This is a genomic window from Aquimarina sp. EL_43, assembly GCF_943422735.1.
Lineage (GTDB): Bacteria > Bacteroidota > Bacteroidia > Flavobacteriales > Flavobacteriaceae > Aquimarina > Aquimarina megaterium.
The window spans coordinates 3,056,585-3,517,957 of record NZ_CALSBR010000001.1; the positions used below are offsets into that span (position 1 = coordinate 3,056,585).

A 461,373-nucleotide genomic window follows, 5' to 3' on the forward strand; every position below is an offset into this window, starting at 1 on the left:
GTTAATGGGAAGAAAAACGCTTGTGAAATAATAAAAAATTACATAAGGTTGTGTAATAAGATAGTTAAATGTTTCAGATGATCCAGTAGTAAAAGTATCCGGAGTCATTATATGATGAAAGACATATATGAGGACACAAAAAATTATTACCGGGATAGATTTTACTATTGCACGAATGGTTTTATTTGTAGATTTTGATGAAAAAAAGGTATTAAAGCTTATGTTTTCTTCAAAAAGTAATACATAGCATAAGAATAAAGGGGCGAACATAATAGCGGTAGGTTTTGCTAAAGCCCCTATTGTTAATGGAATAAGGTATAAATAATATTTTTTCGAAAAGGCTGAATATTGATATAATACAAATGCAAGAAGTATAAAGAATGTAGATAGCAAATCAGATCTTGCAATAATATAATTAACGGTTTCTGCCATAACAGGATGTAGCATGTACCATAGAGTAATTGCGCTAGCTACATAAAAATTATAAGTGTCGTTAAAAGATAGATCAAGAATTTTTTTTGTAAAAAAGAAAAGTAAAACTCCTTGTAAAAGGAATAAAATATAGGATGTTATATGAAAGAAGAAAGGTGTATACCCATCACCTAACCAGTAATCAATAGCTAAGGATGTGGTAACAATTGGTCTATATGTTTGATTTTGTGGTAATGAACTTATTGTTGTTCCATCTTTGAAAAAAGCAGGAATATTTTTTAAGCTTCTTATGTTAGGATTTTCAACAATAGTGTGAATATCATCAAAATGAAAAGAATTATCAAAATGATTGAGATAGGTTATTGTAGTGATTATGATCATAACAATAACAAAATATAATGTTTTCTTTTTTGGGGATATATTCAAAAAAATAAATTTTAGTAATTAGTTGTTTATAAAATTACTTGTTTTATCAAATACTACAAATTTTGAATCTTAAAAAATAGATAATCCTGTTAGAGTAGTTAATCGTTCTAAAGCAAGCATCCCAAGTTCTGAGTTTCCTTTGGGATTCAAAGGTGGGCTCCATACTGCTACGGCATATTGCCCTGGGTGCACTGCTACAATTCCTCCGCCAACACCACTTTTTCCGGGTAAACCTACTCTATAACTAAACTCACCTGCTTCATCATAAAAACCGCACGTCTGCATTATTGCATTAATACGTTTTACCTTTCTGGATGACAATATTCGTTCTTTGTTAAATAATCGTTTTCCGCCATTGGCGTATATCATAAATGCAGTAGAAAGCTCTTTGCAAGACATTTCTACAGAACATTGATAAATATAAAAATCAAGTACGGTTTCAATATCATTTTTAATATTGCCAAAAGATTTCATTAGATTTAATAAGGCGGCATTGCGGTGACTATAATCTTTTTCAGATTTAAAAACTTTTGGGTTGATATCAATATCTGTACAGCCAGTGATTTTATGTATGAAATCGAGAAAATCTTTTTTAGGGTCTTTTAATTGAGATATTAAAACATCACAAATTACTAAGGCCCCTGCATTTATAAATGGGTTCCTGGGAATTCCATTCTCATATTCTAATTGTACCAAAGAGTTAAAAGGGTCTCCAGAGGGCTCTACATCCACACGCTCAAATAATTCATCATCTAATAATGACATTGCCATAGTTAAAGCAAATACTTTCGAGATACTTTGAATAGAAAACCGTTCATTATGATCTCCAAAATTATAATGACCAGAATTAATACAATGCAAATGCATCCCAAATTTTTTTGGTTCAATTTTAGCTAATTCAGGAATATACGAAGCTACTTTTCCAGTATAATGTATCGACGGTAGTTCTGATCTTATCTCGTTAAGTATTTGTTGATAATCCACAGTATAATTTTTAATTTAATCCAGATAATGAGCTACCCGTTTCTACTTCGTAGGGGTCTTTGTCTTTTTCAAAAATTCTAGCACTTAAATTTCCTTCCAGAGTTATTTTATTGTCATAAACTTTTAACCAACTTCCTTCTCTTAAACCTACCACGGGTTGCGGATTTAGATTATGAAATTCTTTAATTCGAGTTTCTCGGGTTTCTCCTTTATGTGTCGAATTAGGATCAGGATCAAGATAATGTGGATTAATATTAAATGGTACGATACCCAATGTTGCAAAGTTTGGAGGGTATACAATAGGCATATCATTTGTAGTTTTCATATTAAGACCACAAATATTACTTCCTGCACTTGTTCCCAGATAAGGTACTCCAGAAAGAACGGCTTCTTTTAATGGTTCTATAACTCCATTTCGGTATAATTGATCCACCAATAGAAATGTATTTCCGCCTCCAGTATAGATACCTTTAGCGTTTTTAATAGCTTCTATAGGATCTGAAAACATATGTATGCTAACTATTCTTTTATTTATTTTTTTAAAAATATTATTGATACCTATGGTGTATTCGTCATGAGAAATTCCGCCCGGACGAGCATAAGGTATAAAAAGTATTTCCTCAATACCTGAGTATAAGTCGATTAAAGTGTCTTGTAAATATGCCAAAGGTTCACTTCCGTGAAGTGTAGATGTACTTGCAATAATACAGTTTGTCATTAGATTTTTTTTATAAAAGTAGTTTAACGTTTTCTTATCTAGAAATCTTCTGTGAAAATAAAAAAATGTAGTATCTTAAAAAATAAAATTAACCTCGTTTGTTATGAAGATAAAATTATCTGTTCTTTTTGCTTGCCTTATAGTTAGTACATCTATAGCCCAAATTACTTCAAGAGTTATGATTCATGGAAAAGTTAGTGCGCCCATTGGAGATGATGTAGAAGGTGTGGTAGTCTATAATCGCAGTACCAATAAAGGTACAATTACTACCAAGGATGGAAAGTTTAAAATAGGTGCTGGTATTAATGATCGGATTGAAGTTGTGGCAATGCAATATCAGAACTTTGTGATACTGGTAGATAAAGGAATAGTAGATACTAAGAGATTAAATATTTTTCTTAACGAATCTGTAAACCAACTAGAAGAAGTTGTGGTAACCCCATATGACTTAGCTGGTAATGTGTCTGTAGATGTAAAAAAGATAGGATTTAGTCAAAGTGGTATAGGAGATGTAGCAGAAGAGACGTCTTCGAGAATTAATGATACCGATTATGATTTTAGACCAGATGAGTTGTCTCCATTAGAAAATAAAGTGTTCTTAGAAGATAGAATGATTAACGGGTTAAATTTTGTCAACCTTTTTAAATTGTTTTATAATACTAAGAAAACTTCTAAAAAGAAAAAGTACTCTTCAGATATTGATGTTAGGGTTAGAGATTTGTATAATGATGAGTTTTTTAAAGATTATCTGGCATTAGAAATAGATCAGATTAATGATTTTATCTTTTTTGCTGAAGAAAATGGCTTAAATGCAAAGTATTTTGAATCAGGAAAAGAACTCGATCTTTTACAGTTTTTGGCATATCAAAGTAAGCTTTATCATAAGAAATAAGGTAGGCCAAAAAGGAGCTTTTGTAATTCTATGTTAGTTATATCGTCTTTGGTAGAGAAGATCTTTATTTAGTGGTATTATATAAAGATCATTTCTGATGATATTTATATGATAAGATTACTACTATTTCTACCTCTAATTATTTCATTACAAACTTTTGGTCAATCTGAAAAACTTCAAGGAAAAATTGTTGCCGATTCCCTACAAGGGTACGCCATTAATATTGTAAATTTCACTAAAGAAATAGGAACAACAAATGATGAGCAGGGATTTTTTGAAATACCTGCAAGTCCAGGGGACTCCATTGTTTTTTCTTCTGTTCAATATCAAATACGATCAATTGTAGTTAAGCAGGATCAGCTTCAGGATAAAAGGATTACAATTGTACTATATCCCATAGTACAACAATTAGAACAAGTAAGGATTAGTACTACAGAGCTTTCGGGTAACCTTGATAAAGACGTAGGTATCGTAGAGTTACAACCTTTTGTAGATAATAGGACATTGGGTCTTCCGTTTAGCGATAAACCACAGCCAACAAAAGCCGAAAGAAGAATCTATACAGCAAGAAGTGGGATAATTGATAGACCCATTAATTATCTAAGCGGAAAATTAAAAAAACTAAAGAGAATTAAAGCATTAGAAGATCTTGATGCAATAGTACAAAGAGGAGAAACGACTTTTAATACTACCTTCTTTGTAGAAGCACTACAATTACCAGAAGATTTGATAACCGATTTTATGTATTACTGTGCCAAGGATGAATATTTTAAAAACCTTCTTGAAAATTCTAAAAGGTTAACACTGGTAGAGTTTTTTCAGACAAAGGCAAAATCTTATAAAGAACACAAAGAGCTGGATTAGTTACTTTTTGTTATGGCCTAAAGTTTGATTTCTAAAAAATTATAAAAAATGATATGAATGCAACATGATTGGATATAGTTTGTCTTTAATAGTGAATTTTAACAACCATAAGTGCAGAAAAAATACGTAACTATAATTTTATTTCATTTCTTCTTTCTTTCTGTTTTCTGCCAAAGAAAAATGATAAAAGGAGTAATAGAAAATGATAGTTCAGAAGGAATTCATATAATTAATAAAACAGCCAATCTATTTACAATTACAAATAAAGAAGGGGTTTTCTTTATAGAAGCAACTATAGGAGATGTGTTTGTTATTTCATCTGTTCAATACGATCTAAAGGTTATTGTGGTAAATAAAGATATGTATGACAATAAAGAATTTAATGTTACGCTAAAAGAAAACCTTAACGAATTAGATGAAGTAATTGTAGGGGTGCAATTATCAGGTAATTTAAATACTGATATTAAGGATATAAAGACAGAAGAATTGTTTAGCCCTGAAGATGTTGGAATACCTGTTTATGATGGAGTTCAGGCGGAGGAAATTGTGCCAATGCATAAAGCTATTATGTTTTATGGCATAGGATTTAGACTAGATATTGAAGCAACTTATAAAAATTTATCAGGATATTATAAAACCTTAAAAACAACAAGGAAATTAGATAAAGAAAATAATAGTTTAGAGGCTATTCAGGATTTTTATGGTAAACAATTTTTGTCTACAGTATACAACCTCCCCGAAGAGAAAATATATGACTTTTTATTATTATGTATTCAAACTAGTGATATTCAATATGAATTTGGCAAAGAAAATCACAATGTGGTATTAAAAATATTCTCAGATAAACGAAAAGAGTTTGTGGTAAACAAACAATGAATATATTGCTGCAGATAGTTAAATTTTACTAACAAGAGAATAGATTTTAACTCTTTGTTTCTAATGGTAAGAAGTTTGGCATAATTTTTTAATGCATACCATTAAAATTAATTACATTTAACGCTTTACAAATTTTAGATGATGAACAAAACCTTACTGCTCTTTCTTTTTGTAGTGTCTGTTTCACTAAGTTCTTTTACAACTGCGCATAAGTTTTATGTAAGTGTAACTCAGGTAGATTATAATGCAAAACAACAGTCGTTACAAATTGTATCCAGGGTTTTTGTTGATGATATAGAAGAACTTCTAAAAGTACGATATGATGAGTCTACTAATTTAGATAAAGATGAAGAAAGTCTGAGAGTAGATAAAAATTTAGCAACATATCTTGGTCAGAAACTACAATTTGTAGTGAATGGAGAAGAAGTTTCTTTTACATTTTTAGGAAAAGAGTATGAAGATGATCTTATCATTTGTTATTTAGAAATAGAAAATATTACTTCTTTAAATACTATAGAAATCACAAATCAAGTTTTGATGGACCTTTTTGAAGAACAACAGAATATTGTTCACGTTAAAAAAGGAAATCAACGCAAAAGTCTTATACTTGAAAAAGAAAAAGCTTTGGGGATGTTAAAGTTTAGTGAATAAATCACTAAACTTTTAAAAAACAATTACTTTGCGAAATCATAACATTAAATTCAAAACCATTACAATGAAAAAGATACTTTTAGTCCTTTCGGTGACTTTTTTGATATCGGGTATTTCATATGCTCAAAATCAAGAAGAGGCTAAAAATGTTCGTGAATTAGGGCATACTAATCAGAACAAATTCAAACAAATGTACGACGAGTTTGCAACTCCCAACATGTACAGAACAGGTTCTGGAGCCCCGGGTCCGGCTTATTACCAGCAACAGGCTGATTATAAGATGGATATTGAACTTGATGATAAAAACAAAAAACTATCAGGAAAAGAAACCATTACATATACTAACAATTCTCCTGATGATTTAGAATTCCTTTGGGTACAACTGGATCAGAATATGAGAGCTAAAGACTCTAAAACTCCATTAATTCAATCAAATGGAATTGATCCTGCAACAACACCAGGAGGTTTTTTAAATAAATATCTTGCAGAACCTTTTGACGGTGGATTTAATATTACTGCAGTAAAGGATAGTAGTGGAAATCCACTTAAATATACAATCAATAGAACTATGATGCGTGTAGAGATGCCTAAAGATTTGGCATCTGGCGAGAAATTTGTATTCTCAATTGATTGGTGGTACAATATTAATGATCATGTAAATGGTAGAGGTAGATCTGGATATGAAGAGTTTGAGGATGGAAATAGAGCGTATGTTATCGCTCAGTTTTATCCCCGTATGGCAGTGTATAACGATGTTGAAGGGTGGCAAAATCACCAGTTTTGGGGTAGAGGAGAGTTTGCATTACCATTTGGTAACTTCGAAGTAAATATTACTGTTCCTGCAGATCATATTTTAGACGGAACCGGAGTATTAGTAAATAGAAAAGAAGTATTTACAAAAGACATGATGAGCCGCTATGAAGCAGCAAAGAAATCATATGATAAACCAGTTGTTATTGTAACTCAAAAAGAAGCTATAGCAAAAGAAAAAACATTTTCAGAAAAAAAGAAAACCTGGAAACTAAAAGCCGAAAATGTACGTGACTTTGGTTTTGCTACTTCAAGAAGATTTATTTGGGACATGATGGCTGTTAAGATTGGAGGGAAAGATATAATGGCAGTATCGATGTACCCAAAAGAAGGAAATCCTCTTTGGGAAGATTGGTCTACAAAGGTAGTAGCTAGTACATTAAAATCGTATAGCCGAATGACCTTCGATTACCCATATCACAAAGCCATCTCTGTACATGCAAAAAATCAAGGTATGGAGTACCCTATGATTTGCTGGAATTACGGAAGACCAAAGCCTGATGGTAGCTATAGCGATCGTGTAAAATATGGAATGATGAGTGTAATTATCCACGAAGTTGGCCATAACTTTTTCCCGATGATCGTGAATAGTGATGAAAGACAATGGACTTGGATGGATGAAGGCCTTAATACTTTTGTGCAATATGTTGCAGAACAAGATTTTGGAGAATGGTATCCAAAAGCATTAGGGAATGATAAAAAATATCCATCTCGTCGTGGGCCAGCAAAAAAGATTGTACCGTATATGAGTGGAAATCAAAATTTCCTATCTCCAATTATGTCTCAATCTAATAATATTCACCAATTCGGACCTAATGCATACTCAAAACCAGCAACAGGCTTAAATATCCTAAGAGAAACCGTAATGGGAAGAGATCTTTTTGATTATTCATTTAGAACATATTCTCAGCGATGGATGTTTAAACACCCAACACCAGAAGACTTTTTTAGAACTATGGAAGATGCTTCTGCTTTTGATCTAGATTGGTTTTGGAGAGGATGGTTCTATACCACAGATTATACCGATATTGGAGTGAAAGAAGTGAAGAAATTTGTAGTTTCTAAAGAACCAAATAAAAGAGTAAAAGAATATGCTGCATCTGTAGGTGCTAAAGTTGAAGATCTAGGACCACTTGTATATATGGTTAAAGAGGGAAGCGAAGAATATGAAACGATTAAAAAGAATGGAAATATTATTAGTGATGCTAAAACATTAAAAGCATATCTAATGGATAATTTTTCTGTTAAAGAGCGTGAAAAACTTAAACAACCTAAGTTTTTCTATGAGATTACCTTTGAAAAACCAGGTGGACTTGTAATGCCATTGATCGTAGAATACACCTATGAAGATGGAACAACAGAGACAATAACATATCCTGCAGAAATTTGGAGAAAAAATGATGTTGAGGTAAAAAGAGCTGTAGCTTCTGAGAAAGAGATTTCTAAAATTGTCGTTGATCCTAAACAAGAGACAGCAGATATTGATACCTCTAATAATAGCTGGCCTAAAAGAAAGAAATTAGGAAAATTTGAGCAATTTAAAAGCAAAGTAAAAGGACAGTAACCTATTCTTTTACAAAAGATAAATAAAAGCCGTCCCGAAGTCTTTTCAGGATGGCTTTTTTACACAATATTGATTATATTTGCATTGTTATGACAACCTTACCTTTATTTATTAGCGGAACCGAAATTGCCTTTATTGTTTTTATATTGGTTATGGTTTTTGGAGCAGATAAGATTCCTGAGATTGCACGAGGATTGGGTAAAGGAATGCGTATCGTTAAAGATGCAACCAATGATATTAAAACCGAAATTACCAAAAGTGCAGAAAAACACGGTATTGATACCGATATTCCTACTTCTATTACATCTGATATAAAAAAGGAGATCGACCAGGTCAAAGATGATATTGATAAAGTTACTGGTCCGATAAAACGCAAATTCTAAATTGCGATATCCTTTCCTAAGCTTATTTTTGTTTGTTTTTCCTTGTAAATTCTGATTAATATTCAAAAAAAGTGATTTTTTTTTAAAATATTTTCACTTTTAATATTAACCGATTAAACACCCCGTAAACACTGACTTGTTACAAGGCTTCAGTAACTTTTTTTGGTCCTATGCAAGCATAATATTGATGTTTTTTCTGATTATATGATAATTTAATTGTAAAATATCTGAATATAATTTAATACATTAGCTGTGAAATTATTAAAATGATAATTATTCGTAATTTTTACGATATTGTCATTTATTGACTTTTACACACAAACTCTTAAAAACTTATTCTAAAAATGAAAAAGATTACTCTTCTAACTTTAGGACTAATTCTTGTATTTTCTTGCTCTAAAGAAAATCCTAATGAAATTGTAGAACCAAATTCAGAAATTTCTGAATCTCAAAAATTACTTTCTGTATCAGAAGTTAATACGTATATCGAAGGCGAATTAAAACAAAATGGTGATGTAAACTGGATGAAAGCACCTTCTGCGGTATTATGGAGTGCTGTAGTACACGGTGGAGAAGTGTTAAGTGTTGGTTTTGGAGAAAAAGGAGAAAGTTTCTCTATCCAAAGATCATCAAGACTAAATGATGCTAGAGAAAATGTATATAGTATTATACAGTCTAAAGAAGGAGCAAGTAAGTCTAATTCTGTAATATCTGCCGATGAAATACTTAATGTAACTGATGTAAAAGTTACTAGTTTAGAAACCATAAAAGCTTTACAAAAAGCAGATCAAATTCGTTACTTAGACCCAATTGGTTATGGTTTTTATCTACAAGAAGATAACTCAAACCAACAGAAATCTGCGGGATGTAGTAAAAGTGGACAATCTATAAATAGCGGGGATTATAGAGTAATTTCACCTAATGCACGATTACCTTGGAATTTTGACATTCATAAAGTACCACAGGCTTGGAATTATAGTACCGGGGCAGGTATCACTGTTGGTTTGATTGATACTGGAATTTCTGCAAGTCAGAATTTACTTGGTAGTGGATTTAATGATGGGGTTTCTAATGGAAGGTTTGTACAACGATTTGGTACTTTTATCGACTCTCCATGGTGGTGGTCTAATAACTTAGATGGCCCAAATGATAAGTGTGGGCATGGTACTTCTATGGCATCAGCAATTGCATCACCTCGTAATGATGATTTTATGCCAGTAGGAGTAGCGTATAACTGTAATTTGGTTGCCTATAGAGGAACAGAGGATGTTGTACTAAATGATTATCATGAGCGTAAAGGAGTAAGTAATGCATTAAAAGCATTAGGAAATAGAGGAGATGTTAAGATTATCTCGATGTCTATTGGGTATCCCTGGTCTATTGGTAATGTAAAAGATGCCGTAAAATATGCATATGGGAAAGGGAAAATGATAATCGCTGCGGGAGGTACATCGACTTCGTTTACAAATTGGTATGGTGTTATTTTTCCAGCAAGTATGTCAGAGACTGTTGCGGTTACAGGTATAAAAGATAATGGATATAATCGTTGTAATATCTGTCATGATGGTAGTAAAATCGATTTTACTATTGTGATGGAGAGAGCAGGAAACTCTAATAGAAATGTACCCGTATTAGGATTTAATACAGGAATACAAACTTATGTAGGAGGATCTTCTGTAGCAACAGCTACCACAGCAGGAATTGCTGCTTTGGTATGGGCACGTAATCCTAATATGACTAGAGCTCAAGTACTGGATAAACTAAAGAAAGCAGGAGAGTTTTACCCTAATCGTAATAGTAAATTTGGTTATGGTAATATTGATGCATTAAAAGCGGTTCAATAAAAACAGATGAAATATAAAACACAAGGCTGTGGTATTTAGATGCCACAGCCTTGTGTTTTTGTAAAAGTTATAGTACTCTACTAATGGTTAACCCATCTCTAATAGGTAATAATACAGTTTCTATTCGTTTATCTTCGATCAAAAGTGTATTGTACTCCAAAAGAGCTTTGGTAGAAATATCTTCTTCTTCAACTTTTTCGATTACTTTACCATTCCATAATACATTGTCTGATAAAATTACACCTCCAGAATTCATTTTATTAATAACCAATTCAAAATAAGTAGGATAGTTAGGTTTGTCGGCATCAATAAACACCAGATCAAATTTGATATCCAGATTTGGGATAATTTCGGTAGCATCACCAATATGTTGATGAATTTGTTTTCCATAACCAGAAAGGTCAAAATATTTTCTTTGAAAGTCTTCTAACTCCTCATTAATATCAATGGTATGCAATTCTCCATCTTTTTGAATCCCTTCGGCAAGGCATATGGCAGAATACCCTGTATACGTTCCTATTTCCAGTATGTTTTTTGGGTGAATAAGTTTAGCTAACATGCTTAAAACACGCCCTTGATAAGCGCCACTAAGCATTCTGGGTTGTAATATTTTTTGATATGTTTCACGATTTAATTGTTGTAGTAATTCAGGTTCTTTTTGGGTATGGTTTACTACATACGTATCCAGTTCTTCAGGAATAAAATGCATGATTATTGGTTTTTTAGATACAAAATTAGAATGTTTTATAACGATTTTTGATATTCCTAATGAACTTTTTCTTTACCTAAAATTTTATCTATTAAATCTTGCTTTGCTTTTTCATTATCTCCAAATAACCAGCGTAAAACATTATCTTCCCAGATATCATCATATTCTTCTGTAGTTATAATATTACGATCCAATGCTAAATCCAATATTTTTCCTGGGTAAGAAGACTGTGGTTCACTTTCCATTTCACCCAACGGATAAGGATCGTCTAGCCCCATAATTACCTGATCACTACCTTGTCGTTCTACAGTTAGTTTTAATGAATCGGTATCGTGTACCAGGGTATCAAAATATATATTAGGATGCCCTACCGCTTTTCGAGGATGTTGTTTTCCTTTAAAGAGGTCTGGTCTTCCGTCAAATCCCTGGATACGTCTTCCTAAATTCATTTGTGCTAATTGCCCTCCATGAGCGAAGCAAGTTCTAATGTTTGGATAGCGAGTTTGCATCCCGTTAAGAGTATAAAAATGATAAGCATCACCACATTGGGCAAGCATCCATACCAAGTGAAAACGCCAGGAAACATTTTCTAATTTGATCATTTTATCACCATCATAAGGGTGAACTTCTATAGCTAGTTTATATTTGTCTGCTAGTTCAAAAATCGGATCATTTTCCTCATCAAAAATACATCGCCACTGTCCGATAGAATCCATAAAGTGAGTGGGTAAGCATAGTACATGCATTCCTAATTCTTCTACACAACGCTCCATTTCCCATAGTGCTCCGTTAATGAATCCAGGGTGTATAACAAAACCACAAGAGAACTTATCTGGGTGATCTTGTTGTACGTGGGCATTAAAATCATTTTGAAATCGTAATGCATGTTTCATTTCTTCTAGACGTAAACCGTTACCATATAATTGAGAAAGGTTTAATACTACTGCATGATCGATTTTATTTTGCTCCATCCACTCTAATTTTTCATCTAAGAAAAAACTAGAATGAGTAACCGGGCGTTTCCACCCTTTTTGTAACATGTACTTACGTTCATCATCTACCCAAAAAATCTCTTTGTCTTTCATGAACTGAGGAATCTCTTCTGGGTATGGCAGTAAATGTGAATGACCGTTTATGCGAAGTTTTCTTTTCATTATAGATGTTATCCCTGTTGTTTATACAGGAATCTTTTTAATTAGGTTATTGTTTTTTCTTTTTTGGAGCATCCATTACGCTTCCACAATTAGAACAAGTGCATTTTGTTTTGTCACTATAATATGTATCAAAAATTATAGGCATGTCGGTTTCTATATTGTCCAATGCAAATTTTTCTCTATATAGTTGAGTATTGCAATTTTCACAATACCACTCCAGAGCATCCATCATTTTTTCTTCTCGTGGATATTCAATCACTAAACCTACTGTATTTGCCCCTCGCTGTGGAGAATGTGGGACTTTGGGTGGTAATAGGTAAATATCACCTTCTTTGATATGAACATCTTTAGGTTCGCCATTATCTATTATTTTTAATACCATATCTCCTTCTACCTGATAGAAAAATTCTGGTGTTTCATTATAATGATAGTCCTTTCTATTATTAGGTCCCCCAACAACCATTACAATAAAATCTCCGTCTTTCCATACACATTTATTACCAACAGGAGGTTTTAGTAAATGGCGATGTTCGTCTATCCAGGCTTTAAAATTTAATGGTGAAACTAGATTGCTCATATGCTTGTTTTAATTTAGATGTGTTGTTTATTCTATAGCATAAATACTATCATTATAATCTACACTATTGATTAGTATTTTGTATTAAATTTAATTATTTTGATTGTTATTTTGTAATAACAAATAGTTAACTATAAAGACTTTGTTCTTCCTCCATCAACAGGAAGGTTTATTCCGTTGATATAAGATGCAGCTTCAGATGCCAAAAATGCTATAGCATAAGCTATTTCTTGCGGTTTGGCAAATCGTTTTGCTGGCACTTCATTTTTCATAGCATCAGAAGCTTCTTCTATTGATTTTCCTAGTTTTGTTGCTTTGTTATTAATGATTTCATTTAGTCGTTCTGTCGCCGTAGCACCGGGCAACACATTGTTTACAGTAATTCCAAATACGCCAAGTTCATTAGCTAATGTTTTTGACCAGTTTGCTACTGCACCACGAATGGTATTAGAAACACCTAATCCATTTAATGGTTGTTTTACAGAGGTTGAAATAATATTGATTATTCTTCCATATCCTTCTTTTTTCATTCCGGGTACTACAGTTTGTGCCAGGATATGATTACATTTCAAGTGTTGGGTAAAGGCGTGTTCAAATTCTTCCAGAGAGGCATTAAACACTGGTCCTCCAGCAGGCCCTCCTGTGTTATTTACTAAAATATGAAAAGCTTGCTCTGTAGCAGAAATTTTTTGCTGTAGGCTTTCTGGATTCTGAAAATCTGCTACGATATAAGTATGCGATTGCCCTTGATCTGTTGCTAATTCTGTTAAGACGTGTTGAAGTTTTTCTTCATTCCTGGCAACTAAGGTAACATTGGCTCCTAATTCGGCTAATTGTTTAGCAGATGCTTTTCCTATACCTTGAGTACTCCCGCACACTAATGCATTTTTATGAGTTAGACCTAGATTCATTTTTTTAGTATTGAGTGTTTAGATGTTAGTATTGAGATGATTATCGAAATTTTCAATTTCATATTTTCTAATGTGTTTACTTATAAAAGTTCAAAAATGTATTCTTCTGTTCATTATTTATTTTTATACGCTACAATTATTTAAAATGTTTAAAACAGATGTACACAGTATTTTTATTAATAATTATCTGATTTATTACATTTAAGTATCAGTAAATCTTATTTTTTCTAGTTGCCTGATCTCTTAATTCTGATTCCTCAATACTTAATACTCATATCTTAATATTGTATACAAACGTTTTTAGGTTCGGTAAAAAATCTTAATGCTTCAAATCCACCTTCTCTACCTACACCAGAATCTTTTGTACCTCCAAATGGGGTACGTAAATCACGCATCATCCAGGTGTTTACCCAAACGATACCAGCTTGTATGTGCTTTGCTAAATACATACTTCTATTTAAATTATTTGTCCAAATTGTACATGATAACCCGTAGCGCACATTATTTGCCATAGTTAGAGCATCATCATCATTATCAAATGGCATAATCGTAACAACTGGTCCAAAAATTTCTTCTTGCGCCAATCTGCAATCTGTAGTGTTAATTTCGATAATGGTTGGTTGTAAATAATACCCTTTTTCATATCCATTTACCGTTACATAATTACCACCACAGAGAATAGTACCACCTTCTTCTTCTGCTATACCGATATATGATTTTACTTTTTCTAAATGGGATTTTGAAACTAGTGCGCCTAAATTAGTTTCGGGATCAAGAGGAGCACCAACTTTTAGCGCTTTGGTTTTTGCAATAAAATCAGTTTTGAATTTATCATAAATCGTTCTTTCTATAAATATTCGGGAGCCACAAAGGCATATTTGTCCTTGGTTTGCAAATGATGATCTTAGTGTTGTATTAAGCATTTTATCATAGTCGCAATCTGCAAAAATGAGATTTGGGTTTTTACCTCCCAACTCCAGAGATAATTTTTTAAACATTGGAGCAGCAGTTTTGGCAATATGTGCTCCTGTTGCCGTTCCTCCTGTAAAAGAAATGGCTTTAATGTTTGGGTGTTCTATAATGGCTTGCCCAGTAGTATTCCCTAATCCATGAACAATGTTTAAAACACCCTTTGGTAAACCCGCTTTAGTACAGATATCGCCAAGTAAATAAGCTGTCATTGGTGTAATTTCACTAGGTTTGGCTACTACGGTATTACCAGCAGCTAATGCCGGAGCAATTTTCCATGTAAATAAATAGAGTGGCAGATTCCACGGAGAAATACAACCCACTACACCGATAGATTGCCTTAGAGTAAAATTAATAGCATTTAAGCCTGTGCTTTCATGCGCTTCGCTTGCAAACTGTGTAATTGCATTAGCAAAAAATTGAAAGTTGGAAGATGCTCTTGGAATATCTACACTGGTAGATAAGCTTAAAGGTTTACCATTGTCAATAGTTTCTGCTTGAGCAAGTTGATCCAGGTTTTCTATTATTAATGATGCTATCTTAGCTAAAATTTCGCTACGTTGTTGTAATGGTGTTTCTGACCAGCTAGGGAATGCTTGAGCAGCAGCGTCATAGGCGATCTGCACATCTGCTGTCGAAGAATTAGGAATTAAACTATATATAGCACCAGTAGATGGGTTGTAGTTATCAATCCACTCATCTTGTACAGGAGCTTTGAACTCCCCGTTAATATAGTTTTTAATTTTTTTCATGCGTTCTCAATTTTTTTAATTAACTGAAAATGTATTTTAGTTGCTCGGCAGTTTGTTTCAAATCTCCCGTATAAGTTTGAATTTCATTTTCATTAAATCTAGCCGAGGGACCAGAGGTACTTATTGCGGCAATAAATCTTCCTTTAGTACTAAAAACAGGAACAGCAACACATACCAATCCTATTTCATTTTCTTCCAGATCCAAAGCAAAACCATTGTTTTTAATATTCTCAACTTCGATAATTAATTTTTGTTTATCGGTTATTGTGTTTTTAGTGACTGACTCTAAATCAAGATTTTTAATAATTTTTTTGTAATCGTGTTCTACAAATGCAAGCATAATTTTTCCCAATCCAGTGCAATGCAGAGGTTTTTCTGTACCAATCTGTGAATTGATTTGTAAATCATGTCTTCCTACAACTTTGTCTAAGAAATATACTTTTTGATTTTTGTAAATAGCTAAATGAGCGGTCTCACCAGCACGTTTTACCAATTCTTCCATAAAGGGCCTTGCCTTAGATATGAAATTTTGATTAATGCTTACTTTTTGCCCTAATTCGAATAATTTAAGCCCTAATCGGTATTTGCCGTTTTCTGTATTTTGTTGAATTACATTAAGGGCTTCCATAGTTGCTAACATTCTGTATACCGCACTTTTATTGGTGTGCATTAGTTTCGCAATTTCGGTAACACCTAATTCTATTGTATCTGTTGAAAAGCAGTCTAGAATATTGAATGCTTTTTCAACCGAAGTATTTAGAATTTTTTTGTCTATGGCATTACTCATGATTACCTTGATTTTTTAGAGATTACAAACTTTTAGTTTTGTTTTTTGTAGGCAACTACCTTTATTTCTATCAATAAATGAGGGTGAGGTAATTGATGCACAGCTACAGTAGTCCTTGTTGGTCCATCATAATCAAAATATTGAGCATAAACCTTATTATAACCTCCAAAATCGTTCATATTAACCAAAAAAGAAGTAACATCAACAATATCTTTTAGGGTTGCACCTTCTTCTTTTAGAATATCATTAATGTTTTCTAAAACAGCTTTTGTTTGTGCTTTGATATCTAGATTTGTCGTACCAAATTCATCTACTTCTACTCCTTCGAATGAATTATCTGGTCTTCTGGAACTTGTGCCAGAAACAAATATAAAATCTCCAACACGTTTTACATGTGGAAACTTACCTCTTGGAGTGGCTTTACCTTGTATTAGTTTTCCTTTGTTCATGGTTAATAGTATTGAAATATTAATGTTACGTATAGAGAATCTATAATTTTCATTTTTTGTTTAGAAAAACTTACGTTTTCCGGTTCTTGTTTTAAGTGCCATACTTATTTTAATCCTGCAATTTTATCTTCTTCAAGTATTTCACTGGTTTCCTGTTGTACTTGATCAAATATGCTTTTTAAATCTTTTGAGGTGTCAATTTCATGATCGGCAATTAAATTTAGTAAAGCTTTGTCTTGCGCTCTCCCAATCTTCATGGCTTTGGCATACCCAATGTTTTCATCAAAAGTGACCATAGAATATTTTGAGAAGTAAGTATCGGGAAATGTTTTTTCTAAATCCATTTCTAGTTTTCTTTTTTCTTTAAACAAGGGATTAGCTACATGATCGCGCATCTCGAAGTAATTATCAATTGCTAAATCTGCAATGGCATCTGTATCTTCTTTTCGCACTTTTTGATATGCTTTAAAAGTAGCACTCCAATCTCCCTGATGTTGTTCTAAAATTTCATCAAAAACCACAACATCTTCAAAAGAAGCGTTCATTCCCTGACCATAAAATGGTACAATTGCATGGGCAGCATCCCCAATCAATAGTGTTTTCCCTTTGTAGCACCACGGTGAGCATTTTACAGTACCTAATGCTCCTGTTGGATTGTTAAAGAACTCATGGTCAATATCTGGAATTAAATCAAGAGCATCAGGGAATTGTGTTTTAAAGAATTCGGTAACTTTTTCAATATTGGTTAGATTGTTGAAATTGTACTCGCCTTCATCATAAGATAAAAATAGGGTTACCGTAAAACTACCATCTAAATTTGGTAAAGCTATAAGCATATATTCGCCACGGGGCCAGATATGCAAATGATCCTTACTTATTTGATGGTTTCCTATCTTGCCTGCCGGAATTTCTAATTCTTTATAGCCATGTGTTAGATAATTCTGAGAGTAACTAAACAGGAACTTTTTTTCGAGATAATAACTCTTTCTAAGAGCAGAACCTGCACCATCTGCACCAAAGATGATATCTGCATGTACTTCAAACTTTTCTTTCGTTGTATAACATTTAAATTTTGCAACTGTATTTTCGATATCAACACCAGTGCATTTTTTATTAAAATGAATGGTCACATTCTCATATTTTTCGGCTTCGGTTAATAGCAATCCATTTAAACCTCCTCTAGAAATAGAATTGATGTATTTTCCTGTTCTTCCAGAATAGTTCGAAGCAAATGTATTTCCTTTGATATCATGAATCATCCTACCATACATCGGGATACAAAACGGAGTTACTTTATCTGCGATACCAACCATTTTCATGGCTTTTAAACCACGATCAGACAACGCGAGATTGATAGAACGCCCAGCAGAGATATCGGTAGTCCTTAAATCAGGTCTACTTTCATATACAGTTACCCGGTATCCTCTTTGTGCCATTCTTAATGCTAAGAGAGAGCCGCATAGACCTGCACCAATGATCAGTATATTTTCTTCTTTTTGCGTCATACCAGTGTTTTTAATATTTCGGTCATTCGATATACATCTTCAAAACTATTGTATAGCGGCGTTGGGGCACAACGAATAACATCAGGTTCTCGCCAATCTGTAATAATATGATGATCTGTAAGTTGTTGATGTAAACTTTTATCTGCATTCTTAACCTGAACAGATAATTGGCATCCTCTTTCCTCTGGATTAGTGGGAGTAATGATTCTGATTCTATCGGTATCTATCTCGTTAATTAAAAATTCGAAATACCCTGTTAATGCTTTAGATTTCTTTCTCAAAGTATCCATTCCTACTTCATTAAAAATATCTAGAGAAGCTTTAATCGCTGCCATAGACAGAATAGGAGGGTTGCTTAATTGATATCCTTCTGCACCAGGCATAACATCAAATTCTTGACGCATGTTAAAACGGGTGTTTTTATTGTGACTCCACCAACCGGCAAAACGTTTTAGATCTTTGTTATATGCATGTTTTTCATGAACAAATAATCCTCCCAAACTGCCAGGACCAGAGTTTAAATATTTATACGTGCACCATGCAGCAAAATCGACTCCGGATTCATGTAATTCTGGTTGGATATTGCCAACGCCATGTGCCAGATCAATACCAACCATACAATTTTTGGAATGTCCTAGATCTGCAATTTTCTTAAGGTTCAAATATTGACCAGTATAATAATTAACGCCTCCAATTAATAATAAAGCAATTTCGTCGCCTTGTTGATCAAGAATAGTTTCTAGGTCCTCTAGTTTCAATAATTCTTCACCAGGACGTGGTTTCCATTCTATTAACCCTTCTTTGGGATCAAAACCATGAAATCGCAATTGAGATTCTACTGCATATCGATCAGAAGGAAATGCATCACTCTCTATTACAATTTTATATTTAGTTTTATTGGGTTGGTAAAAAGATACCATTAACAAATGTAAATTGGTAGTTAACGTATTCATGATAACTACTTCTAGAGGTTTTGCACCGACTACTTTTGCCATAGTATCTGTTAAAAACTCATGATATGGCATCCAGGGATTTTTGGCTTCAAAATGGCCTTCTACACCATAATTAGCCCAATCCTCAAGTTCTTGCTGAATGTATTTTTTTGTAGTTTTTGGTTGTAACCCCAAAGAGTTACCGCACATGTATATCCAATCGTTTCCGTTATTGTCTTTTGGAATATGAAATTGATCTCTGTATTGTGCTATTTTATCTTTTTGATCAAGCTCTTTTGCGTATTCTAAACTAGCTTTTGATGCTATGGTCATCTCGAGTGTTTTAATAATTGAAACAGTGTTTCACTAATTTACAAAAATAAAATGATACTAAAAGCAATAAACTTAATTTTGATATGTATAAGATCAAATTAGAAGAAATACTATGTATTCTCTAATTAGAATTAAACTCAGTAAAAGAAATCGTGAAATAAGGTATACGAAGTAATATAAATGACTTCGAAGAGGTGTGATGATTGCTTGCGATTTTTAGTCAGTAATTACTTCAATTTCTGTGAAATAGAGCTTTCTGTTTCCTTCATGAAGTTTATGAGTTTTAGCAATTTTAATACCATTAAAATTCTGATAATTTTCCCAAGTCGTTATCATAGAAGGTTCTGGTTGGTTATTTTTTCGAAATACCCATTCTTTGATGCTAAAATCTCCTTCAAAATAAAAATCATAGGCATCTCCAGGGGTATATCCTCCTTTTTTGTACACTATGGTTAATTTTTGCATTTCGACATTACTTATAGGAGCGATGGCTTTTACTTCATGTTTTGAAGTAAAACTAGCTGCATCCCAAACAAGATTGAAAGGAGCTAATAACCAATATTTATCATTAATAAATCTTTGATCTGCTTTAGTAGAAGTGCTATCTAATTGAGTTCTGTTATAGGTTATAGTATCCTGCTCAGAGGTTAAAGTCACCATATCATTTTTGGGTTTCCAACTCCAGGATCTATGATAATGGCTACTGTCTCGATCAACATTAAAGGTGAATTTAATTTCTTTTACCTTATCCCAATGCTGTAACCCGTTGGCATTAGCAATTGCTTCTGCCGTTGTTGGTATTTTCTTTTTATTCTTATCTGCCAAAGGCTCTGGGTCTCTAACTTCTATATCCTCTTCGTATGTATTTTCTTTTTTAGTGTTGTTGTTACATGCGACACATAATAAAATAGATGATAATACTATTAAGGCTTTTTTCATTGTGGGTTATTTTTGGCTAAAATATAAAAAGAAAAACCTTGCTAATCGAGATTAACAAGGTTTTAGGTTTTAAAAAGATAGAGAGAATTACTCTACAATCAAAGTGTATTGAGGAGTTTTGTTTAAAGGACAAAAATATTTGTAGGTTCCTCTTTGTAATTTAACTGTTTGAGAGCTTTCTGTTTTTCCTTCAGCTACGACTTTGGTTACATATGCTGTTTTGATATGATTTTCGGCGTTAGAAGCGTCTTTTCCTTCTGGAACTAGTACAAAACCAACATCTGTTCCTGCATGGTTGTTGGTAATATTGAATACATAGCTTCCTTCTGATAGTTTTATTTCTTTTTGAGTGAATTCTCCTTTAGTCTGCTCTAAAGAAACATTTTTTACTTTTTGTGCTTGTGCACTAAATGTGATTGCTAAAATAAATGAGAATACTGTAATTAACTTTTTCATGATTTTGATACTTGAATTTAAATTGTTTTGAAATTATTTTGTAAACCTCACAGAGATACCAATCGAGTTTGATATCAATCTGTGAGGTTCAATCGGGGGTAATTAGACTTCGGTAGTTTCTAGTGGTTGTGCAACTGGGAAATCTACAGGAACCTGGGTTGTGCTATGTATATAATTAGAAATGGTTTTATCTCCTACTAATACGATAGTATCTATTAAGTTTCCTTTAGAATATCCAGCATTTAAAAAATTGTTTACAACATCCTGATTAGCTTTACCTCTATTTTCTGTAATATTTTTGGCTAATCCGGCTAATGCATTCAGTTTAGTGTCGAAAGAAGCACGACCAGCTCTAAGTTCTAAAATTTGCTCATCGGTAAATCCGTTCATTTTTCCTATAGCGGTATGGGCAGATAAACAATAAATACAATCATTTACCTGGCTTACGGCTAAATTCACTACTTCTTTTTCTTTAGCAGAGAGTGATGTTTTTGCATTCGAAAAGTTTAGGTAGTTTTCTAATGCTGTATCACTATGGGCATAGGTGGCATATAGATTTGGTACGAATCCTAGTGCTTTATTTAAATTATCAAATATTGCTTGATTACCAGCGTTTACTTCTTCTCTTGTTGGTACATTAAATGTGCTCATAATATAATTGTTTTAAGTTATTTTATTGAAATTGAAACCTTTTTGGGCTTCTGTTGTTTTGTTTTAAATTATTGAGGCAAAGATCGTGTTGAAATAAGCGGGATAGAATAGTCGTTTTTCCCGATTGCTTGTCAAATTTTCCCGATCTATTTTGATACTTACCTTTGTGCGAAAGATTTTTTGGTATCACAATAAAAATCATGAATAGCTTTTTGCTCGCAATGTGTTTTTGGATGAATAGCGGCGGCTATTTTTTTTCTTCCTTGGCTAAAAATTTCAATTAAATTGAAAATTGATTTATGTTGTACGGTCATTTTTATATTGTTTTAAATTAACAATGCAAAGATGCGCCATAGAAGAAGGGAAAGAAATGGTGGTTTTTCCCTGAGGCTTGTCGATTTTTCCCGGACATAAAAAAACACCTCTATTATAAAGAGGTGTTGAATACTTTTTTTTGAATACTATAGATTAGTATTTAATCGCTTTAGAGTTAAAAAAACTTGACTTCTTTTCTTCTCATCCAAAGAATAACAGCGCTTAATACAAAAGTTACTACAGCTGTAATGAAGAGAATTCCGCCATCATTATTAATTTCAATGCCTAGTTTGGTTAAATGCATCATGATAGCTCCTCCTATAATACCTAGGGTTAACATTGCACCAATCCACGCTGTTTTGGGTATTAATAATAAAACTCCGGCGATTAGTTCGGTTATCCCTGTTCCTATTCGACCATAAGGCTCTAATCCAACTTTTGTGAATATGTACACGCTATCTGGATGAGCAGTAAATTTAAATCTTAGTGTTTGAATTAAGATCAATGCTACGACGATTCGTAACAAGAGGGGTAGAATCTTTTTCATGTTAGGTTGTTATTTGTTAGCTTTATAGTGCGGTAAACACGTTACAAAACACTGGGTAAAGCGTCGATTTTCCCATTAAAAGTATTCTTTCTTGAGATAATATACAATTCTTCTAGATTATTATCTTTTCTAAATTGATGAATTAACTCTGGTAATTTCTCATTAAGAAAAGCTTTAAAAGACTTAGGGTCATTGCTTTGATTGGCTCCTCTACGTATAGTTTTTAAGTAAGTTGAAGTTAGAATTTGCAGGTTACTTCTCTCCGAAAGAAACAATAAATGGTCGTTGTTTTGATTAGCTTTTTGAATTTGATTCTTGAAACTGATTTCATTTATAGCAATGAGATCATTATTAAAATCGCTAAAGCTATTTGTATACACAACCTCTTCTGCATTTTTATTGAGGTATACGGTCTCTAATTGATCTTCATAAATTATTTGAGCATTACTTATTGAAAGAGAAAGGAATAAGATGCCTAGTATTGTTGTTTTGATTGTGCGAATTGAACTTTTCATATCTAATATACTTTATCCGAAAATACTTCGGTAAATTATTTTATTTTTAGGATACAAAGTTGGGGCAAAAACGAATACTAATATATGGATTTTTTTCCCGTATTCTTGTCAATACTTCCCTTCGGATTCTGGTTTTAATTGTTTTTTAAACTCTGAAGGAGAAAGAGATGTATGTCTTTTAAACATTCTACTAAGATGAGATGCATCTTCAAAACCAATTTCATAAGCAATCTCTTTAGCAGATTTATCAGTATAGATAAGTAAGCGTTTGGCTTCTAAAATTATTCGATCATGAATAATCTGCAGAGGACTTTTCTCAAATTTCGCAAAATTATTTGATAACGTTTTAGGAGACTTAAATAGTTTTTGAGCATAAAAACCTACAGCATGTTCTTTTCTAAAATGGGTATCTACCAGGATATTAAAATTTCTGATCAAATCTACCTGATCTCCAAGATTATTATAATTGCTTTGTTGTTTAATAAGGCGAGTGGTCGTTATTATAAATCTGGCCATTAGCATACGTAACATCTCTGCCTGTATAGTATCTACGGTATCTAATTCATCCAGAAAAACTTTATGTAATTGATCTAATTTGTTTTGTTCTTTTATATTTAATTCTACAATAGAAATGGTGGTGTTGCCATGAAAAAGTACTCCGACGCAGCTTACTTCTTTATCATGATCTTTGATACAATAAAACTCCCTGTTAAACTGATATACTAAAATATCTGATCCATCAATAAATTTAAAATATTGATTTGGAGTTAACACTATAATTTTATCTTTTTTGACTGTTGTAGAAATTCCATCAATCTCTATACTAGTATCAGTACTTCTAACCCAGATAAAAGTATATAATTCTACAAGTTTTGATGTTGTATAGGATTGTAGTAGTTCTTCGTTGGCAATTTTTAATACAGCACCGGTCGAAAATTCTTTAAATTCTTTTATCATATAGTGTAGGTCGTTTTTTATATGATTTTATTACAAATCAATGTAAAAGATTTAAGTCTATGTTTTTGACCTCATTGATAAGTTCTTTTGATGTATTGGATATCTGTAGAATGTGTTTCTATCGAAACAGAGAAACAATATGGGAGTTATCGATATTCGTAAAAAGAAGATCGATTATGATAAACTATGATAGTTAGGGGTTCAAACTAATAATAATCTAACGATTAATCCAATTGCACCTCTTTGTCCAATCATGTTTCTAAGTTCTTGTAAGCTCGATGAGGTTATTTCTATTTTAGTAGCAAGTGCATTACTAGTACCTCCATCTACAAATGTTTGTAATGAAGAAGTTGTAACCCCAAGTTTATTTGCTATGCCAGATCTTACATTTCCTTCAGTAAGATCTCTAAGTGAGTTTAATGTTACACCACTTTTTCTAGCTATTCTATTTAAACTCATATTTATATCTTTTAAAATTAAGTCATTCATAGTTAGTTATAGTAAGTATAAGTAATTATTGATCGGTAAACTGACGTATAATGAGAAGTATATTTTGTGCTATTTTTTCTCTATTACTAATTTAATACAGATTTTTTTAGAATTCTTACGGGAAACCTCAACTAGTGAAAAAAGTAGAAAAAAAATAAGGTTTTTTGAATTAAATTATAAGTATAGACAGCTTTAGAGTTGTATAAAATCCCTTATTTATGAAGCTGTACTTATTTTGTAAATAAAAAATTGAGCTAGAATTTTATATATAAGCGATACTATTTTTTATTCGAAAGATTAAAGTGTAATATCGAGTTGTCAAATAATTGCGCAACATCGATCGCATTCGTTTTTTGATTATATTCTATGTCAGCCATTCCATTGCTATTCGTTGCAATTTCAATAAATTCATTACTGTTATATTTTAAAAGGATACTTTTTTTCCAATCAATAGACCAACTAGTAAGATAAATTGATCCGTTTTTATCCATTGTAACTCCATCTAAATGTGGGTAATTGGTTTTGACAACTAATGTGGTTTTTTTGCTTTCTAAATCTATTTCGTATACTGCACTTTTATCTATTGTATTACAGACTAATAGTCTATTTTTTTTGATGTCAAAATAAAGTCCGTTCGGAGTATTAATAGTATTATCCAGAATTTCATAAGATTTATTATCGATCGATACTTTAAAGATTGTGTTTCCTTCACGATCCGAAATGTATAAATTTCCTGTATTATCAAACTCGATATCATTAAGTTGTTTAGTGTTTGGTATACGTAATGAAAATACTAACTCAGCAGTCGATATGTCAAATCCTCTAACAAAATCATCTCCAGATTTATTGTTTTCTGCGCTATAAATAACTCCATTGTGTAGTTTCACGCCAAGAAATGAAGTGTATCCCGATACAAAAGATGTCTTTTTACCTGTTTTATCTATTTTAAGGATTTCTCCACTACCAATATTTGAAACGTAATAAGAATCTGTTGCCTCATCAAATGTTATGCTTTCTGGATTATCAAAAGATTGCGATTTTACAGAAAATGAAATACATATAATAAAAACAAAAAATGTAGTAGAGAGACTATTCATAATAATAGGTTGAAAACTGATTTTTCAAAGTTACGGTTTTGTATTTGTTTATTACATCCCATTGTTTTTTTTCATATACCTTAATAGAATTGACTTTATTATATTTATGAAAAATAAGTATACCTGATTAAATTAATCCTATAATGTCTAAAGAATTACATAATTATTTTGAAACCAATAAACAGACCTGGAATAAAAAAGTAGATATTCATGCCAGAAGTGATTTTTATGATATAGAAGCTTTTAAAAGGGGAAAAACTTCATTGAAACAATATGAACTAGAAGCGCTAGGAGATGTATCTGGTAAGTCATTATTACATCTTCAGTGTCACTTTGGGCAGGATACTTTAAGCTGGAGTAGGTTAGGAGCGAAATGTACTGGTGTTGATCTATCTGAAAAAGGAATCGAATTGGCTAAAAGTTTAAATGCAGAGTTGGGTCTGGATGCAAAATTTATATGTTGTAATGTGTTGGATACTTCAGAATATATTAAAGATAAGTTTGATATTGTTTTTACTAGTTATGGAGTCATTGGATGGTTACCTGATCTAAAACCCTGGGGCAAAATGATAGCCGAGCGACTAAAACCTGGAGGTGTTTTTTATATAGTTGAGTTTCACCCTATAGTATGGATGTTTGATTACTTAGAAGAGAAGCCTATAATGAAATATGGATATCATCAAAAAGATGTCATCTATGAAGAATATCAAGGAACATATGCTAATCCAGAATCTAATATGATTAGTAAAGAGTATGGATGGAATCATGGATTAGGAGAGGTAGTATCATCTCTTACAGAAGCTGGGTTAACTATAGAATACTTAAATGAATATGATGGATCGCCTTATGAGGTTTTCCCTGGTTTAATTAAGGATAAAAACAAGATGTTTGTTAGAAAAGAGAAGTTATATCCCCTAGTCTTTGCGATCAAAGCTCGGCGATAGGTGTTAATTGCTTTTTTTAACAAATTATTGAAAATCATTCAGGCTAATTACGTTGTATTTACCCGATAATTCGTTTTAACCATTTCAATTTTTTTGCACTATATGGAGCATACTTTAAATTAAGTTCTATCCAAAATGGTTTTTGAAGAATACTCTTAAAGTGAGAAAAAGTATCAAATCCATATTTTCCATGATAATTTCCGATGCCACTATCACCAACACCTCCAAAAGGGAGAGATTGTTCTGCAAAATGCATTACAGCATCATTTACAGCACCGCCTCCAAAGGATATTTCGTTTAGAATTTTGTTTTTTACAGCTTTGTTTTTGGTAAAAACATAGCAAGAAAGAGGTTTGGATAGTGTTTTAATTTTTGTGATAGCTTCCTCGATAGAATCAAATGAAAGCACTGGTAAAATAGGGCCAAAGATTTCTTCTTGCATTACTTTATCAGAAAAAGAAATATCTTTTAGAATTGTTGGCGGTATTACTCGCTCTTCTGGATCACCCAAGCCACCTACATATATTTTATCAGGATCTATTAAGCTATTAAGTCGATCAAAATTTTTATCATTAATGATCTGCGTGTAATTATGATGAGTTACTTTATAATCAGCTTTGTTAATATGATTTTGCATCGCTGCTAAAAATTGATCGTATATAGAGGACTCTACCAAGACATAATCGGGGGCAATACAAGTTTGTCCGGCATTAAGAAATTTAGCCCAAACCAATCTTTTGGCTGCCATATTAATATGTATATCTTTAGTAACAATTGCGGGGCTTTTACCTCCTAATTCCAGGGTAACCGGAGTAAGATGTTTTGCGGCTGCCTGATAGATTATTTTTCCTACCGATACACTTCCTGTAAAAAATATTTTATCGAATTTAACTTTTAAAAGATCAGATGTTTCTTGTACTCCGCCTTCGATAACTTTAAAAAATGAAGGATCAAAATTTTGATTGATAAGCGAAGCTATTGTTTTAGAGGTATGAGATGGTATCTCACTTGGTTTAAGAATAACAGTGCACCCAGCTGCAATTGCTGCAATTGCTGGGCAAAGTGATAATTGATATGGGTAATTCCATGCTCCGATTACAAGAACACTCCCATATGGTTCTGGGATAATGTAGCTTCTCCCCGGAAGATTTGCTAATCCTGTAGAAGCTTTTCTTTTTCGAGCCCATTTTTTAATTTTTACTAAAGCAAGATCAATTTCGTGATAGATTATAGATAACTCGGTAACATAAGTTTCGAATTCAGACTTTTTAAAATCTGTATAGATAGACGTATAAAGTAGCTTCTCATTTTTTTGTAAGACACTTTTTAGCTTTTTTAGTTCTCTAATTCTAAAAGAGATGTCTTTTGTCGTATTCGTATTAAAAAATAGACGTTGTTGATCTATGAGACCTTGATAATCCATAATGATAAATATTCTTGAGAATCTTAAAAATAAGGATTTTTATTAAGCCTTTTGTTTTTTATGCTTAAGTAGTTCTCGTTGCATCTGTTTTACGGTCAAAGTACTACCGTCATGACTCCACCCTGGAGGGCCAAAAATATACATGAATTTATGGTACCAGTTTTTTGATTTTTTGGTGTCATTCCATATATCCTTATATTCATGAGTGAGAATCACCCAAGGATTATATGAGTTTGGTGCATGTGTAACACCATATTGTATTTCTATGTCTTCGTCTAGTTCTTTCCAGGTGCCAAATATCTTATCAAAAATGTTGAGAAAACCACCATGGTTTTTATCCATGTATTCTACGTTTTTGGCATGATGTACTTGATGCATGGTGTGTGTGTTGAATATTTTTTCAATAAACCCCATTTTAGGAACATACACCGAATGGAGTTGAAATTGCCATAAAGCTTCTATACCTAAGCAAACTATTACCATCTCAGGAGGAAAACCTATTGCAGGTAACCACATATAAAATAATGGTTTGTAAAGAAGAGTGAACCATCCATTTCTTACTGCGGTACCAAGGTTAAAATTATCCGAAGAATGATGTACAATGTGTGCAGCCCACAAAGCTCTTACCATATGATTTTGCCTATGAAACCAATAATAAGTATAGTCATCTGCAAGTTGGCATAAAAGCCAAACGTACCATGCAAATCCAAAGGACTTCCAACCCATAATATTAGTTCGAACCCCATCGATTTCTGGGTTAAAAAGTTCGTATACAAAATGAAAGAGTACAATAGAAAAAATAGTTTTGATCAATGGCCCTAAGATTGCAGATCCCACACCCATAGTTAAACTAGCAGTTAAGTCTTTCCAGTTATATAAGTCCTTGTGATTGTGGGTTTTACTGTAGGTGAGTTCTAATAAAATTAATGCCAAAAAAAGAGGCACTCCATAGGTCAAGGGTTTAATAAATTCCATTTTTCTTTTTCTGTTTTATTCCATAGTGGCGGAATATAGGGAGAATTTTTAGGATATCATCCACAAAATTGAAGTATTCGATTACGAACCCTATTTTAGTGTTAGTTTGTATAAAAGAAACGGTTTGAAAAATAAATGAACATATTGTCAATCTATTTTTCAAACCGCTTATTTTAGGTTGTTTTATGATTTAATGAAGCTCTCTAAGTAGATCAAAGGCTGCCAAGACATTTTGCATAGATTTCTTTTCTGCCTTACTTACAACTCTCGAGTCAACGTCTTCTTTACCAAAAAATGTTATTTTAACTTTTTTCCCCGAAGCAATTGCTTTTATCATTGGCATCTCAAGCTGTTTTACTACACGATCAATCCATTCTCTTTTACCTCCAGATTCTTCTTTAGAATTAAACTCTCCGGGGGTGTCTTCTTCTACATCATAGATTTTACCATCCACATCTATTTCGATTCTTTGAACAAATAACCAATCCTTTTTAGTGAAATAGTTTATAGAAAATCCTAACCATGGTTTACGATTATCTTTTTTACCAATATAAATCTGAAAATAACTTTTAGTATTTACCTGAATAGAAGATTTGTCTGAATACCAGGTCACTTCATTAACAGCGTCATACTTCTTCCGCATTTTAGCAATCGCTTTTTGATACTCTTTAGAATTATTTTTTTCTGTTAACTCATCTTTATTTAGTGCTTTTTCAGCTTGAAGAATTTCTTTCTTAACCTTTTTCAGTAAGCTTTTTCCTTTCTTGGTCTCGCTAGAGTTAGGGTATTTATCAACCAGAGTTTCGAGTCGTTCTTTACTTCTGATATAGTCTAAGGCGTCATGATACTCCTGCGCTTGCTCAAGTATTTGACTAGGAGTTAGCTGGCATTCTGCAATTTCTTTTTTTAGTTTATCATTTTCGTCCTTTAATTTATCAAAGTCAGCCTGAGGAACACCACAGCTAACTAGAATCAAAGTCATTAAAATATTAGAAAGTATAATTCTTCTCATTACTAAACTTTTTGAGATTATGGTTATTAATTGTTTAAAACAAAGTTATAATTAGGTTAAATGTGTTAAAAAACAGTAAAAAATTTGCTTATAGCCCTAATATAGTAAAAATCCTTTAAAATACGTAATTTAAGCTTTGATCTTAAGGAAAAGGTAGGGTTATACTTACATTCTGTTCGTGAAATGCTGTTTTTTTATCTAATGGTAAGAGATATGGGTTGCCTATTTTGCAAAAATTTGGGACGAATCTTTAAATGACTTAAACTCTAATGCATTACCACAAGGGTCATAAAAGAACATAGTTGCTTGTTCTCCAACTTCTCCCTCAAACCTGATATAGGGTTCTATAACGAATTGAATATTTTTATCAGATAGTTTTTTTTGCAAGATCTTGCCATATACTCCATTCTAGAATAATTCCAAAATGAGGAACCGGAACATCTTTACCATCCACCAAATTGTTATGCTTATTTTCAATATCTGTTTTTGATTTGTAATGAATTACTAATTGATGACCAAAAAAATTAAAATCAACCCAGTGATCACTACTTCGACCTTCTTCAAGTTCTAGAATATTCTTATAAAAATTTCTGGCATTTTCTAAATCATGGACGGGGATTGCCAGATGAAAAGGAGATAAAGTATTCATTTTCTAATAAAATTATTAGGGTTATTTTTCTATTCTATTCCAAATGTCCAAATACATTTTCCATTGATCATCAACTTTTTTCCAGATAACGACATATTTTCCTTGATATGTTATCTTTGTGCCATCGTCATTTTTGTTTTTCCCTTTATAAATTCCATAATCATGAGCAGTATCTCCGAGAATTATAATTTCTTCAGGAATAATTTCATGCTCAATAGGAGTATAACCGCTAGACTCTGCCCATCTTTTTTTAATAGCTTCATATCCTTTAATGATAGGGGCGTTGGTTGGAAATATTTTTGCATTATCCGTATAAATTTTCGCGATAGCTTCATAATCTTGCCTTAGATAAGCATCAGAAAAAGCTTTTGCCTCTGCTCTTATTAGTTCTTCATCAAAGAGTTGTTCTGTATTTTCTTGTCTAACACATTCAATTTTCCAGGTCGGAAAAGAAATAGACTCATTTGTGTCTACCCATTCACCAAGCCATTTAAATCCATTGTCATTAATATCATAAAAACTAAGTTTAGAAAAACCATCCATACCATTAGGGGCTTTTTGTTTACGATATAAAATGATCTTTCCGTCTTTCTTATTTCCTTTCCAGGAAGAAAGTACAGGATTGGCACTTACAGATGAATAATAATGCACATACCATTGACTACTATCTGCATTAAATTGTCTTATACTACCAGAATGTCGACCATCTGCTTTTAAGGTTTGGTCTTGAATAGCCATTCCGTTCATGATATATTTAAATTCCCAGGTCATTTTATTTGGCTCTCCCCAGGTTCGATCTTGATTTCTGGTTTGTGATACACAATTACATTTCCCTATAAGAGGCGCAAAATCCAGAATTTCTTTTGGTGCTTTAGGGTTTGGTTGCCCAAAAGGATGTGCTTTTGAAGGTTCGTATTCTGACTGGCTCCAGGTTACAATACTTATCAAAAAAAATAAAGAAAACAGTATACGCGTCATGGGATTGAGAATTGATTAGTAAGACAATTTAGGTATTTTAGAAAAGGGAAAAACTTGTAAATAGGGAAATTAAGATATAATTAACAACGAAAAAAGGGTTAGTTTCTTCGATCTTTTCGCTTTTTATCTCTAGATCTGTGAGAACTTCTTTTATCAGAATTTCCTTTTTTGTCGTTTTTAGAAGTAAACCGTCTTGAGTTATTGGTTCTTTTCTTCGGTTTAGTGTCTTCTAGTACAGAAGCTTCTTCTGTTTTGCTCGAATCTCCAACATCGGCATTAAGAATTCCTAATTCTTTTTCTGTTAAATATCTCCATTCTCCTACAGGAACATCAAGAGGAACGTTCATGATTCTAATTCGTTTAAGTTTCACCACTTCGTACCCGAGGTGTTCACACATTCTGCGAATTTGGCGATTAAGTCCTTGAGTTAGCACGATTCTAAAATCATATTTGTTAATTTGTTCTACTTCACATTTACGGGTTATAGTATCTAGAATTGGGACTCCATTACTCATTCGTTTTATGAATAATGGATTAATCAATTTGTTTACTGTTACTAGATATTCTTTTTCATGATTATTTCTCGCTCTAAGAATTTTATTGACGATATCTCCATCACTAGTTAAAAAAATAAGCCCTTCGCTAGGTTTGTCTAATCGACCAATAGGAAAGATACGTTTAGGGTAGTTGATATAGTCAACGATATTATCCTTTTCATTTTGCGCTGTCGTGCAAACTATACCAACAGGTTTATTAAAAGCAAGATATACGTGTTTTTCTTTAGGTTTATTTATTAATTCACCATCTACCAGAACAATATCATCAGGAGTAACTTTGGTTCCCATTTCAGGTACTTTGCCATTAATAGTTACACGACCCTGGTCGATTAATTTATCTGCCTCGCGACGTGAGCAATAACCAACTTCGCTTAGATATTTATTAAGTCTGGTGAAATTTTTTTCAAGCATACAATAAAAATAGTATACAAAGATAATGGTTATAACAAAATGATAAATGGTATTAATTCAATTTTAATTCTTTAATATCAACCTTCCCATCTGGTGAGATTAAGAAATATTTTGGATTTGTTACTTCTTTTTCAATTGGTTTTTGCTCTTTTGGTATAAGCGTATACTGTAGTTTTATTTCCATTCCTATTTGCACAACGGGTTCAACTATAGAGCTATTTATAACCATATCATAGTTTTTATATGAGATAGGATCATAATAATACGTGATTTGTTTTTTTGCAGCTACAACCCCTTGTTTCTTATTAAATGTGTCTAAAGAAGTACTATGAAAAGCTTGATAGCTTTTATAAAATTCTCTTGGAAAATGACAATATTTAGTATCTGCCATTGTTGGATGATATGACGTTAAATCAAAACCCAAATCGGTATAGAATTGTTGTTTTTCTTTAAGAGTTTTCAATATCTCTGTACGTAGTTGTTTGTATACAGCTTGTATATCGTTTATAAAATAGTCTACTTTTACAAGATTATAAATTTCGTTATTTGCACAGGTAGAAAGTATTTTCTCAAATTGATTTACATTAGTAAATTTTACATGGATATTTTGTTGTAGTTCAAAACCTTTGGGGACTTCATTGTATTTTTTACTGAATAATTTTTTTTCTACTACAGTTTCATATACAGGAACAAATGAAATGACATCGATAATAACATCTCCCTCTAAAATACCTTTGGTGCGCAATTCATCTTTTACTTTTTCTACTCTCCCGTTCATTAGCGTATTAGTTTCTTGAGATGTTTTTCCAATTTGCACGATATTAAAAACTGCAGTATACGAATCGGCAACAATATTGTTTAATACTTTAGCATCAATTGTTATCACAGGGTTAGGTGTTAAATCCTTTTGCCTAAATTGTTGTATTTGATTTCCATAAATATCAGCATTCGCTAATTCTGCAGAAGCTATTATATTTTGCCTAGAAATAATTGTTGCGTTTCCTTTAATTTGAGCAAAAGCGCATGAACTAGAGAATACTAAGAAGATATAAATTAAATTTTTCATGATATAGATTTATCGTAAATCTATGTTGAAAGCTGGTTTTGCAAAAACAATAATGAGTGAATGGCCCTTTTAAATGAGGGAATTGCTTTTTTTTCAAAGAAAGGCACTATTAGGATTTGTTTAAAGCTTATGCTTTCAAAAAATCAATAATCATATTGTCAACTTCATCAAAAAATAGAGAGTGACCATAATTTTCTGTAGTTATAAATTGAGCATTGTTCCAATTTTTGCTAATACTTTCGGCTTCACTATAAGGAGCGATATCATCATTTTTATCATGAATTAAAAGCCCTTTAACTACTAAGTTTTTAGCGAAGTTAACCATAGAAAACTCATCAAAATAGAAACCATGTTTTTCTTTAAAATAATGATTTAACGCTTTCATAAATTTAGGAGAAAGCTTTAATACCTCCTGATATCCTTTCATGATTCTGGAAAGTTCTGAAGGAGGCGCCAATACGATTAGTTTTTCTATTTCTTTATTTTGATAGGTGTATTGATGAAATATAGTTGCCATACCACCTACAGAATGCCCAATCATATGATTAGGTCTATAGAGTTCAACTATTTTTTGAAGGCACTTAGTGTATAAAGGGACGTTTAATATTTTTCCTGTAGAATTACCATGCGCAGGAGCATCAAAAGCAATTACATTAAATCCTTTTTTATGTAATTTTTGTATGAGTACCTTCCATCGATGCGTATTACTTTCCCATCCATGAACTAATAAAATTGTTTCTCCCATGCTAGACCATCTATAGGTCTGGATATAGATAGTATCAATAAGAACCATTTCGTCTTCTGCTTCTTCGAGAAAATCTTCTTGTTCTGGTAATATTTTACCCTTTCTTGGAGTACAAAATAAGATATATGCTTTATTGATTGCCTTTTTTGGATAAAAAAGGAAAAGAAACTGGATGTATTTTCCAATGATAAGAGGCAAGTATTTTTTATATTTTTCTTTCATTCACCTTCACGATGTACTGCTTCCATAGTAAATGCAGGGAGGCAAATGGCAAGATACTCACATTCTTCATCAAATGGGTTAGTATATTGAATTCTTGTGTTTTTTTTAATTTTAATAGATTGTCCCGATTCTAATATTATTTTTTCTCCATCAATGATAAACTGTTTTTTACCTCTAATAATATAAGTGTATTCATCAAACTCTGGGGTTTGAAAAGGCTCGCTCCAATGAGGTGGCGCAATCATATGTGCGATACTAATTTGAGAATTTTGATCAGTTGCCATACCAAAATGCTCTTCTATTAGTTTTCCATCTGTAGTCGGAACAATAAAAGGGGATTTTTGGATCTGATATTTTTTACTCATTTTTTTGTTTTTTAATTGGCTGCATCCCAGCTTATCCAGAAATGTTTGATTTTTGCAGAATCGGGTATATCTGTTGCTGTTATTTCTATATCGGTAGTAGATTGAAACTTTTTTGATAATTCTTTTTTATCAATAGTGAAATATGCCTGAATGCTATCTACAAATATTACAGCTGTACTTAGTGTATTATTAATTTTTGAGATATTGTAATGGTCTTTGATATCTTTAAAAACACCATTAGAAGATAAACCCGAAGCAGTTTTATATCTGGGATCCACAATTTGAATGTTTTCTATAGTAGACATCGGATCTGATTCTTTATGAGCTTCTAAAACTAATAACTTTGTTCCTCCTTTTTCATAAATTTCTATTTCATTTACATTATTAAGAAATTGATTTCCAGCAGCTCTTTTTGCAATAGAATCATTGGCATAGATAGAATCTAATTCTTTGATTTGTATTTCGCTGGTTAATAGTCCTATTCTATTATTGGTAATCTCAAACGGATCTTGTTTTTGTTCTTTTTGACAGCTATATATTAATAGTGAAATAAGAAGAATTTTTAACATTCTCTTTGCCATAACTAGATGATTTAGTGATTTGTTAAATTATAAACGTAAATTATTTCAATAACTTATTAAGTACTCCTAAAGCTCCTCGAATAAAAGTGGCACTGGTAAGTACTTTTATCACTGCTTTTTCTGTAGCACTAGCTCTTCTACTTTTTGATCGAGAACTAGATGAGCCTCTATTTAGTTTTTCTCTTTCCTTTTTGGCGGCTGCTTTTGCTTCTTCTGCTTCTGCCTTCTCAATTTTTTCGTTTAAAAGCTCATAAGCACTTTCCCTATCTATTTCTTTATTATATTTAGGGATAAGTTTTGATTTTTTAAGTAAAGCTTTTAATTCACTATCGTTTAGGATGTCCATTCGACTCATAGGAGCCCTTAGCATAGTTGCTGCCAATGGAGTAGGACGTCCTTTCTCATCAAGGGCAGATACCAAAGCTTCTCCAATTCCCAAAGAAGTAAGTATTTCTTTGGTGTCATAGTATTCAGAAATTGGATAATTCTCTGCAGTAAGTTTAATCGCTTTTCTATCCTTGGCAGTAAATGCTCTAAGCGCATGCTGAACTTTGAGTCCTAATTGACTTAAAACTCCATCAGGAACATCGGTTGGATTTTGAGTTACAAAATAAAGACCGACACCTTTAGATCGTATTAGTTTTACGATGCTTTCTATCTGACCCATAAGTGCATTAGAAGCTTCTTTAAAAATGAGATGAGCCTCATCAAGAAAAATCACTAGTTCTGGCCTCCCACTGTCCCCTTGTTCTGGGAAAGTGCCATATATTTCGGCAAGAAGGCTAAGCATAAATGTAGAAAACAACTTTGGCTTATCTTGTATGTCTGTTAATCTAATGATATTGATGATACCTCTACCGTTTTCATCAATTCTACATAAATCTTGAACTTCAAAAGATTTTTCACCAAAAAAGAGATCTGCTCCTTGTTGTTCTAATTCGACTATTTTACGTAAAATTGAACCCGTAGATGCAGTAGAAATACGTCCATAATCCTTTTCTAGTTCCTTTTTACCTTCTTGAGTAGCATATTGTAAGACTTTTTTTAGATCTTTTAAATCTAATAATGGTAATTTGTTATCATCACAATATTTAAATATGATAGAGATAATTCCTGCTTGAGTTGTAGTAACATCAAGAATTCTGGATAGTAGAACTGGTCCAAACTCACTTACTGTAGCTCTTAGCCGAACGCCATCCTGATCAGAAAGAGATAAAATCTCTACAGGAAAATCTTTGGCTTCGAATGGGATACCTATTTTTTCATGACGTTCGTCAATTTTGGGATGACCAGGACTGGCAGCTGCAATCCCACTAAGATCTCCTTTTATATCCATTAAGAGTACAGGTATTCCTTGTTCGCTTAGATTTTCTGCAAGCACTTGTAGAGTTTTGGTTTTACCTGTACCCGTAGCGCCGGCAATTAACCCGTGACGATTTAATGTTTTTAAAGGGATTTTTACATGAGCATCGGTTATTGTTTCTCCATTATACATAGCGGCTCCCATAGTTAGAAAATCACCTTTGGTTTTATAACCTTCGTTAATATGTTCAAGAAATGCCTGGTTATCACTCATAATTAGATATAATTTTGCATAAAAATAGGAATCTTAACTTTTCTATAGAAATTATAAGTTACTTTTAATATAAAGTAAATCACAATACTAATTTTTTATTACTCAGGATCCATGAAAAAAATAACATTAATTATTTGTCTATTCGCTTTTTTAATGAGTTGTAATACAGATACTATAAAGTCTGTAGATACAGTCGTTTTTCATAAAACTCACGAGCCTAAAAAATCAACAGCTCCTTTTTCTGATGCCGTACAAGTAGGGAATCTATTTTTTCTGTCTGGTCAGGTAGGAATGGATCATAGTGTGAGAAAATTGGTGCAAGGAGGAATACAGCCCGAAACAAAACAAACTCTGGAAAATATAAAAGCAGTTTTACAACACCATGGTATGGATATGGTAGATGTAGTTAAATGTACCGTGATTTTAGCTGACATAGAAGATTTTTCTGCTTTTAACGAAGTGTATAAAACCTACTTTCCACAAAAACCAGCACGTACCACCTTTGCTGCCAAAGGATTGGCTGTTGGTGCTAAAATCGAAATAGAATGTGTCGCTGTTAAGTCTGAATAAAGATAATAGTTATCATCTACCATAGATACAGGATTAAGTTGCTTTTGATAGTGTTTCATAATTTTGATTAGAAGATTTTTTTAAGATGTAATTATTCTGAAATCGTAATTTAATATTATTTACATTTGCAACCTTATGCAAAAGAGTATACAGAAATTGGTGAATGATGGTAAACTGCTTCCTTTGATGGAAGAATTTTATACCATCCAGGGAGAAGGTTATCACAAAGGAACAGCAGCATATTTTGTTAGGATCGGTGGCTGTGATGTTGGGTGCCATTGGTGTGATGTAAAAGAAAGCTGGAATGCAGATTTGCATCCTCCAACAGATACAAATGTTATCGTAGAAAATGCGCTAAAATATAGCGATGTAATTGTGGTTACAGGAGGAGAACCTCTTACCTGGGATATGACCTTGTTAACTCAAGGTCTTAGAAATAAAGGAGCTAAAACTCATATTGAAACATCTGGTGCTTATCCTCTAACAGGTGAATGGGACTGGATTTGTCTTTCTCCCAAAAAAGTAAAACTTCCAAAAGAAGAAGTTTATAAAAAAGCTAATGAGTTAAAATGTATTGTTTATAACAAAAGTGATTTTGAATTTGCCGAGAGGCAAGCAGACAAGGTTTCTGATAATTGTGTATTGTATCTTCAACCCGAATGGAGTGTTCGCGAAAAAATCATTCCTCTGATTGTCGATTATGTTATGAAAAACCCAAAATGGAAAGTTTCTCTTCAAACTCATAAATACTTAAATATTCCCTAAAAAGATCTATCACTTTGATTCTTAAAGCTTTTTGAATAAAAATACAAGTATTTAATCACTAATGCGTTATGGTTTTTCCATAATTTTGGGGATAATTCCCCATATTTTATTTTTCATTTTGAAGGAAAAAGACTACGGTATTTGTGGTTTTTCAATATTTCGTATACTTTTTACCCAGCTCTTTAAGTATTTATATCGAAATTATCATTTTTGTTTTATTACTTGTTTTGGTAGTGTTTAAATTTATGTGAACAATTTAAAATCAGTTTCTTATGAAAAATTTATACGCTACATTTGGATTAACTTTTAGAGCTTTTATCAGTTTTGTAAAAGAATTGCCAGGAGCATCTCTATATGCTATGCGTAGATAAATATCTGCATAAAGAAGTATATAAACTTTTTGATTTTGAACGTGAATTTACCTTTCGTCGAATGTAAATGTCGTTTTAATTATTCTTTTAGACCAGCTAACGATTTTTTATACTTACAATGTAAATATGAGATAAATTTGTAACTGTAATTAAAAACCAGACAGTTATGAAATATTTTACCTCTATTTTCGGATTAAGTTTTAACGTAGTAATTAATTTTTTAAAAGATCTTCCAGGAGCATCTCAGTATGCAATCAATAAATGATAATGATGAATGTACTAGTTTATTATCATCGATCATTTTATTTTTTAGATCCTTAGTAAGAGATTGTTTTAAGAAACAGTCTCTTACTAATTTTTATAAGTAAGAAAAAGATGATATGGTTTATAAGAAAAGGACTATATCTGTTTTTATGATCAATACTTCTTTTTTAAAATACTGCTTTTTTTATTTGGGTTAAACAAAATACTTCATGCCCCCAGTGTAATTAACAGTTCCTTAGAAATTCATTGCTACATTTAGTGATCAATTAAGTTTTAAGTTTTTATATGAATAAACGTCATAATTGTTTTGATCAATAGACTTCATTATTTTCTTTAATTTTTCATAGTATAACATTCAATTGAAGGAAAAAATATTCAAAAAAAACATAAAAATGGGTTATATAATATTAAATATAATCTCTTTTTTACATTTCTAACAAGGAATGAATAATGGTATTTCTAGAATAATATATAGATATAACTCTGCTTTTTAGTTGTTTTATATGTTTTAAGAAAATTTGATTGAAAGGATGTGAAATAAAAAAGGGGGAGAAAACCCCTAAAACACAACTTTACAGTGTGGGAAAAAACCTCAAAAATTAACACATGTAAATTGATTTTTGGTGTTATGGCGTTTTAAAGTGTTTTATGTCTAAAATTTTGTTTTGTCGATGTTAATTTTTATGGGTCAAATGAGATAGACATTATCTTTGTATAACAATTTTAAACCAAAAGATTATGAAGCTATTTTACGGTATTTTTTTTGTTGATATAAAGGCTTTAAAAACCTTTTTAAGACAACTACCATCGGCTTGCAGTAATGCAATCCATAGATAAGATTTTTTGAAATTGTTGAGGGACGATTTTGAAAACCGAATGAAACGAAAAAGAATAAGCTTTTGAAAAATTTATGTTAAGGAATTTAGGGAAATTACCCCATTATCCTTGTATAAAATAACAAAGCATTAGGGGGTGGACTTATTAGAATTAAGATTTTCGTGCTTATTATCGATAAAATCTTGATTTATATCTAAAATATATATAAATTTATTGACATCGAGTTATATCGGTATTATATTTGAATAATAATTACATTAATTTTTAAACGTAACATATGGGGCTATTTTACACAAAATTTAGATTAACTTTTAGAATTGTGATGGATTTTCTAAAAGAGTTACCTGGGGCATCTGGTCATGCTATTCACAGATAACATAAGAACTTATTATCTCTGTTCGAGATAAGAACAAACACAAAAGTTGAGGAAAAAAATAGCTTGAAAATTTATTTTCAAGCTATTTTTTTATGAATTAAATTGTAAACTCTTTCGTTTGTTATAAATAAAAAGGTACTTCTACACGAGTAGTATCCCATCCCATAACCATGTGATACCCTTTATCTACTTTTTTGAAAGCTATAGAAAAAACTTCTAACTCATCACCACTTCCAACCGGAACCTTGATTCTAGCCACATCTTTACTTTTATCATAAGAGTAGGCTCCCCAACTATCTAGATCAGAATTTATAATAATAGTCCATTCTTTTTCACCAGGAATAGTGAATAATGAATATGTACCTGCTTTAATGGTTTTGTCTCCCATTTTTACATCCTGAGAGAATCTAATTTCGGTAGCTTCATCAGCGCCAGTTCTCCATACTTTATCATATGCAGCTAAACTACCAAAAATTTTACGCCCTTTCTTTTGTGGACGACTATAGACAACTTTAATCTCTGGTTTGGCATTTCTGTCTTTCTTAGCATAAGAAATATCGGTTGGACTTTTCTGCAGTCCTGCAAATTTTTGAGCGTTTACACTTGATAATGTACCCAAAAACATAATAATAATTAATACGAGTGATTTTTTCATAATTTGATTTTAATTTTTATGACAGACGTAAAGATATTGTTGAACTTACAATTGAAATGTTAATCGAGTCTATAAATTGTGTTAAATGTTTGAGATAACAATATGGTAGTATATATAAGAATATATCCTTTTTAAAGTTTCTTTTTGTTATAGTTTATTGTATTTTTTGTTTTAATGTGTAAGCTATATTGTGTTTATTGTTTTAATTTTGTAACTATAAACCCACCTTTGACCTTTCAAAATAATAGAAAAAGAAGAATATGTGTGGAATTGTTTGTGCTTTTGATATAAAGCAAGATTCAGAGATGTTACGACCTCAATTACTTGAGATGTCAAGAAAAATTAGACATAGAGGCCCGGATTGGAGTGGAATATACTCCAGTAAAAATGCAATACTAGCTCATGAAAGATTGGCTATAGTAGATCCGGTTTCTGGTAAACAACCATTGTTTAGTGCAGATAATAAACTGGTACTAGCAGCTAATGGAGAAATTTATAATCACAGAGAGCTTCGTAAACAATTTGAAGGAACTTATGATTTTCAAACAGAATCTGATTGTGAGATAATTTTGGCACTATATGAACAAAAAGGTGTAGATTTCTTAGATGATCTTAATGGTATTTTTGCTTTTGCACTATATGATGTAGAAAAGGATACGTATTTCATTGCTAGAGATCATATGGGGATTATTCCTCTTTATATGGGATGGGATCAAAACGGTACTTTCTATGTGGCATCCGAGTTAAAAGCTCTTGAAGGAGTTTGTACTAAAATAGAATTGTTTCCTCCGGGACATTATTTGTCAAGTGAAGAAGGAGAACCAAAGAAGTGGTATGTTAGAGATTGGTCTGATTATAAAGCAGTGCAAGAAAATCAAACGAGTATTGATGAACTAAGAGATGCTCTAGAGGCAGCTGTTCATAGACAATTGATGTCTGATGTTCCTTACGGTGTTCTATTGTCTGGCGGATTAGATTCTTCAGTAACCTCTGCTATAGCAAAAAAATATTCAGAAAAACGAATAGAATCCGGTGACACCAAAGATGCATGGTGGCCAAAATTGCACTCGTTTTCTGTTGGATTAGAAGGTTCGCCGGATTTGGAAGCTGCACAAAAAGTAGCCGATCATATAGGAACCATACATCACGAAATAAAATTTACTATTCGAGAAGGTCTTGATGCGATAAAAGATGTGATCTATAATTTAGAGACCTATGATATTACTACCATAAGAGCTTCAACTCCAATGTATTTAATGGCTAGAGTTATTAAATCTATGGGAGTAAAGATGGTACTGTCGGGAGAAGGAGCCGATGAGATTTTTGGAGGGTATTTATATTTTCATAAAGCACCAAATGCAAAAGAATTTCATGAAGAAACTGTGCGTAAACTCAACAAATTACATATGTATGATTGTTTACGAGCAAATAAATCGCTTGCTGCATGGGGAATCGAAGGGCGAGTTCCGTTTTTAGACAAAGAGTTTATAGATGTTGCAATGAGAATTAACCCAAAAGATAAAATGATTAATGGGGAAAGAATGGAAAAATGGGTTATTCGTAAGGCTTTTGAATCATATTTACCAGAGAGCGTAGCCTGGAGGCAAAAAGAACAATTCTCTGATGGAGTAGGGTATAGTTGGATCGATACATTAAAAGAAATTGTTGAGGTCGAAGTTACAGATGAACAAATGGCGAATGCGCATTTTAGGTTCCCAATACAAACACCTCAAAACAAAGAAGAATTTTACTATAGAACTATTTTTGAAGGACATTTTCCTAGTGATACTGCGGCATTAAGTGTTCCTCAAGAACCATCGGTAGCATGTAGTACAAAAATTGCTTTAGAATGGGATGAAGCTTTTAAAAATATGAATGACCCAAGTGGTAGAGCTATTGCCAATGTACATGAAGAAGCTTATGATGATGTTGCTATATGATAAAAATTACAGTTTATTTTAGCTGAAAGTTGAGTTAATTGAGATGTAAGGTTCTGAGAAAATATTTTCAGGACCTTTTTTGTAGTTATAAGACGCAACCTATTGAAAAACAAAATATCTCATGAATGTAGAAAACAAGAAAGATAATAATTATGAAATTACAAATCTTTACACTAGTACTTAATTGCTACATTTGGGATATGATTTATAATACTTATAATTTACTGTGATAAATACTACAGATTTTGCAAATTGAAAATCATCCTTTCAAGAATATAAATAAATCTTAAATTCATTTTAAGGGTGTTTTTATCGTTTTTAAGAGCGTTTTTTATTTTTCTAGTACTATTCTTAACTAATTGTTGATAACTCGTTAAATCCTTCTTGATAAAACTCTTTGATCCTTTTACTCTTTTTTTATCTTTGTTTGTTGTCAAAAAAATAAAATAATTAATTAAGGGATTTTATGAGCGAAGAAGCTAATAAGAAAAATTACTCCGCCGATAGTATTCAGGCACTCGAGGGGATGGAGCACGTACGTATGCGTCCATCGATGTATATTGGTGATGTTGGATCTCGAGGGTTACATCATTTGGTGTATGAGGTAGTAGATAATTCAATTGATGAAGCACTAGCAGGGCATTGCGATGCTATACAAGTAACTATCAATGAAGATAATTCTGTTACTACTCGTGATAATGGTAGAGGGATTCCTGTAGGTATACATAAAAAAGAAGGTGTTTCTGCTCTAGAGGTTGTAATGACCAAAATAGGAGCAGGAGGAAAATTTGATAAAGATTCTTATAAGGTTTCTGGTGGTCTTCATGGGGTAGGAGTATCTTGTGTAAATGCATTATCAGATCATTTGCACGCAACTGTTCATAAAGATGGTAAAGTATGGGAGCAGGAATATGAAAGAGGAAAACCATTATATCCGGTTAAATCTACAGGAGATACAGATTTTAACGGTACTATAGTAACTTTTAAGCCAGATGCCACAATTTTTCAACAAACGCTAGAGTATAATTATGATACTTTGGCAAGTCGTCTGCGAGAATTGGCATATCTTAATAAAGGAATAACAATTACGTTAACCGATAAGCGCCATCAGGATGATGAAGGTAACGATGTTACTGAAACTTTCTTTTCTGAAGAAGGGTTGAAAGAATTTGTACGATTTCTTGATGCAAGTCGTAGTTCTATTATAGCAGATGTAATTTCTATGGAAGGTGAAAAAAACAATATTCCGGTAGAAGTCGCTATGATTTATAATGATTCTTATGCAGAGAATTTACATTCTTATGTAAATAATATTAATACGCATGAAGGAGGAACGCATTTATCAGGTTTCAGAAGAGGTCTTACATCTACGTTAAAAAAATATGCAGACGCTTCAGGATTATTAGATAAACTAAAGTTTGAAATTGCGGGAGATGATTTCCGTGAAGGATTAACAGCAATTGTATCTGTAAAAGTTCAGGAACCACAATTTGAAGGTCAGACTAAAACCAAATTAGGAAACAGAGAAGTTACTTCTGCGGTATCGCAAGCTGTTTCTGAAATGTTGGAGAATTATCTTGAGGAGAATCCAAATGATGCTAAAACGATTGTTCAGAAAGTAATCCTAGCTGCACAGGCACGTCATGCTGCTAAAAAAGCACGTGAAATGGTGCAGCGTAAATCTGTGATGAGTATTGGTGGTTTACCTGGTAAACTTTCTGATTGCTCAGAACAAGACCCTGCATTATGTGAAGTGTTTCTAGTCGAGGGAGATTCTGCAGGTGGAACAGCAAAACAAGGGCGAGATCGTATGTTTCAGGCAATTCTTCCGTTACGTGGTAAGATATTGAATGTAGAAAAGGCAATGCATCATAAAGTTTTTGAAAACGAAGAAATCAAAAACATTTTTACAGCTCTTGGTGTTACCATTGGTACTGAAGAAGATAGCAAAGCACTAAATCTTTCAAAATTACGCTATCATAAAATTGTAATTATGTGTGATGCCGATGTCGATGGTAGTCATATTTCTACATTAATCTTAACCTTCTTTTTCCGTTATATGAAGGAACTCATCGAAGCAGGGCATATTTATATAGCAGCTCCACCACTATATTTGGTAAAAAAAGGAGCCAAAAAGCAATATGCATGGAACGATGATCAGCGAGATATGATTGTAAAAGAGTTTGGAGAAAATTCTAAAATACAACGATATAAAGGTCTTGGAGAGATGAATGCAGAACAACTTTGGGATACTACCATGAACCCAGAATTTAGAACAATGCGTCAGGTTACTATCGAAAATCTTACCGAAGCCGATCGTATATTTTCTATGCTAATGGGAGACGAAGTACCACCACGTAGAGAGTTTATAGAAAAGAACGCTGTATATGCAAATATCGATGCATAAACAATAGTTTAGAAGTATATTTAAGATCCGCTATATAATAGGTATAGCGGATTTTTTTTATATTGCAATGCCTATTAAACCCAAATCTTATGAAAAAATGTACTTTGCTGTTAGCATTACTTCTAGGTCATGTTACGTTTTCGCAAACAGATATCGATCAAATTCTTGAAATAGGAATTGAAAATGCCCAGAGATTTAGTGAAGATTATTTTGCATCTGCAGGAGAGTCTTTGGTAAACGCTATGTCTAATGGTTGGTATAATACAGCAGAAACAAAGAAATTATGGCACTTCGAAGCTGGGATTGTAGGTAATCTTTCTTTTGTAAGAGAAGAAAAACAATCCTTTGTCCTAAATGTGCAGGATTATACAGATTTAACATTTAGAAATGGGCAAACCAGTCAGACTGTTGCAAATGCATTAGGTGTAAACCGAGAAGAAATAGTAGTAGTAATAAATCGAGGTCAAGCCACAGAATTAGAAGTTGTTTTACCAAATGGTATTGGTGATTCTGAAATTAATTCTTTACCAAGCGGATTTATTCAAGGATCAATGGGGTTAATAAAAAGTACAGAAATAAAACTTAGGTTTTTGCCAAGGATCAAAGCAGTACAAGATGCAGAAATACAACTGTATGGTGTCGCTTTTCAGCATGAGTTTACCGATTGGGTTTTTCCGTTAAAGAGATGGCCTGTTAGACTATCTGCTTTATTGGGATATACTAATGTAAAAGGTTTTTATGATATTAATGCCAGTAGTGGGATAGAAGGTGCAGATCAGGAAGTACGCTTAAATACTAATTCATGGTTGATCACAGGTATTGTATCTACCAAATTACCTGTTTTAAACTTTTATGGGGGACTAGGATATTATTTTGGTTCGAGTGATGCAGATTTATTAGGAACCTATCAAATTCAAAACGGACCGCTAACATCCCAAACGGTAATAGATCCAATAAGTGTAAAAAATAGAACAAAAGGAGTTAAAGCATCAATTGGTGCAAAAGTACAGTTTGGTATTTTTAGAGCGAATCTGGATTATACATTGCAAAACTATAATAACCTTTCTTTAGGACTTAATTTTGGCTGGTAATTAACACTCTATTTGTTAATTAATTCATCAAAGAATTCGTATTTTCGCGAAATAAATAAGTTTAATTACATTCAAAAAAATATACCATGAAAGTTACAGTAGTAGGAGCTGGTGCAGTAGGTGCTAGTTGCGCTGAATATATAGCAATAAAGAATTTTGCTTCAGAAGTAGTAGTGTTAGATATTAAAGAAGGATATGCAGAAGGAAAAGCAATGGATCTCATGCAAACCGCTTCTTTAAACGGGTTTGATACCAAAATCACTGGTACTACAGGAGATTATTCTAAAACTGCAGGAAGTGATATTGCTGTAATTACTTCAGGAATTCCTCGTAAACCAGGAATGACAAGAGAAGAATTAATTGGTATTAATGCTGGGATTGTTAAATCAGTATCTTCAAGTTTGATAGAGCACTCTCCTAATGCAATTATTATTGTGGTTAGTAACCCTATGGATACAATGACCTATTTGGTACATAAAACAACCAATCTTCCTAAAAATAGAATTATAGGTATGGGTGGTGCTTTAGATAGTGCCCGTTTTAAATACAGATTAGCAGAAGCATTAGGTGCTCCTATTTCTGATGTTGACGGAATGGTAATTGGTGGGCATAGCGATAAAGGTATGGTGCCATTAACAAGATTGGCTACAAGAAATAGCGTGCCTGTTTCAGAATTTATTTCAGAAGAAAGAATAGAGCAAGTTGCTGCAGATACTAAAGTTGGTGGAGCTACATTGACCAAATTATTAGGTACATCGGCATGGTATGCTCCAGGAGCAGCAGTATCAGGTTTAGTACAAGCAATCGCTTGTGATCAAAAGAAAATTTTCCCTTGCTCTACCTTATTAGAAGGAGAATATGGATTAAATGATCTTTGTATCGGTGCGCCAGTTGTATTAGGTAGAAACGGAATCGAAAAGATTGTTGAAATAGAACTTAACGATGCAGAAAAAGCTAAACTTGCAGAAAGTGCTGAAGGTGTTAAGAAAACAAATGGATTATTAGAGTTATAATATATCCTTATAAATAAGTTTAATAAGAGCTGCTTTATGCAGCTCTTATTGTTTTACGGTAGTGTAAAAAGAAATATGTTTCTCTAATTAATGAAGTCTTTACAATAGAACAAGTCTCGGTTTTGATGTTTTTGGAATAGTGATAAATACCAAAATTGAAACTTATACGTTTTGATGTTTGAAGATTGCAATAGATATTTATTTGAAGACTTTAGAAATGCAGTTTTAATTTTTTTATATTTGCCGCATGAAGAAAAAATGGTACTTCGGGATTTTAATTTCTGCTTTAGCAACACTTGTTGTTATTCAGCAGCAAACCGTAGTACCTAATCAGGAAATTGTATTAGAGTTTGTTAATAATGAGATTACTTCTGTTGAAGCTCAAAATGCGATAACACTTGTAAAAAAACAACTGCAATCTATAGGAGTGCAGCATACAAGGATATCAAAAGGGCTAAAAAATGGCAAGCTCAAAATTGCCTACTATAGTGATGCAGATGTAGAGTATATAAAAAGAATACTTTCTGAAGCACATAATGTAGCCTTGGATCATGTTTTTTATGATCAAAACGAAGATGGTGATCAGTTTCCTTTAAATAAAAATTCTAAAGACTATAATTTCGATGTTTATGAAATCCAGAAAAGTACAGATTTTGATGCTGACTTTAATGGAAAGTATGTTTTAGAAGTAAAACATGAACGCGATGGATATTCTGGTTCTAACTCGTATAGTTTTGTTAAAGGAATTGATACCGATTATATAGATAGGCTCGTCAAAGTAGCCCAAAAAGTAAATACAAATATTGCAATTGCAATAGACCACACTTCGCATAATATTCCTGAAGTAAGAGCTGGACCCACCTCTTGATTGGAATTCTAAGCTTTTAAGAAATTCCTAAAAACTAATCATATTTTAAAATAGAGCTTTTGTCAGTTGTATGATAAAGCTCAATCACATAGTATTAAATAATAAAAATAATTGTCAAATCTGAAGAGGAATATTGTAAGTACTCTTGTTAGCAGGTTTGACCAAAATAAATAGATAATGCAAAATAAAGGACTTGTTAGGGTATTTGCTATTTTATTTGGCTTGGTATGTATTTACCAATTGTCATATACGTACATGGCCTACACAAAAGAGGCAGAAGCTGAAATTTATGCACAGCAAAAGTATCCCGAAAGCGTAAAAGATTACTCAAAATTAAGGGAGACAGCAGAGCGTAATTATTTAGATTCTATTGGTAAAGAAGAAATTTTTGCCGGTATTACTTATAATGATGCAAAGGATAAAGAACTTAATAAAGGGCTTGACCTTAAAGGAGGAATTAATGTTATTCTACAAATTTCTGTAAAAGACATTTTAAGTGGACTTGCAAATAATTCTAAAGACCCTTCGTTTAATCAGGCTTTGCTTGCTACTGATGAGGTACAGAAGAATAGCCAAAATAATTATATTGATGATTTCTTTACCGAGTTTGAAAAAATTCCGGATGCAAAATTGGCATCACCAGATATTTTTGCAAACAAAAACTTAAGTGATGATATCACTTATGATATGACTAATGAGCAAGTTAAACCTGTTCTAAAACGTAAGATTGATGAGTCTGTAGTATCAGCATTCGAAGTATTGCGTAAGCGTATCGATAAGTTTGGGGTTACACAGCCTAACATCCAGCGTTTAGGTGAATCTGGTCGTATTTTGGTAGAGCTTCCAGGTGCTAAAGATATCGAGAGGGTAAAAAGCTTGGTAACAAGTACAGCTCAATTAGAATTTTGGGATGTATATAAGATGGAAGAAGTTTTTAATCATCTTATTGCTGCTAATAATTTGATTAAAGAAGAGCTTGAAGGTGTAGATGAAATAAAAGAAAAAGTTGCTGAAACCAGTGAGACTGTGGTAGATTCTACTCAGGTAGATACGGCAAAAGTTGATTCTACAACAACTGATGCTGATGCAGCGATCGAAAACTTATTGGAAGATGCAGAAGATTCTACTGATATTGAAGCACAGGTAAACCCATTGTTTGACCTTATTGTAGGACAAGGAAGACAAGGAGGACCAGTAGTGGCTACCGTAGAGAAGAAGAATGCAGATCAGTTTATGGCATACCTTAATGATCCTAAAGTAAAAGCTTTATTGCCGGTAGAGCAACGTTTTATGAAATTTGCATGGGGAAAACCAGAAAAAGATTCTGAGTTTTTAGATTTATATGCTATAAAAGGAAATAGAGATAATGAGCCAGAATTAAGTGGTGGTGTTATTACAGATGCAAGACAAGAGTATAGCCAATTAGGTAAAGTAACAGTTACCATGCAAATGGATGGTAAAGGAGCTAAAAAATGGGAAGAAATGACTGGCCGTGCTTTTAATCAAAGTAGCCAGATAGCAGTTGTATTAGATGATATAGTATATTCTGCTCCAGGTGTTACAACAGGAGCGATTAGTGGAGGTAGAAGTGAGATTACCGGAGACTTTTCTATAGAAGAAGGTCAGGATTTGGCAAATGTATTAAGAGCAGGTAAATTACCGGCTTCTGCAGATATTATACAGAGTGAGGTAGTAGGACCGTCTTTAGGTCAAGAAGCTATTGATAGTGGTATTATGTCTTTTGCAATAGCATTAGTGTTAATTCTAATCTGGATGGTATTTTACTATGGTAAAGCTGGACTTTTTGCAGATGTGGCTTTGGTGGTTAATATCTTATTCATTTTTGGAGTATTAGCAGGATTAAAAGCGGTATTAACACTTCCTGGTATTGCAGGTATCGTATTAACGATTGGTATGTCGGTGGATGCAAACGTGTTAATATTTGAACGAATTAGAGAAGAGTTGGTAAAGGGTAAGTCTCAGGTAGATGCTATTAAAGATGGATTTAGTAATGCATTATCGTCAATACTTGATGCGAATATAACTACTGGTCTTACAGGTCTTATTTTATTAGTTATTGGTACTGGACCAATTAAAGGGTTTGCGACTACCTTATTAATAGGTATTTTAACTTCTCTATTTACAGCTATTTTTGTAACCAGATTATTTATCGATGGTTACGGTAAAAATGGTAAAGAATTAGCTTTTTCTACAGGAGCAACCAAGAACTTATTTAAGAATGTTAATATTAATTTCTTAAAGAAACGTAAAGTTGCTTATATCATTTCTGGTATTATTATCGTTGCAGGTATTGGTTCATTATTCACCAATGGTTTGGATCAAGGTGTAGATTTTGTAGGAGGAAGAACATATACTGTTCGTTTTGCAAAAGATGTTGTTCCTACTGTTGTAGAGAAAGATCTTGTTGCAGCATTTGAAAGTGCACAGGCAAAAACTTATGGAACCAATAATCAATTAAAAATTACAACAAAGTATAAAGTTGATGAAACAGGTGAAGAAGTAGATGCAGAAATTTCAAACAAATTATTTACAGCTTTAAAGCCTTATTTAACAGATGGGTTGACTTATGATCAGTTTGCTAATGGTGGAGATGATAAGCAAGTAGGTATTATGCATTCTATGAAGGTAGGGCCAACAATTGCAGATGATATTAAACAAGCAGCATTCTGGTCGGTACTTGCATCTCTTATAGTTGTCTTCTTATATATTTTACTACGATTTAGAAGATGGCAATTTAGTTTAGGTGCTGTAGCGGCGGTATTCCATGATGTATTAATAGTACTAGGGATATTCTCGTTAACCTATAAGTTTATGCCATTTAATATGGAAATTGATCAAGCGTTCATTGCGGCTATACTTACTGTAATTGGATACTCGTTAAATGATACCGTGGTTGTATTTGATAGAATTAGGGAATTCTTCAACGAGCATACTGGAAGACCATTGGATAAAAACGTTAATGGAGCTTTAAATAGTACGTTAAGTCGTACTTTAAATACATCTTTAACCACATTATTGGTACTGATCGCGATCTTTATATTCGCTGTGCCTTTAAGAGGGTTTATGTTCTCGTTAATTATTGGTGTGATTATAGGTACCTATTCGTCTCTATTTATTGCAACTCCGGTAATGTATGATACCGTACGTAAAGTTGGTTTAAAGACTAAAGAAAAAGTAACCGAAGAGAAGAAAAAATAATCTTTTTCTAAGTTATAATTACAAAAAATCCTTTCTAAGCGATTAGAAAGGATTTTTTGTATTTTCTATTATTTTTTCAAGACCTCACAGGTTTTTAAAACCTGTGAGGTCTTATTTTACATTTTAGTAAAAGAAATAGAATCACCGGCTTTAAGATTCCAGGTATCTGTAAGTTTAGCATTTACTTCTAACACATATTGCGCTGGTCCTTCAGATGGTAATGAAGATTCATTAAGAGGTTGTGCATTTTTTTGGATACTTACTACCTTGTTTTTTGCATCTATAAAGATGATGTCCAAAGGAAATTTTGTGTTTTTCATATAAAACGAATGCGGAGCTTCTTCAGAAAATATAAATAACATACCTTGATCGTTCTGCATAGATTTACGATACATTAAGCCTGTTTCTCTTTCGTAATCAGAGTCGGCAATTTCGATATCTAGTTTGGTTATTGGATTAGGGATTGAATCCTTTAGGTCAAACAAAGAAAGCTCACCTTCCTTGGTAAATGTAATCTCCTTAGTTAGGTTCTTATCATTTTTAGAATCTGTTTTACAAGAAAACATACTTAGTGTTGCACATGCAAAAATTGAAATATAAATGCTTTTTTTCATCAGTTTATTTTTAGCAGAACTAAAAGTAGATAAAAAAGCCGCACTTCAAAAATATGAAGCACGACTTTTATCAACTAACTAACCAGCATCTTTTATTATAAATTGGCCATTATTAATTATGAGTTAATTAGTAATGGCTAATATTGTTTTTACTCATTTTTCCAATCAATTTTTCGGGATATCATCATTATGGTTCCCAGGATTAGGAATAACCCTATGCTTCCTACTAATAATGCATAGTTTTCTAATTGGATGATTACAAATATGAATGCATATAAAGCTGCTAAAGAAGCAGCTATGAATCCCATAAATTTGTAGCTTTTAAGTATTGCTTTAGAATACATAGAAATTAGTAAAACTACTGCACTACCCGCTATAGCATATGCTTGTAAAAAACTTGAATGTTCTGATATAGAAATCAATAATGTATAAAACATGGTTAATGCTAATCCAATCATTAAATATTGAAAAGGATGAATATGAATTTTACTTATTGCCTGGATTAAGAAGAATACCAGAAAAGTAAGTGCAATCACCAGATATCCATATTTGGCAGCACGTTCACTTTTTTGATACTCATCTACCGGGATCAGTAATTTTACACCAAAAGCAGAAGCATTAATATGTGGCAGTTCTCCAAAAAATTCTTGCTCAAACTCTCTGTTGATTTGTAATACTTTCCAATTGGCTTTAAAACCTTGATCAGAGATTTGTTTGGTTTTGGTATCAGGTAGATAATTACCATTAAAACTTGGTGAGGCCCAATTTGATGTCATAGATACATTGGTTTCACGACCTACAGGTATAAATCGTAACTGTTCACTTCCATTAATCAAGAGATCCAGGCTAAAATCAACTGTACTTTCTTTGGGTAAAGAACTATCTTTTAGAAATTTGGTTTCCAGAGTATTTGTGTATGAGTTTTGTGCATATCGAGAGCGCAAAGGATATTGATCTGTTCCTAGTTTTAGTTCCAGGTTACTTCGTATACCCTTTAGGTTTGTTGAGTTCACTTGCACAGTAGCTTTGTTCCATAAGATATCTGCTTCTGCGATATCCTGTGTTTCGAAGTTTGGAGTAGTAAAAGAGCCTGTTATTTTCATATCAGCAGTATATACTACAGACTCATAGATACTTCTTCCCAGAGTTTCGGATTCGATATTGGCTTTTATATCTAATGTGTTAGGAAAGAAAAAAGCATGTTTTATAGTAATAATATCTTCTTCGTTATAGGATTTTGTTTTATCATCCCAGGTTTTTTTTAAAGTATGCACCTGATACGGGATTTTGAGAATCGGACCATATAATAATACTTCATTTCCCCATTTTTGATTGATCTCCTTAACAACTTCTTCTTGTCTATAGGAGCGTTCTCGTATTAAATCTTTAATGTAAGATAAAGGGATTAATAATACTAAAATTAGTATTCCGACCATTAGCATTCGAACGGTAATTGAAGTCTTTAACCATTGACCAAAGGACTTTTTTTGTTTTTGGGTTTCCATAGATATAATATTTATAGTGATTGTATTTTTTTAATTATTTTTTTCTTGATAATGTTGGATCATTCGATATGTGATGATTAGAAAACCGCCAAAACCTATCGTAAACGCCCAGGTGTTAATATGTTGAGTGGGAAATAGAACTCTTTTTAAGATATCTGATAAAATCCCTGATGGATTTTGAAGTATATCCCAACTGTTCCATCTTAATACTCTTCCCAGGTATATTCCAAAACCACACAATAACAGAATGCTATAAGAGATGAGGTTTGTAATTTTTTTAGAAAATTTTTCAAGAAGTAGTGTCTGCATCATCCATAAAGAAGCAAAACCGATAATTAAACCATTGATGGCAAAGGATAGAATAAGTAAAACATCAAACCAAACTGACTGTAAGTTACTTAATCTGATGTGTTGTAAATCTGTTAAGATATATGGAGAATTAGGTAAAAATAAGAGCCATATCACAAAACCTAACCAGAAAATGAGCTGATTTGTTTTGCGTATGCTTAGTAGTATTGTAATGCCATAAGGAATGCATGCTAAAAAGAGGTTCCAGACCAGAAATAGATAAAAAGAAGATTCTGTTTTTAAAATTCTGATTGCCAGTAATAATAAGCTAAATGTTACTGAAAACGTAAACAGTTTTATGAAAGGCAATTGTTTTTCTATAATATTCATAATAATTAGTATTTATACGATTTGGATATAGATAAGTGTAATAGGAATGTTAAGTAGAAAGAGCAGTATTGTGATTAGATTCTCTTTGGTGTCTTTTGAAAAGAAAAGCGCATTAATAATTAGAAATGCCAGAAAAATTGCATTAACAAGGAAAGCAATTCTAACATAATTAATTCCTATGTGCAATAGTGCACTCCATTTAAAACATATGTAAAGAAGCAATAGAGAGGTTCCGATAAGAAAACTAACTAAGGCTAAAATGATTGCAATTTTATTAATAGGATGCGCTATTTTCATAATGATGAGATTAAAAATATTTTAAGAAAGGGTTGTTGATTACGATAATGATATACCCAATAGTAATTGGGATATTGAGAACGACCAGTATGATCGTTGTTAAATTCTCTTTATAGTACTGGTGGTTGATGATAGCATTAGTTATGATCCCTACAAAGACGATTGCATTAAGAACTGATGCTATGATCACATAAAAAAAACCTATGTCTAATACGATATTAGATTGAGAAATTAAAAAGAACAGTAATAGTAAAGTTCCCAAAAGAAAGCTTATGGTTGCTACGATAAGTGCATTTTTGTTAATAGGTTGTATGATTTTCATAATGATGAGATTAAAAATGTGGTTTTCAGGGTTTGCACAGATTGATGTAAAAGCTTTTTGTAATCCAGTTGGTAAAAAGGATAAGCGGTTTTCCCTTTTTGATATGCTTTTTTAAAAAGTTTGATCTTGTCTGGATAGAATAGGGTGCCTAGTACTATGACAGAGATTAGGTATATTGTACGTTTACCATTTCCTAAAAGATAATACTGCATAGCCACTTCTTCGGAAACAGAGATGCCAATATTGGTTAATACATGAAAAACATCATGATTTTCTAATTTGGGTTGCGAGCTAAAATCATGTTGTAGCAAAAAGCAACCTAAATGAAACCCAAGACTTCCTTTGGGATATGTAATAAGTGTTTTTACTGAGATATCCCAGGATGGTTGTTTTTTAAACCATTTTTGATATGGCTTTTTACTTAACTCATAAATTGTTTCTAATATAAACGCTCTCATTATTTATTTTAAAAGTACTTTGTTTTTCAAAGTAAAAATGATAAAAAAATATAGCTACTGTTTTAATAATTTTTCAATAGCTTCTACGTGTTTTTTAAAAGCTTCTCGGCCTTTTTTGGTAACACTGTACCTTGTATTGGGTTTTCTGCCTATAAATGATTTTTCTACTATAATATATTCTTCTTTTTCCAAAGCTTTAGTATGACTGGCTAAGTTACCATCGGTAGCTCCCAGAAGCTCTTTTAGCGTTTTAAAATCGGCATATTCGTTAACAATCAATATCGACATAATTCCTAATCGAATTCGATGGTCAAAAGCTTTGTTTATATTGTTAATTATATTTTTCATTCCGGATTCCCTAAAAAAAAGGAATTTTTTCAAATTTTGTACTCAGTTTAACCTGATTGAATTGCATTTCCGTATAAATCAAAAACTAATTTATAGGGTAAGGATTGCTACTTTATGGTTTAGATTTCGAATTTGAAGTCTCATTAAAGTATATCAGGCTTCCGTATATAATATGCATTACACCAAATCCCAGCACCCAAAACCAGAAGCCATATCCAGGATAAATTGCACAGATCAAACCTAATACAATTTCTATATATCCCAAATATTTTACATTACCAATAGTGTATTTTGAAGCATTTACCAGAGCGAGACCATAAAAAATAAGCATTAATGAACCGGTAAGACCATAATGATCGCTGGATATTTTTATAATGATATAAATACCACCAGTAACTAATGGAATCAAAAAAGCGGTAAGTAATCGTTTGGAAGCACTATTCCATAAGGTTTCGTTATTTTTTTTCGCTTTTGTAATACTTAATATAATGGCTGTAATAATACTTAGAAAAGCAACTAGGACCAGGTCTAGAAGGATATAATTAAATATTTTACCATCTAGAATAAGGTAGTTTCTTCCACTAATACTAACCAGGTAATACGCAACAGCAGCACCGATTAAGGCATAGATACCAGCCATTATTCCTGATAAACCGCTAAGGGAGAAAAAACGAGATGATTTGTTCATCATATCTTTAATCTCGGTAATGTCTTTTAAGTATTCTTCTGTGCTCATATTAAAAAGTACTTTGAAATACAAAGTAAAATCAAAATATTGAATTTTGCAAATTTTGGTATGTTTTTATTATTTTCTTAATCGTTTTGATGCTCCAGTTATTGATATACCGTTTTATATATGAATTACTGTGTGTTGAAAGTTTTTCGTGAATTAATAGTAACTAAAATTAGATTTTATAATGAGAAAGTTTTGACCTGTTTGCAAAAGGAGAGAGATATATCCGTAAATTTTACATAAAACTTACGGATATATAATTTACTTTAATCTAAATCTATTTATTATATAGTTTGTAATTAAATTATCTTGATTTATGGTAGATCATGGACAATGTGGGTTACATGGAGGTTCAACTGGAGGTTTTCGTCCTTTAATTAACTTTGTAGACCATTTACCACATCCGTCATTTAAGTTATAAATTGTACATAGCAAACCTTGAGAAGCAAAAAGATCTTTTTCTTTTTGAGTAGCTAATCTTAGTGTACATGTCCATTTTCCATCTCTGAATACTACAGTTAATTTATTGTTAGGATCAGAAGGGTTTTTTGTGTAACTCTCCAAAGGAGCCCAAGTTACGGGATGACGTGTTGTTACTCCCACATTCTTACCGACTTTGGTAGCAATCATCCAGATGCAATTATTGTCTGCGCAACCATATCCGCCTCTTACTATTCTAGGAGTTAAACCGTAACTAATCACTTTTGCATTTTCAAGGGGCTCTTCCAAATCTCTAGGGGGTCTTCTGTCAGGACAATCATCACTAAAGGTGTAGCCTATGAGTTCATACCCCGTAAGTACAGGTTCATTATAACATATAGTCCTTGTTTCGCATGCAGATGAACTTTTTTGCATAGCCGATTTAAAATCTATACTTTCTGTAGTATCAATTTCTTCGGTAATTTCATCTTTTTGGCAGGATGCTATTACCAATAGTAGTGCCAGTAAAAGATAAAATAGAATTTTTGTTTGTTTCATAATTAATTAGTTTTAAGATTATAAAATGATTGTGTAATCATGATTCAAATTTTTGATTTTTATCAAAAAGGAATTGTTTTTTAATATTCTTGTCGACTAGAATAACCGCCAAAACAAATCACTATTTCTACACATAATACTATATCAATATTTTAATTTTAGATATAAAAATGTGTAATCAAAAAAGGTGAAAATCATTTTATAAATTTAAACTTTGGTGGAGTGTTTACGAAAGGAATCTTCGCGTAAAAACACAACTAACATGGCTAATCAATTGTTTTTTGCGGTTTATCCACCGATTGTTGTAAAGGAAAATAAAGCCGCCTTTGATTTTTAGTATTTTTGAGTTATGAATCCAGCAGAAGAATATATTTTAAGACAATTAGAGCCTTTTAAATCTATAGTACTTCATCTACAGGTAGTGATTGAAACGACATTACCAGAAGTAGAGTTGTTGTTTAAATGGAGAGTTCCTTTTTATTATATAGGTAAAAGCCCGATCTGTTACTTTAATGTAACTAAAGGATATGTAGACGTGGGATTTTGGAGTGCACAGTATTTTACCAAACACCAGGAGAAACTAGAGTCTGATAAAAGAAAATATGTAAAATCTCTTCGATACCAAAGTATAGATGATATCGATGATCAAGTACTTATCGAAGTTCTTGAACAAGCATATACTTTTAGAAATGAAAAATTTATAACTGATTAACGGTTTGCCTAATAGCAACCAGATTGCTCAATAGTTTTTCGAGATGATCAAGATGTAACATGTTTGCACCATCACTTTTGGCATTTGCAGGATCGAAGTGTGTTTCCATAAATAAACCATCTACGCCAGTTACTATTCCTGCACGTGCAATAGTTTCGATCATATCAGGTCTTCCTCCAGTTACACCACTAGATTGATTAGGTTGCTGTAACGAATGTGTTACATCGAGTACCGTAGTGCCGTACTGTTTCATTGTAGGAATCCCTCTGAAATCAACAATCATATCCTGGTAACCAAACATAGTTCCACGATCGGTGATCATTGCATTTTCATTACCGCTATCTTTTACTTTTTTTACAGCATGTTGCATAGCTTCGGGACTCATAAATTGTCCTTTTTTTAAGTTAACCGTTTTTCCTGTTCTTGCAGCAGCAACCACAAGATCAGTTTGGCGCACCAAAAAAGCCGGGATTTGTAAAATATCTACATATTCGGCTGCAAGTGCTGCATCCTCATTTTCATGAATATCAGTAACAGTTGGGATTTCAAAAGTATCTCCAACTTTACGTAGGATCTTTAATGCTTTTTCATTACCAATTCCCGTAAAACTATCAATACGACTACGGTTAGCTTTTTTAAATGATCCTTTAAAAACATAAGGAATTTTGAGCTTAGAAGTAATAGTAACTACTTTTTCTGCAATACGTAATGCCATCTCTTCTCCTTCAATAGCACAGGGTCCGGCCAGGAGAAAAAAGTTGTTTGAATCAAGGTTCTTAAGGTTTGGAATATTTTCTAATTGCATGATAGCTTATTTTATGGCGCAAAGATATGAGTTTTGTTAATGTATAAGCGATTTAACCATCAACTTTTGGTATAAAGTTTGATTCATAGATTTTTTCTTTATCAATTAAGCTTTTATACATGAAAAAAATATTTCTCACTATTTTGATATTGGGTGTTTTTAGTAGTAATGCTCAGACTAGTGCTAATCATGCGCAAGGAACACAAAATATGTTTACTGCAAATATAATAATGCCAGGACTACGATACGAAGTAGGGTTAACTTCTAAAACTTCATTGAGTGTTGGAGTTGGCACAGGATTCGCTTGGGTGTATAGCGACGCCAATGGCTCTGAATATGGGGTTTTCCCTAATTTTGAAGGCGCATATCGTTATTATTATAATTTTAAAAGAAGAAAACAAAAGGGAAAAAGAATAGCCAATAACTCTGGAAATTATCTTGCTTTATCATCCTATCTAAGCATTGGAGATCCTTTGATTGGTGATTTAGAAACAAGGTCGGATTATAATGGGGTAGTTGGTCCTGTATGGGGAATACAGAGAACTTGTGAATCAAAACTTAACTGGAATTTGGAACTAGGAGTTGGTTATGGATTTAATGATAAGGAGACTTACATATCACCAATTGCCAGTTTTTCAATAGGATGGACATTCGGAAAAGATACTAATTAATAGACAATGAGTTGGTTATAGTGTTTTTTTTTGTTTTTTTTGAATACATATATACCTATTTATTAATAATTAAAATTTTCGTATACAACCTGTCAAAATATCTCGTACCTTTGCACCCTTAAAAATGAGGCGTTTATGACAGCTATAAAAAATATTGCGATAATTGCTCACGTAGATCACGGTAAGACTACGTTGGTAGATAAGATTATGTACCATTGTCAATTATTTCGTGAAAATGAAAACACAGGTGATTTAATTTTGGATAATAATGACCTGGAGCGCGAAAGAGGGATTACAATTACTTCGAAAAACGTTTCGGTTACTTATAAAGGAACCAAAATTAATATTATAGATACTCCTGGTCACGCCGATTTTGGAGGAGAGGTAGAGCGCGTATTGAATATGGCAGATGGAGTACTACTTTTGGTAGATGCTTTTGAAGGGCCTATGCCACAAACTCGTTTTGTACTGCAAAAAGCAATTGACCTTGGATTAAAACCTTGTGTTGTGGTTAATAAGGTAGATAAAGAAAACTGTACACCAGACGAAGTACATGAAAAAGTATTTGACCTGATGTTCGAACTTGGTGCAGAAGAATGGCAACTCGATTTCCCTACGGTATATGGTTCTGCCAAGAATAATTGGATGAGCGAAGACTGGAAGAATGAAACAGATAATATCGAACCTCTGCTTGATATGGTAATTGAGCATATTCCTTCTCCGAAAATTGAAGAAGGTACTCCTCAAATGTTGATCACATCATTAGATTTTTCATCTTTTACAGGACGTATCGCTATTGGACGTTTACAAAGAGGAACTCTGACAGAAGGTATGCAGGTTTCTTTGGTGAAACGAGATGGGACGATAAAAAAATCAAAAATAAAAGAGCTTCACACTTTTGAAGGCCTGGGAAGAATGAAGGTAGAAAAAGTAGAGGCAGGAGATATTTGTGCTCTGGTAGGACTCGAAGGCTTTGAAATAGGCGATACTGTAGCAGATATAGAAAATCCTGAAGGATTAAAAACTATTGCTATCGACGAGCCTACGATGAGTATGTTGTTTACAATTAATGACTCACCTTTCTTTGGAAAAGATGGAAAATTTGTAACATCCAGACATATTAAAGAAAGATTAGCAAAAGAATTAGAGAAAAATTTAGCACTTAGAGTTAATGATACAGATAGTGCAGATAAGTTTTTGGTATTCGGACGAGGTGTACTGCATTTATCAGTATTGATTGAGACTATGCGTCGTGAAGGATATGAATTACAGATAGGACAACCACAAGTAATCATTAAAGAAATAGATGGTACTAAATGTGAACCAATCGAAGAATTAACTATTGATTTGCCTGAGCATGTATCAGGAAAAGCTGTAGAAATGGTAACTATGCGTAAAGGAGAAATGCTTAGTATGGAAGCCAAAGGAGATCGTATGGTATGTGAATTTATGATACCATCCAGAGGAATTATTGGTTTACGTAATCAATTATTAACAGCAACCGCAGGTGAAGCAATTATGGCGCACCGTTTTAAAGAATATCAACCACTTAAAGGAGATATTCCTGGACGTATTAATGGTTCATTAGTTTCTATGGAAAAAGGTTCTGCAATACCATATTCTATTGATAAACTACAAGATAGAGGAAAATTCTTTGTAGACCCAGGAGAAGATATTTATGAAGGACAGGTGATTGGAGAAAATTCTAGAGGTGATGATATGACTGTTAATATCACCAAAACAAAGAAATTATCAAATGTACGTTCTTCTGGAGCAGATGATAAGGCTAAGATTGTACCTGCAATCAAGTTTTCATTAGAAGAAGCTTTAGAATATATCCAAAAAGATGAATACGTAGAAGTTACTCCTAACTTTTTGAGATTACGTAAAATTTACTTAACCGAAGTTGAACGTAAACGAAATAAAATCGTTTAAACTCTTTTAAGTTATACATATAGAAGTAAAAAACCGTGAGGATTTCTCACGGTTTTTTATTACAGTAGATTTAAACTATAATTGATATTAAAAATAAAATCCCGAGTTAACTCGGGATTTATCGTCGATATTTTGGGGTATGCATTGGGGTATTTGGGGCTAATTCTATATTTTGGGGCGAATTATCGTATACAATATTTTACTTGTGTGGTACAAATGTAAGAATAATTCCCGTAACTAAGCTTGTAAAAAACAACAAATTATCGGTAAAATACAATTAACAACGATAAAATACGCAAAAAACATTGTTTTAATACGGTTTTTACTGCTCTTTTGAAAGATCGATACTTAAAGTGTTATTTTTTAAAAGAACTTCAATACTTTTAAGAAATAATTTGAAGTAAAAAATAATGGATCGAGATTTAGAATGGAAAGAATTTATGAATGTAGATATGCGAGTGGGCACTATAATACATGTAGAAATCTTTAAAGAAGCACGAAATCCAGCCTATAAAATGATTGTTGATTTTGGCGAATTGGGAGAGCGAAAAACCTCTGCGCAGATCACGCAACTCTACCAACAACCCCAAGAACTTATAGGAAAACAAGTTATAGCGGTGGTCAATTTTCCACCAAAACAAATTGCTAATATGATGAGTGAATGCTTGGTTTTGGGAGCTGTAGGAGAAGATAAAGAAGTAACTTTGTTAACTCCTGACTTAGCTGTTAAAAATGGATTGCGAATAGGTTAGTCTCTGTAATATGTTACATACATTATTGTATATGAAGGGTGAGTAATAGAATTACGAAAAGCTTAGATTCTAAATTTATTAAAGACCAATATATCTTTATCCTTTTCTCTGTACCACTTCAAATACTTTATTTCCATCACATTTTAATGTTTTAGAAGGATATTTAAGCAATAAAGCATAATCATGAGTTGCCATAAGTATAGTATTACCATTTTTATTGATATCCCGTAGAACTTCCATAACTTCGACAGATGTTTGCGGGTCTAGGTTTCCGGTAGGCTCATCGGCTAATATTAGCTCAGGATCATTAAGTAATGCTCTGGCAATAGCAATACGTTGTTGTTCTCCTCCTGATAATTGATAAGGGTATTTAAAATCTTTGGTTTTCATACCTACTTTATCCAATACATCATCAATTTTACTGTCCATACCTTTTTCATCTGTCCACCCTGTGGCTTTAAGGACAAATAAAAGATTACCTTTTACAGTTCTGTCATTAAGCAATTTAAAATCCTGAAATACAATACCTAATTTTCTACGTAAAAATGGGATTTGATTTTCTTGTAAGGTAGGTAGATCAAAATCAACTATACTCCCTTCACCTTCTAACAAAGGAAGATCCCCGTATAACGTTTTCATGAAACTACTTTTTCCTGTACCGGTTTTACCAATAAGATATACGAAATCCCCCTTATTTACTTCAACATTGACATCAGAAAGAATTAAACTTTCGCGTTGATAAATTGAAGCATTTTTGAGGTTTAATACCGTATTAGACATAGTTTATGGTTCTGAATTAATATACTTTGGTAAAAGTAAAAAGTTTTCTGTTAAAAAAAATCAGGTATGGAAAAAATTTAAATGAGTTTATTTACTCTAAACAAATAACAGAGTTTCATCATAAATAGTATGTGGTTTTTATGTGTAATATTAAAGAAAATAGCCAAGATCAAAGATCCTGGCTATTTTTAGTATGAAAAATCATACTGGCCTAATGAATTGGTTAATATAGGTATCTAAGAGCGGTTCTATCTTGACCACTAAAGTTTGAAAATAAGGCTTGTCCTGTTTCATATCCACAGGCTACCATTATAGATTGATTATTATCACCTGTATTGTCTGTGCCAGGAATATGAATGGCACCGACTGTATCTGGGCCCTCATCTGTAATTGGTGAACCAAATCTAACACAAGAACGTCTAGTTCTATAATCAGAGTGACGTAAACCGATTGCATGCCCCATTTCATGCATCATTACTGCTGCAATAAGATCTTGATCAAGTCCACGTTGAAGTTCGATAGTTCGTCCAGGATTACCATTCCTAGGAAATTGTGCAATATTTCGATTAGTAAGTCTTACCACGATATGAGGATTAGGAACTCCTACCGTAAATTTAATGTTTAACCCTAATGCATTATATCGCTGTATAGCAATAACCACTCCGTCTTTATAAGCTTGGGGGAGGCCAGATATGTCTATTCGATAGGTTCTGTTTGATGTTACTAAATTTGTAGTACGAAATAGTTTTTGCCCATTTTCGGGATTAACATCAAGACTTGGCATTTCAAAAAGATCTTTTTTAGAGATAAAAATATCACCAATAAGCCAACCTTCTCGGGATAATCCATTTGCATCGGTACTTGTGTACTCTTCTGCATAATTTGCATTTACTCCTAAGCTAAATAATTTTTCTTTCACCTCTTTAGAGAGTTGCGATGTTGGGATTTCTTGCGAAGTTTCGTTAGATAATTCTTCTTTCTGACAAGAAATCAGTGCGGTAATCATGAAAACACTTAAAAAAGTATTTCTAATAAATCTAAAATTTGGTTTTGTTTTCATATTGAATTTGTGTTAAGTTATTAAAAAATTTAAATCTAATGTATTGGTTTTTAATTGTTCGTGTTGTGATTTGTGTCCCGTTGGGGCATTGATCACAAATTAGGTTTAACTTTTTTTAAAGAATCTTCTTTTTTTTTGTAAATCGCTGTTATGTAGTGATTTGTGTTTTTTATTTGCAAATGTTACTTAACGAAAAACAAAAAAACATTGGTGTAGATAAGGTAATGCCATCGAAGAAAAAATATCATTTAACATCATCTGTTAATGAAAACATAAATTTATGTCAATTAGCTTTTTTGATGCATAAAAGTATGTGTTAGTCGGTATGAAATAAATGGAAAAACAAATCAAGTTGCGACTGTTATCTATAATAAATTGACCTAAAAAAAGTACGAGGGATTCATAAAGTATTCACAATTCTAAATTTACTATGTAATTATATCTAAAATATTTCGTTATTAAAATGAAGATTAGGGTATCTTTAACACAAAATTTATTCACGGGAAACGATATTTACTTTTTAGATTGTAATACTTACTTAAATGAACAAATACATCACCTCGATGCTTTTTGTGATTGTTCTGTCTACATATATGTCTGCACAGCAATCCGCAATTTACACCAATGAATTAGTACTGTATAATCAGGCTCTCGAATTGTATAATAACAAACAATTTCTGGCCGCTCAAAACCTATTTGATAAGGTTAAAGATGCCTCTACAGATGAAAATATTGATGCTGATTGTACTTATTATATTGCAAATTGTGCAGTATGGTTAAATCAAAAAGGAGCAGATCAACTTTTAGAAGATTTTGTAGTACAATACCCTACAAGTATTAAACGTAATGCAGCATACCTTGATGCAGCGACTTACTATTTTGATAATGGTAAGTATGCCTATGCACGTAAATGGTATGATAAAGTTGATGAAGGTAATTTAGGCAGGGCAGAAAAGGAGAAATATAATTTTAATAATGGGTATGCCTATTTCAAAATTCAACGATTTAACGAAGCGAAGAAATTTTTAAATCGCGTAGAAGATTCTCCAGAATATAGTGCTAAAGCAAAATACTATCTGGGTTTTATTGCTTACGAAGGAGATAATTATAAAGAAGCTGATAAATTGTTTGACGAAGTAAAGGATCTGGATCAATACAATAAGAATTTATCGTATTTCCAGAGTGATATGAATTTCAAATCAGGAAATTTCGAAGAAGCAATTAATGAAGGATTGGTACAATTGCCTAAATCGAAACGTTCAGAAAGATCAGAGTTAAATAAAATTATAGGAGAGAGTTATTTTAACCTTGGTCAGTATGATAAAGCAATTCCATATCTTAAAGAGTATAAAGGACGAAAAGGCAAATGGAACAATACAGACTATTATTTATTGGGCTATGCTTATTATAAACAAGGAGCATATCAGAATGCAATTTCAGAATTTAATAAAATTGTAGATGGGCGTAATGCTACTGCCCAAAACGCATATTATCACCTAGCAGAATCTTATCTTAAAACAGATCAAAAACAGCAAGCACTAAATGCTTTTAAAAATGCTTCAGAAATGGATTTTGAAGCTAAAATCAAAGAAGATGCTACGTATAATTATGCAAAATTGAGCTATGAAATAGGAAACTCTTTCGAGAGTGCTCCAAAAGTTTTGCTATCCTATTTAGATCAATATCCTAACACAGAATTTGAAGAAGAGATCAAAGAACTACTGATCAGTTCGTATATCACATCAAAGAATTATAAGGAAGCGATGGATCTGCTCGAAGGAAGTAGAAACTTTGCAGATAAAGAAGTGTATCAAAAAGTAGCTTTTTACCGTGGGATAGAATTGTATTCTGAAAATGATTATCAAGAAGCAATAGTCTATTTTGATAAATCTCTAAAAGAACAAGTAGATCCTGCATTTACCGCTAAAGCAATATATTGGAAAGCCGAAAGTGATTACTTACTAAACAATTTTGATGATGCTTTAATTGGATTTAAACAATTTCAAGGCAGTACAGGAGCGTCATCGACTAGTGAGTATGAACATATAGATTATAATTTGGGGTATACTTATTTTAAGCTGAAACAATATCCCCAGGCGGCTCAATATTTTGAAACGTTCTCTAAAAGTAACCAAGCCGATGAAGCAAGACAAACAGATACCTATCTAAGATTAGGAGATAGCCATTTTATTTCTAGTAAATACTGGCCGGCAATGGAAGCCTATAACCTGGCAATTAAAAAGAATGGACCAGATTCTGATTATGCACATTATCAAAAAGCAATTAGTTATGGCTTTGTAAATAAGCATAATAAAAAAATCCAAGACCTAGAAATGTTCTTAAAAATGTACCCCAGATCCACATATCGGGATGATGCTATGTTTGCTCTTGGCGATGTGTATGTTTCTGAAAATAAAACACAGCGAGGTATCGAAGCTTATGATCGTCTAATTAGAGATGTACCCAGAAGTTCATATGTACCAAAAGCATTATTAAAACAAGGGCTAATTTATTATAACGGAAATCAGGGAGACAGAGCTTTATCAAAATTTAAAAAAGTAGTTGCAGAATATCCAGGTACCGATGAAGCAATCCAGGCTGTGAATACAGCAAGATTGATCTACGTAGATTTAGGAAGAACAAATGAATATGCTAGCTGGGTAAAAGGATTAAGCTTTGTAGATGTTAGCGATGCTGATCTGGATAATACGGCTTTTGAAGCCGCAGAAAAACAATTCTTAGAAAATAATGATAAAGGTGCAATCAGTGGTTTTGAGAAATACCTTAATGAATTTCCTAATGGTTTACACGCTCTTAAGAGCCACTTTCACCTGGCACAGTTGTATTTCAAAAAAGGAAATAAAGATGCAACAATTCCACATTACGAATTTGTGCTGCAACAAGACCGGACAGAGTTTACAGAGCAAGCATTGGCAAGACTCTCACAAGTGTATCTGGAGAATCGAAAGTATGAAAAAGCAATTCCTGTGCTAGAACGTTTAGAAAGTGATGCCGATTATCCGCAAAATATCATTTTTGCACAATCTAATTTAATGAAGTCTTATTATCAATTGTTGAATTATCAAAAAACTATCGAATATGCAGATAAAGTTTTAGCGAATCCAAAAATTCAAAATGATGTAAAAAGTGATGCTAAGATTTTTACTGCTCGTGCAGCATTTAAGACTGTAGACATGCAACGTGCAAAAAGAGCATATGCCGAAGTGCAAAAAATAGCAACAGGAGAATTGGCTGCCGAAGCATTATACTATAATGCGTATTTTAAAAACCTAGATGGTAATTACAAGGTTTCTAATGAAACCATTCAAAAATTATCTAAAGATTTCCCTGGATATAGATTATATGGTTCTAAAGGATTAGTACTTATGGCTAAAAACTTTTACGGACTTAAAGATGCTTATCAAGCCACATATATTTTGGAAAGCGTAATTAAAAATTTCACAGATTTTCCCGAGGTAATTGATGAAGCGCAAACCGAACTCAGAAAAATCAAAGCCGAAGAGGCAAAAACAAATTCATCCATCCAAACCGAACAGTAATAATCAGTTAGTAAAACGAGTTGTATTGTATGTTTACATATTTTAAGAAATTGAATAGACCTCACAGGTCTTCAAGACCTTTGAGGTCTAGAGTGTTACTTTTTGTGCCAATTTTTATAATTGGGATAAAGGGCGTTGCCCAGGAAAAAGAAAATGAAACTCTGGATACAGAACGTGTGGTTATTGTAAAAGCATACACACCAACAATTAGTGATGCATTTAAAGTAAAATCTACTCCCGTTCTTAATGATTCTGTGACACAGCAGAAAAAGCAAATACGATATAGTATTTTTTCTGTTCCTGTGGCGTCTACATATACACCTGCAAAAGGAAGGGCTGCTAATATCGATAGACCAAAACCTATAGATATCTATGATAACTATGCTACATTGGGATTTGGGAATTTTACATCGGTTCTCGCAGAGTTTTATAGTAATTTTCAGCTTAATAGATCAGATAATATTGGATTGTATTTGCACCATAATTCATCACAGGGAGGTATAGAAGAAGTGCAATTAGATGATAAATTTTATAATACCTTTTTAGATCTTAATTATACATCTCGTACAAGAGATTATACATATGGGATAGAAGTAGGAGCAGAGCATCAATTATACAATTGGTATGGATTACCAGATATTCCTTCATTAACACAAGAACAGATTAATGCGATTGATCCACAACAGAGTTATTTTGGGGCAAAACTAGGAGGAAAACTTCAATTTGATGACCTGTATTTTAAGAAAGCTGTATTAAACTATAGATATTTTGGTGATGCTTTAAGTTCTGTAGAACACCATGTGATAGCAAAACCTACTTTTGAGTTCGAAATAGGAGATAACCTAATCACAACTAATTTTATCGCAGATTATTTAAAAGGAAGTTTCGATCGTGATCTTGCGTTCCAAACCCCTAATGAATATGGTGTTTTAAATGTTGGGGTCAACCCAAGTCTTGTAATATTAAGAGATAATCTTACTGTAAATCTTGGTGCAGCAGTATATTATAGTATTGATACAGAAAATAGTGATAATGATTTCTTTATTTATCCCAAAGTAACCGCTTCCTATAGATTATTAGAAGAAGCTGTAATTGCCTATGGTGGACTTGAAGGTGATTTACAACAAAATACATATCGGGATGCTGTACAAAAAAATCCTTTTGTATCTCCTACTTTGATTATAGAACCTACAAACATGTTGTATGATGCGTATATAGGATTAAAAGGAAAAATATCTGATGTAGTGAGCTATAACTTTAGAGGAAGTTATATTTCAGAAGATGAGAAACCTTTATTTGTTAATAATGTTAGCGCAACATTACAACGAGAAGGGTTTGACTATGGAAACTCATTCTCGTATCGCTATGACGATGTTAATACCTTAATAGGATATGGAGAGTTAAATTTTGAAATTAACAAAAAATTTAAATTAGGAGCCTCTGCAGAATATTTTAATTATAGCTCAGAAGACGAACAAGAAGCATGGAATCTCCCTGAACTAAAAGCTTCGGTACTTATGGATTACCAAATCAATAAAAAATGGTACGTAGGAGCACAGTTGTTTTATGTTGGCGAACGAAAAGATATTAATAATCAGGTAATTTCTTTACCTACAGTTCCAGAATCTATTGTAACTCTGGATTCTTATTTTGACGCTAATGTAAATTTAGGATATCGATTAAGTGACAAATTATCTTTCTTTATTAAAGGAAACAATCTGGCGGGAGAGAATTATGAGCGCTGGGTAAATTTCCCGGTTCAGGATATACAAGTTTTAGGAGGAGTTACGTATAAATTTAACTACTAAATTTAATCTCGAATTAGATAAATTTAAATTTTTTGGTACCTTATAGTAATAAAAATGTCAATTATTTATTTATATATTGAATATAATAACTTGATTTTTTTATCGATGATGTCTTGTTAATTGATTGATTAACATATTGCTATCGGTATAGTTTTTGTAGTTGTTTAGATAAAATAAAACTTATGAAAGGTACTTTACTTCTTATTTTTTGCCTGTTTTCAATAGGTATGTTTTCCCAGGATAACTTTAAACTCTATTATGAAGAAACAGAAAATGGGTTTAAGATTTTGGCAGATAATGACGAATATACTCCGGTGTCTGCAAAAATAGATTTCAGATTAGAAAACCTTACATCTACTAATGGGAGTAACAAAGTTTTTGTAGTACCAGCAAAAACAAAAAGACATACGATTACAGATCTAAAGGTAATTGATAGAAAAAAACGGATAAAATTAGGTTATGAATCTATCTATAATCATGGAAACCATAATCAAAAAAAATACGATACCGGTTTTAAATATTACTTGCCTTTTAAAAAAGGAGAAGAATATTGGCTATCCCAGGGATATAATGGAGCTACTTCTCACCAAAATGAAAATGCACTAGATTTTAAAATGCCTGTAGGAACTAAAATTTATGCAGCGCGGGACGGAGTAGTTGTAGATGTAGAAGAAAGTTTTAGTAAAAGTTGTACTTCTGCAGATTGTGCCAAGTATAATAATTTTATTCTCATTTATCATAGCGATGGTACATTTGCCGAATATACCCATATTAAAAAAAATGGAGCACAGGTAAACATTGGTGACCAGATAAAAATAGGCCAATTTATAGGATATAGTGGTGATGTAGGTTGGGCTACAGGGCCACATTTACACTTCATTGTATTTTTTCAAAGACTAAAAGAAAGAATTACCTTAAAAACAAAATTCCTGACCGGGAAAGGAAAACAAGCCATTGCACTTAAAGAAAAAGAAAAGTACCGTAGGGAGTATTAACGTATTTTTTAATAGATTCTAAATATATTATACCGGTAAATAGGGTATAAAACATCCCTGTTTTCAGTACCCTAATTTTCATCGTTTACCGTGTTTTGTACCTGCTTAAACGGCTATATCTTGCACAGTATTAAGAACAGTTTTATTATAACTTTTAATACCAGATATACAGATGAAAAAGATTAATATACATACATATATTGTTATATTTATTTTACTATATGTCCTAGCAGCAATATGTAGTTTAATTGGGTACGCTAACAATGAAGGAACACTCGTTTTGACTCCCACAACAGAGTTTTTACTAAAATTAGATTCGATAATTAACCTTCCTACAAATACTATAGGATATGCTACATTTGTTAATGGAATCTATGGTGTAGTAGGGGGATTAATCCTTAATGTATTGTTATACTCTCTTGTAGTAGAGCGTTTTGTTTTTTGCCTAATAGCCCTGAAAAGAAGTGTTTTAAAAGCAAAAATTGTAACTAAAAAAAGCAAACGTGCTATTTTACTGATAGAGAAGTAAGTATATCAAAAACTTACCAAAATCCAATACATCATTGACCTCGCAGGTTTCAAAAACTTGCGAGGTCACGTTTGTTTAGAGAAGTTACTACATTGTTAAGATGCATTTCTTTTCGTGCTAATTTTCCTATCTTCCATTCCTAAATCAAAATATACCATACCATGATCAAAAAGATGCTTTCTATAGCTTGTTTTGCTATGATTTTTACGGGCTGTAAAAATGAAGCTACTACTACCAAAGAACCTGTAGAAAAGGTAGATGTTAGTGCCAAATTTAATGAGATGCTAGATAATTATTATGAAGAAGGTCTACAACTCAATCCAGTACAAGCTACTTTTGCTGGTGATAATAGATTTAATGACCAATTTCCTAATCCTCTGGCAGAGGAAACAGTAAATAAAACCAAAGCTTATTTTAATAAGTATAAAGAGCAATTAGCGCAATTTGATGATGCTGCATTATCTGAAAGCGAAAAGATGACTAAGGCAATCCTCAATTGGGAATGCGATATGAATTTAGAAAGCTTTAATTATAAGCAAGACTATTTTCCTATTGATCAAATGTGGTCTATTAACCTTGTTGCCGGACAATTGGCTAGTGGTGCTAGTGCACAACCTTTTACGACTGTCGATGATTATCATAATTGGTTAAAACGTCTGGAAGGATATATAGATTGGATGACGTCTGCCGAAGCAAAAATGAAAGAAGGTATGGCAGCTGGGTATGTATTACCAAAATCATTAATCGTAAAAGTGCTTCCGCAATTAGAGGCATTAACAGTTGAAGACTTAGATCAACATCTTTTCTATACTCCAGCTAAGAATTTTCCAGAGGATTTTTCTGATGAAGATAAAAAACAATTAACAGAAGCCTATAGCAAAATGGTTTCCGAAAAAATTATTCCTACCTATAAAAGTCTTCATAAATTTATGAGTACGGATTATATGGAAGCAGGTAGAGCCAGTTCTGGAATCGAAGGGATTCCTGGCGGAAAGGAATTTTATCAATATCAAATCAAGTTGTACACAACAACAACTATGACAGCCGATGAGATTCATAAGCTGGGACTTTCTGAAGTTGCCAGAATCTCTTCTGAAATGGAAAAAATAAAAGAACAAGTAGGATTTAAAGGAGATCTAAAATCATTCTTTGATCATGTGCGTAGCAAAAAAGAATTGATGCCATTTACAGAACCACAACAAGTGATCGATAATTTTAATGCAATCCATGATCGCATGAAGCCACAGATTGAAAAACTGTTTGATGTAAAACCAAAAACACCATTTGAAGTACGTAGAACAGAAGCTTTTCGTGAGAACTCAGCTAGTGCCGAATATAATCCAGGATCATTAGATGGTACTCGCCCTGGGATTTTTTATACTCCAATTCCAGAAGTAACCAAGTATAATACTTATAGTGATGAGTCGTTGTTTTTACACGAAGCCATACCAGGGCATCATTATCAGATTTCGTTAACTCAAGAAAGTGGAGAATTGCCAAAATTTAGAAAAACATTGTGGTACAGTGGTTATGGAGAAGGTTGGGCATTATATAGTGAGTCTTTGGGTAAGGAACTAGGCTTATACACAGATCCATATCAGTATTTCGGAATGTTGGGAGCAGAGATGCATCGTGCTATTCGCCTTGTTGTAGATACAGGATTACATTCTAAGGGATGGACACGTGAGCAGGCAATTCAATATTCATTAGATAACGAGGCAGAATCAGAAGCAGGAATTACTTCAGAAATCGAACGGTATATGGCTAATCCTGGTCAGGCATTATCATATAAAATCGGACAGTTAAAAATAAGAGAGCTTCGTGCCAAAGCAGAGGCAGAACTGGGAGATAAGTTTAATATTCGCCAGTTTCATAATCAAGTGTTAGAAACCGGATGTGTACCATTGGCATTACTAGAAAATAAAATCAATACATGGATTGCCGGTAATAAGTAATTTTATAGGTACACTACTATAAATATTATGATAAACAATAAAACCTCTTTGATGTACTAAATCATTTTTTTAGTACATCAAAGAGGTTTTTTATATACTTTAATGTATAGTTCTAACCAGAAATTATTTTAATGTTCCGTCACTTTTCAAAATTCCTGCAACAATATCTCTATCTCCAGTAGCTTGTCTTTGTACACTTCCTATAAAAGTGAGGCCATTATCATTAAGGATAATATCAGAAACAACATCATTTTGACTTTCATTATATTCATAAGTCCATATTTGATTTCCTTCAGTATCGATCTTATCAATTTTAATAAAACTTCGATTGCTCCAACCACCAATAATTATATCATTTCCAGAAAACTCTATATCGGACAAATACCAATACTTGTCAAAAGTTAGCCTTGCAACTTCGTTCCCATTAGTTTTATTAACTTTTAGAAGTGTTCCTTGTGGGATTTGCCCATTTTCTGCAAGTTTTGGTCTTCCTCCCTGACCTGCTAGATATAGATAATCATTATCGGCATTAATTTTATTAATATTAAATTCACTGTTAAATTGTCCCAGAATATTCTCATACTCTTTACTAGTAACAGTTGTACCATCGCTAATATTTAGCTTGTTTAAAATCAGAGTATTGTATAAACTGGCAGCTGGGTTTAACTTGTTATTAATAAAGTATACAGCAGTGGGATCTGCAAATATCTTACTATAGCGGGTACTATTAAATGTATTTCTCCATTTTTCTACAAGATTCATATCTAGTACAATAGCTGTAGTTTGACTCCCATCAAAATTAATAGCAAGATATATTTCGTTATTTAATAAAAAAACATCATTTATAGCACCATTATTGCTTGTGTTTGCTGCCGAACCACCAATAATGGTAGATTTTAATACTTCGCCCTTACTATTTACCATTTGAATAATAGGGAAATTTGAAGTGAAAAAATCAACAACTGATCTTGAACCTACTAAAATATAAGTGTCTTCATCTATTTGAATTGCTTTCCTAAGCATATCATATGATGAAGTATCCATAATATTTTCTTCAATTACTTCTAACTTATCTGTTAGTTTTCTGATTGCAATATCACTATCACCTGTAGTACCAGCGCCATTAGATCCATTAATTAGTTCAAAAGAAATATAACCATAGGAGGTTTTAAATATATTAACTCCAAAATCACTGCTTTCATTTAATCCAAAAAATTTTAGACCAACTTCTGGTGGAGTAGGAGTTTCTTCTGTTGGGGTTTCACCTCCTGTAGGTGCAGGTGCGGGGCTATCATCTGAGGAGCAAGAACATATTATAATACCAATGCAAAAAATGGTACTAAGTATTTGTTTTTTCATAAATTAGGGCTTTAGCTTTAAAGGGCAAATATAAAAAAAACGCACAGATTATGGTAAAACCATAAATCTCCCTCCTTATTTAACAACAAACGCTTTATGTAGTTGTTAATTCACAAAGATAGATTTGGTTCCAACAGGGTTAAAAACCCTTAAATGCTTCTGCATTTTGTACCAGAACAAGAACGTCATATCTAAAGATGGTTTTCTTAAAAGCATCAGAAAAATTAGCATAAGCAAGAGGTCTTAAGGAAGCTAAATCCAGTATATAATACTTCTTGGTTATAGTTGGTATAACCTTCTGAATTTCTTCAGGAAAATCTTTAATATTATCAAATGGCACTACAGGAATAGGTGAAAATGGATTTCCTATAGCAGCTTTTCCAGTTATACCCATCACCATATAATGCAACGAATGCATTTTGTTGATAATAGCCAATTCACTAGCCATATTAGAAATATCATAAATATTAGTTCGATTTAATCCTTTTGCCGCATGATTGGCTCCTAGTTTAAAGATCACTTTTGGAGTAGTATTACGATCTTTTGTGTTATCATAATAGTTTAAAAAATTGCGTTTCATTAATTGACTTCGCGTATTATTATTTTTATAATACTCTTTGGTGATCATGTTATAGGCATATATTTCCTTAGTTTTCCAGAGTTGTTTTAAAATTTCGATTTCTTTGGCATCAGTGGCTAGTTCTAGCAACGATTTGTGTAAAGCTTCATTATATTTAAAAATGTAAGTCGCTCCGTACTTTTTATTAGCTATAGCATATTGATAACTTTCGTTGGCCTCCTTTTTTAATTCCTGTAGTTTTTCTTTTAAAGGTGTATTATCTGTAGTAGAAATAATATAATCAAAATTAAGACGAAACTGAACCATAAAAGTCTGGTCAATCCCCCAGAGCATTCCTTTCTTTTTAATTACATTGGTAAACAGATCATAATCATCCTCATTATTGTAAAAAGGAATAGCGAAAGGAAACTCTTGATGTAATTTTTTTGCGTTACCAATAGGATCATGAGACGACGCTATGGCAGTTATTTTTTCTGCAGCTATAGCATCTGTCTCTATACAGAGTGTATGATAACCAAAAGGTTGTGCAATATCGTATATTGAATTTGTAAAAATTCCCACTTCTTTAATGCCGTGCTGTTCTCCTACAAATACAAATTGACTATTTTCTAATCGCTGTTTTGTAAAAGATAAAAAAGTACCATCGTTGAAGTTTTCTATCTGAAAACTGTACTTTGATAAATCGATTTTATCCTGTGAGTATATGACTGTGGTAGATAAAAAGGTAATACTTAGAAGTAAAGAAAAAATAGTTTTCATTGCATATTATTTTGAGATTGATACCTCAAAAATACTTCGTTTGCTCTGTGTTTTTTTGAAGAATATCATGAACCCTAATATTATACTCTCGAACTTATTTTTTTAAAGGATAAACTACATAATATAGAATATGAGCATGACGATAAGATTATGAAATAGTAGAGTAAATCTGCTTTCGTAAAATAGATTTTGCCTTCAATTGCCTATTTTTATTAGTGTAAAAAGATTCGATATGAATATAGAAACACCTAAAATATCTCTGGGATGGCGACTTGTTATCGTTTTTATTGTGGGGATAGTTATGTTTAGCATTATAGCAATTGCATCAAAATTTAGAGAAGCTCCTAAAGTAGATCTACTTTTTTTATTGTTATGGATGTCTATTATTTACTTAAGTTTTGAAGTGATTCATCAGCTTCAGAAAAAGTTGGTGCAAAAAAATCTAAACTCTATTTGGATCTTTTTGGGGAGTAGTATCGGAGGAACAGTTATCTATACAATCTTTTTTTATTTTTATAAATGGTTAGACTATTTGATCCTCGGTAGTGAACCTCCTATGATACAACATGTGGTATTTTCTGCTTTGACTGGATTAGCAATTTGTATGATTTTTGGCCTAATTTTACTGACATTCAACTGGAAAAATCAGTACTATATTTCACATATACAAAACGAACAATTTAAAAAGGAAATTATAAAGGCAAATTTATCAATTCTAAAAAATCAACTCGATCCGCATTTCATGTTTAATAACTTTAATACGTTATATTACTTAATTGATGAAGATGGTGCACTGGCGCAAAAATTTCTAAAAAACATAGCATCGGTATATAGATATATTCTCCAAAATAATGAAAAGGCAATTATACCTATATCACGCGAATACGAGATGGCACGACAATATCTTTTACTTATTGAACAACGCTATAAAACTGCTCTAAAAGTACATGATGCAGTAGATTCATCATTTTTTGAGTATAAAAGTGTTCCTCCATTAGTGTTACAACAACTTATTGAAAATGCCGTAAAACATAATAGAATAGATGAACGATCACCGTTACACATTCACTTTGAAGTAACAGAAAACTACTTTACCGTAAAAAACAACAATAATCCTAAACGTAGTACGTCTGGTACTACCGGAACCGGATTAGAAAATATCACAAAACGATATGATTTCCTAACCGAGAATAAGGTGATTATTTCTAATACCAAAGATGAATTTAGAGTGTCTATACCTTTACTGCCAACAACCAATGAAATAAACAGCAATGTTTAATTTTTTTCATTTAATATCAATAGATTATAAAAAAATGAACATGTGAAAATTAAAACTATCATATTAGAGGACGAAGCAACGGCCAGGGATCATCTCATGAAATTAATAACCCGAGTCAATACAGATATTTCTGTTATTGCATCAATTTCTACAGTAACAGAAAGTATAGATTGGTTTCGATCAAATAAACATCCGGATCTAATTTTTATGGATATTCACCTATCCGATGGGGTTTCTTTTGACATATTGAAAGAAGTTATCATCGATGCTCCCATTATTTTTATTACCGCTTATGATGAATATGCCATACAAGCTTTTAAAACTACAGGAATTGATTATCTACTAAAACCCATAAATGAAGAAGATTTACAAAACGCATTAAGAAAATTCTTTAAAAGCCGAGTCAAAGAAGCAGATGAATGGATTATTAGAAATATAGATTTACTTCAACGTATACAAAAAGAAGATAAAGCTAAGTATAAGGAACGTTTTTTACTAAAATCAGGAAATAGCATGACTCCGGTAAAAATAAGTGATATAGCATATTTCTATCGGGACGAATTGGTTTTTGCAAAGCTTTTAGATGGAAAATTATTTCCTTTGGATGATTCTTTAAATCAATTACAAACGATGATTAATCCCAAAGAATTTATTCGATTAAACAGGCAACTTTTGGTAAACATAAACGCAATAAACAAATTAACCCCTTCAAAACCTGGCCAATTATCGGTACTGTTAACTCCAGAATACCATGATGAAATACATTTGAGTCCAGAACGATCGAGATGGTTAAAACTTATACTCGACGGGAAATAGGAGACAAACATGATAAAACTTTTCTTTTCATGAGGATAAAAAAAGAAAAAGCTATTTTTATATAATGTATCATTGGAGTGAGATTTTTATTGGTATCCAACTATGTATTACAATTCAGTTAGTCGTAGTCGGCTCTTTAAATGTATTTACAAAAAATACAAAAAATGTTTTCCTGGGTATATACTGCCTTCTTGTGGCTAATGCACATATCGCCCTTATTTTTAGTGATTTCTTCAAAAAAGAACCTTATATGTATGCTTTTTTTGGAGGATGGAAAGGATATTTTTATGGACCTGTTTTATACCTCTATTTAAAATCGTTAAGTAAAAAATGGAATCATAAAAAAGAATGGATTCATTTAATACTTCCATTTGCTTTATTTGGATTGTCTCTTTATCGTTATTTTTTTATAAGCCAGGAAGATTCAATGATTGTAAAGCTAAAAGCAGTGGGGTATTTTTTCTACTGGACCCTGTTAATTTCTTATTTCATTTTAGGGATAAAAGAATTTAAACAGCATATAAGAATAAACTTAAAAGAAAAATCAAAAATTAGATTTCAAAGTTTTTATACCATAGTAAATACTCATTTATTGTTTACCATTATACCGGGATTTATATTGTTTCTTAGTATATATACCGATGTTAGCATCATTAAGAACTTAACAGAAGCCGTTGTATTACCTTATTATGAATATTGGGCTGTTCCTATATATATGCTTCTTTTTATATTCTTACTCTTTTACGGGATTACAGAATTACAATGGGTAAAAAAATATTTCCTGATAGCCTCTATACATCAACCTGTGAATGACTTTCAAAAAAACGCAGATGTTTTTATGCATATCAAAGAATTTTTCTCTACCAACGAGGTGTTTAAAAACCCAAACCTTACTATAGACGAATTATCTCTTTCTTCGGGAGTTACCAAATCTGCAATTCGATCTGTTTTGATCGAAAAAGGATATTCTAGTTTTACTGATTTTGTGAATGAGTATAGAATTAAAGAATTTAAAAATAATCTGAAAGAAGAAAAGTATAATAATTATGACCTGGCCAGTATTGCTTTACTATCAGGGTTTAATTCTAAAGCAACATTCTACAGAGTTTTTAAAAAACACACTGGTATGACTCCTAATGAGTATAAGGCAAGTGTAATAAGTAATAAATTATTAGAATAGATTAAGGGATTTTATCGTATAAAGGTTTTAGAAAATTTGATAATTAGTATTTGATTATCTGTAAATGGTAGTCTTGGTTGTAATGCGTTTCTATTAGTATTGGCGTTATGATTATAGACGACATATAGATCAGTACCTTCTGTAGGGTTATATCTAAATCTAAGGTTCCATCCTAGCTGATCACTTCGCGTATCATATTGCACATAAGAGTTTAATGATGTTTTCGAAGATAAATTGAATTTCAACCTCGAAAAATATCGACTTAAATTTAGTTTTCTAGAGGTTTCACTAGCATATTCATCTGGAAACCTAAGATTATTGTATGTGCCACCTAATTGAGCTTGAAAGAGTTTGCTAAAATCATAAGAAACATTATATGATATAGTAAACAGGTTTCCACCATAAAACTCTCCTATTTCTGTATCTAGTGTAATCTTATATGGTTTTGCATCTCCAGAAATAAAAATGGGATTAAATTTCCACATCTTGTACTGTGCAGCAGGAACAGTTACTCCTTCGGCTATTTCCCAATCACTATATAAATTATCTTCTTGATATATAGGGAAAAACATAGTTAAACGATGCCCTTTTTTATGTATCGCTGTCATGTAGAAATTCGTTTGAAAAAAATCGTGATGACCAGAATTAGACAACCAGTTTTTTCTGAAATAGTGACCTATTGAAAAGAATTGCAAGAATGAATGATTAGTGAATGACTTTCTCCACCCATGATTTAATGTTAAACGTTTGGTATTGGGTTGAGAAACAAAACCTAATTTGGGATCAAAGTTTTCTGTGTACTCCCGAAATCTGTATTGCAGCCCAAAACCATTGTTTTTAAAGGTGTTTATTGAAGCACCATACATTGGTTTCCAATCTCCCTTTTCTTTATCAAAGGTTGTACCTACTGTTAATTGAGTTCTAACAGTATTAGTTAAACGAATATTTGCATCTACAGCCATGAGATGATTATAGTTTTCACTGCTTAGTGAATTGGTATTTATAAAACCAATATATGACCCTAGTTCTCCTATGTTTTTTTTAATTCGGGTTACACTTTTATTAGCAGAAGCTGCCACTTCATCTACCTCATGTGTTTGCATTGATAAAAGCCCGTATTGCCATTTTGTATTTCCGCCGGTAAAACGAACACCTCCTATAATAGGAATGGAAGCACCGTCCTGAATACCGATACGTCTGGAATGAAATAAACGATGATCAAATTGATTAGAGTTGAAAATATCTGCATTTTCGAGGAAAAATAGTCGTTTTTCATTTAAAAATATTGGGAAACGAGAAATGTTAACGATTCGATCATCTGCTTCTACCTCTGCAAAATCTGTGTTTAATGTAAAATCTATCGTGTGATTTGCGTTAGGCTTAAATTTTACATCTACTCCCAAATTACTTAATACTTTGTCTAATACTTCGTGATCTGCATATTGTTTACGTTCTAAAATGGAAGTGTTGCTTTTATATGCTGTTCCTTCTTCGTTAATGAGGTTTTCACGAATGGCATTTGCCTTTATATATGGAGTTATATACAGCGGTTTTGTTACCGGTAAACCTGTAAAACGTATTTCCTGAGCATTTGTAAAATGATGTAACGCGTTACCAATATCGATATTTTTGAGATGAGACGTTATACGCTCATTGATCTCTTTGTATTTTACCGTTGCTTTAATCCTCATGATATTCTCAGAAGATTTTTCATACCGTAACGATGAAAACGGGATCCTCATTTCTGTACTCCATCCTTTTTCTGTAATGCTCGATTTAACATTCCAAAAGGTATTCCACGAAGTATTAAATTCTTCGCCATTACGGCTTACTTCCATGTCCTGTCGTGCGCTTAATGGATTTGTCCTAAAAATGAGCGTATTTATTTTATCATTGTAAGTATCGATATGTATTTGAAAATAATCGTCTTTTACTTGAGCTACATCTCTTTCTAGTGTTGTGGCGAATATTTGAGAAGGATCTCTAAAATTAATAATTCCACCTACATAGAGGTATTCCTTATCGTATAGAATTTTTACGATTACCTGCTCCGATGCTGGAGTTCCTATATTAGGATCTATTTGCTTAAAGTCAGAAAATTCTAAGACGTCATTCCATGCGTTCTCTTCTAATTTTCCATCCAAAATGATAGTGCCATTCCCCAAAGGAACATCAATAATTTCTTGTGCCGATGATACTACGCTCACCAGCATACATACAATAAAAATAGACCTCATTTGATTTTTCTGTTCGTTTTTTGATTGTTTAAAAGAGGTCTATTTTTGTTTTTTTTAGACCTAAAGATTTTAGATACTCGGTAATTTCTTTTGATTCTTCACCTCCTCGTTCTGCATGATGAAGAAGAGTATATCCGTGCGGCCCTTTGGCATGTAGTGTTCCGGGAGAAAATTCTAGTATCGATTTGATGATGTCGATCTTCCCGAAAAGAGCAGCAGTAAATACATTAGCTTGAGCTCCATGATCTAATAGGTATTGAGCCAGTTCTTTATATCCAACATGACTTGCGGCTCCCAAACATGTTTCAAAATCTCCACCTCTCCAATCATGTGCAGCATTGATCAGTGTAGGGTGTTCTGCTAATAGTTCTTTTACTGTTTCCAAACTTTTATGTCCGGCACCAACAAAATTTTGCACTATTTTTTTGTCTAATTGTGGTTTTTCTTGTTCTTTCGAAAATATCACATGCGGAGCTGCAATATATAGTCCAGTAGTTAATACACCAGTAGTTAAAAATTGTTTCCTGTCCATAATTACTGTTTTTATAAGATGTTATTAGTCATCTAGTTTTACTTTTAAAATGGTAGGTTCGTATAATTTTTCCATAGGGAATAGGGATCCGTCTTTATTAAAGCTTCCGAATTGTGCGTTTGCGATGTAATACAATTCGCGATCTACCAAAACTCCTGTTGTAGGATTGTTCATTATAGGGTGATTGTATTCTAGTAATACAGTTTTTGTAATAGTATTTTGCTCTGTATTGAGGACGAATTTTTTAACCGAGTTTTTACCAGGTTGTATACCGACCAAAGAGTTTTTGTAAAAGTATAATCCGTCTATGCTTTTGCTACTAGTTGTATCTGCACCCTTGGAGTATTGTATATTCTCTTTTTTTCTGGTTTTGATATGAATGCGAGTAATTCCTTCAGAATGTGCTACAAATAAATAAGTTTGGTCATCAGAAATAGTAATTCCATTAGGATATTTTATTTCAGAAAGATGAGCTAATACTTTTAGTTCATCTTCATTATTCTGAATGGTATATATCATAGGACTAGAAAACATATGTGTAGCATACAGATTTCCTGATGTATCTAAAACGATATCATTAAAGAAATGAACTTCTCCTGGTATATCGATCCAATATTTTTTGATAAGTTTCCCCGTTTGCAAATCATATTTAAAAACCCCTGCAGGACGTCCCTCGTTTTTATCTTTTCTACTATACCCGATAAGATTACTTCCTCCAGAGCTACATACCCATAAGTGTCTTCGTACCGGATCAATTTTCATCCCGATAATCATATGTAAACCGTCTTGTTGTGGTTTTACAAAGTCACGATATGTCCCGTCTTTGGATCGTTTTATAATTTTTCCTTTTCGGGTACTTCCTATATAAAAAGACATATCTGTGGGATCATAAGCCACGTTTTCGGGTAATAGATCTTTTTCGGGAATCGTATAGGCTATAAAACTTTTGTTGAATTGCTCATTTGGTTTTTGTGCACTACTATAAAAACCAAATCCGGTAAAAAAAATGATATAAAAAACTGTTTTCATCTATTTTGTTTTAAAAATAAAATATGTGAGGTGGATAATGTTTAGTATTTTTCTTCCTAAGACGAATGTATTTGATAAAGGAATTGAGAAGATCGATTTTATATTAAACTCTTCTTTTTTAATGTGTAATTGTATTGTGCTTATGTGAGTTGATTACACATAAGTAAATTATAGATTTACATAAATTATGGATTTGGGTAGGACTGAAAACCAAAAATCATATAGCTTTGTTATCAATGAAGATTAAAAGCATTTGGTTTCATATTGGTTTTTGGATTGTATATACCGCAATATTTACTATTGTTGAAGCTAGTTATAAAGGGGAATATACCGAGGCATTGGCTTTTGAGCTTATGAATATGCCGATGCGACTTATTATCGTATATTTTAATTATTTTGTTCTGTTGCCAAAACTCTTATTGCAAGGCAAAACGGTAAAATACTTTGTGTATACTATACTCACATTAATCATCTCTGGGTGTATTCAACGAATTATTAATTATGAGGTGCTATCTATGCTTTATCCTAATATGAAAGATTCTGGATTATGGCTACCATATAAGTTTTTACAGGCTTCTATGATCATAGCTTCTCCTTTAATTTTTATTATTGGAATTTCGGTTATTTGGAAAGTAGCAGAGTTACAAAAGAGGGCCAAAACTCTTGAAAATGAAAAATTGCAATCAGAATTGAAGTATCTAAAATCACAAATTAATCCACATTTTCTTTTTAACACTTTAAATAATATCTACGGACTATCTTTAGAAAGCTCAAAAAAAGCCCCCGAACTTATTCTTAAATTATCAGATTTCCTTAGCTTTTCTTTATACGAGAGTTCTCAAAGGTTTATTCTTTTAGAAAAAGAAATTAGTTTATTAAATGACTTTATTGATCTAGAAAAATCTCGTTTTGAAGATAGGGTAGATGTACAGGTTTCTATTCCCGAACATATAGACCCGATATCTATTCCTCCTCTTATTTTGGTACCATTTGTAGAAAATGCATTTAAACATAGTTTAAAAAACGAAACCAAAATAGCTCATATAATTGTTAAATTAGAGGTAGTACATAATCAACTAATTTATGAAGTTATAAACTCGAAACCAGAAGCTACTGTAGAAGATTCTTCACTAAAAGGAATTGGTTTGCAGAACATCAAAAAAAGATTAGATATCCTATATAATGATCGATATCAATTGGATATTAAAGATGAAGAAAGATTATATACTATTGTATTAAAAATTGCTATTTGATAAGGTAAGTTGCAAAAAAATAAAAGAGACAGATGAAGCTTAGATGTATTATAGTAGATGATGAACAGACTGCAAGAAATATTTTAAAAAAATATATTGGAGATGTTTCTACTTTGGATCTAACAGGAGAGTTTAAAAATGCTCTCGAAGTCTTAGATTATATTCAGAATCATTCGGTAGATGTGATGTTTTTGGATATTGAAATGCCTAAGCTTTCGGGCTTAAATCTGGCCAAAATTGTAGAGCATAAAATTAAAATCATATTTACAACTGCACATCGTGAGTTTGCGCTAGAAGGCTTCGATTTAAGTGCAGTTGATTATCTGTTAAAACCTTTTTCTTTTGATCGATTTTTAAAAGCTATTCAGAAAATTAACCCTAATTTTTTAAATACTGCTGTTACGTCTACACCTGTATTAGATCATATTTTTGTGAAAGCCGATAAAAAAATGGTTAAAATTAATTTTTCAGAATTATTATATATCGAAGGCTTAAGTAACTATGTCAAAATTCATACAATAGAAAATACTTTGGTTGTCTATGAAAAGCTGAGTGATCTCGTACAACGATTACCTTCTTTTTCTTTTATGCGTATACATAGGTCTTATATTGTAAATACCAAAAAAATAAAAACCTATACCAAAGAGTATGTAGAAATTAAAAAAAGACACATCCCAATAAGCTTAACCTATCGAAATGCATTATTGTCATTTTTAGAAAAATCCTGAAGTTTTTCTTAAAAGAATTATTGTATTTTATTTGCCTTTCCTTTAGGTCTTGCCGGTATTCCTGCAACTGTCATGCCTGGTGCTGTATCTTTTAGAACTACAGCTCCGGCAGCAATATTAGAATGTGCTCCTATAGTTATATTCCCTAATACAGTAGCACCTGCTCCAATCACCACATTAGAACAGATTTTTGGATGCCTTTTTCCTTCTGTTTTTCCTGTGCCTCCCAAGGTGACATTGTGAAAAATAAATACATCATCTTCAATTTCACAGGTCTCTCCTATAACAACACCTATCCCATGATCTATTACCAGGCCTTTGCCAATTTTTGCAGCAGGATGTATATCGATTGCATAGGTTTCAAAAATTCTATTTTGTAACCATTTGGCAGTTATCAGATTTCCTTTTTTGAATAGTTCATGAGAAAATCGATGCGCTTGTAATGCTTGGTATCCTCTTAAAAAAAACAATACTTCAAAATAATGAGTGCACGCAAAATCTCTTTCGAAATAAGAGGTGAGATCTCGCTTAAAAGTATCTTTTAGTTCTGTGTTATCAGTGAGAATCTCCTTAAAAATAGCAGTTAACTCGTTAGAAGTTATAAGGTCATCAGAAAGCTTTTTACTCAGTATAATACTTAAAACATCTGCTAAGTCCTTGCATTGTTTTTGGTATTGACCTAAAATTTTCTTTGCAATTGGTTCTGAAGTATTTTCTAATTCTAATCGAATTCTATCCCAAATATTACCTGTCATTTTTTAGAGTTTAAGGTTTACTTATAGATAGTTTACCTGACCCCATAAATATAAAGGCAAGGCAACAGAATAATATAGCCAATGCTGGTGTCATGGCCTCAATACTATCGCCAAGACGTATATGTACCAGTACTGCTATTATAAAATTGATTACCAGAACTAATGAAGCTAATCGTATATGATAACCGATAAGAATCAACAAGCCTCCTATAGCTTGTATATATACAGATAGGATAGCGCTAATTACAGGAAAAGGAAAACTGTTGATGTGAAGGAAACCAGAAAATTCTAACATTCGTTCCCAACTAACGATATTATCTATTACTCCATATAGCAAACGTAAACCCACAAAAATTCGTAGAATGAAAATTCCAATATATGCTTTGGAGCTTAATTTTTCTTTCAAATCATATGTTCTACTCATACATTTACTTATTTTGAACTACCTCTTTCACTATGATATCAGATCCCGAATATGCATCGGTATCATATTCGTGCCAATGTCGTATTCTTGGGATTTTAACTCCTTCAATAGTAATCTCACCAGAAAAATAAAGACGTTCTCCTTTTTCAGGATCATCAGGAAATACAATTTCGATACCTAGTAAAGTATAATCTTTTTGAGAAATAAATACATTCCAGTGTTTAGAAAATATAGCTTCTTTCAAGACAAGTTCGATTTTATAACTATCTGTGTCGCTAAATATGGCTTTACTTGCTTTACCATAAGTGTCAACTGTTGCGTTATTTAGAGACATAGGTAAGCCAATTAAATGCTGATAAAATTTTTGATAGCTAAGATTTCGCTCTGGTTGTAGTCGATATTTTTTTATTTGAATACTATCTGTATTAATCTCTCCATCCAAAAGTGTTCTTGAGATTCCTTTTTCATCTATGATGTGTGTAGATATATGCTGATCTCTATTTCTTGTTAATTCAAAGCTATTGTCATTATTGTTCATTTTTAAGATAGAATACCGGTGAGGGTTGGATAAACGAGGTTCTTGGATATGAACTTTGAGATTGGTCATCGACCAACGATTATCGGGGTCGTATGTTTTTGTGCTTTTTTGAAGAATAACTTGAGGATCTAGTAGTTGTTGATCTTTTTGAGAGTTACAACTTAATCCAATACATATGGTAAGGATTAAGATGTAGTATAATTTGTTATACATGATCTTCATGTTTTTATTTTTATGAAATTTAAGTTTTTATTTTTAATTCGATTCAATTTTACTATCATGAAATCCTGTACGTTTCCATAGGCTACCATCTTTCACCCATACATGGGTTACTCTATATTGACTTTCTTTGGGTTTTCCATCTCGAATATCTGAAGTTATTATTTTTGCGGTAACAATTGCAAAGTTGTCATATAGCTCGAGTTGAGTTTCTTTCATTTCATACCTGGTAACTACCAAATTACTATCATCAATATCTTTTTTTCTGTTTTTTAAATATTTTAACCATGCCGTTTTTCCTATCGATTTTGATGTTCCGTTAGTATGCTGATACTTATCGGTTATCAAACTCTCGAGTCTTGTAATATTACCTTCTTTAAATGCTGTATTAAAAATAGTAATTGTTCGGGCAAGTTCCAGCTTATCAGATATAGAATTAATTATGTTTTCTATTGCAATATCTAGTTCGGTTTCATCAACCAGATAAGAAGCAAAATACTTATGTATGGCGTTCTGATAAAAACTAAAAACGTTCTCACGATTCATATATAGCGTATAGTCATTAATTCCTTGTTCTAAAAATGCTTCCTGGCTTACTTTCCCTGCTGTATAGAACAATATAGCATGCCAGAGATTTTTTGGAGGCTTTACTTTTAACTTCTCACTTGCTCTATTTATACTTTCTGCGATAGCTCCTTTTTGTCCTTTTATTATAGTATGACTTGCTTCGTGAAATAAGGTTTCTACCCAATCGCCTGCTATTTCTGGATAATTAATAACAGTACTTAATACAATAGAGCTGGGAATTCGACTTAATGTAAAAGCGCCACCTCCAGGACTTTTTATCGAAAGATCAATGCGCATTTTGGTATCTTGCCATTTTGCCTGAGCTAATTTTGCCATTCGAGAAATGACAATATCTTCTGTTTTTTTGATAAGATCAATATTCTCCTGCAACTTATCTGTGTTGATTTGTCGATGAGTTTTCCAAAAATGAGTATTATAGATTGGTTTAAATTCGTTGAGGTTTTTTATAAAAAGAATTTCGAACCTGGATTCAGGAAGCATATCCTGCTCATTATAGTTAATAATCCATTTTCTAAACCCTATCAATTCCTGGTTGAAATGATTTTTTAAATCTATATGATCTTTATAATAGGTTATGGTTTTTTGAAAAACTACTTTTTCTTTTTGACTAAGTTTTTGCCAAATCCCTTTTTTAACCAGCTTATCTAATGGTTTTTCATACGATGCAATAGCAGTTTCATATAAGTAGAAGTGAAGATTAATCCAGAAGTTATTATGAAATTCAAAATATCTTGTGGTTTCAATGCTTGATGCTTTAGATTGTGCGATCAAAGAATAATTGAATATCAAAATAATATATAGTATAACAATATGTCTACATTTCATGTATTTGCTCTTATTTATCATTTAAATAATTATTAATAGTATGAGATATAACTTTCGGTACGATCCAATTCCTTATTTTTCTGCAACAATAAACATTTTCTTAGCATCAGTAGTATAAGGTTCTTTTTGATGCCCTCCTTCTATAGTTTTTATGTTAAACCCGACTTGTTTAAGCATTAGTTTGATTTCAAATGGAAATATAATACGCCATTTCATACTATAATTTTTGCGTTTTAATGTACCGTCAGGAAGTACTTCGTCATACCAGCCATATAATTCCTGAACCTGGTTTTTGTTCATAGGTCCTGATGCTGCAAATCTTGTGTATGAATTACCGGTATGTGAATTTTTTCTTGTAAAAAATGGTTTGGGTATGGCATCGCCAGATAGATTTAAAATAAATGGATTCATAAGATCTATTACTATTAATCCATCCTTAGATATATGATTATAAATACTAGATAAGGCCTTGCATTGACTATCAAAATCAGGAATACACATTAGACTATTAAACGCACATATTGCCAATTTGTAATCTGTTTTATCCAAATTCAACAAGGTTATATCTTGCTCAATTAATTTTATGTTTTGACGAACATCTTCATTTTCTCTTTGTAAATTATGTTCAAATTGTTCCAATATACCTCTAGAGTTATCAACTCCAGTAACTCGATGACCAGCTTTGGCCAATGGTATAGTTACACGGCCCGATCCGCAACATAATTCGAGGATATCTTCATTACTTTTTGATGCAAAATCAAGAAAACGATCAACATCATGTTTAAGACCCTGTGAGGAAACGATATCATCGAAGTTTTTAGAAAAAACTGAATGTTCTTCTGAGGGATAATCACTATCATAATATTGTATTGAAGCATGATCCTCTGGTAAGTTTGTATTCATAAATTTGTTTTTAGGTATAGCCGTTGCCAAAAGACTATGTAGTATCTCTATTCGTTTTTTGATTGATACTTTTATGCCGATTGTGGTCAAAAGTATCGTTTCCTTTTATGAATAAATCATGAGTTTTGGTATCAAACGGTCTCACTTTTATGAAATGAGACAACTCTTAACAGTTTTTATGAATTTGAGTACAATATGGTTATTAAAGTAGGATTCTTATTATATTAAGAAAACCTTAACCACTACACCCATAAGATATATTTACATTTAGAGCTTTAAAAACTCGACAATAATGAAAAAATCATCCTTACTATTAGTTATTACTGTATTACTTTTTTCTTGTAAGAAACCAGTTGAAGTAGACTTATTGGTTATTAATGCAAATGTATATACTGTAGAGGATACGAATCCAAAAGCAGAGGCATTTGCTATAAAGGGAGGTAAATTTATTGCTGTAGGGAGTAACGATGAAATCTTAAAGGGGTATACGACAGCTAATACTTTGGATGCAGGAGGAAAAACAATAGTACCTGGATTGATTGATGCACATTGTCATTTTTACGGCCTTGGATTACAACAGCAAAAAGTAGATTTGATGGGAACCAAAAGCTATGCAGAAGTATTGGATAGGATTGTCGCTTTTCAGAAAGAAAAAAATGTATCATTTGTTACGGGGCGAGGATGGGATCAAAATGATTGGGAGGTAAAAGAATTTCCGACCAAAGAAAAATTAGATAGCTTGTTTCCTGACACTCCTGTGGCAGTAACCCGAGTAGATGGCCATGCGATGATAGCAAATCAAAAAGCATTAGATCTTGCTAAAATTACGGTAGATACTAAAGTAGAAGGTGGAGAGATACTTCAAAAAGAAGGAAAACTTACCGGTGTATTAATCGATAATCCTATGGGATTGATTGGTGCAGTTATCCCTAAACCCACAGTGCGAGAGCAAATACAGGCTTTAAAAGACGCCGAAAAAATTAATTTTGGGTATGGACTAACAACTGTAGATGATGCGGGATTGAGCCCCGAAGTAATTACACTAGTAGATAGCTTACAGAAAATAAACGAACTTAAAATCAGGATGTACGCTATGGTAAGTAATGTGCCCGAATATGTAGATCATTATCTAAAGAATGGAGTACATAAAACAGATAAGTTAAATGTTTCTTCTTTCAAAGTATATGCTGATGGAGCATTAGGATCTAGAGGAGCTACATTAAAACGACCATATGCAGATAAGGAAAATCATTATGGAGCTATGGTCATCGGAAACGATGATTTTAAAACTCTGGCAAAACGATTAGCAGGATCGCCTTTTCAGATGAATACTCATGCTATTGGGGACTCGGCAAATGCAGTAGTAATGAAAACGTATTATGATGTGCTTCAAAATAAATCGGATAGAAGATGGAGAGTAGAGCATGCCCAGGTGGTGGCTCCCGAAGAATTTGAAATCCTTAATAATAATCTGGTCATGAGTGTACAACCAACTCATGCTACAAGCGATATGTATTGGGCAGATGAACGATTAGGAGAAGAACGTATAAAAGGAGCATATGCATATAAAAAATTATTAGAAAAAACGGGTAGAATTGCTTTGGGTACAGATTACCCTGTAGAGCATGTAAGTCCATTCTATACTTTTTATGCTGCGGTAGCCCGAAAAGATCTAAAGCAATATCCAGAAGGTGGTTTTCAAAAAGAAAATGCACTTAGTAGAGAAGAAACTCTGAAAGGAATGACGCTTTGGGCAGCTTACAGTAACTTTGAAGAATACGAAAAAGGAAGCATAACTGCAGGTAAATTTGCAGATTTTGTAATCCTTGAAGATAATATTATGGAAATTGATGAAGACCAAATTCCAAATATAAAAGTGAAAGCTACTTATATTGATGGAGAAAAGGTGTATTAGATCGCATTCATTACTTTATCTACGATAGTATCACATTTACTAAATCCAAATTCGAAGATATCGGTATCCTGAGAGAGTTCATAGAGTTCTTCTCTAATCATATCTTTGGCACGATGTAGGCGAACCTTTACATTAGAAACCGTTAATCCTAAACAATCTGATATTTCGGCCATACTCATCCCTTCAATTTCTCTAAGAACATAAACGGTTCGATATTTTACATCTAATAGATCAATCGTATTTTCTAAGATCTGTTTTGCTTCTTGTCGTATCATTTTTTTTTCAGGATTTAATTGTTCCGTATCAGGAATCTCGAGAACAAAATCATTCGATACGCTATTTTCAGATTTATATAAATTAAGATATTTTCCTTTTGTTTTTAATCGAGCTAGAGTTTCATTTATTCCAATTCGTATCAACCAGGTAGAGAATTGTGAGTTGTGCTTAAACTGGTAGAGTTTTTCATAGGCTTTTAAATAAGTGTTTTGCATTATGTCTTCTATTTCTGCAAGATCATTTATATAACTTCGAATAACTCGATATAGTTTTTGATTATTTCTTCTTAACAAGATTTCATACAACTCTTTTTCTCCAGAATGAATACGGCATATTACATCAGAATCTGATATTTTATGAGTTTTATAATCATTGATTTTAATGGGTTCCATAGCTTGTTATTTATAGCTTAGATGAAAAACTGCATAAAAAGTTACAAAACTTTGTAACCAAAAAGTGGATTTTTTATCTAAAAACCGAATAACAAAAAAATATTTGAAATTATGGATTCGCAGATTAAGACAGTTTTTACACTACTAAAATATACATATGGTCTTGTGCCCATAGTTGCCGGATTAGACAAATTTACCAATATACTTACAGATTGGAGCCAGTATGTTTCTCCTGGATTTGCAGCTATATTACCTTTTGAAGCCAAAACATTTATGAGTATTGTAGGGGTGATCGAAATTATAGCAGGTATTTTAGTGCTTTATCGTCCCAAGATAGGCGGATATGTAGTTATGGGATGGCTATTAGCTATAGCATTAACTCTTCTATTTAGCGGGCATTATATTGATGTAGCCGTAAGAGATGTTGTGATGGCAATAGGAGCACTCTCATTAGTAAAACTAGCAAGTTCTATAGTAGAACAAAAAGTATAAGCAGATTAGAAAAGAGAAAGATTAGCGTATTAGGAATGCCAGTGATTTTTTTCAAGAAAGCATCATCAGTATAAAAGGGTGGTGCTTTCTTATTTTACTTTCCTCCATTTGCTTGCAGATCGGCAATGCATTGGGCATCTAGTTCTGGGATTACATCACCCATACCCATCATCCCGCTACCAAATTCTATTGCGGCTTCCATCAAACAGTTTGATACATTACAGTGATTACTCGCATCTGGATCTTCATGCTCAGATTGTAAAGGAGTACCGAGGTTTACCAGCCCCATTAGATGAGAGAATTCATGGTTTAGCGTAGCAGTTTCTATGGCGCTAAGAGAAGGAGAATTTGGCCTTACGCTTAATGCGCGTAATGTACCTTCATAAATTACCATCGAAGTATTTAGGTACGCAGAACCTAAAGTTACTTGCTCATTAGTGTCATTTTCTTTACTTCCATCTGCAAAATATACATATACAGTGATATCATCTTCCTTATTAAATAGTGTTCTGGTAGCGTTTTCTATTTCTGCAATCTCTTCAATAGAAAAAGGGGCTTTACCAGAAGAAGGTATAGAACGTTGTGTAATGGTAATTCCGTCGGGCTTAAATAATCGATCTTGTAAAAATTCTCTAAACCCTTGTATTGCTTGTGAGGTTGGTTCGAATCCTTGTACAGCTACGATCTCAATAGTTATGCTATTAAAATTGGTTGCACTTAGCAGGTCATTTGCAGAGCTACCTAGAGGTTTTTTGTTGTTTGCCTGTAAGGCGTTTGTAACTAGTGTGTTATCGTCGTCATCAGAACATCCAATGAGAATAAAAGAAGAGATCAACAGGTAACCAAAGAGCTTTGTTATTTGCACAGGATTTCTTTTTAAAGAGGTTATGACTAGTAAATAAACGAATTTACATCGCTTCTTATTTCTAGTTTAAGGTTGTTTTGTTAAATGATTTCTTTGCCACAAAGATTGTACCATCAATGTTGTTAGGAAAGCTTTGGTCTTTGAGGAACTGTGTATGTGTCTGGTTTTAAGAAATTTGTGAGAGCGAAGCTAAATGCAGATCTATAACCGTATTTATACGTGTTTTTACAGATAAAGACATTTTTTTAGAATTTTCAATAGTATTGAAGGCTGATTTTTAAGTACATTTAATATAGGAATGCTTTTCATATTAAACTTATGAAAGCCTTATTTTTTTGAAAAATGAATATAGTTACAAACATGTAAATAGCATTTTCTAGAAAAAATCTTTTTAAACATATTCTAGATCTTAAAACCAAAAATTAACCAAAAAATTAAAATCAAATGCAATTATCCATTCACCCATCTATTGGAGTTGCCCGATTAGGAAACAGTACAACCGAACTTTGTTTATCACCAGATCAGATAGGAGGACTTCCTTTTGATTGTGATGAACATGGGAATCTAACAGGGCCAATTAAAGAATTTAAAGATGCTAAAGGTCTTATTAAAAGACAGGGTCAACCTTTTAAAATATTTGATGAAAATCAGAATGAAATCACTCTGGATTCTGAGCATATCAAATCCATTGAATGGACGGTACATTTGGCGAATAAAAAAGCAGCATGGTATCAGTTTAGTGAACTTGAAGGAAATTTATTATTCGGTCTTGAAAACAGTTATGAAAATCGTGGAGTACCCTTACGAAATCCTGATACGACCGATAGACAAACCTTAATTATAGATCCAGGGCCTAGAACTATCCTGGGAAAGAATCAATCAATCGCTTTTGATAAAGAAAATGTACCAAATGGATATCCGGCACGATTCCCTCCTTCAAAGGTAAAATATGGATTACCTGTAGAGAAATTAGGAGATTTATTGACAGATGATAAAGGACGACTCATTGTATTTGGTGGATACGGGCATGCAGGAGGAAATGAACCCTTAACAAGTTATGGAGGCTCTAATACTTGGCACGATGATATTTCAGATGGAACGGTATATTGTACCGTTACAGATACAGATGATAATGAATATAAGCTTTCAGCGTGGGTGATTATAGGATCTCCTGATTTTGCTCCAGAGATTGTAAATATTTCTACCCTAAGTGATACGATGTTTGATGTTGGGGTGCGTAATTTTGATTTGGATCCAGATATGTATTCAAAGACTACAGGTGAATGGAACACCAGTTTTATTGTAGATTTTAAAAGAGACATACTTCCTATTATCAATAGGATAAGTCGTTACCAATGGGTTTCCAACGTTCAGTCGATGATGGCATTTACTAGTAATATTTTTGATTTTTCAGATCCATCAGATGGAAATAAAGAAAACCGTAAGCAATATCTATCTTATTTCAGAAACAATGATGCCCAACCGCCAGTGCCTCCACATTTACCACAACAACAATTGTTTAAAGAAAATGAAGGTGATATTTTTCCGATGATGCCATTGAATTCTGGTAGTAATTCTGTAAGCAATATCAATGTCAATAAATTTATGGCATTAAATGAAACCCAATTGTTTTTATTAGAACAATGGGCAGAAGGAAAATTTGTTAATAATGAAACTCCACAAGAATATCCTGTTAACCCAATGGATACGGTAGCAGTAGGAAACTGTGTAGGGTTACCGATGTGTCCTGGTATTGAAGTTACATGGAGTATGCAAAATGATGTAATTTATGAGGCACCATATGTAATCAAACAGTATGAAAATGAAGAGTATTATGTGCAACATGGATTGAACCCTTCTAGAGATGAGAGTGAAGGTGGTGGTTGTGAACCTGGAGATTTAACCAAAAGAATGGCATGCCCATGGCAAGCCGACTTTTTTCAATGTACAGTCCAGTATATCAATTTTACCGTACCCTCCATCAATAAAATAACACTTAGTAATGGGACTAATGTTCCGTTACCACCTACTTACTATACATATTGGTGGCCGCCACAAAGCCCTTGGGATGTGATCGTAGGTGAATTTACGGATAAGGGACAAGGACAAACGCACTTGCCTGCTGGACAACAGGTTAATTATGCCCGTGGTATCAACAGTTTTGTACAAATGGTGGAGTATTGGTATGCACTTGGGTTTATCAGAGATAAAAATGGGGCAACTCCAGGATATCCATACATTGTAGAGACCGAAAGAAATAATGAACAATTCTCTTATAAAGAAGTGCCCGTAGGAGAGATCACTGGAAATGATGCTGATAATGACACCACTATCCCCGTATTTTTTATTGAGCAGAATAAGCATGAAGTAAAAAAGAAAAGCAATAAGGCAAAACTATTGATAGAGCACTTAGAAATGGTCGTGTTTAATAAGATTGAAATAGCGCCAGAAGGGCTTGAAATGCCTCGATCTGGAACAAGAAGCAGAAGGTAATACAATGGCATATCAATTTAAAACAGATGTACTTATTGTAGGTGGAGGCCCAGCAGGGGCTTCCACCGCATTAAGTTTATTAGAATATTCGGATCTTAAGGTAACGATTGTTGAACAAAGTGATTTAGATACCTTAAGGGTAGGGGAACAGGTAAGTCCAGCAATATTTGACTTACTTGCTTATATGAATATCGACCGAACAGATTTTGAAACAAATAGCTTTATATATGGTTATAACCATGTAGCTGCCTGGGGTAGTGCTAACCTGTCCTCGAGGTATTCTATTTCAAGCACAGTAGAGGATAGTATACAACTGGATAGGAAAGCTTTTGATTTATTATTATTAGAACGAGCTGGCCAAAGAGGAGCAAGCATTTTACCCAGAACCAGATGTATTGATTTTAAGCAAACCAAAGAAGGAGACTGGACGATTGAACTTAAGCATAAAACCAAAGGTGATATTTTGGTAAAGACAAACTTTTTGGTCGATGCTACGGGACGGCAAAATGCTGTGTCCAGAAATTTGGGATTAAAACCCCTAAAAAGTGATGAATTAGTAGCAATAGGGACCTTTATAACTTTTGAAAAAGGAAAAGTGCCTGCACAAGAAGTGTTATTAGAAACAGTAGAAGAAGGTTGGTGGTACTGTGCTACCTTACCCAATGACAAAATAGGACTAACACTATTTACAGATGTAGGAATTGCAAAGGAAAAACAACTTCAGAAGACACATCAATTTAATCAATTACTTTTAAAAACTAGATATATCAAAAATAAAATAAAACAAGGGGTTTCATATCAATCGCCCTGGGTACGGAATGCTTTTTCAAAATTGATAGATATTACTCCTATAAAAAATTATATCGCTGTTGGTGATGCCATAGCGTCTTTTGATCCCATTTCTTCTATGGGAATTGGATTTGCCCTTAGTTCGGCTTGTCACGCTTCTAAAACGATCATTGATTTTGAAAATAACAGGGACGATACGTATAGATTAGATTATCAAAACAATATCAATACTATTTATAAAGATTACCAACAGACTAAAAATCAATTTTATACAACAGAACAACGTTGGAAAGAATCCGAATTTTGGCAACAAAGACTGATGAGTAATACTATAAAATCAAAAATAAAATCATACTGATGATACAAGAACCTTTACACACAGTTTCAGAACTACTGAAAGACAATATTGATGCATTTTTAAAAGAACTGAATAGCCATCTTCCTTCAAATATAACAATATCTACCAATTGGGGAGGATTAGATAACGTGTATAAACATAATAAGAATAGTCAAATTTTTAACAGAAGACTTCAATACAATCCTTTTGTTATCGTGTACTGCGAAAACGAATCTGATGTAGTAATTACGTATAAAGCAGCTATAGATAACAAATTACCAATTCGGGTTCGTGCTGGGGGACATGATCATGAGGGAGAATGCACGGGGACAAATGTGGTATTGATTGATGTTTCAAAAATGGCTTCGTTAACTATTGATCCGGTAACCAAGATTGCCAGTATAGGCCCAGGGATTCGCTTTCAAACGCTTACTTCTAAGCTTGCAGAACAAGATGTAATGATTCCACATGGTACTTGTGCCACTGTAGGAATCGCTGGCTTTACCATGGGAGGCGGCTGGGGGCCCTGGACTCGTAAAATGGGAATGTGCTGTGAACATCTTGTTGGGGCCAATATTCTATTGGGTGATGGAACCCTTCAAAAGCTGGATGTAAAAAATGGTTCTGTGCCTGAATTATTATGGGCACTTAGAGGAGGTGGAGGTATGAGCTATGGTATCATAACCGAATTACGTATACAAACCTTTACCTTACCCGCTGTACTACATCGTTTTGAGGTAGAATGGAATTGTTATGAAGATCAGAAACCAGATACATTAAATGAAGAGGTGCCAACAATTGAAATATTGCAAAAATGGGAAGAGTTAATCGAGTCACCAAATACTTCAAACCTTATAGGAACTAACTTGAAAATAAATGGGAGACCATGGGATACAGGAGAACCTGTAAATATCAACACAGTATATAATAATTGTGTTTTTTATGGATATTGGGAAGGAGATGAGAATAGCTTATGCAAGTTTATAGATGATTATCTTAAAGAAAAAGTTTCGCCTTATACTCTTACCATAGAACCGGCAACCGGAGCAGATTATGCACATAAAAACCAATATGGTTCCCATTTAATGGGGAACTGGGACCGGGAATCACACAACAAAATTTTAAATAAATTAGGGTTGCTTAGAGAAGGAACCCCTTTACAACCAGATTATGATATTCCTGCTCCTCATAAAATCACATCAAGATTAGTCAATAATGATGGATTAGATGCTCAAGGTAAAAATGGATACAAAGCCTTGTTCGAGAGTTTGTTTTCTAATCTTATTTTAGATGGTAACAGGAAATTGGGATTATTTACTTATGTGACTTTAGGAGCTATTGTTGGAGATTATTATATGAAACATGCAGAAAATACGGATAGTGCTTTTCCTTATAAGGACAAACTATATACTATACAATATCAATGCTGGTGGAATACGAAAAAAAAGGAGAAGGAAGAATTTCAAGATAACTTTGTGTATGATAGAACAAACCGTTCATTGGATTGGATAGAAACCAGTCGGGATTTTGATATTCCTAATACTTCAGGGGCTTTTATAAGCTTTAAAGATAGTTCAATCCCAACTAAAACTTATTTTGATAAAAGTTACGAACGTTTAAAAGAAATAAAAGAAACCTATTCCAAAGATCCATATAATCATTTTAGAACCCGAAAGACGATTATTTAAAATGGGATGAGACAAATTTCACTTGTTGAGTATTTGAACATGACCGCAAGGAGCTTTACCAGCGCTTCATTTTGCCCATCGCTATCTCGCTGTCGTGTTGCAATTCCTTGTACTTCGCAAAAAAAAAGCTCAGGCAGTGAGATTCTCACTGTAATCCTTCACGCAAAACATTTAAAATTTCTATACTTTGCCAAAGTAAAACTAAGCTAAGGTAAATTTAGCCAGGTAGTCGTTATTTTCTCCTTCAACTATTAATTCTGACAATAAGCCATTGGCATTAGCTGCATTTTGAAGGGTGTTATAATCAACATATAACCAATCAAACCATTCTGATTCTTGTTCTTTGTATTTTAATTTGTATTGCATTTCTCCATAATATCCAGCAGAGGCATCTACCCAAAAACCTCCATCGTCATCTTGAAAAAGATAGGAAATGTCTGATGAATCCATTAAAATTTGACCTCCCGGAGCAAGAAGTGTTTTAATATGAGTAAAAAAACGATCAATGTGATCCAAAGTGCCAATAATACCACTACCATTCATTAACAATAGTATGGTATCATACGTGACATTATTATGATCATAAATATCTTGTGCCATGGCATGATATACCCCTCTTTTTTTACAAACTTCGATAGCGCCTTCGGATATATCTATAGCTTTTACGTCTAACTTTTGATCATTTTGAAGAAACAAACTATGGCTTCCGGCACCACAACCTACATCTAGTACTTTTCCATATGAAAGCTCTAATGCCTTTTGTTCTATTTTGGGCATTTCGGTATACCCTCTAAATAGGTAAGGAATAGGGATATGATCATCATCAAAATCATTTGCCTGCACAATAATATCTTCTGTGTATTTTTTATTGTAAAAATCTTTGATGGCTTTTCCGAAGATATCTTTATTCATGAGATGCAGTTTGTGATTATAGGAAACGATACTTGGTAATCAGAACTCTCAAAAGTCTTACTTTTGTACTATGCAAGAATTCATAGATCAATTACCAAAACTGGCCAAAGATAAACATAACGAGAACAAAAAGTTCTTTGCTAAACTTAAAAAAAAATCGCCTAAACAACTGGATTATATCATGCAGGAGTTACATGATGAAGAGTTTAGTAATACAGATTGTTTAGAATGTGCGAATTGCTGCAAAACTACGGGACCGTTATTTACAGATAAAGATGTAGATCGGATTTCAAAATTTTTAAAAATTAAACCCAGGCAATTTGAAGATCAATACCTAAGAACAGATGAGGATGGAGACTTGATATTACAACAAACTCCATGTACTTTTCTTGGAGCCGATAATTACTGTGCAATTTATGAGGTAAGACCAAAGGCATGTAGAGAGTACCCTCATACGGATCGTAAAAAGTTTCAACAGATATCTAATTTAACGTTGAAGAATGTAGCAATTTGCCCTGCAGCTTATAATATTGTAGAAAAAATGAAATCTAAAATATCTTTATAGCCACATATATAAAACAGGTATTCCCATATATTCTTTTAAGAAACATATGGGAATAACCGCAAGTGTGTGCTTATTAAATTAGGATCTATATATTATTATCCCTTTTTTAACTCTTCGATAGTTTTGGCCATTATTACTCCTGGTAATTTGATAGGAGCGGCAACCTGAGCTAAGAAAGTACCTTTTACTTCACCAGTTTTGTATGTTGTAAAACCAATACGGTATAATCCAGCAGTTAATGCTTTAAGAGGGTCACCAACTTCACTTTTATATCTTAATAATGAATTGTAACTACTTCCGCTAGGCTGCTTAGGCATTTCACTACTGTCATCATTACGTTCTAGAACAGTCCAGTTAGCACTTTTTACAGCTTCTCCAGTAATTTTATCCTTGCTTATGATATCAGAACGCTCTAACGTAATATAAGTATCAAAGAAATCACTAGAACTTGCATTTTCTGTATATGCAGCAGATGCAGTAGCTCCTTTTATTTTATTTTTACCTACCGGAGACATCATTCTTATACCAAGTTCTGGAGCCACAGCAGGAACCCAAACATAGATATAATAAAATTTCTTGCCATCTTTTACCTCGTCTTCATTACCAGGTGCAGCATAACCAAGATATGTTACAACATCTGTATAAGGCACCTTTATAGTTTTTGGGCCTATCTTTTTTTCGGTTAAACCACCAAATTTCTTCAGTTTTTGCGCTTGAGCATCAATAGAAGTTCCTAAAGCAAATATGCTTAGTAAAATTAAAATTTTTGTTTTCATAAAGAATTGATTTGATTTTAGTGATAAATACACACACTTCTTATCACTATAGGTTAGTGTTGTGATAATCTATGATTATCGATTTAATTACAAATATGAGAGTTTATAATTAAAATAAAATATAAAAGATGATACAATTAATTTGAAATAATAATTTCTTTAATAACCAAATATTTTATCCCATTTTAATCCCTCTAGTATAAAGAGTTCTTTTTTCTAAAATCATGTGTTAATTATTTGTTAATTTTTTATGCAAGGATGGAGACAAATCTGAACTTTGTGATGAATTATTTTTTATTATAAACAATTATCAGAAAATGTGGTCGCAGGATCTTTTATCCAATTGATCATATAAAGAAGGTTTAGATGAATTGGTAGTTTTATTAGAAATTGAGTATTTATATTTAGTGCAAATGTCGATTGGATTATGATAAAACTTAAAAAAACTACTTAAAAAACCGGATCATATCATGCAAGAGTTACATGATGAAGAGTTTAGTAACACAGATTGTTTAGAATGCGTGAATTGGTGTGAAATTATTGATTCATTATTTAGTGATAAAGATGTAGAGGGGATTTTAAAGTTTTTAAAAATTAACCCCAGGCAATTTGAAGATCAATACCTGAGAACAGATGAGGATGGAGACTTGATATTACAACAAACCCTATGTACTTTTCTTGGAGCCGATAATTACTGGGCGATTTATGAGGTAAGACCAAAAGCATGCCGGGAGTATCACATACAGACCGTAAAAAGTTTCAACAGATATCTAATTTAACGTTGAAAAATGTAGCAATTTGTCCTGCAGCTTATAATATTGTAGAAAAAATGAAATCTAAAATATCTTTATACATAAGCGTATATACAATTACTCCTATATGTAATTCATAAACATATAGGAGTAATCTTGAATATGGGTCTAAGCAAATAATTGTTTTCTTATAAGTTTTTTTTATTTCTTACAAAAAAACTTAAGGATTTAGAGACCAATTTATTTATTAATGTTTTTACAATTTATTTCAGATATATGAATATAACTATTATATCTAGTGCTTCCATATTTTCCACCTCCTTCATAAGTACGAAATAATTTTCCTTCATATACTTGACAAGTACCATCCTTTGCTTTAGTAGCAACTTGTACGGTAATCCTTTTCTCTAAAGGAACTCCCAAGGCATTTTTTTCTACAATCCAATTACTATACAAAACAACACGTTGAATTGTTCCATATTTAGAAGTATTATGGTGTTTCTGTTTAATAGTTGCTATTAAATTAGCATTATTGTATCCAGGGGTTTCCATTCTAAAAGAGTCTATTATACGCTGTCTGTACTGCTCAAAATAACGATCGTATTCGCCACTATCTATATAGGTGTTCAACTTTTGTTTTTGTGTTATGAGCATATTTTTGATATCATCCACCCATGATTTATCCTTTACTCCTTGATATATATCGGCATCGTCCTTAAATAATTTTAAAGTTTTATCTACTACTTGTATAGCTGTTTTAGGCCTCATTTTCCACTCATCATCATTAAATGATTTATACGCTAACTTCTCTATTACATATTTTTTGTACTTAGGAGCTATTTCATTTGTTAATGTATTTTCAAAGTAGTTATCCACATTAGAGATGTCAGCTTCTGCTTTAGGATCAGAAATCCCCATGTTTTGATAAGCTTCTTTATGCGCCTCATATTCTTTGTAATTAGGGAATTCTAATGACCCCTTTTTTATTCTGTCTACACTATTACTAATTCTTTCTAAATGCCATAAAGATTTATTTCCACCATCTCTAAGAGCAATTTCATCATCGACCAATTTTTTGTATTTATCATACTCTGTTGTGAATTCTGGAATCCTCTTGCTATCTGAATAAAAATTATTGAGAGTGGTTAATTTTTGATCTAATGCAAATAATGCATCCTTTATTTCTTCTTTCGTATGTTTCTTAACATTTTCATTAGAAATAAAAATAGATTTTAAAATATCTATTTTTTCTACTGTTGATTTTTCAATTTTTAAAGTTTTTGGATCTGTGCCGGACACATTTTGATCCAATGAAACATTTTTTGTTGAAGTTTTAGATGAATTGGTAGCTTTACCAGGTTTTTTTTTAAGAATTTTTGATGTTTTCGGTTTCTTAATTTTTGGAAATTGCGCATTTACATTTAGCGCAAAGGTTATTAATATTAAGGTAAGAATAATTTTTAATTTCATTTTCATCTTTTTATTTAGTGGGCTGTAAATGTTGATTTGATTATCATGAAACTTGAAACTTTTTTGGATTACTGTGATTATAATAACAATAAGATCAAAAAGTATACAATTATGATATTTGAAACATGCTTTCTCAAAACATTTACTTCATATTATATTTGATTCAATTTTAGTTAAATTTTTATACAATGATGAAGTCAAATCTGAACTTTGTGATGAATGCCTGGTAAATAGTGATGAATTGTTTTTATTATAAACAATTATCAGAAAATGTGGTCGCAGGATCTTTTATCCAATTGGTAAGATTTGCAGCATTAGGGTCATCTACATCAACGCAATTAAGAGAAGGATTATTAGAGATATCTACTTCATTTATAGAAGCACTACGTCCATTTTTTAAATTTAGAGAAGTCAATGCATTACCAGAACAGTATAGTTGTGATAAAACACGATTTTCACTCAAATCCAAGCTGGTTAATGTATTATTACGACACTCAAGAAAACCTAAAGCAGTATGTTTTTTTAGATCCAGGCTGTTTATTGTGTTATTATTACATTTAAGTATATGTAGATTAATAATGTTACTTAGATCCAGATTGTTAAGTTGGTTATCTGTACAATCGAGCCGTTTTAAATCGGGATTATTGCTTAGATCAAGACTGGTAAGTTGGTTGTTACCACAAATCAGCCAATCTAATATTATGTTATTATTCACATTTAGATTGGTAAGCTGATTATTGTTACAGTAGAGTTCAATCAAAGCAATATTACTACTAAGATCTAAGGTAGTAAGTTGATTATCATTGCATTTTAACCATTTTAGAGCAGTAGTATTGCTTAAGTCTAAATTAGTAAGTTGATTATTTTCACACTCTAGTGAAGTCAATACCGTGTTATTACCCAGAATTAAACCAGTAAGTCGATTGTTAGAGCAATAAAGCCATTCTATAGCGGTATTGGTACTTAAATCCAAATTGATAAGTCGATTATTTTGACAATAAAGTTCATCTAAATTTGTGCTATTGTCGATATCTATATTAGTGAGTTGATTCCCTGAACAATTTAAGTAGGTTAAAGCTATAGTATTACTTAGATGTAAATCTGTCAATTGATTGGATGCGCAGTTAAGATAAACTAAATCCTTATTACTTCTAAGGTCTAAATTTGCCAATTGATTACCTGAACATTCTACCCTAATCAACGCTTTATGTTTACTTAAATCTATAGATGTGATTTGATTACTTCCAAAATCTAAGTAGGCTAGAGCTGCATTATTACTTAGATCTAAACTGGTAAGTTGATTGTTACGGCAATCCAGAGACACTAATTTGGTGTTTTTACTTAAATCTAGACTGGTAAGTTGATTACCATAAATCGATAAATGAGTTAAAGCGGTAAAATATTCAATCTCAGATACATTAGAAATTTGACTCCCTCTTAATACTAAAGTTTCTGAAGATTCTGCTTCTTTATAACTTATTTCTCCATCCTTATTTTTATCGATACCAAACAAGCCTCCTACTAATGCATTTTTAAAATTAGGATCTGCAAAAACAATATTTTCAATATTTCTTAGTGTTATCGTTATACTCGCTTCTGCTACATTATTTACGGATACAATACCTGTAAGTTTTGTTCTGTATTCATAATTATATAATATAGGGTTATTAACAGTAAGTTTTCCTGTAATAACATCTATGGTAAAAGAACCATAGGGATCTTCGCTTTTAAGACTATACTTTATGGTTTCTCCATTATCTGCTACAGCTTGTATAAAACCCAATTCTTGTCCTTCTATGGGGTGATCATCTATGGTGACTTCAAAATTTTTTACAGTAATATGAACTTGATCATCATCACTAGAACACCCTATTGCAACTATGATGTAAATAAGTAATAGAAAAAGAATTTTTAAATTTTTCATGTGTTTATTTTATGGTTTCAATTAAGATTTATCATAAAAAAACTGTTAGAATACATTACAACAGAATCATTAACCTAATCGATTAACTTTGCTGTATTAAGGTCATCTATCTGTATACAATCAACAATCTAGAGTTAGTTATTTGTGGTTGTAAAACAATAGGATAAAAAGCAAGATGTTTGATACCACAAAAACACAAGGGACATTTTGTGTATTAAATATTCATTTTGAATATTGTTTTCGATTTCTTTGATATAAAAATAATGAATAAATATCAATTAGTATTTGGAAAGATTTCTTAAAGAAAATGAAGAAGGAAAAGGCAGTTAAAAACTAGCTGTTACTGCCTTCTTCTAAATCATTGATTATTCCTTTATTGGTAGAGACCTCATCCAACATTTCTGAAGAATGTCCATTTTGTTTAGCTTTTTGTACATAGTTTAAGGCTTCTTTTGGGTTTTTAAGTTTATAATATATCTCTGCAATATTGGCGAGGTACATAGGTTCATTGGTGGCGGTTAGCGCAGCGTTTTTAAAATAAGGTAATGCTTCTTCATAGCGTTTTTCAACATCTAATGCACAACCTGTAAGATTATATAACCGTGCGAGTGTTGCAGCATCATGAGACGCTTTTTTGATATACTCCTCTTGTTTTTCGAGATATGTAGGAATTCCCTCTTTTAACCAAAGTAGGCGTGCTTTTAAGAAATACACCTGGCCAAATTCTGGATCTATTTTTAGAATAGCATCTCCTTTTTTCTCTGCCAATTCGAGGTCTTTATTCTTTAAATCATTCCAGGCAGCCTGAAGCAGTGCGAACTTACTTTTTTCTTTGATGTTGTATAAATCAATTTCTTCAGAGAATTTGTCTTTGTTACCAGCGATAGCTTCGACAATGATTTCGGCCATACTTGCCAGTTCTGGTCTTTTCTGGATATGCTTGTAGGTGTAATGAATGAAGTTGAAAGCTAATAACCTGTCATGATCATAATTTTCATCTTTGGCGATGTTTCTCGATAGTTTTTGGATGAACATATTCTTAAAATCCTCTCCATAAATGTGCTCTCCCTGTTCAAATAATACATCTATAGTAGTATACCATGATTTTTTATAAGGCTCGGGTTCTATGGTATTATCCCAAATAGGTTTTTCTTCTTCAGATTCAAAACTTTGTAGTATGCGTTTAACCTGTTGTTTTCGATATAACTGTAACAAGAATGTTTCTTCGCTTTCATAGTCATCATCTCCAAAAAGATCGTCATCATATTTCTCATTATATTGTTTAACAGAATTTGCTCTAGAAATCAATTCCTCTGGAAATTTTTCGTGCCCTAATTTAATAAGCATATCACATACGGGAACAATCATATTTTTTATACGATGATTTTGTTTTATATCAGTGTCAGATTCAAATTGCTCAAAAATTTCTAATAGATCCTTTTCAAATGGCCTTATTGCAGCCAAGGGGAGTTTAGAGATGTTTATTATACTTCTATGGCTATCACCGATATAGTTATAATAATCAAGAATATCATACGTGTCGGTTAACAATTTTTTGATATAATTGTAGATAGATTTATGAGAATATATTTTATAGCGATAAGCCAACCTTGCTCTTAAAGATTCATTATCTAGTGCATCAAAAATATCTAATAAGAATGTTTTAATTTCGGGATCTTCAGAAAACTCCTCCCATAGACCATATCTGTTATTCACCAGGATTGATATGTATCCTTCTTTTATATTCAGAACATCTGGTGTTTTTTCTAATACAGGTTTTGGAATACTGTATTTTGCACCATTCAACATGATATTTTTAACAATTTTTCTGTCGGGATGAGAAGTAATGATTTGAAGGGCCTGAGCTTTTAATCTTTGAATAGCAGTCGAAGAATCATTTTCTTTTTGTTTTGGCTCAAAAACTGGTCCGTGAATATACGTCGATGTTATTTTGTTGTTGTCTGAAGAGGCGAGAAGGTTTTTAGCGTTATCTTTTGGCTTTTTTGGATTAATTAGTTGTAGTAATTCTTCAAAAACACTTTCTTCATTAACCATTCTGTTTTCTAATTGTTTAATCAGATTATCATTACTACTAAGTATAATATCTCTAACAGTCTTAGGATCTTGTGACGCACTGATTTTGCGATAAGGATTCCAATTATGATCGGGGAATTCTAAATATCTGGATTTGTTATTTACAAGTATCGAAACGTGTTTTGAAGTCATTGTGTTAAAGCTATCATTCGAGATAATTTTATCCATAACACGATTTAGATCATAATTTATTTTCATGATCTGAGGATCAAAATTAATATCCAAAGTATCAGAGAAATATGGATAAATGTTAAATTCAGAATAGACCATAGGAAGTTCAGATCCCTCATGAAAACCAGATACTATTGCAGGACTTGAGCATTCCTGAAAAGAAAGTGATATCGCTCCATAATCAGGCCTGTGTTCCAGAATTACTTTTCCAATATTAAAATCGGGATGATGTTCTATCAAATGTTCGAAACACTCAATAGCCATATTTTCTAATATATCCTGAACATCAAATTCCTGTTTCTTTTGAGTAAGGTTTTTGTCTTTTTCTAAAATACAGATATCATACTGAGTAAAACCTATAACAATATCTTCATCATACATTGTTGCCATGTTATAGGTTAATCGTTCGTTATATGAATTCTCCTTGTTTAGACTTTCTAACCAATTAACCAGAGTAATCTCACCATCATCATGTTTGTGAAGTGTAGTAAATAGAAAATCATTACCAGTACTGCATAAGGGAATATTAGGTTTTTCTGAAAAATAATAAATAGGAGCAAGGTCATCCCAGTTATAACAAACAAATTTCGGGTCAGCAGGGTTACTTATATCTATTACAGATCGGGAGACCATATAATGTTCAAAAAACTCTACGTGCATATTACCAGGTGTCTTATCTTCTATAATACTGGATAAATATGTGGGATTACTTTTATCTTGGATATCTAGTAGTAGAACTAAGCCAGCACCAGCACCCACAACTAGCAGGTTATCGTTAATATGAAGACTATACCCACTTTCTATAAATACATCTGAAGAAATTGGGTCTGCATCGGGATTAGAAAGATCAAAGATTTCAAGATATTCATTATTACAAACATATAAATGACCATCTGAAATATTGAGATTACCATATTTTGGCACTTTTTTAGTATTTCTGATGCTACCTTCTATTGGGATAATAGAATTTCCCTGGATTTGATATCTTACGATTCCTCTATCATGATCTGATATATATACTACTTCATTATGGTAAGAATAGTGGTATCTTTTTTTCTTATCTAACTCGATGATACTATGTTTTACTAACACATGAGTATCTGTAATTTCTGCTGTAAAAAGTTCTTTATCACCATTTACTGCGATGAATTGATTTTTGCTAATAGGTACAGCCCAATTTAGATTAACATCTTCAATTTTATGAGTTAGGTAATAACAATCTTTATAAGGTACTTTTTGTATTGCTTGTTTATCTTTTTCTGGGATAACAAGAGAAGAGATTTTTACTTTGGATTTAAAATCTTCTTTTTCTTTCTTTTTTGCTAAGTAATTATCATACGCTTGAAGCATATATGGAGAATCTGTAAACTCTTTTTTGAATAGTGTATTATGGGTATCACTAGAAAAGGAAATATTCTGAAAACAATATAATGCACTTTCTTTTTCTTCAAGAATTGTATATAAACGGGTTAATGCTATCGCTGCTCTGTTTGCCGAAGAATACCCTTTGTTTTCTGACATAAAAGAAATGAGCTCATCTTTCAACCTATTAAGCTCATCTTTCTGGTCTTGATATAATCGAATATCAAATAACCATTTTGGCAATAATGCATCTTTTTTTGCTCTTTTATTTTCTATAGAATCATAACACTCATCAAATTCTTCTTTGCGATTAAGGAAATATAAGTTCTCTAGTAGATGTACTTTATAATGATCTGATAATTGTTTTATAGATTTAAGGATTGCTGTCGATTCTTCATACCGTCCTTCAGAAAATAACCTGGCTGTTAAGAATTTTTGCAGATTAGAATAGTTTTTATTGGTATCAGGTAAAAGTTCTAGTGTTTTTCTGAAAGCTTTTTCACCATAATTATAAAGTTTTTCTTCTGCTTTATATGAGATATCCAGATTATGTTCCTGTATAGTATTTAACCATTTCGTAAAATTGGATTCGTTATTGATAGGATCGGGAACTTGCGAAGGATCTATTATTTTATCCGGAAACTGTGCCATGAATTCATCAAAGGCATTAAAAAAAGCTTCTTCTGATAAATCACCTTCTTCTTCTTCGATATGACCCCCATCTAGTTTCCAATCTTCGAATTCATCGGTTAATCTAAAGGTAGCCTTTTCTCTTTCTTTAGATTGTATAAAGCTATACTCGATGTTTTTGATATCATAGGTGTATATATTACTTTCTTCTTCAGGCCCTTCATAGATATTACTTTCTGGATAAAACAAATAAAAACCAGTGTTATAAAACTTTAAGTAGGGATAAGTTAATTTTGATTGAGGTAAGGTAAGCATCACATTATAAAAAGGACCAGAACCATTTGGATGGTTAAAAGCTAATATTCTTACATTACCGTCCTGTTTAAAAGTGAGTTTGTGTGTCACAAAACCCACAACATGTTTGAAATCTTTTTGGGTATAAGAAGTAGCTACTTTTTTTATAGCATTTTCAATTTGAGAAATCAATTCTTCTCGTAAACATATTAAGTAGTTCTTATATAATTGGTCAGATATATGATTAAAAGTAAGCGCAGGCTTTATTTTTGTATATTTTTTATCCTGTTCAGTTGCCTGATCAATAAAAGAAATGTCTAATTTCTCTCTTTTCTCAAAAGCTTTATCTGCAATGTCTAACCATTCTGATATTGAAATTGTACCAATATCTGCAGCATCACTACTATATCCGGTACCATAATAATATTCATCCCAATCATTGTTATAAGTTACTTTAAGTACATCAAAGTTCGTAGTAGGCGAAATGATAATCATTCGTAGTTCTTCGGGATTAATTTTACCTGATGCAATAGCCTGATCTATGATTTCTTTAAGTTGTTTTTGGATCGATGTAGTGATGTTTAATTGCATAGCATTTTTTCTATAGATTAGTGTTGTGATAATTTATAATCTAGTTGCAAAATATGAGAATTTATTATTAGGATTAAATATCTTATTTACATTTAATTATATTACTATCGATAAGTATAAAATTGTTTTCAATTTTAACAAGATAGTTTGATCTTGTTGGCTCTATAAGAGGGTTTACTTGTTCTCTATTTCTATCTGTTTTTCTTTGTCTATTGTTGCAATTCGTATGATTGTTAATCCTTTCATTCTCTTTTTTCAAAAGTCCTTTTTACAAAAACCACAAACCAAGCATACTTTTTTGCAATACCAGAAGAAATATAGAAACCTGAATTCAATTATTTCTATATTCTTACTATATAAAGAATAAGAAAGAGGCCACAATCTGCCAGCAACCAATAATGATTCCTAAAACTCCTAACTTACCTTGTTTTGATGCTGACTTTTCTCTTAATTGATTTGCTTTTTCCTTTGTAGCTCTATTTTTGGATAAGAAAAACTTATTAATTGAACGGAAAACCAACATGAAACCTAATAGGGCTTCCATAATATTCCCAACTAATATAGTGATCCACCAGATAGGAAATGTTGTAATCCATTCTAGATTTAAAGTTGCCGAAATGACTCCCCATACACCCCAGAAGCAGAATATGATTCCGATTATAAGTCTGATCAAGCTTGGCAACGGTTCAATTTTTTCTAAAAATTCTTTTGCCTTTGGTGTTTTTGATAGCAATAATGATGGCGCTATTACTATAATGCTTAATAAAATCAATGTGATTCCTCCAGCCATAGTTTTTAGTTTTAAGGTGTGAATACTTATTTTTTTGATCCCTGTTTTGAAACCTAAAACTCACAGTATAAAGATGAGAGGTATAGGTTTTGAGGTTATATTTTTTTAAACTATCTTTTATAAATTATCGTGATATTATATCATTTTTTCAAATTCAGGAAGTTTGGTATCAATTTCGATTTGTCTTTCTCTGCATTCTTCAGATTTATTACTTTCGGGATGATTAGCAAGAAAACCGTTAAGTGCCATTTGCATATCTTTAAGATATCTTATTTTTAGTGAAATTTTTTCAGTTTCCTGATATTTTTGCCACGCTTCTTCGACATATTTATATTCTAATTCCTGCCGTTCTAATTGTTTAATTTCTTTCCATTTTGGTAATAGATCTATTAATTCCTGAGAATTAGGAAAAGCTTTAATCGTATCTTCTAGATCAGGAACAGCAGCGTATGCAGGTCTTAGGGTAGTGTCAGAAAAGAAAGTGATGGCTTCTTTTTCACTGTCTCCAAGGAAAACGGCTAAGATTTCATTCCACCCTGTCGAAATAAACAAGAAACTACCATCAGGTATTGTTGAATCGGTAGTCAGTTTATACATATTTTCTTTTTCTAAAGGCTCTATGCCAAAATTTATATCTTCATTAAACCCTCCTAATGCTAGTTTTCTAGCTTGAGCCACAAGAGATCCACTTTCAAAATTTTGAAGATATACAATAATCTCTATTTGATCATTTTCTCTTAGTACAGACGGAACCTTGTTAAGATGTCTAAACTCTGGAAAACTGGTATTGTTAATGGTTGCAAATGATAGATATCTATCTTTACTTTTAATATGTATTCCGAATTGTTTGATGTTATTTTCCATGATTCTTTTTTATTTTTTTAAACAAGATGACCTGATTTCATCAAATTTGCAATGTAGTGTAATTGGGTTGCAGATGAATCCCAGGCCATCTATACATAAAATGTTATTGGATTTAAAAATCGATGTCGTCTCCTGCCTTTGCCGAAGCAAATTCTGCATTATATTTTTCCATTAATTCTCCCATTTTTAATGCCATACGAGTATCTGTAGCCATTTTTGGAGTCCAATGCATACCTACAGAACTCCAGTCGGTAACTGTAAGTCCGTATTCTTGTAAGATTGAAGCAGCATCTTTTCCTTGAGCCGCTCCCATATTTTGATGACACATAACTTTAACATAAAGCTCGAAATCTTCATAGATATCATTTTTACCTGCAGAAGAGCCAGCTTCAGATTCTTGATTGCTTTCTGCATTGGCAAATTTGCCAATGTTCGAATTCATAAAAGCATCACCATATACCTTAGAAATTGCAAAAGTTGTGTCCTGAGACATTCTTGCTGTCCATTCTGCAGATACTTCATCCCAGATTGGTTTTTCTGTTCCTACAACTTTAAGTACTTCTTCTAGATCCATGCCTCCGGCTATTTTTGCATTAGCAGCCGCCCAGGTTTCCATATCAATTCCATTTATAGGATCTAATAATCCACCAGCTTCTGCTGCTTCTATATGGGCATCCATCTGGGCATCTAGTTTAGCTTTTTGCTCTTTTAGAAAATTATCGGCATCGTCGTATGCTTTTTCTTCAGCAGAGTTTAGTAAAGCTATCCCCCATAAAAAATGATTTTCATCAGAGAATCCATATTCATGAATCTGATCATTAAATTCTGAAAGGTTACTATCTTTTAGGTTTTTAATATCATTAAGGATATCGGTAGCATCCTCGTGAGAAAGTTCACGAACCTGCTCTGGCATTTCGAGTTTATTTACATATCCATATCTTCTGATACCAGATTTAAATTGGTTATTTAGATCTACCCAATGTGGTTCATTTAAGTTAGGTTTAAATGGCCACACATCATAATCGTCACCTTCTTCAAGATCCTGAAAAGAAAGATCTGCACATGGCCATGTCGTGTAGTCATAGCTGTGCCAATCCATGCGATCAAGAATCGCTAGGTAGTCTCTGTATTCGTCTTTTTGTTTTCCTGAAACGTCTTGATATAATTCATTAACTGTACTCATACGGTATAATTTTAAAGATTGATTTTTATTTTTAGAATTGAGATAATATTTCCTGTTTCTTTTGTTTGTATTCCTGTTCGTCGATTAAGCCAGCATCAAACATTTTCTTTAGTTTTTCTAATTTCTGTACCGGATCATCGTTTTGAGGTTGTGATTGAGGTTGGGGAGGAGTATTTTGTTGAGGTGTAGACTGCTGTCCCTGATTATTCATCATATTTCCCAGCATTTGACCCATTCCCAGACCAGCACCCATTTGCATACCGATATTACCACCGCCTTCATTTTTTGCCATATTTTTTAAGGCCTCGAGTTGTTGGTAATCCTGGTAGCTTACTCCAAGTTCTTTCATTGCCTGTGCTTCGGCACTCATATCAGCGATTCGACCAATTCTTGTTTTGGTTTCTTCATCAAAACTGGTTCCTTCTATCCTAAAATCAAGGAGTTCAAAACCTAACTCATCAAAGATTTGTGCACTCGAACTCTGAGAGAATGCTGCAATCTCATTACGGTGTTTATCAATTTCTACATAACTAAATGAAGCGTTAGCAAGGAAATCACTGATAGGTTGGGTAATTCTGGATAGAATAACTTTTTGTATCGCTTTTACGGGATAGTAGTCGTCACCCGCAATAACATTGGTAAAAAAATCAACTGGTTTAGTGATTTTGAAAGAAAAATTACCAAATGCACCTAATCCAACAGGAAAATTATAAACAGGGTCTTTATAGGTGATAGGAGAGGGGGTTCCCCAACGTATATTTTGCATTTCTGCTTTTCTATAGAAGAAAATACCTACTTTATGAGCAGACTCAAAGGTATACATGATATTCTTAATGGTCGTCCAAAAAGGAATATTCCCTGTTTTAAGATCGTAAAGCCCTTCTTCTTCAAAAACGCCTTCTACTTTGCCCTCGTATACAAAAAGACATCCTTGTCCGGGCCCTACGATCAATTTTGAAGCATTTTTAATCTCGTCCCCGTTTTCTGTCCATTTTTCAAAAAGAGTTTCGGGTTTTGGGTTTTGCCATTCGATTACCGAACGAAGTTGACTTCTAAATGAATTTGACATATTTTTTTCTTTTAGGATTACTAATAGTTAGTTAAGAATGCAGTTTTAGCCTTAAGATCTTTTTCATACCGGTCTTTATAATCGGGTATAATTTCGATTCTCTTCTTTAAGTAGGTTTCTACATATTTTTGATATAGAGGTGTTAATTCCTCTTTGGTATATGTTTCAGAATCTTGTATGTAATTTTGAAACTTAAGTTCTTCATATTGCAGATAGTGCTGTAATGCAGCTTCTTCTCCAAGAGCATGGATAGCGAAATGCTCGATATTTCTGGCTTTAGTTCCTGGTTCGAATGTATTTACTGTTTGGCAATATTCGCAAGTACTGTAATAGGATCTGAAAAAATTATCTTTTACCGGTAGTTTAGCTTGACATTGGGTACAACAAAAATCTTTGGACAAAGTGTCTTTTACTTCTTGTAATAATTTTTTTGCAGCATCTGCAAAAATTTTCACTTCGTATGATTTTAGTTTTTGTTCGAGTTTAAATTTGGTTAGGTACCCTTTATCTCTTTCTCGTATAAATTTTTTGGAACCAAATTCTGCTCCTGCATCTTCAAAGGTTTCTTCGACTTTATCTTCCCATGTGCTATCAATTTTCCAGATAAGTTCATTAGCTTGAGAATAAATTCCTTGCCAGGCATTATGAAATGTAGTAGTTTCAAAATCAGTTGCTTTAAATAATAGAGGTAATGCAGCTTCTGTTTTTTCTAATATCTCCTCGAATCGATCTTCGATTTTCTTAAGGAATCCATCCCATCTATTTTGTGTTTCATTAAATGACATACTTTTAAAGGATTATTATTTTTTAATAGAATTGGTCTCCACAGAAATCACAGTATTTAAGATCTGTGTCTTCGGGTCTAGCTGCGCCACAGCTTTTACATCGCTTGGTTTCGAGGCCGGCATTTGTTTCTTCATATTTTTTTGTAGAAGAAAGTGCATTTGCCAGGATATCATCAAGAAGATTTTTTTCTTCTTTAGAATTTTGTTTATCGTTTTCTTGCATCTTAAAAATGGTGGTTTAGAGAGAAGACATTTAGAAAAGAGGTTATTCCCATATTTTTTGGAGGAAAAAACATAGGAATAACCGTAGGAGCTACTATTCCAATTTATGTTTTATAGCCCTTTTTTTAAGTCTTCGATAGTTTTAGCCATTACTACTCCTGGTAATTTGATAGGAGCGGCTACCTCTGCCAAGAAAGTACCTTTTACTTCACCAGTTTTGTATGTCGTAAAACCGATACGATACAATCCAACAGTTAGTGCTTTAAGAGGATCACTTGCTTCACTTTTATATCTTAATAGAGAGTTATAACCACTTCCACTTGGCTGCTTAGGCATTTCACTGCTATCATCATTACGATCTAGAGTAACCCAGTTAGCACTTTTTACAGCACCTTCACTAATATTATCTTTACTGGTTATATCAGAACGTTCTAGGGTAATATAGGTGTCAAAATAATCTGTTGATTTTGCGTTTTCTGTGTATGCTGCAGATTTTGTTGCTTTTTTGATTTTGGTTTTCCCTACAGGAGACATCATTCTTACTCCGATTTCTGGAGCAACAGCAGGAATCCATACATAAATGTAATAGAATTTCTTACCGTCTTTTACTTCATCTTCATTACCAGGTGAAGCATACCCCATATAAGACACAACATCTGTATAAGGCACTTTTATGGTTTTGGGACCTATCTTTTTTTCGATAGAACTACCAAACTTTTTTAATTTTTGAGCTTGGACATTTAGATTGCTTCCAAAAGCAAGAATAACAACTAAGATTAAAATTTTTGATTTCATTTTTTTGATTTTATGTGTTAATTAATTTATTGATATACACTTTTATTATTCTAGTGTAAAAGTTACAGTTACAAGATGTTTTTGAATTTCTTCTGGTTTATACATATTTATGTATTGTGTTCTCGAATCAGAATTTTCGACTTTTACAATACGTCCCAATTTTTTGTTGAGGTGATCGGCAGTTTTTTTTTGCTTTCACTTTTGCATCTTCAATAGCGGCAAGTGTTAAAGCAGACCATTCTGTATTGTTTTTTTCTTTGGCGACTGCTTCAACCTGTACGATTGTTAAGCCATTCATCTTCTGTTTGATGATTTTGATCATCTCTTCTTCAGAAGTTGTTGCATAATTATAATATGAAACATCATGTGCTTCAGAATAAGATGTATACAACTGAAGGAGAACATTCTTTTGAAACTTACCAAAGTCAACTCCTATGGTTTTTAGCTTGTCTTTATAGTTTTGAGTAATTTGAGACAAACTTGCGAGCTCAAAATTTAGATTTCCGTTTGCAACAATTTGTCTTAATGAAATTGTTAGGGAATAGCTATCGATTTCTATTTGCTTTTTCGCCTCTCCTACAATAGTTAAGGTTGTAATATTTTCTTGCGAAATAACCGATGTAACTGTTAAGAGGAGTATTATAAAAACGAGTTTTTTCATTTTAAAAAATTATATGATTCTACGTGGTTTTTATTTTGTCAAATATGGCAGTACAGTAAGTAATGCAATAAGCATAACCAGAATTGTAAGTCCTGTAAAGTGATACCATGGAGTTTTTATGTGATTGTTTTTAAAATCGTTAAAACTCTGTGTCAATTGCTGATTCTGAAATTCTCTTTCTTCAAAAGCTCCTTTACAATGACCGCAAACCGAGTATACTTTTTTTCCGATAGGAAAGAACGGTATCCAAAACACATGAAAATATTTTCTATATCCTTGTATCCACATATTGTTTTCTGTATTACAATATGGGCAACTTCCTCCTTCTAATTTTTTGGGATGAATAGTTGAAGAACCTGTTCCAAATATGATCATGATGTTTCGGATTTTTTCTGCTAAATGGCAGTTGTTACTGTTGTAAGTACTATAAAAACAAGTTTTATAGAGGTGTTAATATTAGTAAGGCAAAAATGATAATACGATCATAGCAGCACCTACAATTAAACCAAGGATTCCTAGCTTGCCTTGTTTTGGTGCTAATTTTGCTCTTAGTTGGTTGGCTTTCTCTTTGGCCGCTTCATTTTTAGATAGTACAAGTTTATTAATCATACCAAAACCTAACATGAATCCTAGTACTGCCGAAACAATATTTCCTGCCAAAAAAGTTACCCATCGAACTGGGAATGATGCAAGCCAGCCTATACCAAGGATTGAAGAAATGATTCCCCATACTCCCCAGAAACAAAATACAAGTCCGATCCAACCTTGATACGGTTCGATTTTTTCTAAAAGTTCTTTTGCGTTTGGTTTTTTAGATAACAATAGTGATGGTACTGCTATAATACTTAATAGAATTAATGTGATTCCCCAAGTCATAATTTTTAGTTTTAAAGGGTTAGTATTTATTTTTTTGTGATTTTATATATGACTTCTTATATCTGTTTTTTTGATACATGTTTTGAAGACCAAAAATCACAGTACAAAGATGAGTGATACAATTGCTGAGAAACACACCTTTTCTGGTGAAAATAATTACCCTGAAAACAGGGGGGTATTTGTATGTGGTAAAACCCTTTTTATGGTGGGTTTTAAAACTAAGGAGAAATATAGTTTTGTGGTAAACAATTTTTTTCAAAAATGAGAAATAGTAGGATTCAGTTTACAAGAAAATTAGAGTTTAGTATAAAAGTGTTTACCTTGTGTTTAATGATATTGGGAAATGCCTTTATGTCCTATAGCCAAGGATGTCCAGAAGTACCAATATCTATTTTAGATGGTACTAATGGTTTTTTTACAGAAGGAATAGACTCACAGAATTTTTTTGGAAATTCTGTCAAAGATGCAGGAGATATTAATGGAGACGGAGTATCTGATATTATTATAGGAGCACCTTATGATGGTTCTGGTACTCAAAAAGGTAATGCTTATGTTATTTTTGGTGGTTCTGGAGTGTCTTCAACACCATTTGATATTTCTATGTTAGACGGGGATAATGGTTTTGTTATAGAAGGAATAGATATAGATAATCGGTTAGGTTTTTCCGTGAGTGCAGCAGGAGATTTTAATGGGGATACTTTTGATGATATTATAGTTGGTGTTCCTAGTTCTTCAGTTGGTGGGGGAAAAGTAATAGTTCTTTTTGGTAAAGATGAAGGTATTGGTTTTTCTGCTTTATACACTGTCTCTGGTATTGATCCTACTGATGGTGTTATTATTGAAGAAAGTATGGGGACAAATTTTGGATACTCTGTAAGTTATGCAGGAGATCTTAATGATGATGGGGTGTCAGATATAATTGTAAGCTCTCCTGGGTATGACACTCCAGGGTTTAGAAATAATGGTAGAACCTATGTGATTTTTGGAGATTCTTCTATATCCGATATGAATGTATCTTCACTTGATGGAGATACTGGTTTTGTGATAAATGGTTTTTTACAAGCTGAAGCAGGGTTACAAGCTAGCGTAAGTAATGTTGGAGATATCAATAATGATACATTCGATGATATTATTATGGGGTTTCCAAATTACGAAGTAGGAGGTAATGATGTTGGTCGAGTTTGCGTAATTTATGGAAGAGAAGAGTTAAATAATTTTCCAGCAGTGATTGATCTGGAGAGCTTAAGTACTGCTGATGGTTTTTCTATTGTTGGAGAAGGAACAGGAGGGGCTTTAGGTTTTTCTGTAGGGCCGGCAGGAGATTTTAACGAAAATAATGGACCAGACGATTTCATAATAGGTGACCCTAGAAAAGATGTAGGTGATGCAACAGATATTGGAGAAGCTTATGTTATTTATGGTAGTAGTTCTTTTCCTTCTTTATTTAGAATTTCAGATTTAAACAATACTAATAGTTTGACCTTAAGAGGAGATGATCCCAGAGATAATCTTGGATTTTCAGTAGATGGCGCATCAGATATTAATGATGATGGAGTTTCAGATATCATTGTTTCTGCCACTAGTGGAGGAGCGGGGTCCCAAGGGGGAGCTTTTATAGTATTTGGAGGAACAACTACAGGTTCTGATGCTATAGAAGCTTTTGATATTATAGGAAGCATAGGATATTCTGTATTTGAAGATACTAGATTTGGGAGATATCGTTTTGGCCATTCGGTTAGTATGATAGAGGATTTTAATGGTGATATGACTCCCGATTTTGTAATTGGAGCAATAAAGAGTTCCAGTTTTGGAACAAATAGTGGTAGAGCTTATGTTTTCTATGGAGAAACTTTTGATCTTGTTGATGCAGAGTTACCAACAATTAATTGTCCATCTAATCAAGAATTGTATGCGAATTCTGTTTTACCTAATTATGTTTCTTTTCTCGGAGATACAAGAGATAATTGCACATATGAACGAGATCTTGTTTTTACTCAAACCCCACCTCAGGGAACTATTATAAATACAGATACAAATGTTACCGTTTCTGTAACCGATAGATCAGGAAATACCAATTCTTGTAGTTTTAGAGTGACAATAAAAACAGAAACGTCAACCATAGAGTGTAATACATCTTCTTTTCCTGTAAGCCATCTCAATGGAGATAATGGCATATTGCTCTATGGTGAAAAAGCAATGGGACGTAGTGGTGGTGGAGAAAAACTTGATGTAGATACTGCAGGAGATGTTAATGGAGATGGGATACAAGATTTTATAATAGGTACAACAGGAATTGTGGTTCCATTTGTTGGTGCGTATGGAAATGAACGAATTATTGATGATGGTTCGGCATATGTTGTTTTTGGTACAGATAGAGGCTTTCCTCCTAATATAGATTTAGCACTTTTAGATGGTTCTAATGGATTTATTATTCGAAATGATACTCCGTTTACAGGAGGTCATCCAACCACAGGGGCATCAGTTAGTAGTGCGGGAGATATTAATGGTGATGGAGTTGATGATGTAATGGTGAGTGATCCATACAGGAATACTACTTTGGGTTTTGAGCTAGGATATACACATGTTATATTCGGAAGCAGAGATGGTTTTTCTAGAGAGTTTAATATTTCTTCTTTAGATGGGGTTAATGGGTTTACAATTATAGGCGTGGGGAGTAGTGAAAATGCAGGGGTTGTTGTTGATAATATTGGCGATGTTAATGACGATGATATAGATGATATTGCGATCATTTCTGCTGGTTCTTCTTTTCTCCCGATTGCTAATAGTTTTGTTGTCTATGGAGCAAGAAGATCTAGGTTTCCTGTTACAATAAGAGTAAATGAATTAGATGGGAGTAATGGATTTACTATTAGAGATTCTGGAGGGACATGGGGAAGAATTGATCTTTCTGGGGTTGGAGATGTTAATGGAGATGGTATTAATGATATTGCTGTGGGTGGTATTGCAAGTAGAAATTATGTAATCTATGGTAGTAAAAGAAGTGATCCTTTTCCTGCAATATTTGATGTTACAACTATTGATGGAACCAATGGATTTACAGTAGAATATCCAGCTGGAACTTTGTCTTCGCATGTCGCAAAAGCAGGAAGTATTAATGGTGACAGATTTCAAGATGTAGTATTTGGAAATGAATTTGTGGTTTTTGGAGGGGAAACACTACCCCCAATAGTTGACCTTAGTACTCTTGACGGAACTGATGGGTTTTCTTTTGATAGTAGTGTTAGAAGTGTAAATACAGAATACGCAGGAGATTTTAATAATGATGGGATAGATGATCTTATCTTAAACCCTAGGAATTCGGCATATGTACTTTATGGAAAAAACAATTGGGAGTCTACAATAACGCTTACTTCTCCTTCGGTTTCAGTGTTGCCTATAAGGTTAGATCTCGGAAGTGGAAGAAATATTTCAGTAAGTCATGCAGGAGATGTAAATGGGGATATGATTGATGATATCATTATTGGTAAATACGATATTATGAATAATTTTGATGTAGATGCTCCAGCTCCAACCATATTTGTTATTTTTGGTCAAGACATTCCTGACATTAATGCACCACAGATTACAACTTGTCCTGGTAATCAAACTTTAAGTTCAGGATCTCCGTTACCTGATTATACGGGTGATGTTGATGCTACCGATGATTGTGATACCAATCTAGAGATTACCCAGGATCCAGTTGCTGGAACCCTATTTACAGCAGATACAACAGTTACCATAACGGTAACTGATAATAGCGGAAAAGAAACTCAATGTAGTTTTGAAGTAAGAACTCCTACTCTTACTCCTACAGTAAATCTTTCCGTTTCAGCAAATACAGGTACAGAAGCTGCAGGAACAGTAATAACGGTCACCGCTACTTCTTCGATAGCCGTTGTAGGTGATCAAACTATTGATATCGGTGCCGCAGGAACAGGGATTACACCTTCAGATTTTATCTTAAGTAATAGTACGATTACTATTCCTGATGGGATGACCACAGGTACAGTGACTTTTACTATTGTTGATGATACTGTTGTAGAAGTCACAGAAACGGCAACATTAGCGATTAGTAATCCATCTGCAGGTATTACCCTGGGAATAACTACAACGCAAGATGTTGTTATTACCGATAATGATACGGCACCTATTCCTACGGTAAATCTTTCTGTTTCAGCAAATACAGGTACAGAAGCTGCAGGGACAGTAATAACAGTTACAGCTACTTCTTCGATAGCTGTTGTAGGCGATCAAACTATTGATATTGCTGCCGCAGGAACAGGGATTACACCTTCAGATTTTATCTTAAGTAATAGTACGATTACTATTCCTGATGGGATGACCACAGGTACAGTGACTTTTACTATTGTTGATGATACTGTTGTAGAAGTCACAGAAACGGCAACATTAGCGATTAGCAATCCATCTGCAGGTATTACCCTGGGAATAACTACAACGCAAGATGTTGTTATTACCGATAATGATACGGCACCTATTCCTACGGTAAATCTTTCTGTTTCAGCAAATACAGGTACAGAAGCTGCAGGGACAGTAATAACAGTTACAGCTACTTCTTCGATAGCTGTTGTAGGCGATCAAACTATTGATATTGCTGCCGCAGGAGCAGAAATTACATCCTCAGATTTTATCTTAAGTAATAGTACGATTACTATTCCTGATGGGATGACCATGGGTACAGTGATTTTTACTATTGTTGATGATACTGTTATAGAAGGCATAGAAACAGCAACATTAACGATTAGCAACCCATCTACAGGTATTACCTTAGGAAGGACTACAACGCAAGATATTGTTATTACAGATAATGATTCAGAATCTATCCCTACAGTAAATCTTTCAGTTTCAGCAAATACAGGTACAGAAGCTGCAGGGACAGTAATAACAGTTACAGCTACTTCTTCGATAGCTGTTGTAGGCGATCAAACTATTGATATTGATGCCGCAGGAGTAGGAATTACACCTTCAGATTTTACCTTAAGTAATAGTACGATTACTATTCCTGATGGGATGACCATTGGTACAGTGATTTTTACTATTGTAGATGATACTGATGTAGAAAGTACAGAAACAGCAACATTAACGATTAGAAATCCATCTACAGGTATTACTCTAGGAAGGACTACAACGCAAGATATTGTTATTACGGATAATGATTCAGCACCTATCCCTACGGTAAATCTTTCAGTTTCAGCAAATACAGGTACAGAAGCAGCAGGGACAGTAATAACGGTCATCGCTACTTCTTCGATAACTGTTGTAGGCGCTCAAACTATTGATATCGCTGCTGCAGGAACAGGAATTACACCTTCAGATTTTACCTTAAGTAATAGTACGATTACTATTCCTGATGGGATGACCACAGGTACAGTGACTTTTACTATTGTTGATGATACTGCTGTAGAAGGTGCAGAAACGGCAACATTAACGATTAGCAATCCGTCTACAGGTATTACTTTAGGAACAACTACAACGCAAGATATTATTATAGAAGATAATGACGACCTTGTAATATGTACTATAGAAGCAGGAGAAGATGAAGAGATTACAGAAGGGCAGGAGGTACAATTAAATGCGACTGCTTCTGGTAATGGAAGATTTGTTTGGACACCCTCAACAGGTCTTAGCAATACAGATATTGCAAACCCAATAGCAAATCCAAATCAAACAACAACCTATACTGTTGTTTTTACCAGTGATCAAGGATGTATCGAAGAAGATACAGTCACAGTTTATGTAGAAGCACAAGAAGAAGATCAAACACGATATGGTTTTTCACCAGATGGTGATGGGATTAATGAATATTGGGAGATTTATAACATTGAGAATTACCCAAATAATAAAGTATCGATATATAATCGATGGGGAGATATAGTTTTTGAAGTTGAAGGATATAATAATACTTCACGAGTTTTTAGAGGAATTGCCAATCGAAAGAGAAGTTTGGGAGGAGATAAATTACCCGAGGGGACATACTTCTTCAATATCAAAATAGAAGGTTCTCATAACTTAAAAAAACAAACTGGTTTCCTTGTATTAAAGCGTTAATTTATGAAAAAAGTATATATATTATTGATAGTTGGAATACTATCAAAAGGATTTTTATGTCCAATATTTGGGCAGCAAACACCGGTTTTTGCAAATTATAATTACAATACAGTGGTTATTAATCCAGCCCATGCTGGTTTCTATCCCGATTCTGATATTACTCTGACCAATAGGGGATATTTAAATCAGTTAGATGGTAGTCCGAGAAATATAGGATTAACAGTCAATTCGCCATTGGGTTCAAAAAATATGGGATTAGGAGCAGGAGTTTATAGTGACCAGGTAGGAGTAACTACAGCTACACATTTGTTTGGTTCATATGCTTATAAAATAGTTTTTGACCATAATTATAACCAGGCGCGATGGTGGTCTTATAACCCTAATGTATTATCTTTTGGGATTACGGGAGGTGCAATGATTTATAACGAAAATTTACTAGAATTAGGCATTGATAATGATCCTAATTTTGCAAATAATATTAATACGGTTATCCCTACTTTGGGAGTAGGATTTTTGTATAATAGAGAGCATATTTATATAGGAGTTTCTGCTCCAAACTTATTAGGAGATTCTTTGTCTTCTGAGGATAATATTAATTTAGAGACTCCATATTATGCGTATTCAGGATATCGTTTTTTTGCTTCACGTTTTAAAGAAGTATTAATCACTCCCAGCGTTTTGGTTAAATATGTTTCTGGAGCTCCGATTCAGGTAGATATTAATACTACAGTGAACTACAAAAACAAAATTGAGATTGGTGCTGGATACAGAACGAGTTCTTCTATTAATTTTCTTGCAGGATTTTATATTTCGAATCACTTACGATTATTATATAATTATAATCAAACCCTAAGAGATACTCCCATTAATAATACACACGGGATTATACTAAGCTACCGTTTGGGTGATGGGTTTGGTAATAAGAAATAATTAACCAGATCAAGATTCAATACCTAATTTTAGTATTGATAAGAATAGAATTATACCTTATCAAGGTTTTATGTACTTCATTTTTAAGGCATACTTGGTTAACCCAGCCAGGTTTCTAACATTAAGTTTAGCGATAAGATTTTTTCTATAACTTTCGATAGTATGTTTACTCAAAAACAATTGATCTGCAATTTCTTGTGTAGTATGCTCTTGAGCGATAAGGGTAATAACATCAATTTCTCTTTGGGTAAGTTTAATATCTTCCTTCTTTTTTTTTGCAAACTTATTTTCTAAATAAATATCTTTTATATCTTTTGAGAAATATTTTTCTCCTTTAAGTATTGTTTTTATAGCTTTTAACAGCTCTTCTTTTTCAGCATTTTTTGGCACATACCCATCTACATCATGTTCTATAAGATTATCGATCATATCTGCATCATTATGCATACTAACTACCAGAGTTCTTATACTTTTCTTTCTTTCTTTTATAATTTTGTTTAGAGAAATACCATCTAATTCTGGCATAGAAATATCGGTGATAATAAGATCGATTTTTTCATCAGGATTAATTTCCAGGTATTTTGCAATATGTTTACCATCTTTGGCAGTTAATAAAATATTATATTCTTTTTCTGAGTTAAGAATGCTTAGTAAACCATCCAAAAACATTTTATGGTCATCTGCTATGATTAAATTATATTTCATTGGTTTATTTTTTTGTAATTAGGTTTAAATAAAACTTGCTATGTATAATTCTAATCTTGTTTGTCATCAAGTAGACTAGAATTGATCTTTAATGATTATAGCTCACTTTATTATTAATTGATGTTAATGCAGGAACTTCTATATCTATAATAGTACCTCGATTAATTCTAGAATCGATATGAAAAGTACCTGATACTTTTTTTAATCGATTTTTAATATTCTCAAATCCAAGTCCGGTAGCCTTGTTTTTTGCGTTAAAGCCTATACCATTATCTTCGAATAGTACATTTATAATATTTTCTACTAGATTTAATTGAAGTTCTACAGAAGTAGCTTTGGCATGTTTAATAGTATTAGTTATAAGTTCCTGAATAATTTTAAAAATTTCGATTTGCAACGTTTCATCTAAAAGATCAATTTCTGTTCTTGGGTATGCTACAAAAGAAGTGCTTAGACTAGTTGTACCACCAATATTATTAAAATACTCTTCAAGCACATCACAAAAGTTGTTTTTACTAAATTTTTTAGGTATTAAGTTATGCGATAAATTACGTACCTGCTCATAAGTATCATCTAATTGATTGTTAATAGTTGTTATTGTTTTTTTATTTCCATTAAGCACAGTGTTATTTAGTTGTAGCTTTATAGCAGCAAGATTGCCACCGATACTATCGTGTAGCTCTAGCGCAATTCGTTTTCTTTCTTTATCCTGGCCTTTGATAGACGCTTTAATTAGTTTTAACTCTTGCTCTTTAATTAAAGAAGAAATTTTTTGCTCACTTATTTCTTCCTGTTTTTTATTTAATTCACTCTGAGTCTGAAGTTTTTGATAGTATGTAAATAATAAACCAATAACCGGAATAAGAAGAATTAAAAAAGAGTACAAGATACTATTTTTAATACTTTTTTGTCTGGCTAATTTAGATTCTTGGATTTCCTGATCTTTTTTTAGCAATGTAATTTCGTTAAGTTTTTTTTCTGAAGCATTCTGAAAAGATAAAATCTTGTTCTGAGTGTCTTTTTTTTCAATCTCTTGTTGTAATCTGAGATTTTTGATAGCTTCTTCCTGATTTTTTAAATCCAATTCTCGATTCGCATTTTGGACCTGAAGAACTTTTATTTCTTTTTCTTTTTGAAGAGTTTGATACCTTACTTCTAATTCATTAATTTCTTTATCATTCTCTAAAAATCGAATAGAATCTGAAACCTCATAGAATTTTTCGGCATAAGAAAGCGCTTTCTTATAATCATTTTGAGAAATAGATACCTCTTTTAATCTATAATAAATGCTTTTTTGTTTGTTTAAAAACCCAAGTTCTTTTGACTTCTTTAAAGCTAAAAGAATCATCTTCTCTGCTTCTTTATGTTTTTTTTGATGATTTAGTATAAGGCCTTTTTCTAGATAGCCGATAATTTCTATTTCAGGATATTGGTAAGTAGCTGCAATTTCTAGAGCCTCATCAAACATTATCAAAGCTTGATCCATATCACCTTGCTTTCGATATGTAATTCCTATGTTGTTTGAAATGATCCCAATACAACGATTTCTTTGAGATTTTTTACACATCTCACGTGCCTTTTTTAGATATAGGATGGTTGTTTCATAATTCTCTAAATAACCATATATATTAGCCATGTTAACATAGCTGCCATAAACTATTTCTGGATGTTCTGTATATTCTAGGCATTGTTTATAAAGACGTAATGAATTTTCATACTCTTTTGTTGATAGATATGCATTTGCCAGACCAAAAGAATTAATATAGTGAATACGCCTATCATTGTATTTTTGTGAAATGTTAATGCCTTTTAAGTGCCATTTTTTTGATTTTTCTTCAAGGCCTATTTTAGAGTTTAATATTCCTAACATGTTGTATGCAAGGCCGTAAATCTCACTCTTTATAGTATCGTTTTTGAAATGCTTTATTGTCAATATTTTTTTTGCATAGTACAATGATGAATCAATCATAGCTTTCTTTTTAAAATAGGAGGAAAGTACCAGATTTAAATCTGCTTTGAATTGATTACTTTTTAAAGCTCTTGTCTTGATTTGATGATGAGTTTTTTTATACCCCTCTTCTTCTTTGCCCTGAGTATTAACCAAAAGCTGAATTTCTTTAACTATCTTTTTTTCTTCTTTATGAATAGACGGAATTTTACTCCTGTCTATCTGTGCTCCCAAGATAAAAGGTAGAATAAATATACTATATACAATTGCTTGATGTACAAATTTTAACATAAGCAAATGTATTAATTCCCAGAGTCAATAACATCCCTGAAAATAGGGGTTTTATAGAATTAAATAATGCTATTAATAGATTAGATATTGCGCTCTTTTAATTTTAAATTTTTCGAGATCTTCTGTCCATGTGTTTTTAATTTCTCGAAAAGAAAGACCTTGTTCAATTTGTTGCTGCAATTTTTTTGTTCCTGCGTGAATGGTGAATGATTTGGTATTAAAAAACTTTTCTTTGACTTTGGTATGGTTATAGGCATTAATTAACCACTCTAGGTTTATAGAATCCAATGATTCGTTTTTTCTTAAATCTTTTCCGTAACATACTTCTCCTCTATGTTTAGGATATTTAGAACCAAAATTTGGCCTGGGGATATAAGCATAATCATATTTTTCTATACTCAAGTCAGGAGAACCAAAAATTTGAAACTGTGTTTCGGTACCACGACCTGCATTAATGGTAGTTCCTTCAAAAAAACCAAGACTAGGATATAAATTGATAGCTTTATCATTAGGTAAATTTGGTGATGGTCGTATTGGTAAACTATATGAAGCAGTATGAGTGTAGTTTTTAACAGGAATAATATTAATCTCACAGGTCAAATTTTTTCCCAACCAGCCTTCACCATTGATCATTTTTGCATATTCGCCAATAGTCATACCATGAACTAATGGTATTGGGTGTACTCCCAGAAAACTTGAGTGCTCAGATTCTAAGGTTGGACCATCAATATAATGTGCATTTGGATTTGGACGGTCTAGTATCAAGACAGGGATATTGTTTTCTGCACAGGCTTGCATTACGTAATGTAATGTCGAAATATAGGTATAAAAGCGAACTCCTACATCCTGGATGTCAAAAACAACAATGTCGATATTAGATAAAGCTTCTTTAGATGGTTTTTTGTTTTTTCCATGGAGAGAGAAAATAGGAAGCCCCGTTTTGATATCTTTACTGTCAGCAACTAATTCTCCTGCATCTGCCTTACCTCTAAAACCATGTTCTGGAGCAAATACTTTCTGAATTTTAATATTTCTAGACAATAAAGAATCAACAAGATGTACATAATTTTGACTAGTAATACTATCTTTAAAAATAACAGAAGTTTGGTTTCCTACAATAGCTACTTTCTTATTTTCTAAAATAGGAATATAATCATCAGTAAGATTGGCCCCAACTACTATAGATTCTTGAATTTTTGTAGTATCTTGAGCAATATATGCTGCAGATATTGAGTTTTCAATTTTTACAGAAGAAGGGGGTAAAGTTGTTTTTATTCCACTTACACAAGAAATAAAAATTATGAAAAGGAATAAAAATGTATTTTTGAATGCATTTCTAACAAAAACCATAGTTAAGCTTGAATTTCGAGTATTTTATTGCTAAACGCCTCATCAAAGGTAAGGAACATAAAAGTAGCATTTCGACTCCAATTATAAAAATTGCAATCTTTGCTATTGCCGTTGGTATGATCATGATGCTAATTACAGTTGCTACTGGCGTAGGACTACAACGCAAAATAAGGGAAAAAGTTGCTGCATTTAATGGGCATATATTAATTTCTAGTTTTGATAATAACAGTAGTGTAGAATCTCTTATGCCTATATCTACTGATCAAAACTTCTATCCAGAGTTTTCTGAGGTTGAAGGAATTGTTCATATGCAAGGTGTGGCGACAAAAATGGGACTGATACGCACAGCATCTGATTTTGATGGTGTGGTGGTTAAAGGAGTGGGTAAAGATTATAACTGGGATTCTTTTAAAGAATATCTTGTAGAAGGAAGAATACCCGATTTTACAGGGGAACTTAATGAAGAAATTTTGTTGTCTTCACATATAGCAAATCGTTTAGGGTTTAGTATTGGAGATAAAGTAATTACATATTTCCTAAAAAAGAACACTGCTTCAAACTCAAAAACTTTTATTAGAGCTTTTGAGATTGTAGGGATTTATAATTCAGGATTTTTAGAGTTTGATGAAACCTTCCTTTTTGCAGACATCAGACATGTGATAAAAATGAATAAATGGAAACCAGATGAGATCGGAAATTTTGAAGTTTTTATTGATGATTTTGATCAAATCGATAAAAAAGGACAGGAAATCTATGAAAATATTCCTTCTACCCTAGATAGTCAGACAATTTCATTAAAGTATGCCACAATCTTCGAATGGTTAAAACTATTCGATCTTAATATTATTGGGATTATTGGGATTATTATTTTGGTTGCTGGTATCAATATGATTACTGCTTTATTGGTTTTGATTCTTGAGAGAACCCCTATGATTGGAATTTTGAAAGCCTTAGGAACAAATGATTGGAGTATAAGAAAAGTATTTCTTTATAATGCTGCATATTTGATTTTAATAGGTTTGTTTTGGGGTAACCTTATCGGTATAGGTTTACTTCTTATACAAGAGTATTATGGAGTTGTAGGGCTTAATCCAGAAACGTATTATGTAAGTACTGCCCCAGTGTATATTGATATAGGATATATTGTGTTACTTAATATAGGAACAATGTTATTGTGTTTGTTAATGCTACTTATCCCTTCATATATTATAGCAAAGATATCACCGACAAAGTCAATCCGTTTTCAATAATTTGTTATTCTTTCTTAAAAATTGCCAATCGATAATCTAGGTCGTATCTTTGCCATGTTAAAATACCCTATAGGGTTGTAAATTATATCGAGTGGAATACGCAAAAAACATACTAGAGACTATTGGTAATACACCGTTAGTCCAATTGAATACACTAGTGAAAGATGTAGATGCTTTAGTGTTGGCTAAATATGAAACTTTTAACCCAGGGAATTCTGTAAAGGATCGAATGGCTTTAAAAATGATAGAAGATGCAGAAGCAGATGGTCGATTACAGCCAGGAGGAACTATTATAGAAGGTACATCGGGAAATACAGGAATGGGATTAGCTTTAGTAGCTATCATAAAAGGGTATAAACTGATTTGTGTAATGGCAGATAAGCAGTCTAAGGAAAAAATGGATATCCTTAGAGCCGTAGGAGCAAAGGTAATGGTTTGTCCAACTAATGTAGAACCAGATGATCCAAGGTCGTATTATTCGGTTTCTAAGAGATTAGCAGAAGAAACTCCAAATTCATGGTATGTTAACCAGTATGATAATCCTTCGAATGCACAAGCACACTATGAAAGCACGGGTCCCGAAATCTGGAAACAAACAGACGGTAAAATAACACATTTTATTGTTGGAGTAGGTACTGGAGGTACGATATCTGGCGTAGGAAAATATCTAAAAGAAAAAAATCCAAATGTTAAAATCTGGGGAATAGATACCTATGGTTCTGTTTTTAAGAAATACCATGAAACAGGGATTTTTGATGAAAACGAAATTTATTCTTATATCACAGAAGGTATTGGAGAAGATATCTTACCAAAAAATGTAGATTTTTCGGTTATTGATGGATTTACCAAAGTGACAGATAAAGATGCTGCGGTTTATACTCAAAAACTTGCGAAAGAAGAAGGAATGTTTTTAGGTAATAGTGCTGGAGCGGCTATAAAAGGATTACTTCAATTAAACAAACATTTTACCAAAGATGATGTTGTAGTGATTTTATTTCATGATCATGGCAGTAGATATGTAGGGAAAATGTTTAATGATGATTGGATGCGAGAAAGAGGTTTTCTTGATGAAGAAGTATATACAGCCGATGATTTAGTAAAAAATCATATAGAAAAACCATTGGTTACTGTTAAGACAGAAGAACTGGTATCACATGCTATTGAGCGTATGCGTAAATTTAAGATCTCGCAAATACCAGTAGTTGATAGTGATGGATTTGTTGGTTCTGTAGATGAGAGTGCACTTTTTACTGCTTTTTTAGATGATAAAAATACGGGCAGTACACCAATTAAAGATGTTATGAAAGATTCATTCCCGATTGTAAACGCTAAAACTTCACTTGATGAGATATCTAAGCTTATTAAAAACGGAAGTTCTGCAGTTTTAGTTGAGTTAGAAAACGGAAAACACCACATCATAACAAAGTATGATGTTATTAGCCATATAAAATAAATTCTTATATTTAAATAATAATTCTCCCCCTCTATTAGCTTTTTTTGTAAGCTAATAAAGGGGTTGTTTTTGTGTTTATTTATTTTTTTTAGTTACCAGGAATACATCTACATGGGCTGAATAAGATAAGTGTAAAATGATGGTGGTATGTGTAAATATTTGTTTGATTTTTCTGATATAGACAAACTAAGTGACTATTTTAGATCACAACTAAGTCCAAATAGTTCTACTGATCGAATTTATTTTCCTCCCGAGATTGGAGAAGGGTATTTGTTGTATTATAAAATATCTCCAGAAGTCTTTCTTATTATAAACAATTATAAAGCTAATACAGATATTGAATATATAAGACGACCCATCGATGAAAAAGATATTATACTTCATTTTAGAAAATATGCTTTAGATCATCAATTAGAGGAAGATCAGATTATAAGCCAGTACTCTGATAGTTATACTCCTGGTAATATGAGGTGCATGGATGCTCGACAAGGAGAACAAGTTTTTATTACAAAAGGAGCTGAAGTAAAATCTACCATGATTGTATTAAAAAGTTCATATACCAAACCTTTTTTTTTAAAGAATAACGATATGGCAGAAAAACTTGACAATTATATTCGTTATTCTCACCAACATATTAATAAATTTTATCTTTCTTATAAACAATCAAGTCTTTTTGATCAGATTGTACAACCTGATGTAGATAGGGTAGAGAACTACCTTTATTTTATTGCTAGGGGTGTTCGGCTATTAGAAACTTTTTGGAAAGATGTATTAAGATGGGAAACAGAAAGCAACCCTTTTAGTATCAATTGCGGGCAAGTGGGTAATATTTATAAGGTAAGTGATTATCTCAAGAATAATCTTAAAGAACCTTTTGTTGGGGTTGATCGATTAGCAGCGATGGCACATATGAGTCGTACTAATTTTTTTAATATGTTTAAAGAAATTCATAACCAAACTCCTTTAGAGTTTTTTAATAATAAAAGACTAGAGATTTCATACAATATGATTATCGGAGAAGGATTATCAATACGTGAGGTAATGGATACGCTTAATTATTCTAATTCTTCAAAATTTAAAAAAGCATTTTTTAATAAATTTGATATCTATCCAGATATGAATACATAAAATATGTAAAGCTCAGATGCTGGCTTTCTTGTTTTTTGGATATGTATAAAAATAAAGATGGTCGCCAAAAATGGCAACCATCAATAACCTAACACAAACTCAACTTAGCTTAGGGTTTTGTAATCTTAATATTTTTAGAATGAATTAATTTTCCCTTTAATTCATAACAAAGTAAAGAAATGAATTTGTGGTTAAGTTTTCCATTAATACATAAAATCTTACCAATAGTACATTTTTGTAAGGAATTAACTTGATTTTAAGAATATTAAGTAGTAATCGTACTATTTAAAAGGAGTTAGTTCTGTGTTTTTTGTGTTTATAGCAACTTTAACCTTCTTTTTTTTGGGGGTACTAACTAATGTTAGTATTTTCAACTAAAGACTTTGTTGATCAATGATTTTTAAAAATATTTCTGGTTCTGGTCGTACTCTATAATTATTAGTAAGGTCTGCAAAGATTATTCTTCCTTCTTTATTCGTTATGATTACAGTTGGCATTACAGTATCACTGTTATATCCTAGTATTTGGAAACCCATAGGAAGACCATTTTTTGAAAAAATTTGTAATTGCTTGGCAACTTTATTTCCTTGATCTACCAAATAATTGAAATTTAATCCAAATTTTTTTGCTAGAGATTTGGTATGCCTATGAGGTTGAGGACTAATAAGAACTATATTTATTTTTCTTTTTTCAAGTTCCTTATATTGAGAAGCGATTTCTTTGATCTGTGCCATACATAATGGACACCAGTTTCCTCGGTAGAATAGAAAAATTGATGGGTTTCCTATAAATTTGGAAGTATTTATACTGTTTTTTTCTGGATCCTGTAATTCGAGTTCTGGTAACAGGTCACCTACTTTAATAACCGTGTTTTTTTCTCTATTCTTAAACGTAGAATACCATCTTATATATAATATCCACCCTAAAAATAGACCAATTCCCGGTAAAGATCCATTTAAATCTTGTTCGATAACACCGCCAAATAATAGACTAATTAAAAAACCAATAGCAATAGGCAGCGTGTATTTTTTTAGATTAGCATCAGTTCGAGCAACGGGTTTTATAAAAATCAAAATGAAGAGTGTCACAATAGAAAGCGAAATAATTAACCTTCCTATATACCTATATGATACTCCATGATCAATAAGATGTATAACACTGTCAATAGTAAAGTAAAGAGCAATTACTGGGAAAACAGAAATAAAAATAGACTTTAAAATATTAGTCATTTATATATAGATTTAAAAAGTAGTCAATGTTATTTAATAGAACTTACAGGATTTTAATAAATTTTAGTAATTTCATCATCTAAATTTTAGAAAAGCTATTCTTCTTATTTTCTATCCTACCCGAAATATTTAGTAGCTAATACCACCTGTTTGCTTACAGGTAGGTCTGATAATTATAAACAATATATAGAATATATGACTGAGGATTTTTTACAATACCTTTGGAAATATAAAAAATTTGGGTTTGTAGATCTAAGAACAACAAGGCATGAGGAGCTTATACTTCAGCAAGTGGGGACGCACAATATAGAAAGCTCTGGACCCGATTTTTTTGATGCAAGACTTATTATTCAAGGGCAAAAATGGGCAGGAAACGTTGAAGTGCATATCAGATCAAGTGACTGGTATGTTCATAATCATGAGAATGACCCTGCATACGATAATGTAATTCTTCATGTAGTTTGGGAAGATGATGTAGAAGTATACAGAAAAGATAACTCGATTATACCAACATTACAACTTAGGGAATACATAAGAGAAGAGCTATTAGTTCGCTATAAAAAACTCTTTGATAAAAATGCTCAACAATGGATTAGTTGTGATAAGCAGCTCCCCGAAGTTTCGCGTTTTATGTTGTCGAATTGGCAAGAAAGACTGTATTTAGAACGACTGGAAAAAAAATCGACTTTAATTTTGAAACTTCTAAAAGACTCTGCAAACAATTGGGAAGCTGTGTTGTTTAAGCTACTGTCCAAAAATTTTGGCTTGAAAACAAATGGGGCTTCTTTTTTGAGCTTGGCAAATTCAATAGATTTTGCAGTACTTAGAAAATGTACAAGTCACCTAGAAGAATTAGAGGCTTTGTTTTTTGGTCAGGCAAGCCTCTTAGAAGTTGATATAAAAGGAGAGTACTTCAATACCTTGAAAAATGAATATCAGTTTTTGAAAAATAAGTATAAATTAAGTACCGGTAGAGTAGAGCCATTTCATTTTTTTAGACTACGACCACCTAATTTTCCAACGATACGATTGGCGCAGTTGGCAATGTTATATTTTAAAAACCACCAACTCTTCAGTAAAGTAATTAGCAGTAATAGGATTGAAGATTTTTATGCTCTTTTCGCGGTAGAGACCAGCAAATTTTGGCAAAATCATTATACTTTTGAAAAAGAATCAAAAGCAAGTAAGAAAAGACTAACAAAACCATTTGTAGACTTGCTGTTGATTAATACAATTATCCCTATAAAATTTGTATATGCCAGAAGTGTAGGACAAAATCCCGAAGAAGATATTTTTGAGTTAATTACTAAATTACCTTTTGAAAAAAACAGCATTATTAGCAATTTTATGGACTTAAACGTACCAATTGAAAATGCAATGCATTCTCAAGCTATGATTCAACTCAAAAATACATACTGTGACCAAAAAGCATGTTTAAAATGTGCAATCGGGAATTATTTATTAAATGGTGAATAGAATTTAGGATAATATAATTATTTTGCGATATGCTTTATAATCTAAGACAATTTTTAGAACGTAATGGATTTTATGTTTCCTCTAGGTTAGCCGATAGGTTAGGGATGCGAGCAAAAAATGTGCGTTTGTTCTTTATTTATTTAACTTTTGCCACTGTGGGATTAGGTTTTGTAATATACCTTAATCTGGCATTTTGGCTAAAACTAAAAGATTTGGTTTATACTAAACGAACTTCAGTATTTGACCTATGAAAAAGATTTATAGATGGGGAATTCCAAAAATATTTATTGCATTAATTTTATTAATTATAGTAATTGCTATCGGGGTACTGGGATTTCGGTTTTTTTCTAACTATTCCTGGGTAGATGCCTTATATATGACAGTGATTACTTTGTCTACTGTAGGTTTTGGAGAAGTTCAACCATTAGGTGATAGTGCAAAGTTATTTACTGTATTCCTTATCTCGACTAGTGTAGCCATATTTGCATATTCTGTATCTGTAATAACAGAATATATTGTAAGTAAAAATGATCCTAAAAGACTTCAATATCGAAAAACACAAAAAATGATACATCATATTGAAAATCATATTATTATAATTGGTTATGGCCGTAATGGTAAACAAGCTGCCGCCAAATTGTTAGCATACAATAAACCATTTATTATTATCGAAAAAGACGAAGCAGTAATAGAAAGATATCAAAATGAAAACCTGTTTTTTCTAAAAGGTAATGCCACAGAAGACGAAGTATTAATAGAAGCAGGTATTAAGAGAGCTGCTTGTTTAATATGTACATTGCCAGAAGATGCAGATAACTTGTTTATTGTACTTTCTGCAAGACAAATTAATAAAGGGCTCAAAATAATTAGTAGAGCTTCTCAAGATACTTCTTATAAGAAAATACGATTAGCCGGCGCAGATAATGTTATTATGCCAGATCGTATTGGTGGAGATCACATGGCGTCTTTAGTAGTAGTGCCCGATTTAATAGAGTTTTTGGATAATCTTTCTATTGTGGGTAAAAAATCTATAAACATCGAAGAAATTTCTTTTGAAGACATGTTTGATGATAAAATAGAAAGGACTATTCTTGATATCGATATGAGATCCAGAACAGGATGTACCATTATAGGTTACAAATCACCAGAGGGAGAATATATTGTAAACCCAGAAGCTAATACCTTATTAAAACCAAGTTCTAAGATTGTAGTTTTAGGTCGCCCAGAACAAATTAATCTTTTAAATAAGGAGTTCGATATTTGAGAATTAGAAACATTTAACATCTAAAAAAATTGTAAACAAATGTTTTTTTTACCATCTTGCTCACTTCTTAACAATTAAATTCAATTAATTCACAAAATCATGAAGAGAATTCTTCTTTCACTTTTAGCACTCACCATTCCATTTTTAACATTTGCACAAGAGGTCACAGAAAAAGGACTTGATCAGAAAATAGACGAAGGTTTTAAACCTGTATCCGACTTTTTCTCTGCAGTAATTTTCTTTGAAGTTTTTGAAGGTGCTCCGTTTGTTATCATATTATTAGTATTAAGTGCATTGTTTTTTACTTTATATTTTGGTTTTCCTAACTTCAGGTATTTTGGAAAAGCTATTAATGTAGTACGAGGAAAATATGATGATGTTGAAGGGCATAGCTTAGGAGACCCATCGGCTGCGGTAGATGGTGATATAAGAGATACCATACGGGATGAATCTAAGGAAGGAGAAGTTAGTCATTTTCAAGCATTGGCAACAGCAGTTTCAGGTACTGTGGGTAATGGTAATATTGCGGGGGTAGCCCTGGCAATTGCACTTGGAGGACCAGGAGCTACATTTTGGATGATTATTTGTGGATTATTAGGAATGTCTACCAAGTTTGTAGAATGTACTCTTGGAGTTCAGTATAGAGACGTAGGAGAAGATGGTACTGTGTATGGAGGTCCTATGTACTATTTAAGTAAAGGATTAAAAGAAAGAGGATTTAAAGTTCTAGGAAAAATTGCAGCAGTTATATTTGCTATATTTTGTATAGGAGGATCTTTTGGTGGTGGTAATGCTGCACAATCTAATCAGGCTACTGTTGTTTTAAAAGAGCTTTTAGATCTTCAAAGTACAGGTGCAGGTTTTTGGATTGGAATAATTCTGGCAATTCTTGTTGGGATCATTATTATTGGAGGAATTAAGCGTATCGCTTCTGTAACAGAAAAGGTAGTTCCTTTTATGGCTATCTTATATTTATTAGCTTGTTTATATATAATTTTTGGTAATTTTTCTTTAGTTGATGATGCTATAGGCTTAATTATTAGTGAAGCTTTTAATCCAACAGCTATTGGAGTTGGAAGTATTATAGGAGTTCTTTTAGTAGGTTTTAAGAGAGCTGCATTTTCTAATGAGGCAGGAGCAGGTTCTGCGTCTATTGCACATTCTGCAGTAAAAACTAAATATTCTGCAAGTGAAGGACTTGTTGCTTTACTTGAACCTTTTATTGATACTGTAGTGATATGTACAATGACCGCATTAGTAATTATTATTTTCAATTTTGGTGGAGCATTTGAGTATGGAGGCGATGGTTCTGGAGCAGTTTTCATTGATGGAGTATCTTATGAAGGTGCAGGAATAACTTCTATGGCCTTTGCAAAATATATACCTTATTCTAATGTGTTTTTAACCATTGCAGTAGTATTATTTGCGGTTTCAACTATGATTTCCTGGTCATACTATGGTTTACAATCCTGGAAATTCTTATTTGGTAGAGGTAAAGCTGCCGATTTAGTCTATAAACTATTGTTTTTAACTTTTGTAATAATTGGAGCAGCAGCTAGTATGAATTCTATTTGGGCATTCTCTGATGCAATGATTTTTGCAATGGTATTTCCAAATATGATAGGTTTATTTTTCTTATTTCCTGTAGTTAAAAAACAACTTACAAGATACTTTGATGCGATAAAAGCATCAAAAAGTTAAAAAGACTATTCTTTATGAATTATAAAAAGTCCCATTTCGAAATACACTCACGTTTTCGAAATGGGATTTTTCTTTTATCAATTATCCTATTTGTTGTGCTTATAGGATATTATGTTTACCCAAAATCTTCTTCTCAACAGTATAGTTTTGTCGAAATGACCTCTTTTCAGCAGCAAATAGACTCGCTTAAGAGTGTAGCCGAACAACAAAAAAAAGAATATCGTTTACAGCCTTTTAACCCAAATTTTATCTCAGACCATAAGGGGTATATGTTAGGACTTTCTACAAGAGAACTAGATCGACTTCATGCATACAGAAATGATAATAAATGGATCAATTCTATTGCAGATTTTAAAAAAGTAACTCGGGTTTCTGATTCGGTTCTTTCGGCTATATCTCCTTTATTTAAATTCCCAGAATGGATAAAAAAGAGTAATACCGGGATGAGCAGGAAATATTCTAAGAAGAAATTTCCAATTAAATCGTATGATCAAAAAAAAGATTTAAACACAGTTTCTGGTAAAGAACTGGAGCAAAGTATTGGCCTGCCTCATTTTATTGCAGAAAGAATAATCAAATATAGGAATAGTATAGGAGGTTTTACTCTAGATATCCAACTTGAGGATGTTTATGGTTTATATGATAATCAGAAAGATAAAATCTTATCCATGTTTACGGTTAAGACGCCTAAAAAGATAAAAAAAGTAAATGTAAATACTGCGTCAGTCAATGAATTAATGGAAATACCATATTTTGATTTTGAAATGGCGTTGGATATTAAAGAATTTATTGAAGATAATGGGAATATATCAAACTTTAACGAATTAGGAAAAATTGAGGGTTTTTCTCTCAAAAAAATAGATAGAATAAAGTTATATTTGACATTGAATTAAGAATCATTAAAAAATTGCTACGAATTTTGATGAATCATTAAAATAATAATTGATTCATAAGCCCATTTTATGGATTTCGGTTTTATTGTATTAAAGAAGCAATCATTATATGTAGTAATATGTTAACAAAAAAACGAAGGTTGTCATATGAATAGTATGTATTTTACAGAAGAACATGAATTATTTAGGCAAAGTCTTAGGGAGTTTCTGAAAAAAGAAGTAACACCACATATAGACAAATGGGAAAAAACTGGAGATATTGATCGGTTTATTTGGGAGAAGTTTGGTGAAATGGGATACTTTGGAATTGCGTATCCAGAAGAATACGGTGGACTAGACCTCGATCTGTTTTATACTGTGATACTTTTAGAAGAACTGCAAAAAATTAATTCTGGTGGTTTTGCTGCTGCTATATGGGCACATGCATATTTGGCGATGACACATTTAAATAAAGAAGGTGATCATAGAATTAAAGAAATGTATTTAAAACCCAGTATATCTGGTGAGAAAATAGGATGCCTAGGTATTACAGAACCTTTTGGAGGTTCTGATGTTGCAGGAATGAGAACTACAGCAGTAAAAGAAGGAGATCATTACGTAATTAACGGATCTAAAACCTTTATTACTAATGGTGTTTATAGTGATTACCTCGTTATAGCTGCAAAAACAAATCCCGAATTAGGAAATAAAGGGATAAGTATCTTTGTTGTTGATAGAGATACTCCAGGGATTTCTACTACTAAATTAGAAAAACTGGGATGGAAAGCTTCTGATACTGGAGAAATTGCTTTTGATAATGTGAAAATTCCCGCAAATAACTTAATGGGAGAAGAAAACAAAGGGTTCTCATATATTATGCAGCATTTTGCTTTAGAAAGGTTGATAATGGGAGTTAATGCACATGCACGAACAGAGTATGCATTAGAATATGTTATACAATATATGTCGGAGCGAGAAGCTTTCGGGAAGACGATTGATAAATTTCAGGCGCTAAGACATACTGTTGCAGATATTGCAAGTGAAGTAGAAATGTGCAAAGAATTTAATTACTCTGTTGCTAAACGACTTAATGATGGGAAATATGTGGTTAAAGAAGCCAGCATGTCGAAGTTGATTTCTACCAAAATTGCTGATGAAGCAATATATAAATGTCTACAACTATTAGGGGGCTATGGATATATGGAAGAGTATCCAATGGCAAGACTATTTAGAGATAGCCGATTAGGTCCAATAGGAGGCGGAACTTCAGAAATATTAAGAGAAGTAATTGCTAAGATTATAATTGATAAAAAAGAATATAAAGCGGCAACGTAAAATAGTATAGATTTTTTAACTAAAATTTTATATACCAAAAACCTCGGGGAGAAACCTCGAGGTTTTTTTTGTTCTATACTTTTTTAGGTTTAAAAAATAGCTACTTATCGTTTTGCACTAGTATAAAACGATAAAGTTTAAAGTTTTATCAACACGCAAACGTTTGCGTGAGATTTCAAACGTTTTCGGCTTTTGTAAAATACTTAATTTGATAAAAATTTAACACAAACATTAGTTAATTATGAAAATCAAAACATTTTTTTATGGACTTCTTACTATAACGTTTTTGTTTATTAGTTGTAGTAAAGATGAGGTTTTAGACGAAGCAGCACCTGAGTCCGGGGATTTACAGGAAGAGGTTTCTTCAAAAGCGCTAAAACAAATTGGTTCGGGAGTAATGATGCAAGCTTTTTATTGGGATGTGCCTGCGGGCGGTACCTGGTGGAATGTTGTAAAAGGAAAAGTAAACAGTTGGAGCAATGCAGGTATTGATGCTATTTGGTTGCCACCTGTTAGTAAAGCAATGAATGGAGGATTGTCTATGGGATATGACCCCTTTGATTATTATGATTTTGGTGAGTATAACCAAATGGGGAGTACCGAAACCAGATTTGGTTCGCGTTCAGAATTAACCAGTTTAATTACAACTGCACATAATAATAGCCTAAGCGTAATTGCAGATATAGTGATTAATCACAATAGTGGAGGAGATTCTGAAGCTAATATTTTTACTAATTCTAATACATATACAGATTATAACCCTCTATCTGGATTATTTGAAAGAACTCAGTATGATTTTCACCCAAATGATTACCATGCTAATGATTCTGGTGTTTTTGGAGGTTTTGCAGATATATGTCACCACAAAAGTTATGTACAGGATTGGTTGTGGAAAAAATCTAATTCTGTAGCGAAGTATTATAAAAATACTATGAAATTTGATGGTTGGAGATTTGATTACGTAAAAGGATTCGAACCTTGGGTTCCAAAAGAGTTTAGAAATGCAGTAGGAGGATTTGCTGTAGGAGAGTATTGGGATGGAAATGTAAACACCTTAAAATGGTGGACGGATCAGGCGCAGATGTCTGCATTTGATTTTGGATGTTATTACAAAATGAGAGATGCATTTCAAGGAAATAATTTAAACGCACTTAGCGGAGATATGCTATGGAAAAGAAGTCCAACAAGAGCAGTTACTTTTGTGGCTAATCATGATACTGATGAAATTATCAATAACAAAATACTGGCTTATGCGTATATTTTAACTCATGAAGGATATCCTGCGATTTTTTATAGAGATTATGAGGATTGGTTAGATAAAAATAAAATGAATAATCTAATTTGGATTCATAACAATCTTGCAGGAGGAAATACAACAAACCTTTGGACAGATAATGACGAATATATCGCTAGAAGAAATGGAGGAAGTGGTAAAAATGGTTTAGTGGTGTATATTAATAATTCAAATTCATGGCAAGAAAGATGGATCCAGACCAATTGGTCAAACAAGAAAATTAAAGATTATACTGGTCATTCGGGATGGGAACCGACTACTCAGGGAGGTAAATGGGTTAAAATTCAGGCACCACCAAAGGGCTATTCTGTTTGGTCTTTGAAATAATATTAAATATTATTGAAGAAAACTTTGTGGATAATAGTTTTGTATTATCTTTGCACCCTAATTATTTCTAAAGAAAGGAGGTGCCACTATGTTAATTATACCAGTTAAAGACGGAGAAAATATAGATAGAGCGTTAAAACGTTTTAAAAGAAAATTTGATCGAACAGGAACGATGCGTCAGCTTCGTAAACGTCAAGCGTTTTCAAAACCTTCTGTTGAAAGAAGAGCGCAGATTCAAAAAGCGCAATATATTCAGCACTTAAGAGATCAAGAAGAAATTTAAAGGTAAATAACGCTGTCTTTATAATGTTTCTTCTTGTGAAGAAACTAGACTGCCGTTTTTCAGTATAAATTTTAACCGTTAGGATGCTAAAAGTTTTATACTTTTGTTTTCTAACGGTTTTTTTATGTTTATTTCTGAGTTTATAGAGTACTTACTTCACGAAAAAAATTATTCTAAGCATACGGTAACAGCCTATAAAGCAGATTTGCTATCTTTTTTAGAATTCTATCAAATAGAATATGATACTTCTGAGATAGCCAATGCAAACTATGCTCAGATTCGTTCCTGGATTGTGAATCTTGTTAATGATGGTATTTCTAATCGAACGATTAATAGAAAGGTCTCTTCTCTTAAAACATATTATAAATTTCTGCTTAAGTCAGAACAAATAGATAAGAATCCCCTGGCGAAGCACCAAGCTTTAAAAGCGCCTAAAAAGCTTCAAATACCATTTTCTACGCAAGAAGTAGAAGATGTTTTGAAAGGTTTAAGAGATGATCAGGATTTCGAAAGTGTTAGAGATAGGTTGATTGTAGAGCTTTTTTATGCTACAGGAATAAGAAGAATAGAATTGGTGAATCTTAAGTTATCAGATGTAGATATAAATCAGAAGCAAATAAAAGTTTTAGGTAAACGTAATAAGGAAAGGTATTTGCCTCTTCTTTCGTCGGTTTGTGATACATTGAGCCTGTATTTGACTGTGAGATCTGATTTGATTAGGGGGCAAGAACCCTCCTTTTTGCTTTTGACAAAAAAAGGAGTTAAAATCTATGAAACACTTGTATATCGCATTATAAATGGTTATTTTAGTAAGGCATCTTCAAAAGTGAAAAAGAGTCCGCATATTTTAAGACATTCTTTTGCGACACATTTACTAAATGAAGGGGCAAATCTAAATGCTGTAAAAGAATTGCTTGGCCATTCTAGTTTAGCTGCTACTCAGGTATATACTCATCATAGTGTAGCTCAGTTAACAAAAGTGTATAAACAATCTCATCCAAGGAATAAAAAATAAAGATGAGTTGTTAGCTTGTCAATCTTTTTGGCTTAAAATTTTGTTCAATCTAATTAAACTAACAACCTATGAAAGTGAACTTGCAGTCCGTAAATTTTAATGTAGATCAAAAGTTGGTGAATTTTACTCAAACTAAATTGGATAAGTTAGAAACTCATTTTAATCGAATAATTCATGCAGATGTATTTTTGAAAGTTATGAATACGAGTAGTAAAGAAAATAAAATTACGGAGATTTTATTGAGTGTGCCGGGAGACGAATTTATGATAAAAAAAATTAACAAATCCTTTGAAGAAGGTGTAGATGAGTGTGTTAGTTCGTTAGAAAGACAACTTAGAAAGCGTAAAGAAAAATTAAATGCACATGTTTGACTATTTTTTTTGAAAAATAGTTTTGTGAAAGAAATAAATTCTATACATTTGCAGTCCGTTAGAAATAGCGGACTTTTTTATGTTCTAAAACATGGTGAAAAGCCGATGTAGCTCAGCTGGCTAGAGCAGCTGATTTGTAATCAGCAGGTCGTGGGTTCGAGTCCCTCCATCGGCTCTAAAAAAGCATTTTTTTTAAATAAAAAATAAAGCTTTTTAAATAGAATTTTGAATTGTAAAATAAATGACTATTTTTGCGCACTCAAAATTCATAAGTTCATTTTAAAATATTGAATTTTTTAATCGGGGAGATACTCAAGCGGCCAACGAGGGCAGACTGTAAATCTGCTGACTATGTCTTCGCAGGTTCGAATCCTGCTCTCCCCACATAATTTTGAAATAAGCATCAACTTAATTTGTCTAGATGTTTTTTTAAAAGAAGTTAAAAATAAAATTCTGTTCTGAAATTTTTAATTCAGGACTAAAAGCGGGAGTAGCTCAGTTGGTAGAGCGTCAGCCTTCCAAGCTGAATGTCGCCAGTTCGAACCTGGTCTCCCGCTCTAAGAATTTTCTTTACGTTCAAATAATATATTTGACTAGTAAAAGAAAACAGGGTGAAAAGCCTGTGTAGAGAGTAGAGCCTGTTTTTTTGAGGTTTTAGCTCTAAAATAGAGCAAATCTTAATTGTAAATAATTAAGGTTGGATTTTTAACATAAATGTAATGATTGATCGGATTTCTTTCTTATAGTATTGAAAGTGCTCTGATTTGTCATTATACTCATTAAAAAGCCGGTGTAGCTCAGGGGTAGAGCGTTTCCTTGGTAAGGAAGAGGTCACGAGTTCAAATCTCGTCATTGGCTCTAGGTTCAGAATTTTGAATTGAACACTAATATATAACTTAGATTAAATAAATTAATTATGGCAAAGGAAACTTTTGATCGTTCCAAACCGCACTTAAATATTGGTACTATTGGACACGTTGATCACGGTAAAACGACTTTAACTGCTGCGATTACTAAAGTATTAGCAGATGCAGGTCTTTCTGAAGCGAGAGATTTTGATCAAATCGATAATGCTCCAGAAGAAAAAGAAAGAGGTATTACTATTAATACATCTCATGTTGAGTACCAAACTGAGAATCGTCATTATGCGCACGTTGATTGTCCAGGTCACGCCGATTATGTAAAGAACATGGTTACTGGTGCTGCACAAATGGACGGAGCGATCTTAGTAGTTGCTGCTACAGATGGTCCTATGCCACAAACTCGTGAACATATACTTTTAGGTCGCCAGGTAGGTATTCCTAGAATCGTTGTATTCCTTAATAAAGTGGATATGGTTGATGATGAGGAATTATTAGAGCTTGTTGAGATGGAAGTTAGAGATCTTTTATCTTTCTACGAATATGATGGAGATAATGGTCCTGTAATTTCTGGTTCAGCTCTTGGAGCTCTTAATGGTGAGCAAAAATGGGTTGATACAGTTTTAGAATTAATGAAAGCTGTAGATGCTTGGATCGAATTACCTAAGCGTGATGTAGAAAAAGATTTCTTAATGCCGATTGAAGATGTATTTTCTATTACAGGTCGTGGTACTGTTGCTACAGGTCGTATAGAAACAGGTATCGCTAATACTGGAGATCCAGTTGAGATTATTGGTATGGGAGCTGAAAAGCTTACTTCTACTATAACAGGTATCGAGATGTTCCGTCAAATCCTTGATAGAGGTGAGGCAGGAGATAATGCTGGTATCCTATTAAGAGGTATTGAGAAAACTCAGATTTCTCGTGGTATGGTAATCACTAAACCTGGTTCTGTAACTCCACATAAAAAATTCAAAGCTGAGGTGTATATCCTTAAGAAAGAAGAAGGTGGACGTCACACTCCATTCCATAATAACTACCGTCCTCAGTTTTATGTACGTACAACTGATGTAACAGGAAATATTGCTCTTCCTGATGGAGTTGAAATGGTAATGCCTGGAGATAACTTAACAATTACTGTTGAGCTTATTCAGACAATTGCAATGAATGTAGGTCTTCGTTTTGCGATCCGTGAAGGTGGTAGAACAGTAGGTGCCGGTCAGGTAACTGAAATTTTAGACTAATACAAGATAGTATATAAAAGTTAAGGTATTCGTTGATACGAATACCTTGACTTATGTTACGGGTTTAGCTCAGTTGGTAGAGCACTGGTCTCCAAAACCAGGTGTCGGGAGTTCGAGTCTCTCAACCCGTGCAAAGTCAATCAATATTGTATATATACAGTAATAGATTGTTATAATAATGAGTTTTATAACGAAATTAAAATTTGTTTTTGATTCGTTTAAAAAATAAACAAGATGGCTGGACTAGTAAATTACATTGCAGAATCATATAATGAGCTAAAGAATCATGTGACTTGGACCCCTTGGGCAGAAGCACAAAGACTTACTTTGATTGTAATCGTTTTTTCGGTTATTTTTTCCTTAGTTATCTGGGGTATAGATACTGCATTTAGTAATGTGATAGAATATTATTTTACTTTAGTTAAATCTTAAATTTTTAAAATGGCTGAAGTAGATAATACGAAGAAATGGTACGTGGTAAGAGCGGTAAGCGGTCAGGAAAATAAAGTTAAAGACTATATCGAGCGAGAGATTGCTCATATGGGACTTGAAGATTATGTTTCTCAGATTCTTGTACCTACAGAAAAAGTAGTGCAGATTCGTAATGGAAAAAAAATAAATAAAGAAAGAGTGTATTTTCCTGGTTATGTTATGATAGAAGCTAACCTTTCTGGAGAAATACCACATATCATTAAATCTATTAATGGTGTAATAGGTTTTCTTGGTGAAGTAAAAGGAGGAGATCCTGTGCCACTAAGAAAAGCAGAAATTAATAGAATGCTAGGTAAGGTTGATGAACTTGCAGTTAAAACTGATAACGTTGCAATTCCTTACACAGTAGGAGAGACAGTAAAAGTTATCGATGGACCATTTAACGGATTTAATGGTACTGTTGAAAAAGTAAACGAAGAGAAGCGTAAACTCGAGGTAATGGTTAAGATTTTCGGAAGAAAAACACCATTAGAATTGAGTTATATGCAAGTAGAAAAAATATAATAATTGTTACATTATAGATCCAGAGTTGTTCTTTTGCTTCCACTTATAGAACAATTCTAATTTAAAATTAGAAAAATGGCTAAAGAGATAGGTAAAGTAGTAAAATTACAAGTGCGTGGAGGAGCGGCAAACCCATCCCCACCAGTTGGACCTGCTTTAGGTGCTGCCGGAGTAAATATCATGGAATTCTGTAAGCAATTCAATGGTAGAACACAAGATAAAGCTGGTAAAGTATTACCAGTGGTAATTAATGTGTACACAGACAAGTCTTTTGACTTTGTTATCAAAACTCCACCAGCAGCTGTTCAGATACTGGAAGCAGCAAAACAGAAAAAAGGTTCTGGAGAGCCTAATCGTAAAAAAGTAGCTAGTGTTACTTGGGATCAAGTTCGTACAATCGCAGAAGATAAAATGCAGGATTTAAATGCATTTACTGTAGAATCTGCTATGAAAATGATTGCTGGTACTGCTCGCTCAATGGGTGTAACTGTAAAAGGACAAGCTCCTTTTTAATCCAAAAACGTTTACAAAATGGCAAAAGTAACTAAAAAGCAAAAGGAAGCAAACGCTAAAGTTGATAAAAACAAAGCGTATTCATTAGATGAAGCTTCTGCTTTAGTAAAAGAAATAACAAGCGTAAATTTTGATGCTTCTGTAGATCTTGCTGTTCGTCTGAACGTAGATCCACGTAAAGCAAATCAAATGGTGCGTGGTGTGGTAACTTTACCTCACGGAACAGGAAAAGATGTTAAAGTATTAGCATTAGTAACACCAGATAAAGAAGCCGAAGCAAAAGAAGCAGGTGCTGATTTTGTTGGCCTTGATGAATATCTTGATAAAATCAAAGGTGGATGGACAGATGTTGATGTAATCATCACCATGCCTAGCGTTATGGGTAAATTAGGACCATTAGGTAGAGTATTAGGACCTCGTGGATTAATGCCTAACCCAAAAACTGGAACAGTAACAATGGATGTTTCAAAAGCAGTTTCTGATGTAAAGGCAGGTAAGATTGATTTTAAAGTAGATAAAACTGGTATTGTTCATGCAGCAATAGGTAAATCTTCTTTTGATGCCGAGAAAATAGCAGGAAACGCTAAAGAATTATTAACAACATTGGTAAAGTTGAAGCCACAGACAGCAAAAGGAATATATATTAAATCAATATATATATCTTCTACTATGAGTCCTGGTGTAGAAATTGATACTAAAAACTTTGCTGGGTAATTAAGATAAACGATTATGACAAGAGAAGAAAAATCACTAGTAATTGAAGACTTAACTGCTCAGTTAGCTGATAACACTAATATCTATTTAGCAGATATTTCAGGATTGGATGCAGGAACGACTTCAAATTTACGTAGAGCTTGTTTTAAAGCTAATGTATCATTAAAAGTAGTTAAGAATACACTCCTTGCAAAAGCAATGGAGAACTCAGATAAAGATTTTGGAGAATTACCAACTACATTAAAAGGTAATACTTCCATTATGTTTGCTGAAACCGGAAATGCACCAGCAAAGGTGATTAAGGAGTTTCGTAAGAAATCTGAAAAACCTTTGTTAAAAGGAGCATTTATAGAAGAGGCAGTATATGTAGGTGACGAAAACTTAGACGCTTTAGTTAATATTAAGTCTAAGGAAGAAGTTATCGGAGACATTATTGGTCTATTACAATCACCAGCTAAGAATGTTATTTCAGCATTAAAATCAAGTGGTGGTACTATAGCCGGTATTCTTAAAACGTTATCCGAAAAAGAAGGGTAATTAATAGTAGTGTACGCACTTTTTAACAATTATATTTCAATTAAAAAAATTATTTAAAACGATAGAAAATGGCAGATTTAAAAGATTTCGCAGAACAATTAGTTAACTTAACAGTAAAAGAAGTTAATGAGTTAGCTGATATATTAAAAGAAGAATATGGTATCGAACCTGCTGCTGCTGCAGTAGCTGTAGCTGCTGGCGGTGGTGCTGGTGGAGGAGATGCTGCTGAAGAAAAAACAGAATTTGATGTAATCCTTAAGGCTGCAGGTGGTGCTAAACTAGCTGTTGTAAAACTTGTAAAAGAACTTACAGGTCTTGGTCTTAAAGATGCTAAAGGATTAGTTGATGAAGCTCCTAAAGCAATCAAAGAAGGAATATCTAAAGATGAAGCAGAAGCTCTTAAAGCACAATTAGAAGAGGCTGGAGCTGAGGTTGAGCTTAAATAAGCTTACCATATATTGACATATAGGTTTAGACCCATCATGCAATGATGCCTGATGAGGTCTAAACCATTTTGCGTATATAAACATTAAGTTATAAATACGCACCCTTTTTTAAATTTTAATTTAATTCCGTCCATTGATGTTAGCAACGCAAACTGAAAGATTGAATTTCTCTTCTGTAAAGAATAGACCTGATTATCCTGACTTCCTGGATATTCAGATCAAATCCTTCCAGGATTTCTTTCAACTAGAAACAAAATCTGAAGAAAGAGGAAACGAAGGTTTATACAATACCTTCATGGAAAACTTCCCGATTACAGATACTCGTAATCAATTTGTACTAGAATTTTTAGATTACTTTGTAGACCCTCCAAGATATGATCTGCAGGAGTGTATAGAAAGAGGTCTTACCTATAGTGTACCTTTAAAAGCCCGTCTAAAACTTTTCTGTACAGACCCAGAACACGAAGATTTTGAGACTATTGTTCAGGATGTGTACTTAGGTACAATTCCTTATATGACACCCAGTGGTACTTTTTGTATTAATGGGGCAGAGCGAGTAGTCGTATCTCAATTACACCGTTCACCGGGAGTATTCTTTGGACAATCATTCCATGCCAATGGAACTAAATTATATTCTGCAAGAGTAATTCCTTTTAAAGGTTCTTGGATAGAATTTGCTACCGATATCAATAGTGTAATGTACGCTTATATCGATAGAAAGAAAAAATTACCGGTAACGACACTTTTCCGTGCAATTGGTTTTGAACGTGATAAAGATATTTTAGAAATATTTGATCTTGCAGAAGAAGTAAAAGTTTCTAAATCCGGATTGAAAAAAGTATTAGGACGCAAGTTAGCAGCCCGTGTATTAAATACATGGCATGAAGATTTTGTGGATGAAGATACAGGAGAAGTAGTGTCTATTGAGCGTAACGAGATCGTTTTAGATCGTGATACCATCTTAGATAAAGATCATCTTGAAGAGATTATCGAATCTGGAGCAAAAACCATTTTGCTTCATAAAGAAGATAATCAAAAAGGAGATTATGCAATTATCCACAATACTTTACAAAAAGATCCTACCAACTCTGAAAAAGAAGCGGTAGAACATATATACCGTCAATTACGTAATGCAGAACCGCCCGATGAAGAAACTGCAAGAGGTATTATTGACAAGTTATTCTTTTCTGATCAACGTTACAACCTTGGTGAAGTAGGCCGTTATAGAATGAATAAGAAATTGGGACTTGATATTGCAATGGATAAGCAAGTGCTTACCAAAGAAGATATTATTACCATTATTAAGTACTTAATAGAGTTAATTAATTCTAAAGCTGAAATTGATGATATCGATCACCTTTCTAACCGTCGTGTTAGAACTGTAGGAGAGCAATTATCACAACAGTTTGGAGTTGGTCTGGCTCGTATGGCTCGTACCATTCGTGAACGTATGAATGTTAGAGATAATGAGGTTTTTACACCGATTGATTTGATCAATGCTAAAACGTTATCATCTGTAATTAATTCGTTCTTTGGTACAAACCAATTATCTCAGTTCATGGATCAAACCAATCCATTAGCAGAGATTACACATAAGCGTAGACTTTCGGCTCTTGGACCTGGAGGTTTATCACGTGAACGTGCAGGTTTTGAGGTACGTGATGTACACTATACACATTACGGTCGTCTATGTCCTATTGAAACTCCTGAAGGACCAAATATTGGTCTTATCTCTTCACTTTCTGTATTTGCAAAAGTGAATTCGATGGGATTCCTTGAAACTCCATATAGAAAAGTAGAAGAAGGAAAGGTTGATCTTTCTGGATATACTTACCTAAGTGCAGAAGAGGAAGAAGAAAAATTAATAGCTCAGGCTAATATTCCGTTAAAAGAAGATGGTGCTATAGATTCTGATAAGGTAATTGCACGTATGGAAGGTGACTTCCCGGTAATTGACCCAACCAATGTTAATTATGCCGATGTTGCTCCTAATCAGATAGCATCTATTTCTGCATCTTTAATTCCGTTCTTAGAACATGATGATGCAAACCGTGCATTGATGGGATCAAACATGATGCGTCAGGCAGTACCACTATTAAGAGTTGATGCTCCTATTGTAGGAACAGGATTAGAGCGTCAGGTAGCATCAGATTCCAGAGTATTGATTAATGCAGAAGGAGAAGGAGTTGTTGAGTATGTAGATGCACAAAAGATTACCATTAAATACGATAGAACAGAAGAGCAAAGAATGGTAAGCTTTGATGACGATTCTAAAACCTATGAATTAATAAAATTCCGTAAAACGAATCAAGGTACCAATATAAACCTTAAACCCATCGTTAATGTTGGGGATCGTGTTAAAAAAGGTCAGGTATTGTGTCAAGGATATGCTACAGAAAAAGGAGAACTTGCACTAGGTAGAAACATGAAAGTAGCCTTTATGCCTTGGAAAGGGTATAACTTTGAGGATGCGATTGTGATTTCTGAAAAAGTAGTACGAGAAGATATCTTTACTTCAATCCATATTGATGAATATTCTCTTGAGGTTAGAGATACCAAATTAGGTAATGAAGAATTAACTAATGATATTCCTAACGTTTCTGAAGAAGCTACCAAAGATCTTGATGAAAACGGAATGATCCGCGTTGGTGCAGAAATCAAACCGGGTGATATTCTTATCGGAAAAATTACTCCAAAAGGAGAAAGCGACCCTACTCCAGAAGAGAAACTATTAAGAGCAATTTTTGGAGATAAAGCAGGAGATGTTAAAGATGCTTCTTTAAAAGCTTCGCCTTCTTTACATGGTGTGGTAATTGATAAAAAATTATTTGCCCGCGCTATAAAGGATAAGAGAAAACGTTCTCAGGATAAAGAAGATATTGAGATTTTAGAAAGATCATACGATACAAAATTCGAATTGCTAAAATCTGAATTAGTAGATAAGTTATTTGCTATTGTTGGTGGTAAAACTTCTCAAGGGGTTATGAATGATCTTGGAGAAGAGGTGCTTCCTAAAGGTAAAAAGTATACTCAGAAAATGCTTAATAGCGTAGATGATTATGCTCACCTTACCAAAGGAACGTGGACTACCGACGATGCTTTAAATAGTATGGTTGCAGATCTTATCCATAACTATAAGATTAAAGAAAATGATTTACAAGGTAATCTTCGAAGAGAGAAATTTACGATCTCTGTAGGAGATGAGTTACCTTCAGGAATTATAAAACTTGCTAAAGTTTATATTGCTAAGAAACGTAAGCTAAAAGTAGGTGATAAAATGGCAGGTCGTCACGGTAACAAAGGTATTGTTGCTCGTATTGTAAGAGAAGAAGATATGCCATTCTTAGAAGATGGAACACCAGTTGATATTGTGTTGAACCCACTTGGGGTACCATCTCGTATGAATATTGGTCAGATCTATGAAACAGTATTAGGATGGGCTGGGCAAAAACTGGATAGAAAATTTGCTACTCCAATTTTTGATGGTGCTTCTTTAGATCAGATTAATGGATTTACAGATGAAGCAGGAATTCCAAGGTTTGGACATACTTATCTTTATGATGGAGGTACGGGAGATCGTTTCCACCAGCCAGCTACTGTAGGTGTGATTTACATGCTTAAGCTTGGTCACATGGTAGATGATAAAATGCATGCACGTTCTATTGGTCCTTACTCGTTGATTACTCAACAACCACTTGGTGGTAAGGCTCAATTTGGAGGTCAGCGTTTTGGAGAGATGGAAGTTTGGGCGCTAGAAGCTTATGGTGCTTCTGCAACCTTACGTGAGATATTGACGGTAAAATCTGATGACGTTATAGGAAGAGCTAAGACATACGAAAGTATTGTTAAAGGTGAACCTATGCCAGAACCAGGATTACCAGAATCTTTTAATGTATTAATGCACGAATTAAAAGGTCTGGGTCTGGATATCAGATTAGAAGAATAGTAAATGCTAATTCGTACCCTGAGCAAAATCGAAAGGTACGAATGAACCATAAACTATTCAAAATTAAATTACAATAATTCTTTAGCAACCATATATTATGGCAAGAAATAATGATAAGAATACAGTAAAGAGATTTAATAAAATCTCTATAGGTTTAGCATCTCCTGAGTCAATTTTAGCGGCATCTCAGGGAGAAGTGTTAAAACCCGAAACTATCAATTATCGTACTCACAAACCCGAGCGTGATGGTTTGTTCTGTGAGCGTATTTTTGGACCTGTAAAGGACTTCGAATGTGCTTGTGGTAAATATAAAAGAATTCGTTACAAAGGTATTGTTTGTGATCGATGTGGAGTAGAGGTTACCGAAAAGAAAGTACGAAGAGATCGCGTAGGGCATATTAACTTAGTTGTCCCTGTGGCGCACATCTGGTATTTCCGCTCTTTACCAAATAAAATAGGATATTTATTAGGACTTCCATCTAAGAAATTAGATATGATTATTTACTACGAACGTTACGTAGTAATTCAGCCTGGTATTGCCAAAAATGAAGAAGGCGAAGCTGTACAGAAAATGGATTTCCTTACAGAAGAAGAGTATTTAAATATTTTAGATAGCCTTCCTCAGGAAAATCTATATCTTGATGATACAGATCCTAATAAGTTCATTGCAAAGATGGGAGCAGAGTGCCTTATCGAGATTTTAAGAAGAATTGATCTTGATGCACTATCTTATGAACTAAGACATAAAGCAAATAACGAAACGTCTAAACAACGTAAAACTGAAGCATTAAAACGTCTTCAGGTTGTTGAGTCTTTCCGTGATGCAAATAAAAATAGAGAAAATAATCCAGAATGGATGGTTCTTAAAGTTGTACCGGTAATTCCACCAGAATTACGTCCTTTGGTACCACTTGATGGAGGCCGTTTTGCGACTTCAGATTTAAATGACCTGTATCGTCGTGTGATTATCCGTAATAATCGTTTAAAACGTTTGATGGAAATCAAAGCTCCAGAAGTTATTTTACGTAATGAAAAACGTATGCTTCAGGAATCTGTAGATTCATTATTTGATAATACACGTAAGGCTTCTGCGGTTAAAACAGATTCTAACAGACCATTAAAATCATTATCCGATTCATTAAAAGGTAAGCAAGGACGTTTCCGTCAGAACTTACTTGGTAAACGTGTGGATTACTCAGCACGTTCTGTGATTGTTGTAGGACCAGAATTGAAATTATTCGAATGTGGTCTTCCAAAAAATATGGCGGCAGAACTTTATAAACCATTTGTCATCAGAAAATTGATTGAACGTGGTATTGTAAAGACAGTAAAATCTGCCAAGAAAATTATTGATAGAAAAGAGCCTGTAGTTTGGGATATCTTAGAGAATGTCTTAAAAGGACATCCGGTATTACTAAACCGTGCTCCTACGCTTCACCGTTTAGGTATTCAGGCTTTTCAGCCTAAACTTATCGAAGGTAAAGCGATACAGTTACACCCTTTGGTTTGTACCGCATTTAATGCCGATTTTGATGGGGATCAAATGGCAGTACACTTACCACTAGGACCCGAAGCAATTTTAGAAGCTCAGTTGTTGATGCTAGCATCACACAATATTCTTAATCCTGCTAACGGGTCACCTGTAACGGTTCCTTCTCAGGATATGGTCTTGGGGCTTTATTATATGACCAAGTCTCGTAGATCTACTCCAGAATTAGAAATAAAAGGAGAAGATTTAACATTCTACTCTCCAGAAGAAGTAGTTATTGCTTATAATGAAAAGAGATTAGATATTAATGCGAATATCAAAGTTCGTACTAATGATATTGAAGAAGGAGAAATAGTAACTAAAATCATAGAAACTACTGCTGGTAGAGTTTTATTTAATGAGAAAGTGCCAGAACAAGCAGGATATATTAATGAGGTATTGACCAAAAAATCACTTCGAGATATTATCGGAGGTATTTTGAAAGTAACAAGTGTTCCTGAAACAGCAGAGTTCTTGGATGAAATCAAAACCTTAGGATATAATTTTGCATTCCAGGGAGGATTATCATTTAGTTTAGGAGATATTATTATCCCTAAAGAGAAACATACCATGATTGCAGATGCAAATGCTCAGGTAGACAATATTGTAGCAAACTATAATATGGGTCTTATTACCAATAATGAGCGTTATAATCAGGTAATTGATATTTGGACATCTACAAATGCTGAGTTGACAGAATTGTCTATGAAGCGTATTCGTGAAGACCAACAAGGATTCAATTCGGTATATATGATGCTTGACTCTGGAGCAAGGGGATCTAAAGAACAGATTCGTCAGTTAACCGGAATGCGTGGATTGATGGCAAAACCGAAGAAAGCGAGTTCTGCTGGTGGAGAAATTATCGAAAACCCAATTCTTTCTAACTTTAAAGAAGGACTTTCTATTCTTGAGTACTTTATTTCTACTCACGGTGCTCGTAAAGGTCTTGCAGATACCGCTCTTAAAACTGCGGATGCTGGATACCTTACACGTCGTTTGGTAGATGTTGCTCAGGATGTTATTGTTAATATAGAAGATTGTGGTACACTTAGAGGTGTAGAGGTAACTCCGTTAAAGAAGAATGAGGAAATTATAGAAGGACTTGCAGCTAGAATAGTGGGTAGAACTTCATTGCAAGATGTTGTTAACCCATTAACTCAAGAAGTATTAGCAGAAGCTGGTGTAGAAATTAATGATGAAGTTGCTAAGATTATTGAGAATTCACCTGTAGAATCTGTAGAAGTTCGTTCTGCGCTTACTTGTGAAGCAAAGAAAGGAATCTGTGTAAAATGTTATGGTCGTAACCTAGCTACTGGTAAAACAGTACAGCGTGGTGAAGCCGTTGGTGTTGTAGCAGCTCAATCTATTGGAGAGCCTGGTACGCAGCTTACATTACGTACATTCCACGTGGGAGGTATTGCAGGTAACATTTCTGAAGAAAATCAATTAAGATCTAAGTTTGCTGGTAAAGCAGAAATTGAAGAGCTTAAAACGGTTAAAGGAGAAGATGGAGAAGGTAATGAGATCGATGTAGTAATTTCTCGTACATCAGAAGTTAAGATTATTGATCCAAAAACTAAGATTGTTTTAAGTACAAACTTAATTCCTTATGGTTCTCAATTATTTATCCAGGATGGAGATAAAATAGATAAAGATCATGTAATCTGTCAGTGGGATCCATATAATGGAGTAATTATCTCTGAATTTGCAGGTAAAGTAAGATATGAGAATATTGAACAAGGTACTACCTATCAAGTAGAGATTGATGAGCAAACTGGTTTCCAGGAAAAAGTAATTTCTGAATCTCGTGATAAGAAAAAGATACCAACACTACATGTATTAGGAAAAGGAGATGAAGTGTTACGTTCTTATAACTTACCTGTTGGAGCCCACCTTATGGTAGACGATAATGATAAGATTAAGGTAGGTAAAATTCTGGTTAAGATCCCTCGTAAATCTGCCAAAGCCGGTGATATTACAGGAGGTCTTCCTAGAGTAACAGAATTATTCGAAGCACGTAATCCTTCTAACCCTGCTGTGGTTAGTGAAATTGATGGTGTAGTATCATTTGGAAAAATCAAACGTGGTAATCGAGAGATTATCGTTGAATCTAGAATAGGAGAAATTAAAAAGTATCTTGTAAAACTTTCTAATCAAATTCTTGTTCAGGAAAATGATTATGTTCGTGCAGGAATGCCATTATCAGATGGATCTACCACACCAGAAGATATTCTTAAAATCAAAGGCCCTTCTGCAGTACAGCAGTATTTGGTTAATGAAGTACAAGAAGTATATCGATTACAGGGTGTGAAAATTAATGATAAGCATTTTGAAGTGGTAGTACGTCAAATGATGCGTAAAGTAAGAATCCAGGATCCAGGAGATACCATTTTCCTTGAGAATCAGCTAGTACATAAATCTGATTTTATCGAAGAAAATGATCAGATCTTCGGAATGAAGGTTGTTGAAGATTCGGGAGATAGTGAAAACCTTAAAGAAGGACAGATTATTTCTCCTCGTGATTTAAGAGATGAAAATTCTGCTTTACGTAGAGATGATAAAAACTTAGTTACTGCAAGAGATGTTTCTCCTGCTACAGCGACTCCAATACTGCAAGGTATTACAAGAGCTTCGCTACAAACCAAGTCATTTATCTCTGCGGCGTCATTCCAGGAAACAACAAAAGTGTTAAACGAAGCTGCGGTAAGCGGTAAAATTGATAGCCTTGAAGGTCTTAAAGAAAATGTAATTGTTGGGCATAGAATACCAGCAGGAACAGGAATGAGAGACTATGAAAGTATCATTGTTGGTTCAAACGAAGAGTTTGAAGAACGAATGGAACAGCGACAAGAAGTTAATTATAACTAATATAAATAGCCTGCCTTTTTAGGCAGGCTTTTTTTTGATCAAACGATTCTAAAATAAAATTAGATATGGCAGATAATAAAAATCAGAAACAAAATCAATTGAATATAGAACTAGATGAAGATGTTGCAGATGGTACATATAGTAATCTTGCAATTATTAATCATTCTGTTTCAGAATTTGTAGTTGATTTTGTAAACATTATGCCCGGTAGACCAAAAAGTAAGGTGAAAAGTAGAATTATTCTAACTCCACAGCATGCCAAAAGATTATTAAAAGCTCTTAGTGACAATGTAAATCGATTTGAAGCTGCTCATGGAGAAATTAAAGATTATGAACAAACACCAATCCCTATGAATTTTGGTCCTACAGGAGAGGCTTAGATAAGAAATATAATAAAAAAACCGACCTAAGTACTATATTTATGTAGTACTTAGGTCGGTTTTTTTATTATACCTGTTTTAGGTTTCCTCACTTAAATAAAAATAAATGCATCGCATACATAAAGTATTGAGTGCTAGTAAGGTTCTGATTATGTTTTTGATATTCTAGCAAAATAGAGATCATTTCCATTTTAAATATCATATCTATAGATGATAGGTTTTTAAAGAGCTGATATATAAACTTATATGAGTCTAAAATGTATCGAATAACTATTGGCAGTTATATTTTTGCGGTAAAACAGTAATTGACTTAAAGAAAAATCTGTTAAATTTACATAAGAGATATCTAAAATAAATCTTAAAAATAGAAGCTACAAGGTTTATTATAGAGCTCATTACTCACATTTGTCAAATAAATTTATATAGTTCACGAGTAATTAAAAGTGTTTTAGAAGAATTTATAAGAATTCTTAATTTGATTTACCCTGATCAAATGCATTAATCAATTTATAACCCCAAAAATTGATTTGTATGATAAAAGAAGCACATATATGGTGATCATAAAATATGATTTTGACACGACTTCTGTTGCTAGTCTTATTTATTATAAATTTTTCTTTTGCTTATGCACAAGAAGAAAATCCTTGGGTTATTGGCTTTGGACTTAATGTTGTTGACAATTCTGGAAGTCGTTTTGATGAATTACTCAATATTAAAGATAATTGGAATCTATCACGTTTGTTAAAAATTACTGTAGAAAAAAGATTTGATTATGATTATGGAATTGAGCTATCAACTTCAATCAATAAATTTGAGAGAGGTAAAAAAATAAATAGTGTTTTTAGTGTAGAAACCATCAATTATTTTGCAGTTGACCTGATGGCTAAAAATTATACCTCTAACTATTGGAACGATCCTAGACACGCAGAATATGCCGGGTATTTGATAGGAGGATGGGGAGGAAATTTTTTTAATGAAGTTATTAATAATACTCTAAATGTTGGCCTGGGGTTAAATATAAGATTAGGAGCATATATGTGGCTTAATTTTCAAACATTAGGAAAATTCTCTATAGATAATAATTCCCCAGGAAATGCAAATCATTTACAACATTCTATTTCGGTTGTAATGTGGTTATAAATGAGTTGATATAATTAAAATATAGTATATGAAACCAAACTATTATGTACATGAAACTGCTGTAATAGATCATGGATGCGATATTGGTAAGGATACCAAAATATGGCATTTTTCTCATATTATGACAGATTGCCGTATAGGTGAACATTGCAATATTGGCCAAAACGTAGTAATCTCTCCACAAGTTATTATAGGAGATAATGTGAAAATACAGAATAATGTATCTGTATATACAGGTGTTATTTGTGAAGATGATGTATTTCTGGGACCATCTTGTGTATTCACTAACGTTGTAAATCCAAGAAGTGGGGTAAATAGAAGAGGACAATATAGTAAAACAAACGTAGGTAAAGGAGCAACGATCGGTGCAAATGCAACTGTAGTTTGTGGTCATGATATTGGCACATATGCTTTTGTCGGCGCCGGAGCTGTTATAACCAAGAATATAAAACCATATGCACTTGTGGTAGGAAATCCAGCTAAGCAAATTGGTTGGATGAGCGAGTATGGCCACCGATTAGAGTTCGATAAAGAAGGCATTGCTATTTGCCCCGAAAGCAATGAAATATATAAATTAGATAATCAACAAGTTTTTAAAACACAACCTGTCAAAAAGGAATTTTGATTCCTAACTGTACCCCTATTCTGTACTATCAGATAGATGATTAAATATCTTAAAGTGTAATTAAAAAAGACATGATGATGAAAAAAAACTTTGCATTGATTGGCGCAGCAGGTTATGTGGCTCCAAAACACCTTAAAGCTATTAAAGAAACAAATAATAATCTTCTGGCTGCGCTAGATAAATTTGATAGTGTAGGAGTATTAGATAGTTATTTCCCAGATACCGATTTTTTTGTAGAATTTGAACGTTTCGACAGACACCTCGAAAAACTAAAAAGAAGAAAAGGAATCATATTAGATTATGTAAGTATTTGTACTCCAAATTATTTACATGATGCCCATATAAGAATGGCACTTCGCAGAGGGGCCAATGCAATCTGCGAAAAACCTCTTGTTTTGAATCCCTGGAATATAGAGCCTCTTATTGAAATTGAGGAAGAATGTGAGAGAAAAGTAAATACAATCTTGCAGTTGCGATTACATCATAGTATAGTAGCTCTTAAAAAAATGGTTGATGAAGGACCCAAAGACAAAATATATGATATAGACCTTACCTACCTTACCTCTAGAGGTAGTTGGTATAATAGCTCCTGGAAAGGAGAAATAGGTAAATCCGGAGGAATAGCAACTAATATAGGAGTTCATTTTTTTGATATGCTACTTTGGATATTTGGAGGAGCAACAGAGAACATTGTTCACAAACATGATCTTTATAATGCTTCTGGATATCTAGAACTAGAAAAAGCACGTGTGAGATGGTTTCTATCTATTGATTATAAAAATATACCAGAACCTGTTAAAATGAAGAACCAAAGAACATATCGTTCTATCCTCGTTGATGGAAAAGAAATTGAATTTAGCTCTGGTTTTACAGAATTACATACCAAAAGTTATATAGAAATTCTAAAAAATAATGGTTTTGGATTGGTTGACGCAAAACCATCTATACAATTAGTACATGATATTAGAAACGCAGAATTAAGCCCGTTAAGAGGAGAATATCATCCTTTTCTAAACAGGTCGAAAAAAGTACAGTATACCTAATTTTTTAGTACAGGATTTGGCTTTAAAATTTGGTTACTTTAAATAAAAATAACTACTCGTGAGTATTTTGAAAAGAAAAACAACTATTGGATTAGTGTGGAGTAGTATTGATAAGTTTTCGACGCTAATGATACAATTCATTTTAGGTATTGTATTAGCAAGAATACTTATGCCAGAAGATTATGGCCTTATCGGAATGATAGCTATTTTTCTTGCAATATCTCAATCCTTAGTAGATAGTGGGTTTTTTACTGCATTGGTACAGAAAAAAAATGTAAATAATAATGACTACTCTACAATATTTTTCTTTAATATCATTGTAGGTTTTATACTATATGGCATTTTATTTATTGGATCTGGTTTTATAGGAGATTTCTACGAAACACCAATACTAGTGGATATTATAAAAGTTATTGGGATCAATATTATAATTGTATCCACAACCATTGTTCACAGAGCATTTCTTACCACCAAAATTGATTTTAAAACACTGGCTATAATTAATATTGTATCTGCACTACTAGGGGGAATTGTTGGTATTTACCTGGCTGTTAATGGATATGGTGTCTGGACTTTAGTGTACCAAACTATTGTGAGAAGTCTATCAATTGCGATTTTATTCTGGATCTTAAATCAATGGAAACCTAGCTTGATTTTTGATAAAGAATCTTTTAAGACCCTTTTTGGATTTGGCTCTAAACTAATGATTTCTGGATTACTTAAAATATTTTTTAAGAATATTTACCTTATTATAATTGGTAAAATCTATAAAGCAGAAGAACTGGGATATTTTACCAGAGCTACTTTATTTAAACAAATACCAGAAACTCTGGTAACCACGATTCTTCAAAGTGTTACTTTTCCTGTTTTAGTAAAAGTTATTGATGAGGACTCAAAAGTTAAGAACCTTTTAGAGCGAAGTGTTAAACTTACGGGCTTCCTATTATTTCCTATTATTACTGTACTTATATTTTATGCCAAACCAATTATTTTGGTTTTAATCACTAGTAAATGGTTACCTACTGTTGTTTTACTTCAGATATTATCATTAGAAATTATTTTTCATCCATTACAGTATATCAATCTTAATTTTCTAAATGCCAAAGGAAGGTCTGATTTATTCTTAAAATTAGAACTCATAAAAAATGTGCTCACTATTGTTGCAATTCTGGTGACCTATAAGTTTGGATTGATTCCGTTAAGTATTGGATATGTTTTGGTTTCTTTTTTAGGGTTTTTTATTAACTCATATTATACCAAAAAATATATTGATTACTCAGGTTTTGATCAATTAGTAGATCTTCTTCCATACCTGTTAGTTAGTACATTAGCAACAGGAATAGGTTTTTTTATTAGTGAAGTATTTAGCAGCCATTTAATCCAACTTATTATAGGGGTAGGAATAAGTTTAGGGATATACTATGTACTATCCTATATGTTAAAATTTAAAGAATTGATTGAAATTAAAAACCTTATTACTAGCAAGATAACCACAAAGTAATATTTAAAAGTCTGAAGAGATGAAACAAATCATAAAAAAAATAATATCGGGAATACTCAATGGTATTATGGCTTTGATTCCGGGAAAAACCCGTAAAGCATCTTTTTTAGGATGGATTAGTAGGATACTTGAAGACTCTAATAATCAAGTAGAATATGATGCAGATTATGATATGTATTGGTTAAAAAATAGAGAACAATATCTTTATCTGGTACAGCGACCATATTTCAATTTTAGTAAGAAGAAGCTTTATCGAAGTATCGAACGGATAGCTTGTCAATATTATACACCTAAAAAAGGAGATGTAATTGTTGATATTGGCGCGGGAATAGGGACAGAAACGTTATTTTTTGACGAAAAAACAGAAAATGAAGGTAGAATATATTCTATCGAAGCCAGTAGAGCAAGTCATCAAAAACTTGTAGAATTATGTGCTAAAAACCAAATTAAAACTTCCGAAAATTTAAACCTGGCTATTACCGATAGTAATCAAAAATTATGGATTGAAGAATCAAATAATTACCAAGTTGATTACATAAATAAAGAATCCAAAGGTGTAGAAGTAGACGGGATCACTTTAGATCATTTTGTAGAAGAAAAGAATATAACAAACATTGATTTCCTGAAGGTTAATATAGAAGGATCCGAACTACAAATGATAGAAGGAATGGAAAATGCAATCAAGATTACTAAAAATGTAGCTATCTCCTGTCATGATTTTCTTTTTGATGATGACCGACAGATTAAGATTAAAATGTCAAAATTCTTAGAAGCTAATAATTTTCAGGTTTCCTATAATCAAACGGGACATCAGATAATAGATAGCTGGATATATGGAAAACAACTATAGATGAAAATTGTACATGTCATATCATCCCTTGATATCGGAGGAGCAGAAAATTTTGTTGTTCAACTTGCCAACGAACAAGCAAAATCAAATGATGTATCCATCATTGCTCTAAAAATAACAGATCCTAATAAAAACTATATTGATAAAATAAAAAAAGAAATTCATCTATACCAATTGAGCTGGACCAAAAAGTATAGTATAAAACAATTTATTAACCTATATATTCTTCTTGGTAAATTAGCTCCTAAAACCATTTTTGTACACTTACATAATCCGTTATACTATATCTACGGGATCTCAATATTAAAACCCAAAATATCTTATATACATACCATTCATAGTAGTTTCGAGAATTGGAAATTAGTACTTGGGTATTTAAATAAACTTCGTTTTTTAAACAATAGAATTTTACATGTATGTGTCGCCCCAACTATTTATAAGGATCTCAAGAAAAATTTACCAAAACTAAAGTCAACAGTTATACCCAACGGAATAAAAAGCCATAACCCAGAAAGAGCAGCAAGCGAAATAAAAACATTTTGGAATAGTTTTTCAATACAACCACAAGAAGGACAGCGTTTTCTGGCAATAGGGAATATAAATCGTCATAAAAATTATAAACTATTATCCTTAAGTTTTGGAGAAGTGTATACTAAGTATCCTGGTGCTATGTGTATTCAGATAGGGCGCGAGACAGATATGATTCTGGTTGATGAACTTAAGAGAATTAATACCCCCAATGTATTCTTAGCAGGGCCAAAAAAAAGTGCAGCAGACTTTTTACTGGATGCAGATGCCTTGATTGTAAGCTCTGCCCAGGAAGGTATGCCTATTGTAATTCTAGAAGCTTTATCAATGGGCGTTCCAATAATTAGTACTCCAGCAGGAGGAATTAAAGATATTATTATCGATGGTTATAATGGATTTCTTATCGAGGATTTTGAAGTACCCTCACTAACATCAGCGATTCTAAAATTTATTGAATTATCACAAGCCAATAAAAAAATAATGGCAGCTAATGCTAAATCGTGTTTTGAGGACTGCTATGAAATACAAAAGGTAAATCAATCCTATCAAAGTAAATCAGCATAATGTACTGGACAAAGAGAAATACTAATGTTATCATGTTTTTTACAGTAGGAATACTGTTACTTCATGTAGTGATATTTCCAGATTACATTATGCCATTACCCATACTATTTGCAGGCTTCGGAACCATTATCCTTTTTGTTACAGGATTACAATATTATTCTCAATCCTGGGAAAAAAAAGACAATTTTATACAAAGAATTTTCCTTCACAGCTTTATTTATCGTCTCATTTCAATTGGAGTTCTATATATCCTTACAATGCTCTATGATCCAGCAAACTTACCAATGGAAATAGCAGCATCAGATTCCTGGAACTACCATTATTCTGGATCAATAGTAGCAGATGCGATAGAAGACGGAAGACACATATTTGGCGTTTTATCGGGCTTTTGGAAAAATGAATCTGATTATGGATTCTCTATTGTTATCGGTTTTTTCTATTTCATTTTTGGAAAGAACATTTTGATTATAAAAATTTTCAATGCACTACTGGGGAGTATCACGGTTATAAGAATATATCAAATAACCAGGATTTCTTATGATGAAAAAAGAGCTCGTATGGCAGGAATTATTACAATGTTAATGCCAGCATTGTTATGGTTTACAGGTTTTTTGTTAAAAGAAACACTTATGATATTCCTGATTGCAAATATTGCTTATCTAACCCAATTAATCATCATACAAAGAAAATTTAGAGTCCTATATTCATTACTTATTCTACTTCATTTTGGGGTACTTTTTTATTTCAGAGTAATATTAGCTCCGTTACTCATTTTTTGTGTACTAATACAGATTTTGTTTTATAAGACGTCTAATAAAAATTATAAAATGTCGACTGTATTTATTTCAATACTATTTATTGCTGGAAGTTTTTTTGTAATGAAAAAATTAGGAATGGATAAGCATGTAGAAATAGCAATAGAAGCAAGTAAAGATCAATTTGGGAATGAGTTAAGTAATACTTCTAAACAGAGAGGAATAAGCTATACAGCTGCTCTTGTAAGTCCACTTTTAATTGCTGGTGCGATTATTACTCCTTTTCCTTCATTATTAGATTTTGAAGCAGCACAATTAGGGATTTATTCCCATTTTCAAAACGAAATTGTACGAAACTGCTTATACTTTTTTGTGTTTCTGGGATTGTATAATGCTTATAAAACCAAAAATAGAAGAGTCATTTTTGTCGGTGGATTTGCTATATTATATATTGTGATTCTTGCTATATCCGGAATATCATTTCAGGATCGATTTCAAATACTATCACTACCATTTTTAATCATTTTTATGGCAGATGGTATTGCTACAAAATACCCCAAACGTAATCAGCATTGGTTAAGCTATTTAACATTCATTTTTGCAGCAATATTGATGTGGAATTTATTTAAACTATCAAATCGCGGACTATTATAAACAGGAAAAGCTATGAGTGACTTTATATTATTTCATAAAAAGCTGATATCAAAATCAGAGAAAAAAAAATTACTCAGATTAACCTCTAACTGGTATTTGACATTTACTGGTACGAACTATTTTGAATATAATATTGGAAAGTTTAAAGTAATAGTTGTTGGTGATTATATAGGTTCTGTCGAAGAAGTTTTTAGTGTTAATGATTATGAGATTGCTAAGCTTAAAGGACATTTTTATGCCATTGTAGCCAAAGAGAATTCTATAAAAGTATACAATAGTTTTTTTAGCATGCTACCAATTTATTATACAGAGAATGATTGCCTAATATCATCATCATTACAGTTAATTAAAGAATATCTTACTACAGAACCAGAAATAGATAAAAAGTTTATTCTCGAAAACCTTTTGTTTAACTATGGTTTTTTTAACAGAACGCTATATAAAAACATCAATTTACTTCCTTGTCATTCTTTTATTACTTTAAAGAATGATAAAATTACTGTTACCAAACATTTTGATATTTCCAGCTTGTTTGTTCCGTATCCCAAAGGAGGCAAAAAAACAGTAGATCAGTTAAGCAATCTATTCATAGAAACCGCAAAACAATATTTTCCGAAAGAAGAATTTGATATTGCATTTACAAGTGGTTTTGATGGAAGAACATTAGTTAGTTGTGCCACATATCACCAGCAAAAATTTAATACATTTTCTTTTGGTAAGCCAGAAAATGATGATGTAAGTATCCCTTTGGCTAATGCTAAAACTTTAAAAATACCATATCAATATTTTGACCTTGGGGCTACTCAATATATATCATCAGAGTATTACCAAAATGCACTAGAATATACCACATCGGGTTATCTGGGAAATGGACTTTTATATCCTCATTTTTTATATAGTACAAAAAAGATTTCAGAAAACTCGAAATATTTATTGTCTGGAGCAGGAGGAAGCGAATTGTTTAGAGCATTACACTCGGCCGGTGCCGTCACTTCAGAAACATTAACAAATGTCTTTAAAATACAAAACGAAGAAGAATTAGTAGAAATTATAAAAAATGCAGAACCTCTTCGCGTTTTAAATACATCTGCATTTACTGTAGAGCTAGATGAACTTACTCAAGAAATTATAGAATACAAAAAGTCTCTTCCTCAAAATATAACAAGGAATCAACAATTTTACATTTTTGTATTCGAAGAGATCTTTAGAAAATTCTTTGGGCAGTGGATTACACTACAGCAAAAATACATTTCGGTTAGAACACCATTTCTTGATTATAATTTTGTAAAAACATTACTTACTACAAAGTATGGAGGAGCTAATAATGACTTTTTTACAGATAATCCTATAAAAAGGATGAAAGGTCAATACCTGTATACAGATATCATAAAGAAGACTAATCAACAGATTTATACCCAGGTAACAGGAAAGGGGTATCGTCCTATAGACGTAAGAGACCTTAAGTATATTCATAATATTATTCTTCCGTTTTTGAAGAAAAAATTACTTAAAAAAGTTACAAAAACCAATTTAGACAATCTGGGTATTATTTCTGGAGTCAAAGCAAATGAGAAAGAATTACGCTTGACCATAAATAGTGATCAATTACTTTTTAATAGTAAACGATTAAATACAATGTTTACCGATTTATCTCCATATACACCAGAAAAATATCGAGATACATTATTAATGTCCTTGTCGATACTACACAATATGTCTAATCATTCTATTTCATCAAAAATAAATACCTATGAAGTCTATAATAGCATTAATGGATTATAAAACAAAATTTGGATCTAAACATTTTGATACTCCTTATCGTAGTGGGATGGATAAAGATAAGTTATCCGACTATTTTAATGATATGGGATTTCGGTTGGCGTATACCTATTTCAATGAAATTAACCTAAGTGAAGGTACTTTTAAAGGCAAAGATGTGATTTATACATCTTCAGAAGATATTGGGTATAAGTATAAGTCTTACATAGAAGATGTGATATATGCCTTAGAGTTATCTGGTGCGAATGTAATTCCTGCATACAAACACTTAAGAGCTAATAATAATAAAGTTTTTATGGAGCTTATGAGGCAATTCGAAGACTTGACAAATAATATTAATGCACAAGTCTATGGCTCTATGAAAGATCTTTTGATGCATTTGAATAAGATTACCTATCCTGTTGTTTTTAAAACATCTGAAGGTGCTTCGGGAACAGGAGTTTGCTTAATAAAATCTGAAAAAGAATTAATCACTAAAGTCAAACAAATAAATCAACGTAATTATCGTAGTGATTTAAGAGATTATGGAAGATCTCTCAAACATAAAGGATACATAAGAGAATCTCTATATAGGCAAAAATTTATACTACAAGATTTTATACCAAATCTGCAGAATGATTGGAAGATTTACATTTTTGGAGAAAAACTATATGTGTTTAAAAGACCATTATTGAAAGGGCGTGGTATTAAAGCCAGTGGTGGTGGATATGATAATTATTTCTACGGATTAGAAGCCGAAGCGCCCGATGGCCTTTTTGATTTTGCGCAAGAAATCTATATAAAAATGAATGTCCCTCATATCTCGATTGATATCGTATTTGATGGGAGCGAATTTTATCTGATTGAGTTTCAATCCCTGTATTTTGGCACAGCTGGGATTCCTTATTCTGAAGGGTATTTTACTCATAAAAATGATGACTGGGAATTTGTAACCAAAAAACTAGAGGTAGAGAAAGTATATGCAGATAGTATCGTGCAATATTTAGAAAAAAAGAATGTGAAAAAAACAGAACCGATATATCACAGCTAATCATTAAACAATAATCCTTTTAATGAAAATGGATGTACTTTTTGTAAGTAGCGGAAATACAAAGAATGGAATATCTCCTATTGTTTTTAATCAAGGTAATTCTCTGATTAAGCTAGGGCATGATGTTTCTTTCTTTACAATCAAAGGTAAAGGGTTTAGTGGATATCTAAAACATATTTTTATACTAAGAAAATTTCTGAAACATCATTCTTATGACATTATTCATGCACACTATTCTCTTAGCGCCATAGTTGTAGCTTTGGCAGGAGGAAAACCATTAATAGTCTCTCTAATGGGGAGTGATGTAAAAGCTTCTTTTTTGCTAAAATATCTGATCAGAATATTTAATTTCTTTTTCTGGAATAAGATTATCGTAAAATCTCTGGATATGAAAACGTCATCTGGTATTAAAACGGTAAATGTTTTACCTAATGGGGTAGATTTTAAAAAATTTAGACCATTTTCTAGAAAGGAAGCCTTAGAAATTACACAATGGGACTCTAATAAGCGACACATCCTTTTTGCAGCAAATCCCAAAAGAAAAGTAAAAAATTATCAGTTGGCAAAAAGCGCTTTTGAATTACTTGATCATAAGGATATAGAATTGCAATCACTTATCGATATTCCTAATACACAAATGCCTGCTTATTTTAATGCAGCAGATGTAATTATTCTTACCAGTTTTTGGGAGGGATCTCCTAATGTAATTAAAGAAGCTATGGCCTGTAATTGTAAAATTGTAGCTGTTAATGTAGGAGATATAAAAGAGACTATTAGAAATACGCCAGGATGCTTTGTTACTGGTTTTAATAAAACCGATATAGCTAATAAAATTGATAAAGCATTACAATATCCAAAAAAGACAGAGGGTAGAATTCATATTTCTCACCTAGATTCTGAAATTATCGCTCCTAAACTAATATCCATTTATAAAGAAACTTTATAATGACTAAAACACTCACCATACATACAAGTACCAGTGGGATAAACCCAGAGGAATTAGAAGTGCTTTTAGAAAACGATTCTGCAAGTTTTTTTCAAACACCAGAAGCACTTTCCTTTTTTATCACTGCTGGGTATGAGACTTTTGCTTTTGCCATAGAGTATGACAAAAAAATTACTGCATTTGTTTCCGGAATTGTTCAAAAAGAAAATGGAATTAAATCCTCTTTTACTCGTAGAGCAATCATTTTTGGAGGTCCCGTTTTTTCTAAAGAAGTAGAAGAAGATCATGTTATAGAATTGTTTAAAACGGTGATTAAACATTTAAAACATAAAGTGATTTATATCGAAACTCGTAATCTTAATGATTATAACCAATATAAAAATGCTCTTAATACAATAGGTTTTGAGTATCATCCTCATTTAAATTTTCATGTTGCATGCGATACTGAAGAAAAAGTAAAGCAAAGAATTAGTAGTAGTAAACTAAGGCAAGTTAAAAAAAGTTTAAAAGAAGGTGCGGTAGTACGAGAAGCCAAACATCAATCAGAGATAGAGGCATACTATGAAATTCTTAATGATCTATATAAAACAAAAGTAAAAACACCACTTCCAAAATTATATTTCTTTATCACTTTGTGGAGCCAGAGAGTAGCAAAATTTCTTTTGGTTTTTTATAAAGACGAAGTTGTTGGAGGCATTGTTTTTCCAATTTTTAGAGATAAAGCAATTTATGAATGGTATGTATGTGGTAAGGATAGAGCATATAAGAATATATATCCCAGTATTCTCGCTACGTGGTCGGCTATGCTATATGCATGCAAAAATAACATTAGGAAGTTTGATTTTATGGGAGCAGGAAAACCCGAAGAAGATTATGGAGTAAGAGAATTTAAATCAAAATTTGGAGGAGATTTAGTAGAGCATGGCAGGTTTATTTATGTAGCTAATCCATTTTTGTATAGCCTGGGTAAAAAAGCAGTTAAAATATTGAAAAACAGCTGATAAAAAATAAAAACTAGATATATGAAGATCCTTATCGATATTGGGCATCCAGGTCATGTTCATTTGTTTAAAAATTTTGCATTAGAGATGCAAAAAAAAGGACATGAATTTCTTTTTACATGCCGTGAAAAAGAATTTGAGATCGAGCTATTGAAAGCTGCTGGGCTTCGCTTTATTTCATTCGGCAAAAAATATAATACCACTATTGGAAAAATATTTGGCTTAGTAAAGTTCGATATTATGGAAATTCTTCATGGGTTGAGGTTTCGTCCTGATGTTTTGATGAGTCATGGCTCTCCTTATGCGGCTCATGCATCAGCTATATTAGGAAAGCCACATATATCGATGGAGGATACAGGAAATATGGAACAAGTGCGTTTATATTTACCTTTTACAAATAGTGTTTTAACATCTAATGCATTTCATAAAGATTTGGGAGATAGACAAATATGGTATAATGGATACCATGAATTAGCCTACCTGCACCCTAATAGATTTGTTGCAGACCCAGGTATTTATGATATTCTAAAAATTAACCCTGATGCTAAATATGTGATACTCAGATTTGTATCATGGAATGCAAGTCATGATGTAAATCAATCTGGATTATCTATACGAGAAAAACGGGAACTAATAGATTATTTAGAAAAGAAATATACTGTCTTTATCTCTTCTGAAGGAAAATTACCAGATGAATTTAAAAAATATCAAATAAGGATACCGCCAGAAGAAATGCATAATGTTTTGGCCTATGCTTGTATGTTTATCGGAGAAGGAGCAACAATGGCCTCAGAATGTGCTGTACTAGGTACACCTGCATTATATATAAATAGTATCATGGCAGGAACCATTAGGGAACAAGAAAAATATGGGCTACTATTTAGTTTTAAAAATGGAGAAGGTGTACTGTCTAAAATTAAAGAACTTGATGAAACCCCTGATTTGAAAGAAGTTTTTAAAAAAAGACTAGAAAAATTATTAGAAGATAAAATTGATGTTACCTCATTTATGGTATGGTTTGTAGAAAATTATCCTCAAAGCAAAAAAGCTATAATAGACAATCCAAAAATACAACTTGAGTATAAATGATAGATTTCACCGTACAGCGATATAGAGAATTGTTAAGAGCATTAATGAACAACGGCTATCAATTTCAAACTTTTGCAGAATTCATAGCAAAACCAGGAAAAAAAAGCATTGTTCTAAGGCATGATGTAGATTTATTACCAAAGAATTCATTAGCTTTTGCAAAGCTTCAGGCTTTAAAAGGAATTAAAGGAACTTACTATTTTAGAGCCGTTCCAGAAAGCTGGGATGAAAAAATAATCCTGAAAATCGCAGAACTAGGTCATGAAATAGGATATCACTATGAATGCTTAACAACTACAAAAGGTGATTTAGAGGCTGGGATTCAGGATTTTAGAAATAACCTTTTTGCACTAAGAGAACTTACGCCTGTATCTACTATTTGTATGCATGGTTCGCCATTGTCTAAATATGATTCTAAAGACCTGTGGAAAACATACCGGTATCAGGATTTTGGTATTGTTGGAGAACCTTATTTTGATATAGATTATGATAAAGTGTATTATTTAACAGACACCGGAAGAAAATGGGATGGGCATAAAACAAGTGTAAGAGATAGAGTAAATACTAGATTTACCAAAACTTTTCATAGCACTCCCGAAATTGTTGAAGCATTAAAAAATGCAGCATTTCCTAACCAGGTTATGTTTACATTTCACCCTCAGCGATGGAATGATAGTATCATAAAATGGAGCAAGGAATTAGTATTACAAAATGTGAAAAATGTAGTTAAGAAGCATTTTTATGTAAAAAATGATTCAAAAATTAAAACCCAGTAGAGCACTAAAAAATATCTAATTTTATATCATTTTCTTTTAAAAATACAGTGTTATAATAGATTTTTAACGATGTAGAATTGTTATGTTTTAACTCAAAAATAAGTAACAAGAATACTTTCTTAAATTCTTTTGCCTCTTATTTTTGTTGTTTTATCGATTTTTGGTTAATTATTTAACAAAAAATGTAAGTTTTTTTGTTAAGATTAACTTTTCTTCCTGTTAAAATCTCTTTTTTTTCTTATTTTTTACAGGTAAAAACCTGCAAAACAGGAGTTTGACATAACTATTTTGCGGTAAACCCGTTACTGATTTTACTCTTCTTGTATTATCTTTAAACTGTTAACCAAATCTAAATATCTATGCTACTAAAACATAGTTTTCCGAAAACAAAACCACTTGTTTTCGGTTCATCAGGTTGTTTATTTTTTACATCATCTTCATCCTTTAAAATTAGTGTTGAAGTATGATTATTAGAACTATTAGTGCAGAAGCTTATACTATTTTAGATAAGAAGAATAAAGACCTTACTGATTCTGTTTCTTCTGGCACTAAACCTTATGCGTTAAGGGGTAAAAGTAAGGTTGCGATTGAAAAAATAATTACCAGAAAATTGGGTAATGATGCCTGTGATTTCATAAGTAATCACCTGCGAGAATTTAGGTTGTTTGATGTGTTGCTTTGTGATACCAGAGATAAAAATAATATTGAAACATATCAAAAAGAATCATTTCGGGCGATTGTAAATCTACAAGAAGTTAATCACTATAGACGAATTAATAAATTTCTTGAAATGGTAAATCATAAATTACCAGAAGGAGGATTGTTTATTAATACGATAGAAACTTATGAAAGCCGTAAAGAAAAAATACTTAAAAAATTTCCTAAACCTTTAAATTACCTATACTATTTAGGTGATTTTATCTTTCATAGAGTTAGTCCAAAACTAAAGTGGTCCAAAAAAATATATTTTGATATTACAAAAGGCTACGGTAGAGTACTAACAAAGGCCGAAGTATTAGGGAGATTATATAGTTGTGGTTTTGATGTAATAGAGGAAAAAGTAATTGATAATAAATTATATTTTGTAGCAAAAAAAACAAAACTTCCTCTGTATGATATGAACCCTACATATGGCCCTTTAATTAGCTTGAAACGTGTAGGCAAAAATGGAAAACTAATTAATGTATATAAGTTGCGAACCATGCATCCGTACTCTGAGTATCTGCAACATTATGTTTTTCAAAAGAACAATCTGAAAAAAGGAGGGAAATTAAAAAACGATTTTAGAATATCCAATACAGGAAAATTACTTAGGAAATATTGGATAGACGAACTACCTATGGTTCTTAATTTTTTAAAAGGAGATATGAAACTTATAGGAGGGCGCCCTCTTAGCAGTCATTACTTTAGTTTATATACCAAAGAACTACAGGAGAAAAGAATTAAATTTAAACCAGGACTCATCCCTCCATTTTATGCAGATATGCCCGAGACACTAGAAGAAATTATAGCGTCTGAAATGAAATATTTAACAGCATATGAGAGAAACCCAATTTTAACAGATATTAATTATTTATTTAAAATCATTAAAAACATCGTGGTAAAAGGAAAAAGAAGTTTTTAAAATTATTGGCCTTAGTTTTCTTGGCCTTATAGAATATTCAGTTTCAAGTACCTCATAGAATTTGAAATTCTTTCGTGATAGTTCACATATAATAGTTAAATTTACAATAGTTAATTCTCTTTAAACCGAAAGAATTCATAAAATGAATTATGAGATCGATGATGATTCTGAAAATCTATTCATCAAAGAATTACTAGAAAGGTATATAGCCCATTGGAGGTTGTTTATTGTTTCTCTTGTAATTTGTTTTGTGATAGGTTTTTTCTATTTAAGATATACTCCTAAGATGTATCGAGCTACATCTACTATATTAATTAAATCAGAGAATAATGGAGCAATGTCCGAACTTTCTGCTTTTGAAGACCTCTCTATTTTTAAAAACGCTAAACGAGAAGTAGAAAATGAGATAGAAATACTTAAATCACGACCCTTACTCGAAAATGTTGTTAGAAAACTACACTTAAATGTTCAGTATTTTAGCAAAACCAAATACTCTAAACGATTTGTAGAACTTACTAAAAACTCACCTGTTAAAGTTAAGTTCCTGGAAGATTCTTATTATGATCAGGGATTAAATTTTATCATCACAATCCTACCTGGTGAGCAGTTTGCGATAAAAGATACTCACGAAAATTTCATTCTAAAAGGAGAATACGGAAAATGTATAGGTTCTCCCTTTGGAGATATTTTGGTTGAACCAGATTTTAAAATTCTTCATGAGTATATAGGGACTAATATTTATGTAAATAGTACTCCACTTTTGGATATGGTAGAAAGATATAAGTCGACGATAAAAATAGGTCTTACCGATCAAAATACAAGTGTAGTCACATTAACGCTAACTACAATAGCTCAAGATAGAGCCAAGGAAATTTTAAATAGTCTTATTGAAGAATATAACAAAGATGTTATAAAAGATAAAAATCAAATCTCTGCTAATACTGCCAATTTTATAAAAGAGCGAATACATATTATTAATCAGGAATTAGATGACTTAGAAAAAAACGTCGAATTCTTTAAAACCGAAAATAATTTAACAAATTTATCTTCAGAAGCTTCGATAATGCTAGAAAAATCTTTTGTGAATGAAAAAGAACAATTAGCTGCAACAATACAAATTGGATTAACAGATTATTTAATGGATTATTTAGAAAACTCTAAAAATGATCTTCTTCCTGTAAATCTTGGGTTTGAAGACCGTAAAGCAGTTACCTTGATTTCTCGATACAATGATATAGCATTGCAACGAAATAGAATACTTAAAAGTTCTGGAGTAGAAAACCCACTGTTAATAAGCTTAAACGATAAGCTTTTTGATTTAAGAAAAAGTATACAACAAAGTCTCATCAATCTAAAAAAAACGCTTCAACTTAAAATAGATAACCTTAAAAGCAGTGATGCTATAGTAAATGCTCAAATTTCATCATTACCAGAAAAAGAACGAAAACTTAGAGATATACAGCGACAACAACAAATCAAAGAAACTTTGTTCTTGTATTTATTAGAAAAAAGAGAAGAAACAGCAATCTCTCTTGCCGCAACCGTTTCGAATGTAAAAGTTATCGAAAAAGCATATATTTCTCGTAGTCCCATTCGGCCAAAAAAGAATATTGTATTTCTAACAGGTTTTCTTGCGGCACTAATTGTACCTATTGTTATTGTTTTCTTTAAAGATTTAATGAATACAAAGGTCAATGATATTAAAGAACTAAAAAAGAAATTAAAATTACCGTTACTCGGTAGTATTCCTTCATCTCCAGAAGATAAAAAACTGGTAACCCCTAAAGCCGATCGATCAATATTGGCAGAAGCATTTAGATTATTAGAAACCAATCTAGACTTTCTCTTGGCGCATTCTAAAGAAAAAGGAAAAACCATTTTAATCACGTCTAGTATTAAAGGAGAAGGAAAGTCCTTTGCCGCTAGTAATCTAGGGATAACTCTTGGTCGTTCTGGAAATAAAGTTGCTTTGTTAGAAATGGATTTAAGATCTGCAGAGTTAAAAGAGCGAATGGATGTAGATGGTAAAAAAGGAATTACCAACTTTATTAGAGACGAATCTATACAGATTGAAGATATAATGTCTAATATGAAGGGTTTTAAGAACTTAGACGTTTTTACCTCTGGACCTAAACCTCCAAACCCTGCAGAATTGTTAAAACATAAACGAATTGAAGAATTATTTGAGTATCTAAAAAAAGAATATGATTACATTCTTATAGATACACCCCCCATTACTGTGGTAGCAGATACGTTATTATTAAGCTCTTATGCCGATTTGTGTGTCTACGTTGTAAGACAAAAGTTTTCAGATAAAAGACTTTTGGATATTCCTAAAACACTAAATCAAGAAAAACGATTTACTTCTATTGCCGTTTTGTTTAATGATGTAGATTTTAGAAAAATTGGATATGGATATGGCTACGGATATGGCTATGGAGAAAGATCAAAGGCAGGGTTCTTTAAAAGAATGCTGAACCTAATGATTAGTAGATAACCGAAATCCTATAAGTATTAGAAGAGCGATTGTTTTAATCGACCAAATCGTTGTATTCAGGACCACTTTATATGTGTGTGAATTCGTAAGTATATTGATATAAAATAAGTTTCTTTATTGGATAAGAATTGAGTTTTTACTATATTCATATTGTAAATACAGCCTGTCATACAATCTTAATTAATCAAAAAATTACCCTAAAAGAAGCTCATGTCTTCTCGAAAAAATAAGTTGAGTTAATAATAAAATTTTGTAGTCATTATTTTGAATTACAAAACAAAAAAACAACTTAAAGCATTTAGAATAGAATACTTGTTCTTTTATGTGAAAAATGATAAATACAATGGCTGAAAAAATTTACACCGAAGAAAATAGTGAGTATTTAAAAAAAAACCCTACCTGGCACGCCGAAGACTCTCCTTGGAAAGCTAAACAGATCATCAAAATGTTAGACCGTAATCCAATACACCCAAAATCTATTGCAGAAGTTGGCTGTGGTGCTGGTGAGATATTAAATCAATTGCATAAGGCAATGCCCGATGATGTGCATTTTACAGGATATGATATTTCGAATGATGCTATTAATATTGCCAGACAAAGAGAAAAATCTAGATTAGAATTTAAATCAGAAGATTTTCTAAAGATAGACTCAAAATTCGATTTATTACTCATGATAGATGTTTTTGAACATGTTGATGATTACCTTGGATTCTTAAAACTATGTAAGCATAAAGCAAAAAATACGATATTTCATATCCCATTAGATATATCAGTTAACCGACTATTAAAAAATGATCTTATGTCTTTACGAAAATCTGTGGGACATCTACATCATTTTACAAAAGAAACAGCAATAGCTACATTGAAAGATTGTGGATATGAGATTGTTGATTTCTTTTATACGACAAGCTTTCTGGATTTTCCTAGAAAAACAATAAGCTCAAAAATTACATACTTACCCAAAAGAATAATGTATAAAGCCAATAAAGATATAACTGTAAAGCTATTAGGTGGATGCTCATTATTGGTCATGACAAAATAATGTAAATTATAATCCTCCTAATTTGTATTTAGATGCCTTTAGTTTTTAATAAAATTTCAGATATAGTTTATAGAGATAATTAAAATTCTGAAGTAAAGTGAAACTCGATCGATGGATATTTTTGCTGTGTCATTTGTAAACTGAAAGAAGAATCAGCCAAAAATACGAGTTGACCCTGTTTATCTTTTGCCAGAAATTTGCTTTTTACACGTTTAAAATCTTTAAACTCATCATTATCCTGATCTTTAGCTTCTACCCAGCAAGCCTTATGAACATTAAGATTTTCATACGTACATTTTGCCCCATATTCATGCTCTAACCTATATTGAATTACTTCATATTGTAAAGCGCCAACGGTTCCTATCACTTTTCTTCCGTTCAATTCTAATGTAAAAAGCTGCGCAACCCCTTCATCCATTAATTGATCTATTCCCTTTGCTAATTGCTTAGATTTCATAGGATCTGCATTGTTGATATACCTAAAATGTTCTGGAGAAAAACTAGGTACTCCTTTATAATGCAAAATTTCTCCTTTGGTTAGAGTATCCCCAATTTTAAAATTTCCGGTATCATGTAATCCAACAATATCACCAGGATACGATATATCTACAATCTCCTTTTTTTCAGCAAAAAAAGCATTAGGGCTAGAAAATTTAAGCTTTTTATTATGTCTTGTATGCAAATACGGAACGTTTCTTTCGAAAGTCCCTGATACAATTTTTATAAATGCCAGTCTATCTCTATGTTTGGGATCCATATTGGCATGGATTTTAAATACAAATCCGGTAAAATCTTTTTCTTCAGGATGTACCAATCGTACATCACTTTCCTTTGGTTTTGGCGGAGGAGCAATAGTAACAAAACAATCTAATAATTCTCTAACACCAAAGTTGTTTAATGCTGACCCAAAAAATACAGGTTGTAAATCACCATTTTGATACTGTTCTTTTTCAAATTTTGGGTATATCCCCTCTACCAACTCTAATTCTTCACGTAATGTGTCTGCAGCAGTGTCGCCAATTATATCGTTAAGACTCTGGGACGATAAATCAGATATTTCGATGGTCTCTTCAATATTTTTTCTATTATCGCCACTAAAAAGATTAATATTTTTCTCCCAAATATTATAAATTCCTTTAAAATCATACCCCATTCCAATAGGAAAACTTAGTGGGGTAACGGTAAGGCCAAGTTTTTGTTCTATTTCATCCAGAAGCTCAAAAGCATCTTTTCCTTCACGATCCAGTTTATTAATAAAAACAATCATAGGGATATTTCTCATTCTACAAACAGAAACTAATTTTTCGGTCTGTTCCTCAACACCTTTTGCAACATCAATCACAACAATTACACTATCTACAGCAGTTAATGTTCTAAATGTATCTTCAGCAAAATCTTTATGACCGGGAGTATCCAGAATATTAATCTTAATGTCTTTGTACTCAAAAGCTAATACAGAGGTAGCGACAGATATACCTCTTTGACGTTCAATTTCCATAAAATCACTAGTAGCTCCTTTTTTAACTTTGTTTGATTTTACGGCCCCTGCTTCTTGAATAGCACCTCCAAAAAGTAATAATTTTTCGGTCAATGTAGTCTTACCTGCATCAGGGTGAGAGATGATCCCAAAGGTTCTTCTTCTCCCAATTTCGTCTATAAATTTCATTTGATTTTGTTTATTATTCTAAATATTTAGATACACTCTCAATAGCATCAAATTTCTTATCAAAATAAGCTCTTAACTGCCTATTCATTTTATGACCTCTATAAGTTTGATGATATATTTATTATCTGCTCTTATATCTAAATGAGGATGCAAATATAGTACTAAAATGAACAATAATACTTATTGATATCATTAAGTAAAACGGATATTGTTTTAGATTAAAATAGATTCATTTTTAGTATGTAAATATTCTAAATAAAACTTTGATGGAATATGCGTAGGAAATTTGTTCTGTTTAGGTTTTTACACCTGTCTTAATCGATTTTTTACGTTTTTTATCGAAAAAAACTATTTTTTGGCAAAAAAATAAAGAAAAACGTAAATCTATTATCATATTTGTGCTGATTTCTAAATACGGTTTTACCTTACTTTGTGTGAGGTTTTTTTAATTAAAGGATTTGTAGAAACTAATTACCCCCATAGTTTTTGCTTTATATACAAATACATTGTCAAAATGAAAAAAACAGAGTATTACTTTTTTTTAAAAAGTTATGTATACAATCCTATTAAGTATACAAGTTCTTCCCCTCTTAGATTTTTTGGATATTGGAGGAAAAGTATCCAGCTGCATTAATCAATTAATTAATCAAAATTATTACGGTTTGATATTACGCTATATTTTGAAAAATAATTCACACAATGTTAATCAGTTAGTATATTGCTTATGTTAATTTTTACTCTATTTTCGCAAAGAAAGTTTACTTCACTTATTAGAATTGTATTTTTTATAATCTTATTCTCTTTTGGTAACGGTTATTCTCAAAATTTATTAACAAATCCAGGACTGGATGTTGCTGGAGTTGATTGTACAATGGATAACGGGGCATTTGATGTGGCACCTGATGGTTGGGGTAAAATATATACTCCAGATAGATCTACAGAGACTCAAAGAACCTGGTATATTGTTAATGCTCCAAGGCCAGCTTCTCCTAGTGGGGGATGTTATTTTGGGTTTAGAATGTTTGGTGCTACTCAAGAAGGGATAAAACAAAATGTTACTTTGGTAGGAGGGGTGCAATATTCATTTTCGTTTGATTATCTTATAGAAAGCCGGCCGGGTTTACCGCCTTGTGCACCTCAAACAGAGATTAAATTAGATGGTACAGTTGTAGCTACTGTTCCAATATCAAGTGTAGAAAATGTTTGGGAAAGACCTGTTGTAACATTTATTGCTCCAACAAGTGGTTCGTTTTCATTCGAATTTGTAGCAAAAGGAACTTGCCAAAACACATGGAATTTTGTAGATGATTTGGTTTTAGAAGTTACCGACCCTGATACCGATGGTGACGGTAATCCAAATATAAGTGACCCTAATCCTTTGGTAGCAACAGCTGTTGATGATAATGTAGCTGCAATGGTTGGAGGAAGTGTAAGTATTGATATTTTAGCGAATGATGATTATTTGGATAATAATGATCCCAATAATTTAGGTACAACCAGTATTACTCAAATAGGGGGTTCTGCTAATGGTGTAGTTGCGTTTGATGCATCTACAGGAGAGATGACATATACCCCAATAGTAGGAGAAGCAGGAAGTTCTGTTACAATTATTTATCAAGTATGTAATGATGAAAGTGGCGTATTGGTTTGCGATGATGCCATAGTAACAATCGTAGTGGCAGATAATATAATAGCAAATGATGATACAGTTACTATTAATAGTAATACAGGTGGTAATTCTATCAATGTTGTTAACGATAATGATATTTTAAATGGAAATGGAGTTGCGCTGGGAGTTGATGTTATGGTAACCACAGTCGCAGATCCCAATCCGGGAGATGGTGTTAGCTTCGACTCAAGTACAGGCGAGGTTACAATTGTACCCAATACTCCACCAGGTGATTATATCATAACCTATACGCTATGTAGCATCGTTACTCCATTAGTTTGTGATGATGCAATTATTACAATTACAGTAGTACCTGCACCAAATGGTACTATAACAGGGCATTTGTATAGTGACTTAAACGATAATAGCACACAAGATATTGGTGAACCAGACTTAGAAGGAGTAGATGTTAATATTATTGATATTAATGGGATAGAACAAACTGTAACTACTGATGTAAACGGAGACTTCATGGCAAATGTTCCTGTAGGAGCAACCGTAGTTGATATTGATAATACAACACTTCCGTTAGGGAGTATACAAACAGAAGGAACCGATCCAACAACAGTAAATGTAATAGGAACCGGAATAACGGTAGAAGAAAATAATGGGTTTATTGTAATTGCTGATGTTGATGATGAAATCGTTGTTTATACCGGGATCTCTCCGAATGGAGATGGTATTAATGATCAGTTTAGGATAGTAGGATTAGATAACTTTCCGAATAACACATTACAGATATTCAATCGTTGGGGAGTTAAGATATTTGAAGAGGATGGATATGAACAATCTGGAGCTAAATTCTTTGAAGGAATTAGTGAAGGAAGAGCTACAATGGGTAAGAATAAAGAATTACCAGTAGGGACTTATTTTTATGTTTTAGAATATGAAAACGCTAGTGGAATCAACATGTCCAAAGCTGGTTACTTGTATATAAATAGATAAATGTATCTGGAATATCATATATTTGTTATTCCCTAAATCGAATTAAATACTTATGAATACATCGTCAATAATGTTTATGCTTGTAGTTTTAGGTTTTGCTACAACTTCTATTTGCGCACAACAAGATGCACAATATACCCAATACATGTACAATACGATAAGTGTTAATCCTGCCTATGCTGGTAGTCGTGGAGTATTAAGTATTATGGGATTGCATCGTAGTCAATGGGTTGGCTTAGATGGTGCGCCTCGTACTCAAACCCTTACTGTTAATACTCCGATAGGAGGTAATGAACGCCTTGGTTTAGGTGTATCTATTGTTAATGATGAGATAGGCCCTACCGATGAAACATATTTCGATATTGATTTTTCCTATTCTATTCCTACTTCAGATGAAGGAAAACTAAGTTTCGGATTAAAAGCAGGCGGTCATTTGTTAAATGTAGATTTTCAAAAACTATCTCAGTTTAATAGTAATGATGCTTTGTTTGAAAACAATATTGATAATAAGTTTAGCCCTAATGTTGGGGTTGGAGTCTATTATCATACAAATCGTTTTTATGTGGGATTAAGTGCTCCTAATCTATTAGAAACAGATCATTTTGATGAAAGTACGACAAGTAGTAATAGTACAGCAGTGAGTTTTTTGGCAGAAGAACGTATCAACTATTATTTAATAGCGGGTCATGTTTTTGATTTGACCGATGATATAAAATTTAAACCAGCTGTTTTAAGCAAACTAGTGTTTGGAGCACCATTACAAGTAGACGTTTCTGCAAACTTTTTGTTATATAACCGTTTAACCTTGGGAGCAGCATATCGTTGGAGTGCGGCAGTGAGTGGTATGGTGGGCTTCCAGATATCAGACTCGATGATGATCGGATTTGCTTATGATCGAGAAACAACAGAGTTAGGACAATCACAATTTAATGATGGAAGTTATGAAGTGATGCTACGATTCGAACTTTTCAAAAAATATAATAGAATGCTAACACCGCGTTTCTTTTAATTAAGATTTTAAAATGTAATAGTAAAAAAATGGGGAAATATTTACTTAAATCATTATTGATTTTTATGCTGTTGTTTTTCGGAAACAATACTCTTTTATCTCAGGAAAAAAAACTCAAAAAAGCCAAAGAACAATATGATAAGTATCAATATATTGATGCACAAGAAACGTATCTTAAAGTAGCTAGAAAAGGATATAAGAGTGCAGATCTTTTTATGAATCTGGGAGATAGTTATTATTTTAATAGTCAGTTTGAAGAGGCGCTAAAATGGTATGAAGAATTAGTAAATTCTTATCCTGATCAAGTTCAACCCGAATACTACTTTAGATATGCACAAACACTAAAAACTATAGAGAGATACGAGGATTCTGATACATACATGCAAAAATTTGCAGCTGCTAATGGGAATGATCTACGTGCAAAATTATTTTTAGACGGATCTGATTATCTAAAACGAATCGATTTTCAATCGGGTAGATTTGAAATAGAAAACGCATCAGTAAATTCTTCTTTTGTTGAGTTTGGAACTGCTTTTTACGGAAAAAATATAGTTTTTAGCTCTTCTAGAGATACGCTAACATTTAAAAAAGCTATTCACCAATGGAATGGAGAAGCTTTCTTAAATCTTTTTGAAGCAACATATGACTCGGTGAATAATAATTTTTCGAAAATTAAAAGGTTTGATCGAAAAATAAATTCAAAATTTCATGAGTCAACACCTGTTTTTACAAAAGATACACGAACTATTTACTTTACAAGAAATAATTATGAAGAAGGAAAACTAGGCCGTGATCAAAGAGGAACAAATAAGTTGAAAATATATCGTTCCTATAAAAATCCTGAGGGAGGATGGACAACACCGCAAAATTTACCATTTAATAGTGATGAGTATTCTGTTGCACACCCTACATTAAGTAGTGATGAAAAAACATTGTATTTTTCATCAGATATGCCGGGAGGAAAAGGACTCTCTGATTTATATGAAGTAACTATTAATGGCGATGGTAGTTTTGGAGAACCAAAAAATTTGGGAGATAGAATTAATACAGAAGGAAAAGAAACCTTCCCATTTATTGGAGCAGACAACGAGTTATATTTTTCGTCTGATGGGCATATGGGCTTAGGAGGATTAGATGTATTCGTTACAAAGGTTAATCCGCAAACAGATAAAGAAAAATTAGTAGTAAATGTTGGTAAGCCAATTAATGGACCTAAAGATGATTTTGCATTTATAATTAATGAAAATACCAAGAAAGGATATTTTTCATCCAATCGTGAAGGAGGAAAAGGAAGTGATGATATTTATAGCTTTATAGAACTAGAAGACTTAAAAGATTTCTGCGAGACTACAATTGCAGGATTGGTTACCGATAAAGATACTAAGAAATTATTACCAGGGACCAAAGTCTCTCTATATGATAGTAATAACAATCTAATACAAAGTTTTGTTGTAGGTGATGAAGCTACCTATTCCCAACTGGTCGAATGTGAATCCAGCTATTTTGTGCGAGCAGAGAAAGAGGAATACAACACTTTGGAGAAGCTTGTGAATACGTCGGATAAATCCCAAACGATGGATACTCCACTTGCACTAGAAAAGAAAATTAAAACTGCAGATGTAGGAGATGATTTAACAAAGATATTAGCGCTTAAACCAATTTATTTTGATTTTAATGGATATACAATACGTTCTGATGCAAAAATAGAACTGGCAAAAGTAATTGAAGTGATGAATCAGTATGCTAATATGAAACTAGAAATAAGAGCACATACAGATAGCCATGGAGAAGATCAATACAACTTATATTTGTCTGAAAAAAGAGCCGAAGCTACTGTAAATTATATGATCGATAATGGTATATCTGCAGATCGATTAACAGGAAAAGGATATGGAGAAACCCAATTGGTTAATGACTGCGGTAATGAATCGAATTGCGAGAAAGACAAACATCAATTAAATAGACGAAGTGAATTTATTATTATTAAATAAATTTTAGCACAATATATTTTACATATAGTTAAAACGCCTCAATAGCATGAGGCGTTTTTTATTGAAGAAATTCTTTTTTTGAAAAACTGCAGGGTAATAAGTCCAAAATAAATATGTAAACCAATTTTGAGGTATGGCAGATTTTTTGCCTTACTATTTTTAAGTACTATAGTAAAGGTTTTTATTAAGAATAGAAACAGCTAAATTAGTCTCTATAGGTAATATGAATTATGAATTACTCTTATGATTTCGTAATTTTGGATCAATTAAAAACAATGGAAGAAGAAGAAAAAGTTATCCTGGTTAACGAAAATGACGAGCAAATAGGACTGATGCCTAAACTAGAAGCACATCAAAAAGCTGTATTGCATAGAGCCTTTTCGGTATTTATTATGAATAGTAAAAACGAATTGATGCTTCAGCAAAGAGCGCATCATAAATACCATTCACCAGGTTTATGGACAAATACATGCTGTAGCCACCAAAGAGAAGGAGAAACTAATGTAGAAGCAGGAATACGAAGATTACAAGAAGAAATGGGGTTTACCACTTCATTAAAAGATTCTGTTTCGTTTATATATAAAGCTCCATTTGATAATGGACTTACCGAACATGAATATGATCATGTATTATTAGGAAAGTATGAAGAAGATCCTGTTATTAATCCAGAAGAAGTAGTCAATTGGAAATGGATGCCTATAGAAGCTGTAAAACATGATATATTAGTACATCCCGAACTATATACAGAATGGTTTAAAATCATTTTTGAAAAATTTTATTCGCACATAACCTTATGAGGATTAAAGCATGTAGAAAAGCTCATTTTAATGCAGCACATCGATTATATAGAAAGGATTGGAGTGACGAAAAAAACCTTCAAATATTCGGCAAGTGTAGCAATCCAAAATATCACGGCCATAATTATGAACTTATCGTAGCTGTAATAGGAGAGATTGATCCGGAAACAGGTTTTTTGATGGATCTTAAGATCTTAAAAGAATACATTAAAACCGAAGTCGAAGACTATATGGATCATAAAAATCTTAATGAAGAGGTAGAAGAGTTTAAGAGTTTAAATCCTACTGTAGAAAATATAGCCTTTGTAATATGGAATAGATTACGTAAAAAGATAGCTTCACAATACGATATTGAAGTTACTTTATATGAAACTCCTCGCAATTTTGTAATCTATAAAGGAGAATAAAACATGGGGCTACTAGTAGGTGATAAGGTTCCCGAGTTTATCGCTACAAATGACAAAGGAGAACATTTTTTGAGCTCTGATATTATCGGGAAAAAAAATCTGGTACTTTATTTTTATCCTAAAAATTTTACTCCCGGTTGTACAAAAGAAGCCTGTAACTTTAGGGATAGTTATGTAGATTTTGAAAATCTTGGTGTAGAAGTGATAGGCATAAGCGCCGATAGTATAAAATCACACACAAGATTTAAGAGTACATACAAACTTCCTTTTATGTTTTTGTCGGACTCTAATGGTGAATTAAGAAAGCTTTTTGGTGTGAAATCAGAATTATTGGGATTACTACCAGGAAGAGAAACCTATGTGATAGATAAAAAAGGAATCATACAACTAAAATTTAATAGTATGAAAGCCTCAGAACATGTAAATAAAGCACTAGAAAAAATAAAAGAAATAGTAAACGAGTAACGAACTTCTTCTGAAAATAAAAATTTAGAAAGCAGTTCGTCTTTTACATACTTCATTATTAAATTGAAAACACTAATTTTGCACAAAATAAATTAGATATGGCAAATAAGAGAGACCTTAAAAAGGATATAAACTACGTTTTAGGAGATATTATAGAAGAAGTCTATATGTGGGAATTAGAAAACCCTGGTAAAGATGGTAAATCTGGAGAAGCAATCATTGATGAAGCAATTACATCTTTTGATAGTTTTATGGCTAGAGCTAACGAACGAAAACTTGAAAATCCTAAAAAACATTTTAAATCTCTTCGCGATGATTTAGAAAAAACAGCTAAGGCTTTAGTTAAAAAAGTAAATGCATTGTAATTTTTCTTTAAAAAATATTTGTAAAAACGGTTGTAGAAATTATATTTGCAACCGTTTTTGCCGATATAGCTCAGCTGGCTAGAGCAGCTGATTTGTAATCAGCAGGTCGTGGGTTCGAGTCCCTCTATCGGCTCTTAAAAAAGTCCTAAACATTAAGTTTAGGACTTTTTCTTTTTTAAACTGTTTAAAAAAGAAAGAATATACTTAGAATATTTAATTATTCTATTAAACGATTTTTCTATATACAGCAACCATTTGATGGGTGATAAGAGCACCCAGGAATATAAGTAGCACCACAACTAGGATTATTTAATGCAACATGAGAAGTTGTACAGCATCGTAGTGCAGGGTTACAACATTTTCGAAGTACTGGAATACGACCACCGTTTATTCCTTTTTGTTCACTCTTTTTAAGACTTTTTGTTCCTTCTAAATCTAAGATGGTTTTTAACATGATATTTAGGTTTTAAGTTTCATCACTAAATTAAGGAAAATACGTGTCTATGATGTACGGTAATACCTCAATTAACATTCTGTGATAGGCGCTCACGTGAATAGATCAAACTCTTCTTTTATTAATCGTTTTTTAACTTTTATAAATAGATATTTTCTTAACTTGGTAATGTTATTAACCTTTAAATATATATCATGAAAAAAAAGGATATTAAGTCGTTAAAACTTAACAAAAAATCTATTTCTAAATTGAGTTTAACTCATATTAAAGGAGGGAGAGCAACTAATGATTGTGATCTCGAATCTTTTATGCGTACATGTCCTAAGAAATGTTGGCCATAAAATTTAGCGAACTTCGGTTCGCTTTTCTTTTTTTTATGAGTTTAAGGCTTTTATAAAATTCAACTAAGAATTTGTATACTAATTCTTCTTCCAGAAATTATTTTTGGGAATCATAAGACATTTTAAATAGTTTAAAATCTACAGAATTTTAGAAAGTTATTCTTCTGTATTAGCCTTTACTTCTGCTTCTTTAGCTTTGCGATCATCAATGTACTTGATCAACTGCTTTCCGTATAATGATTTTTTTACCTTAGGACTTAAAGATCTGGCAACGGTATCCAGAAATTTTATGTTGGCATCAAAAACTTCATTAAGTGTGATATAGGGGGCTACTTCTAATTTTCTGTTTGTTACAGCAAAATTAATAGTATATAAATATTTTTGACGCATTAAATTTTTGTATGCCTTATCATTTTCAATGAGTTTTTCATCATCTTTTTGCTTACTGGCTTCAAAATCTTCTTTGATGATCCTAAGATTTCTTTCATTGAATCTTTTAAGCATTTTTTTGTATTCAGTATACTTCTCTTGATTTTTCCCACCTTTTATTTTTACATCATTTTCAAAATCAAGTAAATTAGTGGTTATAGTGATCTCTCCAGGTTCTACAAAAAAGTCAATACGATCATTATATTGTTTTCCATCATTTTTATCGAGGTATAGGTAATGAATTTCTGGTTCTTTAACCTCAGATTTAAGTACAAATTCAGAATTACCATCGATACTTACAGAGTCTACATTCACCAATAATGTATCCTGTATTTTTTGTAAGTATACGATTCCTTTTTTTAATCCTTTGATGTTACCTATTACTGTTACATTCCCTTCCTTAGTAGGTGAACTGCAATTCGTTAATAATACAGTTAATAATAATAGAATAGAAAAATACTTCATGTACTAATTTTTGATTTTTACTAGGGCCACAAAGATGCGAGTTTTATTTTAAATGAAATAAAAAAATAGAATCTAATGGTCAAAAACTTGGTCTCTTTTTTTATTAGCTCCCCGAGGCTATTTGCATAAGAATGGTACATAAAATGGCTCCGTATGTTCCTACTACATATCCAAAAACGGCAAGCAATACACCTACTGTTGCGAGTGAAGGGTGAAATGCTGCTGCGACTACAGGTGCAGATGCGGCCCCTCCTATATTAGCTTTACTACCTACAGCAAGAAAAAAGTATGGAGCTTTGATCAACTTGGCTACTCCAATAAGAAGGAAGACATGTATAGCCATCCAAACAAGTCCGATGGCAATAAGTCCAGGGTTTTCGAAAATTTTACCGATATCCATTTTCATTCCTATAGTAGCTACCAGAATATAAATAAAGACACTTCCCAGTTTACTGGCTCCTGCTCCTTCATATTGTTTTACTTTGGTGTACGATAACAGAATTCCAATTGCAGTAGCAATGGTAATCATCCAGAAAAATTTAGAAGTAAACGATGATAATGCAGAACTCTTATCGTTAAAAATTTCAAAATTATCAGACAATAGATTAGAGATCCCTGCGGCTCCCCAATGCGAAATCCCTACAACAGTAAATGCAATAGAAAGCATAATGATATAATCCGATAGAGATGGGTTTCGGGTTATGCTTTCTGCGTAACTGGATACTTTTTGCTTTAAAGCTTCGATGGCACTATTGTCTGCTTTTAACCACCGATCAATTTTATCACTCTTACCAATACCAAGTAATAATATAGCCATCCATATATTTGCAACTACAATATCAACCAATACCATTCCTCCATATTTTTCGGGATTGTATTGATAAATTTCTAGCATAGCAGCTTGATTTGCTCCTCCACCAATCCAACTACCTGCTAATGTAGATAATCCTCTCCAAATGGCGTCAAATCCAGCTCCGCCAACAGTTTCTGGTGAAACGAGAGAAATGAGTAGAATTGCAATTGGGCCACCAATGATAACACCAAGGGTGCCTGTTAAAAACATAATTAATGCCTTTGGACCTAAATTAAAAATACTTTTGAGATCGATGCTTAATGTCATTAACACCAAAGAAGCAGGAAGTAAAAATCTACTGGCAACATAATATACATTAGAAGATTTTTCTACTAATACTCCTTCTGCATTTAGTTCTTTCCATGTCGGAGAAATGATTCCCAATGAGTTGAATATAGCAGGTAATAAATAACAAAGTAGTAGTGCGGGAACAAACTTATAGAAGGTTTTCCAAAAATTATTATGAATAGAGGAAGTATAAAAAACTAACCCTAAACAAAGCATTAAAATCCCAAAAACTATAGTGTCATTTGTAAAAAAAGGAACGTTCTCCATTATTAATTATTTAGTTTTAAAAAAGATATATCGCAAAATACATTTAATTTGAAGAAGACAAAAACGATATCAAAATAGGAGTTTCTAGTCATTAATCCATTTTTTTAATAACATCTTTTGTTGTTCTGAAGCCTTTGGGTCTTGTTCTAAAATTATCTTCTCTATAGTAGGTTTGGTTACATTGGATTTGAGTGTCATGATCTTATTGTTACGCTTAATTCTAAATGTAATTTCATCTCCAATTTTCCATTTATTAGAATCACCAAACAGATCATATATATTATTAAGATTATATTCTTTTTTGTTAATGCTTAGCAAAACGTCTCCTTCTAAAATCCCCAGTTCTTTTAAAAAGCTGTTAAATGGGATATCAGATGTAAAAATAACTTCTTTAGTAGCTTCAGAACCAGTTACAAAAGGTTCTTGTTTAAAAATAAAATAAGAAGAAGGTGCATTCTTTGTTCCATAAAGTACTCCAGCTTTATTAAGATAAAATTCATAGTCAATAGGAGTATTACCCATAACATGTGTTTGTAAAAATGCACTCACTTCTGGATATGAATCTTCTTCTATAGCTTTAATAAGTTCTTTATCATCAAAAGGAACATCGATACCATATCGAACCGATAAATTTTTTATAAGATCGAGTAATCCATAAACTCCATCACTTCTTTCCCGCATTATGATATCCAGACACATAGAAATTAACGCTCCTTTCTCATAAACATTTCTATAGCTATTGCGATAGGGGTCGACCAAAATATTTTTACTCATGGTCGTAAAAGCTATAGAATCATCAAAAGAAGAGGATGCTTCAATCTTACCAATAATTCGTTCAAAAAATTCATCTTTTGTAATAAGTCCTTGTGTAATTTGAAATAGCATCGAAAAATACTCTGTAGTACCTTCGTATAACCACAAATGCTCAGACATTTTAGGACTGTTATAATCAAAATTATGGATTTCTTTAGAATGAATGGTTAATGGTGTTACAATATGAAAAAACTCATGAGAAACAACATCGGTAAGCGCTTCATTAAGTTTTTCACGAGATAGTGATTCTGGCAACACAACTACTGTAGAGGTATTATGTTCCAGAGCCCCAAATCCTTGGGCATCATCAGATTTTGCAGAAGACAGATACAATAATATAGTATATTTTTTTGTAGAGTTAATATCACCAAGAAAATCCTTTTGTGCTCTAATCATACGCTCCATCTGGGGCATTATTCTTGCTGCTTTGTGAGTTTTGTTTTTAGAATAAACACTTAGAAGTATTTCTATATCATTGACCTTAAAGCTGGCTTTATCAGGAATAGAATACATTATAGGATTATCTACTACATCAGCGTATCTTTTAAAAGAAAAATAATCGATATCGTTTTTAGAAGTATTTGTTGCATTGTCAAAAAGTATTTCTTCAACAGAAGCTGAAGCTTCCAGAAAAGAAGGGTGTTTAATAAATAGCTTGTATTTATTTTCTTTCATTGCACCAAAGTACCCCACAAAGGCATATAGATTTAAAATGAAATTTTTGTCTTTTATAATATTAGATCCTGTTGGAGAGAAAACATCGTGAGAATCTTCAGAATCATAAGTGTCATTTACCCAGTAGGTGATTTTGCCTAATTGTTTGGCGTTATTTATTTTCCAACGATTATCCCCATATTTTTGAATATCAATAGAATTTCCCTCGTGATCAAATGCTTTAAGATTGTCGATATATTTACCAAAGTCGTTATTTTGATAAGTGCCGGGGACAATTTTTGGTAAGTAGTAACTTATTGTGTCCGAATTCAAGTTATCGATTTGGATTTCTACTTTTACTTTATCGTCTTTTACATTAACAAGATCTATAGAAGCACGTATGGTAGATACATTTGTTGATGCAACAGGAAGTTGTGTGGTCTTACAACCAATAGCCAAATTAAATATGGCAAATGCAAATAGTAGGGTTTTTATGGTATGAATCGTTCTTTGCACAGTTATAAAATATTTTTTTGAATATATGTTGCTACTCCATTTTCTTTTCCAGAAAGCGTAATAACATTTGCTACTTGTAAAGTTTCTGGTTTTGCATTTGCTACAGCTACACCAGTTCCTACTGCTTGTAGCATTGCAATATCATTATAATTATCTCCAAATGCAACTGCATCAGAAATAGGAATTTTAAAATAGGAGTCAAGCAGTATTTCTATGGCAGTTAATTTTGAAATACTTTTATGTGCAATCTCTATATATGTTGGTTTAGAACGATATAAATGAAGAGTGTCTTTGAAACGATTTTCTAAAAATGCATAGGCTTGATCTATGTAGGATTCTTCACCCATACACATAATCTTATGAGCTCCTTTGTTATGAGTTTTCCACTCTTGTATCACATGTTGGGTTGACTTTACCACTGGATTTACTTTGGTGTTATTTGCTTCACGATTGGCCCAAAAATCCATTTTAGGAACAAACCAATCATTATTGTGATATAAGCTTATATGAAATTTTTGATCTTTATTAAAAGTATCTAATTCTTCTATAATATCTGGAGATATAAAAGTAGAATGAACAGGTTTTTGATCTACCAAAATTAACCCTCCATTATAGCATATCATAGGTTGGTTTTTTATATCTAATTCTTCTTGCAAATGATTCATAGCATCTGGCATTCTCGAAGAAATTAAAACTACAGGTATAGTGTTTTTAATTCTCTTAATTTCTGAAATCGTAAGTTCAGAAAGCTCTCTTTCAGAATTTAGTAGTGTTCCATCAATATCAGAGAATACAATGCGATGTGGCATTAGGTGTTTTTGATTAGGGTTATATAATTTTTTAATAAACTATTGATTCACAAAGTTAGTAATCCCGGTTAGAACTTCGGGCATTATTTTTCTAAAGGGTTCATTATATGATTTGTGATTTTCTAGTCGACCTCCTTTAATTTCTTTTAAGATATGATTCATATCTGTAACAAATAGATATTCGGCTTGCGGTATAATCTCTTTAAATTTCTCTGCTTGGATTGATTCTACCTGGATATCTTTATCACCATAAATTATGAGAATAGGCATTTCTAATTTTAAAATTTCCTCAGAAGGATTATATTTTATCCAGGAACTCATAAAGGGTTGTAAATTATATCTAAAAATAGATTCTAATGCTGGGTCATAACTAGTAGCCCTTCCATTTTCTTTTAATTGCTTAAAAGCTACAGAAGCACTTTTATCTAGACCAGGAGCCTGTTTCGCAATTTGTTCTATAATTACCTGATCTATTGATACTGCATTTCCTGCTATAGAAATAAAACCATCTGCCCTTCCTTTTGCAGCAATCATCCCTACTAAAGAACCTTGACCATGACCAGCGATAATGACTTTTTTGTATTTTCCGTTTTTATTGAAATAATCTATTATTGATATTGCATCTTCAATATAATGATCTAAAGAAATTTCATGCTCCTTAATTCCTAAACCATCCATCTTAAAAAGCCTTTTGTCATAGCGATAAGTTGCAATACCTTCTTTAGCAAGTTCATAAGAAAGTTTCTTAAAAGTATCATTTTTAGACATTCGATCATTGCCATCCCTATTAATCGCTCCGGCATCCATTATAAAAATAACCAAAGGAACATTATCTTCAGAATATGGAGTAACCAAAGAACCCTCTATATATTTATTGATTTTAACAACTGCAGAGTTAAATTCTTTTTTTTGAGCAAAAGTCAATGCAGAAATCAAGATCATAAATAAATAAAATTTACTCTTCATAGTAGGTGGGGTTTGTTTATATAACAAATAAGAAATGAATATTAATCAAATTGATATTGGCTAAATGTTTAATATGAATTGAATCGTGTTTGATTATCTAACACAACATACATAAAACAGATAAAACGACAAATTTGAAAGCATATTTTGATTTGAGACAATTACTATTTGTTATTTTAATGTTATTTACGCGTAATTAATCATTTTTAACGAATCACTAACATACCCTTTTTTATCTTTGCTTCAAAATATATATAAATGAAACTTCAATATAAATGGTTACTTGTTTTATTCATAATTTCATTATCTGGATTTTCTGCAGATTATGATTGGGGAAAGACAGGGCATAGAGCTACGGGTCAGATCGCAGATTCGTACTTGACAAAAAAAGCAAGGCGTAATATAGCAAAACTTCTTAATGGTCAAAGTCTTGCTTTGGTTTCTACATTTGCTGATGAAATTAAGAGTGACAAAAAATATAGAGGTTATAGCCCTTGGCATTATGTTAATTTTCCATTTGATAAGAAATATGGTGAAGAAGAGCCTAGTGAATACGGCGATTTGGTAAAAGGGATAAATACATGTATATCGGTATTAAAAGATGAAAAATCATCTAAAGAAGATATGATGTTTCATCTTAAAATGCTAGTGCATTTTATTGGTGATTTACATCAACCACTTCATGTGGGTAGAGGAGAAGATAAAGGAGGAAATGATATTCAGGTACGTTGGTTTAGAGGTGGATCTAACTTACATAGGGTTTGGGATAGTGATATGATAGATTATTATGGTATGAGCTATACAGAATTATCTATAAATAAGACAGTTTTATCTAAGAATGAGATTAAAGTAATTCAAAACGGTGGTATTGTAAACTGGGTGCACGAATCCCAAAAGCTTGCACAACAAGTATATGGATCGGCAAATGTAGGCGAAAAACTAGGTTATAAATATATGTATGATTATTTTCCTATAGTACGTACCCAATTGCAAAAAGGAGGAATACGACTGGCTAAAATATTAAATGAAATTTTTGGATAAAATCACGATTAGCTAATAGACATTTCGTTACGGTATTGCTTGGGAGACATCGAAAAATGCTTTTTAAAAGTTTTGGTAAGATGACTCTCATCTGTATATCCTAATTGATATGCAATTTCTGCAATAGTAAATTCGGTATGTTGTAAACGATACTCGACCAACTTCATTTTATATTTTGTAACGTATTGGTGTATAGATTCTCCTGTTTTTCTTTTAAAATATGTGCTAATTGAACTCTGAGACATATTAAACTTATTTGCCAAAAAATTAATCTTAGTAAGATCATTGTCATAAACATGTTGTCTAATATGGCTTAAGATCGAATCTATTTTGTTGTGAGAAACAAGGATATTTTTTTGATGTGAATTATATTTTTCAGAAATATTACGAACTATTATACTTAGAATAGTACTTATTGCATTAGAAATAATTTCCTGATAATATACTTTCTCATTTTTAAACTCTTCTAGGACGACATTATGAATATCCCAAATAATACTTCGGTCTTCTTCATGAGAAATTACATCTCCTGGTATAATATTTGGTTGGTGTAATAATTGCTCAATACGTTGTAACCAATATTTTCTGTCCGGAAGATTGACTTTACTAGAAAACAAAAGCTCTGTAAACTTGAAATAAGTAAAATTAGTACGCTTTTCAATTTCGAAGTGATGTGTGTCCTCTGGCGCTAGTAAAAAGATATTGTTTTCTTTATAAGGAAACCGTATATCATTAATGGTATGATATCCACTTCCTTTTTCAATAAAAATGATTTCAAAATAGTTATGATTATGAGGTTCCGCTTCCCATTCATCAATAGCATATTGATGTACAACAAAAGTTTCATTCAAGGTATAACGGTTCATAAACAATTCTTTAACATTTTAAAGTTACAAAAATAAAATCAATAAAACAGGAATTCTTTTATACAAGTATTTTTAGATAAATATGTTTGATTGTGTTGATAACTAATTGATTAGATTGTTTTTTATACAAGTTATATACAAAATTATACAAGAATTAGAATAAAGGTAAAATATAAATTTGCCGCTCAAAATTTCACACAAATCTATCATGAAAATTAGAATTTATTTATATCATCTCACTAGAGTGATATTTGGAGTGTTGCTGGTGTTGTATGGTACTTATAATGTAATTAGGTATTCTGAGTTTTTAGAGCGACTGGACATATATTTTGATAATGCTACGGTATTTAATATAGGTTTTGTAGAAGCCCTTGCTCCATTAGTGCCTTTTGAGGAATTTGTAATAGGGATGTTCTTGATTCTAAAGATTTTTGTTAGAAAAGCTCTAATCGCGATCATCATACTATTTACTTTTTTCACTTTGTTTTTGGTAGATGCAGATTGTCTGATTTTGGCACTTATTCATCTGGTTTTTTGCGGTATTGCTATGGTATTATTAAAAAATGGTAAGTACAATTTAAACGCTATAAGCTATGATAAAGATTCATACCAAGTTATATCATAAAATATAAAAAAAATAGCTGCCTCTTTGCAGAGAGGTTTTTTTTCATAAGTTAATTTTGTTTGATGTTAAAAGCGCCCTTACAGTTTTGTAAGGGTTTTTTTATCGAATTATCACCCTCTTCAGCATACTAATTTGAAATAAATAAAAAATTAAAGATAAAGAGATGCCCAATATATCAAACCAAATTGAAGTAACAATCTAGTGACTAAAACGAATTTTGGTAAATTTAAACTCGCTTTTTTATGTACAAGCATGTGTATATGAACTGGAAAAAATAGAATGAGCATAAAAATTATACTCCATGCAGAAAATGTTCTGGTTGGTGCAAATAATAAACCAAAACTCACAGAAACCTCTGCAATACCACTTAAATAAACCAATAGTTTGTGATAAGGAATATATAAAGGCATTATTCTCATGAATGCCTTAGGGCGAATTAGATGAAAAACTCCGGCAATACCAAAGATGAATGATAAAACATATAAGTGCCAACTCATGAAACCCCGGTAGCTTTTTCTTTACCAGCTTCTCTAAGCGAATGATTTTTGTTATGAGCTATCATTTTAATAAAGCTTATTTTTCTAAAGCGTAGCGCATTCCAATCTGTATTAATAGAAACATGATTTATTGGTTCGAGATTATAATCTCCAAGAACTCCCCAGCCATAATCTCTATTAATTTCTGTGGTATATTTTTTAGAGTTTTTTTTAGGATATGCAAACCAAAGTATTGCATCACCTACCAGTTTTGGATATACGGTTTCTATACGATTTTCTATTTGCTTCTTTTCAGTAACAAATATAACAGCAAAATCAACCTCTGATACCTGAATCAAAGATTCTTTAACATTTACACCTTTAAGACAATCAAGGTCTTCACAAAACCCTTCGGGTTCATTAAGTATTAGTATCTCATCTAAAAAGGGAGGTAGCTGTAATTTTTTAAATAGAGGTGTCATGAGAATAAATTTTAGAAAAACTTGTGTCTCTTAAAGATACAAAAAAAACTGATCATTTTATAACTTGATGTTTTTATGAAAATATTTATATGGTAATCTGTATCAGTATGTTAAGCAGGTTTTGGTTATTGTATTGCATTAAGAGCAATAAAAACAAGAAAATTGAAGTTTACTTTATAACACAAACTCAAATATATACATTATGAAAACAGTTTTTAAGAGCACTGTACTAGGTGCTTTAGCATTCGTTGCATGCACAACTTTCGTTTCTTGTGAGAAGGATCAAGACAATGCTCACGAACAATTAGAAAACCAGACAATAGTCGAAAAAGGATTCTTGCATGAGCAAGCCTATCCAGAAAGAACAGGAAAATTAGTTACTATTGAGCTTAATGGGGAATCTGTTGAAGTCGAGGAAATCGACGGACAGTATGTTTTAGGAGATATTCTTATTGATAAAGAGGATGTTATGGTTAAAAATGGCAAAAGTACAGGACGTACCGGAAGTAGATGGCCAAACAACACAGTGTATTATGAAATACAAAGTAGTTTACCTAATCAGGCAAGAGTAACCAATGCGATCGCACATTGGGAGGCAAATACAAGTCTTAAATTTGTGAAAAGAACAAATCAGACAGCCTATATCTACTTTAGAAGTGGTAGTGGATGCTCTTCTTCTGTGGGCCGAACAGGTAGAAGACAAAATATCAATCTTGCAAATGGATGCTCTACAGGGAATACAATTCATGAAATAGGTCATGCTGTAGGATTATGGCATGAGCAAAGTAGAAAAGACAGGGATCAGTATATCACAATCAATTTTCAGAATATACAGGCGAATAGAGATTTTAATTTTAAAACGTATTCTCAGCAAGGGTATGATGGTGATGAGTATACTAACTCGTTAGATTTTAATTCGATTATGTTATATGGTTCTTATGCTTTTTCTGCAAATGGCCAACCTACTATTGTAAAAAAAGATGGATCTACTTATAATGCACAAAGAAATGGACTTTCTAGCGGAGATATTGCCGGAATAAAAATTATGTACCCCGGTGGTGGTGGAAATGATATTTGTGAGGGAGTAGCTCCCTGGTCTAGTTCTCAAAATTATCAAGTAGGAGATCGTGTAACATATAGAGGGTATTTGTATGAAAGAACTTCTAGTGGTTGGACTCGAATAGGGCAGTGTGGTACATCAAAATCATCAAACGCTCAAGATGTGCCGCACCTTAACGATGTAGCAAAAAATTAATACTGCATAGGAAATAGCATGAAAAATAAAATCCCTTCAGAGTTTTTCTGAAGGGATTTTTATATGCTGCAAAAAGTAATGTGTTATAGTTTTATCTCTTTGGCATTATCTGGAGTTTCAAAAATAGAACCTTCATCATCCAGAAAGGTAATATCTGTAATTGTAGCTTCTCCCAATTCAGTAGTGATACCTTTTTCTTCAGTCCAACCATAAAACATCCATTTCGTAGCAAATGGTATTCCTTCTATGGTTTTAAAATCTTGATATTGTATAATATGTGGATCACTCTCTGCCTTAGTAATATCACCTTTACTTCCAAACGTAACAATATACGCTGTGGCTTGTAAAGTGTGATCTTTGGGATCTGTATAAATAATATACCAATCATCTGGAGAATCCCCAATACCTTTTTCGAAGGAAAGCTTAGCAGTTTGATAGTCTACTTCGCTTAAAGATCTCATGTCTTCAAGCTCTAATTTGCTGCCGGGATCATTTAATTTATATGGCATGGCAAAGAAATAAGTCCAAGTAAAGATATCGAAACGTGCTCCTTTATCGCTTGCATCTTCTGGGCACAAAAAAACTTTTTCGCCAGTATAGATCAATTTACTCTCATCTTTTTTATCAATTCTGATTTTTGTAGAATTCGTTAACATAGTGATTTTACCATCCAGACGTAATTTACCACCAAAGGAAATCGCAATGTTAAAACTTACCGCTTTATGCTTTAGGAAATCATCTTTTTTATGTGCGTTCTCAATGTTTTTAATATGATGATCCATAATAGATATAGCGCCATCTCCCATACCACCATCTGGTTCTACCGGAATCTTTTCGGTTTTGTTATCTGTAGCATCTGTAGTTTGATTTTCTTGCTTTTTATTGTTACCACAGCTTAAAATGATAATGGCCATGATCAAAATCCATAGATTTTTCATAAATAATAGTTCGTGTTATAAGTATCAAAATTACTAAAACCAATACTTCAACAAACAATTTTTAGGAAAAATGTAACAGAAAGATATGGTAACTTTATAAAAAAACTAATCAATACGTTTGGCGGGAGTTTTTTGCCCTCCTTGATTAAGTACAGCGCTAACCACTTTATTATTTTCTTTTATAAACTCTAGAGAAGCAGAGAACTCTTTTACAAAAAATACAGTTTCGCTTTCTGGATATATTTTGAAACTTTTTTGCCCTGTTGCTTGCGAAATTAGCTGCCCGTTTTCTAAAGATATTGTAAGATTAAATCCTTCTTTGATTTGGTAAACCCCTACATATTGGCTAAGTATATTTTCTGATACAGTAATTGCCTTTTTATCTGCAGGAATAGGTGCATTTGTTTTATATCCTTTAGTTTCTTTAACTCTGTTTTTAAAAATAGCTTCAGGTTTTTTACTACCAGTTTTAAACAAGATTTCAGAAAAACTATCCTCGAAGAAAAAAGTGTTTTCTGCTTTAGGAAAAATTTTGAATTGCTTACCGGCATCTCTTTGGCTGTATAATTGACCATCCTTTAGGCTAATACTTCTTACTGCTCCATCTTCAAATTTATATACACCTGTTAGCTTTTTTAATGCTGAAGCTGAAACATTTGTTTTTTTCTCTTCACCATATGGTTTATCTATCGCAATTGCTGCAATACGAATTGTAATGTCTGTAGGGCTATTGCAGTTGCAATTGGTTAATATTGCAGCATGTACATCTTCTTCGGGAATATAAATCTGATAGGAGGTATATCCAAAGATGCCGCCACCATGTTCAATTGTGGGTACTCCATTGATCTCATTTACGCTCCACCCATATCCATAATAAGTAGGTTTTCCATTATTTAGTGTTGTATTCTGAAATGCTTTTTTAATAGTTTCTGCTTTAACCAGAGTATTGGTATTAACTGCATTTTGCCATTTGTGTAAATCTTCTACAGTACTCATCAACGAACCGGCGGCATAGGGTAATGTCATGCTTAGGTAAGCAGAATTAATATATCCTTCTCGAGTTTGATATCCCGAAGCTCTGTTTTTGATGATTTCTCTTTTACTGCCATAGTATGAATTATTCATTGCTAATGGTTTGAAAATATTTTGCTCTATAAAATCCTCATAAGATTGCCCAGAAATTTTTTCGATTATAAAACCCAGGATAATATATCCAGAGTTATTATATAACCATTTTTCACCAGGATCAAAATCCATAGGTTCATTTTTAAAATAATTAATCAACTCGGTAGGAGTCATATCTTTTGCAGCGATCTCTGATAAATTCATAGAGGTGTAGCTCTTAATTCCCGAAGTATGGTTTAAGAGGTGATGTATTGTTATTTTTTTTCCATGTGTAGGATAATCCGGGATGAATTTGGTGATTTCATCTTCGATGGTAAGTTTACCTTGCTCCATAAGCATTAAGATAGCAACCGAGGTAAATTGTTTAGTTATAGAACCTATTTCGAAAACATTACTAGGTTTCATAGGAACTTCTAGTTCTATATTAGCAAGTCCAAAAGCTTTATGGTAAATGATTTTTCCTTGTTTAGCTACCAAAACAGTAGCTCCAGAGCCATCTGGTTTATATCTCTCTTGGAGAAGAGTATCAAATTTTTCTTCGAGACTTTGTGAAAAAGAAGTTAGTGGTATAGCAATGCATAATAGTAGTAACAAAAATATAATCCCTGGTCTATGTTTTGTAGTTATCATAATACTTGTTTTGATTGATTTATCCATATGACGCTCTAATACATTAATGGTTACAGAAAAAATGAATAACTACTTGACTAATTTATGATGAATGATGTAACAAAAAGTAGAATTAGGTTACTTACTATTTACAAACACTCTTAATTAATCAATAAAATCTAACACATAATGAAAACAAAATCATTAAAAGTATGGACCACCTTTATCGTGTTACTGTGCATGTCTTTTACTCAGTCGTATGGACAAGAAGTTACAGGAACTTGGAAAGGGAAATTATCGGTTCAGGGGGCAGAAATTCCTTTAGCATTTCATATAGAAAAAACGAATGGGGCATTAGCAGCAACAATGGATAGCCCATCTCAAGGAGCAACAGGAATCCCTATGGATACAGCACTTTTTGAAAACAATCAATTAACTTTAGCATTAAAACAAGCAGGAGTTAAATATGTAGCAACTGTCGATGCAAAAAAACTTACAGGAACTTTTTATCAAGGCGGAATGGAACTACCACTAGAAATGGAAAAATCAGAAAAAACTATACCAGGTAACCCAGAATTGGTTACTACAGATTCTGCTCTTGTAGAATTAAGTAATTTGGATAAAGGGGATTATAAATATTCAGTTGAAGATTATTTTGCCAAACCTAAAGCCAGAACTTTTCGCTTTTCTCCCAACGGGAAATATCTTTCTTATAGAGAAAAAGATGATAATAAAAAGAATCATGTATATGTAAAAGAAATTGCCACAAACAAAGTTACTCGTGTTATTGAAGAAAAAGAAGAATTGATTCGAGGGTATGGTTGGGCAAATAATAACCGTTTGGTTTATGTAATGGATAAAGGAGGAAATGAAGATTATCATCTCTTTGCTGCAAATATTGATGGATCAGATCAAAAAGAATTAACTCCTTTTGAAGGTGTTCAGGTAAATATTCTTGAAGGTTTAAAAGAAGATGAAGATCATATGATCATTTCTATGAACAAGAATAACAAACAAATTTTTGAACCTTATAAAATCAATATAGTTACTGGTGAGATTAAACAATTATTCAAAAATGAAGATGCTGCAAATCCAATTGCAGGATATAGTTTTGATAAAGATGGTAACCTTAAAGGATATGCCAAAATCAGAGATGGAGTAAACTTTGATTTATATTATGCCAAGGAAGAAGGAAAATATGAAATCATTAAACAGTTAAATTGGAAAGATACATTTTCTATTCTGAGATTTGATTATGCTACAGATAATCCTCATGATGCATATGTGGTTTCTAATCTGAAATCTGATAAATCTCAAATTTATTTATACGATCTTAAGGCAGATAAAGTGATTAAGAAAATTTTCTCGAACGATGAATATGATGTATCTAGCCTTTCGGTGTCAAAAAAAAGAGGGTATGAGTTAGACTACTTTTCTTATGAGGGAGAAAAGAGTATAATTGTACCCGTAAGTGATTATTATAAGAAATTACACGCAAAAATTACAACGAAGTTTCCAGATCATCAATACTCTATTGCAGATAAAACGGATGAAGAAGATAAATATTTAATTTTCTTACAAAGTGATAAATTATATGGAGTATATTATTCTTACGACACCAAGACTGGCGAATTTAAGTTGTTATACAACTTAATGCCACAGTTGAAGGAAAAAGATATGGCCGAAATGCGTCCAATTACTTTTACAAGTAGAGATGGCTTAACTATAAATGGATATATCACTTTACCAAAAGAAGCATTACAAGGAAAGAAAGTTCCATTGATTGTAAATCCACACGGCGGACCACAAGGTATTCGTGATTCATGGGGATTTAATCCAGAAGCTCAATTGTTTGCTAGTAGAGGATATGCAACTTTGCAAGTGAATTTTAGAATATCTGGGGGTTACGGAAGAGAGTTTTTAGAGTCAGGATTTAAAGAAATTGGAAGAAAAGCCATGGACGATGTAGAGGATGGATTAAAGTATGTAATCGATCAAGGTTGGGTAAATAAAGATAAAGTAGCTATCTATGGAGGGAGTCATGGTGGATATGCTGTGTTGAGAGGGCTAACTAAAACTCCTGATTTGTATACTTGTGGTGTAGATTACGTTGGAGTTTCTAATTTGTTTACTTTTATGAAAACCATTCCTCCTTATTGGAAACCTTATTTAAAGATCATAAAAGAAATATGGTATGATGAAGATGTGGCCGAAGAAAAAGCTATCATGGAAGAAGTGTCTCCTGTATATCAAATAGATAAAATTAAAAAACCACTATTTGTAGTGCAAGGAGCAAATGACCCCAGAGTAAATATAGATGAATCAGATCAGATCGTTAAAGCTTTAAGAGATAAGGGGTTTGATGTACCTTATATGGTAAAATATGATGAAGGTCATGGTTTTGGTAAAGAAGAAAACTCTATAGAGATGTATAAAGCTATGATGGGATTTTATGCAAAACATTTAAATAATAAAAAAACAACAAAACCTGTAAAAGGATAAATTAGATTCTCTAATTGTACATAAAAACCTCCTGAAACTTGATTTAGGAGGTTTTTTTTATGGTTTTTCTTCAAAGTCAGCGCAATCTAATCTAATATCTACATCTTTAAGCTCTGTTTGAATAAAATTACAATAATGATTGTTATCGTTTTTTTCATAGAATTTACAAGCATAACAAGTTCTCTGTACCGATAATATTCCTGATCTGTTTAGTTGATAAATTAAAATGTTTATAGTCTTTAACAGAGATTCCTGTTCCTCGGTATTAAAATTTAAAAGTTGCTTCTTGATGGGGTCTGCAAAATTTTCGGCTTCAGAAACATTTTTTTGACCTTTTGGGGTTAAGCTTATATAATAACTTCTATTATCTGTTGACGTCTTATTTTTGAAGATCATTTCTTTTTTTTCTAATGTCTTAACCGCATCACTAATCGTAGGTTTAGTTACATTAAATTCTTTTGCAAGATGACTTACGGTACATAAATCTTCTTTGTGATATGCTATGAAAATTATAATCTGTATCTGTATAGGACTTAAGCCTGCAGTTTTTGCGTGTTCCCATAACAACGTTCTAAAGACCTCAGAAATACGTTCCAGGCCAATTACAATTTTGCTATTGATATCTTTATGTTGAAACGATATGTCAAAAATACTTTTATTCATATAAAATGCTAAAGAGAAAGCATCACTTTCTCTTTAGCAAAGTTAGTAATCCTAATTATTTATTTGTCGTTTTTAGCAATTTTCCATTTCAATAATCGAATATCCTTTGATTTCGATATCATTTATCATTTCCGGAGTTGCTTGTTCAATATGGCAAAGCCTACATTCATTAGTAGTAATTTTCTCTGTCTTAAAGGGTTTAGACTTTAGGTAATTTTCTCCAAATTTAAACACCATATCCTGATCTGTTATAGAATCGGGGACGAGTATGTCAAAATGCATTATGATCCCATCATTTCGTTGTACGTAAGTATCCCAAACGGCTATTTTCATCATTATAATATTACTTTGATTGTACGGTATATGGAAGAGACAAGTCGGTGCTTAAAACATTATATACTTTATACACACCAAGCATAGGTTTATCTTTGATTTCTGTATTTACCTGCATATAGGCAGAAACGGCATCGAACTTAAAGTCGGTTTGATTGTTTATTCTATAATCTGGTATTACTACTTTAATGCTTGTTTTGTTGGTAATGACTTGAAAACCGGGTGAATCCATATACATAGGCATTCCAGGATTAGTGGGAGGTAATTTTACCGAGGTATCTGTTTTTTTGAATTGCTTTACCGATAATCCGCCTTCGACCCGATCATCTTTATGAAGAACCACCCAATGAGGATGCCATATGATCCCATCGTTATCATAGATAGAATCATTATTCTCATCCCATAATGGGGTGTCATCAAAATCGGGATGAGATGTTAAAGCCAATGCTAGAATACCCTTAGTGTCATTAAACCCTACATCTGTTGGTTTTAGAGTCGTAGGAAAAACATAACCCAAAACGGGAGCACCGTGCAATTGCCCTGCCGGAGCTGGAGTTGTTTTTCCTGCGTTTCCTTTAACATTAATTTCCCAAATAGTACTATTGATATTGGTATCATGTATAACAGAAGCCTTTACTATTTGTAGATCATCAGTATTGTATTTTTTACACTCGTCACAGGCAATTAACGTACTGCTAAGTGCCATGAATACTATAGTTATAATTAAATTTTTCATTTTTTTGGTATTGTTGGTTTAAATGAGTCAACCATGATAAATAATTGACTCATTTCAAAATTGTATTATAATTAGGATTCCTAACTATTTAAATTAAAAAAATTATCCTTTTACATCTGCCATAGAAGCTCCAAAGTTAATATGTAGCACATTTCCATTAGGTGTTAGAAGTGCAGGAACAGATTGAATGCCTGCTATTTCGGCATTCTTAATTTGAGAATTATCTTCTCCTAAATGAACAATCTCTACATTGTCTGCTCCGATTAGATTAACAATATCATGTTCTGCACTAATACATACTGGGCATCCAGCATGATAAAAAATTGATTTACTCATTTGTATATATTTTAAAGTTATGCAAAATTGCAATACAAATATAGTAAGGAATCCTAACTAAAAAAATATTTTTATGACTTTTTATATAGATAGAGCGATTTATTCATGGATTTACACTGTGAAAATTGTACGTTAATGAATAAAAGATTAGTAATCTATTAGCGTATTCGATTCAGGTTATCATCTACGTCTTTATTTTTGAAGGATAGCTTTTTTATCTTACCAAAAGAATATTTAATTGAAAATGAAATTTCATTTCCATCTACATAAAAAGTATCCTGAACGGCAATATTGTTAGAAGTATACTTGTCTTTATATGTCATATTTCTAAAAATGTCATTAAAGTTTACAGCAATTTGTAAGTTTTCAAAATATGTTTTTGAAACGGATGCATTCATAATAAAAAGAGCATTTCTTTCAAAAACGCCTTGGTTTCGTCGGGTAAATCCCCAAAAATTTAACCCAAGAGTAGTTTTTGCAGCTAGTTTAAATTCATTATTCGAATAATAATAGAGATACGGCTTGCTTTGTTTTGTAACTGCTGTAGGGTTTTTAATACTATTGTGAACTAATGTTAGCGAATTTGTAGTGTTCCAAAATCGATAAGTGGCAGTATTAGCAAATCGAATTTGATATCCGGATTCTTTTTCAAAATTTTGAGGAGAAGATATAACTCTGTTTTCAGTATTATTATACGCTACGTTATAAAAAACAGGGTTGTTTTCTGTATAATAACTAATATTGCAAGTGTATTTTTTATATTGAAGAGTAGTTGATATTTCTTCAATTGTAGTAGATTTTAGATTAACATTTCTTGAAAATTCTACAAACGGATTGATAAATGTACTAATAGAACTGGCGTTAAGATAATTGGGTCGATTTATAATTGTACCATAATTTAAAGTAATACTTTTGGTACTATCTATGGGGATATTTATCCTTATTTTAGGGAAAAGACGTGTTTGTTTTCTATTTACTAATAGTTCATTAGCATTTCTAAAACCACCTTTTACAATATTAGTTTCAGATCTTATGCCAGTAGAATATTCTATTTTGTTTAGATTCCCAGATAGTTGTATATAGGATGCATAAATAGATTCTCGATAATCGTATTTTGAAATCTTTTTATCAACGGGATTTATGAACTCAAAATTTGAAAGTGCAAGGGCATTGGCGTTCGAAAGGCTACCACCAATTTCTAATTTTGTATGCTCACCAAAATTTTTGTCAATATCAATTTTACTTGCAAAAACACCGATTTCATATCTTTGATTTCTGTTTTGTGATAATTCGAACCCGGCTTCATTTATGTTATTAAAAATATGACTTTTGAGGTGTCTGACATAATTTGAATACTGAAGCCCAAAAAACAAATTAGAGGTGTGAGTGATTTTTTTATTGAAATTTATATTACTACTTAAAAAATTTCTTTTCTCATCGTTTTGTCCTTCGGTAATAATATGATCTTCTATAGATTGGTCTTGCAGAAGCGTATTTGTTTTGATTGGAAACTTATCTGTTTGAGCTCTCAGGTTTACTTGTCCCGAGATATAATCATTTTTGTTGAGCTGATAAAAGAAACCCCCTCCAGTGATAAATTGCGGCCTGGGACCGGTTGCTCTTACTTGATATTGAGATTTAATACCTTGATCTAAAACATTAAGCATAGAGTCAGCCCCTTCCCATGGACCAAGTTGATTGTAATTAAAATTACCTCGTAATTCTAATGCATTGTTTTTGTAGTTTGAGTGTACTCCTAAATAATTATTGAATCTCCTTTTAAAAGAAATGATTTCTGATAATTTAATGTTGTAACCATCAAGCGAATTTTGTTTTCTAGTGATCAGGATAAGATTTCTTCCTTCGGCTTCATATTTTGCAGATGGATTATCGATGAGTTCTATATCTTTTATGTTTTCTACAGATAATGATTTAAGTTGATCTATGTCAATCTTTTGGTTATCCATATAGATTAAAGGTGTTCCTTTTCCTACAACAGAAATAGATTCCTGATTAGGACTGATTTGAATTCCCGGAAGCTTAGACAATATATCTACTGTTGATGGTAATGACTCTAAAACAGAATTTTCAATACGTATTTTCAGATTACCATTTGCCATTGTTATATTGTTTTTAATGGCTTTAACGGTTACTTCGTCTAGTATGACTGTGTTTTCTTTGAGTTCGATAGTTATATTTTTGTTACTGTCTAACAGAATTACTTCTGACTTTTCTAAGTACCCTAAAGCAACTATAGATAAAGTATATTCGTTAGCTTTTAATCTTTCAAAAACAAATTTTCCGTTTTTTATAAAGGTATATTTTACAAGATTTGAATTTTTATCATAAAGAATTACATCTCCGGCTTCTACCGTAGTATTATTTTGATCTAAAATGGTTCCGGATAATGAATATTCTGATTGCCCATATCCAATATAAGAGAGTAAAAGGAATGAGAGGTACATAATTCGCTTCATTGTTTTTTGAAGCAAATAACTATCGAAATCGAGAAAAAGAGTAATTATACTAAGCCGAATAAGGTACTAGTACGGGTATGATTTTATTTTTTGAGTAATAAATCTTGTCTGCTAGAGATGTTTAATTTACTGTAAATGTTGGTGATATGTGTTTTTACAGTGCTTAGACTTATAAACAGCTCGTTTGCAATTTCTTTATTGCTTTTTCCCGATATGATGAGGTTTTTTATTGTTTTTTCTTGCTTGCTAAGAGGTATTGCTTTAGGGGGTTTTAATTTTTTCCATGATTTTATGGTAATCAAGACTAATATAACGATAACAAAAAAAGCTATACCATTAACCCATAAGCTTACTTTGTATTTATGAGTAACGATCTCTCGAGTAATAAAATTGAGCTTATTTTCGAGATAAGCATAAGTAGAGGGATCAAGTTCACTGGATTTTAATTCTTTCAGAAAACTTAGATAATATTCTGGATTGGCTTTAGCATCTTTTTCTAATAGGTTTTGATCATCTAGTTTTTTAATGCCAATAAGTTTCACTAAAAGTATTTGTAAAGAATCTTTTACATAGCCTTTGGTTTCTATAAGGTATTGTCTAGGATCAAAATCATCGGTTAGATTTTCATATTTGGCTTCAAACTTTTTTAATTTTTGCCACTCTAAATCAGCAGAATTACTTGTGGTATATTCCCCAAACATTGTTTCTCCTTTGGTAAAGTGAATAGTATCTTTTTTAGATAGTATAAATAGTTGAAAGTTCTTTATCTTGTTTGAAAGTTTATTTTTTTCTTCGGCAGATATAGGGTTAAGTTGTATCTTATAAATATGTTCTTTTGAAGTAAATAAATTTTGGTCAAATGCAAAAAAACCTTCCTCTGTTAAAGGAGTTGATGCAATCGTAGTTGTATTATAAGTATTGGTACTTTCTTCAAGTTCAATTTGGCTTAGATAGACTTGTTGCTCCCATTTTTTCGGATGCTCTATATGTACATAACCAGAAATACAATTTTGCCCAAATACGTTTAGATTAAGTAGAAATAAGAATATAAAAATACTGTTCCAGTTCTTCATTGTCATAGAGTATTGAAGGAATCGTTACGAATGTAAAATTTTTGTGGTTTAAAACAAAGTATGGTATAAAAAAATCGGTTCATTGTATACTAACAATGAACCGATTTAATATTTATAAGTGTTACTAGTTTAACTACTATTTTATCATATCGTAACTACGTTTAATAAAATCTGTTAATTCTTCTCCTTTTAATAGATTTTGAGAAAGTCTGGCCAAATCCAGCGATTGTTTTATTAAGCGTTCCTTTTTCTTATCTGTTTTGGTAGCAGCAATTTGTCCAATTAGTTCATGATTGGTATTAATGATTAAATTGTACATTTCTGGCATATTACCCATACCAAACATTCCGCCACCACCACCGGTTTGTTGCATCTCTTTCATACGACGCATAAACTCTGGTTGAGTAATCATGAATGGAGAAGCATTACTATCCATAGCTTCTAATTGTACGGTATATGTTTCTTTTGGTACTACTTTTTCAAGATCAGCTTTAAGTGCTTCTTTTTCTTCATCAGATAATTTAGAGATGGTTTCTTCATCTTTTTTGATAAGATTATCGATATGATCTCCATCTACACGTGCAAAAGAAATATTTTCTTTACTAGTCTCCATTTTTTGGATCAAATGAGAAACAATAGGGGAGTCTAAAAGAAGTACTTCGTATCCTTTATCTTTGGCAGCAGAGATATAAGAGTGTTGTTCATCTTTGTTAGAAGCATAAAGAAGAACTAATTTACCATCTTTGTCGGTTTGAGTATCTTTAATTTTTTCTTGTAATTCTTCAAAAGTAAAGAAAGAACCATCTACTGTTGGGTATAATGCAAATTTGTCAGCTTTTTCGAAGAATTTTTCTTCAGAAAGCATTCCGTATTCGATCACGATTTTAATATCATTCCATTTTTGCTCAAAATCTTCTCTATTGTTTTTAAACATAGAGTTTAATTTATCGGCAACTTTACGAGTAATATAGCTTGATATTTTCTTTACATTACCATCTGCTTGTAAATAAGATCGGGATACATTAAGAGGGATATCGGGAGAATCAATTACACCACGAAGCATGGTAAGAAATTCTGGAACAATACCTTCTACATTATCTGTAACAAATACTTGATTTTGATATAGTTGTATTCTATCCTTTTGTATGTTCATATCCTGACCCAGTTTTGGGAAATACAGAATCCCGGTTAGGTTAAAAGGATAATCTACATTAAGATGGATATTAAAAAGAGGTTCTTCAAATTGCATAGGATACAATTCTCGATAGAAACTTTTATAATCCTCGTCTTTTAAATCTGTAGGCTGTTTGGTCCATGCAGGATTAGGATTATTGATAATATTGTCAACTTCTTGAGTTGGTGCAGGATCTTCTTCTTTAGCATCCTCTGGTTTTGGTAATGTTTCAGTTTTGGTGCCAAATTTTATAGATACAGGCATGAATTTATTGTATTTTACCAATAATTCACTGATTCTACCATCTTCAAGAAACTCGGCATCATCTTCCCCAATATGCAGAATGATCTCTGTTCCTCTTTCTGTTTTATCATGCTCCTCTATACTATAGGTTGGAGACCCATCACAAATCCAATGTGCAGCTGGCTCATCTTTATAAGATTTTGTAATGATTTCTACTTTATCTGCTACCATAAAGGCAGAATAGAACCCAAGACCAAAATGCCCTATTATTCCAGAATCTTTAGCGCTATCTTTGTATTTTTCTAAGAATTCTTCGGCACCAGAAAAGGCTACTTGGTTAATATATTTTTCAACCTCTTCTGCAGTCATACCAATTCCCTGATCGATAATATGTAATTGCTTTTTGTCTTTATCGATTTTAATCTCGATAAGTGGATTACCATATTCTACTTTAACTTCACCAATACTTGTTAAATGTTTTAGCTTTAAAGTTGCATCTGTTGCATTCGAAATAAGTTCTCGTAAAAAAATCTCATGATCAGAATACAAGAATTTTTTAATTAATGGAAAAATGTTTTCTACAGATACATTAATACTTCCTGTTGCCATTTTTATATTGTTTTTAGTTTAATTGTCATCTTATGGTGTGGTGTATTCAAAAAAAATACCAATAGTATGTATCTGCCAAACTGGCATTGAAGTAAGTTTTTTTCATATCTGTTGTAATGATTTGTTGACACAATGGACTAAGGATGTAAATGGGTTTTTTTTGAAGTATATAGTTTGTTTACAATTCAATATATAAATGCTATGAATATTGGTATAATATGTATAGCTAATTTAGGAGGGAGAAACTTTGCTATGAGAATACATACCCTAGAGTTGTAAACTGTATAAATCCGGTTTGGCGATGGTTTTTACTATCGCCATCTGGGTTGGTAGATTAAAAAAAGATAAGAATTTTTAAAAGTACCTATAGTCGGTCACTCGACTGGCTTGGTTTGTTTATTTATTGGTTAGGTTGATAGAAAGATGCGCTGTGGTTGGCGCATCTTTCTCGTTTTAGATGTTACTATTTTGTATACAAAGCCGTAAATAATGACGCATAGTAGAGTAAAATCTACTTATATCTGGTGTGATGTTCTCTGATGTGAAAAATACGGTAAAAACAATTGGTCGAATTAACGCTGTTTTATAGCAGTATTGGGTTAATATAATGTAAGTGTTTTCTTATCGTATCTAATGAGGTAAATCAAGAAATTGAGATCATTTTAATGTAATGTAATAGAAATTGTGAGTTGTTTTATACACTGTTGATTTACAGGTTTTAATGTGGTGTTTAGAAATAGGATAAATATAAGGTTATCTATTAATTTTTTAGATTTCTCATTAAGAAAAAGGTTTAGATACAAAAAATTGAGGCCTGTCATGCAATTTGAAAATACATTTATGTGTATCTTCACAATTAGAACCCCCTAGAATGTTAAGAAGCAAAATATACATATTTATTTTTGTTGCTGCATTTCATTTTTATGCTTTTTCGCAGCAGAGAGAGACTGTTTTAAAACTAATAGACCAAGTAGAAAATGCAACAAATACAAATGAAAAGCTTTATTTATTAGATTCGTTATCGAGTGTATTATATAAGAAAAGAAATTCGGATTTTGAATTTTATAAACAAAACTATCCAAAATATACACTGCGATATATTGATTTGGCTAAGCAGTTGGATAGCTTTGACCTGGCAGCTTTTAAAACTTCACGACTTACATTTCATTATCTTCAGGTAATTGGTAAACCAGATTCTGCATTGATTATTGTAAATAATTGTATTAAAGATAGTCTCAAAATTAATAATAAAATTAACCTTGGACATCTCTATATTAAAAGAGCAGGAGCTAATTATCAAATTGATAACTTAGAAAAAGCAATTGTAGATTATACAAATGCAGAGAAAATATATCATCAAACCAAAGATTCTATTTTTGAGGCAGATGCAACTTATTTTAATGGGCAGGCATATGAGCGATTAGGTAAACTTTCTAAAGCAATTTTAAAATACCAGGCAGCCAATCGATTATATACCAAAATGAAAGATACTGCTTATATAGCATATAGTGGGTTAGCAGTATCCGGAATTTTTAGCCAACTTTATCTTTTGGAGAAATCTTTTGAAGAAAGGCAGAAAATTAGAGTATTATTAAATAGCCAAAAGAATAAGGATTTTCAAGCTTTATCAGAATTAAGTGTAAATGATGCTCGTGATTTTGTAAAGAAAAAAGAATATAAAAAAGAAGGGGAAGCCTATCTTACTGCTCTCGAATTGCTGAGAAAAGAGACAGGTCGCCATGCTAATATGTTTAGATTAAGGGCATATGTTTCAGAGTTTTATTCTAAACAAGGCAAGCCAGATATTGCCAAAAAATATTTAGACACCCTCGAACTTTCTACTGATTTAATAAATAGCCCTTATGATAGAATATTTTATTTAAAAGCATTAGGTAGATATAAAATTGCAAAAGGAGAATATAAAGAGGCAATTCCTGTTTTTGAAGAAGAGATTGAGATTTTTAAGAATTCGAATGACATTAGGGGGCAGGTACATTTGGAAAAAGAACTCTATGAAGCAAATAAAAACCTGAATAGACTACCAGAAGCTCTAATACATTTAGATAGATATCAAGTATTGAAAGATTCTATCTATAATTTAACTCGATCTAATAGTGTTATTTATTACCAGACATTATATGAGACCGAAAAAAGAGATAGTAAAATTGCAATTCAGAAAGCTAATATCGAGATGCTTGAAGCAAAAGATGAAGCAAAGAAAAACCTGTTAATATTTGGCGGCATAGGTTTAACTCTTTTGTTTTTATTGATCTATTTATATAGAAACAGAACACTTCTTATTAAAAATAAAAAATTACAACAATCATTTTTACAAGAACTTTTGCAAACCCAGGAGCGCGTTGGTAAGCGTATCTCTAAAGATCTTCATGATAGTGTTGGCCAAAGTTTATTACTCATTAAAAACAGGATTCTACAGAACAAAGATACCAAGACAGCTGCTGTGGTAGATGGTGTAATAGATGAGGTGAGAACCATCTCAAGAAGTTTACATCCATTTAAATTAGAAGAACTAGGCCTTACGGTAACTTTACAAAGTAGTGTAGAGATGATCGACGAGAATTATGATATTTTTATTTCGGCAGAAATAGATAATATCGACCAGGTGTTTGACCAGGAGAAAGAAGTTAATATCTATAGATTAGTACAAGAAAGTTTTAATAATATTATTAAACATTCTAAAGCGAGATCTGCAGAAATTAAAGTGACTAACAAAGAAAATAATGTAGAAATAATTATTAAAGATAATGGTAAGGGGTTTGATGTTTCTAAAGAAAAAATATCGATCTCCAAAATAGGTCTTAAAACATTAAATGAGCGTTCAAAATTTTTGAAAGCTACTTTCGATATACTGTCTGAAATAGATAGTGGAACTACGCTTATATTTAATATTCCGAAACATGCTTAAACCTAATATACTTATTGCAGATGATCACCCTCTATTATTAAGAGGGCTAGAGGAATTTTTGAAAGAACGAAAATATAACATCATAAATACGCATTCTGATGGACTTTCTGCATATAATGCAATCATTAAAGATAAACCAGATATTGCTATTTTGGATATCGAAATGCCTAATCTTACAGGTGTAGATATTGCTAAAAATTGTAAGCGATACCAGATAGATACCAAAATTATTTTGATAACTCTTCATAAAGAAAAGAAGTTTTTTGAAGATGCAGTAAAATATAATATTCATGGATATTTATTAAAAGAATTTGCTTTAACAGAGATTGAAGCTTGTATAGCAAGTGTAAGTAGAGGAGAACCTTATTTTAGCGAAAAAATATACAAACGTTTCACAAATGTTTCAGAGCGTAATTCGGATATAGAAAAACTAACTCCTTCCGAAGTTAAAATCCTAAAACGCATTGCAGAAGAAATGACAAGTACAGAAATTGCAGATCTTTTGAGTATTTCTGTGAGAACTGTAGAAAAACACAGAGCAAATATAATTCGAAAACTTACCCTTGAGCAAAAGCCAAATGCTTTGTTGATCTGGTCTCAGAAAAATAAACAATTACTACTCTAACCAGGATATGTTCACTATTGTAGCCTAATTACGTGGGGCTACGTATGTTTTCAGGAGATGAATATCTATATATTTGTCTATATAATAGTTGAATAGAAATCTTTTTTGATTTTGACAATAGAAAGAAACAAAGTCGATGCAGGATATTATTACTGAAATAAATGGTTCTAGGGGTAGTTCATTTTCGGTTTATCCAAATCCTTTAAAAGGTGAGGTTTATATTGACTGCAAAACTGAAATGTCTAATGCCAGCTGCGAAGTTTTTGACCTAAATGGGCATTTGGTTATAGGGAATAAAAATTTATCGATTAAAAATACAATTTCATTTACTTCTTTTCCATCAGGAATGTATACTATTAAGGTGCGTGATGATAATAAGGTAGTGATAAAGAAATTTCTAAAACTCTAGTTTTAGGAAGATTGGGGGATGGGGACTACTAATTAAAATTAGTAGTCTCTTTTTTTACAGAGGTTTGCAATACAGTTGTTTAGTTTTTTTTTGTTATGCGTGCATATAATATAAGTAGGGTTTCTTTTATCAAAATGTTAAGAATACATATATTGTGTGATAACTTTTAGTTAAGCAAAAAATAACTCACAACTCACAATACACAATAAATTTACAACATGTATACTTCAAAAATATCTGGTTTAGGATCTTATGTCCCCGAAAATGTCGTAACCAATGACGATCTATCTAAGGTGATGGATACAAATGATGAATGGATTCAGGAACGTACTGGTATAAAAGAAAGACGTCATATCAAAAAGGGAGATGGCAATAGTACTTCTATTATGGGAGTCAAAGCAGCAAAAATAGCTTTAGAAAGAGCTAAACTTACTACAGATGATATAGAACTTATCATCTTTGCAACTCTTAGTCCTGATATGTATTTTCCTGGAGGAGGAGTTAGAGTTCAGGAAATGATGAATATGAGAACTATCCCGGCATTAGATGTTCGTAATCAATGTAGTGGGTTTGTATATGCGATATCGGTAGCAGATCAGTTTATCAAAACCGGCATGTATAAAAATGTATTGGTCATAGGAAGTGAAAACCATAGTGGTGGTTTGGATATGACAACTCGAGGAAGAGGAGTTTCGGTAATTTTTGGTGATGGAGCAGGAGCAGCAGTATTAACGAGAAGTGAAGAACAAGGTAAAGGGATTTTGTCTACACATTTGCATAGTGAAGGAGCACATGCCAAAGAATTATCTCTAGAAGGACCTAGTACAGAACATTGGGTACCAGAAATTATTTCGGAGAATCCACAAGAGAATATTCCTTACTATCCATACATGAATGGTCAATTTGTATTCAAAAATGCAGTAGTACGTTTTTCTGAAGTAATTAATGAAGGATTACAGGCCAATAATTTATCTGCCACAGATATTGATATGTTAATACCACATCAGGCAAACCTGAGAATTTCTCAATTTGTACAACGACAATTTAAATTATCTGATGATCAGGTCTATAATAATATCCAGAAATATGGCAATACTACAGCAGCATCTATTCCTATAGCATTAACAGAAGCCTGGGAGCAGGGTAAAATTAAAGAAGGGGATTTGGTAGTCCTGGCAGCTTTTGGAAGCGGGTTTACCTGGGGTAGTGCTATTATTAGATGGTAATTGCAAAGTAGAAAAAAATGAAAAACGCGAAGCAATTAAGCTTCGCGTTTTTTTATCTAATAACTCGGTTATTAATTTTTTAAAGGCTAATTCAAATAAATCATAACCATGACTATACTATATTAAACGTTGTAAATTGTAAAGTGTTACAGAATTTGTTATTTTTTTGCATTTATTTAACTTTAATAAGGTTTTTGAGAAAACTGTATTAAATTTAACAAATATCTGAGTTATTAGTTATAATATTAACATTTTTTTTGAGAAAAGTCCGATTATAGTATGCCTCCGCCAGATTTTTCATTATTATCTCTTCGTTTTCTCGAAACTTTTCTATTTTTTCCGCTTCCGAATCGATAAGATAATCCTAGGAAAACAGTTTGCGTTTCACCTTGAAACTGTCCATTTTGCGGATATGGGTTATTTGCAGAAAACCTGAAACGCATTGTGTTAAAAATATCGTTAAAGTTAATACTGGCTGTACCTTTACCTTTTAAGAAATTATAACGAGCTCCTGTGTTTACAAAATAAAATGGCTTGGTTTTAAATAATATACCTTCCTGTTCTCCTCTGTAAAATCCAAATACCTGAAAAGTCAAGTTTTTTGTCGCTTTAAAACTATTGTTAAGTCTAAAATTATATACTACAGCATCTACTTCTCTATTGATATTATCTACCACTCCTTTTTGCGTTTGTGAATACAAGTCAAAACTAGCATTAAAACTCCACCATTTTGTAGCTCTATAATTACTAGACACCTCGACACCGTAAGAAGAATTATTATCAAAATTTTTGAATGTTAATATCTGACCTTCTTCAACATCTGGGTTTTCTACAAGAGCCTGACTTATTTCATCATTAATGATTCTGTAAAATACTCCTCCGGTTATCGATCCTTTTCCTAATTTACGCGTATAGTTCGCTTCTATAGAATTCGTAAACTGTGGATTTAATTCTGGATTTCCGATAGAAACTATTCTTGGTGTACTCCATTCACGTATAGGGTTTACTTGGTTTAATCCAGGTCGATCAATTCTTCGGCTATAACTTAATTGGTAACTGTTTTTCTCTCCCGGAGTATAGCTGATAAAACCAGAAGGGTATACGGTAAAAATATCATCTTCAAATATTTTTTCTCCATCAAAAACAGCTTCAACTTCATAGCTTTCTAGACGTGCTCCTAACTGATATGACCATTTTTCAAAATTTTGACCATATGTACCATAAAAAGAATGTATGTTTCGGTCGTAATTATATTTTGAATTCGCGAAAAGTGTAGAACGATAGTCATTGTCTGTTCTTCTTAAACGAGTTTCATATCCTAATTCTAATTTGGTCTTTTCTGATAATGGGTTTACATAATCGAGATTTATTGTAGTGTTTTTTCGCTCATTATTAATAAGATCATTATAATTTGTAAACGATCCGTCTCCTCCAACAAAGTTAAAACGATCATCACTATCACTTTCAAAAACATTATAATCAACTTCTAGCTCTATATTGTGTCCTTCTTTTTTAAAATCATGTTTATAATCGAAATTATATGTAGAACCTTGGTTATCACTATCACTTAATAACTTTTGGGATAAATCACTCTGGTCGTTATTAAAAAAAGTGATATCTGTAGTTCCGTCTGTAAGTCCGTCAAACAAATTTTGATTAGTATATATCGAGACGGTATTATGGTCATCAATAAAGTAATCTAAGCCTATTTTAAATAGGTGAGACTTATTATTGTCTAAGAATTTAAAATCTGTTTGGTAATTTTGATCTTGTCTAAACACCCCTCCTGCATTTTGTCGTTTGGTGATGTTATTGCCATAATTACCGTAAAAGTTAACTTTTCCTGTTCTGTAATTTAGATCTATAGAGCTATTAAAACGCGCATTTTTATCAAAATTAAGCCCTAGATTAATATTACCATTAAAACCTATATTACTATTCTTATGTAATACGATATTAATGATACCACTCATTCCTTCGGGATTATATTTAGCAGAAGGATTAGTAATCAATTCTATTTTCTTAATAGAAGTAGAAGGGATTTGTTTTAATAATTGTGTAGCATCAATATTTGTAGGTTTACCATCTATAAGGATACGTACATTTTGATTCCCGCGTAGTGCGATATTACCATCCTGATCTACATTAACCGACGGAATATTATTCATGATTTCTGAAGCAGTACCCCCAGTTGTGGTAAGGTCTTTTCCTACATTTATAACTTTACGGTCAATTTTTTGCTCTATTGTTGTTCGTTCGGCAACTATAGTTACATCGTCTAGAGATTCGGCTTCTTCTTCTAATGATATGGTACCAACATTGATATCCTTATTTTTTTTAGAAATCTCAACCGGTTGAGAATACGTTTTGTATCCTATAAATTGTACTTTTAAAGTATAATTTCCTTTTGGTATATCAGAAATTGAGAAGTCTCCACTATCGGTACTAATACCTCCACTTATAATTTTATCTGCTCCATCATGAATTGCTACGGTAGCATAGGGTATGGGTTGCTGTAGATTTTTGTCTATTACTTTTCCTTGTATAGTACCTACTACAGCTTCATTACTTGGTTGTGCTGTTAGGATTAGACACCAAAATGAGAAAAATAATAAAATTACTTTTTGATTGATTGTTTTCATCTGAACGTTTATTTGATTGATAATTGTTATGCATTGTACTTTGTATTGCCTAATACAAATACGTAATTGTTTCTAAAATTGACACTGTGATTAATTGTGTTATACGTGTAAGACGATAGTAAGTCTATTCTGTTACACCTTATTTTGACTTTAACAAAATATTAAATAATTAAAAACCGCCTCTAATATTAGAGGCGGTTTTCTATAATAACCAAATAGTAACACTAACCATCAACTATGAATAAAATTTGATTATTATAAGTAACTAACTAACTAAATTTATGAAAATTCATATCTTTTATATGTAAGACGAAGTGCTTTGATTTGTGTTACATTCATCTTTTATTTTTAACAGTTTTCAGGTTATTTTTAACGTTTAAGTCTTTATTTGGTGTCCTAATAAACCTATTTTTCCTGTTTTAAATTCAAATACAGTTTATGGATAAAAAAACATTAGTACTGGGAGCGTCCTTAAAAACAGATAGATATTCAAACTTTGCTATTCATAAACTGGTAACTCATGGTCATGAGGTCGCTGCTGTTGGATTAAAAAAGGGAGAAGTTGCAGGAGTAAAAATTGAAACCGATATAAATGATGTAAACAATATAGATACAATTACTTTATACTTAAATCCTCTTAGACAACAACCTTATTATGATGACATCATACAGCTAAATCCCAGAAGAGTAATTTTTAATCCCGGAACAGAAAACCCAGATTTTTATCAAAAACTTAAAGCAGCAAATATTGAAGTAGAGATAGCCTGCACACTAGTATTACTTTCTACGAATCAGTATTAACCCTAAAAAGGTTAAAAACCCATTAAGAATTAAGATAAAGAAACCAAATTTAAAACCAAACCATAAATCACTATTCTCGCTAATGATATAAGATAAAATTGGGGATAAGATTGCAATAATCGGCACCAAGTTATCTTTTACTTTTAGTTTTGTAAATAACCCAAATGCATATAGACCTAATAAAGGACCATAGGTATACCCTGCAAATACAAATAGTTTTGCAATTACACTTTCGTCTTTTATTATGTACTTAAAAGCGATAATAACCAATACTAGTATGAAAGAAAATAGAATATGGATCTTTTTTCGGGTCTTGACCTGATCTGCTGGACTGTATTTTTTTTCTATGTCGAGTATATCGATACTAAATGATGTGGTTAATGAGGTCAGCGCACTATCAGCACTACTATATGCTGCAGCAATAAGACCAAGTACAAAAAAGATTGCAATACCAAAACCTAATCCGCTTTGCGTAGCAATTACAGGAAAAAGCTGATCCTTATGAGCATCAATTCCATTTTGTGATGCATATTGGGTAAGTAGTAACCCAAGACCTAAAAAAATAAAGTTTACAATAGTTAATACAATAGTAAACCAAAACATATTCTTTTGCGCATCTTTTAAGCTTCGGCAGGTGAGATTTTTTTGCATCATATCCTGATCTAGCCCTGTCATGACAATTGCAATAAATGCACCTGATAAAAATTGTTTCCAAAAATAATTAGCACTTTTAAAATCATCAAAAAAGAACATTCTCGAAAGATCACTTTCTAATACATAACCCAATAAATTTGATCCCTGAATCCCTAAATCATCTGATACATAATATATCGCTACACCTACTGCGATTAACATGAACAGTGTTTGTAGTGTATCGGTCCATACAATAGTTTTAATTCCTGATTTAAAAGTGTATAGCCAGATTAATAATATGGTTATGATAACGGTAACCCAAAAAGGAACGCCTAAAGCATCAAAAAGAATAGATTGTAAAACATTTGCCACCAAAAACAATCTAAAACTCGCTCCAACTACTCGTGATAGTAAAAAAAATGAAGCCCCGGTTTTATATGAGTAATTACCAAAACGTTCATCCAGATAAGTGTAAATTGAAGTTAAATTAAGTTTATAATAAAGAGGAAGTAGTACAGTACCAATAACAGTATATCCCAAAATATACCCTAATACTACCTGCATATAACTAAACTGCGAAGCTTCAATCCACCCAGGAACAGAGATAAAGGTAACGCCACTTAATGAAGCACCAATCATCCCAAAAGCTACAATGTACCAAGGGGATTGTCGATTGGCTTTAAAAAAAGCATCATTTCCTGAGTTTTTTCCTGTGAAATAAGAAATGAGAAGAAGAATCCCAAAATAAGCTGCAATAAGAAGCAGGATATGTAATGGTTGCATGAATTTTGGTTAAAAATGAACCCCAAAATACAAATTTTAGGAACACGAATTAGGTAGGACTAAAATTTAGTTCCCATCCTCTCGATATTTTTTCACTTATCATTTAACCACTATCACTTATTCTACAAACTACAGCGAATATAAAAAGACTCATTTTTGGTAGTAAAAGAAATCTATTTTTAACCAAAAATAGATTTGCGTAGTGATACTATTAGATATGCCTCAAGACGATTTTTTGATTAGAAAGTTTGGCGCTATTAGCTTATATCAAATAGGAAGAAAAAATCTTTCTGAATTATCCCAATTTGTTTTTAAGATGTATTCGTATCATTATTTTAAAAAATACCAATGGTTACCAGATGACCGGGAATTAGAACATATGATACATGGTGATATTAATCAATTTGAAGATTCTGTATATTTTGGATTTAGAAATTCAAAACAAGAACTTCTGGGAACTATAAAAGCAACTAAAAGAACTAATAACATTGTTTTTCCTATAGAATATGAGTTTAATATTAGCATTGAACAAATAATTGAAAAAGAAAGTTTAGAAGTAAATGAAATATGGCATTTAGGACGTTTAGCGATAGATTCTAATGCATTACGTTTACAGAATTCATCTTTTACCTCTAGGCAAATGCTGCATATTTTATTAATTCATTCATTAGGGGTCATTAATTATAACCCTAATAGTTTAATGATAGCAGAATCTGATGTTTTGATTTATCAAATATTTCAGGATTTAGGGATTAATATGCAGATTGTAGGAGAACTTAGAGATTGTCTGGGTAGTCCAACGTATCCCGTTATTTTAACATCAGATAATATGAAAAAATGGTTAGAGAAGAATTTTTTAGAAAAAGAAGAACGACAAAAGTTTTTTATATAATACCAATTCTAATGTAAAAATAGGAGGGGATCTATCTCTCTATTTTCTTTTAAAGGATTTGAGTTATAAATGATTGTATACAATCATTTATAAGAGAAATAATGGTAAGACTATAAATAAAATATCTATGATAGAAAATTCAATTTTTGGTAGTAGAAAAAAAACAATCCCAGAAATGCATCATAACGAACGATATTATAAAAATGCATTGTATATAACTCCAGAACAACAAGATAAGATTAAAGATGTAAAAATAGTTTTTGGAGGCGTTGGTTTGGGTAGTGTATTGGCAGAAACAGCACTAAGATTAGGTTTTGAAAATTTTGTATTTATAGATGGAGATACCGTAGAATTATCTAACTTAAATCGGCAGAATTATCAAGAAAATGATATTGATGAGTCTAAGGTGGAGTCTATTACCAAAAGACTTTTATCTATTAACCCAAATGCAAAAATAGAATATCATCATCTTTTTTTGAACCCAGATAATATCGCAGAATATATTAATGGTTGTGATATTGCTATTAATGCTATTGATTTTGATGTAGAAGATACTCCATTTGTTTTTGATGAAAAATGTAAAGAAGAAGGGATTCCTGTAATTCATCCTTTAAATTTTGGATGGGCAGGTGCAGCTTATGTTGTTACTCCGGATAGTGAACAAATATATGATGTTGCTCGCAACAAGCAATGTTTTGAATTGGTTTTGATAAAGAATATGCTAGAATATTTTAAATATCAGGCAGAGATGAATTTAACATGGTTTTACGAATTTTATGAATCCTATAAAGAGAATTCTACTAAAATCACACCACCACAATTGGTAGTTGGATCCTCTTTGGCAGCTGCATTAGTAACCAATATATTATTTAGTTTGGTTAACGATTTAGAGGTAAAAACTTTTCCAGAACCTTATTTTTTATCGACGAGATAATTTTGATTGGAATACTTTTTTAATATAAGAAACTACTTGTTCCTTACATCGCTTTCTATCATTCCATCTCGAAGGCGTATAACACGATGTGCATGTGCAGCAACTTCTTCTTCGTGTGTAACCAGAATAACAGTATTTCCTGCGGCATGAATTTCATCAAAAAGCTGCATGATTTCTAATGAGGTTTTAGAATCCAGATTTCCTGTAGGCTCATCGGCCAATATTATTGAAGGCTTATTTACCAAGGCACGACCAACTGCTACACGTTGTCGCTGCCCTCCCGAAAGTTGATTAGGTTTGTGATCCATTCGATCAGATAACCCAACATCGGTAAGTACTTCTTCTGCTCTAACGGTTCTGTCTTTTTTAGAAGCACCGGCATAGACCATAGGTAAGGCAACGTTATCTAATGCAGTAGTTCTGGGCAATAAATTAAAAGTCTGAAAAACAAAACCAATTTCGCGATTTCGAATATCAGCTAATTCATTATCGGTCATTTTACTAACATCATTTCCGTTTAGATTGTAAGTCCCGCCAGTTGGCGTGTCAAGACATCCCAGTAGATTCATTAGAGTGGATTTACCAGAACCAGAAGGGCCCATTATTGCTAGGTATTCTCCACGAGCAATATCAAGATCAATACCCTTAAGTACGTATACTGTTTCCTGACCTAATTGAAAATTTCTGATAATTCCTCTAATTTCAATAACATTTCCCATATAGTAATCTTTACAGATGGTTAAGATACAATTTTAGACTATATGACGCAGCAGATAAAAAGTTGTTACACTCTAATTGCAAAATGTTCTTTTGTTGATTCTGTGTGCTGCTTTGGGAAAGACAGATGGGTTAAAAGTAAGTTAAAAAATAAATCCCTTAAACCCTCCTAATAATACTATGATTTTTGTCATTTTCTGCATTTGATGTTACGATTAGTTTTGCTCTGGAATGTTAACTAACAAAAACAAATATGAAAGCACTAAAACGCCCCGAACCCATTAATGTAGAGATTGTCTTAGATCCTAAAGAAACAATTATGAGTAAGACTGATCCTAAAGGAATAATAGAGTATGCGAATGATTATTTTATGGAGGTCTGTGGATACGAAGAGCAAGAACTAATCGGTCAACCTCATAATGTGATTCGCCATCCAGATATGCCTAAAATCATTTTTAAATGGTTATGGGAACACTTGCTGGCAAAGAAAAATATACATGCTTTGGTTAAGAATCTGGCAAAAGACGGTAGATATTACTGGGTGATTACAGATTTTGATGTAAAACTGGATGATGAAGGGCAAATTACTTCTTTTTTTGCACGAAGAAAAGCTCCGCCTAGAGAAGCAATTGAAAAAATAGATAAACTGTATAAAAAACTACTAGCAATCGAACAGGCTAGTGGAGTCGAAACAACAGAAAAATATCTCGTTGGATTTCTTGAAGAGAAAGGGATGACCTATCATGAGTTTATTGAAGAGGTTTGCTTCTCTGAAGAGACCAAGCCTTATGATCCAAAAGAGTTACAATATCATAAACGAAGAACAGTATTTTCAAGAATGTTTAGATAATATATGATGATATTTATGATACAATAATTACTTTTTTAAAATTTTATATGAGTGGGTATACTCATGTGATTTAGTTTATGTTTAGATGTAAAAGCCTATGGATTAATTTGATCTTTAGGCTTTTTTTATGCTCTGATGGTGAAGTGTTCTTTTGCTTGCTCGTTTCTAATAAATACAAAACCTAAATGAAAAGTGTCAATAGTTACAGTAATTTTTGGATGTTCTTGTATTGTTTTCCATAAAATGGTATTGTCTTCAGATTCATATATAGAATTGAGTATGATAACACTGTCGTTATGCACCACAGACAACAATAATTCTATATTAAAGAGAGAGTGTAATTGATTTATGTTTAGATAAATCATATCATAATCATTCTTCGATTGGATATTATGATCAATCTCAACCAAATTATCTATTGATAAAATCTCTGATATAACCTTCGAATCTGTCAAAACAAGACCAGTTTTAATGTCAAAATAAGAAAGTATACGATTAAGAAGTTTAGCAGTACGATATCTAACAGGAATTTTTTTGTCTGCTTTTTTATATATTGATTTTATAGCAATATACGCTTTTCGTTTTTCAGTATTATAAAAACATTGGGTAACCAAATTATACACAAAAGGTGAATGTACTCCGTGTTGATTGGTAGATTTAGAAAGAAATCTGAGATATGCTTTTATTTTGAAATACATTTTTTAGTCTAAATCAAAAATCTAACACTATTTGTTAACCATATCATTCTTCCATTTTTTCAGAAAGTTCAAACCATCGCATTTCATTTTCTTCAATTTCCTGAATGATTTTCTGAAGTTTTTTGGACTCGGTATTTATACTTTCTTCGTCTAGATTACCTTCGGCAAAAAGGTTTTCGATTTCTTTTTTTTGCAGCTCTAATTTTTTAAGCTCTCGTTCAATCTTATTGAATTCTTTTTGCTCATTATAAGAAAGAGCAGTTTTATTGTCTTTTTTCCAGGTGTTTTTAACTTTTGTTTCTGTTGCATCTGGTGTTTTTACTTCGGGTTCTTTACTATCTTCATAAATACGATAGTCTGTGTAATTACCAGGAAAATCCTGAATAACACCATTACCTCTAAACACAAATAAGTGATCTACGATCTTATCCATAAAATAACGATCATGAGATACTACAATCAAACATCCCGGAAAATCTAATAAGAAATTTTCAAGCACATTAAGAGTTACAATATCTAAATCGTTGGTGGGCTCATCAAGAATTAAAAAATTAGGATTCTGGATTAAAACGGTACATAGGTATAATCTTTTACGCTCGCCCCCACTTAATTTTTCTACAAAATCATATTGCTTTTTTCGGTCAAATAAAAAGCGTTCAAGCAGTTGTTGTGCAGAAATTTGTCTTCCCTTTTTTAAAGGAATATAATCTCCAAATTCTCGAATCACATCGATAACTTTTTGACCTTCTTTAATAGTAATACCACTTTGTGTATAATATCCAAATTTTATAGTATCGCCGATCACAATTTTTCCATGATCAGGAGGTATAGAACCTGTAATCATGTTAAGAAAAGTGGATTTACCGGTTCCGTTTTTACCAATGATACCAATACGTTCTCCTTTTTTGAAAACATATTCGAATTGGTCTAACAAGATAAGTTTGTCGAAACGTTTAGAGATTTTATGAAGTTCGAGGATCTTACTTCCCATACGTTCCATATTAATCTCGAGTTGAACTTCATGATCATTACGACGTTTATGAGCGCGTTCTTTAATTTCATAGAAATCATCAATTCTAGATTTGGATTTGGTAGTACGCGCTTTTGGTTGTCGGCGCATCCAGTCTAATTCTTTTTTGTATAGTTGCTTGGCTTTATCTGTTGTAATTTGTTCATTTACAATCCTAGCCTCTTTATTGGCCAAATAATAGGCATAATTACCTTTGTAACTATAGAGTTGACCGTTTTCTAATTCTATAATCTCATTACATACATTTTCTAGAAAATAACGATCATGGGTTACCATGAATAACGTAAAATTTTCTTTGGCAAAATATTCTTCTAACCATTCTATCATTTCTAAATCCAAATGGTTAGTAGGCTCATCAAGATATAATAGATTAGGTTTGCTTAATAATATGTTGGCAAGAGCTAATCGTTTCTTTTGTCCACCAGATAATTCACTTACCTTTTTATTAAGATCCTCTAGTTTAAGTTTAAAAAGTATTTGTTTATACTGTGTTTCAAAGTCCCAAGCATTAATTGCATCCATTTTTTCAAATGCTTGCTGATAGCTTTCTACATCGTCGGGATTTAACAACGCTTTTTCATAAGTGTTAATTACTTGAAGAATATCATTGTCTGAGGCAAAAATAGTTTGTTCTATAGTAAGAGCAGGATCCAAATTAGGTTCCTGAGGCAAAAAAGCAACTTTAAGATTTTTGCGATATACAACTTGGCCTTCATCAGGTTCTTCATCACCGGCAACAATATCGAGGAGAGAAGTTTTTCCAGTTCCGTTTTTGGCGACAAAACCAATTTTTTGCCCTTCGTTGATTCCGAAAGAAATGTTTTTAAAAAGGATACGCTCTCCGAATCCTTTAGCGATATTTTCTACTGATACGTAATTCACAATTTTTTATAAAGTTGCAAAGGTACAAGGTTTATAAGTTACAAAGAAGCAAAGTTTTGAAGTTTCTGTATTGTGAAACGATAAATAGAAGATTTATTACAGTATTAATGTTTTATAGCGGTTAATTTTAATTGTATTGTTATTGATTAAAATAAGAGAATTATGTGTTGTTGTAATTCAAAATAAATTCATTAAATCTATTGGAGTATTTTTTGTGAGATACAGTAATTTAAATATGAGTTATAGGAATTTTTATATCTTGCAGATATTATTTACACACTACAATCATTTTTTACTAGGTTAATACATGGGCAAGATATGTATTGGATTATGCTTAATTCTTAAATAGCAAACATAAGAGTTTGGGAGAGGTAGTGTTATGTTACTTCTTTGATGTCACACTTATTGTACAGATTTTTATATGCTTAGTATTAAAGTTATTACTATTTTAAACATTGATATATTACTTTTTTTACCTACTAAATGAGAAAAACACTACTTTATTTATTTGCTTTATTTTTTACTTTGTTATCCTTTGCTCAAGGAACATATAGAGACGAATTTGGATCTGTATCTTATGCCAACAATGATGGTACGTTAAATTGGGCAGGAAACTGGAATGAAATCGAACCTTTTGATTTTAATAATGACCCAGCTGGTGGTTTTATGAGTATTAATGGTAATCGACTTAGATTTAGATGGATATGGTCTGAGACTATAAGCAGAACGGCAAATTTATCTGGAGCAACAAGTGCTACACTTTCTTTTAATTGGGAAACATCTAGCCTCGAAGCAGGAGAGGAGCTAGCTATTAGAGCATCTAGTGATGGAACTAATTTTACTACTCTAGCAACATTTGGAGGTACTCAATCTGGTTTTTATAGTGTAGATATTTCAGCATATATTTCTGCTACTACGACAATTCGTTTTGATAATGTTGGGAACAACTGGGATGCTAATAATGACAGAGTTTTTATCGATAATGTTCAGATCTTAACTGCGGTAACTGTTAATCAACCTCCTACAATTGTAGTTAGTGGTGATCAGCATTTTTGTCCTAGCCCTACCAATTCTAGACCAGTAGTACAATCGGTTACTATTACTGATCCTGATGATACAACTGCCGATGAGATTTCAATACAAATATCATCAGGGTATGTTAATGGGCAAGATTTGTTAACATTAACTGGTAGTCACCCTAATATAACAAGTTCTTGGAATGCAACCGAAGGGAGACTATTTCTTACTGGCCCAGCAACATTTGCCGAGTTTGAGGCAGCAATTTTGGCTGTAGTATATTCAGCAAACGCATCTAGTCCTCCCGAATTAAAAGAATTTTCTATAGTGATAGGGAATGCGCTATTCCTGCCTGAGACGGGACATTTTTATGAATTCGTATCAGATACGGGGATTCGTTGGGATGATGCAAGAGATGATGCTGCTACGAGAACATATTTTGGATTACAAGGGTATTTGGCTACATTAACTAGTGCTGCTGAAGCTGCTTTTGCTGGATCACAGATCACAGGTAATGGGTGGATAGGAGCAAATGACGAAGCTGCAGAAGGACAATGGACATGGGTTACCGGGCCAGAAGCAGGAACTCTTTTTTGGACAGGAAATCAAACTGGGTCTGTTGTTCCTGGTGAATTTGCATTTTGGAATAATGGTGAACCCAATAATGCAGGTAATGAAGATTATGCACATATTACTGCACCAGGTATAGGGATTCCTAATTCATGGAACGACTTACCTATTGCTGGAGGAACCGCAGGAGGAGCTTACGAATCACAAGGTTATATTGTAGAATATGGTGGTATGCCAGGTGATATACCTCTACAGATATCTGGAGTAACTAGATTAAGAATAAGTTGCTCTGTGATTACCAATAGACAACGAACATATAGAGTAAATAACTAAGTTCTATTTGTTAGGAGGGTAAAGACATTTTTCTTTTTCGTCGGGTTATAGAAAAAAGAAATATAAAAATCGATAAAAATATAGAAACTCTAGCCAGGTAATTTCCTGCTTTTACATAGAATGTGATTTTATCATTTGTAACAAGGGTTCCTTTTAATGCTCCTTGTTTTTCGTAATCTAATTTTGCTACGATATTTCCTGTTTGGTTAATAATAGCAGAAATTCCGGTATTAGCACTTCGGGCAATGCTTCTTCTGGTTTCAATAGCTCTTAGTCTAGCATAAGATAAGTGTTGTCTATGCCCTTGAGTATTACCCCACCAGGCATCATTAGTAATAATTGCCAGAAAGTTAGCCTTATTTCTAATATACCCTGTGGCAAATTCTCCATATATACTCTCATAACAGATTAAAGTTCCTACTCCAATACTATCTTTAGAGAAAAATACTTCTCTATCTTCTTGCGTAGTTTTCTTGGCGACTGTTCCGCCAAGATCAATCATAGCATCACCCAAAATAGGTTTTAAAACACTTTGATATGGAAAATTTTCTACACCAACAACTAGTTTGCTTTTGTGATATAACTCATCAGTGCCGTCGGGGCGAACAAAAAATGCAGAATTATAGTCATCATAATAAATACCTTCTTTATAAGTGTTCGTTTGTTTGCGAATTTTACCAGGATCATTAAATACATCTATTAATGATATTCCTGATAATACATTTGCATTAGGATATTGGTTAAGTATATGTTGTGCTGTTTTTTTGGCAATAGAAATAGAGAAATTGGTAAGCCTATTGTTATCTGCAAAAACAGTTTCTGGAGCAATAATAAAATCTGTTTTTGAAGTAGCAACTGTATTTGTTAATGAGTCTAATAATTTACCTATTCGGGTATCTGTGGTGTTATATTTTTCGGTATAGGGATTTATGTTTGGTTGTAGAATAACCACTTCGATATCGCTACCTTCTTCTTTATACGTTTTTAGAATAATAAATGATATTATAATAGGTATTAGAATAATCAATCCATTACTAATTGCAGATCTGTATAGAATAGCTTTATCCTTATGTTCTTTAAAAAGCAGTATACTTTTAAAAATACTAATGTTAATGACCCAGATCCAAAGCGTACCACCAAAAGTTCCTGTGTATTCATACCATTGTACCCAGGAGGTAAAGCTTGCAAATCCATTACCCAGATTAAGCCAGGGCCAGGAAAACTCCCATTGTAAGTGTGTATATTCAAAAGTCATCCAAAAGCAAACCAGAAATATACTACTAATCGTAAATGTGGTTCTTTTGGCAACAATATGATAAATCAAAAATACCAAAGTCATCACAAGGCTATTTACAATTTCTGCAAACCACATACCAAACGCAGTAGAATTATAGATCCACCAGGTGGTAATTATATTCCAAATAAAAAAGGTAAGAAAAGCAAAGGCAAAAATCTGGCTTTTACTGTATTTATTTTTGCGAATGCTATATTCTGCAATCAAAAGTGGAACAAATCCAAAGAATAAAAATAAAGGAAAACCATAGGTCGGCCAGCTAATGGCGAGTAAAAGGCCTGAAATAATACACAATATGATGTTTCTCATAAAAAAAGCTTCCTTATTAATAACGAAATTAAACTTATTTAGTTACAATTAATATAATTGAATGTTTCTTTTTTGTAACGTTTAGTAATAGATAATCTTTTAAATGCTTAAACTGGCGATTTGATATAATTCTTTGCAATGTGATGTTTACGAAATTCATTGCTTAAAACTATATTTTATTTTGAAGAGTATAGAGTTACTTTTTTAATTTCTTTTCTAGGTTTTTTATGTTTTGACAGCTTGATATTTGTAAAATTTATAGCGGTCAAAATTTATAAATTCATACCTCGTTTTTAGGGGTATATGGCTAATTCCCTTGTATTTCTACTAGCCTTTATACTATATTTGATTCGGTTGTTAATACTTGTTTTGTGCATTGGGATCACTGTCAGGAAAAAGAAAAGTAAAGGCTTCAATTAGAGCAATAATATATCTGATGTGTAAAAAAAATACTCTCAATTTTATTCCATAAATATTAGTAAATGGGCAATCATATTCAAAAAGAGGATGACCTATCAGATTTGATTTTCTTTATCAAAGATCTTGATGAAAAAACATATCAGTCGATGACTCCTAAAAAAGAATGCAAACAGTATCATAAACAAACAAAGCTCTAAAATGAGCTTTGAATATAAAAATATTCTCTCGCGAGGAATAGACACACATGGTGAGTGTCTTAAAATGTTCATCACAACTGTAAATATTGAATATTTAAATTATGAAAAAATCAATTTTAAATTTAGGAAAAGTTATAAATAAAGCTAAACAAAAAACTATTAATGGTGGAAAGATGGAAGCCTCTTGCGAAGAATTAGGGTGGAACGAATCAACTTGTAAATATGGATCATCGGCTTCTGATATCAATTATCTTAAATGTTGTTAATTATTAAATCATTCTAAAATGAAAAAATCAATTTTGAATTTAGGAAAAGCTTTAAGTAAAGCAGAACAAAAATCAATTAACGGAGGTATTGCCCCATATTTATGTACTCTAGGAGATCCATGTTATATTTTTATGGGACCAATATGTACAGACGTATGTATGCATGAACCTGGAGATAGGTAGAATGTATAATTAATTCTACAATTATATGTTTAAAAGTAAACAATCATTGTTTTAAAGTTCATATTACTGTAGGTTATTGATAACTTGGCTGCAGTTGCTTTTTATTAAAAAGCAACTCAGCTTTTTTTCAAGAACGTACTAAAGTTTTTCTAAGTATGTGATAAAAAGTTATATGTAAATATAAATTACTTTTTTTCAATAAGATATATTATATTAGTTGTGTTTTATTACCCCAACCCCTCAACCTAACTTTGGATAAACAGAGGGCTAGAATCCATTTTGATATAGTGTTGTTAATAGTGGGTTTACTCTTTTTTATTACGGATTTGGAAGAAAATAATCGGTTACTATTGTTTTATTCAAAATATAAAAATATAAAATGTTTTTTACAGCTTTTGTATTGTTTGAATTAGGAATAATGTTTTTTATACAGAATAGACACAAACGATGAGTGTCTTAAAATGTTTGTCGTAAAAAAATAATCTTAAAACCTATATCATGAAAAATCACATTTTAAACTTAGGTAAAATTTTAACCAAAACACAACAAAAACAAATTAATGGAGGAGGGGGACACCCAGCATGCTATTCTCATCAGGATTGCCCTGGATCAATGGGGTGTTGTAGACCTGGAGGTAGCGGATTAGGACTGTGTATGGTGTTTGAGCAGTATATAAAATATTGCAATATATAAATGATTAATAGTTAATAAAGAAGACTGATTATTTTTCTTCTTTTCAAAAAAGTTAAACGCTGATATGAAGCACTGATGTTTTTTTATAAAGATATCAGTGCTTTTTTGTAGTAAATAATCATTTTTGGAAAGCTAATTCTAAATAAATTTAATTAGGTTGTTATGACTTATTTTATTTGAAAAAATGATAGGATACTATGATAGTAATTTGATTATAATCTACGATTTGTAACTAGCAGAATAATTCTTTTTTGGTTAGAAACCATTATCAGATAAAGTATCCATTAAGTTTACTATTTTTACACAAAATCAGACTTCATGTTTATTAAAAGACAAATTCCAAACTTCATTACACTTCTCAACCTTTTTTGTGGATGTATTGCTGTTATTTTTGCTGTTTTGGGGCAATTAGAATTTACTGCATTGTTTGTAATGCTAGGTATAGGATTTGATTTTTTTGATGGTTTTGCAGCGAGAATATTAGATGTTAAGAGTGAATTAGGGTTGCAACTTGATTCTTTGGCAGATATGGTTACCAGCGGGGTCGCACCTGGTATTGTGATGTATCAATTGTTGTCTCAAGTTTTTGGGAAACCATTTTATGTAACTCCTGGTTCTTGGAATTCTGAACAGGTTTTAGCGAGTTTTGATATGTCTTATGTATCCTTACTGGGTTTATTGATAACCTTGGCTTCTGCATATCGATTAGCTAAATTTAATATAGATACCCGTCAAACTACTTCATTTATTGGCTTGCCAACACCAGCAAATACATTACTAATTGTTAGTTTGCCATTAATACTCAAGTTTCAACAAGAACCCTGGATTTTAGAAATTATCCTTAATAAATGGTTTTTGATAGGGTTAACTATACTAAGTTGTTATTTGCTTAATGCAGAGATTCCTTTATTTGCTTTAAAATTTAAGAATTGGAGGTTTGCAGAAAATAAGATTCGTTATATTTTTATAATACTTACCGTTATTTTAATTGTACTCTTAAAATTTATAGCAATACCTTGTGTGATATTACTTTATATTTTGATGTCTTTATTTTTCAAAGAAAAAAAGCCGACCGAAGAATAGTTTTTGATCAGTATTTTTTACGATAAGATTCAAAAACCAAATACCGGTATTATCATTAAAAGTTCAATTTCTTTTTTCTAAGCTCGAAATTTTGCCCCAGATAAACTTTACGTACCATTTCATCTTCGGCCAATTCTTCGGGAATACCAGCTTTTAGAATACTTCCTTCAAACATCAAATAGGTTCTATCTGTTATCGCAAGAGTTTCCTGTACGTTATGATCTGTAATCAGAATACCGATGTTTTTATCTTTTAACTGGGCAACAATACGTTGTATATCTTCTACGGCTACTGGATCTACCCCGGCAAAGGGTTCGTCTAAAAGGATAAAATTAGGATCTGTAGCGAGTGCTCTTGCGATCTCTGTACGACGACGCTCACCACCACTTAGGAGATCACCACGATTTTTACGGATATGTCCTAAGCCAAACTCTTCGATAAGCGCTTCCATTTTATGCAATTGCTCTTTTTTAGAAAGTTTGGTGAGCTGAAGTACACTTAAGATATTATCTTCGATACTTAATTTTCTAAACACAGAAGCTTCCTGAGCTAAATAACCGATACCATTTTGGGCACGCTTATACATTGGGTATTTGGTGATGTCGATATTGTCTAATGAAATTTTCCCTCCATTAGGTTTTACCAAACCAACAATCATATAAAAAGAGGTTGTTTTACCAGCACCATTTGGTCCCAGAAGTCCAACAATTTCTCCTTGATTCACTTCCAGAGAGATTCCTTTTACTACTTTTCTACCTTTATATGATTTTATAAGATTATCTGCTTTTAACTTCATATCAGAATGACTTCTTTATATCGGGGGTGTTGCTAAAATGAGCTGGTAAATTTACATTATTCTTTTTAACTGCTACATACTTAAGAAGCTTTTGCTTCAAGGGCGTCCCAAAACTCATAAGCGCGACGTAAATGAGGGATAACGATAGTACCTCCTACCAGGGTAGCAATACTAAGAGATTCGACCACTTCTTCTTTGGTTAACCCTTCTTTATGACAAGTTTCAAGATGATAGCGTACACAATCGTCACAGCGCAGCACTACAGAAGCTACCAACCCTAATAATTCTTTAGTTTTTACATTTAGAGCACCTTCCATATAGGCATTAGTATCCAGGTTAAAGATTCTCTTAATTATTTTATTATTGTCCTCCAGAATACGAGAATTCATTTTCTCTCTGTAACTGTTGAATTCGTCAACTATATCACTCATTTAGATTGTTTTTTGTAATTTTTTCTTTTCTTTTTTTATAACGGCTTTAGATATAAAAATACTTACCTCGTATAATATTAAAACCGGAATAGCAACAATAACCTGACTAGCAATATCAGGTGGCGTAATTACGGCAGAAAGTATTAATACAATTACTAAAGCAAATTTTCTGTATTTTTTTAAGAACTCAGGAGTAACTAACCCTACTTTGGTAAGGAAAAACATAATAACAGGAAGTTCGAATATTAGACCACAGGCGATTACAGAAGCCCTTACCAGTGCTATATAGCTATCAATATCAAATTCGTTAAGGACCTCTTTACTCACTTGATAACCTCCTAAGAAATTAATGGATAATGGCGTAATTACGTAGTATCCAAAAAGTACTCCCAAGAAAAATAAACAGGAACAGATAATAATAAATCCTTTAGAATTCTTTTTCTCTTTATCATACAACGCGGGAGAAATAAATTTCCAGAATTCATATAGTACATAAGGAAATGCTATAATAAAACCCGCTGTTATTGAGGTCCAGATATGAACAGAAAATTGACCTGCTACTTTTCTGCTCTGTACGCTAAAAGGTAATTCTTTAAAGCATAAACTTTCATCTAAGCCTAGAAGTTTAGATAGATTACAGAGACCATTATAAGTAGGGAAATCTGGTTTTTTTGGACCAAAAATTATAACATCGAAGATGAATTCTTTTGATATAAAAGCTATGATTCCTGCAATGAGTACTGCAACAGTAGCCCGAATTAAATGCCAGCGTAACTCTTCTAGATGATCTAGAAAAGACATAGACTGAGGATCTTTTTGAGTAGTGTTGTCAGCCATTATAAAATACCTTCTCTCATTAAATCATGAATGTGTAGTAACCCCACATATTTGCCATCCTTTTCTGCTAGTAATTGAGTTATTGAGTTTTCCTCTAATTTCTCTAAAGCATCTACCGCCATAGCATCATTATCAATACGTTTGGGGTTAGGAGACATAATGTCGTTAGCAGTCAAACCTTCAAAAGAAGTAGTTCCTTTTGTTAACATTCTACGTAAGTCTCCATCAGTTATAATACCAAGAATAGCCCCGTTTTCTGTAACTGCGGTAGCTCCTAATCTTTTTTCTGTCATTTCAACAATTACATTGTTTATATTAGACTCTGGAGATACTTCAGGTTTTTCGTTTCGAGATGTGATATCGCTTACTCGAAGGTATAGTTTTTTCCCCAATGCACCTCCTGGATGATATTTGGCAAAATCCCTACTAGAAAACCCTTGCAGGTGCAATAAGCATACTGCGAGTGCATCTCCTATAACCAGTTGTGCAGTGGTACTTGTTGTAGGGGCTAGATTATTAGGGCATGCTTCTTTTTCTACATAGGCATGCAATACGTAATCAGCTTCCTGACCTAAAAAAGACTCTTTATTAGCTGTAATACCAATTAAAGGATTTTTAAAGTTTTTAATCAAGGGAACCAGAACTTTTATTTCTGGAGTATTCCCACTTTTAGAAATACAAATAACAACATCATCTTCGAGAATATTTCCTAAATCACCATGAATGGCATCGGCAGCATGCATAAAAACTGCAGGGGTACCTGTAGAATTCATTGTAGCAACAATTTTGGTGGCAATAATAGCACTTTTGCCTATACCGGTAATAATAACTCTACCTTTTGAGTTATGTATCGTTTCTACAGCATCAGAAAATTCTTTATCAATGAGCTCTTCTAGGTGGGCAATTGCACGAGCTTCCTCGGCAACAGTTTTTTTAGCATATGAAATTATAGTGTCCTGGGTGTTCAAAATTTAAAAAATTTTCGTGTTATAAATAAAGATTTTACTATCTTTAATTTACGCAAAGGTATACAATACCTTATTAATTTTAAATAGTGATAAAAAAAAGCGTATTAATTTATGCTTTGTTTATCTTTGGCATACTAAAATTAAAAACGAAACATCCACTAAGTCTGTATTTGGGGAAATAGATTTAGTGTTAGTGAATCTTTATTTAATTGGTATATAAAAGTTAAATGATTTAATGAGTTTGAATGAAACTGACTTGCAAAGTGCTTTAAAAAAACATTTTGGGTTTAGTCAATTTAGAGGACTACAGGAAAAGGTAATACAGAGTATTTTGGAAAAACAAAATACATTTGTAATCATGCCTACAGGCGGGGGTAAATCCCTATGTTATCAACTGCCCGCTTTAATGTGTAAAGGGACCGCTATCGTGGTTTCACCCCTGATCGCATTAATGAAAAATCAAGTGGATGCTATTCGAAGTATTTCATCAGTAGAGGGTATTGCCCATGTACTTAATTCTTCTCTTAATAAATCCGAAGTAAAAAGGGTAAAAGAAGATATAATTAATGGGGTCACCAAGTTATTGTATGTTGCACCAGAATCACTTACTAAAGAAGAGTATGTAGATTTTTTAAAATCTCAGGAAATTTCTTTTTTAGCTGTAGACGAAGCGCATTGTATTAGTGAATGGGGACATGATTTTAGACCCGAATACAGAAATCTGCGTAATATTATTAAAAGAATAGGAGAAGATATTCCTATTATAGGACTTACCGCAACTGCAACTCCAAAAGTACAGGAAGATATTCTTAAAAATTTAGGGATGAGTGATGCTAAAACATTTAAAGCATCTTTTAATCGCCCTAATTTGTTTTATGAAATACGCCCTAAAACAAAAAATGTAGATGCAGATATAACCCGTTTTGTGAAACAGAATAGTGGTAAAAGTGGAATTATATATTGTCTTAGTAGAAAAAGAGTAGAAGAGCTGGCGCAGACATTAGAAGTTAATGGCGTAAAAGCTGTTCCTTATCATGCAGGATTAGACGCCAAGACCAGAGCTAAACATCAGGATATGTTTTTGATGGAAGATGTAGATGTAGTGGTTGCTACGATTGCTTTCGGGATGGGAATCGATAAACCCGATGTACGTTTTGTGATCCATCATGATATGCCTAAAAGTATAGAGAGCTATTATCAGGAAACAGGACGTGCCGGCCGAGATGGCGGTGAAGGACATTGTTTGGCATACTATGCGTATAAAGATATAGAAAAGTTAGAAAAATTTATGAGCGGTAAACCTGTTGCCGAACAGGAGATAGGTCACGCTTTGTTACAAGAAATAGTAGCATTTGCAGAAACCTCTATATCCAGACGTAAATTTATATTACATTATTTTGGTGAAGAGTTTGATGATGTAAATGGTGATGGCGCTGATATGGATGACAATGTGCGTAACCCGAAGAAAAAGCACGAAGCCAAAGATGAAGTAAAGTTACTACTCGAAGTAGTTAATAAAACAGGAGAGATTTATAAGTCTAAAGATCTGGTTAATACACTTATTGGTAAGAGCAATGCCTTAATTATTTCGCATAGAACGCATCAACAAGATTTCTTTGGAAGTGGTAAAGAACGAGATGATAAATACTGGATGGCTCTTGCACGCCAGGTATTAGTACAAGGGTATTTACGTAAGGATATCGAGACTTATGGAGTGATTAGGATTACTGCAGAAGGAAAAAGTTTTATTGATAACCCGGTTAGCTTTATGATGACCGAGGATCATATATATGATGAAACTAATGATGATTCTATAATAACTGCAGCAAAATCTGGAGCTAAAGGTGGTAGCGATGAGAAGTTAGTCGGAATGCTACGAAATTTGAGAAAAACAGTTTCCAAGAAACTAGGAGTCCCTCCATTTGTGGTTTTTCAGGATCCTTCTATAGATGATATGGCACTTAAATATCCTGTCACTGTAGAAGAATTAGCAAATGTTCATGGTGTAGGTGAAGGTAAGGCTAAAAAATACGGGCCTGCATTTGTAGCGCTTATTGCAGAATATGTAGAAGAAAATGATATTATGCGACCCGATGACTTTGTAGTAAAGAGTACGGGAGCGAATAGTGGTCTTAAATTATATATCATACAAAATGTAGATCGTAAATTACCATTAGATGATATTGCTGCTGCAAAAGGGATGGATATGCCTACCTTTATTAAAGAAATGGAAGCAATTGTATACAGTGGTACAAAACTTAATATTGCCTATTGGATAGATGAAATCCTTGATGAAGACCAACAAGAAGAAATTCATGAATATTTTATTGAAGCCGAAAATGATAAAATAGATACAGCAATAGAAGAATTTGATGGGGATTATGATGATGAAGAATTGCGCCTATATCGCATCAAATTTATTAGTGAAGTGGCTAATTAGAATATGATATACAATATAAAAAAAGGCTTTGGAGTTACTCCAAAGCCTTTTTTACTGCCTTACTCCAAAATCAGTTTATTTATAAAAAATCTCGAAGACTAACTGAAAAATACTTATTTCAAAATTTAAATGAATCGTTAAAACTAATTTTGTTAACGTTTATCAATTAATCTACTACACTCGCCAATATGTTAATTTGGTTTTTATTTACTAACCATATATTTATATAAGATTTTATTTTTTATACGATATAAGTGTAATCAGTTTGTGAGAAATAAATTAAATCATCTATTGTATCTGAAAAATTAAAGCATTGAGGTATTAACTTTTTTTAAACTATATGCTAAATTTTGAATAGCATAAATAAATTGGAGAAACAGTTAAAAAACACAAAATCAAAAAAATTAAAATCTCATTATATTGATTTCTTGTTGGAATTATTGAGACACCTGCAGTACTTATCAATAAAAGATGAAAACAGAATTAAAAAGCTGTCGGGTAGTAGATAAAATCACAGGTACGTAGAGCTATAATCTCAGTTTAGCTCGTGGTATGTCTGGTATCTTAAAATAGATCCATACCATTTTTGATAAGTAGAAGCAAGTAAAAGTATTTATGAAGAATACTTATTTATTCAATAACAATTAAAATTTTTAATCATGAAAAAAAAGAAGTTATCTAATTTAAATTTAAACAAAAAAACGATTTCTAAATTGAATAGTTCAAAAATAATTGGAGGTAGAGATTCTCGTCCTACTGTTCCTACTTTAGAACTTTCTTATTGTATAGGTATTCCCGGAGTTCCTGCAGGTTGTATGTCTGTTGACCCTTGTGCATAATAAAACCTCTATCCTGTTACTTTATTTTGTAGTAGTGAAAGTGATTAGGTAAGAAGGTATTAATCATTTGATAAGAGGCTGTCTAAAAATATTTAGGCGGTCTTTTTATTTTCAGTTATTTGATTTAGATTCTGGCTTAAGTTTTCGATATCGAGTGTTTTAGAAAATAACTTAAAGAGCTCTATGTATGTAAAAAAATTATTCTACATCAATTTATGAAAGACTTTTTATTAATTCTATTAACTTTGGTCTATTACGTATAGAAACAACTATTCTTTCTTTATTACTCAGAGTGATAGCTTCTTTTTTGTATATAGAGTGAATTTGGTTAATATTAATCAATGTTGATCTATTTGCTCTAAAGAATCCTTTTTTAGATAATAAGCCTTCGTAATATTTTAAAGATTTCGAAACTAAATAAGTTGATTTGTTGGATGCTGTAAAAAGACTATAGTTGCCATCTGCCTCACATTTAATAATGTCATTTATATTCATTGCAATATGCTCATTCCCAATATGAACTAGTATTTTGGAGGTGTTGGAACTTTCTTTTAAAAAAATATGGTTTTGCGTCAAAAGAAAAGGTTTTTTATTGATTTGTTACTTTGAATTGTTCTTAGACTTAGAGTATGTTATTAACTTGATATTCCGTTTTTGGTTTTGTTTAATAGATATAAGGGGATACAAATATTGTTACTAAATGTGTTTACTATATAATGTAGTAATAATGTAAAATGTTACCTTGTTTTTATGTTATATTATGATTTAATGTGACGTTGTGTTCAAAAATATTGACGTTATTCAGGATGATCAGAGATTATGATTATAAATATTCATTTAAATTTAAGCTAAGAATATTGTTAGAACCGTACTAATTTATTAATTTTTCTAAAACTTAATGCCATTTGCTTTTTAAGAACACAAAATATTATAATAAACCACCTACAATTTCCTATCTTTGCAACTTGTTTAAACTTAAATAAAAGACTGTCATGCAAGACGGATTATACGCAAAATTTAATACTTCAAAAGGAAGTATATTAGTAAATCTAGAATATAAAAAAACACCAGGAACAGTAGGTAATTTTGTTGGCCTGGCAGAAGGTAATATAGATAATCAGGCTATTCCTCAAGGAAAACCATATTATAATGGTCTAAAATTTCATAGAGTGATTGCAGATTTTATGATTCAGGGAGGAGATCCTCAAGGAACTGGAGCAGGTGGACCAGGATATCAATTTGATGACGAGATTCACTCAGATTTAAAGCATGATGGCCCGGGAGTATTATCTATGGCTAATGCTGGTCCAGGGACAAACGGAAGCCAGTTTTTTATTACTCATGTAGAAACATCTTGGTTAGATGGAAAACATACTGTTTTTGGTAAAGTAGTAGAAGGATTAGAAGTTGTAAATACAATAGAACAAGGTGATGAAATCGAATCTGTAGAGATACAGAGGGTAGGAGCAGAAGCCGAAAGTTTTAATGCTGTTGAGACTTTTAGAAGTTTTAATGGAGCTAAAGCAGAAAGAGAAGCCGCAGCCAGAAAAAAAGCCGAAGATTTATTAGAAGAAATTGCTGCGGGATTTGAAAAAACCGATAGCGGTTTAAGGTATAAGATTATTCAAAAAGGAGATGGGGCAAAAGCAGAAAAGGGAAAGACTGTTTCTGTGCATTACAAAGGGAGTCTGACTGATGGCACAGTATTTGATTCTTCATATAAACGTAATCAGCCTATTGACTTTCCGTTAGGAATGGGACAGGTAATTTCTGGATGGGATGAAGGGATTGCACTGTTACAAGTAGGAGATAAAGCAAGATTTGTGATTCCACCATACCTTGGATACGGAGACCGAGGTGCCGGAGGAGTTATTCCACCTAATGCAACACTTATTTTTGATGTTGAGTTGGTAGAAGTGAAATAACTTTAGTTCATTACATACAAAATTTAAAAAAGTCCCTAACACAGGGACTTTTTTTATTACTTGTTTTATCTGGTACATAAAAATAGACCCCTCATATTTATGATTTGATAATAATGTGAGAATAATGAAAGCATAAATTATTATATCCCTAGTGTTTTTTTATATTAAAAGCTTTATTTTTAATGAATTGTATTTTTTTTAACATAGTTTTTTATTATTTTTAACATTGCGATTTTTTTAAAATCATTTTGTTAAAAAAATGTATTAGGAGGTTTAAATCCTCTTTTATTTATATTTTAACCCAAATTGCATACCCCCTAGATATGAAACAAGGACTTATTACTTTTTTGATTCTGTGTAATATTCATCTTGCTCTCGGTCAAGAAAAGGCAGACATTCTAGTAAACATCAATGATCAAATAGAGATGATAGATGGTTATATAGAATTTGAAACTTTTTTCTTAGATCCAGAAGAGTTTCTTGATAAGATGGCTGATCATGGCGCAGAACTAAACGGATATTATGAGCATGAACGACTCAAAAAGATTGTTAGAAAAGTTGGTACCAGAACAGCAGATGTTGTAACGGTATTTTATTTTTGGAATGACCAACTTATTCATGTAAACTACAAACAACGCCCTTATTTAGAAACAAAAAACGAGAATGGTCAACGAATTATGGACTATTCTAGTGCTTTTACTAAGTATGAGTCGAAGCATTATTTTAAAAATGATGAAGAGCTAGAAAAAAAAGAAATCGGCCAACCTATGGATGATATGGAGCCCGAAGAAGAGTTTATCAAATATGCGTATAAAATGAAAGCGCTATTGGATAACAAATTCTATAATAGAGATACATATGAAGCACTGCAGGGAAAATGGCTTTTTATTCAGAATACAGATGATTATTTGATTTTTGAAGGAACAATACGATTTAATTTTTATAACGGAAAATTTGCAAATCGTTTAAAAACCAGAATAGAAGATGGAGGCGTATTGGTTTGTTTTTTTCCAATGGATGATCGTATTTATAGATATAAAATCAATGACTTAAACGATAATATGCTTACATTAACAGATCTTTTCTCTAAAGAAGAATTTGTTTATGCTAAAGTAGAATGATTTTTTAAACTATGGATTTAAGATATCCTATAGGAAAATTTGAATGTCCAAAAATTATAACTTCGGATCATATCCAAAGATGGATATATGATGTAGAAGAGTTACCGACGAAATTATTAAATCTGGTTTCCACATTTAGTGAACAACAGTTAGAAACACAATATCGTCCTGGTGGATGGACCGCCAGGCAAGTAATACATCATATTCATGATAGTCATCATAATGGATATATTCGATTTAAGTGGGCATTAACAGAAAATAAACCCATGATTAAGGCCTATGATGAGCAATTATGGGCCGAATTATTTGATACCAAGTCTGCACCAATTCATTTATCCCTAGACTTGATAAAAGCTTTACATGCTAAATGGGTATACTTCTTAAAAGGTTTATCTGCTCATGATCTCGAAAAAGAGTTTATACATCCAGAAGGAGATATATCAATTTCGTTGGGCGAAGATATTGGTATCTATGCATGGCATGGTAATCATCATTTTGCACATTTGCAAATTATTGCTCAGCTCTAATTTAAAGAGATAATACCATTCTTTGCATCTCCCTATGTTCATCTTTTAGACCAGGATACTCTAGGTCATAAAAAGAAACAGTATCAAATCCTATATTTTTATAAAAAGATAGTGCGGGACTGGTACTCATTACATCTAGCCAAACTATTTTCTTACCTAGATTAATAGCATAATTTTTAACAAACTCAATCCCCTTTTTACCGATGCCTAAACCAGTGACTGATTTTAAAAGATATATTTTTTCTAGTTGTAATGTTATAGAAGCATCAAACCCTTTGATGGCTTCCTGCTTTTTTATTTTTAGTAATCCTAAAGATGTATTTGCTTTTTGAATTAAAAAATAAACAATGGTATCTGTTTTAAAATCTTCTTCAAAAGCTTTTTGATTGAAACTTAGATTTACATAATAACTGGGATCATTATTTTCCCAAATATGGGCATAATGTTCGGGGTAGAATTGTTGACTTATTTTACTCAACTCTCTAATATCTTTAGTAGAGCATTCTTTAAAAACTACTTCTTGCATATCTTGAAACTACGATATTGTAGCAATTTTTATAAGTTATATCTATTCTTTCCACTTAATATTACAACCAATACTTGGTTTTTGTTCTTCAGAAACTTTGGCATTGCGAAGTACTGCATCAAGCGCCTGACGAAGATCGCGGCCATTTACAGGAATTCCGTTTCCAGGTCGAGAATCATCTAGTTGTCCTCGATAAATAAGTTTTGACTCTGAATCAAATAAGTAAAAATCAGGAGTGCAGGCAGCATCATATATTTTAGCAATATCCTGGGTTTCATCAAATAGATATGGAAATGTATAGTTGTTTTTTTGAGCAGTTTTCCACATTTCTTTAGGAGCATCCTGAGGGTATTTTTCAATATCATTACTGCTAATAGCCACAAAACCAAATCCCTGAACCCGATAGTCATTAGCGATACGTACTATTTCTTCGTTAACATGAATCACAAAAGGGCAATGATTACAGATAAACATAACCACAGTTCCTTTTTCGCCTTTTACATCGTTAAGAGAATACTTGTCATTGGTAACAGCGTCTACAAGTGTAAAATCGGGTGCAATAGTACCAAGAGGTAACATGTTAGAAGGAGTACGAGCCATGATTTTCTTTTTTTGAAAGGTTCCAAAATTACAATATTATACCATATAAGTCTACAAAAACAGACCTTAGTTACAACTGTAATTTACAATTTTAAACATTGAACTCATCTTGATTTTTTCTGTTTGTAAAAACATAAGGCTTTTAATCCTTAACGATACCCTTTTTATAGGGTATAAGCTACGGTGCAAAAAAAATCAAGATGAGTAGTTCACTTAATACGTCTTACATTTCATCACTAAAGAAAATAGCATTCATTAGTAATTTATTCGTTCCATACCAAAAAGCTCTAAAATTAGTATTGTCGGTAAACAAGATTATATTTCCTTTTCCGAAATCATTATGTTTAAAAGGGACTGTTCCTGATAGAGAATCCAAGTTCTTTTTACTAATATATCCACTTAACAATGGTTTTTTTGTATATCGAATAGGATTGTTATAACTCTGCTTATCTGGTTTAATAAATAATTTTGTATTTCTAAATAGTGAAATCGTATTGTTTTTATATCCAAAATTAATAGGATGAGAACGATCTATTTCGGCTTCAAAAATAGCTCCACCAATTACTTGTGCACCATTAAAATCTTGTCTTTGTTCAAAGGATATGTTTTTTGCATCATTTTTTGGAGTAGCAAATTCGATTTTCATGAATTCGTTATTCTTAAAAAACTGGGCAGCATTTCTATATCCAATTAGTGTCCCGCCATTACGAACCCAAGTTTTTAATTTTTTTGCTTTTTCTTTGTCAAAAGACTGTCTCCAGCTATTTGGTAATACAATATGTGTGTATTTTGATAAAGTGATTCTGTTAAAATTACGTGTTTCTAATTTTGTGATAGGAATATCATAACGTTGATCCATTAAATGCCAGATTTCTCCAGCATCATAAGGTGTGATTCCACTACCTGTAAACAATCCTATTCTTGGAAGTGATAAAGCACGAAATTGATTACTTCCCAGATCAATCCCCTTTGTCAGTCCTGTAGAAACACCAGTGATATCGATATGATTCTCTGCAGCTATTTTTTGTAACAATTTATGAAGCTCTTCTTTATTTAATTTTTGATTCTGAACCGGTATTAAAATTGTACCATAGTCATAATCATTGTTTTCTAAAGAAAAAGGTTTCATCCCAACTTTGGCTCGCAATCCATTAGCTAGGATTTGATATAAAGCTTTTGGAGTGTAATACTCATGCCATTGTATCAGGTATGCATAATCACTTTTATTAACCGGATTGATTTTGCGATACGTGAGGTCTGATATTTCGCTACCTATATTAGAAATAGCTGCATTGTCAGAATAGTCCAGATTAAAGGCCAAAGGAAATGTCCAGGCAGAAACATCATAAAAGAGACTGTCTTGAAATGCTGTTCTTTTTTCAAAAATAGCTTTTAATAACCTTTTTTGTCGCTGGTTCTTAGGAACAATATAGCTATACTCTTTTTTGAAAAAATTACCCTTAATGGCTATATCTTGTTTAAGTTCGTATAATTTGATTTGATGTCTCTTAAGGATTTCGGCAAGATGATAAGATGAAGCTGCATCTTTTTCGTTACCAAAAATATAAGCATCTTTAGTTACTTCCTTTCTTGCATTATTGTAAAAACTTCGTTTATATTCTAATAACTCTTTACGCATTGATTTTGCAGCTTCTAATGTAGAAAGTGTTGCGGTAAATTGATTTCTTATTGTAAAAGGAAAAGTGAGTAGCCCATTATCGGTTTGCTGAGCATGACCACGCGAACTACCTTGTTCAAATAAAATACCAATACTACCATTAATATCAGGGAAAGTAGATCCTTTACCATAATAAAAGTCGTCGAAATTCTCTTCGGTATAATATAGTGAACCAATATTGTCTAATGCTTTAGCGTGATAATTACCAATTTTTTTGGTGAGTTCTTGATTTAATTTAGGAGTTAAAGGATGTGTTCGTGATTGAATTCCTGGTTGAAAAAAGAAAGTACTATTAGATCCCATTTCATGATGATCGGTAAGAATATTGGGGTACCATTTATGAAAAGTCTTGATACGAGCTCTGGATTCTGGTAATTGTACTGGTAACCAATCACGATTCATATCGAACCAATAATGATTTGTTCTTCCTCCCGGCCATACTTCACTGTATTCTCGATCTTGAGGATCGGTACTAATATTTTTACTTTTATTGGTATTAGCCCAGTAAGCAAAACGCTGTAAGCCATCAGGATTCAATGAGGGATCGAATAAAATAACAACATTGTCTAAAAGATTATCTATTTCTTGTCCCTGTGCAGCAGCAAGATAGTATGCCGCAACTAATGATGCATTAGAACCACTAGGTTCGTTACCGTGAATAGAAAATCCTTGATATACAATTGCTGGTAGATCTTCTATATGTATTGCAGTAGAGCCATTTTGGGTAAGTTCTACATGCTTTTTTTGTATTTCCTGAAGGTTTTGGTGATTTTTTTCTGAGGTTATCGTAAGTAATAGTATTGGGCGATCTTCAAAAGTTTTTCCTCTATCTTCAATTGTTATTCTTGAAGATGCTTTGGCAAGAACCTGCATATAATTTACAAGTTTATCATGGGTTACATGCCATTTTCCCGGGACATAACCAAGTACACTTTGCGGAGTAGGAATATCAGGATTGTATGTAACATTTTTTGGAAGGTAATATTCTAAAGATAAATCATCTTGAGAAAAAGAGACAAAGTTTAATAGTGCAAAAAAAACAGTAAAAATATGTTTCATACGTTTTATTTTTTTGTAATTATTTTTGATGGGTGAATATAAAAAAAACCGCTTCAGTGAATGAAGCGGTTTACATAACTTTAACTTAAAGTCGTATTATTGTCTAGATATCGTCAAAACTTACATCTGTAAAGCTTTCTGTTGATGCAGAAACTTCTTCAGTAACTTTATTTTCAACTCCATCTTTTTCATATGATTTCTGAAAGTCTTTTTGATGACGTTCACTTATTACTTCTTCTCCTTTTTCATCGACAATGAAGTGAGTCATTTCATTTAAGATCTCTGTAAAACCAACAAAATCTTCTTTGTAAAGGTAGATCTTATGTTTCTTATAGTGAAAAGATCCATCATCATTGGTAAACTTTTTACTTTCTGTTATTGTTAGATAATAATCTCCTGCTTTTGTAGCTCTTACGTCAAAGAAATATGTTCTTCTTCCTGCTCGTAAAACTTTTGAGAAAATTTCTTCTTTATCCATCATTTCATTATCACTCATAATCCGTATTTATTAATTAATTAATATGTTATGATGGTTTCAAAAATCCAAAAAAATTGTTAACCTCACAAAAAAAACTCAAATTTCTTTTTCACTAAGTTGTTTTAAATAGAGATCTTTATAATATCCTTCGGTGCTTATTAGTTGATTATGAGAGCCTTGTTGGATTATTTCGCCATCTTCTAAGACAATAATTTTATTTGCATTTTTTGCAGTAGATACCCTATGACTTACTATAAAAGTTGTCTTATTCTTAGAAATTTTGTGAAGATTGTTAAGGATTTCTTCTTCTGTTTCGGTATCAACAGCAGATAAACAATCGTCAAAAAGGAGTACAGGAGGATTTTTAAGTATTGCTCTTGCTATAGAAACACGCTGTTTTTGACCTCCGGATAATGTGATCCCACGCTCTCCTAAAACAGTATCATACCCTTTACTAAAACCTATTATGTTTTTATGTACTACTGCATTTTTGGCAGCTTCATATACTTGATCATCTGTCGCATTCTCATTGCCAAATTTTATATTGTTTTGTATACTATCACTAAATAAAAATGCATCTTGAGGAACATAACCAATACTCTCTCTTAAATCGGTTAAATTGAGGTTTTTTAGAGGAACTCCATCTATTCGTATTTCACCCGACGAAACATCGTATAGCCTGCCTATTAAATCTAATATTGTTGATTTTCCAGAACCGGTTTTTCCTATAATACCTATTGTTTCTCCATTTTTAACTTCAAAACTAATATTTTTTAGGGCAGTGATATTAGTATCATCATAGGTAAAAGAAACATTGTCAAAATTAATATTTCCAGTAATTGGTGTTTTTTGAGTTACTGTATTAGTGATTTCTGGTTCCTGACTAAGAAATTCATTAATTCTTACTTGAGAGGCTTCTGCTTGCTGAACGATAGAACTAACCCATCCAACTGTGGCTACAGGCCAGGTAAGCATATTAACAAAAATGATAAATTCTACAATTACACCTAGATCTTGTATCGTACCATCGATAAATTGCTTTCCTCCAATATAAATGACTAGAATATTACTAAAACCGATCAGTAAAACCATTAGGGGGAAAAACAATGCTTGTACTTTGGCCAGATCAAGATTCTTATCCTTACTCTTATCAGATAATTCGGTAAAACTTTTCTGGGTGGGAGATTCCAGACCGTATGCTTTGATTACAGAAATACCACTAAAGGATTCTTGAGTAAAAGTGGTTAGTTTAGATAAAAACTCTTGCACTACAGTACTACGTTTATGAATCGCAACACTTAATTTATAAATAGAAACCGATAATATGGGTAAAGGAGTAACAGTATATAAAGTAAGCTCAGGAGCTATACTAATCATATATCCTATCACCACAACAAATAGAGTAATAGTGTTTACACTATACATAATTGCGGGACCAACATACATTCTAACTCGAGATACATCTTCGCTAATGCGATTCATAAGATCACCTGTTCTGTTTTTCTTATAAAAATTAAGAGATAGTTTTTCATAATGTTGAAAAACCTCATTTTTAAGATCAAACTCAATAAATCGAGAAACTACAATAAAAGTCTGACGCATTAAAAAAGTAAATAATGCCGAAATAAGTAATGCCCCTGCAATAAGAAGAATATTTATGATAAGTCCGCTTTTTACCTCGGCAATATCAGTAATCTCTTTATTAATATATTGTTCTACAACATCTACAGAGTCACCAACTAATGTAGGAACTATTGTAGCAAAAACTCTTGCGATTATAGTAATTACCAATCCAATGATAAGTCGGTATTTATATTTTAAAAAGTATTTGTTCAAATGGCGTAATGCGCGCATAAAAGATTAATATTTATAAGTGAATTTATTAATAAATCCGTAAAGTTTAACAGTGTTAAATTTCAAATTGATAAAAATATGCTATTTTAGCACCCTTATTTTGAGTATAATATAATTGTAATATTTAAAAATTTTATAACATGATAACCGAAGTGTTTACTGCAAATCAACTTAAAAAAGAAGCTCCAGTATTTGGTCAACTATCTTTTGATAATCACGAACAAGTTGTTTTTTGTCAGGACAAAGATACAGGATTGAAGGCAATAATTGGTGTACATAACACAATTTTAGGACCAGCTTTAGGTGGGACTAGAATGTATGACTATGCAACAGAGTGGGATGCACTTAATGATGTATTGAGGTTATCACGAGGAATGACGTATAAAGCTGCTATTACAGGTTTGAATCTTGGAGGAGGGAAAGCAGTAATTATCGGAGATCCTAAAAAAATAAAAACACCAGAGCTAATGAAACGCTTTGGTAAATTTGTGCATACACTAGGTGGTAAGTACTATACTGCAGAAGATGTAGGTATGGAAACTTCTGATATGGATACCGTAAGAGAAGTCACTCCTTATGTAACAGGAATATCCGAATCAAAAGGAGGAGCAGGGAACCCTTCTCCGGTTACAGCTTATGGTGTGTATATGGGAATGAAAGCAGCTAGTAAATTTGCCTATGGAAATGATGCATTAGAAGGAAAACGAATTTTGGTTCAGGGAATTGGACATGTAGGAGAAGAATTGGTGCGTTTAACCTCTGAAGAAGGAGCAAAAGTAATAATTAGTGATATCAACCAAGAAAGACTCGAAGCAGTAAGTACTAAGTATGGTGTTGATATTTATAGAGGAGATGATCTATATGCAGAAACTGCAGATATTTATGCTCCTTGTGCTCTTGGCGCAACTGTTAATGATAAAACAATTGATAAATTAAAAGTAAAAGTGATTGCCGGAGCGGCAAATAATCAATTAGCTAACGAAAATATTCATGGTCCTTTATTACAAAAGAAAGGAATCGTGTATGCTCCAGATTTTTTGATTAATGCAGGAGGTATTATCAATGTATATGCAGAGATCGAAGGATATGGCAGAGATCAAATTATAGCCAAAACCGAGAAGATTTATGATACTACTTTAGATATTTTAAACAAAGCAAAAGCAACCAATGTGACTACAAATGAAGCAGCAATTAGTATAGCAGAAGATAGAATTGCAGCACGAAAAAAGGAAATGTAATCATACCTCAAAAAAATTAAAGACGGTTTTGTAACACAAGAAAAGTGAATTAAAGAAAAACCGATAAAATTTTAAAATACAATTACCTCATAAAAAAAGAAGTTTTAAGGTAGGTACGATTAAAAATAATAGTATTTTTGCAGGGCAAAAGTTAAAACATACTTTTGCCCTTTTTTAATATAAAGTTCTTTGTAATTTTCTATGTTAACCAGAAGACATATTAGAGTAAAAGTAATGCAGTCTCTCTATTCGATGGAGCAGACGCAAAGTGACAATCTTGGTAAAGAAGAGAAATTCCTTCTTTATAGTATTGATCAGATGTATGAATTATTTATTATAAATCTTCAGCTTCTGGTAGAAATTAGAAAACATGCAGCTGAGTTTTTGGCAAAAAGTCAAAAAAAATACCTTGCTACCTCCGAAGAAAAAAATCCTAATACCAAATTTATCAATAACGAAGTTCTGTTATTGCTAGAGAAAAATATTCAACTCAAAACAGAAATTGAGAAGAAAAAATTGAATTGCTGGGAATTAGATGATGAGTATGTGGCTATATTATGGAAAGAGATTAAAGAAAGTGAGCTGTATACAGATTATATGAGTACTAAACTTAGCTCTTTTAGAGAAGATAAAGATTTTGTACTCGATGTTTTCAAAGAGATTATAGCTCCCAATGATAAACTTTATGAATATATCGAAGATAAAAAGCTAACGTGGGTTGATGATTTACCATTGGTAAATACATCGATTATCAAAATGCTTAGAAAAGTTAAATCATCTCATGATGAGCAAATGACATTACCTAAGCTGTATAAGGATATAGAGGATAAGAAATTTGCAACTGATATTTTTAGAAAAACAACGCTTAATGGTGTAGAGTTTACAAAAGAAATTGATGGTAAAACACCAAACTGGGATCAAGATCGTATTGCAGAATTGGATAAAGCGATCATAAAAATGGCCATTTGCGAGTTTGTAAAGTTCCCGTCAATACCGGTAAAAGTAACAATTAACGAATATTTAGAAATTGCAAAAGAATATAGTACGCCTAAAAGTAGTATTTTTATCAATGGAATTTTAGATAAAATTTCTAAAGAATACCAGGAAAATGGTAAATTAAACAAAGTAGGTCGTGGATTAATGTAATATTTTAGAAAAAATAGTATTTTTAACCCTCAAATAATTAAAAAACCCAAGTAATGAAAAAAGGAATCTTAATTTTAGCCGGAGTTTTTGCTATGACAGTTATGTCTTGTAAAGACAATGCCGCAGAAAAAGTTAAAGAAGAAAATGTAGAAATAGCAGCAGATCGAGACGCAAAGAACGCAGATTTTCCTGTGATGACTTTTACTGAAACAGAACACGATTTTGGAACTATCAATGAAGGAGATGTTGTAGAGCATAAGTTTGCTTTTACCAATACAGGTAAAGCACCTTTGGTAATCGTAAGTGCAAAAGGTAGTTGTGGATGTACTGTGCCAGAATGGCCAAAAGATCCAATTGCACCAGGAGCAACAGGAGAGATGTTAGTGAAGTTTAACTCTAACGGAAAACCAAATCAGCAAACTAAGCAAGTTACTATAACTGCTAATACCGAGGCTGGAAAAGAAATTCTTAAGATTAAAGCTATGGTAACTCCAAAGGCTAAACCCGTAAGTGGAACACCAGTAAGCGAATAATTTATGGAGCAAATACAATCATTTCTTCCTTTTATACTCATATTTGTCGTAATGTATTTTTTTATGATACGACCACAGATGCAAAAAGCAAAAAAGGAGAAAAAATTTGCTGAAGACTTAAAAAAAGGAGATCGTGTCGTAACAAAAAGTGGACTTCACGGTAAAGTTTTTGACTTCAGTGAGAAAAATAATGCTATTATTATTGAAACAGGATCTGGTAAATTAACGTATGATAAATCTGCAATTTCGTTGGAGATGAGTCAAAAATTAAATCAACCAGCAGATAAGAAGTAATAACTAGCCTACTTGTTAAAAGCGCGATGAAATTAATTTAATTTTACCGCGCTTTTTTGTTTTCTATAGGTTTTATTATTGCTTTTTCTGACTACCACGAAAGAAACAATACTATCAATAATTTTTAATCTGGGTAAAATTATTAATTTACTTCTTTGCCGTTAATTCAGCAATTTTAACGATTACTTCTACGGCTTTGATCATACTCTCTGCAGGAACATATTCGTATCGCCCATGAAAATTATGCCCGCCTGCAAAAATGTTTGGGCATGGCAGTCCCATAAAACTTAATTGTGATCCATCAGTCCCTCCTCGTATAGGTTTTATAATAGGAGTAATATCGAGAGATTTCATAGCTTCTTCTGCAATATCTACAATATGCATTACAGGTTCTACTTTTTCTCTCATATTAAAATACTGATCTTTGATTTCTATATGCACAACCTTTTTGGCATGTTGAGCATTAATTTCATTTGCCAGATTTTTCATTACTTTTTTTCTAGCTTCAAAATGCTCTTTATCATGATCTCTAATGATATACTGTAACTGAGTCTCTTCAACATTACCTTTTATAGTATGTAAATGAAAAAAACCTTCTCGACCACTTGTATGTTCAGGCGTTTCCATCCTTGGCAGCGAATTGATGAAATCCTGTGCGATGTACATACTATTAATCATTTTTCCTTTTGCATAACCAGGGTGTACGATTTTCCCTTTTATAGTTACCACAGCACCGGCCGCATTAAAATTCTCATATTCAAGTTCCCCAATTTGGCTACCATCCATAGTATATGCCCAATCTGCACCAAATTTTGAAACATCAAATTTATGAGCACCACGACCAATCTCTTCATCGGGTGTAAATCCTATTCGAATTTTACCATGTTTAATCTCAGGATGTTGTACAAGATATTCCATCGCAGTTATTATTTCTGTAATCCCCGCTTTATCATCAGCTCCCAATAGTGTTGTGCCATCGGTAGTAATGAGTGTTTGACCTTTATACTGCTTTAAGTCTTCAAAATAATCAGGAGAGAGTATAATATTTTCTGATGCGTTTAGTGTGATGTCTTTACCGTCATAATTTTCTATAATCTGTGGATTTACATTTGCACCTGTAAAATCAGGACTAGTGTCAAAGTGCGATATAAAACCAATAGTGGGTACTTCTTGATCAATATTAGAAGGTAATGTAGCCATGATATAGGCATACTCATCTATACTAATGTCTTCTAAGCCAATATCTTTTAAATCTTCGACTAATTTATTAGCAAGATCCCACTGTTTTTCGGTACTGGGAGTTGTATTACTTTCGGGATCACTTTCGGTGTCAATAGTCACGTAACTTATGAACCTATTTATGATGTGTTGTTTTGAAATCATTGCTGCTACTATTTTAATATTTGAAGAATTCAAAAATACACTTTTATTAGAACCTTGGATAACTTATTTTTGCACAAGCAAAATTATATTTAATGTATAAATTCTTACTACGTCCTTTACTATTCTTGTTTGATCCAGAAAATGTGCATCATTTTACCTTTAGAATGATTCGGTTTTTTTCAAAAATACCTCTTGTGCCATTAGTTTTTAGAAATTTATATAAGGTAGATGACCCAAGATTAGAGCGAGAAATTTTTGGATTAAAATTTAATAACCCTGTAGGACTAGCTGCTGGATTTGATAAGAATGCAGTTTTGTATAATGAATTGGCTAATTTTGGATTTGGGTTTATCGAAATAGGAACGGTGACTCCCAAAGGTCAGGAAGGTAATCCTAAAAAGAGGTTGTTTAGACTTAAAGAAGACCGAGGGATTATCAATAGAATGGGATTTAATAATAAAGGCCTTGAGGCAGTCGTAAATCAACTTCGAAAAAATAAAGGTAAACTTATTATAGGAGGAAATATAGGAAAGAATACAGATACGTTACCAGAGCATTATACCAAAGATTATCTGGAGTGTTTTCGGATATTACATCCATATGTAGACTATTTTGTTCTTAATGTGAGTTGCCCAAATGTTGGGAGCCATGCAAAGCTAAATGATAAAGAATACTTAAACGAATTAATAGTAGCCGTACAAGAAGAAAATAGAACGTTCGAAAAACAAAAACCTATTGTACTGAAAATTGCACCCGATTTAAATACAAATCAACTGGATGAAATTATAGAATTAGTAGCAGATACTAATTTAGATGGAGTTATTGCAAGTAATACTTCTGTAACCAGAAAAGGACTAAAGACTTCTGAAAATAGATTAAATGCAATAGGTAATGGAGGTTTAAGTGGTCAACCCATAAAAAACAAAAGTACAGAAGTAATTAAATATTTATCAGAAAAAAGCAACAAGGCGTTTCCGATTATTGGAGTAGGAGGAATACATAGTGCTACCGATGCTATAGAGAAATTAGAGGCTGGAGCAAGTCTGGTACAATTATATACAGGCTTTATTTATGAAGGCCCCAAATTGATCAGGGATATTAATAAAGCAATACTTAGTAGCTAAGCTTTTAGAATATGAATTACGAAATTCTCTACACCTTTGTTATAGCAACATTGGCATTGTCAATCTCACCAGGGCCCGATAATATATTTGTGCTAATGCAAAGTGTGGTAAACGGCAAAAAGTATGGATTGGCTGTGGTGGCTGGTCTAATGTCTGGGTGTTTAATACACACTACGTTGGTTGCTTTTGGCGTATCTGCAATTATTAAACAAAGTGAAATGCTCTTTTTTACTATTAAATTATTCGGAGCGTTGTATTTGTTTTTTCTGGCTTACAAAGTGTTTAGAAGTGAAGCAGAGGTGAGTCTTTCAGAAAATAGTATGCCTAAGAAAAGCCTCGGGCAATTATTTAAGCAGGGATTTATAATGAATGTTTTAAATCCTAAAGTATCTATATTCTTTTTAGCATTTTTCCCTGGATTCTTATTTAGTAAAACCATAAGTAATGTAATACAATTTTATATACTTGGATTTCTTTTTATTGTAGTTTCATTTATCATTTTTGGTCTGATAGCTGTTCTGGCTGGATCTATTGCAGAGTATTTAAAAAAGAGCTCAAAAATAGGGGTTGTTCTAAAATGGCTTCAGATTATTGTCTTTATCGGGATAGGAGTTTTTATTCTTATTTCGGGGAAATAAATGGAGGTAAAAAAACCAAGACTCATGCCTTGGTTCTTTAGATAGGTAATGGAGTTAATGGGGTAAGTCATAATACGTTGCTACTTGATAATAGCAGTTCTTAGTTGCCAAAGTGTTTCATCACAGCATAGTAATCATTGATATCAACTCCTTCTGCTTTTAATTTGGATAGGATATCATCCTGCTTACCGTTTATGTTTGTCGATGCTATGATTACTATTCTTAGTTCTTCAAGTTGTCCGGCAGTAACAGAAAATGTGGTAGTTTCATTTTGTATAAAAAAATTCATAGAGTAGTTTCCCAACGATATAAAGGTTCTGATATCTATCCCTAATGGGATTTTAGTAGTTGGTATAGGGTATAAATTAGTACTTCCGTTAAATTTTAGATATCCCAAAATCGCATCATTATCAAGTACTACCTGTGATAATTCTGGTATAGATTGATCGTGAAATGTCCCCGATACTGTAGAAAGATCATATGTAAAAGATCGAAGTGGACCAACGGGCCCAATCGCGCCATCTTCTCCATTGCAACAGCAGCTATATGTAAAAAGAATAGTAAACACTAAAAGAATTGACTTTAGTTTTGATTTTTTTGTTTTCATGATGTAAAGTTTTAGTGATATATTTAATTAAGAATCCAAACAGAATTGTTTGTTAGACCTGGTGAAGAACCACCAGCTACGGCATATAGTTTTCCATGTAATGATGCGAAAGCATATTTTAGTCCTGTGGTGATGGGGATTCGGTTTGTGGCTAACCCCGCTGCTCCTAGCGTGTCATGGATCGTTCCCGGTATACCTCTTGGCTAGTGGCGTCAAAGCTTGTCTCGTCCTAAAAAAAAATTACATGTTGTTCTTATTTTATTCTTGCGTGATTTTTCGAATTTTATCATTGCTGGAATCGGAAACATAAAGATGATTATTGGTATCTATTGTAACATCAAATGGAGAATCAAATTGAGCAGATACTGCTGTGCCATCTGCAAAACCAGAGGTACTTCCTACCAGAGTAGTTACTACTCCTTGAGGTGTGATTTTTCTTATCTTGTCATTCCCGGCATCAGCAACATAGATAGCTCCAGCTGTATCGACAATAATGCCTGTAGGGGAGTTAAATTGGGCCGCGGTACCATTGCCGTCAGCAAAACCAGAGGTGTTACCTGCGAAGGTACTCACTACTCCTTGAGGTGTGATTTTTCGTACTTTATCATTACCCCGTTCTACTATATATAGAGTATCATTTTTATCTATTGCAATACCTGTGGGGAAATTAAATTGAGCCATACTACCAGTTCCATCTGCATAACCTGTAGTACTACCTGCTATGGTACTTACTACTCCTTGTGGTGTTATTTTTCTTATTTTATCGTTCCCAGAATCGGCAACAAATATATTTCCTAAAGCATCTGTTACAAGACCATAAGGAAAATTAAACTGAGCCATAGTACCAGTCCCATCTGCAAAACCAGGAGCACTTCCTGCAATAGTACTTACTACTCCCTGAGGCGTGATTTTTCTTATGGCGTGGTTCCAGGTATCGGCCACATATAGATTGCCACCAGTATCTATTGCAATATTCGTAGGGAAATTAAATTGAGCCATACTACCGGTTCCATCTGCATTGCCTCGAGTATTACCAGCTAGGGTACTTACTACTCCTTGAGCTGTGATCTTTCTAATTTTATGGTTAGCTATGTCTACAACATATAGATTACCGTCTGTATCTACTGTAATACCTGCGGGATTATCAAATTGGGCAGCGTTACCTGCTCCATCTGCATAACCTTGAGTACTACCTGCTATAGTGCTTACATTTACTTCGGTAACAGTATAAGTAAATTCTGGGCCGGTAAGTGTTGTGCCATTTACAGAAAGGGTTACCGGGCCTGTAAATGCTCTGGCGGGTACAATTGCCCTAATTTGGTTATTATTTACTGATTGTGTAGTACCTTCTTTTTCATTAAAAAATACGTGTACCTTACTAATATCTTCACCAAAATTATTGCCGTTGATAGTTACAATAGTAGTTTTTGGACCACTGATAGGGCTTATACTACTTAGAGTTGCTATTGGTGGTACTACTACTGGTGTATTGCCATTATCATCACTACTACAACTTGCTAGCACTAGTACCAGCAATATAACTATACTGTTTTTTATTGTTTTCATGTGTTCTTACTTTATTCTTGCGTGATTTTTCTAATTTTGTGATCATTCATATCAACCACGTATAGATTATTATCTGTATCTATGGCAATGCCTGTGGGACCACGGAACTGGGCTGTACTACCTTGGCCATCTGCAAATCCTAAGATGCTACCTGCCAGTGTGCTTACCACTCCTTCTGGTGTTATTTTTCTTATTTTATGATTACTGGTATCCGCTACGTATAGATTATTATTTGTATCTATTGCAATACCAAAAGGAAAATCAAACTGGGCTGCACTACCTTGTCCATCTGCAAATCCTGAGGTGCTACCTGCCAGTGTGCTTACCACTCCTTCTGGTGTTATTTTTCTAATTTTATGATTCTCGGTATCCGCTACGTATAGATTAGTATCTGTATCTATTGTAATACCATGAGGAAAATTAAATTGAACCGCACTGCCTTGTCCATCTGCAAAACCTCGATTACTACCTGCCAGTGTGCTTACCACTCCTTCTGGTGTTATTTTTCTAATTTTATGATTACGGATATCCGCTACGTATAGATTATTATCTGTGTCCATTGTAATACCACTAGGAGCATTAAATTGAACCGCACTGCCTTGACCATCTGCAAATCCTGAGGTGCTACCTGCCAGTGTGCTTACCACTCCTTCTGGTGTTATTTTTCTTATTTTGTGATTACCGGTATCCGTTACATATAGATTATTATCTATATCTATGGTAATACCTTTGGGAGCAAGAAACTGGGCTGCACTACCTTGTCCATCTGCAAATCCTGAGGTGCTGCCTGCCAGTGTGCTCACCACCCCTTCTGATGTTATTTTTCTTATTTTATGATTGTAAGAGTCAGCTATGTATAAATTATTATCTGTGTCTATTGCAATACCATAAGGTCTATTAAACTGGGCAACACTGCCTTGGCCATCTGCAAAACCTGAGGTGCTACCTGCCAGTGTGCTTACATTTACCTCGGTAATGATATAAGAAAATTCTGGGCCGGTAAGTGTTGTACCATTTACAGATAGGGTTACCAGGCCTGTAAATGCTCTGGCGGGCACAATTGCCTTAATTTGAGTATTACTTACCGATTGTACAGTACCTCCTTTATCATTAAAAAATACCTGTACTTTACTGATGTCTTCGCCAAAATTATTACCATTAATGGTGACAATGGTGGTTTTTGGCCCACTGGTAGGGCTTATGTTGCTTAGGGTTGCGATGGGTAACGTAGGGGGAGGTGTGGTATTACCATTATCATCACTGCTACAACTACAATTTGCCAGTAGTAGTACTAGCAATATAACTATACTATTTTTTATTGTTTTCATCTGTTCTTACTTTATTGTTTTTAAAATTTTAATCTATGTTAGTATAGGTTAGTGTTGTATTAGGCATATAGATTACTATCAATTTTATTTTTAGGCGTACCTTTTTTTTATTGGTAATGTTGTTCATAGGGATAATATGAAATCAATATGTCACACTGAGCTTGTCGAAGTGGTTCCAAATTTGTGTTTTTAAATGTCTTCGACAGGCCTGTTCTGAGTTTATCGAAGAGCTCTGATTGACAACTGAAAACTTAACTAAACAACATTAATAATTTGGGTTAAAAGAAGGCAGAAATACCGATCCCCAGAAAAATAGAAGACAGGCTTTCTTTGTAACCAGATGGTGCATTATTGGGATTAATATCTTCCCAGGAATAGCTTACACTGGGTTCGATGGCAACATGACTTCCAAGAAAAAAAGCATAGCCAGCCCCAACTCTAAAACCAAAAATATTTGATTTTATATCTGTTGAACCAAGTAATCCTCCATCAGTAGTTGTTTTAGAGCTTCCTATTCCGATAAGACCTTCGAAATAGATGTTGTTTTGCAGGTAATAACGGGCAAAAGGCCCAATACCAAAACCATTAGTAGTCGTTTCTATATCTCCAAAATCAGAATCTTGCTTTTCTTTGTTTGTATTAATGCCTAATTCGAGACCCACGGCAAGATTATCAATTACAAAATATCCAACTTTTGGCGTTATTCTGGTGGTAAATGCGGTTGCTTTGTCATCATTTCTTTTTCGAGTGGTGAAATAAACATTGACACTTCCGTTAGCAATAAAACTCCCCTTTGTTTTTGCGTCAAATCCAGAGTCTTGTGCCTGGGATGAAACTATAAAAATGAATGATACGATTAATGTGGCTACTTTTTTCATAATGATTTAATTTTAGTTAATTTGATATAAGATGCTTTTTGTGATTAGTTTTCCGTTTGCTTTGCGTGTTTCTTCTTTTACCATACCGACACCTTCTGCAATCCATTGTTTAGAATATTGTGTCGTGGTCATTCCCATAGTTAACTCGTTGGTATAGGTAATTACATAGCAATCAAAAGTCCCTGCAGGGGTAGTAACTTGTTCTTTTGCAATTACTTTTCTGTTTAGCATATTGGTGGTCATATTTATGTTCATGATTCCTGCATTTACAGACATATGTACAGATGCATTGGGTAATTCCTGGCCAATGGCTAAGCTATTAGGGAAAGAGATGTCATCTCCCGTAATACTATATTCCATGTCATTATATTGATCAAGTATGCCAGGGGCAATAAAAGACTCGGGATCTAAACGGGTCGTCTTTCCCGAACAACGGGCTTTAAATGATGAGGTGATAATTGATTTTTTGTTCTTGCCGTCTTTTAGATTCATGGCAATAGTAATAACACTGCGATTAGCTGTGTTTTTTACATCGGTTACCTTAAATTCAGTTATGGTAGAAAGACGTTCCTTTTTATCATATTGATGGATGATTAATTCTTTATCTTCCTCGCTAGCATAAAACTTACTACAATTATTGTTTTGAGCAGAAACCGATGTGTGTATCAGTATTACAATTAAAAAAGTTATATGTTTCATCTGTTTATATTTCATTTTTTTGATACGTGTCATGATGGTTTTATGGAGTAAACCGAATTGAAATAGATTCTCCATTTTGCTCCTCAAGTTCATAGGTTCTATCAATTGCATCTTTTATATAATCTGCATAATTGAAATCATTAGATAAATTGATCAAATCCGCAGAATTATCTTCGAAACGAGAGGTGTCTTCAAAATAATTAGTATAATCAGAAAGACTTTCTGGTAGTTGTGGTAGTGTTATTTTATTTGCACCATTATTCGGGATTGTAATGTGCCATGAAAGGTTTTTGGCAGCGGGATTTATAATTTCTGTTCTAATATTAGTACATAAATAAATGCCAGATGGTTGTACTTGGAGACTGTTTGATGTTGAGGTGTATGAAAAATTCCAATCAGGTTTTGTAACGGATACTATTTCAGGAAAAACATTAGTTTTAATTGCTTTGCTATGGTGTACATTATTAGGATATGATGCTTCATAATATGTTAAGTAGTACTCAAAACCTTCTGTGATTTTCAAATATTGCGAAAAGTCACCTTCGAGATTAACAGATCTGTTGGTATCATAAATAGCATAAAGATCGGTACGACTTCCATCTGAAGTATCATTTACAGTTATAGTGCTTGTAGGTACGATGTTAAAATCTGCAAAACTTAACGTTCTATTTTCAATTTCTTTATAGTTATCAATCCATGTATATCCGTAAACTTCAGGATCTACATCATTTGGCTTATACCTTATTTTTAGAAGAATTTTATCACCAGAACCTTCTTTATTATATTCATAAGTTTTGGTAGGAGCACTGGTTAGAGGATCGACTCCATCTGTACTAGTTCTGCTTTTTAGTCCATAAACAAAAAGCCTGATACGTGTAGCTCCGGTTAAGTTTAGCGTAAATTTTATGCTACCATTTCTAGTGGGGTGGCGATTAGGAGCAATTGCACTACTACCTACAGGTACGTCTTTGATAGTGATTAGACCTTTATAACTATCTGTTTCTAAAAGGGTAGTAAGCATAAAACTATTTGAGGTATATCCTTTTGCAGTTAACGTGTAAACTCCTGGTACTTTATTAGTCTCTACAGTAGCTAAAATCTCTCCTTCTGCATTGTTGGCTATAAACATATTAGGTACACTGTTTACGCTAAGATTAGAATAATCAAATGTTGCTAATATGATTTCTTGATTAGGGTCTATTCCGGGGCCGTTATCATCGTTAGAGCAAGACAAGAATATGGCAATCGATAGCGATAATAAAAATGTATATAAAATAGATTTTGATGTTTTCATTTTCTAAGATTTAGATTTTAATAAATTCTACTCTTCGGTTTTTTGCTTTTCCGGCTTTTGAAGCATTATCTGCTATTGGGTTTGTTTCTCCTTTTCCTTCGATTTGAACTCTGCTAAACCGGATATCATACTGTTCTACAAGAATCATCTTAACAGCTTTTGCACGTTGTTCGGATAGTTTTCTATTGCTTTCTGCATTCCCATCAGAATCTGTATGGCCAATGATTTTTATTTTCATATCGGGTAGGCTTTGCAAAGCCATAGCCACTTCTTTTATGATGGTTTCAGATCCTCCTGTAATGGTTGAGGATCCTGTTTTAAAAAGGATGGCATTAGTAGATAAACGTCCTTCTGTAATAAGTTTACTTCGATTATCCTGACCACTCTTGGCTATTTTGATATTAGATATGTATACCTCGTCTTTATCGCTTGCATCTCGTAATCCTTTGGTGTATATTTTAAATACATTTGCTTTTTGGGGAACTAATCTTGGAACATCTACGATTTTATTTTCATTAAGCCATACTCGCATTCGGGCCCTGTTGACAGCGATAGCAATATGGGACATTCCTTGTATTGCAGTACGATAATCTTTACCTATCTTATTTCGGATCTGGCGTTGCCCATTTGTTACTTTTTCTACAACACCGGGAGATTCTATAAACTGGCAGGGAGATAACTCTGCCATACACCAGTTTTTGGATCGCTGAAAACCAGTGTTGTCTTCGAGTAAAAGTTTAATCCAGGCCTGAGAACTGATTTTTTTATCTAACCCCTGGGTTAGAAGATCAAATTCTATAGTATAATTTTCAGGAAGTGATTCTTTAATTGTTGGGATATACTTAGAGTTACCTCCTAAACGCAACCATTTTTTGCCATCAATCTTTACGATTTCACCAGAGCCATTGGTGTCCCATTTGGCAGGAAAATCTCCTTGTTGATCATTTACAAAATCATCCTCAAATACGACAATATTTCCTGATGTAAAATCAGAAGCACGATCGATTTCATAACTTTTAGAGCTTCCGATAATTACTCCTCCTTTTTTCTTCTTCTTTTTTCTTTTCTTTTTCTTTTTCTTTCCTTCAAAAATATCATCAAGACCTTTGTTGGTCTTTTTTTCTGTTTCTCGCTCTACACGTTTTTCAATAGTACGTTTTGCTGCTTCTTCTGCTTTTTTACCCAGCCTTTCTAATAATTGAGCATTGCTTGTTGTTATACTACATAGTGCAACAAGAATGCAAAGTGTTTTTGTAGTTTTCATCGATTTGTGTTTTATTTCCCCCTAAGTTATTTTTACTGATGCGTTTTGGCTTCTATTATTTTTTTCTCGATTGCAGAACCCAAAGAATCTTTTTGTTTTTGAGTAAGTTCTTTAGCTTGTAAATAATACATGTTCTTATACTCTAGTTTTTGCTCTGCAGGGATATCCATTTTTTCAAGTAGTTCTAAGAAATTTATTGTTTTCCCATTTGATTTTCCATCCAGATTTTCTCCAAATACACCAGATAATAAGTTGGTTTGCATATCTAAAAGATTATCTTTTTTTACAGTTTTTTTCTTGTTTTACTAGTATCTATACTTTGTGCTTTTGCCCATTGTGCGATAAAAAGTGCTATAATTATGAGTTGTATGGGTTTCATGATTTCTAAATTTTAATTCTGTCATTTACTTCGCTAATAATGATGAAATGTATTTTGTTTATATAAGAACAATTCTTAATCTTCTTTAATACTGCTTATTTCACCATTTCTATGTGTACCACCTGTGCCATCACTACGATTACTTCCAAAAATCCATATCTCATCGTTAAATAATAATGCGGTGTGGCTGTTGATACCATCTGTTCCTGGTCTGGGGCCTTCATATCTGGTCCAGGTAATCATATCTGATGAATACCATATTTCATTATTAAAAAGTGTGATGTTATCTTTACCACCTATAACCCATACTTTATTGTTGTAAACTGTTGCAGAATGCGCATTTCTTTCAGAAAACAACGTAGTGGGACTAACTTCTGCCCACGAACTACCATCGGTACTGGTCCATATTTCGTTTACTTTGTTACTGGCTATATCTTCTCCTCCCAGTAAATACATTGCATCATTAAAAACGACACCTTTTTGTCCTCCTCTTCCGGGGAAAGCATTATTGGTTTCTTGTATCCAGTCTATACCATTTGTTGTAGACCATACTTCGGTTTGGTTAGTTGTACGATTACCTTTTGTTACATACATTTTGCTGTTATATACGATAGTTTCGTGAGCTGGTAAATCTCCAAAAGGAGGTGATAATTCACTCCAGGAAACCCCATCGGCAGAATGCCATATATTGGTATATGGAGCATCTGTAATGTCTTTACCACCGATAAGCCAAAGTTGATCATTAAACGTAGTTAATGTAGCTCCCGAACGAAAAGATGTAAAACTGGCTGGAGTACTACTAGAAAGGGGAACGGTAGCCCAATTAACACCATTACTACTGGACCAAAGGAAATGAGATCCAGAGCTACCATATGCATTATAACCTCCGGCAGCATAAATTTTTCCATCAAAAATAGCCATTGCAACTCCTGCAAATTCACCCATTTGATCTTCTTCGGTCTGTACTGTAAATCTTAAGGAAAGTTCTCCTCCTCCTTCTCCTCGTATAGGAGTAGTATTGTCATCATCTAAGTCACATGAAAAATGAGCGACTGTAAGGATAGTTAATAATATTACATTGAAAATTTTTGTTTTCATTTTTTTTACTTTTAGAGTTTTACACCTTTATATCATTACGCAACGAATATTGTTACCCTTGTTGATCTCTTACTTTTTGAATTTTACTTCCTTAATGATTTTGTTTTTATGTGTGATTTTTAATGTATAGGTTCCGTTTTCTAAATGGTTTATATTTAGATATATACTATTTGTAGGAGAATGATTGAGGTGCCCTTTATAAATCTTTCTTTTTTTATTCATGCCTGCATATCGATCAATGAATCAGACTTTGTTTTTAGACTTGATGGGTGTAAAGCTAGAATATGTAAAAGAGGATCTGTATAAGGTATGTAACAAAGACTATGAATCATGTAACATTAAGAGAATAGGGGAGTTACCCCTTTTGTTAGGGGTGTTTTTTGAAATATAAATAGCCTACTTCTTTTGGTTTTCTTTCTAAAAATGAAATAAACTTTTTGTACTTTAACAGATAGCAATTCTATAAATTATGTAACAATATTGGTTACATATGGTATAATGATGCTAATCAAAATAATGTATCATTGTAATTTTGATTATAACTGTTTGTATAACTTAAATTTATCTTTAGTATCAAAAATTTTTCATACATTTTTTTGTTATTTCTTACCTCTTCTTACTTATGTTGGACACAGGAACCTGTAGTAAATTCGACAAAGGTTTTATTTGAAGAAATAATTATCACTTCTGATGATGGGCTTCAGGCATGGGAAAATATTGATGTATTTTATGAAGATGAAGAAGGGATTATTTGGTCGCTTATAGAAGATGGTTTATATCGGTATAATGGACATTCTGCTGTAAATGTGACTAGTTTTTTATCTCGTTTTCATAATCTGGATGTTGGAAATCAGGCTGGAACGAGATTTTTGATTGATAATGATATTATTTGGTATGGAGAACGTAAAGGATTGTATAAAATAAATCTAAAAAAACGTACTTCAGAAAAAATATTTTTAGAAGAACCGTTACACCTTCCTAATTGGCGAAATTTCATTTTACAATTGAAATCAACAGCTGATACATTATACGTAGGTACTTCTAATGGGATCTATATCGTAGACAAAAAATCGAATACTGTTTTAAAGAAGTATTTAACCAACGGGATTGATATTCGACATCGCAATAGTTCGCACGCTGTAGAATCTTTTTTTGTTGATATAGAAAATAATATCATTTGGGCTGCATTACCCGATGGTTTTTATAAAATTAACATCAAAAATGACCATATAGAACAGTACCAGATTAAAGATGCTCCTTATATCTATCCTCATAATTTTCATGATATTATACGCTATGATAACGTGTTTTTAATGCCTACTCATGGTTTAGGTATGGTAGAGTTTAATACAGAGACCAAACAATTTTTACGCTTTGAGACTAAAGTACATGAAAAATGGGATCGAGCAGATAATGTTATTCGATCTGCAGTTCCTTTGAACGATAGTATTTTGTTGGTTAATGTAGTTAATTTAGGAAATGCACTTTACAATAGGCATGCAAAAAAATATGAGTGGTTAGAAACACCAGAGCCTATGAAAGATGGTGTTTTCTTAAACTTAGATAGAAGTGGGTTTGTATGGGGGTCCAAACGAGGAAGAATATTTCGTTCTACCCGACCTGTGGTTAAAGTCAATCAGAGCTTTAAACATAGCATTGATATAAGTAGTTTTGTTGCCAATAATGTATTAAAAAGCAGACCTTCTATCGATGGTTATTCTACTATAGATCTTAAAGAAGGAGAACGAAATGTAGTATTGGATTTTTCTATTTCGAAGCCTTATGTGTTAGACTCTATACTATATAAATACAGATTAAATACGGGAAAATGGATTCCTGTAAAAACACAAAATGTACTAAGCCTTTTTGATCTTACTGCTGGTAAAAAGAATTTGGCTATACAAGCACTTGATAAGGATGAAAATGTATTAGCGGCACGAGAAATAGCATTTACCATCCATCAACCTTTTTATCAATCTATATATTTTATTGGTAGTTGTATTCTTTTTCTTTTGATAGCAATATATTTATTGGGAAGATATAGTGCCTATAGAAAAACTGCTAAAAAATTACAAGAACTGGATAAAGCAAAATCTAAATTCTTTGCTAATATTTCACATGAATTTCGTACACCTCTTACCCTAATTTCGGGATCTATTCAACAGCAACTTAAAAAAGAAAAACTTGACCCGATAGAACGTGCCAATTTTGAAATGGCACAACGCAATTCAGTTAAGTTGCTCTCTCTTGTAGACCAACTGTTAGATCTGTCAAAAATAGAAACCGGAAATTTAAAACTTAAAGTAAATCAACAGGATGTAATTTCTTTTATAGGAAGCATAGCCGATAGTTTTACGTATTTGGCTACAGAAAAGAATATTAACTATCTAACATATATGAATAAAACCCAGGCTATAACTTGGTTTGATAAGAATATAGTAGAAAAGGTAGTTGTAAATCTGGTATCTAATGCTATAAAGTATACACCAAACCAGGGATCTATAGTCTGTAATACTATGGTAAAAGAAAATGAATTACATTTTGTAATAAAAAATACAGGAAAAGGACTTACCAAAGAAGAAGAAATCATGGTTTTTGAACGATTTTATCAGATTAACGAAAACAAAGAAGGAATTGGTATTGGTTTGGCTTTAGTAAAGGAATTGGTCTCATTGCATAAAGGAACTATAAGTGTAGAAAGCATTCCTAATGAATGGACGATCTTCACTGTAACATTACCTATCGCTAAAAAATCGTTTTCTAAACAAGAATTTATAGATGATTCTATTGCTATTTCCAGAAAAGAAACAGATAATTCTGCTAGTGAATATAAAGAAGAACAAGCTGTAGAAGCTGATAAAACAAATGAAAATTTGCCCATTTTGCTCATTGTAGATGATAACGATGATATTCGAAGTTATGTAGAACATATATTTACAAAACGTTATACCATCGTAAAAGCCAAAAATGGAAAGGAAGGAATTGAACAAGCCATAGTACATATCCCAGATATTATTATTAGTGATATTATGATGCCAGTAAAAGATGGTGTTGAGTTATGTAATACATTAAAAAGTGATGAACGTACCAGTCATATCCCTATTGTTCTATTAACTGCAAAAGCAGGAGATGAAAACAAATTAGAAGGGATAAAGACAGGTGCAGATGATTATATCACTAAACCATTTCACGAAGGGGTACTAAAAGAACGTATTAAAAAACTGATAGAAGTTCGTAAAAAATTACAATCGCGATATAGCCAAGAAGTTATTTTAAGACCAAAAGATGTAGCTATAACCTCTGTAGAAGAGCAATTTTTAAATCGTATGCAAAAGGTATTAGACGAAAATTTAGTAGAATCTTCTTTTTCGATTGAATTGTTTAGTCAGGCATTAGGTATGAGTCGTATGCAACTGCACAGAAAGTTAAAGGCACTAACAGGGTTGTCTGCTTCAGAATTTATTCGTTCTCAACGCCTAAAGTTAGCGGCACAATTACTTAAAAAATCTAATATTAATGTATCTCAAGTAGGGTATAGTGTTGGTTTTAATGATCATGCATATTTTAGTAAGTGTTTTAAAGAAATGTATCATTGTACACCTAATGAGTACAGTAAGAAAAAATAAATACAATACGTTTTCTTTTATAAAATCCTTTTTTACATAGTTTTTGAAAAATGAGAAAATCAGATGAGGTTTCTAATCGTGTCGAAACGCTTTAGATTTTAAAAAATAATCATACTTTTATACACACAATTGAATATTTCTTAGTTTGCTACTCTAAAATGACCGAAAACGTAAAAATTATTGAATGCCCTCGAGATGCTATGCAGGGTATAAAAGAATTCATTCCTACCGAAAAAAAAGTTCAGTATATTCAGTCATTGTTACGGTGTGGTTTTGATACCATAGATTTTGGGAGTTTTGTTTCACCAAAAGCAATACCGCAAATGGTAGATACCGCAGAGGTTTTGTCTCAATTGGATCTTTCTGATACCAGAAGCAAATTGTTGGCAATTATTGCTAATGTACGTGGTGCTAATGATGCAGTACAGCATAAAGCAATCGATTATTTGGGATATCCTTTCTCGATTTCAGAAAATTTCCAGATGAGAAATACTCATAAAACTATTGTAGAATCTGTAGCTACATTACAAGAAATATTACACATCGCAGATAAAGCAAATAAAGAAGTAGTGGCTTATCTTTCTATGGGATTTGGTAATCCTTATGGCGATCCATGGAGTGTAGAAATAGTAGGAGAGTGGACCGAGAAATTAAGCAAGATGGGAGTGAAGATTCTTTCATTATCAGATACTGTTGGTACTTCTACACCAGAAATTATTGATTACTTGTTTTCGAATTTAATTCCAGCTTATCCAGAAATTGAATTTGGAGCGCATTTACATACTACACCAGCAACCTGGTTTGAGAAAGTAGATTCTGCATATAAAGCAGGATGCAGAAGGTTTGATGGAGCTATTCAAGGGTTTGGAGGATGCCCAATGGCAAAAGACGAATTAACAGGTAATATGCCTACCGAGCGTATGATCTCATATTTTACAACAGTACATGCCGAAACAAATATCAGAACGCTAAGTTTTGAATCTTCACATAACGAGGCTACCAAAATATTTTCTATGTACCATTGAGTGGTAACGGTTTTAAAATCAATAGAATAACCCCGTGATTTCTTTAAAACTTAAATTTAATTTAGATTTAGAATAAATAAACTTTGTCATGTTCATTTTGATGAATATATTTGCGAACTCATAAGTTATTGATATTAAGTCTAAATAAAAGAAATGAAAATTAAAAATTTGCTAAAAATCGTATGTATATCTGGGGCCTTTATTTTAGGGTCTTGTTCTTCAGATGATGATTCTACTACAGAGGTGGCGGCGCCACCAACCTATGTTTTTGAACGTAATAATGAAAGCTCTGTAAATTTTGGTGGTCAAACTACGCGTATTGCAATGGCCGAAGAAATTGTAAGTAAATTAAAAGATAATACAAGTACTGAAGCTATTTTGGATGCAATGTTTGCTCATGTAGAAGGAGCAAATGATTTTTTGGATGCTAGTCTAAATGCGTCTGATAAAAGTGTAAGAAGTAAAACGGCTGCATCAAGAGATTATTTTTCTGATAACGCAACAGATGCTGCAGCTATAAAGGATAAATTTGATAGTTGGATAAAAAGCCAGGTAGATGATGTTTTTCCTAGTTGGACAACAGATGCTTCGGCTGGTGTAGCAGGAGTTCTTCAAGAAGCAGGAGGAGGTTCTAAAAGATATGTTAATGCAAAAGGATTAGAATTAAACCAAGCATTTGCTAAGAGTTTGATAGGTGCTTTAATGGCTGATCAGGCTTTAAATAACTATTTAGGAACTTTAGTTCTGGATGAAGCTTCTAATGTAGCAAATAATAATAATGGAGTAGTAGCAGAAGGTAAGCCTTATACTACCATGGAACACAAATGGGATGAAGCCTACGGTTATCTATATGGAGCTTCTCAAGATAAAACAGATCCGAATAAAACTATAGGTCAAGACGATAGTTTTTTAAATAAATATATAGGAAGAGTAGAAGGAGATTCTGATTTTGCGGGTATTGCAAAAGAAATATTTGATGCATTTAAGTTGGGTAGAGCAGCTATTGTTGCAAAGAGATACGATGTACGTGATGCACAAGCGGCTATTATTAGAGAAAAAATATCACAGGTTATTGCAGTAAGAGCAGTATATTATTTACAACAAGGAAAAAATGCATTAGAGGCTTCTACTGTAGATTATGCTAGTGCATTTCACGATCTGTCTGAAGGATTTGGATTTGTATATAGTCTACAATTTACAAGAAAACCACAAGGTAATGTTCCTTATTTAACAAGAACCGAGGTTCAAGGACTAATAGATCAGTTAATGGGAGGTACCAACGGATTTTGGGATGTAACTCCGGCAACTTTGCAATCAATTTCAGAAACTATTGCAAGTAAATTTAGTTTTACCGTAGCACAAGCTGGTAGCTAGAATAATAAACAATTCATAAAGTTTAAAAAAAGAGGTTGGAAATTATAACATTTCCAACCTCTTTTTTTACATTTGCAAAAATTTATTAAGAATAAATAAAAATAAGATGAAGAAATCATTATTTTTAGTTTTGGTTGCGCTATTTTTTATAGCGGGCTGCTCATCGAGTGATGATTCGAATGATACTGGCGGTATTACGGATAATTTTGACCGAAAAGCATTATTAACTAATATAGCAGATAATATAGTTATACCTTCATATGAAAGTTTTTCTACCGATATATCTGCTTTAAAAACCGCAACCTCTACTTTTATAACTACAACCGATGCTGCAAATCTTGTTGTGCTAAGGAATGCTTGGATAAAGGCATATACTTCATGGCAATCGGTTAGTATGTTTGAAATAGGAAAAGCAGAAGAACTTTCGCTACGAAATTTTATGAATGTATACCCTGTTACTGTAGCCGAAATAGAAACTAATATTACTTCTGGGACTTATGATTTTACTTCGGTAACAAAACAGGATGAACAAGGATTTGGAGCGTTAGATTATCTTTTGAACGGATTATCAGGTACCGATACAGGAATCGTAGAGTTTTATACTACCAATGCTAATGCTGCCGGTTATAAAAAGTATTTGTCTGATTTAGTAAACCGTATGAGTGATCTTACCGACCAGGTTTTAAACGATTGGAAAGGAAGTTATAGAGGCACTTTTATAAGTAATAGTGGATCTTCGGCTACAAGCTCGTTAGATAAGTTGACTAATGATTTTATTTTTCATTATGAAAAACATTTACGTGCAGCAAAAATAGGAATACCTGCAGGTGTATTCTCAGGTTCTCCATTAGATACTACTGTTGAAGCTTTTTATAAAGGAGATATATCTAAGGCACTTTTTGATGCTAATCTTAATACATTACAAGATTTCTTTAACGGAAAACATTTTGGTAGCACGACTACAGGAGAAAGTTTAAAAACATATTTAGATTTCTTAAATACGATTAAAAATGGTGAAGATTTAAGTACGCTTATCAATAACCAATTTAATACCGCAAGAACAAAAGCATCAAGTCTGGATGATAATTTCTCATCCCAGGTTCGCACCAACAATAGTTTAATGACACAAACCTATGATGAATTACAGAAAAATGTAGTTTTTCTTAAGGTAGATATGCTTTCTGCAATGTCTATACGTGTAGATTTTGTAGATGCCGATGGAGATTAAATTTGCATATATTGTTAGATGACTTTTAAACTTAACGAATATCTGAAAAAAACAACGGAGGCTGCACCACTTGCAGTCTTTCGTATTTTTTTTGGAGTAATGATGCTAATTAGTATTATTCGTTTTTGGAGCTACGGATGGATCGATAAACTATACATTCAGCCTAAGTTTTTTTTCTCATATTATGGTTTCGAATGGATAAAACCTATAGGAATCTACACCTACATTATTTTTGCCATATGCGGAATTTCTACAATTTTTATAGCGCTTGGTTTCAAATATAGGATTGCAATAGTTACTTTTTTTATCAGTTTTACTTACATAGAATTGATGGATAAGACAACATATCTTAATCATTACTATTTTATAAGTCTACTTAGTTTTGTAATGATTTTTTTACCTGCAAATCGGTATTATGCATTAGATGCAAAACTGAAAAGAATTTCTTATCAATTAATTCCTAACTGGACAATTGATGTTATCAAATTACTTTTAGGGATTGTGTATTTTTATGCCGGTTTGGCAAAACTTAATTCTGATTGGCTGGTAAAAGCAATGCCTCTTAAAATATGGTTACCTTCTAAATACAGTGTGCCTCTTTTGGGAGATTTAATGCAAAAAGAATGGATGCATTATCTATTTAGCTATTCGGGTGCGATTTATGATCTTACGATTCCACTATTATTATTATATAGAAAAACGAGACCTTTTGCTTTTATTCTGGTTGTTATCTTTCATGTTTTAACCCGAGTTCTCTTTCCTATAGGAATGTTCCCTTATATCATGATTGTAAGCACATTGATATTTTTTGATGCTAATCTCCATCATAAAATATTAGATTTTATTTCCAAAGTATTTAAAATAAACAAACGACAATTTGATACCAATACAGCATTACAATTTTTTCCTAAGAAAAATAAAGTTCTTTTAACCTCTATAACTATATTCTTTGCGATTCAATTACTTCTACCATTTAGATATATGTTATACCCGGGAGAGTTATTCTGGACAGAAGAAGGATTTCGGTTTTCATGGAGAGTAATGTTGATGGAAAAAGCGGGCTATGCTAATTTTAAAATTGTTGATAGTATAACAAAAAAGCGATTTTATGTTGATAATGATGATTTTCTTACCGCTTTTCAACAAAAACAAATGGCATCGCAACCTGATTTTATATTACAATATGCTCATTATCTAAAAAAACATTTTGAAAGTCAAGGGCATCAAAACATACAAGTATTTGTTGAGAGCTATGTAGCACTTAATGGTAGATTAAGTACACAATATATAGATCCAACAGTAGATTTGGGAAAACAAAAAGAATCATTTAAACATAAAAATTGGATTATTCCATTTAAGGATGAAATTAAGGGATTATAGTATATTTTTTGGAACATTATTAACAATAAGCTCAGTTTTTGGGCAATATCAATTTAAGGGCACAGTAACAAATCTGGATAATCAACCCATTGCAAATGCCGAAGTATATAACAGAACCAACGGTCAGCAGACCATTACGAATACCGATGGTCAATTTAAATTTGCAGACTTACCACAAGGAGAGTATCTGATTACTATTTTTAGTTTTGATTTTGAAATTCTGGAACAACACATAAAGATTAAAGGAGATGAATCAAAAGATTTTGTATTAAAACCCCTTGGAGAAGAACTTTCAGAAGTTTTGATCATACAACGAAAGGAAAAGATTTTTGGGCTTAAACAACTTAGACCTGTAGAAGGAACTGCAATTTTTGCAGGTAAAAAAAGCGAAGTGGTTTTAGTAGATCAAACAGTTGGTAATTTAGCTTCAAATAATTCTAGACAGATTTATGCTCAGGTGGTTGGATTAAATATATACGAAAACAGTGATGCAGGGCTTCAGCTTAATATTGGAGGTAGGGGATTAGATCCAAACCGATCTGCTAATTTTAACATAAAACAGAATGGTTACGATATAAGTGCCGATGTTTTAGGATACCCCGAGAGCTATTATACTCCTCCTGCAGAAGCTTTGAGTGAAATACAAGTTGTTCGTGGAGCTGCATCATTACAATATGGAACTCAGTTTGGAGGACTCATCAATTTTAAAATGAAGCAACCCAATCCTAATAAAAAAATAGAACTTATATCCAGGCAATCATTAGGATCATTTAATTTGTTTACGAGTTTTAATAGCATTAGTGGTACTTTAGGTAAGTTTAGTTATTACACTTATTTTAATTATAAAAAAGGTGATGGTTATAGACCAAATTCAGAATTTGATTCTAAAAACTTTTATGCAAATATCGGATATGCTTTTACCGATAAAACAAAACTAACTTTTGAAACCACATATCTTGATTATCTGGCACAACAACCGGGAGGACTAACCGATACTCAATTCGATGAAAATCCAGAATTTAGCAATAGAACCAGGAATTGGTTTGGTGTAAATTGGAAATTATTCTCACTAAAATTAGAACATAAATTCTCTGATAAGACTGACTTTAGTTTAAATCTTTTTGGTCTTGATGCTTCTCGAAAAGCAGTAGGTTTTAGAGGAAATCCTTTTGTGCTAAATTCAAACCCAATCACAGATGTAGATGAAACAGATGCTAATGGTAATTATGCTTTTCCGCGTGATTTGATTGTAGGTAACTTTAGAAACTGGGGTGCAGAGGCTAGATTATTAAGTAGATACAATTTGTTTGGTAAGGAATCAGTTTTTTTAATAGGCTCAAAATATTACCAGGCTAATAATGACTCTAGACAAGGCCCGGGAAGTATAGGAACTAATGCAAGCTTTGACTTTGCCACACAAGCATTTCCAGATTACCCAAACCAATCTGATTTTGATTTTCCAAACCTGAATGTAGCAATATTTGGAGAGAATATTTTTAATATTTCTGATAGCTTTTCAGTAACTCCTGGTTTTAGATTTGAATATATTAAAACTGAAAGCGAAGGAAGTTATAACCAGGTTAATTTTGATCTGGCAGGAAACCCTATATCTAATACGGCCTTAGTAGATAACAGAACTCTGGATCGCTCATTTTTACTTTTTGGTATTGGAGCCAGTTATAAGCCAAATACTCATTTAGAAGCATATGCCAATTTATCTCAGAATTATAGATCGGTTACTTTTAGTGATATTCGAGTAGTAAGCCCAACTTTTATAATTGATCCCGATATTTCTGATGAAGAAGGTTTTACTGCCGATTTTGGCGTTAGAGGAAAGATAGGAGGAAATAAACTGTCTTATGATATTGGAGGTTTTGGATTACTATACGATGATCGAATTGGGATCGTATTAGACGACAGAGCAAATAGAGTTAGGAAGAATATAGGAAAAGCACTTATTTATGGGGTAGAGACCTTTATGGATTGGAATATTCTTAATACATTTTATACAGGAAACTCAGATTTCAGATTTAATTGGTTTGTTAATGCATCTTTTACAGAATCAGAATATATAGAGTCTGAAGAAGCAGGGGTAAAGGGTAAAAAAGTCGAATTTATACCTGCAATGAATTTAAAAACCGGATTAAAGTTTGGTTACAAAAACTTTCTTGCTAATACACAATTCACGTATTTGTCAGAACAGTTTACAGATGTAACTAATGCTACTATAGCACCTTCTGGAGATAGTCGTAATGGTATTATTGGCGAAATTCCATCATACCACATCCTTGATTTTTCAATTTCTTATCGGTATAGGAAATTTAAACTGGAAACAGGGGTGAATAATGTTTTAGATACTCGTTATTTTACCAGAAGAGCGACCGGTTATCCTGGGCCAGGGATTATACCCTCCGAGCCTTTAACCTGGTATACAACTTTACAGTTTAAATGGTAAGCACTAGAATAACTTAGGTGTGGTAATGTATTAAAATGAAATTGTAATGAATGAATTTTTTGAATACGATAGTATGGTGGCAAAGTACTACCAGAAAACACCTAATCGGGTATTGCCATTAGTTTCATGGGAATTTTATGGAGAACATCTTTCAGTATTCGAAAGCTTTAAAGAAGATCTTAATATGTTAAAGAAAATTACCAAAAATTGGAATTTTACAACAGACTATTACCAAGAATTTATTCAAGAACAATCTGTTATTGTTATCACGAATCCCAATCTTAAAATTGTATTCGCTTCACAAAATATTGAAAAACTAAGTGGATATTTACCTAATGAAGTTATTGGCAATTCGCCAAAAATATTTCAGGGTGAAGATACATGTACCAAGACATCTGCAAAAATAAGAACTGCTATAGATAGTGAGACTCCTTTTGAAGTATCGATTGTAAACTATAAAAAAGATAAAACCCCATATTTATGTCAAATTAAAGGATTTCCGGTTTGGGATAAACACGGTAAATTGGTTAATTATATTGCTTTTGAGAAAGCAGCATAATTTTTAAGTAGGCAATGATATTTGTTTCTTTCCTACTAATGATTTATAATAATGTTGACAAGGCATCTTTAAGTAGTGCTATAAAAATATGAGATGATGTACAGGATTACATCGCATAAAACAACTTATTACTACACTTTAAAAAGTAATAAATTACGTACTTTAGTTATTTAGTTAAATATAATATCAAAACATGATAAAAGAAATAGAACAACTATTAAATGATCAAATAAAATATGAAGCAAAAGCTTCTGCTCAATATCTTTCGATGGCTTGTTGGGCGGATACTCGTGGATATAACGGTATTGCAGATTTTTTTTATACGCAATCAGAAGAGGAACGAGTACATATGACCAAGCTGGTTAAATTTATTAATGAACGAAGTGGTAATGCTGTTATTCCTGCAGTAGATAAACCCAGGGATGATTTTAAATCGTTGATGGAGCTTTTTGAAACGTTCTTGGAAAGCGAAGAATTTGTTACAGGAAAAATTAATAATGTTATATATGAGTGCCTGCAACATAAAGATTATAATGTACATAATTTTATGCAATGGTATGTAGCAGAACAGCTAGAAGAAGAGGCAACAGCACGAACATTGTTAGATAAACTTAAAATTATTGGAGATGACAAGTCTGGTCATTATTTATTTGATAGAGATATCAACACTTTTCAAGTAGCAGAGGAGCCTAAATGATTGTTAATAAGTTAATAAAGATAAAATAGAGATTCCTTTTTTTGGAATCTTTTTTTTATATTTTTGTACTTTATTTAGATTCAATAAAAATTATATCAGTGCAAAGTTCAGGTACTCCATCATTATATTCTCCTTGTCCGGCTGTCAATTGTGAAATAGCCTGTGGAGGGAAAAAGAAAAAATGTTGTAAAAAATATAAAAAGAAAGGAAAATCTAATTGCAAAAGATGTCCTAAGCTATAGTTTATAAGACTTTATAATATATTTTGGATGTTAATTCATTCTCGAAAAACGGAAATACCCACAGGTGTTTCCGTTTTTTTGTAAAAAAATGACTAATCAATGTAGGGTATTTTTTTATATAACTGTATTATAAATAGAGGCCAAATTAAAGGTGGTAGTAAATAAGAGTAAGTATATAGTCTTGTTCGGTATAAAAATTGTTCTTTTAATAATTATTTAGACTTAGTACGTATTATGACCTTCAAACGAATTTTAAGTACTAATTAACAATTTGAATAGTTACTATAAAGTAGATTTACATTCATATGAAAAAGATTATTGTAGTTGTATTTCTGATATTTTCAGGAATTAATTGGGTAAGTGCTCAAGAGTGGCTAACCAATTTTGAAGAAGCAAAAAGAATTGCGCAGGAAAATGATAAAAATATAATTTTAGTGTTTGCTGGTTCAGATTGGTGTGCACCATGTATTAAATTAGAGAAACAGATTTTGCATACAGAGGAATTTCAGGGATATGCCAAAAAACATTACGTATTATTAAAAGCTGATTTCCCACGTAAGAAAAAAAACCAATTACCCGAAGCTTTACAGCATCAGAATAATGCATTGGCAGAGAAATATAATAAAAGTGGAGGTTTTCCATTAGTTGTTGTTTTAGATAAAAATGGTAAAAAAATGGGAGCGATTGGTTATAAAAAAGTAACACCAAATGCATATTTAGAAATGCTAAGTACAATGATTAAATAATATTTTGAGATTTTTCTTTACCCTTTTATTCCTGGCTACAATAAGTAGTAGTTTTTCACAACAAATATATAAACGTACCCTAAAACTAATGGGAAGTCGTTTTGATATTACCGTTGTCGAAAAAGACAAAACAACAGCTAATCAATACATAGATATTGCTGTCGAAGAAATTGAGAGAATCGAAAAATTGATTTCTTCGTGGGATAAAAACTCTCAAACTTCTTTAATTAATAACAATGCAGGGGTTAATCCGGTGAAAGTTGATACAGAACTTTTCGACCTAATATTTAGAGCTATTCAGATTTCTAAATTAACAGATGGCGCATTTGATATTAGTTATGCATCTATGGATCGAATTTGGAAATTTGATAATAGCATGAAAGAAATGCCCTCTGAAGAAGAAATTAAAACATCAGTAGCAAGAGTAGGGTACAAGTATATTGTTTTAGATAAAAAGAAATCTACAGTATTTCTAACCCAAAAGGGGATGAAGATAGGGTTTGGAGCTATTGGCAAAGGATATGCAGCAGATAAGGCCAAAAACCTCTTAATAAGTAAAGGAGTACATGCCGGAATCATAAATGCTTCTGGAGATATGAATACCTGGGGGAAACAACCAGATGGAAGCGAGTGGAAAGTTGCAATTACCAACCCTTTGAATAAAAATAATGCATTTGCATTATTACCAGTAGTAGAAAAAGCAGTAGTGACTTCTGGTAATTATGAAAAATACGTAATTTTAGATGGTAAACGGTATTCTCATATTATTGATCCCAGAACAGGATACCCATCTACTGGTATTGTAAGCGCTACAGTTTTTGCTCCAAAAGCTGAGTTGGCAGATGCATTGGCAACTTCTGTTTTTGTGATGGGAATTGAAACGGGATTAAATAGAATCAATCAATTAAATGGGATTGAATGTATTATAATTGATGACCAGGGAAATATTCATACCTCTGATCATATTAAGATAGATAATAAATAACAATAATTCTTATAAAACGTACTTTATGAATAAGTTGATACCAATACTTTTAGTACTAGTACTTTCTCTTAACTCATGTGTAGCTGTAAAAGAATACGAAAAAGTACAAATCAATGATCCTGATATGGAATTGGCGCTCAAAAAAATTGATCGTTTTGAAACTAATTTTCAGGCATATAGAGAATCTGCTGCTGGAGCAAATGGAGGAAAAACAGGCGGAGGATGTGGTTGTAATTAGGAGATAATATTTCTCTTAAATAAAGAATTGAAAAACATACTAAAAACTTTTATAAAGTAAAGATCTTTGAGAAAAATTCCCTTAATACTAGCATTATTATCTATAGTGATTGTAACTGCACAGGAGCAACAACAGGATGATACAACAACCTACAAAAAGAGAGTATTAGAGTCTGCAGAAGTAGATTTTTTAATGAGTTATTATACTCAGGATGGAGATAACGCTGCGGTTACAGGTGGTGTGGGTACAGAAGAACTCACTGATCTTACTCCAACAATAGTGGTTTCTATCCCACTAAATGATGATGATGTATTAACTATAGATGCAGGAATATCGGCATATTCATCGGCATCTTCTAGTAATGTTAACCCTTTTGATGGCAATGGCGCTGCCAATCCTTTTGTAGCTTCTTCTGGAGCATCAAAAAAAGATGTGTTAACGACAATATCAGGAAGTTATAGTCATAGTAGTGATGATCGAAATAGTGTGTGGTCAGCCAATGTTGCGGTAGCAACCGAATATGACTATTTTTCTATAGGCTTTGGCGGTAGTTATTCAAGACTTTTTAATGAAAAAAATACAGAATTAAGTGTAAAAGCCAATGTGTTTCTAGATACATGGAAAGCAATATATCCCTCAGAATTAAGAGATCAGCCTACATTTACGAAGTTTGATGATGAATCTCGTAATTCGTATTCTGTAGGATTAGGATTTTCACAAATTTTGTCTAAAAGGTTACAAGGATCTCTTTCATTAGATTTTATTAAACAGGAAGGCCTTTTGTCAACCCCATTTCAACGAGTACAATTTGCCGATGTGGCCGATGTAATTATTGAAGAATTTACATATGGTGATGATGTAGAAAGATTGCCAGATTCTAGGTTTAAAATAGCTGCAGGAGGAAGATTACATTATTATATTAATGAAATTTTTACAATACGAACATTTTATAGATATTATACAGATGATTGGGGGATTAACTCACATACTGCAAGTATAGAAATACCCATTAAAATCACAGATAAATTTACACTATACCCTTCATATCGTTTTTATACACAAACGAAGGCAGATTATTTTGCACCATTTAATCAACATTTGTCTACGCAGCAATTCTATACTTCGGATTATGATTTATCTGGTTTTGATGCAAATCAATACGGTTTTGGTATTAGTTATACCGATATTTTTACAAAATTCCATATCTGGAAACTTGGTTTAAAAAGTATTGATCTTCGATTTAGACAATATGAACGAGACTCTGGACTTAGCTCTAGCTTGTTCTCGGGAGGATTTAGTTTTATAATGGACTAAATCAGTTTATTACTATATAATTTTTCTAACCATATAATACTATTATTTTTATCCTGTATTGAAATAAGCAAGTTCTGGGTTTTAATACTACCAAGAGCTATATACTTTTATACTGTTTTTAAAATTATAGTATTATGAAGATAAGTGAGCAAAATCAGTTTCATTACAATCGTATTGCAGAGGCGATAACGTATATTAAACAAAATTTTAAAGATCAACCTAACCTGGATGAGATTGCCGAAAAAGTACACATTAGTCCTTTTCATTTTCAAAGACTCTTTACAGATTGGGTAGGAGTGAGTCCTAAAAAATTTTTGCAGTACACTAGTTTAGAGTACGCAAAAAATATTTTAAAAGATCAGCAAACCACTTTGTTTGATGCGGCATACGAGACCGGACTTTCTGGAACAGGAAGATTACATGATCTTTTTATAAAAATAGAAGGAATGACACCTGGAGAATACAAAAATGGAGGTCAGAACCTGGAGATCAATTATAGTTATGCCGAAAGCCCGTTTGGTAAAATGCTGGTAGCTTCAACCTCAAAAGGTATTTGCCATATGACATTTGCAGATGATGACAATGCATTTACAACATTACAACAACGTTTTCCGAAAGCAAAGTTTACTCAAATCGTAGATAGATCTCAACAAAATGCTCTATTTATCTTTACTAAAGATTGGAGAAAATTAAGTCAAATAAAACTACACCTTAAAGGGACTGATTTTCAATTAAAAGTTTGGGAAACATTACTCAAGATCCCAAAGGGAGGATTAACAACATATGGAACCATCGCCAATCATATTCATAAGCCTAAAGCATCCAGGGCCGTAGGAACTGCTATAGGTAGTAATCCTGTTGCATTTTTAATTCCTTGTCACCGAGTAATCCAATCTACAGGTGATTTAGGACAATACCATTGGGGCAGTACACGCAAAACTGCTATAATTGGCTGGGAAGCTGCAAAAATTAATTCATAACTAAGCAAGATTTGGGTGTTTTACTTTTTGAATTCTTAGCAATTTTGCTATATCAAGGTTATGTAATAAGTTTTTCTGCTACATAATCTAAGCTAAATCATAAAACGAACATATGAAAAAATTTAAGATTGTCCCGTTAACAAAAGAATATGTATCACGAATTAAAGAAACAAAAGTAGATGATTTTAATTATCCTGTTGTTGAACAAATAGCTACAGGTTATGGACCTTGTCGTATTTCTTTAAAAAAATTTGATCCGGGAAAAGATACTCGGCTATTGATTAGCCATAGTCCTTTTGAAATTAAAAATGCATTTAATCAACCAGGCCCTATTTTTGTTCACAAAAAAGAAGTCGAACCCTATAAGAACGATCATCAATTTCCGCCAGAAATCAAAGCAGATAAACAAAATTTTCCTTTATCACTAATTGGGTATAATACAAAACAAAATATGATATTTACAAAATTGGTAGGTGATGATGATGTAGATCTTTTGATTCCAGAAATATTTCATGACCATAATGATATAGCATATTTACATGCCAGAAATGCTGAAGCTGGTTGTTTCATATGTAAAATAGAAAGAGTATAATTTTTTAGAACCTCCTAAAATATTTAGAATAACTTTCATTTTTTTATACATAAAAAGGGAACACTATCCTTATGTGTTCCCTTTTAGCCATTTACGTTAATAGATAAGTTATGGGCGTTTTTATAATAAAACGTTTATACAGCATAATACCCTACCCCTAATTAATTTCCTATAACAGTTTTTAAAGCTTTTAACCAAAAAATGGATAAACAAAATAAGTACAAGATTTTTAAAAACCTTAATATGTAGGAATCCAAATAATAGTAAAATTAAATTGAGAGTCTCGGTAAATTATATTGTTTTACATCAATTGTATTGCATTTATCGTATCTGTAGAAAGATATTTAATAACATAGTATTAGGGATAAAACCAAAAAAAACGTTAAATTTATCCTACCTAAATGCCCAAATTATGCAATCCAAATTAATTCTTACCATCGTTAGTATAGCTATGCTAACATTGAGCAGCTTTAAAAATAGCCCTGAACACCAGAAAAATGATGGTGAAAAGGAAAATATTAGTGTATATCAAGGTGGTCCAAAAGAATTAATAGGAAAATGGGTAATGGATGGTGATCCCAATACTTATATAGAATTGAGATCTGATGGAACCGTTATAGAAAAGTCTTTAGGAGAACCTCTAAAAAGGTATTGGTTATTAAAAGATAGTAAACTTTGCTTAAAAGCGACATCGGTAGAGGGAGGTACAGAAAAGTGTTTAGAATTTGTGCTAAGAAAAGATATGCTGGTGATTACTATGAATGAAATGGAACTCCACTATGCAAGATCTAAAGAATAATATAGTCCTGGTATAAAATTTGTGATTAGGATAAAAGAATTGATAATTTTATCACCTTATTTGAGCATTAAAAAATATCAAAACTATAGATTACCAAAAAAACATTAAATTTATATCCTTATTTTATTAAAAATTAAATTATGAAAAGACCCCAATCTATATCCGTAATTTTTACAACTGTTATATTAGCTGCACTGCTAATGAGTTTTAAGGCAAAGCCTGTACAGCAAAATCAGACGTTAAAATTTGAAGAAATTGTAATTGAACAGGTTGCAGGCACAGAATTGATAGGAGAATGGGTTATGAAAGATGATCCCGAAACTTTTATCATATTCAAATCGGATAAAACAGTAGTAGAAAAGTCTAAAACAAAGACAACAGAGAATACATGGTCTGTAAACGCAAAAGATCGTGAAGTGTGCATTAGCAATTCAGGATGTATATATTATGAAGTAACAGAAACTTCTCTTTTTTTATATATAGACAAAAAAAGAGTGTGGTATAATAAATATCAAGAAAAATAAGAAATTGCTCAATATGAGTGTCTTTTTTAAGCAATAATATAGTACAAGATTTTATAAGAGGTAACGAGTATATGAAAATATACTCGTTATTTTTTTTAAATCATTTTGAGGATTATTCGTAAATTCCATCAACAAAGAGATGAGGTTAATTGCCGGGGAATAACACAATATCAAATTAGAAATATCATTTTGCAATATTTTTTACAACATTGTACTAAAAAAATATGGTGTTGCTTGTCCAAAAATAAAAAAAGTGTTCGTCATAGTAATGTAGAAAATAAATAAACCATTTAAAAAAACAGACAAATGAAAGAATTTATGTTTCTTTTTAGAGGAGATGACAAAGTATGGGATTCTAAATCTCCAGAAGAACAACAAAAGCATATGCAAAAATGGCAACAATGGATCGGTGAGATGGCTCAGCAAGAAAAATTTGTTGGAGGTGAGCGATTATATTCACACGGTAACACAATTTATCCCGGAGGAACCAAAGTAACAGATAGACCATTAACAGAAGGAAAAGAATTGGTTGGAGGATATTTGGTTATTAAAGCAAACAACCTAGAAGATGCTACCGAAATGGCAAAAGATTGCCCGGGATTACAATGGAATTCTTGTGTAGAAGTAAGAGAAGTATGGCCAGAGGATTAAGATAATAGAATATTAAAAAGATATAGTAATGAAAGAGTTTATGTATATTATCCGTGGCGGGCATGATGCTAACCGATCACCAGAAGAGATGCAACAACATATGCAACATTGGCAACAATGGATGGGTGGTTTAGCAAAATCAGAACAGCTTATTGGTGGTCAGCCATTAATGAACGAGGCCAAAACATTGACCGAAGGTGGTAAAAAGGTAACCGATCGCCCATTAGCAGAAGGTAAAGAACTAGTTGGTGGATACTTGCTAATTAAGGCAAACTCTCTAGACCATGCGGCACAAATAGCTAAGGATTGTCCAGGTTTTGAATATGGATGTAGCGTCGAAGTACGAGAAATAAGCCCAATGGAATAACTTTTTTGGAAAATAGAGATCACATAGATCATACATTAAACCATCTTTTTAGACAAGAATCTGGAAAGATGGTTGCTGTATTGATTAAAATATTCGGTACCGAAAATATAGAATTAGCAGAAGATGTAGTACAGGATGCTCTGGTTAAAGCTCTAGAAACCTGGAAATATAGAGGGATGCCGGATAACCCAAGAGCGTGGTTATATCGCACAGCTAAAAATAAAGCTATAGATGTTATCAGGCGTAATAAGCATAGTAGTATTATTGATTTTTCTGATCCCGAAAAACAACTACTAACTTCTGGGTATACACTAACTACTACAATGGATACTTATTGGCAGGAACAACATATAAAAGATGATTTTCTGGGAATGATGTATGCATGCTGTCACCCCGATATCTCACAAGAAAATCAAATTACATTTATTCTAAAAGCATTATGTGGATTTAGCACTAAAGAAGTTGCAAGATCTTTTCTTACCAGTGAAGATACTATTTCTAAGAGATTGTATAGAACCAAAGAATATTTCAGAAAACGTAAGATACGTCCTGTAATCCCCACTATTAATGAAATTAATCTTAGAACCAAAACGGTACTTAATACAATCTATCTCATGTTTAATGAAGGATATAATTCTACTCATGCCGATCAATTGATTCGTAAAGATTTAATTAGTCAAGCAATGTTTTTATGTCGGTCTCTTTTATCCGAGAAACGTACGCAGTTACCCGAGGTTTATGCTTTGATGGGATTAATGTGTTTTCATGCCTCCAGAATTAATAGTAGGCTAACAGAAGAAGGGAGGCTTATTTTGCTTTCTAAACAGGATCGTACAACATGGGATGCAGAATTAATACGATCTGGAGAACAATATCTAAATAAAGCTGCTTTTGGAGGAGAACTCTCGACATATCACCTTGAAGCCGCTATTGCATATCAGCATTGCTGCGCAAAGCAATATACAGATACAAACTGGAAAATGATATTAGAGTATTATGAACTCTTATTAAAGATTGCTAATGATCCTATCGTTTTTTTAAATCGATGCTTGGTTATTCTAGAACTTAAAGGCCCAAAAGAAGCAATAACTGCACTCGAAAGTGTAAAGAACGACAAATTACTAGAAAAATATTATCTATATCATGCAACTTTAGGCGAAATCTACCAACGATTAGAAGATAATAATACAGCTACAACATATTACCAAAAGGCAATACAGCTCACCCAGTCCAAACAAGAAAGACAATTTCTTAAAGATAAAATTGCTCGTATATCGAATTGAAAATTGGTTATGATAACGATGTTTCAGAAAATCTTTTTACCTTTTCAGAATAAATGTCTTTTATTCTGAAACTCCATGCGAAATAAATAATATTTTTCACGGGAAACAGTGTTCTATAAATTGTACGTATTATAGATATTTGTTTTACTATTCAAACTGTGCATACTATATATAGTTTTGAAAAACTAAACAGAATAAAAATATATTTTTAAAAGAAACAGGTCTTTAATTTATATAGTGAGTAGTATGTACTCTTAGAAGTGATGATATAGCGCTAAATGTAACCTTATTATATTTTGTAGTATCTTAATTTATAAGAGTTTTGAGGAATACTTAGCATTAGGCAAATATAATAATATTGTAATATGGGAAACAACCAAGATCAGATACATCAGCTTTTGGAAAAGCTTGAAATCCTACTGAAAAGACAACAAGATTTCTCGACTCAAATAGAAAGCCTTAAAGATGAGATATATAGGCTAAAAACAACATCGACCAACCAGCCTGATATAAAAACAGAAAATCCAACTCCTGTTTCACCTACAGCTGAAGTTCCAAAAGAAAGTATCAAAGAACCATCCTCTTCGGTTAAGCCAGAGGCTGTACAACCAACACTAGTAAAAGAAGAAAAACCTATTATTGCCAAAATAAATAAACCAAAAAAGAAATCTAATCTTGAAAAGTTTATTGGAGAAAACCTAATCAATAAAATAGGTATTGTTATTATTATCATTGGTGTTGCTATTGGGGCAAAGTATACCATAGAAAATGATCTAATAGGACCATTAACCAGGATTATACTGGGGTATTTAACAGGATTAGGGCTTTTGGGAATTGGGATGAAACTAAAGAAAAAATATGAAAACTTTAGTGCGGTACTGGTTAGTGGTGCAATGGCTATTTTATATTTTATTACCTTTTTAGCATACGACTTATACGGCCTGATTCCGCAGACTTTGACATTTGTTCTTATGCTATTATTTACGGCATTTACTGTTTTTGCAGCAATACAATATAATAAGCAAATTATAGCTCATATAGGACTAGTAGGAGCCTATGCAGTTCCTTTTTTATTAAGTGACGGATCGGGTAGAGTAGTAATTCTGTTTAGTTATATGGCGATTATTAATATAGGTATTCTCATTATTGCCATCAAAAAATACTGGAAACCTCTTTACTTTTCGTCTTTTTTGCTTACTTGGATCATTTTTATGTCATGGTATGCAGATAAATACACAATAGAAGAACATTTTACCCTTGGTTTTATATTTCTTACTGTCTTTTTTATCACATTCTATCTTATGTTTTTGGTATACAAACTCAGAAAAAAAGAAAGCTTTAAAACCATTGATGTAATTCTACAATTATCTAATTCATTTATCTTTTATGGTATTGGATTTTCGATGTTAAGCAATCACGAATATGGTAAAGATTTATTAGGTGTATTTACATTAGCGAATGCAGTGATTCATTTTGTGGTAAGTGTTATTGTATATAGATTAAAACTAGCTGATCGCAACCTATTTTATTTTGTATCTGGTATGGTTTTGATTTTTATTACGATTGCATTTCCTGTACAACTAGATGGAAATTGGGTTACACTGCTATGGGCAGGAGAAGCAGCATTGTTATTTTGGATTGGGAGAACCAAAAAAGTACCGATATACGAGATTCTCTCATATCCGCTGTGGGCCTTAACTTTTTTTAGCCTTTTACATGATTGGATCGTGGTGTACTATAGATATAGCCCAACACTACCAGAAACCAGACTAATGCCAGTGTTTAATATTTATCTTATGACATCAATATTGTGTATTGTGTCTTTTGCATTTATTTATATCACACATCGTAAAGAGAAACTATCTTTTCCCTGGCCAAAACAACCCTGGTTGTATACAATGCTTACCATAGGCCTAGCATTACTATTAATATGCACTACCTACTTTACATTTTGGATAGAAATAGATAGTTATTGGAATCAGGTTTATCAAGATATAGATCACCATTACATTTCGCAAAATATTGATGGTACAGAACAGTATACGGTATTATCAGATACTAGAAATTTTAGAGCTATTTGGCTTATTAATTATAGTTTGTTGTTCTTGGTTATTTTGTCTTTTGTGAATATCAAAAAAATTAAAAATAATGTCTTGGGGTATATCACTCTTAGTTTTATGTTGTTAGCTCTTTTTGTGTTTTTGACCAGAGGATTGTATTTGCTAAGTGAGTTTAGAGATAGTTATTTAGAATTAAAAGGAACAGAATTTAGTGCGACAGCTTTTTCTCATATAGGTATTCGATATATTTCTTTTGGATTTGTAGCAGGTTTGCTATTTACTTTTTATAAGTATGTACGGCAAAAATTTCTGGGTAGAACCTTTAAGGTTGCTTTTGAAATTATACTGCATTGCACATTAATCTGGATAGTAAGTAGCGAATTAATACATTGGTTAGACTTGTCTGGGTATACAGAAACATATAAGCTTGGATTAAGTATTTTATGGGGTATTTATGCATTATTGCTCATTGTTTTAGGAATATGGAAACGAAAGAAATATCTACGTGTCTTAGCAATTATAGTATTCGGAATTACACTTATAAAGTTATTCTTTTATGATATTTCACATATGGAAACTATTGCGAAGACTATTGTATTCTTAGCTTTAGGAGTGCTTCTTTTGATTATTTCATTTTTATACAATAAATACAAACATATTATTGCAGATGAAACAAATAGTAACAAACCTTAAAAATTTCTTTATAAAGGATATGTTTAAAACCTGTAAAGTGAGAGTATCATAATTATATGTGTTCTTAATTCAAGATAATTAAAAAGGTGTAAACTCATGAAAAAGAAAATTATAAAATTCCTAGTGCTATTGATTAGCTTTGGGGCTTATGCTCAGATGGACCAATATGCTTATAGAAGTATGTTGCCAGAGATAACAGATACCTGGCATGCTATTAGTTTACCCGATGAAGTTTTTAGTAAAGTTTCACCAAATCTATCTGATATTAGAGTTTTTGGGATCACAAACAAGAAAGATACAATAGAAGCCCCTTATCTTTTACGATTAAAAACCGAAAAAAAATCCTTTACTAAAATACCTTTTACCATTTTAAATACCTCATTTAATGAGAAAGGAACATATATTACATTAGAAATCCCAACTAAACAACCAATTAATCAGATTCATTTAGACTTTGAGCAATCCAATTTTGATTGGTTAATTACCTTAGAAGGGACTCAAGACCGTAAAGAATGGTATACCATAAAAGAAGACTATCGTATACTTTCAATAAAAAATGAACTTACAGACTATCAATTCACTACAGTACGATTTCCTAATGCGCAGTATCACTATTTCAGGATACTGATAAAAAGTACTAAAAAACCAGTTTTACAATCAGCTAGTGTAACCAGATATGAAATTAAAAAGGCAAATTACAGGGAATATGGCATAGAAAAGCTAAATATTCAGAATCCTAAGGGTACCAAAAAAACTATTATCGATGTAAGTCTTAAAACTCCAGTTCCCGTAAGTTATATTGGTGTCCAAGTACAAGAAACTTTTGATTACTATCGTCCTATATCTATTCGATATGTAATAGATAGTATACAAACTCAGAAAGGCAGTTGGAAACCTAGGTATCGAGAGCTTAATTCTGGAGTACTTAATTCTATAGAAGATAATGTATTTACCAATACGAGTACAATTGCTCAGAAATTTAGAATGGTGATTGATAATCATGACAATCAACCTTTAAAAATTAATAAAATCATTGTTAAAGGATATCAACACGAACTTGTTACGCGTTTTACAAATCCGGGAACATATTATTTGGTTTATGGAAATGATAAAATGAAAAAACCTTCTTATGATCTTAATTATGTATCTGCAAAGATTCCAGATGAGGTGACAACACTATTTCCAGAAACACAGTCGACGATTGGTCACGAAGAATCTTCTGTAACAAAGCCTTTATTTGCTAATAAAATCTGGCTATGGGGTATTATGGGTATTGTGATCCTGTTGTTAGGAGGATTTACATTATCTATGATGAAGAAAAAATAAAAAGTATATTTTTTTCTGCCAGAATGATAAGAAAAACCTATGAAAAACACTTCATTTGGGTTTATGTGATTTATACTTCTATTTTTTTTGAATCTTTTTTATTGAGTTTTTTGAGTATTGATATGGTATACAGTGATTTAACAGGAGAAAAAAACTGAATACTGTTGAGGGAAACCGTAAATAACTTTAGAAATAATTACTTAGGTTAGCAGTATTACACATATGATAATAAAGTTTTTAATCATACCGAATAGAGTCTTGATTAATGATAAGTTTCATAGTTAGAGAATTAATATCCTGTGTGGATATGTCTTAGTGTAATACAGAATCGGAAAATGAACAAGAAATAAATAAAAACTCTACATCTTACCTGTTGCGGTGAGATTACGTCCAATATAATGAGCTCTAGCTTAAGGACTCCAAAAAGAAAACTTGTAAATGAAAATTGAATTACTATCTATTTTTGATGGATTATTTAGTGTAAACACTAAAGAAAAGAAGGAAGAAACGAGTGCTTCCAAAATTTTTATGACCGATACACATACTAATTCTGGTAGAACCTTGATGATCGAAGAAGAAGACTATGCAGTTTGGGCTTATCTCCTAAGCACAGATAAAGAAGATATTGATTTTGATGGCTTTCTATGTGCAGTAATTGATCCAAGATTTTCTGATGTAAAATCGTATAAGAACATTCGGGAAAGAAGAGATGCACCATTACCAGCCTTATATGCTAATCGATATAGTTATGTTAAAAATCTTAAAAAGAAAGATATAACAATACATTGGCAAGAAGAATATGTAACTATATTCATAAAGAAAAAAGTATATCTTGTTATGGATCTAAATGCAAGAACCAGCTATTCAAAAGCGTTAGCGAATGATTGTGACTACGGAAAACAACTAAAAAGCTAAGTAGGGATATAACCCATTACCTTCTCTCAACAACATCTATTTCTCGATGAAATACAAATATTTAGCTTTTGACAGAATGTCGAGATAGATATTTAATATAGAGGTATGATCTTACCGTTCAGCAAAAATATTTAACTACAAGAGTATGATTGTGTTACCTTGGTGCATAGAACAGAATTAATGACTGTTAATAGTAACTATGTGATCTCACAAAGTAATTGCCCTTTTTGTTAGTTAAAAATTAAAAAACAATGAACAAAAACATCGTACTTATAATTAGCCTTTTAACTATAAGTCATATATTTTCTCAACAAATACCAGATACGACCTATAGCCCCGAGATAATAACAAAAATGTACCCAAAAAAAACCGGTACTACGATACATATAGATCAAGGACATCGTAATTTTCATACAAAGAACAATAGGTTTTTACCTTTTGCAAAATTAGTATCAGAAGATGGTTATAAAGTCGATGGTTTTGATGGGAAATTTGAAAAAGATAAGCTAAAAAATCTTAAGATATTGGTGATTTCTAATGCGTTATCGGAAAATAGCAGACCTCCTTTTGTTGCTCCCACAGAGAGTGCTTTTTCGACAAGTGAAATAAATAATGTAAAAGAATGGGTTAAAAATGGGGGCTCTCTTTTTTTGATCGCAGATCATATGCCCTTTGCTGGGGCCTCTGCAAATCTTGCCAAAGCTTTTGGTTTTACATTTTATGACAGCTTTGTAATGGATGCCGATGACAAAGGAATTTTTGACTTTTCTCGAAAAAATGAAATGCTCGGTAATCATGTAATAACAAATGGAAGAAATCATCAGGAACGAGTACACAAAATAAGAACCTTTACAGGACAAGGGTTTAAAGCACCAAAAAAAGCTTCTTCTATTTTAAATTTAAAAAAAGAATATACTGTCTTTATAACAGATACTATGTGGGTTTTTAATGAAAAAACTCCAAGAATCTCTGCAGAAAACTTATCTCAGGGAGCTGTCTTAGAATACGGAAAAGGTAGAATAGCAGTATTTGGAGAAGCAGCCATGTTTACGGCTCAAATTGCGGGTAGAGATAGGGTTAAGGTCGGAATGAACTCTGCAGAAGCATCAGAAAACTATCAGCTATTACTTAATCTGATACATTGGTTAGATAGGGCGTATTGATTTAATACAGTAAGAAGTGTCAATATGTAAAAAACACTAAAAAGATACATTTATGAAAAACACACCACGAAATAATCTCGTTTTAATAATTGCATTTCTGTTACTAACAGTATTGCATTTTCCTAAATCTAGTGCCCAACATGCTACAACAGAACAATATTTTAGGCACATGAGATATAATCATGTATCCCCACATGTGAAGATAAAAGGAATTCACGAAATAAATCAACAAGAAGCTCAACATACGTCTCATTATGTTTTTAAGTACAATGAAAAAAAACAATTGATAGAGATTGTTAATTATCATTATCACGACCAACGAAAACACCCTTTAGCAACAATAGGAGCACATAGAACGGTTTTTGATTACTCTGATGGTGAAGAGATTCGTACTTTTTTTGATAAGAAAGGAAAGCGAATGGCTAATAATCGTGAAGTCTTTAAAGAAATATACCAATATGATAAAAATGGATTCATAAATGCACTTGATTTTTATGATTTGAACGATGAACCTATGGAGTCTAATTGGAAAATTGCGAATTATCGGTGGTCAAAAAACAAAAAAATGGTGATAGAAAAACGGTATGATCTACAAAATAACCCTGTTAATATTTCACCGTATTTTGAATTTGGGATAACAGGAATTTTATATAGAAAAGATGGATCTCCAAAAGCTAATTATAACCTTAATGAGAAATTAGAAATTCAAGAAAACTCAATAGGAGTGGCCTCTTATGAAGACATCTATGATGAAAAAGGAAATCATGTTAGGTATTCTTATCACAATGCAAAAGGAAAATTAACTAAAAACCAGTGGAATTTTGCAGCCAACAACCAAGAATTTGACGATAAGGGATATCTCATAAAAGGAGCAATGTTTGACGAAAATAATGAACTAACGCACGAACGAGACTTTCCTTCTGTTACTCATATAAGAATGGCTAGCCCAGCAAGTAAAAAAGATACTATAGAAATAAAAGAAAGAGCGTTAGGGTATTTAGTAGCACTACAGGAATTAAAACCTGATCTTATGAAAGAAGTGTTTCATAAAGATTTAGCTAAGAGAACAATGGGGTTTGATCGAGAAAAACAAAAAGAAGTGATTAGAGAAACTAGCTATGAACAGATGGTAGAGTTTGCAAAATCATGGAACAAATCCGGAACCAGATTTCCTCCCAAACCAAGTAATAAAATAAAGATATTAGATATCTATAATCGAATAGCTACAGTTAAATTGATTTCAGACAATTGGGTAGAATATTTACATTTAGTAAAAACAAATGACCAATGGCAAATCATAAATTTACTTTGGCAACATAAGAATGTAGATCGATATCCAAACCAAAATAAATAAAAATAACACTTCAGATACATTATAATACAGATTAAAATAATGAAAAGTAAAATATTAATATTCGTCCTAATTGCCTTAACTCCAATACTTCTATTAGCTCAATCAAATACCGATGTTATTAAAAGAGTACAGAAGCTTATGACAGAGAACTATGTTTTTCTGGATAAAGCAAAAGAAGTAAATCAACGTCTAGACGAATTGATGAAAGAAAAGTATTTTGATACTTTTAAAAAACCAGGAGAGTTTGCAAAAGCGTTGACAAAAGAGATGCAAAAAATCACAAATGATAAACATCTAAATATTGCTCCTCCAAGACCTCGAAATAGTAGACCGAGTAATCCTTTAGGTTTCATTCCCATGCATCTGCAAAATATTGAACGTTTTAGAAGAGGAGGATTTGGAGAAGTTAATTTTTTTGAAGGAAATGTAGGTTATGTTCATTTAAAAGGGTTTAGAGTTGAAGACACTATAAAAGTAGATCCCCTAATGAAGTATTTATCAACTGCCGATGCAATAATTATCGATTTGAGAGGAAATGGCGGTGGTAATGGTCCTGTTGGAGTTAATTTAAGTAGTTATTTTCTTCCCACAAATCTACCACTAACTGGCGTGTATACACGAAGAACAGATACTATGGAAAACTATAATACTGTGCCTGTTAAAGGTATGCAAAGATTAGAGGTTCCTTTATTTATATTAACTAGCGGTAGAACTTTTTCTGCATCCGAAGCTTTTGCATATGATCTGCAAGCAAGAAAAAGAGCCACAGTTGTAGGAGAGAACACCGGTGGTGGTGCACATCCTGTAAATTTTATGAGATTACCACAAGGGTATAGACTTATTGTTCCAATTGCTCGCTCGATCAACCCTGTAACAAATACAAATTGGGAAGGTGTTGGAGTGATCCCAGATATTAAATCTACTGCCGATGATGCACTAGAAAAGGCTAAAGAAATAGCTAAAGCAAGTGCTGCAAAGTATAGAGAAAAACCCTTTAAACAACTTGAAAAGATTTTAGAAAAAAATGAATTTACAAAACAAGATGAAGAAACTGTTTGTGAACTTCTACAATTGATATTGAAAAGAGGTCATATGGAAAGTTTTATGATTAACGATATGGGATATAATTACCTGCGGGAAAAAAATATAAAAGCTGCTCTGGCAATTTTAAGAGCAGGATCAATCCTTTTTCCTGATTCTCCCAATGCCCAAGATAGCTATGCCGAGGTTTTAGCACAAAATGGACAAAATAAATTAGCATTAAAACATTATGAAGCAGCTGTAACTATTGCAAAACGTAGAAAAGATAAACAAACAGGATTATATGAGAAAAACTTAAAAAACTTTAAAGCTAAGATGTGATATTCACGTTATAGTAAATAACAGGGTTTACTTCCAAACTTTTTTTCCGGTCTGATATATTTTCTCTAGAGCATTATCTCTATAACTTCTTCCCATCGGGATGGTATGATCATTTATCTCTAATACATTTCCTTGTATAACACTTATATAGTGAAAATTTACTATAAAAGACTTGTGTACTTGTACAAACTGAGACGAGGGTAATAGTTCTAACATTCCGGAAAGAGTTTGATAAGTGACAAAAAACCTGTCTTTTAGGACCACTTTAATATAATCCTTTAAACTTTCAATAAAAAGAATATCGGTATAATATACTTTAATTTTTTTATTATCTACTTTAAAAAAAGCTGCACCAGCAGGGGTTTCGGGCATTTTTATAGGTTGATCTGTATGTGTTCTTACTTTTTCAATGGCTTGTACAAATCGATAAAAAGGAATTGGTTTTATTAGATAATCAACAGCATTAAGCTCAAATCCATCTACGGCATAATGCCGATGTGCCGTAGTAAAAATAACCTTGGGAGGAGAAGAGACAGCTTTTAAAAAATTGATCCCGTTGAGCATAGGCATTTGTATATCTAAAAAAATGAGATCGATAGTTTCAGAATTTAAAAACTCGATAGCCGATAAAGCATCATCAAATTTTCCAACTTCAGATAAAAAATCTAACCTACTGATGTAATCAGAGATAACATCTTGAGCTAATGGCTCATCATCTATAATAATACATTTTATAATACTCATCAATTATCTAGTTGTATACTTAGGTCGACATAAAATTTATGTGCACGTTCTTCTAACCTAAAGGTATGTTTTTGAGGATAAATAATCTGTAATCTTTTAGATAAATTTTGAACGCCGATTCCGTTTTTGTTACCTTCTTTTACAGAATTTCCTACCGGATTAATAGTGCTAATGTGTAATTCGCCATTGTTGACCGCTATTTTTATTTGTATATCCACATCTCCTCTTTCATTTAAAGAACAATGTTTAAAAGCATTTTCGACTATAGGAATTAGAATAAGAGGAGTAATCATTACACCACCAAAATTACCAGTGATTTCCATCTGTAAGTTTAAACGATTTCCAAAACGCAACTTCTCTAATTCAATATAATCATGCAAGTGATGTATTTCCTTTTCTAAAGAAATTTTGTCTTCACTACCTTCATATAAGGTATAAGATAATAAGTTTGATAGTTGTAATAGAGCTTCTGGAGTTTTTTTTGAACCTTTTAATGATAATGAGTACAGATTGTTTAACGTATTAAAGAGAAAATGAGGATTCATCTGGGATCTCAGAAAATTCAGTTCACTGATCTTTTGTTCTTTTTTTATTTTTTCTAAGTTGATCTTATTTTCGTAATGATCTTGTAAAATCTTGATAGCAGTAGGAGGACCAAACCATAATAATATTGCTCTCGCAAAATTCAGTATTCTAGGAAAAGAAAAAAAATCAGAAGGAAGTTTTGGTATTTCTAGTAAAACCGGATAGATAAAGTAATATTGAAAAAGCTTTACAAGTAATGAGTTTATAATAAGAAGAGGAATGAAAGCCAGGAAATAATATACATAACGTTTGGTACTAATATACTTAGGCCACAAATAATACATATGTATATAATAAAATGGGATTTCTAGTAAACAACCCAGGTACTTATAAGAAGCTTTTGTCAAAGAAGCACCATACATTACATCCATTACTATCCAAATCAATAAATAAAGGATCCAAAAAACAATATGTTTTAAGGTTCGATTTTTAAAAAATACAGAAGTTGTCATAATAATGTAGATGCTATTAAATATACCTCAAACAGGGTAAAATGGATTGTAATATCGTTAAATTATGAGTATTTGACTATTATTTTCTCTCAACAACACTTCCTGCTCGATGAATACTTGATTTTTACAGAAACTCTCAATACATATTATGGGGTAAATAGTAGATTTAGTAAAGTTTAAATCACTTCTATAAAATAAAAAAACACTTGTGTCTCAATGTATCTAGAAGAGGCAAAAGCATTACTAGAGATGAGTTCAATGAGGGACCCTATTTTCGATTCATTATTAACTGTTTTTTAACACTTCTGTGCTCCGTAGTTTCGAAAAATGAAACTGGCAAGCACTAATATTGTATAACAATACAGAACAATAACAAACAAAATCCAACTTATGAAAACAAAACAGAATTTTTAATAATTCAATTTCTCATAAAACCTGATTTAATGAAAAAAACATGTATAATACTTAGTTTATTGATATTAGCTAGTTGTTCTAGTCAGCCCGAAATACCTTTAATACCAGAAAAAGGAAGTATACACTTTAAAAGAGTTATTCATATAACCAATCAAAAATTAGTTGATTCTACATATAGTAAGAGTTTAAATACAATTCTTGAAAACACAAGAAACAGTTCGGTCGATATAATTAAAGAAATAGCAGTAAGCACAAGAGGCAAAAATCAGGCTATGCAAAAGGTCATGGATATGCAAAACATGGTTAAAGATGCTTTCAAAAAAACTTGCCACCCTAATTTTATGGAAAAAGATGTCAGGAATTCTTTTTGTTTCGAGCAAGGACTAATACTTTCAACATGCACTGCAAATGAAAAATCGCAAAACTATATTCTCGACCCAGAAAATGTAACTATAACTCAAATTTATCTGGATAAAAAGCAGAACAGAATAAGAAGTCAGCCAACAAAGTATTATTATTTCAATGTTAATGACTTTCATATAAACGAATATCGAAATCAAACAAAAGTGATTAAAGGATACAATTGTTTTAAGGTATTGTTAGAAATTAATAAGCCTTTACCATTAAGTAGCAAACTTCCTGCAATCAAAGAAAAATACATAATGTATGTCACAGAAGAAATTAAATTTAAGTACCATCCCCTTGTTCTATTAAAAGAGGTTTTAGAACAATATTATCCTTTAGAAATTATTGAAACAACCGATTTAGTAGAAGGATATCAAAAAGTGTATACGGTTACAGAGATGAATTTGAAATAATAGAATAACGTTAGATTGATACTATATTAAGTACAATACCCGGTATATAATAGCGTTACACATGCAAAAGTAACCTTGCAGAACGTATAAGTAACCATATAGAATGTAAAAGCAACCCCACAGAATGCATGAGGAATCATAATCAATAAAAAAACAATCATGAGGAATACAAAAACAACGCTGAGGAACAGAAAAGCAATGGTGAGGAATGGATAAGTAATACAGAGTAGTTCAAAAGTAAAAGTGAAGAACGTATAATTAACTTTTAAAACCATAATAAAATGAATAATTCAAGAAAATCAGAAGCAGCAATACTAGAACAATACCGGGTAGCTCTGGAAAATGTAAAGAACCAACCCGAAATAGCTTCAGAGATGGAAGAACTCAATTACAACAAAGATAAAATATCAGAAGGAGAGCAATTACTTGCAGAAACCCGTGCAGCCTATGATTTCAAAAAGCAAGAAGATGATGAAACCACAGAGGCATCAACAGCATTTAAGAAAGAAAAAGAACAATTAGATATCCTATATAGAAAACATCGTAAAAAAGCAAAAGTAGTTTTTCGTAAACAACCAGAAACCTTAAAAAAAATAGGTGTCGTTGGTACAACGCCACGAGCATATACCAATTGGATAGAAACAACCCGTCGTTTTTATAATCAAACAGATCAAAATATTATTGATCAACTGGCAACAATAAAAATTACACCAAAAGATATCACCTCTGGTAATATGCAAATACAAGAAGTAGAGAATGCCCGTGCAAAATACCTAAAAGAAGTAGGAGAATCAGAAGATGCTACCAAGCAAAAAGATGCTGCTTTTGCCAAAATGGAAGATTGGATGCGAGATTTTTATGCCGTAGCAGATATAGCATTAGAAGATCAACCACAACTCATGGAAGCATTGGGAAGAAAAAGAAAAAGTTAAGCCTCAATAAAAGCTAATTACACATGCTGCTTATTCCTTAAAACCGTATTTTTTATAAGATTTCCTGATAAAAAACTATATTTGCTGCTTAGTTATAATTGCATTTTATATAACTAAACGTAAACCATTTTTGAAAACGGAGTAAGTTTAGATACCTACTCCGTTTTTTGTTTTGAACTCATCCTGAAGTGGTTTTAGGCCCAAAAGTTTGGCTTTTGTGTCATGATGGAGTTAATTTTTTTTCAGTATAGTTAGCTACGTTGAAAAAAATGACAAAATTGGGGTAGAAAATATAAATTTTGTAAGTAAAAGTATTACTTAAGAAGAGTTCTTTATACAAAAGTATCAGTAAGAAGTAGTTATGTCAATACAGAGAAATAAAAACAGAATTGAAAGTACAAATTGCATTGTGGCCGAAGATCATATTTATTTTCCCAAAGGATATTATTTTAAGTATGGATATCTAAAAGATAAAAAGAAACTACCGTTCTCGGTCATCAATGAAATAAGAATCAATACAAGACCAGTAACTGCAAAAATTAATACTAACGAAATCATTTTTCTACAAGGTCTGGATAAGAAACAATGTATTGAGATTAAAGAAAAATCGAATATTAGTTTAACTACTCCGGTTGATAATTGGTCATTACTATGCGATGAGTTTTTGGATACAGAATTTAGTGAAACACAGAAAGAAAATGTAATACAATTACTTAAAGAAAACGGAATTGATAAAGACGAAGTATATCAAATACGAAAACGTATTTCTTCAAGAATGCTATTTCGCACCTTTTTCTCATGGGAATGGATATATTATGGCCAGTTTGATGTTCTTAAACAACTTTGGCCCATGAGTTATAAAAAATACTGGTGGACTATGGAAATCGCTTTAAGAAACAAAAAAAAATAACCCAGTTTACTGTTTCACCATTTTAGTGATAATTTGTGAGCCATCATTTCCTTCTAGATTTACAAGATAAATACCAGATTTATAGCCACTAATATTAACATCGAATTCCTCACCAGAAGTATAGGAAAATTTTTCTACCAGCCTGCCATCTACTGTAAAAATTTCTCCTTCATATGCAACAACACTTTTTAATGTCGAGCTAATTGTAAATGTACTTTTGGCTGGATTAGGGTAAATAGAAAAGACCTCTTTCTCTACAATAGGAGGGTCGGTTGGATTATCTTTTACATCTAAAGTAGCTTCAAACATCCCTCGACCATGAGTAGCTGCTACAATTTTCGCATCTGATTCTCGTATCGCTATCATATCTGTTCTTACATTGGCAAGAGTTTCATTTTTAGGAAACCATTCTGCTTCACTTGATTTTATATCGTCTGTAGCCCATACTCCAATTTCTGTAGCCAACAAGACTTGTGATCGATTAAAAGGATTAAATAGTCCCCATCGTACTGGCATATCAGGTAGATTACCTTCTTTTTCTGACCATGAGCTTCCTCCATTATCACTATACCAAACCGAACTAATACCGTAGTTAGAAAAAGTAATTAAAATCTCATCTTCTGTTTCACCAATATCAATACTGGATATAGTAGCAGGAGGGAATGAGTTACTACCGATCTCTGTAGCAGTAGGTGTATCACTCTGTGCATTTGTTACTTTAAATAATTTACCAGATTGAGTACCAATAAACAATGTCGAAGTTCTTGTCTTATCATATGGTGATACCTTTATACTAGAATAGGGAACAGTCGACCCTGTGTTTAGTGGTGTGAATTTTGAAAGTATAGTATCACTTTTTATCTCAATTCTTAATAACTCATCAACATGTTGATTATCTGTTGAGGTAATTGCACCACCAAGCCCCATGGCATTTGCAAAAATTGTATTGGTTTGAGAATTGTAATCTGTTGCATTAATAAAAGTACCACTTAATAGACCAAAGTAAGTAAAATTTTCGCCAGCATCCCTGGAAATAAAATATTGATTATGATATACCGTAGTGATCCTGATATGAGGTTCGTTTTTATCAACAAACGCAAATACACCATCTCCACCACTTACCATATCGGTAACATCAATAGGATTACCGTCATATCGTAGCGTACCATTATCTTGTGTCCCTCCATAATAAGCATCAATTCCTTTTCCCGGGTGAATACCAATGGTATAGTATTGAATAGTATTTAAGCCTTTATTTACGTCAAAAAAGGAAGGAAATATATTTAAAAAATTATCAAATTCGGCTACATTAGAAGTAGTCATATTATTTGAATAAAATACGCCTCCATCGGTAGAAATAAGAACTTCATCAGAAGAGCCTGGTCTATACAGAATAGTATGTTGATCTGCATGAACATATTTTGGGAATTTATGACGATTTGCTACCCAGTAAGAAATCGATTGCCAGCGTAATGCACTAACATCTGAAGTATCAGCAGTATCGGTTCCTGTTAATTTAAAACTATTGAGACCACCTATAATAATAGTGTTCTCATCAACAGCATCTACTCCTATAGCCATGGCATGCCAGGTAAGAGAACCCCAGCCTCCCCAGCCCAGATCTCTACTTGGACCTGCAAATTCTGACCATGTGTTACCAGCATCAGAAGATTGTAAAAGGATACAAAAATTACTAGAGTCTCTAATAAACCCGGAAGGAAATTTGAACCCTCCGCTTATAATAGCATAAACTCTCTTTGAGTTAGAAGGAGCAACTGCAAATTTTACTCTACCTGGATAAAGGTCACTTGAAGGATCAAACCTGCTTGTTGCAAAAGAATCATCAATAGTCCAATCGGTTCCGTTTAAAGAACTAAGTATTGTACCTGCTCCGTTTTCATCAACATTTCGCATCGTACCCACAAGAAGTTTTCCTCCATCAACTTCTTCTATATCTGAAGGAGCATATGGTGTAGTATCTCCTATTATATTTGGAAGCACTTGTACCCAGTTAGTACCACCGTCTATTGATCGATATAATCCATTGGTACTATTAGATCCATGCGGAGCTCCTTTATAGGTTCCCGAAGCAACTGCAGCATAGAGTACACTTGTACCAGCTTCATTTCTAACCAGAATATCGTTTACATAAGCAAAATCAGTACTTGATGGTAAAAGCTGCCAGGTTTCACCATGATCAACAGATTTCCATATACCTGTACCACGACCAGAGGATTCCCGATAAATATTTACAGCTGTATAAGATTCTCCCGTTCCTACATACATCGTATTACTGTTATCAGGATCAAAAGCAATGGCGCCTACAGCCAGATTTTCAAAAAAACCAGATGCATTTTCCCAGGAGGAAGCTGGATTTGTAATATCATTATTATACCATAATCCACCAGTAACCGATCCGCCCCATATTTTCTTATGTGTTGCGTCTGAAGGATCAAAGATTATTTTTCGAATTCTACCCGATATGTTAGCAGGGATATTTTCCCATTGTATTTGATCACTACTGCTTTTTTGTAGTAATTTACTCTTAAGTGCTTGTGCTTTGGTAAATTGAAATGATTTTAATAAACGCTCTTTAGGTACATTTTTTGTTGCCGGATCTAGAGTAGTAAGATATTCGTGAAGTGCAGCAAAATCTGGCCTATCAGGTTTTTTACTATTTAATTCTCCTGGTGTTACATATGCTTTTTGATAAGTGTCGTTCAAAAAGGCTTCATGTTCTTCTCTTAGGTTAGAAGTTTCTAAATTATAATGTAAGAACCATCCGCATAGAATTATAGTTAACATAATTGTAATTATGCGATGTTTTGTAGTTTGTGTTTTCATTCTACAGAGTGTAAGGTTTGGTTTATTATATCAGTACCCTTAATGTAGTTTACATTTAGAATATTGATTATTTGTTATATAATGTGTTAAACAACAGAGTGTTAAAATAATTCACTTTGATGTGTTATCATTATAAACAAAAATCATTTTTGTAAATATAACCAATTGATTAAGAAGTTGTATTTCTAAATCTATACAGAGATCAATAGATTAGTTTGTATACGACACTTTTTTTAAGAAAAAAACCTATCTATTTCTAGAAAATAAAGTACCCAAAAGACCTGAAAAATAGTAGATTCCATTTAATTTAACAACACTTCCACTGTCACCAGATTGTGAACCAATTACATTCTTCACAATTTATATTTTTTTAGAACTCTCATTTCTGGCTGGCCCATGTGTTAACCGAGAGTAATGGTATTTTGTTGTTTTTCAGATCTTTTGGGTACTATGCAGCAAGCTCCCCATTTCCTACTGTTTCTTTGCCTGTTTCGATTGATCCCCATTTAGAACTTGTATTAAGTTTAATTGATACAGGACTTTCGCTTCTAAGGGTTTCAAGAATAGATTGTAATTCTGTTTCATGAAAATAGAGTATGATAGCTCCATTGCTATGTTGTTTGTTTTCTGGCAATGTCTTTTCGTCTTTAATAATAGCTAAATGCCCTATGTATTCCTGACTTTGACCATAAAGGTATACAAACCCCATTTGGTAACCGCCACCACCAGCATAATTACTAACAATTTGAAGACTATAACTTTCTACTTTGTGTGAAACAATCATTTTTATAAATTTTGAAATATGAGTTAGACTGTTTTTGTTTATTCAAAAGTAGTGTATTAAGTGTTATCAAAGTAGAGGGAAAACACGGATTTTGAGTAGGGGATATTGCCCCTTGTAGGATGGATCATCCGTAATTGTATAATATGGTAGTATGGTTAAAACACATACGAATGATACATTTTGTATACTGTTCTGTCTTGTTAAAACAATATAGAAATTGATTTTTTGAAATTTGTATAAATTTTATAAAAACTTCTATTATCTTAGAAAGTTCTAGAAAGGTAAAACCCAACAGATTTTTCACTGAATTGTGGGGCGAAAGCTATTCCGTCTAATTTTTTGAATGGATTCCAGGAGATAAGATGATTAAAATGATATACCAGCTTTACAGATAATATCCCTATACCAGCTCCGACCAAAACATCAGAGAGATAATGCATATTATTAAGCATTCTTAAACTTCCTGTAGTAATAGCAAAAAAGTAGCCACTATACGCCAAAAGAGGATTAGTGTCTTTAAATTCTTCATACAATACCGTAGCTGTTGTAAATGCTGTAGTAGTATGCCCCGATGGAAAAGAATTAGCATTGGTAGAACCTCCCGGTCTGTACTTATGAACCTCTCTTTTCAATAACGAAGAAGCACCATTACTTATGATAGATGAAAGAACCAGATTTTTGGTTTGATCAAACCAATGGCTTTTTGACTTTGCTCCTAAAATGTCTGCAGCATACATTTCTACAACGGGAGCATATCGAGTGTAATCATCCATACCAAAATAAAAATCATCACCAACCATATTTCTAAGGTCTTTTTGAAATGATTTCTCAAAACTACTCGTAGATAAAAGAATGCCAGTAGCAATCAACGCTACAGGTATAATTCTTTTACTAAATAAAGTTTTTTCTGGTTTAAATTCTATCTGACTAGAATTCGTGAATGTTGAATTGGTAAGTGGCGCATCAGTAAATTGAGCATTGGCAATATTGATATATAAAAATATCAATACCAGGGTTAGCATAGTTCTCATACAATAATTTTTTTGGGGCTGTAGATCGTTTTGATAAACTTAATACCAAAAAAACCTGACAAACTAAATATACTGTATAATTATTAAAATAATGTTAATAAAACTTATTTTGTTAATAAATAATTAACAATTCTTGAGAAAATACAGATATTTTAACATTTCATCGGTAGTTTTATATGCTACTTGTCAAAATAAACCGATAGCACGAATGATTTGATTATCAAAATAAAAAGGTATAGGTTTAATATTCCTTAAAAAAGGCGTATATTTGCACGCAATTAAATTTTAATTGCAATGACAGCACATGAATCCAAAATCGTTGGAGAAGGTTTAACCTATGACGATGTTCTTCTAGTTCCCGCATTTTCTGAAGTCCTACCAAGAGAAGTAAGTATCAGGACTAAGTTTACAAAAAATATTATACTTAATGTTCCTATCGTTTCTGCAGCAATGGATACTGTTACAGAAAGTCGTATGGCTATTGCTATGGCTCAAGAAGGTGGGATAGGAGTGTTGCACAAAAACATGACTATCGAAGAACAGGCAATTAAAGTACGTAAGGTAAAACGTGCAGAAAGCGGTATGATTATCGACCCGGTAACATTACCTCTGGATGCTAAAGTAATTGATGCTAAAAACAATATGCGAGAGCATAGCATTGGCGGGATTCCAATTGTAGATGATCATCATAAATTGATTGGTATTGTTACCAATAGAGATCTTCGTTTTGAAAAAAATGATCAACGACCTATATCCGAAGTAATGACTAGTAAAAACCTGGTTACGGTAGGAGAAGGAACATCATTACAGCAAGCCGAAGTAATTTTACAGGATAATAAGATCGAAAAACTACCAGTAATAGATAAAGAAAATACCTTAGTAGGCCTAATTACTTTTAGAGATATCACCAAACTAACATTAAAACCTATGGCCAATAAAGATAAGCTTGGGCGCCTTAGGGTTGCAGCTGCTATTGGAGTTACTGGTGATGCTGTAGAGAGAGCAGAAGCCTTGGTGAAGTCTGGAGTAGATGCTGTGGTTATCGATACGGCACATGGGCATACCAAAGGTGTGGTTGCAGTATTAAAAGAAGTAAAAGCAAAATTTCCAGAATTAGAAGTAGTTGTAGGAAATATCGCAACTGGTGAAGCTGCAAAATATCTGGTTGAGGCAGGTGCTGATGCTGTAAAAGTAGGAATTGGCCCGGGATCTATATGTACTACAAGGGTAGTAGCAGGTGTAGGGTTTCCTCAGTTTTCGGCAGTATTAGAAGTTGCCAGTGCAATAAAAGGATCTGGAGTTCCTGTGATTGCAGATGGAGGTATTAGATACACTGGTGATATCCCAAAAGCTATAGCAGCAGGAGCAGATACAGTAATGTTAGGTTCACTTCTGGCAGGAACTAAAGAATCTCCGGGAGAAACAGTGATCTATGAAGGAAGAAAATTTAAAACCTATAGAGGCATGGGATCTGTAGAAGCGATGAAAAAAGGTTCTAAAGATAGATACTTTCAAGATGTTGAAGATGATATCAAAAAACTGGTTCCAGAAGGTATAGTAGGTAGAGTAGCTTATAAAGGAGATCTTGTAGAAAGCATACACCAATTTATAGGAGGATTGCGTGCCGGTATGGGATATTGTGGAGCAAAAGATATTTCTACATTACAGGAAAATGGTCGTTTTGTGAAGATTACTGCTAGTGGTATTAATGAAAGCCACCCGCATGATGTAACTATTACCAAAGAAGCACCTAATTATAGTAGAAGATAATAGTAAATATGAAATACTTAGATCAAATAATATATCTCCTTGTAGGAATATTTGTTATTGGTCTACATTCTTGTAAACAAAAAGAAACTTCATCTATAGATGAAAACTTAGTTCAAGGGACTTGGATAGGAGGAGCATTTAAACATGATAAAGATTTTTACATACCTAGCAATTATGTGTTAGAATTTAAAAAAGATACGCTTTACTTCAAAAACCTGAAAGGCACTAAATCCTTTAAAAATGGCATACAATTTTCTAAGGACTCTATTACATTAGACACGACTTCTTATCCTATTCGTAAATTTTATATAAAAAATGATCAGTTAAGCTTTCTTGATAAAATTGAAGCGCATCGTTTGATTGAAACAAAAACTATTAATGTTCAGGAGTTTGAAGATTTTTTGTTATCAAAGGATTGGCAAATAAATAATGAATCTGGAGTTTTTAGATTTAGTAAAGAAGAAAAACGACTACAATTTATAAATACAAATAGTAATGAGTATCATACCTATTGTTATGAATTCATTACTTTTCAGAATGCTTTATTCCTTATCAAAAAAGGAAATCAATTAGCATGTGATCAGAATTATCAATTTTGGGAACAGGTACTTTCATATGACGAAAATAATATCTATACCTTTGGTTTTAGGGATGGAGGGTTTAAAAAAATACAATATACATCCATTCGAAGATCAGAAACTGAGATAAAACCAGTTTCATTTCAGCTTTGTAATCAATATATTAACAAGAATTTTCCTGGAGATAGATATTATTATCAAGGAACATCTTATAATGGAGGGCTTTATCATATAAGAAAGATTTTTAAAGAAAACTATAAGGTGCCCGATGGTAGTACAGAGTCAGGGATATTTCAGGTTCGATTCGTAGTTAATTGCGAAGGAAAGGCGGGGATGTATGAAACACAGGCATTTGATACTAATTATCAACATAAGGAGTTTTCAGCAGAAGTGGCTAATCAGATTTTTGAAATTACAAAAAACTTACAGGATTGGATACCTGGTAGAAAACCAAAAAGTGATAAAGCTATAGATACCTATATTTATTTAAGTTTTAGAATTAAAAATGGAAAGATTATTCGTATATATCCTTAATGTTTGTCTTATCGGTTTGCTATATTCTTGTCGAGAGGAAAAAGTTGTAGACTATTCAGAATGGACAGACAAACAGAAATCTGAAGAAACCAAACGTTTGGAGTATGAAAAGAAATGGTTTTTTCAAGGAGCTGTAAATGAACAGGCATATCTTGATACGTTAATTGCTCTAAACCCTGATACAGCTGATTATTACATCGAAAAATCAATTGCAAATAGTAAAATTGGAGATTATCATATTGCTATTCCGTTACTTGAAAAAGCAATGGAAATTGATCCAAAAGAGACGCTATATTATACATCTTGGTTAATGACAGATTTGTATAAAGATTATGACCGAGCCTTACTATACCTTAATCAATATGATGACTATACTCCGAATAAGACGGATTATGCCTGGGGAGAGAATGTTAATTCATTAAAAGGAGAGGTATTACAGGCGTTAGAAAGACATGAAGAGGCTATACATGAATTTACAAACGTAATAAAAGAAGAAGGAGATTATGTAAAAGCATCTGTTTATGTATATCGTGGGATAAGTTATATGCATCAAAAAAAGTATAAAATAGCTATTTCAGATTTTGATATGGCGATTAAGTTATTTGACAAATCTTCTATGGGATATTACTACAAAGGACTAACCTTTTTAGAAATGGGTAATAAAAAAGAGGCGATATTAGCAATAGAACAATCAAAAAAACTAATTGAACAAGGATACAAAGCTTCAGACCCTTATAAAGAAGTATATAATGAGATATACTTGATGCAAGTAGAGGATAAACTAAAAGAAATTACGAATAATACATTATAAAAAAACGCATCGAATGATGCGTTTTTTTATAATGTATTATTGTGTTTTTATTTTTTAGGAGCTTCTTTTATGGTGATTCCTAATTTAGTCATTACTGTTTTTGTTATGTCATATGCAGAATCAACATATGCCAAGCCACTTGTGGTAATAGTAAATATCTGGGTGTATTTTTCGGCTTTAGCAACTTCTTCCAGTGCTTTTCCGATTTTTTCATATAATGGCTGTAGTAGTCTATTTTGTTCTATTTGTATTAATTTGCTACCATTCTGACGAAATTTTGCAATATCATTTTCTAAAGCAATGATTTCTTCTTGCTTTGTTTTTTTAATAGGCTCGGTAAAAGAAGCTACCTTATCTTGGTATTCCTTCACTTTGACCTGATATGCATCTACTTTTACTTTTAAATCAGCTTCCATTTTTGCATTATAAGCTTTTAAATCTTCCTGTACCTTAGTAAGTTCTGGCATTTGAGAAAGAATATACTCAGAATCTATAGTTCCAGTTTTGGATTGAGCATTTAATTGAAAACTAACGATCAATACTAAGATTGATAATATTATTTTTTTCATTTTACTTTTTTGTTTTTTTTATTTTCTAATTTTCTAATTTTTGCAAATATATAAGGTCTTAGACAATATACGTGCCACGAATTATTTTTTTTAAAAATCTATCCTTCATAGAGTTGACCACGGTGTGGTTTTAAAGCATCACGTACTGTTTTCATTTCAGAATCAGTAACAATCATATAAGCCAAACTATGTAGATCATTTAACTCATGATATCCAGTGATGTTAAGAGATAATTTTTCTAAAGTAATATATTCTTTAAGATGAATTTCGTGGTGTTGTGCTGTTTTACTTGCTGCAGGGCCTCTAAAATCCCAAATTAATTTTATTTTTCGTTCCAAAATAGTTTTCAATTTTATAGACGTCAAAAATGCTTTTATGAATTAATTATCTAATACGCTTTTACCTTCTTCTGCAAAAGCTTTAAAATCTTCCATGTATTCATATGATTGTTTTTTGAAGGCACCTGGCATAAGAAATCCCATAAGTTTCATGAAGCCACTAAATTTAAATTCGTTTTTAGAGATCCATTTCGTGTTTCCGTTAGAGAGTTCTTCAAAATAATTTTCCTGAATGTTATACACGTTTTTTGCATCAAAAGTAAGGTGAAACGACTCAGGAAGATCAAGCAAAGTAATAGTTTCAATCATTTCAATTTCTCGTTTCCCCATTTTGTAGATAAGTTTTGAAATTGCTCCGGTTTTTCCTTTTGTACCACTTATGTGTTCCATACTCACAAAACCTTTTTGCCAGTGTTTCATGTTTTCTTCGTTGTTAAACTTTTCAACTACTTGATTTCTAGGTAGTTTTATTTCGATGTTGAGTGTATATTCCATGACCGGATTGTTGTTAGTTAGTTTTGTATTGTGGCCACAATATACGTAGATCATAAAAATTTTAAAAGTTAATACTATAGGAGGTACTTACTTCGTTAGAACAAGGAACTTGTAAAACATTTTAATATTATTATTTTTGTTCGATTTCGGACTTCATCATATAGAAATTATGTATAAAAAGGGGCTATTATTTTTTTTAGGAAGTATTTTATTTACACTTGCAAATGCACAACAATCAAGTGATGTGCTGTTTACTATTGACGAATCTCCTGTGTATATATCAGAATTTAAGAGAGTATATCTTAAGAATATAGATTTGGTAAAAGACAAATCACAAAAGAATATAGACGAGTATCTTAATTTGTTTATTAATTATAAATTAAAATTAAAAGAAGCAAAGCACCTTGGATTAGATAAAAAGCAAGCTTATTTAGAAGAGTTAGAGGGGTATAGAAAACAACTGGCAAAAGGATATCTTACCGATACCAGAACTTCTGATGCATTAATACGGCAAGCGTATGATCGTTCTCTTGAGCAAATAAATGCCAGTCATATTTTGATTATGGTAAAACCCAATGCCTCGGCAAAAGATACGATTGCTGCATATCAAAAAATTATAGAAGCAAGAAATAAGGTTGTAAATGGAGAATCTTTTGATGTTGTAGCCAAGGCCTATAGTCAAGACCCTTCTGTTGCTAAAAATAACGGAAACTTAGGTTGGTTTTCTGCATTTAGAATGGTGTATCCGTTTGAAGAAGCAGCGTATGAAACTAAAGTAGGTGAAGTCTCAGAGCCATTTAGAACACAATTTGGTTACCATGTTGTAAAAGTTAATGGTAGAGAGAAAAAACTAGGAGAAGTTACCGTTGCTCATATTATGGTAGCTATTAATAATAATAGAACCTCAGAAGAAGCAGAAAAAAGAATAAAAGAAATCAATCAGCAGCTTCAGCAAGGAGTTTCTTTTGCTTCTTTGGCAAAACAATATAGTGATGATCCCAGTACAGCAATAGAAGGAGGTAAAATTAGACGTTTCGGACAAGGGGCATTAAACTCTGAGAAATTCGAAAAAACAGCTTTTGCTCTAGGAAAAAAAGGAGAAATCTCTACACCAATACAAACTAAGTATGGCTGGCATATCATTCAGCTTATAGAAAAACACCCACTCAAGAGTTTTGAAGAACAAAAAAATGAACTTACCAAAAAAGTAAAAAGAGATAGCAGATCAAAACTAGTGACTACTTCGTTTCTTAATTCATTAAAGAAAAAATATGCGATTACCAAGAATGAAAAGGCAGTTGCATATTTTAAAGAAATACTTCCCGCTACGTTTTCTAAAGAAGAATGGAATGTACCTGAAGACAAAAATCTGAAAAAAGAACTTTTTACTCTTAAAAAAGAGAAGTATTTATATGAAGATTTTGCTGAGTTTTTGAAGAGTAATCAAATCAGAATAGAAAGATATTTAGATATTTCTGCCTTTGTTGAAGAAATGTATACTCAATTCGAATCAAAAACCTTACTTCGATATTATGAAGAGCATCTTGAAGAGGATAATAAGGATTTTGCAAATGTAATAGGAGAGTATCGTGATGGACTTTTGCTTTTTGATCTTATGGAGTCTAAAATATGGAATGTCTCTAAGACAGATTCTATCGGACTTAAAAAATATTACGAGACTCAAAAAGATAAGTATACACAAAATGAGGCTTACAAGGTTCTTAAGGCTTCTTCATCAAAACAAGAGGCAATTAGTAAGGTCGAAAAGTTACTGAAGAAGAAAAAGTCGATTAAAGAAATAAAAAATGAAGTTAATAAAGGAGATATAGCTTTAGTACTTTTTTCTGAAGAAGAATTGGCTAAAGGAGATGCAATATTACCTAAGAATTTTTCTGCAGAAAAAGGGGAAATTGTATTTCTTGAAGAAGAGAATTTTAAGACTTTGATTATGGTCAAAGAAATCTTACCTTCAAGAATTAAAACTTTTGAAGAAACTAAGGGCGAGGTGATTAATGATTTTCAGGAAAGTATAGAAAATAAATGGTTAGATCATTTACGAGTAAAATACCCGGTAAAAGTTAATGAGAAAACCTTGAAAAAAGCTAAAAAAGAATTATCGATTTAAAAAATTAATAAACCTTTAATTAGAGAGTGGTTAAATTGCAGCTGCTCTTTAAGTGTTGTTATTAATTTCTTTACGAATAATTAAAAAGGTAGGAATGTGGCATAAGGTATAATGAACATTTTATATGTATCTATATCAGCATAGGCCTGATCGTCTAAAGAATATTATATATAAACAGATGAAATATTATAAATTAATACTGCTATTGCTTATAGTAGTTTCTTGTCAAAAATTTAAGAATCAAATCAAAAAAGAAGCTATTGCCAGAGTAAATGATAACTACCTATATAAAGATGATATTAAAAAACTAGTACCAAAGGATATGTCTGCAGGCGATAGCACCAATATTGTTAATAATTATATTAATACATGGGCTACCCGTCAATTATTTATCGACAAGGCTAAATTAAATCTTACCCAGGAAGAGCTCGAAGAATTTAATGATTTGGTAGAAAACTATCAAAGCACCTTATATATCAACGCTTACAAGAATGCAGTGATCAATAAATCCATTAATATGGAGATCACAGAGCAAGATCTTCAGTCATATTATGATCAAAATTTGAAAAATTTTAATCTTAATGAGGAGTTAGTAAAATTACGTTACTTACATTTGCCACCTGATTACGCTAATATTGTTGCAACGAAGCAACAATTCAATCGTTTTAATGAAGAGGATGTAGAAGAGTTGAGAGGAAAAAAAATAGAATACCTAACATATTCTTTAAATGATTCTGCTTGGATCAAGTTAGATCAGGTGTTAAGTAAAATTCCAATTCTCAAAAAACAAGATAGAGCAAAACTCTTAAAAAGTGGAAAATATATGCAACTTAGAGATTCTACAGGAGTATATATGGTGAAAATAAAAGATGTATTAAAGCGTAATGAAATAGCACCAATAGAATATATTAAGCCTACAATAAGGCAGATTATATTAAATAAGAGAAAGTTGGAGCTAATTAAAAAAATAGAAAAAGACATTACAAGAGATGCAGTTGAGAACAAACAATTTGAAGTTTATGATTAAAACTACAGTACTTTGTGCTATACTTACTTTTAGTATGAATACACAATTTTATGCACAAGAGATTATTGAAGAAGTAGCGCAAGATTCCATAGTAACACAGGATACCATTAATGGACAGAATAGTCCTATGGTAAATGATACCATAAAGGCAGTAGTAGAAACTGTAAAAGTCCCATTTCAAAGGACTAAAATAGACGGCGTAGCAGCAGTGATTGGAGAAAATGTAATTTTGGATAGTGATGTAGATATTGCCTATCGACAATTGATTAGTGAAGGTGTTTCAGCTTCTGATGTAAGCCGTTGCGAACTTGCCGGTAGTTTGTTTGAAGCCAAATTATATTCCCATCATGCAATCCAGGATAGTATAGTGGTTAGAGATGCAGAAGTTAACTCGATGGTTGACCAACAATTGGCATATATGACAAATGAGCTAGGTACTGTAGAGAAAGTATTAAAGTTTTATAAAAAAGATAATCTGGTAGATTTTAGAAAAGAACTTTTTGAAATCAATAAGTCAAATAGGTTGTCAGAGCAGATGAGAACCAAGATTATCGAAGATATCGAAATTACTCCAGAAGAAATCAGAGAATTTTTTGATGACATTCCAGAAGATGAAAGACCACTTTTTGGTACAGAACTTGAATTAGCTCAGATTGTAATAGAACCAGAAATACCCGAAGAAGAAGAGCAAAAAGTAATCGATAGATTAAATCAGTTTAGAGAAGATATTGTAGAGAACGGTAGTAGTTTTGCTACCAAAGCAGTATTGTATTCTCAGGATCCGGGTTCTAAATCTACTGGTGGGAAATACACGCTTGATCGCAAGACAAACTTTGCCAAAGAATTTAAAGATGTTGCTTTTAGTTTGCAAGAAGGAGAAGTAAGTGAACCGTTTAAAACAGATTTTGGATGGCATATTGTAAAAGTAGATAAAATACGAGGAGAAGAAATCGATGTAAGACATATACTACTTACTCCCGAAGTAACCAGAAAAACAGTTGATGAAGCCAAAAGATTAATAGATTCTATACGAACAAGTATTGTTTCGGGTTCTATCAAATTTAAAGAGGCAGCAAGAAAATTTAGTGACGAAAAAGAAACTCGTGAAGATGGAGGACAACTACTTAATCCAACAACAGGAGATACTCGTTTTGAACTTACCAAAATTGACCCTATATTGTACGATCAAGTATCTAAACTAAAAATGAATGAAGTTTCTTTGGTAATTCCCGATCAGGATCGTCAAGGTCGAAAAAAGTATAAATTAATAACAGTACTTAATCGATACGATGAGCATATAGCGGATTACGCGAATGACTATCTTAAAATACAGGAATTAGCATTAAGGAAAAAGCAAATTGATGCAATTCGTAAGTGGCAGAGTGAAAAAATAATGGATACTTATATTAAAATAAACGGAGAGTATAGAGACTGTGAGTATAGTGGTAACTGGTTAAAAAAATAAAATAATATGTCAGACGACGTAGCGGCTATAGAAAAACTAGTAAAAAAACATTCAGAACTCAAAAAAGAAATATCCAAAGTTATTATTGGGCAAGAGAAAGTTATAGATCAGATACTTATTTCTATTTTTTCTGGTGGTCATGCATTATTAATAGGTGTACCAGGGCTAGCCAAAACACTTATGGTAAATACCATTTCACAAGCTTTGGGATTAGATTTTAAAAGAATTCAGTTTACTCCTGATTTAATGCCTAGTGATATATTAGGAAGTGAAATATTGGATGAGACTAGACACTTTAAATTTATTAAAGGACCCATATTTTCTAATATTATTTTGGCAGATGAGATTAATCGTACTCCACCAAAAACCCAGGCAGCACTCCTTGAAGCAATGCAAGAAAGATCTGTAACCGTTGCCGGGCACCATTACACCTTAGATTTGCCATATTTTGTTCTTGCTACCCAAAACCCAATTGAGCAAGAAGGAACATATCCACTACCAGAAGCACAACTAGATCGATTTATGTTTGCTATAGAACTTAAATATCCAAGTTTTCAGGAAGAAGTAGATGTGGTAAAAAGTACTACAGGAGATACCACTACTACTGTTAATTCATTATTTACAGCTCAGGAGATTATTGATTTTCAACATTTAATTCGCCGTATTCCGGTGGCAGATAATGTAATTGAATATGCTGTAAGCATGGTTGGTAAAACAAGACCAGATGAAGAAACAGCAACAGAATTAGTGAAAAATTATATAGATTGGGGAGCAGGACCACGAGCCTCTCAAAATTTAATCCTGGCAGCCAAAGCCAATGCAGCTATCAAAGGAAAATATTCTCCGGATATAGAAGATGTACAAGCTGTAGCCATGGGGATTCTTCGTCACCGTATTATTAAAAACTACAAAGCAGAAGCAGAAGGTATTAGCGTAGAAGATGTGATTCATAGCCTGTTTTAAGCGGTTACTAGATAAAAACTATCAAAAAAATGTTGATTTCTGATATAGTCAGTCTTCAATATAGATGCGCATAATCAAACTTGCATTGCCAAAAATCATTTTTCTTTATTACTATTAAACCTTTTTCATATTTAATGGTCATAGTATTGAACGTTCAACAGAGTATTGTTTAATATTAAAAAAATGAAAAAGAAACAGATGAAAAATAGTATAATATGTATCATGGCCCTATTTATGGGTACCATTGCGATATCAGCCCAACCTGAGGATAATCATAGGGATCGCAAGGCATTAAGAAAAGAATTTTATGAAAGCCTATCAGAAAGCCAGAAAAAGGAATTAGAAAATAAAAGAGAGCTTAGAAAAGAGCAAAGAAAGACGATGCATGCCAGTTTTACCAAAGAACAATTAGCAATTGTAAAAAATGAAGACCTTTCTAGAAAGGGAAAAAGAAAAGCCTTGAAGCTTACGCTTAGCGAGTCACAAAAAGAGATGCATAAAAATCATAAAACCATTATGAAAGATAAAAATGAAAAATTTAAGGCATCACTCTCAGAAGCTCAATTAGAACAGTATGAGCAATTAAGAAAAAGAAAACATAGAAAAGAAAGACATAGAAAAAGAAAAGAATAGTATTAAAATTAGAAGTTTTGAATCTATAAAAAGTGAAGTCATATGACTTCACTTTTTTATTTTATACCAGTTTTTACCTTTTTTTAGATTATTTTTTGAGAAATAACTATAACGTTTTCGTGAATTGAAGAAATGGCGAAGTATTTTCTTATCTTAATTTTTAGCGATATGGTAATTTTCGTAATTCTAATTTATGAATTTCAATAAATGAAGCCTCATATTTTTTTAAAAATGCAAAAAGAAGGGATTAAATGTATTCATTTAAGAAAATCCTTTAAAATTCGTATTTTCGCAGGACTTTTCAATACTAAAAAATAATTAGAGATGGCATTCGATATCAATATGATAAAAAAGGTATACAGTCAGGTAGCCGATCGTGTTAATGCAGCACGCGAAGTTACAGGTAAACCTTTAACCTTGGCAGAGAAAATTTTGTATTCACACTTGTGGGACGTAAAAACGAAAAAAGCGTTTACAAGAGGTAAAGATTATGTTGATTTTGCACCAGATCGTATTGCTTGTCAGGATGCAACAGCTCAAATGGCGTTATTGCAATTTATGCAAGCTGGTAAAAGTAAAGTGGCAGTACCAACAACAGTACATTGTGATCACTTGATCCAGGCGAAAGAAGGTGCAGCAACAGATTTAAAAAATGCTAATGATATTAGTAGTGAGGTGTTTAACTTCTTAGAATCGGTATCTGATAAATATGGAATTGGATTCTGGAAACCGGGAGCCGGTATTATTCACCAGGTAGTATTAGAAAACTATGCTTTTCCTGGAGGAATGATGATCGGAACAGATTCTCATACGGTAAATGCAGGTGGTTTAGGAATGGTTGCAATTGGTGTAGGTGGAGCAGATGCAGTAGATGTTATGGCAGGTATGGCCTGGGAATTAAAATTTCCTAAGTTAATTGGTGTAAAATTAACAGGTAAATTATCGGGCTGGACAGCACCTAAGGACGTAATTTTAAAAGTAGCAGAAATTCTTACTGTAAAAGGAGGAACTGGTGCTATAGTAGAATATTTTGGACCAGGGGCGACATCAATGTCGTGTACAGGAAAAGGGACTATTTGTAATATGGGTGCAGAAATTGGCGCTACAACATCTACCTTTGGTTATGATGAATCTATGGAGCGTTACTTAAGAGCAACAGAAAGAGCAGATGTAGCAGATGCAGCAAACGAAGTAAAAGAACACTTAACAGCAGATCCAGAGGTATATGCAAACCCAGAACAATATTTTGATCAGGTAATCGAAATTAATTTATCTGAATTAGGACCATTGTTAAACGGACCTTTTACCCCGGATTTATCAACAGCAGTTGGTAGTACAATGACAGAAAAAGCCAAAGCAAATGATTGGCCAATTCAAGTAGAATGGGGACTAATAGGATCTTGTACAAACTCTTCTTATGAAGACTTGTCTCGTGCTTCTTCAATCGCACAACAAGCGTTGGACAAGGGTTTAAAAATGAAAGCAGAATTAGGAATCAACCCAGGTTCTGAACAAGTAAGATATACAGCAGATAGAGATGGTATCCTTGGGATATTCGAAAAACTAGATGCAAAAATATTTACCAATGCTTGCGGACCTTGTATTGGACAATGGGCACGATATAACGATCCGAAAAACGCTCCGAAGAATAGTATCGTACACTCTTTTAATAGAAACTTTGCTAAGCGTGCAGATGGTAATCCTAATACACATGCTTTTGTTGCATCACCAGAATTAACTGCTGCGATTGCAGTTTCGGGACGACTAGATTTTAACCCGTTAACCGATAAGTTAATTAACGAAAACGGTGAAGAGGTAATGTTTGATGAGCCAACAGGATGGGAGTTACCACCAAAAGGGTTTGAAGTAAAAGATAATGGATATCTGGCTCCGGTTGAAGATGGTAGTAATGTAGAAGTTAAAGTAAGCCCAACTTCAGAAAGACTACAATTGTTAACACCATTTGTACCAATAGGTAATGAAATTAAAGGAGCTAAATTGCTTATAAAAGCATTTGGTAAATGTACTACAGATCATATTTCTATGGCAGGACCATGGTTACGTTATAGAGGTCATTTAGATAATATTTCTAATAACTGTTTGATTGGAGCTGTAAATGCATTTGGTAAAAAAACAAACTTTGTTAAAAATCAATTAACAGGAGAGTTTGGTGGTGTACCAGATACTGCAAGAGCATATAAAGCAGCAGGAGTACCTACTATTGTTGTAGGGGATCATAACTACGGAGAAGGATCATCAAGAGAACATGCTGCAATGGAGCCGCGTCATCTTGGAGTATGTGCAGTAATTGTAAAATCGTTTGCTCGTATCCACGAAACCAATCTTAAAAAACAAGGGATGCTTGGATTAACATTCGCTAATGAAAGTGATTATGATTTGATACAAGAAGATGATACTTTTAACTTTACAGATCTTGATCAATTTGCCTCAGGAAAACAATTAACATTAGAGATTGTTCATGCAGATGGATCTAAAGATACTGCGATGTTAAATCATACGTATAATGATTCTCAGATAGAATGGTTTAAAGAAGGTTCTGCATTAAACTTGATCAAAAAGCAAAATGCTTAAGACAATAATGTAAAAGAGCAATTAATATATAAAAACTCCCAAAGATTATCTTTGGGAGTTTTTTTGTTTGGATTAGAAATGAATTAGCGAGGAAAACAGTCTACACTAACCATAACACAAAATTTGTGTTGAGGAGGAAGCTGTTCGTATTGGCTACAGGTAACAACTATTGGACCGTTGTATGTATCACATGGATTACCACCACCATTAATTTTTTTTTGTTCTGTTCTGGATAATTTTTTTCCTAGGTTTAAAAGCGTGCTTTTCATAATTTTTTGTGTAATAATCCTGAACTTTATATAGCTCTCAGGATATGAGCTTATCTATAAAAATACTGCTTTTTTTGTATTCAATTAGTATAACTAGTATTATCATAATGCTAATTTGAAGAAATAAGTTGGTATTGAAATTCTACATCTCTTAAATATAAATTGATAAGTTTTTTTATTACAAAAGAGAAATATGTAAATTTGCGTATATGGTACGCCAAAATATAAAAGTTGCTGTTGATGCTGTAGTCTTTGGATATAAAGATAAGACACTTAATGTCTTGTTGATAAAAAGAAATATAGATCCTTTTAAAGATTCCTGGGCTTTGCCAGGAGGTTTGGTTTTGGAAAACGAAAGTTTAGAACAAGCTGTTGTTAGAGAACTTAAAGAAGAAACCAATGTAACTATAGATTATTTAGAACAATTGTATTCTTTTGGTAATCCTGGGAGAGACCCAAGAAACAGGGTAGTAAGTGTTACTTATTTTGCATTGGTTAAACCAGAACATCATGCAATTAAAGCAGATACCGATGCAAAAGATGTTGCCTGGTTTGATGTAACCGAACTTCCGGATTTGGCATTTGATCACATTAAAATTTTAGAAACTGCAAAAAAGAGGTTGCAGAATAAACTCACATACGAACCCGTAGGATTTGATCTGCTTGCTGATAAGTTTTTGTTTTCTGATCTCGAAAAGTTGTATATGACTATCCTTCAAAAGGTAATTGATCGTCGAAATTTTAGAAAAAAAATACTGAGTTTCGGGATCCTTGAAGAGTTAGATGAAAAAATTTCAGAAGGAAGAGGCCGGCCCGCAAACCTATTTAAATTTAATAAAAAACAATACTTCAAACTTAAAGAAGAAGGTTTTCTCTTCGATATCAAATAATAGTATCACAGTTTCAATACTATTGATCTTCAGAAAGATATATTTTATCAAAATAATGTAGTTTTTACGCAAAATATTTTGCAGTATCATATTTCTGTTATAAATTTGCGTAAAAATAACACAATTATGAAGTATTTACATTTGGATCCATCGTTTACACCTTTTGAAAAATCTATTGATTTTAAATCATTTGTTTTTAATGGAGGAGAACCACATATAAATATTTTAGACAAAAATATAGGGAACAGTATCACGATTACGCAACGAATCAATTCGTTTAATGATTTAGGATTGTTGTTGATCGCTACCGATGCGTTACGTAGAATGAATGTAAAGGAGATTAATGTGCTTATTCCATATTTTCCTGCTGCTAGGCAAGATAGAGTGATGGTTGCAGGAGAATCACTAAGCGTTAAAGTATATGCCGATAGTATTAATGCGCAACACTATAATCAAGTAACAATCTTTGATCCACATTCAGAAGTGACTCCAGCATTATTAGATCGTGTACATGTGATCCAGAATTACGAATTTGTCAAACAATGTTTAGCTATCATTAAAGAAGAAGTGATACTAATTTCTCCCGATGGAGGAGCGTTAAAAAAAATCTATAAAGTATCTGAGTTTCTAGGTGGAGTAGAAGTAGTAGAATGTTCTAAAAAAAGAGATGTAAAAACAGGAGCTTTATCTGGTTTTAGAGTGTATGAGGAGGATTTAAAAGGGAAGCATTGTGTAATTGTTGATGATATTTGTGATGGAGGAGGAACTTTTCTAGGACTGGCAAAAGCTTTAAAAGATAAAAACGCTGGAAAATTGAGTTTGGTGATTAGTCATGGTATTTTTAGTAAAGGGTATGAAGAATTAACAAAATCGTTTGATACTATTTTTACAACAAATTCATTTAGGGATGTAGATGAAGAAAAAGTAGTGCAAATTCCTGTTATTTAAGAATAAACCAGAATCTATTTTGTAGGTAATGAATACGATCCAAAAATAATAGAATATGAATCTAATAGTACCACCAATTATTCCGGAATTGAATAAAGACCTAAGTGTTTTTCTGGCAGGAAGCATTGAATCAGGTGTTGCCCAAAAATGGCAGGATAAGGTGGTAGAAGAGCTATTAGAAGAAAATATTACAATTTTAAATCCCAGAAGAGAAAGTTGGGATCATACATGGGAGCAGAAAATAACTGATCCGACATTTAAGGAGCAGGTACTTTGGGAGTTAGAAGCTTTAGAAAAAGCAGATATGATCGTTATGTATTTTGATACGCATACAAAATCACCTATAACACTATTAGAACTAGGATTATATGCGCGAAGTAATAAATTGGTAGTATGCTGTCCAGATGGATTTTGGAGAAAAGGAAATGTAGATATTGTCTGTGAACAGTATGGAGTACAAAAAGTGAACAGCTTAGAAGAATTGATTAATGAAGTAAAGAAAAAATTAAAATGAAGACTATAAAAGAACAAATAAAAGGAGGAATTTTTGGTGTTGCAGTTGGAGATGCATTAGGAGTGCCTGTCGAATTTAAGACCAGAACATTTTTACAAGAACATCCAGTTAAGGATTTTTTAGGATATTTATGTTGGAATCAACCTCCTGGTACTTGGTCAGACGATAGTTCATTAACCTTTTGTCTTATAGATAGTCTGCTTAGAGGTTATGATATAGAGGATATTGGTCAAACTTTTGTTAAATGGTATAAAGAAGGGTTTTGGGGAGCGCATTACGAAGTTTTTGATGTAGGAGGAACTACAAGTCATTCATTAGATAGAATTTTAAAAGGAGAATCAGCAAAGTATTCGGGAAACTTGTTTGTAGAAGATAATGGAAACGGCTCATTAATGAGAACTTTACCCATGGTTTATATATTAAAAGAAGAAGGATCTATAACAGAGAGATATAAAAAAATAAAAGAAGTGTCTTCTATAACTCATGCACATTTTAGATCTGTATTTGCATGTTTTATATATGTAGAGTATGGATTATTGTTACTAAAAGGACAAGACAAATTCGAAGCGTATGAGAATTGCAAACAGCCTATATTGGATTTTGCTCATGAGATGGATTTTAATCCTACAGAGATAAGTTTATTTAATAGAATATTACGATCAGATATTAGAGAATTTGAAGAAAAAGAAGTGGAAAGTAGCGGATATGTGCTACACTCTTTAGAAGCTGCTTTGTGGTGTTTTCTAAAATTGGATTCTTATGAAGAAGCCGTTTTAAAAGCGGTGAATCTAGGTGGAGATACAGATACTACAGCAGCAATTACAGGAGGATTAGCAGGCTTATATTATGGCTATAATGCCATACCAACAAAATGGAAAACCAGACTGGCAAGGTTTGAAGATATAGAAAATTTAACAGGACAATTTAATGAGAATTTAGTGTAGTAATGCGTCCATTCGAGTGTTTTGTTATGACTTAATGAAGAAGACAAGATGTATCGAGAATAAATTATAGAAATAATGAAATTACAACTTAAAAAATATAAAGAACAACAGAAAGAATGGCCCCAAAGCGGGTATCATATTATGGCACAATATGATAATGAGAAAATAATAGTGTATCAATCCTATAGACCCGAAATAGGGAATTTTGCAGTAAAAAATCAATTTTTCGGAGGAGCTTTTAGCTTAGACCGAATGACATGGATCAAACCTAATTTTTTATGGATGATGTATAGAAATGGTTGGGGAACAAAAGAAGGACAAGAAGTCGTATTAGCAGTACATATCAAAAAAGAAGCCTTTGAGAATTATGTGAAAAATGCTGTGTATTCTTCATTCAAACCAGAATTATATGAGTCGTATGAGGCCTGGCAGGAGGATGTTACAAATTCAAACGTGAGATTACAATGGGATCCCGATCATGATCCATATGGAGTGAAATTAGAAAGACGAGCCATTCAGATTGGATTAAGAAAGGAGTATATAAAAAGGTATGCTAAAGATGATATTTTGGAGATTGAAGATGTTTCTGATTTTGTTAGTGAGCAGTATGAATTTGTAAAAAATAAAGATTTAGAAAACCTGGTCACTCCTGCAGAAAAACCGCTGGTATTTAAGGATGAAAAACTGAATGCATATTTAAAGCTGAAATGAAAACAATAACATATTTACAAGGAGATGCGACTGTTCCTCAAGCAAAAGGAATTAAAATTATAGTACATATATGTAATGATTTAGGAGGTTGGGGAAAAGGTTTTGTGTTGGCGATTTCTAAAAAATGGAAAGAACCGGAGAAAGCGTACAGAAAGTGGTATCGTGATCGAGTAAATAATGATTTTGGACTAGGTGCAATTCAACTAATTCAGGTATCAGAAGAAACATATGTTGGCAATATGATTGGACAACAAGGAATAAAAATAAAGAAAAACGAAGTTCCGATTCGTTATGAAGCAGTTAAACAATGTTTAGAACAAATTGCAATTAAAGCAAAACAACTTAATGCAAGTATACACATGCCTAGAATTGGTTGCGGATTAGCAGGAGGAGAGTGGGTGATGATAGAACCCATTATTACAAATACACTATTAGAAAAACAAGTAGACGTCTATGTCTATGATTTTGAATGAAAAATGAAAACAAACAATAAACATATAAGTAAATTTTTAAGCCTTATTCTAAGGCATAACCCTGATAAAGTAGGGGTGCAACTTGATGAAAATGGTTGGACAGATGTACAGGAATTACTGCAGAAAGTAAAAAGACACCGACCAGAATTAGATATGGATGTATTAGAAGAAGTTGTAGCATCCTGTGATAAACAACGCTTTGCTTTTAATGAAGACCATACCAGGATTAGAGCCAATCAAGGCCACTCAATACAGGTAGATTTAGAATATCAACCCAAGCAACCGCCAGAATTCTTGTATCATGGTACTGTAGCCAAATTTATGAGTGCCATTAGAGAAAAAGGATTGCTAAAAATGAACAGGCATCATGTACATCTTAGTGAAGAAAGAGAAACAGCTATAAAAGTAGGATCCAGAAGAGGGAAACCTGTTATTCTAACGGTAAGATCAGGAGAAATGTATGCCAAGGGCATTGAGTTCTATCAATCGGATAATAAAGTATGGCTAACCGATATAGTGGCTCCAGAATATATTGAGTTTAAATCATAATGTATCCAGACCTCACAGGTTTTCAAAACCTGTGAGGTCTTAGTCAATTATAAAGAATCATCTAAATGAAAAGGAAAGAGTTACACCCAGAAATATTTCTTATTGAAAATTTTCTCTCTAAAGAAATGTGTGATCAATTTATTGAAAAAGGAGAACAGGTTTCATTTGAAGAGGCTAAAGTTAATATTGATGGCAAGCAGGTAATGGTAAAGGGTATTCGAAATAACCAACGTATTTTGTTTAAGGATGAAATACTTGGGAAAAAGATATGGTCAGAAATAGAACCTTTTGCAGTTGAAACTTTTGGAAATTACAGAGCGATTGGCCTTAATGAAATGTTTAGGATATATAAATATGAAGAAGGGCAACGTTTTAAAATGCATAGAGATGGTAGTTATCAACGAAGTGAAAATGAATGCAGTTTCTTCTCATTTTTGATATATCTTAACGATGATTTCGAAGGAGGGGAGACTTATTTTGAAGAAGGGATTACTGTTAATCCAAAACTTGGTGATGCTTTGGTATTTCACCATCCGTTGCGTCATGAGGGAAAACCAATATTGTCTGGAACAAAATATGTTTTAAGAACAGATATAATGTATAGATTACTATAAAAAGATATAGTAAAAATTGAGAAAAACCGTAAGATGAACAGGACCTTAGTAATCGGTGATATACATGGTGGATACAAGGCTTTACTTCAAGTTTTAAAGCGAGCAAATGTAACCTCAGAAGATACACTCATTTTTTTAGGAGATTATGTAGATGGATGGAGCGAATCGGCTAAGGTAATACAAGAACTTATACATCTTTCTGTATCCAATACATGTGTTTTTATACGAGGAAATCATGACCTGTGGTGCGGGTTATGGCTAGAAAAAGGAGCAACTAACCCCGTATGGTTGGCACATGGAGGAAAAGAAACAATCAGTAGTTATGTTCAATCGGGTTTACTTACCAAAGAAGCACATAAGGAGTTTTTTAATACACTGAAGGATTATTACTTGGATGAAGAGGGTAGACTTTTTGTACATGCAGGATTCACATCTATGCATGGAGTAGGAAAAGAGGAGTATGATTCTAATTATTATTGGGACCGAACGTTATGGGAATCAGCATTACTAGCAGATAAAGTTGGGAAAATGGTTTTAAAAGACGATCCACCAAAACGATTTAGTCATTATTCTGAGATTTATATAGGGCATACTCCTACTATTGAATACGGCAAAGATACACCCATAAAAGCTTATAACCTTTGGAATATGGATACAGGAGCAGGTTTCAAAGGAAAGCTAACCATTATGGATATCGATACCAAAGAATATTGGCAGAGCGATCTGCTTCCGTCCTTATATCCTAATGAACAAGGAAGAAACTAGTAGTCTATATTTCACTAGAAACAGTGTAGTTATTAGTTTTAATATTCTAGATTTTTGTACTGGCTATACCATGCAAATTAGCAGACTTTTTAAACAAGTAAAATAGAAAAAACACAAATAACTTTGGTGATAATTAAAAATAATTTATATTTGCGTATAAATAACGCAAAATAAAATAAAGATGAATCCATTACTATTAACAGACGGTTATAAATTAGGGCATAAAGAGCAATATCCAAACGGAACTACTTTTGTGTATTCTAACTGGACACCTAGAAAAAGTAGAATAGCAGGAATTGATAATGTGGTATTTTTTGGATTGCAGTATTTTATTAAAGAATATTTAATCAAACAATTTAATGAACACTTTTTTAATCTTCCCAAAGAAGAAGTGGTTGCAGAATATAAAAAATATGTAGATCATTATCTAGGTACAGATTATGATATTACACACATCGAAGAGTTACACGATTTAAGATATCTTCCTATTGAAATCAAAGCTTTACCAGAAGGGACAGAAGTTCCTATTCGAGTACCAATGTTTACAGTAATGAATACCAAACCAGAATTTTTCTGGCTTACCAATTATCTAGAAACCTTATTGTCTAATATTATCTGGCAACCTTGTACTTCTGCAACTATTGCAAAACAATATCAAAGCATTTTATCCTCTTTTGCATTAGAAACAGATCGTGATAATATAGCGTTTATTACCTGGCAAGGTCATGATTTCTCGATGCGAGGAATGTCGGGTACAGAATCTTCAATTCTTAGCGGTATGGGACATGCATTATCATTTTCTGGAAGTGATACATTACCTGTGGCAAAAGCTTTTGAAACATATTACAATGCAGATGTTACCAAAGAATTAGTTATCGGTAGCGTAAATGCTACAGAACATAGTGTGATGTGTGCAGGAAGTAAAGATGATGAAATAGGAACTTTTAGAAGGTTACTAGAAACATATCCTACAGGAATATTATCTGTAGTATCTGATACCTGGGATCTTTGGAAAGTGCTAACAGAATATTTACCTAAGCTGAAAAATGAAATTCTCGAAAGAGAAGGCAAACTTGTTATCCGACCAGATTCTGGCGATCCTGTAGATATTATTTGTGGTTGTGATCATAAGAATCCAATAGTTGCAAAAGGTGTTATAGAACTGCTTTGGGATGAATTTGGAGGAACTATAAATGATCAGGGGTACAAAGTGTTGAGTCCAAAGATTGGAGCTATCTACGGAGATAGTATTACTATCGAAAGAGCAACCCAGATTTGTGAAAAATTAAAAGCTAAAGGTTTTGCTTCTACCAATGTAGTTCTGGGAATAGGAAGTTTTACATATCAATATAATACCCGAGACACTTTTGGATTTGCAATGAAAGCTACTTATGTCGAAGTGCATGGCGAAGGAAGGGAAATATTTAAAGACCCAATAACAGATGATGGTACTAAAAAATCTGCAAAAGGACGTATTCAACTATATGAGGAACAAGGAAAAATAGGGTACAAAGATCAAGTTTCTGAAGAAGAAGAAAATCAAGGATTGTTAAAAACTGTTTTTAAAGATGGAGAATTACTAATAGAAGATAATTTGTCTACTATTCGTAAAAGAATTACTCAATAAATCAAGTTTATTATCATAAAATTCGCAAAACTCCTTAAAATTAAGCTTTTAAGGGGTTTCTGATACAATAATGTAAGGGATTTGAGTGTTTTACGACATAAGTAGATAAACTAACATCATAAAACATAATCATCATGAGTGCAATCTGGTTTTTTGAGGATTCAGATCTCTTTAAGGTATTATGCCCTCATAAGTTTAAAAGGTATAAGAAAGATCACGACTTTGATGCTTACCGAAAGAATGACTATATTTATTTTGAAGAAGATTCTGCAAACAAAGTATATCTTATAGAAAAAGGAAAAGTAAAAATTGGATACTATGCAGAAGATGGATACGAAGTAATAAAAGCGATTCTTACCCGGGGAGAAATTTTTGGAGAAAAAGCAATTCTTGGAGAAAATAAAAGAACAGAGTTTGCGCAATCTGTCGATAATACAACTTCTATTTGTCCTATTGGTGTAGAAACCATGCATGGACTCATGCGCGAGAATCAATCTTTTAGTCTTAGAATCTATAAATTTATTGGTATGCGTTTTAAACGCTTAGAAAGAAGACTACAGTTACTGCTTTTTAAAGATACCAAAACAAGATTGTTAGAGTTCTTAAATGAACTTAAAGAAGACTACGGGCATTGTTGCCCATATACAGGAGATATGGTAATAGAACATCCTTATACTCAAAAAGATATAGCTCATCTTATCGGTACATCGAGACCAACCTTAAACATTATTCTTAACGAATTAAAGGAATCTAACGTCATAGATTTTAATAGAAAAGAGATTCGATTAAAAAATGTTGCCTAATGTTAGGTGGCTAACATTTTAAAAACTTCAATGTCGCTAATTTTATGATCTAATAATCATAAAAAAAAAGCGATGTTTAAAAAAGCAATTATAGGTACTCTGATTATAGGATGTGTTTTTTCTTCCTGTAACAATGATGATGATTCTGGAAATGTACCTACAGAATCGAATTTAACTCTTAATCTTAGTGGATTAGAAGACCTAGGAAGCGATTACCTTTATGAAGGATGGATTATCGTTAATGAAGCTCCGGTTTCTACAGGAACATTTTCTGTAAATAGTGCGGGAGAATTATCTAGCACTTCTTTCATGGTAAATACAGAATCACTTAAGGCAGCGGCGGCTTTTGTATTAACAATAGAGCCTAATCCTGATCCAAACCCGGCACCATCGGATACAAAACTATTAAAAGGCGATTTTGGAACTGGTAATACAGCAACAGTAGGGTTAGGGCCTGTAGGAGAAGGAGACTTTTCAGCTTCGGCAGGAGGATTTTTCTTAAGAACCCCAACAGATGAGGCTTCAGGAACTGCTAATAATGGGAATGATCAATTTGGAGTATGGTTTGGTACTCCAGGGATGCCACCAGCAGCGAATTTAACTTTACCAGTTCTTGATGCAGGATGGAAATATGAAGGTTGGGTAGTAGCAGATGGAGTACCTCTTTCTACAGGAACATTTACAATGAATAATACTGCAGATGATAATGCAGGAGCCCTTAACGGGTTTAGTGAGACCGCTTCTAATGGCCCCCAATTACCAGGAGAAGACTTTTTTAGAAATGCTCCAGACGGAGTAACATTTCCATTAGATGTTAGAGGAAAAACGGTTGTGATTTCTGTAGAACCATTTCCAGATAATTCAACAGCACCATTTTTGTTGAAACCTTTGGTGGGTACAGCTGGTACAGATACCGCACCTACTAGTTATACCTTTGAGCTTAATAGTGCTTCATTTCCTTCGGGAAGTGTAACAAGATAATAGTTCATTGTTATTTTTTGTTAGTTTTAAAGCGCAATCTTTGATTGCGCTTTATTAATTTTAAGAGAAGCCAGTATTTTAAAAAAATGAAGTCTGTATCATAGCTTAGATGTAGAGCCATTTATTTATATAACTTTGTAAGGTGGCTCAGGATTTTGTTACTAACCAAAATATCTACGGCTATAGATAAAAAAAATCAAATGAATTCATGATATGAGTTCTGAAAAACAAAAGATTTAGATAGATGAAGTTTAATAAAAAGAACATCTCTAATGTGATTTTTGCAATCATATTAATTTTATTTTTTATTCCTAATACAAGAGGAATGATGCAAATATTTTTAACCAGAATCTTCTCTTTTAGTCCAGGGATAGTAAAAGTAGAAGAAAGAACACACGTAGCATCATATGATTGGAAATTACATGGAGTAAATACAGAATCTACTAATTTTAATACAGCCAAAGACAAAGTCGTTTTAATCAATTATTGGGCTACATGGTGCCCTCCTTGTATCGCAGAAATGCCTTCTTTGCAAAAATTATATAACGATTATAAAGATGAAGTGGTGTTTCTCTTTGTAACTACAGATGATGATCCAGAATTAAATAAATTTATGAAGAATAAAAACTATAGTTATCCAATCTATAGATCATTATCAGAACACCCAAAACCTTTTGTGAGTAAAACGATACCTGCAACATATTTGTTAGATAAAAAAGGAAACATCATTATTGATAAAGTTGGTGCAGCAGACTGGAACAGTACCAAAGTAAGAGAAACTATCGATAATCTATTAGCCGAATAGAATCTATTTTTTAAAATATTTAAAAGGAACCACTAACATACCAAAGCATTCTCCCTTTTCTTTTTTTATATTTTTATGATGCATTTTATGAGCTCTTCTTACTCCTTTGGCATACCAATTGCTCGTTTTTCTGAATAGTTTGAAACGCTGATGTATAAAAATGTCATGTACTACAAAATAAGCAATACCATAGGCTAGAATACCCAGGCCTATTGCTCTGCCTACCCAAAATGTCTGCGCATCGTGAAATAAAATGCAAGACATACTAACAATAGCATAGAATACAAAGAATAAATCATTGCGTTCCCACCAACTGTCATGATCTTTATGATGATGATCCTTATGTAGTGACCATAAAAAACCATGCATTACATATTTATGAGTAAACCATGCCATAAACTCCATGATAGAGAAGGCAGCAAGAAAAACTAATATTTGGATAAAAATTTTCACAACATAGGTTTTATACAAAAATACGGCTAAATTAAGTTTAATCGATAGTCGAAATAGGATTTTGCTAATAATCCAAATTTTTGATAATTCGACACTCGTATACGTGTGCTTTTTATTTCTAAAGAAGGAGTTTTTTTAAGCTTATTTAATAATTTTTTATAATAAACGAATGCAGTATATACTCCAAATTTTGCTTCAACAGGAAGCTTTAGGATACCTTGTAACGCTTTATTAAAATCTTCTTCTATTTCTTTAATAATTTTAAGCTTAGAATCTTCATCGAGCTCGTTTAAATTTAGATTCGGAAAATAGGTTCTATTAAGATCTTCAAAGTCTGCTTTTAGATCCCGTAAAAAATTAACCTTCTGAAAAGCAGAACCCAAATGCATTGCACTTTCTTTTAAAGTAGCATACTTTTCAGGATTTCCATTCACAAAAACCTTCAAACACATTAACCCAACCACATCTGCCGATCCATAAATATAATCTTTGTATTCTTGATCTGTTAAATATTTGGTTTTATGTAAATCTAGTCGCATACTTTTCATGAATGCTTCATATAGCTCTGGATTAATGTTATATTGATGAACCGTCTTTTGAAAAGAATTAAGAATAGGATTTAAGCTAATCCTATTTTTGATTGCCTTGTACATTTCTTCTTCAAAATCATTAAATAATTTCTCTTTATCATACTCGTGAAATGTATCTACAATTTCATCCGCAAATCTCACAAAACCATAAATATTGTATATATCCTGCCGTATAGAGCCTGATAACATTTTTGAAGCAAGCGAAAATGATGTACTATACGAATTCGTAACAATTTTGCTACAACTTTGCGATACAGTATCAAAAATAGACTTCATAGAATAGAGTTTAAGGTTTAATTGAGTTTGTTATATTGGTATACTATGTTTTAACTTTTTATCATACTGGTAATGATTCTGAATTAATCCTGCAACCAGTTTTCCTGAAATCAAAGATGGGGGTACACCCGGACCAGGAACAGTAAGTTGCCCAGTAAAAAATAGATCTTGTACTTTTTTACTTTTTAACTTAGGTCTAAGGAAAGCAGTTTGCAAAAGTGTATTAGCCATCCCGTAGGCATTTCCTTTGTAAGAATTATATTCTTTTATAAAGTCTTTAATACAAAAGGACTCTTTAAAGATAATGTTATTTCGAACATTTTGATTTGTAAGTGCTTCAAAACGAGTTATGATTTTATCAAAATACCGTTCTCTTAATTCGTTGGTATCTTCTATTCCAGGAGCCAATGGGATAAGGAAAAATCCATTTTCTTTACCTTCGGGAGCAGATTTTGGATCTGTTAAAGAAGTAAAATTAGCATAAAACAAAGGATCTTCAGTCCATTTAGGAGTATCATAAATATCTTTGGTATGTTGTTCAAAATCGGTATCAAAAAATAAATTGTGATGGTTAATATTTTGTAATTTTTTATCAAACCCCACATAAAAGAGCAAAGAAGAAGGAGCAAAAGTTTTGCGCTCCCAATATTTTTCAGAATATTGTCGATACTCTGGTGGCAGTAATGTTTCTCCGTGATGATAATCTGCTCCACATAATACAATATCGGCATCTATTTTTTCGGCATTTACAATAATACCTTTAGCGCAACTGTTTTTGATTACTATTTTTTCGACAGATGCATTGGTATGAATGGTTACGCCTAGTGATCTGGCCAATTCTTCAATCCCTTCTATAACACTATACATTCCACCTCTGGGATGCCAGGTTCCCAGTCCAAAATCAGCATAGTTCATAAAACTATAAAAAGCTGGAGTATCACTGGGTTTGGCACCTAAGAACAGTACAGGGAACTCTAGAATTTGGATTAACTTTTTACTTTTAAAATCTTTACGAATCTCTTTAGAAATGGTACTAAAAAATTGACCTACTCTTAAAATTGTTTCTTTTGTAACAAGTTCTAATAAAGAAATTCCTGGTCGATACACCAAATCTTTAATTGCAATCTCATAATTATTCTGTGCAGTTTTGATGAATTTTTGTAGTTTAATCGAACTTCCTTTTTCTTCAGCTTCAAAGGTTTCGTATATTTTTTCTAAAGAACCACCAATCGCAATGCTTTCATTGTTTTTAAAAAAAACTTTATAGGCAGGGTGTAATTTATCTAGTGTATAATAATCAGAGGCAGACTTATCAAAATCTCTAAAAAAACGTTCAAATACATCAGGCATCCAATACCAGGAGGGGCCAGTATCGAATGTAAACCCTCCTTTTTTTAATTGCCCGGCTCTACCACCAATCGTTGCATTTTTTTCAAAAATAGTTACATCATATCCTAATTTAGCCAGATAGCACGATGCAGAAAGCGATGAAAACCCAGAACCGATGATTACTATCTTTTTAGACATAACTGAAATAATTATAAAATTAAAGCTCAGAAATTAATGAGCTAATCGATTCAAAATAACGATGGTTATGCCCAGTATGGTTAGAAATATGCATGATTTGTTTGCCTAACATCCATAGCTCATTGACTCTATTGGCGCATACAATTGTATTAAAATCTTCAAGGTATTTTCTGATATTGTCTTTTTCTGGTCTAATAGTAAAATAGGATATAAACACAACATCATCATGAAAAGAAAGCATATTTGGTAAACTATCTAAAGGAATGCTCGGACCCAGATAAATAGCCTTATACCCATGCAATAGTATTTCGTAATTAATATATAATAAGCCTAATTCATGTATTTCATTTTCTGGAAGAAACAAAATAAAAGCCCTATCAGTTTTGGTAGGTTTAGAATATTGAAGCTTTTCAATATTTAGTAATAGCTTTTGCTTTATTAAATTAGAAACAAAATGCTCATGTGCAGGACTAATGGTATCTGTCTGCCATAATAATCCTATTTCTTTTAATAAAGGAATAAAAATATCAACAAAAATTTCTTTAAAATTTCTTTTGCTTTCTAGTTGAGAATATGTCTCTAAAAATAACTCGAGATCATAATTTAACATTGCAATTTTAAAGGAGTTTATAGCCTGATTTTTAACGCTATTGTCAGATACAATACTCCTTACATATTCATTAATTTCTTCTGTATCTAATTTAGAAATCCTGGATATCTTGTACCCACTGTTTACCAAATAAGTAACATTAAGCAGCTTTTGAAGGTTTTTTAAATTGTATGTCCTTATGTTAGTATTAGTACGATCTGGAGAAAGTAAATTGTATCTTTTTTCCCATATTCTTATAGTGTGTGCTTTTACACCACAAAGATTCTCTAAATCTTTAATACTGAATGTTTGTTTAATGTTGTTCACTTTTTTTATAAAATTGTTAAACAAAACTAAGAAAAAGAAAATACTTTTTTTTTCAAAAATTGTTAAAATAGTATCTTTTTGTGTTAAAAAATGAACAGTTTTTAGCAATTTGTTAATAATAACCAGAAGTTAACAGTGTTGTATTAAGATAGTTTGCAGTACTATAATGTATAGTAAACCTTAGAGATACTACTCCACTGTATATTCTACAATAGAAGGTTTAGAAGAAGAAAATAGAAACATTAGTTTTTAAGAAACGTAAAGCCTTGCTAATATGAATTTCGACAGTTTTAGTAGAGATACCTAAAATATCAGCTATTTCCTTGTGCTTTTTTTGTTCTAAACGACTTAGTTTAAATACTTCTCTGCATTTTTTAGGAAGCTGTTCGATAGCTTTTTCTAGTTTTAACCAATCAGAGTCTAATTGGTTTTCTTCTTCACTGCTATACATCTCAAATATGGCTTCCCATCTTAGAGAATCTAAAGCATCGTATTCTTTTTTTTGTTGCCGTAAATGCATTAGAAATTCATTATGACAAGCTCTGAAAAGGTAATTCTTTAAGGATGTGGTTATTCGTATGGTTGATTTTTTTTCCCAAAGTCTAAGCAAAACATTTTGTACTAGATCCTCGGATAATGACGAATTATTAGAAAGTTTATAAACGTAATTATACAACCAGGAATAATATTGATTAAATATTATTTTGTAGCTGTCTTGATTTCCGTCTGTAAGCCCCTGAATCAGTAATTTTTCTATGTTTTGACTATCTTTTTTCATTATAAAAATCACGGACTAAATTAAAAAAAATAAAATAAAGTAGGGGATTTATGGTTTTTCTGCATCTTTTAAATAGAAAAAATGAAGAATGGATAATTATTTAACAGTAATTAAAAAATACCTGGAAGGAGATATTTCGCCATCAGATAGAGAAGCATTGCAACAATGGCTGGCCCAAGACCCTGAGCATGAAATCCTTTTTAAGCAAGAAATAAAGAATTGGTATGCGACAAACGAAGAGCTACCAGCAGATCCTAATTTTGCGTATGATCGTTTCTTACATGCTATTGATAAAAAAGAAACGAAGGTAATTAAACCAAAATCATGGTCTGGGATAGTAAAATACGCAGCAGTTTTGGGAGGAGTACTTCTTGGAGGGTATTATTATACTACCCAGAATGTTTCTACCGTTACAACAAGCCTCGATGTTGTCGAAGCTAATTCTTTACCTGTAGATAAAATTAAAATTGTTCAGGCAGATGGTACAGTCACGTATACTGATTTTAATGATAAAGCAGATATAATAAATGCAAGTGGTAATTTGATTGGTAAAAAAAATCAGGATCAATTTATTGTCCAGCCAGAGAGCGAGGTAACCGAAACCAGGTATATTGAAATCTCTATCCCCAAAGGAAAATTGTTTCAACTCACATTATCCGACGGAACCAAAGTATGGTTAAATGCGGCTAGTAGTCTAAAATTCCCACAACATTTTACGTCTACAAAAGAAAACAGAATAGTATATCTAAAAGGAGAAGCTTTTTTTGATGTTACCAAAAATAAAGCACAACCGTTTATCGTAAAAACAGAAACTATAGATGTAGAAGTTTTGGGAACCCAGTTTAATGTATCGTCTTATACCGAAGATGCTACGGTAAAAACAACTTTGGTAGAAGGTGCTGTGGTTGTTAATGATCAAAATGAGAAAACAAACTCATTACAGCTAGTACCTAATGATCAGGCAATTTTTAGTAAGGATAAAAAAGTTATGCATAAACAAAAGGTAAATACATCATTATATACTTCCTGGATGGATAAAAAGATTATACTGCAAAACGAATCTTTTATAGACGCATTTAAAAGGATAGAGCGCAGCTATGATGTCTCGATAACAAGCCATAACAACAAATTAAACAATACACGTTTTACAGGAGAATTTGATGTAGAAAATATCGAAGAAATCCTGAAAACATTTTCAGAAACTTTAAAATTTACATATGAAATAAAAGGTAAGGATATTACAATCAATCCGTAAAAAAAAGGAAGTGCTGCTACACTTCCCTTACTGATTCGATTATTATTTAACTGAGTACTTAACAATCAAACTTTTCAAAAATATGAAAAAAATGGGTAATCGTACGCTATTTTCACACCTAGCGTGCCAATCAATTGTATTAAAAATGAAACTCACACTGGTTCTGTTTAGTTTTTCCATCTTTCAGATGATGGCAACTTCTGGCTTTTCACAAGGCAAAATAGAACTTGATTTCGAGGAAACACCATTATTAGAGGTCCTCGAAGAAATTAAAAGTCAAACATCATATAAGTTTTTTTACATTAATGATGAGGTAAATTTAAATCAAAGGGCTACAATCCAAGTCAATAAAGAAACTCTGGATAAAGTTCTGGAACTTTTGTTTGACAATACAGATATCTCATATTCTATTATCGGAAAACAAGTAATACTGAAAAAAACTCATCTACTCAATGAGCAGATAAAACTACAACGCGAAATTAAGGGAAATGTCAAAGATTCTAATGGCAATCCATTACCAGGAGCAAATGTATTGGTAAAAGGAACTACAGTTGGAGCCCAAACAGATTTTGATGGTAATTTTGCAATTAATGTATCAGGAGAAAACAATACTTTGATTGTTTCTTATATTGGTTTTGAAACTACAGAAGTAGATGTAACAGCTAAAGATTTTATAGAGATCGTATTAAAAGATGCTGCTGCACAATTAGATGATGTAATTCTTGTAGGATCGAGAAATCCTAGTCGTACTGCTACAGAGACCGCTGTACCAATCGATGTTATCGATATTACTCAAATGGCTACTCAAGGACCACAGACTTCAATTAATGAAATTTTAAATTATGCAGCTCCTTCATTTACTTCGCAGACCCAAACTGTCTCTGATGGGACAGATCATATTGATCCGGCTTCTTTACGTGGTTTAGGACCTGATCAGGTTTTGGTATTAATTAACGGAAAAAGAAGGCATAATACTTCATTGGTTAATGTAAATGGTACAGTAGGAGCAGGTAGTGTAGGTACAGATATGAATGCGATACCTACTGCTGCTATTCAAAGAATCGAAGTCTTACGAGATGGAGCCGCAGCTCAATATGGTTCTGATGCGATTGCCGGCGTAATTAATATTGTACTGAAAAAAGCAACCGGAAAATTAGATGTAACTCTTACCACCGGAGCTAATTTTAGTGAAAATTCTAATCAGTTTGATGGAGGTAGTGATGGAGAGAAAGTAAAACTGGAAGCAAATTACGGATTGGCTTTAGGAGAAAACGGAGGATTCATCAATTTTACAGGATCACTTTCTACCAGAGAACCTGCATTACGTAATCGGGATTATCAAGGAGATATTTTTAAAGGATTTCATGGTGCAGAACGTGTTTTTGCAGCAGGAGGAGGAAATGTTGCAGAAATGACGTTGGCAGATTATCAAACCGCTGCTCAAGGAATCTCATACCTGGATCAGAGTGTTAAGGATCAGATTGCTGCTTTAGATGTAAATAATCCTGCAGATGTAGATACCTTCAGAGGATTATTGGATATCGATGTCGATGAGGCAGAATTAGCAGCTCGTGGATTAACACGTTCAGATTTTAGATTTAAAGTAGGTACAGCTAAATTAAGAGAAGGGAAATTCTTCGCCAATATGTCTATCCCGCTAAGTGATGATACCGAAATTTATAGTTTTGGTGGGATTAGTTACCGACAAGGATTGGCATCTGGATTTTACAGAAGACCAGCACAAGGAGATGGTAGGGCTAATACACCAGCATTTCCTAATGGATTTTTACCTAATATAGGAACAGATATTGTTGACAAATCTATCGCTCTGGGAATCAAAGGTAAGATTAAGGATTGGAGTGTAGATTTCTCGAATACATATGGGATTAATACTTTTGATATTACTGTTGGTAATTCTAGTAATGGAACTTTGGGTGTTGCAACACCCAGAACCTTTGATGCAGGAGCATTAAGTTTTATGCAGAATACAACTAATCTGGATATTAGTAAGTTTCATGAAGATATTTTTGAAGGATTTAATGTCGCAATGGGAGCAGAATACAAAGTAGAAAACTATTCGATTACAGCAGGAGAAGAAGCTTCATATACCAGCTATGATATTAACGGAAACCCCGTAACCAGTACTACTCCCGATGATCAATTAGTTCGAAATAATTTCACGGGAGCTGTACTTGGTGGCGGTTCACAAGTGTTTAGAGGATATGACCCGAATAACGAAACCGATAAATATAGAAATAGTATTGCAGGCTATATTGATCTCGAAGTTGATTTTACAAAGCAATGGTTGGTTAGTTTAGCGGGAAGATATGAGAATTACTCTGATTTTGGAGATACATTTAACTATAAGCTAGCCACCCGATACAAGATATCCGATAATTTTTCGGTTCGAGGAGCCAATAGTACAGGATTTAGAGCGCCATCATTGCATCAGCAATTTTTTAGTAGAACCAGTACAGTATTTGTAGATAATCAACCTTTTGAACAAGGTACATTTACCAATGATAGTAGGGCAGCAACTTTAATTGGTATTGCAAAATTAAAAGAAGAGACCTCAGATAGTTATAGTATTGGACTTACAGCAAAAATCCAGAATTTTACCATTACTGCAGATGCCTATCTAATTAATATAGATGATAGGATTGTATATAGTGGTAGTTTTGGAAATGGAGGAGATGCAGAGCTTACCCAGATATTTGAAGATGCAGGAGCTACCAGCGCACGTTTCTTTGTGAATGCAATTGATACCAAATCTCAAGGTATAGATGTTGTGGTTTCTCACAAAGCTAATTTTGGCGAAAATGCAACACTGAAAAATGATCTGTCAGCAACCTTTGCCGAAACCGAAGTAGAGGAGATTAGAGTCCCTGCTAGAATTGCTAATGCGGGTCAGGGAGGAAACTTTTTTGATGCGCAGGAAGAAGCTTTTTTAACGTTGGCACAGCCCAGAACAAAGGTAAGCCTTACCAATGCATTATCTATCGGAAGATATAATGTGTTATTAAGAAACGTATTCTTTGGAGAAGTAACCGACCCAGATGATTTTAACGGAGATCCAAGAGTCGAAGGAACTGTGGTTAGTGATGATGCTATTTATGGAGGGAAAATCGTAACCGATCTTTCTGTTTCTGCAAAGATTTTTGAAAACCTTAATGTCACCATAGGAGCCAATAATTTGTTAGATGTATATCCCGATGAAAATAGAGCAGGAGGAACTGCCGGGGACCAGTTTGTGTACTCTCGAAGAACATCACAATTTGGATATTCCGGAAGGTTCTTATTTGCAAGAATTAATTTTAGCCTATAGTTGAGTTTGTATTATTAGTTTAGTACAATAATAGACAGGGGTACATGTATCCCTGTCTATCTTTTAAACAATCTAATTATGGTACCTTATTTTTTAAAGTAATCCATAGGGTTTACTCTTTCTTTGTTTAATCGTACTTCATAATGAAGATGGAATCCTGTTGATTTACCAGTACTTCCTACATACCCAATGATCTGCCCTTTTTTAACTTTTTCACCATTTTTAATATTGAAACCTTGTAAGTGCGCATACCAGGTTTCGTAACCATCTGCATGAGATATTACTATTAAATTACCCCAATCATCTTCTGAAGAAGCATTTGCAATCATGCCGTCTGCTGTTGCTAAAACGGGAACACCTTCTTTTGCTCTAATGTCAATACCTCCGTGAACTATTTTTTTCTTATCAATAGGATGTGTAAAACTTTTGCCAAAAGATGCTGTGATGTCTTTAGTAGAACCATTTTTTACAGGAAAAATGGAAGGAGGTTTTTTTGTGTCTATTTCAGTATTTATGGATTGTACAATAGTATAATCAAATTCATCTTCTGGCTCATGTATAGGTTTTGTAAAAGCCATTAGAAGAAAAAGAAGAACAGGAATTAGTACTGTATATCGTATAATGTTTGTTTTAGTAGAATGGTTTTTTGTGATCATGTCTATTCGTTTTTTGATAATTGATTGATTGAAATAACTATATAATTTGATAGATTGCTTTGCTGTTATGTTTTTAAATAAGAGTTCTAAGTAATATGATTTTTTAATTTGTGTATTGATTACAGTCTGATCTGCTTGAAATTCGTGGACAGCTATAATTGATTTTTTGAAAAAATATACAAAAGGATTAAACCAGTGTAAAGCGATATAAATTTCAGTGAGAATTAAATCTATAGTATGTAGAGATTTACTATGAACTTTTTCATGATCAATGATAGGTTGTTCATAATCATTTATTTTGCTCTCCGGAATAAAAATCCAATTAAAAAAAGAAAATATTGCGGGTACATCTGCAATGATAAAATGATAACCTTCTTTGATATAGGTTTTAGATTTTCTCTTTATTGTATATAATCGTGTTATAGGAGCCAACAATCGAATTGTACATATTACAAAGCCAATACAGTAAAGTATCAATATATATTCAATGATATTCATGTTGCTCCGGGGAGCTATGATTTTGTCTTTATGATTCGTTGCCGTGAGATGATCAATTGATATGAATTCATCAAATCCAGAAATATTAATAGGATCTTTTTTAAACGGTAACTCTACTTCACTCAAAACTGGAAGAATTAATGAAAGAGGTATTAAAATTAATAGTATAACCCTATTAACTTTATGAAAAGTTAGTTTCCGTAAAAACAAATAAAACACAATGTATAAAACCGAAAAACAGAAGCTTACTTCTAGTAGGTATATTAAGTAATTATTCATTTTCTTTTTTTAGTTTGTCTATTTTTTCTTCAATTAATGTCTTCATTTTTTCTAGTTCAGATAAGTTTAAATCTTCATCATTAGCAAAATGAAGTGCAAATTTGCTTATAGAGCCACTAAAAAAGTTACCAACTACGTGCTTAAAATGATTCTTAAAATATACCTCTTTCGACACCAAAGGGAAATATTCACGAACTCTGCCATATGAATTATAGTTTATAAATTTTTTTGTAACCAAAGTTCTTATAACTGTTGATATCGTTGTGTAGGCTGGTTTAGGTTCAGGAAACGCATCAACTATATCTTTTAGGAATGCTTTTTCCAGTTTCCAGAGGTATTGCATTATTTGCTCTTCTGCTTTTGTTAAATCTCTCATATAGCAAATGTAACTATAATTTTAGTAATATTACTATAAATATAGTTTTATTACTATTTTTATAGTAATAAAACTGTGAGAACTGCATGTAATAAGGAAAAGAATTAGGAGTTATAGGATACTTAGAATACTTGTTACACTAATTAGTAAGATAGAAACTCGTAATTATCAGAAATCAATTGGTGTATTTCTGAAAAAACATAACAATTAGAATGTACCAGAAGATTCTTATTTACAAGGATTGATTTTAGCGTATAGTTGAGTTTGTATTGTGTAAAAATCTATTTGCCCTTGTTTGTTTTTTAAATCATCATTATAACTGCAATAAGTGAGGCCGCACTAAATAATAAACAGAGTTTTGCAAAAAAATAATCATTGATCTTTATGTTAGTTTTCATGGTTGATAGGTTTTAAGGGTTGTACAAATGAAATATGGAAAAACTATTTTTTATAAGTGTAACATCTTTATCTGTGAATAGCATGACTACAAGCTCCGGGAAGGCTTGATAAAAATTTAAGAACTACTCTGATGTTAAATCTGATTTTGGTTTTAAAAGGATTCATAATATTTTTTTTAGTGTTGAATATTTAATTGGTTATAGTTATGAGTTTAAATTATAACCATATGAATCAAAGGTAGTTAGAGTTATTGTTTTTCCAAATACGTGGAAATACGTAATTTTTTATTGAAGTATGTAAGCCAAAAAGAAAGATTTTCTTGCGATTGGGTGTTTTGATCAATTGAAAAAAGGATATTGGTAATTTTGAAGAATGTGATTTTCTAAGAAATGAAGGCTTGTGTGTGTACCATCTTTGCAAACACACATTGTACAATTAATTGTGCCCAGAGCGGGAGTCGAACCCGCACGCCCTAATGGACACATGGCCCTCAACCATGCCTGTCTACCAGTTCCAGCACCTGGGCAGTATGCATACTACAATATAACATAAAACTAAAAAAGTATCGTAAAGATTACGATACTTTTTAGTGACCGGGCTGGGGCTCGAACCCAGGACCCTCTCCTTAAAAGGGAGATGCTCTACCAACTGAGCTACCAGGTCATTGATAATTTTATTATCAAATATTTTTAAGAACTGAATAAATAATAATTTACTATTTATTTACTGTGACCGGGCTGGGGCTCGAACCCAGGACCCTCTCCTTAAAAGGGAGATGCTCTACCAACTGAGCTACCCGGTCATACATTCTTTTTTTCCTTGAATGCGGGTGCAAATATACTATCATTAATTTATTTTTCAAGAAGAAATTCATATAAATTTGCGTTTTATTTAAAATGATGTTTTTTTTGAGCAATATCTATTTAATTTTTATGGTATGAATATAGTTTTAATGGGGTACATGGGAAGCGGAAAATCCCTGGTAGGCAGAGATTTGGCTGCTAAAATGAAATTGAATTATCTGGATTTGGATGATTTTATAGAAAATCAAGAAAAAAAATCAATTAGAAAGATTTTTGACGATCAGGGCGAAATATATTTTAGAAAAAAAGAATCTTTATACCTTAAAAAGGTGTTAGAGACTTATAAAAACACCATTATTTCTCTTGGAGGAGGTACACCTTGTTTTGCAGGTAATCTAGAAACTATAACGAATAATGAAAATGCAAAAAGTATATATCTACAAACTTCATTAGATGAATTAACAAAAAGGTTATTTGTAGAAAAAGATAAACGACCATTGATTTCTCATGTTACCACATCAAACGAACTTAAAGATTTTGTTCGTAAACATCTGTTTGAGCGATCGTTTTACTATAATCAAGCTGATTACAAAGTAATCACTGATCAAAAAAGTGAGGATCAAATAAGTAAAGAAATTAAAACCTTTTTATTTTAGAATAGCGAGATCCTCATCCCCAAACTTAACAATGATATGTTCATGTAAAGAGGTAGATAAAGAAATTCCTTTAAAATCAGCCTTAATTGGGTATTTCTTATGATTTCGATTAACCAAAACCGCAGTTTTAAACCTGGTAAGAGGAACATCAAGAAAATGTTTTACACCATAAATAAGAGCAGTACCCGAATTAAGTACATCATCTGCAAGAATTATAGGCTTGTTTTGATACTCAGCCGCTTCTATTGAAGTTTTAACGGTATTGTGAGGGGACTTTTTATTCATAGTAACCTCACATAATGTCACTTTTAGATTAGAGATGCTTTCTAATATAACTTTTAACCGTTGGGCAAATATATATCCGTTTTCTGCTATCCCAGCAATTACAATCTCTTTTTCATCAACATTAGTTTCATAAATCTGATAAGCAATACGTTTTATTTTGTGTTGTATTTGTTCGTGAGTAAGAATTATATTGTTGTCGGTTTGCATACTTCAGAATTGTTGATTGCTATTTATAATGGTATAAATAAACTATTACTAATGATTTTCTTAATTATAAATAGAGTTTTATAAAAACTTATAATGGATTTTCAAATATAAAAAAGAGTTCGTTACCCATGCGTGGTTCTATAGAATTATAACAGTTTTCTAATGTTTTTATAGTAAAAGATTGAGAAAACAGGAGCTCATACTCTTTTTTATTCCCTCCAAAGGGAGGTCCATCACGTTCAAATTCTTTATCAAATAGGAGCCCTACAAGTTTTCCTTTTTTAGAAAGAAGGCTTGAAGCCTTATTAATATAATCTTGGCGTCGTTTAGGCGGTAATGCGCAAAAAAAAGTTTGTTCTATAATCAAATCAAATTTGTTCTGATAACCGAAAAAATCGTCACATATTAATTTTTCTGAAGGAAACTCGGGTAATCGTCGTTTAAAACTTTGTAATACATCTTCAACAAGATCTAATATATAAATGTTTTTAAACCCTTGATTAAATAAGTATTCTGCTTCGTAGGCATTACCACAACCAGGAATAAGGATTTTAAGATCACGATCGGTTAACTGATCAAAATAATTGATGATAGGAGGAGACGCAAAACCAATATCCCATCCCGTTTGTTTATTTTGATAGCGATATTTCCAATATTCTTTATCCGGGATCATTCTTCGCTATCATTTACTTCATCATCAGAATACCAATTATCGATATCTCTTCGATCTTTTTTAGTAGGTCTTCCGGTACCTTTTTTTCGGTAATAATCTTTAGAATATCTTAAAAGATCTAATTTTTGCAACGCTTCCTTTGGAGTGGTGTCTTTACGATAGATGTCGACGAGTTTAGCTCCAATTCGACTATCGGGTGTATCGAGTACCACAAGTTCATAATTAATTTGATTTTTACGAACAGTGATTTTATCCATAGGATAGATATCTCTAGAAGGTTTGATGATATCTCCGTTAACACGAATTTTACCATCTTTACACGCTTTTGTAGCAATACTTCGAGTTTTAAAGTATCGAATACACCATAAATATTTGTCAACTCGCATAAAAAATAATTAAAATGCGTTTTTATATTAAATAATTGTGAAACAAAAGTACAAGAAAATCGTATCTTGCGCCTTCAAAAAAGTAAATACATGAATGTAATAAAATATAGCTGTGCCATTGTGCTAGCTTTGGTGGTTTTATATGCTTGTAAAAAAGATGATGATGATGGTGGTGCAACTGCCGTTCCTCCAAGAGATAGAGGAGAACAACAAATAACCGATGATGCAGCGCTTCAGGACTATTTGAGAACACATTTTTATACTCTAGAAGACGTGTTTGTAAATAATGATGCCACTGCAGAATACCAGATTGCAAAGTTAGATACAATAGCTGATGCTAATATAGGAGAACAATCAATTTTGGATTCTCCTCTTTTAACAACTAAAAAGATTACAAGGAGTGATGTTGAATATACGTTGTATATCCTAAATTTGAATCAAGGTGGGGGTGCACATCAACCTACTTTTGCAGATTCTACTCTAGTGACGTACCAGGGAGAATTGCTGTATAAACCAAAGAGTTCTAATAAAATATTTGATAGTGCTGTAAATCCTGTGTGGTTTGATTTGGTATCTGTTGTAGAGGGTTTTAGAGAATCATTGGTAGATTTTAAAGGAGCCTCAAGCTTTGTTGAGAATAGTGATGGTACAGTTACGCATACAGGTCAAGGAAATTTGGTTGTGTTTATGCCTTCTGGTTTAGCTTATTTTAATGAAGCTCGTCCAAGTATCCCTGCATATTCTCCTTTAATTTTTAATATTCAATTGTATAAGGTAAATCAAGCTGATCATGATAGAGATGGTTTACCGTCTTATTTAGAAGATATAGATGGGGATCGTTTAGTTTTAGATAGAGATGATGATACTGATCAAGATTCTGCTCCGAATTATGTAGATAATGATGATGATAGAGATGGTACACTAACCAAAGATGAAATAACGGTTAATGATGCTAATAATGATGGATTTATTACTCCGGATGAAATTACATTTTATGATGATGATGGTGATGGCATAAAAAATCATCTGGATGCCGATGATAGGGATTTAAAAAACGAATAAAAAAAAACTCCGATTGAAAAATCGGAGTTTTTTTATAACAAATTTTAAACCTATAAGTCTAGAGAAAGACCTATAATGAGTTGATTTGGTCTAGAATCTACTCGTATACTTTCGTCTATTGATTTTGCTGTATTTTTACTAAGTCCGCGCTCATAACGTATATCTGCATTAAATCTACCAAATTGTACGCCTGCCCCAAATTGTAACCCAACGGTAAACTCATTTTTAACATCACCAAGTCGTACATCCTCTAGATCTGTTTCGACAATATACTGTAATGCCGGACCTCCAAAAACATGTATTGGTCCCAGAACAGAAACCCCTAAAAGAATGGGTAAATCTAACTTTTTTATCGTGTAATCGAGCTCTGTATTTGCAAGTTTGTAGGAGCTATTGTTTACCGTGTATTGTAATTCTGGTTTGAGATAAATGTTATCGGTTAGTTTTCCTCTTAAAAACACCCCTAGGTGATACCCAACCCGATCATCTGCTGTTGTTCTTGTAACATCAGTAATTTCAATTTTACCATTATCTCCATAATTAAGCCCTCCTTTTACTCCAAAAGTTACTCTTTTTTCCTGGGCAAGTATGGCGCAAGAAGTAAGTAGCATAAAAAAAATAAACACATTTTTCATTATAAAATAATTTTTGCTTCAACCAGGATTATCTAATAGAGTTTTATTACGAAGGTTCAAAAAGCAATACAACCTAATGTTTTTTTAGTTTTTGCAAGGCGCTCACTACGTCTACACCAAAAAATATAGTGTAACATCATCAAGGTTTGAAGCTACTTCAAACTGTAATAGATTATCTATTATGTAATCCAGATTTAAAGATTAATAAATAATTTGAGTGATTTTGGTATAAAGGCTAGTCTATAAAGAACGAATATCTTTATCTTTTATTTTTTGTAGAAACAAAAAACCTTCTGAAATAAATCAGAAGGTTTTCTTAATATTTTAAAAATACTATTATTTTCTTTTTATGACTTTTAACACGGCTTTATTTATAGCTTCTGCATTTAAGCCATATTTTTCCATTAACTGATCTGGTGTTCCGCTTTCTCCAAAAGTATCATTTGTAGCAATAAATTCTTGAGGGACAGGATTGTGCTGCGCTAAAACTCTTGAAACGCTTTCTCCTAAACCTCCTAAAAAGTTATGCTCTTCTGCAGTAACAATACATCCCGTTTTCTTTACCGAATTTAGAATTGCTTCATCATCAAGTGGTTTTATAGTATGTATATTAATAACTTCTGCACTTATTCCTTGTTCGTGTAAAGATTCTGCTGCTTGTAAAGCTTCCCATACCAAATGGCCAGTAGCAACTATAGTAACATCGGTTCCTTCTTGTAATAATACTGCTTTTCCGATTTCGAAGTTTTGATCTTCTGGTGTGAAATTGGCAACTTTTGGTCTTCCAAATCTTAAATAAACAGGACCTTGGTAATCTGCTATTGCTATGGTGGCAGCTTTAGTTTGATTGTAATCACATGTATTGATTACTGTCATTCCTGGTAGCATTTTCATAAGACCAATATCTTCCAGAATTTGGTGAGTTGCTCCATCTTCTCCTAGTGTTAAACCAGCATGCGAAGCACAAATTTTCACATTTTTATCACTATAGGCTATAGATTGACGAATTTGATCATAAACACGTCCTGTAGAGAAATTCGCAAACGTTCCTGTAAAAGGAATTTTACCGCCGATAGTTAATCCTGCAGCAATTCCCATCATATTTGCTTCAGCAATACCAATCTGGAAAAAACGCTCTGGATGATTCGCAATAAAAGCATCCATTTTTAAAGAACCGATCAAATCAGCACATAATGCCACTACATTTTCATTAGTTTTACCTAATTCTTCTAAACCGGCTCCAAAACCAGAACGAGTATCTTTTTTTCCTGTGTCTATATATTTTTTCATTCTGTTATTTTATAACTAAAGTTAATATCTAAAGTTTTGGGATTACTATCTGTTTTTACTGCCTTGATTAAAGTTTTGTTTTTACTGGCAAGATATAATATAACCCCATTCATTTTTGGTATTTTAATATCTTCTGATGTATTAGAACCCGACATCATTTTGTAAATTGAATTCAAAAGTATAGAATTGTTAAATTTCATCTCTTTAGAATAAGCAATTTTAATTTTTTCTTCCGGTTCACTATCAGGATATAATTGGTGAATGTTGTAATCTTTATTTTCAATTTGAATGTTATCTTCCGTTTTTTCAAAAATAAATTGTGTTATACCATCAAATGGAGATTTATTTTTTGGAGAAGGGATAAAATCATTAACATTCATTTTCATAAAGAACTCATTTTTATCAAAAGTCATTAGAAAATAGACAAACTGTTTTTTGATATCAAAAACAATATGCATTTCAGAATTTTTAATATCGGTATTTCGTCTTTTAAATACTGATCTTTGAAAACTTTTTACCAAAGCATCAGAGTCGGTGTACAAATAATCACCATTTTTACTAAATCCTATAGTGATAGTATCTTTCTTATTTTTAGTTTCAATTTCATAATCAACAAAATAATCGATTACTATTTTTTGACTAAAGGAAGAAACAGATGTTAATACAAAGAATACAAAGAATGCTAGTTTAACTATTTTCATTTTATGATCTTTAATAATCTCCCAGAGTTTCAGGATTTTGTGCTAATCCAATTTCTAGTTGTTCATCGTTAGGAGCTTTACCATGCCATGCATGAGTATGCATCATAAAATCGACTCCATTACCCATTACAGTATGCATTAGTATACAAACAGGTTTTCCTTTACCAGTTCTGCTTTTGGCTTCTTTTAAGCCTTCAATAACTGCAGAAATATTGTTACCTTCCTTAATTTCCATAACATCCCAGCCAAAAGCTTCAAATTTTGCTTTTAGATCTCCTAGTGGAAGAACATCATCGGTAGCACCATCTATTTGTTTGCCATTATAATCTATGGTAGCAATAAGATTATCTACTTTTTTTCCGGAAGCATACATAGCTGCTTCCCAAATTTGTCCTTCCTGAAGCTCTCCATCACCATGAAGACTGTATACCAGGTGAGAATCATTATTTAATTTTTTTGCTTGTGCAGCACCCAAGGCTACAGACATCCCTTGTCCCAATGATCCAGAAGCAATACGAATACCAGGAAGCCCTTCATGAGTTGTTGGATGTCCTTGTAATCTACTGTTAATTAGCCTAAACGTGTTTAACTCTTCTACAGGGAAATACCCACTTCGCGCTAATACACTATAATAGACTGGCGAAATATGACCATTAGATAAGAAAAAGATATCTTCATCGATACCATCCATATCAAAATCATCTTTTCGATCTAAAACTTCTTGAAACAGGGCAACAAAAAATTCTGTACAGCCCAAAGATCCTCCTGGATGACCAGAATTTACTTTGTGTACTTGTCGTAAAATATCTCTACGTACTTGTGTTGCAAAATCCTCTAATTGTTTTGTTTTTGGCATTATATTGCTGATTTCTTGATAATAAAGCTTCAAAAGTACAGGTTTTGTATACGGTGACAAAATGTATAGACTGCTTTTAATTAAGAAACTGATGTTAATAACAAAAAGTTTTAGAAAACCTAAATTGATCAATGTGATTTTAGTTAGTTATCTTTGCGCTCCACCAAACAGGAATTATGCAATTTGACCTTTTGTCCAAAGACTCTCTAAGTAAAGCGAGAGCAGGAAAAATAAGTACAGATCACGGTAGTATAGAAACTCCGATTTTTATGCCGGTAGGAACAGTTGCTACCGTAAAAGGAGTACACCAAAGAGAATTGAAAAATGATATTAATCCCGATATTATTTTAGGAAATACCTACCATTTATATCTAAGACCTCAAACTCCTATTTTAGAAAAAGCTGGGGGGTTACATAAATTTATGAACTGGGACCGAAATATCCTTACCGATAGTGGAGGTTACCAAGTATATTCTTTATCTGCTAATCGTAAAATAAAAGAGGAAGGTGTAAAGTTTAAATCTCATATCGATGGATCATATCATGTGTTTACTCCAGAGAATGTGATGGAGATCCAACGAACTATTGGTGCCGATATCATAATGGCATTTGATGAGTGTACACCTTATCCTTGTGATTATCGATATGCGAAAAGAAGTATGCATATGACTCATAGGTGGTTAGACCGTTGTATGCAACATTTAGAAAAAATTCCTGTTAAATATGGATATGATCAGGCTTTTTTCCCAATAGTGCAAGGAAGTACATATAAGGATCTTAGAAAACAATCGGCAGAATATATTGCAAATGCTGGAGCTGTTGGTAATGCAATTGGAGGATTATCTGTAGGAGAACCGGCAGAAGAAATGTATGCAATGACAGAAGTAGTAACAGATATTTTGCCAGAAGATAAACCAAGATATTTAATGGGGGTAGGAACACCTATTAATATTTTAGAAAATATTGCCCTTGGTGTAGATATGTTTGATTGTGTAATGCCTACACGTAATGCACGTAATGGGATGTTGTTTACAGCACATGGAACTATTAATATAAAAAATAAGAAATGGGAAGATGATTTTTCACCAATAGATGAAATGGCTATCACTTTTGTAGATACCGAGTATTCTAAGGCGTATTTAAGACATCTTTTTTCGGTAAATGAATTATTAGGAAAACAAATAGCAACAATACATAATTTAGGTTTTTATTTGTGGTTGGTTCGCGAAGCGAGAAAACATATCTTAGCCGGTGATTTTAATTCCTGGAAAAACATGATGGTTAAACAAATGGATAAAAGATTATAGATTGAAAATACTAGACTGGTACATACTTAAAAGATATCTGGGGACATTTTTTACAATGATTCTGCTTTTTATCCCTATAGGAATAATAGTAGACCTTTCAGAAAAAATTGATAATATGCTAGAACATCAGGTTCCTCTTGATGCTGTTGTAGGATATTACCTCGACTTTACCGTTTATTTTGCCAATTTACTATTTCCTCTCTTTGTATTTTTATCTGTAATTTGGTTTACTTCTAAGCTTGCTAATAAAACAGAAATTATAGCTTTTTTAAGCTCCGGAGTTTCATTCTGGAGATTTCTTAGACCCTATATGATAGGCGCGATTATTATATGTTTCGGCGCATTAGCTATGGGGTTATTTTTGGCTCCGAAAGCTAGCCAAGGGTTTAATGAATTTAAATATTCTTACCTTAAAAAAGGTAAAAAAGTACAGGAAACTAAAAACGTATATCGACAACTTAATGATAGTATGTTTTTATATGCCAATAACTTTAAACCTTTAGAGAAATCTGCTACTAATTTTACAATAGAATATTTTGACGGTAATAGATTAAAGACAAAAATATCTGCAAGGAGAATTGTATTTAAAGACAGTATTTATGAATTGAGAGATTATGTAAAACGAACTGTATTAGAAAATAAGGATATTATCGAACAAGCTAAAACTAAGGATACTGTCTTGCCTTTTAATATTGATGAATTTACCCCGGTTACGTATGTGGCAGAAACTCTTAATTATACAGAGTTAAGTAAGTTTATCGAAAAAGAAAGTAAAAGAGGGTCATCTGATATCAATAGATATAAAGTTGTAGCTTATAAAAGGTGGAGTATACCAGTATCTGCATTTATTCTTACCATTATTGGTGTAGCCGTTTCTTCTATGAAAAGAAGAGGAGGGATGGGAGTTAATCTGGCTGTTGGTATTTCATTAGCATTTGTTTTTATCTTTTTTGATAAAGTATTAGGTACATTGGCCAATCAATCTGATTTTCCACCAATTGTTGCTGTATGGTTTCCTAATATATCTTTTGGAATCTTAGCCATTTATCTTTTATATAATGCCAAACGCTAAACTTTTTAATTACCTTCATTTACATTTTATAGTATTTATATGGGGGTTTACAGCTATTCTTGGAGAATTGATATCTATCGAAGCACTACCACTAGTTTGGTATAGAATGCTTTTGGCTTCGATGTTTATTTATGTATACATTTATTTCAAAAAATTACCATTAGCGGTTTCTAGAAAATTATTTTTCACACTTTTTTTAGCAGGAATTGTCATAGCATTACACTGGATTACTTTTTTTGCAGCAATCAAAGTTTCTAATATATCTATAACCCTATCGATGTTGTCTACAGGAGCTTTCTTTACTTCAATTTTAGAACCTATTTTTTATAAAAGAAAGGTAATATGGTATGAAATTCTTTTCGGACTTTTAGTCATTACAGGATTGTATATTATTTTTAAAGTTGAAGGAGATTACTTTATAGGCATTGTTTATGCATTGTGTTCTGCTTTTTTATCTTCGGTTTTTTCTTTAATAAATGGAAAAGTAGCACAGCAATACAACCCGTCGGTGATTTCTTTTTATGAATTATTAAGTGGTGTGGGGGTTGTAACTATATATTTATTAGCAATAACAATATTTGGTACAACAACCGAAGGATTTACAGTTTCGTTTTTTCAATTATCAACCTCAGATTGGATGTTTATGTTGTTATTAGCGTCGGTGTGTACAGCTTATGCTTTTATAGGTTCTGTACAGGTAATGAAATATTTAACTCCGTATACAGTAATGTTAACAACGAACTTAGAACCTGTATATGGGATACTATTAGCGTTTTTAATTTTTGGAGAAGCAGAAAAGATGAATCCCCAATTCTACTACGGTGCGGCGATTATTCTGGGTACAGTTGTTTTAAATGGAATATTTAAAAATGCTAAAAAAAGAAAAAGAGAGGGAACTTTGCATAACATTACGAAGTAAAGTTTTTATATTTGTCGGCTAACCCTAGTTAATATAAAATATATTCTTGATATGGAATATTTAGAATTTGAACTCCCCATTAAGGAACTCGAAGAACAATTTGAGAAGGCTTGCGCTATCGGTGAAGAGAGCGAAGTTGATGTTACTGATACGTGTAAGCAAATTGAAAAAAAACTAAAAGAAACTAAAAAAGAAATATATAAAAACCTTACGCCATGGCAACGAGTTCAGCTGTCAAGGCACCCTTCTAGGCCATATACATTAGATTATATAGATGCCATCTGTGGTGAATCCTTTTTAGAACTACATGGTGATCGAAATGTAAAGGATGATAAGGCCATGATTGGTGGTTTAGGAAAAATTGGAGACCAGAGTTTTATGTTTGTTGGTCAACAAAAAGGATACAATACCAAGACCCGACAATACCGTAATTTTGGAATGGCAAACCCAGAAGGGTATCGTAAAGCACTACGCTTAATGAAAAGTGCAGAAAAATTTAATATTCCGGTGGTTACTTTTATAGATACTCCTGGTGCTTATCCTGGATTAGAAGCAGAAGAACGTGGCCAAGGAGAAGCAATTGCTCGTAATATACTAGAAATGACTCGTCTTAAAGTACCAGTTATTGTAGTGATTATAGGAGAAGGAGCCAGTGGAGGAGCATTAGGAATAGGAGTGGGAAATAAAGTATTGATGCTCGAAAACGCATGGTACTCTGTAATTTCTCCAGAAAATTGCTCTTCTATTTTATGGAGAAGCTGGGATCAGAAAGAACAAGCTGCAGAAGCATTAAAGCTTACAGCCAAAGATAGTGTTAAACTTAAGGTGGTTGATGAAATCGTTAAAGAACCACTTGGTGGTGCACATAGTGATCGAGAAACAACCTTTAAAACAGTACGGGATAAAATATTAGCATCTTTTGAAGAATTAAAAAACTTATCACCAGAAGAATTGGTTGAAAAGCGAATGGAAAAATATGCAAATATGGGAGTCTTTAAAGACTAACCCCTAAAGGAATCACTTACTACCTGAATCTGAAGTTGTAAGCTTCAGATTTTTTTATGCTTATTAACAATAAATTTAAGTTATTAACAGTTCATTTGTTGAAGACTAGTGGACATTCGTATCTTTGTATTTAGGTACATCTTTTTACAATTTTTTTACATTCGTAGTCATGGAAAAAGTACAGCAAGCTAAGCAAATAAATTACGATCGGGGGAACGTAATTTCGCTTGAAAAAGGGAAAATACCTCCTCAAGCACTTGATTTAGAGGAAGTTGTGCTTGGGGCAATGATGATTGATAAGAAAGGGGTCGATGAAATTATAGATATACTAAATCCCGATGTTTTTTATAAAGAAGCACATCAATACATCTTTGAAGCAATATACAAGCTATTCGAAAACTCTGAGCCAATAGACTTATTAACGGTTTCTAGCCAATTAAAGAAGGATTCGAGATTAGAATTAGCAGGAGGAGATTATTATTTGGTACAATTAACCCAAAAAGTGGCCTCCTCAGCGCATATAGAGTTTCATGCCAGAATAATTCTTCAGAAATATATACAGCGAAGCTTGATTAAAATTTCGAATGAAATTATTGAAGAATCTTACGACGAGACTACAGACGTTTTTGACCTTCTCGATATGGCAGAATCTAGATTGTATGAGGTAACACAAGGAAATATAAAACGATCTACAGAGACTGCACAAAATCTGGTTATACAGGCAAAGAAAAAAATACAGGAAATTTCAAACAAAGAAGGATTAAGTGGAATCCCGTCTGGTTTTGATAAGCTAGACAAATTAACTTCGGGTTGGCAGCCAAGTGATTTAATCATTGTGGCTGCCCGTCCGGGTATGGGAAAAACAGCATTAACCCTTTCTATGGCCAGAAATATGGCTGTAGGACAGAATATTCCTGTAGCATTCTTCTCATTAGAGATGTCTTCGGTACAGCTTATTACACGTTTAATATCTTCTGAAACCGGTCTCTCTTCAGAAAAATTACGTACCGGTAAGTTAGAAAAACACGAGTGGGAACAGCTTAATGTAAAAGTAAAAGATCTGGAAAAAGCACCATTGTTTATCGATGATACTCCATCTCTTTCAATTTTCGACCTTAGAGCAAAAGCACGTCGTCTTTCATCTCAGCACGGTATAAGAATGATTGTTATTGATTATTTGCAGTTAATGACAGCAGGAGGTAGCGGGAAAAATGGAAATAGGGAACAAGAGATTTCTACAATTTCTCGTAACCTGAAAGCTTTGGCAAAAGAATTAAATGTACCAGTAATAGCCCTATCGCAGCTATCAAGGGCTGTAGAAACTCGTGGAGGAAGCAAAAGACCGCTACTTAGTGATCTTCGTGAATCTGGAGCAATAGAACAGGATGCAGATATTGTATCTTTTATTTATAGACCAGAATACTATAAGATTGATGAGTGGGATGATGAAGAAAGATCACCTACTCAAGGGCAAGGAGAATTCATAGTTGCAAAGCATCGTAATGGTGGTTTAGAAAATATTAGGTTAAAATTTATTGGTCACTTAGGTAAATTTGATAACTTAGATGATTTTAGTACTCCTTTTGAATTTCATTCTAAAATGAATGATGGTAATGAAGATGAACCACTTAGTACAAGTCATCTTCCTAGCGCAGATGAAGCCTTTGGGAGTAGCATAAATGACTCTAGCGATGATGACGATGAAGTACCTTTCTAAAATACTACAGAGATTGAAATCTTTCTTACTACACCAAAAACGGTTTCGTTCTGGTGTAGTTATGTTGGTTTTTTTATTTGCATTTCAATCTTATGCATCTTATGTGTTAATTCCGATGGATGCAGATGGCCAGCAAAATCACCTGAAAGCCTATGGGATTACATACTGGACGTTAAGTAAAGATCTAAAAGTAAAATGGCTGTTAAACTATAGAGGAGGATCTTTTTTATTACCAGATACAGAATTTATTAGAAAAGAATGTACTATTAGAGGTGTTTCATATGAGGTACTTAGTGATGCAGAAACTAATGAGATTTTAGAAGAGATTAGTAGTCCTTCACAAAATATGGAAGCCGTAGTGTTAGAAAAAGCACCAAAAATAGCAGTATATTCTCCTAAAGGAAATCAACCTTGGGATGATGCAGTTACAATGGTATTAACATTTGCAGAAATTCCTTACAAAACCATTTATGATAAAGAAGTTCTTGAAGATAACCTAATCTTATATGATTGGTTGCATTTGCATCACGAAGATTTTACAGGACAATATGGTAAGTTTTATAATCGTTATAGAGCTACTCCATGGTATATTAGAGAAAAGGCTGCAGCAGAAAAGTTTGCCAATGAACTTGGATATTCAAAAGTTTCGCAAGAGAAACTAGCAGTTGTTTTAAAAATACGAGACTACGTTGTTGGTGGTGGGTTTATGTTTGCTATGTGTAGTGCTACTGATAGTTTTGAGATTGCCTTAGCTGCAGAAGGAGTTGATATTTGTGAACCTATGTTTGATGGAGACCCAAGTGAACCAGGATATCAATCTAAAATAGATTATAATAAGACTTTTGCGTTTAAAAACTTTACATTAGAACGTAACCCTAATGTATATGAGTTTTCTTCAATCGATATGACCAGAAGTCGTCGTATTCCCAAAACAACAGATTATTTTACATTGATGGATTTCTCTGCAAAATGGGATCCTATTCCAACTATGCTTTGCCAAAACCATACAGCTTTGGTTAAAGGGTTTATGGGACAGACTACGGCATATAATCCTAATGAAATTAAGTCTAATGTATTAGTGCTAGGCGAAAATAAAACCAATTCGGAAGCTCGTTATATACACGGAATTAAAGGAAAAGGATTCTTTACGTTTTATGGAGGACACGATCCAGAGGATTATCAACATCTAGTAGGAGACCCAAAAACAGAACTCCAACTACATCCTAACTCACCAGGATATCGTTTAATTTTAAACAATGTACTCTTTCCTGCAGCGAAAAAGAAAAAACAGAAGACGTGATTCTGAAGGTATTACAAATGTAGTGATGTCAGATAATGAGATGAGAGTAAAAGGAAAAAAATAAAAATTGTGGAAGAAGAATACAAAAGTTGAAATAGAAAATTAATCTGAACAAAAAACATTTACCCTAAGAGAATTAGAGAATAATCAGGTCGGTAAAATCAGAAATGAATGTGAGTTTTTTTGTTCAGTATAAATTTAAAGTTTTTACGGTTGCGAAAATTTTCACATTTAATCAAATATTACTCTACTCTATACTAGAGTGTTAAAGTTATTTTCTTTTGTGTAAAGTAGAGATTTTATTAAAAGTTAGTTAGAGTATTTTAAGCAATACAACAACCAGAACATATCCCATAATTTCGATCGGGATAATATTCTATGCATCCTTCTTCGCAGTCATCATCACTATAGCAACTTTTACTACCTCCATCTCCAGCATCAGAATCAGTTCCACCGTTAATAAATTTTAATTCCTCTCTTGAAATAAGATAATCTAAATTTAGGTTTAATTTTCCCAGAATTGAATTTTTCATTTCAAATATTATTTAATATGGTTAATATTTGATTTAAAATTAAACTGTTTTTTTAAGAACGTACTCTTTCCTGCAACAAAAAAGAAAAAGCAGAAAACTTAATAGCAATATTGCGTTCCTAATCACGGTTTACAGGGGTTAATTTACATACTATATTTTATAGTTTTGTTTTTTGATTCATGATAAGATGAAGCACACATAAATGAAATGATAAAAAAAGTATTAATGATATTAGTCGCGATTTTTCTATTACTAATTACACTGGGTATTTATGGAGTGTATCGTTTTTTAAATCCATTTGGGGAATTAGTAAATAAGGAGAAATCCGAATCTTACTTTTATACACGAGATGGTGATAAAATTATACACAGTCCCATGGGGAATTGGTTTTCATTAGGTAAGACCGAAATGAATGTTGATTTTGATACTTTTCAAGTTTTGGGAAGAGCATATGCAAAAGATCAAAATCATGTGTATTATGAAGCAAAACCTCTTGATTTTGATATTGATGTTCCTTCTTTTACTGTTAAGTTTGATTACAATATACCGATGGATAAAAACCATGTATACATCTTATATGATCGATATGATTTAGAAGATGGAGGAGGTTTTAAAATTTTAGAAGATGCAGATCCGGCTACATATGTACAGTTAAATTTTAGTTTTGCAAAAGACAAGAATCACATATTTAGAGATAATGAAAAGCTAACAGAATTAGACTATTCATCTTTTGAAATACTTAATGAAGAATTTTGTAAGGATAATAATGGGGTGTACTATTACTTATATCATGAGCCTTTGCGTAAAATTGAAACGAATCTATCAGAAGTAACTGTATTAAATCAATATTGTATTCGTGATGATAAATATGTATACCTTCATACTAGTAGAAGAAATGGAGAAAGCGTTGATGAAGTAGTTAGTATTCCTTTTGAGAATGCTGAAAGAATAACATTTTTTGACAATAATAAAATAATCAAAATAGATGATACGATCTATTATGAAACAACACCCTTAAAAGAAGCAGATGCCGATACCTTTGAAGAAGTTGAATATGGATATACAAAAGATATCAATCATGTTTTTTTTCTTGGAGAAATTGTTAAAGGTGCAGATCCTAAAACTTTTAAATATAATAGTAGAAACTACACTTTTTCAGATAAAAATTATATTTATGAATCTGGAGAGATTTTAAAAAAATCAAAAAGCTGGTAATACAATAGTGTAAGGTAATTTAAGTACTACGACTACATTGTCTAGAATTAACTTATTTATAAAACTTAATGATGAAAAACCTTATCCCAGTATTACTTTTGATTGTAACTATCATTTCTTGTAAACAAGAAGTAAAACCAGAAAAAGAAATCAAGGTTCGCGAAGAACAAAAAGAAGAGGTTATACCAGATAGATCTGGAGATTTTCCCGAAGATATTGCTACTGTTTTTAGAGCTCATGGGGGTATTAACACCTTTGACCAAATGAATAGTATGATTTTTGAGATTGCCAAACCCGAAGGAAACGAAAAACACACTATCGATCTTAAAACTCGTTATGCACGAGTAGAAACAGATAAATTTGTTTTAGGGTTTGATGGTAAAGAAGCCTGGTTAGAACAGGATTCTACTTATTTTAAGGGAAATCCTCGTTTCTACCATAATTTGATGTTCTATTTTTATGCAATGCCTTTTGTTTTGGGTGATGATGGAATTTCATATCAAAAAGTAGATGATCTTAACATAGATGACATTTCATATGCGGGTTATAAAATATCTTATGGAGATGGTGTAGGGGATTCACCCAAAGACAATTATTTCCTTTATTATGATAAAGTATCTGGAAAGATGAAATTTCTGGGATATACGGTTACATTTTTTAGTAAAGAATCTAGCGAAAAAATAAGCCTGATAGAATATGCAGCCTGGAATGATGTAAATGGAATATTACTTCCTACAACTCTTAAATGGAGAGCGTATAAAGATGGTATAGTAGGAGAGGTTAAAAGCGAAATAAATTTTGTAAATGCTAAAATAGATAAGAAAAAAGTTTCTGGTTCATTATTCAAAAAACCTGTTATTGAGGAAAGTAAGACTTTGTAAATAATGTATGTTGTAATGCCAGAAAACTTAATTGAAAATAAGTTTTAAAAATCAAATAAGATTAAGAGAATATGACATTACATTTCAGGTTCATTACGATAACTTTAGTTTTAACTTTTTGTACAAATAATTTTGCTCAGGCACAGGAAATTCTGAATACTGCCAAATTACCTGATACTTCATCTTGGGAATCAGTTAGAAAACAAATTAAAATGGAAACCCGTTTTATCAAGAGATGGCCCGATGCCGAACATTATTTTAAAAGAGGTAGATATAAAGCAGTAATACATGAGTGGAAATCAGCACTATCGGATTTAGATAAATCAATTGAGTTTAGCCCTAATACAATGATTTCATATTATGTTAGAGGAGCCGTAAAAGAAAGATTAGATGATTTAGAAGGATCGAGAGATGATTTTTCAAAAGTTATCGAACTAAAACCAGATTTTGAAATGGCTTGGTTAGATAGAGCCCAGATTTATACAAAACTTAAAAATTTTGATGCTGCAAAAGAAGATTTGGATATAGCTCTAAAATTGTACCCAAATTGGAGTCTTGCTTTCTTTCGATTTGGTAATTTATATAGTGATAAAAAAGACTACGATAATGCAATATTATATTACGAAAAATGTATAGAAATTAACAAAGGTTCATATATGGCATATAATAATTTGGGGGATATATATTATAAGAAAAAGAACTACGACAAAGCAATTTTTTACGCCACTGAAGCAATACTAATTTTTCCCGATTATGTAAAAGCTTTAAAAACAAGAGTAGGAGCAAAAATGGCTAAAGGAGATACGGATTTCTGTGAAGATATTAAAAAATTGGTAAAATTAGGGGATATAGAATCGATAGCAATTATTGATAAATATTGCCCAAATTGATTTATAAAGTAATATTACCTTAATGGCAATTGTATTGTATTATTTTCTTAGTAATTATACTTTAGCCTATATTGGGTACAGATAGTTTTAAGAAGTAAAGCCTTTTTAACTAAAAAGGCTTTACTTCTTTAGAAAGATTATTTAAAACTACTATTTAGTATATTTTTCACTATACCGTTTCCATAATTTAGTCTGATGGCTTTCTAAGCTAATATCACGCCCTTGAATAAAAGCTTTCTCTAATTGATTTGTACGCATATCCAGAGCATCGCCTATACTTATAAATAAAGTAGCATCTTTACCAACCTCAAGAGTTCCGGTGCTATTATCTATACCTAGAATTTTAGCACTATTACCTGTAATAAGCTGTAAGGCCTTTTCTTTATCTAATCCATGTGCAGCAACAGTTCCTGCCTGAAATGGTAAATTTCGCGCATTAGCACGCTCCATTTGGCCGCTATTCTGTAATGCCACCAATACTCCCGCATCCATCAATAATTTTGCGTTTTTATATGGTAAATCATAATCTTCATCTTCTTGTTGAGGAGTAGAATGTGTTCTTGTAGTTAACACAGGAATATTGTTTTGTTTTAGCTGGGCTGCAACTTTATAGGCTTCATAAGCACCTACCAAAACTATTTTCTTGATATCATTTTGTTTAGAAAAGCTAAGTACGTCCAAAATTTCTTTTTCAGTATTTACATGTACAAACAAAGTTTTTGATCCATCAAAAATACCTTTCATTGAAAGATGAGGAAGGTTTCCTGTTGTTGTATTTGACTTAATAGAAGCTTTGGATTGATGAATAAAATCTACTAATTCTGTTACTTGTTCTACATATTTTTTATTGGGTTTATATCCTGGTTCTTCACCAAGCCACCAACGACCCCTGGTAAAAGAACTTGGCCAATTAATATGGATACCATCATCTACTTTTATAGTTGCATCTTCCCAGTTCCAGGCATCTAATTGTACAATCGATGATGTTCCCGAAATTCTACCACCACGAGGAGTAATCTGCGCTATTAAAACACCATTAGGGCGCATACTTTCAACAATTTTACTCTCTGCATTGTAGGCAATAATGCTTCGGATATGTGGGTTGTAATTTCCAATTTCACTATCGTCATCTGTTGCACGAACAGCACCTATTTCTACTAATCCTAATGTAGAATTTGGAGCGATAAAACCAGGATAAATATGTTTGCCAGAAGCATCGATTACGGTTCCTTTTGCAGAGGCACTCTCATTAGTACCTATTGCCGTTATCTTTCCTTTTTCAAAAATGATAATGCTATTTTCAATAACTTCTCCATTACCAATATGTGCTGTAGCACCAGTAATCGTTATTGCCTCGTTCTGAACTTTTGCCGGGGTTTGCTGCGCTGTTACTTTTCCATAGAAAATGGTACACAGTGCTATTATGAATACTATTTTTTTCATATCTATTTTATATAATTTTCTTGTCACACCGAGCTTGTCGAAATGTTGTTTGAATTGATTCTGGACAAGTTTTGTGTACATATCTTTTTAATTAATAGTTTCTAAAGTTTCACATTCGAACTGCTGCTTTTCCTTTTTCTTGGCAGGTTGCGTTTTAAGACCACTATTTTTTGCTTTTAGCATCATAGTAGAAAGTTTGTTTCTTTCTGAAGCAATAGATTTTCTCATAGCCTTGTCTTTTTCAAGATCAAAATAAACGGCTCCTTCGATTATAGTTTTTTCTGCTTTGGCATATATCGATAGTGGATGATCTGTCCACAATACCAAATCTGCATCTTTACCTATTTTAATGCTTCCTACCTTGTCATCGATATGTAAAAGTTTGGCAGGATTAAGAGTTACAAATTTCAAAGCATCTTCTTCGCTTACACCACCGTACTTAACCGATTTTGCAGCTTCTTGATTAAGACGGCGAGACATTTCTCCGTCATCACTATTAATTGCAGTAACGACCCCTTGTTTATGCATAATGGCAGCATTATAAGGAATCGCATCATTAACTTCATATTTGTATGCCCACCAATCAGAGAAGGTAGACCCTCCAACACCATGCGCTACCATTTTATCTGCTAATTTATATCCTTCTAGGATATGTGTAAAAGTGTTAATTCTAAAATTAAATTTTTCGGCAACTTTCATTAGCATATTGATCTCACTTTGTACATAAGAATGACAGCTGATATAACGTTGACCGTTTATTATCTCTGCCAGGGTTTCCATTTCGGTATCTTTGCGATAGGGTTTACCACTGGTCTTACGTTTATGATATTCTTTTGCACGAGAAAAGTAATCTATATACAATTGTTCGACTCCCATTCTTGATTGTGGGAAACGGCTAAAACTTTGCCAGTTACTTTGTTTTACATTTTCGCCTAATGCGAATTTGATAAATTTGGGTGAATTAGGATAGATAAGATTTTGAGCACTTTCTCCCCATTTTAATTTTATAATTGCAGAACGCCCTCCGATTGGATTTGCAGAACCGTGAAGAATCTGAATTGAAGTTACACCACCAGCAAGGTTTCTATAAATATCGATATCATCTGGTGATACGACATCTTCGATAGTTACTTCGGCAGAAGAATTATGTCCAGCTTCATTAATTGCTGCTGCGGCGATATGAGAATGCTCGTCAACAATACCAGAAGTAAGATGTTTTCCTGTAGCATCTATTATTTTGGCATTGCTATCATTAAGGTTTTTACCAATAGCAGTGATTTTACCATTTTTGACTAATACATCGGTCTCTGTTAAAATCCCGTCGGTTTCATTAGTCCATACTGTGGCACTTTTAAATAGTAACGACTCTGACTTTGGTAATTGAGAGTTTCCATATGCTATATTAGGATACACAACAGGAAGAACTTTGGGTTTTTCTTTTTTGTCGGTTGATTTTTTATCCTTTTTTTCTGAAGACTCTTCAGGTTTCTTTTTTACAGAAAAAGAAGTTTGCGCTCCATTAGGAAGAATAGCCTTACCACTCCAAAAATTAGGAGAGTCAGCAATGCTAGATACAATCCTTGTATATTGTGTTTTAGTTGTATCTGTATCAGTAAAAGTGATGGTTACCCAATCATTTTTATAGTTTATTTTGGTGCCTAATTTTGTTTCACCAAGTTTTATTTCGGCTTTAGGTTTTGTAGGTTTTCCAGAAATGGACATATCATAGGTCTTTCCGGCAACGGTTAGTGTATAGTTACCATTAATATCGGTAACATTCATATCATTCACTATATTTTTACGGCCTTGTACCCAGTTTTCATAAATAACATTGTCTTTTGAAAATAATTCGCTTTTGGTGATTATAAAGTTGGCATAACTTCCTTTTTTTATACTTCCTAAAAGATTACTCTTTCCTAAAATCTGTGCAGGTACTGTTGTTAGAGCAGCAATGGCAGTTTTTTTATCCAGACCATACTCAATAGCTTTTATGATTCTTTCTTTAAGATCTGCTATCTTTTTTAATTTATGTGTAGTCAAAGAAAAGGTAATCCCATTTTTTGATAATACCGAAGGATTTGTCGGGGCCTGGTTCCAATGCCTCATATCTCCTAGGCTTACCAAATTAGCCATAAAAGGATCTGAAACATCATAGGCTTCAGGAAAATCCAGAGGAATGATATACTTGGCATTGGTAGCTTTTACTTTGTCGATTCTGGCATATTCATCTCCACCGCCAACAAGTATATATTGTGTCTTAAATTGATCCCCAACCTTATCAGCTCTAAACCCATTTATTCGACTTCCGGCTTCAAAAATTTGAGGAAGGTTTTTATTTCTGTTTAAGGCTTCTAGTGATAGATCTTTGTTAGTGGCATTACCACCAGCGTACCAGTCGGCATCGTGATACATTTGTCTTAGAAGTGCCATAGCCCCCATTAATGAAGTAGGGTATATTTGTTTACTTTTATTGCTTTTAGAAAAAGATAAGAATTGTGATGATCGATCACTTAATAGTCGATCTCCTTCTGTACCTTCATTATTTAGAGCTACTAATAGCCCTGTTCCTCTTACAATACCATCTGGCATATGTGTATTAAGCACTCCGAACCCTTCTTTTACATATTCTGTCGCTTTTTTTGCATCATATTTAAATGATGTTAAGGCATTTGTTTCGGGACGAATGTGATCGTTCCAGTAGTACCCTTCTCGGGAAGCTTCGTATTGAGGATTACCACGAAAAGGACTTCCTCCTTTTCGTTTAGGCTTTTCGATACCAAAATTGGTAAACAGATCAATAAAAGAAGCATAAATATGTTTCCCATTTAGGTCAATTATCACACTATTCGCAGGTGCTGTAATAGCATTCCCTACCTGAACAATCTTACCCTTTTGGATAACCAGAGTTCCGTTTTTGATTTCGGTATCAGGTGTTGTGTGAATCGTTGCATTTTTAAATACGGTATAATTAGAATTTGTTGTATTAACCCCATCATTTTTTGGGAAATAATCCTGAGAGTAAGAATTTAAAATTCCGCATATCACCGTAAGTGATAATAGAAGTTTTTTCATAAATGTAGTGTAAAAGTAAATTGAATCAGATTTAAAGATAATGGTTGAAATAAAAAGAGGTTATTAATTAAGATTGTTTTAACATTAGCTATTACACTATTAAATTTGTATTTTTAGAATTATAACTGTGTTGATTCACAATAGAATGTATAATAATGAAAAGTTTTTTTATTCTTTTTTTATGGATTGGTACTACTTTGATGATTGGTCAAACCAATATAAATAATGACTTTAATTCTAGTAATAACTTAACATACGATACTACAAAAGTACTTAATGTGTATAGTAGCCCTACTGGAAACAGCTATACCGAAAAATCAATAAAAGGACATAAATATTATATAGAGGACTATAAAATAGCAGAAATTTATGTTGATGATAGGATGATTCATAAATACGCTGTTCGTTATGATGCTTATCACGATCAAATTGAAGTTGTAGAAAATGATAAAAAATTTGTGCTTTCTAAAGAAAATAAAATCCGAGTGGTTTTGAAAGACTATGAATATGGGATATTATTAAATAAAAAAGGAGTGGAAGAATATTTTGTTATTTTTAATAAGGACAAAGAAACTTCATTAGTATTAAAAGCAAGAAAAAAAATTGAAGATGCCAAAAAACCTCAATCTGGTTTTGAGAAATATAGACCTCCGGCTTTTTATAGAGATTATTCTTATTTTATAAAAAACAATTCGGGTGATTTAAAGAAAGTAAGACTAAAAAAGAATAGCATTCTTGCCGTTTTGAAAGATAAAAAAGAAGAACTTGAAAAATTTGCCTCTTCAAAGAAATTGAAGTTTAAAAAAGAAGCAGATTTAATTAAAATTATAGATTACTACAATACATTGTAGTACTATTAGAGTCTTGTCTAGCACTAATTTCAAGATAAAAATGTGATTATCTACTATTCTTTCCATTTTTAACTTCCAGCAGAGACAGAATAAATACATCAGAAATCCCAATTTCATATATAGATGTAAATCTTCACGTTTTTAATATAGCATACTTAGAATTTGTTGTGGTAACCTAGCCTATTATTTTTTTGAGAAATAATCCTGAGAGTGAGAATTAAAATTCTGTATATCACCGCAAGTGATAATAGAAGTTTTTTTATAAGTGTAGTGTATCATAAATTGAATCAGATGTAAAACTAAGGTTGATATAAGAAATGTTGTTAATTAAGATTGTTTTAACATTACTTGTACTAGTATATTTATGGATTTTTAGAAATTTACGAAAATATTAACAAGAAAAATTTATAATAATGAAAAACCTTTTTATTCTTTTTTTAATCGTAAGTAATACTGTAATGATTGGGCAGGAAACCATTGGAGGAGGAGCCTCGGATCCTGGTGGTAATACAGCGATAGGGCCTTTTAGCTCAACAATTATAGTACAACAAAAAGCTCGTAACACAACTATTAAAGGGCACCAGTATTTTGAAGAGAATAATGAAATAGCAACAATTTATGTGAATAAAAAACAAGTACGTCAATGCTTAGTTAGATATAATGCTTTTAATGGAGAACTAGAATATGTAGATGATAATAAAAGATTTAATATGCTAAAAGTAGAGAACTTAGAAGTTGCTCTTAAAAAGTATAGTTATAAACTATTTGAATATGAAGGAGATAGGCAATTTTTTATTGTATATAATAAAGGACCATTCTCTCTGGGTATGAAAGCATTGAAAAAAGTAAAACAAGGAAAAGAAGCAGTAACCAGTTATGATGCCAGTACACCTTCAAAATATGTTGAGAATAATAAATATTTCATAATTAATAATGAAGTGGGAGAGGTTAAAAAAGTAAAGCTTAAGAAAAAAGATATACTCAAAGTTTTAGATAAAAAAGAAGAACTTGAAAAGTTTGCTTCTTCAAAAAAACTAAGTTTTAAGAAGGAAAAAGACCTGATTAAGATTATTAACTATTATAATTCTATATAACTTTAATAATTTGACTTATCTATTTCATTTTATCCGAATTGAAAATTAACTTGTAATATATTAGATCGTTAAATAGTATTTTTAATAATGGAGGAGATATTATGTATATAAATCGTTTCTTTACTTGGGAAAAATTTAAATTAAAGAGAATGAAAAAATTGTTTTTAGTGCTTTTATTGTTGCAAAATTGCCTGGTTGTTGGACAAGCTAAAACTGGTTCGGTTGCTGAAGCTGAAGAAACAACAAATATGAGTGCTTATGGGACTCGTGTAGTTGTTAAGAAACCTCCAAAGTACAGTGTTCAGGGGCATCAGTATTATGAAAATGAAAATAAACTTGCTTCAGTATATGTAAACGGAAAAAAAATGCGTAGAGCCTATGTTCGATATAATACTTTAAATGATGAAATTGAAGTTACAGAAATATTCAATATTCTGAAAAAAGAGAATATTCGGGTTGTTTTGGATGAAGGATATGTGTATAAGATGTTAGATTATGAAGGGACAAAGCAGTTTTTTGTCTTTTTAAAAGAAGGGAAGAACTCTTTGGTTATGAAGGTAGAAAAGAAGATAAAGCAAGGTCAAAATGCAGTTGATGCTTATGAACAAACAACGAATGATAAATTTATAGAAAAACGTAGTTATTTCATATTGAAAGCAGGAGGAGATTTACTTAAGATCAGATTAAAACAGAAAGATATATTGAAAGCTTTGGAAGATAAAAAGAGCGAAATCGAAAAGTATGTTTCCTCAAAAAAGCTTAATTATAAAAAAGAAAGTGATCTAATTAGAATTGTGGGGTATTATAATACTTTATAGTTGCTCTATAATTTGGTCTTATAATAATTAACTAATAAAGCTACGACATAGCTATAGGTGTCCATACCATCAGGTTGGTTATTAGCTTTTAGATAACTATCATAAGTACTTTTAAAAATGGGTTCGAGGGGATTTTCATAAGATTCCCAGAACTCATTTACTTCGATATAATTTCTTCTAATACCAGGCCTTAGCTTTTCGATAAGACAGATTGCTTTTTCTTCATTACGAATATAAAGATCGTTTAGGCAAAATTTTAATGCAAAGGTAGCTCCACTATAATTAAAATATATATCATCATAATTCATTGTAGTCAATGCTGCTATAAAATTGGCTTCATTTTCTTTGGCAAACCCTAATTGATGCGCTTCTTCATGACAACTAGTAGTTGGTGCCTTGTAATTGAGTATTAGTCCATTTACTTGCGCTTCATTGGTAATAGGGTTTAAATACCCGCTAAACCCCATATAGGTGAGAGGAAGACTTAATATAGACGTTTTAATGCTTTTAGGGTGATATTGTAATACAGGAAATATTTGATGTAACTGATCGTATGCAGGAATAGTTTTTTGAAATATTTCTTCTTTAGAATAGGGGATGTGTATTGGTAGAGAATCGTTAGATTCTAGTTGCAGGTGCAAAGAATTGGCTTGAATTATTAATTTTTCTGAAACGGTAATTAGTTCTTCTTCAGTATATTCATCATCTAATTCTAATATCTCATGTAAGGGTAATCTATAATAATTCATTCCCCAAAGAATATGAAAACAAGCATACACAATAGATAAAGTAGCACCAATATCTAATACTACTTCTTTCCACAACAAACGCTTCTTAAATACTTTTTTAAATAAAAAGCGTATTAGCATAATAATCAAAACACAATATAAAATATCACCGAAAGAAAATGGAATCCATCCAAATACATATCGCAAAGCTTTAGAGATATATACAAACAAGCCGTTACTATAAAATCGTTCTATAACTTCGGGGAAAAAAGAAAGAATTTGAATCAGAATGATTTGAACGGGAAGTAATATGGTGAGATAAAGTTTTGTCTTAGATTGCATGGGATAAAGATATTTACAATTCTCAATTTAGAATGAAGAATTAAGAGTTTTTTAGTATCTATTCGTTAGACTCTAGAAACTTTGAGACTTTGATAGCGCTACGCTTTGATACTAGATTTAAATTTTAGAATTTTGCTACATATCTATAATATAAAGCTGTCAATATTTAAACATCAATTATGAATTCAGAAATAAGAAGCCTTGAGCCTAAAGTGATATGGAATAAATTTGCAGATCTTAATGCAGTTCCCAGACCTTCAAAAAAAGAAGAACGCGTTATTGCGTTTATGAAAAATTTTGGAGAATCCTTAGGGCTAACTACCGAGATAGACAAGGTTGGTAATGTTCTAATCAGAAAACCAGCTACTTCGGGAATGGAAGATCGCAAAGTGGTGGTGATGCAGTCGCATCTGGATATGGTACATCAAAAAAATGCAGATACCGACTTTGATTTTGATACTCAAGGCATAGAAATGTATATTGATGAAGATTGGGTTAGAGCCAAAGGAACAACTCTTGGTGCTGATAATGGATTAGGAGTAGCTACTATTATGGCAGTTCTAGAATCTACAGATATAGCACATCCTGCTATCGAGGCATTATTTACCATTGATGAAGAAACAGGGATGACAGGTGCTATGGGATTAGAAGGAGGATGGTTACAAGGAGATATATTATTAAACCTGGATACTGAGGAAGATGATGAAATAGGAGTTGGTTGTGCCGGCGGAATTGATGTTACAGCAAAAAGAAATTACAAAGAAGAACCAGTTGCAGAGGGTAAAGTAGGATATACAATTGCTATTACTGGACTTAAGGGCGGCCATTCTGGGATGGATATTCATAAAGGATTAGGGAATGCTAATAAAATAATGAATAGACTATTGTTTGATGGTTTTGAGAATTTTGGTTTACAAATCAGCGAAGTAAAGGGAGGAAGCCTACGCAACGCAATCCCAAGAGAGAGCTTTGCAATAGTTGTAGTAGATACGGTACAGGCAAAAGCTTTTGAATTCGAAATAGGTGAGTTGTCAAAAACAATTCAGAATGAACTTTCTATCGCTGATCCTGATCTTACCATAGAAATTAATACTACAGATTTACCAGCGCAGGTAATGGAGTTAGGTGTTCAGGAAGGGGTAATAAAGGCATTATATGCTGCACATAATGGAGTGTATGCTATGAGCGCCTCAATCCCTGATTTGGTAGAAACTTCTAATAATATTGCTAAAATAACAATAGGAGAAGGAGACATCACTATCGAATGTTTAACCCGTAGTAGTGTAGAATCTTCTAAACTAGATCTTGCAAACAAGTTAAGAGCTACTTTTGAGTTAATAGGATGTGAAGTAACTACTAGTGGTGATTATCCTGGTTGGGCCCCTAATATGAATTCTCCAATTTTAAAAGTAATGGACGAATTGTATCAAAACCTGAATGGAGAAAAAGCACATGTAGCTGCCTGTCATGCAGGATTAGAATGTGGTATCCTTGGACAGAATTATCCAGATATGGATATGATATCATTTGGCCCAACAATATTAGGAGCACATTCACCAGATGAAAGAACAAGCATATCATCGGTACAGAAATATTGGAAATTCGTAAAAGAAATCTTAAAAGAAGTACCTGAAAAATAAGAATAAGGTATCAGTTTATACTCAAACATTGCAGATATATATGATACTTGCTGTAGTGAGATATAAACACTATCAGACTTTTACCTTGTTGAAATATTGATAAGTAATACTTCTATCCTTATTTTTGGAGTATAATCATATGAATATAAAAATGGAATTAAAAAAACTGGTAAAAGAATGGTTTGAGATATGGGAGAAAGGAGATTTTCTGAATTTACCTATCTCAGAGAATTTTAAGCATACGAGCCCTTACGGAACAATACAAGGAAAAAAAGAATACCTAAGCTTAATTGAAGCGAACAAAGACAAGTTTTTAGGTCATCATTTTGAAATTCATGATGAGATTTATCATAATAATCGGGCTTGTGTTCGATATACAGCAACTCATGAAGATTCGGTATTAAGTGTAAGTGAATGGTATTTTTATAAAGAAGGTCAAATAGAAGAAATTATAGCTTATTATAATATAGAAGAAGAAAGGATAAAAATAGATTGATTATCATTCCTTTTTATGTTTAATGAATTATATAATTATGATAAATCATCTTGTAATAATGAAGGCAAAAAACATATTTGCGATTTTGTTCATACTAGTTTTGTCAGGTTGTGATAGCTCGTCAGGAGATAAAAAAATAACTATAATTAACTTAGGTACAACAAAAATGGCAGTTGTTGACGATGTGAATGGTAATAGGAAAGAATACTCTTATGATAGTAATTATGAGATTGAAAAAAAAGAAACCGAAATTAGTATTAAAAATAAGTCGGATTATTCAGAAAAATTTATTGAAGGACTCAAAAAATTAGGAGAGGAGAAAATTACACTTTCAGATAATCTGTTGATTTTAAATGATAGAGATACTATTTATTTTCCCGAAACTCCAAAAATAAATCGTCGAATAACATTAACAGGTAAAAAAGATAATCTTGCTATTGCGGTTACAGTTAAACGATTTAATTATACTACAATAGATTATAAAATTGAGATAACAGAATTCGGTAAATCAAATCATACCCAAAAAGGAAAAGCCGATATAGCTTCAGGTTTCTATTTAGGTGACGAATCTGATGAAAGCGAGAAAACCGGAGTTAGTTATTTTGTAACAGAATTTTCTGATCTGAGAGAAAGTGATTGTTATACGTATATTCGACTTGGGTATGAAAAAGAAACAGGCCCTTATTTACTTGGGAAAATAATAAAGAATTGTAATGGTAAACTATCAGATATAGATCTTGATAATTTTCCAGCATTACTAGAAAAATAGAGTATATAAAAATGATAACAACCTGTTATAGGTATCTCTAAAGACAATAAAATCATAATGCACTAGACGAAAAGATATTATGAAAAAAAATAAAAAAATAAGTAGTGGCGTAAAAGTGGGACTTATAGCTATTACTATTAATATTATTACTGTTGCGGTCTATATCTACCAAACAAATCTAATGCAAAAACAGCAACATGCTTCAGTATGGCCTTATTTGGAATGGAGAATTATTTATAACCAGAATGATGGAGTAGTGTTAAAAGTTCGTAACAATGGTGTTGGTCCTGCAATAATTAACAAAGCAGCTATAAAACTGGATAATAAATCTGTTCCGGTGTTAGATTCCTTATTTTCTAAACTTCTTGGAACAACTCAATTTCCGCATCTAACATCAGAAGTTCAAAATCGAGTCTTACCCGCAGGAGAATCAATCAACATGATAAAAGTTGTTGACCCAAAATGGGCAGAACTTCTTTATGCGAAAGTGAACGAAAGTAATTTTGAAATGAAAATATGCTACGAATCCATTTACGAGGATCAATGGGTATGTACCGGGACTACTGTTAAAGAATCTAGATGTAATTAAAACCTTTTAATAAAGGCTCTTATTTTTAACTTTAAAACATATAATATCAAAAGTTCATTTTATTAGAAAATGAAACGAAAAATAAAAACTCCTAGATAGAGAAGAAAATAAAAAACACAATCAAAATATTTTGTCATATGAAAGATACAGACCCACCAATTATAGTAGAAGAAACTTATATGACGACCCTAGAAAATGTTTGGAAAGCCATAACAGAATTGGACCAAATGAAAAAATGGTTTTTTGAACAAATTAAATCGTTCGAAGCAAAAGAAGGATTTGAAACACAATTTGTTGTCGAGGTCGAAAACCGAAAATTTACCCACCTCTGGAAGATAACAGAAGTTATACCAAATCAAAAGATAAAATATAATTGGAGATATAAGGAATATAACGGAGATTCATTTGTAACATTCGAATTGTTTGAAAACAAGAGTCATGTTAAACTTAGGTTGACCACCGAAATAATACACAGTTTTCCATCAAACGTTCCAGAATTTACAAGAGAGAGTTGTGTAGGAGGTTGGGAATACTTTATCAAAAGTAGTTTAAAAGAATACTTGTTGTCGAAAAAATAGATATATAATAAAACCCAATGCCCAGAGATGCCAAGTCACTACTTAGGTTTATCAATTCCTTAATGAATTATGGATAGCAAAGAAATTAAAATAAGGCAGCTTGTAGAATCAGATAAATCACAATTGGCAATACTTGCCAACAATAATAATATATCAAATAACTTAAGAGATTATTTTCCGAGTCCTTATGATGAAGAGGATGCTAAATCCTTTATTAAAATGACAATACAACAAGATCCTACAGTAAGCTTTGGAATAGAGTTTAGAGGAGAATTTTGTGGAGTTATATCACTGATACTACAAGATGATATGTATAGAAAATCGGCAGAAATTGGGTATTGGTTGGGAGAACCCTATTGGGGCAAGGGGATTACTACAAAGGCAGTAGACCAGATAACCAAGTATGGATTTGAAAAATTAAACCTGATCAGAATATACGCAGGAGTTATTGAATATAACACAGCTTCGATGAGTGTCCTCGAAAAAAGTGGATTTAAAAAAGAAGGAATATCCCAAAAGGCAATTATTAAGAATGGTAAAATTTGGAATGAACATAGATATTATATCTTAAATGAAAAGGTGTAGTAGAAATTATTGCAATACTCAATAGATAAAAAAGGTGATTTTAAATTTTGAAAAATGAAAATAACAGAGATTGAACTCAATAAAGAATACCTCATTACTAAACAAAGTAAGGATATAAGTTACTCTGATGTTTTTCAATTAAGAACAACATCGCTAAAAGAAGTGCCCAAACCAAAAGATTGTATGGTAGCATTCTTTAAAGCCTTCTCACCATTTTTTATAAAACTATTGCTCTCGAGAGAAAAAATAGCCAAAAATTTGGGACTAAAAACAGCCACTAAACGTACTCAAGTAGAAAGAGAAGCATATTTGAACGAATTTGAAGGTAATATTGGAGATAGCATCGCATTATTTGATGTGCTAGACAAGAATGATATAGAATTGTTAACAGGACAGACAGATAAACATCTAGATTTTAAACTATCTTTTATTAGTTATGAAGAAGGGGACGACAAGATAATGGAACTAGCTACCACAGTAAAAATTCATAATACCTTAGGGAAAATATATTTCTTTTTAGTAAAACCGTTTCATCGATATTTTATGAAAAAGATATTTATGAAAATGGAAAAAGAAGTAATGCTTATAGAAAAAAGAAAACGCGATAACACAGTAAAGTGACCTTTTTTTACTTTAAAAATTTTATCACAATCAAGGTATTGAACTAAAAATACATCAATTTTAAGGATCACAATTTTAAAAATGCAATATTCTGTAAACCTTTACTATATCTAGTCTAGGCGTTATTTTGATTTTATTTTTGTAACTACCAGACAATCAATATAGTAAAAAACCTTTGGTTAATTGATTTCTGTTAGATATATTTGCAGTGTACTAGATAACTAATACACTAACCATGATTCAAATTAAAGACTTACGGTTCTATTATCCAAAAAGCAAAATAATCCTTGATAATATCACTTTAGATTTTACTCCGGGAAACATTTATGGACTTTTTGGTAAGAATGGTGAAGGAAAGAGTACATTAATGAAGATAATGACCGGATTGTTATTTCCAAAAGCAGGTTATTATAGGGTTTTGGGTAAAGATATTTCAGGAAGAAATGTAAAATGTCTTCAGGAGATTTTTATGGTACCAGAAGATTTTGAGTTACCGAGACTTAAGATTTCTACCTATGAGCAAGTAAATTCTCCCTTTTATCCCAAGTTTTCCCGAGATCAATTTTATAAACTAATAGAAGAGTTTAAGCTTTCTGCCGATGAAAATATATCAACTCTTTCTTTTGGTAATAAAAAGAAAGTACTTATTGCCTTTGGAATAGCAACAAATACGAAACTCTTACTTATGGATGAACCTACAAATGGGTTAGATATTCCATCAAAAAGTCAGTTTAGAAAGATTATGGCTCTGGCAGTCGATGAAGGAAAATGTATTATTATTTCTACTCATCAGGTTAGGGATTTGCATAGTTTGATAAATCATGTAGTGATACTGGATCAATCCAAAGTAGCATTTAATCAGCCGCTTTCTAATATTTCTGAATATTTATGGTTTGGAAAACCTATGCGGGATGAAAAGGAGTCTATTATTTATTCTGAAACCTCTTTTGGAGGAAAAGCTATGCTTTTTAGACAAGATAGAGATGAGACAGAAGTAGATCTCGAATTATTATTTAATGCTGTTTTAAGCGAATCTAATAAAATTAATAATGCCTTAAATACATTTCATGATGGAACAATTTAATGTTAAGAGAATAGGCAGTTTTATATATAGAGATGTCATACTTCTTAAGGGAGCAATAATTACTACTTTATCTGTTGTAAGTGCTATTTTTTTTATTGTCTTTTTGTTTAGTTTACGAGGGGATCATCAGATTACGAGTGGTGAGTTTATGAGCATATTCGGTAAGTTTTACGTAGCATTAGGAGTACTATTTATTTTCTCGATTTTTAAAGAAGCACATAACCAAAAATCGAATCATTTGTATTTTTCATTACCGGTTTCATCTTATGAAAGAATTGCAGCGGCCTGGCTTAGTACTTTTGTGATATATACTCTTGTGTTTTCAATTCTTGGTTTTTTAGTAGGACAAATAACAATTATACTAGGTAGTATGTTTTCTGAGACAAATTTCCATTTGTTGCCAATATTTTCAGAAAGCTACTGGCAGTTGGTTAAGGTGTATTTTGTTATACAGCCGGTATTTCTCTATGGCGCTATTGCATTTAATAAAAATAGAGTGGGGAAAACATTGCTTGTTGTTGTGTTATTTGTTATTGGGTTGATATTACTGAATATGATGCTTTTCGGGATGCTCAATTACGATTATGATGTGTTTTCTGGAGAAAGACTGGCTTCAGACGCATTTGATAAAACCGGGCAAGATTTCTCTGGAATAGGAAAAGGATTTTTTATGGGCATTTTTGCCCCATTAATGCTATTGGCAAGTTATTTTAAGATAGTAGAAAAGGAAGTTTAAGAATGGATTTTGATAACAGCAAACCTATTTATTTACAAATCGTAGATGTTTTCTACGAGAATATACTTGTAAAAAAATGGCAGGAGGGCGAAAGAATACCTTCTGTAAGAGAGATTGCTGTCATGGTAGAGGTAAACCCTAACACCGCGATAAGAGCTTTTACCTATTTGCAAGAACAAGAAGTAATCTATAATAAAAGAGGGATAGGGTATTTTGTTTCAGAAAATGGGTATAACAAGGTCCTCGATATTAAAAGAAAAGAATTTATGGAAGATCTTCTTCCTGATATATTTAAAAAAATGAGATTACTGGATATAAAATTTGAAGAAGTAAAAGACTCATTTAACCAATATTTAAATAATATAGATCATGAAAACAAGTAATTGGATTGTAATAGGTGCATTAGGAGCTGTTATTCTTTTTTTTCTGGCTTTTCAGTTTTCTATGCATGATAAAGTTAGGGAAGGAGAGTTACGAGAAAATGCAATTCAATATACAGGGAATATGATATCCGAAACAAGAAATGTTTCTGCATTTAACAAGATATCAGTTACTCATGGTATTGAAGTCTTTTTTAAACAAGATAGCGTAGCAGAAGTAAAAGTAGAGGCCTCAGAAAATTTGATGACCTATATCAAAACCGAAGTGAAGCATAATAAATTAATCATCGAAAAAACAAAGAGGGAAGAAAAAGGGGATACCGTGAGAATATTTGTTTCTAATCACCAGTTGGATTCACTACAAGTAGCCTCAGAATCATACTTTGAAACAAAAGGCACAGTTTCTGGAAAAGATTTAGTGCTAAAATTTACAGATGACAGTAATGGGAATCTCGAATTGTCATATGAGTCGGTTAAATGCTCTGCCACACCTGGGTCTAATGTAAAATTAAAAGGAAATACAAATCAAATCGATTTCTCTAACTAATCAATAGAGAAGAAAATTAAATTACCATCAATCAAAAAACGAACAATTATGAGTTTAATCAAAAACGAAGATTACCAGGTACAAAATAGGACCGCAAGAATAGCAGGACTAATTTATTTATGTGTTGTACTAACTGGAATCTTTAATCTAGTGTATGTACCCTCAAAACTTATAGTATGGGATGATGCCTCGATTACATTTAACAATATAGCTACATCAGAAATGTTATTTCGAATGGAGATTTTAAGCGGATTGATTAGCTATGTATGTTATATAATGTTACCAATAGTTTTATACAAATTACTTAAACCGGTACATAAAAACTATGCAATATTAATGGTAGTATTTGCTATTATTAGCGTTCCTATTTCTTATCTCAATATACAAAACAAAGTCGATGTTCTTTCATTAATTGGTAATGCAGAATATCTTAAAGTGTATACCGCAGAACAGTTACAAGCACAGGTAATGTTGCTTTTGGAGTCTTACCATAATGGAATTCTTATTGTTGAGGTATTTTGGGGACTTTGGCTTTTTCCTTTTGGATATCTGGTTTTTAAATCAGGCTTTCTTCCTAAAGCGTTGGGTATTTTGTTAATGATTGGTTGTTTTAGCTATTTGATAACTGTATGTGCAGGACTACTTTTTCCTCATTACAAAATTCCTTCTTTCGTGATGCTTCCTGCCAATATAGGAGAAATAGGTTCTTGTCTGTGGCTATTAATCATGGGCGCAAAAAAAATAAATCAACATACATAACTAATAGTTAGAATACATATATCTGGACAAAATGTTTAAAACCTAAGCATTTTAAGTTAAAAAAATCATCATCATCAATCAAAAAACGAACATTATGAATTCAATCAAAAAAACTGGTCAAATCGTTGGAATATTATTTTTAGTACTATTTGTAACTGGCGCTATAGGTAACCACCTAAGAGGATTATCAACTTCTCTTATAGAGTCTCAAAATTTCTTAAATGAGGTTTTTGAAAATTCAGTACAAATGAAAATAGCTATGCTTTTAGATTTGGTTGCAAATGCAATAGGAGTTGGGATAGCAATTGTATTGTTTCCGATTCTAAAACAATACAATAAAAGTATTGGGTATTGGTATTTTGGCTTATGGATTACTGGATTTATACTTACAATTGTAAGTAATATTTCTCATTTGTCTCTAGTATCATTAAGTCAGGAATTTATAAAAGTAGGAGCGCCAGATGTAGGCTATTTTGAGACTTTAGGGATTTTAAAGGTAGAAGAATATTATTGGGCTCATTTTTTGATTCTAATTATTTTTAGTTCAGGAGCGTTATTGTTTTACTATACTCTGTTTAAAACAAGACTAATTCCTCGATTCTTATCTGTTTGGAGTTTTCTGGCAGTTTCAATAGTTTTTGTAGTATCATGGTTACAGATTTTTGACTATAGTGTGAATTTTATTTTTTATGGTCAAAATGGTATACATCTGCTATTTTTTTCATGCTGGTTAACGATCAAAGGATTTAATTCATCTACAACGTTTTCTAAATCTGTATAATCAGGATATATAAATCGAAGACAATATCGGGCAATTGTAAAGACAGTTGCTTATAGTATCATCAATCATCATCATTAATCAAAAAACGGACAATTATGAAATCAAAACACGATATCACAGACACGTTAGAAAACGATTCTGTGAGCACTAAAAAAGTACCAAAGTTCTATTTGTATGCGATGCGCGCTATTTACCTCCTTACCTTTTTAAGTTTAGGATATAATACGTGGTCAGAAATTATAAACCCCAGTGAGGTTTGGGGGCCTTATGATGGAGTAACCTATAGTTTTTGGGCTGCATATGCTACTTTGATGGGTTTAGGAATACGATATCCTTTAAAAATGTTGCCTTTACTATTACTACAATTATTTTATAAGTCGGTATGGGCGGTAGGTATTGCATATCCTTTATGGTCTTCTGGCCAATTAGATTCGACTTCAGAAGGATTTCTCAGACCGTTTCTTATGGCAATTCCTATTGACCTTATTGTTATTCCCTGGGGATATGTGTTTAAAAACTACATAAAGGAACTTTTTAAATTTAGATAGCCTATACACTTTTTTTAATATACCTCTACATGTGTTAGTTTCTAACTTCTTTTTATTAGAAGTTAGAAGCTTGATGCTTATCATCAACCATCATCAATCAAAAAACGAATACAATGAAATCAGAAAATAGTAGTGCAAATATTGCACAACCTAAAGCCGTGAGAGCAGATAAAGCTTTAAGTGCCACAGTGGCATTTTGGTTCCTAATAGCTGTTATTGGTCAATGGATATTTGTGTATTATGTAACTTTCTTTTATGGTAGTGCTGCAGTAAAAGGAGATTTTGAAAAATGGAATGAAGTTCTTCCTCATGGATATATTCCTGGTGAAACCATGGGGAATTTAGCCGTTGCCTTGCATATTGTATTAGCGATCATTATTATAGTAGGTGGCCCACTTCAATTTATTCCTCAGATTCGTATCCATGCCCGCACTTTTCATCGATGGAATGGACGTATATATATCTTCACTGCACTATTGATTGGTGTTGATGGGCTTTATATGATTTGGACTCGTGGTAATATAGGCGGGCTTGTTGGTCAGGTAAGTGTTAGTATTAATGCTTTTTTGATTATGTTTTTTGCTATTATGTCCTGGCGAACAGCAGTTGCTCGTGATTTTGATAAACACAGGCGATGGGCACTTAGATTGTTTTTGGCGTCTAATGGCGTTTGGTTTTTTCGTATTGGATTAATGTTTTGGCTTTTTGTTAATGGTGGCCCAGTCGGTTTTGATCCAGAGACATTTCGGGGACCATTTCTTGTATTTCTGGGTTTTGGTCAATTTCTAGTGCCGTTAGCTATTCTTGAACTCTACCTGAGGGTGCAGAATCGAAGTGGTACTTCGGGTAAAATAGCGATGACAACTCTTCTTTTTTTTCTAACTATTATGACTGGTATTGGAATTTTTGCTGCCACCATGGGGATGTGGCTTCCTCGAATTTAAAGTACACCTGTAATCACTAATCAATATTTAGAAATGAAGAATCAGAACATGATAATAGATAATCAAGAAGTCAACAAAAAAACCGAACTGGAAAAAGTATGTGATAAACTCTATGAAGTTGAGAAGACTAAAAACTATAAAGAGTTCTATGCTTTTATAAAAATAACAAGATTACCTTTTATTCCTTGTTATGAGAAAAATACAGAAACAGTTTATCAAGAATGTTTCAGAATTTTGCATAGAATTGGCGAAATATCAATTCCTGTGTCTGTAGCGTTATCTATGCACTATTACATTCTGGCATCATTATCTTCTTTCCCTTTTTCAAAGAAAAGTATACAATACTGGAAAAGAGAAGTTCTGCTTAAAAAGATAGAAAAAGAACAAATATTGATTGCCAATACCGGGTCGGTACGCACTTTTAAAGAGGCTTCTGGTAACAAAGGTATAGTGGCACAAAAAGAAAGGGACTTTTATATAATAAATGGTCAGGCGCCATACATGTCATTATCTGGTGTGGCAGATTATTTAGTATTCACAGCAACATTAACCAAAAACACTAAAGCAGTATTTTTTCTACCAGCAAATGATAATAAAATCGAATTCGAAGATGCTGCATTTGGGGATACTATGAAAGGATCGTTTACAAAATCAGTTGTTTTCAAAAATTTAATAGTGAGTAGTACCAATGTTATTAAACTAGATAACACAGATGAAGAGAGGTGTGAACTTTTAGTTTATCAGAGATCGTGGTTTCAGGCATTGGTACCAGGTTCTTATCTTGGAGCTGCATTTTGTGTGATTTTGCACTTAAAAGCTTTTAGTCAAAAAAAAATCAAGAATGATAAAAAATTATGCAAGTCAGATAATTTTATTGATAATCTTGGAGAGTTGATGATAAAATATAAAACAGGATATATGCTATGTGAGAATGCAGGAACAACAATAGCAAATTTTGAAAAAGGAAATAAGACATCATTAGAAAAAATATTTGAAACATCTGTAGCAGCAAAGTATTTCTCGACACATTTTTCTGAAGAAATTGTTAATGAAGCACGATATATAATGGGATCAAAATTTTTATCCCCCAATTCTTTAACCAATAAAATTTATAAAGAAATAGTATATGGAGTTTTACAGCCCATGACCGATATAGACATAAAAGAACATTTTGGCAAGTCATTAATGAAGTAATAAAGATTGTAATTTCTTATAATATATGAAGCACCATAAAAAAAAACGCATGATAATGTGCAACCTTTTTTTACATAGACTGTCTAATCTTGATATTGGACTATATGAAACAAAAAGGGACAATAGATAGAGACTTGATTAAAAAGGTGTTAGATGGTGATTCTAGTGCTTTTGAAGCTATTATTTCCAATACTAAAGGATTGGTTATCCAGATCATTTATAAAATGGTTAGGAACCATGAGGACAGAAAAGATCTGGCACAAGAAGTATATTTAAAAGTTTATGATAAGTTAGACGGGTTTAAATTTAATTCTAAGTTATCTACCTGGATTGCAACCATAACATATAATACTTGCTTAAATTATCTGAAAAAGAAAAAAATACCAATTCTGGATATAGACAAAAATGAGGAAAAAGAACTTTGGGAAAAGATAAGCATTAATACGTTCTGTTATCCTGATAATCAAACAGAAGCATACATTTTTAAAAAAGAACGTTCTCAAATATTGACCTTAGCAATAGAGAAACTACCTCCTTTATACAAAACCCTGATTACGCTTTATCATAATGAAGAATTAAGTTATTCAGAAATTACAGATATTACAGGTTTACCAGAAGGAACCGTAAAGAATTATTTGTATAGAGCTAGAAAAAAACTAAAAGAAAACCTATCACTTAATTATAAAAAAGAAGAGCTATGAAAATACAACACCTGTGTGATAAAGATATTCAGGAATATATTTTTGATACATCAAATTGCAGTAGTGATATTATTGAACATATTAACTCATGTGAAGTATGTAAAAAGGTTTCAGAAAGTTATTTGTTATTGTCGGGAGAACTTAAATCTCAACCAGAACCCGTGTTAGATTTTAATTTAACAAAATTAGTCTTAGACCGGTTAACTTTACCTAAAAAAGAGCCAATCTATAATTATTTGCTCTCTTTTATAATCATAATGAGTATAGGAATTACTTTTTTCACCATTTATATTTTTAGAGATGTATTCAGTAATATATTTAGTGCCAATATTACGATCTCAAACTATTTTATCGTTAGTATAACGATCCTTATTTCATTGTTTCTTGGCTTTGATATGTACAGATCTTACTATAAAAAAATAAATATGTTGAAGTATTAACAAAAGGATTGCAACATTTAGGAAAGGTCGTTGTCTAATCCCATATAAACATAAAAAAGATACAGATTATGAACTCAATATTTATTACTCCAACACAATATATAGATCCAGATTTTATTAAAATGGGTGTCTTTATTTTTATCATTGTTTTGGTTATGCTCTTTGTGTTGTTAATTATTAGAAAAATACTAGAACATAAACTAAAAAATAAAATCATAGATAAAGGAATATCTGAAAATATTGTCTCTTCAATTCTACAAAGAAAATCAGATAATCATCATATCAATATTAAATGGTTTGCCATTTTAATGAGTGTAGGAATTGGACTATTCATTGTTAATTATACACTGCCTTTAGGAATACATTCTTTTGCTATCATGGCGATCAGCATTTCGATTAGCTTTTTACTCTACTTCTGGTATTTAAAGCGATTTGATAAGTAATACTTTTTAAAAACTAAAATCAAAAAACGACAAGTTTATATGCAGCCCTCAAAAAGGGGGCTTGGATAAATACGTCCTAATATTAACCATAGAAAAAATTAATACAATTATGAAAAAAGCATTTTTAACCTTAATCAGTCTCATTATATTATCTGGAGGAACAACTTCATGTGCACAAAAAACAGAGAAAGATGAATTTATCATTAAAAAAATAGATAATTACTTAAATGAAAATATTTCAAATGGGTTTTCGGGAGCAGTTTTGGTAGCAAAACAAGGAAAAGTTATTCTTAATAAAGGATATGGCTTAGCGAATAGAGAAGATGATATTTTGTATTCATCTAATACAGTTGCTACGATTGGGTCTACAACAAAACAATTTACAGCAACTGCTATATTAAAATTAGTAGAGTTTAATAAAATAAAGGTAACCGATCCTCTAAGGATGTTTTTTACTGACCTGCCAAATGATAAAAAAAACATCACTATTCATCAACTATTAACACATACTTCGGGGCTAATTGATGTAATTGGTAAGGGAGATTTTGATTATATCCCGAGAGAACAGTTTTTCAAGACATTATTTGAAACAGAATTAATTCAGAAACCTGGTTTAAAATACAGATATTCTAATGCTGGTTATAGTATACTAGCGCGAATTATCGAATTGGTTTCCGGACAGGAGTATGAGCATTTTTTAAATGAGTATTTGTTTAAACCTGCAGGGATGAAACAAACAGGGTATTTTATTCCTGATTGGGACAAAAAGATGATTGCAAGTGGTTATATGAAAAATGTTATACCTGTAGGAACGATGATTGAACGGTTTCATAAAGCAGGTAATAAAGTATCATGGACTCTAAAAGGAAATGGAGGAATACACTCTACTCCCGAAGATATGTATAAATGGTATTTGGCTCTAAAATCGAATACGATTTTATCAAAATCACTAACAAAAATATTAACTACACCGTATACTCCAGAGCAGGAAAGCAGATCAAGTCATTATGCTTATGGATGGGCAATTTTCAACTCAGATAGAAATACAAAAATTGTAAGCCATAACGGGGGAAATCATATATTCTTCCATGATTTTATATGGCTTCCAAAAGAAGATGTGGTAATAATATTTTTTACAAATGCTACCAGTAGAGAAGTAGAACTAGCATGGCCTATAGAAAAAATGATTTTTAATGCAGATTACCAGCCAAAACCAATTAAAAAAAACCTTAGTTTTTTTATACTTGACTTCATTAAGAAAAATAAAATAAACCAGTCGAATGTTTTAACAACAATGATTAAAAAAGAGTATAGCTCTGATCTAAGAAATGGAGATGCTCTTAATGATATGGGATATATGATATTAAGACAAGAGAAGAATCCTGATTGGGCAATAGAGTTATTTAGATTAAATGTTCAGCTATTTTCGGATAATGGTAATCTTTGGGACTCTCTTGGTGATGGATACAAGAAAAAAGGAGATAAAGAAGAAGCAATTAAGGCATATCAAAAAGCATATGAACTAGACCCTTCACTTGCTGCATCAATTAATTCATTAGCAGAGCTTGGTATTAAGGTTGAAACGAAGGTGAAAAAAGAAGCTGTTGTTGATCATTCGATCTTAAAAAGTTATATCGGGAAATATGAGCTTAAACCAGGATTTGTACTAACAGTAATGTATAAAAATGGTAAGTTAATTGTTCAACCAACCGGTCGAGATGAGATATCAATGTTTGCAGAATCGAATGAGAAATTCTTTCTGGAAAAAATAAATGCTAATATTAGATTTAATAAAAATGATGATGGTAAAGTAGAAAGTTTAACTCTCATAGAGAGTGGAGAAGAAATGCTAGCGAACCGATTATAGAGTATACAAAACAAAAAACATCCCGAATTAATCGGGATGTTTTTTGTTTTAACTATCGTTGTCGTTGTACTATAGAACTATTTTTTTTCTTCTGCCTGACGACTTGGTATACTAGCTAATTCTACCTCGAAAATAAGATCGGTATTTGGCGGAATCCCTCGATTACCTCTTTCACCATAAGCAAGATGAGAAGGAATAAAAAGTATAGCTTTGGAACCAACATTTTTTAGTTGTAATATACCTTCTCTAAAACCAGCAATCATTTTTGCTTCTGCAGAATATGGCATTTGTGCAGGTGCATATCCTCTTGGATCTGCAGCTCTACGCTCATTAAAAATCCCAAGTTCTTTTGCCTTTTCTGCAATATTAGTATCAAAGACTCTTCCATCCGAGAAATATCCTGCATAATTTACACCTACAGTTTCTCCCGGCTTAGGTTGTTGTCCATCTCCTTGATTTGTATGTATAATTTCAAGACCGCTTTCTAATTTTGTTGCTGTACTTTTTAATTCATTAAACTTTGCAGCAATAGCTTCATTACGTTCCTTTTCTAATCGTTCTTTCTCAGCTTTTTCTTCTTCAAGAACTTTTAACTTACCTGTAAATGCAGTTTCGGTATTAAAAGCTTTGGCATCCGAACCTTTACGAATGATGTTCACTTCCATCATTTTTACTTCTGCTTCTGGCTTATCTCCAGGACCTGTTTTTGCAACACCAATACTATCAATAATGTCTTGTCCTAAAACAATTTCTCCAAAAACAGTATGTTTTCCATTTAACCATGGAGTTTCTTTTAGTGTAATAAAAAACTGACTACCATTGGTATTTGGGCCAGAATTAGCCATAGATAAGATTCCTTTTGATTTATGAGTAAGTGAATCTACAATCTCATCCGGAAATTTATACCCTGGATCCCCTGTACCGGTTCCTAATGGATCTCCAGTTTGGATCATAAAGTCTTTGATTACTCTGTGGAATATAATTCCGTTATAATATTTTTTTCCTTTGTAAGTACTATCGACCATGGTATTGGTGCCTTCTGCCAGCGAAACAAAGTTGGCAACCGTCATAGGCGTAAGATCATAGTGTAATTTTGCTACTGCTGTACCTTTGTTTGTAATGATTTCGGCATAAATACCTTCTTGTAGATCTGGATATTTTTCATTACAACTGTTAAACGCTAATGCAATAATAGCTAAGAATAATAAATTTAATTTTTTCATTTTTGTTGGTAATTAATTTTCTGTTGTTGATTCTTTTGTAATTGTGTTAAGTGTTACTTCTGCTATTAACGGAATATTTGTGCCAATCTTATTATCATCCCCATAATATCCATATGCTTGATAAGAAGGAAACAGAAATGTGACCATTTCACCTTGCTTCATAAGCTTTAATCCTTCTCTTAGACCTAAAAAAAGTTCTTCTTTATCAATGCGATATGTAATTGTATTTAATTCTTGCTGTGAATAAATTACTGTACCTCCTAAATCTTTTACATTATAATCGAAGGTTACCACATCTCCAAATTTTGGCGTGATAGTAGATACAGTGTCCTTTTTAGTATAGAAATACCAGAATCCTGTTTCTGAGGTTATATAAGTATGAGTAGAATCTTCATTAATAATTTTTTGAATTCTAGCTTCTTCTCTTGCTGCAAGTTCCTTATTGCGATTAATAGATTCATTTATAAAAGAACCAGATTTAATACTTACTGGTCTTCGGGCTTCAGGTGTTTTACAAGAAGAAAATAAAAAAAGAAGACAAAGCGTGTGAAGGGCTAATCTCATTGATTTAGGACTTTTTTATAAGTTGGTAAGATACTAATAAATTTTTCAACAGTATTAGATAATGAGAGATTACTTCTTCCACCGGCTGCATTATTATGCCCCCCTCCTTCAAAATGATTTCTTGAGAATTCGTTTACCGAGAAATCACCCTTAGAACGTAGGGAGATTTTAATAATTTCTTCTCCTTTATTCTCTATAAAAATAGCGGCAAATTTAATTCCTTTTATAGAAAGTCCGAAATTAACAAAACCTTCGGTGTCTCCTTTTTTGAAATTATGTTGATCCAGTTCTTTTTGAGATAAAGTAATATATGCTGTTTTATATTCTGGGAGCACTCTTAGATTATTTAGAGCAACACCTTTTAATTGAATTTTGGACAGTGTATTGGTGTCATAGATATTTTCGTGTATTCGTGTATTATCTGCCCCTCGATCAATTAAATCTGCTATTACTTTATGAGTAATACTCGTTGTAGATCTATATCTAAAAGATCCAGTATCTGTCATTATTCCAACATAAATACAGGTAGCAATCTCTGAGGTGATTTTATCCAAGTCATCTAGTTTTTCTATAAAATGATATATCATCTGGCAGGTAGAACTCATACCAGGGTCACTATAAGTAAATTTTGCGTAATTGGCAGGTTGTTGATGATGATCAATCATAATGAAACTGGTTTCGGTTTTTGCCAAAACGTTTTCCATATCACCACTTCTAGAAAAGTGATTAAAATCTAAAGTAAAAATAAGATCTGCATTTTCAATTTTTGATAAAGCAATTTTGGTATCATTATCATACTTAAGAATCGTATTTTCACCGGGCATCCACTTTAAAAAAAGAGGGTAATCATTTGGTGTAATAACCGTAACATTATGCCCCAAAGAAATAAGATAGTGATATAATGCCAAACTAGAACCTATGGCATCGCCATCTGGATTTTTATGGGTTACAATTACAATGTTTTTTGAAGAAGAGAGAAGTCCTCTTACCTTGTTTATTTCAATAGTATTCATAGGTCAGCGAAGATACAATAAATAATATTTTAGTAATATTAGAACAATTAATTTTGTTGAGTCACTAAATTTGATAGCCATGAGATATATCGCCAGTTTTCTAATTATGTTTTTTTGTGTACTTCAATTATCATTTGCACAAGATAAGACATCATCATCTTCAGATTTTGTTATAGCTTTCGGGAGCTGTAATAAACAGAACAGTCCTCAGCCATTTTGGAATGAAATTTTAAAGAATACCCCTGATTTATTTATCTGGGGAGGAGACAATATCTATGCAGATTCTGACGATATGTCGAAAATAAAAAGTGATTATGCACTGCAAAACAGTAATCCTGATTATCAAAAATTAAAAAAAGTAGTCCCTGTAATGGCTACGTGGGATGATCATGATTATGGTAAAAATGATGCTGGAGTAGAGTGGAGTAAAAAAGAAGAGAGCCAACAGTTATTTCTGGATTTTTTAGAAGTCTCAAAAGAAGATTCTCTACGAGATCAGGATGGAGTATATACATCAAGGGTTTTTGAAATTGAAAAAGGAAGTGTTAAAGTAATTGTTTTAGACACCCGATATTTTAGATCGGCTTTAAGAAAAAGTACAGAAGAAGGAAGACGCTATGAACCATATGAAAATAACGAAGGGACTGTATTGGGAGAAAAGCAATGGAAATGGTTCGAAAAAGAGCTGGTATCTAATTATTCTGATTTTATTCTTATCGTAAGTAGTATTCAATTTTTATCATCAGAACATGGTTTCGAAACTTGGGGAAATTTTCCGCATGAAGTAAAACGATTAAAAGATATGTTAATACGTAATGGAGTAAGAAATGCAATAATACTTAGTGGAGATCGACATATTTCTGAGTTTTCGATGACTAAGGTAAAAGGGCTTAAATACCCATTAATTGATTTTACATCTAGTGGTTTAACACATTCATATACACAATACAATGGGGAGTCTAATAAGTACAGAATTGGTCGAGTAATCTCAACTCCAAGTTTTGGCGTACTGAAATTTGATCTTGATTCTTATACTGTAACTATGCAGATTAGAGGTGAAAATAATATCGTATTACAAGAGTTTAAACGACAATATCCTAAAAAATAGATCTATTAGGATACGAATAATTGATTTTTAATAATACTCATTTCATATAATAATTCTTGTTTTTGATGCTTTTATATATATTTTTGCACAAAATTTTAAAAATAGGGTTTTTATATACCTAAGTAATAATTTGAAATACTTCTAATTATAAGAGGTATTAGATAACAAAAACATACAATGGCAACAAACAGAACTTTTACAATGCTTAAACCGGATGCGGTAAGAAAAGGATACATTGGAGGAATTATTGAGCAAATTACTGCTTCAGGATTTAGAATTGTAGCAATGAAATTAACTCAGCTTACTACAGATGATGCTGCAGCATTTTATGCAGTTCATAAAGAGCGTCCTTTTTATGGGGAATTAGTAGAGTATATGACAAGTGGTCCGATTGTAGCTGCTATTTTAGAAAAGGAAAATGCTGTAGAAGATTTCAGAACCTTAATAGGTGCAACAAATCCAGAAGAGGCTGCAGAAGGAACTATTCGTAAAAAGTATGCTACTTCTATTAGTGAAAACGCTGTACACGGTAGTGATAGTGATGAAAATGCTGCTATTGAAGGAGCTTTTCATTTTGCTGGAAGAGAGCAATTCTAAAAAGATATATTTCTTATTACAAAAAAAGCTGTCTGTATATACAGACAGCTTTTTTTGTGTTTTATAGATTATACTTTTTCTTTTATTTTTTTAGGAATACCATCTTTATGAAGTAAAATTCCTACGGTTTTCATTCTAAAATATGCTTCAGACATATAAAGATATCCATGTTGAGCTCCTTTAATACCCCAGGAGTTTTTGATTTTATAATACGTTTTTCCTTTTTTATCAACGCCTTTACCAACTAAATGCATTAAGTGATCATCTGTGGTGTTGTAATTTTCGAATTCTTTTTGTCGAGATTCGGGAGTTACTTTTTCTTCTTCAATATATTCTTTAAATGCATCTTCACGTTCTTTCTTATGAGTTAGAATTGCTAAGCCACTTTTTTGAGAAAACCCTACTTCACTTACGTCTCCGTCCCACGCTACCGTATATCCTTCTTTTAAAGCATGATCAACGACTTGTTGTAACTCATCAAGCGAGATATTATGATATATTCCATTAGAGAAATTATCTGGGATTTCCAGAATAAAATCACTATTCATGGGATGATGGGTAAAAGAGGTTAGTGTGATGTAGTTATTTGCATCAATCCCAAGTTCCTTAGCGAACTCAATAGGAGTATAGGTTTTGTTATTATATGTAAAAGTATTCGGTCTTTCCCCAAGATAAATATCTAACATTGCTTCATAACTTTTCCACCAGTTTTTCGAAAGAATTTTGTGTTTTACAGCATTATCAACCATATTGGTTAATAATTTTATTAATTCGCTATGATCATGACGACCCGCACTACCACCTGCAAAACCTGTATACATTTGATTAGGAATAATTCCGTGTTTTTGAATAGATTTTATAACATCATGTGCAAGTGCTCCTTCACTAAATTGGGCTTTACCTTGTCTTAGTATATAATTTCTGGCTTTATCGGTGTATGTATTTCTAACCTGAAATAATTCTGATAAATCGTGAACTCCGTGTCCTAGCCGAGCAATCTCTGACTCGATATAAGAGGTGGTAGAAAAACTCCAGCATGTACCCGTTTTTCCTTGACTAATAACAGGGTTACATTGAAGAGATATTTGATCTGTGATACTATAATCGGGATGTGTTTCTTGCGCATATCCTATAGATAAAAATAGAAACATGCAATTAATAAAAAAGAGTTTTTTCATTTTAGTTATATGATTTGTAGGCGATGAAGGTACAAGAAAATAGATAAAAAAGGAAAACTCAACTAAAAAAATGAAGTAGTTCTTTACCAAAAAATTCTAAAGCTAATATTAGGAGTAATCCCCAAGGATAGTATGTCTGAATTGATAAATTGGTTATTAAGAGAATTTGTTGTTCTAAACTCTCGGTTTAGTAAATTCTTTTTGTTGTATATATTTAGAACAGAGAGCCCAATGCGATATTTTATATTAGGATTGTAACCTATTTTAAAATCATAAATAGCAGAGAAATCTAGCCTGTGATATTCTGGAAGATTATTACTGTTAATCTCATCAAATTCTAAGATTACGATTTCACCACTTTCATCTACTCCAGATACATTAGTATAGGCTTTACCCGTATGCCAAATCCAGCCCAGAGAAAATTGAAAATTATTAAGCTTATAAAATTGAGACCATTTTACGGTATGTTCAATATTCCAATTACCAGGAAACGATTCGTTGTTATTAATACTTTCAAATGTATTACGGGTATTGATATAAGAATAACTAACCCAGGTTTTATAATTTTTAAATCTTTTTTTTAGAAAAAGATCGATACCAAAAATTCTACTTTCTCCTACATGATGGATATTGTCTATAGGGTTAATAAAACCAGAGGTTAATGTAGTAATATCTTCGATTTGTTTATAGTAACCATCAATATCCAGGTACCATTTATTTTTTCTAAAACTGCTTCCTAATGTAAATTGATAACTACTAATCACAGGAAATTGCTCATCATTAGCTAATGTCCAGACTTGATTTTCAAGAGATAAGTCACTCACAACAGATTCTTGAATCTGGCTGGTTGATTGACTTCTGTATTCTAGACTAGTATTGATTTCCCAATTTTTGGTAATATATTTTTGAGCAAATACCCGAGGTTCGATATACGTTTTGTCGAGCTCTGCATAAAAATTGAAACGTAAGCCAGCCGAAACATAAAAGTTTTTTGGATTATCGAATGTGTATTCTGCATATGCTGCATGTGTGTTTAAAAAACGATCATCTTCATCCAGAATTAACTCATAACTCGGAGTTGCAGTAACAAAGGCATATCTAATCGTATTGTTGGATAATTGATAACCACCAGAAATGTTTTGATATTTTGATAGTTTATAATTTAATCCAAGTTCTGCCCCATAATCTCCCACAGTGTTTTTTTTACTTTCGATTTCGGTGATTGCTCCAAGATTTCTGGTAATGAATTGATAATTTAAAAGGTATTTGGTGTAATACCCACTTACTTTGGTATTAAAAGTATTACTGTAGGTATGACTCCATTTAAAATTATATCCTTCATTCTCTGTTGTAAGATCATCATTAAAGGATTCGATAGCATCACTTCTTCTAAAATCTAGGTCATTTTTACTATAAATTGTGTTAATTTCAATTTTATCACTATCTGAAGGCTGTAGAATTAAATTTGCATTATAATCTATATAGAAAAAATCATTGCTCTCATTATTAAGGGCAACAGTCTCGGCAATTTTAGTATTCTGAAAAACACGATCAGAGAGTTGTTTATAGGTAAATGTTTCTAAAACATCGGTATATGATCTTCTTCCTGATACTTGAAGTGATACTTTGTCTCGTATAATAGGAATATGGGCTACCATATCTGCATTGATCATATTAAAACCAGCTCCACCAGAAAAACGTTCTGCAATTTGGTTTTCGGACTTAATATCGATTACACCTGCAATTCGATCCCCATATTTGGCACTGACTCCACTTTTAGAAAAATTAACTTCTTTAGCAACATATGGATTAAATGCAGATAGCATACCAAATAAATGCCCTTGGTGGTACGTTTTTATACCATTCCATAATACTAGGTTTTGATTGGGAGCGCTTCCTCTTACAAATAACCCAGAAGCAGTTTCGAATGGATTGTTAACACCTGGTGTAAGTTGTATGGTTTGTAATATATCTGGTTCTGTACGCCCAGGAAGAATTTCTACATTATTTAAATCAACATGAACTACTTCTTTGTTTTGGGTAATGCCTTTAGCTAAATATTCCTGAATAAAAACCTCGTCCAAAATTTCTTCATGTGCATTGGTAAGATATATTTTAATACACTCATCGGTTAAAAACGATTTTGAATTCAAAATCCTTTGGCGAAATCCCGGAGCACTAATCAAAATAACCGAGTTGTATGGTACCAGATTACTTTCAAAATAACCCTTGTTATCAGTAGTCACATTAGTGCGATTGGCTTTAAAAAAGATTCCTATATCTTTAAGTGGTTTTTGCTCTTCGTCTAAAATATATCCACAAACAGAAATAGTGTCTCTTTTATTTAAGACACTAATGGTAACAAAGTTTTCTCCGGTGATTTTAAACTTTAGTTTCGTTTGTTGTTGTAGTTTTTTTATTAAATCTTCTAGAGAGAGTTGAGGATTTAGCGTTATAGAAATATTTTTATCCTTTATAAAAGTATCAATATAAGAAAACTTAAGGCTATAAAATGCTTCAATTATAGGGATTACTTCGGGGAGTGGTTTATTATTGATAGTAACGACTTTTGCTTCTTCTTGAGAAGAAACAGATATGCTACATAAGAAAATACATACACATAGAAGTCTTATCATTCTACTATTTTTCTAATACCACAGTCTTGCTATCTTTCGATACGCTATACTTCATGCCTAAGGTACTAAAAACTGTTCTAAGAGCAACTTCCTTATTGTTATTAGGGAAAGTTCCTGTATATATAGTTTCGAGATTTATCTCTGTTGTCTTAATTTTTAAATCATATTGTTCTTCAAGCTCCTTAAATACGTATTTGATAGGTATACTTCTAAATGAGCTTGTATTACTTAGCCAAGAAGGCTCTTTAATATCAAAAATCCAGCTTTCTGGATCGGTGTTTTCAAGATTTCTATATCCTTTTCCTGCTGTTAGAATTTTTTTGTTTTCCTTATTGGTAACACTAACTCTACCTTCATAACAAGTAACTTCAAAAAAAGAATTTTGAGATTGCACATTAAATTGGGTTCCTAATACAGAAACTGCTCCGTTTTTGGTAGTAACAGTGAATTTACTTCCTTTTTTTACTTTAAAAAAGGCTTCTCCTTCTAAGGTTACCATTCTGTTTTCTTTCCAGTTTTCTTTATCAAAACTCGCTAAAGATTTAGCGTTAAGGATCATTTCTGATCCATCTGGTAATGTTACAGATAATTGTTCTCCAAAATTAGTGCTGAACGACTCATTGGGATTAAATAAAAAGATTCCCAGAATAATTGCAATCGAAGCGGCAGCCGCAATATAAGGCCATAATTTTATAACCGAATTAGATTTTTCTTTTGCTGTATAACTCGATTTCGATTTTAAAGCAGAAAGTTCTTTTTCTACATCATAATCTTTTAGATTCAAAGCATCAGCGCCAGCCATTATTTTTACATAATACTCATACTCAGGATGGGATTTAAACTCAAGAAGTTCCTCTTCAGAAAGCTCTCCGCTAATCCACCTGGATAAGAATATATCATCTTTTTTATCGTCTAACATAACTTCGGCATATAATATGTGAACGTTTTATTTTTAAATTACCCTACCTCCTTGTATTAAAAAGTTTTTTAGGTTAGTAGGTTTCCTTTAAATATTTCCTATTTTTCCTCTTAGTGTTAATAATGCTTTATGCATCAATTTTTCTATAGCTTTTACAGAAACATTCGATAGCTCTGCAATTTCTTTATATGTCTTTTTATCTATTCGGCTTAACAAGAACACTTCTCTTTGGCGTTCTGGTAAATCGGCAATTGCATTTTTTAATTTTTCCATATACTCTTTCTCAAGAGCAATAAATTCTGGCGATTCGTGGTTGATATCTGTTTTACGTTGTGTAATATAATCTCTGTATTTGAACTTTACTTTTTGATGTCGTGTAATGCTAATACCAAGATTGGTTGCAATAGTATAAACATAACTTTTGGCCTTATCTATCGATACTTTAGAACAATTATTCCAGAGTTTAATAAATGCATCCTGAACAATATCTTCTGCCTGTTCCAGATCTCCAAATTTGTAATAAATATAATTCCTCAAAAGCTTAGAATTACTCTTGAAAAACTTGTCAAAGACTTGCTCGTTACATGTAGAATTATTGTTGTCAGACATTTAGGGGAATAAAAATATATTTTCAAATCTAGATTTTTTTTTCAAGCTATCAAAGAATAAAAAATGAAAGTATGGGGGTAGGGTAATTTTTTTTTAAGCCGTTTCACTTTAAGAGAGGTTTAAAAAGCTTCTGAAGAAAATTTAGTAACCCCTAAAATTATTTACGATGAAAAAACTTGGTATTTGGTATACGTTAATACTTACACTTGTATTAGGATTTACCTCTTGTGAAACTGAAGATTTTAATAGTGACCCAGAGGTTCAGATTGTTATTGATAACAAAGAAGGAAGTGCGGTTTATAGTTTTGAAGCTAAGACAAGCGGGATTGACAATGATGCGCAAACGATCTGGTCTGTAGATGGAAATGATATAGAAGGAGAAGATGAAGAAAATATTATTAATCAGATCTTAGATTACTTGTTTGAGCCTGGTAAACATACCATTTGTGTTAGAATTATAACCGAACAAAGAACAATAGAAGCCTGTACTGATATAGAGGTAGAGGTAGACGAAAATAATCCTTGCCCTGATTTGTTTTTTAGAAGTAAGCATTATCAAGGGCGATCTACTTATAAGTTTTTTGCAAATTTTAGAGGAATTAATGAAGTGTCTTATGGATGGTATATTAATGATAGATTGGTAGAAGATTCTGCACCAGATGAAGATAATTATTTGATATGGGATTTTAAGGAACCGGGAAGATATGAAGTGTGTATCAAAACAGAAACACCAAATTGCCCAGAAGGAGTTTCTTATTGTAAAGTTATAGAAGTAGAAGAATCAAATTTGGTTTGTCCAGAAGTTTCTTTTACAAAAGAAATAGAACCGGGAACGGTAGGGACGTATATTTTTGGAGCCAAGATAGAAGGTACAGATGAGGTAAGCCAAATACTATGGTATGTTGATGGAAAGGTTGTTGAATCACCAAAAAATGATCCACAAGTAGGTAGTAGAACTCTTGTATATCAATTTAATTCTGGGGTTCATGAAGTGTGCCTAAAAGTGATTACACCAGATTGCCCAGAGGGAGTAAAATATTGTAAAGAAATAAGAGTAGGGGATTGCCCGGATCTGTTCTTTGAACCAGAACGAGATGGCGATAAAGCTGCATACTATTTTTATCCTCGTGCATTCGAAGGAATCGATGATGTTACTCTAGAGTGGTTTGTTGATGGGAAATATGTTGGTAAATCACCAGAATTCCCTCATAACAATCCATTTTATCATGAATTTGATGGACCAGGGAGATATGAAGTGTGTTTGATGATAGAAACTCCAGAATGCCCCGGCGGAACATCATTTTGTAAGGTTATAGAATTTGAATAATTATTTGATTTTCTGTTCGCTTCTGATGAAAAGAATAGAATACAAAATATGATAAGTTAGTTAGGTTAGATTAATTAGGTTGATTCCCTGGGAGCGAGGCCATGCTTTCGGGGAATCTTTATTTATAGAATTAAAGTATAGTATGATTCTTAGTTTCTGAAAATAGCAGTTGATCACAGTACTTAACATAAGAATTAAAAAGAACAACACATTTAGTAGAGTAGTTTTTTGTATTGTCTTCTAAACGATCCTGTTTTGAGTGATGTCACTCGTTTTTGATGCATCTTCTGTTATCCAGAAAAACTCCTTTAGATTTATATTTAATGTTCTAATAAGATCTAATTTGATCGAAGAATAGAAAGTCACAGGATGTAAAATGAGGGAATATCGTTGTAGATAATTTAGCAATTGTAATATAGATATAAAAAATAGGGGTGAGATTTTTTATCTCACCCCTATACATTATGTTAATAATTATCTAGAATATTGACTAGTTCAAATCCCAGAAAAGTTTTGTTTCTGCAAGATCACCACCTATTGCGGTAGAGGCAGCTTGCCAGTTTGTACCATTTAAGGTTTGTTCTATAATAGGATATGTATATCTATTAGGGAAACCAGAAACAGGTTCAGCTGGTGTCGCTAATGTTGGGAAATCTAACAACCTAATCGAAGTCCAGGCTTCGATACCTCTATTAAATAAAGCTATCCATTTTTGATTACCAATTACTTCTTTCCAAGGAGTAGTAGCAGTACTTGCCGCCAAAGCAGTATCATAGTCTACAGTTGGTTGAGCAAGATATGTCATTGCATCGGCATTTGATCCTCCCCAACTTTCTATCGATTCTACTACAGCAATATCGTAATGGCTTTTTGCTGTTCCACCCACTGCAAAAGTTCTTGCAGCAGCTTCTGCTAATAAAAACTCAACTTCTGCATAATCAAAAATTACACCAGGAGTTGCAGCAGCTTCTACATAATCAGATACATGAGAATGCGTAGAGAAACTTGATGTACTACCGATATCACCTCCAATGTACATTCCTGTACCAGGAACCTCTTCAAAATATAGTGGTCTTCTTGGATCATTTAATGTATTCATCATATCTATGATTGTAGCTGCAGCAACAAAATCTGCTCTTCCACTTAGTACTAAGTTTGCGTGAACAGGATTTGTATTAGGTGCGGCAGATAAATATGTGAAATTAGCATTATCGGCTCTACTGGTAAATACACCACTTGTAACTGCAGCTTCTACAGTAGTTTTGGCAAAAGCATTATCTACATCAGATAACAGGATACCCATTCTAAGCTTTAAGGAAGCAGCAAACTTTTTCCATAGCGATACATCTCCGCCATAAATATTATCGGCAGTTCCAAAACTTCCTTTAGTAGTATCTAATGCATCAATAGCAACTGTGAGTCTTCCAACCAAGGCTTTGTAAACTGTTTCACCATCATCATATGCAGGTAATAAGTCATCGATATCCAAGGCTTCGGTGTAAGGAACATTTCCAAAAGTTTCTATTAATACACTATACGCATAAATTGTTAATATTTCTATTACTTGAAGTTTATTGGCTTTAGTCTCAATGTCCTCAGGAAGCGAATATTTAGTATCTGTTATGATTTTAGAAGCTTCGTCTAAATCTTTTAAAACATCTTTATAAAGAACGCTCCAGTGTGTAGCAGGAATAGTTCTTGTTACCTGGTCATAATTACTTTCGTCTGTATAGGTCGTCTCTTGTAAATATTGCGCCCAAAGTTTTGTGTTATTATTGTTCACATTTAGGTCAACCATTTGATCAACCAAATTCTTCTGTGCACCCGTAAATAAAGTTTCACCAGGAACAGAAGATGGATCTTTAATATTCTCGTTCAAACTCTCGAGGTTGTCTGAACAAGATGCTATAATTACTGCTGTAATTAGAATTAATATTTTTTTCATCTTTATTTTTTTAGAATTGTAATTTTAAGTTGAAACCTATGTCTCTGGTGGTTGGTAAAGAACCTACAGAATACCCTTGTAAGTTACCAGAACTCAAACCACTTTCTGGATCAGCATGTGGAAGATCTTTGTCGATAATCCAAAGGTTAGAACCAATTACACTAAAAGAAACATCATTTAAGAATGTTTTTTGAATTAATTTTTTAGGGAAACTATAGGTTATAGCAACTTCTCTTAATTTTACGAAACTTGCATCATATACAAAAGCGGCATCAGGTAATCCTCTTCTGTATCCAAAGGCACCAAATCGATCTGCTCTAATTCTTGTAGTATTAGTAGATCCGTCAGGATTAACTCCAGGATTGATAAAACCACCACCGTTTGCCAAGGTGTTTCTTACAGGGTTTCCTAGGTCATTGATAAAGGCAGTTTCTTCATATAAACCTGTCGCTTGCCCATAGTATTGATCCAAAGACCAAATACTTCCTCCTTGCTGGATGTCAATTAGGAAACTAAGTGCAATGTTTTTATAATTAAACTTATTAGAAATACCCATTAACCAATCTGGATTAGTATCACCAATATTGTTGTTAGATGCAGCAGTTTTTATATATTGACCATTAGACTCATCTACAACTCTTTGACCATTTAGATAGGTGTAATCTGTTCCTTGGATTATCCCATAAGGCTGTCCTACAGTTGCATTAATTGTTATTCCTCCTTGAAAAGAACCTAATTGTAAGTTTTCTATCCCATCTTCTAATGAAACTACAATATTTTCATTTTTAGACCAGTTTACGTTTACATCCCAGCTAAAATTTTGTGTTTCTACAGGGGTTCCGTATATAGACAATTCAACACCTTTATTTTCAATTTCTCCGGCATTTAAGATCTTAGAAGTATATCCGGTTCCTCTACTAACAGGAACTCCAAAAATTTGATCGATAGAATTGTTTTTATAATATGCAATATCAAACCCAAGTCTGTTTTGTAGAAGTTTCATTTCCAGTCCAAGCTCAATACTTGTTGTTGTTTCTGGTTTTAGATTTGGATTCTTTTTTATGTTTCCTACAGAAGTACTTGCACTTCCTATCGGAGTGTTTACATTATAACTATCATATAAGAAATCAAAAGGAGCACTATTACCTACTTCTGCATAGTTAGCTCTTAGTTTACCAAATGAAATGAATTCGGCATCGATAAGATTAGAAAAGACAAAACTAGCGGCAATAGAAGGGTAATAGAAAGTACTGTTTCCTTTTGGTAATGAAGAAGAATGATCTCTTCGTAAAGTTCCGTCAAGGAAATAAGTTTGTTTGTATCCTAATGATGCACTTACGTAGATACCATCTACACCAATTTTTTCATCTCTTTCTGCAGGTAATGGAAGCGGTCCTGCACTATTTTGTAATGAGTATAATCTAGGAACACTTAGTCCACCACTTGTAGAGGCGTGAACCGATTGAAAATGATTTCTTCTAATGTTGGTACCTAATATTCCCTTGATATTTAATTCTTCGGTTAAATCTTTATGGAAATTAAGCATTAAGTCATAATTCGTTTCTGTATTTCTGATGTCTTTTCTTCCGTATCCAGAATTTACTGTTGGCCTAGTCCCATCACTAGAGATAACACCAAATGCAGTAGCGACACTACCATTTGCTCTTCTTTCTTCTTGTAATTCAGAGTATGTATCGGTAGCAACTCTACCCGTAATATCAAACCAATCGGTTACTTTATAATTTAAAGAAACATTACCTAAGAAACGATTTCTCATATCGGTTTGGTAGTTTTCATATCTTGTCCAGTATGGGTTATCCCAATAGATTGGAAGAGATCCTGCATCTCTGCTGGCTGGGTTCCAGGTAACATTTCTTCCTGTAGAAAAATAAATAGCTTCTTGTTGTCTTATGTCTACATTAGTTTGCCACCATTGTTTAAAATTACCAATGATGTTATCGTTATACCCTGTTGAGTTACGACCAAGACCATTTGTTTTGATATAATTAGCGTATCCTGTAGCTGTTAATCGCTCACTAAGCTTATAACTTCCACTCATAGAAAAATTATGTCTTTTGATAGAGCTATTTGGTAACAAACCAGTTTGATCAAAATGCGTATAGTTTAACCTAAAAGTACCAGCATCAAATCCTTTATCTAAGGAGATAGAATTTGTAACAGTTACCGGAGTTTCAAAAAAGGTAATAGGACCATTCTTAGCATTTACCCATGGAGTAGGTGTTCTGTAATTCGGAGAATCAGGGTCAAAAGCATCCCATTGATACACTAAAATGTTAGAATCAAAGGCAGCTCCATAAGATGCATCTTCTGTTAAAGGAGTTACAAAATCTAAATTACCATCACCGTCAATATCTACTAAATCTAAATAGCTGTCTTCTCCTGGTCCATAATAAGGTCCGTAACCACCACCATATTGATCTTGATATTTGGCAAATGTACTTTTGTCGATAGATCCGAATGTTAATCCAGAACTAATAGTAATTCCCATACCTTTGGATTTACCTCCTTTTTTGGTAGTAATCATAATCACACCATTTGCAGCTCTGGATCCATAAAGAGCAGATGCAGCAGCACCTTTTAGAACATTTATAGATTCTATATCATCTGGATTAATATCTGATGCAGCATTACCATAATCATAATATCCTCCTTGAGCTTGTCCCTGACCAGCAGAGTTGGTATTAGTGTTATTGATAGGAATACCATCAATAACGAATAAAGCCTGGTTACTTCCAGTTAAAGAAGCATTACCTCTAATAACCACATTGGTAGACCCTCCTAAGTTATTATTTCTTTTAATTTGAAGACCAGAAGCTTTACCAGAAAGAGAGTTTACAAAGTTTACAGTTTTAACTTTGTTTAAATCGTCTCCATCAACTTCTTGTGTAGAATATCCTAAAGATTTTTTATCTCTAGAAATACCAAGAGCCGTAACTACTATTTCTTCTAATTGAGAAGCGGTGACTTCTAATTGTACATTAATAGTTTTTTGGGCACCTACAATTACCTCTTGATCTGCAAAACCAAGATAACTGAAAAGAAGAGTACTACCTTCAGAAGCTTGTAACGAATACATTCCGTCAAAATCTGTTTGAGTTCCACTGTTGCTACCCTTTACTATAATGTTTACACCAGGTAATGGCATGCCGCCATCGTCTGTGACCTTACCTGTAATAGGGGTTTCTTGCGCAACAGAAAATTGCGTCACTAATACCGTTAGAAGTATTAGCATGTTTTTAGTTAATAATTTCATTATTGCATGTTAATTTTTGTTAGTAAGCAAGGTTATTAAGAAAAATTAGAGGATAATAAGGATAATGTTTTTTTAACAGAAAATTAACGGGGAAACTGTAAGGATAATTTAAAAAAACGACTAATTATAATTTTTTTCTTTGTAAGGGAATTTTAGATCGTTTTAAACTTTATAACTTTTAGAACGATGAATATCGAATATTGTGATTTAGGACTCAATGTTTTTTTATAGTAATACAGGTAAATTAAAATTCACCTAGTTGTTTCGGTATTTTTAATTATGTTAGATGTAGTTAGATAGTCTTTTGATTCTAATTTTATTTTATATACATTCATCCATATTAAATAGACGAATGGGGTAGGGTAAATAAGTTTGTAAACGTTATAAATATATCTAGAACAGTTTAATATTGAATAAATTAAGTACATATTGTAGAGGTTTTATACTTGCATTGGTAATGTTTACATACTCTTGTGTAAATGATGACTCTTTTTTTCCTGATAGTATAGATGCTAAGATTACATCTACAGCGACAATAGTATCTGTCCTTAATGATATAAAGACCAGAAATTCGATAGTAAACGAAGAAGATCTGTGTTTTACTTTTAAATACCCATTAATATTTGGTTATAATACAGATTCGACCATTCGAGTTGATGACTACCAAGGATTGCTTGGAGTAATTTCTGGACAAAGCGCAAATTTTAATATAACCGGGCTACAATTTCCTATTCAGATCATGTTTAAGGGAGCCACTAGTGCGGTTCTTGTAGAGAATGAAGATGCTTTGATTAATGTGCTTAGAGAATGTGAGATAAAAACTTTCAGAGACGTTTTTAATCATTTATATAGGCAATGTTATAAATTTGAATATCCTATTATTTTAAGTGATAAAGATAATAAAGAAGTCGATATTGATAGTGAGGAAAGCTTTAGTCGTTTTCTTATAGATCAAGGCGCTAATTATCAACCGAATTTTAAGTTTCCAATATCAATATTAGTTGCTCCTGATCTTAAATCAACACGGATATCAACATATTATGAATTTTATGAAATCATAAATAATTGCGTTGGGTGTCCCGCAGTACGATTTGAAATCCAACCTTTGCAAGATAATGAGTATAGGTTTATTCCAGATATTGAGATTATGGAAGGATATCAATTGTTTTTTAAAATCAATGGAGAAGTGATTACCGATCAGGTTATTGATGGAAACCCATTTACAAGACAATTCACTCCAGGAACATATGAAACGTGTATAAAAGTAATTACGACTAACTGCCTTAAAGGTACCATTGCTTGTAAAGAAATTGTAGTAGAGCCTATTTGTCCTGTTGTTACATTTACTAATGAACGGGTTACAGGTACAAATACATATAAATTTAACCCATCTGTTATGGGAGTGAGTAATGATGTTACTATAGGTTGGTATGTAAATGAAGTTTTTATCGAAAATTCATTGTTAAGTACCGGTGTAGTAGAATTAGATTTGGATCAAGGTACAAATAATGTATGTGCAAAAGTGATAACTCCAAATTGCCCCAATGGACAACAGTTTTGTGATGAGGTAGTTGTTCCTTAACTACTCTTTATAGCGTTAATGACAGAGCGTTAAATAGTAATACGTCTTAGCTTTAAAATCCTTTTCTTTTATCAAGTATAGAACACGATATTTTTGATAATTTTGCGATAAACAAAATGAAGTCATGAAATATCACACCAGAAAAATTGTAAAACCAGGCGATTTAAATTCTAATGAGACGTTATTTGGAGGTAGATTATTAGAGTGGATAGATGAAGAAGCCGCATTGTATGCAATTATACAATTACAAAATAGAAGGGTAGTGACCAAGTTTATGTCTGAAATCAATTTTGTAAGCTCTGCGGTACAAGGTGATATTATCGAAATAGGAATGGATGTCGTGAAATTTGGAAATACTTCTTTGATTCTTAAGTGTGAAGTAAGGAATAAATTAACACGCAAAACAATTATTAAGGTAGAAAATATAACGGTGGTTAATCTTGATGTTCAAGGAAAACCCGCACCCCATGGTAAAACTAAGGTGATATACGAAAAAAAAGAGCTACCTCAGAACTAGTTTTTTGACTAATACTTTGCCTAACTCATCATTGAGGTTATCTATTATTTTTTGTCTGCCATAACTAAGTTCTTCTCTTAATACAGATGATGTAAGTTCAACATACACAGTTTCTCTTTCAAGTTTAATATTTCGAGTATACTTTGTTATTGCAGGGCCCATTATTTTTTCCCAAACATCGCGTACAGCAACCTTGTCCAACCCTTTTTGTAAATTGTTGTCAGAAACAAAGCTTTTTAAAACTTCTTCCATACTTTGATGTTCTTGATGACGTTTTGCCATTATAATTGTAGCTTTTGATATCGTTGATAAAAGTAAACATTTCCTGTTTCATTCTTGAAAATTATCTCGTTTTCTTTTGCAGAAATAATGGTTTCTTTCCATGTTGCTAACGAGTTTTTATACTGTAGTCTTACACTATCATTTTCAATAGTTATAGAAAAAATTTCCTGATTATCGGTAACTATAAAACTTCCATCTAGTTTAGGACGTACTTTTTTACGTATTCCTATCGAGTCTTTAACTTCAAAAAAGTCAATATCCTGATTGAACATATATTCTTTTTCGTTTCCATCAGATAACACTACCTTTTTAATTTCCCAATACCCATTCAGATATTGAATATATTCTTTTGGATCTGTGGTTGTACAAGAAGTAATATATAAAAGTAGTGTATAAAGTAAAACTCGTCGCATATTTTATCTGAGTGTTTTTATCTGTTTTATTAATCAGAAGATATGAGTGTTGGTTTTAGTTCTCTGATTCGTTGTTTTTTAGCTTAATGATTTTGTATGATTGGGATATTTTTTTTACCACATTTTCTGTTCGATCTGCATGGGTATCACTAATAAATAATTGTCCAAAATTTTGATCATCTACCAATTTTATAATATGTTCTACACGTTTTTCGTCGAGTTTGTCAAAAATATCGTCGAGTAAAAGTATAGGATTTACTTTACTTTGTTTTTTTATAAAATCGAATTGAGCCAGTTTTAAAGCAATAAGAAACGATTTTTGTTGTCCCTGGCTTCCAAATTTTTTAATAGGATATCCTTCAATTTCAAAAGACAAATCATCTTTGTGAACTCCCACACTAGTATATTGTAGCATTCTGTCTTTAGAAAGATTCTGTTCTAAAAGAGTTAGTAAATTAGTTTCAGATAACTTACTTTGGTAAGAAAGAGTAACGCTTTCCTTACCAGAGCTAATTGCTTGATATCTGTTTTCGAAAATAGGAATAAAAATCTCTAAAAATGCTGCTCTTTTTTCATAGATAATACTACCGTATTCATGCATTTGCTGGTTGTACACCTCTAATGTGGTAGGATCAAAAGTGTTGTTAGCGATAAAGTACTTTAGTAGAGAATTACGCTGTGATACAATTTTAGAATATTTTAATAATGTTTTTAGATAAGATTGATCACTCTGAGAAATTACACCATCTATGAATTTACGGCGAGTGTCACTCCCTTCTGTAATCAGATCTCTATCTGCCGGAGAAATAATTACCAAAGGCAAAAAACCAATATGCTCGCTAAAAGTATCGTATATTTTTGCGTTGCGTTTGATTACTTTTTTTTGCCCTCTTTTTGCACTTACAATAACTTTTTCATCACGATCTTCTTTTGTGTAAAGACCATCGATGACAAAAAAATCGGCATTATGTTTAATGTTTTGACTGGTAATTGGATTAAAATAGCTTTTACCAAATGACAAATGATAAATAGCATCCAGAATATTTGTTTTTCCGACTCCATTATTTCCGACAAGACAGTTTATCTTATCATCAAATTCAAAATTGATGGACTCAAAATTTTTATAATTAAGTAAAGAAAGAGATTTTAAAATCATAAAATAGTGATCATCAAGGAGTATCGACTTTAATAGAATTCTTAGTTAATCGACGCAAATTATTGAAAAATAATAAATAGTTGTGCTTTTAATTGTGAATAAATATTTTATTTTTGCCGTTCATTAAAGCAAATTTATGGCAACTTACAAGAAACGTGGACACAAACCAAAAAACAAAGCTGAAGAAGTTGAGCAAATAGAAGATAATTCAACAACTGCTGAGGTATTTAATACCTTAGATGAAGGAGCTTCTAAAACTGAAGAATGGGTTGCAGCTAATCAAAAATACATACTAGGTGCTGTTGGAATGATAGCCGTTGTGATATTAGGATATCTTGGATTTCAGAAATTTATCCAGGAACCAAAAGAGGAAGAGGCAGCTAATGAGATGTTTACAGCGCAACAGTATTTTGATAATGCAGTTAATGGTAACTCTAAACTTAGTGATTCATTATACACTTTAGCGCTTAATGGAGGAGAAGGAAAATATGGTTTTTTAGGAATTATAGAAAACTATGGTAGTACCGATGCAGCTAATCTATCTAACTACTACGCTGGATTTTCTTACCTAAATATGAATAAATATCAGGAAGCTATCAATTACCTTGATAGTTTTAAGAGCGATGACGATATATTAGGTCCTTTGGCTCTTGGTGGTATAGGAGATGCATTTTCTCAACTTGATCAAACAGAAGAAGCATTAGGGTATTATGAAAAAGCTGTTAAAGCAAAGACTAATGACTTTACCACTCCAAAGTTTTTATTAAAAGCAGCAATTACTGCAATATCTCTTAATAAACCAGAAGTTGCAATTCCATATTTAGAACGAATTAAAGAAGAGTTCCCTAAGAGTGTAGAAGCTAACCAGGCAGACGTTCATTTAGGTAAAGCACAGGCAATGAAGTAATAGTTTTGTGGTTCCGGTTTTTAGTTTTTTTACTGAAACCTGAAACCCGAGACGCAAAATCAATATGGCTACAGAAAATAAAAATTTATCACAATACGATAAAACAACTATCCCAAATGCGAAAAATTTTCGGTTTGGGATTGTTGTTTCAGAATGGAATGAAGAAATTACCGAAGGACTGTTTCAAGGTGCATTTGATGCATTTATAGATTGTGGAGCAGTAAAAGAAAATATAGTACGGTGGAATGTACCTGGGAGTTTCGAATTGATATACGGATGTAAGAAAATGCAGGAATCCTTTGATATGCTCGATGCAGTTGTTGCTATAGGATCTGTTATACAAGGAGAAACCAAACATTTTGACTTTGTTTGTGACGGTGTTACACAAGGAATCAAGGATTTAAATATCGCTAGTGATATCCCTGTAATCTTTTGTGTACTTACAGATAACACACTACAACAATCTATTGATCGTTCTGGAGGTAAACATGGTAATAAAGGAACAGAAGCAGCAATTGCGGCTATCAAGATGGCGCAATTGCGTAAAGATGCAACCTTTTATAAATAAGAATTCTCTGGCTAAAATCTAAGCGGCATAATCTTTGTTATTTATATTTTGATGTTATTGTAATGCTAAAAGCTTTACATTACAATGCTTTTTAAGTATATTTGGATAATCAAAAAGATAGAGCAGATTGTGAAGTTAAGTATCCCAAAAAGAAGAAAAAACCGTAGATTCAATTACACACCAAGGTACTATGAAGGTAAAAGTGGGGGTAATATCTATGATTTTGAGAACAAAATTACCAAATACAGGGATGCTACAAATGATATAGATTTTGGTTCACACTGGGCAGAAGCCCGTAAATCGAGCCGTAATCGAGGTAATCGCGAAATTAATAGAAAGGTTATTTATATTGCAATGATCCTGATCTTCATCTTTTTGTATATAATTGATTTTGATTTATCCATATTTACTGCACGACGATAGATGTCTGATATCATTCAACTATTACCAGATCACGTAGCTAATCAAATTGCTGCCGGAGAGGTGGTTCAACGACCAGCCTCGGTAGTGAAAGAGCTGTTAGAGAACGCAATTGATGCTCAGGCTACACATATAAAATTAATCATAAAAGAAGCTGGTAAAACTCTTATTCAGGTTATTGATAATGGATCAGGAATGAGCGTTACCGATGCCAGACTGAGTTTTGAGCGCCATGCTACTTCAAAAATAAAAGCCGCAGAAGATCTTTTCGAATTAAACACCAAAGGTTTTAGAGGAGAAGCCCTTGCTTCTATTGCTGCTATTGCTCATGTAGAGTTAAAAACGAAACAAGAAGAAGATGAGGTAGGTACCGAGATTAACATCGAAGGTAGCGAAGTAATTTCTCAAGAAGTATGCGTAACACCCAAAGGAACCTCTATAAGTGTCAAAAATTTATTTTATAATATTCCCGCACGGCGAAATTTTTTAAAATCAAATGCTGTAGAACTACGTCATATTATTGATGAATTCCATCGGGTAACCATGGCGCATCATTCTATTAAATTTGATATGTATCATAATGGTAGTGAAATTTTTAATTTACCTATTTCAAATTGTCGCCAGCGTATCGTAAATATTTTTGGAGGAAAAACCAATGAAAAACTTGTCCCTGTCAAAGAAGAAACAGACTTGGTGACTATTAGTGGATTTATAGGAAAACCAGAATATGCCAAACGTACCCGTGGTGAGCAGTTTTTCTTTGTTAATAATAGATTTATTAAGAGTGGTTATTTAAACCATGCTGTTAATGCCGCATTCGAAGGGTTGCTAAAAGATAAAGCACACCCTAGCTATTTTGTATATCTTACAGTAGATCCCAAATCAATAGATATTAATATCCACCCTACTAAGACCGAAATTAAATTCGAAGATGAGCATGCGTTGTATGCTATGCTAAGAGCTTCGATAAAACATAGTCTGGGGCAATTTAACGTAGCACCCGTGTTAGATTTTAACAGAGACGCTTCGATGGATACACCGTACGAGTATAAAAGTAAAACTGCTCAGACACCTACAATAGAGGTAGATCGTAATTTTAATCCGTTTAAAGAAGAAAAAGTATCTGGTTCTGGTGGGGGTTCATTTTCAGGCAAAAGCCATGCATCGTTTAAAAAAGAGTCTGCCGGAGACTGGGAAAACCTATATGTGGGTTTAGAATCTGAAATGACAACTACCAAGCCCACAGAAAATGATTTTTCCTCTGTAGAATTCGAAAGCACAGAAGTTACAGGGTCATTGTTTGAGTCTGATGAAAAAAAGGTTGGGCATCATACAACCTATCAGCTTAGAAAAAAATATATCGTTACTACTATTAAGAGTGGAATGGTGATTGTAAATCAACACCGCGCACACCAAAGAATATTGTATGAAGAATTACTACGCAATATTACTATGGCAAGTGCAGTAAGTCAACAACTTTTATTTCCGCTTACACTTTCTTTTACCAAAAAAGAGATCGAACTTCTTACTACTGTAAAAGAACAGCTCGAAAATACAGGGTTCGTTTTTGGAGAGTTATCCCCCGGAGAAGTTGAAATTACAGGAATACCATCGGTTACTTCAGAAAAAGAGGTTGCTCAACTTTTAGAGCAACTTATCAGTGATCTTGAAGAAGAGGTGCCAGATAGTGGTTTTTCTCAAACCGATCTGCTTGCAAGATCCATTTCAAAAAGTATTGCAGTACGAGCAGGAGTAGAATTGGCTTCAGAACAACAGCAGTATATGGTAAATAGCCTATTTGCATGTACCGAGCCTACAATAACACCAAATAATAAGCCGACTTTCATCACGTTAACAGTAGATGAAATCGATAAGAAATTTTAATATATAAATGGGGAGAATTACAGATACAGTAAAAGGGTTATTAATTATTAATGTCATTTTTTTTGTAGGATCTTTATCTCTGGGAAATAATGCTTTTGAATGGTTTGCACTCTGGTTTCCTAAAAATGATAATTTTCAAGTATGGCAAATTGTTTCCCATATGTTTATGCATGCAGATGCAGGACATATCTTTTTTAATATGTTTGCTTTATACATGTTCGGAAGTCATCTTGAAAGCTCTATTGGTCAGAAAAAATTTCTTTTTATCTACTTTTTTTCAGGTCTTGGTGCGGTAGGTTTTCAAATTCTATTTTCATATTTTCAGTTTACCCCGGGATATCAGGCATATTTAGATGCAGGTTTTTCTCCTGCTGAAGTTGGTAAATTTATACAAGATACTGTTGCTTCTGGTCAATATAAAGTGTACCCTAATATACCACAAGAAGTTACTGAGAGGATGATCGGAGCTTATGTAACACCTATGGTGGGAGCTTCGGGTGCTATTTTTGGAATATTAGCAGCATTTGCAGTACTATATCCTAATTTACCATTATACATAATTTTTATTCCCATTCCTATTAAAGCAAAATATTTGATAGGAGGTTATTTTTTATTAGATCTTTATGGAGGAATAACAGGGCAAGCAATTTTAGGCCCTTCTAATGTAGCGCATTGGGCACATATAGGTGGTGCTGTAATTGGGTTTGTTACCATGTGGTATTGGAAAAAGAATTCGTTCAATGATAAACGGTGGTATTAATCGATGACAACTAATAATCTATCATATCAATTTAAAACAGCTAATGTAATCATTAAGCTTATTGTGATTAATGTAGCCTTATTTTTATTCGCTACACTAGGATCCTGGATTTTTAAAACAAGTCCAGGCGCTTTGATGGAGTGGTTTGTTTTACCTGTTGATCCAGGATCACTAATACTACAGCCCTGGAGCATGCTCACGTATAGTTTTCTGCATTTTGATTTTTGGCATATTTTCTGGAATATGCTGGTGCTATACTGGTTTGGGCAATATGTTTTAAACTTATTTACCGAAAAAAGATTTCTCACGATTTACTTATTGGGTGCTATCTGCGGAGGATTATTATTTGTGCTGGCATATAATCTGTTTCCCGTTTTAAATAACACATTAGCATATCTAATCGGTGCCTCGGCAGCCGTTCGTGCCATTATGATTTTTATTGCGGCGTATACACCAAATTCTGAAGTACGAATCTTTGTTTTTAATGTTAAGTTATGGCAGATAGGAGTGTTTGTAGTGCTTTCTGATCTAATTCAAATCCCGACCTCTGGTAACGCAGGCGGATTGATCGCTCATTTGGGAGGTGCACTTTTTGGTTATATATATGCAGTTCAGCTTAAAAAAGGAAATGATATCGGTTCCTGGTTCGAAAAATTGATGGATGGATTAAGTGCTATGTTTATTCCTAAAAAGAAAAGTCCGTTAAAGACAGTTCATAAATCAAAAACTCATAAAAGAGCTCCTAAAAAAACAGTGACTTCTGCAACCAAAACGCCTAATCAGAAACAAATCGATGCTATTTTGGATAAAATTAGTAAAAGCGGCTATGATAGTTTAACCAAAGAAGAGAAAGATTTTTTGTTTAAAGCAGGGAAGGAGTAGTTATGAGGAAAATAGTTAGCAAGATCGTCTTTTTGATGAACGCTATGGCAGCTTTTGCCTTATTGCTATCTTATTTATTACCTTATGTTTCTCCAAAAATGTTTCCGCTATTATCGGTTCTAAGTTTGGCAGTACCCATACTAATTGTGATCAATGTATTGTTTCTGTTTTTTTGGGCAGTACAACTCAATAAAAAAGGAATACTTTCTCTTGTTGCGCTAATTCTTGGTATTTCTCATGTGTCTTCATTATATAAATTAAGAGGAAAATCGGCTGATGAGATCGAGGATGGTATTTCATTAATGAGTTATAATGTGCATAGCTTTAATCGTTTTTTTTGGATAACTTCGGAGACCATCCCTCAGGATATTTCAAAATTGGTGAAAGATCAAAATCCAGATGTGTTTTGCGCTCAGGAGTATTATAACAATCCAGATATCGACTTTACTCAATATCCAAATAAGTATGAATATTTTAATCACAATAGTAGGGAGTTGGCATTGGTGATCTTTTCAAAATATCCATTTATTAATAAAGGATCTTTAAATTTTGAGAATACGGCCAACAATGTGATTTTTGCAGATGTGGCATTTCCTAAGGATACGATTAGGATATATAATATTCATTTACAATCCCATAGAATTAGTTCTAAAACAGACGATCTGGCTAAAGCAGATTCTCAAAAATTATTAAAACGTATCGGAGTATCTTTTAAAAGGCAACAAACTCAGACAGAACAGCTCATCGAGCATATGAAATCTTCTCCGTATAGAAATATTGTGATGGGTGATTTTAATAACACGGCATATTCATATGTGTATGATAAAATTAGATCAGAAAATCTTCAGGATACTTTTAAGAAAGCAGGAAAAGGATTTGGTAAAACTTTTAAGTTCGAATTGTTTCCGGCCAGAATTGATTTTATTTTAGTGCCCGAAGAATTCGAAGTACTAGGGTTTCAAAGTTTTGATCTAGAACTTTCAGATCATTATCCAATTCTATCAAAAATAAAGTTTTAAGCTTTACAATAGTACGTATCTGATATTACAATCCATCTATACTAGTCGAGTAATTCTTCATTTCTGCTTCCCAATCCTTATAGAAAACTGCATGTTTGTTTTTCATCATTAACCTCATTTTTTCTTTTACGGCTTGTTGTATTTGCTGAGGCAATCCATAGAATTTTTGACTGATTTTAGTTAACCTTCCATCATAATCACTATTCTGATGTCTAATGGTTACTCTTCTTTTGTTATGATAGATAATAATCTTTACTCTGCCATCTGTATACCCATCTTGACCCATAGTACCATAAACCAATATAAGATCTGCCAGGCCATCCTTGTCTATGTCAGATATTTCTGAGTATGTATTCCAAAATCCAATCGATGATTCCCAGTCTTTGTCTATGTCATCTTTTAATGCAGACCTTTTTTTAAACTTCTTACTTTTATAAGACACGTTGAGTACTTTTATCTGATCATACAGGGAGTCATTTTTTTCATCGGTTTCTTTGAAACGTTCTGCTAATAACAGATAGTTTTCTCCTGAATCATCTTTATATGAATATGCCTGATGAATAGGATATTCAATGTCTAACTGCCTTCTTACTCTTTTGGTAAAAGTGGATGTGATCTCCTTGTTGGAAAGCTTACGGGCAATTTGAGGATCATATGAAATAGAATCAGATCTATTAAGCTCTACTTTGATGGTAGAATCCTCTTTTGTTACTTGTTGATCTGTATTGTTATTAGAATCTTTTGCTTGTTTTCCACAAGAAAATAAGGTGATTATTACGATAAAAAATAGAAACTTGTTCATAGATAAAAAATGAATTAGAAGTAGCTTATTAGTACCAGTTTTGTAATAAATGTAATCATTATTTTGTGAAATAGAGCGTATTGACCATAATTTACATCATCAGACAATCAAGACAATCAGTAAGTATATGCCAAATTAAAGCTAAACCAATAATTCTTGTCTTTGAGAAAAATGATAGTATGCCGTATACTGCAATAGCATAGTAGCTATGCAATGGATGATATCCAATACTACATCGATTGGAATCAAAAATTGGATCTGCTAAAAGATGATCGATATCGATTAACATGGCAGCTATAAATAGAATATAAACTTTTTTCCACTGTTTGGGGAAGAAGAGTATTGCGATCAATAAAGGAATTATAAAATGAAATCCATAGTGTAAGATTGGGCGAATCATAGAAAAACAGATTGATGCTCCAGGTAGGTTAGGGCATTGGTCCCTTCGTTAAATATCAAATCCAAAATAGAAAGGTTAGGAATAAAACCATGTTTATCTTCAAAAACCTGGATGTATGGCTGAAGAGAGTCTGATTTTTCTTTTTTTGCATTCACCAGACCTCGCAAATCAGTAGTTTCTTTGGGGTCTTTATCATATGTTGTGGTTTTAGAAAAAGAAATATCTAATTGGAGGCAATCTAATACAACTTGTATACACTCATAATTAAAATCCAGAAGAAATTCTCTGGGTTTTTCAAATAAATGAACAAATTCATCTTCATAATACTCGAAAAACGGTGAAGTTCTGTAAGCGGTTTCAAGAGACTTCCAATGTAGTGTTTGCCACTGAAAATCGTTCTCTATACGAACATCTCTATACAATTTCCTTTCTTGCTTTTGACTATGTTTAATAGGAATAGATAATAAAAGTTTACCATTTGCTCCATAGACATAAGTACGATTACGATAGGTTTGTTTTTGATAATTATCTTCATTTTCAAAAACAACAGCATCAGATTGGGCTATAGCTACATATTGTAATATAGATCCAAAATACGTAGGATGGAGTAGAGATGTTTTCAATTTTATACTACTGAGTGTTAAGCTCTTTTTTTCCTCTTGCGGTATTGATTATAGATAATCCAACCAGCTAAAACAATAAGGAAATATTTAAAATAGGACACTGGTTTTCCACTTCCTCCAACAGTAGTGAACATACGTTCCCATCGTATTTTATTAAAAAGTCCTTTAGCATTAGAATCCCAGCTAAACCATACAAAAACAGGCTTTCCTACAATATGATTGGCAGGAACATAGCCCCATACACGGCTATCCTCACTATTATGACGATTGTCTCCCATCATCCAGTAATAATCTTGTTTAAAAGTATAGCTATCTATAGGTTGTCCATTAAGGAGTACTTGTGTACCATTTACAGATAATTTATTATCAATTCCCATTTCAGAACCTTCATAGACTTCTATAATTCTTCTGTAAAGAGAAAAGCTTTTGAGGTCCATTTTCACAGTTTTACCAGCTTCAGGAATATAAATTGCGCCAAAATTATCCGAATTCCAGTTCACCTTACCATTATTAGGAAAGATTTTAGGATCTTTTAAGCCTTTTGGAGTTACATTTCGCTGTATACTTGCTACGTTTTGATGATTTTTAAATCGAGAAGCAGCTTCCTCGGTCATTCCTGCAGCACTAAATTGCGAATTGTTATACCCAAATTCGTTGTTCTTTATTTTGTAACGATTGTATAAATTTTGAAGGTTGAAACTACTACCTTTTGTAGTTCCAGAATATGAAAACTGTAATTGTGCTCGTTCTGGTAATTTAGTTTGTTTTCCATCAATATGAACAAAACCATCTACGACAGCCAAAGAATCTCCAGGGATACCTACACAACGTTTTACATAATTAGATTTTTTATCTATAGGTTTATAATGATATTTGCCATCACCATACTGCTGAAAAGCATTTACAGTATCTATTGGCCAGCTAAACACTACAATATCATTACGTTTGATTTTTTGAAAACCAGGTAGTCTAAAATATGGATATTGCGGTTTGTTGGTATATGATTTGGTTCGTACCAAAGGGATTGTATCATGAACCATAGGAAAAGATACCGCTGTCATAGGAGTACGAGCGCCATAATGAAACTTACTTACAAATAAGAAATCCCCTACCAGCAATGTTCTTTCTAAAGAACCAGTAGGAATGGTATAGGGTTGCATAAAATAAGTATGTACTATAGTTGCAGCAACGATAGCAAATAGAATCGAACTAACCCATTCTCCTGTAGCAGTTCTTGGTTTTAGGTCTCGATCTTCAATATAGGTTACATCGAGCATGTAGTTTACATAAAAGATATAAAACCCAAGAGTAACGATCACCAGGATAGTATCTGTTGTAGAGTTCTTGCCAAAACTTCTTATCGTTTCTACCCAAATAACAGGTAGCATAATAACATTAATTACAGGGATAAATAATAATATCACCCACCACCATGGGCGATTTATAATTTTCATTAAAATTACAGCATTATATACGGGGATAAGAGCTTCCCATGCTTTTCTACCCGCTTTAACATATAATTTCCAGGTTCCCAGAAAATGAATAACCTGTAGTATCAGAAAAAAAATAAACCACTCTGTAAGTATCATCTTTAAATATATTTTTAATATAAGTACCTTTTCTTTGTAAAGCGTTACACTTTTTTATAAGCCTAACACATCTTTCATACTATAAACTCCGGTTTTGTCTTTTAACCATTCGGCTGCTACAACAGCACCCAACGCAAAACCATTACGATTATGTGCTGTATGTTTAATTTCTATATCATCGACAAGAGAAGAGTATGTTATAGTATGAGTACCGGGAACTTTATCAATTCTTTTTGCAACAATTGGGATGGTATTTTCATCACCTTCATCCAGTTGCCATGCTTTTTTATCTGTATTTTGAATAACTCCTTCTGCTAGTGTTATTGCAGTACCACTTGGGGCGTCTAGTTTTTCGGTATGATGAATCTCTTCCATAGCTATAGTATACCCTTCTAAAGGATTCATCATCTTGGCAAGTTTTTTATTAAGTTCAAAAAATAAATTTACGCCCAAACTATAATTCGAAGCATAAATAAAACTCCCCTTTTTTTCGTTACATAACTTAAGAATATTATCATAATGATCTAGCCACCCTGTTGTTCCAGAGACTACAGGAACATTTGCATTAAAACAATTGGTAATATTATTTACTGCTGCACCAGGAATACTAAAATCTATAGCTACATCGGCTTCAGAAAGATCATATGTGGTATCATCTTTATCTACTTTAAGTACTATGGTATGGCCTCTTTCTATTGCAATCTTTTCTATGGTTTTACCCATTTTTCCATATCCTAGTAGTGCGATTTTCATATTTTGGTTGATATTAATTCACTAAGCTTTTAAGGATTAGTATTGCTTAAAAACTATAGTTGAGTGATACACCATAATTTGGTCTGGTATCAAACTCGTTAAAATTTATTTTTGGTTTGAACGAGAGGTCTTCGGTTACATTATATTGTAGTAAGTGAGCCGTAACATTTGCATCTACAATATTTAGAAGATAAACTCCTACCGTTATTAATAGAGATAGCTCTTTATCACGACGAAAACGTTCTTGTAATGATATTAACTGATCATTTGTTATGTTCGGAAATTCATCATCGGTAAAACCTGCCAGTCTACGTTTGTATATATCTCGAAAGCGATTATACTTATTGTTATTATCTATATAAAAATAAATACCTGTCCCTAAAGCTGCATATACGATAGGTACTTTCCAATATTTTTTGGTGTATGCTTGCCCTAATCCTGGTAGAACTGCAGAATAAAATGCCGCCCTGGCTGGAGCCAAAGGCTCATAAGGACGTACTTTCCTTTCCCTTTTTTTCTTTTTTACAGGAACTTCTTCTGTAATAACTTTTAATTCTTCATTTTCTTGAGAAAGAACATTTTGAATAGAAAGTAGTACAAAAAAAATAATATAAAAGAATTTAATCTTCACTATTTATAAGTTTCTTTAAGCGTTTAAAATCTTCTTCGGAAGAAAATGGTATAATAAGTTTTCCACTTCCTTTACCAGAAACTTTTATATCAATTTTTGCGCCAAAATAATCTGAGAATTCTTTAACCCCTTTGGCAATGTGTTTTGGTAACTGATTATTAGTAGAAGAAGCCTTGGTATTTGGAGTATCTTCTGTATTGTCATTAAGAGATCTAACTATTTTTTCGGTATCACGAACAGATAATGATTTCCCTATAATAGTTTCATATATATCCAGTTGCTGTTGCTGATCTTCTATATTTATTAAAGCACGACCATGCCCCATAGATATAAAACCATCACGCATACCTGTTTGTACAATAGGGTCTAGTTTTAGTAATCTTAGATAATTAGCTATGGTAGATCTTTTTTTCCCTACTCTATCACTTAATTGCTCTTGTGTTAAACTAATCTCATCGATAAGACGTTGATACGATAAGGCAATTTCAATAGGGTCTAAATCCTGTCGTTGAATATTCTCTACCAATGCCATTGTTAATGACTCCTGATCATTGGCAATACGAATATATGCAGGTATTTTCTTTAATCCAGCTAATTTTGAAGCTCGAAAACGACGTTCCCCACTTACTAACTGATAATTGTCAAAATCTAATTTACGAACTGTGATAGGTTGTATAACGCCAACTTCTTTTATAGAAGTTGCAAGTTCTCGTAGTGTTTCATCATTAAAACTAGTACGGGGTTGAAATGGATTTACATCTATACTATCCAGATCTAATTCTATGATATTACCAACTACTTTATCGGCATTTTTATCTTCTACCGATTTTATGTCATTTTCGGGATCTTTTAATAGTGCCGATAATCCTCTTCCTAATGCCTGCTTTTTGGTTGCCTTCGCCATGAATCCTTAACTATTTTTCTTAATAATTTCGTGTGCCAAACTTAAGTAATTACTGGCACCTTTACTAGAAGCATCATAATTAATTATGCTTTCACCGTAACTTGGCGCCTCACTTAAACGGATATTCCTCTGAATTATAGTTTTAAACACCATTTCATTAAAGTGTTTTTGAACTTCTTCTACTACCTGATTAGATAATCTTAATCTAGAATCATACATCGTTAGTAATAATCCTTCGATATCCAAATTTTTATTATGGATTTTTTGTACGCTTTTTACTGTATTTAAAAGTTTTCCGAGCCCTTCTAATGCAAAATACTCACATTGAATAGGAATCATTACCGAATCAGCAGCGGTTAACGCATTTAGAGTTAACAAGCCGAGAGAAGGTGCACAATCAATAAGGATATAGTCATATTTTGACTTTAACCCTTCAATTGCTTTTTTCATCATATACTCACGTTGATCTTTATCAACAAGCTCTATTTCTATTGCAACCAAGTCGATATGTGCTGGGATAATATGCACATTAGGAGAATTGGTTTCTAAAATAGCATCTTCAGAATTTATAGTATGTTCCAGAATTTGATACGTCCCTTTTTCAATACTTTCAACATCTAGTCCTAGTCCAGAAGTCGCATTGGCCTGTGGATCTGCATCGATCAGGAGTACTTTTTTCTCTAAAACACCTAGAGAAGCTGCTAAGTTTACAGAGGTGGTTGTTTTACCTACACCACCTTTTTGATTTGCAATTGCTATTATTTTACCCATAAGGGGAGATTTGGATTTATAGCGATAAAAATACAATTTATTATATATTATAAAAATGAAAAATGTTAACAGTAGGAAATAAAAAAGACCATCCCCCTTTAAGGATGGTCTAACGTACTTCTATTATTGTTAATAAATACTTATTTATTTTTTTTTGCTCTAATCATTGCTTCTAGTTGATCCCACATTTCTTCAGGGATTTGTTCAAGAAGATTAAATTGCCCAGCTCCTTTTAGCCATTCACCACCATCTAGTGTAACGACTTCACCATTAACATAGGCAGAAAAGTCTGATACCAGATAAGCTGCAAGATTAGCAAGTTCCTGGTGATCTCCTACACGAGCCAAAGGTACCTGTTTTGCCATATCAATTTTGTCTTTTAAATCTCCTGGTAAAAGGCGATCCCATGCTCCTTTTGTAGGAAAAGGACCCGGAGCGATCGCATTAAAACGCATCCCGTATTTTGCCCATTCTACAGCTAATGATCTGGTCATTGCTAGAACTCCTGCTTTTGCCGTAGCACTAGGTACCACATATGCAGAACCTGTCCAGGCATATGTCGTTACGATATTTAAAACAACGGTATTTTTATACTTGTTTTCAATCCAGTGTTTTCCGAAAGCAAGTGTACAGTTTTTAGTCCCTTTTAATACAATATCAATAATGATATCAAAAGCACGATGTGATAAACGTTCTGTAGGAGAAATAAAATTCCCAGCAGCATTATTAAGTAACACATCTACCGAACCAAAAGCTTCAAGAACCTGATCTCTCATTGCCTCTACTTGATCGTATTCTCTAACATCACATTGCACCGGTAGACAGGTACCACCTGTTTCTGATTCTAATTCTTTGGCTGTGTTTTGCAATTTTTCTAAATTACGTGAAGTAATGGCTACATTGGCTCCAAGTTCTAGGAAATATCTCGTCATAGATTTCCCTAATCCACTACCTCCGCCGGTAACAACAATATTTTTTCCTTTTAGCGCTCCATCACGAAGCATTTTATCTTTATAATTCATAATATGTATCAGTATTCTGCTAAGATAACAAGTTATAATTATAAACTATGCATGCATAGTTTATTTTTGTTGTCTTTTTAATGTTTAGCTAAAATACTATTAATTATGATGCTTAAAGTAGTAGGAGATTAAAAAATAATTATCTAATTATGTGATTATCTATAAGGAGGTAACAAAATCATTTATCATACTTAGATAATATGGCCTAATTATTTTTGTGTATTTTTATAAAAATACTACCACTGTTTTGGCCTGTATGATATGGGAAATGGGATATATTATTGAAATTATGATTATAAAAGTGAAAGAAGTATTACTATGTACAACAGCATTGTATAATGTTGATTTTAATAACAAAATTATTTTTAAAAAGCATTTAATTTTTAACCTCTTATTTCTTACCACCATCCTAGGGAGTTATACTTCTGCTTTTGGGCAATCCAGATCAAATCCAAAGGAAATTTCGGGATATGTAACTTATAATGATTCTCCTCTAGAAAATGTAAGCGTCGTAGTAAAAAATACCGATGTAAAAACAACTACAAATAAAAAAGGATATTATAAAATTAAAGCTGCCGAGAAAGAAATTATACGGTTTTCTTCTGTTGGTATGAAACCAGTTGAGATTATTGTTGAAGACGTAACCAAACGTCTTGATATTACTATGGTAGATGAGTTAAATGAACTTGGAGAAGTAGTAGTTAAGACCAATAAAAAGAAGAATCGTTATGGAGAAGAAGAAGAATCTACAATAACCACTTCTTATGGAAAAATCAATAAAAAAAGTGTCTCTTATGGAAGAATAAAAAAGATTAGAGGAAAAGAACTTACTGTTCAGGGAACCAGTTTAATTGAGACATTAAGTGGTATTGTAAAATATCTAAGTATTGAAAAAGGCAGAGTGAGAATCGTACCAAATTTGTCTATTTCAAGCCCTGAAGAAAGTTTAGCTATTTGGGATATCGATGGTACTGTATATGAATACCCTCCCAATCTGGCAGTAGGTGATATTGATAAAGTTACTGTAATAAAATCAGTATCCGGAACTACAAAATATGGTATGCGAGGATCGGGAGGTGTAATTGTTGTAAGAACCATAGGTGCTAAGACTAAAAAACAAAAGAGAAGCAAAAAAGGAAGAAAGAAAAAAGGCAAGCAAAATAGCTATGGTAATGGCGCTGTACCTTATACTGCGGTAGAATCTAAGACTCCTTATCTGGCTATACTTGATACTGTTTCTGGTAATAAGAGAATCTATAAATCTTATCAGGGACTTTCTTCTAATTACTCAGAAGCTCCCAGCTTTTACCTGGATGTCTCTGAATATTTTAAAACAGTAAAAAATAATGATTCACTATCATTACAGGTACTATCTGATGCTCAAGATATTTTTAAGAAAGATCCAGAAGCATTGAAAGCTATCGCATATGCATATCAAGAACGTGGTTTGTATCCAAAAGCTGTTGATGTGTATGCCAAACTAGTAGAATTGAGACCATCTTATGCACAGTCATATAGGGATCTGGCAAATGCTTATACAGAGAATAAGCAACATAAAAAAGCCTGGAATATGTATCTCCAATATTTACGAAAAGGTAATTATATACTAGAAGAAGGGATTGAAAAAGTAGTATATAGTGAGATGGCATATTTATATACCCTAAAAAAGGGAGCAGCAGGTATTACAGAAAATGCAGAGATTAAAGGGTTAGGTTTGCAGAATTCGAAAAGCGATATTCGCCTGGTATTTGAATGGAACACTTCTGAAGCAGAGTTTGCCATAGAATTTGTTGATCCCCAATCTAGAGCATTTAATTTTGAGCATTCTCAGGAAAAGGATGGTAACCGTATTAAGGATGAAAAGCAAAGAGGATATTCTTCTAATGAGTTTTACCTTTACGATTTAACCGAAGGGAATTGGTTTATCAATATAACATATTTTGGAAATAAAAAGAATACACCTTCTTATGTAAAAGCTTCGGTATATAGAAACTGGGGTAAGATCAATCAAACTAAAGAGGTTAAACTTTTTAAACTCAAAAGACAGAATTATAAAATGGGACTATTAAAATTGAACTCAAAACTATCCAATTCAGACTATTAATTGCTCGAATAGTTAATAAAAACATAAAAATTACTGATTGTCTTCTCTAACTATAAGTACGGCAAAATCTTTGTGGAGTTATAAAATGAATTAAAATCAAATTCGTAATAACCTTTGATAGGGTTAGTTTTTCTCATTTAATTCTACTTATAATGTCAATAAAAAATCACTCGTTTTTTTGGATCATTTTAATGATGACTACTATAGGAAATTCCTCCTTCCTTTTTGCTCAGTCTAAATCGAATATTAATAAAATCTACGGATACGTTACTTCAAATAGTATTCCGTTAAAGAATGTAAATGTTTCAATACAAGGAAAGAGTAGGAGAACGATTACAGATGAAAAAGGATATTACTATATAGAGGCATCAGAAAAAGAAGTCATTCACTTTTCTTTTGTTGGAAAAAAACCAGTAGAAGTTATTGTAGAGGATGTTACCCAATTCCTTAATATAAAGATGATTGATGGTGTTAATACACTAGATGAGGTATTGGTTCAAACTAATAGTCAAGAGAAACGCTCTGTAAAGAATAACACCAAATTATCTAAACTAAAAACAGCTTATGGAGAAATTGATCTAAGAAGTTCACCATTTGCTTCTAAAATTGTAAAAGGAGAAGATCTTAATACAGGAGCTATTGATTTGATAGAAGCAATAAGAGGACGTATTCCAATTTATGGTGTTACCTATCAAGGTTCGGATCCTGTTGGTAACGAAGGTGTAACGGTTGGGCATGGCAAAAAAAGAGTGAGAATATTACCCAGAGTATATACTATGTTTAATGAAGGAAGCGGATTAGCAATTTGGGATGTTGACGGCTTTGTTTATGAAGAAGCACCTCATGTTGATTTGAATGATATTGCATATGTAGCCGTGCTTAGATCTGTAGGAGCAAGAACAAAATACGGAACGAGAGGAGCGGGAGGAGTTATTGTTGTTATAACAAAGAGTTCTATGGTACATAAAACACTTAAAACAAAATTAGGAACGAATGAAAATCAATATCAAAATAATGCCTTTCCTTATGTAGAAAAGAAATCTAATGCTATAGATGTTATTATAGAAAAATCAAATTCGATTACAAGCGAAAAAAAACTATATGATACCTATAAAACCTTATCAGAAGAATATCAGGATTCGCCAAGTTTTTATCTTGATATAGCTAATTACTTTAGACAGGAAAAAGAAAGTAATAAGCTTTCCTTGTTAGTGCTATCGGATATGGAAAAGATGTTTAATAAAAATGCAGAAGCGCTTAAAGCTCTCGCATACACATACCAGAAACTAGGAGAGAAATCGAAAGCTTTGAGTATCTATAATAAGATAATTTATTTAAGACCATCTTATGCACAATCATTTCGTGATCTAGCGAATGCTTATTCTGAAAATGAGGAATATGAGAATGCATGGGATATGTATATGAGATATTTGCGCAGAGGTTTTAAATTAGAAGAAAAAGGTATAGAGCAAGTTGTTTATAATGAAATGAAATACTTGTATACACAAAAAAAAGAGATAGCAAAAATTAGAGAAACTTTTAAGATTAATGAGGGAGAAGAAGAAACTGCAACTAGTGATATTCGTGTTGTTTTTGAATGGAATACTTCTGAGGCAGAATTTTTGTTAGAATTTGTTGATCCGCAATTAAACTCTTTTGTTTATGAACATTCCTGGGCAACGAATAGTGATCGCATTTCAGATGGAAAACTAAAAGGATATTCTTCGAATGAGTTTTTTATTTATGATTTAAATAGGGGAGAGTGGCTTATAAATATCACTTATTTAGGGAACAAAAAATATGTTCCCACATATTTAAAAGCAACAGTTTATAAGAATTGGGGAAGAGAAAATCAAACAAGTAATATAAAGCTATTCAAGCTTAATAGTTATAATTACAAAATGCAATTGTTGAAGTTTGGTTCGCTATTTAGATAAATATCAACTTCAATTAGTTATGCTACTTAAATACAGAAATTAAAATCTCTAGGATGGTAATTGCTGCATCACTTATTTTTGTTCCGGGTCCAAAGATGGCAACTGCTCCAGCTTCAAAGAGAACATCATAATCATCTGGTGGAATTACACCGCCAACAATAACCATTATATCTTCTCTTCCATATTTTTTAAGCTCTTCTACGATTTGAGGAACCAGAGTTTTGTGTCCTCCTGCAAGTGAAGATACTCCTACAATATGTACATCATTTTCTACAGCTTGTTTTGCGGCTTCAACCGGGGTTTGAAATAGCGGACCAATATCTACATCAAAACCTACATCTGCATAACTGGTTGCAACCACTTTTGCACCACGATCATGCCCATCTTGTCCCATTTTGGCAATCATAATCCTTGGTCTTCTTCCTTCTAATTTGGCATATTGATTTGCTAATTCTCTCGCTTTATTAAAAGAAGCATCATCTTTTATTTCTTTTGCATACACTCCTGTAAATGATTTGATTTCTGCTTTATATCTCCCGAATTCTTTTTCTAAGGCATCACTGATCTCTCCTAAAGTAGCTCTCAGTCTTGCTGCTTCTACGGCTAAAGCTAACAAATTTTGATGTTCATTAGTCGCTGCTACAGTTAAATTTTTCAACGCATCTTGTACAGCCTGCTCGTCTCTCGAAGCTTTTACTTTGTTAAGCCCTTCTATTTGCTGGGCTCGTACCGCTTGATTATCTACTTTTAAAGTACTAATAGCCTCTTCTTCTTCTAATTTAAACTTATTAACTCCTATGATTACATCTTGTTCGCTATCGATTCTGGCTTGTTTACGTGCGGCAGCTTCTTCTATTCTCATTTTTGGAATTCCTGCTTCAATAGCCTTGGTCATTCCTCCTAGTTCTTCTACTTCTTCAATAAGTTTCCAAGCTTTTTCAGCAATATCATTAGTTAGAGATTCTACATAATAACTTCCTGCCCATGGATCAACCGTTCGGGTAATTTGAGTTTCTTCTTGTAGATATATTTGTGTATTTCTGGCAATTCTTGCAGAAAAATCTGTTGGTAATGCAATGGCTTCATCGAGCGCATTGGTATGTAAACTTTGTGTTCCACCAAAAGCAGCAGCACTTGCTTCTATGCATGTACGAGCGACATTATTAAATGGATCTTGTGCGGTAAGACTCCATCCACTGGTTTGACAATGGGTACGGAGCATTAAAGATTTTGGGTTTTTTGGATTAAACTGCTTGATCAATTTGGCCCATAGCATACGCGCAGCACGCATTTTAGCAATTTCCATAAAATGATTCATGCCAATTGCCCAAAAGAAAGAAAGACGCGGTGCAAATGAATCGACATCCATACCAGCTTCGATTCCCTTTCTAATATACTCCAATCCATCGGCTAATGTGTAAGCTAATTCGATATCACAGGTAGCGCCTGCTTCCTGCATGTGGTATCCAGAGATACTTATAGGATTAAATTTTGGCATATTCTTAGAACAATATTTAAAAATATCACCAATAATTCGCATAGATGGAGTAGGAGGGTATACATAAGTATTACGTACCATGAACTCTTTTAAGATATCATTTTGGATGGTTCCGGAGAGTAAATTTTTATCTACACCTTGTTCTTCTGCAGCTACAATATAAAATGCCATAATAGGCAAAACAGCTCCATTCATAGTCATAGAAACAGACATTTTATCGAGTGGAATCTGATCAAATAGAACTTTCATGTCTTCTACTGTGTCGATCGCTACTCCTGCCATACCTACATCACCAAAAACACGTTCATGATCACTGTCATATCCACGATGTGTAGCCAGATCAAAAGCTACAGATAGTCCTTTTTGTCCTGCAGCAAGGTTTCTGCGATAAAAAGCATTACTTTCTTCTGCTGTAGAGAACCCAGCATATTGCCGTATTGTCCAAGGTCTACGAACATACATTGTTGAGTATGGGCCCCGTAAATAGGGAGGAATTCCGGCAGAAAAATCAAGATGATCTAGATCTTTAATGTCTTCTTTTTCGTAAAAAGATTTTATATCAACTCCCTCTGAAGTAGTAAATGTAGAAATTTGCTGCTGTCTATTAGGAATAGCTTCTTTTGGTAATTGGATATGGTGTACGTCTTTTCTATTCATTACTCAAAGCCTCATTTTTATAAATGATAAATTAACAAGGCTATAAAATTAAGGTTTTAAAAACGATTTTTATTAAAAAAAAACGGTTTCAAGTTTAAGTTTTTTGAGAATAGTGTAAAAATTACTTAAACGCCTTTTCGATAACCATTAAGATAGAGTAGTATACATCAAAGGCTATAAAGTTTTTTATTTCTATTGCACAAAACTCTTTATCAGGAATATAATAGATTCTTTGCGAGATTAATGATGTGCTTACATTACCATCCTCCTCGAGAGTAGAGACAATATCTTTAAAGTCATCACTATCACTTGTGTTTTTAAGACATTGAATAAACCCGCCTCTATAATTGAAAATTAAGATTTCTTCTCCGTTTTTTTTAGTTGTGGTAGGTGTAGATTTTTTTATAGCTTCTTGATTTTCGTATTCGCTTAATCTGATCCAAAGAGAGTTTTTATTATTGGCAATTTTTTTGAATTCTCGAGCGAGCTTAATAGAGTTATCAGAGGGAAGTTTTCTTAAGTCAAGAGATAAACTAGCAACCTCGGCTAAGAAAGTTCTGTAAGTTTTTATAGAGTCTGTACCAAATTTATAATGTGTAAATAAGTCATTCTCAAAAGAGTCGTATGCTTTTTTTATAATACCGGTTTCATCTACACTAAGGCAGTCATAACCAGACTGAGAATAAGTCACCTTTATGCATACCAATAAAGTTATGACTATAATTCTAGATCTAATCTTAAGGGGCATTGATTTAGATTTAGTAATGTTAATGTATAGACTAAAATTTTATAATTCAGTCGGGAAGTTAACAATAAGTTGGCAAATATTAACGTTTTATTGTGTTTTTTTCTTAAATCCGAAATTATTGTCATTGTTTTTTATGAAATCAATGATGCTGTAAATAGAGTATAGGACTTTAAAATACTTATATGTAGAGGTATTATATTTCCTTTTAGGTAATTACCCAAATGCTTTCTCTATGACCAATAAAATAGAATAATAGATATCAAAAGCGATGAAACTTTTTACTTCGCGGGTGTTAAATTCTTCCTTTGGTAAATCGTGTAATCTTTGTGCTATTAGAGAAGGGCTTATATTACCATCAAGCTCTAAAGTAGTTACAATATCCTTAAACCCTTCACTATTACTATTGTTTTTTAAGCATTGAATAAACCCACCACGATAATTAAATGTCAAAACTTCTTCTTCTTGACTTGTCTTCGGGGTAGAAGTATTTTTTGAGGCAACCATTTCTTCATCATATTGACTTAGTAAGACCCAAAGAGAGTTTCTATCGGTAGCTTTTTTCTTATATACACGAGCTAATTGTATAGAGTTCTTAGAAGGAAGTTCTCTTAGGTTTATAGATAGATTATATACTTCATTAAGAAACGTTTGATACGTTCTTACAGTGTCGTTGTTAAATTTATAATAATGAAATAAATCTTTTTCGAAAGAATCAAAAGATTGTTTTAGTAGTCCTTGATTGTCAATATTGAGGCAGTCAAAATTTTGTTCAGTGGTTTGAGTATTACCTGTAGTACATATAAATAGAACTAAAAAAAATAATACAACCATATATTTAATCTTTAGGGGCATGAGATTAATATTTAGTTATAATGAGTGTTTCTTACTTGTAAAGTACGAAAAACTAACGACTTATACTATGTCTTTATGGTTTTTCTTTCTATTTCTAGAGACAATCTTTTTGTTATTATTGGAGGTAAAAGTGTTTTTCGAACTCTTTTTTCTGGAAATACTGATTTCTGAAATTCAGGAATATGTTCTTCGGGGTTTTGATATTTATTGGTTCCGGTTAGTATAATTTTTTGATTATCGAATAGCTCTTGCTCTTTTTCGGCACTTTCTTTTATTTTTTTCTGAATAATTCCAGATTTTAATTGCTTCAAGAAACCGCCGTTTTCTTCTATATTTTTAAATAGTGATAATGCCTTATCTGCTATTTGTTGTGTTAAACTCTCAATGTAATAAGATCCCGAAGCAGGGTTAGTAACCAAATCAAAGTAGCTTTCGTTTTTTAGCACCAAAAGTTGATTTAAAGAAATTCTTGTTCCAAAATCATTTTCAAGATGATAAATATCATCATATGGTAAATTTTGAATGGTATCAGCACCGCCTAATACTGCACTCATACATTCTGTAGTAGTACGTAGCATGTTTACGTTATAATCCAGGATGGTCTTGTTTCTGTATGATGGATATGCCAAAATATGACACTCTGTTGTAGCGTTATATGTTGGTGCCAACGTGCTCCATAATAATCTAAGTGCTCTTAGTTTAGCAATTTCAAAAAAGTAATTACCACCTACTGCAACTTTAAAAACTACAGGCGCTTTTTCTAAACATGTACTTGATGCATTTTCAAAATGATTTAAATATTCATTAGCATGAGCTAACCCATACGCTAATTGTTGTACCATTGTAGCGCCAGCATTTTGATATAATCCTATATCGATACTAATATTATTTTTAAGATGATCATTTTTAATGATTTGTTCTAATGCTATATGATCTTCTTGTAGCGTTTTATACCAGTTTCCGGTACTCGCCAGGTTATTAATAATATCGGTTAAAATATAGATGTTTAGACTAACTTCTTTAGCAATATGATTTAGTTGCTGAATATAAGAAGGAGAAAGAAATTTAGTTTCTATAAAAACAGAAGTAGTAGCAGTAATATGTTCTAAAAGGCTTTTTGGATCAATATCTTCTTCTGAGATTACAAAATGAATACTTTCGGCACCTTTTTTAATAGCCTCAAGTGCTTTTTGATTACCAATAATTGCTGAATTGACTACTATTTTCACACAATTCTTCCAAGTAGAAGGATGCGATATAGAACTGTTTTCTATAGTATCTTCCTGATTGTAAAAAGGCTTTATGTCAATACCTTCTAAAGATTTATAAATCAATGCTTCATTATAATCTGCACCTTTGAGATCAAATTGAATTTTTTGTTTCCATTGTTTTGCAGAAACTGTTTCAAAACTATCGAATAGGGATTTAGTCATCTTTTTTGTTTTTTGGCACACTATCTTCATACTCGATAATGTATATTTCTTCATTATCTCGCTTCATGAAATATTCTTCTCTCGCGAATTTTTCAAGCTCGCTACTGTCTTTTAATACCTTAATATCTTTCTGATCTTTTACAATCTCCTTCATATAGTATTCTTTATTATCTTCAAGCTCCTGGATCTCTTCATCTAACTCTCTGTGAATCAACCAGGAATTAGTATCAAAAAACAGCATCCAAACTATAAATAACAGAATAATGAGTACATATTTATTTAAAAATATGGCAAATATCGGGATCAACGCCGGTTTATTTTTTAGTTTTTGAAAATATTGTTTTAGCTTCAATCTAATTGAGAATAATATTTGTTGTAAAGGTACAAAAGTTAATTCAAGCGTTCTTTGATAATGGTACGTACAATATCAATAGCTACATTATTATAGTTGTTGTTGGGTATAATAAGATCGGCAAATTCTTTGGTTGGATCAATGAATTGTTGATGCATAGGTTTTAAAGTGTTTTGGTATCGATCCAAAACTTCATCCATGTCACGTCCGCGTTCTGCAATATCTCTTTTTAATCTTCGTATTAAGCGTTCATCACTATCGGTTTGTACATATATTTTGATATCAAACATCTCCCGTATTTTTGGGTTAGTAAGTATCAAAATTCCTTCAACGATGATTACTTTACTTGGTGCCGTACTAACAGTTTCACTCGTACGATTATGCTCTACAAAAGAGTATACGGGTTGCGCTATTGTTTCTCCTTTTCTAAGTGCAGCCAAATGTTGACCTAATAACTCAAAATCTATAGATTGTGGATGATCAAAATTTATTTTAACTCGTTCTTCGTAAGTGAGATGACTTGTATCTTTATAATATGAGTCTTGTGATATGACACATACTTCATTCTCTGGTAATTCATTTACAATTTGATTCACAACAGTAGTTTTACCACACCCTGTTCCTCCGGCGATACCGATAATTAGCATTTCTGATTTTTTTTGACAAATTTAAAGATTGTTTTTGAGTAATCGTATATCAAAACTTCTATAGTCGTAAAAGTTATAATATACCTTTTATTAGATCATAGTAATATACAATAGATTTTTACCACGGATGGTAAGAAACTCCTGCAGAAGAATTTTTCCTTGCTCCCGTAACAGATTGAAGGCAATTTACTTCATTTCGCTCTCTAAGTACGCCCATAAATGCAAAGATCAATGCTTCTTTAAAATCAATAATCTCTTCTGAAGGAATTACTACAGTCGCAAAGCCATCTAATTTTTGTTGCAATAGTTCGATAAGAAAATCATTTTTCGCACCACCACCGGTTACCAGTATAGTACTGTTTTTATGCTTAGTTTTTTTAATTGCATCTGCTATTTGAGTTGTAATATGATGAACCGCTGTATGTAAAAGATTTTCTGCAGAATCCTGATTATGAACTATAATAGGAATCATTTCTTCGGTAAACCATTCGTATCCCAAAGATTTTGGAAACGGAAGCGTGTAATACGACAGATTATTTAAAGTATCTAGTAAAGTTGGATTTAAAATACCCGTTTTTGCGATTTCTCCACCTTTATCATATACTTTATCTATAGTCGAACAGATAAAATTAAGTAACATATTGGCAGGCGAAATATCATAAGCAATTCTTTTTTTATCATTATTAAAAGAGATATTACTAATCCCACCAAGATTAAGACAAAAATCATATTGACCAAATAACAATTGATCGCCTATAGGAACCAGAGGAGCTCCTTGGCCACCCAAAGCAACATCGTTGGTTCTAAAATCACAGATTACTTTTTGCCCACATGCATTGGCCAGATGTTGTCCAGATCCTATTTGATATGTCAACCCAATCTCGGGTTGATGAAAAACAGTGTGACCATGACTGGCAACAAAATCTATATAAATATTATTTTTAGTTATAAATTTTTTAACCTGATTGCCTAACCAACTTCCATATTCGTTATGAAAAGCCAATAAAGCTGTAGGTTCGAGATGTACTGTATTTTTTAATTGTTCTTTAAACGTAATATCATAATCAATGCTATCAGTATTCGTAATAGAGAATTTCCAGGTATCATTTTTCTTTTTAAATGTACAACAGGCAATATCCAATCCATCTAGAGAGGTTCCAGACATTAAACCGATCACGGTGTATTCATTTTTAATCGAATTCATACCTTTTTATATTGAAAGTTGTACAGGCGATAGACCAATGGCTTTATGTTGCCCAAGAAAGTGCTTGGCTGCAATTTCTTGAAAAGTTTTAAAATCTTGATATATAAGTATTATGTTACTTATATCCTTAGTTGGTAATACTCTCAAAACATATGGGTTACCAAACAAATATAAAGTTACATTTTTTGTCTTACTTAGTTTTTCTATAGTTTGCTGCGTTTTTGGATCTATACCAAACTCATGCATGGGTTTTATTGAAGGAGGAAATAATGCTATAAGAATGTTATTGCTAGAAATGGTAGTAGAGAAAGGCAGAGTATATCTCATTTTGGTAAACTGTTTTGACCTACTAATTTCTTCAAAAAAAGTACAGTCTTCGCTATTTCCTATTACTACAGCTTCAAAATCTTGGATATTAAATTTTTCAAAACTTTCTTTATCCAATTTATAATGGGTAAGGGATGCTTTGGCGATGCTATTATTTAAAGAAATAGCTTTTTTAGAATCAAAAGTAGGATTCGAGATATTTTTTTTAAATGTATCTTTTTTCAGTTTTTGAACTCTTGTAAAACTTTCTTCAATTTGCTGGTCAGTTGCATTTTTTTCTATGGTACGAATACCTTCTGCTACATGTTCTGCAAAACATAGAATATCATTACCAGCATCAAATGCTTTCCACTCTAACATTCCTTTTTCGGGATATAACTTAGAAACACTATGCATATTAAGGGCGTCAGAAATAACAGCACCTTCAAAACCTAATTCATTTCTTAATATTCCTTTAATAATATCTTTTGACAAAGTAGCTGATATATCTTTTCCGTTCGTTAAAGAAGGTACGGCCAGATGCCCGATCAAAATACTATCAATTCCCGATGCTATTGCTTTTATAAATGGATACAGTTCTTCATCAAATAATTCTTGTCGAGATTTGGAGATTACCGGAAGTCCAAGATGCGAATCTACAGCGGTATCTCCATGTCCTGGGAAATGCTTAAAACAACCTAGTACTCCTGAAGCTTTAAGCCCTTTGTATAATGCCAAAGATTTAAGAGTAACCTGTTCTTTGTTTTCACCAAAAGAGCGATAACCAATTACAGGGTTATTGGGATTGACATTAATATCGGCCACTGGAGCTAAATTAAGATGAATTCCTATACTTTTAAGATCATTTCCTATGTATTTCCCTACTTCAGTAATCAAATTTGACTGATCCTCGGGGATCGCTCCTAATGTTATAGCATAAGGATATTGAGGAGTATTCTCGACTCGCATAGCCAAACCCCATTCTGCATCAATACTAATGAGTAGTGGAGTAGGAGCGATGTTTTGATAATGTGTTATAAGTTCTGCAAGTCGCTTAGCACTATTTTCATTTCGAATAACTTTTTTCTTACCTTCAAAATTAGTAGCAGCACTAGCTCTACTATGAAAAAAGGTAAGTCCTCCTACTTTGTAATCTAGTATTAATTTTTCAACTTCTTTTATTTCCTGATCTGTATCGTTAATAAATGCAGCAGGAAAGAAAAACTGACCAATTTTTTCGGTTTTAGAAAGGTTGGATAGATTCATTATTCGTATTAATTTAATTTTTGTCTTTCTTTCCGTAGGTAGCAGGATATTGAATGTATCGAGTAAGGATAATACCAGGAATTGCAGCAATGGCAACCCAAATAAAGAATCCGGTATATCCAAGAATCTCTTGGATGAAACCACTAATCATACCGGGTAGCATCATACCCAGTGCCATAAATCCTGTTGCGATTGCATAATGAGAAGTTTTAGAAACACCTTCTGCTACATAAATCAAAAACATGAGATAAGCAGCAAACCCAAATCCGTATCCGAATTGCTCTATAATAACAACCAATGTAGCATATACCACAGAAGATGGTTGCCAGAAAGCTAATAGAACATACAGTATATTGGGTAGGTTTAAAGCCAAAATCATAGGAAGCATCCATTTTTTTAATCCATATACAGAAATAGCAATGCCTCCCAAAATTCCTCCTATAGTTAAGGCGATGATTCCGAACGTACCATAAATAGTACCTACCTCGGTAGTAGATAGTGCTAATCCACCAGCATCATTCTGATCTAATAAAAAGGGAGAAGCCATTTTTACCAATTGGGATTCTCCTAATCTGTAAAGAAGGATAAAGGCAAGAACAATACCAATTTGTTTTTTTTGAAAGAAGGTTTTAAAAACATCAAAGAAACGTATTGGTTTTTCTTTAGAAGCTCCAGTTTCATTTTCTACTTTTGGAGTTGCAAAAAGATTAATTACTGTTAATATGATCATGAAAATAGCAGTGATAATCATGGTATAGGACCATGCTTTTTGATTATTACCATAATGCTCTTCTAAAAAACCAGCAAGTACTACAATTAACCCTTGACCGGTTACCATAGCCAAACGATAAAATGTACTACGTACTCCTAAAAAAAAAGATTGTTTTTTTTGTGAAAGGCTAATAAGGTAAAAACCATCAGATGCAATATCGTTTGTGGCTGATGCAAATGCAGCGATCCAGAAACAAGAAAGACTAAGGATAAAGAAGTTATTGGTAGGAATCGTTAAACCTACTCCCAAAAATGCTATGGCAATAAGGAGTTGCATACCTAAAAACCAATTGCGTTTAGTACTTTTAATGTCTACAAATGGACTCCATAGCGGTTTTATAACCCAAGGGAGGTAAAGCCAACTGGTATACAAGCCAATATCGGCATTGCTAATTCCTAGTTTCTTATACATGATTACAGAAAACGTGATGATAATCACATATGGTAATCCTTCTGTAAAATATAGTGAAGGCACCCAGGCCCAGGCATTTTTGTCTTTGTTAGATTCTATCATGAATTGTTATTAAGGAAAGTAAGATACTTATAAATTATTAGTAATACCCAGTTTATATTTTATCGATATAATCTAACTTTAGGGCATCCAGATTTATCTCTGGTAGTGATTTTTTATAAAAAAAATCAATGATTTGATCCACAAGATACGAATTGATTTTTTCAATCTTATTTTCTTCAATCATCGTAAAAACATTCATAGCTTCGGCCTTTTTAAACTCTTTGATCAATCCATCTGGTTTTTTAACGGCATCCATACCGATATACTTTTCCATTTTTTTCTTCATCCACCTATGGCTTACTAGTTTTATTTGACTATCACGAACATCTTTCTTTAAGAGATCTATTCGTTCTATATTATTTTTTGCTTCTTTCTGTGTACGATTTAGTTGTATTTTGGCTTGTGTAAATTGCCTTTCAAATTTAAAATCAAGACGACGCATATCATGTTTCAGGTGTTGGATCACCTCATAGAGTGCATTATCATATATAGTTAAGAATTCTTCATAAGCATACAATGCATCAAGAAATACAATTGCATCCTTTCTATATAATCTAGGTATGGGTTGATTTTTTACTTTTTTGAACAAACTTGTAAGTTCTACTTGTTTTTCTTCGGGGATATTTATAAACCATGAATTATTCTTTAAGGCTCTTAATTTTGTAGTTATCTCATACCTGGTGCCTTTATATAGTTCTGATTTATAACTGAACCTATAGGTATTGGGATTAGCGTCTCTTTTTTTTTGAGAACTACCATGATACATGATTAGAAATACAGAAATAAATGTCAAGAATTTCATATGTCATGTTTGGTTAGTTAGTTATTTTTATTAACGTGATACACAACGTGATTGTTATATCATATTAAATGAATTCTTCATTGTTAGAATAAACTTTTAAGGAATATTATTTTTTAACCCCAGCAACTTCTTCTACGGTCACCATTTTTTTCTGGGTGTTTCCCCAACTATTCATAATGTAATTCATTACATCAGCAATTTCTTCGTCTTCAAGACCCAATGAGGTCATTGCACTATTATAAGTCTTTCCATTAACTTTGATAGGACCTCTTAATCCATATTTGATAGAATAGATACTCTCTTGTCGTTTATTAGTCAACCAATCTGATCCTGCCAAAGGCGGAAATACATTAGGAGATCCTTTTCCGTCTGGAAGATGACATTGCATACAAAAATCAGTATAAATCTCGTTTCCACGAGCTATACTTTCTAATAATTTTGCATCCTGAGTTTTTGATACCGTATAGAGAACATATTCGGTGTCTGATTTTTCTTGTTGCGCAACAAGTGAAATGCTTAGGATTAATATGGTGATTTCTATAATGAAGAAACGTTTTAAATATTTTTTCATGCGTTTACATGTTTTTACTTTAATTAGGGATTATTTTTACAATACCTTTATTTTCTACAGCTACATAGATAAAACCATCAGGTCCTTGCCTTACATTACGCACACGTCCTATACCATCCAGTAATTTTTTTCGCCCTGTAACCTTATCATTGGTTAATTCTATTAACTCAAGATATTGAAATACTAGAGAACCTACTAATAGGTTGTTTTTCCATTGGGGATAGATATCACTTGTAATAAAATCCATTCCGCTAGGAGCGATAGAAGGCACCCAATAGTATAAAGGTTGTTCCATTCCTTCTTTTTTAGTAATATCTGTAATAGATGTACCGCTATAATTAATACCGTAAGTAATTACTGGCCATCCGTAGTTTGCGCCTTTAATGATTGGATTAATTTCATCACCACCTCTAGGGCCGTGCTCATGAACCCAGATTGTACCATTAGGATGTATTGCCATTCCTTGCGGATTGCGATGACCATAAGAAAAGACAGCTTTTTTTGCTCCATTTTTGGTAATAAATGGATTGTCTTTAGGAATAGAGCCATCATCATTAAGGCGGTATATTTTTCCTCCGTCCCGAGTAATATCCTGAGGATTTACATCTCTATTGCCACGATCTCCAATAGAAAAGTAAAGGTATCCTTCATTGTCAAATTCTATTCGCGATCCAAAATGGTGTCCTTTTGTAGTATTGGGCGTTCCTTTATATAGTTTTTCTATATTGGTTAGTTGATTGTTATTTAGTTTGGCTCTAATCAAAGCCGTATTACCACCTCTTTCTGTACCTTCTTTAGAAGAATAAGTAATGTATAACCATCCGTTTTCTTTATATTTAGGATGTAGCTCTATATCCAACAATCCACCTTGGTTGCGGTTATATACTTCTGGTACATTGCCAATAGAGATCTTCTTACCATTCTTAAAATGGATTAATTCTCCACTTTTTTCCGTAATAAGCATACTACCATCAGGTAACCAGGCCATCCCCCAAGGGATTTGTAAATCAGGAACAACAATTTTTGTTGTGTAGTTTTTAGGATCATTTTCTAGAGTAATATCATTTTTCTTTTCTTGAGCGCAGGACAAAATTGCGATAAAAGGAAAAATCAAAAGGAAAATAAAATTTTTCATAAGCATAGAGATTACTTTTAAAAAGTAAGAAAGAATGAATATAAACAAAATTAATTGCGAAAATAGAATGGTAACTGTCTAAGTTTTGTTAAAAAAATGACAAATCAAAAGATTTAAGCTCTATAATGGTATATCTGTTATTTTTTAAAACATTACTTTATTATAAAATGATGTTTTGATGATTGTTATATAAATAAATCAACAAAATATATTAGGTGATTTTTTATGAATTATACTCTTGATTTTGTAAGTATTTGATAAGTAGTGTTTTGTGTGTTTTGCTGGGCGTTAGATTTTGATTGTTTATATAAAATTTAATTAATGTTCTAGTAATGATTTTGGAGTTTAAAGTGAGGTTATTTGCTATGTCGAGAAGACAATAACCAATTTATTTTACACTAAAAAAATCACCAAAATCATGAAAAAACAATTTGCTTTAGTCGTAGGATTTCTTTTTTCTACAACTTTTTTTTTCGCTCAGCAGGTCGATGTTACCATTTCGACCTCTAATGTAGACCCTATCATTAAACCTGGAGAATACACACTAGTAAAATGGTCTGTAAAAAGCAGGAATAATGTAGCAGTACCAGAAAATAAGATTAAATTCTTTCTTTCTAAGGATAAGCAATTTACCAAAGATGATATATTTTTAGGAAGCTCTTTGGTACCCGAATTAACAGAAGGGATAGAAGGAAAAATAAATTATACCTGGGTACGAATTCCTTCTGATACCAATTTAGGAAATCATACTGTTTTTTTTTCATGTTGATGCAGATAATGAAATTGAAGAGGTGAATGAAACAGATAATGTAAAGGCAGAAGTTGTAAAGGTAGTAGCTAATCTGAAATCTGATTTGATAGTAGAATCTACAGATTTACCATTATTTGCCACAGAAGGTAATCAACTAAAAGTTGGATGGGCTACAAAAAATCAAGGAAAAGCAGTATCTCCTCCTACAAAACTTACGATTTATCTATCTAAAGTGCCTAAAATCACAAATGAATCTATAAAAATATTAGATTTCGATTCTCGATCCGTTCGTATCGGAGAACGTATTATAGACGAAGCAATACTAACAATTCCTAATGATAATGAAGTTGATGGAGGGGTAATAGGAGAACGTTATCTTGTATTTGAAACGGATAGTAATTTTATGGAAAAAGAATCTAATGAGTACAATAATGTGGATTTCAAAAGAATAAAAATCGGAAGTGCTTGCGATTTAGTTAGTACAGATGTGGAAGCTTTAGCACGTATTGATTATTATGCTCCACATGCAAAAGGAGTATTATATGATGTACATTTTAAAGTTAAAAACCAAGGGAGAAATACTACTGAAAAACCGACTATGGTTAGTTGTTATCTTTCTAAAGACACTAACTTGGATAGAGATGATCGGTTAATCTATTTAAATACTAATGTACCTGTGTTAGATAATGGAGATGCTTTCGAAGTTAATTTTTCTAATCGTTGGGTGGGGCAAGCTCCAGATGGACCCGATGGGCCATCTTTGGAAGAAACCCTTAGAGAGTTATTAAATTACCATGTTATTGTTGTAGTAGATCCTGAAGACATAATTTCTGAATCTGATGAAGATAATAATATAACAGTTAAAGATATGGAGTTGTCTACAGAAAGAATCAAAGGTTTTGAAAAAAAGGCGACAACTGTAGTATATCCTGTTCCTGTAAAAGATGTTTTGAATATAGTTGTAACAGATCATACAGAAATAACGATATATAGCGTAGCTACAGGTTCTATAGTATTAAACAAAACTTTTACTCAATCAGGAAAATATGAAGTGAATGTAGCATCTTTAAAAAGAGGTAATTATATTTTGGATGATCATAAAGGAAAAAAAATAAATATGATTAAAAGATAAACAACCTTTTTATTTTAATTGAATAATAAACAGAAAGCTACGCTTTAATATAAAGGCGTAGCTTTTTAATTAATTATATAACCATCTCATTTATTTAACGAGATGATACTAAACTATAGCTTATGTTAATCCCTCCATATACATTAAATGGCAAACCAGGATAGAAATACCTTGGTGCATTGCCTCCAAATCCTCGAGCATTGATTTGTAATTGAGATGCATACTTAGTATCTAAAATATTATTTGCGCCAAAAAATAAGTCATACCCGAAATGAGATCCAATGTTATTTTTAAAACCTACTTTGCCATGTAGCAATTCATAGTTTTTGCTAAATGTTGTATTCGCATCATTTGCCGGTATTTTACCCACAGTCTGAAAGTTTAGGTTACCATAAAACCCTTTTTGAGCTATAAATTCGATCCCAGAATTGGTAACTTCAGAAGGAACACCAGTAAGATCGTTATTCGAAAAATCATTATCTAAATCTGTAAAATCATCAAATTTATGATCATATATTGATGCATTGAAAAAGAATTTTAATACTCCGGAGTTTACTTTTATAATATCGAAATTCAATTCTAATTCGGCGCCATTATGTGTAGTTTTTCCAGCATTAATAGCAAAGAAGTTATCGTCGATGGTTCTTCTTGAAACCAAGAGATCTTTAACTCTAAACTGATATAGTGATACAGAACCATAGAGTTTATCATGTAATAAACTATATCGAGTACCGATTTCATAATTCCACCCTATTTCAGGTTTTATATTGGGATTAAAAAGGCCGTCGGGTAATAGCGTTTCTGAAGTAGTAGGAGTAGAGAAACCATGAGCAATGTTTCCATAAAAGGTAAATAGAGGGTTTAGAGTATAGTTTATTCCTATTTTGGGGGAGAGTATGGGATCATAATCAAATTTACCAGAGCTATCTTCTCCATCAGATAAGAATTGATCATCGATATCAAAAAAAGTCTGATTGAGATTTACACCTAAGTTTACTTTAAACTTCTTACTAATCTTATAATTTGCTTCGGCAAAAATGTTGTAATAGTATCGTTTTTCATCGAGATCAGAAAGTTGATTACCTTGCACACTACCTGTGCCAGAAGGAAAATCCTGGTATAAATTTTCAAAGGTCTTACCAGTATAATAATCCAGGAATAATTCTCCTCCCAAGGTCCAGTTTAATTCTTGATTAGCAATTAAGTGAGTACCTAAAACTCGATTTCTCAAACCAAAACTGGTAGCATTTTCTTTCAATATATTAAAAGGTCTAGATTCGTCATTATTTCTAAAAGAACTAAAAATACTGGTGTTATGTGATATTTTTGGATTGTAATTATGTTTCCACGTTACTCCTAATATTCCATAATCTACATCTTCATTGCCCTGCGCACGTCCCCAGGTAAATGCAGCTTGTCTAGGATTGTTTTCAAAATTTTCCTGATCTAATGAGCTGGGGATACCCGCATTAAGATTAACATAACTACCTATTACCGAAAAATTGTTTTTCTTTCCAATATCAAAACCAGATGCCAGTGTTATTGTATTTCGATCGTATTCATTGTTATCACGATAGCCGTCGGTATGATTATTACTATAGAGTACTGCAATATTAGATTTTTCTTTGGATATAGCAGCTTTTGCCAAAATTCTTCTTAATCCATAACTCCCGAATGATGTAGTGAATTCACTCTCAGAAGTATTTGTATTTGCAAATTGAGGTTGAAATAAGATAGTTCCTCCTAATCCTACACCATAACTGCTTGAAGAAGGGCCTTTATGTATTTCTATGCTAGATAAAGTACCAAGTTCTAAATCCTCTATAGAAGATTCTCCATTTCCATCGGTTAATGGAATATCTCCAAAATAGGCTCTTATATTAGCTGTACCAAATAAGTTTCTGGCTCCGATTCCTCTAATTGTAATTCTATTGGTGTTTAAAGTACCATTTTGCATAAAAACACCAGCAACTCTATTAAGAATAGGATGTAGTTCTATTGGGTTTCCACGATTAATATCACTAGTGGTGATAGAAGAGATAGCTTCTGTTGCATACCTATGTTTTTGTGGATGAGAATAATCTTCTATCACCACCTCTACCAAATTTGTAATAGGAGTTAACGCTATTACAATGTATCCGTCCTTAGTACGATTATGTTTGTTAATGTCTATAGTAACTTCTGTATAACCATCTTTAGAAATGGCTATTTTTTCTAAAGATTTTATAGAGAACTTACCATCAGCATCGGTAAAAACTTTAATGTTGCTGCCTATATCAAGAACGCTTACATTGGCTATCGGAAGTTTATTCGAATTATTTATGACAATTCCTTTAATGTCAAATTGTGAGTATACAGAAAAATGACAAGCGAGTACTAAAAATAAAAATATTCTTTTCAAGATTTGTTTTTTTCCAAATATCGGAAACTAGAGGCAATTGGTTTTAAAAAACACGATTGTGTTAATGAATATTAGTATATTTTAACGATCAAAATGTAGTAATCCTTACATCGAAGAAAATATACAGCTGTACTGTGGGGTGAAAATATTCATTCTTTATAGAGGCCAGTTGATTTATATGGTCCCCTTATCAACTGACCTGCTATAAAAAACGTAATCATCCAAAAAAAACATACATTATGTAACTTTTGGACCCCCTAAATTTTTCCTTTTTCTTCATTAATCTTATGTAGTTGTCTCTTATCCTTCATGTATTCAAACCAATTACGAACTATTAGTATAATTAGAACTATTAGTATTAAGATCTGAATAGTAATCAATACAATCATCTCTCTCTCTTTTTATAAGAAGTATAAAACTTCTATTTTACCCGTTATATAGTTTTGACACATAAGAATATAAAAAGTCACTTTTAAGTCTCTTTTTTTATGAATATTTTTTATAAAAAGGATATGATAAATATTTTGATGTTGAAATTTTTTGTGTACTACTCATGTAAACGTTTATTGTTTATACTACATAACAATGTATCTGTTCCTGATAACTGATATGTTTGATGAAGTGTTTAACTAATAATTTCAACTTTTTTATTTGCTATAAGTTTAATAGGGTAGACTACTCTGTTATTGTCATTCCTTTCTACTGTTATGCAAATATTGTCGATAGAAATAATAACTCCTTCATCATCTTCGATTCTAATTTTTTGACCTACTTCAAAATTCTTTTTAGAGTAAAAACCTAGTAATAATCTATATACAATATCTCTAGAACCCAAACCTAAAGCAAGTACAAAAGTGGCTAAAAAGGCCCCAAGAATAAGAGAAAGGTTATTTGTTATAATACTAGTATCGATACCTGCTTGATTTAAAGCAGTAATAGCCACAATGGCTACGATACTAAAAAAGAGTATAGAACTTATTAGTTTAGATCCGTTAAGGTCCAAAGATCTTAGCAAGGCATAAACAGATTTTCTTACTAAAGATGCCAGGTATAATCCTAATCCTAAAATTACAATCGAACTGAATATTTTGGGTAAATAATCGATTAATCTTCCTGCACCATTTGAAACCATATTTAAACCAAACATATCGGCACCAACGATCACCAATACAAGAATTAGAAACCACTTAACAAAAGCTAGAATTATTTTGGTAGGTTCGATTTTGGTTGTAGAATTAAAAAGAGTCCCATTATCACTAACCTTTGATGCCAAAGTATCAATTTTGGTTAGTTTCAAGGATTTTTTTATGATAAAAAGAATGAGTTTTACAATTAGCCACCCGACTAAAATGAACAAAATTGCACCAATTATATTAGGTATAATTTCATACAGTTCATTAAATATATTTTCAATCAATTTAAAATTTAGAAATTTTTCCATACGATTTTTAGAGGTTAAACCTTAATTTTTGTTAGAACGACTTACTATTTTAAAAAGTTCTTCAAGAGAATTTGGATATTTTATAGCAAATAAATCGGCCAGATCTAGTGATAATTTTACTATTTCAACATCATCGAGTACCTTTTCCTTAATAGAAGCAGGTAATTCTTCATTTTGAATAATTTTTTTAAATGGATTTTTCATTTTTCCTGGGGTATTAGGTTTAAAAGATGTTATAAAGTTTTATACGAGCTCACTAATCTAGATTTAGCTCGGCTTAGTCTCATTTTTACAGCACTACTGCCAATATTTAGGGCTTTTTCGATTTCTTTTATAGATAGATCATCCTGATATTTCATCATTAAAATGATTTTATCATCGGGTTCAATTTTTTTTAATGCCATTGCTAGCTTTTTGGATTTTAGTTTCATCATATCTTCATCATCTATCTCTTCAGACGGGTACTCAACGATAATATTATCAATTGATATGATTTTCTCTTTTTTCTTTTTTTGAACCCTTTGTACATAATTCACACAGAAATTATAGGTGAATGAGTACAACCAGGTAGAAAATTTAGAATTTCCTTTAAATGTTTTTAGCTTGGCGAATAAAAGCACAAAAATATCGTGTGTTAAATCTTGCGCCTCTTCATTAGATTTTACAAAACTCAAGCATTTGTTATATATAGTTTTTGCATATCTGTCATAAAGAATTGCATATAGCTTAGTATCCTTACTTTTGGCTATTTTGTAAACAAGCTCTTTATCCTCCAAATTTTCATCCAGTTCTGTCTTCTTCAACCTGTATTTTTATTACATATAATCCCTCTAAATAGTTTAGACACAGTATATCTAAAAAAGTCACTTTTAATTTTATTTCTTTATTTCAAAGTAATTGCTGTACTCCTGTTATGATTTGCTTTAAAGTGATGTATTATGGTATTAAAATATCCAAAACACAAATCTTTAGGGTATGAGTGAAGGTTTAAAAGAGTTCAAAAAAATATTTTTGAAACCTTAATTTAAGCAAAAAAATAAAAGTAATAGTATGATTGATAAAGATTTCTTGTTTTTTAAAACTAGTTTTTAAGCAGTTAACAGATGAACTGAGAACTTTCACAGATTAAAATTTTCTAAAAAAGATAGGCGTATCACTTTTGAACTATCAAAATCGAAAGAATGATACGAACAGTAAATTTTATACTATTTTTTTTTATAGGATTCTCAATCATGAGTGGTCAGGAAATAAAAATGTTGAAAGGAACGGTAAAAGATCAATCAACTCAAGAGATTATTCCTTATGCTACAGTAGCGGTTTATAACAATAAAGGAGAATTAGTGGATGGTATTTCGACTAATGATGAGGGGCAATTTCTACTAGAGACAGACAAAATATTTACATATTTTGAAATTAGTTTTATTGGTTACCAGACTGCCTTGGTGCAATTTTCTGAAGTTGGTGATCCAACCAACATTTCAATTAGATTACAATCGATGGCAAGCACTCTAGACGAAATTGTTATCGAGGCTGATCGAACTACCACACAGCTTAAAATTGATAGAAAAATTATCGATATAGGAGCAGATATTCAACAATCTGGCACCACAGCTCTCGAAGCTTTTGATCAAATAACAGATATACAAACTGATTTAGGAACTGGTAATATTTCATTAAGAGGTAGTGATAACGTGAAATTGTTAATCAATGGGAAGCCTTCTTCCTTAGACGCAATAGAGTTATTAGAGCAAATCCCATCATCTTCTATAAAAACTGTAGAAATTATTACTTCTCCATCGGCAAAATATCAGGCAGATGGATTATCAGGGGTTATTAATGTAATCTTGAAAAGAAATATAAATAGAGGATTTAACCTTAATCTTAATAGTGCCCTAGGAACAAAACGATATAGTTATGGTATTGATGGAAACTATAATCTCTCATTTATGAACTTAAGATTTAACGCCTCCCAATCTGGAAGAGAAATGGATAGCAAACAAACCATTAATCGATCTTTTATAAATGGTGATACTCAAGGTATTTTTACTCCTCACGATTTTAATGGAAAAATAAAAAGAGGAATAATCGGGTTAGATTTTTTTGTAGATGAACATAATGAATTCTCTCTGGGATTTGATTATACCGATGATTATCACAGTTTTTACAATAATTCTCAATATTTTAATGTGACTAATCGTGATGATTTTTTATATACCCGTAACTCAGCACATTCGCATTTTACTTCTGTTTTTAATGCTAATTACCGTAGAGGATTTAATAAAGAAGGACATTTTTTAGAGATTGACTATAATCTTAATGATAATAAAAATGATTATCCATCAACTGATTTTGAAGACAATATTTTTTTGTTTGATCAAATAATAGAAGAAGATAATACGATCCATGCGATATCATTAGACTATGCATTACCTGTTTCAGAAAAGATTACAATAGAAACAGGAGCATCCTGGAATAAGAGTGATACAAAAAACCAACAGCTTTTTAGATCAAATAACACAGTATCTACATTAGATACATTTGATTATGAAGAAGAACTGTTAGGTATCTATGGACTTACAAAATTTAGGATTCAAAAGCTGGATTGGCAAGTTGGGTTGCGGTATGAATATTTCTCGTCGAAATCTCAAAATACATTAAATTTGTCGACAACAAATCTACATTTTTCTAATCTTTTTCCATCAATACATGTAACCTATACCTTTAGTGAAGATAATACGCTGGGGTTGGGGTATAGTAAACGAATTTCTAGACCTAACTTACATCATATTAACCCATTTCAGCTAGGAAATCCTTTTTTTAGATTTGATGGTAACCCAGGGTTAAAACCAGAATCGAGCGATAATATTGAACTTAACTACCAAAATAATAAGAGAAAATTGAATTGGTCTGTAGCTACATTTTATCGTTACAGAAAAGATGTTATTCTTTGGGTGAATACTATAGAAGATAATAATGTACAAGTGATCTCATTTCAAAATATTGGGATAAATCATTCCTTAGGTATCGAAACAACTTTAAAATACAGGTTTGCAAAGTATTGGAATACGGTGCTTACAGGAAATTATTATTACACAATGACAGATCAGAACAATCTGGTTACCTGGGATGAATTATACTCGTCTAATCTACAATTAAAGAATACGTTTAAAATCACTAAAAAAGTGAGTACAGATATAACATATCGGCATACACCCAAGAGGCAAAATGCTTTTAATTATATAGAACCAAGGCATAGAGTTGATTGGGCAGTAAGAGCAAAATTTTTAAATAATAAATTAACAGCCAACTTAAGAGTGATAGATGTATTAGATAATAATTTGATGAAACGAAATACACGTACCCCCGAGTTTAGCCAACGTACCGTTTGGAAGTTTCAATCACAAACATTAGGATTTCTATTTAGTCTAAAATATACACTCTTTAAAAGCGAGGATAGAGCAAGAAATAGAAAAGAGCGAGAATATAGACATAATCATTCTAGCAATTAAAAAAGTAAAACAAATAAAACTATACGTAATGCAGATAAATTCTTTTTTGTCAACAGTGATATTGATTTTTATTTTAATGATAACTGGTTGCGAACCAAATGATTTTGTTGAAGAGGGAATCTCTTCTCAAGAACTTTCAAAATGGAAAACAATAGGGAAAGGTAAAACCTCGATTAAGGATCATGAATTTGTTTTCGAAGAAATTGATAGCTCTGATGGTTTCTTTTTGGTAAGTCCTAAAAGTTATCAGGGAGATATGGTAATACAATATAAAATAAAGGCGTTGTCAAAAGCATCGGTATTAATTGTATTATTTTCTGCTTCTGATACCAAAGAAACTATACAGTTAACCTTACCCGAAAAGAATGCTGCCGCCGAAGATATTTGGGAATGGCGAAGAAAAATGAATCATTATAATGTAACGTTTAATAATAAGTCTCACGGTTATACTCCATTCTTTTACAAAAATGTTTCTTCCTTAGAGCGAGATTTTCATCTTCGGAAACAAGAAAATGTAATGAATCACAACCAATGGGTTAGTGTAGAAATTGGTAAAAAGGAAAATAAAGTGTGGTTTTCTCTTAATGATAGTATTATTTTCGAACGTACAGATTATAACCCACTTCTGGGAGGGCATATCCTTTTCAGAATAAGTGGTGCTTCTACTCAAGAAGAAACCATTCTTGCAAAGGCATCTATAAAAGATTTGACGATTTATCATAAAGAAAAGTAATACCTTAGTAAGGTTTAACAAAAGAACATGTGAATAATAACGCTATGTATTCAAAACTAAAAAAAGCAGAACCTCTATTGCATCTGCTTTTTTGGGGAATGGTACTTTTTTTTCCATATATAAAGTATCTGGGAAGAGAAGGAGGATACCCTATGAGTTTTATGCATGAGTTGGTTGCATTGGTATTTAATATGATACCAACATATATCATGTATCTATGGTTCTTTCCTTTAAAAAATAAGAAGAAGTATGTTTTTTGGGTATTGTTTGTTTTTAGTAGCAACGCTTTAATCCACTATTATGCAGATAATTTTTTTCATATGGGAGCAGACCATAAAGATCATCAAGATCATCGTTGGAAATATGTAGTTTCTAGCTTCGTGACATATTTCTCTTTTAGTTTGGCTTTTTTTGCTTTGCATTCTATTAAAAAATTATATGCTAAACAGCTTGAATTAGATACTACAAAACAAGAAAAACAACAAGCAGAACTCAGCGCATTAAAAGCGCAAATAAATCCACACTTCTTATTTAATACACTAAATAATATTTATGCAAATGCTTTAAAAAAAGATGAAAAAACTCCGGATTTGATTTTAAAACTATCCAGCAGTTTTAGATATGTATTACATGAAGGCCAAAAAGAAAAAGTAACCTTATCTCATGAGATCACTCATGTGAAAGATTATATTAGTTTACAAGAGGAACGATTATCTACCAAAATACAAGCTGATTTTTTTGAAGATATTGATAACCCGAAAAAGGAAATAGCTCCTTTACTATTAATTCCTTTTGTAGAAAATGCATTTAAATATACCAGTATCTTAAAAGGTAAAAACCATCAGATACGAATTAGAGCAGTATTAAAAAGAGATCAATTCTCTTTTTATTGCGAAAATCCATATAATGATAATAAAAAGCCAGAGATTGATGCAAATTGGCAAGAAAGCGGTATTGGCATAAAAAACACTAAAAGAAGATTACAATTATTATATCCAGACCGATATCAATTACAGATTAAAAAAGAAAATAATGTATTTAAAGTAATACTCACCATCTCATTATGATAAATTGTTTGATTATAGAAGACGAACACGGTGCGCAAGAAGTGTTGCAAAACTACATTGATAGAACTCCATTTGTGAACTGTTTAGGAATATATGAAAGTGGATTGGATATTAAGTTTGAAGAATTAAAAAAGGTAGATTTTATGTTTTTAGATATTCAGCTGCCCGAGTTAAATGGATTGTCATTCTTAAAAACACTTATCAACCCTCCCAAAGTAATTGTAACTACTGCTTATCCTGATTACGCGGTAGATGCTTTTGAAGAAAATGTATTAGATTATCTGGTAAAACCATTTTCTTATGAACGTTTTTTTAAAGCAATTACCAGGGCTAGAAATCAAATACAGATTACAAATAACGAAACCGAAAAACAGCTTTTTTTATATGCAGATAAAACCATTTATAAAATTATTATTAGCGACATTTTATATTTAAAAGCCGAAGTAGATTATGTAAAAGTGGTTACTCAAGAAAAATCTATTTTACTGTTAGACAGTTTACATAATTGGGAAAAAAAACTGTACGACCATAATTTTGTAAGAACTCATCGTTCTTATATTGTAAATTTTGAGAAAATAGAAAAAGTGTCGGGGAATTTGGTGTATATCGCAGATGAAAAAATCCCTATCGGAAAAACATATAAAGAAGAATTCTTAAAAAAGATGAAATACATAAAGTAATACTAATATTACCATTTTTAAAAGTTAGAAGCTTCAGGATTTAATATTCATTTTTTAACAACATCTTTTCTAATACGACTTAAAGTACTATCTGTTATTCCTAAATAGGATGCAATATGTTTTAAGGGAGCATTCATAATAATTTCTGAATTTGATTGTAAAAGAGCCTTGTAACGTTGTTCTGCTGTTTGATTTATCATCGAGATGGTTCTTTTTTTTGAAGCAATAAATTCTTTAACCAGGATAGCTCTTCCAAAATCTCTAAATGCAGGTTTGTTATGAAAAAGAGAGTTTAATTGTTGGTATGAAAATCGATATCCTCGACAATCGGTAACTGCTTGTATATTTACTTGCGAAGGCACTCTTTGAAAAAAGGAGGTAACCTCAAAAACAATAGAATTAGAGGTGTAAAAATCGGTAGTAACCTCGTTACCTTCGATATCATATAGATATGTCCGTAATAGCCCTTTTTCAAAAAAGTAGTAATCATTACTAATTTTACCTTCTTGCACAATAAAATCTCCTTTTTTTAATTCTTTATATTCAAAAGATCGGGCTATATCTATAGCCTCTACTTCGGTAGCGGGAATGATGTGCTGTATAAATGCTACTAAACTGTTCATGTTATAAAATCATTTATGATTAAAATTAATACTTACTTTAGTTTAAATCGTGTAGATTAACTTTTCTATTCTTAACTCCTATTATAACTAGCCAAAACATGAGTCCCAATTCTGCTATACCTACAACTGTATTTACGATTGGGTTAATAATAGAACCATAGTTTGGGAAAATAAATATCGTAACAAATTGTATGAGGTAGCATACCGACGCAGCTACTAACAAGATACCCAGAATTCTGGGAATAACTTTTGATTTATATACTAATAGCCCAAGAGGGAGTAACCATAACCCAAAAAATATCTGAGCAATAAGATAACCAGTACCATGAGCATCTAGAGAAATCATCATAAGTGCATGCAATTGATCGGGTTTAAAAGCATTAAGATAATCGACATCCCTTAATAATTCTAAGACAGTTGCATGATTAATCATGTTTATGGCCATCATTGGTACACTAATTAATGCCAGTATTACCATAAGTGTTGCATACTCTTTATTAACATGTTTTAATAATTTGTACAGGGCCAAAGGCACCAGTAAAAACAGAGTAGAACCCACTACATCACATACAAAACCTATACTGTATAACGATTTAGAATTAATGATGTTATTGGCTGTGGCAGCTGCGTCTCCCCAGACAATAAGTTTAGAACGAACATACAACTCTGTAAACGCCATAGGAAATGTTGAAATTATATATAATAATCCAGCAATTCTTGCATTTTTTTTCTCGATACTCATTTTCTATCTTTTAAGTTTATCACTATAGTTTTTTTTGTTTGGCTTCGAATTCAATGAAATTCCTATGCTAAGAAAGGTACTACTAGTATAGACGTATGATATTAATGAATAGTTGCCTTTCTCTATTGCAATTTGCATGAGAAAAGGGCAGAGAACCATTATTGCAAATATTAGAATCGATAGTTTGGTGATTTTCTTCAAGATTTCTGATCTAATAATAGATTTATCGACATATATTTTTCAACTATTGATTTTGGATTAGTGACCAATTTCAAACTTATTTTGTTTTGAGTTCATTCTTCTTGACAAAAGGCAAGAAATCATTTATATATGTATTTCTTATTAATCTATCTTATGATGTTTTACCTATAGAAAAGGGAACTATTTTATAAATAGATTCATTTTATGGTTGTTTTACCTTGGACTAACTAACAAAACTATGATGCTTTATAAATTCGGCGGTTATTGCTTTTCAAAATTCTTTATTTCAACTAAAAAAGAGGATATTCTATTTAAAGAAGAATTTGCAGATTCGTCCGTAAGTAAAGAGTTTTTACCTAATCGAGTCCAAAAAGTAGAGCTTTGCGCTAGAGCACCATATTTACTTAAGATCCAAAAAGATAATGGAAACCATAGTATAGAAAACCCAACATGTATAATGATGACAATAGCCGCTTTTTTCCAGATTTCTGGGATTAAAACTAATGGATTCATAGAAAAAAAGACAATCATTAATAACCAAAAATATAGATTAGAGAGAATAAAAATAAACTGATTGTGTTTTAGTCTTTTTAACTTAAGGTGTTCGATAATTTTTTGAAGCTTTACAATAGGTTCTGCATACTTAATTTTAGACATCAAATTCAGTTGTGCTACATTTTTATAAAATACCACCTTGGATAGTAGTATTAATAGTACAGCCGGAATAGAAATACCAATAGTTTTAAAGTTCATTACCAAAACCATCCAGGTGTAAATGATGACTAATAAATTGAAAATCATATACAAAACACTTTGTGTTTTCATTCGTTTTACATTAGAATCAATTTTTTTATACTTAGATTCTTTAAATAATTGAATCACTAAATTTTCACCTTCAATTGACGTGTTATAATGATTGCCCCATTCTTCTTGTATGTTATCTAAATTCATTTTAGTTGTTATTAAATTTTTCTTTTAATTGTTTTTTTATCCTTGATATTTTGGTAGCAACATTAGTAGTAGATATACCCAAGGTTGTACCTATTTCTTCATAACTATATTTTTCTAAATAAAGAAGAATTAGTGCTTTGTTTAACTCGCTTAACTGAGCAATAAAATGGTAGAGTTGTTCTATGTTTTCTGTGCTATCAGAATTTTCTTTATGCACTGTAGAAACCAAATTTTCATTAAACGTGTCATATTTATTTCTTTGGTAATTGGATTTACGATAAAATGAAATTGCTACATTTAAGGCTATTCGATACATCCAGGTTGATACTTTATAGGTATCATCATATTTTGGCCATGCTTTCCATAATTGTATGATTATTTCCTGAATAAGATCTTCTCTGTCATTGGTATTTTTACAATATGAATTTGCAACTTTATAAAGAATGCCTTTATTGCTTCTTAAGATTTTAGTAAATGTTTCTTCATTCAAAAGCATATTAATTGTTGTTTACTCTATTATTCGTTTAGAATCATGAAAAATCACAGGTGATCTATTTTTTATGCTAATTAATATGGTTATTAGGTATTTATATACACTAAGATAAGTAAGGTATTGGCTACTTATCTAAGTTTTTAGAAAATACAATAAATAAAGAGGTTTGATCACATTTGTGATCAAACCTCTTTGCCCGAAGGGAAATTGATTAATAGTATAGAGTCTTTATATGTACAATTCCTCTATGTATATTAGATCTTTCTCAAATTAAAAAAGCTGATTAATGAAATAATTATTGTGATTAATACTAACGGAAGTATAGAATTGGTCCAATTAATAGTATGTGCAATAGATGCATATTTTGGTTTAAATTCCTTCCAATTTTCATTTCTAACTGGATAATTTTCGAATATTTTGGGATAGAAATACAGCCTTAATTCTTCATGATACTTATCTAGATGATCTAAAAAGAGTAGATGATTATTTAGGTCAGATTGCGCAATTTGATTAAAGGTTAATTGAGCATGCATAGTAGGTATTGCCAAAGATATTGCCTCACTTACTTTTTCTCGCAGTTTTATTTTTTTCTTCATTGTTTTACTGGATTCTAGAGATTCATCATCACCCATTTGTTGCATTCCATAATACCAGAGCCAGCTAAATTTATCTTTAGGAACAGGATATCTTTTATATTGTGGATAATGAGCAAAAAATTTGTCCATAGTAACCTCTTTTGCCATATCCCATTTTTTATGATATCCATCTCGCTGTTCTACCATAGTTTTTAATGTTTCTGGTACAGGATATGTATTAACGACAAAATTGTTTACCGAAGCAGGAAGTAATATGGTTAGTACGATCCATAAAGAAAGTAATGTTAATGCATTAAAACTCGAATTTTTTCGAAAAGAAATAATGATAAAACATAAAGAAGTCCAAAAAGCCAAATACAAAACACTCACAGTTATAAAAGCCAGAAGAGCTTCATTAATTGGCAGTTGTAAAATAAGAATAGCCAATAAAAAAAGTATAGCTAATACCATATATAGAAAAAATACTCTTATAGATAGCTTTTTAAATAAAAAGCTGAGAGGAGAGGAGGTTTGAGTGGCTATTAATCGCCAGGTTTTTCCTTCTTTTTCTTCAGAAAACAAATTGAATGTTAGCGTGATGAGCACCAACGGAAACAAGTAGATGATTACAAATCCAAGATCTAAATTACCCGATAGTAGCAGAGATGGATTCTCAAAATCGGTATCATATTTTTGCCCTTCAAGACCACGTATAGTTACTGCTAATATCGAAGGATTTACATCTCGTTGACCAATAGAAAGCCCTGTTAAACTATTTGATTTCTTAACTAGAGAAAAACGTAAATAATAAAGTAACAGACCCAAGTCATCATTATGATATTTTACATTTCGTTTGATACTCTCTTCTTGAAACGACTCGGCTTCAATAATTGCTTTTTCTTGCTTTATATTAAACTGTTTTCCAATAAAAACACTTATTATACCTACTCCCAGAAGAAGTACAAGAGAAATAGCTGCTATTTTGGTTCTAATAAAAGATTTAAATAATATGGAATACATAGTTATAAGACTTTTGTTTTTTTAGATATTTTTTTTATGATTATAACAGAAAGAATACTCCAAAGTAGTAAAGAGAAAATAGATAGCGCCTCGTTTTTTAGAATAGATAATACAGGTAAATGATCATATTCGAAATCAGGAAATGCTTCCCAATGACTCTTGTCTATAATACTAGGGGTATCTGTTTTTTTGTTTGGAATGAATTTCATTTGTAGTGAATTCATTTCTTGCGCAAGTTGATAACGATAGCGTTCTGCCTGATGCTGAAAATTAATATAGGAAGCGAAATCAGTTCCCGAAAAAGCCATAGAAATATGTTTTATTGCAGTATATGGGTTGAGTATAGCAGAGAACCTTTCGATGGCGTTTTGTCTTTTATATGTAGTCAATAAATCATTTAAATGCTGATTGTAAATTGAAGCACTGATTTTTTCACTTTGACTCATAATAAAACCTCCGTAGTTAAAAGGTAATTGGTCTACAGATTCAACATTATTTGCCAGGAGTACAGAATCTTTAATAGCTTTATAATGAATATCATCTGGATTGTGACTATCGCCTTCTTTTATCAAATCATTTTCTACAATAGATTCGAATTCTATTTTTGATGGAGTAGGATAAAGGTAATGTCCAAAAGCCTGAAGTGTTTTAGGAAGTATGATGATAAAGAAGAGCCAGATTCCTAAGAGTTTTATCAAAGAATCTTTAGCAGTTTTACTCATCGCAGAAATTAGAATGGTAATGCTACTAATAGTACCAAAAAACAGTACATAACTCAATATCAATATAAAATAGCTTAGCAATTCAGAAGATGTAATCGGATTACTTTCTGCCAAAAACATGAATAACAGAGTAATTATAATTACGGGAATAAAGAAAAACATAGCTAGACTCATTAAACCAAGAGATTTACCAAAAAATATTTCTGACCAGGTTGCTCCTTGATTGATCATTATTTTTAAGGTGTTATTTTCTCTTTCACCAGCTAAAGCTCCATATCCTAAATAGAAAATAAGCAATGGAAAAATGATTTTTAGCAACATAGCCATACTTACTTCTCCAAAACGAAGCAAGCCTGTAGAAAGGCTTGCTTCTGAGAAATTTATGGTATTTTGTTTATGAGCTTCTAAAAAAACGGCATTCCCCGTATAATTTTCCATTCCAAAATCAAACAGGCTTAGTTTGTGTTTTAGGCGAAAAGCAAAAGAACCATAGTGTGCCATGCGATGTGGGTGCTTATCTGGGTTACTCTCCCAGCTATGCCTGGCTTCTTCCTGATAAAAACTACGAATACGGTTTTGAGTATTGTAATTATCCCATCCACTATAGGCAGCAAATGCAATTAAAACAGTCACCAAAACCATAGTAATATGCAATATTTTGGATCTAAAGGTGGTTTGCCATAATTGTTTGGCGAATAATATGATTACTGACCTTCTCATAGGTTTAGAATTTATAAGTTGTTGTAAGCGTTATATTTCTAGGAGCTCCAGGAAACAAACGCGTATATGTTTGTGCACCCAACCAATATGTTTCATCAAATAAATTCCCCACATTTACAGCTACCTGTAGATTACTTTTCGTAGGAGTATAATACAGTGCTGCATCAAAAATAGTAGAAGCTGGTACTTCAAAATCACGTGTAAACCAGGGTACTTTACTTCCTTGATGTTGTACGCCAAAGCCAATACCCAAATCTCTTAGTATAGACCCATTGTCGAAGTTGTAACGTGTCCATAGATTTGCGCTATGTTTTGGTACGTTTTCTTTTCTGGCACCCTCCAAAGTGACATCGGCATCAGTTACGATAATTGCATCGATATAACTGTAAGAAGCATTTATTTGCCAATTAGGTAGTAAGTATCCTGCCATATCCCATTCAAATCCTCTACTACGATCGGCTCCACGTTGCACCAATAAATCAGGCTGCGTAGGGTCATTGGCGCTCATTAAAATGTTTTTCTGATTAATTTCGTAGATAGCCATGTTCATCGTTATCTTTTTATTAAACAAATCAGCTTTCATCCCTATTTCTTTTAAATCAGAAGTCAAAGGTTTGAACCTTGAAGCCGATTCATCGGCCCAAAAAAACTGACCTGTACTTGGCAGTAAGGTAACAGTGTTAGATTGCGGTTGGAAACCTTCTAGATAAGTACCATATACGTTAATGTTATCATTTACGGCATAAGTAATACCTATTCTGGGAAGAAGTCTTTGGTTTGTAAAAGAAGATTCATTAGCTGTTTTATAATGAGTTATATCTTCGAACCACTCATTTCTTAAACTCAATAATAGAGAGAATTTGTTCCATTTTAACTGCTCCTGGATGTATACAGCATTACTCATGGTCAATGCAGAAGGAACTGCAATACGCGAATTGATGGTATAATCCTGAATGTTTTGTATCGTGTATGATGGGTTTGCTAAATCAAAATGATTAACATTGGGTTTGGGCAATGTACTCCCCCCAATAGTAATGGTTTGATAATCTGATGCATTTGCTGGATCAAAAGACCTGGTGACACTACCATCATTTAATAAATACCCTCGTGCTGAGTTTTGACCACCTCCTTTAAGTTTTTTCCAGTAGTGCAAGTCATACCCAACCAATAATTTGTGATCTATCGACCCCGTTTTGAAATCAAAATTGAAATAACTGTTCACATTATCAATGCTCCAAAACTGCTTTCGTTGTACAAATCGCATAGCGACCAAACTGGGAATAGGCTCGTTCGCAATATCTACAGCAAATGTATTTGTAGTACGATGCTCCTGTAAATCTTCGGTCCAGGTTTGCTTCATATAAGAAGTGTTAAAAGTAATATTAGGACTAAATTTATGAGAAAGGTTCCCCATAATAATTACTTCCTTAGATTTGAAGAAATCGCTGGAAGCTCCTAAATTAAGACTTATCGGTGTGCTGTTAAGATTGGTTTGTCCGGCTACAGCACCAAAAATAGGTTGACCACGATCTAGGTTACCGTTCATGTTATTGAAAATGAATTCTGCATTGATGGCGGTCTTTTCATTGGGAATATAACTGAACGATGGTGATAATAATATTGATTTATTACTTATTAAATCACGGTAAGATTGTGCCGTTTGGTAGGCCCCATTGATACGATATAGTAATGTTTTTGACTCGTTAAGTGGCCCTGTGAAATCTAAGGACCCTCTCATAGTACTAAAACTACCTACACTTAAACTCACTTCTTTTCTATCTACAGATAAAGGTTTTTTGGTAACCATATTAATACTTCCACCGGGATCAACGCTAGCAAAAGTTGCGCTGGCAGGCCCTTTTATAACTTCTACTCTTTCTATGTTCGAGGTAAGTGGCTGTAAGAAATAAAACTGCCGAGTACGCATTCCGTTAATGATCTGCCCCTCTTCATTTTGGCTAATACCTCTTATGTTGTACTGATTATAAAAACTAGATGGACTAACACCACTAACGACTTTCACTGCATCTGCTAAGTGAAAGGCCTGCCTGTCGGCAATTAGCTCTTTGGTTACCGAAGCTATGGCCTGTGGTAGCTCTTTGTTTGCAATAGCCATTTTGGTCGCAGAAAAAGAATAGTCACTATTGTAATCTCGTTTTGTACGCCCTACTACTTCTACGGTTTGAAGTTGTAGTACATCTTCTTTTAGCGTTATTGTGCCAAGATCATACTCTTTATTTTCTAGAAAATCATAAGTCTTGTTGATCACATAAAAACCAACATAACTTATCTTAACTTCATAAGTTCCTGTTTTTTGCAAAACAAAGTTGAATTCTCCGTTTTCATTAGAAATAGTTCCTTCTTTTTTTTCTTCGATATCAAAAGAAATAGTAGCACCGGGAATAATGTTTTGTTTTTCGTCAATAATTTTGCCTTTAATATTGATTTGAGAAAAACTTTGCTGACAAATAATGGCAAATAAAATAATTAAAATCTCTTTTTTCATGGGGTAATTTTTAAATGGTTTCTAAATACAGTTCTTTTAGCTGGTTGGCATCAATACCACTTGTTTTAATCTGTTGAACAAGGGAACCTTCTTTCATTATTCCGATGGTAGTACCTACATGTACTGCGTTGAATATATCATGTGTGGCCATGAATATGGTTTTACCTTCTTTAGCGAGTTCTTTACAAGTTGTAGTAAATTCGGCCGATGCTTTAGGATCGAGACCAGATGTTGGTTCATCCATAAAAATCACATCAGCATTTTTGGCAACTGCAACCGCAATACCCACTTTTTGACGCATTCCTTTAGAATAAGTAGACAGATGTTGTAGGTGTGCTTCTTCCTGTAACCCAGCTTTTGTCAAAAATTTCTGTAGTTTTTCTTGAGGGTATTTATACCCAGCCAAACGACTGAAAAAATCTAAATTCTCTATTCCGGATAAATTCCCATAAAGCTGAACTGTCTCTGGGATATAGGCTGTTTTTTTCTTTATAGAAGTAGTATTGGATTGAATTTCTTCATTATCAATTAAGATTTGCCCACTATCGGGTTTTATAAAGCCAAGAAATAGATTAATAGTTGTAGTTTTTCCTGCCCCATTTTGACCAAGAAGACAGAATATAGAACCTTGTTCTACTTGAAAAGAAACATTGTTTACTGCTTTTTTTCCGTTATAGGTTTTTGACAAGTTTTTTGCTCTAAGCATTGTGTTTAAAGTATTATTGTATCTCTAAAAAAGAGATCGTATTAATAAATAGAAGTATAATCTTAAGTGGTAGTAACTAAACTGAGGTTTTGAATAAGAGAATAATTATTCCTTACATCAAAATGTTTATAACCTTGCGGTTATATGCAATTACAGTCTAATTAGAATACTTAAAATTGAAAATCGTTAAGTTTTAGACCCTAAAAACATGAGCAACAGAAGAAAGCCAGAGCTTATGAAAACATAAACCGAATTATCTTTTAAGGCTATAAGAATTGGCATTTATAGGTAGCGTCATTTCGTTGATTTAAGAAAATTCGCAAGTATAAAACCTGATGAGTAATCGCTTAAAAGAAAGAATTTAATCGTTAAAAATGAAAATAGAGTAAAATAACTATGCTAAAAAAGGAGGAGGTCTCGAAAATAGATTTGTAATATGTACATCACTACTATAAATGAAGCTGTAGTGACTTATTACATTTTTTTGAGTATAGAGCTCAAAAGTGCTACTTACATAGTTTTGGCTAGTGTCATTAACAGCAGCCGGAGTAAAATTGGTTATAGAAACGAGATCACAAACTTCGCAATGTTCTATACCATCATCATTATGAGTAAGTACATGCAAGCCTGCCACTTTCAGAGAAAGGAAAATGACAATAAAAATATAGGTAATGTAATTTTTTAAATCCCCAATTTTCATAACAGACAAACCTACCAAATAATATACAGATAAAATGTTAAAAAAACCTAAATTGTTTGGATGGTTAGAAAGAATACAATACAGGTATAACGTGGCTTTAAAAATTGATAAGGTATACTATATAAAGTTTTAGATGGTTTCTAGGCAGGACTATTTATAACTTTAATTTAGTACTAATCATTTAAGTTGTTTAAGAGAAGTCCCTCTATTATAAAGGATTTATTCATTTGACCTATGAAGTTAAATAAAATCATAATCAAATATATTTAACTTGTATATACAATTTGAATATATATATTTGTAGATATGAAGTACGAAATAGAACAATGCCTGGGAGCAAGAATAAATGGTCTTTCTCGAAGGATAGATAACATTTACCGTAAGCATTTAAAGAATAAAGGAGTTACACAAAGTCAGTTAAGCATAATGTTGGCATTGTATAAGATGGGAGAATCAGAGCAACATGTAATTGCTGGCATATTAAATTTTGAAACTTCATCATTAACTCGAATTTTAGTCAGGCTAATGAATCAAAAATATGTTATAAAAACAGGAGCAGTAAACCGCCCATCAATCGCTTTAACAAAATTAGGAATAAAAAAAGTGAAAGAAGTATTACCTAATTGGGAGAATGCCATGGATGAAGTACATGAAATGTTAGGAGAAAAATCTGTAAAAGCATTCTCGACTTTTGAAAAAGGATTTAAGTAGTCTTTTTTTATAATTATTAACTTGTATATACAATTTAAAAAAATGAAAATATTAATAACAGCTGCAAATGGCCATACGGGATTTACAACAGCAATAGAATTATTAAACTTAGGTGCCGAAGTTAGAGCATTTGTAAGAAATCCAAATAGTGAGAAAGCTCAAGAACTTAAAAAAATAGGGGCAGAAATCTTTGTTGGAGACATAGAAGATATAAGAGACGTTAGAAAAGCTTTGAGCGGAATTCGACGTGCATATTTTGTGCCTACTTATCCTAATGTATTATTTCAGGGATCCACATTTGCAACGGTTTTAGAAGAATTAGAAATCGAACATGTAGTTCTTTTAACACAATGGACTTCATCAAATAGACATCCTTCAATCTATACAAAAGAACATTGGTTAGTAGATCAAATATTTGGCAGATTAAAACATACAAAATTAACAGTACTAAATCCTGGTTTGTTTGCTTTTGTGTATTTTATGACACCAGCTCCGCTTACTCAATTTGGAATGTTACCAGACTTTGGAGAAAATGCACCGCCGTCTAATGAAGATATAGGCCTGGTCGCAGCACACATTCTCAAAGAGCCCTCGGCACATATAAATAAAACCTACAGAGTTACAGGAAAAGAAGTATTGAGTACCCAACAAATGGCAAATATTATTGGTATGGTAGTAGGTAGAAAAGTAAAAGCTATAAAAATGTCTAATGCTATGATGTATAAAGTACTACGAGCTTACGGTTATCCACAGCGAGATGCCTCGCAAGTGGTTGCACATTACGTCGAAGAGGCACATAAAGGAACTTTTGGTTTTAATGCTCCCAATAGTGTTGTCAAGAATATTACCGGTAAAGAAGCAGACGATTTTCTAACGATAGCACAAAAATATCTTTCGACCATGCCAGAAGCCAAGCAAACTTTTAAGAACAAGTTAAAAGCGATACGATTTATGATCAAAGTAGTATTTACAAAAACCTGGGATATGAAAAAATATGAGAAAGAGCAAGGTTTTCCTAATTTTAAAGATACCTCATTTTGTATGGATTCTGAAGAGTGGAAACTAACACATGAGTAAAATAACGAGTTAATCAAATATTTAAACAAAGGTGTATTTATTAGAGGAATTAAAGCACACGATAAAGTTTTTATTTAGAAGATAAAATAAGAGTTTTTTATTCTAGAAAAGACCGTTTTGGTGTAGTTTTTATTATGGAATGTGAATCATTAGAAGAAGCGAAAAAATTATAGAAAGCCTTCCGTTTGTAAAGAAAATGTATTGAGTTTTGATCTAATTCCTAGTTTTATTTTTCATTTTATAAGCTCAGATAAATTACCAAATATTTGAATACTGTTATTGGTTTTTTCTTTTAATCTATATTTTGATTGGTGTCCATTCGCGATCAGAATACAATTTACACCTAATTGATTTGCAACGTCGAAATCGTGGATTGTATCCCCTATTAAAACTGTTTTGTCTATATCAATTAAATTGTTTTCTATTAAACTAAGACCTTTATCGATCTTACTTTCGGCTTTGTGATTGTCTAAACCTTCAACTTGTTCGAATACCTGTTCGATTACGTAATGTTTAAGCAAGCTGATAACACTTTCTTTGTGAGCCGCAGTTAATATAAATTGTTTACTATTTTTGTTGTTAACTTCGTTCAAAATGCTCATTGCTCCGTTTTGAAGTTTGCATTTATGAACGTTGGTTAGATAATCAGATATAAACTTAGAGGTGAGCACCTCAAAAGATTCCTTTTCAAAGTCAATACCAATTTTTTTATAATAATCTGAAATCGGAAAACCAAATACTTCTCTATAAGAATCAATATCTAACTTCCTGTTATTATGATTTAAAAGTAATTTGTTGACAATTTCAACGCATAACCAGCTATCATTTAGAAGAGTTCCGTTCCAATCCCAAATGATGTTTTCGTAATGATATAAGGGATTATTCTTCATACTAAAAACAAACTTTTATTAGTTGCAGATTGATTATTAAATTATTTTATAGAATGCCAGGAGTATTGCTGCCTGCCTGATCGTAAAAAATAGGATTGCTACCAGGTAAGGTATATAGTTCTTACTATTTCTTTTATCTTTTACAATCAAACCTAGTAATAAAATACTTTTCAATGCAAAACCAGTACTCATATTTTGCATAAACGAGAAATCTAACCAATGTATGAATATCCTTCCTATTGCAGGAAAAATAAATACTAAGGTTAGTACTATCATATAGCGCATATGAAGTTGCACTTTTTTTTTATAATAAATGGCTAATACATAAAATAGAATTACAGAAATAATATCTGATGTGGTAAGTATGGTTAAGGGTAAGTAGTTATATTGAATTTGTTTAAGAAATATAGGTATAAATGAAATTAGTATTAATATAAAAAGAACATAAGAAAATTTGCCTAGTAGTCGATGATAATAGTATTTTTTGGCTTTAATTAGCATTGGTTGAACGATAAATAAAATAATCCATATAGCAGACACAATAAAATGAAAATGAATTGTTATACCTGGATCTTTTTCAAAATTTGGAAATTGACTTAAATATGTTTTTAAAAAACCAATAATTGTAATTGGAACTAATACAAGTAATAGCATTCCTAAATTTTTATATCCTTTTTCCATTTATAAATTAAATTTGTTAGTTGTTATTCGATATACCTCTCGAATTTGTGAGGGCAATATTTACTTTTTTTAGATTATCAAAGTTTTTCACGATATCTCATTTAAAAATTAAACTTTGGTAACCACATGTATTTGGTAGCGAATATGGTCCCAAGCATAGTGAAGATTGCGAAAAGAAAAATCAATAATACAATAGAATATTTGAGCAGTTTTTGTGTTTTACGGCAAGTAAAAAAATAGTATTCCAAAAAGACAAGGGGAACCAAATAATTTGCATAAGAAATAAATATTGAAAACGTCTTAACCAAGTTATTTGGGAAATCAAAAAAATAAAACCAACCATAACCCAATCTAATATACCAAACGCCACTAGCCACCATAAATAAACGTAATGCCCAGCGAGAATGGGTAATGATTTGATTTACACGAATATAATGATATGTTAAGATTGAAAAAATAATTATCAAAACACCTCCTAATGTAGTGCCAATATGTTCGATTAAACCAGCTTGTGGGTTACCACGTACCCAAACCATATACAATCCAGCAAAACTTGTAATAACAACAGCAAATAAATAAATCCTTCCTGCCCAACGATGAAAAACAAGAAATTGATTACGTATTTTTGGAACTAATTGAAGTGGTCCGAACCCTAAAATAAGTACAGAAATAAAAATATGAGTGGCTACAGCATAATTCCCTACAGAGTCATTAACCACGTAGCCTGTAACGAGTTGATTTCCACTCCATGCTACTAAACCTTTTTGAATAGCTGGAAAAATATAATAAAACAAAAGGTAAATTATAAATCCCCATTGACCTAATAATGTCGTTAAAAACCAAACTGAAATCGCTTTTTTAATCACACTTTTTCTTTAAAACACCTTGAAGACCAGTATTTCTAATCAAATAGGCAGTATGACTACAAAGCTAATATCTACCTATTTAAAAAATCTCAATTCTATTATAGAAGGTATACTGATTTATAAATCAAGAAATAAAAAATGATGTATTTAGAGAAAAAAGAAATTAATGAGATAAATAGGAAGGAAGACCAATAACTTATAGTAGTAATTTTTATAAACATCAGTTTACACTAATTCATTAATCAAGCAGTCTTAATTTTATTTAACTTCTCCTTAATATAGTATGAAGGTGTTAATCCAGTATATTTCTTAAATGCATTATAAAAGGCCGAAGAAGAATTAAACCCAGATATATCTGCAATGTGTGCTATCGTATAATTACAAAATTCTTTATCTTTTTCAATCCTTGCTAATACATAGTTTACTCTTAGTTCATTAATAAAATCGGTAAATTTCTTTTGGTAATGACTATTGATTGTATTAGAAAGATAAGTGGTATTAGTACTTAATATATTAGCCAGTTTAGAAAGAGTAAGTCCCTTGTCTAAAAATAATTCAGAATTCATCACTTCTTTAAGTAACTGAACCAGTTCTATATTCACTTCTTGTTCAGCGATACTATGTTTGTTTGTTGATTCTTTAGATTTTACCTTAGAACGTATGAGTTCTTGATTTTTGATGAATAGTATTTCATTTTGTTCTTTTTCTCGTTTATAAAACTGCCAAATAGCAAATGAAATAAGCAACAGTAATGCAACCAGAAAAATTGCCAATAACAATTGATTTTTTTGCCGTTTATTCATTAGTGTCACACTTTCATTTTCCTGCTGTAGTAGTTTAATCTCTAGATCCTTTTTATTAGATTCGTATTTTTCAACAATTTCAGCTACTGTTTTCTTGTCCTGTAATTGATGAGTAGAATCTGAGTGCCTTAAAAACTTGTCAAAATAAAATTCACCATTTTTATTATCATTCAGTCTGTAATACGACATAGATAATCTTTTATAAATGGTATCCAGGACTTCCATCCTTGAGTTGGGTAATGCTTTAAGATAGCTTTCTATTGCATCATAATATTGATTATTTTGAAAATATGCTGTTCCTATGTCTCTGTAGATTAATTGCTCCTTGCCACCAAGATTCATTTTTCGAGCTTCAAAAAGAGCTTTTTCTGCATATTTTATTGCGTTTTTATAATCATTTTTTCGCGTGTATAAATAACTCAACTGTTGATAAATAGTTGGAATAAAAAAATCAGCTTCATTTTTTGAAGCCAAATCTATGGCATTCATAAAGATATCATATGCCTGATCACGTTTAGAACTCAATTCAGCCATATTCATTTGGGTACTAATATATGTACAGACATCCTTATAGACCTTATCACTATAGTTGTATTGCAATGCTTTTTGGTAATTTTCCATCGCCTGTGATTCTCTTTTTAATGTAAATTGAATCATTCCTAACCCGTTGTATACTCTTCCTAAACTAACACTATCCTCAATTTTTTTGAAATATGAGATTGATTTCAGAAAAGCTTGACTTGACTTAATGTAGTTTTTCTTATTAAATAGTGTGTAACCCAAATATTTAAGTGTATTACCTAACGTTTTATCGCCTAAAGAAATACTATCTAGAAGGTTGAGGTTTAGTAATCTTTCGGAAGCCGTATATTCACCTTGCACTAATTTTGCAGATGCCATAGCGACACGAGCCTTAGCTACTAATCTATTATTGTTTATTGAATTGGAAATATGATAGGCTTTATTAGCAAAAAAATAGGCTGAATCTGCGTCTTTTGTCCAGTTTTTCTCAAAAAGATTTAACAAAGAATCGATCTTCTTTTCTTGTTGAGCGATACTGCTAAAGCTAATACAACATACAATTATATAAGTGATTAGAACATGTTTTTTCATAAAAAATTGGATGACTTTCTTAATGTACAAAATTGGAATTAAAAGCAGTACTTAAATTCTTATTCCTTTTTCTCTATTCAGTATTTACTACACTCAATACTCTAGGTAGCC

General features: G+C 32.4%; 420 protein-coding genes, 9 tRNA genes and 2 pseudogenes (2 of these 431 only partly in view). 229 read left to right on the plus strand and 202 right to left on the minus strand.

Annotation, left to right across the window (positions count from 1 at the left end; all coding sequences use genetic code 11):
* The 3 genes from NNL09_RS12920 to pepE form a co-directional block, all read right to left on the minus strand.
* Positions 1-858, minus strand: partial view of a lipopolysaccharide assembly protein LapB gene (locus tag NNL09_RS12920; RefSeq protein WP_196909500.1) — the 5' portion only. It extends 1,476 nt beyond the left edge of the window; the window shows 858 of its 2,334 coding nt (coding positions 1-858); its start codon is at positions 856-858; its stop codon lies off the left edge, out of view.
* Positions 859-927: 69 nt separating this feature from the next.
* Entirely contained in the window at positions 928-1,842 is a 915-nt protein-coding gene (locus NNL09_RS12925) for a glutaminase (protein ID WP_196909501.1), read from the minus strand.
* A 10-nt stretch (positions 1,843-1,852) separates the two neighbouring features.
* A complete protein-coding gene (gene pepE / locus NNL09_RS12930) occupies positions 1,853-2,560 on the minus strand; it encodes a dipeptidase PepE (protein ID WP_196909502.1) in 708 nt (235 codons plus the stop codon).
* Between the two features lie 103 nt (positions 2,561-2,663).
* Here pepE and NNL09_RS12935 point away from each other — a divergent pair, with 103 nt between their 5' ends.
* From NNL09_RS12935 to NNL09_RS12965, 7 genes are all read left to right on the plus strand, one after another.
* Positions 2,664-3,452: a carboxypeptidase-like regulatory domain-containing protein gene (locus NNL09_RS12935; RefSeq protein ID WP_025666546.1), complete on the plus strand. Its 789-nt coding sequence runs from the start codon at positions 2,664-2,666 to the stop codon at positions 3,450-3,452.
* A 108-nt stretch (positions 3,453-3,560) separates the two neighbouring features.
* A complete protein-coding gene (locus NNL09_RS12940; protein WP_196909503.1) occupies positions 3,561-4,316 on the plus strand; it encodes a hypothetical protein in 756 nt (251 codons plus the stop codon).
* A 180-nt stretch (positions 4,317-4,496) separates the two neighbouring features.
* Positions 4,497-5,192, plus strand: a complete 696-nt coding sequence (locus tag NNL09_RS12945) for a hypothetical protein (protein ID WP_196909504.1) — start codon at positions 4,497-4,499, stop codon at positions 5,190-5,192.
* A gap of 141 nt (positions 5,193-5,333) precedes the next feature.
* The gene (locus NNL09_RS12950; protein ID WP_025666549.1) at positions 5,334-5,843 is read left to right on the plus strand and encodes a DUF6702 family protein; all 510 of its coding nucleotides are present in this window, start codon (positions 5,334-5,336) and stop codon (positions 5,841-5,843) included.
* A 64-nt stretch (positions 5,844-5,907) separates the two neighbouring features.
* Positions 5,908-8,217, plus strand: coding sequence for a M1 family metallopeptidase (locus NNL09_RS12955; protein WP_025666550.1), 2,310 nt, complete (start codon positions 5,908-5,910; stop codon positions 8,215-8,217).
* An 89-nt stretch (positions 8,218-8,306) separates the two neighbouring features.
* The gene (locus tag NNL09_RS12960) at positions 8,307-8,600 is read left to right on the plus strand and encodes a twin-arginine translocase TatA/TatE family subunit (protein ID WP_024768994.1); all 294 of its coding nucleotides are present in this window, start codon (positions 8,307-8,309) and stop codon (positions 8,598-8,600) included.
* A gap of 344 nt (positions 8,601-8,944) precedes the next feature.
* A complete protein-coding gene (locus tag NNL09_RS12965; RefSeq protein ID WP_025666551.1) occupies positions 8,945-10,444 on the plus strand; it encodes a S8/S53 family peptidase in 1,500 nt (499 codons plus the stop codon).
* A 67-nt stretch (positions 10,445-10,511) separates the two neighbouring features.
* Here the strand turns inward: NNL09_RS12965 and NNL09_RS12970 are convergent, their stop codons facing one another.
* From NNL09_RS12970 to NNL09_RS13055, 18 genes are all read right to left on the minus strand, one after another.
* Complete coding sequence (locus NNL09_RS12970; RefSeq protein WP_196909505.1) at positions 10,512-11,153, minus strand: O-methyltransferase; 642 nt, start codon at positions 11,151-11,153, stop codon at positions 10,512-10,514.
* Between the two features lie 56 nt (positions 11,154-11,209).
* A complete protein-coding gene (locus tag NNL09_RS12975) occupies positions 11,210-12,307 on the minus strand; it encodes an amidohydrolase family protein (protein WP_025666553.1) in 1,098 nt (365 codons plus the stop codon).
* 46 nt (positions 12,308-12,353) lie between these two features.
* Positions 12,354-12,884, minus strand: a complete 531-nt coding sequence (locus tag NNL09_RS12980; RefSeq protein WP_025666554.1) for a 3-hydroxyanthranilate 3,4-dioxygenase — start codon at positions 12,882-12,884, stop codon at positions 12,354-12,356.
* Between the two features lie 131 nt (positions 12,885-13,015).
* Positions 13,016-13,795, minus strand: a complete 780-nt coding sequence (locus NNL09_RS12985) for an SDR family oxidoreductase (protein ID WP_196909506.1) — start codon at positions 13,793-13,795, stop codon at positions 13,016-13,018.
* A gap of 278 nt (positions 13,796-14,073) precedes the next feature.
* Positions 14,074-15,516, minus strand: coding sequence for an aldehyde dehydrogenase (locus NNL09_RS12990; protein ID WP_196909507.1), 1,443 nt, complete (start codon positions 15,514-15,516; stop codon positions 14,074-14,076).
* 19 nt (positions 15,517-15,535) lie between these two features.
* Entirely contained in the window at positions 15,536-16,303 is a 768-nt protein-coding gene (locus NNL09_RS12995) for an IclR family transcriptional regulator (RefSeq protein ID WP_025666557.1), read from the minus strand.
* 32 nt (positions 16,304-16,335) lie between these two features.
* The gene (locus NNL09_RS13000; protein WP_025666558.1) at positions 16,336-16,752 is read right to left on the minus strand and encodes a RidA family protein; all 417 of its coding nucleotides are present in this window, start codon (positions 16,750-16,752) and stop codon (positions 16,336-16,338) included.
* A 104-nt stretch (positions 16,753-16,856) separates the two neighbouring features.
* Positions 16,857-18,257 carry an NAD(P)/FAD-dependent oxidoreductase gene (locus NNL09_RS13005; RefSeq protein WP_025666559.1) on the minus strand — a complete coding sequence of 467 codons (1,401 nt, stop codon included), beginning with the start codon at positions 18,255-18,257 and terminating at the stop codon, positions 16,857-16,859.
* Positions 18,254-19,522, minus strand: coding sequence for a kynureninase (kynU, locus tag NNL09_RS13010; RefSeq protein WP_196909508.1), 1,269 nt, complete (start codon positions 19,520-19,522; stop codon positions 18,254-18,256). The genes NNL09_RS13005 and kynU overlap by 4 nt, the downstream gene beginning before the upstream one ends.
* A gap of 216 nt (positions 19,523-19,738) precedes the next feature.
* Positions 19,739-20,461: a hypothetical protein gene (locus tag NNL09_RS13015; protein ID WP_025666561.1), complete on the minus strand. Its 723-nt coding sequence runs from the start codon at positions 20,459-20,461 to the stop codon at positions 19,739-19,741.
* An 87-nt stretch (positions 20,462-20,548) separates the two neighbouring features.
* A complete protein-coding gene (locus tag NNL09_RS13020) occupies positions 20,549-20,917 on the minus strand; it encodes a cupredoxin domain-containing protein (protein WP_025666562.1) in 369 nt (122 codons plus the stop codon).
* Between the two features lie 102 nt (positions 20,918-21,019).
* Positions 21,020-21,568: a carboxymuconolactone decarboxylase family protein gene (locus tag NNL09_RS13025; RefSeq protein ID WP_025666563.1), complete on the minus strand. Its 549-nt coding sequence runs from the start codon at positions 21,566-21,568 to the stop codon at positions 21,020-21,022.
* A 158-nt stretch (positions 21,569-21,726) separates the two neighbouring features.
* On the minus strand, positions 21,727-21,882 hold the full coding sequence (locus tag NNL09_RS13030; RefSeq protein WP_160112139.1) for a hypothetical protein: 156 nt from the start codon (positions 21,880-21,882) through the stop codon (positions 21,727-21,729).
* 176 nt (positions 21,883-22,058) lie between these two features.
* Positions 22,059-22,430, minus strand: coding sequence for a DoxX family membrane protein (locus NNL09_RS13035; protein ID WP_025666564.1), 372 nt, complete (start codon positions 22,428-22,430; stop codon positions 22,059-22,061).
* Positions 22,431-22,471: 41 nt separating this feature from the next.
* On the minus strand, positions 22,472-22,945 hold the full coding sequence (locus NNL09_RS13040; RefSeq protein ID WP_196909509.1) for a hypothetical protein: 474 nt from the start codon (positions 22,943-22,945) through the stop codon (positions 22,472-22,474).
* A 108-nt stretch (positions 22,946-23,053) separates the two neighbouring features.
* Positions 23,054-23,902, minus strand: a complete 849-nt coding sequence (locus NNL09_RS13045) for a helix-turn-helix domain-containing protein (protein ID WP_196909510.1) — start codon at positions 23,900-23,902, stop codon at positions 23,054-23,056.
* Positions 23,903-24,103: 201 nt separating this feature from the next.
* The gene (locus NNL09_RS13050; protein WP_035096431.1) at positions 24,104-24,361 is read right to left on the minus strand and encodes a hypothetical protein; all 258 of its coding nucleotides are present in this window, start codon (positions 24,359-24,361) and stop codon (positions 24,104-24,106) included.
* Positions 24,362-24,669: 308 nt separating this feature from the next.
* Positions 24,670-25,488 (minus strand): SMP-30/gluconolactonase/LRE family protein, encoded by an 819-nt coding sequence (locus tag NNL09_RS13055; RefSeq protein ID WP_196909511.1) that lies wholly within the window; start codon positions 25,486-25,488, stop codon positions 24,670-24,672.
* Positions 25,489-25,631: 143 nt separating this feature from the next.
* Between NNL09_RS13055 and NNL09_RS13060 the strand changes: the two genes are divergently transcribed.
* Positions 25,632-26,432 (plus strand): bifunctional 2-polyprenyl-6-hydroxyphenol methylase/3-demethylubiquinol 3-O-methyltransferase UbiG, encoded by an 801-nt coding sequence (locus tag NNL09_RS13060; RefSeq protein ID WP_196909512.1) that lies wholly within the window; start codon positions 25,632-25,634, stop codon positions 26,430-26,432.
* A 58-nt stretch (positions 26,433-26,490) separates the two neighbouring features.
* Here the strand turns inward: NNL09_RS13060 and NNL09_RS13065 are convergent, their stop codons facing one another.
* From NNL09_RS13065 to NNL09_RS13115, 11 genes and pseudogenes are all read right to left on the minus strand, one after another.
* A complete protein-coding gene (locus tag NNL09_RS13065) occupies positions 26,491-27,855 on the minus strand; it encodes an aldehyde dehydrogenase (protein ID WP_196909513.1) in 1,365 nt (454 codons plus the stop codon).
* Between the two features lie 42 nt (positions 27,856-27,897).
* Positions 27,898-28,830 carry a sterol desaturase family protein gene (locus NNL09_RS13070; RefSeq protein WP_025666571.1) on the minus strand — a complete coding sequence of 311 codons (933 nt, stop codon included), beginning with the start codon at positions 28,828-28,830 and terminating at the stop codon, positions 27,898-27,900.
* Positions 28,831-29,020: 190 nt separating this feature from the next.
* The gene (locus tag NNL09_RS13075; protein WP_196909514.1) at positions 29,021-29,842 is read right to left on the minus strand and encodes a hypothetical protein; all 822 of its coding nucleotides are present in this window, start codon (positions 29,840-29,842) and stop codon (positions 29,021-29,023) included.
* Between the two features lie 222 nt (positions 29,843-30,064).
* Positions 30,065-30,491: pseudogene (locus NNL09_RS13080) on the minus strand (VOC family protein).
* Between the two features lie 21 nt (positions 30,492-30,512).
* Entirely contained in the window at positions 30,513-31,469 is a 957-nt protein-coding gene (locus NNL09_RS13085; protein ID WP_196909516.1) for a DUF4440 domain-containing protein, read from the minus strand.
* Positions 31,470-31,567: 98 nt separating this feature from the next.
* Positions 31,568-32,437: a 23S rRNA pseudouridine(2604) synthase RluF gene (gene rluF, locus NNL09_RS13090; RefSeq protein WP_196909517.1), complete on the minus strand. Its 870-nt coding sequence runs from the start codon at positions 32,435-32,437 to the stop codon at positions 31,568-31,570.
* 52 nt (positions 32,438-32,489) lie between these two features.
* Positions 32,490-33,503, minus strand: a complete 1,014-nt coding sequence (locus NNL09_RS13095) for an SIMPL domain-containing protein (protein ID WP_025666575.1) — start codon at positions 33,501-33,503, stop codon at positions 32,490-32,492.
* 127 nt (positions 33,504-33,630) lie between these two features.
* Positions 33,631-34,470 (minus strand): alpha/beta hydrolase, encoded by an 840-nt coding sequence (locus NNL09_RS13100; protein ID WP_025666576.1) that lies wholly within the window; start codon positions 34,468-34,470, stop codon positions 33,631-33,633.
* On the minus strand, positions 34,467-34,835 hold the full coding sequence (locus tag NNL09_RS13105; RefSeq protein ID WP_025666577.1) for a cupin domain-containing protein: 369 nt from the start codon (positions 34,833-34,835) through the stop codon (positions 34,467-34,469). Before NNL09_RS13105 ends, NNL09_RS13100 begins: the two co-directional genes overlap by 4 nt.
* 11 nt (positions 34,836-34,846) lie before the next feature.
* A complete protein-coding gene (locus NNL09_RS13110; protein ID WP_025666578.1) occupies positions 34,847-35,416 on the minus strand; it encodes a hypothetical protein in 570 nt (189 codons plus the stop codon).
* Positions 35,417-35,456: 40 nt separating this feature from the next.
* On the minus strand, positions 35,457-36,992 hold the full coding sequence (locus NNL09_RS13115; protein ID WP_025666579.1) for a helicase HerA-like domain-containing protein: 1,536 nt from the start codon (positions 36,990-36,992) through the stop codon (positions 35,457-35,459).
* A gap of 153 nt (positions 36,993-37,145) precedes the next feature.
* Between NNL09_RS13115 and NNL09_RS13120 the strand changes: the two genes are divergently transcribed.
* Both NNL09_RS13120 and NNL09_RS13125 read left to right on the plus strand, forming a co-directional pair.
* On the plus strand, positions 37,146-37,562 hold the full coding sequence (locus NNL09_RS13120) for a RidA family protein (protein WP_231389069.1): 417 nt from the start codon (positions 37,146-37,148) through the stop codon (positions 37,560-37,562).
* Positions 37,563-37,697: 135 nt separating this feature from the next.
* Positions 37,698-38,327: a 7-carboxy-7-deazaguanine synthase QueE gene (locus tag NNL09_RS13125; protein ID WP_196909519.1), complete on the plus strand. Its 630-nt coding sequence runs from the start codon at positions 37,698-37,700 to the stop codon at positions 38,325-38,327.
* Between the two features lie 1,969 nt (positions 38,328-40,296).
* Here NNL09_RS13125 and NNL09_RS13130 read toward each other — a convergent pair.
* On the minus strand, positions 40,297-40,830 hold the full coding sequence (locus NNL09_RS13130; protein WP_025666582.1) for a DUF2911 domain-containing protein: 534 nt from the start codon (positions 40,828-40,830) through the stop codon (positions 40,297-40,299).
* A gap of 260 nt (positions 40,831-41,090) precedes the next feature.
* Between NNL09_RS13130 and asnB the strand changes: the two genes are divergently transcribed.
* The 6 genes from asnB to secDF all read left to right on the plus strand — a co-directional run bounded on the left by asnB (position 41,091) and on the right by secDF (position 51,368).
* Positions 41,091-42,770, plus strand: coding sequence for an asparagine synthase B (gene asnB / locus NNL09_RS13135; protein WP_196909520.1), 1,680 nt, complete (start codon positions 41,091-41,093; stop codon positions 42,768-42,770).
* A 466-nt stretch (positions 42,771-43,236) separates the two neighbouring features.
* Positions 43,237-45,177, plus strand: coding sequence for a DNA topoisomerase (ATP-hydrolyzing) subunit B (gene gyrB, locus NNL09_RS13140; RefSeq protein ID WP_025666586.1), 1,941 nt, complete (start codon positions 43,237-43,239; stop codon positions 45,175-45,177).
* Positions 45,178-45,266: 89 nt separating this feature from the next.
* Positions 45,267-46,268, plus strand: a complete 1,002-nt coding sequence (locus NNL09_RS13145) for a DUF6588 family protein (RefSeq protein ID WP_196909521.1) — start codon at positions 45,267-45,269, stop codon at positions 46,266-46,268.
* Between the two features lie 86 nt (positions 46,269-46,354).
* On the plus strand, positions 46,355-47,281 hold the full coding sequence (gene mdh / locus NNL09_RS13150) for a malate dehydrogenase (protein WP_025666588.1): 927 nt from the start codon (positions 46,355-46,357) through the stop codon (positions 47,279-47,281).
* 247 nt (positions 47,282-47,528) lie between these two features.
* Complete coding sequence (locus tag NNL09_RS13155; RefSeq protein ID WP_025666589.1) at positions 47,529-48,149, plus strand: hypothetical protein; 621 nt, start codon at positions 47,529-47,531, stop codon at positions 48,147-48,149.
* 177 nt (positions 48,150-48,326) lie between these two features.
* On the plus strand, positions 48,327-51,368 hold the full coding sequence (secDF, locus tag NNL09_RS13160) for a protein translocase subunit SecDF (RefSeq protein WP_196909522.1): 3,042 nt from the start codon (positions 48,327-48,329) through the stop codon (positions 51,366-51,368).
* A 116-nt stretch (positions 51,369-51,484) separates the two neighbouring features.
* On the opposite strand, the gene NNL09_RS13165 is transcribed toward secDF, so the two are convergent.
* The 9 genes from NNL09_RS13165 to NNL09_RS13205 all read right to left on the minus strand — a co-directional run bounded on the left by NNL09_RS13165 (position 51,485) and on the right by NNL09_RS13205 (position 57,301).
* Positions 51,485-51,982 (minus strand): DUF192 domain-containing protein, encoded by a 498-nt coding sequence (locus NNL09_RS13165; RefSeq protein WP_025666591.1) that lies wholly within the window; start codon positions 51,980-51,982, stop codon positions 51,485-51,487.
* Positions 51,983-52,131: 149 nt separating this feature from the next.
* A complete protein-coding gene (gene creD / locus NNL09_RS13170) occupies positions 52,132-53,487 on the minus strand; it encodes a cell envelope integrity protein CreD (protein WP_025666592.1) in 1,356 nt (451 codons plus the stop codon).
* Positions 53,488-53,517: 30 nt separating this feature from the next.
* On the minus strand, positions 53,518-54,165 hold the full coding sequence (locus NNL09_RS13175; protein ID WP_196909523.1) for a DUF1361 domain-containing protein: 648 nt from the start codon (positions 54,163-54,165) through the stop codon (positions 53,518-53,520).
* A gap of 12 nt (positions 54,166-54,177) precedes the next feature.
* On the minus strand, positions 54,178-54,462 hold the full coding sequence (locus NNL09_RS13180) for a hypothetical protein (protein WP_025666594.1): 285 nt from the start codon (positions 54,460-54,462) through the stop codon (positions 54,178-54,180).
* Positions 54,463-54,472: 10 nt separating this feature from the next.
* Positions 54,473-54,784, minus strand: a complete 312-nt coding sequence (locus NNL09_RS13185; RefSeq protein ID WP_025666595.1) for a hypothetical protein — start codon at positions 54,782-54,784, stop codon at positions 54,473-54,475.
* A complete protein-coding gene (locus NNL09_RS13190; protein WP_025666596.1) occupies positions 54,781-55,242 on the minus strand; it encodes a Coq4 family protein in 462 nt (153 codons plus the stop codon). The genes NNL09_RS13185 and NNL09_RS13190 overlap by 4 nt, the downstream gene beginning before the upstream one ends.
* Positions 55,243-55,296: 54 nt before the next feature.
* Positions 55,297-55,590 (minus strand): transcriptional regulator, encoded by a 294-nt coding sequence (locus NNL09_RS13195; protein ID WP_025666597.1) that lies wholly within the window; start codon positions 55,588-55,590, stop codon positions 55,297-55,299.
* A gap of 112 nt (positions 55,591-55,702) precedes the next feature.
* Positions 55,703-56,326: a hypothetical protein gene (locus NNL09_RS13200; protein WP_034242779.1), complete on the minus strand. Its 624-nt coding sequence runs from the start codon at positions 56,324-56,326 to the stop codon at positions 55,703-55,705.
* 321 nt (positions 56,327-56,647) lie between these two features.
* Positions 56,648-57,301 (minus strand): hypothetical protein, encoded by a 654-nt coding sequence (locus NNL09_RS13205; RefSeq protein WP_196909524.1) that lies wholly within the window; start codon positions 57,299-57,301, stop codon positions 56,648-56,650.
* Between the two features lie 349 nt (positions 57,302-57,650).
* Between NNL09_RS13205 and NNL09_RS13210 the strand changes: the two genes are divergently transcribed.
* On the plus strand, positions 57,651-58,013 hold the full coding sequence (locus NNL09_RS13210; RefSeq protein ID WP_025666600.1) for a DUF1801 domain-containing protein: 363 nt from the start codon (positions 57,651-57,653) through the stop codon (positions 58,011-58,013).
* On the opposite strand, the gene kdsA is transcribed toward NNL09_RS13210, so the two are convergent.
* Entirely contained in the window at positions 58,000-58,818 is an 819-nt protein-coding gene (kdsA, locus tag NNL09_RS13215; RefSeq protein WP_025666601.1) for a 3-deoxy-8-phosphooctulonate synthase, read from the minus strand. The genes NNL09_RS13210 and kdsA overlap by 14 nt on opposite strands.
* A gap of 119 nt (positions 58,819-58,937) precedes the next feature.
* Here kdsA and NNL09_RS13220 point away from each other — a divergent pair, with 119 nt between their 5' ends.
* The 3 genes from NNL09_RS13220 (at position 58,938) to NNL09_RS13230 (ending at position 62,176) form a co-directional block, all read left to right on the plus strand.
* The gene (locus tag NNL09_RS13220) at positions 58,938-59,489 is read left to right on the plus strand and encodes a hypothetical protein (RefSeq protein ID WP_196909525.1); all 552 of its coding nucleotides are present in this window, start codon (positions 58,938-58,940) and stop codon (positions 59,487-59,489) included.
* A gap of 135 nt (positions 59,490-59,624) precedes the next feature.
* A complete protein-coding gene (gene typA / locus NNL09_RS13225; RefSeq protein ID WP_025666603.1) occupies positions 59,625-61,424 on the plus strand; it encodes a translational GTPase TypA in 1,800 nt (599 codons plus the stop codon).
* A 410-nt stretch (positions 61,425-61,834) separates the two neighbouring features.
* Positions 61,835-62,176 (plus strand): tRNA-binding protein, encoded by a 342-nt coding sequence (locus NNL09_RS13230; RefSeq protein WP_025666604.1) that lies wholly within the window; start codon positions 61,835-61,837, stop codon positions 62,174-62,176.
* A gap of 96 nt (positions 62,177-62,272) precedes the next feature.
* On the opposite strand, the gene NNL09_RS13235 is transcribed toward NNL09_RS13230, so the two are convergent.
* Together NNL09_RS13235 and NNL09_RS13240 are read right to left on the minus strand one after the other, a co-directional pair.
* Positions 62,273-62,956: a cell division ATP-binding protein FtsE gene (locus tag NNL09_RS13235; RefSeq protein ID WP_106793629.1), complete on the minus strand. Its 684-nt coding sequence runs from the start codon at positions 62,954-62,956 to the stop codon at positions 62,273-62,275.
* A gap of 223 nt (positions 62,957-63,179) precedes the next feature.
* A complete protein-coding gene (locus NNL09_RS13240; protein WP_196909526.1) occupies positions 63,180-64,016 on the minus strand; it encodes a M57 family metalloprotease in 837 nt (278 codons plus the stop codon).
* Positions 64,017-64,558: 542 nt separating this feature from the next.
* Between NNL09_RS13240 and NNL09_RS13245 the strand changes: the two genes are divergently transcribed.
* The 5 genes from NNL09_RS13245 to NNL09_RS13265 all read left to right on the plus strand — a co-directional run bounded on the left by NNL09_RS13245 (position 64,559) and on the right by NNL09_RS13265 (position 72,863).
* The gene (locus tag NNL09_RS13245) at positions 64,559-67,576 is read left to right on the plus strand and encodes a tetratricopeptide repeat protein (protein WP_196909527.1); all 3,018 of its coding nucleotides are present in this window, start codon (positions 64,559-64,561) and stop codon (positions 67,574-67,576) included.
* 29 nt (positions 67,577-67,605) lie between these two features.
* Positions 67,606-69,384, plus strand: coding sequence for a TonB-dependent receptor (locus tag NNL09_RS13250; RefSeq protein WP_196909528.1), 1,779 nt, complete (start codon positions 67,606-67,608; stop codon positions 69,382-69,384).
* A gap of 182 nt (positions 69,385-69,566) precedes the next feature.
* Positions 69,567-70,379, plus strand: coding sequence for a M23 family metallopeptidase (locus tag NNL09_RS13255; protein ID WP_025666609.1), 813 nt, complete (start codon positions 69,567-69,569; stop codon positions 70,377-70,379).
* Between the two features lie 172 nt (positions 70,380-70,551).
* Positions 70,552-70,908 (plus strand): hypothetical protein, encoded by a 357-nt coding sequence (locus NNL09_RS13260; protein ID WP_196909529.1) that lies wholly within the window; start codon positions 70,552-70,554, stop codon positions 70,906-70,908.
* Between the two features lie 161 nt (positions 70,909-71,069).
* A complete protein-coding gene (locus NNL09_RS13265; protein WP_196909530.1) occupies positions 71,070-72,863 on the plus strand; it encodes a DUF885 family protein in 1,794 nt (597 codons plus the stop codon).
* A 123-nt stretch (positions 72,864-72,986) separates the two neighbouring features.
* On the opposite strand, the gene NNL09_RS13270 is transcribed toward NNL09_RS13265, so the two are convergent.
* A complete protein-coding gene (locus NNL09_RS13270) occupies positions 72,987-74,222 on the minus strand; it encodes a hypothetical protein (RefSeq protein ID WP_196909531.1) in 1,236 nt (411 codons plus the stop codon).
* A gap of 139 nt (positions 74,223-74,361) precedes the next feature.
* Complete coding sequence (locus NNL09_RS13275) at positions 74,362-75,561, minus strand: hypothetical protein (protein WP_196909532.1); 1,200 nt, start codon at positions 75,559-75,561, stop codon at positions 74,362-74,364.
* A gap of 232 nt (positions 75,562-75,793) precedes the next feature.
* On the opposite strand from NNL09_RS13275, the gene NNL09_RS13280 reads away from it, so the two are divergent.
* The 3 genes from NNL09_RS13280 to NNL09_RS13290 all read left to right on the plus strand — a co-directional run bounded on the left by NNL09_RS13280 (position 75,794) and on the right by NNL09_RS13290 (position 78,836).
* Positions 75,794-76,840, plus strand: coding sequence for a sensor histidine kinase (locus NNL09_RS13280; protein ID WP_196909533.1), 1,047 nt, complete (start codon positions 75,794-75,796; stop codon positions 76,838-76,840).
* A 42-nt stretch (positions 76,841-76,882) separates the two neighbouring features.
* Entirely contained in the window at positions 76,883-77,656 is a 774-nt protein-coding gene (locus tag NNL09_RS13285) for a LytTR family DNA-binding domain-containing protein (protein WP_196909534.1), read from the plus strand.
* Positions 77,657-77,720: 64 nt separating this feature from the next.
* Complete coding sequence (locus NNL09_RS13290; protein WP_196909535.1) at positions 77,721-78,836, plus strand: AraC family transcriptional regulator; 1,116 nt, start codon at positions 77,721-77,723, stop codon at positions 78,834-78,836.
* A gap of 11 nt (positions 78,837-78,847) precedes the next feature.
* On the opposite strand, the gene NNL09_RS13295 is transcribed toward NNL09_RS13290, so the two are convergent.
* From NNL09_RS13295 to NNL09_RS13305, 3 genes are read right to left on the minus strand one after another with little or no spacing between them, the layout of a single operon-like run.
* Positions 78,848-81,073: a carbohydrate binding family 9 domain-containing protein gene (locus tag NNL09_RS13295; RefSeq protein WP_196909536.1), complete on the minus strand. Its 2,226-nt coding sequence runs from the start codon at positions 81,071-81,073 to the stop codon at positions 78,848-78,850.
* A 28-nt stretch (positions 81,074-81,101) separates the two neighbouring features.
* Positions 81,102-81,605, minus strand: coding sequence for an ankyrin repeat domain-containing protein (locus tag NNL09_RS13300; protein ID WP_109851790.1), 504 nt, complete (start codon positions 81,603-81,605; stop codon positions 81,102-81,104).
* A gap of 24 nt (positions 81,606-81,629) precedes the next feature.
* Positions 81,630-82,634 (minus strand): SMP-30/gluconolactonase/LRE family protein, encoded by a 1,005-nt coding sequence (locus NNL09_RS13305; protein ID WP_196909537.1) that lies wholly within the window; start codon positions 82,632-82,634, stop codon positions 81,630-81,632.
* A gap of 236 nt (positions 82,635-82,870) precedes the next feature.
* Here NNL09_RS13305 and NNL09_RS13310 point away from each other — a divergent pair, with 236 nt between their 5' ends.
* A complete protein-coding gene (locus tag NNL09_RS13310) occupies positions 82,871-83,887 on the plus strand; it encodes a sensor histidine kinase (protein WP_025666620.1) in 1,017 nt (338 codons plus the stop codon).
* 32 nt (positions 83,888-83,919) lie between these two features.
* Positions 83,920-84,615 (plus strand): LytTR family DNA-binding domain-containing protein, encoded by a 696-nt coding sequence (locus NNL09_RS13315; RefSeq protein ID WP_196909538.1) that lies wholly within the window; start codon positions 83,920-83,922, stop codon positions 84,613-84,615.
* A gap of 17 nt (positions 84,616-84,632) precedes the next feature.
* On the opposite strand, the gene cysE is transcribed toward NNL09_RS13315, so the two are convergent.
* The 5 genes from cysE to NNL09_RS13340 all read right to left on the minus strand — a co-directional run bounded on the left by cysE (position 84,633) and on the right by NNL09_RS13340 (position 88,867).
* On the minus strand, positions 84,633-85,370 hold the full coding sequence (cysE, locus tag NNL09_RS13320) for a serine O-acetyltransferase (protein ID WP_196909539.1): 738 nt from the start codon (positions 85,368-85,370) through the stop codon (positions 84,633-84,635).
* Positions 85,371-85,380: 10 nt separating this feature from the next.
* Complete coding sequence (locus tag NNL09_RS13325; RefSeq protein WP_196909540.1) at positions 85,381-85,794, minus strand: DoxX family protein; 414 nt, start codon at positions 85,792-85,794, stop codon at positions 85,381-85,383.
* A gap of 4 nt (positions 85,795-85,798) precedes the next feature.
* On the minus strand, positions 85,799-86,545 hold the full coding sequence (locus NNL09_RS13330) for a DUF6503 family protein (protein ID WP_196909541.1): 747 nt from the start codon (positions 86,543-86,545) through the stop codon (positions 85,799-85,801).
* 42 nt (positions 86,546-86,587) lie between these two features.
* Positions 86,588-87,964, minus strand: a complete 1,377-nt coding sequence (locus NNL09_RS13335) for a nuclear transport factor 2 family protein (protein WP_196909542.1) — start codon at positions 87,962-87,964, stop codon at positions 86,588-86,590.
* A 72-nt stretch (positions 87,965-88,036) separates the two neighbouring features.
* Positions 88,037-88,867, minus strand: coding sequence for a class I SAM-dependent methyltransferase (locus tag NNL09_RS13340; protein ID WP_196909543.1), 831 nt, complete (start codon positions 88,865-88,867; stop codon positions 88,037-88,039).
* Positions 88,868-89,159: 292 nt separating this feature from the next.
* On the opposite strand from NNL09_RS13340, the gene NNL09_RS13345 reads away from it, so the two are divergent.
* The gene (locus NNL09_RS13345) at positions 89,160-90,782 is read left to right on the plus strand and encodes an amidohydrolase (protein ID WP_196909544.1); all 1,623 of its coding nucleotides are present in this window, start codon (positions 89,160-89,162) and stop codon (positions 90,780-90,782) included.
* On the opposite strand, the gene NNL09_RS13350 is transcribed toward NNL09_RS13345, so the two are convergent.
* Positions 90,779-91,450, minus strand: coding sequence for an RNA polymerase sigma factor (locus NNL09_RS13350; RefSeq protein WP_025666628.1), 672 nt, complete (start codon positions 91,448-91,450; stop codon positions 90,779-90,781). The two genes, NNL09_RS13345 and NNL09_RS13350, sit on opposite strands and share 4 nt — an antisense overlap.
* Positions 91,451-91,561: 111 nt before the next feature.
* Between NNL09_RS13350 and NNL09_RS13355 the strand changes: the two genes are divergently transcribed.
* Positions 91,562-91,942 carry a hypothetical protein gene (locus tag NNL09_RS13355; protein WP_025666629.1) on the plus strand — a complete coding sequence of 127 codons (381 nt, stop codon included), beginning with the start codon at positions 91,562-91,564 and terminating at the stop codon, positions 91,940-91,942.
* A gap of 94 nt (positions 91,943-92,036) precedes the next feature.
* On the opposite strand, the gene NNL09_RS13360 is transcribed toward NNL09_RS13355, so the two are convergent.
* Complete coding sequence (locus NNL09_RS13360; RefSeq protein ID WP_254514252.1) at positions 92,037-92,807, minus strand: hypothetical protein; 771 nt, start codon at positions 92,805-92,807, stop codon at positions 92,037-92,039.
* A gap of 444 nt (positions 92,808-93,251) precedes the next feature.
* On the opposite strand from NNL09_RS13360, the gene lodA reads away from it, so the two are divergent.
* Genes lodA through NNL09_RS13375 form a run of 3 tightly spaced genes read left to right on the plus strand, consistent with a single transcriptional unit; the run spans position 93,252 to position 98,114 of the window.
* Entirely contained in the window at positions 93,252-95,300 is a 2,049-nt protein-coding gene (gene lodA / locus NNL09_RS13365; protein ID WP_196909545.1) for a CTQ-dependent lysine 6-oxidase LodA, read from the plus strand.
* 4 nt (positions 95,301-95,304) lie between these two features.
* A complete protein-coding gene (gene lodB / locus NNL09_RS13370) occupies positions 95,305-96,447 on the plus strand; it encodes a lysine-epsilon-oxidase maturase LodB (RefSeq protein WP_196909546.1) in 1,143 nt (380 codons plus the stop codon).
* Positions 96,447-98,114, plus strand: a complete 1,668-nt coding sequence (locus tag NNL09_RS13375) for an FAD-dependent oxidoreductase (protein ID WP_196909547.1) — start codon at positions 96,447-96,449, stop codon at positions 98,112-98,114. The genes lodB and NNL09_RS13375 overlap by 1 nt, the downstream gene beginning before the upstream one ends.
* A 201-nt stretch (positions 98,115-98,315) precedes the next feature.
* Here NNL09_RS13375 and NNL09_RS13380 read toward each other — a convergent pair whose 3' ends face one another.
* A complete protein-coding gene (locus tag NNL09_RS13380; protein ID WP_196909548.1) occupies positions 98,316-99,026 on the minus strand; it encodes a bifunctional 2-polyprenyl-6-hydroxyphenol methylase/3-demethylubiquinol 3-O-methyltransferase UbiG in 711 nt (236 codons plus the stop codon).
* A 70-nt stretch (positions 99,027-99,096) separates the two neighbouring features.
* Between NNL09_RS13380 and NNL09_RS13385 the strand changes: the two genes are divergently transcribed.
* Entirely contained in the window at positions 99,097-99,591 is a 495-nt protein-coding gene (locus NNL09_RS13385) for a YkgJ family cysteine cluster protein (protein WP_025666635.1), read from the plus strand.
* Positions 99,592-99,686: 95 nt separating this feature from the next.
* Here the strand turns inward: NNL09_RS13385 and NNL09_RS13390 are convergent, their stop codons facing one another.
* Complete coding sequence (locus tag NNL09_RS13390) at positions 99,687-100,367, minus strand: Lipl32 family lipoprotein (protein ID WP_196909549.1); 681 nt, start codon at positions 100,365-100,367, stop codon at positions 99,687-99,689.
* A gap of 443 nt (positions 100,368-100,810) precedes the next feature.
* Between NNL09_RS13390 and NNL09_RS13395 the strand changes: the two are divergent.
* Positions 100,811-101,259: pseudogene (locus NNL09_RS13395) on the plus strand (YkgJ family cysteine cluster protein); the annotation flags it as partial.
* A gap of 100 nt (positions 101,260-101,359) precedes the next feature.
* On the opposite strand, the gene NNL09_RS13400 reads toward NNL09_RS13395, so the two are convergent.
* From NNL09_RS13400 to NNL09_RS13460, 13 genes are all read right to left on the minus strand, one after another.
* Positions 101,360-102,589: a hypothetical protein gene (locus NNL09_RS13400; protein WP_196909550.1), complete on the minus strand. Its 1,230-nt coding sequence runs from the start codon at positions 102,587-102,589 to the stop codon at positions 101,360-101,362.
* Between the two features lie 250 nt (positions 102,590-102,839).
* Positions 102,840-104,513, minus strand: coding sequence for a leucine-rich repeat domain-containing protein (locus tag NNL09_RS13405; RefSeq protein ID WP_196909551.1), 1,674 nt, complete (start codon positions 104,511-104,513; stop codon positions 102,840-102,842).
* Between the two features lie 333 nt (positions 104,514-104,846).
* Entirely contained in the window at positions 104,847-109,655 is a 4,809-nt protein-coding gene (locus tag NNL09_RS13410; protein ID WP_196909552.1) for a hypothetical protein, read from the minus strand.
* Positions 109,656-110,007: 352 nt separating this feature from the next.
* Positions 110,008-110,445, minus strand: a complete 438-nt coding sequence (locus NNL09_RS13415) for a hypothetical protein (RefSeq protein WP_025666639.1) — start codon at positions 110,443-110,445, stop codon at positions 110,008-110,010.
* Between the two features lie 135 nt (positions 110,446-110,580).
* Positions 110,581-111,309, minus strand: a complete 729-nt coding sequence (locus NNL09_RS13420; protein WP_196909553.1) for a hypothetical protein — start codon at positions 111,307-111,309, stop codon at positions 110,581-110,583.
* A gap of 112 nt (positions 111,310-111,421) precedes the next feature.
* Entirely contained in the window at positions 111,422-112,492 is a 1,071-nt protein-coding gene (locus tag NNL09_RS13425; protein ID WP_025666641.1) for a DUF6620 family protein, read from the minus strand.
* A gap of 31 nt (positions 112,493-112,523) precedes the next feature.
* Positions 112,524-113,561, minus strand: coding sequence for an SPFH domain-containing protein (locus NNL09_RS13430; RefSeq protein ID WP_196909554.1), 1,038 nt, complete (start codon positions 113,559-113,561; stop codon positions 112,524-112,526).
* Positions 113,562-113,581: 20 nt separating this feature from the next.
* Positions 113,582-114,346 carry a hypothetical protein gene (locus tag NNL09_RS13435; protein WP_025666643.1) on the minus strand — a complete coding sequence of 255 codons (765 nt, stop codon included), beginning with the start codon at positions 114,344-114,346 and terminating at the stop codon, positions 113,582-113,584.
* 22 nt (positions 114,347-114,368) lie between these two features.
* Positions 114,369-114,569 carry a hypothetical protein gene (locus tag NNL09_RS13440; RefSeq protein WP_196909555.1) on the minus strand — a complete coding sequence of 67 codons (201 nt, stop codon included), beginning with the start codon at positions 114,567-114,569 and terminating at the stop codon, positions 114,369-114,371.
* A 110-nt stretch (positions 114,570-114,679) separates the two neighbouring features.
* A complete protein-coding gene (locus tag NNL09_RS13445) occupies positions 114,680-115,363 on the minus strand; it encodes a Lipl32 family lipoprotein (RefSeq protein WP_025666645.1) in 684 nt (227 codons plus the stop codon).
* Between the two features lie 127 nt (positions 115,364-115,490).
* The gene (locus NNL09_RS13450) at positions 115,491-116,024 is read right to left on the minus strand and encodes a hypothetical protein (RefSeq protein WP_254514253.1); all 534 of its coding nucleotides are present in this window, start codon (positions 116,022-116,024) and stop codon (positions 115,491-115,493) included.
* A 30-nt stretch (positions 116,025-116,054) separates the two neighbouring features.
* On the minus strand, positions 116,055-116,399 hold the full coding sequence (locus NNL09_RS13455) for a zinc-ribbon domain-containing protein (protein ID WP_025666647.1): 345 nt from the start codon (positions 116,397-116,399) through the stop codon (positions 116,055-116,057).
* Between the two features lie 81 nt (positions 116,400-116,480).
* Entirely contained in the window at positions 116,481-116,900 is a 420-nt protein-coding gene (locus NNL09_RS13460) for a hypothetical protein (RefSeq protein ID WP_025666648.1), read from the minus strand.
* 261 nt (positions 116,901-117,161) lie between these two features.
* Between NNL09_RS13460 and NNL09_RS13465 the strand changes: the two genes are divergently transcribed.
* A complete protein-coding gene (locus NNL09_RS13465) occupies positions 117,162-122,966 on the plus strand; it encodes a gliding motility-associated C-terminal domain-containing protein (RefSeq protein WP_196909557.1) in 5,805 nt (1,934 codons plus the stop codon).
* A 3-nt stretch (positions 122,967-122,969) separates the two neighbouring features.
* The gene (locus NNL09_RS13470) at positions 122,970-123,896 is read left to right on the plus strand and encodes a PorP/SprF family type IX secretion system membrane protein (RefSeq protein WP_196909558.1); all 927 of its coding nucleotides are present in this window, start codon (positions 122,970-122,972) and stop codon (positions 123,894-123,896) included.
* 60 nt (positions 123,897-123,956) lie between these two features.
* Here NNL09_RS13470 and NNL09_RS13475 read toward each other — a convergent pair whose 3' ends face one another.
* From NNL09_RS13475 to NNL09_RS13485, 3 genes are all read right to left on the minus strand, one after another.
* On the minus strand, positions 123,957-124,601 hold the full coding sequence (locus NNL09_RS13475; protein ID WP_025665910.1) for a response regulator transcription factor: 645 nt from the start codon (positions 124,599-124,601) through the stop codon (positions 123,957-123,959).
* Positions 124,602-124,689: 88 nt separating this feature from the next.
* On the minus strand, positions 124,690-126,840 hold the full coding sequence (locus tag NNL09_RS13480; protein ID WP_025665911.1) for a tetratricopeptide repeat-containing sensor histidine kinase: 2,151 nt from the start codon (positions 126,838-126,840) through the stop codon (positions 124,690-124,692).
* Positions 126,841-126,912: 72 nt separating this feature from the next.
* Positions 126,913-128,190, minus strand: a complete 1,278-nt coding sequence (locus NNL09_RS13485; RefSeq protein WP_196909559.1) for an exo-beta-N-acetylmuramidase NamZ domain-containing protein — start codon at positions 128,188-128,190, stop codon at positions 126,913-126,915.
* An 8-nt stretch (positions 128,191-128,198) separates the two neighbouring features.
* On the opposite strand from NNL09_RS13485, the gene NNL09_RS13490 reads away from it, so the two are divergent.
* From NNL09_RS13490 to NNL09_RS13500, 3 genes are all read left to right on the plus strand, one after another.
* The gene (locus tag NNL09_RS13490; protein WP_025665913.1) at positions 128,199-129,440 is read left to right on the plus strand and encodes an ABC transporter permease; all 1,242 of its coding nucleotides are present in this window, start codon (positions 128,199-128,201) and stop codon (positions 129,438-129,440) included.
* A 91-nt stretch (positions 129,441-129,531) separates the two neighbouring features.
* Complete coding sequence (locus tag NNL09_RS13495) at positions 129,532-130,893, plus strand: pyridoxal-phosphate dependent enzyme (RefSeq protein ID WP_025665914.1); 1,362 nt, start codon at positions 129,532-129,534, stop codon at positions 130,891-130,893.
* A gap of 147 nt (positions 130,894-131,040) precedes the next feature.
* Positions 131,041-132,021 carry an AraC family transcriptional regulator gene (locus NNL09_RS13500; protein ID WP_025665915.1) on the plus strand — a complete coding sequence of 327 codons (981 nt, stop codon included), beginning with the start codon at positions 131,041-131,043 and terminating at the stop codon, positions 132,019-132,021.
* A 374-nt stretch (positions 132,022-132,395) separates the two neighbouring features.
* Here the strand turns inward: NNL09_RS13500 and NNL09_RS13505 are convergent, their stop codons facing one another.
* Positions 132,396-133,250, minus strand: coding sequence for a peroxiredoxin family protein (locus NNL09_RS13505; protein WP_196909560.1), 855 nt, complete (start codon positions 133,248-133,250; stop codon positions 132,396-132,398).
* Positions 133,251-133,445: 195 nt separating this feature from the next.
* Between NNL09_RS13505 and NNL09_RS13510 the strand changes: the two genes are divergently transcribed.
* From NNL09_RS13510 to NNL09_RS13710, 41 genes are all read left to right on the plus strand, one after another.
* Positions 133,446-134,726, plus strand: a complete 1,281-nt coding sequence (locus NNL09_RS13510; protein ID WP_196909561.1) for a DUF2851 family protein — start codon at positions 133,446-133,448, stop codon at positions 134,724-134,726.
* Between the two features lie 29 nt (positions 134,727-134,755).
* Entirely contained in the window at positions 134,756-134,977 is a 222-nt protein-coding gene (locus tag NNL09_RS13515) for a PspC family transcriptional regulator (RefSeq protein ID WP_024768898.1), read from the plus strand.
* Positions 134,974-135,990, plus strand: coding sequence for a TrkA family potassium uptake protein (locus NNL09_RS13520; RefSeq protein WP_025665918.1), 1,017 nt, complete (start codon positions 134,974-134,976; stop codon positions 135,988-135,990). The genes NNL09_RS13515 and NNL09_RS13520 overlap by 4 nt, the downstream gene beginning before the upstream one ends.
* Positions 135,991-136,089: 99 nt before the next feature.
* On the plus strand, positions 136,090-137,691 hold the full coding sequence (locus tag NNL09_RS13525) for a sodium:alanine symporter family protein (RefSeq protein ID WP_025665919.1): 1,602 nt from the start codon (positions 136,090-136,092) through the stop codon (positions 137,689-137,691).
* Between the two features lie 14 nt (positions 137,692-137,705).
* Positions 137,706-138,584, plus strand: coding sequence for a ComEA family DNA-binding protein (locus NNL09_RS13530; protein ID WP_196909562.1), 879 nt, complete (start codon positions 137,706-137,708; stop codon positions 138,582-138,584).
* 147 nt (positions 138,585-138,731) lie between these two features.
* Positions 138,732-139,898: an acyl-CoA dehydrogenase family protein gene (locus NNL09_RS13535; protein WP_196909563.1), complete on the plus strand. Its 1,167-nt coding sequence runs from the start codon at positions 138,732-138,734 to the stop codon at positions 139,896-139,898.
* A 241-nt stretch (positions 139,899-140,139) separates the two neighbouring features.
* Positions 140,140-141,519 carry an alpha-amylase gene (locus tag NNL09_RS13540; RefSeq protein WP_025665922.1) on the plus strand — a complete coding sequence of 460 codons (1,380 nt, stop codon included), beginning with the start codon at positions 140,140-140,142 and terminating at the stop codon, positions 141,517-141,519.
* A gap of 88 nt (positions 141,520-141,607) precedes the next feature.
* Positions 141,608-141,802 carry a 30S ribosomal protein S21 gene (gene rpsU / locus NNL09_RS13545; protein ID WP_024768892.1) on the plus strand — a complete coding sequence of 65 codons (195 nt, stop codon included), beginning with the start codon at positions 141,608-141,610 and terminating at the stop codon, positions 141,800-141,802.
* 124 nt (positions 141,803-141,926) lie between these two features.
* A complete protein-coding gene (locus NNL09_RS13550) occupies positions 141,927-142,817 on the plus strand; it encodes a tyrosine-type recombinase/integrase (RefSeq protein WP_196909564.1) in 891 nt (296 codons plus the stop codon).
* A 68-nt stretch (positions 142,818-142,885) separates the two neighbouring features.
* Positions 142,886-143,188 carry a ribosome hibernation-promoting factor, HPF/YfiA family gene (hpf, locus tag NNL09_RS13555; protein WP_025665924.1) on the plus strand — a complete coding sequence of 101 codons (303 nt, stop codon included), beginning with the start codon at positions 142,886-142,888 and terminating at the stop codon, positions 143,186-143,188.
* A 101-nt stretch (positions 143,189-143,289) separates the two neighbouring features.
* Positions 143,290-143,363, plus strand: a tRNA-Thr gene (locus tag NNL09_RS13560).
* A 127-nt stretch (positions 143,364-143,490) separates the two neighbouring features.
* Positions 143,491-143,572 (plus strand) — tRNA-Tyr (locus NNL09_RS13565).
* Positions 143,573-143,672: 100 nt separating this feature from the next.
* Positions 143,673-143,745: transfer RNA gene (locus NNL09_RS13570), tRNA-Gly, on the plus strand.
* A gap of 229 nt (positions 143,746-143,974) precedes the next feature.
* Positions 143,975-144,046: transfer RNA gene (locus tag NNL09_RS13575), tRNA-Thr, on the plus strand.
* A gap of 58 nt (positions 144,047-144,104) precedes the next feature.
* Positions 144,105-145,292, plus strand: a complete 1,188-nt coding sequence (tuf, locus tag NNL09_RS13580; protein WP_025665925.1) for an elongation factor Tu — start codon at positions 144,105-144,107, stop codon at positions 145,290-145,292.
* 58 nt (positions 145,293-145,350) lie between these two features.
* Positions 145,351-145,423, plus strand: a tRNA-Trp gene (locus tag NNL09_RS13585).
* Between the two features lie 103 nt (positions 145,424-145,526).
* Entirely contained in the window at positions 145,527-145,724 is a 198-nt protein-coding gene (gene secE / locus NNL09_RS13590; protein WP_025665926.1) for a preprotein translocase subunit SecE, read from the plus strand.
* Positions 145,725-145,733: 9 nt separating this feature from the next.
* A complete protein-coding gene (gene nusG, locus NNL09_RS13595; RefSeq protein ID WP_024768887.1) occupies positions 145,734-146,288 on the plus strand; it encodes a transcription termination/antitermination protein NusG in 555 nt (184 codons plus the stop codon).
* A 75-nt stretch (positions 146,289-146,363) separates the two neighbouring features.
* Positions 146,364-146,801: a 50S ribosomal protein L11 gene (rplK, locus tag NNL09_RS13600; RefSeq protein ID WP_024768886.1), complete on the plus strand. Its 438-nt coding sequence runs from the start codon at positions 146,364-146,366 to the stop codon at positions 146,799-146,801.
* 18 nt (positions 146,802-146,819) lie between these two features.
* Positions 146,820-147,515: a 50S ribosomal protein L1 gene (gene rplA, locus NNL09_RS13605; RefSeq protein ID WP_025665927.1), complete on the plus strand. Its 696-nt coding sequence runs from the start codon at positions 146,820-146,822 to the stop codon at positions 147,513-147,515.
* Positions 147,516-147,530: 15 nt separating this feature from the next.
* Complete coding sequence (gene rplJ / locus NNL09_RS13610; protein WP_025665928.1) at positions 147,531-148,052, plus strand: 50S ribosomal protein L10; 522 nt, start codon at positions 147,531-147,533, stop codon at positions 148,050-148,052.
* A 68-nt stretch (positions 148,053-148,120) separates the two neighbouring features.
* Positions 148,121-148,498 (plus strand): 50S ribosomal protein L7/L12, encoded by a 378-nt coding sequence (gene rplL / locus NNL09_RS13615; RefSeq protein ID WP_025665929.1) that lies wholly within the window; start codon positions 148,121-148,123, stop codon positions 148,496-148,498.
* Positions 148,499-148,634: 136 nt separating this feature from the next.
* Entirely contained in the window at positions 148,635-152,444 is a 3,810-nt protein-coding gene (rpoB, locus tag NNL09_RS13620; protein ID WP_025665930.1) for a DNA-directed RNA polymerase subunit beta, read from the plus strand.
* A gap of 97 nt (positions 152,445-152,541) precedes the next feature.
* Positions 152,542-156,840, plus strand: coding sequence for a DNA-directed RNA polymerase subunit beta' (gene rpoC, locus NNL09_RS13625; protein WP_025665931.1), 4,299 nt, complete (start codon positions 152,542-152,544; stop codon positions 156,838-156,840).
* Positions 156,841-156,905: 65 nt separating this feature from the next.
* Positions 156,906-157,220, plus strand: coding sequence for a DUF3467 domain-containing protein (locus NNL09_RS13630; RefSeq protein WP_025665932.1), 315 nt, complete (start codon positions 156,906-156,908; stop codon positions 157,218-157,220).
* 567 nt (positions 157,221-157,787) lie between these two features.
* On the plus strand, positions 157,788-158,360 hold the full coding sequence (locus NNL09_RS13635) for a hypothetical protein (protein ID WP_196909565.1): 573 nt from the start codon (positions 157,788-157,790) through the stop codon (positions 158,358-158,360).
* Between the two features lie 28 nt (positions 158,361-158,388).
* Positions 158,389-158,985 carry an acyltransferase gene (locus NNL09_RS13640; protein ID WP_025665934.1) on the plus strand — a complete coding sequence of 199 codons (597 nt, stop codon included), beginning with the start codon at positions 158,389-158,391 and terminating at the stop codon, positions 158,983-158,985.
* Between the two features lie 77 nt (positions 158,986-159,062).
* Complete coding sequence (locus NNL09_RS13645; RefSeq protein WP_370540750.1) at positions 159,063-160,028, plus strand: Gfo/Idh/MocA family protein; 966 nt, start codon at positions 159,063-159,065, stop codon at positions 160,026-160,028.
* Positions 160,029-160,086: 58 nt separating this feature from the next.
* The gene (locus NNL09_RS13650) at positions 160,087-161,529 is read left to right on the plus strand and encodes a lipopolysaccharide biosynthesis protein (RefSeq protein WP_196909567.1); all 1,443 of its coding nucleotides are present in this window, start codon (positions 160,087-160,089) and stop codon (positions 161,527-161,529) included.
* 19 nt (positions 161,530-161,548) lie between these two features.
* Entirely contained in the window at positions 161,549-162,379 is an 831-nt protein-coding gene (locus NNL09_RS13655) for an FkbM family methyltransferase (protein ID WP_025665937.1), read from the plus strand.
* Positions 162,380-163,471 carry a glycosyltransferase gene (locus NNL09_RS13660; protein ID WP_196909568.1) on the plus strand — a complete coding sequence of 364 codons (1,092 nt, stop codon included), beginning with the start codon at positions 162,380-162,382 and terminating at the stop codon, positions 163,469-163,471. It begins immediately after the preceding gene.
* On the plus strand, positions 163,471-164,880 hold the full coding sequence (locus NNL09_RS13665; protein ID WP_196909569.1) for a glycosyltransferase family 39 protein: 1,410 nt from the start codon (positions 163,471-163,473) through the stop codon (positions 164,878-164,880). Before NNL09_RS13660 ends, NNL09_RS13665 begins: the two co-directional genes overlap by 1 nt.
* A 12-nt stretch (positions 164,881-164,892) precedes the next feature.
* The gene (locus NNL09_RS13670) at positions 164,893-166,662 is read left to right on the plus strand and encodes an asparagine synthase-related protein (RefSeq protein WP_196909570.1); all 1,770 of its coding nucleotides are present in this window, start codon (positions 164,893-164,895) and stop codon (positions 166,660-166,662) included.
* Positions 166,631-167,689: a RimK family alpha-L-glutamate ligase gene (locus tag NNL09_RS13675; RefSeq protein ID WP_025665941.1), complete on the plus strand. Its 1,059-nt coding sequence runs from the start codon at positions 166,631-166,633 to the stop codon at positions 167,687-167,689. The genes NNL09_RS13670 and NNL09_RS13675 overlap by 32 nt, the downstream gene beginning before the upstream one ends.
* Before the next feature lie 22 nt (positions 167,690-167,711).
* On the plus strand, positions 167,712-168,635 hold the full coding sequence (locus NNL09_RS13680; RefSeq protein WP_196909571.1) for a glycosyltransferase family 4 protein: 924 nt from the start codon (positions 167,712-167,714) through the stop codon (positions 168,633-168,635).
* Complete coding sequence (locus tag NNL09_RS13685) at positions 168,635-169,636, plus strand: peptidoglycan bridge formation glycyltransferase FemA/FemB family protein (RefSeq protein ID WP_196909572.1); 1,002 nt, start codon at positions 168,635-168,637, stop codon at positions 169,634-169,636. Before NNL09_RS13680 ends, NNL09_RS13685 begins: the two co-directional genes overlap by 1 nt.
* A gap of 21 nt (positions 169,637-169,657) precedes the next feature.
* Positions 169,658-170,725, plus strand: a complete 1,068-nt coding sequence (locus tag NNL09_RS13690) for a DUF354 domain-containing protein (protein WP_196909573.1) — start codon at positions 169,658-169,660, stop codon at positions 170,723-170,725.
* Positions 170,722-171,501, plus strand: coding sequence for a hypothetical protein (locus NNL09_RS13695; RefSeq protein WP_196909574.1), 780 nt, complete (start codon positions 170,722-170,724; stop codon positions 171,499-171,501). Before NNL09_RS13690 ends, NNL09_RS13695 begins: the two co-directional genes overlap by 4 nt.
* Before the next feature lie 463 nt (positions 171,502-171,964).
* Positions 171,965-173,125, plus strand: coding sequence for a sugar transferase (locus tag NNL09_RS13700; protein ID WP_196909575.1), 1,161 nt, complete (start codon positions 171,965-171,967; stop codon positions 173,123-173,125).
* A gap of 142 nt (positions 173,126-173,267) precedes the next feature.
* On the plus strand, positions 173,268-175,622 hold the full coding sequence (locus NNL09_RS13705) for a tyrosine-protein kinase (RefSeq protein WP_196909576.1): 2,355 nt from the start codon (positions 173,268-173,270) through the stop codon (positions 175,620-175,622).
* Between the two features lie 343 nt (positions 175,623-175,965).
* Entirely contained in the window at positions 175,966-176,664 is a 699-nt protein-coding gene (locus NNL09_RS13710; protein WP_025665948.1) for a bifunctional 2-polyprenyl-6-hydroxyphenol methylase/3-demethylubiquinol 3-O-methyltransferase UbiG, read from the plus strand.
* Between the two features lie 79 nt (positions 176,665-176,743).
* Here the strand turns inward: NNL09_RS13710 and NNL09_RS13715 are convergent, their stop codons facing one another.
* The gene (locus NNL09_RS13715; RefSeq protein ID WP_025665949.1) at positions 176,744-178,330 is read right to left on the minus strand and encodes a peptide chain release factor 3; all 1,587 of its coding nucleotides are present in this window, start codon (positions 178,328-178,330) and stop codon (positions 176,744-176,746) included.
* Positions 178,331-179,054: 724 nt separating this feature from the next.
* Here NNL09_RS13715 and NNL09_RS13720 point away from each other — a divergent pair.
* From NNL09_RS13720 to NNL09_RS13755, 8 genes are all read left to right on the plus strand, one after another.
* Positions 179,055-180,944 (plus strand): gliding motility-associated C-terminal domain-containing protein, encoded by a 1,890-nt coding sequence (locus NNL09_RS13720; RefSeq protein WP_196909577.1) that lies wholly within the window; start codon positions 179,055-179,057, stop codon positions 180,942-180,944.
* Between the two features lie 52 nt (positions 180,945-180,996).
* On the plus strand, positions 180,997-181,953 hold the full coding sequence (locus NNL09_RS13725; RefSeq protein WP_025665951.1) for a type IX secretion system membrane protein PorP/SprF: 957 nt from the start codon (positions 180,997-180,999) through the stop codon (positions 181,951-181,953).
* 29 nt (positions 181,954-181,982) lie between these two features.
* Complete coding sequence (locus NNL09_RS13730; RefSeq protein WP_196909578.1) at positions 181,983-183,944, plus strand: OmpA family protein; 1,962 nt, start codon at positions 181,983-181,985, stop codon at positions 183,942-183,944.
* A gap of 275 nt (positions 183,945-184,219) precedes the next feature.
* Positions 184,220-184,741: an isopentenyl-diphosphate Delta-isomerase gene (idi, locus tag NNL09_RS13735; RefSeq protein ID WP_196909579.1), complete on the plus strand. Its 522-nt coding sequence runs from the start codon at positions 184,220-184,222 to the stop codon at positions 184,739-184,741.
* A complete protein-coding gene (locus NNL09_RS13740) occupies positions 184,738-185,148 on the plus strand; it encodes a 6-carboxytetrahydropterin synthase (RefSeq protein WP_196909580.1) in 411 nt (136 codons plus the stop codon). Before idi ends, NNL09_RS13740 begins: the two co-directional genes overlap by 4 nt.
* Before the next feature lie 3 nt (positions 185,149-185,151).
* Positions 185,152-185,613, plus strand: a complete 462-nt coding sequence (locus NNL09_RS13745; RefSeq protein ID WP_025665955.1) for a peroxiredoxin — start codon at positions 185,152-185,154, stop codon at positions 185,611-185,613.
* Positions 185,614-185,711: 98 nt separating this feature from the next.
* Positions 185,712-185,978 (plus strand): hypothetical protein, encoded by a 267-nt coding sequence (locus NNL09_RS13750; protein WP_025665956.1) that lies wholly within the window; start codon positions 185,712-185,714, stop codon positions 185,976-185,978.
* A gap of 59 nt (positions 185,979-186,037) precedes the next feature.
* A tRNA-Thr gene (locus NNL09_RS13755) sits at positions 186,038-186,111 on the plus strand.
* Between the two features lie 105 nt (positions 186,112-186,216).
* Here NNL09_RS13755 and NNL09_RS13760 read toward each other — a convergent pair.
* Complete coding sequence (locus NNL09_RS13760) at positions 186,217-186,432, minus strand: hypothetical protein (RefSeq protein WP_025665957.1); 216 nt, start codon at positions 186,430-186,432, stop codon at positions 186,217-186,219.
* Between the two features lie 194 nt (positions 186,433-186,626).
* Here NNL09_RS13760 and NNL09_RS13765 point away from each other — a divergent pair, with 194 nt between their 5' ends.
* A complete protein-coding gene (locus NNL09_RS13765) occupies positions 186,627-186,773 on the plus strand; it encodes a hypothetical protein (RefSeq protein WP_160170107.1) in 147 nt (48 codons plus the stop codon).
* 156 nt (positions 186,774-186,929) lie between these two features.
* Here the strand turns inward: NNL09_RS13765 and NNL09_RS13770 are convergent, their stop codons facing one another.
* From NNL09_RS13770 to NNL09_RS13790, 5 genes are all read right to left on the minus strand, one after another.
* Positions 186,930-187,667: a DUF4369 domain-containing protein gene (locus NNL09_RS13770; RefSeq protein WP_025665958.1), complete on the minus strand. Its 738-nt coding sequence runs from the start codon at positions 187,665-187,667 to the stop codon at positions 186,930-186,932.
* A 103-nt stretch (positions 187,668-187,770) separates the two neighbouring features.
* Entirely contained in the window at positions 187,771-189,075 is a 1,305-nt protein-coding gene (locus tag NNL09_RS13775) for a DUF819 domain-containing protein (RefSeq protein WP_196909581.1), read from the minus strand.
* 84 nt (positions 189,076-189,159) lie between these two features.
* Positions 189,160-191,058 (minus strand): peptidase M61, encoded by a 1,899-nt coding sequence (locus NNL09_RS13780; RefSeq protein WP_254514254.1) that lies wholly within the window; start codon positions 191,056-191,058, stop codon positions 189,160-189,162.
* A gap of 2 nt (positions 191,059-191,060) precedes the next feature.
* Positions 191,061-191,867 carry a Cof-type HAD-IIB family hydrolase gene (locus tag NNL09_RS13785; RefSeq protein WP_196909582.1) on the minus strand — a complete coding sequence of 269 codons (807 nt, stop codon included), beginning with the start codon at positions 191,865-191,867 and terminating at the stop codon, positions 191,061-191,063.
* Positions 191,868-191,906: 39 nt separating this feature from the next.
* Positions 191,907-192,833: an alpha/beta hydrolase gene (locus NNL09_RS13790; RefSeq protein WP_025665962.1), complete on the minus strand. Its 927-nt coding sequence runs from the start codon at positions 192,831-192,833 to the stop codon at positions 191,907-191,909.
* A 258-nt stretch (positions 192,834-193,091) separates the two neighbouring features.
* Between NNL09_RS13790 and NNL09_RS13795 the strand changes: the two genes are divergently transcribed.
* Positions 193,092-193,874 (plus strand): S1/P1 nuclease, encoded by a 783-nt coding sequence (locus NNL09_RS13795; protein WP_196909583.1) that lies wholly within the window; start codon positions 193,092-193,094, stop codon positions 193,872-193,874.
* A gap of 8 nt (positions 193,875-193,882) precedes the next feature.
* Here the strand turns inward: NNL09_RS13795 and NNL09_RS13800 are convergent, their stop codons facing one another.
* Positions 193,883-194,740, minus strand: coding sequence for an AraC family transcriptional regulator (locus NNL09_RS13800; RefSeq protein WP_025665964.1), 858 nt, complete (start codon positions 194,738-194,740; stop codon positions 193,883-193,885).
* A 208-nt stretch (positions 194,741-194,948) separates the two neighbouring features.
* Between NNL09_RS13800 and NNL09_RS13805 the strand changes: the two genes are divergently transcribed.
* The gene (locus NNL09_RS13805; RefSeq protein ID WP_196909584.1) at positions 194,949-195,365 is read left to right on the plus strand and encodes a MauE/DoxX family redox-associated membrane protein; all 417 of its coding nucleotides are present in this window, start codon (positions 194,949-194,951) and stop codon (positions 195,363-195,365) included.
* Positions 195,366-195,514: 149 nt separating this feature from the next.
* Here NNL09_RS13805 and NNL09_RS26290 read toward each other — a convergent pair whose 3' ends face one another.
* The gene (locus NNL09_RS26290; protein ID WP_025665966.1) at positions 195,515-195,862 is read right to left on the minus strand and encodes a hypothetical protein; all 348 of its coding nucleotides are present in this window, start codon (positions 195,860-195,862) and stop codon (positions 195,515-195,517) included.
* Positions 195,859-196,323 carry a hypothetical protein gene (locus tag NNL09_RS13810; protein ID WP_025665967.1) on the minus strand — a complete coding sequence of 155 codons (465 nt, stop codon included), beginning with the start codon at positions 196,321-196,323 and terminating at the stop codon, positions 195,859-195,861. Before NNL09_RS13810 ends, NNL09_RS26290 begins: the two co-directional genes overlap by 4 nt.
* Positions 196,324-196,525: 202 nt before the next feature.
* Here NNL09_RS13810 and NNL09_RS13815 point away from each other — a divergent pair, with 202 nt between their 5' ends.
* Positions 196,526-197,578 carry a M12 family metallopeptidase gene (locus NNL09_RS13815; RefSeq protein ID WP_196909585.1) on the plus strand — a complete coding sequence of 351 codons (1,053 nt, stop codon included), beginning with the start codon at positions 196,526-196,528 and terminating at the stop codon, positions 197,576-197,578.
* Between the two features lie 83 nt (positions 197,579-197,661).
* Here NNL09_RS13815 and NNL09_RS13820 read toward each other — a convergent pair whose 3' ends face one another.
* Entirely contained in the window at positions 197,662-198,516 is an 855-nt protein-coding gene (locus NNL09_RS13820; protein ID WP_196909586.1) for a DUF6503 family protein, read from the minus strand.
* Positions 198,517-198,621: 105 nt separating this feature from the next.
* Positions 198,622-200,271, minus strand: coding sequence for a serine hydrolase (locus NNL09_RS13825; protein ID WP_196909587.1), 1,650 nt, complete (start codon positions 200,269-200,271; stop codon positions 198,622-198,624).
* A gap of 168 nt (positions 200,272-200,439) precedes the next feature.
* Between NNL09_RS13825 and NNL09_RS13830 the strand changes: the two genes are divergently transcribed.
* A complete protein-coding gene (locus tag NNL09_RS13830) occupies positions 200,440-202,752 on the plus strand; it encodes a S9 family peptidase (protein WP_231389071.1) in 2,313 nt (770 codons plus the stop codon).
* A 57-nt stretch (positions 202,753-202,809) separates the two neighbouring features.
* Here NNL09_RS13830 and NNL09_RS13835 read toward each other — a convergent pair whose 3' ends face one another.
* The 7 genes from NNL09_RS13835 to htpG form a co-directional block, all read right to left on the minus strand.
* Positions 202,810-203,415 (minus strand): MarR family winged helix-turn-helix transcriptional regulator, encoded by a 606-nt coding sequence (locus NNL09_RS13835; protein ID WP_196909588.1) that lies wholly within the window; start codon positions 203,413-203,415, stop codon positions 202,810-202,812.
* A 72-nt stretch (positions 203,416-203,487) separates the two neighbouring features.
* Complete coding sequence (locus NNL09_RS13840; protein ID WP_317193918.1) at positions 203,488-203,751, minus strand: DUF2024 family protein; 264 nt, start codon at positions 203,749-203,751, stop codon at positions 203,488-203,490.
* Between the two features lie 7 nt (positions 203,752-203,758).
* Positions 203,759-204,484, minus strand: a complete 726-nt coding sequence (locus NNL09_RS13845; RefSeq protein ID WP_025665974.1) for a hypothetical protein — start codon at positions 204,482-204,484, stop codon at positions 203,759-203,761.
* A gap of 102 nt (positions 204,485-204,586) precedes the next feature.
* Positions 204,587-204,820, minus strand: coding sequence for a hypothetical protein (locus NNL09_RS13850; protein WP_025665975.1), 234 nt, complete (start codon positions 204,818-204,820; stop codon positions 204,587-204,589).
* Positions 204,821-204,978: 158 nt separating this feature from the next.
* Positions 204,979-207,297 carry an outer membrane beta-barrel family protein gene (locus tag NNL09_RS13855; RefSeq protein ID WP_196909589.1) on the minus strand — a complete coding sequence of 773 codons (2,319 nt, stop codon included), beginning with the start codon at positions 207,295-207,297 and terminating at the stop codon, positions 204,979-204,981.
* A gap of 83 nt (positions 207,298-207,380) precedes the next feature.
* Positions 207,381-208,370: a response regulator transcription factor gene (locus NNL09_RS26260; RefSeq protein ID WP_304506200.1), complete on the minus strand. Its 990-nt coding sequence runs from the start codon at positions 208,368-208,370 to the stop codon at positions 207,381-207,383.
* 136 nt (positions 208,371-208,506) lie between these two features.
* A complete protein-coding gene (gene htpG, locus NNL09_RS13865; RefSeq protein ID WP_025665978.1) occupies positions 208,507-210,396 on the minus strand; it encodes a molecular chaperone HtpG in 1,890 nt (629 codons plus the stop codon).
* Between the two features lie 871 nt (positions 210,397-211,267).
* Between htpG and NNL09_RS13870 the strand changes: the two genes are divergently transcribed.
* The 4 genes from NNL09_RS13870 (at position 211,268) to NNL09_RS13885 (ending at position 215,582) form a co-directional block, all read left to right on the plus strand.
* Positions 211,268-213,322: a sensor histidine kinase gene (locus NNL09_RS13870; RefSeq protein WP_196909590.1), complete on the plus strand. Its 2,055-nt coding sequence runs from the start codon at positions 211,268-211,270 to the stop codon at positions 213,320-213,322.
* The gene (locus NNL09_RS13875) at positions 213,315-213,947 is read left to right on the plus strand and encodes a response regulator transcription factor (protein ID WP_109851880.1); all 633 of its coding nucleotides are present in this window, start codon (positions 213,315-213,317) and stop codon (positions 213,945-213,947) included. Before NNL09_RS13870 ends, NNL09_RS13875 begins: the two co-directional genes overlap by 8 nt.
* A gap of 136 nt (positions 213,948-214,083) precedes the next feature.
* Entirely contained in the window at positions 214,084-214,356 is a 273-nt protein-coding gene (locus NNL09_RS13880; RefSeq protein WP_025665981.1) for a T9SS type A sorting domain-containing protein, read from the plus strand.
* Positions 214,357-214,574: 218 nt separating this feature from the next.
* Complete coding sequence (locus NNL09_RS13885) at positions 214,575-215,582, plus strand: 3-oxoacyl-ACP synthase III family protein (protein ID WP_025665982.1); 1,008 nt, start codon at positions 214,575-214,577, stop codon at positions 215,580-215,582.
* 272 nt (positions 215,583-215,854) lie between these two features.
* On the opposite strand, the gene NNL09_RS13890 is transcribed toward NNL09_RS13885, so the two are convergent.
* Complete coding sequence (locus tag NNL09_RS13890; protein WP_025665983.1) at positions 215,855-218,224, minus strand: TonB-dependent receptor domain-containing protein; 2,370 nt, start codon at positions 218,222-218,224, stop codon at positions 215,855-215,857.
* Positions 218,225-218,662: 438 nt separating this feature from the next.
* On the opposite strand from NNL09_RS13890, the gene NNL09_RS13895 reads away from it, so the two are divergent.
* The gene (locus NNL09_RS13895) at positions 218,663-219,025 is read left to right on the plus strand and encodes a CoA-binding protein (protein WP_025665984.1); all 363 of its coding nucleotides are present in this window, start codon (positions 218,663-218,665) and stop codon (positions 219,023-219,025) included.
* On the opposite strand, the gene NNL09_RS13900 is transcribed toward NNL09_RS13895, so the two are convergent.
* On the minus strand, positions 219,002-220,441 hold the full coding sequence (locus NNL09_RS13900; RefSeq protein WP_196909591.1) for a sodium:solute symporter: 1,440 nt from the start codon (positions 220,439-220,441) through the stop codon (positions 219,002-219,004). The two genes, NNL09_RS13895 and NNL09_RS13900, sit on opposite strands and share 24 nt — an antisense overlap.
* Before the next feature lie 202 nt (positions 220,442-220,643).
* On the opposite strand from NNL09_RS13900, the gene NNL09_RS13905 reads away from it, so the two are divergent.
* Together NNL09_RS13905 and NNL09_RS13910 are read left to right on the plus strand one after the other, a co-directional pair.
* Positions 220,644-221,333, plus strand: coding sequence for a hypothetical protein (locus NNL09_RS13905; protein WP_196909592.1), 690 nt, complete (start codon positions 220,644-220,646; stop codon positions 221,331-221,333).
* A 127-nt stretch (positions 221,334-221,460) separates the two neighbouring features.
* Entirely contained in the window at positions 221,461-222,267 is an 807-nt protein-coding gene (locus NNL09_RS13910) for a ThiF family adenylyltransferase (RefSeq protein WP_196909593.1), read from the plus strand.
* Positions 222,268-222,299: 32 nt separating this feature from the next.
* On the opposite strand, the gene NNL09_RS13915 is transcribed toward NNL09_RS13910, so the two are convergent.
* Complete coding sequence (locus tag NNL09_RS13915) at positions 222,300-222,986, minus strand: ABC transporter ATP-binding protein (RefSeq protein WP_025665988.1); 687 nt, start codon at positions 222,984-222,986, stop codon at positions 222,300-222,302.
* A gap of 251 nt (positions 222,987-223,237) precedes the next feature.
* Here NNL09_RS13915 and NNL09_RS13920 point away from each other — a divergent pair, with 251 nt between their 5' ends.
* Positions 223,238-223,834, plus strand: coding sequence for a PAS domain-containing protein (locus NNL09_RS13920; protein ID WP_025665989.1), 597 nt, complete (start codon positions 223,238-223,240; stop codon positions 223,832-223,834).
* A 125-nt stretch (positions 223,835-223,959) separates the two neighbouring features.
* Here NNL09_RS13920 and NNL09_RS13925 read toward each other — a convergent pair whose 3' ends face one another.
* Positions 223,960-224,532, minus strand: coding sequence for a hypothetical protein (locus tag NNL09_RS13925; RefSeq protein WP_025665990.1), 573 nt, complete (start codon positions 224,530-224,532; stop codon positions 223,960-223,962).
* Between the two features lie 43 nt (positions 224,533-224,575).
* Entirely contained in the window at positions 224,576-226,444 is a 1,869-nt protein-coding gene (locus NNL09_RS13930; protein WP_196909594.1) for an ABC-F family ATP-binding cassette domain-containing protein, read from the minus strand.
* Positions 226,445-226,927: 483 nt separating this feature from the next.
* Between NNL09_RS13930 and NNL09_RS13935 the strand changes: the two genes are divergently transcribed.
* Entirely contained in the window at positions 226,928-228,364 is a 1,437-nt protein-coding gene (locus NNL09_RS13935; RefSeq protein ID WP_196909595.1) for a C-type lectin domain-containing protein, read from the plus strand.
* Positions 228,365-228,374: 10 nt separating this feature from the next.
* Here NNL09_RS13935 and lnt read toward each other — a convergent pair whose 3' ends face one another.
* Positions 228,375-229,967, minus strand: a complete 1,593-nt coding sequence (gene lnt / locus NNL09_RS13940) for an apolipoprotein N-acyltransferase (protein ID WP_196909596.1) — start codon at positions 229,965-229,967, stop codon at positions 228,375-228,377.
* Positions 229,968-230,685: 718 nt separating this feature from the next.
* Here lnt and NNL09_RS13945 point away from each other — a divergent pair.
* The 4 genes from NNL09_RS13945 (at position 230,686) to NNL09_RS13960 (ending at position 232,809) form a co-directional block, all read left to right on the plus strand.
* Positions 230,686-230,850: a hypothetical protein gene (locus NNL09_RS13945; RefSeq protein WP_160170108.1), complete on the plus strand. Its 165-nt coding sequence runs from the start codon at positions 230,686-230,688 to the stop codon at positions 230,848-230,850.
* An 18-nt stretch (positions 230,851-230,868) separates the two neighbouring features.
* Positions 230,869-231,033, plus strand: coding sequence for a hypothetical protein (locus NNL09_RS13950; RefSeq protein ID WP_160170109.1), 165 nt, complete (start codon positions 230,869-230,871; stop codon positions 231,031-231,033).
* 498 nt (positions 231,034-231,531) lie between these two features.
* A complete protein-coding gene (locus tag NNL09_RS13955) occupies positions 231,532-231,726 on the plus strand; it encodes a hypothetical protein (RefSeq protein WP_025665994.1) in 195 nt (64 codons plus the stop codon).
* A gap of 318 nt (positions 231,727-232,044) precedes the next feature.
* Positions 232,045-232,809: a phosphatidylcholine/phosphatidylserine synthase gene (locus tag NNL09_RS13960; protein WP_196909597.1), complete on the plus strand. Its 765-nt coding sequence runs from the start codon at positions 232,045-232,047 to the stop codon at positions 232,807-232,809.
* Between the two features lie 55 nt (positions 232,810-232,864).
* Here NNL09_RS13960 and lptB read toward each other — a convergent pair whose 3' ends face one another.
* The 4 genes from lptB to NNL09_RS13980 all read right to left on the minus strand — a co-directional run bounded on the left by lptB (position 232,865) and on the right by NNL09_RS13980 (position 235,841).
* On the minus strand, positions 232,865-233,605 hold the full coding sequence (lptB, locus tag NNL09_RS13965; protein ID WP_025665996.1) for an LPS export ABC transporter ATP-binding protein: 741 nt from the start codon (positions 233,603-233,605) through the stop codon (positions 232,865-232,867).
* A gap of 80 nt (positions 233,606-233,685) precedes the next feature.
* Complete coding sequence (locus NNL09_RS13970) at positions 233,686-234,036, minus strand: carboxymuconolactone decarboxylase family protein (RefSeq protein WP_025665997.1); 351 nt, start codon at positions 234,034-234,036, stop codon at positions 233,686-233,688.
* The gene (tatC, locus tag NNL09_RS13975) at positions 234,037-234,873 is read right to left on the minus strand and encodes a twin-arginine translocase subunit TatC (protein WP_196909598.1); all 837 of its coding nucleotides are present in this window, start codon (positions 234,871-234,873) and stop codon (positions 234,037-234,039) included.
* Positions 234,873-235,841, minus strand: a complete 969-nt coding sequence (locus NNL09_RS13980) for an SIS domain-containing protein (protein WP_025665999.1) — start codon at positions 235,839-235,841, stop codon at positions 234,873-234,875. Before NNL09_RS13980 ends, tatC begins: the two co-directional genes overlap by 1 nt.
* A gap of 235 nt (positions 235,842-236,076) precedes the next feature.
* Between NNL09_RS13980 and NNL09_RS13985 the strand changes: the two genes are divergently transcribed.
* Positions 236,077-238,281: an ATP-dependent DNA helicase RecQ gene (locus tag NNL09_RS13985; RefSeq protein WP_025666000.1), complete on the plus strand. Its 2,205-nt coding sequence runs from the start codon at positions 236,077-236,079 to the stop codon at positions 238,279-238,281.
* Between the two features lie 659 nt (positions 238,282-238,940).
* On the plus strand, positions 238,941-239,120 hold the full coding sequence (locus tag NNL09_RS13990; protein WP_074408164.1) for a class I lanthipeptide: 180 nt from the start codon (positions 238,941-238,943) through the stop codon (positions 239,118-239,120).
* A gap of 213 nt (positions 239,121-239,333) precedes the next feature.
* Here the strand turns inward: NNL09_RS13990 and NNL09_RS13995 are convergent, their stop codons facing one another.
* Positions 239,334-239,696 (minus strand): LytTR family DNA-binding domain-containing protein, encoded by a 363-nt coding sequence (locus NNL09_RS13995; RefSeq protein ID WP_196909599.1) that lies wholly within the window; start codon positions 239,694-239,696, stop codon positions 239,334-239,336.
* Between the two features lie 416 nt (positions 239,697-240,112).
* Between NNL09_RS13995 and NNL09_RS14000 the strand changes: the two genes are divergently transcribed.
* From NNL09_RS14000 to NNL09_RS14010, 3 genes are all read left to right on the plus strand, one after another.
* Positions 240,113-241,045, plus strand: coding sequence for a peptidylprolyl isomerase (locus tag NNL09_RS14000; RefSeq protein WP_025666008.1), 933 nt, complete (start codon positions 240,113-240,115; stop codon positions 241,043-241,045).
* Positions 241,046-241,368: 323 nt separating this feature from the next.
* Positions 241,369-242,166, plus strand: a complete 798-nt coding sequence (locus NNL09_RS14005) for a hypothetical protein (protein ID WP_025666009.1) — start codon at positions 241,369-241,371, stop codon at positions 242,164-242,166.
* A gap of 11 nt (positions 242,167-242,177) precedes the next feature.
* Entirely contained in the window at positions 242,178-242,693 is a 516-nt protein-coding gene (locus NNL09_RS14010; protein WP_035096298.1) for a YfiT family bacillithiol transferase, read from the plus strand.
* 1 nt (position 242,694) lies between these two features.
* Here the strand turns inward: NNL09_RS14010 and NNL09_RS14015 are convergent, their stop codons facing one another.
* The 5 genes from NNL09_RS14015 to NNL09_RS14035 all read right to left on the minus strand — a co-directional run bounded on the left by NNL09_RS14015 (position 242,695) and on the right by NNL09_RS14035 (position 248,888).
* On the minus strand, positions 242,695-243,219 hold the full coding sequence (locus tag NNL09_RS14015; RefSeq protein WP_196909600.1) for an N-acetyltransferase: 525 nt from the start codon (positions 243,217-243,219) through the stop codon (positions 242,695-242,697).
* A gap of 42 nt (positions 243,220-243,261) precedes the next feature.
* Complete coding sequence (locus NNL09_RS14020) at positions 243,262-243,819, minus strand: thioredoxin family protein (RefSeq protein WP_025666010.1); 558 nt, start codon at positions 243,817-243,819, stop codon at positions 243,262-243,264.
* Positions 243,820-244,042: 223 nt separating this feature from the next.
* Positions 244,043-246,556, minus strand: a complete 2,514-nt coding sequence (locus tag NNL09_RS14025; protein ID WP_196909601.1) for a M14 family metallopeptidase — start codon at positions 246,554-246,556, stop codon at positions 244,043-244,045.
* A 103-nt stretch (positions 246,557-246,659) separates the two neighbouring features.
* Positions 246,660-247,052 (minus strand): PUR family DNA/RNA-binding protein, encoded by a 393-nt coding sequence (locus NNL09_RS14030; RefSeq protein WP_196909602.1) that lies wholly within the window; start codon positions 247,050-247,052, stop codon positions 246,660-246,662.
* 78 nt (positions 247,053-247,130) lie between these two features.
* Positions 247,131-248,888: an ABC transporter ATP-binding protein gene (locus NNL09_RS14035; protein WP_025666013.1), complete on the minus strand. Its 1,758-nt coding sequence runs from the start codon at positions 248,886-248,888 to the stop codon at positions 247,131-247,133.
* A 140-nt stretch (positions 248,889-249,028) separates the two neighbouring features.
* On the opposite strand from NNL09_RS14035, the gene NNL09_RS14040 reads away from it, so the two are divergent.
* From NNL09_RS14040 to yajC, 4 genes are all read left to right on the plus strand, one after another.
* Positions 249,029-250,126 (plus strand): Glu/Leu/Phe/Val dehydrogenase, encoded by a 1,098-nt coding sequence (locus tag NNL09_RS14040; RefSeq protein ID WP_196909603.1) that lies wholly within the window; start codon positions 249,029-249,031, stop codon positions 250,124-250,126.
* Between the two features lie 234 nt (positions 250,127-250,360).
* On the plus strand, positions 250,361-251,272 hold the full coding sequence (gene nusB / locus NNL09_RS14045) for a transcription antitermination factor NusB (RefSeq protein WP_035096300.1): 912 nt from the start codon (positions 250,361-250,363) through the stop codon (positions 251,270-251,272).
* Positions 251,273-251,325: 53 nt separating this feature from the next.
* A complete protein-coding gene (locus NNL09_RS14050) occupies positions 251,326-251,805 on the plus strand; it encodes a DUF1573 domain-containing protein (protein ID WP_025666016.1) in 480 nt (159 codons plus the stop codon).
* 3 nt (positions 251,806-251,808) lie between these two features.
* Complete coding sequence (yajC, locus tag NNL09_RS14055; protein ID WP_025666017.1) at positions 251,809-252,099, plus strand: preprotein translocase subunit YajC; 291 nt, start codon at positions 251,809-251,811, stop codon at positions 252,097-252,099.
* Between the two features lie 147 nt (positions 252,100-252,246).
* Here the strand turns inward: yajC and pepT are convergent, their stop codons facing one another.
* On the minus strand, positions 252,247-253,482 hold the full coding sequence (gene pepT, locus NNL09_RS14060) for a peptidase T (RefSeq protein ID WP_196909943.1): 1,236 nt from the start codon (positions 253,480-253,482) through the stop codon (positions 252,247-252,249).
* Between the two features lie 92 nt (positions 253,483-253,574).
* Here pepT and NNL09_RS14065 point away from each other — a divergent pair, with 92 nt between their 5' ends.
* Together NNL09_RS14065 and NNL09_RS14070 are read left to right on the plus strand one after the other, a co-directional pair.
* Positions 253,575-254,606, plus strand: a complete 1,032-nt coding sequence (locus NNL09_RS14065) for a quinone-dependent dihydroorotate dehydrogenase (RefSeq protein WP_196909604.1) — start codon at positions 253,575-253,577, stop codon at positions 254,604-254,606.
* An 11-nt stretch (positions 254,607-254,617) separates the two neighbouring features.
* Entirely contained in the window at positions 254,618-255,244 is a 627-nt protein-coding gene (locus NNL09_RS14070; protein WP_196909605.1) for a LysE family translocator, read from the plus strand.
* Between the two features lie 100 nt (positions 255,245-255,344).
* Here NNL09_RS14070 and NNL09_RS14075 read toward each other — a convergent pair whose 3' ends face one another.
* Positions 255,345-255,851, minus strand: coding sequence for a hypothetical protein (locus NNL09_RS14075; protein WP_196909606.1), 507 nt, complete (start codon positions 255,849-255,851; stop codon positions 255,345-255,347).
* Positions 255,852-255,896: 45 nt separating this feature from the next.
* Here NNL09_RS14075 and NNL09_RS14080 point away from each other — a divergent pair, with 45 nt between their 5' ends.
* On the plus strand, positions 255,897-256,058 hold the full coding sequence (locus NNL09_RS14080) for a hypothetical protein (RefSeq protein WP_196909607.1): 162 nt from the start codon (positions 255,897-255,899) through the stop codon (positions 256,056-256,058).
* 51 nt (positions 256,059-256,109) lie between these two features.
* On the opposite strand, the gene NNL09_RS14085 is transcribed toward NNL09_RS14080, so the two are convergent.
* The 8 genes from NNL09_RS14085 to NNL09_RS14120 form a co-directional block, all read right to left on the minus strand.
* Positions 256,110-257,417 carry an IPT/TIG domain-containing protein gene (locus tag NNL09_RS14085; RefSeq protein WP_196909608.1) on the minus strand — a complete coding sequence of 436 codons (1,308 nt, stop codon included), beginning with the start codon at positions 257,415-257,417 and terminating at the stop codon, positions 256,110-256,112.
* Positions 257,418-257,428: 11 nt separating this feature from the next.
* Positions 257,429-258,745, minus strand: coding sequence for an IPT/TIG domain-containing protein (locus NNL09_RS14090; RefSeq protein WP_196909609.1), 1,317 nt, complete (start codon positions 258,743-258,745; stop codon positions 257,429-257,431).
* Positions 258,746-259,023: 278 nt separating this feature from the next.
* A complete protein-coding gene (locus NNL09_RS14095) occupies positions 259,024-259,623 on the minus strand; it encodes an autotransporter outer membrane beta-barrel domain-containing protein (protein ID WP_025666024.1) in 600 nt (199 codons plus the stop codon).
* A gap of 12 nt (positions 259,624-259,635) precedes the next feature.
* On the minus strand, positions 259,636-260,322 hold the full coding sequence (locus NNL09_RS14100) for a hypothetical protein (protein WP_196909610.1): 687 nt from the start codon (positions 260,320-260,322) through the stop codon (positions 259,636-259,638).
* Positions 260,323-260,362: 40 nt separating this feature from the next.
* The gene (locus NNL09_RS14105; protein WP_196909611.1) at positions 260,363-261,616 is read right to left on the minus strand and encodes a hypothetical protein; all 1,254 of its coding nucleotides are present in this window, start codon (positions 261,614-261,616) and stop codon (positions 260,363-260,365) included.
* A gap of 10 nt (positions 261,617-261,626) precedes the next feature.
* On the minus strand, positions 261,627-262,880 hold the full coding sequence (locus NNL09_RS14110; protein WP_196909612.1) for an OmpA family protein: 1,254 nt from the start codon (positions 262,878-262,880) through the stop codon (positions 261,627-261,629).
* A gap of 32 nt (positions 262,881-262,912) precedes the next feature.
* The gene (locus tag NNL09_RS14115; RefSeq protein WP_196909613.1) at positions 262,913-263,143 is read right to left on the minus strand and encodes a hypothetical protein; all 231 of its coding nucleotides are present in this window, start codon (positions 263,141-263,143) and stop codon (positions 262,913-262,915) included.
* Between the two features lie 191 nt (positions 263,144-263,334).
* Positions 263,335-264,357, minus strand: coding sequence for a hypothetical protein (locus tag NNL09_RS14120; protein ID WP_196909614.1), 1,023 nt, complete (start codon positions 264,355-264,357; stop codon positions 263,335-263,337).
* Positions 264,358-264,953: 596 nt separating this feature from the next.
* Between NNL09_RS14120 and NNL09_RS14125 the strand changes: the two genes are divergently transcribed.
* The 25 genes from NNL09_RS14125 to NNL09_RS14245 all read left to right on the plus strand — a co-directional run bounded on the left by NNL09_RS14125 (position 264,954) and on the right by NNL09_RS14245 (position 294,295).
* Positions 264,954-267,983 carry a response regulator gene (locus NNL09_RS14125; protein ID WP_196909615.1) on the plus strand — a complete coding sequence of 1,010 codons (3,030 nt, stop codon included), beginning with the start codon at positions 264,954-264,956 and terminating at the stop codon, positions 267,981-267,983.
* A 158-nt stretch (positions 267,984-268,141) separates the two neighbouring features.
* On the plus strand, positions 268,142-269,008 hold the full coding sequence (locus NNL09_RS14130; protein WP_196909616.1) for a hydroxymethylglutaryl-CoA lyase: 867 nt from the start codon (positions 268,142-268,144) through the stop codon (positions 269,006-269,008).
* Positions 269,009-269,161: 153 nt separating this feature from the next.
* Complete coding sequence (locus NNL09_RS14135) at positions 269,162-270,382, plus strand: DUF4856 domain-containing protein (RefSeq protein WP_196909617.1); 1,221 nt, start codon at positions 269,162-269,164, stop codon at positions 270,380-270,382.
* A 106-nt stretch (positions 270,383-270,488) separates the two neighbouring features.
* Positions 270,489-271,610 carry an imelysin family protein gene (locus tag NNL09_RS14140; RefSeq protein ID WP_025666033.1) on the plus strand — a complete coding sequence of 374 codons (1,122 nt, stop codon included), beginning with the start codon at positions 270,489-270,491 and terminating at the stop codon, positions 271,608-271,610.
* A gap of 18 nt (positions 271,611-271,628) precedes the next feature.
* A complete protein-coding gene (locus NNL09_RS14145; RefSeq protein ID WP_196909618.1) occupies positions 271,629-272,990 on the plus strand; it encodes an HTTM domain-containing protein in 1,362 nt (453 codons plus the stop codon).
* Positions 272,971-275,445 carry a TonB-dependent receptor domain-containing protein gene (locus NNL09_RS14150; protein ID WP_196909619.1) on the plus strand — a complete coding sequence of 825 codons (2,475 nt, stop codon included), beginning with the start codon at positions 272,971-272,973 and terminating at the stop codon, positions 275,443-275,445. The genes NNL09_RS14145 and NNL09_RS14150 overlap by 20 nt, the downstream gene beginning before the upstream one ends.
* Before the next feature lie 46 nt (positions 275,446-275,491).
* Positions 275,492-276,004 (plus strand): PAS domain-containing protein, encoded by a 513-nt coding sequence (locus tag NNL09_RS14155; RefSeq protein WP_196909620.1) that lies wholly within the window; start codon positions 275,492-275,494, stop codon positions 276,002-276,004.
* Between the two features lie 193 nt (positions 276,005-276,197).
* On the plus strand, positions 276,198-276,701 hold the full coding sequence (locus NNL09_RS14160) for a ferritin (RefSeq protein ID WP_025666037.1): 504 nt from the start codon (positions 276,198-276,200) through the stop codon (positions 276,699-276,701).
* 547 nt (positions 276,702-277,248) lie between these two features.
* Positions 277,249-277,689: a thioredoxin family protein gene (locus NNL09_RS14165; RefSeq protein ID WP_025666038.1), complete on the plus strand. Its 441-nt coding sequence runs from the start codon at positions 277,249-277,251 to the stop codon at positions 277,687-277,689.
* A gap of 4 nt (positions 277,690-277,693) precedes the next feature.
* Positions 277,694-278,674, plus strand: a complete 981-nt coding sequence (locus NNL09_RS14170; protein ID WP_231391017.1) for an FAD:protein FMN transferase — start codon at positions 277,694-277,696, stop codon at positions 278,672-278,674.
* Positions 278,675-278,699: 25 nt separating this feature from the next.
* Positions 278,700-278,912 (plus strand): DUF4266 domain-containing protein, encoded by a 213-nt coding sequence (locus NNL09_RS14175; RefSeq protein WP_025666040.1) that lies wholly within the window; start codon positions 278,700-278,702, stop codon positions 278,910-278,912.
* Between the two features lie 66 nt (positions 278,913-278,978).
* The gene (locus NNL09_RS14180; RefSeq protein ID WP_035096303.1) at positions 278,979-280,226 is read left to right on the plus strand and encodes a DUF3570 domain-containing protein; all 1,248 of its coding nucleotides are present in this window, start codon (positions 278,979-278,981) and stop codon (positions 280,224-280,226) included.
* A 134-nt stretch (positions 280,227-280,360) separates the two neighbouring features.
* The gene (locus NNL09_RS14185) at positions 280,361-281,206 is read left to right on the plus strand and encodes a methylated-DNA--[protein]-cysteine S-methyltransferase (protein WP_196909622.1); all 846 of its coding nucleotides are present in this window, start codon (positions 280,361-280,363) and stop codon (positions 281,204-281,206) included.
* Between the two features lie 112 nt (positions 281,207-281,318).
* Entirely contained in the window at positions 281,319-281,798 is a 480-nt protein-coding gene (locus NNL09_RS14190; RefSeq protein ID WP_025666042.1) for a DUF1203 domain-containing protein, read from the plus strand.
* A gap of 412 nt (positions 281,799-282,210) precedes the next feature.
* A complete protein-coding gene (locus NNL09_RS14195) occupies positions 282,211-282,597 on the plus strand; it encodes a hypothetical protein (protein WP_025666043.1) in 387 nt (128 codons plus the stop codon).
* Positions 282,598-282,737: 140 nt separating this feature from the next.
* Positions 282,738-283,121 (plus strand): hypothetical protein, encoded by a 384-nt coding sequence (locus NNL09_RS14200; protein ID WP_035096305.1) that lies wholly within the window; start codon positions 282,738-282,740, stop codon positions 283,119-283,121.
* A gap of 306 nt (positions 283,122-283,427) precedes the next feature.
* Positions 283,428-283,772, plus strand: coding sequence for a YciI family protein (locus NNL09_RS14205; protein ID WP_025666045.1), 345 nt, complete (start codon positions 283,428-283,430; stop codon positions 283,770-283,772).
* Between the two features lie 28 nt (positions 283,773-283,800).
* Positions 283,801-284,139, plus strand: coding sequence for a YciI family protein (locus tag NNL09_RS14210; RefSeq protein ID WP_025666046.1), 339 nt, complete (start codon positions 283,801-283,803; stop codon positions 284,137-284,139).
* Between the two features lie 5 nt (positions 284,140-284,144).
* Positions 284,145-285,422, plus strand: coding sequence for an RNA polymerase sigma factor (locus tag NNL09_RS14215; RefSeq protein WP_025666047.1), 1,278 nt, complete (start codon positions 284,145-284,147; stop codon positions 285,420-285,422).
* Between the two features lie 365 nt (positions 285,423-285,787).
* A complete protein-coding gene (locus tag NNL09_RS14220; RefSeq protein WP_196909623.1) occupies positions 285,788-288,175 on the plus strand; it encodes a DUF2339 domain-containing protein in 2,388 nt (795 codons plus the stop codon).
* A 96-nt stretch (positions 288,176-288,271) separates the two neighbouring features.
* On the plus strand, positions 288,272-289,501 hold the full coding sequence (locus tag NNL09_RS14225; RefSeq protein WP_196909624.1) for a DUF3999 family protein: 1,230 nt from the start codon (positions 288,272-288,274) through the stop codon (positions 289,499-289,501).
* A 438-nt stretch (positions 289,502-289,939) separates the two neighbouring features.
* Positions 289,940-290,416 (plus strand): hypothetical protein, encoded by a 477-nt coding sequence (locus tag NNL09_RS14230; protein WP_025666050.1) that lies wholly within the window; start codon positions 289,940-289,942, stop codon positions 290,414-290,416.
* Positions 290,417-290,667: 251 nt separating this feature from the next.
* Positions 290,668-291,579, plus strand: a complete 912-nt coding sequence (locus NNL09_RS14235) for a hypothetical protein (RefSeq protein WP_196909625.1) — start codon at positions 290,668-290,670, stop codon at positions 291,577-291,579.
* Positions 291,580-291,631: 52 nt separating this feature from the next.
* Entirely contained in the window at positions 291,632-292,933 is a 1,302-nt protein-coding gene (locus NNL09_RS14240; protein WP_196909626.1) for a nuclear transport factor 2 family protein, read from the plus strand.
* A 39-nt stretch (positions 292,934-292,972) separates the two neighbouring features.
* On the plus strand, positions 292,973-294,295 hold the full coding sequence (locus tag NNL09_RS14245) for a S41 family peptidase (protein ID WP_196909627.1): 1,323 nt from the start codon (positions 292,973-292,975) through the stop codon (positions 294,293-294,295).
* 27 nt (positions 294,296-294,322) lie between these two features.
* On the opposite strand, the gene NNL09_RS14250 is transcribed toward NNL09_RS14245, so the two are convergent.
* Positions 294,323-295,039: a LytTR family DNA-binding domain-containing protein gene (locus NNL09_RS14250; protein WP_025666054.1), complete on the minus strand. Its 717-nt coding sequence runs from the start codon at positions 295,037-295,039 to the stop codon at positions 294,323-294,325.
* Positions 295,039-296,010, minus strand: coding sequence for a sensor histidine kinase (locus NNL09_RS14255; RefSeq protein ID WP_196918846.1), 972 nt, complete (start codon positions 296,008-296,010; stop codon positions 295,039-295,041). The genes NNL09_RS14250 and NNL09_RS14255 overlap by 1 nt, the downstream gene beginning before the upstream one ends.
* Positions 296,011-296,519: 509 nt before the next feature.
* On the opposite strand from NNL09_RS14255, the gene NNL09_RS14260 reads away from it, so the two are divergent.
* The 3 genes from NNL09_RS14260 (at position 296,520) to NNL09_RS14270 (ending at position 299,150) form a co-directional block, all read left to right on the plus strand.
* A complete protein-coding gene (locus NNL09_RS14260; protein WP_196909629.1) occupies positions 296,520-297,308 on the plus strand; it encodes a hypothetical protein in 789 nt (262 codons plus the stop codon).
* Between the two features lie 281 nt (positions 297,309-297,589).
* Positions 297,590-298,240: a hypothetical protein gene (locus NNL09_RS14265; RefSeq protein ID WP_196909630.1), complete on the plus strand. Its 651-nt coding sequence runs from the start codon at positions 297,590-297,592 to the stop codon at positions 298,238-298,240.
* 361 nt (positions 298,241-298,601) lie between these two features.
* Positions 298,602-299,150 carry a hypothetical protein gene (locus NNL09_RS14270; RefSeq protein ID WP_196909631.1) on the plus strand — a complete coding sequence of 183 codons (549 nt, stop codon included), beginning with the start codon at positions 298,602-298,604 and terminating at the stop codon, positions 299,148-299,150.
* Positions 299,151-299,156: 6 nt separating this feature from the next.
* On the opposite strand, the gene NNL09_RS14275 is transcribed toward NNL09_RS14270, so the two are convergent.
* The 3 genes from NNL09_RS14275 to NNL09_RS14285 form a co-directional block, all read right to left on the minus strand.
* On the minus strand, positions 299,157-301,994 hold the full coding sequence (locus NNL09_RS14275; RefSeq protein WP_196909632.1) for a T9SS type A sorting domain-containing protein: 2,838 nt from the start codon (positions 301,992-301,994) through the stop codon (positions 299,157-299,159).
* A 448-nt stretch (positions 301,995-302,442) separates the two neighbouring features.
* Positions 302,443-302,778 carry a hypothetical protein gene (locus NNL09_RS14280; RefSeq protein ID WP_025666058.1) on the minus strand — a complete coding sequence of 112 codons (336 nt, stop codon included), beginning with the start codon at positions 302,776-302,778 and terminating at the stop codon, positions 302,443-302,445.
* Between the two features lie 263 nt (positions 302,779-303,041).
* The gene (locus tag NNL09_RS14285; protein WP_025666059.1) at positions 303,042-303,809 is read right to left on the minus strand and encodes a phosphatase PAP2 family protein; all 768 of its coding nucleotides are present in this window, start codon (positions 303,807-303,809) and stop codon (positions 303,042-303,044) included.
* A 294-nt stretch (positions 303,810-304,103) separates the two neighbouring features.
* Between NNL09_RS14285 and guaB the strand changes: the two genes are divergently transcribed.
* Genes guaB through NNL09_RS14300 form a run of 3 tightly spaced genes read left to right on the plus strand, consistent with a single transcriptional unit; the run spans position 304,104 to position 307,502 of the window.
* Entirely contained in the window at positions 304,104-305,579 is a 1,476-nt protein-coding gene (gene guaB / locus NNL09_RS14290) for an IMP dehydrogenase (protein ID WP_025666060.1), read from the plus strand.
* 8 nt (positions 305,580-305,587) lie between these two features.
* Complete coding sequence (locus tag NNL09_RS14295; RefSeq protein ID WP_196909633.1) at positions 305,588-306,691, plus strand: hypothetical protein; 1,104 nt, start codon at positions 305,588-305,590, stop codon at positions 306,689-306,691.
* On the plus strand, positions 306,663-307,502 hold the full coding sequence (locus NNL09_RS14300) for a tetratricopeptide repeat protein (protein WP_196909634.1): 840 nt from the start codon (positions 306,663-306,665) through the stop codon (positions 307,500-307,502). Before NNL09_RS14295 ends, NNL09_RS14300 begins: the two co-directional genes overlap by 29 nt.
* 47 nt (positions 307,503-307,549) lie before the next feature.
* On the opposite strand, the gene NNL09_RS14305 is transcribed toward NNL09_RS14300, so the two are convergent.
* The 3 genes from NNL09_RS14305 to NNL09_RS14315 all read right to left on the minus strand — a co-directional run bounded on the left by NNL09_RS14305 (position 307,550) and on the right by NNL09_RS14315 (position 308,904).
* Positions 307,550-308,071 carry an OmpH family outer membrane protein gene (locus tag NNL09_RS14305; protein WP_196909635.1) on the minus strand — a complete coding sequence of 174 codons (522 nt, stop codon included), beginning with the start codon at positions 308,069-308,071 and terminating at the stop codon, positions 307,550-307,552.
* Between the two features lie 98 nt (positions 308,072-308,169).
* Positions 308,170-308,409: a hypothetical protein gene (locus NNL09_RS14310; protein WP_025666064.1), complete on the minus strand. Its 240-nt coding sequence runs from the start codon at positions 308,407-308,409 to the stop codon at positions 308,170-308,172.
* Positions 308,410-308,451: 42 nt separating this feature from the next.
* Positions 308,452-308,904, minus strand: coding sequence for an SRPBCC family protein (locus NNL09_RS14315; RefSeq protein ID WP_025666065.1), 453 nt, complete (start codon positions 308,902-308,904; stop codon positions 308,452-308,454).
* A 169-nt stretch (positions 308,905-309,073) separates the two neighbouring features.
* Between NNL09_RS14315 and NNL09_RS14320 the strand changes: the two genes are divergently transcribed.
* The 6 genes from NNL09_RS14320 to NNL09_RS14345 all read left to right on the plus strand — a co-directional run bounded on the left by NNL09_RS14320 (position 309,074) and on the right by NNL09_RS14345 (position 317,709).
* Positions 309,074-311,029: a peptidylprolyl isomerase gene (locus tag NNL09_RS14320; RefSeq protein WP_025666066.1), complete on the plus strand. Its 1,956-nt coding sequence runs from the start codon at positions 309,074-309,076 to the stop codon at positions 311,027-311,029.
* A gap of 178 nt (positions 311,030-311,207) precedes the next feature.
* Positions 311,208-312,056 carry a hypothetical protein gene (locus tag NNL09_RS14325; protein WP_025666067.1) on the plus strand — a complete coding sequence of 283 codons (849 nt, stop codon included), beginning with the start codon at positions 311,208-311,210 and terminating at the stop codon, positions 312,054-312,056.
* On the plus strand, positions 312,049-313,521 hold the full coding sequence (locus NNL09_RS14330) for a peptidylprolyl isomerase (protein WP_231389072.1): 1,473 nt from the start codon (positions 312,049-312,051) through the stop codon (positions 313,519-313,521). Before NNL09_RS14325 ends, NNL09_RS14330 begins: the two co-directional genes overlap by 8 nt.
* A gap of 6 nt (positions 313,522-313,527) precedes the next feature.
* Positions 313,528-314,484, plus strand: a complete 957-nt coding sequence (locus NNL09_RS14335; RefSeq protein WP_025666069.1) for a MoxR family ATPase — start codon at positions 313,528-313,530, stop codon at positions 314,482-314,484.
* A gap of 183 nt (positions 314,485-314,667) precedes the next feature.
* Positions 314,668-315,117, plus strand: a complete 450-nt coding sequence (locus NNL09_RS14340; RefSeq protein ID WP_025666070.1) for a hypothetical protein — start codon at positions 314,668-314,670, stop codon at positions 315,115-315,117.
* A gap of 324 nt (positions 315,118-315,441) precedes the next feature.
* On the plus strand, positions 315,442-317,709 hold the full coding sequence (locus NNL09_RS14345; protein WP_196909637.1) for an aconitate hydratase: 2,268 nt from the start codon (positions 315,442-315,444) through the stop codon (positions 317,707-317,709).
* A gap of 83 nt (positions 317,710-317,792) precedes the next feature.
* On the opposite strand, the gene NNL09_RS14350 is transcribed toward NNL09_RS14345, so the two are convergent.
* On the minus strand, positions 317,793-317,978 hold the full coding sequence (locus tag NNL09_RS14350) for a hypothetical protein (RefSeq protein WP_035096308.1): 186 nt from the start codon (positions 317,976-317,978) through the stop codon (positions 317,793-317,795).
* A 209-nt stretch (positions 317,979-318,187) separates the two neighbouring features.
* On the opposite strand from NNL09_RS14350, the gene NNL09_RS14355 reads away from it, so the two are divergent.
* The 13 genes from NNL09_RS14355 (at position 318,188) to NNL09_RS14415 (ending at position 328,602) form a co-directional block, all read left to right on the plus strand.
* Complete coding sequence (locus NNL09_RS14355) at positions 318,188-318,868, plus strand: NUDIX domain-containing protein (RefSeq protein ID WP_196909638.1); 681 nt, start codon at positions 318,188-318,190, stop codon at positions 318,866-318,868.
* A gap of 126 nt (positions 318,869-318,994) precedes the next feature.
* Complete coding sequence (gene prs, locus NNL09_RS14360) at positions 318,995-319,816, plus strand: ribose-phosphate diphosphokinase (protein WP_196909639.1); 822 nt, start codon at positions 318,995-318,997, stop codon at positions 319,814-319,816.
* Positions 319,817-319,871: 55 nt separating this feature from the next.
* A complete protein-coding gene (locus NNL09_RS14365) occupies positions 319,872-320,330 on the plus strand; it encodes a nucleoside 2-deoxyribosyltransferase domain-containing protein (protein WP_196909640.1) in 459 nt (152 codons plus the stop codon).
* Complete coding sequence (locus tag NNL09_RS14370) at positions 320,327-321,274, plus strand: ADP-ribosylglycohydrolase family protein (protein WP_231389073.1); 948 nt, start codon at positions 320,327-320,329, stop codon at positions 321,272-321,274. Before NNL09_RS14365 ends, NNL09_RS14370 begins: the two co-directional genes overlap by 4 nt.
* Before the next feature lie 75 nt (positions 321,275-321,349).
* On the plus strand, positions 321,350-321,985 hold the full coding sequence (locus tag NNL09_RS14375) for a DUF4291 domain-containing protein (protein ID WP_196909641.1): 636 nt from the start codon (positions 321,350-321,352) through the stop codon (positions 321,983-321,985).
* Positions 321,982-322,458, plus strand: a complete 477-nt coding sequence (locus NNL09_RS14380; RefSeq protein WP_196909642.1) for a macro domain-containing protein — start codon at positions 321,982-321,984, stop codon at positions 322,456-322,458. Before NNL09_RS14375 ends, NNL09_RS14380 begins: the two co-directional genes overlap by 4 nt.
* 3 nt (positions 322,459-322,461) lie before the next feature.
* Positions 322,462-323,007 (plus strand): RNA 2'-phosphotransferase, encoded by a 546-nt coding sequence (locus NNL09_RS14385; protein ID WP_025666078.1) that lies wholly within the window; start codon positions 322,462-322,464, stop codon positions 323,005-323,007.
* A gap of 65 nt (positions 323,008-323,072) precedes the next feature.
* The gene (locus NNL09_RS14390) at positions 323,073-323,621 is read left to right on the plus strand and encodes a 2OG-Fe(II) oxygenase (protein WP_196909643.1); all 549 of its coding nucleotides are present in this window, start codon (positions 323,073-323,075) and stop codon (positions 323,619-323,621) included.
* A gap of 33 nt (positions 323,622-323,654) precedes the next feature.
* Positions 323,655-324,386: a metallophosphoesterase gene (locus NNL09_RS14395; RefSeq protein WP_196909644.1), complete on the plus strand. Its 732-nt coding sequence runs from the start codon at positions 323,655-323,657 to the stop codon at positions 324,384-324,386.
* 181 nt (positions 324,387-324,567) lie between these two features.
* The gene (locus NNL09_RS14400) at positions 324,568-326,013 is read left to right on the plus strand and encodes a nicotinate phosphoribosyltransferase (protein WP_196909645.1); all 1,446 of its coding nucleotides are present in this window, start codon (positions 324,568-324,570) and stop codon (positions 326,011-326,013) included.
* Between the two features lie 134 nt (positions 326,014-326,147).
* On the plus strand, positions 326,148-326,816 hold the full coding sequence (locus NNL09_RS14405) for a Crp/Fnr family transcriptional regulator (protein WP_024768743.1): 669 nt from the start codon (positions 326,148-326,150) through the stop codon (positions 326,814-326,816).
* 72 nt (positions 326,817-326,888) lie between these two features.
* Positions 326,889-327,797, plus strand: coding sequence for an anti-sigma factor domain-containing protein (locus tag NNL09_RS14410; RefSeq protein ID WP_025666082.1), 909 nt, complete (start codon positions 326,889-326,891; stop codon positions 327,795-327,797).
* A gap of 244 nt (positions 327,798-328,041) precedes the next feature.
* A complete protein-coding gene (locus NNL09_RS14415) occupies positions 328,042-328,602 on the plus strand; it encodes a TlpA disulfide reductase family protein (RefSeq protein ID WP_196909646.1) in 561 nt (186 codons plus the stop codon).
* A gap of 3 nt (positions 328,603-328,605) precedes the next feature.
* Here the strand turns inward: NNL09_RS14415 and NNL09_RS14420 are convergent, their stop codons facing one another.
* The 5 genes from NNL09_RS14420 to NNL09_RS14440 form a co-directional block, all read right to left on the minus strand.
* Complete coding sequence (locus NNL09_RS14420; protein WP_196909647.1) at positions 328,606-329,055, minus strand: sterol desaturase family protein; 450 nt, start codon at positions 329,053-329,055, stop codon at positions 328,606-328,608.
* 26 nt (positions 329,056-329,081) lie between these two features.
* The gene (locus NNL09_RS14425; protein WP_196909648.1) at positions 329,082-329,921 is read right to left on the minus strand and encodes a squalene/phytoene synthase family protein; all 840 of its coding nucleotides are present in this window, start codon (positions 329,919-329,921) and stop codon (positions 329,082-329,084) included.
* A 30-nt stretch (positions 329,922-329,951) separates the two neighbouring features.
* Positions 329,952-331,448: an NAD(P)/FAD-dependent oxidoreductase gene (locus NNL09_RS14430; protein WP_196909649.1), complete on the minus strand. Its 1,497-nt coding sequence runs from the start codon at positions 331,446-331,448 to the stop codon at positions 329,952-329,954.
* Positions 331,449-331,467: 19 nt separating this feature from the next.
* Positions 331,468-332,364, minus strand: coding sequence for a MerR family transcriptional regulator (locus NNL09_RS14435; RefSeq protein ID WP_196909650.1), 897 nt, complete (start codon positions 332,362-332,364; stop codon positions 331,468-331,470).
* A gap of 220 nt (positions 332,365-332,584) precedes the next feature.
* Positions 332,585-333,142: an RNA polymerase sigma factor gene (locus tag NNL09_RS14440; RefSeq protein WP_025666088.1), complete on the minus strand. Its 558-nt coding sequence runs from the start codon at positions 333,140-333,142 to the stop codon at positions 332,585-332,587.
* 88 nt (positions 333,143-333,230) lie between these two features.
* Between NNL09_RS14440 and NNL09_RS14445 the strand changes: the two genes are divergently transcribed.
* Positions 333,231-334,397 (plus strand): FecR domain-containing protein, encoded by a 1,167-nt coding sequence (locus tag NNL09_RS14445; RefSeq protein ID WP_196909651.1) that lies wholly within the window; start codon positions 333,231-333,233, stop codon positions 334,395-334,397.
* Positions 334,398-334,542: 145 nt separating this feature from the next.
* On the plus strand, positions 334,543-337,722 hold the full coding sequence (locus tag NNL09_RS14450) for a TonB-dependent receptor (RefSeq protein ID WP_160170112.1): 3,180 nt from the start codon (positions 334,543-334,545) through the stop codon (positions 337,720-337,722).
* An 86-nt stretch (positions 337,723-337,808) separates the two neighbouring features.
* Here the strand turns inward: NNL09_RS14450 and NNL09_RS26265 are convergent, their stop codons facing one another.
* The 5 genes from NNL09_RS26265 to NNL09_RS14480 all read right to left on the minus strand — a co-directional run bounded on the left by NNL09_RS26265 (position 337,809) and on the right by NNL09_RS14480 (position 340,732).
* On the minus strand, positions 337,809-339,155 hold the full coding sequence (locus NNL09_RS26265) for a M23/M56 family metallopeptidase (RefSeq protein WP_196909652.1): 1,347 nt from the start codon (positions 339,153-339,155) through the stop codon (positions 337,809-337,811).
* Positions 339,148-339,531 carry a BlaI/MecI/CopY family transcriptional regulator gene (locus NNL09_RS14465; protein ID WP_025666092.1) on the minus strand — a complete coding sequence of 128 codons (384 nt, stop codon included), beginning with the start codon at positions 339,529-339,531 and terminating at the stop codon, positions 339,148-339,150. Before NNL09_RS14465 ends, NNL09_RS26265 begins: the two co-directional genes overlap by 8 nt.
* Before the next feature lie 841 nt (positions 339,532-340,372).
* A tRNA-Leu gene (locus NNL09_RS14470) sits at positions 340,373-340,456 on the minus strand.
* A gap of 64 nt (positions 340,457-340,520) precedes the next feature.
* A tRNA-Lys gene (locus NNL09_RS14475) sits at positions 340,521-340,593 on the minus strand.
* A 66-nt stretch (positions 340,594-340,659) separates the two neighbouring features.
* Positions 340,660-340,732, minus strand: a tRNA-Lys gene (locus tag NNL09_RS14480).
* A 135-nt stretch (positions 340,733-340,867) separates the two neighbouring features.
* Between NNL09_RS14480 and NNL09_RS14485 the strand changes: the two genes are divergently transcribed.
* Complete coding sequence (locus NNL09_RS14485; protein WP_196909653.1) at positions 340,868-341,389, plus strand: shikimate kinase; 522 nt, start codon at positions 340,868-340,870, stop codon at positions 341,387-341,389.
* On the opposite strand, the gene NNL09_RS14490 is transcribed toward NNL09_RS14485, so the two are convergent.
* From NNL09_RS14490 to NNL09_RS14500, 3 genes are all read right to left on the minus strand, one after another.
* Positions 341,381-341,881 (minus strand): phosphoribosyltransferase family protein, encoded by a 501-nt coding sequence (locus NNL09_RS14490; RefSeq protein WP_025666094.1) that lies wholly within the window; start codon positions 341,879-341,881, stop codon positions 341,381-341,383. The two genes, NNL09_RS14485 and NNL09_RS14490, sit on opposite strands and share 9 nt — an antisense overlap.
* Positions 341,882-341,969: 88 nt before the next feature.
* Positions 341,970-342,554, minus strand: coding sequence for a methyltransferase domain-containing protein (locus NNL09_RS14495; protein WP_196909654.1), 585 nt, complete (start codon positions 342,552-342,554; stop codon positions 341,970-341,972).
* Positions 342,551-342,940, minus strand: coding sequence for an RNA-binding S4 domain-containing protein (locus tag NNL09_RS14500; protein WP_196909655.1), 390 nt, complete (start codon positions 342,938-342,940; stop codon positions 342,551-342,553). The genes NNL09_RS14495 and NNL09_RS14500 overlap by 4 nt, the downstream gene beginning before the upstream one ends.
* A 90-nt stretch (positions 342,941-343,030) precedes the next feature.
* On the opposite strand from NNL09_RS14500, the gene NNL09_RS14505 reads away from it, so the two are divergent.
* Entirely contained in the window at positions 343,031-344,002 is a 972-nt protein-coding gene (locus tag NNL09_RS14505) for an FKBP-type peptidyl-prolyl cis-trans isomerase (protein ID WP_196909656.1), read from the plus strand.
* A gap of 50 nt (positions 344,003-344,052) precedes the next feature.
* On the opposite strand, the gene NNL09_RS14510 is transcribed toward NNL09_RS14505, so the two are convergent.
* The 4 genes from NNL09_RS14510 to NNL09_RS14525 all read right to left on the minus strand — a co-directional run bounded on the left by NNL09_RS14510 (position 344,053) and on the right by NNL09_RS14525 (position 347,484).
* Entirely contained in the window at positions 344,053-344,637 is a 585-nt protein-coding gene (locus tag NNL09_RS14510; RefSeq protein ID WP_196909657.1) for a porin family protein, read from the minus strand.
* A gap of 336 nt (positions 344,638-344,973) precedes the next feature.
* Positions 344,974-345,927 carry a transketolase family protein gene (locus tag NNL09_RS14515; protein WP_196909658.1) on the minus strand — a complete coding sequence of 318 codons (954 nt, stop codon included), beginning with the start codon at positions 345,925-345,927 and terminating at the stop codon, positions 344,974-344,976.
* Positions 345,924-346,628, minus strand: a complete 705-nt coding sequence (locus NNL09_RS14520; protein WP_025666100.1) for a hypothetical protein — start codon at positions 346,626-346,628, stop codon at positions 345,924-345,926. Before NNL09_RS14520 ends, NNL09_RS14515 begins: the two co-directional genes overlap by 4 nt.
* Before the next feature lie 10 nt (positions 346,629-346,638).
* A complete protein-coding gene (locus tag NNL09_RS14525; RefSeq protein ID WP_025666101.1) occupies positions 346,639-347,484 on the minus strand; it encodes a transketolase in 846 nt (281 codons plus the stop codon).
* Between the two features lie 176 nt (positions 347,485-347,660).
* Here NNL09_RS14525 and tgt point away from each other — a divergent pair, with 176 nt between their 5' ends.
* From tgt to NNL09_RS14555, 6 genes are all read left to right on the plus strand, one after another.
* Entirely contained in the window at positions 347,661-348,791 is a 1,131-nt protein-coding gene (gene tgt / locus NNL09_RS14530) for a tRNA guanosine(34) transglycosylase Tgt (protein ID WP_025666102.1), read from the plus strand.
* A gap of 1 nt (position 348,792) precedes the next feature.
* Entirely contained in the window at positions 348,793-349,863 is a 1,071-nt protein-coding gene (locus NNL09_RS14535; RefSeq protein ID WP_196909659.1) for an LptF/LptG family permease, read from the plus strand.
* Complete coding sequence (locus NNL09_RS14540) at positions 349,850-350,782, plus strand: DMT family transporter (RefSeq protein WP_025666104.1); 933 nt, start codon at positions 349,850-349,852, stop codon at positions 350,780-350,782. Before NNL09_RS14535 ends, NNL09_RS14540 begins: the two co-directional genes overlap by 14 nt.
* Positions 350,783-350,833: 51 nt before the next feature.
* Positions 350,834-351,787, plus strand: coding sequence for an acetyl-CoA carboxylase carboxyltransferase subunit alpha (locus NNL09_RS14545; protein ID WP_025666105.1), 954 nt, complete (start codon positions 350,834-350,836; stop codon positions 351,785-351,787).
* Positions 351,788-351,956: 169 nt separating this feature from the next.
* Positions 351,957-353,504, plus strand: coding sequence for a replicative DNA helicase (gene dnaB, locus NNL09_RS14550; RefSeq protein WP_025666106.1), 1,548 nt, complete (start codon positions 351,957-351,959; stop codon positions 353,502-353,504).
* A 61-nt stretch (positions 353,505-353,565) separates the two neighbouring features.
* The gene (locus NNL09_RS14555) at positions 353,566-354,804 is read left to right on the plus strand and encodes a hypothetical protein (RefSeq protein ID WP_051476079.1); all 1,239 of its coding nucleotides are present in this window, start codon (positions 353,566-353,568) and stop codon (positions 354,802-354,804) included.
* Between the two features lie 323 nt (positions 354,805-355,127).
* Here NNL09_RS14555 and NNL09_RS14560 read toward each other — a convergent pair whose 3' ends face one another.
* Positions 355,128-355,337, minus strand: a complete 210-nt coding sequence (locus NNL09_RS14560; protein WP_196909660.1) for a hypothetical protein — start codon at positions 355,335-355,337, stop codon at positions 355,128-355,130.
* 225 nt (positions 355,338-355,562) lie between these two features.
* On the opposite strand from NNL09_RS14560, the gene NNL09_RS14565 reads away from it, so the two are divergent.
* From NNL09_RS14565 to NNL09_RS14575, 3 genes are all read left to right on the plus strand, one after another.
* Positions 355,563-356,552, plus strand: coding sequence for a DKNYY domain-containing protein (locus NNL09_RS14565; protein WP_035096313.1), 990 nt, complete (start codon positions 355,563-355,565; stop codon positions 356,550-356,552).
* A gap of 71 nt (positions 356,553-356,623) precedes the next feature.
* Entirely contained in the window at positions 356,624-357,433 is an 810-nt protein-coding gene (locus NNL09_RS14570) for a DUF6503 family protein (protein ID WP_196909661.1), read from the plus strand.
* A gap of 71 nt (positions 357,434-357,504) precedes the next feature.
* Entirely contained in the window at positions 357,505-358,323 is an 819-nt protein-coding gene (locus NNL09_RS14575) for a tetratricopeptide repeat protein (protein ID WP_254514255.1), read from the plus strand.
* 150 nt (positions 358,324-358,473) lie between these two features.
* Here NNL09_RS14575 and NNL09_RS14580 read toward each other — a convergent pair whose 3' ends face one another.
* Both NNL09_RS14580 and NNL09_RS14585 read right to left on the minus strand, forming a co-directional pair.
* Positions 358,474-359,766, minus strand: coding sequence for an amidohydrolase family protein (locus NNL09_RS14580; RefSeq protein WP_196909663.1), 1,293 nt, complete (start codon positions 359,764-359,766; stop codon positions 358,474-358,476).
* A gap of 87 nt (positions 359,767-359,853) precedes the next feature.
* Positions 359,854-362,838 (minus strand): amidohydrolase family protein, encoded by a 2,985-nt coding sequence (locus NNL09_RS14585; protein ID WP_196909664.1) that lies wholly within the window; start codon positions 362,836-362,838, stop codon positions 359,854-359,856.
* A gap of 155 nt (positions 362,839-362,993) precedes the next feature.
* Between NNL09_RS14585 and NNL09_RS14590 the strand changes: the two genes are divergently transcribed.
* From NNL09_RS14590 to NNL09_RS14600, 3 genes are all read left to right on the plus strand, one after another.
* Complete coding sequence (locus NNL09_RS14590; RefSeq protein WP_196909665.1) at positions 362,994-363,689, plus strand: hypothetical protein; 696 nt, start codon at positions 362,994-362,996, stop codon at positions 363,687-363,689.
* Positions 363,690-364,102: 413 nt separating this feature from the next.
* Entirely contained in the window at positions 364,103-364,783 is a 681-nt protein-coding gene (locus NNL09_RS14595) for a hypothetical protein (RefSeq protein WP_025666115.1), read from the plus strand.
* 149 nt (positions 364,784-364,932) lie between these two features.
* Positions 364,933-365,601 (plus strand): hypothetical protein, encoded by a 669-nt coding sequence (locus NNL09_RS14600; RefSeq protein ID WP_196909666.1) that lies wholly within the window; start codon positions 364,933-364,935, stop codon positions 365,599-365,601.
* A gap of 5 nt (positions 365,602-365,606) precedes the next feature.
* Here the strand turns inward: NNL09_RS14600 and NNL09_RS14605 are convergent, their stop codons facing one another.
* Positions 365,607-366,671 carry a DUF3810 domain-containing protein gene (locus NNL09_RS14605; RefSeq protein ID WP_196909667.1) on the minus strand — a complete coding sequence of 355 codons (1,065 nt, stop codon included), beginning with the start codon at positions 366,669-366,671 and terminating at the stop codon, positions 365,607-365,609.
* 179 nt (positions 366,672-366,850) lie between these two features.
* On the opposite strand from NNL09_RS14605, the gene NNL09_RS14610 reads away from it, so the two are divergent.
* The 20 genes from NNL09_RS14610 to NNL09_RS14705 all read left to right on the plus strand — a co-directional run bounded on the left by NNL09_RS14610 (position 366,851) and on the right by NNL09_RS14705 (position 382,373).
* Entirely contained in the window at positions 366,851-368,311 is a 1,461-nt protein-coding gene (locus tag NNL09_RS14610) for an aminoacyl-histidine dipeptidase (RefSeq protein ID WP_196909668.1), read from the plus strand.
* Between the two features lie 151 nt (positions 368,312-368,462).
* Positions 368,463-368,807, plus strand: coding sequence for a nuclear transport factor 2 family protein (locus NNL09_RS14615; protein WP_196909669.1), 345 nt, complete (start codon positions 368,463-368,465; stop codon positions 368,805-368,807).
* A 166-nt stretch (positions 368,808-368,973) separates the two neighbouring features.
* Complete coding sequence (locus NNL09_RS14620) at positions 368,974-369,576, plus strand: hypothetical protein (protein WP_160170117.1); 603 nt, start codon at positions 368,974-368,976, stop codon at positions 369,574-369,576.
* Between the two features lie 79 nt (positions 369,577-369,655).
* Complete coding sequence (locus tag NNL09_RS14625; RefSeq protein ID WP_196909670.1) at positions 369,656-370,165, plus strand: hypothetical protein; 510 nt, start codon at positions 369,656-369,658, stop codon at positions 370,163-370,165.
* A 137-nt stretch (positions 370,166-370,302) separates the two neighbouring features.
* A complete protein-coding gene (locus NNL09_RS14630) occupies positions 370,303-370,743 on the plus strand; it encodes an SRPBCC domain-containing protein (protein WP_196909671.1) in 441 nt (146 codons plus the stop codon).
* Positions 370,744-370,812: 69 nt separating this feature from the next.
* Entirely contained in the window at positions 370,813-371,328 is a 516-nt protein-coding gene (locus tag NNL09_RS14635; protein ID WP_196909672.1) for a GNAT family N-acetyltransferase, read from the plus strand.
* 54 nt (positions 371,329-371,382) lie between these two features.
* On the plus strand, positions 371,383-371,949 hold the full coding sequence (locus tag NNL09_RS14640) for a DUF2867 domain-containing protein (RefSeq protein ID WP_025666256.1): 567 nt from the start codon (positions 371,383-371,385) through the stop codon (positions 371,947-371,949).
* Between the two features lie 235 nt (positions 371,950-372,184).
* The gene (locus tag NNL09_RS14645; protein WP_196909673.1) at positions 372,185-373,033 is read left to right on the plus strand and encodes an ATP-binding cassette domain-containing protein; all 849 of its coding nucleotides are present in this window, start codon (positions 372,185-372,187) and stop codon (positions 373,031-373,033) included.
* Positions 373,017-373,769, plus strand: coding sequence for a hypothetical protein (locus tag NNL09_RS14650; protein WP_196909674.1), 753 nt, complete (start codon positions 373,017-373,019; stop codon positions 373,767-373,769). The genes NNL09_RS14645 and NNL09_RS14650 overlap by 17 nt, the downstream gene beginning before the upstream one ends.
* Positions 373,770-373,771: 2 nt before the next feature.
* Positions 373,772-374,152, plus strand: a complete 381-nt coding sequence (locus NNL09_RS14655; protein WP_025666259.1) for a GntR family transcriptional regulator — start codon at positions 373,772-373,774, stop codon at positions 374,150-374,152.
* Complete coding sequence (locus NNL09_RS14660) at positions 374,139-374,696, plus strand: GIN domain-containing protein (protein ID WP_025666260.1); 558 nt, start codon at positions 374,139-374,141, stop codon at positions 374,694-374,696. The genes NNL09_RS14655 and NNL09_RS14660 overlap by 14 nt, the downstream gene beginning before the upstream one ends.
* A gap of 48 nt (positions 374,697-374,744) precedes the next feature.
* Positions 374,745-375,455: a DUF4386 domain-containing protein gene (locus tag NNL09_RS14665; protein WP_196909675.1), complete on the plus strand. Its 711-nt coding sequence runs from the start codon at positions 374,745-374,747 to the stop codon at positions 375,453-375,455.
* 94 nt (positions 375,456-375,549) lie between these two features.
* Positions 375,550-376,236 carry a DUF4386 domain-containing protein gene (locus tag NNL09_RS14670; protein WP_196909676.1) on the plus strand — a complete coding sequence of 229 codons (687 nt, stop codon included), beginning with the start codon at positions 375,550-375,552 and terminating at the stop codon, positions 376,234-376,236.
* A gap of 95 nt (positions 376,237-376,331) precedes the next feature.
* Positions 376,332-376,784: a hypothetical protein gene (locus NNL09_RS14675; RefSeq protein WP_025666263.1), complete on the plus strand. Its 453-nt coding sequence runs from the start codon at positions 376,332-376,334 to the stop codon at positions 376,782-376,784.
* Positions 376,785-376,897: 113 nt separating this feature from the next.
* Positions 376,898-377,728, plus strand: a complete 831-nt coding sequence (locus tag NNL09_RS14680) for a DUF2306 domain-containing protein (RefSeq protein WP_196909677.1) — start codon at positions 376,898-376,900, stop codon at positions 377,726-377,728.
* A gap of 33 nt (positions 377,729-377,761) precedes the next feature.
* Positions 377,762-378,922, plus strand: a complete 1,161-nt coding sequence (locus NNL09_RS14685; protein ID WP_196909678.1) for an acyl-CoA dehydrogenase family protein — start codon at positions 377,762-377,764, stop codon at positions 378,920-378,922.
* A gap of 104 nt (positions 378,923-379,026) precedes the next feature.
* Positions 379,027-379,623 carry an RNA polymerase sigma factor gene (locus NNL09_RS14690; protein ID WP_196909679.1) on the plus strand — a complete coding sequence of 199 codons (597 nt, stop codon included), beginning with the start codon at positions 379,027-379,029 and terminating at the stop codon, positions 379,621-379,623.
* Positions 379,620-380,063, plus strand: a complete 444-nt coding sequence (locus tag NNL09_RS14695; RefSeq protein WP_196909680.1) for a hypothetical protein — start codon at positions 379,620-379,622, stop codon at positions 380,061-380,063. Before NNL09_RS14690 ends, NNL09_RS14695 begins: the two co-directional genes overlap by 4 nt.
* Before the next feature lie 68 nt (positions 380,064-380,131).
* Positions 380,132-380,506: a hypothetical protein gene (locus NNL09_RS14700; RefSeq protein WP_025666268.1), complete on the plus strand. Its 375-nt coding sequence runs from the start codon at positions 380,132-380,134 to the stop codon at positions 380,504-380,506.
* Positions 380,507-380,615: 109 nt separating this feature from the next.
* The gene (locus NNL09_RS14705; protein WP_196909681.1) at positions 380,616-382,373 is read left to right on the plus strand and encodes a serine hydrolase; all 1,758 of its coding nucleotides are present in this window, start codon (positions 380,616-380,618) and stop codon (positions 382,371-382,373) included.
* Positions 382,374-382,450: 77 nt separating this feature from the next.
* Here NNL09_RS14705 and NNL09_RS14710 read toward each other — a convergent pair whose 3' ends face one another.
* The 3 genes from NNL09_RS14710 to NNL09_RS14720 are packed head-to-tail and all read right to left on the minus strand — an operon-like array spanning position 382,451 to position 385,173.
* On the minus strand, positions 382,451-383,596 hold the full coding sequence (locus NNL09_RS14710; protein WP_025666270.1) for a peptidylprolyl isomerase: 1,146 nt from the start codon (positions 383,594-383,596) through the stop codon (positions 382,451-382,453).
* A 12-nt stretch (positions 383,597-383,608) separates the two neighbouring features.
* Positions 383,609-384,160, minus strand: coding sequence for a gliding motility-associated peptidyl-prolyl isomerase GldI (gene gldI, locus NNL09_RS14715; protein ID WP_025666271.1), 552 nt, complete (start codon positions 384,158-384,160; stop codon positions 383,609-383,611).
* On the minus strand, positions 384,157-385,173 hold the full coding sequence (locus NNL09_RS14720) for a bifunctional oligoribonuclease/PAP phosphatase NrnA (protein ID WP_196909682.1): 1,017 nt from the start codon (positions 385,171-385,173) through the stop codon (positions 384,157-384,159). The genes gldI and NNL09_RS14720 overlap by 4 nt, the downstream gene beginning before the upstream one ends.
* A 79-nt stretch (positions 385,174-385,252) precedes the next feature.
* Between NNL09_RS14720 and NNL09_RS14725 the strand changes: the two genes are divergently transcribed.
* Entirely contained in the window at positions 385,253-386,281 is a 1,029-nt protein-coding gene (locus NNL09_RS14725; protein ID WP_196909683.1) for an alkaline phosphatase D family protein, read from the plus strand.
* A gap of 177 nt (positions 386,282-386,458) precedes the next feature.
* Complete coding sequence (locus NNL09_RS14730; protein ID WP_025666274.1) at positions 386,459-386,878, plus strand: nucleoside-diphosphate kinase; 420 nt, start codon at positions 386,459-386,461, stop codon at positions 386,876-386,878.
* A gap of 68 nt (positions 386,879-386,946) precedes the next feature.
* Here the strand turns inward: NNL09_RS14730 and NNL09_RS14735 are convergent, their stop codons facing one another.
* The 4 genes from NNL09_RS14735 to NNL09_RS14750 form a co-directional block, all read right to left on the minus strand.
* Entirely contained in the window at positions 386,947-388,056 is a 1,110-nt protein-coding gene (locus NNL09_RS14735) for a C1 family peptidase (protein WP_196909684.1), read from the minus strand.
* An 83-nt stretch (positions 388,057-388,139) separates the two neighbouring features.
* Positions 388,140-390,692, minus strand: a complete 2,553-nt coding sequence (locus NNL09_RS14740) for a TonB-dependent receptor domain-containing protein (protein WP_196909685.1) — start codon at positions 390,690-390,692, stop codon at positions 388,140-388,142.
* Between the two features lie 4 nt (positions 390,693-390,696).
* The gene (locus NNL09_RS14745; RefSeq protein ID WP_025666277.1) at positions 390,697-391,611 is read right to left on the minus strand and encodes a FecR family protein; all 915 of its coding nucleotides are present in this window, start codon (positions 391,609-391,611) and stop codon (positions 390,697-390,699) included.
* Positions 391,612-391,698: 87 nt separating this feature from the next.
* Positions 391,699-392,148, minus strand: coding sequence for an RNA polymerase sigma factor (locus tag NNL09_RS14750; protein ID WP_370540752.1), 450 nt, complete (start codon positions 392,146-392,148; stop codon positions 391,699-391,701).
* A gap of 238 nt (positions 392,149-392,386) precedes the next feature.
* Between NNL09_RS14750 and NNL09_RS14755 the strand changes: the two genes are divergently transcribed.
* On the plus strand, positions 392,387-393,547 hold the full coding sequence (locus tag NNL09_RS14755) for a hypothetical protein (RefSeq protein WP_196909686.1): 1,161 nt from the start codon (positions 392,387-392,389) through the stop codon (positions 393,545-393,547).
* 490 nt (positions 393,548-394,037) lie between these two features.
* Here NNL09_RS14755 and NNL09_RS14760 read toward each other — a convergent pair whose 3' ends face one another.
* On the minus strand, positions 394,038-395,492 hold the full coding sequence (locus tag NNL09_RS14760) for a SusD/RagB family nutrient-binding outer membrane lipoprotein (RefSeq protein ID WP_196909687.1): 1,455 nt from the start codon (positions 395,490-395,492) through the stop codon (positions 394,038-394,040).
* 10 nt (positions 395,493-395,502) lie between these two features.
* Positions 395,503-398,766 carry a SusC/RagA family TonB-linked outer membrane protein gene (locus tag NNL09_RS14765; protein WP_196909688.1) on the minus strand — a complete coding sequence of 1,088 codons (3,264 nt, stop codon included), beginning with the start codon at positions 398,764-398,766 and terminating at the stop codon, positions 395,503-395,505.
* 409 nt (positions 398,767-399,175) lie between these two features.
* Between NNL09_RS14765 and NNL09_RS14770 the strand changes: the two genes are divergently transcribed.
* Complete coding sequence (locus NNL09_RS14770) at positions 399,176-400,348, plus strand: hypothetical protein (RefSeq protein WP_196909689.1); 1,173 nt, start codon at positions 399,176-399,178, stop codon at positions 400,346-400,348.
* Positions 400,349-400,472: 124 nt separating this feature from the next.
* The gene (locus tag NNL09_RS14775; RefSeq protein WP_025666283.1) at positions 400,473-400,865 is read left to right on the plus strand and encodes an acyl-CoA thioesterase; all 393 of its coding nucleotides are present in this window, start codon (positions 400,473-400,475) and stop codon (positions 400,863-400,865) included.
* Here the strand turns inward: NNL09_RS14775 and NNL09_RS14780 are convergent.
* From NNL09_RS14780 to NNL09_RS14790, 3 genes are read right to left on the minus strand one after another with little or no spacing between them, the layout of a single operon-like run.
* Entirely contained in the window at positions 400,851-401,147 is a 297-nt protein-coding gene (locus NNL09_RS14780; RefSeq protein WP_074408016.1) for a DUF721 domain-containing protein, read from the minus strand. The two genes, NNL09_RS14775 and NNL09_RS14780, sit on opposite strands and share 15 nt — an antisense overlap.
* Positions 401,147-401,560, minus strand: coding sequence for a hypothetical protein (locus NNL09_RS14785; protein WP_025666285.1), 414 nt, complete (start codon positions 401,558-401,560; stop codon positions 401,147-401,149). The genes NNL09_RS14780 and NNL09_RS14785 overlap by 1 nt, the downstream gene beginning before the upstream one ends.
* A 55-nt stretch (positions 401,561-401,615) precedes the next feature.
* Positions 401,616-402,716 carry a DNA replication/repair protein RecF gene (locus NNL09_RS14790; protein WP_025666286.1) on the minus strand — a complete coding sequence of 367 codons (1,101 nt, stop codon included), beginning with the start codon at positions 402,714-402,716 and terminating at the stop codon, positions 401,616-401,618.
* A gap of 136 nt (positions 402,717-402,852) precedes the next feature.
* Here NNL09_RS14790 and NNL09_RS14795 point away from each other — a divergent pair, with 136 nt between their 5' ends.
* From NNL09_RS14795 to NNL09_RS14825, 7 genes are all read left to right on the plus strand, one after another.
* Positions 402,853-403,623 (plus strand): tetratricopeptide repeat protein, encoded by a 771-nt coding sequence (locus NNL09_RS14795; RefSeq protein WP_025666287.1) that lies wholly within the window; start codon positions 402,853-402,855, stop codon positions 403,621-403,623.
* 64 nt (positions 403,624-403,687) lie between these two features.
* The gene (ribH, locus tag NNL09_RS14800) at positions 403,688-404,191 is read left to right on the plus strand and encodes a 6,7-dimethyl-8-ribityllumazine synthase (RefSeq protein WP_025666288.1); all 504 of its coding nucleotides are present in this window, start codon (positions 403,688-403,690) and stop codon (positions 404,189-404,191) included.
* A gap of 126 nt (positions 404,192-404,317) precedes the next feature.
* A complete protein-coding gene (locus NNL09_RS14805) occupies positions 404,318-404,614 on the plus strand; it encodes a hypothetical protein (protein ID WP_035096386.1) in 297 nt (98 codons plus the stop codon).
* Positions 404,615-406,495 (plus strand): DNA mismatch repair endonuclease MutL, encoded by a 1,881-nt coding sequence (gene mutL / locus NNL09_RS14810; protein ID WP_025666290.1) that lies wholly within the window; start codon positions 404,615-404,617, stop codon positions 406,493-406,495.
* A gap of 7 nt (positions 406,496-406,502) precedes the next feature.
* Positions 406,503-407,255, plus strand: coding sequence for a rhomboid family intramembrane serine protease (locus NNL09_RS14815; RefSeq protein WP_025666291.1), 753 nt, complete (start codon positions 406,503-406,505; stop codon positions 407,253-407,255).
* Between the two features lie 3 nt (positions 407,256-407,258).
* On the plus strand, positions 407,259-408,137 hold the full coding sequence (locus tag NNL09_RS14820) for a rhomboid family intramembrane serine protease (RefSeq protein WP_025666292.1): 879 nt from the start codon (positions 407,259-407,261) through the stop codon (positions 408,135-408,137).
* A 2-nt stretch (positions 408,138-408,139) separates the two neighbouring features.
* Positions 408,140-409,156 carry an endonuclease/exonuclease/phosphatase family protein gene (locus NNL09_RS14825; RefSeq protein ID WP_196909690.1) on the plus strand — a complete coding sequence of 339 codons (1,017 nt, stop codon included), beginning with the start codon at positions 408,140-408,142 and terminating at the stop codon, positions 409,154-409,156.
* A 25-nt stretch (positions 409,157-409,181) separates the two neighbouring features.
* Here NNL09_RS14825 and NNL09_RS14830 read toward each other — a convergent pair whose 3' ends face one another.
* The 9 genes from NNL09_RS14830 to NNL09_RS14870 form a co-directional block, all read right to left on the minus strand.
* Positions 409,182-409,958, minus strand: a complete 777-nt coding sequence (locus tag NNL09_RS14830) for a M949_RS01915 family surface polysaccharide biosynthesis protein (RefSeq protein ID WP_196909691.1) — start codon at positions 409,956-409,958, stop codon at positions 409,182-409,184.
* Positions 409,959-410,049: 91 nt separating this feature from the next.
* On the minus strand, positions 410,050-410,358 hold the full coding sequence (locus NNL09_RS14835; protein WP_025666295.1) for a DUF6122 family protein: 309 nt from the start codon (positions 410,356-410,358) through the stop codon (positions 410,050-410,052).
* Positions 410,355-410,981 carry a WbqC family protein gene (locus NNL09_RS14840; protein ID WP_025666296.1) on the minus strand — a complete coding sequence of 209 codons (627 nt, stop codon included), beginning with the start codon at positions 410,979-410,981 and terminating at the stop codon, positions 410,355-410,357. The genes NNL09_RS14835 and NNL09_RS14840 overlap by 4 nt, the downstream gene beginning before the upstream one ends.
* Before the next feature lie 17 nt (positions 410,982-410,998).
* A complete protein-coding gene (gene lepB, locus NNL09_RS14845; protein WP_196909692.1) occupies positions 410,999-412,570 on the minus strand; it encodes a signal peptidase I in 1,572 nt (523 codons plus the stop codon).
* Positions 412,571-412,624: 54 nt separating this feature from the next.
* Entirely contained in the window at positions 412,625-413,323 is a 699-nt protein-coding gene (dapB, locus tag NNL09_RS14850) for a 4-hydroxy-tetrahydrodipicolinate reductase (RefSeq protein WP_196909693.1), read from the minus strand.
* Positions 413,324-413,369: 46 nt separating this feature from the next.
* Complete coding sequence (locus NNL09_RS14855) at positions 413,370-413,954, minus strand: DUF5683 domain-containing protein (protein ID WP_370540753.1); 585 nt, start codon at positions 413,952-413,954, stop codon at positions 413,370-413,372.
* On the minus strand, positions 413,944-414,858 hold the full coding sequence (locus NNL09_RS14860; protein WP_025666300.1) for a ParB/RepB/Spo0J family partition protein: 915 nt from the start codon (positions 414,856-414,858) through the stop codon (positions 413,944-413,946). Before NNL09_RS14860 ends, NNL09_RS14855 begins: the two co-directional genes overlap by 11 nt.
* Positions 414,859-414,864: 6 nt before the next feature.
* Positions 414,865-415,629 carry a ParA family protein gene (locus tag NNL09_RS14865; protein ID WP_025666301.1) on the minus strand — a complete coding sequence of 255 codons (765 nt, stop codon included), beginning with the start codon at positions 415,627-415,629 and terminating at the stop codon, positions 414,865-414,867.
* Between the two features lie 140 nt (positions 415,630-415,769).
* Positions 415,770-416,651 carry an SDR family oxidoreductase gene (locus NNL09_RS14870; RefSeq protein WP_025666302.1) on the minus strand — a complete coding sequence of 294 codons (882 nt, stop codon included), beginning with the start codon at positions 416,649-416,651 and terminating at the stop codon, positions 415,770-415,772.
* Between the two features lie 217 nt (positions 416,652-416,868).
* Between NNL09_RS14870 and NNL09_RS14875 the strand changes: the two genes are divergently transcribed.
* Entirely contained in the window at positions 416,869-418,755 is a 1,887-nt protein-coding gene (locus tag NNL09_RS14875; protein WP_196909694.1) for a carboxypeptidase-like regulatory domain-containing protein, read from the plus strand.
* Between the two features lie 152 nt (positions 418,756-418,907).
* Positions 418,908-420,692, plus strand: coding sequence for a carboxypeptidase-like regulatory domain-containing protein (locus NNL09_RS14880; RefSeq protein WP_196909695.1), 1,785 nt, complete (start codon positions 418,908-418,910; stop codon positions 420,690-420,692).
* 22 nt (positions 420,693-420,714) lie between these two features.
* Here the strand turns inward: NNL09_RS14880 and scpA are convergent, their stop codons facing one another.
* From scpA to NNL09_RS14940, 12 genes are all read right to left on the minus strand, one after another.
* Positions 420,715-422,847, minus strand: a complete 2,133-nt coding sequence (gene scpA / locus NNL09_RS14885; protein ID WP_196909696.1) for a methylmalonyl-CoA mutase — start codon at positions 422,845-422,847, stop codon at positions 420,715-420,717.
* A 121-nt stretch (positions 422,848-422,968) separates the two neighbouring features.
* Complete coding sequence (locus NNL09_RS14890) at positions 422,969-423,595, minus strand: hypothetical protein (protein WP_196909697.1); 627 nt, start codon at positions 423,593-423,595, stop codon at positions 422,969-422,971.
* A 213-nt stretch (positions 423,596-423,808) separates the two neighbouring features.
* Positions 423,809-424,447, minus strand: a complete 639-nt coding sequence (locus NNL09_RS14895) for a hypothetical protein (protein WP_025666307.1) — start codon at positions 424,445-424,447, stop codon at positions 423,809-423,811.
* A 65-nt stretch (positions 424,448-424,512) separates the two neighbouring features.
* Complete coding sequence (locus NNL09_RS14900; RefSeq protein ID WP_196909698.1) at positions 424,513-425,880, minus strand: methylmalonyl-CoA mutase subunit beta; 1,368 nt, start codon at positions 425,878-425,880, stop codon at positions 424,513-424,515.
* Positions 425,873-426,187: a septum formation initiator family protein gene (locus NNL09_RS14905; RefSeq protein WP_051473670.1), complete on the minus strand. Its 315-nt coding sequence runs from the start codon at positions 426,185-426,187 to the stop codon at positions 425,873-425,875. The genes NNL09_RS14900 and NNL09_RS14905 overlap by 8 nt, the downstream gene beginning before the upstream one ends.
* Positions 426,188-426,270: 83 nt before the next feature.
* Positions 426,271-426,879, minus strand: a complete 609-nt coding sequence (udk, locus tag NNL09_RS14910; RefSeq protein WP_025666309.1) for a uridine kinase — start codon at positions 426,877-426,879, stop codon at positions 426,271-426,273.
* Between the two features lie 118 nt (positions 426,880-426,997).
* Positions 426,998-428,083 (minus strand): anhydro-N-acetylmuramic acid kinase, encoded by a 1,086-nt coding sequence (locus NNL09_RS14915; protein WP_196909699.1) that lies wholly within the window; start codon positions 428,081-428,083, stop codon positions 426,998-427,000.
* Positions 428,084-428,089: 6 nt separating this feature from the next.
* On the minus strand, positions 428,090-429,655 hold the full coding sequence (locus tag NNL09_RS14920) for a glycoside hydrolase family 3 protein (RefSeq protein ID WP_196909700.1): 1,566 nt from the start codon (positions 429,653-429,655) through the stop codon (positions 428,090-428,092).
* Positions 429,656-429,668: 13 nt separating this feature from the next.
* On the minus strand, positions 429,669-430,940 hold the full coding sequence (locus tag NNL09_RS14925) for an MFS transporter (protein ID WP_035096368.1): 1,272 nt from the start codon (positions 430,938-430,940) through the stop codon (positions 429,669-429,671).
* A 52-nt stretch (positions 430,941-430,992) separates the two neighbouring features.
* Entirely contained in the window at positions 430,993-431,742 is a 750-nt protein-coding gene (locus tag NNL09_RS14930) for a hypothetical protein (protein WP_196909701.1), read from the minus strand.
* 106 nt (positions 431,743-431,848) lie between these two features.
* Positions 431,849-432,313 carry a cytochrome c gene (locus tag NNL09_RS14935; protein ID WP_025666314.1) on the minus strand — a complete coding sequence of 155 codons (465 nt, stop codon included), beginning with the start codon at positions 432,311-432,313 and terminating at the stop codon, positions 431,849-431,851.
* Positions 432,314-432,332: 19 nt separating this feature from the next.
* A complete protein-coding gene (locus tag NNL09_RS14940) occupies positions 432,333-433,448 on the minus strand; it encodes a PQQ-dependent sugar dehydrogenase (protein WP_025666315.1) in 1,116 nt (371 codons plus the stop codon).
* Between the two features lie 418 nt (positions 433,449-433,866).
* On the opposite strand from NNL09_RS14940, the gene NNL09_RS14945 reads away from it, so the two are divergent.
* A complete protein-coding gene (locus tag NNL09_RS14945) occupies positions 433,867-434,217 on the plus strand; it encodes a hypothetical protein (RefSeq protein ID WP_254514256.1) in 351 nt (116 codons plus the stop codon).
* A 22-nt stretch (positions 434,218-434,239) separates the two neighbouring features.
* Positions 434,240-435,331, plus strand: coding sequence for a CARDB domain-containing protein (locus NNL09_RS14950; RefSeq protein ID WP_254514257.1), 1,092 nt, complete (start codon positions 434,240-434,242; stop codon positions 435,329-435,331).
* Between the two features lie 94 nt (positions 435,332-435,425).
* Here the strand turns inward: NNL09_RS14950 and NNL09_RS14955 are convergent, their stop codons facing one another.
* The 4 genes from NNL09_RS14955 to NNL09_RS14970 all read right to left on the minus strand — a co-directional run bounded on the left by NNL09_RS14955 (position 435,426) and on the right by NNL09_RS14970 (position 439,976).
* Positions 435,426-437,732: a TonB-dependent receptor domain-containing protein gene (locus NNL09_RS14955; protein ID WP_231389075.1), complete on the minus strand. Its 2,307-nt coding sequence runs from the start codon at positions 437,730-437,732 to the stop codon at positions 435,426-435,428.
* Positions 437,733-438,357: 625 nt separating this feature from the next.
* Complete coding sequence (locus NNL09_RS14960) at positions 438,358-439,173, minus strand: mechanosensitive ion channel (protein WP_025666318.1); 816 nt, start codon at positions 439,171-439,173, stop codon at positions 438,358-438,360.
* A 21-nt stretch (positions 439,174-439,194) separates the two neighbouring features.
* Entirely contained in the window at positions 439,195-439,377 is a 183-nt protein-coding gene (locus NNL09_RS14965; protein WP_024768642.1) for a hypothetical protein, read from the minus strand.
* A 29-nt stretch (positions 439,378-439,406) separates the two neighbouring features.
* Positions 439,407-439,976 carry an RNA polymerase sigma factor gene (locus tag NNL09_RS14970; protein ID WP_025666319.1) on the minus strand — a complete coding sequence of 190 codons (570 nt, stop codon included), beginning with the start codon at positions 439,974-439,976 and terminating at the stop codon, positions 439,407-439,409.
* 378 nt (positions 439,977-440,354) lie between these two features.
* Between NNL09_RS14970 and NNL09_RS14975 the strand changes: the two genes are divergently transcribed.
* Genes NNL09_RS14975 through NNL09_RS14990 form a run of 4 tightly spaced genes read left to right on the plus strand, consistent with a single transcriptional unit; the run spans position 440,355 to position 445,162 of the window.
* Entirely contained in the window at positions 440,355-442,682 is a 2,328-nt protein-coding gene (locus tag NNL09_RS14975; RefSeq protein WP_196909703.1) for an outer membrane beta-barrel family protein, read from the plus strand.
* A 28-nt stretch (positions 442,683-442,710) separates the two neighbouring features.
* Positions 442,711-443,415 carry a hypothetical protein gene (locus NNL09_RS14980; RefSeq protein ID WP_196909704.1) on the plus strand — a complete coding sequence of 235 codons (705 nt, stop codon included), beginning with the start codon at positions 442,711-442,713 and terminating at the stop codon, positions 443,413-443,415.
* Positions 443,416-443,459: 44 nt separating this feature from the next.
* On the plus strand, positions 443,460-444,482 hold the full coding sequence (locus tag NNL09_RS14985) for a sensor histidine kinase (protein ID WP_196909705.1): 1,023 nt from the start codon (positions 443,460-443,462) through the stop codon (positions 444,480-444,482).
* Positions 444,479-445,162: a LytTR family DNA-binding domain-containing protein gene (locus NNL09_RS14990; RefSeq protein WP_051476088.1), complete on the plus strand. Its 684-nt coding sequence runs from the start codon at positions 444,479-444,481 to the stop codon at positions 445,160-445,162. The genes NNL09_RS14985 and NNL09_RS14990 overlap by 4 nt, the downstream gene beginning before the upstream one ends.
* 47 nt (positions 445,163-445,209) lie before the next feature.
* Here the strand turns inward: NNL09_RS14990 and NNL09_RS14995 are convergent, their stop codons facing one another.
* From NNL09_RS14995 to NNL09_RS15035, 9 genes are all read right to left on the minus strand, one after another.
* Entirely contained in the window at positions 445,210-445,785 is a 576-nt protein-coding gene (locus NNL09_RS14995; RefSeq protein WP_196909706.1) for a Crp/Fnr family transcriptional regulator, read from the minus strand.
* Between the two features lie 37 nt (positions 445,786-445,822).
* Complete coding sequence (locus tag NNL09_RS15000) at positions 445,823-446,527, minus strand: DUF4386 domain-containing protein (protein WP_196909707.1); 705 nt, start codon at positions 446,525-446,527, stop codon at positions 445,823-445,825.
* Positions 446,528-446,989: 462 nt separating this feature from the next.
* Complete coding sequence (locus NNL09_RS15005) at positions 446,990-447,679, minus strand: hypothetical protein (protein WP_196909708.1); 690 nt, start codon at positions 447,677-447,679, stop codon at positions 446,990-446,992.
* 1 nt (position 447,680) lies between these two features.
* Positions 447,681-448,175, minus strand: coding sequence for an RNA polymerase sigma factor (locus NNL09_RS15010; protein ID WP_196909709.1), 495 nt, complete (start codon positions 448,173-448,175; stop codon positions 447,681-447,683).
* A gap of 251 nt (positions 448,176-448,426) precedes the next feature.
* Positions 448,427-449,767, minus strand: a complete 1,341-nt coding sequence (locus NNL09_RS15015) for a DUF3526 domain-containing protein (protein ID WP_196909710.1) — start codon at positions 449,765-449,767, stop codon at positions 448,427-448,429.
* Positions 449,768-449,769: 2 nt separating this feature from the next.
* Positions 449,770-451,209: a DUF3526 domain-containing protein gene (locus tag NNL09_RS15020; RefSeq protein WP_196909711.1), complete on the minus strand. Its 1,440-nt coding sequence runs from the start codon at positions 451,207-451,209 to the stop codon at positions 449,770-449,772.
* A 4-nt stretch (positions 451,210-451,213) separates the two neighbouring features.
* Positions 451,214-453,715 (minus strand): TonB-dependent receptor, encoded by a 2,502-nt coding sequence (locus NNL09_RS15025; RefSeq protein WP_196909712.1) that lies wholly within the window; start codon positions 453,713-453,715, stop codon positions 451,214-451,216.
* Positions 453,716-453,725: 10 nt separating this feature from the next.
* The gene (locus tag NNL09_RS15030; protein ID WP_196909713.1) at positions 453,726-454,421 is read right to left on the minus strand and encodes an ABC transporter ATP-binding protein; all 696 of its coding nucleotides are present in this window, start codon (positions 454,419-454,421) and stop codon (positions 453,726-453,728) included.
* A 394-nt stretch (positions 454,422-454,815) separates the two neighbouring features.
* Positions 454,816-455,121 carry a hypothetical protein gene (locus tag NNL09_RS15035; protein ID WP_025666332.1) on the minus strand — a complete coding sequence of 102 codons (306 nt, stop codon included), beginning with the start codon at positions 455,119-455,121 and terminating at the stop codon, positions 454,816-454,818.
* Positions 455,122-455,427: 306 nt separating this feature from the next.
* On the opposite strand from NNL09_RS15035, the gene NNL09_RS15040 reads away from it, so the two are divergent.
* Entirely contained in the window at positions 455,428-455,832 is a 405-nt protein-coding gene (locus tag NNL09_RS15040) for a MarR family winged helix-turn-helix transcriptional regulator (RefSeq protein WP_025666333.1), read from the plus strand.
* Between the two features lie 42 nt (positions 455,833-455,874).
* Positions 455,875-456,909 carry an NmrA family NAD(P)-binding protein gene (locus NNL09_RS15045; protein ID WP_196909714.1) on the plus strand — a complete coding sequence of 345 codons (1,035 nt, stop codon included), beginning with the start codon at positions 455,875-455,877 and terminating at the stop codon, positions 456,907-456,909.
* A 233-nt stretch (positions 456,910-457,142) separates the two neighbouring features.
* Here NNL09_RS15045 and NNL09_RS15050 read toward each other — a convergent pair whose 3' ends face one another.
* From NNL09_RS15050 to NNL09_RS15070, 5 genes are all read right to left on the minus strand, one after another.
* The gene (locus NNL09_RS15050) at positions 457,143-457,799 is read right to left on the minus strand and encodes an HAD family hydrolase (RefSeq protein WP_196909715.1); all 657 of its coding nucleotides are present in this window, start codon (positions 457,797-457,799) and stop codon (positions 457,143-457,145) included.
* A gap of 36 nt (positions 457,800-457,835) precedes the next feature.
* Complete coding sequence (locus tag NNL09_RS15055; RefSeq protein WP_196909716.1) at positions 457,836-458,480, minus strand: hypothetical protein; 645 nt, start codon at positions 458,478-458,480, stop codon at positions 457,836-457,838.
* A gap of 101 nt (positions 458,481-458,581) precedes the next feature.
* Positions 458,582-459,346 carry a DUF2306 domain-containing protein gene (locus tag NNL09_RS15060; RefSeq protein WP_196909717.1) on the minus strand — a complete coding sequence of 255 codons (765 nt, stop codon included), beginning with the start codon at positions 459,344-459,346 and terminating at the stop codon, positions 458,582-458,584.
* A gap of 242 nt (positions 459,347-459,588) precedes the next feature.
* Entirely contained in the window at positions 459,589-461,262 is a 1,674-nt protein-coding gene (locus NNL09_RS15065) for a helix-turn-helix domain-containing protein (protein WP_196909718.1), read from the minus strand.
* Between the two features lie 73 nt (positions 461,263-461,335).
* Positions 461,336-461,373: the 3' end of a DUF2306 domain-containing protein gene (locus tag NNL09_RS15070; protein WP_196909719.1), read on the minus strand. 763 nt of this gene lie beyond the right edge of the window; 38 of the gene's 801 nt are visible here — the last part of the coding sequence; its start codon lies off the right edge, out of view; its stop codon occupies positions 461,336-461,338.

Bases quoted from the DNA above. Each gene is read 5' to 3' on its own strand.
- NNL09_RS14995 (WP_196909706.1), bottom strand. From the start codon at position 445,785: ATGAACAGTTTAGTAGCATTTATACAGCACATCATTCCCGCTACCGAA.
- NNL09_RS13290 (WP_196909535.1), top strand. From the start codon at position 77,721: ATGTATCATTGGAGTGAGATTTTTATTGGTATCCAACTATGTATTACA.
- NNL09_RS14465 (WP_025666092.1), bottom strand. From the start codon at position 339,531: ATGAGAGATTTAACAAAAGCAGAAGAGCAAATAATGCAATACCTCTGG.
- NNL09_RS13020 (WP_025666562.1), bottom strand. From the start codon at position 20,917: ATGAAAAAGTTAATTACAGTATTCTCATTTATTTTAGCAATCACATTT.
- rluF (WP_196909517.1), bottom strand. From the start codon at position 32,437: ATGCTTGAAAAAAATTTCACCAGACTTAATAAATATCTAAGCGAAGTT.
- NNL09_RS14915 (WP_196909699.1), bottom strand. From the start codon at position 428,083: ATGAATTCGATTAAAAATGAATACACCGTGATCGGTTTAATGTCTGGA.
- scpA (WP_196909696.1), bottom strand. From the start codon at position 422,847: ATGAATAGAAAAGACGTACACCATATCCAATTACCAAAAGAAGCTATT.
- asnB (WP_196909520.1), top strand. From the start codon at position 41,091: ATGTGTGGAATTGTTTGTGCTTTTGATATAAAGCAAGATTCAGAGATG.
- NNL09_RS14655 (WP_025666259.1), top strand. From the start codon at position 373,772: ATGGATTTTGATAACAGCAAACCTATTTATTTACAAATCGTAGATGTT.
- NNL09_RS14895 (WP_025666307.1), bottom strand. From the start codon at position 424,447: ATGCCCCTAAAGATTAAATATATGGTTGTATTATTTTTTTTAGTTCTA.
- NNL09_RS14445 (WP_196909651.1), top strand. From the start codon at position 333,231: ATGGATAATTATTTAACAGTAATTAAAAAATACCTGGAAGGAGATATT.
- NNL09_RS13155 (WP_025666589.1), top strand. From the start codon at position 47,529: ATGAAGAAAAAATGGTACTTCGGGATTTTAATTTCTGCTTTAGCAACA.
- NNL09_RS13840 (WP_317193918.1), bottom strand. From the start codon at position 203,751: ATGATGAAAATAGCCGTTTGGGATACTTACGTACAACGAAATGATGGG.
- NNL09_RS13795 (WP_196909583.1), top strand. From the start codon at position 193,092: ATGAAACTTCAATATAAATGGTTACTTGTTTTATTCATAATTTCATTA.
- NNL09_RS13655 (WP_025665937.1), top strand. From the start codon at position 161,549: ATGAAACAAATCATAAAAAAAATAATATCGGGAATACTCAATGGTATT.
- NNL09_RS13040 (WP_196909509.1), bottom strand. From the start codon at position 22,945: ATGAAAAGTTCAATTCGCACAATCAAAACAACAATACTAGGCATCTTA.
- NNL09_RS14645 (WP_196909673.1), top strand. From the start codon at position 372,185: ATGATTCAAATTAAAGACTTACGGTTCTATTATCCAAAAAGCAAAATA.
- mdh (WP_025666588.1), top strand. From the start codon at position 46,355: ATGAAAGTTACAGTAGTAGGAGCTGGTGCAGTAGGTGCTAGTTGCGCT.
- NNL09_RS12960 (WP_024768994.1), top strand. From the start codon at position 8,307: ATGACAACCTTACCTTTATTTATTAGCGGAACCGAAATTGCCTTTATT.
- NNL09_RS26265 (WP_196909652.1), bottom strand. From the start codon at position 339,155: ATGAATAATTACTTAATATACCTACTAGAAGTAAGCTTCTGTTTTTCG.
- NNL09_RS13435 (WP_025666643.1), bottom strand. From the start codon at position 114,346: ATGTCATTTAATGAAACACAAAATAGATGGGATGGATTCCTTAAGAAA.
- pepE (WP_196909502.1), bottom strand. From the start codon at position 2,560: ATGACAAACTGTATTATTGCAAGTACATCTACACTTCACGGAAGTGAA.
- NNL09_RS14820 (WP_025666292.1), top strand. From the start codon at position 407,259: ATGACAACTAATAATCTATCATATCAATTTAAAACAGCTAATGTAATC.
- NNL09_RS13640 (WP_025665934.1), top strand. From the start codon at position 158,389: ATGAAACCAAACTATTATGTACATGAAACTGCTGTAATAGATCATGGA.
- NNL09_RS13480 (WP_025665911.1), bottom strand. From the start codon at position 126,840: ATGTTAAAATTTGTACATCAAGCAATTGTATATAGTATATTTATTCTA.
- NNL09_RS15010 (WP_196909709.1), bottom strand. From the start codon at position 448,175: ATGCTTTTGAATGAAGAAACATTTACTAAAATCTTAAGAAGCAATAAA.
- dapB (WP_196909693.1), bottom strand. From the start codon at position 413,323: ATGAAAATCGCACTACTAGGATATGGAAAAATGGGTAAAACCATAGAA.
- NNL09_RS13110 (WP_025666578.1), bottom strand. From the start codon at position 35,416: ATGGCAAAGAGAATGTTAAAAATTCTTCTTATTTCACTATTAATATAT.
- NNL09_RS14825 (WP_196909690.1), top strand. From the start codon at position 408,140: ATGAGGAAAATAGTTAGCAAGATCGTCTTTTTGATGAACGCTATGGCA.
- NNL09_RS14510 (WP_196909657.1), bottom strand. From the start codon at position 344,637: ATGAAAAATGTGTTTATTTTTTTTATGCTACTTACTTCTTGCGCCATA.
- NNL09_RS14185 (WP_196909622.1), top strand. From the start codon at position 280,361: ATGAAGATAAGTGAGCAAAATCAGTTTCATTACAATCGTATTGCAGAG.
- NNL09_RS13505 (WP_196909560.1), bottom strand. From the start codon at position 133,250: ATGACTAATATTTTAAAGTCTATTTTTATTTCTGTTTTCCCAGTAATT.
- NNL09_RS14570 (WP_196909661.1), top strand. From the start codon at position 356,624: ATGAAAAACCTTATCCCAGTATTACTTTTGATTGTAACTATCATTTCT.
- NNL09_RS14305 (WP_196909635.1), bottom strand. From the start codon at position 308,071: ATGAAAAAAATAATATTATCAATCTTAGTATTGATCGTTAGTTTTCAA.
- NNL09_RS14330 (WP_231389072.1), top strand. From the start codon at position 312,049: ATGATTAAAACTACAGTACTTTGTGCTATACTTACTTTTAGTATGAAT.
- NNL09_RS12945 (WP_196909504.1), top strand. From the start codon at position 4,497: ATGATAAAAGGAGTAATAGAAAATGATAGTTCAGAAGGAATTCATATA.
- NNL09_RS13705 (WP_196909576.1), top strand. From the start codon at position 173,268: ATGAATTATGAGATCGATGATGATTCTGAAAATCTATTCATCAAAGAA.
- NNL09_RS13880 (WP_025665981.1), top strand. From the start codon at position 214,084: ATGCAGGATATTATTACTGAAATAAATGGTTCTAGGGGTAGTTCATTT.
- dnaB (WP_025666106.1), top strand. From the start codon at position 351,957: ATGGAAAAAGTACAGCAAGCTAAGCAAATAAATTACGATCGGGGGAAC.
- nusB (WP_035096300.1), top strand. From the start codon at position 250,361: ATGCAGTCTCTCTATTCGATGGAGCAGACGCAAAGTGACAATCTTGGT.
- NNL09_RS14415 (WP_196909646.1), top strand. From the start codon at position 328,042: ATGAAGTTTAATAAAAAGAACATCTCTAATGTGATTTTTGCAATCATA.
- rpsU (WP_024768892.1), top strand. From the start codon at position 141,608: ATGTTAATTATACCAGTTAAAGACGGAGAAAATATAGATAGAGCGTTA.
- NNL09_RS13870 (WP_196909590.1), top strand. From the start codon at position 211,268: ATGTTAAGAAGCAAAATATACATATTTATTTTTGTTGCTGCATTTCAT.
- NNL09_RS13825 (WP_196909587.1), bottom strand. From the start codon at position 200,271: ATGATAACTACAAAACATAGACCAGGGATTATATTTTTGTTACTACTA.
- NNL09_RS14880 (WP_196909695.1), top strand. From the start codon at position 418,908: ATGTCAATAAAAAATCACTCGTTTTTTTGGATCATTTTAATGATGACT.
- NNL09_RS14150 (WP_196909619.1), top strand. From the start codon at position 272,971: ATGAAATTAAGGGATTATAGTATATTTTTTGGAACATTATTAACAATA.
- NNL09_RS13890 (WP_025665983.1), bottom strand. From the start codon at position 218,224: ATGAAAACAATCAATCAAAAAGTAATTTTATTATTTTTCTCATTTTGG.
- NNL09_RS14685 (WP_196909678.1), top strand. From the start codon at position 377,762: ATGAAGAATCAGAACATGATAATAGATAATCAAGAAGTCAACAAAAAA.
- NNL09_RS13450 (WP_254514253.1), bottom strand. From the start codon at position 116,024: ATGAAAAAACTCGTTTTTATAATACTCCTCTTAACAGTTACATCGGTT.
- NNL09_RS14300 (WP_196909634.1), top strand. From the start codon at position 306,663: ATGGAAAGATTATTCGTATATATCCTTAATGTTTGTCTTATCGGTTTG.
- tatC (WP_196909598.1), bottom strand. From the start codon at position 234,873: ATGGCTGACAACACTACTCAAAAAGATCCTCAGTCTATGTCTTTTCTA.
- guaB (WP_025666060.1), top strand. From the start codon at position 304,104: ATGACAGCACATGAATCCAAAATCGTTGGAGAAGGTTTAACCTATGAC.
- NNL09_RS12970 (WP_196909505.1), bottom strand. From the start codon at position 11,153: ATGCATTTTATTCCTGAAGAACTGGATACGTATGTAGTAAACCATACC.
- NNL09_RS13000 (WP_025666558.1), bottom strand. From the start codon at position 16,752: ATGAACAAAGGAAAACTAATACAAGGTAAAGCCACTCCAAGAGGTAAG.
- NNL09_RS13405 (WP_196909551.1), bottom strand. From the start codon at position 104,513: ATGAAAAATTTAAAAATTCTTTTTCTATTACTTATTTACATCATAGTT.
- lepB (WP_196909692.1), bottom strand. From the start codon at position 412,570: ATGATACTTACAGAGTGGTTTATTTTTTTTCTGATACTACAGGTTATT.
- NNL09_RS26260 (WP_304506200.1), bottom strand. From the start codon at position 208,370: ATGAAGAACTGGAACAGTATTTTTATATTCTTATTTCTACTTAATCTA.
- NNL09_RS13875 (WP_109851880.1), top strand. From the start codon at position 213,315: ATGCTTAAACCTAATATACTTATTGCAGATGATCACCCTCTATTATTA.
- NNL09_RS14780 (WP_074408016.1), bottom strand. From the start codon at position 401,147: ATGGCAAAACGTCATCAAGAACATCAAAGTATGGAAGAAGTTTTAAAA.
- lptB (WP_025665996.1), bottom strand. From the start codon at position 233,605: ATGAAGTTAAAAGCAGATAATCTTATAAAATCATATAAAGGTAGAAAA.
- NNL09_RS14260 (WP_196909629.1), top strand. From the start codon at position 296,520: ATGAAAAAAACATGTATAATACTTAGTTTATTGATATTAGCTAGTTGT.
- NNL09_RS13100 (WP_025666576.1), bottom strand. From the start codon at position 34,470: ATGAAAGAAAAATATAAAAAATACTTGCCTCTTATCATTGGAAAATAC.
- NNL09_RS14355 (WP_196909638.1), top strand. From the start codon at position 318,188: ATGGTACGCCAAAATATAAAAGTTGCTGTTGATGCTGTAGTCTTTGGA.
- NNL09_RS14000 (WP_025666008.1), top strand. From the start codon at position 240,113: ATGCAAGACGGATTATACGCAAAATTTAATACTTCAAAAGGAAGTATA.
- NNL09_RS12995 (WP_025666557.1), bottom strand. From the start codon at position 16,303: ATGAGTAATGCCATAGACAAAAAAATTCTAAATACTTCGGTTGAAAAA.
- NNL09_RS14205 (WP_025666045.1), top strand. From the start codon at position 283,428: ATGAAAGAATTTATGTTTCTTTTTAGAGGAGATGACAAAGTATGGGAT.
- NNL09_RS14375 (WP_196909641.1), top strand. From the start codon at position 321,350: ATGAAATTACAACTTAAAAAATATAAAGAACAACAGAAAGAATGGCCC.
- creD (WP_025666592.1), bottom strand. From the start codon at position 53,487: ATGGAAACCCAAAAACAAAAAAAGTCCTTTGGTCAATGGTTAAAGACT.
- NNL09_RS15000 (WP_196909707.1), bottom strand. From the start codon at position 446,527: ATGAGTATCGAGAAAAAAAATGCAAGAATTGCTGGATTATTATATATA.
- NNL09_RS13835 (WP_196909588.1), bottom strand. From the start codon at position 203,415: ATGAATAAAAGTATTTTTGACATATCGTTTCAACATAAAGATATCAAT.
- NNL09_RS14500 (WP_196909655.1), bottom strand. From the start codon at position 342,940: ATGCGAGTTGACAAATATTTATGGTGTATTCGATACTTTAAAACTCGA.
- NNL09_RS13045 (WP_196909510.1), bottom strand. From the start codon at position 23,902: ATGATAAAAGAATTTAAAGAATTTTCGACCGGTGCTGTATTAAAAATT.
- NNL09_RS13325 (WP_196909540.1), bottom strand. From the start codon at position 85,794: ATGAGTAGAACATATGATTTGAAAGAAAAATTAAGCTCCAAAGCATAT.
- NNL09_RS14440 (WP_025666088.1), bottom strand. From the start codon at position 333,142: ATGAAAAAAGATAGTCAAAACATAGAAAAATTACTGATTCAGGGGCTT.
- NNL09_RS14975 (WP_196909703.1), top strand. From the start codon at position 440,355: ATGATACGAACAGTAAATTTTATACTATTTTTTTTTATAGGATTCTCA.
- NNL09_RS14090 (WP_196909609.1), bottom strand. From the start codon at position 258,745: ATGAAAACAATAAAAAATAGTATAGTTATATTGCTAGTACTACTACTG.
- NNL09_RS14065 (WP_196909604.1), top strand. From the start codon at position 253,575: ATGTATAAATTCTTACTACGTCCTTTACTATTCTTGTTTGATCCAGAA.
- NNL09_RS14490 (WP_025666094.1), bottom strand. From the start codon at position 341,881: ATGCAAACCGACAACAATATAATTCTTACTCACGAACAAATACAACAC.
- NNL09_RS14025 (WP_196909601.1), bottom strand. From the start codon at position 246,556: ATGAAACATATTTTTACTGTTTTTTTTGCACTATTAAACTTTGTCTCT.
- NNL09_RS14120 (WP_196909614.1), bottom strand. From the start codon at position 264,357: ATGAAAACAAAAATTTTCAATGTAATATTATTAACTATCCTTACAGTC.
- NNL09_RS14100 (WP_196909610.1), bottom strand. From the start codon at position 260,322: ATGAAACATATAACTTTTTTAATTGTAATACTGATACACACATCGGTT.
- NNL09_RS15030 (WP_196909713.1), bottom strand. From the start codon at position 454,421: ATGCTTAGAGCAAAAAACTTGTCAAAAACCTATAACGGAAAAAAAGCA.
- hpf (WP_025665924.1), top strand. From the start codon at position 142,886: ATGAAAGTGAACTTGCAGTCCGTAAATTTTAATGTAGATCAAAAGTTG.
- htpG (WP_025665978.1), bottom strand. From the start codon at position 210,396: ATGGCAACAGGAAGTATTAATGTATCTGTAGAAAACATTTTTCCATTA.
- NNL09_RS14335 (WP_025666069.1), top strand. From the start codon at position 313,528: ATGTCAGACGACGTAGCGGCTATAGAAAAACTAGTAAAAAAACATTCA.
- NNL09_RS14740 (WP_196909685.1), bottom strand. From the start codon at position 390,692: ATGATAAGACTTCTATGTGTATGTATTTTCTTATGTAGCATATCTGTT.
- NNL09_RS14690 (WP_196909679.1), top strand. From the start codon at position 379,027: ATGAAACAAAAAGGGACAATAGATAGAGACTTGATTAAAAAGGTGTTA.
- NNL09_RS14650 (WP_196909674.1), top strand. From the start codon at position 373,017: ATGATGGAACAATTTAATGTTAAGAGAATAGGCAGTTTTATATATAGA.
- NNL09_RS14860 (WP_025666300.1), bottom strand. From the start codon at position 414,858: ATGGCGAAGGCAACCAAAAAGCAGGCATTAGGAAGAGGATTATCGGCA.
- NNL09_RS14130 (WP_196909616.1), top strand. From the start codon at position 268,142: ATGACCGAAAACGTAAAAATTATTGAATGCCCTCGAGATGCTATGCAG.
- NNL09_RS15055 (WP_196909716.1), bottom strand. From the start codon at position 458,480: ATGGAAAAAGGATATAAAAATTTAGGAATGCTATTACTTGTATTAGTT.
- NNL09_RS13785 (WP_196909582.1), bottom strand. From the start codon at position 191,867: ATGCCACATCGCATTGTATTCTCTGATATTGATGGAACACTACTAAAT.
- rplK (WP_024768886.1), top strand. From the start codon at position 146,364: ATGGCTAAAGAGATAGGTAAAGTAGTAAAATTACAAGTGCGTGGAGGA.
- idi (WP_196909579.1), top strand. From the start codon at position 184,220: ATGGAAGAAGAAGAAAAAGTTATCCTGGTTAACGAAAATGACGAGCAA.
- NNL09_RS14590 (WP_196909665.1), top strand. From the start codon at position 362,994: ATGAAAAGTTTTTTTATTCTTTTTTTATGGATTGGTACTACTTTGATG.
- rplA (WP_025665927.1), top strand. From the start codon at position 146,820: ATGGCAAAAGTAACTAAAAAGCAAAAGGAAGCAAACGCTAAAGTTGAT.
- NNL09_RS14865 (WP_025666301.1), bottom strand. From the start codon at position 415,629: ATGGGTAAAATAATAGCAATTGCAAATCAAAAAGGTGGTGTAGGTAAA.
- NNL09_RS14775 (WP_025666283.1), top strand. From the start codon at position 400,473: ATGAAATATCACACCAGAAAAATTGTAAAACCAGGCGATTTAAATTCT.
- NNL09_RS15050 (WP_196909715.1), bottom strand. From the start codon at position 457,799: ATGAAGAATAATCCCTTATATCATTACGAAAACATCATTTGGGATTGG.
- NNL09_RS14165 (WP_025666038.1), top strand. From the start codon at position 277,249: ATGAAAAAGATTATTGTAGTTGTATTTCTGATATTTTCAGGAATTAAT.
- NNL09_RS13535 (WP_196909563.1), top strand. From the start codon at position 138,732: ATGAATAGTATGTATTTTACAGAAGAACATGAATTATTTAGGCAAAGT.
- NNL09_RS13955 (WP_025665994.1), top strand. From the start codon at position 231,532: ATGAAAAATCACATTTTAAACTTAGGTAAAATTTTAACCAAAACACAA.
- NNL09_RS13820 (WP_196909586.1), bottom strand. From the start codon at position 198,516: ATGAAAAATCTATGGATTTTGATCATGGCCATTATCATTTTAAGCTGT.
- NNL09_RS13920 (WP_025665989.1), top strand. From the start codon at position 223,238: ATGAAAGCACTAAAACGCCCCGAACCCATTAATGTAGAGATTGTCTTA.
- NNL09_RS14815 (WP_025666291.1), top strand. From the start codon at position 406,503: ATGGGGAGAATTACAGATACAGTAAAAGGGTTATTAATTATTAATGTC.
- lnt (WP_196909596.1), bottom strand. From the start codon at position 229,967: ATGAGAAACATCATATTGTGTATTATTTCAGGCCTTTTACTCGCCATT.
- NNL09_RS14610 (WP_196909668.1), top strand. From the start codon at position 366,851: ATGAATTCAGAAATAAGAAGCCTTGAGCCTAAAGTGATATGGAATAAA.
- NNL09_RS14920 (WP_196909700.1), bottom strand. From the start codon at position 429,655: ATGAATCTATCCAACCTTTCTAAAACCGAAAAAATTGGTCAGTTTTTC.
- NNL09_RS13025 (WP_025666563.1), bottom strand. From the start codon at position 21,568: ATGAGCACATTTAATGTACCAACAAGAGAAGAAGTAAACGCTGGTAAT.
- NNL09_RS14195 (WP_025666043.1), top strand. From the start codon at position 282,211: ATGCAATCCAAATTAATTCTTACCATCGTTAGTATAGCTATGCTAACA.
- gldI (WP_025666271.1), bottom strand. From the start codon at position 384,160: ATGAGATTAGCCCTTCACACGCTTTGTCTTCTTTTTTTATTTTCTTCT.
- NNL09_RS14545 (WP_025666105.1), top strand. From the start codon at position 350,834: ATGGAATATTTAGAATTTGAACTCCCCATTAAGGAACTCGAAGAACAA.
- NNL09_RS12980 (WP_025666554.1), bottom strand. From the start codon at position 12,884: ATGAGCAATCTAGTTTCACCATTAAATTTTAAAGCCTGGATAGACGAA.
- NNL09_RS13665 (WP_196909569.1), top strand. From the start codon at position 163,471: ATGTACTGGACAAAGAGAAATACTAATGTTATCATGTTTTTTACAGTA.
- NNL09_RS13750 (WP_025665956.1), top strand. From the start codon at position 185,712: ATGGCAAATAAGAGAGACCTTAAAAAGGATATAAACTACGTTTTAGGA.
- NNL09_RS14900 (WP_196909698.1), bottom strand. From the start codon at position 425,880: ATGACTAAATCCCTATTCGATAGTTTTGAAACAGTTTCTGCAAAACAA.
- NNL09_RS13670 (WP_196909570.1), top strand. From the start codon at position 164,893: ATGAGTGACTTTATATTATTTCATAAAAAGCTGATATCAAAATCAGAG.
- NNL09_RS12985 (WP_196909506.1), bottom strand. From the start codon at position 13,795: ATGAATCTAGGTCTAACTCATAAAAATGCATTAGTGTGCGGGAGTACT.
- NNL09_RS13165 (WP_025666591.1), bottom strand. From the start codon at position 51,982: ATGAAAAAAAGCATTTATATTTCAATTTTTGCATGTGCAACACTAAGT.
- NNL09_RS13190 (WP_025666596.1), bottom strand. From the start codon at position 55,242: ATGAGAGCGTTTATATTAGAAACAATTTATGAGTTAAGTAAAAAGCCA.
- NNL09_RS12955 (WP_025666550.1), top strand. From the start codon at position 5,908: ATGAAAAAGATACTTTTAGTCCTTTCGGTGACTTTTTTGATATCGGGT.
- NNL09_RS14145 (WP_196909618.1), top strand. From the start codon at position 271,629: ATGACTTTTAAACTTAACGAATATCTGAAAAAAACAACGGAGGCTGCA.
- NNL09_RS13700 (WP_196909575.1), top strand. From the start codon at position 171,965: ATGATTATTAGAACTATTAGTGCAGAAGCTTATACTATTTTAGATAAG.
- NNL09_RS14745 (WP_025666277.1), bottom strand. From the start codon at position 391,611: ATGTTAGACGATAAAAAAGATGATATATTCTTATCCAGGTGGATTAGC.
- NNL09_RS13830 (WP_231389071.1), top strand. From the start codon at position 200,440: ATGAAAACAAAATCATTAAAAGTATGGACCACCTTTATCGTGTTACTG.
- NNL09_RS14020 (WP_025666010.1), bottom strand. From the start codon at position 243,819: ATGGCTCGTACTCCTTCTAACATGTTACCTCTTGGTACTATTGCACCC.
- NNL09_RS14160 (WP_025666037.1), top strand. From the start codon at position 276,198: ATGATAAAAGAAATAGAACAACTATTAAATGATCAAATAAAATATGAA.
- NNL09_RS14040 (WP_196909603.1), top strand. From the start codon at position 249,029: ATGATAACCGAAGTGTTTACTGCAAATCAACTTAAAAAAGAAGCTCCA.
- NNL09_RS13500 (WP_025665915.1), top strand. From the start codon at position 131,041: ATGTGTAAATATTTGTTTGATTTTTCTGATATAGACAAACTAAGTGAC.
- NNL09_RS13050 (WP_035096431.1), bottom strand. From the start codon at position 24,361: ATGAGTTTAAATAGAATAGCTAGAAAAAGTGGTGTAACATTAAACTCA.
- NNL09_RS13185 (WP_025666595.1), bottom strand. From the start codon at position 54,784: ATGAAAATCATACAACCTATTAACAAAAATGCACTTATCGTAGCAACC.
- NNL09_RS12990 (WP_196909507.1), bottom strand. From the start codon at position 15,516: ATGAAAAAAATTAAAAACTATATTAACGGGGAGTTCAAAGCTCCTGTA.
- NNL09_RS12935 (WP_025666546.1), top strand. From the start codon at position 2,664: ATGAAGATAAAATTATCTGTTCTTTTTGCTTGCCTTATAGTTAGTACA.
- NNL09_RS14700 (WP_025666268.1), top strand. From the start codon at position 380,132: ATGAACTCAATATTTATTACTCCAACACAATATATAGATCCAGATTTT.
- NNL09_RS13540 (WP_025665922.1), top strand. From the start codon at position 140,140: ATGAAAATCAAAACATTTTTTTATGGACTTCTTACTATAACGTTTTTG.
- NNL09_RS13230 (WP_025666604.1), top strand. From the start codon at position 61,835: ATGGATCGAGATTTAGAATGGAAAGAATTTATGAATGTAGATATGCGA.
- NNL09_RS13805 (WP_196909584.1), top strand. From the start codon at position 194,949: ATGAAAATTAGAATTTATTTATATCATCTCACTAGAGTGATATTTGGA.
- NNL09_RS14395 (WP_196909644.1), top strand. From the start codon at position 323,655: ATGAACAGGACCTTAGTAATCGGTGATATACATGGTGGATACAAGGCT.
- NNL09_RS13815 (WP_196909585.1), top strand. From the start codon at position 196,526: ATGAAAACAGTTTTTAAGAGCACTGTACTAGGTGCTTTAGCATTCGTT.
- secE (WP_025665926.1), top strand. From the start codon at position 145,527: ATGGCTGGACTAGTAAATTACATTGCAGAATCATATAATGAGCTAAAG.
- NNL09_RS13235 (WP_106793629.1), bottom strand. From the start codon at position 62,956: ATGTCTAATACGGTATTAAACCTCAAAAATGCTTCAATTTATCAACGC.
- NNL09_RS14320 (WP_025666066.1), top strand. From the start codon at position 309,074: ATGTATAAAAAGGGGCTATTATTTTTTTTAGGAAGTATTTTATTTACA.
- NNL09_RS14990 (WP_051476088.1), top strand. From the start codon at position 444,479: ATGATAAATTGTTTGATTATAGAAGACGAACACGGTGCGCAAGAAGTG.
- NNL09_RS14370 (WP_231389073.1), top strand. From the start codon at position 320,327: ATGAAGACTATAAAAGAACAAATAAAAGGAGGAATTTTTGGTGTTGCA.
- NNL09_RS13850 (WP_025665975.1), bottom strand. From the start codon at position 204,820: ATGAGTAAATCAATTTTTTATCATGCTGGATGCCCAGTATGTATTAGT.
- NNL09_RS13915 (WP_025665988.1), bottom strand. From the start codon at position 222,986: ATGGGAAATGTTATTGAAATTAGAGGAATTATCAGAAATTTTCAATTA.
- NNL09_RS15005 (WP_196909708.1), bottom strand. From the start codon at position 447,679: ATGAATTTAGATAACATACAAGAAGAATGGGGCAATCATTATAACACG.
- ribH (WP_025666288.1), top strand. From the start codon at position 403,688: ATGGCTACAGAAAATAAAAATTTATCACAATACGATAAAACAACTATC.
- NNL09_RS14595 (WP_025666115.1), top strand. From the start codon at position 364,103: ATGAAAAACCTTTTTATTCTTTTTTTAATCGTAAGTAATACTGTAATG.
- NNL09_RS14735 (WP_196909684.1), bottom strand. From the start codon at position 388,056: ATGAAAAAACTCTTTTTTATTAATTGCATGTTTCTATTTTTATCTATA.
- NNL09_RS13300 (WP_109851790.1), bottom strand. From the start codon at position 81,605: ATGGACAGGAAACAATTTTTAACTACTGGTGTATTAACTACTGGACTA.
- NNL09_RS13675 (WP_025665941.1), top strand. From the start codon at position 166,631: ATGAAGTCTATAATAGCATTAATGGATTATAAAACAAAATTTGGATCT.
- NNL09_RS14795 (WP_025666287.1), top strand. From the start codon at position 402,853: ATGGCAACTTACAAGAAACGTGGACACAAACCAAAAAACAAAGCTGAA.
- NNL09_RS13130 (WP_025666582.1), bottom strand. From the start codon at position 40,830: ATGAAAAAATCACTCGTATTAATTATTATTATGTTTTTGGGTACATTA.
- NNL09_RS15040 (WP_025666333.1), top strand. From the start codon at position 455,428: ATGAAGTACGAAATAGAACAATGCCTGGGAGCAAGAATAAATGGTCTT.
- NNL09_RS14710 (WP_025666270.1), bottom strand. From the start codon at position 383,596: ATGAAAAAATTAAATTTATTATTCTTAGCTATTATTGCATTAGCGTTT.
- NNL09_RS14430 (WP_196909649.1), bottom strand. From the start codon at position 331,448: ATGTCTAAAAAGATAGTAATCATCGGTTCTGGGTTTTCATCGCTTTCT.
- NNL09_RS14605 (WP_196909667.1), bottom strand. From the start codon at position 366,671: ATGCAATCTAAGACAAAACTTTATCTCACCATATTACTTCCCGTTCAA.
- NNL09_RS13280 (WP_196909533.1), top strand. From the start codon at position 75,794: ATGAATATAGAAACACCTAAAATATCTCTGGGATGGCGACTTGTTATC.
- NNL09_RS14940 (WP_025666315.1), bottom strand. From the start codon at position 433,448: ATGAAAAATTTTATTTTCCTTTTGATTTTTCCTTTTATCGCAATTTTG.
- NNL09_RS14240 (WP_196909626.1), top strand. From the start codon at position 291,632: ATGAAAAACACACCACGAAATAATCTCGTTTTAATAATTGCATTTCTG.
- NNL09_RS13715 (WP_025665949.1), bottom strand. From the start codon at position 178,330: ATGAAATTTATAGACGAAATTGGGAGAAGAAGAACCTTTGGGATCATC.
- NNL09_RS14580 (WP_196909663.1), bottom strand. From the start codon at position 359,766: ATGAAAAAAATAGTATTCATAATAGCACTGTGTACCATTTTCTATGGA.
- NNL09_RS13330 (WP_196909541.1), bottom strand. From the start codon at position 86,545: ATGTATAACAAATTATACTACATCTTAATCCTTACCATATGTATTGGA.
- NNL09_RS14755 (WP_196909686.1), top strand. From the start codon at position 392,387: ATGAAAAAACTTGGTATTTGGTATACGTTAATACTTACACTTGTATTA.
- NNL09_RS13770 (WP_025665958.1), bottom strand. From the start codon at position 187,667: ATGAAGTATTTTTCTATTCTATTATTATTAACTGTATTATTAACGAAT.
- NNL09_RS13695 (WP_196909574.1), top strand. From the start codon at position 170,722: ATGATAGATTTCACCGTACAGCGATATAGAGAATTGTTAAGAGCATTA.
- tgt (WP_025666102.1), top strand. From the start codon at position 347,661: ATGCAATTTGACCTTTTGTCCAAAGACTCTCTAAGTAAAGCGAGAGCA.
- NNL09_RS14965 (WP_024768642.1), bottom strand. From the start codon at position 439,377: ATGAAAAATCCATTTAAAAAAATTATTCAAAATGAAGAATTACCTGCT.
- NNL09_RS13440 (WP_196909555.1), bottom strand. From the start codon at position 114,569: ATGCAAGAAAACGATAAACAAAATTCTAAAGAAGAAAAAAATCTTCTT.
- NNL09_RS13105 (WP_025666577.1), bottom strand. From the start codon at position 34,835: ATGAGTAAAAAATATCAGATCCAAAAATCCCCTTTTATTGTTCCGACT.
- NNL09_RS13455 (WP_025666647.1), bottom strand. From the start codon at position 116,399: ATGATCATATTTGGAACAGGTTCTTCAACTATTCATCCCAAAAAATTA.
- NNL09_RS13145 (WP_196909521.1), top strand. From the start codon at position 45,267: ATGAAAAAATGTACTTTGCTGTTAGCATTACTTCTAGGTCATGTTACG.
- NNL09_RS14135 (WP_196909617.1), top strand. From the start codon at position 269,162: ATGAAAATTAAAAATTTGCTAAAAATCGTATGTATATCTGGGGCCTTT.
- NNL09_RS13895 (WP_025665984.1), top strand. From the start codon at position 218,663: ATGGATAAAAAAACATTAGTACTGGGAGCGTCCTTAAAAACAGATAGA.
- tuf (WP_025665925.1), top strand. From the start codon at position 144,105: ATGGCAAAGGAAACTTTTGATCGTTCCAAACCGCACTTAAATATTGGT.
- NNL09_RS14245 (WP_196909627.1), top strand. From the start codon at position 292,973: ATGAAAAGTAAAATATTAATATTCGTCCTAATTGCCTTAACTCCAATA.
- NNL09_RS14385 (WP_025666078.1), top strand. From the start codon at position 322,462: ATGAAAACAAACAATAAACATATAAGTAAATTTTTAAGCCTTATTCTA.
- NNL09_RS13355 (WP_025666629.1), top strand. From the start codon at position 91,562: ATGGATTCGCAGATTAAGACAGTTTTTACACTACTAAAATATACATAT.
- NNL09_RS14945 (WP_254514256.1), top strand. From the start codon at position 433,867: ATGAAAAAACAATTTGCTTTAGTCGTAGGATTTCTTTTTTCTACAACT.
- NNL09_RS13740 (WP_196909580.1), top strand. From the start codon at position 184,738: ATGAGGATTAAAGCATGTAGAAAAGCTCATTTTAATGCAGCACATCGA.
- NNL09_RS14405 (WP_024768743.1), top strand. From the start codon at position 326,148: ATGAGTGCAATCTGGTTTTTTGAGGATTCAGATCTCTTTAAGGTATTA.
- NNL09_RS13800 (WP_025665964.1), bottom strand. From the start codon at position 194,740: ATGAACCGTTATACCTTGAATGAAACTTTTGTTGTACATCAATATGCT.
- prs (WP_196909639.1), top strand. From the start codon at position 318,995: ATGAAGTATTTACATTTGGATCCATCGTTTACACCTTTTGAAAAATCT.
- NNL09_RS13060 (WP_196909512.1), top strand. From the start codon at position 25,632: ATGTCTAAAGAATTACATAATTATTTTGAAACCAATAAACAGACCTGG.
- rpoB (WP_025665930.1), top strand. From the start codon at position 148,635: ATGTTAGCAACGCAAACTGAAAGATTGAATTTCTCTTCTGTAAAGAAT.
- rplL (WP_025665929.1), top strand. From the start codon at position 148,121: ATGGCAGATTTAAAAGATTTCGCAGAACAATTAGTTAACTTAACAGTA.
- NNL09_RS14630 (WP_196909671.1), top strand. From the start codon at position 370,303: ATGAAAGATACAGACCCACCAATTATAGTAGAAGAAACTTATATGACG.
- NNL09_RS14070 (WP_196909605.1), top strand. From the start codon at position 254,618: ATGAATTACGAAATTCTCTACACCTTTGTTATAGCAACATTGGCATTG.
- NNL09_RS13950 (WP_160170109.1), top strand. From the start codon at position 230,869: ATGAAAAAATCAATTTTGAATTTAGGAAAAGCTTTAAGTAAAGCAGAA.
- NNL09_RS14575 (WP_254514255.1), top strand. From the start codon at position 357,505: ATGACATTACATTTCAGGTTCATTACGATAACTTTAGTTTTAACTTTT.
- NNL09_RS13730 (WP_196909578.1), top strand. From the start codon at position 181,983: ATGGGGAAATATTTACTTAAATCATTATTGATTTTTATGCTGTTGTTT.
- NNL09_RS14450 (WP_160170112.1), top strand. From the start codon at position 334,543: ATGAAACTCACACTGGTTCTGTTTAGTTTTTCCATCTTTCAGATGATG.
- NNL09_RS14985 (WP_196909705.1), top strand. From the start codon at position 443,460: ATGTATTCAAAACTAAAAAAAGCAGAACCTCTATTGCATCTGCTTTTT.
- NNL09_RS14230 (WP_025666050.1), top strand. From the start codon at position 289,940: ATGAAAATTGAATTACTATCTATTTTTGATGGATTATTTAGTGTAAAC.
- NNL09_RS13635 (WP_196909565.1), top strand. From the start codon at position 157,788: ATGATTTTGACACGACTTCTGTTGCTAGTCTTATTTATTATAAATTTT.
- NNL09_RS26290 (WP_025665966.1), bottom strand. From the start codon at position 195,862: ATGAGTTGGCACTTATATGTTTTATCATTCATCTTTGGTATTGCCGGA.
- NNL09_RS14105 (WP_196909611.1), bottom strand. From the start codon at position 261,616: ATGAAAACATCAAAATCTATTTTATATACATTTTTATTATCGCTATCG.
- NNL09_RS13630 (WP_025665932.1), top strand. From the start codon at position 156,906: ATGGCAGATAATAAAAATCAGAAACAAAATCAATTGAATATAGAACTA.
- NNL09_RS13810 (WP_025665967.1), bottom strand. From the start codon at position 196,323: ATGACACCTCTATTTAAAAAATTACAGCTACCTCCCTTTTTAGATGAG.
- NNL09_RS14225 (WP_196909624.1), top strand. From the start codon at position 288,272: ATGAAAAAGAAAATTATAAAATTCCTAGTGCTATTGATTAGCTTTGGG.
- NNL09_RS13725 (WP_025665951.1), top strand. From the start codon at position 180,997: ATGAATACATCGTCAATAATGTTTATGCTTGTAGTTTTAGGTTTTGCT.
- NNL09_RS13350 (WP_025666628.1), bottom strand. From the start codon at position 91,450: ATGGAACCCATTAAAATCAATGATTATAAAACTCATAAAATATCAGAT.
- NNL09_RS14425 (WP_196909648.1), bottom strand. From the start codon at position 329,921: ATGAAGTCTATTTTTGATACTGTATCGCAAAGTTGTAGCAAAATTGTT.
- NNL09_RS15065 (WP_196909718.1), bottom strand. From the start codon at position 461,262: ATGAAAAAACATGTTCTAATCACTTATATAATTGTATGTTGTATTAGC.
- NNL09_RS14235 (WP_196909625.1), top strand. From the start codon at position 290,668: ATGAACAAAAACATCGTACTTATAATTAGCCTTTTAACTATAAGTCAT.
- nusG (WP_024768887.1), top strand. From the start codon at position 145,734: ATGGCTGAAGTAGATAATACGAAGAAATGGTACGTGGTAAGAGCGGTA.
- NNL09_RS14870 (WP_025666302.1), bottom strand. From the start codon at position 416,651: ATGAATTATAAAGATAAAATGCTTCGTGATGGAGCGCTAAAAGGAAAA.
- NNL09_RS13685 (WP_196909572.1), top strand. From the start codon at position 168,635: ATGACTAAAACACTCACCATACATACAAGTACCAGTGGGATAAACCCA.
- NNL09_RS14555 (WP_051476079.1), top strand. From the start codon at position 353,566: ATGTTGGTTTTTTTATTTGCATTTCAATCTTATGCATCTTATGTGTTA.
- NNL09_RS13985 (WP_025666000.1), top strand. From the start codon at position 236,077: ATGAGTTTGAATGAAACTGACTTGCAAAGTGCTTTAAAAAAACATTTT.
- NNL09_RS13710 (WP_025665948.1), top strand. From the start codon at position 175,966: ATGGCTGAAAAAATTTACACCGAAGAAAATAGTGAGTATTTAAAAAAA.
- NNL09_RS14585 (WP_196909664.1), bottom strand. From the start codon at position 362,838: ATGAAAAAACTTCTATTATCACTTACGGTGATATGCGGAATTTTAAAT.
- NNL09_RS13960 (WP_196909597.1), top strand. From the start codon at position 232,045: ATGTTTATTAAAAGACAAATTCCAAACTTCATTACACTTCTCAACCTT.
- NNL09_RS13375 (WP_196909547.1), top strand. From the start codon at position 96,447: ATGATACAAGAACCTTTACACACAGTTTCAGAACTACTGAAAGACAAT.
- NNL09_RS14925 (WP_035096368.1), bottom strand. From the start codon at position 430,940: ATGATAGAATCTAACAAAGACAAAAATGCCTGGGCCTGGGTGCCTTCA.
- NNL09_RS15015 (WP_196909710.1), bottom strand. From the start codon at position 449,767: ATGTATTCCATATTATTTAAATCTTTTATTAGAACCAAAATAGCAGCT.
- NNL09_RS13660 (WP_196909568.1), top strand. From the start codon at position 162,380: ATGAAAATTGTACATGTCATATCATCCCTTGATATCGGAGGAGCAGAA.
- NNL09_RS14680 (WP_196909677.1), top strand. From the start codon at position 376,898: ATGAAATCAGAAAATAGTAGTGCAAATATTGCACAACCTAAAGCCGTG.
- NNL09_RS13390 (WP_196909549.1), bottom strand. From the start codon at position 100,367: ATGAAAACAAAAATTTTAATTTTACTAAGCATATTTGCTTTAGGAACT.
- NNL09_RS13690 (WP_196909573.1), top strand. From the start codon at position 169,658: ATGAAGATCCTTATCGATATTGGGCATCCAGGTCATGTTCATTTGTTT.
- NNL09_RS13270 (WP_196909531.1), bottom strand. From the start codon at position 74,222: ATGAAAAAACAAATACTTAGTACCATTTTTTGCATTGGTATTATAATA.
- NNL09_RS14565 (WP_035096313.1), top strand. From the start codon at position 355,563: ATGATATTAGTCGCGATTTTTCTATTACTAATTACACTGGGTATTTAT.
- NNL09_RS14280 (WP_025666058.1), bottom strand. From the start codon at position 302,778: ATGATTGTTTCACACAAAGTAGAAAGTTATAGTCTTCAAATTGTTAGT.
- kynU (WP_196909508.1), bottom strand. From the start codon at position 19,522: ATGACCATAGCATCAAAAGCTAGTTTAGAATACGCAAAAGAGCTTGAT.
- NNL09_RS14665 (WP_196909675.1), top strand. From the start codon at position 374,745: ATGAGTTTAATCAAAAACGAAGATTACCAGGTACAAAATAGGACCGCA.
- NNL09_RS13075 (WP_196909514.1), bottom strand. From the start codon at position 29,842: ATGAGAAGAATTATACTTTCTAATATTTTAATGACTTTGATTCTAGTT.
- NNL09_RS14830 (WP_196909691.1), bottom strand. From the start codon at position 409,958: ATGAACAAGTTTCTATTTTTTATCGTAATAATCACCTTATTTTCTTGT.
- NNL09_RS14890 (WP_196909697.1), bottom strand. From the start codon at position 423,595: ATGCCCCTTAAGATTAGATCTAGAATTATAGTCATAACTTTATTGGTA.
- rplJ (WP_025665928.1), top strand. From the start codon at position 147,531: ATGACAAGAGAAGAAAAATCACTAGTAATTGAAGACTTAACTGCTCAG.
- NNL09_RS13910 (WP_196909593.1), top strand. From the start codon at position 221,461: ATGATAGAAAATTCAATTTTTGGTAGTAGAAAAAAAACAATCCCAGAA.
- mutL (WP_025666290.1), top strand. From the start codon at position 404,615: ATGTCTGATATCATTCAACTATTACCAGATCACGTAGCTAATCAAATT.
- NNL09_RS13485 (WP_196909559.1), bottom strand. From the start codon at position 128,190: ATGGTTTTTGTTAGAAATGCATTCAAAAATACATTTTTATTCCTTTTC.
- NNL09_RS13175 (WP_196909523.1), bottom strand. From the start codon at position 54,165: ATGAATATTATAGAAAAACAATTGCCTTTCATAAAACTGTTTACGTTT.
- NNL09_RS14380 (WP_196909642.1), top strand. From the start codon at position 321,982: ATGAAAACAATAACATATTTACAAGGAGATGCGACTGTTCCTCAAGCA.
- NNL09_RS14515 (WP_196909658.1), bottom strand. From the start codon at position 345,927: ATGAAAAAATATATAGACACAGGAAAAAAAGATACTCGTTCTGGTTTT.
- NNL09_RS13925 (WP_025665990.1), bottom strand. From the start codon at position 224,532: ATGTATTTCAAAATAAAAGCATATCTCAGATTTCTTTCTAAATCTACC.
- NNL09_RS13445 (WP_025666645.1), bottom strand. From the start codon at position 115,363: ATGAAATCAAAAATTTTAATCTTAGTTGTTATTCTTGCTTTTGGAAGC.
- NNL09_RS15020 (WP_196909711.1), bottom strand. From the start codon at position 451,209: ATGAGAAGGTCAGTAATCATATTATTCGCCAAACAATTATGGCAAACC.
- NNL09_RS13035 (WP_025666564.1), bottom strand. From the start codon at position 22,430: ATGAAAAAGATTCTACCCCTCTTGTTACGAATCGTCGTAGCATTGATC.
- NNL09_RS14600 (WP_196909666.1), top strand. From the start codon at position 364,933: ATGAAAAAATTGTTTTTAGTGCTTTTATTGTTGCAAAATTGCCTGGTT.
- NNL09_RS14960 (WP_025666318.1), bottom strand. From the start codon at position 439,173: ATGGAAAAATTTCTAAATTTTAAATTGATTGAAAATATATTTAATGAA.
- NNL09_RS14790 (WP_025666286.1), bottom strand. From the start codon at position 402,716: ATGATTTTAAAATCTCTTTCTTTACTTAATTATAAAAATTTTGAGTCC.
- NNL09_RS14485 (WP_196909653.1), top strand. From the start codon at position 340,868: ATGAATATAGTTTTAATGGGGTACATGGGAAGCGGAAAATCCCTGGTA.
- NNL09_RS13310 (WP_025666620.1), top strand. From the start codon at position 82,871: ATGAAGATTAAAAGCATTTGGTTTCATATTGGTTTTTGGATTGTATAT.
- NNL09_RS13765 (WP_160170107.1), top strand. From the start codon at position 186,627: ATGAAAAAAAAGGATATTAAGTCGTTAAAACTTAACAAAAAATCTATT.
- NNL09_RS13205 (WP_196909524.1), bottom strand. From the start codon at position 57,301: ATGAAACAAACAAAAATTCTATTTTATCTTTTACTGGCACTACTATTG.
- NNL09_RS14635 (WP_196909672.1), top strand. From the start codon at position 370,813: ATGGATAGCAAAGAAATTAAAATAAGGCAGCTTGTAGAATCAGATAAA.
- NNL09_RS13415 (WP_025666639.1), bottom strand. From the start codon at position 110,445: ATGGCTGGAGGAATCACATTGATTTTATTAAGCATTATAGTAATAGCG.
- NNL09_RS13990 (WP_074408164.1), top strand. From the start codon at position 238,941: ATGAAAAAAAAGAAGTTATCTAATTTAAATTTAAACAAAAAAACGATT.
- NNL09_RS14285 (WP_025666059.1), bottom strand. From the start codon at position 303,809: ATGAGAACTATGCTAACCCTGGTATTGATATTTTTATATATCAATATT.
- NNL09_RS14345 (WP_196909637.1), top strand. From the start codon at position 315,442: ATGGCATTCGATATCAATATGATAAAAAAGGTATACAGTCAGGTAGCC.
- NNL09_RS13315 (WP_196909538.1), top strand. From the start codon at position 83,920: ATGAAGCTTAGATGTATTATAGTAGATGATGAACAGACTGCAAGAAAT.
- NNL09_RS13385 (WP_025666635.1), top strand. From the start codon at position 99,097: ATGCAAGAATTCATAGATCAATTACCAAAACTGGCCAAAGATAAACAT.
- NNL09_RS14350 (WP_035096308.1), bottom strand. From the start codon at position 317,978: ATGAAAAGCACGCTTTTAAACCTAGGAAAAAAATTATCCAGAACAGAA.
- NNL09_RS13945 (WP_160170108.1), top strand. From the start codon at position 230,686: ATGAAAAAATCAATTTTAAATTTAGGAAAAGTTATAAATAAAGCTAAA.
- NNL09_RS13900 (WP_196909591.1), bottom strand. From the start codon at position 220,441: ATGCAACCATTACATATCCTGCTTCTTATTGCAGCTTATTTTGGGATT.
- NNL09_RS13460 (WP_025666648.1), bottom strand. From the start codon at position 116,900: ATGACTTGGGGAATCACATTAATTCTATTAAGTATTATAGCAGTACCA.
- NNL09_RS14660 (WP_025666260.1), top strand. From the start codon at position 374,139: ATGAAAACAAGTAATTGGATTGTAATAGGTGCATTAGGAGCTGTTATT.
- NNL09_RS14560 (WP_196909660.1), bottom strand. From the start codon at position 355,337: ATGAAAAATTCAATTCTGGGAAAATTAAACCTAAATTTAGATTATCTT.
- NNL09_RS13720 (WP_196909577.1), top strand. From the start codon at position 179,055: ATGTTAATTTTTACTCTATTTTCGCAAAGAAAGTTTACTTCACTTATT.
- NNL09_RS14200 (WP_035096305.1), top strand. From the start codon at position 282,738: ATGAAAAGACCCCAATCTATATCCGTAATTTTTACAACTGTTATATTA.
- NNL09_RS14075 (WP_196909606.1), bottom strand. From the start codon at position 255,851: ATGAAAACAAAAAAATCAAAACTAAAGTCAATTCTTTTAGTGTTTACT.
- NNL09_RS14005 (WP_025666009.1), top strand. From the start codon at position 241,369: ATGAAACAAGGACTTATTACTTTTTTGATTCTGTGTAATATTCATCTT.
- NNL09_RS13265 (WP_196909530.1), top strand. From the start codon at position 71,070: ATGATCAAAAAGATGCTTTCTATAGCTTGTTTTGCTATGATTTTTACG.
- NNL09_RS14015 (WP_196909600.1), bottom strand. From the start codon at position 243,219: ATGCAAGAAGTAGTTTTTAAAGAATGCTCTACTAAAGATATTAGAGAG.
- NNL09_RS13200 (WP_034242779.1), bottom strand. From the start codon at position 56,326: ATGAGCACAGAAGAATACTTAAAAGACATTACCGAGATTAAAGATATG.
- NNL09_RS14250 (WP_025666054.1), bottom strand. From the start codon at position 295,039: ATGAGTATTATAAAATGTATTATTATAGATGATGAGCCATTAGCTCAA.
- NNL09_RS14505 (WP_196909656.1), top strand. From the start codon at position 343,031: ATGAATGTAATAAAATATAGCTGTGCCATTGTGCTAGCTTTGGTGGTT.
- NNL09_RS13055 (WP_196909511.1), bottom strand. From the start codon at position 25,488: ATGAATAGTCTCTCTACTACATTTTTTGTTTTTATTATATGTATTTCA.
- NNL09_RS12940 (WP_196909503.1), top strand. From the start codon at position 3,561: ATGATAAGATTACTACTATTTCTACCTCTAATTATTTCATTACAAACT.
- NNL09_RS13255 (WP_025666609.1), top strand. From the start codon at position 69,567: ATGAAAGGTACTTTACTTCTTATTTTTTGCCTGTTTTCAATAGGTATG.
- NNL09_RS13775 (WP_196909581.1), bottom strand. From the start codon at position 189,075: ATGGAGAACGTTCCTTTTTTTACAAATGACACTATAGTTTTTGGGATT.
- NNL09_RS14670 (WP_196909676.1), top strand. From the start codon at position 375,550: ATGAATTCAATCAAAAAAACTGGTCAAATCGTTGGAATATTATTTTTA.
- NNL09_RS13430 (WP_196909554.1), bottom strand. From the start codon at position 113,561: ATGTCAAATTCATTTAGAAGTCAACTTCGTTCGGTAATCGAATGGCAA.
- NNL09_RS14175 (WP_025666040.1), top strand. From the start codon at position 278,700: ATGAATAAGTTGATACCAATACTTTTAGTACTAGTACTTTCTCTTAAC.
- NNL09_RS15045 (WP_196909714.1), top strand. From the start codon at position 455,875: ATGAAAATATTAATAACAGCTGCAAATGGCCATACGGGATTTACAACA.
- NNL09_RS13855 (WP_196909589.1), bottom strand. From the start codon at position 207,297: ATGAAGCGAATTATGTACCTCTCATTCCTTTTACTCTCTTATATTGGA.
- NNL09_RS13005 (WP_025666559.1), bottom strand. From the start codon at position 18,257: ATGACGCAAAAAGAAGAAAATATACTGATCATTGGTGCAGGTCTATGC.
- NNL09_RS14625 (WP_196909670.1), top strand. From the start codon at position 369,656: ATGAAAAAAAATAAAAAAATAAGTAGTGGCGTAAAAGTGGGACTTATA.
- gyrB (WP_025666586.1), top strand. From the start codon at position 43,237: ATGAGCGAAGAAGCTAATAAGAAAAATTACTCCGCCGATAGTATTCAG.
- NNL09_RS13015 (WP_025666561.1), bottom strand. From the start codon at position 20,461: ATGAAAAAAGCCTTAATAGTATTATCATCTATTTTATTATGTGTCGCA.
- lodB (WP_196909546.1), top strand. From the start codon at position 95,305: ATGGCATATCAATTTAAAACAGATGTACTTATTGTAGGTGGAGGCCCA.
- NNL09_RS14730 (WP_025666274.1), top strand. From the start codon at position 386,459: ATGGCAACAAACAGAACTTTTACAATGCTTAAACCGGATGCGGTAAGA.
- NNL09_RS13680 (WP_196909571.1), top strand. From the start codon at position 167,712: ATGAAAATGGATGTACTTTTTGTAAGTAGCGGAAATACAAAGAATGGA.
- NNL09_RS13520 (WP_025665918.1), top strand. From the start codon at position 134,974: ATGAAAAAGATTTATAGATGGGGAATTCCAAAAATATTTATTGCATTA.
- NNL09_RS14400 (WP_196909645.1), top strand. From the start codon at position 324,568: ATGAATCCATTACTATTAACAGACGGTTATAAATTAGGGCATAAAGAG.
- NNL09_RS13760 (WP_025665957.1), bottom strand. From the start codon at position 186,432: ATGTTAAAAACCATCTTAGATTTAGAAGGAACAAAAAGTCTTAAAAAG.
- NNL09_RS13410 (WP_196909552.1), bottom strand. From the start codon at position 109,655: ATGCAATTAAACATCACTACATCGATCCAAAAACAACTTAAAGAAATC.
- NNL09_RS13250 (WP_196909528.1), top strand. From the start codon at position 67,606: ATGTTTACATATTTTAAGAAATTGAATAGACCTCACAGGTCTTCAAGA.
- NNL09_RS14410 (WP_025666082.1), top strand. From the start codon at position 326,889: ATGTTTAAAAAAGCAATTATAGGTACTCTGATTATAGGATGTGTTTTT.
- NNL09_RS14765 (WP_196909688.1), bottom strand. From the start codon at position 398,766: ATGAAATTATTAACTAAAAACATGCTAATACTTCTAACGGTATTAGTG.
- NNL09_RS13210 (WP_025666600.1), top strand. From the start codon at position 57,651: ATGAATCCAGCAGAAGAATATATTTTAAGACAATTAGAGCCTTTTAAA.
- NNL09_RS13180 (WP_025666594.1), bottom strand. From the start codon at position 54,462: ATGAAAATAGCGCATCCTATTAATAAAATTGCAATCATTTTAGCCTTA.
- NNL09_RS14930 (WP_196909701.1), bottom strand. From the start codon at position 431,742: ATGAAATTCTTGACATTTATTTCTGTATTTCTAATCATGTATCATGGT.
- NNL09_RS14155 (WP_196909620.1), top strand. From the start codon at position 275,492: ATGAATGAATTTTTTGAATACGATAGTATGGTGGCAAAGTACTACCAG.
- NNL09_RS14705 (WP_196909681.1), top strand. From the start codon at position 380,616: ATGAAAAAAGCATTTTTAACCTTAATCAGTCTCATTATATTATCTGGA.
- NNL09_RS14325 (WP_025666067.1), top strand. From the start codon at position 311,208: ATGAAATATTATAAATTAATACTGCTATTGCTTATAGTAGTTTCTTGT.
- NNL09_RS14270 (WP_196909631.1), top strand. From the start codon at position 298,602: ATGTCAATACAGAGAAATAAAAACAGAATTGAAAGTACAAATTGCATT.
- NNL09_RS14640 (WP_025666256.1), top strand. From the start codon at position 371,383: ATGAAAATAACAGAGATTGAACTCAATAAAGAATACCTCATTACTAAA.
- NNL09_RS13245 (WP_196909527.1), top strand. From the start codon at position 64,559: ATGAACAAATACATCACCTCGATGCTTTTTGTGATTGTTCTGTCTACA.
- NNL09_RS14340 (WP_025666070.1), top strand. From the start codon at position 314,668: ATGAAAAAGAAACAGATGAAAAATAGTATAATATGTATCATGGCCCTA.
- NNL09_RS15035 (WP_025666332.1), bottom strand. From the start codon at position 455,121: ATGAAAATTGGGGATTTAAAAAATTACATTACCTATATTTTTATTGTC.
- NNL09_RS14315 (WP_025666065.1), bottom strand. From the start codon at position 308,904: ATGGAATATACACTCAACATCGAAATAAAACTACCTAGAAATCAAGTA.
- NNL09_RS14115 (WP_196909613.1), bottom strand. From the start codon at position 263,143: ATGCAAACCAACTTATTATCTGGTGTATTTGGAGAAAATCTGGATGGA.
- NNL09_RS12975 (WP_025666553.1), bottom strand. From the start codon at position 12,307: ATGAAAAGAAAACTTCGCATAAACGGTCATTCACATTTACTGCCATAC.
- NNL09_RS14785 (WP_025666285.1), bottom strand. From the start codon at position 401,560: ATGCGACGAGTTTTACTTTATACACTACTTTTATATATTACTTCTTGT.
- NNL09_RS14540 (WP_025666104.1), top strand. From the start codon at position 349,850: ATGCCAAACGCTAAACTTTTTAATTACCTTCATTTACATTTTATAGTA.
- NNL09_RS13275 (WP_196909532.1), bottom strand. From the start codon at position 75,561: ATGAAAACTATTTTTTCTTTACTTCTAAGTATTACCTTTTTATCTACC.
- NNL09_RS14365 (WP_196909640.1), top strand. From the start codon at position 319,872: ATGAATCTAATAGTACCACCAATTATTCCGGAATTGAATAAAGACCTA.
- NNL09_RS12965 (WP_025666551.1), top strand. From the start codon at position 8,945: ATGAAAAAGATTACTCTTCTAACTTTAGGACTAATTCTTGTATTTTCT.
- NNL09_RS14520 (WP_025666100.1), bottom strand. From the start codon at position 346,628: ATGAAAATAGTTAAACTAGCATTCTTTGTATTCTTTGTATTAACATCT.
- NNL09_RS13515 (WP_024768898.1), top strand. From the start codon at position 134,756: ATGCTTTATAATCTAAGACAATTTTTAGAACGTAATGGATTTTATGTT.
- pepT (WP_196909943.1), bottom strand. From the start codon at position 253,482: ATGATTTCAAAACAACACATCATAAATAGGTTCATAAGTTACGTGACT.
- NNL09_RS14620 (WP_160170117.1), top strand. From the start codon at position 368,974: ATGGCAGTTGTTGACGATGTGAATGGTAATAGGAAAGAATACTCTTAT.
- NNL09_RS14220 (WP_196909623.1), top strand. From the start codon at position 285,788: ATGGGAAACAACCAAGATCAGATACATCAGCTTTTGGAAAAGCTTGAA.
- NNL09_RS14050 (WP_025666016.1), top strand. From the start codon at position 251,326: ATGAAAAAAGGAATCTTAATTTTAGCCGGAGTTTTTGCTATGACAGTT.
- NNL09_RS13935 (WP_196909595.1), top strand. From the start codon at position 226,928: ATGAGAAAAACACTACTTTATTTATTTGCTTTATTTTTTACTTTGTTA.
- NNL09_RS13550 (WP_196909564.1), top strand. From the start codon at position 141,927: ATGTTTATTTCTGAGTTTATAGAGTACTTACTTCACGAAAAAAATTAT.
- cysE (WP_196909539.1), bottom strand. From the start codon at position 85,370: ATGACAGGTAATATTTGGGATAGAATTCGATTAGAATTAGAAAATACT.
- typA (WP_025666603.1), top strand. From the start codon at position 59,625: ATGACAGCTATAAAAAATATTGCGATAATTGCTCACGTAGATCACGGT.
- NNL09_RS14030 (WP_196909602.1), bottom strand. From the start codon at position 247,052: ATGAGTGATAATGAAATGATGGATAAAGAAGAAATTTTCTCAAAAGTT.
- NNL09_RS14725 (WP_196909683.1), top strand. From the start codon at position 385,253: ATGAGATATATCGCCAGTTTTCTAATTATGTTTTTTTGTGTACTTCAA.
- NNL09_RS13400 (WP_196909550.1), bottom strand. From the start codon at position 102,589: ATGAAATTAAAAATTATTCTTACCTTAATATTAATAACCTTTGCGCTA.
- NNL09_RS13345 (WP_196909544.1), top strand. From the start codon at position 89,160: ATGAAAAAATCATCCTTACTATTAGTTATTACTGTATTACTTTTTTCT.
- NNL09_RS13510 (WP_196909561.1), top strand. From the start codon at position 133,446: ATGACTGAGGATTTTTTACAATACCTTTGGAAATATAAAAAATTTGGG.
- NNL09_RS14010 (WP_035096298.1), top strand. From the start codon at position 242,178: ATGGATTTAAGATATCCTATAGGAAAATTTGAATGTCCAAAAATTATA.
- NNL09_RS13845 (WP_025665974.1), bottom strand. From the start codon at position 204,484: ATGAAAAATTTAATTATAACTATAGTATTCATGGCACTTAGCAGTACG.
- udk (WP_025666309.1), bottom strand. From the start codon at position 426,879: ATGCTAATTATCGGTATCGCCGGAGGAACAGGGTGTGGTAAAACTACT.
- NNL09_RS13645 (WP_370540750.1), top strand. From the start codon at position 159,063: ATGAAAAAAAACTTTGCATTGATTGGCGCAGCAGGTTATGTGGCTCCA.
- lodA (WP_196909545.1), top strand. From the start codon at position 93,252: ATGCAATTATCCATTCACCCATCTATTGGAGTTGCCCGATTAGGAAAC.
- NNL09_RS14210 (WP_025666046.1), top strand. From the start codon at position 283,801: ATGAAAGAGTTTATGTATATTATCCGTGGCGGGCATGATGCTAACCGA.
- NNL09_RS14095 (WP_025666024.1), bottom strand. From the start codon at position 259,623: ATGAAAAAAGTAGCCACATTAATCGTATCATTCATTTTTATAGTTTCA.
- NNL09_RS13530 (WP_196909562.1), top strand. From the start codon at position 137,706: ATGAATTATAAAAAGTCCCATTTCGAAATACACTCACGTTTTCGAAAT.
- NNL09_RS13260 (WP_196909529.1), top strand. From the start codon at position 70,552: ATGAAAAAGATTAATATACATACATATATTGTTATATTTATTTTACTA.
- NNL09_RS14085 (WP_196909608.1), bottom strand. From the start codon at position 257,417: ATGAAAACAATAAAAAACAGTATAGTTATATTGCTGGTACTAGTGCTA.
- NNL09_RS14675 (WP_025666263.1), top strand. From the start codon at position 376,332: ATGAAATCAAAACACGATATCACAGACACGTTAGAAAACGATTCTGTG.
- NNL09_RS13070 (WP_025666571.1), bottom strand. From the start codon at position 28,830: ATGGAATTTATTAAACCCTTGACCTATGGAGTGCCTCTTTTTTTGGCA.
- NNL09_RS14110 (WP_196909612.1), bottom strand. From the start codon at position 262,880: ATGAAAACTACAAAAACACTTTGCATTCTTGTTGCACTATGTAGTATA.
- NNL09_RS13470 (WP_196909558.1), top strand. From the start codon at position 122,970: ATGAAAAAAGTATATATATTATTGATAGTTGGAATACTATCAAAAGGA.
- NNL09_RS14760 (WP_196909687.1), bottom strand. From the start codon at position 395,492: ATGAAAAAAATATTAATTCTAATTACAGCAGTAATTATAGCATCTTGT.
- NNL09_RS14525 (WP_025666101.1), bottom strand. From the start codon at position 347,484: ATGCCAAAAACAAAACAATTAGAGGATTTTGCAACACAAGTACGTAGA.
- NNL09_RS14265 (WP_196909630.1), top strand. From the start codon at position 297,590: ATGAATAATTCAAGAAAATCAGAAGCAGCAATACTAGAACAATACCGG.
- NNL09_RS14275 (WP_196909632.1), bottom strand. From the start codon at position 301,994: ATGAAAACACAAACTACAAAACATCGCATAATTACAATTATGTTAACT.
- NNL09_RS14835 (WP_025666295.1), bottom strand. From the start codon at position 410,358: ATGATTCGCCCAATCTTACACTATGGATTTCATTTTATAATTCCTTTA.
- NNL09_RS13125 (WP_196909519.1), top strand. From the start codon at position 37,698: ATGCAAAAGAGTATACAGAAATTGGTGAATGATGGTAAACTGCTTCCT.
- rpoC (WP_025665931.1), top strand. From the start codon at position 152,542: ATGGCAAGAAATAATGATAAGAATACAGTAAAGAGATTTAATAAAATC.
- NNL09_RS13475 (WP_025665910.1), bottom strand. From the start codon at position 124,601: ATGAAATATAATTTAATCATAGCAGATGACCATAAAATGTTTTTGGAT.
- NNL09_RS13970 (WP_025665997.1), bottom strand. From the start codon at position 234,036: ATGAGTGATATAGTTGACGAATTCAACAGTTACAGAGAGAAAATGAAT.
- NNL09_RS13195 (WP_025666597.1), bottom strand. From the start codon at position 55,590: ATGAAAAATATAATTAACAATATAAACAAAGCTTTTGACCATCGAATT.
- NNL09_RS13420 (WP_196909553.1), bottom strand. From the start codon at position 111,309: ATGGAAAATAACATCAAACAATTCGGAATACATATTAAAAGTAAAGAT.
- NNL09_RS13295 (WP_196909536.1), bottom strand. From the start codon at position 81,073: ATGAGGTCTATTTTTATTGTATGTATGCTGGTGAGCGTAGTATCATCG.
- NNL09_RS14615 (WP_196909669.1), top strand. From the start codon at position 368,463: ATGGAATTAAAAAAACTGGTAAAAGAATGGTTTGAGATATGGGAGAAA.
- NNL09_RS13095 (WP_025666575.1), bottom strand. From the start codon at position 33,503: ATGAAAAATTTAATTTATATCTTCTTAGTATTCTCTAGTTCATGCGCT.
- NNL09_RS13305 (WP_196909537.1), bottom strand. From the start codon at position 82,634: ATGAAAACAGTTTTTTATATCATTTTTTTTACCGGATTTGGTTTTTAT.
- kdsA (WP_025666601.1), bottom strand. From the start codon at position 58,818: ATGCAATTAGAAAATATTCCAAACCTTAAGAACCTTGATTCAAACAAC.
- NNL09_RS13030 (WP_160112139.1), bottom strand. From the start codon at position 21,882: ATGACCGTACAACATAAATCAATTTTCAATTTAATTGAAATTTTTAGC.
- NNL09_RS13340 (WP_196909543.1), bottom strand. From the start codon at position 88,867: ATGAATACAAACTTACCAGAGGATCATGCTTCAATACAATATTATGAT.
- yajC (WP_025666017.1), top strand. From the start codon at position 251,809: ATGGAGCAAATACAATCATTTCTTCCTTTTATACTCATATTTGTCGTA.
- NNL09_RS14295 (WP_196909633.1), top strand. From the start codon at position 305,588: ATGAAATACTTAGATCAAATAATATATCTCCTTGTAGGAATATTTGTT.
- NNL09_RS14035 (WP_025666013.1), bottom strand. From the start codon at position 248,888: ATGCGCGCATTACGCCATTTGAACAAATACTTTTTAAAATATAAATAC.
- NNL09_RS13065 (WP_196909513.1), bottom strand. From the start codon at position 27,855: ATGGATTATCAAGGTCTCATAGATCAACAACGTCTATTTTTTAATACG.
- NNL09_RS13115 (WP_025666579.1), bottom strand. From the start codon at position 36,992: ATGAGTGATAACCAGGCATTTCTTGAACATATTAACGAAGGTTATAAA.
- NNL09_RS14695 (WP_196909680.1), top strand. From the start codon at position 379,620: ATGAAAATACAACACCTGTGTGATAAAGATATTCAGGAATATATTTTT.
- NNL09_RS13120 (WP_231389069.1), top strand. From the start codon at position 37,146: ATGAGTTGTAATACAGATACTATAAAGTCTGTAGATACAGTCGTTTTT.
- NNL09_RS12950 (WP_025666549.1), top strand. From the start codon at position 5,334: ATGAACAAAACCTTACTGCTCTTTCTTTTTGTAGTGTCTGTTTCACTA.
- NNL09_RS13790 (WP_025665962.1), bottom strand. From the start codon at position 192,833: ATGAAGAGTAAATTTTATTTATTTATGATCTTGATTTCTGCATTGACT.
- NNL09_RS13425 (WP_025666641.1), bottom strand. From the start codon at position 112,492: ATGAGTACAGTTAATGAATTATATCAAGACGTTTCAGGAAAACAAAAA.
- NNL09_RS15025 (WP_196909712.1), bottom strand. From the start codon at position 453,715: ATGAAAAAAGAGATTTTAATTATTTTATTTGCCATTATTTGTCAGCAA.
- NNL09_RS13240 (WP_196909526.1), bottom strand. From the start codon at position 64,016: ATGAAAACAAAACCAAATTTTAGATTTATTAGAAATACTTTTTTAAGT.
- NNL09_RS13465 (WP_196909557.1), top strand. From the start codon at position 117,162: ATGAGAAATAGTAGGATTCAGTTTACAAGAAAATTAGAGTTTAGTATA.
- NNL09_RS13885 (WP_025665982.1), top strand. From the start codon at position 214,575: ATGTATACTTCAAAAATATCTGGTTTAGGATCTTATGTCCCCGAAAAT.
- NNL09_RS14720 (WP_196909682.1), bottom strand. From the start codon at position 385,173: ATGAATACTATTGAAATAAACAAGGTAAGAGGACTTCTCTCTTCTTCA.
- NNL09_RS14140 (WP_025666033.1), top strand. From the start codon at position 270,489: ATGAAGAAATCATTATTTTTAGTTTTGGTTGCGCTATTTTTTATAGCG.
- secDF (WP_196909522.1), top strand. From the start codon at position 48,327: ATGCAAAATAAAGGACTTGTTAGGGTATTTGCTATTTTATTTGGCTTG.
- NNL09_RS14495 (WP_196909654.1), bottom strand. From the start codon at position 342,554: ATGATCCCGGATAAAGAATATTGGAAATATCGCTATCAAAATAAACAA.
- NNL09_RS13745 (WP_025665955.1), top strand. From the start codon at position 185,152: ATGGGGCTACTAGTAGGTGATAAGGTTCCCGAGTTTATCGCTACAAAT.
- NNL09_RS14190 (WP_025666042.1), top strand. From the start codon at position 281,319: ATGAAAAAATTTAAGATTGTCCCGTTAACAAAAGAATATGTATCACGA.
- NNL09_RS13525 (WP_025665919.1), top strand. From the start codon at position 136,090: ATGAAGAGAATTCTTCTTTCACTTTTAGCACTCACCATTCCATTTTTA.
- NNL09_RS13380 (WP_196909548.1), bottom strand. From the start codon at position 99,026: ATGAATAAAGATATCTTCGGAAAAGCCATCAAAGATTTTTACAATAAA.
- NNL09_RS14390 (WP_196909643.1), top strand. From the start codon at position 323,073: ATGAAAAGGAAAGAGTTACACCCAGAAATATTTCTTATTGAAAATTTT.
- NNL09_RS13220 (WP_196909525.1), top strand. From the start codon at position 58,938: ATGAAAAAAATATTTCTCACTATTTTGATATTGGGTGTTTTTAGTAGT.
- NNL09_RS13335 (WP_196909542.1), bottom strand. From the start codon at position 87,964: ATGAAATGTAGACATATTGTTATACTATATATTATTTTGATATTCAAT.
- NNL09_RS14980 (WP_196909704.1), top strand. From the start codon at position 442,711: ATGCAGATAAATTCTTTTTTGTCAACAGTGATATTGATTTTTATTTTA.
- NNL09_RS14935 (WP_025666314.1), bottom strand. From the start codon at position 432,313: ATGAAAAAATATTTAAAACGTTTCTTCATTATAGAAATCACCATATTA.
- NNL09_RS13085 (WP_196909516.1), bottom strand. From the start codon at position 31,469: ATGACGCGTATACTGTTTTCTTTATTTTTTTTGATAAGTATTGTAACC.